Origin of the sequence: Roseibium suaedae (assembly GCF_900142725.1) — a bacterium.
GTDB lineage: Bacteria > Pseudomonadota > Alphaproteobacteria > Rhizobiales > Stappiaceae > Roseibium > Roseibium suaedae.
This window is the reverse complement of sequence record NZ_FRBW01000002.1, coordinates 226,889-679,090: the sequence shown is the minus strand read 5'-3', so window position 1 is coordinate 679,090 and position 452,202 is coordinate 226,889. Positions and strand designations below refer to the sequence as shown.

Sequence of the window (452,202 nt, the reverse complement as noted above, 5' to 3'; positions counted from 1 at the left end):
CTATGTGGGCGGCACCGCCTTCGGCGCCATGGTCGGTCGTGTCGGCATGGGGATCGTGAGCGCTCATGCGTCCTGGCAGGCGGCCATGCAGATCCTGGGCGTCGTCTGCCTGCTGGCTGCTGTCGGCTTTGTGCTCCTGCTGCCGCCCTCGCGCAATTTTCAGGCCCGTAAGATTCCACTCCAGGCGCATCTGCAGCTCTGGAAGGGGCACTTGAAGAACCCGGCGCTGGTGCGGCTCTATGCCATTGGCGCGATGCTGACCAGCGTCTTCACCACGGTGTTCAACTACGCGACCTTCCGCCTGACCGATGCCCCCTTTGGCCTCGACACCACTGCGGTCAGCATGATCTTCCTGACCTATGCACTGGGCATGGTGTCCTCAGCCTATGGTGGCCAGCTTGCTGACCGGTTCGGGCGCAAGGTCATGTTGTCGACCGGGTTCTCCGTGGTGCTGGTCGGAGTGCTTCTGACGCTGCCGGACCAGCTTGGCTGGGTGATCGCCGGGATCTCCCTGATCACCATCGGCTTCTTCATCGGCCATGCGGCCGCCAGCGGTGCGGTCGGGGCCAATGCGGGCAACGCCAAGAGCCACGCCTCGTCGCTCTATCTGCTGTTCTACTATATCGGGGCGAGCGTCACCGGGTCGCTTGGTGGCTGGTTCTGGATCCATGGCGGCTGGACGGCTGTGGCAGGCCTGACGGCGGCAGCCGCGCTGACGGGACTTGTGCTGAGCCTGTCCTTCTCCAGAACCGAAGTCTGATCAAGGGTCTGGGTCTTGGCGTCCAGGCTTACGACGCGGGCACCCCAGACGCGCCTTTCCCGTCCGGCTTTGCCATGTTAGGAGACCTGCGAAATCCCGACCTCAAGCGGAGTCTTCGATGCCCGAGATCGTCATTTTCGCAGCGGTTGCCCGCAATGGCACGATTGGCGCGGAAAACCACATGCCCTGGCGGCTCCCCTCCGACCTGAAGCGCTTCAAGGCGATGACGATCGGCAAGCCATCGATCATGGGCCGCAAGACCTTCGTTTCTTTCGGGCGCCCCTTGCCGGAACGGCCCAATCTGGTGGTGACGCGGGATGCCGGCTACGCCCCGGAAGGGGCAGAAGCGTTCACTTCGCTTGAATCTGCCTTGCAGCGTGCGGCAAATCTGGCTCACGAAATGCGGGTCCGTGAGGTCATCATCATGGGCGGCGGCGAGATCTATCGTCAGGCTCTGGCCATGACCGATCGGCTTGAAATCACCGAAGTGGACAGCGCGCCGGAAGGCGACACCACCTTTCCCGAGATCGATCCGAACGTATGGGAAGAAGTGTCCCGCGTCCCGGGAGAGCGTGGCGAAAAGGACAGCGCCGATTTCACGTTCGTCACTTACAAGAGGCGCAAATGAGCGGGATGACCAAACTTGCGACCCTGCCCGAAGGCCTTCATGGACTGTGGGCAGCGTTCGATGACCTGAGCGCCCGGCAGGTTCACGGATTGTTGAAGATGCGCCAGGATGTCTTCATGCTGGAGCAGAACTGCCTGTTCCCGGAGATTGACGGCAAGGATCCGGAGGCCTTGCATTTCCTGCTCATGCAGGAGGATGGCGTCGTCTCCGCAGCAGTCCGCATCTTCCTGGCAGATGATGCTGGTCTGGAAACGCGGATAGGCCGCGTGGTGGTTTCCAAGGCCTGGCGCGGCAAGCGGTTGGGCGATTATCTGATGGCTGAAGCGGTGAAGAAGGTCGGAGAACTGCGGCCCGGTCAGCCAATCCATCTGAGTGCGCAGGCCCATCTCGAGGCCTTTTATGCGGGTTTCGGCTTCCAGCGCAGCTCAGATCTCTACCTGGAAGACGGCATCGAGCATGTGGACATGATCAGGCCCTCTTGAGGCGCGTCTTGTTGTCCCTGCCTGCCATTCTGAGCCGGGAAACAGCCTGGTCCCGGTAAATTGCGGCTGGGTGCGGCAGTTCCGGTCATTTTCTGCAATTAATTGTCGGTTTTGCCTCTGCCGTCTCTTGAAACAGGGCGGCTTTTTTCCCACGTGCCGAGAGGAAAAAAGCAGAGGTCTGGGAGGCCTGCCTTGCGGCGGGGAAAGTCGTGTGCGTTGAACCGCGCCGGTAACCTCCTTATAACCTGCGATGAGTCAGAACAGCCAGGATGAAACCCGGAGCGGAGGCTTATGCCTCGTGTCAAACCGGGCCGGACAGAAGGAAGTCTTGATGCCTTGGAGCAATCAGTCAGGTGGCGGTGGTGGCCCCTGGAAGGGCGGCGGCAACAACGGCGGCCCATGGGGCAGCGGTGGCGGCGGCGGTAATAACGGCGGCCCATGGGGCGGCGGACCGAACCGCGGCGGTGGCAATCAGCCGCCGGACCTGGATGAATTGCTCAAGCGCACACAGGATCGCATGAAGTCGGTCCTGCCGGGCGGTGGGGGCGGCGGTCTCGGCTTTGCCGGCGCTGCGCTTGTCATCGGCGTGGTGGCTGTGATCTGGGCTTCCTCCGGTTTCTACCGGGTCGAGGAAGGCGAAGTCGGCGTCGAGCTGGTTCTGGGCGAAGTGGTTGACCAGACCGGTACCGGTCTGAACTACAACTGGCCTTATCCGATCGGTTCCGTCGAAACGCCGCAGGTCGAACTGCAGCGCGAATTGACTGTGGGTGTTGAGGAAATCATCGCCGGCAGCACGATCCGCTCGCGCGATGTTCCTGCTGAAAGCCTGATGCTGACCGGCGACGAAAACATCGTCGACGTCGGTTTCAAGGTGCAGTGGCGTATCCGGAATACCCGTGAAGGCATCACCAACTACCTCTTCAACATTCAGGACCCGGAAGGCACGGTGAAGGCTGTTGCCGAAAGCGCCATGCGTGAAGTGGTTGGCCGTTCCAAGATCGACTCGATCCTGACGGAAAACCGCGTTTCCATTCAGAATGACGTTCGTCAGCTGATGCAGCAGACCCTGGATTCCTACAACTCCGGCATCGAGATTACCGAAGTCCAGATGCAGAAGGTGGATCCGCCGAACCAGGTGATCGATGCCTTCCGTGATGTTCAGGCGGCCCGTGCCGACCAGGAGCGTATCCAGAACGAAGCTCAGTCCTATGCAAACCGGGTCGTTCCGGAAGCCCGCGGTGAAGCAGCTCGCGTTTCTGAAGCAGCAAATGCCTACCGGGAGCAGACTATTGCCGAGGCAACCGGTCAGTCCCAGCGCTTCCTCAAGATCTATGAGGAATACAAGAACGCTCCTGACGTGACCCGTGAACGTATGTATCTGGAAACCCTTGAAAAGGTTCTGGGTGCGAACTCCAAGGTGATCATCGACAGCGGAGCATCCAGCCAGGGTGTCGTGCCCTATCTGCCGCTCAATGAACTGAACGCTTCGCGTTCCAGCGCGTCCGGCCGTACCGGAGGGAACCAGTAATGCGTAGCGGTATTCTCGTCATTTTGCTCGCCATCGTCGCGGTAGCGGCCTACGCGTGCATGTTCATCGTCAATCCGACCCAGCAGGCCCTGGTTCTGACCTTTGGCCGTATCGACAAGGTCGTTCAGGAGCCGGGTCTGAACTTCAAGCTTCCGTCTCCGTTCCAGAACGTTGTCTATCTGGACAAGCGGATCCTTGATCTCAACATGCCGCCGCTGGAAGCGATTGCCGCGGACAAGAAGCGTCTCGTCGTGGATGCTTTCGCCCGCTACAAGATTTCCAATCCGGTTCTGTTCTATCAGCGCGTTCAGAACGTCCGCGTTGCCAATCAGCGTCTGTCCACGTTCCTGCAGTCTTCGCTGCGTTCGGAACTGGGCCGCACGTCCTTCTCGGCCGTGGTGCGTGACAACCGCTCCGGCGTGATGGAAAACATCCGCCGGGACGTGAGCGCAAGCGCGTCTGAGCTGGGGATCGAAGTGGTGGACGTGAAGATCCGCCGTGCGGATCTGCCGGAAGCAAACAGCCAGGCCATCTTTGGCCGGATGCAGACGGAACGCCAGCGGGAAGCCACCGAGCTGCGCGCGCAGGGTGAAGAACAGGCCCGCCGTATCCGCTCCCGTGCAGATCGTGATGCTGCCGTTCTGGTCGCAGAAGCCAAGCGTGACGCTGAAATCGTTCGCGGTGAAGGCGATGCGCAACGGAACAAGATCTTCGCTGAAGCGTTCAACCAGGACCCGGACTTCTTCGCCTTCTATCGTTCGATGCAGGCGTATGAGGCCGGTCTGAAGCAGGGTGATACGAACCTTGTCCTGTCTCCGGACTCCAGCTTCTTCCGCTACTTCAAGGATCCGCTCGGCGCATCCCCGAAGGCTGAAGACAGCACGGCAGTCCGTTCGCAGGCTCCGGTCTCGGCTGCGCCCGCGCAATGAAGGATCTCATCATCGCCGTGGCGATGGCGCTTGCCCTGGAGGGCACGCTCTATGCGCTGAACCCCGGCGGGATGAAACAGGTGATGCGCAGTGCGCTGGAAACGCCTGACAGGATCCTGCGGATCGCCGGACTTGGCGCCCTGGTTCTGGGGGTGCTGATCGTCTGGCTGGTTCGCGGCTGATCAAAAAGACGGTGCGGCGGGGGATAGACACCCTTGCCGCACCGTTTTTCATTCCGCCCTGCGCGGCCTCTGGGGTAGGCTGGGGCAGGGCAAAAACGAAAGACCGATCTGACCATGGGCGTGAACTGGCTCACTGGTTCCGCTCTGGATGGAGGAATGACCTTATGGTGTCACAGATTTTCAATCAGGGCCTCGTGAAGGCGAAATCCCTGGCTGCCGCGGCGATGGTCGGCGGCATGCTTGCGGTGCAGCCGATGACGGCCGCACAGGCGCAGGGCCCGGTTTCCGTCGCCGATCTCGCCGAAAAGCTCGGCGATGCGGTGGTGAACATTTCGACCGCGCAAACGGTCAAGGCCAAGCGCACGGTTCCGCTTCCCGAAGTTCCGGAAGGCTCGCCCTTCCAGGAGTTCTTTGAAGAGTTCTTCAATCAGCAGAACCGGGATGATGACCGTCCGCGCCGGGTTCAGTCCCTTGGCTCGGGTTTCGTCGTTGATGGCGAAAAGGGCATCATCATCACCAACAACCACGTCATTGAAGGTGCGGATGAAATCACCGCCAACTTCAATGACGGCACCAAGCTGAAGGCCGAACTGATCGGCACGGACGAGAAGACCGACCTTGCCGTCCTGAAGGTCACCCCGGAAAAGCCGCTGACTGCCGTGAGCTTCGGTGACAGCGACAAGATCCGCGTTGGCGACTGGGTGATGGCCATCGGCAACCCGTTTGGTCTGGGTGGAACCGTGACGGTCGGCATCGTGTCCGCCCGGAACCGTGACATCAACGCCGGTCCCTATGACAACTTCATCCAGACGGATGCGGCCATCAACCGCGGGAACTCCGGTGGTCCGCTGTTTGATATGGACGGCAACGTCATCGGCATCAACACGGCGATCATTTCACCTTCCGGCGGGTCCATCGGTATCGGCTTTGCCATTCCGTCCAAGACCGCGACCCGCGTGATTGCCCAGCTTCAGGAATTCGGCGAGACCCGTCGTGGCTGGCTCGGCGTGCGCATCCAGGAAGTCACCGACGACATTGCCGAAAGCCTCGGCATGGCATCTGCCTCCGGTGCGCTTGTGGCTGGCGTCAATGATGATGGTCCGGCAGCTGAAGCCAAGATCGAGCCGGGTGATGTGATCCTGGAATTCGATGGCCGCAAAGTCGCGACCATGCGTGAACTGCCGCGTATGGTGGCCGAGACGACCATTGGCGATGCCGTGGATGTGGTGGTTCTGCGCAAGGGCGAGAAAGTCACGTTGAAGGTCACCGTCGGCAAGCTTGAGGAAGCAGCCGAAGAGGCCAAGGACACCAAGGACAGCGGCAAGAGCGACGACAAGGCAGCTCCGGAAGAAACCGAAATCCTCGGCATGGTTCTGAGCGAGCTGGACGACGCAGCGCGCACAGAGTTCTCCATCGAGGCGGATGTGACGGGCGTTGTTGTTCGCAAGGTCAATCCGGGCAGCTCCGCCGAAGACAAGCGGGTTCAGGCCGGCGATGTCATCAAGGAAGTGGCGCAGGAGCCTGTAGCTACTCCGGATGATGTGAAGACCCAGGTGGAAAAGCTGAAGAAGGACGGCCGCCGGTCGGCCCTTCTCCTGCTCTCCAACCAGTCTGGTGAGCTGCGCTTCGTGCCGGTCCGCATCGAAGACGAGTAAGCCTTCGGATTCTACTTCGTAAACATGAAAAAGGCCGCCTTGTGGGCGGCCTTTTTTGTATCGGGAAGGGGGCACCGGCTGTCGCTGCGAGGAGCGTGCGCGGTCATCAGACCTTCGCGAATTCGCTGGCCGAATAGCCCTGGAAATAGAGCAGGGCGGTCAGATCACCATGGTTGACGCGGGCATCCGCGGCCTCGGCCACGGCGGGCTTGGCATGATAGGCAACGCCCAGGCCCGCACGGCCGATCATGGCCAGATCGTTGGCGCCATCGCCAACTGCCAGGGTCTCCTGGAAGTCCAGACCCTTTTCGGCAACCAGCTCTTCAAGGCGCTGACGCTTTGCTTCCCGGCCAAGGATCGGTTCGCCAACGGCTCCGGACAGCGCGCCTGCGTCTTCCAGCAGAAGGTTGGCCTGGTTCTCGTCAAAGCCGATCTGGCGGGCGATTTCCGAGGTGAAATGGGTGAAGCCGCCGGAGACGAGCGCACAATAGGCGCCATTGGCCTTCATGGTGCGCACCAGTTCCTTTGCGCCAGGCATCAGGGTGATACGGGTCGCCAGCACCTTGCCGATGGCCTCCAACGGCAGGCCTTTCAGCAGGCCAACCCGTTCCCGGAGCGCAGGTTCGAATTCGATCTCGCCGCGCATCGCCCGCTCGGTGATGGCCGCGATGCGGTCCTTGAGGCCGAGTTCGGCGGCCAGTTCGTCAATGCATTCCTGGCCGATCATGGTGGAATCCATGTCTGCGATCAGCAGGCGCTTGCGCCGGCCCTCATTGGACTGCACAAAGACGTCCACAGGTTTGCCATCCAGAAACGCACGGAGCTGGGTTTCCGCCTCTTGCGCATCTGCCCCGTCAAAGGCGATGTCTGCGGCAATACCTGAGTTCAACAGAACCGGGGCGGATGTGGCAGCAAGAATGTCCCGTGCGCCGGCCAGAAGAGCGTCATCGACGGCTGGGCGCAGTGGATTGGAAACAAACGTGGCAATGAGGGACATGGGCGCGACCTTGATTGAACAGAAGGCACCGTCCGCGCGACGGTACCGCGCCGTTCTGATAGCGGGACCGACGGCCAGCGGCAAGTCGGCATTGGCGATCGAATTGGCCCGGCGCTGGAATGGCACCGTGATCAACGCCGATTCCATGCAGCTTTACCGGGAGCTGACCATCGTCACGGCCCGTCCCTCTGCCGAAGAAGAGGCCATGGCGCCTCACCGGCTTTACGGTGTCCTGCCGTCCTCCGAGGCTTTTTCCACCGGGGCCTGGCTGCGCATGATGGCAGTGGAGCTGGAGCGGACCTGGGAAGAGGGGCGGCTTCCCATTCTCGTCGGCGGCACCGGCCTCTATTTCAAGGCGCTGACCGAAGGCTTTGCCGAGCTGCCGGACATTGATGCCAGCGTTCGCGATACGTGCCGCGCTCTGGCCGCAGAAGGGGGGCTGGAGGCGGTGCGTGCTGCGCTTGCGCCTCTGGATGAAGCCGCTGCAGAGGGCCTTCAGGATCTCCAGCGCCTGACCAGAGCTCTGGAGGTGGTGCGCTCTACTGGAAAGACCCTGGCTGCCTGGCAGGCGGAAGCCCAGAGTGAGGCCTTGCTCGATCCTGTGGACTGTCTCTGCCTGGTTCTGGCACCGCCGCGCCCCTGGCTGCATGAACGGATTGCCCGCCGGGCAACCTTGATGTTGCAAAGCGAAGGCATCCGGGAGGTGGAAAACCTGCTTGCGCTGGATCTGCCCGCTACATTGCCGGCCATGCGCGCCATTGGCATCAAGGAAGTTGCAGAGCTTCTGGCAGGCGGGATTGATGCGGATGAGGCCGAGCGGCGGCTCACCGTTGCCACAAGGCAATATGCCAAGCGGCAGGAGACATGGTTTCGCAACCAGATGGGAGACTGGCTCCGCCTCGATCCTTCCGGACAGACTGCTTCTGAGCTGGCTGACAAGATTAGCTGACTGAAGGCCGAAGACATCCTTTGGTTGTGGAATTGGATTGTGCGGCGCACCCTCGCATTTGCGAGCAAGTTGCTGAAAATTCGTGCAATTCTGGAAAAGTTAAAGAATCTTATCCAACTTGCCTTTGAGTTTTCACAATCATGGGTTAGACCATCCCCATGGCAGGAGGAGGCCATGACGCGATAACTGCGACTTCGATGCTCATCGGGCAGGAAGGTCGTGAGAGAGGCTAGCCTGTGAACGGACGGTTTGCAGGACGCCCGCCGTCAAAGGGAGGCAATCCATGAACGATATCGTTCTGGTCCGGGGGGGCATCAGCCTTCACCCGTTTTCGGACGAGGACCTTCCTCTCGTCCTGGATCATCATTCTGATCCCGAAGCGCACCGGTTTCTGTCTGGCAATGCCCGTCCCTGGGACGAGCGGCAAGCAGAACTCTGGTTGTCCCGTACTCTGGAAAACCAGGCGCGGCACGGGTTCAGCACTTTCAAGGTTACCTTGCGCCAGCAGCGCGTGCGTGAGGCATATCCTTCCGTCGCCGCCCGGCTTGACCTGTCCGAAGGTCAGGTTGCAGAGAAGGCGGCCTCTTCCATCCGCACAGGCCCGCAGTTTCTTGGCTGGGCGGGTTTCGTGCCGATTGAAGAGACCTCGGAAATCGGTTTGAGCTACAGCTTTTCCCGGGCGGCCCGGTCTCTCTATCCGACGATTGCGCGGGATATCTGTCAGGGGCTGACCGACTGGTTTTTCGAGAATACCTATTTCTCTCATCTGGTGGCGAGCTTCCGCACGGATGACAGAGATGGCCGGGATATGGTGTCAAAGCTGGGCTTCACCTACCGGGAAAGCAGCCGGATTGACGGAAGTCCTTGCGACCTCTTCCAGCTTCTCAGCCCTTCCATGCGCAGCTATGTGATGAGTGCCTGAGCTTTTTTCCCTGTTTCAGTGTCGGCATGAATTGTTTCGGCACAGAGGACGGGCTGGCTGATCAGTTAGAACTCAATCACCCTTGAAAGCATCAAATCGTGAAGGGCTGGATGTCATCCCTGCGAAGGCAGGGATCCGGTAAGCATTTGAGGTAAATGCCTTTTTCAAGATCCCACTCTACGGGATACTGGATCCCGGTCTTGGCGCTTACGCACCAAACCGGGATGACAACGAAGAGAAAATTCTTAGTTAGAACCAAAAAAGGGCGCCAAGTGGCGCCCTTTCTGTTTTCGGCAAGTGAAGGGATGGCCTCAGACGGCCTGCAGCGCGCCCGGGTTGGAGCTCTGCTGGCGCAGGTTCAGCTTGTTGAGGGCCGAAACATAGGCGCGGGCAGAGGCCACGAGCGTGTCCGTGTCGGCGCCCTTGCCGGTGGAAATGCGGCCGCCAGCTTCCAGACGGACGGACACTTCTGCCTGTGCGTCGGTGCCTTCGGTCACGGCATGCACCTGGTAGAGCGACAGCTTGGCGTCATGCGGCACGATGGACTTGATGGCGTTGAAGGTGGCATCCACCGGGCCGTCGCCATTGGCTTCCTTGGTGATGTGCTGACCGCCGACATCCATGGTCAGGATGGCCTTCTGCGGGCCACCCGTACCAGCGATAACCGTCAGGGCGATAACGCGGGTCTGATCGCTGGCGATGGAGATTTCGTCCTCGACCAGGGCTTCGATGTCCTCGTCATAAACGTGCTTCTTGCGGTCGGCCAGATCCTTGAAGCGGCGGAAGGCTTCCTGCAAGGCGTTGTCGCCCAGTTCGTAGCCCAACTCCTTGAGCTTGTCCTTGAAAGCGTGGCGGCCGGAGTGCTTGCCCATGATCAGGGAGGTCGCACGGACCCCGACATCTTCCGGGCGCATGATCTCGTAGGTTTCCGCGTTCTTCAGCATGCCATCCTGGTGGATGCCGCTTTCATGCGCGAAGGCGTTCTTGCCGACGATGGCCTTGTTGTACTGAACCGCGAAACCGGAGGCGCCAGCCACCAGCTTGGAGGCGCGGGTCATGAACTTCGGCTCCACGCCGCATGAATAGGGCAGGACGTCGCCGCGGGTGCGGATCGCCATGACGATTTCTTCCAGAGCCGCGTTGCCTGCCCGTTCGCCGAGGCCGTTGATCGTGCATTCGATCTGGCGCGCGCCGCCAGCCACACCGGCCAGGGAGTTGGCGACAGCCAGGCCCAGGTCGTCATGGCAGTGAACGGAGAAGATCGCCTTGTCCGCGTTCGGCACCCGGTTGCGGATGTCCATGAACATCTGCTTGTACTCGTCCGGCGTTGCATAGCCGACCGTATCCGGCAGGTTGATCGTGGTGGCGCCTGCCGAAATCGCAGCTTCCACGGCGCGGCAGAGATATTCGATCGGCGTGCGGGTCGCGTCCATTGCGGACCATTCGATATCATCGATCAGGTTGCGGGCGCGGGCAACGGTGTCGGTGATGATGTCGAGCACCTGCTCTTCCGACTTGTTCATCTGGTACTTCAGATGGATCGGGGAGGTGGAGACAAAGGTGTGAATGCGGCCGCGCTGGGCGTGCTTGACGGCTTCGCCGCAGCGGTCGATGTCCGCATGAATGGCGCGGGCCAGGCCAGCGATGACAGAGCGCTTGGAGTTCTTGGCGATCTCGGCAACGGCCTCGAAGTCGCCGTTGGAGGCGATCGGGAAGCCGGCTTCAATGATGTCGACGCCCATCTCGTCGAGGATTTCCGCAATCTGCAGCTTTTCTTCGAGGGTCATCGAGGCGCCGGGCGACTGTTCGCCGTCGCGCAAGGTGGTGTCGAAGATGAAGACCTTGTCGTTTTCGCTGCCGTTCTGAGTGGCGGTCATGGGATGTTTCCTTCCGGTGGATCGGCGGGCTGTGCGGTCTGTGCTTGCACGTGAGGTGCCTCTGCCCGATCAGTGTCTTGAACTGGTGGCTTTGCTTTTTTCTCCCCTAAGTGCCCGTCCGCAAGATACGGATCAGCCAGCGCTCAGGGGCAGCTAAGCAGAAGAAGGTCAGCAAGAAGAAGGCCGCCGCGCGTGAGGTGCGCGTCGTTGAAAGAACCGGAGGTGTCGCGCAGCGCGATCATCGGTGTTTCAGGGCCTTTTACGGATGCTCATCGAATGCGCCGAGGTTGGCGAAAAGAAGTGAGCGAACAGTTACCGGAAATTCTTTTAGAGGACAGAATTTCGGGATGCAACCGTTTTGACCTTGAAAGCGCGTCTCTTTAATCTGCTGATAAGCGAAAATGATGCGGGTCGTACGGAGCAGGGGAATGCTCCGGAAACGCTTGCAAAACGTGGGAGGACAGATGGCCGAGACAGATCCCAGGGTTCAGGCTTTCTTTGATGCCGACGAGCCTTTCAAAGACGAGTTGCAAGCGCTGAGAGGGATCTTGCAACGTGCTCCCCTGAGCGAAACCTTGAAGTGGAAGTCGCCTTGCTACACTTGGGAAAATGCCAATGTGGCGACGATCTGGCGCTTGAAGGACCATTGTGCTTTGGCCTTCTTCAAGGGCGTGCTCTTGAAAGACCCGGAAGGGCTTCTGCATGCGCCGGGTGAAAACTCGCAGACAATGCGCAAGTTCATCTTCAAAGACGTGAGGCAGGTCGCTGCCTTTGAACAGGTGATTGTGTCCTATGTGGAAGAGGCAATCAGTCTTGAAAAAGCAGGGGTGAAGGTCCAGCAGAACCGGCGAGATCTGGTGTATCCGGAAGAGCTCGTTCAGCGTATGGAGCAAGACGACGCTTTCAGGGAAGCCTTTGAAGCGCTGACGCCGGGGAGGCGGCGCGGGTATCTTCTCCACTTCTGCGAGGCGAAGCAGAGTGCCACGCGGGTTTCACGGATTGCCAGGCACACGGAACGAATTCTGATGGGCAAGGGCATGCACGACAAGTGAAACCGCCGGATCCCCAGTTGGCCTAAAGGCAGGGGACTATTCGGAGATATGGTCCCGGGCAGATTGGCTCGAACCAGGTTCGATCTCCCTCCGCCTGGGACCAAGGCCTTTGCCCGGGTGTTATTCGCCGATTGCAATACCCTCGCGGCGCGGGTCTGCGCCGCCTTGCAGGCCGTCTTCGCCAATGGCAATGGCCTGAAGGCCTGAGGTCATGGTGCTGGCCTTGACCTTGAAGCCCATGGCTTCCAACGGTGCGGCCAGATCCGTGGCGGCGGTGCCTTCCTCGATGTCATAGGTGCCGAAGCGGTTGATCAGGTGAGGCTGGGCAACAGCGGCCTGTACGTCCAGTCCCCAGTCCAGATGGGCGATCAGCGCTTGCGCCACATATCCGATGATCTGGCTGCCGCCCGGGCTGCCGACGATCAGGGAAGGCTTGCCGTCCTTGAGGACGATGGTGGGTGCCATGGAGGAGCGTGGCCGCTTGCCCGGTTCGACCCGGTTGGCAATTGGAACGCCATCTTCCTGGGTCTTGAAGGAGAAGTCGGTCAGCTCATTGTTGAGCAGGAATCCGCGCACGAACAGGCGGGAGCCGAAACCGTTCTCGATCGTGGTGGTCATGGACAGGGCATTGCCCTCCCCATCGACAATCGAGATGTGGGACGTGGACGGCAGCTCGAGCGCCATGTCGTCGGCATAGAGCTGAGCGTGATCCCAGGGCGGGGTTCCGGCGGTGATTTCTGGCAGGGAATCATCGCCGCTGAGCAGATTGGCGCGGGTCTTCAGATAGGCAGGATCCAAAAGGCCTTTGGTGGGCATGGGCACGAAATCGCTGTCGGCCATGTACCGGCCACGGTCGGCAAAGGCGAGGCGGGAAGCGTCGCCAATGAGCCGCCAGCTGTCCGCGCTGGCAGGCCCTAAGCCTGCAAGATCATAGGGTTCGAGCATGCCCAGGATCTGACCGACGGTCAGAGCGCCGGAGGAGGGCGGTCCCATGCCGCAGACTTCATAGCCGCGATAGGCCGCGCAGGACGGTGCGCGCTCCTTGACCTGATAGAGGTCGAAATCCGCCTGGGCGAGAACGCCCGGATTGCCCGGCGCGGTCTGGACGGTATTGACGATATCCTTGGCAATGTCACCCTTGTAAAAGGCCTCGGCGCCATTGCTGGCGAGGGCCTTCAGCGTGGCTGCATAGTCCGGGTTCTTCAGCAGATCGCCCGCCTTGAGGGGCGATCCGCCCGGATGGAAGTAAGCCTTCGTGGCCTCAAACCTTGCGAGCCGTTCCTCCGGTTCGCTTTCAATGAGCGAGGCGAGACGCGGGGAGACCTTGAAGCCCCCTTCCGCCAGTGCGATGCCCTCGGCGAACAATCCTGACCAGTCCAGCTTGCCCCAGCGCTTGTGGGCTTCTTCCAGCAGCATCGGTGTGCCTGGCGTTCCGACAGACCGGCCTCCCACGACTGCGTCATAAAACTTGAGGGGTTCGCCTTCCTCGCTCTGGAACAGGCGCGGCGTTGCGGCCATTGGGGCGGTTTCGCGGGCATCCAGTGTGGTCAGCTTGCCGGAGGCGGCATCGTACCAGACCAGAAAGGCGCCACCGCCAAGACCTGAAGACTGGGGTTCCACGAGGCCGAGCACGGTTTGCACCGCGACCATCGCATCGGCAGCGCTGCCGCCGGCCCGCAGGATCTTGGCACCAGCTTCCGTCGCCAGAGGATTGGCGGCGGCAATCATCCAGTGCTTGGCGGTTACAGGCTTGCCCTGCGACTTGAGGGCGAGAGAGGCTTTGGCCGCTTCGCTCAGGTTTTCAAAGCTATCTGCCTGTGCTGCGCTTTCCGGAGCCACCGTGTCAGCCGCTTGCTGGGCATGGGCTGGAAAGGCGGCAAGGCTGGCAAGAAGCATGAGCTTCAGGGCGAGCTTCGGACTGCGGCTTTTGCGGAAAGTGAGGGCGGACATGGCTTTGCAGTGCTCCATCTGAAGTGGCAAGCGGACGGGCGTCCCGTCAGAAGCGTAACCACTCATGGCAGCAAGGGCAAAGGCAGAATTGGCAAATGTCCGGAGAGGGCGGGGGCAAGAGACTTGCGGTCCGTGGTCATCAAACGGGGATGGGGCCCGTTTGAAATTCGCCAAGACCACGAACCGCAAGGTGGACGGGCAGCGCAGGGGCACCAAGGGAGTGTCGGTGCCCCTGCAGCAAATCAGCCGTCCTTGTAGTAATAGGAGTAGCCGTTCAGGGCCGGTGCGCCGCCGAGGTGCGCATAGAGGACCTTGGAGCCCTTCGGGAAGAAGCCCTTTTTCACAAGGTCGATCATGCCCTGCATGGACTTACCTTCGTAGACCGGGTCGGTCATCATGGCTTCGGTGCGGGCAGCAAGGCGGATTGCCTCGTTGGTTTCGTCGCTCGGAACACCATAGGCCGGGTAGGCGTAGTCCGGGTTGATGACGATTTCCTCGTCACTCACCTTGCGGCCCAGCTTCACCAGCTCGGCGGTGTTGTCGACGATGCGGCGCACCTGGGCGCGTGTCTGTTCCGGGGTGCCGGAGGCATCAATGCCGATGACGCGGTCTGCACGGCCATCCTTGGCGAAGCCAACGATCATGCCGCCCTGGGTGGAGCCGGTCACAACACAAACGACGATATAGTCGAACTTGAAGCCGAGTTCGGCTTCCTGCTGACGGACTTCCTCGGCAAAGCCGACATAGCCCAGACCGCCGTACTTGTGCTCGGAAGCGCCAGCCGGAATGCCGTAAGGCTTGCCGCCCTTGTCCCGAACGGACTGAAGCGCATCTTCCCAGCTCTTGCGGATGCCGATGTCGAAACCGTCTTCCACGAGACGGCTGTCGGCGCCCATCAGGCGGGTGAGGAGAATGTTGCCGACGCGGTCATAGACGGCATCGTAATGGGGAACCCACTTTTCCTGAACCACGACGCAGTTCATGCCGATCTTGGCTGCGGTCGCAGCGACCATGCGGGTGTGGTTGGACTGAACGCCGCCGATGGAGACCAGCGTATCAGCGCCGGACTTGATCGCATCCGGAACGATGTATTCCAGCTTGCGCAGCTTGTTGCCGCCGAAGGCCAGACCGGAGTTGCAGTCGTCGCGCTTGGCGTAGATTTCAACTTCCCCGCCGAGGGCTTCCGTCAGGCGCGGCAGATGTTCGATCGGCGTCGGGCCGTAGGTGAGGGGGTATTTCTCAAACTCTTCCAGCATGGGGCTCTCCGATTTCTGGCTGGAAACAGGCTAGCAAGTCAGAGGCTGAAGGTGCTTTCAAAATTCAGATCAAAAATGATTGAAAAGAAACCCATTTCCCAGATTGTTTTGCTATTCTTCCATTTAAGGGTAAAATTTCGGAAGAAATCATCATGGATGAACTGGACCGGGTCGACAGACGGATTCTCAAGCTTTTGCAGGAAGACGGCAGGTTGTCGAACGCGGAGCTTGCCACCCGCGTCAATGTCAGTCCGGCGACGTGTCACCGCAGAACCCAGCGCCTTTTCGATGAGGGCTATATCAAGTCGGTCAGGGCGCAGATCGCGCCGGATCGGGTGGGTCTTGGAGCGCTGGTGATGGTCGGTGTGGTGCTGGACCGGTCAACGCCGGAGAGCTTCGGTATCTTCGAGGCTGCGGTGTCGAAGATGCCCGTGGTGCTGGACTGCAATCTGGTGGCAGGCGACTTCGACTATCTTTTGAAGATCCGGGTCAAGGACATGCCGGATTTCAACCGTCTGCATGCGAAGGAACTGATCACCCTGCCGGGGGTGCGCCAGACGCGCACCTTCTTCGTCATGAAGGAAGTAACGGACAACGCGCCGCTCGATTTTTGAGCGGCGCGCTGTTTTTAAGCGGAAGCAGGGCCAGGATCAGATGAACAATTCGCCCTTTGCCACGAGAGCTGCCTGACCGCCGATGCGGACGGCGTGCAGCTTGCGCGAGGCAATGTCGATTTCAAGATCGATGAGGGACGGGCGTCCCATCTGGAACCCCTGTTCGATCCGGACGAAATGGGTGCCGTTGGGCAGGGCGTCATAGAATTGCACCACGCCCGCGAAGGCTGCCGCTGCCGAACCGGTGGCCGGGTCTTCCATGATGCCCATTTCGGGGGCGAAGAGGCGGGCCTGAAAGGCGCTGTCCTGGGACCGGGTTTCCCGGCAATAGACATAGGCGTCGTTATGGTCGTCGTGACCGAAGGCCTTCTTCCAGCGGCTCATGTCCGGCTTGGCGCGGGCCAGGGCATCCAGATCCCGCACCGGAACATAGTTGAATGCGGGGCCGACCCGGAAACGGGACGGGGTGTGGTTTTCAAAGCCGATCTCGGATGGATCAAGGCTGAGCGCTTCCGCAATCAGGTCGTGGTTGACGGTCGGACCAGCGGGCTCGGGAATGCGTGGCACGTCGAATTCGGCGAAGGCTGCAGCGTTTTCCTTGAGCACGACTGCACAGCGGACCGTGCCGATGCCCTGCTTCAGCACCACCATCGCATCCTGTTCACCGGAAATGTCGCCAAAGCGCTCCATGGCCATCAGGACAGCGGTGCCGACGGTCGGGTGACCGGCAAATGGCAGCTCCACCTTTGGAGTGAAAATGCGCATGGTGGCCGAGTGGCCAGGGTTCTCCGGAGGCAGCACAAAGACCGTCTCGGACAGGTTGAATTCACCCGCGATGGCCTGCATCTGAGCGTCTGAGAGCCCTTCTGAGTCCAGCACCACTGCCAGCGGATTGCCGGTCAGGGGCTTGTTGGTGAAGACGTCCAGAATGGCATAACGGCGGCCCATGAGTGCAGTCTCCTGATGCAGTTGAAGCAGCGCAGTTGTCTTAGCAGCCGGAGAGTGGCACGGAAAGAGGGCGCTCCGCCAGCCGATAAGTGTCTGACTTGGTTAAGCCCCTGTTACTTCTGGGGCTCTGGCAGAAGTTTCCGGGCAAGAGCTCGGGCATAGGTGGTGGTCTTGGGATCAAGTGCGTCATCGGTGGTGCGCAGGATCCTCACATCCGAAAGTTCCTGTTCTTCCGTGGCGAGCGAATGGTTCAGAATGCGGGTCCTCAGCTCGTCAGCCGGGATGTCGACATTCATCACCCGGCCGATGCAGAGGCGCGGTCCGTCAAAGACGGCAAAGAGAGGACCTTCGATGACCTCGTCCTCCATCAGCCCGGTTTCTTCGACAAGCTCCCGGTAGAGGGAGCCGATGACATTGACCCGGCCGTCCTCCTTCACATCCGCCATGTCGATGTTGCCGCCGGGCGGATAGATATGCCCAGCATTGGCTGTCCTGTTCGACATGATGCCATAGAGAAGATGGCCCTCGCGGCTGCGAATAAGGGCAGAGCCGAAGAGGTTCCGGGTGGTGCGGTCCGGCGCGCCCCAGTCACGCCAGGCGAGAAAGGCGGCGAAGGACGTCTCATGGCAGACGCCGGTCAGGAACCCGTCTTCAAAGGCATGGCTGGTCAGCTTCAGGACCCGGCCGTTCCAAAGATGCGGGTTCTTGTCGAGTTCCTGTGCCCAATGTGCATCGATGGCCTCGCCATTGCCTGCCTCAAAAGGCCAGGGGCTTGTCTGGTCGAGCCGGATGTCGAGACCTTTCAACTCTTGAACCATCGGCGGAATGGGCTTTTCCATGACCGGAATGGTGCCGCTGTCCGACATCTGGCTCGGCCGGTTGGAGACCTGAACAAAACCACGGTCTGAATAAAATCGCTGGGCGTGGAAATCGGAGTCCAGTCTCAGTTTTTCCGCCCCGAGGATCGCGGCGCGCTCATGTATCCGGTCCAGCAGCAGGTGGCCCAAGCCGCGGCCCGTCATTTCGGGGAGAACGAACAAATAGTCGATCTGGTAGTAGCTGGGCTGGAGGTGGCCCGCTGCAAAGCCGGCCGGCTTTCCGCCGACTTCCGCCACGACAATATCCAGCTTGGCAATGGCGTCCTGATCGATCCGGAACTGAGCCCGGAAACCCGCCATCTTCTCGTCGGAATAGCCCCATGAGGCTTTTGCCCGGTGGAGGATCGCGGTCAGATCGTCGGCATCTTCAGGACGGGCGGATCGGATTTTGAGGGTCATGGGAACCTGATCGCAAATCATCGGAGGGACAGCGGTATCCCTGATAATTGTGACAGGCAAGGGGCAGGGGGCAGTGAACTGCCCCCTCGGCCAGTTAAGGCGCAAGGAGGCAGCCTTCTTTCTCTTGGGTAGGAGCTGTTCAGCGGATGAAGGTGCCGGAGCGTAGCTCGTTGAAGGCCTGATGCAGTTCTGCCCGCGTGTTCATCACAATCGGTCCATGCCAGGCCACAGGTTCCTTGATCGGGGCGCCGGAGACCAGCAGGAAACGGATGCCATGATCGCCTGCCTGCACAACGATCTCATCGCCGCTGCCGAAGACAACCAGGGTCCGGTCGCCGGTCTGGTCGCGGATGTGAAGTTCCTCGCCACCGAATTCCTTTTCGGTCAGCACGCCGAAGGGATCGGAGGCACCCTCGAACCGGCCGGAGCCTTCGAAGATATAGGCAAAGGTCTGCTTGTAGGTGTCGACCTTGAGCCGCTTGCGGCGGCCAGCGGGCACAAAAACATCCAGATACTGAGGCTCGGCGGCGATACCATCGACAGGGCCGGACTTGCCCCAGAAATCTCCGCAGATCACCCGTACCGAGGTGCCGTCGTCATCGGTGATCACCGGGATCTCGCCCGACTTCACGTCCTGATAGCGCGGCTCGGTCATCTTCAGGGACGAGGGCAGGTTGGCCCAGAGCTGGAAGCCATGCATCCGGCCCTTCTGGTCGCCCTTGGGCATTTCCTGATGCATGATGCCGCGTCCGGCGGTCATCCATTGCACGTCGCCAGCACCAAGCGAGCCGGTGTTGCCGAGACTGTCGCCATGTTCGACCGTGCCGGCCAGAACATAGGTGATCGTTTCAATGCCCCGGTGCGGGTGCCAGGGAAAACCGGCCAGATAGTCCTGGGGGCGTTCATTGCGGAAATCATCAAGCAGCAGGAACGGGTCCAGCATTTCCGGATCCTGAAATCCGAAGACGCGTTCAAGCTTTACCCCAGCCCCCTCCAAAGTGGGTTGGGTGGAGCCGATGTGAGTGACGGGACGAATGGACATCTTGGTGTCTCCTGAAACGGAGTTGCGTTGCCCCTAATGTAATTCACCGGGAAACGAACGCGATAAGTGTAGTTTCGACAGAGTGTTCAACAAATGGAAACGGCTGTCAGGAAACCGGCAACGTGGTTCTGACCTGTCCTCAACTGTCAGGAGAGCCGGGGGAGGCCTCTTTTCTTTGCTCCCTTCATCTGGCAGTTTTCCGCCTCCGGCCCATATGTACAGCTTCGAGCGCGGCGTTTTCGCGCTTTTCTTTTCAGATCTCTTCCATCGCAGGCACTTCATGTCCCCGATCATTTCCGTCCAGTCTCTGGACAAGACGTATGAGGGCGGGTTTCAGGCGCTGAAATCCGTTTCCCTGGATATTCAAGAAGGTGAGGTGTTCGCCCTGCTTGGCCCGAATGGGGCTGGCAAGACGACACTCATCAGCACGATCTGCGGTCTGGTCATTCCGACGGGCGGCAGCATCACTATCGGTGGGTTCGACACCCAGAAGGATTATCGTGCGGCCCGAAAGCTTGTCGGTCTCGTGCCGCAAGAAATGCCGACGGCGCCCTTCGAGAAAGTCATCGACACGGTGTCCTTCACGCGCGGCCTGTTCGGCCTCAAGAAAAAGCCCGAGCTGATTGAGGAAATCCTCAAGGACCTCAGCCTCTGGGACAAGCGCAACAATCCGATCATGACCCTGTCTGGCGGCATGAAGCGGCGCGTTCTGGTCGCAAAGGCGTTGGCTCATGAGCCGAAGGTGCTGTTCCTGGACGAGCCCACCGCCGGTGTGGATGTGGAACTGCGCCGGGACATGTGGCGTCTCGTCGGCGAGCTTAAGCGCAGGGGCGTGACCATCATCCTGACCACCCACTATATCGAGGAGGCCGAGGAAATGGCCGACCGGGTCGGGGTGATCAACAGGGGCGAGATCATTCTGGTCGATGAGAAGGCGGCCCTGATGCAGAAGCTCGGCCGCAAGGAACTGACCATCGAACTGGTCGAGCCGCTCGGCGTGTTGCCGGAAGGTCTGGATGGGCAGGCGATCACGCTGTCCGACGACCGCCGTCATATCACCTATAGCTATGATGCTCAGGCGGAACGCACAGGGGTGACCAAACTTGTCACAGCCCTTTCTCAGTCCGGCGTACGGTTCCACGATCTGAACACCCGGCAGAGTTCCCTTGAAGACATTTTCGTCGATCTCGTGAAGGCCAAGTCATGAATTTCCAAGCCATCAAGGCCATCTATTTCTTCGAGATGGCGCGGACGATGCGCACGCTGATGCAGTCCATCGTCTCCCCCGTGATTTCAACATCGCTCTATTTCGTGGTCTTTGGGGCAGCCATCGGTTCCCGGATTTCCGAGGTTGACGGCGTGTCCTATGGCGCCTTCATCGTGCCGGGACTGATCATGCTGTCCCTGATGACCCAGAGCCTTTCGAACGCATCGTTCGGGATCTACTTCCCGCAGTTTACCGGTACGATCTTTGAGATCCTGTCTGCTCCGGTGTCCTTCCTGGAAATCACCATTGCCTTCGTGGGAGCGGCGGCCACCAAGTCGGCGCTGGTTGGAGCGATCATCCTCCTGACGGCGGCGGCCTTCGTTGACCTCGAAATCCAGCACCCGGTCTGGATGCTGACCTTCTTCGTGCTGACCTCGGTCACCTTTGCGCTGCTGGGCTTCATCATCGGCATCTGGGCGGACAGTTTCGAGAAGCTGCAGTTCGTTCCCTTGCTGATCGTGACCCCGCTCGCCTTCCTGGGGGGCAGCTTCTACTCGATCTCCATGCTGCCGCCGGTCTGGCAGACCGTGACCCTGTTCAATCCGGTCGTCTATCTGATCTCCGGGTTCCGCTGGAGCTTCTATGGCCAGGCGGATGTGAGCCTGTGGGTGTCCCTGTTGATGACCGGGGTCTTCCTGGCAATCTGTCTTGCGGTCATTGGCTGGATCTTCCGGACGGGCTACAAGCTGAAGGCCTGATGGCCGGGTCCGTCTTGCGGACCTGGCATAGAGCTTAAGGTAGACTGGCTTCTGGCCTGCGATTTTCGATCAAGAGACTTTCATATGCTCCATATGTCCTCCCGCTGGCGGCCTGTCCGCGTTGCATTGGCAATCGGCCTTGCCGGCCTTCTGGCTGCTTGTCAGACCGCAGCCCAGAAGCCCGGCGGAGGAGCCGCTGTGGCTCAGGCCAGTCTTTCTGCACCTGTTCAATCCGCGTCCTTGGTCACGCCTCAGGTCGCAGATGTTCAGGCCGCGCCGGTGGAGCCGGTTGCCTTCACACCTGCCGCCGTGCAGGTTCGCGGGCATTCCGAATTCGTGATGGACATGGCGAGTGGAGCGGAACTCTCGTCGGAAAATCCCGATCAGCCACGCTATCCGGCGTCACTCACCAAGATGATGACGCTCTATCTTCTGTTTGAAGAGCTGGACGCAGGGCGGATGAGCCTGTCCTCACCCCTGACGGTTTCGTCTTATGCGGCCTCCAAGCCGCCTGCGCGTCTTGGGCTGAAGGCCGGGTCGACCATCACTGTCGATGATGCGGTTCATGCCTTGGCGGTGAAGTCGGCCAATGATGTCGCTGTGACCATTGCAGAGAATGTTGCCGGAACAGAAACCGCCTTTGCCCGCAGGATGACGGCAAAGGCACGGTCGCTGGGTCTGACCCGGACCCATTACGTCAATGCCAGCGGTCTCTATGATCCGGGGCAGGTGACGACGGCGCGGGACATGGCCAAGCTAGGCCGTGCGCTGAAGCAGCGTTTCCCGCAATATGCCCGTTTCTTCAAGCTGCAGAGCTTCACCTACAATGGCCGCACCTATCCGTCGACCAACAACCTGCTCGGCAAGGTCGCTGGCGTTGACGGTTTGAAGACCGGCTATATCAGCCAGTCCGGCTACAATCTTGTGGCCACCGCAAACAGGGGCGGCCGGCAGCGGCTGGTCGTGGTGATGGGCGGCAAGAGCGAGGGCGCTCGCGACAAGGAAGTGACCCAGCTTCTGGAAAGCAGCTTCTGATTTTTCTGCTTCAAGTTTGATCCCTTGCGGATCAGGCGGCAGCCTGGTCCGCAATCATCACCCTGTTTCTGCCGCCGTTCTTTGCCTCGTAAAGCTTGCGGTCGGCGATTTCCATGACTTGCTCGCTGGAAAGGCCATAGCCCTTGCCGTGGAAGAGACCTGCAGAAATGGTCAGCCGATAGGTTCGGTCCGGGATGAAGGTCATTGCGGACTGGCTGACCTGCGCACGGATGCGCTCTGCGATCTGATGGGCGTCTTTCAGGCTGGTGTCAGGCATCAGGATCGCGAATTCCTCGCCGCCAAGCCGCGCCAGGCAATCGTTTTTCCGGATGCAGCTGCGGATCAGTCTGGTGACATCCTTCAAGGCATTGTCCCCCGCCAGATGACCGAATGTATCGTTGAAGGTCTTGAAGTGGTCGATGTCGATCCCGATCAGGGCAAAGCTTTGCCTGTTGTCGCTGGTCAGGACATGCTCGAGCCTGCTCTGGAACTCTGTACGATTGAAGATACCTGTCAGGGGATCGAGCCGAGCGGCCAGGGATTGCTCCATGGCTGTGCGCTCGAACGCCAGGGTCAGCGAGAAGGCGCCAGTGATCGTCACGTAAATCAAGCTGGTGAGCAGGTGGTAGACGACATGTTCGGTGTCTGAGACGAAATCCGTTCCGGTCAGGTTGGAGAGCAGTGTCTCTCCCAGATTGAACAGGTTTTCGGCGGCGATGATCACAAAGCCTGCGGCCAGCGGAAACCTCGATACCAGCCCTGATAGATTAGGGTGGAGGTAGCGCACGGCTGTCATCAGGGCGAGCGTGGCCAGCACGCCATTCGTGACCGCCCTTGCCAGCTGTTCGTTGCCAATGCCGATGGAGACGACAAGTCCTGCCGCTCCCAGGCCGAGCACACAGCTTGAAACCGCGATGGACCCAGGCATCCGGGAGAAACGCACGGAGGCACGGTAATCGATGGCGAAACCGAATATCAGGCAGAGTTCCGGCAGGCTGAGGGCGCCGATCCACGGATGGGAAATCTCGAAGATGAAGCCTGCGACGGCCAGCATGAGACAGCCACGGGCAATGGACCAATCCCGGCTGTAGGGGGAGAAGCTTGCCTTCAGAGAAATGATCGCGAACGAGACTAGAAAGACCAGGAGCACAATCAGGTTCGATGAAAGCAGGGTCGCGATGTCCATCTACGGACGCTCCGAATCGTTTCTATTCAACACTTTAGGTAGTGTCAGAATGCAGCCATAGTTAGCTGGTTGACGGTCTGATGAAACATTAGGTTAACGAATGGTAAATGACCCGGCTCGTAAAAGTTGCGGCTGCCGGAAGCCTTCATCTCAAGCCGCCTGGACGACAGAGATCCGATTACGCCCCGAATTCTTCGATGCGTAAAGACGTTCATCCGCCAGGCGCAGAATGTCTGTCGGGGTCAGGCCCTTGCCGGTGCCATGATAAAGGCCTGCAGAAACGGTGAGATGCACCGCGCCGGAAGCGAAGGGCAGGGGCATATTCTGCACGGCAATCCGGATTCGTTCCGCGCAGCGGTAGGCTTGGGCATAAGTCGCCCCGGGAAGCAGGATCGCGAATTCTTCTCCGCCAATGCGGGCAAGACAATCCTTGCCGCTCAGGTTCTGCTGCATGGTGCTGGTGCTTATCTGAAGCACAAGATCGCCCGCGCTATGTCCAAGCTTGTCGTTGATCTGCTTGAAATGGTCGAGATCGAGCAGGATGACCGAAAATGCTCCATGGGCCTTGTTTCCCAACAGACTGTGCAGACGGGCGAAGAACTCGCGCCGGTTAAACACGCCTGTCAGCGGGTCCCGGGCAGCGGCTGCCTTATGATCGGCGGCGATGCGCTCGAAGATCAAGGCCAGCGAGAAGGCACCGTTTGCCGAGACAAAGATCAGGACCAACCCGAGATGCAGAGGCATCAACCAGGCGTCGATTGTAGTCGTTTCGAGTCCAAACTGGCCTGCAAGATGTAAGGAGAGCCTGATTGTGAAGGAGAGAGACAACAGGCTGAAGCTCAGGACGAGCCCCCAGCGGGAGCGCAGGCTGTCGAGGCGGCCGCGAATATAAAAGCGCAGCGTTTCTCCGCTCAAGACAAGCGCAACCAAATTGAAGACGATATAGCTCTGGGAGGGTGATGTTCCAATGTTGATCGACAGTGTCACCGCGATCACGAGGCCAAGCCCCCAATAGGATCGGAGCGGCGAGAGGCTGACCTTGTGAAAAGCCGCTGCCCCGTTTCTCAGAAGACACAAGCCGCCAATCAGCGCCGTGTTCACCATCAGATAGAACAGGGGCAGGGGCAGGGTGAAAATCCGGCCTGCCAGAATGAGCCCGATCCCGAGAGCCAGCCCCATGTTCGCGCCGGCCCAGCGGTTGCAGTAGGACAGTTCCCGATTGTTCCAGGCTGTCAGCAGGAAGGTGACCGAGAACACGACCAGTATGATGAACTGAGCCGCTAGGATCGAGGAACTGTCCAAGTGTGCGTGTCCCGGTAAGGTAATTTGAGTTTTAGTAAAATTTCAAAGACGCTGTCTGGCTCAACTTACGGCCGGGCAGCTTTCCCTGATCTTGCCAAAACCTGTAAAATTTTAATGTTTCAGAGCGCTGACGCTGGGAGAGATTGTCAGCTCTGTCCCGGGCTAAGTGGCGGAAAACTGTTGCGAAATTGTGTACGCACTCTTCGCCTTGATAGTTTTCCCGAGAGGGCAATCCTTCGATAACCGGGCAAATGCCTGATCATTTTCCCGGATTTATTGCCATTTTCCACAGGTCGCCAAAATAAATAAAAGGCCCGCACGAGGCGGGCCTTTCAAAGCGGCTATTTCCATCTACGTCCGGGAACCGGACCGCCAAATGCGTGTCCCTGGTTCCCGATCGTATCGCAGACCTTAGTTCTTGGTCTTGTCGACCAGTGCGTTGGACTTGATCCAGGGCATCATGCCGCGGAGCTTTTCGCCAACTTCTTCGATCTGGTGGGAATCGTTCAGGCGGCGGGTTGCCTTGAACTTGGCAGCGCCAGCACGGTATTCCTGCATCCAATCGGAAGTGAACTTGCCAGTCTGGATGTCGGTCAGGACGCGCTTCATTTCAGCCTTGGTTTCGGCGGTCACGATGCGCGGGCCGGTGACGTACTCGCCCCACTCAGCGGTGTTGGAGATCGAGTAGTTCATGTTGGCAATGCCGCCTTCGTAGATCAGGTCCACGATCAGCTTCACTTCGTGCAGGCACTCGAAATAGGCCATTTCCGGAGCGTAACCGGCTTCGACCAGGGTTTCGAAACCAGCGCGGATCAGTTCGACGAGGCCGCCGCACAGAACTGCCTGTTCGCCGAAGAGGTCGGTTTCACACTCTTCCTTGAAGGTGGTTTCGATGATGCCCGAACGGCCGCCGCCAACGCCACAAGCGTAGGACAGGCCGAGGTCATGGGCGTTGCCCGAAGCGTCCTGGTGGACTGCGATGAGGCACGGCACGCCGCCGCCCTTGACGTATTCGCCGCGAACGGTGTGGCCCGGGCCCTTCGGCGCGACCATCAGAACGTCAACGGTGGACTTGGCTTCGATCAGGCCGAAGTGAACGTTCAGGCCGTGTGCGAAAGCAATCGCTGCGCCGTCACGGATGTTGGCTGCGATGTGGTCCTTGTAGATGTCAGCCTGGAGCTCGTCCGGGGTTGCCATCATCATCAGGTCTGCCCAGGCAGCTGCATCAGCAACGTTCATGACCTTGAAGCCGTCAGCTTCAGCCTTGAGGGCGGTGGTGGAACCTTCGCGCAGGGCAACTGCGATCTCGGTGCAGCCGGAGTCCTTCAGGTTCATCGCGTGAGCGCGGCCCTGGGAACCGTAACCGATGATGGCAACCTTCTTGGACTTGATCAGGTTCAGATCAGCATCGCGATCGTAATAAACACGCATGGGTCTTCCTTTCTCCCGTTTGCCGGTGACCGGGTCTTGCTGCCGGTTCCGGATATTCCAAAACTTGATGGTATTCAGCGTCAGGCGCCGAACAGCTTGTAGAAACGGTCAACGGCTGTGGCCGCCTGTCCGTTCAGATCCCGCTCTTCCGCCTTTGCCTGATCCCCAAGCAGCAGGCGGATATGCACGTCTCGCACGGCGAGGCCGTAGAGCACCTGATAGGCCTCTTCAGCATCGTCGAACTTCAGGTAACCGCGATGACGGCCTGCCTCCAGAAGGGCGCGGGCCTTGGCGGAAATCATTTGCTTGCCACGCACGCGCAGCAGGCGGCCGAGACGGTTGTCGTCCCGGTTGGACTGGCCGATCGACAGCCGGTTCAAGGCGAGAGACGTTTCGCCGAACAGGACGGCCAGCAACTCGGTGGCAAAAGCTGTGAGGTGGGTCCGGAAGGTCGCTGCATCCGCAGTGGCGCCGCTTTCCGGGGGGAAATGAACCTTGCTCGCCTGATAGGCAACCACAGCAGCCAGAAGACCATCCCGGTCACCAAACCACTTGTAGAGGCTCTCCTTGGAGCAATTTGCCGTGCGAGCCAGACCTGCCGTGGTCAGTGCTTTCTCGCCGCCTTCGACCAGAAGACTCAGCGCGTGCTCCAGCACGGTTTCCTGCCGGGCGGTGAAGGCGGTGTCTTCGAAATCGGTATCCGCTGGGGCGGAGGAAAGGGGCATGGCAAACCTGTGTTCCGATTTTGTACCGTACGGTACGGTTCGGAAAGCGTTATCCGGTTTTGCGAGGCGAGCGTCAAGAGGGAATTCTTGCGGGCCTCGATTTTCCGCAAGCCTCTTTTAATGTCAGCCGGGAGTGCATATTTATGAATTTAATTCTCATGTATTAAAGGCCTCCCATGCAACGCCCCGTCCGTCCGAATCCCCGCATCCTGACCGTGAAATCGTCCCGTTATGTGACGCCGCACATGATCCGCGTCACTTTGACCGGTGACAGTCTTGCCGATTTCCCGCTTGGCCAGGAGGGGGCCCATTGCAAACTCGCGTTTCCCAGGGATGGTGAAGACAAGGACAGTTTTGCTAGCCACTATGCCGCTGGACGTCCCAAGGAGCGGCTGCATGCGGTACGCACCTACACGGTGCGCGCTTTCCGGCAGGCCGAGCGCGAAATGGACATCGGTTTCGTGGCCCATGGAGACAGCGGCCCTGGAACGCTTTGGGCGCAAAAGGCGGAAGAAGGGTCGTTTCTGGCCTTCATGGGACCCGGTCCCGTCAAGATGACCCATTTCCATGCGGACTGGTATCTGGTGGCCGCTGACATGTCTGCGCTGCCCGTGGCCGCCGCGTCCCTGGAGGCGATGCCCGCGGATGCCAAGGGACTGGCCATTTTCGAGATCTTGTCGGAAGAGGACCGGCAAACCGATATCCGTATCCCGGAAGGCATCGAGGTTCACTGGCTGGTTCAGCCGGATCCGCATGTGGCCACGTCCATCCAGATCGATTTCCTGCGCGCACAGCCTTGGCCGGAAGGCCGGGTTCAAACCTGCATTGCGGGGGAAAGCACAGCCATCCGGTCGTTCCGTGAGTTCGTCCTGAAGGACAAGGGCGTAGACAAGGCCGATGCCTATATTTCCGGCTACTGGAAGGTCGGCCTGGTCGAAGACGAGCATCAGGAAATGAAGCGGCTCGAACCTGCGTGAGGACTTCTTCAATTGTGGCAGGAAATGATGGGGCACGCTCTGGTTGATTTCGGTGGCCGGAGCGAAAAGCGAGAGCCCACATCCAACTGGCAACCAGTTTGTGAAGTTTTTAATCAAATTAGCCAGATTTCTGCCATGTCGGAACCTTCGGGAATTTGCTTCACTCTTGAAAGCGGTCTGCACATCCATGGGACACGCTCTTTTGTCGCTCGGAAGGGTTGTGCCTGACCCCCTAGCTATACAGGTACACCTTTCTTTTTGACCCCGCCCTGCAAAGTCAGGGCGGTTTTTTTTATGGACAGAGCAATGTCGTGGAGCCGTTTGACAACTGGATCCGTTTTGCGGGAAGTCTCCCGTCATCGACTGAAACCTCAAGAGGAAACAAGGCTCTGCCATGATCCGTCACATCGTGTTTTTCACCGCCCGGGACATAAATGACCGGGAAAAGGTCTATGAGGGACTGAAGATCCTGACGGCGGTTCCCGATTGCCTGCGCCTTGAGATCGGCCGGAATTTTCAGAACGATCAGGTGAGCCCCGGCGGACCGGATTTTGTCGTCTATGGGGAGTTTGAGGACGAGGCGCAGCTTGCCGCCTACAAGGCGCATCCGCTTTATGCCAAGTCCATCGAGCTGGTCCGGCCTCTGCGCGACATGCGCATTGCCGCAGATTTCCTCTCGGATGCGGCGTGACCGGCACAAGCCGCTTGTAGTCTGAATGAATTCATATGCGATCAGCCGCCCGGACCATTAGGCCCGGGCGGCTGATACTGACCTTTAAAGAACGACCTGCGTTCCGATTTCCACCACACGTCCCGTCGGCAGGCGGAAGAAGCTGGTGGTGTCGGCCGCAAAGCGGGTCAGGCGGATGAAGCTGCGGGTCATCAGCCCCTTCAAAAGCCCCGAAGCGGCAGGAACCAGCATGCGCCGCGACAGGAAGAAGGAGGTCGACATGATGTCGAATTTGATCCCTTTCTTGCGCAGTTCCTTCAGGGCTCCCGGAATATCCGGGTCTTCCATATAGCCATAGGCAACCGTCAGCCTGGTAAAGCCGTCGTCAACCGGCGTGATGGTCAGCCGCTCCTCGTCCTCGACAAAGGGCACGGGCAGGGTCTTGATCGTCATGATCAGGTTCTGCTCATGCAGCACCTTGTAGTGCTTCAGGCTGTGCATCAGAGAAGTGGGCGCGCTGTCCGGATCTCCGGTCATGAAGATAGCCGTGCCCGGCACCTGGTGCGGCATGTTCTTCTTCAGGGAATTGACCAGAGTGGTGAGCGGGATCTCGTGCTTGCGGGTCTTGTCGAAGAGCCGCTTGCTGCCCTTGGTCCAGACCACCATGATGGCGAGGAGCGCCGAGGACATAAAGATGGAGACCCAGCCTCCCTCGAAGAACTTCATCATGTTGGCGGTCAGGAACATGGCGTCGATCGCCGCAAAGACGATGGCGACAACGACGACCAGCGCGAGTGGCCAGCGCCAGACCCCGCGCATGACCAGCGCCAGCAACAGGGTCGTGACCAGCATCTGGCCGGAGATGGAGATGCCATAGGCGGCGGCAATTGCGTCGGATGAGCCGAAGCCGAGAACCAGGCTGAGCACGCCCAAAAGCAGCAGCCAGTTGATCTGGGGCAGATAGATCTGCCCCGACTGGGTCTCGGAGGTATGGATGATGGTCAGGCGTGGCAGCAGGTGAAGCTGTGCTGCCTGTCGGGCCATGGAGAAGGCTCCTGAAATCACAGCCTGGCTGGCGATCACGGTTGCCGCGGTCGCAAGCAGGATGATCGGAATGCGTCCCCAGTCCGGCATCATCTCGAAAAGCGGCTGGTCAACGTAGCCTGCGTTGCTGAGGAGAAAGGCTCCCTGGCCGAGATAGTTGATGACCAGGGCCGGGAAGACCAGCACGAACCAGGTGTGGATGATGGGCGTGCGGCCGAAATGGCCAAGGTCGACATAAAGCGCCTCAGCGCCTGTGACCGCCAGAAACGCGGCACCGGCAACGGCGAGCGCGACGGTGCTGTGATCAATTGCGAAGGCAATTGCTTCCAGCGGGTTCAGCGCCTGGAACACGCTGGGGTCATCCAGGATGTGCCCGAGGCCGGAAATGGCCAGACAGCCGAACCAGACCAGCATGACCGGACCAAAGACCGCGGATACCTTGCTGGTGCCGAAGCGCTGGACCGCAAAGAGTGTGATCAGGATGCTTGCCGTGATCGGGATGACATAGCCGGCGATGTCCGGGTCGGTCAGCACGAAGCCTTCGACGGCGGAGAGCACGGAGATGGCAGGGGTGATGAAAGCGTCGCCAAAGAACAGAGCGGCACCGATGACGCCAAGGGCCGTGACGATATATTGCGCACGGCCTGCGACCTTGCGGGCAAGGATTGCGAGCGAAAGGGTGCCGCCTTCGCCCTGGTTGCCTGCCCTGAGCACGATCAGGGCGTATTTAAATGTGACGATGATTGTAAGCGCCCAGACAATGATGGAAAGCGATCCGATGATTTCCGCTTTCGCGGCGACACCGGCTCCATTTGTGGCTGCCCTGAGCGTTTCCCGAAGGGCGTAGATTGGACTGGTGCCGATATCGCCATAGACGACACCGGCCGCCCCAAGCATGAGCATTGCATGGCTGGATTTCACGCCATGACTCTGCTCGGCAGAGGACTTCCGCGTTTCCGCATTCTCGAGAATTGTCATTTGAGAGATTGCCCCAGTTCGCCTTTTTCAGGCGTTTGAGAACCTGGACCTGGTCAGAATGAGGCTGGCCACCAGCAGGTTCGTTTCACTCAACGTTCCGTGAGCGGGTTGGTTCCCTTGCGAGCGTGGGGTCTGCCCCAATGCTGACAAGGTCAGGCCGGATTGGCCTGGCTCAGGAACGTGCCGTCCGGATCGCATCTGCAAAGATTTGCAGACCGTCCTGGATCCGTCCGGAGAGCTGCTTTTCCTCCCAAATTGCCTGCTTGTCCAGAACATTGCTGCGCGCAGGCAGCATGAGGCAGGCGTTTTCGACGACGTCTGCAGCCATGGTTTTCAGAACATCCCTCAACATTTCAGGGACATATTCATGCCGGGATGTCGCCTGGAACAGGGCGATTTTCTTGCCGGGAAATTCGGTGCAGCCGACCATCCAGTCGAGCATGTTCTTGAAGCTGCCGGGCAGGCAATGCATGTATTCGGGGCAGGAAATGAGAAGGCCGTCCGCCTCTGCCACCTGCCGCCTCAGCGCGCAAACAGGTTCCGGCAGCATGTTGGCAGTTTCAAGATCAGGAGAGAAATGCGGCAGGCTTGCCATGCCTTCATAGAGGCGGATCTGCATGTTTTCCGGAGCCAGCCCGCAGGCCGCTTGCAGAAGAGCCCGGTTGCTGGAAGCTGCCCGGAGACTGCCGCAAAGGGCAAGGAGGCGGATTGCCGTCACGCTTTTTCCGCCTCCAGGTTCTTACCGGCTTGCGGCGGCCAGGGCCGCGCCAAAGCCGACAAACAGGGTGCCAAGCACACGGCGCACGAAAGTCAGCCGGTTGGGCGACAGCAGGAACCGGCGCAGCGAATTGCCGGCATAAGCGATGGCGGCGTGATTGGCATAGCAAAGGGCGGCGTAGGTGAGCGACAGGATTGTCGCAAGACCGAACGAAAACCCTTGCTGCAGCATGAACTGCGGAAACAGCGCCGAGATGATCAGGATCGCCTTCGGATTTGTGACAGAAACGAAAAGTCCCTGCAGAAACAGCCGGGTGTGGCTGCGCGGGGCGGCCGGGCCGCTCGTATGAGCCTGAAGGCCGGAGCGGTCACGCCAGATCTTGATTCCCAGATAGATCAGATAGGCAGCGCCGATCAGCTTCAGCACCGTGAAGGCGATGGCGGAGGTCGACATGACCGCGCCGAAGCCCAGTGCGACGGCATAGCCAATGATGATCAGCCCGAGGGCGTTGCCGGCAGCCGAAATGAGCGTGGCTGTGCGGCCGAAGCGCAAGGTGTTGCTGATGGCCAGCATCACGCCCGGTCCGGGGCTGAGGGCCGGAACCAGTGACAGGACCACGAAGAAGAGCCAACTCTCCAGGGGCATGATTTCAGACCTCTCCCATTGCCTGCCGGAAACGGACGACACTCTGGGCAAAGCCATGGATCAGCGCATCGGCGGTGAAGCCGTGGCCGATGGACATTTCCCGGATGAAAGGCGCCCTGGCGAGGAGCGCCGGAATATTCTCGACCGTCAGGTCGTGACCCGCATTGACACCCAATCCAAGAGCCTGGGCCTTCTCCGCGGTTGCCACGACCTTGCCGAGTTCGCGTTCGGCTGCCGCTGGGTCATCGTAGCAGGCGCCATAGGGGCCGGTGTAGATTTCGATCCGCTCAGCGCCAAGAGCAACGGCCCTGGCCGGAGCTTCCGGATCCGGATCGCAGAAGAGGGAAACGGTCACGGCCCAGTCCTTGGCGGCTGCGATCGCGTCAGCGAGCTGCGACGTGTCCTTGTCGAACTGCCAGCCATGGTCGGACGTGGTCTGATCCGGATCGTCAGGCACGAAGAGCACCTGATCGGGCCTTGCGTCTTCCACCAGCTTCAGGAAATCGTCGGTCGGGTAGCCTTCAAGGCACAGTTCCTTGTTGGCGTAGCGGGATTCGATCAGCTCGGCGAGGTCAAAGACATCGGTCTTGCGGATGTGGCGCTCGTCGGGGCGTGGGTGCACGGTGATGCCCTTCGCGCCTGCATCCATGGCAATGGCGGCAAGGCCGGTCACGCTGGGCCAGGGAAGATCACGCCGGTTCCGCAGCATGGCGATGGCGTTGACATTGACGGAGAGGCGCGAGGAAGTCATCGGAAACTCGTATCGGGCAGATGGACGGAAGGATCTGTCTGCTTCCCTTTGGGAAACAGCGCCGGGCAGGTGTGCCGGAGCACAGAAAATTCTACCAAACCCCCGACCTGTCAAACGGCTTTTTGTCCCTAGAGACAATATAGCTGATGCCATTCCATCCTGTTGCCTGAGCTCGCTACATGGGCATTTGCCCGGTTCACGTATCCGGCCGAAGCCAGCCTTCGTAACGGACGATGCGACCGACAAGCGGGAGGCTAATCTCCACCTTGAATCTGAACATGCCGTCGGCCGCTGTTTCCAGCGTGTCGCTCAATGGCAGGCAGAACCTTGGAACAGGGATGCCGAAAACCCTGCCTTTGACGACAGGGTAACTCAGACCGCCGTCTTTCGCCTTGAGATGTATGTCAAAGGCCATGGGACCGAAGCGCTCTGTCACCACACCGGACCCGGCGGCGTTGCGGCACGACAGAACCGAGACCATCTTGTGAGCGCCAAAGCGGCGGGTCCAAGTCTCACTGCCATTCTTGCGTTCGATCGTCACCGAGATTGGAAGGCTTTCGGCAGGAGGCGGGAAGCCCGCGAGCATGCAGACAAGTGGCACAATAAAATGCGTGCCGCGTTCCACAGAGGCCTCTCCTGTCCATTTGCGCAGATCGAACACCCGATGAAGGTCGCGGATCGCCTGTGGCAGGATTTCTATATCCCGGCCCAATGCTCGTTCGAATACCGTATCGCCGGTGATGCTGTCTTCAAAGGTGGACGTATCAAGAGAAGCGGCTGCCTGCTCGACTTCCTGAAGAGATATTTCCCCGAGACATGGTCTGGCTCCGGGGAGGACTTCGTTCCGCTGAAGCTTTCTGCAAAGAATTTCTGCAGCGAGGGCCGGGATATGCGGGCCATCACCGTTCTGGGCGATGAGTGTCCAGCGCCGGGTCAGGCTACGTCCGTCACGGCCTTTTCCGGAAACCGCTATGTCCATTCCTCCTCGGTCTGTACCCAGGCCCTCAAACCATGTCGCAACAGTCTGCGTGAGCCTTGCGAGAGGGCGCAGGGAAGAAAGAATCTTCAGGCGTACGGGAAGTGAGAGGACCCAGAGCCCGAGGTGAAGGACAGAAAGTTCGAGCCCGGCGCGGAACAGTACCGACCGCGCCTGATAGGCTTCGGGGAAAAGTTCAAGATCAGGCGCTCCGATGAAACTCGACCAGCGTGTGGAGATGGGTTTGGTGCCAGGCGCCGTTTGAAGGTGATGGCGGCGTAGACCGGACCATCCGGTGACCTTTGCTGGTTTGCCATCCCGAATGGCGGAAATGGGTTGCCCTGTTTGCGCGAGAATTGCCTGAATGACGGACAGTCCTCTGGGAGCCCTGTTCCCTGGAAGGATCGCGGATTCAATGAGATCAATTTCCTCGAAGCTCGGTCGCATATGGTCGACGGCAGCAGAAGAAAGGGCCGGAACGCTGGAGACGCCAGAGAGAACCGTTTTTCCGGCAGCAAGGGCCGAGTCATTCAGGGCGCGGATGCCTGATGTGAAGCCGGCATCATCCGAAAGGTCCAGATAATGGCTGCCCGCATTCAAGGCGGCGTGAGCGATGCGATAGTCGTTGTTTCCGTAGGCCTGAAAGGGGCCGGCTGCATCGACGGTGATATCCGGATCGATTTCAAGAAGACGTTCTTCGAGGTCAGCTGCATTGCTGTCGAGCACGACAGGCGTCCCGTCTCCAAGCTGTTTGCATAGAGCGTTCAGTTTATCGGCGTTCCGTCCGGCGGCCAGAACCTCGAACTCAGGCTTTTTCAAAAGCGCTTCCACGAGACGAGATCCGAACACGCCTGTGCCTCCGATTACGAGGACGCGGCAGCGTTTTATGGTGTCTTGGTCTTCAGGCGATTTCAAAAGGCTGGTGGAGGGGAGGGCTCGTGTTTCGCTGGAGGAAGCCGAAGGCATGAGGATCCTGTTGAACTGTCCACTCTTCAGTTTTGGATTCTATAGGGTGCAACCGGAAATATCCAGCCGTCCATGCCGGGATCTCGATAGCAAAAAGCCCCGCCGGGAAGGTCCGGCGGGGCTTTCAAATGTCAGCGCTGCGTTGCGCTTACACCCGGTTCAGCAACCGGGCGCGGATCGTGTTCGGCAGGGCCCGGATTTCTTCCAGGATCTCGACCGTGTTGTCGACCGGGGTGTCCACATCGACAACCACGTAACCGATGTCCTTGTAGGACTGCAGGTACTGGGAGCAGATGTTGAGGTTGTGGCGGGCGAAGAGCTCGTTGAGCGTGCGCATGGCACCCGGCGCATTGTGATGCACCTGGATGAAACGCGTTGCATCCGTGCCCTTCGGCAGCTGCACTTCGGCGAAGTTGACCGCGCCGAGAGTGGACCCGACGTCGGAATACTCGACGAGCCGGCGGGAGACTTCCTCGCCGATCCGGTCCTGAGCTTCTTCCGTCGAACCGCCCACGTGCGGGGTCAGGATGACGTTGTCGAGGCCGCGCAGCGGGCTGGTGAACTCGTCCTTGTTGGACTTCGGCTCGCTTGGGAACACATCGACCGCTGCACCTGCCAGATGACCGCTCTTAAGGGCATCTGCGAGGGCTTCCAGATCGACGACCTTGCCGCGCGCGTTGTTGATGAGGAAGGCGCCCTTCTTCATCTTGGCGATCTCGGTGGCCGTGATCATGTTGCGGGTTTCAGCCGTGTCCGGAACATGCAGGGAGACAACGTCGGACTGGGCGAGAAGCTCATCCAGGCTGTCGACCGGCATGACATTGCCGTGCTGCAGCTTGTCGATCATGTCAAAGTAGATCACGCGCATGCCCATGGCTTCGCCAAGGTTGGCAAGCTGGGTGCCGATGTTGCCGTAGCCGACAATGCCGAGAGTCTTGCCGCGCACTTCATGAGAGCCGGTGGCCGTCTTCAGCCAGCGGCCTTCATGGGCTGCGGTGGACTTGGTGAAGACGCCGCGCATCAGCATGACGATTTCGGCAATGGTCAGTTCGGCAACCGAGCGGGTGTTGGAGAACGGCGCGTTGAAGACCGGAACGCCGAGCTTCACGGCCGCTTCCAGATCGACTTGGTTGGTGCCGACCGAGAAGCAGCCGATGCCGACCAGCGTCTTGGCCGCTTCCAGAACCTCTGCGGTGATCTGGGTGCGGGAGCGGATACCGACGATATGTACGCCCTGAAGCTTCTCGATCAGCGCATCCTTGTCCAGCGCGGTCGGCAGAAGTTCGTAATTGGTGTAGCCGGCTTTTTCCAGGATTGCGGTGGCGGTGGGCGAAATGCCCTCCAGCAGCAGCCAGCGAATCTGGTTCTTCGGCCGGGACAGACCGTGGATCATGGCTTGGTGACCTTTTTCATTGTCGCAGCAGGGTCAAGGAGCAGGCGGCAGCCGCCCGCGCGCGGGTGTCCTATACGCCTCGCCGCACGTTGCGGCAAGGGCAACAAAAGGCTTTTGGCGGAGAGACGCGGCCTGTTTTGGGGATGGGAGCCGATAGGCGGCTCAAACAGTCGTTTTCATTCGATCATGCTGTGATTGGCCTACCGGACCCACTAAGGGCAGGGCCTGAGTTTCAAGCCTCCGGCATTTCTTGCGCCCATTCTTCTGCCCAGCGGTTGGCCCAGCTTTCAAGGCTGATGAATTGCTCGCTGAGCTCCTGTCCGAGTTGAGTGAGTTCATAGCCTTGCTTTCCCTTGGCAACGAAGCCCAGATCCCGGAACTGCGCGAGACGGCGGTTCACCAGTGTGGGGGAAATGCCGTCGCAGCGCTTCTGCAGCTCCCGGAATGTGGCAGGTCCCTGGGTGAGTTCCCACAAGATACGCAGGGTCCATCTTTGTCCCAGCACATCAAGCAACACCATGATCGGCCGGCCTGTGGTTGACCCTCTGCTGGGAAGTCCCGGTTTCTTCATGACTGGTTTCACCTTCTTGACGCTACAGAAATGATAGCGCACTGTTTGCTACATAAAGAGTAGCGAGTCGGGTCTGATTTTGCGAGCTGACCCATCTGATCAACCTGAGGAAAATATCCATGAGTGGCCCGAATATCAAAAGGACAAGCACAGTGGTGCCTGCTGGCATTCTTGAAGGCGTGAACTGGCAGGATTCTTTCGAGATTGTCCCGCTTCACCAGAAACTCAGCGCGGAGGACGCGGTGGAGAAAATGTTTGGCGACGCTCCGCCTCTCTGGATCCGAATGTTGAACGGACTGCGCAACGCACTCGTGCGACCCTTTGGCATAAAGCCGGGACAAATTACGACGGATGACCGGCAGCCAGGGGCTTTTCCCACGCTGCAGAAAACCGAAGACTATGTGGTCCTGGGCTACGATGACTGGCATCTCAACTTCAGAGTGGTTGTTCAGACACACGACCGGCCTGCGGGACAATCGGTCTCGCTGACCACGCTTGTCCGGCGGAACAACTGGTTCGGATACCTGTATGTTTTTCTGATCACGCCATTTCACGATTTGATCGTGAGCAGGCTGCTGCGGAACCTGAATTGATGCTGTCGCGCAAGCAGGCCGAGAGCTCCTGGCTCGTGCGGTCTTGATCAGGTTCGGAATTGAAGAACCCGCTGCGATTGCTCACAGCGGGTTTGCCGTTCTTGGGGTCTGTCGTGCCGTTTGTCACGCGGCTTCGGAGGCTTCCACTGGCAGCCGGTTCCAGATCGCTTCGGCGGTTTCTGCCCCGTAGGAGAGCAGGAAGCAGCCGGAGAGGGCGCGGTGGAGCGCAGCGGCATCTGCCAGTTCCTCGGTCTTCACACCAAAGCTGTTTTCCTGGCGCAGGGTCCGGTTGAACAGGCTCACCCTTCCGCTGCCTGTCGTTCGAGCCATCATCAGATTGGATGGAAACGGTGATTGCGGCGAACGGGCGCAGTAGAAATTGGACATCTCGATGTCCGTCTGTGCCGGGAGCATGTCGTCGAAACCATAGAGCTGGAACCAGCCTTCCGGCGTCTTGCGTTCCAGGACGATCTCGCCAGCAGCCATGTCCTCGGTAAAACGGAAGGTTTCACGCAGAACCTGGTGTTCGGTCCCCAGTTCGATCTTCAGCGGAACGCGGGGGCCGGGTCCGCCGAAGCCTGCATCCACCAGCCAGTCGGTTCCCTTCAGCCGCACCACAAAAGCCAGATGGCAGCGCGGCCCGCCCTTGGCACTTCCCATGCGGACCCGGGCCAGAAGAGGGCGGTGATTGAACCCGGCATTCTCGAGGGCTGCTCCGAGCAGGGTATTCTGCTCCATGCAGTAGCCGCCGCGCCCATCCAGAACCAGCTTGTTCCAGACGGCACCTGGGTCCAGATCCGGCACTGTCCCGAGCAACGGCAAGACATTCTCGAATGCAATCGCCTGCATTTGCCGTGTCTGCAGAATATGCAAGTCTTCCTCGGTCTTGGACAAGGTGCTGAGGCCAAGGCGGGACAGGTAAATATCTACTTCAAAAGTCATGATAGTCTCTTCTTCAGGAACGCAGCCTCTGTGTGGCTGCCTGCTCCCTGCGGCTTGTCAGGACATCTGGGTGAGCCGCTGTCCGGGAGCCACGAAGATTTGCCATTTGAAGGGGGCAGAAACAGTGCTTTGCGTCACAACTTGCCGCAAAGTCAGTTTTGCCGTCGCAGGAAACAGTGGGAGATCCGCCTATCTCCCGCCCCCGGTTGCCGTCTCTGTGAGGTAAAGGCGCTTGCGGGCCGTCAGCAAGCCGGCAATCGTCAGGGCCGAGAATGCAGCTCCTGCCAGGAAGGTCGCTTGCGGACCGAAAGCCTCCCATAGGGCTCCGGCCAATACGCTGGAGATCAGAAGGATGACGCCTGTCGTCAGGTTGAACATGCCAAAGGCGGTGCCGCGCAGTTCGGCCGGAGCGGTGTCCGCGATCATGCGCGCCAGCAATCCTTGCGTGAAGCCCATGTGAAGGCCCCAGAGGATCACTCCGAGAGAAAGGGTGAGGAGGCCGGAGGCATAGGCCAGAACCACATCAGCGAGAATGAGCAGAATGACGCCGGCAATGAGGATGGATGTGCGGTTCATCCTGTCCGACAAGGCCCCTACCGGATAGGCGGAAAGGGAATAGGCCAGGGACATGAGCATGAGGATGCCGGGAATGAACATCAGTTCAAGGCCAAGCGACTGTGCCCGCAGGATCAGGAAGGCTTCACTGAACCGGGCGAGTGTGAAGATCGAGGCGATGACAACAACCAGCCAATAGCCGCTGCCCAGTCGTATCAGTTCTGCGCGCCGCAAGGGAATTTTCGCAAGCTTCGTGTTTGCGGGACGCTTGGGTTCCTTGACCAGGAACAAAAGCACGGCAACAGAAAGACAGGCAGGAATGACAGCAATCCAGAACACGAACTGGAAGTGATCTGCGGTCATCCACATCAGTCCGATGGCAAGCAGAGGGCCGAGAAAAGCCCCGATCGTATCCAGCGATTGCCGCAGGCCGAAGCTTGCGCCTCTGAGTTCGGGAGGCGCGATGTCGGCGACGAGGGCATCTCGCGGCGCCCCCCGGATTCCCTTGCCGATGCGGTCGATGAAACGTGCGCTGATGAGCCAGTCAATCGAAGGGGCCAAGGGAAAGATCGGCTTGGTCAGGGCAGCTAACCCATAGCCGATCAGGGCCAGCAGCTTGCGCTTGCCAAGCCAATCACTCAGTGCGCCGGAAAAGACCTTGGTGATCGACGCGGTGGCCTCGGCAATGCCCTCGATGATCCCGACGGTCAGCATCGAAGTGCCAAGAACGCTCACCATGTAGATTGGCAGCAGGGCGTGGATCATTTCGGATGAAACATCCATCAGCAGGGAAACGAGACCGAGCGCCCATATGCCCGCAGGAATACGCCGCTTTTCCTGAGGAAGGGATCTTGTTGGGATGTTCGGGGATGTCGACGTCATCATCTGTTCTCGATGTTGGCGTCAAAGACGCGCTGGGCATAGCTGTCGAGCAAGGCTTCGCATTTGCGAAGCCGGGATTCGGCCTCGCCGGCGAGTGAGGCGCCGTAAAAGTCGAGCTTCCTGATCTTCTCGAACCATCCCTGAAGCTTTTTCAGGTCCGCATCCTCTTCCTCAAGCTCGGCGTAAGTGAACTTCTCGATCGCGATTTCCTTGGCGATTTCCGCTTCGTAGTCGTCGCATCGGCCGAGAAATTCCCGGTAATGCTCGTCCCGGTCTGCCTTGAAGCGGGCGATTACCTTGCTTGCCTGGACTGCGTCATGGGCGGCCGTTTCCAGGATGAGGGCCTCACCGTCCATGGTGAGGATATCATTCTCGATCATCTTCAGGCGGCGCGCATGGTCGTCCGTCTTTGGCAGGAGGCACGCGCCATTCTGGATATAGACCGCGCCCATTCCCTTGAGCTTGCGCCAGAGAGCCACCCGCCTGGTCGCGGGATCCGGAGGAACCTTGTAGGTGAGAAGCAGCCAGCTTGTATCAGTCATGTTTCATCAATGATGTAACCATCGTTTCAAATCAAGTGAAACTCTTTTCTTCCGGGCAAATGTGCGAACACGAAAAAGCCCGCCGGAATTGCTCTGGCGGGCTTTGAAGCTTTGGCTGTCTGCCTTTAGGCTTAGAGGCCTTCAGGGCCGCGCTGCAGGGCGGCGACGCCGGTGCGGGACACTTCGATCAGGCCGAGCGGCTTCATGATGTTGATGAACTGCTCGATCTTGGAGGTGCGGCCGGTGATTTCGAAGATGAAATGTTCGGTCGTTGCGTCGATCACCGTGGCGCGGAAGGCATCGCCCAGGCGCAGGGCTTCCAGGCGGCTGTCGCCGGTGCCTGCCACCTTGACCAGAGCCAGTTCCCGCTCGAGCGGCTTTTCCTGATTGGCAAGCTGGGCTTCCACGGTCAGGTCGGTCACCCGGTGGACCGGCACCAGCCGGTCAAGCTGGTGGCGGATCTGCTCGATCACCATCGGCGTACCGGTGGTGACGATGGTGATGCGCGACAGGTGCTTCTCGTGCTCAGTTTCCGACACGGTCAGGCTGTCGATGTTGTAGCCGCGGCCGGAGAACAGGCCGATGACCCGGGCGAGAACGCCCGGCTCGTTGTCGACCAGAACCGAAAGGGTGTGAGTTTCGACCTTGTCGCTGACGTCGGCCATGAAATAGACGGACGGAGCGGTGGGATTTAGCGTAGCGTTCATTGTCCTGTCGTCCTTACACCAGAGTGCGGCCAGCGTCGTCGATGGCGTTGGCCACGGCTTCATCGGTGGCCTCATCCGGAAGCAGCATTTCGTTATGCGCCTTGCCCGAGGGGATCATCGGGAAGCAGTTGGTCAGATTGGCCACGCGGCAGTCGAACAGCACCGGCCGGTCGACGGCAATCATCTCTTCGATCGCCCCATCGAGATCGCCCGGCTTTTCCACCCGGAACCCGACGCCGCCATAGGCATCGGCCAGCTTGACGAAGTCCGGCAGGCTGTCGGTGTAGGAATGGGACAGGCGGTTGCCGTGGAGCAGCTGCTGCCACTGGCGCACCATGCCCATGTACTGGTTGTTCAGGATGAACACCTTGACCGGCAGGCCGAACTGAACGGCGGTCGACATTTCCTGAATGTTCATCAGGATCGAGGCGTCGCCCGCGATGTCGATGCAGAGCGCATCGCGGTGCGCCACCTGGGCGCCGATAGCGGCCGGCAGGCCATAGCCCATGGTGCCGAGACCGCCGGAGGTCAGCCAGTGGTTCGGGGCTTCGAAGCCATAGAACTGCGCGGCCCACATCTGGTGCTGACCGACTTCGGTCGAGATGAAGGTCTTGCGGTTCTTGGTCAGCTCATAAAGGCGCTGGATCGCGTATTGCGGCATGATGACGTCGCTGTTCGGCTTGTAGGCCAGCGAGTTGCGTGCGCGCCAGTGGTTGATCTGTTCCCACCAGACCTTCATCGCTGCCGGATCGGCCTTCATGGAAGAGGTGCGCCAGATGCGGACCATATCTTCCAGAACGTGGGCGACGTCACCGATGATCGGCAGATCGACCTTGACGTTCTTGTTGATCGAGGACGGGTCGATGTCGATGTGGATCTTGGTGGCGAAGGGCGCGAAGGCGTCGAGGCGGCCGGTGATGCGGTCGTCGAAGCGGGCACCGATGCAGATCATGACGTCGCAATCATGCATCGTCATGTTGGCTTCGTAGGTGCCGTGCATGCCCAACATGCCGAGCCAGTTGTCACCGCTCGCCGGATAGGCGCCAAGGCCCATCAGGGTGGATGTGATCGGGAAGCCGGTCAGGCCAACCAGTTCGCGCAGCAGCTGGGTCGCCTGCGGGCCGGAGTTGATGACGCCGCCGCCGGTGTAGAAGACCGGCTTCTTGGCGTTGGCCATCAATTCGACGGCTGCACGCACGGCCTGAGCATCGCCCTTCAGCTGCGGGCGGTAGCTCTTGTGGGCGGCAGACGGGTTGGCGGTCGGGCCGTGATAGGTGCCGGTCGCAAACTGGACGTCCTTCGGAATGTCGATGACGACCGGGCCCGGACGGCCGGAGGTCGCGACATAGAAGGCTTCATGCAGGATGCGGGCGAGATCGTCGACGTTGCGGACCAGCCAGTTGTGCTTGGTGCAGGGACGGGTGATGCCGACGGTGTCGCATTCCTGGAAGGCGTCCGTGCCGATCAGGTGCGTTGCGGTCTGGCCGGTGATGCAGACGAGCGGAATGCTGTCCATCATCGCATCGGCAAGCGCGGTGACCATGTTGGTCGCGCCTGGGCCCGAGGTGACGAGAACCACGCCCGGCTTGCCGGTGGAGCGGGCATAGCCTTCGGCCGCGTGGCCGGCACCCTGCTCGTGGCGGACAAGAATATGCTCAAGGCCTTCCTGCTGAATGATTTCATCGTAGATGGGAAGCACTGCGCCGCCCGGGTAGCCGAATACGGTATCAACTCCCTGGTCTTTCAGCGCCTGGATCACCATCTCGGCGCCGGTCATCTCCCGTGTCATTCTCGAGGTTCCTTGCTTTTCGGTCTTGGGGGTATCCCAAGCTGGCGTTAGCTCTTCTTGCCGGTCAGTCCGGCGTGTCCTGTGGCCCGCCCGCCAAGCTTTCCCTTCAGAAGGCTTGGCGCGAAGGCCGGTCTTGTGTCCGGCGCGAAGGCCGGTGGGGCAAAGGGCAGGCTGGAGATACAAAAAAAGCCCCCGTCGGGAGCTTGTGTGCGCACCAGCCTGTTCCGAATGGGTCAACCCATTCCGGCGGTGCGCTTTCCTACTACTAGAATGAGAGCAGTGCGGGCCATGGCCGTTCTGTTTCCCTGTTGCCGTTGGATCCGCTTCTGCCGGATGGCAGAGGAGGAAAGAATGGAGGCGGGTGCTGTCACTCGCCTTGGATGCGCCGCACCGTAGTCAGGGGATCGGGTGTGGTCAAGATCAAAATTGCAAAAGTTACAAATTTTGGCGAAGGGCTTTTTGAAAATTACTCTGCGCGGTTTCTGTCCCCTGTCAGGCAAGTTATCCCCAGGGTGGGAGATAGGTTTCAGCTGATTGAAATTGCAGGGAAGTCCGCTGATTTCCAGGCGTGCCTGCACATGAGAGGAAATTAGCCCGGAAAAAAATTGGCAGGGGGATTGCGTTCCAGGAAAGGCAATTATATACACCGCCCATCGAAGCGCTGCGGCGCGACGGTCTCACCGCCAAACGCGGATGTGGGTGTATAGCTCAGTTGGTAGAGCATCTGACTCTTAATCAGACGGTCCTGGGTTCGAATCCCCGTGCACCCACCACTTCCTCCCCTTCTTGAAAAATAAGATCAAACAACCGCTCGCGGTTGTCTGTTGCTGTCTTGCGCTTGGCCTGGTGCTTTTCTGCGGTCAGGGCTTTTGTGCTGCCTCGAGGATCAGGGGCAGCAGGGCGGTCGCGCCGATCCTGTTGACGTGGTCATCGTCCTGATAGGCCATCTTGTCTTTCAGCACAGGGCTGCAGGCCGTGTCCGAGCAAAAGACGCCGTCGGGCTGCACCAGCCGGATTGAGCTGTTCTGAGACGCCAGGCTTTCTAGGAAGTGATTGGCCCGGTTCTGCCGCTCGCTTGTTTCCGACCTTGCCATCAGACAGGTGCCGGAAGCTTCCCGGCCAAGCAGTTCGGCCTGATAGCAGCGTACCGGATCAAAGGTGAATTCGGGCACGGGCTGCAGCAGGACAATGGTCTTGCCGGCAGCTTGCAGGGCTTTCGTCAGATGGGACAAGGAAGCCTCAAAGACGGCCTGGTTGCCCGCCTTGCTTGCCAGCTCCCATTTGCCGTGGGTCAGATAGACTGGTCCGCCGCCATCCGGCCCGTTCCGGGTGCCGGTGAAATACCAGACCCAGCGGGCGCTCAGAATCACGGTCCTGATCGTGTCATCGGCCAGAATGGCATCCAGCACAGGCGTGCCATTGCGCAGGCACTTTGATTTCGGCAGGGAAACCGGTGTGTTGCGCAGATAGGCTCCGGGAAGCGGGGGGCAGCCGTAGCCGATGAAGGCTCTGAACGGCGTGCCAGTCTCGTTTGCCCAGGTCTTTAGGGGCTCTTCAAGCGCCGCTGCATGAGAATCACCCCACAGGGCAATTCCGCCGGATTTTTCCGGTTTGCAGAGCCCTGCAAGTCCGGGAGTGCTGCAAAGCGGCCGGGACAGATCCGGATGGCGCTCGGATCTGGTCAGGGCCGCCAGATCCTCAGCTGTCCAGCGGTCCGGAACGCCTTTGCTCGAGGCAAGCAACAGGCAGAGTGCGATGGTTCCGCCCCAGGCCGCGATTCCTCCCAGTTTCAAGGGCGGAAGCCCCTGTGCAGCGCCGAGTTTGCGCATTGGCCGCTCGATCAGGAGGTAGAGCAGCGCGCTGAGCGGCACACAGGTCGCAAGCAGGCCCATGCGGGTTGCGAAGGTTGGTTCCGGGAAAAGCAGGATGTTGGAATAGACGACCAGCGGCCAATGGACGAGATAGAGGCTGTAGGACAAGGTTCCGATCACGCCGAGCAGCCTGTTTTCCAGCAGGGCCTGAACCAGTGCCGTCTTGCGGGGCCTTGACATCAGCCAACCAGCGGCGACGCATGGCAGAATGGACGAGGGCGCTGGCCAAAGCGTTGCGGGGCCGAAAACAACAGGCGTCGCCAGCAGAGCGCAAAGGGTCGCCCAGTCTGCCGCTTGCTGCCATCTGCTTCCCTCCGAAGGCGCAGCCTTGGCGGATGTGACATGCCAGGCAGCGAGAGCGCCAATGAGAAACTGCCAGAGCCGTGGGCCCGGATTGTAGAAGGCAACGCTGGGATCGGCGAACGTCAGGATCTGGCAGACCAGAAAGCTCAGTCCCAGAAGCGCAAGAACCGACAGTCGCTGGCGGTTTTCAGGCAGAAACCGGATTGCGGTGAGAAGGATTGGCCAGAGCAGGTAGAACTGCATCTCCACGCCGAGCGACCAGGTGTGCAGGAGAGGCCGGTATGCGGAAGCCGTCGCAAAGTAATCTGCTTCCGCGCTGAAATGGAGGTTCGGCCAGAAGGTGACGGCTGCAAAGGCCTCTTTTCCCAGAGACGCGAAATCCTCCGGCGTCAGAATGAAACAGCCGGCAACGCAAGTGGCGGCCACGACTGTGGTGAGGGCAGGGGCAATGCGCCAGAGCCGTTTGCCGAGGAAGCGCCAGATGAACGCTGCCTGAGATTTCCAGGAAAGATGAGGGTCGGTCCGGCGCGTCAGGATCGACGTGATCAGAAATCCCGACAGGACGAAGAACAGGTCGACACCGGCATAGCCGCCCTCGGTACCCGGAACGCCAAAATGGAATAGCAGCACGCCAAGGACGGCAAGGGCACGCAGGCCTTGCAGGTCCTGACGGAAAGCGGGGGACACGGCATCGCTCATCCGCGGGAAAGACCCATGGAGAGGGGAGCCTTGAGCGGCGAGATTTGCCGGTCGCTGAGGGGCTTGCCGGTCCGGCGCAGGAAGATTGTCACGTCGTTTCCACTTGAGGCCACTTCAGCCGCTTTCGGGCCGGTTCTGACAATCGGCCCTGTCTTTTCGCGCGGCACAATAGAATGGCTGCAGGCTTTCTGTCCACGCTGCTCCGGCACTCAGGGAAGGGGGAGGGATGAGCTGCAGCTAAATTAAGTTGCTTCTTTCGGATGATGCAATTTTAGATTGTTAAAGGTTGTGTCTCCCGTTACGCTGATCTTGGTTGTGCTGCGGGTTGCATTTTGGGCGGTCCGCAGCCGGTTCAGGTGCGGAGGTGCCTTCAGATGATGCGTCTTGCTGGTCCAAGAATTTATTCACATCGCGAAGAGGCCCGCGTCTTCTCAGCTATTGAAAACAAGGCATGTTTAGGGGACCGGGAGGGCTTCGTGACCAACAGGGACGAACCGGAAAATGGCGCTCTGGCGTCTGCCGCTGGGATCTGGATGAGCTGGATCGAAGATGCCGTGGTGCTGAAACGCAGGGCGCTTCGCCTGACCCGCGGCAACCGGGAGGATGCAGAGGACTTGTTGTCTTCGACACTGGTGAAGGCGGTCGCTCATGTGGAGAGGCACGAGACCGAAATCCGGGAACCACGCGCCTTTCTGCTCTTCGCCATGAAGAACGAGCATATCTCCCGCATGCGCCGGGTGCAGTCGGAACGGCAGGTCCGGGACTTCGGGGCGGATATCTATGTCGATCATGAGAGTTCCCTGTCCAGCAACCAGCCGGATCAGGAGAACCTGCTGCGGCACCAGGATACGCTTCGGGCGGTGGTTCATGTGGTGAATGCCTTGCCGCCGGAACTGCGCAAGGTGTTCAGGCTGAGGTTCTGCGAGGAGCAAAGCTACAGGGTGATTGCGGAGCAGCTGGAGATTTCCGAGCCTCTTGCCCGCAAACGGGTTCAGCACCTGCGGGAAAGGTTGCGGCAAGCGCTGGGGGAGGGGGAAGGCTGCCGCCTCCCTGAGAGCTGCATGCCGGAAAAAAGTTTGAAGCGCCTGTCACGCGCAGCGGGCTGAAGCGTCCATGAGTGGCGGACAGGTGCATGAGTGCGTTGGAGCCCTGTCCCTTCCGCTTCCCTCTGCCGGATGTGCACCCGGCTGCGAACAGGACAGGACGAAACCATGGCCGATAACGTCAATTCCCAGATTACGGATGCTGTCACCCAGACCAACGTCAAGGTGGTGGCCGAGGCGCCGGCACAGGCAATCGCAGCGCTCTATCAGGTCGCAAGCCACGCCTCCGGCCTCTCCATCCAGAATGCCGTGCACAGTCAGCAGGCGATGAACCAGATCACGACTGCGGTCGTGTCCAAGGCCTGCCAGCTGATCATGGATATCGGCGAGTAACTTCAATTTCGGCGAGAAGGCATGTTGTCTTTTAGCCGGTCGTCATCGGGATGAATGTGTCCCGGCAATGTCACAAGGAGACGGACCATGGGATTGAGTGGCTGGTTTGGCGCGCGTTCCGCGCCCGGTGCCGGAGATGACGGCAAGACCGCAGCTGACGGGACGGCTCCCAAAGCCTCTGCGGCAGCGGCTGCACAGGCTGCCGGTCTTGGTTCTGCTCCCGGTACCGCTCCGGGCTCTGGTCTGGGGGCAGGTCAGGCTGGTGCACAAGCAGGGGCAGGGGCAGGGAATGCTGCCCGCACAGGCGACCAGAAGCAGGCCGCTGCAACCCTGCCCCAGAAAACCGCCCAGACGCCGGGAAACACCCGAGCCGCCCTGGCGGCAAAGGCTCCCACGCCCAACGTCTCCGCGCTCAATCAGCAGGTCGTCCAGGCGGTGCAGTTCTCCAACACGGAGACCAGCAATTACGCGGATAACATTGCGATCACGCCGCCGGAGATCATGGTCAGTCAAACAGCGGGGATGGCCGTGCAGGATGCAAAGAACTACATGAATGCGATCATGCAGATCGCCGTCGCAGCCCAGGCCGTCGCCATCAAGAAGGCCGCAGAAGGTCCTCAGCCCGCTTCCACGATCAAGGAGATCCCCTTCATGGAGGACATCCAGAACATGGTGACACAGGCTGTGACCGTCTTCGGAACGGTCAGCACAACGGCAGGCAGCTCGGCCAAGACCGTGATTTCAGACCTGAAGTCCAGTTAAGGGGCCGTGCCTCAAGCGCCGGTCTTGAACCGGTAGGTTGGAAGTCCCCGGGTGCCATGGCCCTCGACGAGGAACAGGCTGCCGGAGAGGCTGTCTTCCGGTTCACCGCCTGGCTGCAAGCTGGTGACCACGAGCTGGTCGAGGTCCGGGCCGCAGAAACAGGGCATGGTCGGCTTGGGAGCGGGGATGCCGATGGCATGCAGCAGGCTGCCGTCCGGGGCAAAGCAGTTGAGCACACCGGCCGAGACGCCAGCGCTCCAGTAATTGCCCTCAGCGTCCACCGTTGCCCCGTCGGGGCGGCCGGTTTCGTTGGTCTGCTGGGCAAACAGCATCTTGGAGCCGAGTGCTCCGGTCGCAGGCTCAAAGCCATAGGCTTCGATCCAGCCCGGGCCTGAGTCCGAGTGATACATGATCGTGCCATCCGGTGACCAGGCGAGGCCGTTCGAGACCTGAAGGCCCTCGCGGATGCTGTCGACACGGCCAGACCCATCGATGCGATAGAGGCTTGCCAAAGGTTCGCGCGGGCTGACGGTGGCCATGGTGCCGACCCAATAGGCGCCATCCGGCCCGATCTTGCCGTCGTTCAGGCGGGTATTGGGAAGATCTGCCTCCACTTCCGCAAGTGGCTCCTGCGCACCAGTGGCGGGATCGAACAGGATCACCTTGTCCCAGACCGAAACGATCAGCCTGCCGTCATCGGTCAGTCCAAAGGAGCCGACCTGGTTGTCGAAGGTGAAGGTTTTGATGGCGCGGGTCGCCCAGTCCATCGCCTGGATGGTGCAGCCCTGGATATCGGTCCAGTAGAGCGTTCCGGTGGTCTCATCCCAGGTCGGGCATTCGGCAAGCTTGTAGGTCGGCTCGATGAGGCGCGAAATCTGGAAAGGCACCCTTAGGTCTCCGGTGGTGGTCGCATTGGTTGTGGCGGACTATACCGTGCCGGGTCAGGGGCGTCGACACGCTTGTTCTTGCCGGTGGATAGACTGCGTTGCACCTGGCCAATTGCGGCCGGAAAGCCGGGACTTACGGGCAGTGCACCTGATAGGGCGTGCCGTCCTTGTCATGGGCGATGCAGTTGCGCGGTGTGGTGACGATACCGATCAACCCGCCGCCGACCGCGCCGATCGCAGCACCGGCAAGAGCAGCGCCTGCGGTGGAACCCGCCGCGGCGCCAACGACCGCACCGGTGGCCGCACCCAATCCGCCGCCAATCAACATGCGGTCGCGTTGGCTGTCCGTGTTGCTGGCACAGCCACTGAGGGCCAAAGACACAAAAACGGCGGCTACCGCACAGAACCTAACCCGGCTCATCCGATTCTCCTGTCGAATCTGATCGAATCACCGGGTAATTCTAGCGCGGAAACCGCCGCTTGAAGACCTGTTGTCCCTGACAGGTCCGGAAAGGTCCGGACCCGCCTGGTCAGGCGTGCCGTATTACGGGCAGGACACTGCGTAAGGACGGCCGTACTGGTCGTAAGCCGTGCAGTTCTTCGGGGTGGTTGCAGAGCCGACGATCGCGCCGCCGGCGCCACCGATGGCCGCACCAACGAGTGCGCCGCCAACACCGTTGCCGGTTGCTGCGCCGATGGCTGCACCGGTTGCAGCGCCAAGGCCGCCGCCGACGAGCGCACGGTCGCGCTGGCTGTCAGACTGGCAGCCCGCCAGGAAAAGAGCGGCAGCGCCGATCAGGAGAAGCTTCTTCATCGTGTTTCCTCACTGGAAAGAATGAGTGGTCGAATTTCTTGTATTATGGGCAAGCAACGCGGTACGGACGGCCGTAACGGTCATAAGCCACGCAGTTTTTCGGGGTGGTTGCGGAGCCGACAATTGCGCCACCAGCACCGCCGATGGCTGCGCCCACGAGGGCTCCGCCAACGCCATTGCCGGTAGCTGCACCAATGGCAGCACCCGTTGCTGCGCCAAGACCGCCGCCGACGAGGGCGCGGTCGCGCTGGCTGTCAGACTGGCAAGCCGTCAAAAGCAGGGCGCTCGCGGCCACAACGATGAGTTTCTTCATAATTACACTCTCCTAAAGCCCAGGAATCGTTGTTTCAAATTACCCAAACCCTGCCGGCGGCAATGCGCAAACTGCGCCTGATGCCGGAAACTCCCCAAGCGTAATGTCGTTTGCCGGTCTTCGCAATCTCCCGGAGGAAGACCGCATTCCGCAGGAGGACCTATGAGGAGTTATATGGGCGAAAAGACGGCGGTCAATGGCTGGGGGGCATAAGAAACAACAGGATTTTTCATTCCTGTGCCATGGGATGTGTGTTGGGGAGGCTTTGTGAGATGGCGAAGCGCCGCCGCAGGTCCCGGTCTGACGCTCCGCAAGTCAATTCCCTTAGCGCGGGCCTGCCGGGGCCGATCTGCCATTGATGGACCGTCGTACCTCTTCCTGCACGATGTCGAGGATCATGGACTTCAGGTCGTTCACCCCCTTGGCAATCCGGGGATCTGCGCTGGCGATCTGAGCCGCGCGGGCAAGTGGCACATTTCCGGGGGCTGTCACGACCGGAGGAAGCTCCCTGCTGCCCGTTTTCAGGACATTGATCAGCAGGGTTTCATCCTGAAGGATCTGGTCGAGCACGGTTTCCTGGGTCTTGAGAGCCTTGGAAAGATCTGCTGCACGGCTTCGTGCGTCGGTGAGAACACGGGTAGCGGTCTTGACCGTTTCTTCCAGCGCCTTTTCGCCAGCTTCCTTTTGTTCAAGGATGCTTCCCGCGATGCTGAAAAGCTGCGGCATGGAGCTGTAGAGGCTTTGCACTTCCCCCTGCAGCTTTGTGCTCTGGACAAAGCTTTCCAGAAGGCTCTGCAGCAAAGTGGAAGGATTTCCTGTGCTGGTTGCGGTGCTTGTGCCTGTGCCAGACGGCTGTCCGTTTGGGGTGGAATTCGCGAGTGGAGGCATGATCCTGATCCCTTCTCCTGATCCGGCTGGTTCGTCTGTCTTGCCGGTTTCGAACTCAAGGCACAGTGGAGCGGGTGCTGGATGTTCAGTCGCGCCCGAGGATCTGGTTCAGAACGGTGAGCAGCTCTTCCTGATCCTTCCGGTCCAGGCTGCGGACAACATCCTTCAGCTGTCTTTCCTTGTCCGGCGAAGCTGGCGGGGGAGGTGTCTGGCGTGAAGCCGGATCCTCGTGATTGTCCTTGCCTTGCTCGCTGTCGTCGGCATCGTCCCCTGCGGCCAGCCGGTTGCTTTTGGCAAAAGGCCAGGCGCATTGTCGGATACCGGTCGTCAGAAATTGGCCTGTCGGATGCCTGGGCACACCCGTCTCCTGCTGTGTCTCAGTTGCCAGATTGGACGCAGGCGGATGGGGAATGTGAACGCCCTGCGCACATAAAAATCAAAACAATTCTGAGGGCGCTCTGCCCTTGCTGTTTTGCGTTTATCAGGAACGGCAGCCGCCCCGGGATTTCAAAGGACGCCAGACCGACTGGGCATCACGGACTTTCACTTGCCTGGTCACGGTTCGATAGACCGCCGGCTTTTCGACGCGCTCGCTCCAGGCAGGCTGAACCTGCACACGTTCGCGCACCGATCCATAGACGGGCGGCAGGGTCACCTTCACCCGGCTTGCTCTCTGGACCATCACATTCTGGCTCTGGTTCTGATAGACGGCCGGATGCTTGACCTCACAGAGAATGCGCTTGCCATGGCGGACCTGATATTCCCAGCTGACCGAGGCTGGCCGCACCATGACCCGCCGGGTTTGCCATTGATAGACGGCTGGAATGGTCTGATAGGCGATCGAGGCGGACTGAACGATGATCCGCCTTTCCTGTTCTGCATAGACCGCAGGATGCTTGATATATCCAGCGCTGGCAGGGCGCACGAGAACCTGCTCTTCGACGGTCTGGTAGACAGCGGGTACCACCGTTTCCTCATAGCAGGAGCGTTGGCCCGCAGAGGCGGGCAGGGACATGGAGCAGACAAGCAGCAGGCAGCTGGCTTGCGCAGATACAGCTTTCAATCCGAACGGCATCTTCATCGACTTTCCCCCTGCCTGTACTGGCTCAGAACCTTGCCGATCCGAGGTTGCCTGCGCGCTTTTCAAGCGTCTCAGGTCAGCCTCCGGAACAGCTTAGACCAGCGCGGCGGCGCTGGCCTGAGCATTGGCGGGAACAGTGTAGGAAAAGTTAATGAAAGGTTAAAGTCCGAGTTTCGCCCCGGACCCTGCCTCAGTCGTAATTGGTGTCGTCATTGATGACGTGGCGGGCTTCTTCCGGAACCCACTTGCCCCAGCAAGGTTGGAGCTGGTGATCGACGGAAACGCGGTCGTCGAAGACGAAACATTCGCCTTTCCAGAGGCTTTCCTCTTCCGGCACCTTCTCCAGGTAGTTCAGGATACCGCCCTGGAGATGGTAGACCTCCTCGAAGCCTTCGCGCAGCATGAGGCCGGTCGCCTTCTCGCAGCGGATGCCGCCGGTGCAGAACATGGCGACCTTCGGCTTGTTCTCCAGCTCGATTGCTTCCTGAACCCAGGCCGGGAATTCGCGGAAGGACTGGGTTTTCGGGTTGAGCGCCCGTTCAAACGTGCCGAAAGCGAACTCGTAGTCGTTGCGGGTGTCGATCACGACCACATCCGGATCGCTGATCAGTTCATTCCAGTCTTCCGGAGCGACATAGGTGCCGACGGTCTCGTTCGGGTCGATGCCATCAACGGCAAGCCGCACGATTTCCTGCTTGAGGCGTACTTTCATGCGCTTGAAGACCGGACGGTCGGCCCAGGCTTCCTTGTGCTCGAGGCCCTCCAGGCGCGGATCGGCGCGCAGATGGGCAAGCACGTCACGAACGCCTTCTTCCGGGCCGCAGATCGTGCCGTTGATGCCCTCGGAGGCCAGAAGCAGACTGCCGCGCACATCGCGCTCCTCGCAATAGGCCTTCAGCGGATCACGCAGGTCGGTGAAATCCTGAAGCGGAGCGAACTTGTAAAGAGCGGCGATCAGTGTCTTGGACATATCTTCAGTCTGGCTGGATGAGGGCTTTGCCACGTTAACGCGGTCAACGGTTGCCCGCTTCTTACGCCAGCGGACAGCGGATGAGAAGTCCGCAATTCATCGGACCCGCTGCCATGCCGCGTCCAGTCCCTGCCGCCAGATGGACTGGCAGGGCTTAAGAGAAGGTCTTGAGCCGGTCTGCCCCTTCAGGATTTGAGCGAGGCGAGCAGGGTTTTCAGTTCTTCAATGGTATCAATGCCGGGAGAGGTTGCCGCTTTTGCACCAGCCGACAGCCGTTGCAGTTTCAGGATGCCGTTGAGCACCGCGAGCTCCGCATTGAGCAGGTCAATTCTCTGTTTTGCGGAGGTTTCGATCTGATTGAATTCTGTCAGGGTCGTCTGGCTTTGGGTCATGCATAGATCCTCGTCATTCGATCTATCTGAAATATTTATATTTATTCCTGCCCTGTAATAAGTATTTTATTCGCGCATTCGGCTAGATTTTTCAATCTGTTGAATGGATGAATACTTTATTGTTCTGAGAGTATGTATCAAAAGTTGTTAATGCATTGCATACAGTAAGGCTCCGCATCGTAAAACAATGCGGAGCCGGACCGGATGCGGATGCCTCTTGGTGTTAGCGGCTGTTGAAGGCGTTCAGAACCGTCAGCAGGCTGGTCAGGTTGTCCGAAACGCCGGTCTGGGCAACCTTCTCGCTGGCGCCAGCTGCGGCGGTGGTGTCGAGGCTGTAGATCTGCATCACGCCCTGGTTGACGGAGGCCTGAGCAAGAATGTTCTGCTGCTGCTGGGCAGCGACTGCATTCTCGAACAGGACGCCGGTCGAGTGCGCCATCGCCTGATACATCGTGCTGAGGGCCATGGCCGGGGACTCGCCGACCACCTTGACGTTCGACTGGGTCACGGCATCCGTGATCATCGGGTTCACCAATTCTGCCATTTCCATACTCCTTCATGCTGAGCCAGCGGCACTGCCGGCTACGGACACTTGCAGAGACGCATTGCGCGGCGGGCTTGTGACGCGAAACCCGTGCAATTTGGAGAAAGCAGCGGGCTCAAGCGTCCCGGGTGTCCGGAAGACTGTCAGCCTGAGGCAGGCACGCGCCGTCGTCCAAGGCAAAAAAGTGGAAGCCAAAGCGGTGCAGAATGCATGCAATAAAAAACGGAGCAGACCAGCTGCTCCGTCTTCAATTCCGGATCAAGGACCTTGTCAGCCGCGGATGCTGGCCAGCAGACCGAGGGTGGAGCTGTCCTTACCATCCGGAGAGGCCTTGCCCTGGACCATGGGCAGCAGGGCTGTGGCCAGTTCCTTGCCCAGTTCCACACCCCACTGGTCAAAGGAATTGATGCCCCAGATCACGCCCTCGACAAACACCCGGTGCTCATAAAGGGCGATCAGGCGGCCGAGCGCGTAGGGCGTCAACTGGTCATGGACGATCGTGAGCGAGGGGCGGTTGCCCGGGAAGACCTTGTGTGGGGCAAGGCGTTCGACTTCATCCGCAGCCAGTCCGGCCTTTTCCAGCAGGGACTTGGCTTCTGCCAGCGTGCGGCCGAGCATCAATGCTTCGGACTGGGCCAGGCAGTTGGCAACCAGCATCTCGTGATGCAGGCTGAGGTCTTCTTCGTGCCCCTTCCGCGCGACAATGAACTCGCAAGGGATGACGGTCGTGCCCTGATGGAGGAGCTGGTAGAAAGCGTGCTGGCCGTTGGTGCCAGGTTCCCCCCAGACGAGCGGTCCGGTTTCCCGGTCGACCGGCGTGCCGTCGCGCTTCACCCGCTTGCCATTGGATTCCATATCAAGCTGCTGCAGATAGGCTGGCAGGCGCGACAGGCGCTGGTCATAGGGAAGAACGGCGCGGGCAGCGTGACCCAGGCAGTCCCGGTTCCAGATGCCGATGAGGCCGAGCAGAACCGGCAGGTTCTCGCTGAGCGGGGCTTCGGCAAAGTGCCGGTCCATCGCATGGGCGCCTTCCAGGAACTCGGCAAAGGCGTCTGGGCCAATCGCGATCATCAGCGGCAGGCCGATGGCTGACCAGATCGAGTATCGGCCGCCAACCCAGTCCCAGAAACCGAAGACCCGCTCTTCGTCGATGCCGAAGGCGGAAACCTTGTCGAGGGCGGTCGAGACAGCCGCGAAATGGTCGCCGACGGCGTCTTCGCCCAGGGTCTCGGAGATCCAGCGCCGGGCCGTCTGGGCGTTGGTCATGGTCTCGATGGTGGTGAAGGTCTTGGACGCGACGATGATCAGCGTGGTGGCCGGGTCGAGCTTCGCCAGGGTGTCGGCAATGTGAGCGCCATCCACGTTGGAGACATAGTGCAGGTCCGGGCCGTCATGATAGGGCGCCAGCGCGAGCGTGGTCATGGCCGGGCCAAGGTCCGACCCGCCGATGCCGATGTTGACCACGTCCGTGAAAGGATCGCCACTGGAAGAGACGATCTCACCCGAGCGGATGCCATCGGCGAAATCGGACATGGCGCCGAGAACCTCAAAGACGTCCGGCATCACGTCCTGACCGTCGACCAGAACAGGATCGCCGGACTGGTTGCGCAGGGCGGTGTGCAGAACGGCGCGGCCTTCGGTGCTGTTGATCTTTTCACCCGCGAACATGGCTGCACGGTGCTGCTCGACACCGGCGGTTTCGGCAAGGCCGATCAGAAGGTCGAGGGCGGTGCTGTCTACGAGGCTCTTGGAGAAGTCGATCAGCAGGTCTTCATTGCTGACGGAAAGCTTCGAAAACCGGTCTGCGTCGCTTGCAAAAAGATCGCGCAGCGTCGTTTCCTGCATGGCCTTCGCATGGGCAGAGAGTTTCTCGAAGGTATCGGACACGGCCATATTCGCTTCCCTTTAAATCGATTAGGTCGAGGCTCTGGATCAGTTTCCGAGCGTCGGGAAAGGGGATAGCACAGCTCGCCGGAAGGGGGCAGGGGGCGAGGCAGAAAAACAGGTGCAGGCGTCCGGAGAGGAGTAAAGGCGCCGCCCGGGTTTGATGACAAAGGGAGGCTCTTTGCCATTTGTCATGGTCGGGCTTGACCCGACCATCTGCAAGTCACTGACTTGTTTATGTCCTCGGCTTAACGCCGAGTATGTTGGCGGAGAAGTGGAAGCTTTGTCAGAAGTCTGAGGCGGGATCTATGCCCCGCCTCATTCTCAAAGGCTATTCGCAGAGGCGTTACTGGATTGGAGCCAGCAGTTCCTGCGCTGTGACGAGCTGGCGCACCCCATGGGAATGGTCTTCTTCAAAGACCTTGTCTTCCTTGGCCCAGGCGTTCAGCGAGTTGATGTCGAGCTTGGCGCATTGCGGGTGAACGCTCCAGGTCACTTGAAGCGGCGAGCAGGTTGCCTCGGTGTAGCTCGGTCCCGTTGTCGATCCGGCAAAGACCACTGGAGTGCCCGTTCCGGCGGGAAGCGATTTGGGTTGCTGGAAGCCGTTCACCGCATTGCCCATATAGGCAAAGTCCATGAAATTGGCGGCCTTGGGATCATTCACGACCAGAAACACCTGCGACTCGACGCGCAATTGCGGATTTGCGCAGCTGTTGGACAGGCACGCGCCCAGCCCCTTGCCCGGCTGCACGTCGCAGGAAGAATAGACCCAGTGAACTTCGATCGTGTCGCCAGGTTTTACGCCGTGGAAGGCTTCCTCATTGTGACCTCCCGTCGGCATGGCCAGTTCAGCGGCTGTCAGACTGTCGGTTTCATTGCATTTGAAGCCACCGTGTTCACCCGTTCCGGCAGAAATGGAAAAGCCCGGTCCCTTGTGCTCTGCGTTCGTGTGGGTGTGGATGTTGCACAGGTTCATGGAGCTCGCCTCGGGCGCGAGGTTGAACACCCGGTGGTTGGTGCCGTCCTTCATGGAGATATCCCGCGGCGTCTGCGGACCGAAACCCTTGCAGAGTTCCTCGGCGAAGCTGCTGGTGCCCATCAAGGCAAGGGCCGAGCCGGCCGTAAGTAGAGTACGTATAAATACTTGCATCTATGCTCCTCCCGAAATCAGGTGTAGAGACGGTGCTTCGTAAAATTTAATGTTCGGTTTTTGAATTTGGTCAATTTACTTTTCTTGAACAGAAAATGAAGTGAAATTTGATCATCTATATTTATAGATGTTGTTTGTATCAAATGTAGCTGAGCCGCTATTGTCGTTTTTGCCAAATGACGGTACCAGTCAGGAATGCTGTCCTTTCTTGCTGCCGTCTTCTTTCTCTTGATCACTCCAGGGCCGGGCGTTCTGTCTGCTGCAGGCGTTGGGTCGGGCTTTGGTGTGTCCGCGGGACTGCGTTACGTGGCCGGGCTTTGGATCGGGAACAACCTTGTCGGACTGGCGGTGGTCACAGGACTGGCGGCGATCGTGTTTTCGGTGCCTTTCTTGCGGGAGGTTCTTGCGGGCCTGTCGTTTCTGTATCTGCTGTATCTGGCGGCGAAGATTGCCCTGTCCGGATCGAAGATTGCCTTCATTCACGCAGAAAAGGCGCCTGGCCTCATGGGCGGGCTGACCTTGCAGGCCATCAATCCCAAGGCTTATGTGGTCAATGCGGCTCTTTATGGCGGTTTCGGTTTCTGGCCTGATGCCCTTGTCGCGGAGATCCTGGTCAAGTTCCTGCTGCTGAATGCGGTCTGGATCCCTGTTCATTTGATCTGGCTCGGGGCTGGCGCCGGTTTGCACCGGCTTAATCTCAGCCCGCGCAGCCATTTCGTCATCAATCTGGCAATGGCATTGTCCATGCTGGCGGTGGTTGTCATTGCCGCGCTGAACAGCTTTTGATCTCCGACTTAAGTCTTATAAATTTCTCGCGAGAGTTTAAGCGGCTGGAAACTGCGTTATGCAATTCTGATTGCCTCAGAGGTGCCTCATGTCCAGTCTTGAAGAATTGCGCAACCAACCCGATCTGCGCGAGCCCGTGCTCGTCGTGGATTTCGATACGCTTGCCTGTATCGAAGGGGAAATTACCAATGTGACCCAATGGGGCTGCAGCATCGTTTCGCCGGACGCCACCGCGCTTCACAAGACCATTGGCATTCGTCTTGGAGCGGAAAAACAACTGATCAAGGCCACCGTCACGGCCGTTCGCGGCAAGAATGCCGCCGTCGTCTTTCCCAGGCAGCAGGCCGCTGGCCGCGAAAAGCGGCGGGAGCGCCGCAATCCGGTGAATATTCCCGTGGTTCTGAAGGACAACAAGACTGGGACGGAAATTTCCGGGACCATCGTCGATGCGGGCCGCAACGGCTGCCGTGTGGTCGGCGAAGGCCTCATGTCTCTTCCAGATGAAGTCGTGCTGGAAATGGTGAAATTCGGCAAGCCCATGGTGGGTGAATTTGCCTGGCGCAACGAGGGCGCTGCGGGGCTTCGCCTGCTTTGGAACGCGGAAGACGAGAAAGAAGAGAAAGAAGAAGGCCCTGCGGCCTGATCTGATCTCTTCTCTCGTGTGTGATAAGCAAAACAGCCCGGCGGGGGCCGGGCTGTGATTGTTTGTCTGAGGCTGTCAGAGGCCGGTCAGGCCCTGAGGGCTGCAGCGGCGCGGGCGCGCTCTTCGATGCCTGCCCAATCTTCGTTGGCAATCGCCTTGGCATCCGCAATCCACGAGCCGCCGACGCACAGGACGTTCGGCAGGGCCAGGTAGGTCGGGGCCTTTTCCAGGCTCACGCCGCCGGTCGGGCAGAACTTTGCTGCGGCCAGCGGGGAGGACAGGGACTTCAAATAGGCTGCGCCGCCAGCCTGCTCGGCCGGGAAGAACTTCAGCCGCTCATAGCCGCGCTCCAGAAGCGCCATGACTTCGGAAGAGGTCGCCGCGCCCGGCAGGAGCGGCACGTCGAACTGTTCGGCAGCGTCCAGGAGCTTCGGAGTTGCGCCTGGAGACACGATGAACTTGGATCCGGCTTCGACAGCAGCTTCATATTGAGCCAGGTTCAGGACGGTGCCCGCGCCTGGAATGGCGCCTTCCACATTGTCTGCAACCAGTTTGATCGCTTCCAGCGCGCAGCCGGTGCGCAGGGTGATCTCGATTGCCGGAAGGCCGCCGCGGACAAGAGCTTCCGCCATCGGAACCGCCTTCTTGGCGTCCTCGATGATCAGGACCGGGATCACGGGTGCGGCCAGCATGACTTGTTCAACGCGGGCAATGTTCTGCGGCATCTAGACTTCTCCAGCTTTCGGGCAGGCTTCCAATACGCACTTAAACCGTTTTAAGGCGCGGGTAAGCGAATGGGACATTTGGCGCTGTTTTTCAAGCGCCAAACACATGTGCTCCCGTATCGGCGGCGCCCACATTGGCGCGGAAGGCCGCAAAAAGATCGCGTCCGACGCCAGCCTCATGTGCCGACATGTCCTGAACAGCAACCGGGCGGGCGTTGAATTCCGCCTGATCGACCAGAACGGTCAACTCGCCGGTGATCGCGTCGAGCCGGATCATGTCGCCATCCAGGATCTTGGCAATGGCGCCGCCATTGGCAGCTTCCGGCGTGACATGGATGGCGGCTGGCACCTTGCCGGATGCGCCGGACATGCGGCCATCGGTGATCAGCGCAACCTTGTGGCCCCGATCCTGAAGAATGCCGAGGGACGGGGTCAGCTTGTGCAGTTCCGGCATGCCGCAGGCCTTGGGGCCCTGAAAGCGGACGACGGCTGCAACATCACTGGTGAATTCACCGGCCTTGAAGGCTGCCAGGAAGTCTTCCTGGGAATGGAACACCCGGGCAGGGGCTTCGATGATGTGACGCTCTTTGGCCACGGCGGAAATCTTGATGACCGACTTGCCGATGTTGCCGGACAGGACCTTGAGGCCACCATTGGCGGAAAAGGCCTTGGAGAAGGGGGCCAGCACGGCTTCGTCGCCGGAAACTTCCGGGGCCAGATCGCGGCGCACAGTGCCATCGTCATTGAGCTTGGCTTCAACGGTATAGGCATCAAGGCCGTTGCCGAAGACGGTCTTCACGTCCCGGTGCAGGTAGCCTTCGCCGAGCAGTTCCCGGATCAGGAAGCCGAGGCCACCTGCTGCCTGGAAGTGGTTCACGTCCGCCTTGCCATTCGGATAGACGCGCGCAAGCAGCGGCACCACGTCGGAGAGGTCGGAAATATCGTCCCAGGTCAGCTTGATGCCGGCCGCATTGGCCATGGCGACCAGATGCATGGTGTGATTGGTCGAGCCGCCGGTGGCATGAAGACCGATCACGCCATTGACGATGGCCTTCTCATTGATGATTTCGCCTGCCGGCGTGTACTCGTTGCCAAGCGCGGTAATAGCCAGCGCGCGCTGGGCAGCTTCCCGGGTCAGGGCATCGCGCAGGGGCGTGCCCGGATTGACGAAGGACGCGCCCGGCATGTGCAGGCCCATGATCTCCATCAGCATCTGGTTGGAATTCGCCGTGCCGTAGAAGGTGCAGGTGCCCGGGCCATGGTAGGACTTGGACTCGGATTCAAGCAGCTCGGCCCGGCCAACCTTGCCTTCGGCATAGAGCTGGCGGGTCTTGGCCTTCTCGTCATTGGAAATGCCGGTGGTCATCGGGCCAGCCGGAATGAAGATCGCAGGCAGATGGCCGAAGGACAGGGCAGCAATGGTCAGGCCGGGGACGATCTTGTCGCAGATGCCGAGGAAAACGGCTGCATCGAACATCTGGTGGGACAGGCCGACTGCGGCGGACATGGCAATGATGTCGCGTGAGAACAGCGACAGTTCCATGCCTTCCTGGCCCTGGGTCACCCCATCGCACATGGCAGGCACGCCGCCAGCGACCTGGGCAACCGCACCAATGTCATGGGCCGCCTTGCGGATGATGTCCGGATAGGTCTCGTAGGGCTGGTGGGCAGACAGCATGTCGTTGTAGGCGGTGATGATGCCGAGGTTCGGCACAACGTCGCCGGATAGGGCGGCCTTGTCTCCCGGTGCGCAGGCGGCAAAGCCGTGGGCCAGATTTCCGCACGCCAGTCTGGAGCGCTGCGGGCCTTTTTCTGCCGCAGAACGGATCCGGTCGAGATAGATTGAGCGGCTGTCATGACTGCGCCTTGCGATGCGTTCGGTCACCTCGCCGATACGGGCCTGGATCGTCATGGAACTGTCCTTCTCTCCTCGATTCTGGCTGTCGCAAGGCGCGTCCGCCCATGCGGGCGTACCGGACAGCCGGAAAGCGGGCACATTGGCCGGCCTTCCCTTTTACCGGTCATCCCCTTGACCGGTTGGGGCGCAGGCTGGGCGCCTGCGCTTCAATCTTGTTGCGGCTCAGAGGCCATCTTCAGCCCAGGTGCGTCCGTCGCGTTCCACAAGGGCGATGGAGGCCGATGGGCCCCAGGTGCCTGCGGTGTAGCTGCGCGGCGTGTCCTTGGAGGACTTCCACGCGTCCAGGATCGGATCGATCCAGGCCCAGGCTGCATCCACTTCGTCGCGGCGCATGAACAGGGTCTGGTTGCCGCGGATCACGTCCATGATCAGCCGCTCGTAGGCGTCCGGGTTCCGGATCTTGAAGGCTTCCGCAAAGCTCATGTCGAGCGGCACTTCGCGCAGGCGCATGCCGCCGGGACCCGGATCCTTGATCATGACCTTCATCTGCACGCCTTCGTCCGGCTGCAGGCGGATGACCAGGCGGTTTGCAGAAATGTGGCCCGCTTCCGCGTCGAAGATGGAATGCGGGATCGGGCGGAACTGGACGGCGATTTCCGAAACGCGCTGGGCAAGACGCTTGCCGGTACGCAGGTAGAAGGGCACGCCAGCCCAACGCCAGTTCGCGATTTCCGCCTTCAGTGCAACGAAGGTTTCTGTCGTGCTGCCGTCATGGCCGAGTTCTTCCAGGTAGCCCGGAACGGCGCCGCCTGCCGAAGCTCCGGCGCGGTACTGGCCGCGCACGGTCAGCTTGTCTGCGTTCGCCTCGGTGATCGGCGAGAGGGCCTTCAGGACCTTCAGCTTCTCATCGCGCACACTGTCTGCATTCATGGACTCCGGCGGTTCCATGGCAACAAGGCAGAGCAGCTGCAGGATATGGTTCTGCACCATGTCACGCAGGGCGCCTGCCGTGTCATAATAGCCCGCACGGCCGCCGACGCCCAGGGATTCCGCAACGGTGATCTGCACATGGTCGATATGGGCGGCGTTCCACAGCGGCTCGAACAGGGCATTGGCAAAACGCAGAGCCATCAGGTTCTGCACGGTTTCCTTGCCGAGATAGTGGTCGATACGGAAGATCTGCTCTTCCTTGAACACTGCGCCAACCGTGTCGTTCAAGCTCTTTGCAGAGGCTCCGTCCTTGCCGATCGGCTTTTCGATCACGACACGTGTCTGCTCGTTGACAAGGCCTGCGTTGCCGATGCCCTGGCAGATGGTGCCGAAGAGATCCGGGCCGACAGCGAGGTAGAAGGCACGGACCACGTCCGGGCGCTCATCGAGAAGGGTGCGCAGCTCGCTCCAGCCTTCGGTGCCGCCAACGTCGATCTTCACATAGTGCAGGCGGGCGAGGAAATGCTCGAGGCTTTCGTCCTCGAGATCGCTCACATGCTCCTGCAGGGCTTCGCGGGCCCACTGACGATAGTCGTCGGATGAATAGTCCCGGCGGGCACTGCAGATGATCCGCGCGCCTTCCGGAACCTGACCATCGGCACAGCGGTGGTACAGCGCCGGGATCAGCTTGCGGTGCGCAAGGTCACCGGAGGCTCCGAACACTACCAGGTCGAACTCAGCGACTTCAATCACGCGTACCGCCATAGGGGCTGTCCTCACTTCGTAGATCTTTCATGCAGCTTTTAAATCGGTTTAAATGCTCTGTCAGCAGCCGATTTCGAGAAATTTGGCTCTGAAGGCCAAATTTTTTTGGTGTCCGAATAAAATGTAACACATTCGGCATCCGGTGATAAGGCCGGTAACTGCTGCAGAAGGTCAACCCCTTGCATATGTGAGCATTTGCCGGCTTTCGCCAGATGGAACGCCGCACTGCGCTTCCGGTGCGGGTCGGAAGCGCAGTGCGGCGCGGGCAATTCCAGCCTGCCAAGATCGGCAGAGGCAGGCTGGAAACGGGATGTGCATGGGCCGGTCTGGGCGTCTGCCGGTCAACTCGGCAGGTCGCTTGACCAGTCACCGAACCGGCTGATCAGGCAGCCATGCTGGCGGGCGGTTCCATCGCGCCGGTCATGATGGCGACCGCATCCGACATGGAGAAGTCGCTTGGGCGAATGACCGCTGCCCGCTTGCCGAGCCGGTGAATATGGATCCGGTCCGCCACTTCAAACACATGGGGCATGTTGTGGCTGATCAGGATGATCGGGATACCGCGCGAGCGCACGTCGAGAATCAGCTCCAGCACCCGGCGCGATTCCTTGACGCCGAGCGCCGCGGTGGGCTCGTCGAGGATGATCACCCGCGATCCGAAGGCTGCCGCTCTTGCCACGGCGACACCCTGGCGCTGACCACCTGACAGGGTCTCAACCGCCTGGTTGATGTTCTGGATCGTCATGAGCCCCAGCTCCGCCAGCTTTTCACGGGCGAAGTCTTCCATGGCCTTCTTGTCGAGGGTCCGGAACAGCTTGCCCATCAGCCCCGGCTTGCGCAGCTCCCGGCCCATGAACATGTTGTCTGTGATCGACAGGGCAGGGGACATGGCGAGGGTCTGATAGACCGTCTCGATGCCGTTGGCGCGGGCGTCGTTGGGCGAGGCGAAAGCAACCTCCTGACCGTCAAGCCAGATCTTGCCGCTGTCCGGCTGAACCGCGCCGGACAGGGCCTTGATCAGAGTGGACTTGCCGGCGCCATTGTCGCCGATCACGGCCAGGATTTCCCCGGGCATCAGGTCGAAGTCGCAATTGTCGATCGCGGTGACCTTGCCGTAGCGCTTGTTGAGGCCGCGGGCCTTGAGAATGGGATCGCTCATGCCGTTACCTTTCTGATCCACTGGTCAACCGTGACGGCGGCAATGATGAGCACGCCGATGAGAAGGAAGGTCCATTGCGGGTCGGCACCGGCCATGCGCAGGCCGAGTTCGAACACGCCAACGATCAGCGCGCCGAAGAAGGAGCCGAGGATCGAGCCGCGTCCGCCGAAAAGCGAGATGCCGCCGATCACCACGGCCGTGATGGCCTGGATGTTGCCAATGACGCCGGTGGTGGCCGAGGGGGAGACCGAGCCGAAGCGGCCGATCATGACCCAGGCCGCCAGGCCGCAGATGAAACCGACCAGCATGTAGACGGACATCAAGGTCTTATGGACGTTCACGCCTGCCAGCTTTGCTGATTCCGGATCATCGCCGACAGCATAGACATGGCGGCCCCAGGCGGTGGAGCGCAGGGCATAGGCCAGCACGAGAACCAGGATCACCATCAGGATCACCCCGAAGGTCAGATTGGCTCCGCCCAGTTTCACGGTCGTGCCCATGGCCTGAAGGAAGGGCGCCTGGGCTTCGATATCCTGCGAGCGGATGGTCTCGTTTGCGGAATAGAGATAGTTCGCCGCCAGCACGATCTGCCACATGCCGAGGGTGACGATGAAGGGCGGCAGCTTGACCTTGGAGACCAGCCAGCCGTTTACCGCGCCGATCGCCGTGCCGAATGCAAGACCAAGCAGGACCGCGAAAAAGGGCGGAACGCCATAGCGGAATGTGAATTGCCCCATGATCACCGAGCACAGCACGGCTACAGCGCCGACGCTGAGGTCGATGCCGGCGGTCAGGATGATCAGGCTCTGGGCTGCTGCCAGAACGCCAACGATCTGAACCTGCTGCAGGATCAAAGTCAGGGCGAAGGGAGAGAAGAATTTCTCGCCGAGAATGAGGCCGAACACCAGAATGGCGGCCAGAAGCACGATCAGCGGCACAAGGGCGGTGTTGGTGTGCAGGGCGTGATGAAACTTCTGCAAGACACCCTTTTCGGTGGTGTCGAACTCCGCGAATTTCTCTTCGCGGCGCGTTTTCACGACCTCTTCGAAGCTGTCGGTGTTGCTCACGGCACGGTCCTCCAGGCGGGAAAGGGAAGCGGCGGCGCACCACCGCTTCAAGGATCAGAGAGAACAGGATCTGTCAGGCGGAACTGCTCCGCCTGACAGGGTGCCTTTCATCAGCCCCAGCAGAGCTTCTTGCCGTCAGCGACGGAGATGGACTTCACGCCATCAACCGGCTTGTCGGTAACCAGGGCGACGCCCGTGTCGAAGAAGCTCTTGCCGTCGGTTGCCTGCGGCTTGGTGCCGTCCTTGGCCCAGGCGGCAATCGCTTCGATGCCCTTGGATGCCATCAGGAGCGGATACTGCTGGGAAGTGGCGCCGATGACGCCGGCTTCGACGTTGGCAACGCCCGGGCAACCGCCATCGACGGACACGATCAGCGCATCGCCTTCACGGCCGATGGACTTGAGGGCTTCGTATGCACCGGCTGCTGCCGGTTCGTTGATCGTGTAGACGACGTTGATGGACGGGTCCTTGGCCAGGAGGTTTTCCATGGCCTTGCGGCCGCCTTCCTCGTTGCCCTGGGTCACATCATGGCCCACCACGCGCGGATCGGTTTCGTCGCCCCACTTGTTCGGGTCGCCAAGGTCAATGCCGAAGCCCTTCAGGAAGCCCTGGTCGCGCAACACGCCGACGGTCGGCTGGGAGACGTCCAGATCAAGCATTGCGATCTTGGCATCGGCAGCCTTGTCGCCGAGAGCGCCCTTGGCCCACTGACCAATCAGTTCACCGGCCAGGAAGTTGTCCGTGGCGAAGGTCATGTCGGCGGCATCAATCGGGTTGAGCGGCGTGTCGAGCGCAATCACCAGGAGACCAGCATCGCGGGCCTTCTGTACTGACGGCACGATGGACGACGTGTCGGAGGCAGTCAGAAGAATGCCCTTTGCGCCATTGGCGATGCAGGTTTCGATGGCTGCGACCTGGGTGTCGTTGTCGCCGTCGACCTTGCCGGCATAGGCGTTCAGCTCGATGCCCAGCTCCTTGGCCTTGGCCTGCGCGCCTTCACGCATCTTGACGAAGAACGGGTTGGTGTCCGTCTTGGTGATGAGGCAGGCGGAAACGTCTGCAGCAGCAGCCGGTACTGCGGCCATGGCGGCCAGAATGGAAGCGGTCGTCAGAAGCTTGCGGATCATGTGATTTCCTCCCTGGCCTTTCCGTTTTTTCCGATCGGGAGTGGCCAGATGTCTCCCTTGTCGTACCCCTCAAGCCGGGTGTTGCGGGCCTCTCCTCTTCAGGCCGCAACTCCAGCAGAGCTTTTTTTCATGCCGCCGGTCAGGATCTCTGCCCGGGGTGAGAAATTGAAGAACATGGGCAGGCTGGCGGCGCCGATGGCGCCCGCGTCCTGTCCGAAACTGCCGAAGCGGATGGATGGCGCGCTGCGGGCTTCCGGCGCGGCCTCGATCACCGATGCGGTCAGGGCGTCGGTCATGCGCCGGGCAAATTCTCCATCCAGATCGCTGTCTATGATGACCTGCGGGATATCCAGAAGGGCGAAGGCAGCGCCGAGGGCAGGCGTCAGTGCGCCGACGCAGTCTTCCAGCCATTCGTCAAAACGCGGGTCCTTGCGCTCCATGGCGGCCTGCAGGTCGAGGCGGCTGAGATCGGCAAAGTTCTCCGGGTCCAGATGGCGGGCCAGGGACACGAGCGAAGCGCGGGTCAGAAGGATGTCGAAGCCCTTCTTGGGGCGCGGTGCCGTCTCGAGCGTGCTGGGGGGCACTGGCATCATCGCGACGTCCCCTGCGTTTCCGCTCACACCACGCACGACGTCGCCGCCCAGGCACAGCCCGCCGCCAATGGCAGGGCCGATGAAGAGGTACAGGAAGTCATCCAGGCTGCGGCCATGGCCATAGAAGAGCTCGGCAACAGTCGCCGCCGTGCCGTCGTTTTCCCGGAACACCGGCAGACCGCTCTCGGTTTCAAGCGCTTCGGTCATGTCGAAATCGTCCCAGAGCTTGAAGTTGCCTTCAGGCAGGGCGAGTTCATGAAGCCAGGCACCGAGGTTGAAGGGCTGGGCAAGACCTATGCCCGTCAGCCGGCCGTGCTCTTCGGTTGTCAGCAGCGCGCCGAGGCTTTCCAGGTCGCGCTTGATGATCTCGAGAGCCTTCAACGGGGCCGGGAGCAGCATGTCATGGGCTCGGCGGCCGATGACTTTACCTTCAAAATCCACGAGCACGGTTTCGAGGTTGGTCCGGTCGACCCGGACGCCGAACCCGAAGGCGCCGCGTGGCGCCAGCTTGAGCTGGGTCGCAGGCTGGCCGCGGCCACCGCCATGCAGCTTGCCGTCTTCCTCGATCAGGCCATCTTCGATGAGAGACTGGATGATCGCGCCAATGGCAGCGTTCGTCAGCTTGGCCGCCCGTGCCAGATCCGCCTTGGAAGCGCGCTGAACACGCCGCAGGATTTGCAGGATGATCCGCTCGTTATATCGGCGGAGCTGCACGGAGTTTGAACCGCGCGCAGATTTGCGAGACGTATTCACCTGACCCGGCCTCCCAACCATGGTCCGCTCTCCCTTGCACGGGGAAGAGCGATGAGTTCGTTCGATGGGGCGACGAATTTAGATTAATTATTCTTGATTTAATTAATCCATCGTCCCCCGTTTGAGTCAATCAGAAAACGTTGATGCAGTGCGGATGGAAAACAGTGCGCTGCGGCAAGTGTCTGAAATATTTCCGGTTCTGATTGTGAAAAATCTTTCATTCCGGACAGTTTGCCGGAGCTCGCAGTTTCGCGAAACTGGCAGAAATATCGAGCCTGCTATTTGTTTCAGGGGGCAATAGTTGTTCAGGAGTTCGAGCAGGTGGCGTGGAATCTTTGCTTCGCATCCGGCCCGCAGGCTAAGCTGACACCAGAAGGTCCGAAGTCGGACGAGACAAGATCCGGAGCGTTGCATGGAAAATTCCGCGAACCCTGACACCCAGGCCATGGAGCGTTTCCTGGCGCGGGCCATTGCGGCTGGAACGGGCGATGAGCCAGCCGATCTGGTCATCCGGAACGCACGCGTCTTTTCTGTCCTTGACGGGTCGATGGTCGAAACGGATATCGCCATCGTGGCTGACCGCATTGTCGGCATTCACGGCCGGTATACGGCAGTGCGCGAGATCGATGCCGGTGGTCGCGTGGCCGTACCGGGGTTCATCGACACCCATCTTCATGTCGAATCCTCGCTTGTTACCCCCTTCGAGTTTGACCGCTGCGTTCTGCCCCATGGCGTGACCACGGCGATTTGCGATCCGCACGAGATCGCCAATGTGCTTGGTGCGGAAGGCATCCAGTATTTCCTCGACAGTTCGCTCGAGACGGTGATGGACCTCCGGGTAAACCTGTCCTCCTGCGTCCCTGCCACACGTTTTGAAACCTCGGGTGCCTGTCTGGAGATCGAGGACCTGTTGCCGCTGCGCGATCATCCCAAGGTCATCGGTCTTGCCGAGTTCATGAATTTCCCGGGCGTTCTGGCGCGCGATCCAAAGGTTCTGGCCAAGCTCGCAGCGTTCCAGGGTGGGCACATCGATGGTCACGCGCCGCTTCTGTCCGGCTTGGCACTGAATGGCTATCTGGCCGCTGGTATCCGGACGGATCATGAAGCGACCACCGCGGAAGAGGCGCTGGAGAAACTCTCCAAGGGCATGACGATCCTGATCCGCGAAGGTTCTGTGTCCAAGGATCTCGATGCGCTTGCTCCGATCCTGCAACCGGATGTCTCCGGCTTCGTCGCCCTGTGCACCGACGACCGCAATCCGCTGGACATTGCGGAAGAGGGCCATCTCGACAGCATGATCCGGCGGCTCATTGCCAAGGGCATCCGGCCGCTGGACGCCTATCGCGCGGCAAGCTGGTCTGCGGCCAATGCCTTTGGCCTCAAGGACCGTGGCCAGATTGCTCCGGGCTGGCGGGCGGACATCGTTCTTCTGGATGATTTTGAAGATTGCCGTGTGGCCAGCGTGATCTGCGGCGGACGGCAGGCCGGCGAGGCAGAATTCGCGGCCCGCAAGATCGTGGCACCCGTCGGTCTGACCAGCGTCAAGGCCGCCCCGGTAACGACCGCTGCCTTCAAGGTCGCGGCAAGAGAGGGCGAGACCGATGTCATCGGCGTGGTTCCGGGGCGCATCATCACCGAGCATCTGAAGAAAACGCTTCCAGCCAGCAATGGGGAAGCCGGGATCGACCTGACGCAAGATGCCCTGAAGGTGGCTGTTGTCGAGCGGCACAAGCGGACCGGCAATGTGGGGTGCGGCTTCGTATCGGGTTTCGGTTTGACGCGTGGGGCCATTGCTTCATCCGTGGGGCATGACAGCCACAACATCTGTGTTGTGGGGGCATCCGAGACCGCCATGGCGGCTGCCGTGAACCGGGTGATCGCCATGAACGGCGGCTTTGCCGTTGCCGATGGCGACGAGGTCAAGGCCGAGCTTGCCTTGCCGCTTGCGGGTTTGATGAGCCTTGAGCCCTTCGAGACCGTGCGCGAACAGCTGGAGCATCTGCGGGCGGCGGCAAAGGCGCTGGGCTGCGTTCTGCCGGAGCCATTCCTGCAAGTGGCCTTCCTGCCGCTTCCGGTTATTCCGCATCTGAAAATCACCGACTTCGGGCTGTTTGATGTGAACAGGTTTGAGCTGATTTGACAGAAGCCAGCAGAGCTAACCCATCAGATTTTAAACAAAGCCGGGCTTTCCACGTTGAAGTGCATGGGTGCCGCAACGTCGTGAGTTGACGTAAACGGAAGGGTGTGTCCAAGTTGGATACTTGCCCATTGCGGGCAAACGGCTACATGACCACCTGAGGAGGGTGGGACAGGCTGCGGGCAAAGGTCCGGGCCGGTCTCATGGGGCACTGGGAGCCGAACATAAAAGAGCGAGTTGGAGTTCGCCATGACATCAGCGGAGGAGTGGTGCGCGGCATTCGAGCCCCGTACTGTGCAATATTATCTCGACAGGACAATTGCGGACTTCGGCAGCCGTCCCGCTGCAGATTTCCTGGGCAAGGTCTGGACATACCGGGAATATGGCGAACTGGTCGACCGTCTGGCTGCCGGCCTTCAGGCACGGGGTGTCAAGCCCGGCGTCAATGTCGGGCTCTGCCTGCCTAACACCCCCTATTACACGCTGTTCTATTTCGCGATCCTCAAGGTCGGCGGAACGGTGGTGAACTTCAATCCGCTCTATGTCGAGCGCGAGCTGGCCTTCCAAAGCCGGGATGCGGATGTGCGCATCATGGTGACGATGGACCTCAAGATGATCTTCGACAAGGTCGAAGCCGTGCGCCAGGAAAAGGTACTGGACACGATCATCGTCTGTCCGATGGCGCCGATTCTGCCGTTCCCGAAGAATATTCTGTTCAAACTGTTCAAGCGCAAGGAGCTTGCCTCGGTTCCCGATGGCCCGGCCCATGTCCATTATGATGCGCTGATGTCGGTCGGAGCCAAGCCGGCTCCGGTGGCCATCGATCCGAAGACGGCCGTGGCGGTGCTTCAATATACCGGCGGCACCACCGGCGTGCCGAAAGGGGCGATGCTGACCCACGCCAATCTGTCGGCCAATATCGAGCAGATGCGCTGTGTCTTCGACAAGGCTAAGCCGGGGGAGGAGAAGCTTCTCTGCGTTCTGCCTTTCTTCCACGTCTTTGCCATGACGGTAGCCCAGAATCTGGCGGTGGTGCTTGGCGCCGAAATGGTGCTGCAGCCGCGCTTTGAGCTCAAAGCCCTGCTGGATGTCATCAAGCGCAAGCGGGTGACGCTCTTCCCCGGCGTGCCGACGATCTATACCGCCATCAATAATTCTCCGCTGACCCAGAATTATGATCTGTCCTCGATCAAGATCTGCCTATCCGGCGGCGCACCCTTGCCTGTGGAGGTGAAGGAGAGCTTTGAAAAGCTGACAGGCTGCGTGCTCGTGGAAGGCTACGGCCTGACGGAGGCCTCTCCGGTCTGTGCCGTCAATCCGCTGGACCGTCCGTCGCGTCCGGGCTCTATCGGCATGCCTGTGCCCGGCACCACCCCGGAGTTCCGCGATCTGGCGGACCTGTCCAAGCCGGTTGCGCGGGGTGAAAAGGGCGAATTGTGCCTCAAGGGGCCGCAGGTCATGGCAGGGTACTGGAAGCGTCCCGAAGCCACGGCCGACACGATCGAACCGGGCGGCTTCCTGCACACGGGCGATGTCGGCTACCAGGACGAGGACGGCTATATCTACCTGGTCGACCGGATCAAGGATCTCATTCTCTGCTCCGGATACAACGTCTATCCGCGGGTGATCGAAGAGGCGATCTATCAGCATGAGGCTGTCGAGGAATGCATTGTGATTGCCATTCCGGATACGTATCGCGGCCAGTCTCCGAAGGCTTTCGTGAAGCTGAAGGAAGGCCATGAGCTGACGGCGGACGAGCTGAAGGCTTTCCTCAAGGGGCATCTGTCGGCCATTGAATTGCCGCGCGAGATCGAATTCCGCACCCAGCTTCCCAAGACAATGGTTGGAAAACTCTCCAAGAAGGAACTGGTGGAAGAGGAAGCTGCGAAGCGTTCTGCTGCGCAGTAAGCTATTTACCCGCGGTATCTCTCAAAATAGCTCTGGTGTCTTGGACGTGTACTGCTAGTTTGGCGCCCTGCATGCAACACATGCCGCGAAAGTGGCATGTGTTGCAGCGGTTATGAATTGTAGACACAAAAAAGGTTTGGGCATGTTTGGTTTCTGGCGGCGCAGGGGTAAGCAAGAGAACGAGTGCCGTTTTATATCAAGCCGCGGGATTTTGAAGTCTGTTGAGCTTCACACGGCGGATCCGGAATCAGATGCCGAACAAATCCCGGCTGACCTTGCGAAACGCCTCAAAGGCGAGTTCGGCACGCTCTATCTTTCAGCGACAATGATTCCGGATTTTATCGAGAACTATCTACCGTCCATCCGCTCTCCGTTCGTGCTGGTGACGGGTGATGCGGATATTCCTCTGAAGGAAAGCTCATTTCCCGAAGGCTATATGCAGACGCTTCTCGATCACCCTCTTATAATCAGGTGGTATGCCCAGAACCTGGACACGCTGCATCCTAAGCTGGTCAATCTCCCGCTTGGCGTCGACTATCACACGCTTTCCTCGAAAAGAGTGCGCCGGAAAGGCCGTCACAGTTGGGGGAGATACATCACTCCCGAACTGCAAGAGGAAATGATCTGCCGTATTGGCCACGCGGCAGGGCCTCTTGCGAACAAGAAGCCGATCGCGTTTTCAAATTGGCATTTCGTTCCTGAAAGAGGAAACCGGCAGGCATGTTTGGACGAAGCTGACCGGCGTGCGGTCTACTATCAAGAGAAATTCATTCCTCGAATGGAAAGCTGGGAGCTGAACAGCACTTTTGCTTTCACTCTGAGCCCGCACGGGAACGGGCTGGATTGCCATCGGACTTGGGAAGCATATCTTCTTGGCACCATACCGGTGGTGACGACATCCAGCCTTGATCCCCTGTACGAGGGCCTGCCGGTTGTCATCCTGAAGGACTGGGCTGAACTGTCTCAGCAGAGGCTGGAAGAGGAGTTGGAGGTCGCAACTCGAACTTCCTATGATTTTTCCCGGCTGGAGCTTTCCTACTGGGCGGCAAAAATTCTCGGTAAGGATCTGGACTTGCATCCATGCAGCTTTGAGGCGTTCCGCGAAACACTCGTGAAATAACGTCGCTTGGCGACCATAAAATCGGAGCTGTTTTAGTTGTTATAGCCGCGGCTGTCGGCGGAGCGGGCGAGGGCGCGGCCAAGGGCGGCCTCGCGGCGGATGACATAGAGCGATCCGCCGATGATGAAGGCGGCACCGATGTAGGTCTCCACGCCCGGCCAGTTTCCGAACACCAGCACACCGATGATGGTGGCATAGATCAGCCGGGTGTAGTCGAGCGAGGCAATGGCAGTGGGCTCTCCGGCCCGGAAAGCCCGGATGTTGGACATCTGGCCCGCCCAGGACACGATGCCGATGAGGATCATCAGGGTCCATTGTTCCAGTGTTGGGTCCTTCCAGGCGTAGATCGCCGGAATGATCATGATCAGCCCGACGCCAACGGCCTGATAGGTCAGGATCGTGGAGGGCAGGTCCGTCCTGGTCAGGATGCGCAGGATGATGGTTACAAGCCCTGCGGCGGCCGCGCCGCCGATGGCCAGAGCCGCATAGGGATCGAACAGGCCTCCGCTGCCCGGCCGCAGCATGATGATTACGCCGATGAAGCCGACGATGGTCGCTGCCCAGCGGTGGCGGCCCACCTTTTCGCTCAGGAAGATGATCGCAAAGATCGTGACGAAGAAGGTCTTCGAGAAGCCGAGCGCCGTCGCTTCGGCAAGCGGCAGGTAAATGACCGCAGAAAATCCGCAAAGCATCGCTGTGCAGGCAAGGGCGATACGGGCGACCTGAAGATCCGGCCTTCGGGTGTAGAGCGAACCGGGCAGTCCATGCAGGATCTTTGGCGCGACAATGACCGCCATGGTCGCCTGCCGGATCAGCAGGATCTGGAAGATGCTGATGTCCTGGCCAACCAGCTTGATGAACATGCTCATGAGCGTGAACAGAACGGCGGCCTGGAGGATCCACAAAGCTCCGATGGAATTGCCGGGCAGCTTCTCGAGACGGTGCCGTATGCGTCCGGCAAAAGAAGCAGGGGCGTCGGTCGGCTGATCCATCTGGAGCAAAGGTCCCGGTGTGGACCGGCCGATGTGGCCGGACAAGTGAGCCGGAGCAGACAGGCTGGCTGAAACGAGGATGGTCAGCCGGTCAGGGTCTGTCCCGGAAAAAAGGAAGAGGACTACAACAATAGAGTGTTCTGCCGTGATTGAAAGGGCTTCGGACGAGGATCTCGGAAGATCCTGCTGAAGACCGGAGCGTTCAGACAAGATCATACCGCAAGCCGTGTACCGCTGGACGCACTGTTCACGCCATCAGTTGCCAGTCTTTCTTGCGGGGATGCCCATGCTGCGATAGCCATTTCTGAAGAACGTCAGAAAGAGGGGAGCAGGCCATGCGCAAGATCCAGACCCAAGGGGTTCACCACATTACGCTTGTTGGTGCGGACCGGCAGACGTCCATCGACTTCTGGGAAGGCGTGCTGGGCATGCCCTTCGTCTTTGAGCAGCCGAACCTCGACAATCCGAATGAAAGCCACCTCTACTTTGATCCGGGCGATGGCCGGTTGATCACGATCTTTACCAATGAAGAGCGCCGGCCTGACCCGGTGAAGGTTCCGCAAGACATTGGCGCGGTGCATCACCTGGCGCTCAGCGTGTCGCAGGCCACCTTCAGCCAGATCGTGGAACGGCTGGATGAGCGCAGGGTTGCACACAGCGGTCCGAAAGACCGGGGTTTCATGGACAGTATCTATTTCCGTGATCCTCTGGGTTTTCTGATCGAACTGGCCTCCTACCGGTTCGAACCGCCGGCAGGGATCTCCCACGGCGAGGTGATGCTGGAAGCGCACCGGATCCGCGTCGAGCGCGGTGATTACAACATTCAGGAAATCCATCTGGCCGATGCCATCGAGGCTTTGACAGCCCGCAGCCGCGGCAGCCTCAGCGATGACCGGAGCCCGAAGAACCCCTGGCGGCGCTAGGGTCCGGGAGAGCATTTCGCCGACTGTTCTGCCCGGCAAAAAGCCAGCCGTGTCAAGCAGTCTGTGTGCAGCCTGCAAATCCCTCTGTGCGGATCTGTGGATCCTGTCATGATGCCGTAAATTTGGTTGGACAAACTCAGTTGCCGGCTATAGCCGGGCTGTCCTCAAATCCTGATGGCGCCAGATCCCCTGACGCCCCATCGCCGGCATGACCTGATGCGCAAAGTGCTGTCTACAAAGCTGCCGGCAGACCGGAAGTCCTCGCCAGAGGGTAAGGCCAAGGTGCGCCTTGGGCTGACCATCGGCTGGCGCGAGCATGTGGCCCTTCCTGAACTCGGCATCGCCGACATGCGGGCGAAGATCGACACGGGGGCCAGGACTTCAGCCATCCATGCCAAGGACATGGAGCTGTTTCAGCGTGAGGGCGAGGACTGGGTCCGCTTCCGGATCCCTGCTTCCCGCCACCACAAGCGTTTCAGGATCGAGGCGCCCGTGCTGGATCAGCGCGATATCAAGAACACGAGCGGCGTTCCCGAGCGCCGCATCGTGATCCGGGCACTGCTCGTTCTGGGCAGCCACCGCTGGCATGTGGACCTTTCCCTGGCCGACCGGGAAAAGATGGGCTTCGACATGATCCTGGGCCGGACCGCTATCCGGAACCGGGGCATTCTCGTCAGTCCCGGCCGGTCCTTCATTGCCGGGCCCCCGCTGATTGAGCCGGGCGGCCTGACGCTGAGCGACAGTCCTGTCCGCGTCAGCGAACTCTAAGACAACGCGGCTTTGCCGCATCCCCTTTCAGGGACGGAACCCATGAAAATTGCAATGCTGGCCCGCAATCCGGACCTCTATTCTCACAAGCGTCTGAAAGAGGCTGCGGAAGAACGTGGCCACCAGCTCGACATCATCAACACGTTGCGCTGCTACATGAATATTGCCTCGCGCCGGCCTGAGATCTTCTACAACGGCAGCAAGCTGGAGGGCTATGACGCGGTCATCCCCCGGATCGGCGCTTCGATCACCTTCTACGGTCTGGCGGTGCTGCGCCAGTTCGAGATGATGGGCGTCTATCCGCTCAATGAATCTGTTGCCATCGGACGCTCCCGCGACAAGCTGCGGTCCATGCAGCTTCTGGCCCGCGATGGCATCGGCCTGCCGGTGACGACCTTTGCCCATGATCCGAAGATGACCGAAGAGGTGCTGAAGACGGCTGGCGGTGCGCCTGTCGTGATCAAGCTTCTCGAGGGCACGCAGGGCATCGGCGTGGTTCTGGCCGACACGGAGCGGTCGGCCAAGTCGGTGATCGAGGCCTTTCGCGGCGCCAATGTGAACATCTTGGTTCAGGAGTTCATCAAGGAAGCTGGCGGCACCGATATTCGCGCCTTCGTTGTGGGCGGCAAGGTGATCGCCAGCATGAAGCGGGTGGGGGCTCCGGGGGAGTTCCGCTCCAACCTGCACCGGGGTGGGTCGGCAGAAATGATCCGCATCTCGCCGGAAGAGCGTTCGACGGCCATCCGGGCGGCAAAGTCCATGGGGCTGAATGTCTGCGGCGTCGACATGCTCCGCTCAAATCATGGGCCGGTGGTCATGGAGGTCAATTCCTCTCCGGGACTGCAGGGTATGGAGATGGCGACCGGCATCGATGTGGCCGGGAAAATCATTGATTTCCTGATGAAGAACGCGCAAGCCGGAAAGACCAAGACCAAGGGCAAGGGCTGAAGGCCGGACGGAAGGTGGGGCAATGACCAGCAAGACGGCCGGTGCGGCAACAGGGCAGGACAAGACCCCGCGTGCGCCCTTCGAAATCGGGACGCAAATGGTTGCCGCCGGAACGCGGCGCACCGTCGCGCTGCCGGTCAGCGTTCTGTCCGATCACACGCCGGTGGCCATGTCGGTTCATGTCATTCATGGACGCAGGCCCGGGCCGGTGATCTTCGTCAGCGCCGCCGTTCACGGGGACGAGGTTATCGGGGTCGAGATTGCCCGGCGGCTGCTTCGGGCGGACAATCTGGACACGCTGAAGGGTACCTTGCTGGTGGTGCCAATCGTCAATTCCTTCGGCTTCATGACCAATTCCCGTTATCTGCCGGACCGTCGCGATCTCAACCGGTCGTTTCCCGGCAGCCAGAAGGGCTCCCTGGCCGCCCGTCTCGCCTGGCTGTTCATGAGCGAGATTGTCAGCCGCTGCGACTTCGGCATTGATCTGCACTCCGCCGCGATCCACCGTACGAACCTGCCTCAGATCCGCATTTCTCCTTCACGGGACGATACTCTTGCCCTGGCCCGTGCTTTCGGGGCGCCGGTCATCGTTAAGTCGAAACTGCGCGATGGCTCGTTGCGTCAGGCAGCGCAGGCGCAGGGGAAAGACATTCTGCTATACGAGGCAGGCGAGGGGCTGCGTTTCGATGAAATGGCAATCCGCGCCGGTGTGTCGGGCATTCTCCGCGTGCTGCGCCATCTCGGCATGATTTCGGCCAAAGGTGTCACCAAGCCGAAGGCCGCCTCGATCCTGACCTCCCACACCAGTTGGGTGCGGTCGCCTGCCGGCGGTCTGCTCCGGTCTTTCAAGACCACGGGCAGCATGGTGAGCGAGGGAGAGCTTTTGGGCATCGTGTCCGATCCCTTCGGTGAAGTGGAACGGGAGGTGCTGGCCGCCGTAAGTGGATTGATCATCGGCCGCACGAACCTTCCGGTCGTCAATGAAGGCGACGGGCTGTTCCATGTTGCCGAGATCAAGGCGCAAGGAGCCGCCGAGGCGACAGTCGAAAGCCTGATCATGCAGCTTGAAGCCGATCCGATGTTCGATGAGGACGAGATCATCTGACCCCGCAACCTCTGTCCGCTGTCAGGTCAGGATCACAAGGGCCACATAGGGTACGATGTTGAAGGTCAGGATCAGTACTTTGTAGAAGGCGAGGCTTTGCAGATAGAGCCGCCTCAGATCCGCAGGATCCATCTGGAAAAGAGCAGCGTGGAGCCTCACCAGCCTGTCTGCAAACAGCACGAGAACAAGCGCAGATACAAGCAGCAGCCCAAAGTTGAGGATGCTGCACCAGCCGAGAAATGCCTTCAATTCAAGAAGCGTCATGGCACTCTCCCATTCTTTCATGAGGGGTCAAGACTAGGCGTTCCTCTGGATTTTGGCATCCGTAGCCGGATCCGTAGAAGGTCTAATTGCCAAAAAACACAGGTGGTACTGGTTGTGCCGGTTTCCATGTTCTATGTTTCTCGAAAGATTTCGGTGACTGGCCTTCAGCGCCAGATTGCCCCCGCCAAAGAATGCAAGCCTGAACCAAGCCAGAAACAGGATTTATCCGTATGAACCAGATGGTCCCAGCCAAGTTCGGTGTCGGCGCGCCTGTGCGCCGCAAGGAAGACGCAAAGCTGATCACAGGGCAGGGCGTCTACACGGATGACTATACTCCGGTGGGCTGCCTTCAGGCTTTCGTGCTTCGCTCCGCCATGGCCCACGCACGCATTGCGCTGGGCGGTCTTGAGGAAGCCCGTGCCTATCCGGGTGTGCATCTCGTTCTGACGGCGGCCGACATCCAGGATCTCGGCAACATGCCGACCAAGGCCGTAATGAAGCAGATCGACGGCACGCAGCATGCGTGCCCGCCGCAACCTGTGCTGTGTTCTGATGAAGTCCGCTATGTGGGCGATGCCATTGCCTTCATCGTCGCAGACAGCGTCAACATCGCAAAGTCTGCAGCCGAGTTGATCGAAGTGGACTATGAGCCGCTCGACGTGACGATCGGCATCGAGGCCTCCCTTGCCGAGGGGGCAACTCTTGTTTGGCCCGAGTTCGGGAGCAACCGTGCCTTTGTACAGGGACATGGCAATGAGGAAGCCTGCAAGGCTGCCTTTGACAAGGCGGAACAGACCGTTTCGATCAAGCTGATCAACAACCGTCTGATTGCCAACTACATGGAGCCCCGTGGCTGTGTTGGCGAATATGATGGCGCGAATGATCACTACACCCTGACCGCCGGAACCCAGGGCGGTCACGGGATGCGCGATCTCATCTGCGGCGACATCCTGAAGATCCCGTCCGACAAGTTGCGGATCGTGACGCCGGAAGTGGGTGGTGGCTTCGGCACCAAGATGTTCACCTATCGTGAATATCCGCTTTGCCTGGTCGCGGCCCAGCGTCTCGGCCGTCCGGTCAAGTGGATCGGCGAGCGGATGGACCATTTCGTCACCGATGCCCATGGGCGAGACAATGTGACGAGCGCTGAACTGGCACTCGACAAGGATGCAAGGATCCTCGGACTGCGCATCAGCGTCCTGGCCTCCATGGGCGCCTATTTGCACCAATTCGGTCCTTATATCCCTTATGTCGGGACTTCCATGTCCACCGGTCTCTATGACATTCCGGCGCTCTATGTGACTGCGACCGGCGTCTATGAACACACGGTGCCGCTGGATGCCTATCGCGGTGCAGGGCGCCCGGAAGCAGCCTATCTGATCGAGCGGCTGATTGAAAAGGCCGGCCGGGAAACCGGGCTCGGGTCTGCAGAAATCCGCCGCCGCAATTTCGTGGCCAAGGAAAACCTGCCTTACACCACCCAGACCGGCCGTCTCTATGATACGGGCGACTTCACCGGTCACATGGAAAAGGCCATGGAAGAGGCTGACTGGGACGGCTTTGCTGCGCGTCAGCAGGAAAGCGCCAAGTCCGGCAAGTTCCGCGGCATCGGCATGTGCAGCTACATCGAGGCCTGTGCCTTCCCGGGCGGTGAAGAGGCGACCATCGAACTCAATGGCGATGGTTCCCTGACGCTTCTGATCGGCACCCAGACCAACGGTCAGGGCCATGCCACCTCCTACGGCCAGCTGATCGCCGAGCATTTCGGTGTGGATCTCGACAAGGTCGAAGTGATTCAGGGCGATACGGACCGGGTGCGCAAGGGGGGGGGAACCGGTGGGTCCCGTTCCATCCCGCTTGGCCTGCCCTCGGTGAACATGGCCTCCAAGTCTCTGGTCAAGCAGATCAAGGAACTGGCCGCCGAGCAGCTTGAAACCGGCGCGGATGACCTTGAACTGGTTGACGGTCTGGTACGTGTTGTCGGGACTGACCGACAGGTGACACTCGCGGATATTGCGGCGGCTGCGCCTGCCAAGCTCTTCGGGCGCGAGGAAGTGAAGCAGTCGGAGGCGACCTATCCGAACGGCACCCATATCGCCGAAGTGGAAGTGGACCCGGAAACCGGGGATGTTTCCATCGAGAACTATGTCATCGTTGATGATTTCGGGGTGACGGTGAACCCGATCCTGCTGGAAGGTCAGGTCCATGGCGGCACGGCTCAGGCGATCAGTCAGGCCCTGTTCGAGCGGACCGTCTATGATGAGGAAGGTCAGCTTTTGACCGCGTCGCTTCTGGACTATCAGCTCGCGCGCGCTGGCGATCTGCCCTCGTTCAACTTCCAGACCCGCAACGTGCCTTCTACGACCAACGCAATGGGCATCAAGGGAGCAGGGGAAGCCGGCACGATCGGTGGCTGCGCCTCGATCATGAACGCGCTTCAGATGGCGCTGCGCGATGGCGCAGGCGTCGAGCATATCGACATGCCGGCAACGCCGCACCGTATCTGGCAGGCCATTCAGTCCGTTCAGGCCTGACAGTCTGCGGGGGGCAATTTGCCTTGGAAAAGGGCCGGGAGGGCACTGTCTCTTCCGGCCCTTTTGGCTTTCGGGGTGCGCCTGCGTGTTTCTCGCTTTTTCTAAGCCTTTGTAGTGGTTTGGAGATTGTCGAACGTGACCTCCGAATTGGGATTGTGCGTATTTCTTCGTAGATTAATTACATTGCGTTAGGGAGTTCGAGGGTATTGTGAGCAGGTCCTGTATCGTACCTCAAAACTGGTGGTGCGGACGCGGAAATGACCTCTTCAGGAACACCTAATGCTATCGGTTGTAACGTGTATCGCGGTCGATCATGAGCTGCGGTTCATTCTTCTTGCTGCCCTTGTCTGCGTTATTGGCTCGGTTCTGACAATGAACCTCCTCGGCAAGATGAAGTCGATGACCGGAGCAGGGCGTCTGCTCTGGCTGTTTCTGATTGCTCTTGTTGGCGGCGCCACCATCTGGACGACGCACTTCTCCGCAATGATGGGCTACATTGTACCCTTCAACCGTACCTTCGAGCCGTATCTGACGCTCCTGTCCCTTGCGTCTGCCATCTTCACCACCGGGGCTGGCTTCTATCTGGCGACCATCAGCAAGGACAGGATTTACGGCCAGATCGCCGGCGGCTGCGTCTTCGGCTTCGGCGTTGCGCTCATGCACTACACCGGCATGCAGGCCTATCTGATCCCGGGGCAGATTATCTGGGATCACACCATGGTTGTCTGGTCGGTTATCTTTGGCGGGGGGCTCGGAGGAGCTGCCATGGTTCTCGCCTGTTCGGAGAATTCCCGCACATCTGTTCTTCAGGCCTCCCTGGTCATGGTGCTGAGCATCGTGCTGATGCATTTCACCGGGATGACTGCGATCACGATCGAGCCGATCGCAGGCGTTGAAATTCCGGCACAGGCTATCTCCGATGACATCATGCTGCTGGCCGTTGTCAGCGTGACCCTGCTGATCATCGCAACCGTAGCTTCTGCCTTTGCCATTCATACGCGCAGCCTGAATGAGGCATCCGCAGCCTACCAGCATCTGGCGCTGCATGATCCGCTCACCCATTTGCCGAACCGTCTCTATCTGCGTTCGCGTCTTGAGGAGCTGCTTCAGCAGGTAGACGAGAGTGCGCAACTGGCGGTGATTACCGTCGATCTCGACCGGTTCAAGGACGTCAATGACGTGCATGGGCACAAGGCGGGCGATGAGTTGCTACGCGAGATCGGACGGCGGGTGGGCGCTATTTTGCGGCCCGGTGAATTCATGGCCCGCGTCGGCGGGGACGAATTCGTCGCCTGCAAGTTTCCGATTTGCGAAGCAGGCGAAGCCCTGGCCTTTGCCGAAAGACTGCGTAGGGAAATCGTTGCGCCCTTCGGCTGGGACCATCAGCTGATCACCGTGGGCGGCAGTTTTGGTGTGGTGGTTGCGCCGCGTGACGGCAAGCTGGCCGACAATCTTCTGGCCAAGGCGGACATGGCTGCCTACAGCGCCAAGAATGCTGGCGGTGACCGCATGTCGCTCTACAGCGAAGGCATGGAAGAGTTCAATCGTGCCCGCGCTGCCATGGCCATCGATCTGAAGACGGCTGTGCGCAAGGGGCAGCTTGAGCTGCTTTATCAGCCGCAGAACGAGACCTCGACCCGCAAGCTCAAGGGGTTTGAGGCCTTGCTGCGCTGGAACCATCCAGAGCGCGGCCTGATCATGCCGTCGGAGTTCATTCCGATTGCAGAAAGCACGGGCTTGATCCTGGAATTGGGGAATTGGGTTCTGGAACAGGCCTGCCGTCAGGCCGCGACCTGGCCGGAGACTTACACCGTCGCTGTCAATGTTTCGCCCATGCAGCTTGCCCAAGACACTCTGCCGCTTCAGGTGGCGGCGGTTCTGGGGCGTACGGGGCTATCACCGAAGCGGCTCGAAATCGAGATCACCGAAAGCGGGCTGATTTCCGATCAGCACCACGCGCTCAAGATCGTTCAGGAACTTAAGGATCTTGGCGTCTGCGTCACCATGGACGATTTCGGAACCGGCTATTCCTCGCTGGCGACACTGCAGGCCTTCCCGTTCGACAAGATCAAGATCGACCGGGGCTTTGTCATGAGCCTGACGTCGAACGAGCAGTCCGCCGCCATCGTGAAGTCGACGATCCTGCTGGGGTCCAGTCTGCGCATCCCGGTGCTTGCGGAAGGCGTGGAGACCGAGGACCAGCTGTCTTTCCTTCAGGAAGAAGGCTGCGAGGCCGTGCAGGGGTATCTTTTCGGAAAGCCCTTGCCCCATGCCGAATGCCTCAAGCTGATGCGGACGGATCCGACCTATTTCGCCCGCAGTACCTTGCGCAAGAAACAGGCCTGAGTGCACGGGACCCTCTCGTGCCGGACAGCGGAGATGCCTTATCAGCCTGTCGGGCATAAGGCTTTCCAGGGGATCCCATAAAATAGTTTGATTGCCTGATGATTTGTGATCCAAACGATCTCCGGGCGGTTGCGCCGATTGGCCGCACTCACTAGTGTTTTGAGGATCTTGTGCAGGTGCGTCGAAGACGGATTTGGCCTTCGCAGCGGTCTTTGTCTGCGCTGGCTGCCCACAAGACTTCTCAGGATTTTCCCCCTGCGGATGATCCACCCGTTTGAGACGAGGCGGCTTCCGGGCCCGACACCCTGCCTCGCCGGTTTTTTCCTGTCGGCTCTGGATTGGCTCAATGGCGCGCAACAGCGCAGACTCTCCCTCTGGCCCTGCGGGTTCAACCGCAGGACTGACCAGTCACGCGCCGCTTCTTGGCATTTCCCTGAAACTTGCTTCGACCCTTGTCTTCTCGGTCATGGTGGTAGCGCTGAAGAAAGCGTCCGAGACCGTACCGATCGGCGAGATCGTCTTTGCCCGAAACTTCTTCGGTCTCTGGCCAGTCCTGATCATGGTGGCAGTCCGCGGCGAGCTGAAGATCGCCTTCTACACCAAGCATCCCCTTGGCCATATTGGCCGCTCCGGTGTCGGCATCATGGCGATGCTCTTTTCCTTCACGTCCTTTTCGCTGCTGCCTCTGCCGGACGCGACGGCCATCGGCTTTGCCACACCCTTGTTCGTGATCGTGCTGGCTTTCTTCGTCCTCAAGGAAACCATACGCGTCTACCGCTGGAGTGCGGTGGGGATCGGTTTCCTGGGTATCCTGATCATTCTCTCTCCGCACCTGGGCAAGAGCGAACTTGGTTCCAGTCAGGCGCTCGGCGCATTGTGCGGAGCGATTGCTGCCTGTTTCTCCGCCTTCGCCATGATGTTCGTGCGCAAGCTCTGCGAGTTTGAGAGAACCGCGACCATTGTCACCTGGTTCTCCGGCATGGCGACCCTCCTGTCACTCCTGACCATCCCTGTCGGCTGGTTCTGGGCAGAACAGGCGTGGATCGTTCCCGATGCCAAGACGGCCGGCATCTTGGTTTTGCTTGGTCTGTGTGGAGGGGTCGGGCAGATCCTGATGACCCAGAGCTACCGCTATGCAGATGCCTCGACCATCGCGCCCTTTGACTACACCAACATGATCTGGGCGATCCTGTTCGGCTGGCTGCTGTTTAACGAAGTGCCGATGATCGAAGTTCTGGCCGGGGCGGCCATCGTGATTGCGGCCGGGATCTTTGTGATCTACCGCGAACACAAGCTTGGACTGGACCGGACAAAGGTCCGCAGGGCATCGTCGCCGTCCAAGTCCTGACCGGCTTTCCTGCCAGTCTTGAGGTCTTCCTAAAAAAAGGCCCGCCGGGGAAAACCTGGCGGGCCTTTTTGTCAGAATGCCTTGAAGGTGATGATGGTCTTGGTGTCCTGAATGCCGTCGATCGGGTGAACCTTCTGGCTGACGAAGTGCCCGATGTCCGCGCCATCCTCGACATAGAACTTCACCAGGAGATCATAGTCGCCGCTGGTGGAATAGATTTCCGAGGCGATTTCGGCATCTGCGAGGGTGCTGGCGACCTTGTAGGTCTCGCCGAGCTTGCATTTGATCATCATGAAGAAGGGGATCATGGAAGGCTCCGAACTGCGGTCTGCTGCCTTGGACATGGCCTATCCGGCTTCCGCAGTCAATCATTCGTGGCGCTCATCAGTCCCGGCAGGCTTGCAATCACTCTCCGGCCTTGATAGCTGTCTCAGCATCTCATGGGGGTGCCCGGCAAAAATGGACCGGGCTGAGAGGCAAGTGGCCAACTCCTTGAACCTGATCCGGCTTGTACCGGCGGAGGGATTTGAGATGAGTGACTTGCCGGCCAAGGCCGTAACCGTACCCATTCCCGAAATCGAGAGCGCCTGCCAGGGCGTGTGCTTGCGTGGAGCAGTCCATGTCTGACCGCATCTTCGATGCTGCCGGGCTTCAGGGCGTGCTTGCGCGTTTGCGTCAAAACGCACCGCGCATCCATTGCCTGACCAATCCGGTGGCCCAGACCTTCACCGCCAACGTGCTTCTGGCGCTTGGGGCGGTTCCTTCCATGACCCTGTCCGTCGATGAGGTGGCGGGCTTTGCCGCCAGCGCCGATGGGCTTCTCGTCAATCTGGGCATGCTGGAGCCTGAGCGCCGTGCTGCCATTCCGCTCGCGGTCGATGCCGCGAGGCAGGCGGGCAAACCAATCGTTCTGGATCCGGTCTTCGTTCAGCGGTCACCCTCGCGTTGCGCCCTTGCAAGAGAGATTTTGGCCGGCGGTGTTTCCCTGCTGAAATCCAACCGGGAAGAAATGGACGTTCTCTTTCCGGATCGGGACGGAGCGCAGAGGCTTGCGAAGCAGGAAACTGCTCTGGTGGTGACCGGAGCCGAGGACGATATTGTGTATTCTGGCCGTCAGGTGCGGCTTGCCAATGGAAGCCCCTTGCTGGCGCAGGTGACGGCGACCGGTTGTGCCCTGGGGGCCGTGCTGGCTGCATGCCTTGCGGTCGAGCCTGATCCGCTGATTGCTGCGGCTTCCGGCGTCAGCATCTTCAACATAGCTGCGGAACTTGCCGCTGACCGAAGCCGGGGGCCAGGAAGCCTCGTACCGGAGCTTCTGGATGCTCTGTATCTCCTCAATGAAGGCGATCTGCAAAGGCATCTTGGCGTGGTTCACGCAGGCGACATCTTGGACAGGAGAACTTTATGACCGCGATTGCAGTGACGATAGCCGGCTCGGATTCGGGTGGTGGCGCGGGCATTCAGGCGGATCTCAAGAGCTTTTCGGCCAATGGCGTCTATGGCGCCAGCGTTCTGACCGCCTTGACCGCCCAGAACACGCTCGGGGTCACGGCAATCCAGGACCTGCCGGAAGCCTTCGTACGGGCGCAGATCGATGCGGTCTATTCGGACCTCAAGGTGACAGCGACCAAGATCGGGATGCTGAGCCGTCCGGATGTCATCCGCTGTGTGGCACAAGGTCTGGATGCACATGAGACCGGTCCGGTCATTCTCGACCCGGTCATGGTGGCCGCTTCCGGTGACCCGCTTCTGGTCAATGAGGCTGTCGAGGTGCTGATTGCCGAACTTCTGCCACGCTCGGATCTGATTACTCCCAACCTGCATGAAGCTGCGCGCATGTTGAACGGCGCGATGGCAGAGACACAGGAAGACATGAGGGAGCAGGCAGAAGCGCTTCAAAAGCTCGGTGCCCGTGCGGTTCTGATGAAGGGCGGTCATGGCGCCGGTCCGGAGAGTTCGGACCTGCTTCTGGACCACAACGGTCAGGAGCACTGGTTCACGGCTCCCCGTTTCGAAACCCGGAACACCCATGGAACAGGCTGCACCCTGTCCTCAGCGATTGCAGCGGGCGTTGCCAAGGGGCTGACGCTGAAGGACGCCGTGGCCGAGGCCAAGAGCTACATCACCAAGGCGATTGCCGCTGCAGACAGGCTCGCCATCGGGGCGGGGCATGGTCCTGTCCATCACTTTCACGCATTCTGGAGCCTATGAGATGAACAAGCAAACCAACACGTCGAAGCTGTCGCGCCGCGCAGCTCTTGGACTGGGTGCAGGTATCGGTGCCGGGCTGGTTGCGGCCCCGCTTGCAGCTCCCGCGCTCGCCACCGAGCAGGGCGCAGTGCTTGAATGGAAGATGGTCACGTCCTGGCCCAAGAACCTGCCGGGACCGGGTATCACAGCCCAGCGGCTCTGTGACCGGATTGGCAAGATGTCCGGTGGACGTCTCAATGTCCGGCTGTTTGCCGCCGGTGAACTGGTTCCCTCGCTCGGGGTTCTGGATGCGGTGGGCTCGGGAACAGCCCAGATCGGCCACTCCGCGTCCTTCTTCTGGCAAGGCAAGATGCCTGCTTCCGTGTTCTTCACGGCTATCCCCTTTGGCCTTCTGCCGCAGGAGCACATCACCTGGATCGAGCAGGGCGGCGGTCAGGCACTGTGGGACGAGCTTTATGAGCCCTTCAACGTCAAGCCGGTGATGGCGGGCAATACAGGTGTCCAGATGGGCGGCTGGTTCAAGCGCGAGATCAACTCACTGGAAGACCTGAAGGGGCTGACGATCCGCATGCCGGGTCTCGGCGGCGAGGTCATGCGCCGTCTTGGAGCAACGCCTGTCAATCTCGCTCCAGGAGACATCTTTCCCTCGCTGCAAAGCGGCGTCGTGGATGCGACTGAGTTCCTTGGCCCCTGGAGCGACCGGGCGATGGGTTTCCAGAAAATCGTCAAGTCCTACTACGCTCCGGGCTTTCATGAGCCGAACGGAACGGGCGAGGCCCTGCTCAACAAGACAGCCTTCGAAGGGCTGCCGGAAGACCTGCAGGCAATTGTCTTAGAGGCATGCCAGGCTGAGAACGCAAGATCGCTTGCTGAGAGTGACTGGGAAAACGCCGGAAGCCTGCAGGCTCTGCAGGAAGAAGATGGGGTGACCGTCAAGTTCTACCCGCAGGATGTTCTCGCGGCGCTCAAGTCCACCTCAGTGGAGGTTCTGGAGGAGTTTGCTGCCAAGGATGATCTGTCTGGACGGATCCATGAGAGCTACAGAGCGGCACTCAAGCGTCTTGCCCCCTGGAGCAATGTGTCGCTCCGCCACTTCCTTGCTGCCCGGGATGGAGAGGCGTAAGGAGAGGGGTTAATTCTCCCTCCTGAGTTTTATCAATGATTCGGCAGACTGCAGAGTTCTGCCGGATCACTGTTGCGGAGTTTATGGCAGGTTTTTCACTCTTCTTTTCTGGTTTATCTATAAATTTCAAATAGATAGAATCTTGTGAGCGGTCTGGAGGACGTTGAGCTAACGTTCTTTTTCTCTACCTGCCCGGGCTTGGTTATTTCACTGGCTCACACAGGGGCTTTGCCGGGCTGAAAACACCCCGTCCTGAGGAAAATACGGGTTCCCTAAGGGCATTTTATGTGTCTTTTCTGCAACTTTGATTGAAAAAGAAAAGTGCCTGATTGGGAAAGTGGCTCTGCTTATTTTGTGGGCAGTTTCACGGTTATGTGGCCCGGATCGCCTGATTTGGTCAGAAACTTGTCGTTTGCGTGACAATCTGACGAAACCTTTCGATGCAGAAATGCGCATCGCCCTGTTTTTCCCGGTTTTGCAACCGGAAGCACTTCCCAAGTTTCCCGGTCTTCTCTGTTGCCGTCTATCTGCGACCTGCGCAGAAATGGAGGAAGGAATTTTATTGCCTTCCTTGGGAGGGGAGGCGAGTGGGAGAAGACAATCATGGTGTGGGCCAGCAAAAAATCCGTTCTCTTCACCTCGACGGCGGTGATCGCATCGCTCGTTGCAGGGGCTGCATTCGCAGGCGGTTTCGCCCTGCGTGAACAGAGCGCTTATTATCAGGGTATGTCCTTTGCGGGGAACGGCACCACGGGGCCGTCGATTTCTTCCGTGTTCTGGAACCCGGCGACCATCACGGGCGCCAAGGACGGCCTTACGGTTGAAGCACACAACAGCTTCATTCTGCCCCAGGCTGAAATCAAGGGCACGAACACCGTTCTCGGAACGCCGTTTGCGGTCGATACCGGTGACATTGTTTCCGACGCTTGGGTCGGTTCGACCTATGTGTCCTACAAGCTCAGCGATGACTGGTATCTCGGCATGGCGCTGAACGCGCCGTTCGGTCTGTCTACAAAGGTGTCCAACAGCAACTGGGCTGGTGCTGGCTACAACCGGTCCTCGAAGGTGTTCTCGATCAACGCCAACCCGATGGTCGGCTACAAGATCAACGACATGTTCTCTGTCGCTGTCGGTGTTCAGGTTCAGTACATGGACGTGCGCCTCAAGAACTCGATTGCAGCTCCGGCCCTCGCAAGCGCAGGTACCGCCCTTGAGGGCGATGGCACTGGCGTTGGCCTGACGGCGGGTCTGACCTTCAAGCCGTTCGAAGGCACGGAATTCGGCCTCGGCTACCGTTCGACCATTTCCACGAGCCTGGGCGGTACTGTTGCCCTGCCGGTTCCTGCAGGTGGTCTGCCGGCCGGTACCTATGCCATCACGACCGAGTTGATGACGCCGGAAACGGTCACCCTGTCTGTCAAGCAGCGCGTGATGGATAACCTCCGGGTTCTGGGTACTTTTGAATGGACCAACTGGAGCCGTCTGAAGGCGCCGAAAGTCACGCTGGACAACTTCGGCGGTGCGACCCTGACCTCGCTGCCGTTCAACTACAACGATGGTTATTTCGCTGCGCTGGGCATGGAGTATGACTTCAACCAGCAGCTGACCCTTCGCGCCGGTGCTGCCTATGAATGGTCGCCGATCAGCACGGACATCCGGTCTGCCCGTCTGCCGGACAATGACCGCATCTGGGTCAGCGGCGGCGCAAGCTATGCCTTCAATGACAGCCTGTCCTTCGATTTCGGCTACACGCATATCTTCGGCACCGATACCGATCTGCGTATTGTGCCTGGCCATCAGGACTACTCGGTCACCAAGGGCTCTCTGATCGGGACCGTCGACTCGTCTGTCGATATCCTGTCCGCATCCCTGCGCTACACGTTCTGATCATCTGATCAGTAAGCCCATCAAAAAAGGCCCGGCAGGCGAACCTGCCGGGCCTTTTCTTGTCAGTGGACCTGGCTCAAAACGCCGACGGGAACAGTCCGCCGTCGAGAAGGATGTTCTGGCCAGTCAGATAGCCTGCGTGAGCCGAGCAGAGGAAGGCGCAGGTCTTGCCGAATTCATCGGCCGTGCCGAACCGGCCTGCCGGGATCTCTGCAGCCTGGGCTGCGCGAATGGCGTCTACACTCTGCCCGCTCTGGCTGGCTGCCCTTTCAAACCCGCCCTTCAAACGGTCCGTGTCCATCTTGCCGGGGAGCAGGTTGTTGATGGTCACGCCCTTGCCTGCGATCTGGCGGCTGACGCCTGCCAGGAAGGCCGTGAGGCCGGCTCTTGCGCCGGAGGACAGATCCAGTCCCTCGATCGGCATGCGAACGGACAGGGAGGTGATGTTGACGATCCGGCCGAAACCCTGGTCGCACATGTGCCCGGCAACGGCCTGGATCAGCTCGATGGGGGTGACCATGTTCTGGATCACGCCTTCGATCATCGAGGCACGGTCCAGCTCGGTATAGTCCTTGCGCGGCGGTCCGCCATTGTTGTTGACGAGAATATCCGGAGTGGGGCAGGCCGCGAGCAAGGCTTCCTGGCCTTCCCGGGTAGAGACGTCCGCGATAACTTCCGTAACGCTGACGCCTGTCGTGCTCCTGATCAGGTCCGCAGTGGCCCTCAGCGCTTTTTCATCCCGGCCATTGATCACGACATCGCATCCCGCTTCCGCAAGGGCGATTGCGCAGCTGCGGCCAAGGCCCCGGCTGGAGGCGCAGATGATCGCCGTGCGGCCTGAAATTCCAAGATCCATGGTTCCGTTTTCTCCTGCAGTCTGAATTGGCCGTGATGCCTTGTCCGTCCCGAGGTGGCGGGCCGGCACCTTGATATTGTCTATTGTTGCGAGGTTCGGCCGGGCACTTCAACTCTTTCCAGCATTCCGGAGGGGCTTCTGCGCTTTGTGCGGCCTGCCTGCGTGTTGTTGTCACATTAGTGCAACCTGAATCGGGTCTATAGCCGTCAAGATATTGAACGGAGTGAGGCTCATGGCAAAGTCAGCCGCCGCGCAACACTACAGGGCCCTGTTCATCTCGGATGTTCATCTTGGGACCCGTGGATGTCAGGCCGAATTGCTGCTGGACTTCCTGAAAGACAATGATGCCGAAACGGTTTACCTCGTTGGTGACATCGTTGATGGCTGGCGTCTGAAGCGCTCCTGGCATTGGCCGCAGACACACAATGACGTTGTGCAGAAGATCCTGCGCAAGGGCCGCAAGGGCGCCCGTATCGTCTACGTCCCCGGCAATCACGACGAATTCCTGCGCGACTTCCTTGGCACCCATTTCGGTGGTGTGGAAGTCACGGACAGCATCATCCATGAGGGCGCGGATGGCCGGAAATATCTGGTCATTCATGGCGATCAGTTCGACGTGGTGATCCGCCATGCCCGCTGGCTCGCCTTCTTCGGTGACAAGGCCTACGTCTTCGCACTCGGCGTCAACACCTGGCTGAATGCCGCCCGCCGCCGTCTGGGCCTGCAATACTGGTCCTTGTCGGCCTGGGCAAAGCTCAAGGTCAAGAATGCCGTCAGCTTCATCGGACGCTTCGAGGAAGCGCTGTCCGAGGAAGCCCGGCGCCGGGGTGTCGATGGGGTCATCTGCGGCCACATCCACCATGCGGCGGACCGGGACATGAACGGCATCCGCTACATCAACACGGGCGACTGGGTGGAAAGCTGCACCGCGGTTGCTGAGCATCACGATGGAACAATCGAGGTGATCCGATGGGTCCGGCCAGCGACGACAGGGGAACCGGTGTCCGCAAAGGGACAAGCGGTCGCCGCATGACATCTCTTCTCATCGTGACGGATGCCTGGCATCCGCAAATCAATGGTGTGGTCCGTTCTCTTGAAAGGACGGCGTCGGAACTGCAGGCAATCGGCATCCGGGTCGAGTTCCTGACGCCGCAGGCCTTCCGCACGCTGCCATGCCCGACCTATCCGGAAATCCGCCTCTCGCTGGCGCATAAAGGCATGGTGAGGCGGCGGATCCGCGATTTCGGCTGCGACCACCTGCATATTGCGACCGAGGGCCCTCTGGGACTGTTGGCTGCCTCTGTGGCGCGCAGTATGGGAAAGCCCTTCACGACGAGCTACCACACCCGGTTCCCGGAATATGTTTCGGCCCGTCTGCCTGTGCCGTTGAAGTGGTCCTATTCTTGGCTGCGCCGGTTCCACAATTCCGGCAATGGCTGCATGGTGGCGACCCAGACGCTGGAATCAGATCTGCGCGAACGCGGCTTCACCAATCTGATGCGCTGGTCACGGGGTGTCGATGAGGGCATTTTCAGGCCCTATGAAGGCTCGGTCCTGCCCGCAGACCTGCCGCGTCCGATCTTCATGAATGTCGGCCGTGTGGCGGTCGAGAAAAACATCGAGGCTTTCCTCGAGCTTGATCTGCCTGGCACCAAGGTTGTTGTTGGCGATGGACCTCAGCTGGAGAGCCTTAAGCGCAGCTATCCTGATGTTGTCTTCACCGGTTCCAAGGTCGGGGAAGAACTGGCCCGATATTACGCGTCTGCCGATGTTTTCGTCTTCCCGTCTCTGACCGACACGTTCGGCAATGTGCTTCTGGAGGCGCTGGCCTGCGGCGTGCCGGTGGCGGCCTATCCGGTGATGGGGCCGCTGGATGTGATCGGGGAAACCGGGGCAGGGGTCCTGCATGAGGATCTTCGGGAGGCGGCGCTCGCAGCCCTTGATATTCCGAGGGAGCATTGCCGCAGGGTCGCGCTAAACTATACCTGGGCTGCAAGTGCCCGCCAGTTCCTGGACAATGCGGAAGAAGCGCGCGGGAAGGCTGCAGACGCGGCCTGACCTGCCTTACCTGCTTGGGGTGGGCGGGCTGAAGAGCCTGTCAGCTTGAAATGTCACCGGCACAGGAAGGCGTCTTGCCGATCCTGTGCGGGTTTGTAGACTGTCGGGGCCTGCCGCCGGACAGTCCGTCCGGCTGCCTTTCATCAGGATCTGCCGACATGACCTTGCCTGTCACCTTTCAGGATATCACGGATGCGCGCGCCAGGCTGAACGGTGTCGCCGTTCAAACGCCGCTGCTGCGCTTTCCGGTTCTTGATGCGCTTGTCGGCGGAACGGTTCTGGTGAAGCCCGAGAACCTGCAGAGAACCGGGTCCTTCAAGTTCCGCGGTGCCTACAACAGGCTCAGCCAAATCCCTGAGGCCGATCGTGCCAAAGGGGTTGTGGCCTGTTCTTCCGGAAATCATGCGCAGGGCGTTGCAGAGGCCGCCAGGCTTCTGGGCATGTCCGCCACTATCGTCATGCCCTCTGACGCTCCTCAGATGAAGCTGCGGCGGACCCGTGAACTGGGTGCGGAGCTTGTGACCTATGACAGGGACACGGACGACCGTGACGCGATCGCGGCAGAACTCTGCGCGAAGACGGGAGCAACTTTCGTGCATCCATTCAATGATACAGGCGTGATCGCGGGCCAGGGAACAGCCGGCGCCGAGCTTGTGGAACAGGCGGCGGCTCTGGGTCTCAAGCCGGAGACCGTTCTGGCTGGCGCAAGCGGCGGGGGGCTTGCAAGCGGTGTCGCCATTGCACTCGCCGCATCCTTGCCGGACGCACGCATGGTGACGGTTGAGCCCGAAGGCTTTGACGATTTGGCCCGGTCGCTCGATTCCGGCAGGCTTGAGCAGAACCAGAAGACATCCGGCTCCATCTGCGATGCCCTTTTGTCCAAGGCCCCGGGGGATTTGGGACTCACGATCCTGCAGGCGCTGAAGGCACGAGGGGTAGAAGTCTCCGATCAGGAAGTGCTCGCCGCTGTCGCCTTTGCCTTCACGGAGCTGAAAATGGTGATTGAGCCCGGTGGGGCTGTGGGTTTGGCGGCACTTCTTTCAAGAAAAGTGGATGTCGGCAAAAAAATTGTGGGCTTGGTTGTAACTGGCGGAAATGCAGATCCTGATATGCTTTTGAGGGCTGTTTAAGTCAGCGTTAACGCGTAGGCATTGTTATAAATTACAATTATTTTCAAATCCCGCCCTAGTACAACCTGCTTAGTATTATTTACATTACCATTACGTAATGATCTGAAATTGGTGTAATAATCCTGTGTGTAAATTGTTCTTCTTGGGTAGATTAAATGATCGTTGACTATGGGCTTGCTACTTCATTTTTATGAAGCAAGGGCTTGTAAGCCATTTCCAAGGAGAAATCTTGATGGCCGGCGAAATCGACGCAAGAAAGCAATTTTTCGGGGTTTCTCAAGAAGAATTGGCAATTGCCAAAGGTGGCTGGCAGGCAGTCAAGGATCAGCTTCCTTCCATTTTGAAGGAATTCTATGCGCATGTTCGCACAGTTCCGCATCTGGCTGCCTTGATTGGAAATCAGGAAGAGCGGCTGATCGCTGCGCAGTCCCATCACTGGGATGGCCTTTTCACATCTGGTCTTGGACAGGAATATCTGGAAAGCGCCCGGCGCATCGGCCTCGCCCACGTCAGGATCGATCTTGACCCGACCTGGTACATCGGTGGCTACTCCTTTGTTCAGACACGCCTGACGCGCTTCTTCATGAAGAAGTACCGTTTCTCGCCTTCCAAGGCAGTGAGCGTCCTGAATGCGATGAACAAGCTGATCATGATTGATATGGATCTGGCGATTTCCACCTATCATGACAAGATGATCCAGGACGCTGAGAACCGGGAGGCCGGCATCAAGTCTGCGATTGAGACTTTTGATGGCGTGATGAAGACAGCGCTGGAGACCGTCGGGCAGGCGTCCAACGCGCTGGAAGCCACCTCCGGAAATCTTGGCGACGTGGCCTCTGCGATCAGCGGCAGAATGCAGAACATGGATACCCAGTGCCAGGAAACGGCAGCAAGCGTGTCTTCCAGTGCGGCCGCCACTGAAGAAATGACCAGTTCCATCGAGGAAATTGGCCGTCAGGCGTCCGAATCCAGCGTGATTGCCCGCAAAGCCGTGGAAGGTGCCGAGAAGACCAATCAGAGCGTCCAGCAGCTCGCATCTGCCGCCGAAATGGTCGGCTCGGTCATCAGCCTGATTTCGGACATTGCGGCCCAGACCAACCTTCTCGCCCTGAATGCCACCATTGAAGCGGCGCGCGCCGGCGAGATGGGCAAGGGCTTTGCGGTTGTTGCTGCGGAAGTGAAGGAACTGGCAAGCCAGACGACCCGGGCGACCGAGGAAATCACCGACCAGATTGCCAGCATCCAGCAGGCGACCAATCAGGCCGCGACAGACATCAGCTTCATCACCCAGACCATCAGCAAGGTCTCCGAGATTGCCACAAGCATTGCCAGCGCTGTTGAAGAGCAGACGGCGGCAACGACGGAAATCTCCCACAATGTGCAGATGGCAGCCCACAACACGGAAGAGTTCGTCTCCGAGATTGTGCGGGTTCGCCAGTCAGTGACCGAGACCGAGCAGTCTGCTGGCCAGATCTCCTCCATGTCCGGAGACCTGAAGGAACAGGCGCACCGTCTGGACAAGGAAGCGCGCGACTTCTTCAGCAAGGTTCTTTCGGCCTGATTTTCAAGCCCTTGCCTCCCGCAACCTGCGGGAGGCATATTCAGGTGGCCTCCTCCGGGGCCACAAAGCCTTGTCTGCTGCACATGCCGGCAGGCTGGTTGTTTGGGGGGGGCAGGGGGTATCTCTCGACTGCTGTCGGCAAACCCTGCGACTTATGATGATGGGAGAAATTGTTTGTCATCCCCGCGCAGGCGGGGATCCGGTAAGCAATTGAGATCGCTTCTTTTCATGAAAACTTGAACTGCAGGATACTGGATCCCTGCCTTCGCAGGGATGACATCGAACTCGAAGTGATTTGACGCCTTCAAGGGTGATTGGGTCTATGTCCTAAACGTCAGAAAGCGCCCGAAGGCGCTTTCTGCAATTGGCTTAGACTGAAGGCTGTCAGTTGAAGAGAGCCTGGCGCTCTGCAGGGGTGAGCTGCTCAAGCGGGTCTTCCAGATCATCCGGATCTTCTGCGCTTTCCCAGGCTTCATCTGCGGCTGCTTCGACAGTTTCGGATTCAAACAGCCGGTCGATGGCGTCCTCATCCAGAACTTCCTGATCGTCTTCGGCGCTCAAGCCTTCGTCCAGTTCCGCATCAAAGGAGACTTCGGAAGAGGCAGGGCTCGCGAACATGTCGTCAATGGCGGCAGCGTCCATCGTTGCGCTGCCTGCTTCTGAGGCTTCGCCTTCCGCATCAGCGGCGCCTGCCATGATGGCGTCGATGTCATCCGCGCTGGCCGTTTCCGTTTCGGAGACGGACACGGCTTCAAACACATCCAGATCCGAGGCCGATGCAGCCGAGTTCATCAGATCGTCGACGTTCTGCTGATTGACGCCTTTGCCGTCCATCTGCGGACCGTTCAACAGATGTGCATCCGGGCGGGAATCGACAGGACCGGCGTTTTCGTCGGCTTCCTTTTCCTCGATGCCCCAGATGTTGATCATCATGTTGATGCGGCTTTCCAGGTAGCGCAGCACCTGAACAACCTTGTTCGTGCGCTGGCCGGTCAGATCCTGGAAGGAGCAGGCCATGAAGATTTCGGTCGCCTTGGCGTCGATCTCGTCGCAAACGGCTTCATCCGCACCCTTTTCCCGCAGGGTCCAGGCCTGTTCCTGGATCTGCTCGGCAGCTTCCAGAATGGTCTGGGTTGCCCCTTCGGTCTGGGTGATGATCGCGTCGAGTTCATGCGAGGCGTCGGTGAAGCGATTGGAATCACCACCTTCAGCCTTGATGTTCGCGATCTCGTTCTTGGTGCGCTCGATCGCCTCGTGCATGTCGGCGATATCGAGCCGGATGCGATCGAGGTCAGGAACCTTGCGCTGACGCGTCATGGTCTTTTCGAGCCGCTGGATGGCGTCGAGGATCTGAACGGTCTCAGGCGTTTTGTTGCGCTTCAGGAATTCGCTCAGAAAACGTCGGCCGCGATCTGACTCCATAAGCGTCTGCTCGAGCGTGACATACTCGGCGTCGGCAAGTGGTGCCAGTTCATCATGTGCATCAGTGGGTTGCATCGAATTATTTATCTCTGCTTGCCTTGTTCTCATGATTTGCCGTAACTCGTACGACACTCCAAATCAGCCTAAGGGGAAAAGAGTTAACATCCCTTTAGGCGAACGTCCGGAACAGTAAAATGATGGCCTCTGGAAAAGGGCTCAGCCTTCGGGTTGGTTGCCTGTTTGCCAGCTATTTCCTTGGATATGGCATCTTCCTGCCTTTCTTCCCTCTGGTGATGCAGGACCGGGGAATTCCCGTAGAGGAAATCGGTTTTATTTTTGGGGCCGGAAATATAGCCCGTATTATTGCCAATCCCGTCATGACTGGACTGTCCGATCATACGGGCAGGCGCAGGCTTTCCATCTTTCTCTATTCCCTGATCAGCATCGCTTTTCTGATCTACTTTCTGGCGACCGGCGGTGTCTGGAATGCGCTGATTGCTGTCGTGGGCCTTCTGGTGTTCTGGTCACCGGCCGTTCCCCTGAGTGACGCCTATGCGCTGGATGTGGTGCGCAACTATGGGGCAGATTACGGCCGCATGCGCCTTTGGGGCTCCGCAGCCTTTGTTGTGGCCAACATGATCGGCGGCTGGCTGATCCTGCTCGACAGCAGTACTCCTGCAGTGATCGCGATCATGATTGGCATCCTGTCCACCGGACTGGTGGCAATTTCCCTGCCGCCACAGGTCAGCACAGCGCAAAAGGGCACAGTCCGCGAGGAAGACCGTCCTCGCCTGTTTCTGAAGCCCGCTTTCTGGCTGGTGCTGGGGGTCATTGGCCTGATTCAAGGTAGTCACGCGGCCTTTTACGGCTTTTCGACCCTGTTCTGGAAAGCCCATGACGTGTCTGAGTTTCTCATTGGCGCCCTGTGGTCCACCGGCGTGGCTGCTGAAATCGGCCTCTTCATGTTTGCCGGCAGACTGAGGTTGACGTCCTATCCCCTGGCCCTGCTTCTTGCCGGGGCGGCGGCGGGCATTTTGCGCTGGGGTCTTTTTCCGTTTGCACAAGATTTCTGGTCGATGGCGCTGCTGCAGTTGCTGCATACGATGACCTTCGGCATGGCCCATTTGGGCAGCGTCGGTTTTCTGTCGAAGATTGTTCCGCCGAAGTGGGCCGCCACGGGGCAGGGGTTCCTGGCCGCTTCCAACGGCATTCTGATCGCGATCGGCTATGCGGTCTGTGGTCCGCTGTATGAGCTGAACCCGGGCTATCCATTCTGGCTGATGGCGGGGCTGTCCTGCATCGCTCTTGGCGGGCTAATGGCCTTGCGTCCGCTCATGCGGCGGATGATGGCGGACGTGGCTTCAGATTAAAGATCCGTCAGGTTACGGTTTTTTCCTTGGGCCCTGCATCTGCGAACCCTACCTGTTTAAAAGAAACAGATGCATGAGGGCAGGCTGAGCCTGCCGAAGGAGAAGGGGAGGAGCATATGGTCAAGGCTCCGGCACCGGCCCGCAAGACGCCGGGCTATGACCCGGAAAAGCGGGCGGATGATCTGAAGCGGCGGTTCGCGCGGGTGTCGAACAGGGCACTTGGACGCAATTCCGGTGTCCGGCTGTTCAAGTCTGTGCCGGGAAGGTCATCGGCTCCCGTCAAGGCGCCTTCCTTCTGGATGACAGCTCTGGTCGTTGCTGTCATCGGGCTGGTTGCCGCTCAGATGGTTCTGACCTGAACTTTTGTCCCTGAAAGACGTCTGCCCCGGAAAATGTGGAAGTTCCGGGGCAGATTGATTGTTGGTATTAGCCCCAAAGGGCAGGCTCGGGGGGCAGGAGGCTGCTGCCTTCGAAGGAGAGCCCCGGCTGCCGGTCTCGCGCCAGAAGCAGCGGGCCGTCCAGATCGACGAAATCGGCCATCTGGGCAATCAGCACGGCCGGTGCCATTGCCAGGGAAGTGCCCAGCATGCAACCGATCATCACCTTGAAATCGAGCTCCTTTGCCGCCCGCGCCATAACCAGCGCCTCGGTCAGGCCACCTGCCTTGTCGAGCTTGATGTTGACCGCGTCATAGCGGTTGCGAAGGGCTTTCAGATCGGCGCTTGTGTGCAGGCTTTCGTCGGCGCAAACGGTGACCGGCCGGTCCATCTCGGCCAGAAGCTCGTCCTTACCGGCAGGAAGCGGCTGTTCGATCAGGGCAACGCCCGCCTTCAGGCATGCGGCCATGTTGATTTCGAAGCAGCTGGCATCCCAGGCCTCATTGGCGTCCACGATCAGGGTGGAGGCGGGGGCATTTTCCCGCACAGCCGCAAGACGCTCGTCGTCGCCCGCACCCGTCAGCTTGACCTTGAGCAGCGGGCGGGAAGAGGCCTTTGCAGCCGCTTCCGCCATCTTTTCAGGTGTGTCGACACTCAAGGTATAGGCGGTGGTCACCGGCTTGAGGGGCGGCAGACCGGCAAGTTGGGCTACGCTTTTGCCGAGGGTCTTGGCTTCCAGATCCCAAAGGGCGCAATCGACCGCGTTGCGGGCCGCTCCGGCAGGCATCAGGTTCTGGATTGCAGCCCGGTCTGCGCCTTGCTCCAGTTCGGTAGCGACAGCACGGATTTGCGCTTCCACGCTCTCCAGGCTTTCGCCATAGCGGGCATAGGGCACACATTCGCCGCGGCCGGTCACACCGCCACCGGTCAGGGTGACGAGCAGCACATGGGCATGGGTCCGGCGGCCGCGGGAGATGGCAAAGCCACCACCCGCGATCTCGAAGGCTTCGGTTTCAATCGCGAGGCTGCGGCTCATGGTGCACCGAATTCGCTGGCAACGCGGTCGACGATGTTTTCCATGCCAAAGCGGACCGGATCGGTTGCCGGCAGCCCGTTGTGAGCCTTGGACACCTCGTCCAGATAGGCCTTGGCCTCCGCCTCGCCGAGGGCTGAGGTGTTGATGGCGATGCCGACGCAGCGGATCTCCGGATTGGTCAGTTGGCCGCACTGGATGGTCAGGTCGATGACTTGCTGGATCGTCGGAAGGGGCGTCTTCACGCCGCGCATGGTCTTGCGGGTCGGCTCGTGACAGACGATGAAGCCATCTGGTTGCGATCCATGCAGGAGACCGAGGGTGACGCCGGCAAAGGAGGGATGGAACAGGGAGCCTTGCCCCTCAATGATCTGCCAATGATCCGCGTCCGTCTCCGGAGAAATCCATTCGGCCGCGCCGGAAATGAAGTCGGCGACCACGGCGTCGAGCGCGGCTCCCCGGCCGGAAATGAACACGCCTGTCTGGCCGGTGGCGCAGAAGGAGCTGGTGTAGCCCCGCTCGTTCATGGCCTTGTCCATGGCAAGGGCGGTGTATTTCTTGCCGACGGAGCAGTCGGTTCCAACGGCCAGAATGCGCTTGCCGGAGCGCTTGGTGCCCTTGCCCGTATCAAAGGTCTGGGTGCTGTGGCGCACGTCGAACAGTTTTCGGCCATTGCGCTCCGCGGCTTGCTTGATGGCGGGAATGCTTTCCAGACGGACATGGAGGCCGGTTGCTACATCAAGTCCGGCGTCGAGAGCTTCCACGATGGAGGCAACCCAATGTTCCGGCAGGCGTCCGCCTGCATTGACCGCGCCGACCACCATGGTCTTCACACCGGCTGCAACGGCTTCACTGATGCTCATGTCCGCAAGGCCCGTATCGGCGGCGCAACCCGGCAGGCGAAGCTGTCCTTTGCACCAGTCCCTGCGCCAGTCCACAATGCCGGTCGCTGTTTTTGCGGCCAGGGCATCATGTACGTCGCCGAGGAACAGAAGATAGGGATGTTCAATGATCATGAGAAGGACTCCGGATTGGACCTGGCGGGGAGGCGTCTGGACGATCAACTCCTTGTCAAGGTATACGAGGGTCAGCGAACGAGCGGCAAGGGGGTCTACAGCCCGGAATGGCATTCTTGGAGAAAAACACCCCTCCGGCCTGTGCATGTGAGTCTGACCACGATGTCCTCCGGATGCGCCTGTCCGGCGACTGGGCTATCAGCACTGCGGCGAAGGCCGAGACGCTTCTGGAAGGCCTGAAGCTGGATCCGCGGCAGCAAGTCGTGATTGATGTCTGCAATATCGGCGCACTCGATACGAGTGGAGCGTGGATCATCCACCGGTTGAGAGGTTTGCTGGAGTTCAATGGCTCCCGCGTCTCGCTGGAAGGACTTTCGGAAAAGCGGCAGGTGCTGTTCGGTGAACTGGAGCATCATCATCCGCCCGTCTTCAAGCCGGAGAGGACCCGCATTTCTCTGGTCCGGCTGCTGGAGGCCACGGGCCGTCAGGTGGTGGCGATCTGGCATGACCTTCTGTCTATGCTGCATATCTTCGGATCGCTGGGCATGGTGCTGGTCACGGTTCTTTTCCAACCCAAGCGCTTGCGCGGCATTTCCATCGCCGTTCAGTTCGACCGGTCCTGCATTGGCGCGGTGCCGATCGTGACGCTGATGAGCTTCCTGATCGGCGCGATCATTTCCCAGCAGGGCGGGTTCTATCTCAAGCAGTTCGGCGCGGACCTCTATGTGGTCGATCTTGCCGGCATCCTGGTGCTGCGCGAAATCGGGGTGATCCTGACGGCCATCATGGTCGCAGGCCGGTCGGGGTCAGCCTTTACCGCTGAAATCGGCGCAATGCGCATGCGTGAGGAAGTCGACGCTTTGCATGTGATCGGTCTGAGCGTTACCGAGGTTCTTGTCCTTCCGCGCATTCTGGCCCTCATGCTGGCCCTGCCGATCCTCACATTCCTGTCCGACATGGCGTCTCTGGCGGGATCTGGTCTGGTCGCCTGGGCCTATCTTGACATTCCGCCGGCGGCCTTCCTGGCCCGTCTGCAGGAGGCCATCACCATGCAGACGCTGATGGTCGGCCTGGTCAAGGCGCCGTTCATGGCTCTGATCGTCGGTCTGATCGCCTGTGTCGAGGGACTGAAGGTGGAGGGTTCCGCAGATTCGCTCGGCCGTCAGACGACCATGTCCGTGGTGAAGGCGATTTTCCTTGTGATTGTGGTTGATGGTCTTTTTGCCATCTTCTTTGCAGCCATCGGCGTTTGAGGGGCGGGATGATCGACACCCAGGAAGAACAGATGGCCAGAGCCGGTGACCACAACAGTGAGCACGCGGAGAATGTGCTGTCGGTGCGGGGCGTCACGGTCGGGTTCGGCTCCAAGGTGATCCTCGACAAGCTGGATCTCGATGTCCGGCGCGGGGAGGTCCTTGGTTTCGTGGGCGGCTCGGGCACAGGCAAGTCCGTGCTGATGCGCACGATCCTTGGTTTGACGCCGCGGCGCTCGGGAACCGTGGAAGTCTTTGGCCACGATCTGGACCGTTCGTCAGAGGCGGAACGCAAGATGGTCGAGCGCCGCTGGGGCGTCCTGTTCCAGCAGGGGGCATTGTTCTCGTCGCTGACGGTGAAGCAAAACATTCAGGTGCCCATGCGCGAGCACCTCGATCTGTCGCCCAAGCTGATGGACGAGCTGGCGACCTTGAAGCTAGAGCTGGTCGGCTTGCCGCAGGATGCAGCCGACAAGTTTCCCTCGGAACTTTCAGGCGGCATGATCAAGCGCGCCAGTTTGGCCCGTGCGCTTGCCTTGGACCCTGATTTGGTGTTTCTGGACGAGCCGACCTCCGGTCTTGACCCGATCGGAGCCGCCGCTTTTGATCAATTGATTGCGAACCTGAGAGAGACACTCGGCCTGACAGTTTACATGGTCACCCACGATCTCGACAGCCTCCATTCCATTTGCGACCGTATCGCGGTTCTGGGTGAGAAGCGTGTTCTCGTGATCGGAACGATCGACGACATGATGAAGAATGACCACCCCTGGGTGGTCTCCTACTTCCGGGGCGAACGGGCCTTGCGCAGGATCTGAAGGATCAAGGAATGGAAACCCGAGCGAATTACATAATCATCGGCGCCTTCATGCTGGCGACGCTGATCGGTGCGTTCGGGTTCGTCTACTGGCTGGCGGCGACGGCTGAATCCCGCGAGAATCTCTTTCTCAAGATCGTGTTTCCGGCGCCTGTGACGGGCCTGCCAGTGGGCGGTCAGGTGCTGTTCAACGGCATCAAGATCGGCGATGTGCGCTCGCTCGACTTCGATCCGACCAACCCCAAGGTGGTTGTGGCCACGGTGCGCGTGAAGCCCAGCACGCCGCTGCGCACGGACACCACGGCTTCGCTGAATTTCACCGGTCTGACCGGTGTTGCCTATGTGGATCTCAACGGCGGCAGCCAGAGTGCGCCCCTACTTTTGGACCCTGAGGCTGATACCATCCCGGTCATCAAGGCCGACAGGTCGCTCTATGACGACATCACCGGAGGGGTGCGTGACGCACTCAAGAAGGCTGATTCGACCATGGACACCATCGACGTCTTCCTGAAGACCAACAGCCCGACCGTGACCCGGACGCTGGAAAATGTGGAAACCTTTTCCAATGCGCTCGCCTCCAACTCCGATGGCGTGAAGGACTTCATGGGCAGCATCGGCAAGGCGAGCGATGCCTTTACCAGCCTGGCCGGGCGTATGGAGACGCTGGTCCAGGAAGGCGAGCGGATACTGGCCGCTGTTCCCTCCGACAAAGTTTCGCAAATCGTCGGGGATATGGAAAAGTTCAGCAAGAGCCTTGGCAGCGCAGGTGACGGCATCGATCAGGTGGTTGCCGATGCCCAGAGCGCGGCAAAGGAGTTTGAAGCCTTTTCCAAGCAGCTGAACTCGAGTGTCGACCAGGTTCAGCAGATCATTGCCCAGATCGATCCGAAGGACATCAACAAGGTGGTGAAGGGGGCAGCGTCCCTGGGCGAGGTTCTGGAGAAGCGTTCTCCTGAAATCGACCGCGTAATCGCGTCCTCCTCGCAGACCATGGACAATCTGGCCAAGGTCTCGCAGACCGTGAGTGACAGCAGCGAGGACATCACGGCGATCCTCAAGGACGGCAAGGCAGTCGTTGCCAAGGTCAATGGGCTGGTTGCCGCCGTGGATTCGGCCAAGGTCGCAGGCATCATCGATCACGTTGATACGGTGACCGGCAGCCTGTCGACCCAGACACAGGTTATCAGCGACACGATTGCCTCCGCCCGCTCCGCTGTTGGCAACTTCGAGAGCATGAGCGCGGATCTTCGTGAGCGGACACCGGATGTCGACCAGATCATCACGGATGCCAAACAGATTGCCTCGAACCTGAATGCGGCTTCCGTACGGGTTCAGGGGATTGTCGATAAGGTCGGCACCATGGTCGAGGGCGACGGCGAAGGCTTTATCGCGGAGGCAACCAAGGCTGCGGCGTCGATCCGCAAGGTCGCAGATGCCTTCTCGTCGCGGGCCGATTCCATTGCCAGCGGCCTGCAGAAATTCACCAACCAGGGATCGTCCGATTTTGCTGCCGCCATGGCGCAGGTCAACCGGACCCTGGTGACGATCCAGAGGGCAGTCGAGGCGTTCAACCGCAACCCGAACCGGATCATCTTTGGCGGCGAGGACGTCCCCACCTATAATGGCGCCAAGCGCCGGTAACGGAAGGATGATGAGTTTGCAGAGGGATCGGGGTGGCAACATGCGCAAGAGCGCTCGCGGGCAGTCTGCACAGGCCGGGCAGGGCGCGGCTTGCAATCGCAGGCAGTTGCTGGCCTTCGGCGCTGCTGCGGGTAGTCTGCTGCTTGCCGGCTGCGCCAGCTCTGGTCCGACGGCCCTCTATGGTCTCAGCGCGCCGGAAACAGGGGTTGGACAGTCGGGACTGCGCCGGGGTGGCAAGCAGGTGCTCGTTCCTCGTCCGCGCGCCCTGAAGGCTCTGGACAGCAATTACATCGCCGTTGTCGACCGGGCCGAGGCCTACAGCTATTTTCCGAGTGTGGCCTGGGCCGATGCCCTGCCGGATGTTGTCCAGGCGCGTATCGTTCAGACGCTGGAAAACACCGGCCGCCTCGGCGGTGTCGGCTTTCCGGGAGACGGGCTGCTGATCGACTACCAGCTGCAGACCGAACTCCGGTCCTTTGAAATCCGGATTGACGGCCCGCGCCGGGCCTTGGTCGAACTGTCCGCCAAACTGGTCAATGACCGCAATGGCCGGGCTATCAGCACACAGAGCTTCCGTGCGGAGACGCTGGTTTCCGGTGAAGGGACAGACAAGGCCGTGGCCGCTCTGGATGCCTCGGCAAGCAAGGTCATGACTGATCTGGCCAACTGGGTGCTCGGCCGGGTCTGAACGGGCCGCTGTCTCCAGACAGCTCGCTTCCAAACCATATTCCTTCAGGTCGGTCTGATTGTCCGCAAAGAGGCGTCTTGGCCGGATGGGCTGAGACTAACGCCGCAGCAACCCGCCAATTCCGAATTTAGGGAAGGACATGCGCAGGACAGGGCGCTGGGCGGAGACATCTGCCTGGGATTCCCGCCAGACGATGAACAGGCCTGAAGCGATGATGATCGACGAGCCGACGCCGACGAAAATGTCCGGTGTCTCGTTGAAGAAGAAATATCCGAAAATCGTTGCCCAGATGATCTGGCTGTATTGCATCGGAGCAATGACCGCGGCAGGGGCTGCGCGGTAACCCAGGATCACACAGAACTGCGCCGTGACCGAGAAGAAGCCGAGCAGGGCCATCAGGCCGAGGTCCGGAAGCTGGACCGGCACATAGATGTTCGGCAACAGCGAGCCCATCACCACAAGCGACAGCAGCATCGGATAGAGGATCAGGACCGCGGACCGCTCCTGCGAGCCGATCTTGCGGATCACGATGTTGCCCATGGCACTGGCGCAGGACGACGCCATGGCTGCGAAATGGCCGAGGGTCAGCTCGGAGGTGCCAGGCCGCAGCACGATCAGAACCCCGATCAGACCGACAATCACAGCCATCCAGCGCTGCAGGCGGACCACTTCACCCAGAAGCGGGATGGAGAAGATGGTGATCAGCAGAGGCGTGGCGAAGAGCAGCGAATAGACCTCGGCCAGCGGCAGGTGGGTGAAGGCATAGAAGGCGCAGGAGAGGGCCGTCAGCGAGAGGCAGGACCGCAACAGCACCAGCCAGGGATAGCGCGGCCGGAAGTTGTCGATTGCCTTGTCTCCCAGCACCATCAGCGACGTCGGCACGAAGGCAAAGAGCATCGCGAAGAAGATGATCTGAAACACGGAATAGTCCGCGCCGAGGTGCTTCGTGATGGCGTCGTGGGTAGCATAGAGCGCGAAGCCCAGGAAGGCGGTGCCAAATCCTAGGGCGGGGGAGGGGCTGGAGACGGACATGGCGCAATCTGTGCAGGAATTTAAAACGATTCAACCCGTCTAGCGTTGAAGGCGTCTGCCGCATCGGTCAAGGCCTAATTCCTCCCTTGCGGCATGCAGAAGTATCCATGAACAGATCAATCGGAGGAAAGCTGTCTCCTCGCTTGCGGGTTCCCGGGCCCCATGCGGGGAGCGGCAACAAAAAAGGCGGATCCGGGGATCCGCCTTTTTCTGTTTCTGTAAGGTCTCGTCTCTTAGTCGAGACGGCCGCTGGCGTGGGCCAGCATCGTGTAGACCTTGCCGGTGTCCGAGCTCAGATAGGTCTGGCTCAGCATGTTGTCGCGGTCATTGCGGGAGACCTGGGCGAGCAGCTGCTCGAAGTCTGCCACATAGCGCTCGACAGCGGTGCGGAACTCCGGATCACGGCCATACTTCTGACGGATCTCGTCGAAGGTCTGCTGACCCTGCAGGGTGTAGAGCCGGCGGGTGAAGACGTGGCTTTCGCCGCGCTTGTACCGGTCCCACAGGTCAATGAAGGTCTCGTGATCGATGGCCCGGGCAATGTCCACGGACAGGGAGTTCAGGCTTTCCACTGTGTGAAGCGGGGAGCGGCCCTGGTCCTCGTCGCGGGATGCGCGGCGCAGAAGGTCGGAGACCCAGCCCTTGGAGCCGGTCTCAGCGGCCGGAGCCGGCTGAGCTGCCGGACGGCGGGCCGGTTCGGCTGCACGTGCCGGAGCCGGGCGGACGTCCTGCCGGATTTCCTGGCGGGCTTCCTGGCGCGGTTCCGGACGAGCTTCCTGGCGGACTTCCCGGCGCGGTTCCGGAGCCGGCTGGCTGACGGCCTGGGCCCGTGCCGGAGCGGCATAGGCGGCAGGTGCGGCGGCCTGACGGTCACCCGGGCGGGAGATGTCCAGCGCGTTCGACTGCTTGGACACGATGTCCGACAGTTCGGTCAGGGCGCGGATCTGCTCCTTGACCACCTTGCGCAGCGCTGCGGTGCTTTCTTCCGCTTCTTCCGGCAGGTTGAGAACACCCTGCTTCAGCTCGTTGCGGGTGACTTCCAGCTCGCGGTTGACGTCGCGGGCGACGTCGCGCATGCGGGTTGCCGCATCGCTGAACCGTTCGGTCGCATCTGCCACCGTACGGGTCATTTCCGAGATGATGTCGTCCTGTGCTGAGCGGATCGCATCGCGTGCCTTCTGACCTTCCATACCGGCGGTCATGCGCATGGATTCGAACTGCTCTGCCACCTGCTTGGTTGCTGCCTCTGCGGCGGCACCCAGCATGTGAGCGGCTTCACGGGCCTTGTCGTCTGCCGATTCCAGCGTCTCGGACAGAGTGCTGGTGAAGCTGCGCATCAGGTTGTCGACGGCTTCGGTCTTGGCCAGAAGCGTGTCGGCGACCTGCTCGATCGCGGTGCGGCGTTCGGTGATGCGCTTGTCGACAGAGCGGTTGGTGTCGTCCAGGTGACGGGCTGCAGTGTTCAGCTCGCCGGTCTGGTCTGCGAAACGGGCAGCCAGGGTCTGGATATCGGCCAGAGTGGTCTCGGTGACGGTGCGCAGGGCTTCGACCTGCTCGCCGATGACGCCGGTAGACGAGTTGGTTTCTGCAACAGCGCGCTCGACGGCATTGCGGAACTCGTTGGCGCGGCGGCCGAGATTGATCTCCACATCCGACAGGTTGTTCTCGGCAGAGCCGACAATGCCCTGCAGGGTCGCGTTGGAGCTTTCCAGCTTTTCCAGGATTGCCGAGATGTCGGCTTCCAGGCGGTGCTTGGTTTCGGTCAGCAGGCCAGCTGCCTGTTCCGCACGGCCGGTGAGGGCCGTGACGATCCGGTCGCCGGCGCTCTCCAGGGAGCGGGCGGCATCAAGGCCGTTCTGGGCCACTGTGCCGCTGACTTCCTTGCCCTTGGCAGAGACGGCGTCGAGGATGACGGTGATGTCGTCCACGAGGCGGTGCTTGGTCTCGCCGATCAGGCTTGCGGCCTGTTCGGTGCGCTCGGTCAGGGTCGCCGCAATGCGGTCGCCGGCATTTTCCAGGGTCCGGGTTGCCTGCATGCCGTTCTGGGTGAACCGCTCGCTGACTTCCTGGCCCTTGGCGCTGACTGTGTCGAGGATCGCGGAAATGTCTGTTTCCAGACGGTTCCGGGTATCGACCATCAGGGCCGCTGCCTGCTCGGTGCGTTCGTTCAGGGTCAGGGCGATGCGATCGCCTGCATCGACCAGCGAACGGGTTGCTTCCAGGCCGTTCTGGGCGAAGGTGTCGCTGACTTCCTGGCCCTTGATGGTGATGGCATCGAGGATCGCGCGATGAATGGCAGAAACGCGGCCAGTGAGGTCGTTGGCGCGCATTTCGATGGCTTCGATGAGCTGGTTGCCGTCGGTGCCGACAAGCTGTGCCAGTTCGCCGGAACGTGCGCCAAAGGCTTCGTTCAGGGTCGTTGCCTTTTCCATCAGCTCGGCTGCAACGGCATTGCCGCGGCGGGCGAGCAGATCTGCAGCTTCGTTGATCGCGGAATTGACCCGTGCGCGGACCATATCGGCTTCGCCGGTCATCTGGCCGCGGATCTCTTCCAGCGTCTTGTGCAGGGTCAGGCGGGCCTGTTCGCTTTCCGCGGACAGGTTGCCCGAGATTTCAGCGATGGTGCGTGCCATGTCGGTCCGGACCTTCTCGCTCTCCCCGGTGAGGGAGCCGGAGAATTCGGCCAGGGTGCCGGCATAGAGCGTCCGGGCCTTCTCGCTTTCGGCGCCGAGGCTGCGGGCAGCTTCGCCGACGGCGGACAGGACCAGTTCGCGGATCCGCTCGCCTTCGCCCTGCAGAGAGCCGGAGGCGGTGGACATGGCGCCGGTGATGGCTTCGGCTGCGCGCTGCGCTTCGCCGACCAGGACGCCGCGGGCTTCGCCAACGGATCCCAGAACGATCTGGCGCATGCGGTCGCCTTCGCCGGAGAGCTTGGTGGTCGCGGCGTTGACGCTTTCGGTGACGAGATCAACCGTGCGGGTGCGTTCTTCGGACAGGGAGTCGACGGCCTGGGCAACCGCTTCCTTGACCATGTCGCGCATGCGGGTGCTTTCGCCCGACAGGGTCTGGCTGGCTTCGGAGATGACGCCGGTCAGGATGTCGCGGGCCTTCTCGCTCTCGCCGGTCAAGGTGCCGGAGATCTGCTCCAGACGCTCGGTCAGAACGGTTTCCAGCTGGCCTGCGCGGGTGTCGAGGGTTTCGGCAACTTCGAAGACCTTGGCGCCAAGGGCGACGTTGATCTCGGCGATCCGCTCGGACAGGGCGTCGGTGAGCTGTTCGCTCTGGCGGGAGAGGACGGAGCCTGCTTCCACCAGACGGTTGTCGAGGGCGCTGGTCATTTCTTCCTGACCGTCGACGAAGGCCTTGGCGATTTCGCGGGTCCGGGTAATCAGGGTTTCGCTGATCTGGCGGGCACGATTGTCCAGGGTTTCGTCAATGCGCTCGGTTCCGGCAGACATGGTGGCTGCCAGGTGATCGGCCTTTTCCGCCATGGAGGTTGCCGCATGATCGACGCGCTCGGACAGGGAGCGGGTGATCTCTTCGGCGCGGTCGGCAAGGGTGGTGCCAGCCGCTTCCACGCGCTGGCCGAGCTGGATGGTGATCGCATCCGAACGGTCGGCCAGAATGTCGGAGATGTTCCGGGTCTTTTCTTCCAGGGCCTCGGAAATGCCGGACGTCCGCTCTTCGATGGCTTCGGAGAGAAGGTTGGTCCGGGTCTCGAGCGCTGCCTCGAACGTGGCGGTGCGCTGGTCGAGGATGAGGTCCAGAGTGTTGATCCGGCTTCCCAGAGACGCATCCATGGTGTCGATGCGGGCTGCGAAGGTGTTGTCCAGGGTGGACAGGCGGGTGTCGAGGGATTCCGACAGAAGCAGGGACTTCGTGTCGAAGGCCTGGACCAGGGAACCGCCCTTTTCGGAGACGATCTTGTCCAGCTCGCCAAGGTGAGCAGCAAGGCCGTCGGTCAGGATCTGGCCGCGGGTCTCCAGGGTTTCGCTGATCAGGTCACCGGCTGCATTGATGCTCTGGGCAACGCGCTCGCCGCGGCTGCCGATGAGTTCTGCAAGCGAAGTGCCGGTATCGGCGAGACGCTGGGTGATCTCGTGGGTCTGGTAGCCGAGGGTCGCGGAGATGTCGGAAGACACGCTTTCCAGGGACTCGCGGAAGCCGAGGCTCTGCTGCTCCATGATCGTGGCCATCTCGTTGGAACGGGCGGCGAGGCGCTCGTCCAGTTCGGTGCCGTTGATGGAGATCGCGGTGTAGATGCGCTCGGAAATCGTGTCGAGCTTTTCGGCCAGTTCGCCGCCGCGCACCGTGATGGTCTCGGTGAGCGTGCCTGCGGTCTCGTCCAGCTTGGAGGCGATTTCGCCGCCGCGCAGGGACAGGTCGACCACGATGGACTCGCCGGTGCCGCGCAGGATTTCCGCCACTTCCGAGCTGCGCTCGGACAGGGTCTCGACGATCTCGGCGCCGCGGACGGAAATGGTGTTGGTGACTTCCTGACCGCGCTCGGAAATGCTCTCGACGACCCGGTTGCCGGTTTCGGCAAGGGAATTGTCCAGATTGGTGACGCGGGTGTCGACCGTGGAGATGAGCTCCTCGGTGCGGGCGGAAACCGTATCGATCAGGCGGCTGCTGGTGATCGACAGGTTGGCGTTGATCTCTTCGCCGCGCTGGCTGATCGTGTCGCCGACCGTGTTGCCGGTTGCTTCCAGAGCGGTCCGGAACTCCTCGGTCTTCGAGCTGATCGTCTCGATGACGCGCGAGCTGGAAGAGTTGAGGGTTTCGTTGATCTCCTGGCTGCGCTGGCTGATGGTGTCGCCAACGGTCGAGCCGGTGCTTTCCAGAGCATTGCGGAACTCGTCCGCCTTCTGGGTGAGGGTCTCGACCACCTTGGTGCTGGACGAATGCAGCGTGTCGGTGATCTCGGTGCCGCGGATCGAAAGGGCTTCGACGAAGCTGTTTGCCGTGATCTCGAAGCGGTCGTTGACCTCGTTGCCGCGCAGGGACAGGTTTTCCCAGATCTCGTTGCCGGTCTTCGACAGGTTGTCGACCAGCTCATTGCCGGTGACGGACAGGCGGGCGACATAGTCATCTGCACGCACGGTCAGGGCTTCAACCAGTTCGTTGCCGGAAGCGTTGAGGCTGTCGCTCAGGGCATTGATACGGGTGTCGACCGCGCTGGTCATGTGTTCGACGCGCGAGGAAACGGATTCCACAAGACGCTCGGTGGCCTTGTCGACGGAAGAGCCGATTTCTTCGGAAGTGCTGGAGAGCTGTGCGGCAAAGCTCTCGTGGGCGCCGGAAATGGTCTCGCGGACACGGTCCGCATTGAGAGAAATGGACTCGCGCTGAGACACCAGTTCCTCGATCAGGGACCGGATCTTCAGTTCGTTGTCATTATAAGAGCGTTCGAGCGAAGACACTTCGTTATGCACGAGGACTTCAAGCTCGCTGGCGCGGGCAATCGCCCGTTCGATGCCGTCACCCATCGCTGAAACTTCGCGGCGGATGGCCTGGCCAACGGACAGGATGGATTCCTTCGCCATGTCTTCCGGCTCTGCAAGGCGCAGGGCAACTTCGGTCATGCCGCGGGCGACGATGCGCATTTCCTGCGCCCGCCAGATCATCATGGCCATGACCCAGAAGAAGACGATCGGCACCACGATGGCGACGGCCGCAAGGATCAGTTCGGGAGACTGGCTGAGGCTGCCGATACCGGAGGCATTGTTCAGCTTGTCGCCAAAGGCCGACATGGTCAGGCTGAAGCCGACAGTGGCCCAAACGATCGACAGGGCGAGGGCGCCCCAGAACGGGACCGAAGACGGACGGCGCTGAAGCGAATAGATCAGGTTGCCGATGCTGCGCCGGTCGTCATTGGCTGCAGGCGGGCGTCCCCCACGACCACGGCGGCGGCGGCTGCCACCTTCTTCGCGGTCTTCCGAATTGCTGGATGTCTTTCGCTGGGACTCCGGCTCGCTTGCCATAGGGCTGGCCGAAGCCGTCGCGTTGCCGGAGGTGCCGCCCATGTCCGGGCCGCCAAAGTCAAGCTTGAGAGCTTCTTCGACAGCGGACAGTGCCGCTTCCGCAGGATCTTTCACCTTCGGGGGATTTGCCATTGTTGGATCGCCTCACGTCCGTACTCAATACTAATCCGCAGCCGGAGACTTGGACCGGACAGCGGACACGCTGGCCATGAAATGCACAAACCGTACGTGTTCGATGCTTTTCGTGGCCTGGCTTGGCAGGGGGCCGCCGCTGACCGGCTGGCAACAGGACGTTGCGCAGCCTTATCCCCACCTTGCCGCATCGCTCTACCTAATGGCACACTCTTGCCTAAGGAACAACAAACGGCAATCGTTTTAAGGGGCTAGAGCCGCCTGATCATGGTGGATGAGAAGTTGGAAAGGCCTCTGGAGGACCTGTCATGAGCGAGAAAAACGGACCGCAGCGTGTGGCTGTGCCCTCTGAGGCGCAACAGCGCTGGTTGAAAATGGGCCTCACTCAGGCGGGTGGAAAACTGCCCTTGTTCGATGAGAACGGACGGGAAATTCCGGCCCGCACAATTCGCTCCTGTCTGGAACATGGATGGGCAGAGCCTTGGTTTTTCAACCCAATCAAGCCTGACTGGCTGGTCTGCAAGCTGACAGACAAGGGGCGGGACGTGCTTGGGAAAAGGTCCTGACCGGCAGGCCATGCGCCCCGATCCGGTTTGCCGGCAATCCGGCAATCGCTTGATTGCTCTCGAGGCCGGCCGAGGGGGCGAAACCTTTCGTTAAAGAGTATCAACACACGTTAACCAAAGATTCACTTTATTGGGGACATCCGAGGCTCACCTGACGTTAGGGAGGGGTCTTAACGGACCGTTTGGTTTAGAGGCGCAAGATTGTCTTCATGGCAGCTAAGCGATGGGAGAAGCGATGCTGCTCCAACAAGCCAAGCGGAGTTACGCAAGATGGCCATGATGTCGACAGCACGGGTAGAAACCCGCCAGGAACAGCCGGCTCCCATTGATCTGGTCTCTCTGGCCGCCAATACCCTCGGAAACCGGGATCTCGAACGCGAAGTCCTGCGCATGTTCCGCGCCCAGACCAGCAGCATGATGTCCCGTATCGATCAGGAAGCATCCGCGGCCGTGCGCAAGGACCTGGTTCATACGCTGAAAGGCTCCGCACGGGCGATCGGCGCGAGCCATGTGGCAGCTGCCTGTGAAGACCTGGAAGCGGTTCTGGAAAAGGGCGATGCACCGGACTTCCGTCCGCTGGTTTCCGCCGTTGAGGAAGTGAACGCCTATATCGGGTCCTTGCTGAACGCCTGAGGTCAGGTCTGATACAGGCGGACAGGCGGGGTGACGCCTTTGCCTTGTTCTCAAGAACCTGCGGAACGGCGCCCCTTGCGCGGAAAATCGCGCTGTGGCGCGTGCCTCGGTTCTTGACCTTTGTGACCAAACCTTTATGTCGGGAAGGAACCATTCCTTCTCATTTGATCAGACGCGGATCATGCCCAAAATCACATATGTCACCGCTGACGGCGCCCGCACCGAAGTTGAGGCTCCGGTCGGCTCCACCGTTATGGAAAACGCCATCAAGAACATGGTGCAGGGAATTGAAGCCGAGTGCGGCGGTGCCTGCGCTTGTGCGACCTGCCATGTCTATGTGGACGAGGCCTGGACCGGCAAGACCGGCTCTCCCGAGCCGATGGAAGAGGACATGCTCGACTTCGCCTATGATGTGAAGCCGACCTCGCGCCTGTCCTGCCAGATCAAGGTGACCGATGCTCTGGACGGCCTTGTCGTCCATGTGCCGGAGCGCCAGGCCTGATCTGAAGCAGTGACACTTCGGGGCGGTGAGAGGACTTGCCCCGGGGTTTGCGGCTTTAAACCTGCCGATCTCAACTGCGAAGTGAACCTGGAAGGCGTGGCTTTCCGGGTTATTTCAGCATGGAGGTCTTGAGGCGGGAAATCGTTGAGCGGCTGACGCCGAGCAGCCGCCCGACTTCAGCTGCCGAGGTGCCGATCCGCAGCAGTGACAGCGCCTTGAGGCGTTCAGGCTCCGAGAGCTTGCTCGGACGGCCGATCGAGATGCCCACCACATCCGAGTGACTTTCGTCATCCGCATGCGAGAGTGCGCTCAGCTCCACTTCGAATGCCACAAGCCCGCGCAGCGTCTGAAGCATTTGCGAGACCGAATTGGTTCGCGTGTCGCACCAGGGTTCTGCGAGCGAGCGGAAAGACGCGCCCTTTTCCGTTACCTTTTCCAGAAAATACAGAAGATCCGGGGCCGATCTGGCAACAGCGGCCAGTCGTGTGGCAATGACCGTCACACCGGGGCCGATCTCTGCCAGGAACTCCTCCATGTTGGAGGCGTTCACCAGACCATCGTCGCTCTTGTCCTTCCAGACCTTTTCGCAGCCTTCGCTCTTCAGCGCAGCGATCTGAAGTTCCGACTGGTACCAGCGCGAGGACACGCGGGCGTAACCGATCTTCAAGATGACGTCCTCCGATTTTCCATTGACTTTTGCACGTAATTTTGCACGGCTTAGGCATTGATACACAATAGGCGGAAAACCGCCAGTACAGATGGGGACTATCAATGCTAGACAAGCTGGAAATCAAGGGGAGAGATCCGTCTCTTTATAACGAGGACCTGGCGCCCATTCCGCTCTCCAAGCGGACCTGGGGCTGGTTCGAGATCTTCAACGTTTGGGCCAATGACGTTCAGTCGCTGTTCGGCTACACACTCGCAGCCTCGCTTTTCCTGACCTATGGCCTCAATGGCTGGAGCGTCTTCGCCGCCATTCTCGTGGCTGGTTTCTTCGTGATGTGGCTGGTGAACCTCATGGGTCAGCCCAGCGTGCAATATGGCATTCCCTTTCCTGTGATGGCACGGGCCAGCATGGGGGTGAGGGGCGCCAATTTTCCTGCCATCGTGCGCGCCATCGTTGCAATTTTCTGGTACGGGGCGCAGACCTATTTCGCATCTACCGCTGTAGCGCTCCTGATCCATGCCCTGACCGGTGGCGCAAACCCCGAGGCGGCGACGTTCCTTGGCATGACGGCAATCGACTGGATCGCGTTCCTTCTCGTCTGGGCGTTTCAGATCTGGCTGTTCTGGAATGGCATCGACTGGATCACCCGCTTCCTGAACTGGGCGGGACCGTTTGTCTATTTGGTGATGATTGTCCTGGCTGGCGTGATCTGGGCCAAGGCCGGCAGCGGTTTGATGTCGGAAATGGGCAACATCTTCCAGGGTACAAGCACCTATGAAGGCTCGAGCTTCGGCGCCTTCATGGCCATCGTCGGCACGATGATCGCCTATTTCGCGGCGGTCGTGATCAACTATGGCGACTTCTCGCGTTTCGTCCGCAGCCAGTCGGAGATGAAGAAGGGCAACCTTCTCGGCCTGCCGCTGAACATCGCCTTCTTCTCGCTCATTGCCCTGGTGGTGACGGCGGGCACGGTTGCCGTTTTCGGCGAGAGCCTGACTGAGCCGACGGACATCATCGAGCGGGTGAACTCCGTGCCCTTGACCATCGTTGCAGCCCTGATGTTCTTCGCGGCAACCGTTGGCATCAACTTGGTCGCCAACTTCATTCCGCCGGCCTATGACCTTGCCAACCTCATGCCCTCGAAGATCAATTTCCGGGTAGGTGGTCTGATCACTTCCGGCTTTGCGCTGATCATCGGCGGTCTGTGGGTCTCGACCATCAGCCAGATCGGCATCTTCAATTTCGTGAATACCCTTGGCGCCATTCTGGCTCCTGTCTACGGCATCATGATCGTCGACTATTACATGCTGAAGGGCGGGAAGCTGGATCTGGAACAGCTGTTCACGGCCGATCCTTCCGGCATGTACTACTATGACAATGGCTGGAACCGTACCGCGATGATCGCCTTTGGTCTCGCCGGGATCTTCTCTGTTGCCACTGTCTGGGCACCCGCTCTTGCCGACCTGTCCGGGTTTGCCTGGGTGATCGGGGCCGTGCTTGGGGGCGGTCTCTACTACGTGCTGGCCAAGCGCTAGGCCGCTCCTTTTGTTCGCCCGATAGAGGCGCGTCAAATGAAAAGCCCGCGGAAAGCAGACCTTCCGCGGGCTTTGTCCTTTTGGAAATCTGACCGGATCAGGCTGGCTGGGCTGCCGGGCGGGGCAGGAACCAGAAGTCGACTTCGTTGCCTGCATCCGGATCCGAGGGGATGAAGGAGGCCAGCACCAGACTTATGAAGGCCATGCCTGCCCCGATGAGGAAGACGGCTTCCGGCGAGGCGAGCCAGATCAGACCGAAGGTTGCCGGAATGAACACGGCGGCAATGTGGTTGATGGTGAAGGCAACGCCAGCCGTCGGTGCGATGTCCGGCGTATCGGCGATCTTCTGGAAGTAGGTCTTGATCGCGATGGCGATGGCAAAGAAGGCGTGATCCACCACATAGAGCCCTGCGGCGACGTGCTCGTTCGTGACATAGGCATAGGACACGAAGACCAGGATCAGGCCGATATATTCCAGCATCAAGGCCTTGCGCTCGCCGTACTTGACGATCAGCTGACCGATCTTGGGTGCGAGCAGCATGGAGAACAGGCCGTTGAGCAGGAACAGGGCGGCCACTTCATGAACGTGGTAGCCGAACCGCTCCACCATCAGGAAACCTGCAAAGACCGTGAAGATCTGGCGCCTGGCACCGGCCATGAAGGTCAGGGCGTAATAGAGCCAGTAGCGCTTGCGCAGGAACAGTTTCTTGCGCTGGGGCACGCCTTCCCGGAAGCTCGGAAATGCAAAGACGACGAAGGCCAGAACCACCAGTGTCAGGCAGCCTGCGATCAGGAAAACGGTCGTGAAGGACAGATCAAAGGTTTTCCACCCGGCAAAGATCAGCCCATAGGCGATCAGCTGGGCAAAGGCTCCGACCGAGACGATCTTGCCCATGGAGGCTGCTGCCGTTGCCTTCGGCAGCCACTGCAGGGACAGGGACTGGTTCATGGTCTCGTAATAGTGGAAGCCGACGGACATCACGAAGGTGGTGATGTAGAAGCCGGTTGCCGAGGGAAAGTAACCAGTTGCCGCGACGCCGACGCCCAGGAAGGCGAGCGAGACGTACGCCAGCGTCTGCTCCCGCATCACCAGCAGGAAATAGATCGCGGCAAAGGACAGAAAGCCCGGAATTTCGCGGATCGACTGCTGAATGCCGATCTCCTTGCCGGTGAAGGCAAGTTCCTGAACGGCGAAATTGTTCATCAGGTTCCACCAGGCCGCAAAGGACAGCTGCATGGCACCGGCCATGATCATCAGCAGAACGGCAGGGGAGCGCCAGCCGGACGGGGCGCCAGTGTCGGCAATGCGGGTAAAGTAGCTCATGTTCAATCTTGGGTCGTTGTTGTCTTGCTACAGCGTTTTATCCGGGAAGGTGGCTTGCGTGTTAGCGGTATTTCGTCAAGATATGTCTCTGAGGCGCCAAAGTGACGCAGCTTCCGCCTGAAGCCGCGCAGGAGACTGAGGGACATTCCGGGCGAAGTTTCATGAGCATTCATCCTGAACTCTACCAGTTGCCGGAAGACCTGCCGGATGTGCCCCTGCTGGGCTATGCGAGCGCCGGAAAGCGCGGCCAGCAAAACGAATGGCATCATCACCCCGCCGGGCAGCTTTATCATGTGATCCGAGGCTCGGCCGCGCTGGAAACCCAGACCGGCACCTTCTTCGTGCCGCCGGAGCGGGCGGTGTGGATCCCGGCCGGGATCAGCCACCGGGGCCGTTATCTGGCCGAAACCGACATCCGCTTTCTTTATGTGGCCGAGAATGCCGCGCCCGGTCTTCCGCGCTCGACGGTGGTGGTCCAGGTCACGCGGCTGCTGCGGGAACTGATCCTGGAGTTCATGACCTTTTCGCGGGCGGAGGTTCTGGAAGGACCGGCCGCGCGCATCGCGGCGGTGATCCTTGATCAATTGCGGGTTCTGCCAGAGGCGCCGCTGCAATTGCCCATGCCGCGGGATGGCAAGCTGCGCGCCTTGTGCGAGCATATTCTGGTCTGCCCGGCGGAAGTGCCGGGTCTCATTGAGGCCGCGGACCGGTGTGCAACTTCCGTGCGCTCCTTTGAACGGCGCATCGTGCAGGAAACCGGTCTGAGCTATCGCAGCTGGTGCCGGCAGGCAAAGCTCTTCCGCGCGCTGGAATTGCTGGCGACAGGGATGAGCGTTTCGGATGTGTCCCACCGGCTGGGCTATGAGGGGCCAAGCGCTTTCGTCTCTGTCTTCCGCAAGGCCTTCGGCGTCACGCCCGGACGATATTTCGACAACCCGTCAGCTGTTTGATGTAGCTCAAGGAAGGTTTTGGTCTGAAGTTTAAGTATCCGGACAGATGAAGTCTGGAGAACGAAATGTTCAAGAAGATCCTGGTGCCGGTTGATCCGGCAGAGCCTGCCTTTGCCGAAGAAGCTCTGAAGAAGGCCGCTCAATTCTCCCGCGAGCATGGCAGCAAGGTTCATTTGCTGGGTGTTTGCCCGGAGGTGCAAAGCTTCGTCGCCAGCCAGTTGCCGGAAGGCTTTCAGGAAAAGGAAGAGCGCGAGACCCGCAAGATGCTCGATGATCTGGCCAAGGGCATGGACCTTGCCGCCGGTGCCGTCGACACGGAAGTGCGTACCGGTTCCGTCTATCACGAGGTCATCGACAGCGCCCAGGAAACAGGCTGCGACCTCGTGCTCATGACCAGCCACAAGCCGGGCCTTGCCACCTATTTCATCGGCTCCAACGCCGCCCACATCGTCCGCCACGCCCCGTGCTCCGTCATGGTGCTGCGCGGCTGAGGCAAGATCCCTCAGGGCAAGAGGATCACATCCCGGCGGATAAGATGCGGACCGGGAAGGGGAGGCGTCCTATCCTCGCTTTGAGGCACCGGGACTGGCGGGCAGCAAGCCTTCCGGTCCCGGTCTTGTTTTGGGGCATTGAACTCTCGAAACGCGGGCGTTGGAGTATGTTGCCCATGCTTCGAGACGGACCTTCGGTCCTCTTCAGCATGAGGGGGGCAATACTCCTTCCGAGTCGAGAGCTTTGCTTGCGCGAAGGGCTTCACGGGTAAGGTTGGTGCCTTACCCCACTCACGGTCGTCATCCTCGGGCTTGACCCGAGGATCCATGCCGTCTCGTTTCTGCTCGGCTTCGCCTTGCTTGAGGCAATGTCACGGCCTGGATGCCATGGTCAAGCCATGGCATGACGGAGGAGAGGTTATGCCCTCCATCTCCTCGGCGTTATCCCGCACCTGACATTGGTACCAATCCGCTCCCCGGCGGAGGTGAGAGCCGGTCATGCCTGGAGCTTTTCTTTCATATTGTTCCAGCGTACTTCCACTTCGTCCTTGCTGTGGCCGGAATGCATGCCCTACCGCGCCAGCTCCTTCATGGCCTCTGTCAGGCCTTCCACGGTTAGCGGGAACATGCGATTTTCCATCAGCTCGCGGATCATGCGGATGGAGTGGGTATAGCTCCAGTGGGCCTCGCGCACCGGGTTGAGCCAGACCGCGCTCTTGTAGAGCTGGGTCACCCGCTGGATCCAGGCGCTGCCCGGTTCCGCGTTCCAGTGCTCGACCGAGCCGCCCGGATAGGCGATCTCATAGGGGCTCATGGAGGCATCGCCGACGAAGACGACCTTGTAGTCCGAGGGGTATTTGTGCAGTAGGTCGAGGGTGGTGATCCGCTCGGAATGCCGGCGGCTGTTCTGCTTCCAGACGAACTCGTAGAGGCAGTTGTGGAAGTAGAAATGCTCCATGACCTTGAACTCGGTCCGGGCCGCCGAGAACAGTTCCTCGCAGATGCGGATATGGTCGTCCATCGACCCGCCGATGTCGAAGAACAGCAGCACCTTCACCGCGTTGCGCCGTTCGGGACGCAGCTTGACGTCCAGAAGGCCCTTGTGGGCGGTGGAGCGGATGGTGCCGTCCAGATCCAGTTCTTCGGCAGCGCCTGTGCGGGCGAAGTGGCGCAGGCGTTTGAGAGCCACCTGGATGTTGCGCGTGCCGAGGGCCTGGCTGTCGTCCAGATCCTTGAATTCCCGCTTGTCCCAGACCTTCACCGCCCGGCGGTGGCGGCTCTTGTCCTGACCGATGCGCACGCCTTCCGGATTGTAGCCATAGGCGCCGAAGGGGGAGGTGCCTGCCGTGCCGATCCACTTGTTGCCCCCCTGATGGCGGGCCTGCTGCTCCTTCAGGCGCTCGCGCAGGGTCTCCATCAGCTTCTCAAAGCCGCCGAGCGCCTCGATCTGGGCCTTTTCTTCTTCCGTGAGATGCTTTTCTGCCAGCTTGCGCAGCCACTCTTCCGGAATGTCGCCGGAGGGCGCGTCGCTCAAAAGGTCCAGCCCCTTGAACACTTGGCCGAACACCCGGTCGAACTTGTCCAGATTGCTCTCGTCCTTCACCAGCACGGTGCGGGCGAGATAATAAAAATCCTCCACCCGCCGCTCCGCCAGATCCTTCTCCAGCGCTTCCATGAGCGTGAGATATTCCCGCAAGGAAACGGGAACTCCGGCTGATTTCAGTTCTGTGAAGAAATTGATGAACATGGGAAGAGGGTAGCGGGAAAGGCTGGGGCGGGGAAGGGGCATTAGGCCCTCACCCGGCGCTTCGCGCCGACCTCTCCCGGTCCCGGGAGAGGTGATTGGGGGCATTCGAGAGACCGGGGGATGGGGGCGGCAAACTCTGTTTGCACCTCTCCCAATGCTGGGAGAGGTCGGCGCGAAGCGCCGGGTGAGGGTTAGCCCTGCTTGTCTTGCTTTTCAGCGCGGCTCACCAGTTCGCCCATGAAGTCCGAGAGCTTGGGGCCCTTGCCAGCGAGGAAGGGGGCGGGGCGGCAGACGGCGATGGCGGCGATGCCGATGCGGGCGGTGAGGAGCCCGTTGATCACCCCTTCGCCCAGACGGGCCGAGAGGCGGGCTGCCAGGCCGTGACCCAGCACCTGGGAGGCGAGACTGTCGCCAGCCGCCATGCCGCCGGTGAGCGCCAGATGGGTAGCAACGTGGCGGGCCAGGCGCAGGAAGCCAAGCGTGCCGGGCCGCCCGCCGTAGAGTTCTGACAATTGGCGGATGGTGCGCATGTTGACATAGAGCACGGCCAGAAGGTCCACGAGTGCGCGGGGGCTGACAGAGGTCACCAGCGAGACGTGTTTCGCGCTGGACATGACCAGGGCGCGGGCTTGGGCATCCAGTGGAGCCAGAAGGTCCCGTTCGGCCAGAATGACGAGATCCCGTCCGTCGATCACTTCCCGCATGTGGCCGGCCAGAATCTGCCTGCCATGGGCGGTTTCGGGACGGCCGGAATAAAGTGCCGTCAACTCTCCCAGGCTTTTCTGGGCAGCTTTCGTATCGTTCCGGCTTGCAGCGTCGCTCAAAGCCTCCCGCAGGTGGTCGATCTTGGCCACCCGGCGCAGGGACAGGAGTTCGGATGCGATCAGGCCGAGAAGACCGCAAACGGCCAGGGCAGCCAGAGCAACACCGGTCCAGCCCAGCCAGTCGGTGCGGGTGAAGAGATCCCGGATCAGGGAATCGACAGCAAGGCCCACGGAAAGGCTGACAAGTCCGCCAAGGCCGATGGCGAGCCATTTGCCAAAGCCTGTCTTTTTCCGTTTGGCGGGAAGGCTCGCAGTACTGGCCCCGGCAGCAAGATCGTCTTCCGTCAGGTCGGGAAGAATGACGGCTTCGCCCTTGAGGGGGCGGCCCAGATCGTCCGGCCCGAAGCGCACCTTGTCTTCGTCGAGAACAAAGGCTGCCGGTTTGCGCCGTCCGTTGCCTGGTCCGGCATTGGGGAATTGATCGCTCATGTCAGCCGGTCTCCGATCAGGAATTCAAGCGCCCGGTCGAGGCGGATGTGAGGCAGTGACAGGGGCATGCCTTCGGCAGTCCTGTCCAGGCGGGGAGGACGGAAGCGCAGGAAACGGAGGTCTGTTCCCGGGTCTTCATGGGTCTTCTGAGCTTCGTCTTGAAGTCCCTCAGACTGTGAGTCAAAGGCCTCGAAAAGTGAGTCCGGATTTTCCGGCAAGTCTCCGGGAAACATGGCGATTTCCCGTTCGCCGTCGAAGGCGCGGTCGTCGATTGTCTCACCGGGAAGTGGCGTTCCCAGAATGGCGGGCAGCTCCTGTCCGTCCTGTTTGACGGTCGCTTCACGGGTTGCCCGAACGGCTGCCATGGCCAGCACTTCGACCTCCGCGCCGCTGAATTCTGCCCGCTCTATGCCCTTTGCCACCAACCGCTTCAGGATCTTCTGCAACCGGTCATGATCGTCCCGGTGAAGGTGGTCGGCTTTGGTTGCGGCAAAGAGAATGCGGTCGATCCGCCGGGTCAGGATGGAACTCAGCCAGGACCGTTTTCCGGGCCTGAAGGCGGTCAGGACCTCGCTCAGGGCGGACTGCAGGTCAGACAGGGCAGTCGGTCCGGCATTCAGGGCGTGAAGCGCGTCGACAAGCACGATCTGCCGGTCAAGGCGGGCGAAATGATCGCGGAAGAACGGGCGGATGACGTGGGTCTTGTAGGCCTCGAAGCGGCGCTCCATCATGGCCTGAAGAGTGCCGGGCCGGCCTGCTATGGCATCGAAGGGAATGTCCAGCGGGGCGAAGGTGAGCGCAGGCGAGCCATCCAGATCTCCGGGCATGAGGAAGCGGCCAGGGGGCAGCATCGACAAGGCAAGGGCATCGGTCCGGCAGGCGGCAAGATAGGTCTTGAAGGCCGAGGAAAGGCGCTGGGCCTCCATCTCGCTTTCCGGGCCCTGCGGATCAAGGCTGGACGCAATCGACAGCCATTCGTCCGACAGGGCGGACCGGTTGGTGCTGCGCGCAAGGCGGACGGCCTCTGCAGAAAACTCGGCGTAGGACTTCTTCAGCAGCGGCAGGTCGAGAAGCCACTCGCCCGGATAGTCGATGATGTCGAGGTGAAGTTTGCCCGGTCCCAGCTTGCGGCTGAGATAGGAAGTGCTCTCAAACTCGATTGTCAGGCGCAGTTCGGAGACCTGCCGGGTCGAATGGGGCCAGACCCGGTCGCCTGTCAGCGCGGCCACATGGGCTTCATAGTCGAAGCGCGGTACGGCGTCGTCGGGCTGCGGCTGCAGATAGGCGCGGGATATCCGGCCGCCAGAGGCCGCCGAGAAGAGCGGGAGCCGTCCGCCATGGATGAGATTGTGCACCAGCGCGGTGATGAACACGGTCTTTCCGGAGCGGGCGAGACCGGTGACACCAATGCGAAGGGTCGGAACCGCAAGGCCGGTGGCCGCATCGCCGAGATTTGCCAGAGCCAGACGGGCTTCGTCCGCGAGAGATTGAAAGCTTGCCAAATGATGGACCTCCAGAACCGCATGTAGGAAGCGGAGCGGCAGCCTGCAATTGGCCGCCGCTGACCGGCGGGGTCACATCCCGGGCAAGTTCCGCGGCTTGATGAAGTGGACAAGAGCGCCCGTTCCCGGCTCCAGCTTGCTCCAGTCTTCCAGGTCGAAATCCAGAACGCAAAGACCGCCGGACGGATACTTCGCTTCCATATCCGCCTTCAGGTCTGCCGGCCCTGTCCCGAACAGCTCGTGAGCCGTTTCTTCGGTTGCCGGATTGTGGCCGATGACCAGCAGGGTGCGGGAGGAGCCGCCCTGTTTGCGGATCTGCGGAAGGTAGGTGTCTTCGCTCTGGTCATAGAGTGCGCGCAGCAGCCGTATTTCACCTTCGCGTGGCAGGAAGGGCATGATGCCGGCCAGGGTCTCGCGGGTTCTCTGGGCGGTTGAGCACAGGATCAGATCCGGAAACAGGCGGTTTGCCGCCATGAATTGCCCAATCACGGGTGCGGCTTTCTGACCCCTGGGGTTCAGAGGTCTGTCCGCATCGGTCAAGGTGCTGTCGGACCAGTCTGATTTTGCATGGCGCAGCAGGATGAGGCGGGCCAAGAGTTCCTCCTGAGTGGGATCTGGATACCCGCCATGTAAGCGACCCCAGGAGTTTTCGCCAGCCCCTCAGATAAGGTTCGTGCCGGATCAGTTCTAGATCAGTTCCAGATCAGTTTTGCCGGGCAAGCAGGTCTTCGAACGCCTTGAGGACGGGTGCGATATCTCCCTCCTGAGAGGGGAGAGAATAAGACATCCAGAGACTGTAATCCGACTTCTTGCCGTTAAAGTACCAGAGTGTTTCGCACAGGATGCCCGGTGCCCAGTCCCGGGTCTGGAAGGAAATGCCGCGGCTGGCGGGGCCGGTCAGGGAAACCTCGCGGAAGCCCGCGGCCTTGTAGTCACGCAGAAAGGCTTCCGCCGCCTTGGCGCCTGTTCCGCCAAGGTGAGACCGCAGCACAAGCTGCATCCCGGCGTCCCCGGCATAAACACATCCTGCCATCCGGTCTGCATCGGCCGACAGGAGTTTTGTCCGGAAGACGAAGCCGACCACATCCGGGCAGCGCAGGCCGGAGAAATGGCGCACGCCATAGACGTCCGGCGTCCATTCGCTCTCGTCGTTGTTTTTGACCTGCGCCAAGGCCCCCTGCCAGGTCAGCAGGGCGAGCAGGGCAGCTGTCAGCAGCTTGAGCTGCATTACTGCCGCTCCCGCCGGTTCATGAAGGCCAGCCGTTCGAACAGATGCACATCCTGCTCGTTCTTCAGCAGGGCACCATGCAGCGGCGGGATGACGCTGGCGGTATCGGACCGGCGCAGGACTTCCGGGTCGATGTCCTCATTGACCAGAAGCTTGATCCAGTCGATCAGCTCGGAGGTCGACGGCTTCTTCTTGAGGCCCGGCACATCACGGATATCGTAGAACAGTGTCAGGGCCTCGTTCAGGAGGCGCTGCTTCAGGCCAGGGAAGTGAACTTCCACGATTTCGGCCATCGTTTCCTTGTCGGGGAACTTGATGAAGTGGAAGAAGCACCGGCGCAGGAAGGCGTCAGGCAAATCCTTCTCGTTGTTGGAGGTGATGATGACCACCGGGCGACGAATGGCCTTGATGGTCTCGCCCGTTTCGTAGACGTGGAACTGCATCCGGTCGAGCTCAAGCAGCAGATCGTTCGGAAACTCGATGTCTGCCTTGTCGATTTCATCGATCAAGAGCACAGGCCGTTCCGGTGCCGTGAAGGCTTCCCAAAGCTTGCCCTTGCGGATGTAGTTGCGGATGTCGCGGACGCGCTCGTCGCCCAGCTGGCTGTCGCGCAGGCGGGAGACGGCATCGTATTCATAAAGGCCTTGCTGCGCCCGTGTGGTGGATTTCACGTGCCACTCGATCAATGGTGCATGAAGGGCGGCAGCAACCTGTTCAGCAAGGATGGTCTTGCCGGTGCCCGGTTCCCCCTTGACCAGAAGCGGCCGCTCCAGGGCAACGGCCGCATTGACGGCGATCCGCAGATCTTCAGTGGCAATATAGCTCTCAGTGCCTTCAAAACGCATGATGGACGTCCGCTCCTTCTGTTGACCAAAGAGTAGAGGCAGGACCTGGGGAGGGCAAGACAGCGGCAGGTGGGCAAGAGTTGCTATGCAGTGTTTGCTGCAGCCTGAAGAAATTGCCGGACAAGCAGGGAAACTTTTGCCGCCGGGTCGTTTTATGCCGGGCAAACATTGGAAAAAAAGAAGTCAGATTTCTTCTAAGATATTGAATTTTATAGAAATAAAAAATCGCCTGGCAGTTGGCATGCCCTTTGCGATCCTCTTCTCAGTTTTTTCAGGCTGGGCCTGTGTCACTTAAGAGGATGTGAAATGGGTATCTACGGGGCAATCAATTCGGCGGTGTCCGGGCTCACGGCGCAATCCAAGGCGCTGGAGAACCTGTCTGGTAACGTCGCCAACTCGCAAACCACCGGTTACAAGCGTCTCGATACGACCTTCTCGGATCTGGTGTCCGGAGCAGGGTCTCGTCAGGCGGATCAGGTTGCCGGGACCACCTATGCGACCTCTCGTGCCACGAATGGTCTGCAGGGCGATATCTCCTCCGTGGATGTCGATACCTACATGGCGATTAATGGTGACGGCTATTTCGTTGTGACGACGGCTTCCGACGTGATTGACGGTAAGACCACCTTCGCCAACGAGAGCTACTACACCCGTGCTGGTGACTTCGACATCGATGATGATGGCTATCTCGTCAACTCTGCCGGTTACTATCTGACGGGCTTTGCTCTCGATGCGACCACCGGCAACGCTGTTGGCGATACGCCGTCGGTCATCCAGATCAATGATGAGCCGATCCCGGCAAAGGCGACGACCAGCATCGACTATCAGGCCAACCTGCCGCTGGTTCCGAAGACCACCAACTACGACGGTGTGGACCGGGATACGGCCCTGCTGGATACAGCAACGCTCGGAACGGGTGACATTGCTGCGGCTGATGAAGATGCCTTCATTGCGCAGTCGATCTCCGGCGGCTCCATCACGGCCTATAACGAAAATGGTACGCCGCTTGCCGTTGAAGTGCGCTGGGCAAAAACCGTCAATGCTGACGCTTCCGTGCCTGTCGAGGATACCTGGAGCATGTTCGTCAGCTCCGGCGGCAATGATCCGGCATGGCTGGAAGTCGGCAATGCGACCTTCGACAGCAGCGGCAAGATCACGGGCCTCGTGGCTGGTACCACTGGTACAGTCAATGGCACTGGCGATGGCTTTGACATCGCTTCGCTCACCGTTGGTGATGTGACTGCAACGGGTATCGAAGTGTCCTTTGGTTCAACTTCTCTGACCCAGTACTCCGACTCCACCGGTGTCGCTACCTCCGTCTCGCTTGAGCAGAACGGTTACGCGGCAGGTGAGATCGTCGGGATCTCGATCGATGAGTCCGGCCGCATCAACGCGACCTACTCCAACAGCCAGACCCGTGGCCTGTTCGAAATCCCGCTGGCGACCTTCGAAGCTGACCAGAACCTTGAGCGCGTCAATGGTGCTGCTTTCAAGGCAACTCCGACTTCCGGTGTTGCGTCCCTGACTGGCGGTGGCTCGATCCTTGCCAAGCGTCTTGAGCTGTCCAACGCGGATATCGCTTCCGAGTTTGCCAAGCTGATCATCACCCAGCAGGCCTACTCCGCGAACTCCAAGGTCGTGACCTCGTCCAACGACATGTTGGACTCCGCGCTCAACATGGTCCGCTAACAGAACCTGACCCCCGGCGGGAGAAGCCCGCCGGGTCCGTCCCTGAGGTGAAGGAGACACCGACATGGGTTTGACCTCTGCCCTGAATACGGCATTGTTCGGCATCCAGTATAACCAGCGTCAGATCGACGTTACGGCTGGAAACGTCGCCAATGCAGATACTGTCGGATATTCCGCGAAATCCGTTCAGGCGAACGTCTTCTTCGATTCTTCCGGCAATGTGACCGGCATCGTCTCCTCCGATATCATCCGCAAGATCGATGAACGGATCCAGAGCGCCTATTTCTCCTCTCTTGCCGACAACAAATACGCCAACCAGATCGCCGATTTTACGGATCGTCTGGACAATATTATCGGCACGCTGGATGACGGGTCAGGTCTTGCAAACCTGGCTACGGAATTTGCCAACAGTCTCTCGGCTCTGGTCAATAATCCCAGCTCCAATTCTGCCCAGGCAGAGGTTGTTGCAGCTGCGGATGCGCTGGCACGCCAGCTGAACCGCACCTACGCCCAGATTGATGACCTGCGTCAGGACGCGGACTCCTCCCTGCGGGTACAGACCCAGGACGTCAACAATCTGCTCGGCAACATCAAGGACGTTGACGACAAGATTCTCGAGGCAAAGGCGCTGGGCATCGCCACGGCTGAACTGGAAGATCAGCGGGACCGTTATGTGGAGCAGCTCTCCGGCTATCTCGATATCCGGGTCGAGGAAGACAGCAACGGCACCCTGAAGATCTCCACCCAGAATGCCCAGCAGCTTTATGCAGACAATCGCGTCTCTACCCTGAGCTTTGAGGCAACTCCCTCCCTGCAGCCGGGGCAGACTGGCGCAACGGTCGTTGTGACGACGCCGGGGGGCTCGAAGTATGATCTGATCCAGGCCTCTTCTTCCGGCTCCATGGTGGCGCTGGCGCAGATCCGCGACGATGTGCTGGTCGAGGCTCAGGCGCAGCTGGACACCATTGCGGCTGAAATGTCGCTGGCCATGTCCAACGTCAATGTTGCGGGCACAGAGACCACTGTGGGCGCAGAGAGCGGCTATACGCTGGATCTGTCTGGCCTGCAGTCGGGCAATACGGTTTCCCTGAGCTACGTGGACTCCCTCGGCAACACGCAGAACGTTTCCTTCGTTGCGGTCGACGATGCCTCCCTGCTTCCCCTGGACAATTCTGCGACGGCCCGTGCGGATGATGTGGTCTACGGGATCGATATTTCCAGCGGCAACACGGCCGACTATGTCACCCAGATCATCGCAGCTCTGGCAGCGACGGACCTTGCTGTCAGCGATGATGGTTCCGGCAATCTTCAGGTGCTGGGCGATACGGCGACCAACACAAGTGTCACGAGCCTCAGCGCAAACGTCACTCCGACCGCATCAACCGATCAGGGGCTTGGTCTGGCCATCTTTGTGGACACCCGCAACGGTGAAGAGCTGTTCACGGATGCTCTGGAAAATGGTGGTCAGCGTACGGGCTATGCCGCGTCAATTGCGGTCAGCTCCGGTCTGTTGGCCGATAGCAGCCAGCTTGTGACTTATGAGACGATCCCGGACACAAATTCGGCCAATGACTCCTCGCGCGCTGAGTATCTGATGAACGCGCTGGCCAATGGCAGAACGTCCTTTGATCCGTCGACCGGGATTGGCAGCTCGAAGACCCCTTTTGAAGGGTCGATCCTGTCCTACGTCAACCAGGTGATTTCCTATCAGGGCAATCAGGCAAGTGATGCTCAGGCCTACTCAGAGGCCAAGCAGACAATGACCTCGAACCTGGCGATCCGATATGAAGAGAGCTATTCGGTGGATGTGGATGCCGAGATGGCCTTCCTGATCCAGTTGCAGAACGCCTATTCGGCGAATGCGCGGGTCATGCAGACGGTCAATGAACTCTTCGATGCCCTGTTGAACGCGGTATAGGTGCAGTTATGGCAGTCGACAAGATCACCACGTCCCGTGCCTACATGACCAAGCAGGTCACCACCCTGAGCAAGACGCTGCAGGAAAAGACCACCCAGCTTGCGACCGGCAAGGTCTCCAACACCTATGGCGGGGTCGGCAACAGCCGCCTGCTCGATCTGGAGCTGACCCAAAAGGTCGGGCGGATCGAGGCCTACCAGGACACCATCGTCACCGCGGAATTGCACATCAAGTCGCTCAACCTGACGCTGGAGCGGATGGAAGAGCTGCGCATCGATTCCAAGTCCGCCATCGATCCGAACGACTTCGAGCTGCAGTCCGATGGCCAGACCCGTTCGCAGGCGACCGCAGAGGTGCTTCTGTACGAGGCCGTCAGCCTTTTGAATACGGAAGTCGCCGGATACTTCCTGTTCGGGGGCTCGGATGCGGACCAGAACCCGGTTTCAGCCGTAAGCGCCATTCTCGACGGAGCAGACGGCAAGGACGGATTGCGGACGGTCATGTCCGAATATGCTGAGGCGAACCTCGGTCCGAACAACAATGGACGCCTGGACGTGTCCGCGCTCACGACGAACTATGCCGGTCCGATCCCAACGGACTCCACCTTCACGATCGCAGAAGATGGGGCCCATGATTTCGGCTTCGATATTTCCTCTGTCACCAACGGTCTTTCCAATGTTGCCGTGACTGGCCCGGGCGGCGGGGATCCGGACAGCTTTGATATTTCCTTCACAGGCCAGCCGACTGTCGGTGAGACCATCTCCATCACGCTGACCTTGCCGCCGGATCATACCGAGCCGGTGACCATCGAGCTGACAGCCAAGTCGTCCGCAAATTCGGCAGACAGTTTCGCGATCGGCGCAGACCTTGAGGAGACTGCGGCAAACCTGCGGGCTGCCATCAGCACGGCTCTGGAAGAGCAGGCATCCACCACCCTTCGGGCAGCGTCCGATGAATGGGCGGGCAGCCAGTTCTTTGACACCTTTGGTGGGACGGAGCCCATGCGCGTCGACGGGCCTCCCTTCGACACTGCGACAGGTCTGGTCGCAGGTGGATCGACCACTGTCTCCTGGTACACAGGCGAGAACACGGCGACGACGAATGCCCGTGAAGACAAGAGCGCTGCGATCGATGACAACCTGATCATCAACTACGGCGCCCGTGCCAACGAGCAGGGCCTGGCAGATGTGGTGAAGTCTCTCGCGATCTTTGTCGCCACCGATTTTACCGGCGGGACGGATCAGGACGAGATCTACTACTCGCAGCTTGCGACCAATCTGCGCGGCATTCTCCAGCCTTCGACGACGGATCAATCCGGTATCGTGGACATTTCGACGGAAGTCTCGATCGCACACCGGACCCTGTCCGCGACGTCCGACCGGCACCTTCAGATGAAGTCCAGCTATCAGACGACCATCGACGAGATCGAAGGGGTGGACAAGGAGCTTCTTGCGGCCGAGATTTTGCAACTGCAGACGAACATCGAGGCGTCCTACAGGGCATCGTCCATCGTCTACAATTTGAGCCTCGTGAACTATCTCTAGCCCTGAGGGCGTTTTGCTGACCAGGGCGATCAGTCACTATCGTTAACGAAAACGGGCCGGAGCAGCTCTTGAAAGCGCTTCGGCCCGTTTCTGTTCGATCTCTGGTCTTTTCCGGATTATTCGGCCCGTGCCCGCAGCCCTTCGGCGATGTTGCGGTTGATGGAGATCAGGGTGCCGAGTTTTTCCGGCTGGGGATCCATCATAACGGCCATGGTCTGCTTGAAGACGAAAACGCCAAGGGTCGCCAGATTGTTCTTCACATCCTGGGGGAGGGGGTTCTCGTCGCTGGTCGCAGAGGTCACGAGGACCGTCCAGAGCTTGCGATTGTAGGTCAGCGCTTCATCTTTCTCGGCGAAGGACATGTCGTCCCATTCGTCCTTGATCAACTGGAGGCGTGCCGCAGCTTTCATGAGTAGCGTCGCTTCGAGTTCACGAGGCGAAACCGCTACCTGGCTAGTCTTCTGATATGCCTGCGCTGCCTGCTTGTACATGACCGATCAGCGTCCTCTCGTAATCGATGAGCTTTCGTGCTTCTTTTAGGGCCTTGTAGAAGGCGCCCGAGATGATCGCATTACTAATACGTGTAACGTATGGAATGGTGCTCGGCGCTGCCTTCACGATGTCATTTACTAGGGTGAAGTAGTTCTCCTGAACCTTATCAACGTCGCTGGAGAGATACATGAGCTGAACCGCGAGATAGACGCGTTTGGCTGGTGTATTCGCCGTAGCTGGGGTGAGGATGTCCTTTTCCCTGAGTATGGGCGCCTTGCCTTCGATGAAAAGACGGGTTCGCTGGCTGTCATTCGTGATGACTGAATCGCCAATGATAATCCGCTCACCTGGTTTCAACTCGACCTTGAGCGCCATTCCTTGACCTCCAAAAGAAAGTATCCCGCAGCAACATTGAGCAAAAGTTAACGGGACACCCGAGTTTTTTTACTTTTGGCCTCTTTGGTTTAACCGAAGAGGCTCAGAACGCTCTGTTCTGCCTGGTTGGCGAGGGACAGGGCTGTGGACGAGAGCTGCTGCCGGGTCTGGAGAGCCAGCATGTTCGCCCCTTCCTCGTTCATGTCCGCAATCGTCAGTGCGCCAGCGCCCACTTCCAGAGTGTTGATCAACTCACTGGTGAAGTCGGTTCTGATCTGCACGGTGGACAGGCTGGTGCCCAGGTTTCCGGCGCTGGACCGCAGTTCGTCGAGGGCCGCATTGATCGACTGAAGGATGCGCTCGATGTCCGTGTCGGCCGCGAAGTCGGAGTCTGTTGCGGTCAGCTTGACGGTGCCGTCGGTCGTGGCAAGCCGGTCAATGTTGAAGTCCTTGTTGCTGCTCGTGATGTCAAAGGACACATCACCGATCAGGCTGACGCTGCCTGAGGCAAAGTTTGCATCAAGGCCTTTGACGCCCTTGATCAGGCTGACAAGGTCACTGACAGTGGTGTCTTCGTCGATTTCGAGAGAGGCTGCTTCATAGCCATTGCCATCGGTGATGTAGAGCGTGTCGCCAACCTTGAAACCGCCTGAATCCGAAAGGGAAGCCGCTGCGGTCATGACGGTCGTGGTCAAGGTCGTCGTGCCGGTGCCAACGCCGCCGTTCGTTGCCGTACCGCCGCCTGCGTTGTCCTTGGAAACGCTGAGTGTCACGGCAGGATCCATGCCGGAGACAATGGTGATCTGGTCCGTGGTTTCGTCGAAGCTTGCCTTCACGCCCTGAAGGTCATTGAGGGCGTTGATGTAATCCTGCACCGTTTCGATCTCTCCGGTGCCGGATCCGACCGTGAAGGTCTTGGATGTGGTGCCGTCCGAAACTGTCACGACATCACCGTCCGCCCAGGAGGCAAGGTCCGTCAGCTTGGAAGAGGCCTGAAGCCCGGTCAGATCAATGGTGGTCGAACCGGCAGCAAGGGTAAAGGCAGAGGTTGCTCCTGCTCCTGTACCGAGATCCGAAAGCGACAGACCCGTGGAAAGGCTCGTGTCCGTGTAGTCAACCGGATGGACGGTCAGGTTCGAGGTGCTGTCTTCGTTGAAGATGACCTGGAGCTCGTTGCCGGCACCGGCGAGAAGGTTCTTGCCCTTGTAGTCGGAGTCGCGTGCAAGATCTTCGATCTGCTCCAGGATCTCGTTGTACTGTTCGGCGTATGTCTTGCGCTGAAACTCGCTTTGGGTCTGAAGCGCCTGGTTGGCGATTGCCTTGGCGGATTCCACAAGCTTTGTGATGCTGGTGATGCCCTTGTCCGCTGCCTTGATGGTCTGAACAGCCTGGCCCATGTTGTCGAGCAGGTTGGTCAGATCACTGGCGCGGTCGTTAAGCCCTGCTGCAGTGAAGAATGAGTTTGGATTGTCGAGCGCCGAGTTCACTTTCAGACCCGTAGCCAGACGGTTCTGCGTCGTGGACTGGAGCTTGGCTGTGTTCTTAAGCGACAGAAGGTTGTCGCGAACGGCGCTGGAAAGGACGATATCGCTCATCTGACTTTACCACATCTACATGCAGCACCCAGGAAATCAGGTGCAACTGTTCAACACCTTCAGCATGAAGGTTGAGAGCCTTAAGTGTAAATGGAAAGTTAACCGGAGTTGCGAGTGATAATGTTTTGGTAACAGAGGTTACCAAGAGAATTCTTTTAACTATATGAAAAATATGAATAAAAAAATCATGCTCAATGAATGGATTAACCTTTTCGAGCGGGTGGGGAAGGGAAATCTCGTAAACACACCCGTTGTTTGCCGTAATTTGAGTCCATCGATTCTGAGTCGGATTTGCCGCTGAGGCGTAATATTCGATGTCCTTGAGAGGCTTAGCCGCGGCTATCGCAGGAGGCCAGAAACGAAAACGGCGGCCCGTGGGGACCGCCGCAATCTGTGTCTGATTGTCAGGTTGTGAGTCGTTGTGACAACGACCCCGTCTCTTATTAGAAGAGGGACAGCACCGTCTGGTCCGCCTGCGACGCGAACGACAGGGAGGTGGATGCGAGCTGCTGCCGGGTCTGCAGGGCGAGCAGGTTCGCGCCTTCTTCGTTGGTGTCGGCCAGAGTGAGCTTGCCTGCACCTTCCTGAAGGGTGTTGATCATGTTCTTCGTGTAGTCCTGCCGGATTTCAACCGTGGAAAGGTTGGTACCGAATTCAGAAGCCTGAGAACGAAGGTTGGACAGAGCCGTGTTCAGGCGGTCCAGAACCTTGTTGATCTTGGTGTCCGAAGAGAAGCCGGAGTCAGTGACTGCTTGAACGCTGACACCAACAGTATCTGCCGTGAAGGCGCTGGCGTTGAAGTCGTTCTTGTTGTCGCTTGCGAGCGTCAGGTCGGTGTCGCTTTCGATCGTGACCTTGCCCGTACCGGTGTTGAAGGAGGCGCTCACGCCATTGAAGTCATCGATAAAGTCGATGAGGTCTTCAACCGTGGAGTCTTCTTCGATCTCAAAGGATCCCAGCTCGTAGCCGTTGCCGTCTTCGAGGGTCAGCACATCGCCAACGGCGAAAGATGCGGAACCGGTCAGAAGCTGCGTGGACGCAGTGAAGTTGGCGCTCGTAACGGAGGTCAGATCTGCGGGAGCTGCGGTGGCTGCACCAGCATCGGTATTGTAGAGGTAGACATCATCGTTCGAGGTGATCGACAGCTCGCCGGTCTTCTCGTCAAGTTCAGCCTTCACACCAGCAACACCGTCCAGCGCGGTCACGAGATCAGCAACAGTGGTCGTTGCGCCTACAGTCAAGGACGTGACAACGCTGCCGCCGCCGGAAGCTGCGGTACGCAGTTCGATCACGTCACCAACTTCAAGGCCGGTGTAGTCGGAGAGCAGGGAGCCGGAGCCCAGTGCGTCGCCGCTGCCATCCAACAGCGTGATGGATGAGCTGCCGCCTTCGAGCTGGAAAGAGCTCGCGCCACCCTTGGCTTCTGCCAGATCGGTCAGGTTCAGACCGGTCGACAGGGTGGTGTCGGTGTAATCGACTGCAGTGATGGTCTGCTTGGACGTCGCATCTTCGTTGAAGATTGTGGTCAGATCGTTGCCGTCACCTGCGAGAAGGTTCTTGCCCTTGTAGGAAGAGTCCTTCGCTACGTCTTCGATCTGCTCAAGCAGGTCGTTGTACTGCTTGGCGTATTTGGCGCGCTCGAACTGGCTCTGGGTCTGCAGGGCCTGGTTGGCCTTCGCCTTGGCGCTCTCGACCAGATCAGTGATCGTCGAAATACCCTTGTCAGCGGTCTTGATGGTCTGCAGGGACTGGCCCATGTCATCCAGCAGGGTGCTGAGGTCGTTCGCGCGGGAATTGAGGCCCGATGCGGTGAAGAACGAGTTGGGATTGTCGAGAGCGGAGTTCACCTTCAGACCGGTCGCCAGCTTGTTCTGGACGCCAGACATCATCTCTGCGGTTGACTGAAGGGTGAGGAGGTTCTGCCGCACGCCTGCGGAGAGTGTAACTTTATCCACGAGTGTTCCCTTTCCTGGGTCCCGAATTTCAGCCGCTCTTCCTGAGCGGGTTAGGCAGGATCATCTTCTGTTAACCCTAACCAATGGTTAAACCCTCCCAAAATAGGGTTAACAATCGGTTAAGGCGTTCCAGGAAAAGGAAATTTCCGTTAGGGAATCAACGCGCAAGTTGATGGAAACTTGCGAAAAAAAACGGCGGATCCGAGGACCCGCCGCTTTGGTTTTGGGAATTTCAGATCTCTTAGAAGAGACGAAGCACGTTCTGGTCTGCCTGAGCTGCCAGGGACAGGGACGTGGAGGCCAGAGACTGCTGGGTCTGCAGGGCCAAAAGGTTTGCACCTTCTTCGTTGGTGTCGGCCAGGGTCAGCTTGCCGGCGCCTTCTTCCAGCGTGTTGATCATCGCGTTGGTGAAGTCCTGACGGTTCTGCACGATCGACAGGTTGGTACCGAACGTGGAGGCCTGGGACCGCAGGGTGTCCTGTGCCTTCTTCAGGGACTTCAGCGTCTTTTCGATGTCGGAGTCCTTCGCGAAGGAGGAGTCCGTGCTGGACGTGGTCAGATCGGCGTTGCTGTTGAAAGCCGTCGAACTGGACGAGATCGTCAGCTTGAAATCGGAGGTCGTCGTCAGGGAACCGCCGGTGAGGTCGGTGCTGACACCTTCGATATCATCCAGGGCATCCTGCAGATCCTGAACGGTGGTTTCGTCAGTGATCTTGAGGCTGCCGACTTCGGTGCCGTTGGAGTCCGTGAAGGTGAGGGTGTCACCTGCGGTGAACTCGGCATCGTCCGTCAGCAGGTCGCCTGCAGTCAGAGCTGCAGAGCCGGTTGCCGTGGAGTTCAGTGCGATGGTGGAAGTGCCTTCGCTTGCCAGCGTCAGGTCGGAAAGATTCAGACCGGTCGAGGACGTGGTGTCGGTGAAGTCAACTGCCGAGATCGCGAGGGAGGACGAACCATCTTCGTTGAAGGTCACGCTCAGGTCGTTACCATTGCCGCCGAGCAGGTTCTTGCCCTTGTAGCCGCTGTCCTTTGCGATATCTTCGATCTGCGTCAGGAGTTCGTTGTACTCCTTGGCATACTTGTTACGCTCGGACTGGCTGGAGGACTGCTGAGCCTGGCTGGCCTTTGCCTTTGCGGCGTCGACCAGATCGGAAATGGCTTCGATACCCTTGTCTGCTGCCTTCAGCGTCTGCACCGACTGGCCCATGTCATCGAGGAGGGTGCTCAGATCGCTTGCGCGGTTTTCGAGGCCCTTCGCGGTGAAGAAAGAATTCGGGTTGTCGAGAGCAGAGTTTACTTTCTTACCAGTAGAAAGTTTTTCCTGAACAGAACTCATCAACTTGGAAGTTGACTGAAGAGAGGTCAGGCTGGAGCGCACAGCGCTGGAGATGGTGATGCCACCCATTTTCTAATTCCTTCCTAGAATTAAAATTTACAAGAACCTTCCTGGTTCTCGAGGGTGATAATCTATTTTCTCGAGTAAATCGCAAGTAAATGAACATGGTTACTGAGAATTAACCTTAACAGATTACTTAACAAAAAGATGGCGGATACGAATACCCGCCATCGTTCAATGGGTTCGTGAACCTTAGAAGAGACGAAGCACGTTCTGCTGTGCCTGGGCTGCCAGGGACAGGGACGTGGAGGCCAGAGACTGCTGGGTCTGCAGGGCCAAAAGGTTTGCACCTTCTTCGTTGGTGTCGGCCAGGGTCAGCTTGCCGGCGCCTTCTTCCAGCGTGTTGATCATCGCGTTGGTGAAGTCCTGACGGTTCTGCACGATCGACAGGTTGGTACCGAACGTGGAGGCCTGGGACCGCAGGGTGTCCTGTGCGCTCTTCAGGGACTTCAGCGTCTTTTCGATGTCGGAGTCCTTCGCGAAGGAGGAGTCCGTGCTGGACGTGGTCAGATCGGTGTTGCTGTTGAAAGCCGTCGAACTGGACGAGATCGTCAGCTTGAAATCGGAGGTCGTCGTCAGGGAGCCGCCGGTGAGGTCGGTGCTGACACCTTCGATATCATCCAGGGCATCCTGCAGATCCTGAACGGTGGTTTCGTCAGTGATCTTGAGGCTGCCGACTTCGGTGCCGTTGGAGTCCGTGAAGGTGAGGGTGTCACCTGCGGTGAACTCGGCATCGTCCGTCAGCAGGTCGCCTGCAGTCAGAGCTGCAGAGCCGGTTGCCGTGGAGTTCAGTGCGATGGTGGAAGTGCCTTCGCTTGCCAGCGTCAGGTCGGAAAGATTCAGACCAGTTGAGGACGTGGTGTCGGTGTAATCGACCGAAGAGATCGATAGCGAGGATGAGCCGGTTTCGTTGAAGGTCACGCTCAGGTCGTTACCGGTGCCGCCGAGCAGGTTCTTGCCCTTGTAGCCGCTGTCCTTGGCAACGTCTTCGATCTGCGTCAGGAGTTCGTTGTACTCCTTGGCATACTTGCTGCGCTCGGACTGGCTGGAGGACTGCTGAGCCTGGCTAGCCTTTGCCTTTGCTGCGTCGACCAGATCGGAGATGGCTTCGATCCCCTTGTCCGCTGCCTTCAGCGTCTGCACCGACTGGCCCATGTCATCGAGGAGGGTGCTCAGATCGCTTGCGCGGTTTTCGAGGCCCTTCGCGGTGAAGAACGAGTTCGGGTTGTCGAGAGCAGAGTTTACTTTCTTGCCGGTGGAGAGCTTTTCCTGAACAGAGCTCATCAGAGAAGATGTTGCTTGAAGAGAGTTCAGGCTGGAGCGCACGGCGCTGGAGATGGTAATGCCACCCATGTCAGAGTTCCTTCTGTTTTACTGACGCCATTCCTTCTGAATGACCAGTGAACTCTGCTGGGAATATTTGTATTGATTCCTAACTAACTTGGTTACTGGAATTTAATGCTAAGACTCTATCAATTTTTATAGTTAATCTCATTTACCATAGTTGAGATATACTTAGTTGTGCATGAAAAAACCCGCTCGCGGAAGGTGCGAAGCGGGTCAGGTGGTTTGGAGGATCTTGCTCTGTTGTAACGCGGGTGTCAGGCTGTCTTGACCGTTGACTGGGCCTGTTGCTGCGGCACGGCTGCTTGTTCGGAAAGAACCTTGGCATAGGCCCTAAGGCGGCGAAGTGTCTCGCTGGGGACCTGACGGACAACCTCTCCCGTGTCGCTGTTGGTGGCGACATAGATATAGCTTTCGCTCTCCGGGTCGAGAATGTTCTGCTTGTCGAGTTTGGCCTGAGCAAAGGGGAGATCGTTGCGTTCGTTCTCGGCGGCGCGCCGAAGTTCCGTAACGTCGCTTGCGGGCTTTACCGTACTGGAGACCGGCAACTCAGTAGTGGCTGCAGGTTCAACCCGTTCCGGTGCGCGTGCGGCCGGCGTAATTGCCGTATAAGACGGCGACGGTGCTCTCAGAAATGCCGTTTCCATCGTTTCATCCTCCGGGTCTGCTCAAAAATACTAACCCGATTCCAGGAAAACAATAAAACGGGGGAATGAATCCTCTGTTAATAAAATAATTACAATTTTAACTAGATCGGATCTGCTATTTGATTCGACTAACAGTCAATGACCAAGTCAAGACCTTTGCACTGATTTGTGCCGGTATGATGGCGGAAAAAGCAAGGCAGCCAGGATCGGGTGATCCGGCTGCCTTGCTTCTTGGAACGTCCTGTCAAAAGAACGGATTGGGAGATCTCGAGGTCTTCGCTGCCCCGATACTTCAATGAATACATTGAAGTATCGGGCCGATGTCTTTGCAGGCACGGCAGCCGTGCCAGGAAGCCGCGCCCTACAAAGACCGGTTGATGGCTATGCCGCTTGCGGGGCGCGGGGCCTGCGGGTGAGAGCCTGCCGGACCATAGGTCGTGCTCTTCTGCTGGGCGCCTACTGCCTTGGCCACGCTGGAAACAATATTGTTCGCCACTTCCCGGGCGGTTGCCAGAACGGCCAGATTGATGCGCAGAAGCGGCTGGAATTCCGCATGCTGACGCTTCAGGTTCTGTGCGGCGGCCGGCGCCAGATTGCCAAGGGCAACCGAATTGTCCTTCGCGCACATCATGCCGCGTGTGTATTCATGAATGAAGCGGGCTTTCTCCGGCTGGAGGGTGCCAGCCTCGCGCAGCTTGCCGTCCCGGACCAGAGCGGTCTCGTTTTCAATGATCCGCAAAAGACCTTCCATGGTGGTGGAGAGGGCTGCGCAAAACTGGTTCGCCTCTGTCGGAGTCGTCGGCCGTTCCAGAGAGAAAGGCAGTTTGCTGGTTTCGGTCTGGGCATTCATTGGGAGCTCTCCTGGAGGGCGAGTAGTTCACGTTCCACCGCGCCGGCAATGCCAATGCCGCCGGCCTTTGCAATGGTGTTTGCGTATTCGTCGATCAACATGCTGCGCCAGGCATCGGAGCCTGTGCCGCCACCCCACGTGCCGCCTTCGCCCAGATCCGTGAACATGGGTTCCAGCATGTTCTTCAGAAACGAGGCTTCAAACTGCTGGGCGGTCTCATGGACGCTGGCCTTGTCCTTGCGGTTGAAGTTGTTCAGCGTGTGGAGCGGATTGGTGCGGCCTCCGGCCGGAATATTGTCATACATGATCAGAGAACCTCGATATCGGCCTGAAGGGCGCCAGCGGCCTTGATGGCCTGCAGGATGGTGATCATGTCGCGCGGGCCAATGCCGAGCGCGTTGAGACCATCCACGAGCTGCTTGAGGGTGACGGTTTCGCCGACAATGGCGAGCTTCGCGTCCGGATCCGTATTCACCAGAACGTCTGATTGCGGGGTGACGGCAGTCTGGCCTTGAGAGAAGGGCAGGGGCTGTGAGACTTGCGGGCTCTCGGCAATGGTGACCGTCAGATTGCCCTGGGCAACGGCAACAGTCGAAACCTTCACATCCTGGCCCATGACGATGATGCCGGAGTTTTCGTCAATGACGACCCGGGCAGCCAGATCCGGTTCCACGATGAGCTGCTCGATGTCCGTGATCAGGTCGACGATGTTGCCATCATACTGGCGCGGCAGTTCAATACGGACCGTGCCCGGATCCATGGGCTCTGCTGTCGGCAAGCCAATCAGCTCATTGATGGACAGGGCAATGCGGCGGGCGGTGGTCAGATCAGGGTTGCGAAGCGCCAGACGCAGGCTTGTCAGGGAAGCGAGCTTGAACTCAACTTCACGCTCGACCAGGCCGCCGTTGGCGATACGGCCGGAGGTCGGGACGCCGCGCACAACGGAGGCTGCGTCGGCCTGGGCGGAGAAGCCGCCGATGGCGACCGACCCTTGCGCGATGGAATAGACTTCGCCGTCTGCGCCGACCAGCGGTGTGACAAGCAGTGTGCCGCCTTGCAGGGAACCCGCGTTGCCAAGGGCGCTGACCGAAACGTCGATCCGCGTGCCCTGGGTGGCGAAGGGCGGCAGGTTGGCCGTTACCATGACGGCGGCAACGTTGTTGGTGTTCAGATCCACGTCACGGGTGTTAACGCCAAGGCGTTCCAGCATTGCCTGCAAGCTCTGCTTGGTGAAGGGAGAGTTCCGCAGGCTGTCGCCCGTTCCGTTCAGACCAACCACGAGGCCGTAGCCGATGAGCTGGTTTTCTCGGATGCCTTCAAAATCTGAGATGTCCTTGATCCGGGAAGCCGCAAGGGCAGCCGACGTCAGGATCGTCAAGCAGATCGCAACAGCAAAGAGCCTGTAGATGGTGCCGGATGTCATGGGTCGTCCCGTTTCAAGAAGAAGGCTGCCGGTATCATCCGGCCGCCGGAAATTGCTCTTCCTAGAATGCGAGGGACGTGCCAACTCGGGCTTCTAGGTTCAGTATCTTGAAAAGGCGCGGAAAATGGCCATTTACTTCCTCATGCAACGGGTATTTTCCGGTCCCTCTGAATGAGGTGGTGAGAACCTGCCCGGCAAATCTTGCCCCCTGGGTGCGGACTCATTTACCTTGTTAGGCAGATTCTGACGCTCCGCCCCGCCGGGCCAATTCGGACACCCAAGAGCATGCGCATTACAGGACAAAAGCCAATCAGTGGCGTTCAGGGCCGGGGCGGCAAGCGGCGGGTTGGATCCGATGGCGGATTTTTCGAGCCCGATATGGGTAGCGAGACGACTGCCTCCAGTGCAATGACCAGCAACAGCAGCATCCAGGGCATGGACGCGCTACTGGCTTTGCAGGAACTGGTCGATGAGCCGGATCGCCGGTCCAAGGCCGCCAAGCGGGGGCATACCTTGCTGGATCAGCTTGAGGATCTGAAAGCCGATCTGCTGGCCGGAATCGTCTCGGCCGACAAGCTTGAAGCTCTTGCCAACCAGGTCGAAGGCACGCTGGAAAGCGGTGATCCGCGCATAGATGGCGTGGTGAAGGAAATCGAACTCAGGGTAAAGGTCGAGCTTGCGAAATTGGGCCGGTTTCCATCCTGAGGTTGTGCCTTGTTTTTGGAGGAGGTGCGTAAAAAACGGGCGGTCTAGTTATATCTGACTGAAATGACTAGGTTTTTGCTCAAGTTATTTTTGCGAATTCGGTCGTTGTGGCTGGAGTGCACCGACGATATATTGCGCGCGGCCCAAAGGTAATCCGGAGCTATCGATGACGGTTGAACTTGAGTCTGAATATCGTCCGAGGGAAGACGAGCCGTTCATGAATGAGCGGCAGCGGGAGTACTTTAAGAATAAGCTCCTGGACTGGAAAGATGACATTTTGAAGGAAAGCAAGGAAACCCTCGCGAACCTTCAGGAAGAAAGCCAGAACCACCCGGACTTCGCTGATCGTGCATCTTCTGAAACGGATCGCTCGATTGAATTGAGAGCCCGTGACCGGCAGCGCAAGCTGATCTCAAAGATCGACGCCGCTCTTGAGCGGATTGCAGACGGCAGCTATGGCTACTGCGAGGAGACCGGTGAACCGATTTCCCTGCGGCGTCTGGAAGCCCGCCCGATTGCAACTCTGTCGATCGAGGCGCAGGAGGCGCATGAGCGCCGCGAAAAAGTCTACCGGGACGACTGATAAGGCCTGGGGGGAAACTTCAGGAATTTCGAACCCTTCCGGTTTGGCCGGAAGGGTTTTTTTGTGCCTGCGGCTTTTCAGCAAACGGTGCTGACAAAATGAAAACGGGCACGGTACTCGGGGAGCGAGGTACCGTGCCCGTTGTCAGCGGCAAGGAATGGGCTTCTAGAACACCCATACCCGCCGCCGGGGGAGCTGATTATGCCTGGGGAAGGCAGAGGAAGGTCAGGCCGGACATCAGAAGGGGAGGAGGATGTCCATGACCTGGCTGCCGTAGCGCTGCTGCTGTACGTCGGTGATCTGGCCGCGCCCACCGTAACCGATCCGCGCTTCTGCGATTTTCTCGCTGGCGATCTTGTTGTCGGAGGTGATGTCTTCCGGCCGGACGATGCCACCGACCACGAGTTCGCGGATTTCAAAGTTGACCCGGACTTCCTGGCGGCCTTCGATCACGAGATTGCCGTTCGGCAGCACCTGGAGCACGACTGCTGCAACGGATGTCTCCAGGGATTCCTTGCGGTCGACAGAGCCTGTGCCCTTGAAGTCGCTCGAACTGTCAGTGGAGGCGATGTCGCTGGCGGCCACACCTGCAGGCATGAAGATCGTGTCGATTGCGGTCCCAAGGGCACCACCTGCGCCGAGGGAAGAGCTATCTTCGCGCTTGCGGGTGGTCTCGTTATCGAACTGCGCCTTGTCGGAAATCGTCACGACCACGGTCAGGATGTCGCCGACCTGCTTGGCGCGCTGGTCTTCGAAGAAGGCGCGGTTGCCGGAACGCCACAGGGAGTTCGGGTTGTAGTGGGCCTTCTGCGGTTCCGGCATCGGCATCTGGACCGGCCGGTAGCCTGCAGTGGTGGTCGGATCCTGGATGGCGTTCAGGGCTGGCTGCTGGCCGACCTGGGCAAGCCGGTCGCCTGCGCCGCAACCGGCAAGGGTTGCAGCCAGAAGAATGCTGCCGATGGCCGTGGTGAAGCGGTGGCTGTTAAGGGCTGCTGCAGTCATTTCACGGCCTCATTCAGGCTGGCAAGAACAGGGGCGGAGGAGGTTACACGGACCTGGCCGCGAGAGGTGACAACGCCTGGGACTTTGCGCTTGGACTGAAGGTTCTGAATGTCGATGACATCCCCTTCCGCTCCGTCTTCGAGGGCTTCCCCACGGGTGGTGAGCTTCATGCCCGGCAATTCGTAGGTCACCGTCACTTTTTCACCGCGGGTGATCAGGATCGGACGCTCGAAGTCAGTCTTCAGAAGCGGTGTGCCGGCACGCAGGTTGTTGCGGGCGGCAAGACCGGCAACCTCGGTTGCATCGATCAATGCGTTGGCCGGAACCCGTGCGCGGGGCTGGCGTACGAGGGTCAGGTCTTCTGCGCGCAGCACCGAACCCCGACGAAGCGGCTGCGCGAGAACGGCAACTTCCATCAGTTCCGTTGCCTGACCTGTGAGACTGGTTTGCTGGATGCCAGAGGCAGTGGCAATGCTCAGGAACAGGGTGAAGCGGCCGTCGGTGCGGGACCACAGGACCCGGTCCACGGCAACCGGCTGATCGGCGGCAGGATTTGCCTGGATCGTTGCGGGTGTACGGTAGAAGGCGATATCGATATCTGCCGGCGTGAGGCTGGCATCGCGCTCGGCAAGAGCTACCTTTGCCATCGCCTTCAGGCGCTCGGCGTCATACGGTTCTGCACGGCGCTGGACGACGACGCTCGACAGGCCATCGGTGCCGGCCTGCAGCAGTCCGGCGTCCCGGGCCCGGGCGGCAACATCGGCAGCCGGAACGCTGCCGGATGTGCCAAGGTCCGGCGAGCGGAACAGAGGCACGGAGGCAGAAGGTCCGGCATTGTCGTAGAAGTCGCCTACGGTGACCACTTCGGACAGGGTCGCGATTTCGGAGCGCAGCACCGGACGGCTGTCTGCCAGGGCGCTGAGCGAGGACATGAGGCCGAGAGCCAGACCGGTCAAAGCGAGAATGCGTTTCATGATCCTGACCCCTTAGCGGATGTTCGACGTGGTCGAGTACATTTCGTCAGCGGCCTGGATGATCTTGGAGTTCATCTCATAGGCACGCTGTGCGGCAATCAGATCCGAGATCTCGTTCACCGCATCCACGTTCGACATTTCAAGGTAGCCCTGCTGCAGGTCACCGAAACCGTCTGCACCGGGAACGTCGACCTGCGGCGCGCCGCTGGCAGCGGTTTCCAGGAACAGGTTGTCACCAATGGCTTCCAGACCGGACTTGTTGACGAAGCGGGCAAGTTCCAGCTGTCCGAACGTGACAGCGTTGCCGGCACCGTCGACGCCCTGCACCGTTCCGTCGGCAGAAATGGTGATGTCGCGGGTGTCGTCCGGAATGTTGATGCCGGGCTGAATTGCATAACCGTCAACGGTGACCAGGTTGCCATCTGCATCGCGTTCGAAGGAGCCGTCGCGGCTGTAGGCTGTGGTGCCGTCCGGAAGCTGGATCTGGTAGAAGCCTTCGCCGCGGATGGCGACATCGAGATCCTTTTCCGTCTGCTCCAGCGTGCCTTGGGACATGATGCGGCCGGTCGCTGCTGTCTTTACACCCGAGCCGATCTGAACGCCTGTCGGAACGATGGTGCCGGTGTTGGACGTATCAGCGCCCATGCGGCGCAGGTTCTGGTACAACAGGTCCTGGAACTCGGCACGCTGGCGCTTGTAGCCAGTCGTGCGCATGTTGGCCACGTTGTTCGAGATGACTTCAACGTTCAGCTCCTGAGCCTTCATGCCCGTCGCTGCGATGTGGAGTGCTTTCATAAATCAAGGCTCCCGCAATCAGGCCCGTAGGCTGCCAAGCTTGGAAATGGCGTTTTCACGCAGGTCGTCGGTCTTCTGCATCATCTTGGTCACGGTCTCGTAAGCCCGCGTGGTCTCGATCATGTGAGCCACTTCGATGATGCCGTTGACGTTCGACCCTTCCAGGCCGCCCTGAATGACCTTGCCGTTCCGCATCGGAATTGCGTTTTCATAGGTATAAAGGTTCTCGCCGATCGCCCGGGCCATCTGAGGGGTCTCGAAGGACACCATCTTCAGCTTGCCGCGCAGGCCAAGCTCGGTCGAGATCGTGCCGTCGTCAGAAATCGTGATCTTGCCGTCCTGCGGGGTGAAAACGATCGGGCCTCCATCGGTCAGTACGGCCTTGCCTTCAGACGTCACCAGCTTGCCGGTGTTGTCGATCTTGAAGGACCCGTCACGGGTATAGGCTTCACCTGCATTGGGCATCTCGATGGCAAACCAGCCGTCGCCGTCAACGGCTACGTCGAACTCGTTGCCGGTCAGCCGGACGGACCCCTGCATCATGTTGAACGAAGTGCCGTAGTCCTGGACATAGGACAGGCGCTGGTCGCTCCGTTTGAACGCGGTCGCATCTGCCAGGGGCATGGTGACTTCTTCGAAGACCATGCGCTGCGCTTTGAAGCCCGATGTATTGACGTTGGCCATGTTGCTGGCGACGACGTCCATCTGATTCCTGAGCGTGATCTGACGCGATAGCGATATGAGCTGCGCATTCTCCATTTGAACTTCCTTTTGCTCCCCGGTGAGCCGCCGAACTCCCCAGAACGCCGGCTCGTATGGTTAACAGCACAGACCGTGCCAGTTTTTAAATCGCTGAAAAACCTGGGCAAAAGCGAAAACTGACAAGTGCGCCCGGCAGGAGATTCCGGCAGATATTAACCAGAGGGCAATAATTGCCGAGTCGGAGGCGTTAACGTTTTGGTAACTATTCGTTAACCATTAACTCTTTAGAAATTAATACGCGTGCAGGCGCGTCGGGCACTGGGGTTGTTTGATGGCTGATGAAGACGCAGCAGCCGAAGAGGGCGCGGAAGGCGAAGACGGCGGCTCTGGCCGCAAGAAAAAGCTGATCCTCTTCGGTGCGATAGGGCTGGTCGTGCTGCTGGCAGCGGCGGGCGGTGGCTACTATTTCTTCTTCATGTCCGGCGGATCTTCCGCCCCGGCGGTTGATCCTGCAGGCGGACCGGCTCCAGAGGCACCCAAACCGGTGGTCTTTTACGATCTGCCGGAAATGACGGTGAACCTGGCAACCGATGGCAGGGGCACGTACCTGAAGGTGCGCATTGCCCTGGAAGTGCGGGACAAGGAAATGATCTCGCAGATCGAGCCGTACCTGCCGCGCATTCTCGATGCTTTCCAGATCTATCTGAGAGAGCTTCGCCCGGCGGACCTTGAAGGCTCTGCGGGTCTGTTCCGCCTGAAGGAAGAATTGCTCAGGCGCATCAATCTTTCGGTCTATCCGGCCCGTGTCGAGGGTGTCCTGTTCAAGGAAATCCTCGTTCAGTAGGTCATGTGATGGTGATGTGGAATGGCTGACGACGACGACGATCTGTCCGATGAGGACATCGCCGATGCCTGGGGCGCCGCTCTAGCCGAGCAGGGGGCCGGGAACACGGACGATGACGATCTGGCTGCGGCCTGGGGCGCTGCTCTTGAAGAGCAGGGTGCCGGGGGTGCAGACGACATGGCTGCCCAGTGGGCGGCCATGATCGATGACAGTGAGCCGGATCTCGAGAATGCCACCCGCGGTGCGGACCGCGTCCTCAACCAGGAAGAAATCGATAACCTCCTCGGCTTCAATATCGAGGACACGATCGCGGGTGACCAGAGCGGTATCCGCGCCCTGATCAACTCGGCAATGGTGTCCTACGAACGCCTGCCGATGCTGGAAATCGTCTTTGACCGACTGGTGCGCCTGACGACGACCTCCTTGCGCAACTTCACGTCGGACAACGTGGAAGTGTCGCTGGATTCCATCAGCTCCGTCCGTTTCGGGGACTACCTGAACTCCATTCCACTGCCCGCCATTCTTGGCGTCTTCAAGGCTGAGGAATGGGACGGTTTCGGTCTGATCACGGTTGAATCGAGCCTGATCTATTCGATCATCGACGTGCTTCTGGGCGGCGGGCGCGGTACCACAGCGGTGCGCGTCGAAGGGCGGCCCTATACGACGATCGAAACCAACCTCGTCCAGCAGATGGTCGCCTTGATCCTGCAGGATATGGAGTCTGCCTTCTCGCCGCTGTCTCCGGTGCATTTCAATCTGGAGCGCCTGGAAACCAATCCGCGCTTCGCGGCGATTTCCCGTCCGGCCAACGCGGCAATCCTTGTCGAGCTTCGCATCGACATGGAAGACCGGGGCGGTACGGTCGAGATCATGATGCCCTATGCAACCCTGGAGCCGATCCGCGATCTGCTGCTCCAGATGTTCATGGGTGAAAAATTCGGCCGCGATCCGATCTGGGAAGGCCACCTGGCCACCGAGATCTTCTCGGCCGAAGTTGAAGTGGATGCGGTGCTCTACGAAACGCACCTGCCGCTGGGACGTGTGCTCAGTCTGGATGTCGGTCAGACCCTTGTCTTCGACATCGAGGCGGACAACCCGGTGATGATCAAGTGCGGTAACACACCGTTAACCGAGGGAACACTTGGCAAGGTCGAGGATTCGATTGCCATCCGCGTTTCCCGTAACCTGCGCAAACCGAAGATGACCCTCGCGGCATTCGAGCGCGCCATGCAAAGCGAAATGGAGTCGCCATGAGTCTGCCTCTCGGAATGATCATCGAGGGCCTCGTCGCCGTCCTTCTGGTCGTGACCATCGGTTATTGCTGGCTGCTCAACCACCGGCTCCAGCGCTTGCGCGCGGATGAGGAAACCTTGCGGGCAACGATTTCCGAGCTGATGACCGCCACGGAGATTGCAGAGCGCGCCATTCTGGGTCTCAAGGCCACCGCTTCCGAGGCCGACCGGTCTCTGGGTGCACGGCTGCAGGACGCTGAAAAGCTGTCTCATGACCTGGCAGAGCAGGTGGGAGAGGGTGAGCGCATCTTCAGCCGGATCAGCCAGATCGCTGAAACCGTCCGTGGTGCCACTGCGCAGCGTGATGCAGCAGCCCAGGAAGCTGCAGCGCATGCTGCCATGATGGCGCAGCGCCAAGCCTATCAGGAGCCGATGCATCACGCGCAGGCTCACCAGGCTCCGATGCATCAGGCTCCTGTTCATCACGCCCCGGCTCATCATGCGCCAATGCATGCTCAGCACGCGGGCTATGAACAGCAGGCCTATGCTGTTGCGCCGCAGGTTCAGGCTCAAAGCATGGCAGTTACCCCTGAGCCTCAGGCGCGCAAACGGGGCCTGAGCACCGAAGATATCCGCAGTGCCGCTGCAGAAGCGACTGCAAGACTTGAACGTTTCCGTAAGCGCTCGGAGGGCGCTGCCGCATGACACCACGCCTGCTTCCCATGCTTGTCATTTCAGCCAGCGCCTTATTGGCGCTGAAGCTGTTGGGATTCGTCATGGGAACGGGCATGATTGGTGGCGCGATTCCTGGCGCCGTTGCTCAGGAAACCGCTGCGGGTACCGCGCCGGATGCGGCCGGTGAGCAGATGCCTCCGCCCGCTCCGGGGGAGCAGGCCGCGCCGGATGCACAGGCCACCATTCCCGGCGGTTCGCCCGATCAGACGCCTCCCGGGCTGGACGGCTCCATGGAGATTGGCGGATCGGCCGCTGAGCGCGCTGTGCTGGAAAGTCTCGGCAAGCGCCGCAGGACGCTGGATGATCACGAAGGCCAGCTGGACCTGCGCGAAAAACTGCTTCAGGCGACCGAAGAGCGGGTTCAAAAGCGTGTTGATGAGCTGAAGGATCTGGAAAAGCGCATCGAGAGCGCCGTCGAGGAAAAGAAGAAGCAGGAAGAAGGCGAGATTGCAGGTCTGGTGACCATGTATGAGAACATGAAGCCCAAGGACGCTGCCCGGATCTTTGACCGTCTGAACCTGACGGTTCTTCTCAAGGTCGTGCGCCAGATGAAGCCCCGCAAGATGGCAGATATTCTCGCCAAAATGTCGCCGGAGGCCGCTGAGCGCCTGACCGTGGCCATTGCTTCCGATGCAGGTGCCGTGCCTGCCTCTGCGGTGAGCGATGTACCGGACGCCCTTCCCAAGATCGGTGCAAATTGAGAATTGCTCCGGTTTTTACGGGTGCACTGTAAGGTCGCGTTAAGCCCGTTCCCTTAAGGTTGCGGTGCTGGGTGGCATCGAAGGACAACATTAGTGCTGAAAGACCCTCGGGATCAGAAACAGCACACGGGCAAACACCGGTGGGCCCGGTGTGCAGTTAAGCGGACCTTTGCGACCGCAATGGTTTCGTGCGCCCTTTTCCTGTCCTCTCCCGTTTCCATTTCTTTCGCGCAGGCGCTTGATCCTGTTGAGCTCGCCGTTGTTCCGGCTCAAGGCTATGGCCGGTTGATGCTGACCTTCAAGGACCGCACCTTGTTGCCGCATTATGATGCGGTGGTGACGGGTGGGGTTCTGCGCATCTCCTTCGAGGAGCCGGTCGACGTCAATGTCGATGACGTTCCGCTGGAGCTCTCGGATTACATCTCCATTGCCCGCCGTGACCCGGACGGGTCTGCCATTCGTTTCGCTCTGAAGAGCCAGTTTCAGATCAACACTCTGGAAGCTGGCGAGAAGCTGTTCATCGATATTCTGCCGTCCAACTGGCAGGGTTTGCCGCCGGGTTTGCCTGATGATGTTGTGCGGGATCTAGCCAAGCGCGCCGAAGAAGCGATGCGCAAGGTGCGGGCGCTGGAACAGGCCCGGCTGAAGGCCCAGGAAGGCCCGACCGTAGAACTACGCATCGGCGAGCATCCGACCTTTACCCGTCTGGTGTTCGACTGGTCCATCCGTTTCGATACGGCTTTCGTGCGTGAAGACGATCTGATCAAGGTCACCTTCAACCACCCGGCGCAGCTCGACATTTCCAAGCTTCGGGCGCATATGCCTCCGGGCGTAATTGATGCCACCTCGTTCCTGGATCAGGGCAAGCTGAAGTTTCTGATGCGCATTGATCCGAAAGTGGACATCCGTGCATTCCGTGAAGATGACACCTATGTCATCGACATCACGCCGGAGAGCATGACACCGGTCGACAGTGCCAATGCCAAGATCAACGAGGAAATGAGCGTCACGATCGAGCCAGGTCATCAGGATCTGGTCGTATCGCCGGGCGAACGCGTTGATGAGCCGGCTACTGCGCCTGCCCCTTCAATGGCACCGGCGGATGCAGCACCCGCAGCCTTGCCGCCGTCCGATGCCCTGTCGCCATCTTCGTCTGCTGCCAAGCCGCTCGAAGCGGTCTCGGAGCCTGAGAACCCGGCACCGGAACGGCTGGCCTTTGCGTTGAATGCGGCGGATGATGCGCCTGCCGCGCCAGCTGCTCCGGCACTGATCCCTCAGCCGACGGGGGCTGCAGCTCCCGTTCCTGCACAGGACAGTCAAAGCCTCGGAGATCAGCAGGCGGCGTCTGATCTGCCGCGCGATGTGCCTCGTCCCAAGCCAGGCTCGGCCAGTGAGGCTGCGCCGGTTCAGACGGCGGAAGCAGCTCCTGCAAGCGAGAACATGCCTGCGGCAGATGTTCCGCCGCCGGTGGAAACAGCTCCCGCAGAGCCTCAGACCGTCCAGCAACAGCCCGAAACGGCGATGACTGCGGATGTGGCCCCCGTTGCGGTGCAGCCGGATGCTCCGGAAGCCGTCCAGGAAACTGCGACGGCCAGCCCGTCACGGCCCGATGTCATTCCCGCGCCGGAAGTTGCGGCTGCGGTTCCTGCTCCGTCGCCTAACGGTATCGACCTGACGTCCACTATTCCGCCGCGTCCGCTTCCTGCTGATGTCATGCCGCCGCGAATGGTTGAAGGGGCGGGGGACAAGACCGCGGCTGTGTCCGATCTGCCAGAGGTGCCAGCTCCTCAGGCCGGAGAGATTCCGCCGCCCATGCCGCTGGCTTCCGCCTCAGACAGCAGTCAGGATGCATGGCGAGCTGCAGGTGGGCTCGATGCCCAGCTTGCTCAGCGCTCGCCCGAGCAGCCACCGGCTGACTTCGGTCAAGAAATTCGCAATATTGTGACTGCGGAAGCACGTCGGATCGGCAATACGGTCCGGGTTGAGTTTCCTTTTGTCGAGCCGACCTCGAGCGCGGTCTTCCGCCGAGGCAACAGCGTCTGGATGATCTTCGACACCAGCGCCACCATCGATACGCGCGGGATTGCTTCCGCCCTGGCCGAGACGGCGGATGGAGTCACGACAGAAGCCAAGGACGGCTATCAGGTGCTGCGGATCGATCTCAGCGATCCGGTGCTTGCCACGGTCGGCCTGGATGGTAATGCCTGGAGCCTCGTAATTGGCGACATGGTGCTCGAGCCGTCAAAGCCACTGCGTCTGGAGCGCAACGTGCGCGGCGACGGCGGCTCGGTTCTGCGTGTGATCTACAAGGACCCGCAGAAGATCCACGAAATTCAGGATCCCTTCGTTGGTGACACGATTGCAATCGTGACGGGTTTCGGCCCCCCGCGCGGATTGCTGAAGGCGCAGAATTTCGTCGACCTGGAAGCGCTCAGCTCGGCCCAGGGTTTTGCCATGGCGGTCAAGTCTGATGGCGTGACCATGAAGATCCTTGGTGATGACGTGATCATCGAAAAGTCCGATGGTCTGTCCCTGTCCAACCGTCACCTGAATGGCGGAACGGGGGCGCTCAGTGGTCCAAGTGACCCGAACCAGCCAGGGTTCGTCGACTTCGTCAACATGTCGACGGAGGACCCGAAGATCTATCAGGAGACGTTTCAGCGCCTCCAGTCTGACCTTACCAACGCAACAGCGGGCCGGCGCAACAATGCGCTGATGGAACTGGCTAAGTTCTATCTGGCCCATCAGTTCGCTCAGGAAGCGCTGGGTCTAATGAAACTGGCCGTGGAAGAAAATCCGGCCATTGTCGAGGACAGTTCCTTCAACCTGATGATGGGTGCTGCCCAGACGCTGGCAAGCCGGCCGAAAGAGGCCTTTCCGTTTCTCAACCGACCGGAACTGAAGAGCAGCCCGGATGCGGCTGTCTGGCAAACCATCGTTGAAGTTCAGATGGGAAACTGGACCGCAGCGCGGATTGCCATGCCCAGAGGCCGCGCGGTGATCGGCAACTATCCCAAGCCGATCCAGACCGAGTTTAATCTGGCTGCCGCCCAGGCCATGGTCGAGGCCAATGACTTCGGTGTTGCCAACGGCATTCTGGCCGAGATCGAGCCGAGTGACATTTCGTCGTCCCAGGCAGCCCGCTACGATATCCTGCGCGGCCGTATCGCCGATGCATCGGGCCGCTCCGAAGAAGCCCTTCGCGCGTTTGACCTGGTTGCCAAGTCCAGCGACCGTCCAAGGGCCGCCGAAGCTGAATACCGTGCCCTGCGCATTCGCTATCGAGATGGCGAGCTTTCCGTCAATGACACGATTGACCGTCTTGCCGGACTTGCCACGTCCTGGCGGGGTGATGAAATCGAGTTGAAGACCCTGCGCTTCCTGTCTCAGCTTCAGGCCGAAACCGGCAATTACCGCCTTGCGTTTGAAGCCATGAAATCTGCGGTCCAGGCTGATCCGAATGCAGACACCACCCGTCTGCTGCAGGAGGAGATGAACAGCCTCTTCACGTCGTTGTTCCTGGATGGCAAGGCGGATCAGATGCCACCGATCCAGGCACTGTCGCTCTTCTATGACTTTCGTGAGCTGACCCCGATTGGCCGCCAGGGCGATGAAATGGTCCGTGGTCTTGCCAAGCGCCTTGTGGAAGTGGAGTTGCTGGATCAGGCGACCGAACTGCTGCGCCATCAGGTCGACAATCGTCTGAAGGGGGCGGCCCGCGCTCAGGTCGCTGCCGATCTGGCCGCTGTCTATCTGATCGACCGAAAGCCGGAAGAAGCGCTGCGGGTTCTCAATGTCACCCGTCAGGCAAGCCTTCCTTCGACCCTGGAGCGTCAGCGCAACATTGTGGAAGCCCGGGCGTTGACGGCAAGCGGGCGTCCGGATCTGGCTTTGGAACTGGTTCGCAACATGCGCGGCTCGGATGTCGATCGTTTGCGTGCGGATACGTTCTGGTCTGCCCAGAGCTGGCGCGAAGCCGGCGAGCAGCTGGAAGCGATGCATGGCTCGCGCTGGTCCGACAACATTCCGCTGGACGCCAGCGAACAGCAGGACATCCTCAAGGCAGGCATTGCCTATTCGCTGGCAGGGGATCAGCTCAGTCTGAATCGCCTCCAGACCAAGTTTGCAGCCAAGATGGCTGACAGCCCCAATGCAACTGCCTTCGAGGTTGTGACCCGGCCGATCGAAGCGCAAGGGGTTGAGTTCCTGCAGGTGGCCAACCAGCTCGCCAACGTCAACGAGATGGACACTTTCATGGAAGAGTACCGGCGTCAGTACATGACCCCGGACAAGTCTGCGGATACCAATGGCTCGGTGATGAACGCCACACCGCCCGCAGGAAGCCCGTCTACCGTCAACGGTTAAACAGGTTTGGATGAGCCTGTCTTTGCACCGCCATTTTGCTGATGGCGGTGGGCGCAAAGGTGTGTCTGGTGATTGTCAGGGGGAACTTGCCGGAAAGGCGCGCTGAAAAGAGTAGTGCCCAAGCGCCTGATCAGGCGAGGGCGATGTCCAGCGGCAATAGCACCTGAACGGTTGCGTCCTGCATAGGGGGGGCTGCCTGAGCTGCCTGTTGTTTCTGCTGCAAGGCTCGCTCTGTTGCAGCCTTGCGCCTGCGGCTCTCGCTCTTGTAGCGCTGAACCAGATCCGGAATGATCCGGGCGTTCCGGTCCTGCCAGGCGCAGCGCTCGCGCATCATGTCCTTGTAGGTGGCTTCGCTGACCTCTGCTTCCAGAAGCAGCATCATCAGCGCGATATCGGAATCCGATTTCAAGGTTTCCAGGACCACGGAATGTTCCATCCGGATCTTGCGGCCGATCAGCCATGCGGCGGCATCGAACCGCCGCTCCTTGCACAGGGTCAGAAGGATTGCGTCGAAAGACAGCTCGCCGCTTGCGATCTGCACGCTGGCTTCATGCCGGGAGTAGGTCACTCCGTCGATGGTTATATCCATGCCTTCGCCGCGGGTGCCGATATCCTTGGCCAGCCGTTCGAGTTCGCCCTTGCGCAGGGCATTCTCGAAGGCCTTCGGAATGAGGGGGCAGCCTGCTTCCAGGATGTCCATCTGTGTTTCCAGGAATTCCGGATCCAGCAGGGCACGCTGGGCCATGCCGCCCAGAATGTCGGCTTCGGTGTTGGCGAAGATTAGAAGGGCGAGATTGGCCTTGACCGAGATCGGGGCCTGAAGGTTCGACAAGAGCGAATGAACAATCGGGCGGGGACTTCTCGCAATCAGCGTGTCGGTGATTTCCTCGCTGAGATCAGGGCGATGGGTCACCGACATCTTCTGCCGTGTGCTGCCGGCCTTGGAAATGGCCCTCAGCGTGTCCTGGCTGATCATCGGGGAACATTCGATCACCGGTTCGGACAGCTCGTAATCTTCTCGGGCGAGCCGGTCGGCAAGCGCTGTGCTGATCCGGTCTGTCTTTGCCAGGCGTACCACCAGTTCGTAGCGGGCACTGCGGTCGAGCTGATCGAAGACGGAGAGCACGATCATGGAAAACAGATCGCGCTCCGTGTCGGAAGGTTCCTGGCCATCGGAACGGGCATACTCGGCAACAAGCGCTCTAATCAGCCGGGACCGGGCTTCCGGTTCCTTCATGCGCGCCAATTGTTCGAGTTGCTTTCGCAAAGTGAGGTTCCTGATACTGGTTACGACTACGGATATTCCGTGGCCGTCTAACCTCGTATCCTTTGCGATATGCATTAATATTTTTCTACGCTCTGCCGGATTTTGCGCAGTGTGCTGAAGAAAATAGAAGTTCTATTTTCAGTTGTGCCGCTGCATTTTATCCCGCGCCGAAGCTCTTTACCAGACTTCCAGCCACCATGTTCCATCCATCGACAAGAACAAAGAAGATGAGCTTGAAGGGGAGGGAAATAACCACGGGTGGAAGCATCATCATACCCATGGACATCAGTACGGATGCAACGACCATGTCGATGATGAGGAAGGGCAGATACAGAAGAAAGCCGATTTCAAAAGCGCGGCGCAGCTCACTGATCATGAAAGCCGGCACAAGAATCTTCATCTCCAGATCATCAGGCGTCTGCGGGGCTTCCTGGCCCGACAGTTCCTGGAAAAGGCCCAGATCCTTCTCCCGCACCTGAGACAGCATGAAGGTCCTGAACGGAGCGGATGTCCGTTCATAGGCCTGGTTCAACTCGATCGTGCCATCTACGAGCGGCTGGATGCCTTCGTCATAGGCGGTCTGAAGGGTCGGTGCCATGATGAAGGCACTAAGGAACAGAGCCAGGCTGATCATCACCATGTTTGGTGGCGCAGTCTGCAGGCCGATTGCGGATCTCAGAAGCGACAGCACAACCACGATGCGGGTGAAACTGGTCACCATCACCAGAATGGAAGGAGCAAGGCTCAGGACAGTGAGAAGGGCTACGAGCTGAACCGCCCGCTCGGTCAGCGTCGTACCTTCACCAAGGCCGATGGTGACGTCCTGCGCCAAGGCTTGTCCAGCCAGACCTGCCGTGAGGGCAATTGTTGCCAGTCCGGCAATCCGAACATACCTTGAGTGTCCTGCAAGACGGACGAGGCGGATCATGATTGCGCTTGCACGGCTGCTCATGATTTCTGCGGCCCGGTCATCTCTTCAAGCAGCTTCGCCATTTCATCTTCAATCGGGTTCGGCAGCGGGCCATCTTTCGGGCGCTCGATACGAATTGCCGGTGCGGCATTGGTCTCGCTGGTGCGGACCATGTTGATTTCCGGTGCCTTGACAATGCCCGGCTGAAGATCTGCGGACGGAGCGGCGACTACAGGGGCTGCAGGCTCAGCCGTCACTTCCGGAGTTTCGGCCAGAGCGGCGCCGGCTTGCACCGGAGCTGCAATCTCTTCTGAGGGGGCTTCCGGAGTGACCTCAGCTGCGTTATCGGACGTGGCTTTGCCGTCTTCAGCTTCCAGAGCGGGTTCGAACAGATCGGCATCTTCCGCGGCCGCGACAGGCTCGACAGGTGTTGACGCTTCTTGCGCGGTGCCGGTTTCCGGCTCGGCGAGCATGGTCTCATCAAGCTGCAGAGCATCATCTTCTGCAGGCGTACTCTCGGCAGCAGATGCCTCAACGGGTGCTTCCGTTGCCGGGGTGTCCGTCTGGTTCGGCGTCTCGGTTTCGGCGGAGGCAACGGGCGTAGCTTCGGTCTGACCATTGCCTTCAACTTCAACCAGGGAAGCAACTTCAACAGCCGGCTCTTCTGCCTTTGCAGGAGCAGGTGCCGTGGGTGCTGGAGTTTCGCTGATGGTTGAAACTTGAACCGGAGGCTGGACCGTGGCGGTTGCAACAGGAACAGCTTCCTCTTCTGCCGGGCTTATGGCAGGAGCAACAGCTGCGGTCGGACGGTCGGTCGCAGTCATTGCTACGGGCTGAAGGAAAGCGGTCTTTGCCTTCGCAGCCGGACCCGATGACGGTGGCGTTACCTGACGTGGTGGCAGCGGCTGCCCGGAGGATGGCGTCAGTGCAGGCCGGGCGAGGGTCCTGGCAAACCCTGCGACCTGGCTGCTCTGTGTTGTCTGGATGGTTTGTGTGCCTGCCTGCGTCCCGGAGATAGCCGGGGCCACTGTCCCCGAAGCCGGAGCTGCGGAATGTCTGACCTGAGGCGCGGTGGAGGTTGCCGGGGCGCGATATTCGCTGCGGATCTGGCTTGCCTGCGCTGCTGTGGCGCTGGATGCTGCTGCGGCGGGGGTGCTGCGCTCGGTGGCTGTTTGCGAGGAAGCGGACGGGCTCAAGTTGCGGTTGGAAATAGCCGAGCGTACAAGCGTGTGTTCAGGGGTTGCCTGCGGCTGGGGCTGCTCAGCGGGACGTGACGCGGCAGCGAAAGGGCGCTGGTAGGTGGTTCCCGGGCGTGGTTCGCTCACCGGCCGGGCCGGGCGGGACTGAAAGGTCTGGCTGCCTGCCAGTTCCGTTGCGGATTTTGCCGTGGCAGTTTCCGGACGATGGGTGGCAGCTTGCGTTGCGCTGGCCTGTGGAGCTGCCGTCAAAGGAGCTGCTGCCAGAGCCGCGCTTGGCTGAGGCTGATAGCGGGGGGCTTCCGGAGTGTTGAAAACTGGAGCGGGTGCTTCCGCCTCCTGCGTTGCAGGTGCCGCGTAGGCCGCGACAGCCAGGGAGGAGGGAAGGGCCTGCGCGCTGGTGTCTGACTGGGGATGCATCATGTTGGTGGCAGGCATCTGGCGGGGCTGAGGCGCAGCTCCGAGGCTTGCGGCTTTCACGATCCCCTGTTCGATCACCAGGTCATTGGATCCGCCAACCAGGATCAGATGCTCGACATTGTCACGGCGGATCAGCAGCAGACGGCGGCGCGTGTCGATATTGGTGGCATCCATCACCGTCAGGCGCGGTTGCCGGTTGCGGCCTGACGACAGGCGAACGCCCGTGAGCCGCTTCAGGATGAAGACGAACAGGGCAATCAGCAGCAAGACGATTGCCAGGGCGACGGCGAAGGCCAGCCCTCTTGCCAGTCCATCCGGAAGACCGAACGTGTCTGCGATCCAGTTGTACATGCCTACCTCGTTAAAGTCCGGACCTGATCCTTCGGGCAATTCAACTGCCCGCGGTCCGAATCCTGCCAGCGTCACTCCGGTGTACGGAGGGTATTGGCAACGGTCATAACTTCCCCCGGCTGACTTGTCATCGGCAGGGAAGCCGGTGGTGGAGAAGTCCGGTCTCCTTTTTCAGATTTTTGCGAACCGCTTCAATCTCCTTGGGACACTGGAGGAAGGGGGTTGCGCGAATCTTTCGTCTCCCAAATCTTAACAGAGCCCGGCACAATTTTCCCGTACCGGTCATGCTTCCGGTCGCAAATGGTAAACGGGAGCTGCTGTCATCCACGGATTTCAGCGGGCAATGGTTAAGGTTGCGGTGAGGTGTTAACCTTTCATTAACCTTTAAAGCGGCAATCTTTGCCGGGTTCGTTAACGTTAAGGTGAATCAGATGGCTCTGACCGATCTGCCGATCTTCCAGGCCTTGAAGTCCAAGATGCAGTGGCATCAGGTGCGTCAGGGCGTGCTGGCCGAGAACGTCGCGAATTCAGATACGCCGCTCTACAAGGCCAAGGAACTCAAGGATTTCACCTTCGCGGACCATATCGGCCGCACGGAATTCGGTCTTCAGACCGCCGTGACCAAGTCGGGGCACATCACCGGCGCGATGACGGGTGGCGGCAAGGCCAAGGTGGAAGAAAAAGACATGTTCGAAGTCACGCCGAGCGGGAACAACGTCAATCTGGAAGAGCAGATGATGCTCGTGACCCAGAACCAGATGGACTTCCAGGCCGCCACTTCGATCTATTCCCGCAGTCTTGGCCTGATCAAGACCGCTCTGTCCAAGTCTGGGTAATGCGCTAGGCGCTTCAGGAGAACGCATATGGATCTGCTCAAGTCGCTGCTTGTGTCCGCTTCGGGCCTCAAGGCCCAGAATGGCCGCATGCGCATCATCGCCGAGAACGTCGCCAACGCGAACTCGACCGGCCGCACGCCGCAGGAAGATCCCTACCGGCGCAAGATCCCGACATTTCGTGCTCATTTCGACAAGGAACTGGGCGCAGAGAAGGTCGAACTCGGCAAGGTTGCCCGGGACGAGAGCGCTTTCGAAACCCGCTATGAGCCGGGCCATCCGGCTGCGGATGCCAATGGCTACGTCAAGCTGCCCAACGTCAACACGTTGATCGAGACGGTGGATATGCGTGAGGCCCAGCGGTCCTATGAGGCCAACTTGAACGTGATTGAATCGACTCGCACCATGCTGCAGCGGACGATCGACATCCTGAAATCCTGAGGCGGGCTTCCTGCTTCGCTGACCCCATCCGGCGCACCAGGCCGGGCCGCTAACTGAAAAACATGAAAGGCGATTACGCCATGGCGACCCCTTCTCTTGCAAGCAATGCCTATCAGACTGCTGCCCGTCTTGCGCAGCAGGCCAGCAAGCCGGATGACATGCTTTCTGCCCGCAGCGGTACGGATTTTGGCCAGATGGTCGAGCAGGCCGTTGGTGGTGTCGTCGAGAAGGGACGGGACATGGACGTCAAGTCCATCGGCATGCTGGAAGGCAAGACCGACGTGGTGGACGTGGTAACGGCAATCGCCGAAACCGAAACGGCCCTGCAAACCATGGTGACGGTCCGGGACCGGGTGATCTCTGCCTATGAAGAGATCATGAGAATGTCGATCTGATTGCGAAGCTGGTGTCTTGTGAAGGGTAAGTCATGACCGGCGGAGAAGTTCTTGATCTGGCGCGTGAAGGGGTCTGGACCATGATCCTCGTGGCCGGGCCGACCATGCTTGTCGGTCTGGTCATTGGCGTGATCATCGCCCTGTTCCAGGCTCTGACCCAGATCCAGGAAATGACCCTGGTCTTCGTTCCCAAGATCCTTGCCATCTTCGTGACACTGCTTCTGACGCTGCCTTTCATGGGGCAGCTCCTGGCCTCCTTCACGGCGCGGATCGGTGAAATGATCCTCATCACCCCTTCATGATGGGGAGAGGGCGCCGATGACCCTGCAGCTTTCCTTTCTGCCTGAGGTGGCTGCGGTCTTCATGCTGATGTTCGCGCGTCTGGGGACGCTTGTCATGCTGCTGCCTGCGCTGGGCGAGCGGTCCATTCCCATGCGCAGCCGTCTCAGCATCGCGCTGATGCTGACCCTGGTCATGTACCCGACCGCGTCCAGCCTTTATCCACTCGGAGTGATGGAGAACCCGGGCCGGCTGATGATCCTGTTCGGTCAGGAATTCGCCGTTGCCTTCGGGATCGGGCTTTGCGCCCGGCTGATCACAAATGCCCTGCAGATTGCGGGTGTGATCATTGCCGGTCAGATCGGTCTGTCCATGGCACTCGGCGCGGACGTCACAAACTCCGGTCAGCAGGGTGCTCTCGTCAGCAACTATCTGTCGATCCTTGGGCTGACGCTGATCTTCGTTACAGACACCCACTATCTGGTGATTGCGGCGCTGCATGACAGTTTCGAGCTGTTTCCCCCCGGAGGCAGCCTGCCGGTCTCGGACTTCGCGGAACTCGCGACCCAGACCCTGGCCGGTGTCTTCGTCATTGCGATCCAGCTTAGTGCGCCCTTCATTGTCGTGGGGCTTGTTTTCTATTTCGGCCTCGGTCTTCTCAACAAGCTGATGCCCCAAATGCAGATCTTCTTCATCGCGATGCCTGTGAACATCGCGCTGGGGCTGGGGATGCTTCTCGTTCTCATAACCACGATCATGTCGGTCTATCTGGAGCATTTCCAGGAAGCGATCGGCAAGTTCATCGCTGGATAGGGAGACCCGATGTCAGACGGAGCCGATGACTCGGAGAAAACCGAGGACCCCACGCAAAAGCGCTTGAGAGAAGCGCATGAAAAGGGGGACATACCGAAATCGCAGGAAGTCAGCACGTGGTTCACCCTCGCGGGCAGCACTCTGATGATCGCGATTTTCGCGCCGGGCATGGTCCAGTCTCTTACGGCCCTGCTGAGAGGCTATATCGAGCACGCCCACGAAATCCCGATGGATGGGCTGGCACTGAAGGCGCTGTGGCGGGATACGGGCCAGTCCGTGGCCCTGATCGTTGCCGTTCCCATTCTGGTGATTGCTGTCATGGCGGTTGCCGGCAATCTGGTCCAGCACCAGATTGTTTTCACCTCCGAGCCGATCAAGCCGAAATTCTCCAAAGTCTCGCCGCTCTCCGGCTTCAAGCGGCTGTTTTCTTCCGAGAGCCTCGTCAACTTCGGCAAGGGCCTGGTGAAGATCGTCATTGTCGGCGCCCTGATGACCATGGTGCTTCTGCCGCACAAGGACGAGGCGGAGCTGATGCTCTTTGCCGACGTTTCCTTGCTCCTGAAGGAAACGCGCGACCTGTCTCTGCAGCTTCTGGGCGCAATCCTTGCAGTGATGACGCTGGTGGCCGGGGCTGATTTTCTCTATCAGCGGCACAAATGGTACGAGAAGCAGCGCATGTCGCTTCGGGAGATCAAGGAAGAATACAAGCAGACCGAAGGGGATCCGCATATCAAGGGCAAGCTTCGTCAGTTGCGCATGGAGCGGAGCCGCAAGCGCATGATGGCGGCGGTGCCGAGCGCGACCGTGGTGGTCACCAACCCGACCCACTACGCTGTGGCGTTGAAATATGAAAGCGGCATGGGGGCTCCGGTCTGTCTTGCGAAGGGGGTTGACGCAGTCGCGCTCCGTATTCGTGAGATCGCGAAGGAGAATGACGTGCCGGTGATCGAGAATCCGCCGCTCGCCCGTGCGCTTTATGCGACCGTCGAAATGGATCAGGAAATTCCGGAAGAACACTTCAAGGCCGTCGCGGAAGTGATCGGCTTCGTCTTTAAGATGCGGAAACGCGTTGGGGTACGCCGGAATTAGGCAGGCGCCGGTTGAATTCCGGCGAATTGCACAGAATGCTTTGGGATGGCTCGACAGAACGATTCGAGCCGGGGAGTTACAGGAATGAGTGAACTGGACAGTGCTCCGGGAGAGCCGATGATTGACCGGCCCGAAAGGACCGGAAACATCTGGCTGCTGATCGGACTGGCTTTGGCTCTGGTGGCTGCCGCCGCCGGCTTTGCCATTGCCGGCAAGGAGCAGGCCCAGCCTTTCGTTGTCGGCTTGCTGGGCATTCTGGCGGTTGTCGGGGTTTTCTGCATGTTCGCGGGAGCCATTGGCTTCCTGCGCTTCGGCACCCGCAATCAGGGCAACCCCGTTTCCGCAGCCTTCCTGAATTCCCTGGACGATGGCGCCCTGATCACTGATCCGGACGGGCGCATTCTCTATGCCAACCAGTCCTATGCCGACCTGACCGGAGCCGAGACCGTTGCGGCGATCCGTGTCATGGAGCGCGTGTTCTCGTCCGACCCGGATGCGGCGGATGCCATTTTCCGCCTGTCCCAGGCGACCCGTGAGGGGCGCCGGGCGCAGGAAGAAATCCGCATGCACCATCCGCTCGGGCGCCATGAAGGCAATCCGCGCTGGTATCGCGTCTCCGTGCGCCCGCTTCAGATCCCGCGCAAGGAAGGTGGCTCCGGCCGCCGTCTGTCTGTCTGGCAGCTTGCGGACATCACCCGGGACCGGGCGGACCAGGAAAACTCCTTCCAGGAACTGCAGCGGGTCATCAATTTCCTCGACCATGCGCCTGCAGGCTTTTTCTCCTGCGACGGCGAAGGTCGTATTCTTTATCTCAATGCCACCCTGGCTGACTGGCTGGGCCATGACCTGGCCCAGTTCGAGGCAGGTGACCTTGGCCTAAGCGACATTGTGCGCGGGGATGGCACGGAACTGATCCGCTCCGTCAAGGGACTGGCAGGTGAAGTGAAGAGCGAGACTTTCGATCTCGACTTTGTCACCCGCAATGGCCGCAGCCTTCCGGTGCGCCTGTTGCACCGGGTTCCCTTTGGCGAAAACGGCCAGCCGGGGGACAGCCGCACGCTCGTGCTCAACCGGTCTCGGGGCGAGGAAGTTTCAGAAGCGCTGCGTGCAGCTGAAGTGCGCTTTGCCCGCTTCTTCAACAACACGCCGATTGCCATTGCTTCGCTTGACGAGGAAGGCCGGGTGCTGCGCACCAACGCGCCGTTCCTGCGTCTGTTCGGTGCAGTGGATCTGTCCGGTGAGCCGCCGAAGCTCGAGAATTATGTTGCGGTGAGCGGCAAGGAAGAGCTGGGGCGTTCGCTCAGTGCGGCTGCCAATGGCATCGGCGAGATTGCTCCCATCGATATTGCACTGAACGACGGCAATGATCCGCGCTCTGCCACCTTCTACGTTTCCGCCGTGCGGGACGGGGAAGGGGACGGGGAAGCTGCCATTGTCTACGCGCTGGAGACCACCCAGCAACGCGCGCTTGAAGCCCAGTTTGCCCAGAGCCAGAAGATGCAGGCCATTGGCCAGCTGGCTGGCGGCGTCGCCCATGACTTCAACAACGTCCTGACCGCGATCATCGGCTTCTCGGATCTGCTGCTTGCCAGCCACCGTCCGACCGATCCGTCCTTTCAGGACATCATGAACATCAAGCAGAACGCCAACCGTGCGGCCGGCCTCGTGCGCCAGTTGCTTGCCTTCTCGCGCCGTCAGACCCTGCGTCCGCAGCAGCTGCATCTGAATGACGTTCTGGCCGATCTTTCCATCCTGCTCGACCGTCTTCTCGGCGAAAAGGTGGAGCTGAAGGTGATCCATGGCCGCGATCTGTGGCCGATCATGGCTGACATCAACCAGCTCGAGCAGGTGATCGTCAATCTGGCGGTCAACGCGGGCGATGCCATGTCGGAAGGCGGCAAGCTGACGATCCGCACCGGCAATGTGACCGAGGCCGAATCCACCCAGTTCGAGAACACCCGCGGCATGCCTCCGGGCGACTACATGCTGATCGAGGTGACCGATACGGGGCATGGCATGCCGCCGGAAATCATGGCCAAGATCTTCGATCCGTTCTTCTCCACCAAGGAAGTGGGCAAGGGCACGGGGCTTGGCCTGTCGACGGTTTACGGCATCGTCAAGCAGACCGGCGGCTACATCTTCTGCACCTCGGAAGTGGATGTCGGCACCACCTTCCGCATCTTCCTGCCGCGCCACATTCCGGCAGCGGTCGAGGATGTGGTGGTCAAGCCGAAGGAAGTCGAAAGCGAGAAGGTCGCCGATCTCACCGGTTCCGCCTCCATCCTGCTGGTCGAAGATGAGGAAGCCGTGCGTGCCTTCGGCGCCCGTGCACTCGCCTCGCGCGGCTATACGGTCTATGAGGCAGCCTCGGGCACGGAAGCGCTTGAGGTGATGGAAGAGGCGGGCGGCAAGATCGATCTGGTCGTCTCTGACGTGGTCATGCCTGAAATGGATGGCCCGACGCTCCTGGTCGAATTGCGCAAGACCCAGCCAGACCTGAAGATCATCTTCGTTTCGGGCTATGCGGAAGACGCCTTCGAGGAAAACCTGCCGGAGAACGAGAAGTTCTTCTTCCTGCCCAAGCCCTTCACCCTCAAGCAACTTGCGACGACGGTGAAGGACGTTCTGAACAGCTAAGGCTGTTCGACTGGGAATGCTGGCAAAGCTATAAAGTTCGGATGTCATCCCGGCTTGGTGCCCTGCACCAAAACCGGGATCCAGTTCCCTCGGAGTGTGGTCTTGAGAAACGCAGCTCCTTCAGAGGGCTAACGAATACCTGCCTTCGCAGGGATGACATTCCGCACTTTTTCTTCACAGGCTTGTAACAGTGAGCGCCGGTCTCACCCGGCCCGCCTTGCCATGATCTCCACCAGGGCCCGGACTTCCGATTTCAGATCCTGAAGTGGCACGCCGACGAACTGGCCCTGAAGCGACAGGTGGACGACGCCGTGAACGGCCGCGAAGACCGTGCGGGCGCGCAGGGCAAGGGCCTCCGGTGACAGGTCCGGGCGCAACCGGGCAAGCGGGGCCGCAATGCCGTCGATCAGCACGGAATGGCTCTGCCTGTGCTCTTCCGGCACGGTTCTTTCTTCCGGCAAGCGGTGCTCAAACAGGGCAAGCCAGATCCTCCGGTTCTCAAGCGCAAAATCGATATAGGCTTCTGCCAGGGCTTGCAGCGATTCAACCGGCTGGGCATCCGGGCCGGGCAGGGATGCGCGCAAGGCGGTTCCCATCTTCGCAAGTGTGCGCGCATTGACCTCCAGGACCAGCATGTCCAGGTCCTCGACCGCATTGTAGAGCGCGCCAAGTGCACAGCCAGCTCTGGCTGTCACATCGCGGGCTTTCAAGCCTGCCAGACCCTTGTCCCGCAATTCTATTTCAGCCGCCTCAATCAGGCGTTCCCGCAACTCCGCCCGCTTGGTTTCCCGGTTTGATCCCATGCTTTCCATCTTTCTATGAACATTGTTCAAAAAAGTTCTTGAACAATGTTCAGTGCTGCGCTACAAGCAATTCATGAACGTTGTTCATATCAGTGGAGGTTGAGATGTTCAAGATGATGGCGACTTTGATCCGTGGACGCAGTCATGATGCTGCCGAAGCTTTTTCCGATGCGAATGCCCTGTCTATCCTGCGCCAGCAGTTGCGTGATGCCGCTGACGGACTGGAAAAGGCGAAGCGGGCGGTTGCGGTGGTCATGGCCTATTCGGCCAGAGAGACGAAGGCTGCGGAGCGGCTGGCAGCTCAATTGGCCGATCTGGAGGCCCGTGCCCTGGAAGCGATCCGGATTGGCAGGGAAGACCTTGCGGCAGAGGCTGCATCCGCGATCGCCGATGTGGAGGCCGAACAGACCGCGACCCTGAAGGCGATTGACCATTATTCCCGTGAAATCACCAAGCTGCGCGATCAGGTCGGGATTTGCGAATTGCGTTTGCGTGCCCTTCAGCGGGGCAAGCAGATTGCCGACGCGGCGGAGCGCACCCATAAGCTCAAGGGCACCATGCCTGACGGAGTTCTGGCCAGCTTGCGCGAGGCAGAGGCAACTCTGGAGCGGCTGCAAGTCCGCCACAGCCATTGTGAGGAAGTGGAACGGGCGTTCGACGATCTCAACGGCCAGTCCAATGCGGCGGCAACAGCCGCCCGGCTCGCTGCGGCTGGTTGTGGAACCCCGCTTCAGGCTGATGCGGCCAAGGTGCTTGAGCGCCTCAGGGCCAAGGCGGGCTAGTCCGCCGCAATACCCAATCCCCGAATTGAGTGACCGCCGTCAGAAGCACGGCGCCCTGGAGAAGGCCGGACACCGGCGACAAGGAGAAGTCAGATGAGTGCATACAAGCCGAAGGGTTCCAACGCCTGGAACATGTTCACGTATTTCAACTTTGGCGTGGCAGCCGTGATGATGGCCGGGGGCATCTGGTCCCTGGAGGCAAGCTTCTCGGCAAAGGGCTATTATGCCATGGCCGCTTTGATGCTGGTCTATTCCACGGCCTCGATCACCAAGGCCTTCCGGGACAAGGAAGAGTCCGACCGGATCTACAACAAGATCGAGGACGCCCGCACGGAACGGCTGCTGGCCGAGGTTTCCGCGAAGGACAATGACTGATCTCTCATCTCAGGCGGGAGTTTAAAGCTCCCGCCTGGCTGGTTGAGGTGTATCTTGGGTCGTCTGCCTGGAGTTGTGACGTGATCCGTGTCTTCAAGTTTTTGCCGCATGTGGTGTTTGCCATTGCCTTGCTCGCCGGTGTGCTCTGGGCCGCCACAGCATTCTGGTTTCATTTGCAGACTGTCCTGTTGGTTTCCGGGTGGGCTCTCCTGCTGCTGGCGATCCTGGTGGAAGCCGTTGCCTATCGGCGGTCGCGGATTGCGGGTTGGGCGGTTCTTCTCGCCGCATGCCTGCTTGTCGGCAGTTGGTATCAGACGATCGTGCCGAGGTCCGACAAGGATTGGGACGTTGATGTGTCCCGGGGTGTGCTTGCCCGTGTCGAAGGTTCGCGTGTGCAGCTCGACAACATCCGCGATTTCGACTGGCACACGGCTTCCGAGGCTGATCCCCGCTGGATCTCCCGTGACCTCGACCTCGATCAACTGCAGTCCGTCGACATGTTCACCTCGGTCTGGAGCAACCCGGACATTGCCCATCTGCTTGTCAGCTTCGGTTTCTCAGATGGGGAGCATGTGGTCTTTTCCGCCGAGATCCGGCGCGAGAAGGGCGAAGCCTTCAACGAGATCGGTGGTTTCTTCCGGCAGTTCGAACTGGTGCTGATTGGCGCAACCGAGCGGGACATCGTCAAGCTGCGCACCAACTACCGGCGCGAGGAAGTCCGGCTCTATCCGCTGACCCTTAGTGCCGAGGCGCGAAGAGCCATGTTCCTGTCCTTTGTGGACCTGTCCCAGCAGCTGGAGGCAGAGCCTGCCTTTTACAACACCTTGACTGCCAACTGCACCACGGTCGTCTATCAGCTTGCCAAGGCCCTGCAGCCGGACCTGCCCATGGATTGGCGTCTGGTTCTGTCCGCTCACCTGCCGGAATATCTCCTGAACCTCGGACTTCTGGGCGGCGAGGGGACCGTGAATGCCCGCAAGGATGCAGCTCTGATCTCGGGGCGGGCACAACAGATGCCGGAAGGCGGCGACTATTCAAACTTCATTCGCGGTCAAAGAGGGAACGACACGAATAACCATTAAGGGCTGTTTGTCTTGGTAATGTTTATTTCTGATTGTACTGTTGCGCGTGCAGACGGCAGAAAAAGGAACGGAAGCATGTGGATCGGTGAAGGAGAGTTCGACAGCTACGGCTATCAGAAGGTCGCGTTCATCAAGGGGGAAGCGAAGTTTCTGGCACCAGATCAATGCTACAGGATCTTCGACTGGGGACCGGCGCATTCCGCCGAGCAGTATCACTTCGTGCCTGTGGATGCGGATGGCAACGAGACAGGACCGTCCGTTCTCAATACCGATGGCAGGTCTGTCTATATGATCTGGGAAGCAGGACTGGCCTCCCCCGCCTATAACATCAGCAACGAGTTCATCAGCTGACGAACATCCATTGCGGATGGCTCGGGTGAGGCCATTTTCCTCAGCCGGTCAGCTCGGGAAACCTGGGAATGCAGGAACATTCTCCAGTTCGTCATCCCAGTCTGCCCGGCTTGCGGTGAAAATATGCGCCTCAGGCCGCAGATGGAGGGGTGTTTCCAGGCTGCCGGCTGGCACCACAAGCCGCACGCCATCCGCACTCGTGCGCGGCAAAGGCGATCCGCAGGTGTTGCAGAAATGGCGGCTGTGGCGGGTGCCCTCGACAAGGAATTTTGTGGTGTTCCCTTCACCAGATAGCCATGTCAGCTCGAAGTCCGTGGAAAAGACATTGGCTGCATGCGCCGTGCCGGTGCCTTTCCGGCAACGCTCGCAATGACAAAGGAAAAACCGGTCGAAGACGCCGGTCGCCTCAAAGGTGACGGCGCCGCAAAGGCATCCGCCCTTGAGAACGGTTTTGGTGGCTTGTCCTGTCATGCGTCGCGCTCCTCTTCGCGGATATGAAACGGTCAGACGCGCGGGCAGGCGCTCTTGCGCTCTGCGTCGCGCTTCAGGCCGTTCAGGCTTTCCATCGTGTTCGGGTTGCCCGGAAGAACGAAGCTCTGTTCCAGGGCCGTGTGGACATTGTTGACCACTGCCACGTCCTGGACAGCCAGGGTCTGACAGCCCGAGCCGGTAAAGCGGACGCGGATCCGGATCACGCGGGTGCCATTGTCGGAAGGGCCGAACTCCGCATCAAGGGCCGGGTTGGCGCCGCTCATCACCCGTTCCATCACCACCATGTTGGCCTGGTCCTGGATCACCGGCGTTCCCTTCTGCTGGGCGCTGGCGATCAATGTCGCGCGGATCGTTGCCGGATCGGCAGCAATATTCACGCTCTGGGCTCCAGCGGGAACGTCCAGCGTCGGCTGGGCAGGGCCGGCCGGTGCCTGCTGCCTGGGCGAGGAGCTGACGCAGGCAGCAAGTCCCATGAGACCGGTGACTGCGGTGAGCTGAAGAAGCGTCTTGAGTTGGCGCATGGCGCGATCCTTAAATCTTGCTTGGGCGCGGCGGGACCAATGGTCCGTGTGCGGCGCTGGAAACGGTGTTCTTGTCTGGCGTCTATCTGGCATCTGTCTGGCGGGAGAAAAGGCCAGCTGACACCCTGTTGCAGCCGCATACGGCCGGATTACTGCGGTATGAACGGCAGATCGGTCACCCCGACATCCCGTCCGGATTGGGAGAGCAGGGTGGTGATCTGCCCCCGGTGATGTGTCTGATGGTTGAACAGATGCGAGACCAGCAGCCAGCGTGGCCGCGAGCTCGTACGCTTGCCGTCCGTGCTTGTCCAGGTCAGATCGCCTGACAGCCAGTCCGCATCAAGGGTTTCCACCCATTGCGAAATCTCGTCTGACATCGCCAGGTGTGCTTCCTGCAGATCGGCGAAGCTCTCGAAAATGTCGGCCCCCATGCCTTTGTGATCGTAGCTGCGTCCGGTGAAGCGTCCCATCCAGACGCGGTCGCCGAAAAGAATGTGGTTCAGGGTCGAGTGGATCGACTTGAAGAACGCGCCTCTGTCCTGCCGCCGCTCTGCATCGGGCATGTCCGCACAGGCCGCATAGACCTGCCGGGTCATCCACGAATTATAGTGGGCAAAGGCCCGGTAAAGCGCCGGATCCATCAAAATAGCCTCATCAAAATCAAGTCCGCCCGGATACCGGGACCAATGGGAGTCAGAAAGTGTCGCCCGTCTTGAAACCACCGCCGCCAAAGCCGCCGCCGGTCTTGAAGCCGCCGCCTCCGAACCCGCCTGATGATCCACCAGACGAGCCCCGGGATGGACCACCAAAACCGCCGCCCATGCCGCGCGGCAGACCTGAACCGCCCGGGAAGCCGACCTTGGCGCCCTTGGGCTTGCGCCGCTTGTGACTGCGCTGGGCCCGTGCCCAGTAATCTGCTCCGGTGATCGCACCTTTCAAGAGCTCACCGAGAAGAACGGTGGTCAGGCTGTTGTCGGAAAAGGTGGAGTCCCAGTCGTCGTAGCCATTGCGGCGGAAATTCTGGGCAACGGAGGCAAGTTCGGCCCTGCGCGCGGTGATGTCGCGCTGCAATTCCCGGTCCTGACGGATGTCCCTCTCGACGGCCTCGATCTGATCAGCAAGATCCTCAAGACGGCGCACGATCTTTTCATCCTCGGGGGAGGGCGTTGCGAGCGCCTCGCGCCAAAGGTCCTGAAGATCATCGCCGCGCAAGGAGCCGGACAACTGCTCCTCCGCCTTCTTGAAATTGTCGTCCTCGCCATTGGAGAACTCGTGCAGGGCCTGGGTCAGGGTGGCGATGACCGGCTCCAAGTCTTCCAGCTGCTTGTCGAGGGCCGCAATCTGAGCGTTGGTCTCCTCGATGCGTCCAGCCAGGTCCTCGCCTGCCGTATCAGCAAGCTTCTGGCGGCTCATGGCTGCAAGAACATCCTGTTCGGCGGCGGCCGCCACACGGCATTTTTCCGCATGTGCCGCAAGTTTCTCCGGAATGCGCGTCAGCATGGCGTAATTGGCCCGCGCGCCTTCAAAGCCGATCAGTCTTGCCACCCAGCGGTCCAGAGACCGGATCAGACCTGTCGAGGCATAGTCCGGTGTGCCGAAGCCTCTTTCCCACAGATAGACGAACAGCCGGTCATCCAGATAAGCCTTGCCCTTTTCTTCCTCGTCGGCAATGGCCCTCTGGGCCTTGTCAGTTGCAGCTTCTGCAGTCCGGGCCGCGGCCTCCGCCTTGGCGGACTGGGTCATGAAAGCCGCGTCCGTTTCCAGCACCTTGTCGACCTCTTCCATGAGGTCGTCCATCCGGCCAGCCAGTTGCTCACGGGTCTCGCTCAAGCTGCTGCGGCTCTTGTTGAGATCGGCCTGGGCGGTTTCCTTTTCCCGGAGCTGGGCATTCAGCGTGGCAAAATCCGAGGTGCGTTTTTCCATCAGGCGGCGCACTTCGCGCGCTGCGTCATCCAGCCTGCGGGTCAAGCCGTCTGCCGCGTCATTGTCGAGGCGGAAGCGGGCAAGTTCGCGGTAGCCGTCGTTCTGCCGGCTGCGCAGATCCGCGAGCGACCGGGTCGAGCGCTCGATGCGGGTGTCGAGCTCCGTTTCCTCCCGGCGAAGATCCGTCATGGCCTGGTCAAGGCTTGCAAGTGTCTGACGGCCGTTCAGCATGGCTGCGTCTCCCTTGCGTGAAAGTTCCGCTCGGTCCTTACCATTCGGTGATCGCTCCCGTCTGAACACCTGACTTCCAGGTCACGGCCAGCTTGCCGCGCTCCTTGGTGCCAAGAAGCGTGTCCTGAACGATGCCGTCGCCGGACTTGTCATCGCGCACACGGTTGAAGAGGGAGGAACTGACCCGTTGCGCCCAGATCGAAACCTCGTGAGACTTGCCGTCTTCCTCGGAGGTGATCGTACGGGACAGGGCCTTGCCATCCGGACCGATGGCTTCCACCACGATGTAATAGTTGCTTGCCCGCTGATTGGCTTCGGGAATGCGGGTGACACCGGTCGGAACGCCGGGACGGGAAACGATCTTGACCTCAAAGGTCAGCGCCAGCTCTGCCGCCATGGAGTTCAGGCTGGAGGCCGACTTTCTTGCAGCCTCCGCATTTCCGGCTGCCGCTGCCGCAAGGCCATCCTCTTCGAGCCGCTTGGCACTTGCCAGAATATCGGCATCGCTGGTCAGCCCTTCGATGCGGCTGCGCAGGGAGGCGATGGACTGGGGGATGGTTTCGCTGAGTTCGACCTGAAGCGCGGCTGCCGCTCTTTCCCGCGGCATCACCACAAGGAACTGCCAGCCTGCAAGGCACAGGATGAGGGCTAGCGCCAGGCCTGCCGCCCATTTGGACCAGCGCATGCGGGTGACATAAAGCAGGGCAAGCCAGCGCTGAAAGCCGGAGGCGGGCGGCGAGTAGACGAAGCGGTCTTCCTTCAGCCCTTCGACGCCAGCCTTCAGGATATCATCGGGAACATCGATGCCCTGAGACGCATAGACCTGGCGAAGGCGCTCGATCATCCGGTCGTCCCGGTCGTCGGTTGCCAGCTCCTTCATGATCAGTGCCTCGTCGTGGCGCAGCGTGTCCACAACGTCCATGGCCATCATCAGATCATCAAGCGGCGCGTCAGCCCTATCCGCCATCAAGCGTCTCCGCTGGGGTCGGCCGGGCTTTGACCCGGCGTTCCCATTTGCTTCATCAAGCCTGCGCCTTAACGCAGCGCATTGCCCTGTGCAGCCAGCTTGGCCAGTCTGCGCTTGCCGTCTTCAACGGCGGTCCGGATCTCTTCCGAGTTCTTGGTCGACATGTCGCGCATCTCGTTGATGATCTCGCGCGACTGGACCTGGAAGTTGATGACGGAGTCTACGAGCTTCTTGACCGAAGCTGCAGCCACTGTCGGTCCGTAGCCCGCCTTCAGCGCCTCAGTCTGCACCGCATCGCCGATCTCGGCGAGGGTTTCCAGGCTCTTGTTCATGCCGTCCTTCATCGCGTTCAGCGTTTCAGTGGACTCATGCAGTCCCTGAAGGCCGGTGAAGGACGCGTTGAGGGCGGTCAGAACGGATTCGTTGGTGGAGAAGAAACTCACCGACTGCGCATAGACCCGCTCCTTGGCGTTGGTCGTCTGCATCAGGCGCGCCATAATGATTTCGGAGGTGTTGTAGCCGATGGTCAGGTTGTCAGAGAGGTCCTTGGCCACCTGGTAGCGCTTTTCCTCGTCCTGCATTTCCCGCAGCTTTTCATCGCGGGCAAGCTCCAGACGAGCCTTGGCGGCAGCGTCGTCGCCGGTGTGACCGGCAACAGCGGCGGACGCCGCCTCCAGCGCGGCCTTGGCCTCGTCAAGCTTGGTGGTTGCCGTCTTCAGGATTTCCAGAGCCAGCACTTCGGCCTGCTTCAGCGCACCGCGGAAGTCACGGTAGGAATCCAGGATCGTCTGCTCGCGCTCGATCTGGTCCTTGGTGGCCCGGGCCACTTCCTTGTAGGTGCTGCGGATCGTGTCGAACCGGTCCGAGATGGTGCCGCGGCGCATGTCGCGCCACTTGTTGGAAAGGCTTTCGGTGAAGGAAATCTTGCCGTCGGCCAGCTGATCCACCAGCGCCTTGGCGTCATCCCGGATGGTGTTGAAGCTGTCGGTGATCTCTTCGTAGCGCTGGCCGATATCCATTTGCTGGATCTGGCTGCGCACCACTTCATTGAAGTTGGATGCCTGGCCCAGGGTGCGCGTGATGATCAGCACCTTGTCCGGCGAAAGAGAGGAAATCTGTTCCAGCAGCGCGTTGATCGGAGCGTCCGTCTCGGTTTCCACCGGCAGGCCGATCTCACGCAGTTTGCTCAGGGCGCGATCCAGATATTTCAGGGGCGTCAAGCCGCCTTCCGTAGTCGGCGCAACCGCCGTCGTCGCTTCCGTCATCGGCGAACCTCCTCATCCTGTACCGTTTGCCCGGCCATGCCGCAGCGCGATAACTTTGTTCAGGCTGCGAGGGAGGAGTCAACGGTCTGATACCGTTGCGCGAACCGGATAGGCCGGTTTGCATTGCCGCTGTGACCTGCGGGCGACACTTTTTGGTCTCGCGAACCTTTGGAATTGTTCGCTTGCTCAAAGACTTGAGGCGAGCGTCAAGGTTGAAGGGACCTGGGGTCGCAAAGCAAGACCCCGGAGCGGCAGCCGCTCCGGGGTCAAATGCAGTCTTGCGCTGTGGGACGACGCTCAGGCTGCGGCGGCTGCCGCAATGCGGGCTGCAAGCCTTGCATTGTTGCGCACCAGGGCGATGTTGGTCACAAGGCTGCGGCCGCCGGTGAGCTTCAGGATCGCGCCCAGCACGAAGGGGGTAACCTCCTTGCCCTTGATGCCCTGTTGCTCGGCCTGTTCCAGAGCTGTTGCGATGTAACCGGCCATTTCGTCGGCCGGAATTTCGCTTTCTGCTGGCACTGGGTTGGCAATCAAGACGCCGCCATGGTCGCCAAAGGCAGCGCGAGCCTTGAGGAGTGCGGCGATCTCTTCCGCGCTGTCCATGCGGAACGGTGCCTTGAGGCCAAGACTGCGTGACCAGAAGGCCGGGAGCTGATCGGTTCCATAGGCAATGACCGGAACGCCGCGGGTTTCGAGCACTTCCATCGTCTTCGGAATGTCGAGAAGCGCCTTCGCGCCGGCGCATACCACCAGAACGGGCGTGCGGCCGAGTTCGTCAAGATCTGCGGAAATGTCGAAGCTTTCTTCCGCCCCCTTGTGCACGCCGCCGATGCCGCCGGTGGCAAAGACCGAAACGCCGGCCGCATGGGCCGCCATCATGGTTGCAGCAACTGTGGTGGATCCCGGGCGTCCGCTGGATACCGCGATCGCAAGGTCGGCGCGCGAGCATTTCATGACACCTTCCGCCTTGGCCAGACGGATCAGGTCTTCATCGCTGAGGCCGATGCGGATCTTGCCATCCAGAACGGCAATCGTCGCGGGAATGGTGCCGTTGTCGCGGATGTCCTGTTCAACCATGCGGGCAGTCTCGACATTGTCCGGATAGGGCATGCCGTGGGTGATGATGGTCGACTCCAGGGCGACAACCGGCTTGCCGGCGGCAAGCGCTTCACGGATTTCTTCAGTCGGAACGATGAAGTCAGCAGGGAGCACGGGTAGGATCCTCAGTGGTTCGAAACGAAAAATGTCTGGGCGGTTTGACGCGCCTTATAGTCCTTGGGGGCTGCCCCGTCGAGCGGCGGAACCGCGCAGGGCGGCTTGGCAAAATTCAGCCTGCCGTCCCATGAAGGTTTCTGGAAACAGCCGTCCAGGTCAGGTTTGCAGGAGCCGCGCCCGTGGTCTCCAGCGCAATGCGCGCAGCCTGCTGTCCGGCGCTGGCGGCGGCTTCCAGGGGAAGTCCGCGCCCGAGGGCTGAGAGAGTTCCAGCGACAAGCGCATCCCCGGCGCCCGTGACATCCACGACATTGGCATCCGGTGTCGGCAGAAACAGGGATAGTTCCGGACTGCGGACATGAAGAGGACCAGCGCCATCGGTGATGATGACAGTTTGGACACCCGCTGCCAGCAGCTTCTCCGAATGCGCATCGAGAGAGGCCTCAGCATTGAGGCTTGAAAGGGTCGCAGCTTCCGCACGGTTCAGGAACAGAAGGGAGATCCGGGACAGGATTGCTCTGAGGCGGGGGGCCTTGGCAATCGAGACAGCTTCCGCCGCAAGCCTGCCCGAGGGAGCGGTCCTGGCCAGCAGGCTCAAGGCAGCCTCCGGCAAATTGGCATCCAGAAGCCACCAGCCTTCGCTATCGGCGCGGCTTGCCGCTTCCTCGAAGAGATGCAGGGGAGCAGAGGTCAGCACTGTGTCGCTGATGCAGGCCGCAGCCAAAGAACCATCCGGGTCATGGAGCGCCAGATACTGGCCCGTGGTATGGCCATCGCGCACTGAAAGGTCGGCGGCAACACCTTCCATCTTCAGGATCTGCTGAATGGAGGCACCCGCTGAATCATTGCCGACCATACCCGTGAGCGTGACCGGCGTACCAAGTCTGGCGAGACTTCGTGCCACGTTGGTGGCAACGCCCCCCGGCTTCATGTCGATGCGTGCGGGGGTCGAGGTTTCGCGCAGGATCGTCCGGTCCGCGTGGGCGATGATGTCGTAGTGAATGGCCCCGAAACAGGCGACGGGCAGAGCGGCGTCTCCCATGGGAGAATGATCGTTTGCCGGCGGCGTGAAAGTCATCAAGGGCGAAGCTCGAAGGAGGTTTGAAAGGACTGGCTTTGCTCAGGGCCAACCCTTCGCATCGCTCTTTGTTCTGGCGGTATCAGCTGGAAACGGCCTCAGCAAGTTTCCTGAGGGGAAAGGAAAGCCGTGATTCTGGGCATAAGTTTGATTTGAAATCGAATTGCCTTTACGTAAATTTCATTTCCGGTGTCCGGAACATGAGGGGAACACGTTGAATATTCTCGTTAATTTTCAATACCTCATGGGGGCTTGTCAAATGAGAACATAAAGAGTACAAAACCATGGTTTGAAACGGCGCGTCCATCGTGGAATAAGGATCGGGAAGCCATGTCGCAAAGCACACTTCGTCTCGTAGAAAGCAGCCAGATGGATAAGACCAAAGCGCTTGACGCCGCCCTCTCGCAAATCGAACGCGCCTTTGGCAAGGGTTCGATCATGAAGCTTGGCCAGGGGCAGGCCGTCGAGATTCAATCCATTTCCACCGGGTCTCTCGGACTTGATATTGCGCTGGGCATCGGTGGTCTTCCCCGTGGCCGCATCATCGAGATCTATGGACCGGAATCTTCAGGCAAGACCACGCTGGCTCTGCACACGGTCGCGGAAGCCCAGAAGAACGGCGGCATCTGCGCCTTTGTCGATGCCGAGCACGCACTGGACCCGATTTATGCCCGCAAGCTGGGCGTCAACATCGATGATCTTCTGATTTCCCAGCCGGATGCCGGTGAACAGGCGCTCGAGATTGCCGACACTCTGGTCCGCTCAGGCGCGATTGACGTGCTCGTGATCGACTCCGTTGCCGCCCTGACGCCGAAGGCCGAACTCGAAGGCGAGATGGGTGATAATCTTCCCGGTCTTCAGGCCCGCCTGATGAGCCAGGCCCTTCGCAAGCTGACCGCTTCGATTTCCAAGTCGAACTGCATGGTCATCTTCATCAACCAGATCCGTATGAAGATCGGCGTGATGTTCGGGTCTCCCGAAACCACGACCGGCGGTAATGCGCTGAAGTTCTACGCCTCTGTCCGTCTCGACATCCGCCGCATTGGCGCGATCAAGGACCGGGACGAGGTGATCGGCAACCAGACCCGCGTCAAGGTGGTCAAGAACAAGGTGGCGCCGCCGTTCCGTCAGGTCGAGTTCGACATCATCTACGGCGAGGGCGTCTCCAAGATGGGTGAACTGATCGACCTTGGCGTCAAGGGCAACGTGGTCGAGAAGTCTGGTGCCTGGTTCTCCTACAACAGCCAGCGGCTGGGTCAGGGGCGTGAGAATGCCAAGCAGTTCCTGCGCGACAATCCGGAAATGGCGGCAGAGATCGAGCTGGCCATCCGCCAGAACGCCGGCCTGATTGCCGATGCGATCATCGATCCGGATGGGGCGGGTGACGACGGTCTGTCTGAGGATTGACCGGACCTGATGCGGGGCTCTCTTGGTCCTGTACCCAGAAGAAGAAAGTGTTCAAAGGGCTTCCGGCTTGCTCCGGGAGCCCTTTTTCTTTTGGGCGCAGCCTTCTGAGTGAAGGCCATGGAGCTCAGCAAGGGCTGGGACCGGGGGAAATTTACGTGCCTTGTACAAGCTGCAGGCCTTGGCGACTCGCTCGAACAGGCCTGTTCTCGTCTCCTCGGTCGCACCCTCCGCTCCTAAGGGAGTGGGAACGAAAGCTTTTGCGCGCGCAGAAGACAAGAAAGCCGCTGAAGTCTTCAGGAAAACTGCCGCCTTACGGCCCGAACCGCGCGGCAAGCTTCTGGACAGTGCTGGAAGCGAAAGATAAAAGGCTCTGAAATGCTTGCGCGGGAAAGAGCATCGTGTGCGCCTCGGCTGTGCGCCCGCTTCCGACCCGTCTGCCGAAGGACCGAGAGCGAGACCTAGATGAGTGGCGTAAACGAAATCAGAAGTGCGTTTCTGGACTATTTTGCCAAGAACGGCCACCAGGTGGTCGAGTCCGGCCCGCTGGTGCCCCGCAATGACCCGACGCTGATGTTCACCAATGCCGGGATGAACCAGTTCAAGAACGTCTTCACCGGACTTGAAAAGCGCGACTATCAGCGCGCTGCGACGGCTCAGAAGGTTGTCCGCGCCGGCGGCAAACACAACGATCTGGACAATGTCGGCTACACCGCGCGTCACCACACGTTCTTCGAAATGCTCGGGAACTTCTCCTTCGGCGACTATTTCAAGGACCGGGCCATTGAGCTCGCATGGAACCTGATCACCAAGGAATACGGCCTTCCCAAGGACAAGCTGCTCGTCACGGTCTATTCCGAAGATGAGGATGCAGCTGGTCTCTGGCGCAAGATTGCGGGCCTGAGCGATGACAAGATCATCCGCATCCCGACCTCCGACAATTTCTGGACCATGGGCGACACCGGTCCCTGCGGTCCCTGCTCGGAAATCTTCTTCGATCATGGCGACAAGATCTGGGGCGGCCCTCCGGGCTCTGCCGAGGAAGACGGTGACCGCTTCATCGAGATCTGGAATCTCGTCTTCATGCAGTATGAGCAGACGCCGGAAGCCCGTCTCGACCTGCCGCGTCCGTCGATTGACACGGGTATGGGTCTGGAGCGTGTGGCTGCCGTTCTCCAGGGCGTTCACGACAACTACGACATCGATCTGTTCAAGGCGCTGATCGCCGCTTCCGAGAATGCCACGGGCGTGAAGGCGGAAGGTGCGGCTCAGGCCAGCCACCGTGTCATTGCCGATCACCTGCGTTCCACCAGCTTCCTGATTGCCGATGGCGTTTTGCCGTCCAACGAAGGCCGTGGCTATGTTCTGCGCCGCATCATGCGCCGCGGTATGCGCCATGCCCACCTGCTGGGTGCCCGCGATCCGCTGATGTTCAAGCTGGTCCCTGCACTGCTGCGCGAAATGGGCCAGGCCTATCCGGAACTGCTCCGCGCCGAAGCGCTGATCACCGAAACCCTGAAGCTGGAAGAAACCCGCTTCCGCAAGACGCTGGAACGGGGGCTTGGTCTTCTCGACACGGCAACGGAAGGTCTGGGCGAAGGCGGAGAGCTGGATGGCGAGACGGCCTTCAAGCTTTACGACACCTATGGCTTCCCACTCGACCTGACCCAGGACGCTCTGCGCGCCCGGGGCGTCAGCGTTGACACTGCTGGCTTCGATGCTGCCATGCAGCGCCAGAAGGCCGAAGCCCGCGCTGCCTGGAGCGGTTCGGGGGAAGCTGCGACCGAAACGGTCTGGTTCGCTCTCAAGGAGCGTCTGGGTGCGACCGAATTCCTCGGCTATGACACGGAAGTCGCCGAAGGCGTCATCACTGGTCTCGTCGCAGAGGGTGCAGAGGTTGCGTCCATTGCCGCTGGCCAGTCAGGCTATGTGATCCTCAACCAGACGCCGTTCTATGGCGAATCCGGTGGCCAGATCGGCGACAATGGTGTCCTGAAGGGCAATGGCGTTTCGGCAGCCGTCACCGACGTTCAGAAGAAGGCCGATGGTCTCTTCATTCATGCGGTCACTGTAACCGAAGGCACGCTGAAGGTAGATCTGCCGGTTCAGCTGGTGGTGGACCATGAGCGCCGTGGCGCGATCCGGTCCAATCATTCTGCAACCCACCTGCTGCATGAAGCCCTTCGCGAAGTGCTCGGCGGCCACGTGGCGCAGAAGGGTTCGCTGGTCACCTCCGAACGCCTGCGCTTCGACTTCTCTCATCCCAAGCCGATGAGCGATGAGGAGCTGAAGGTGGTCGAAACCCTCGCCAACGAGATCATCCTGCAGAATGCCCCGGTCGACACGCGCCTGATGGCCGTGGACGAGGCGATCGAGAGCGGCGCTATGGCGCTCTTCGGCGAGAAGTATGGGGATGAAGTCCGCGTCGTCACCATGGGCAAGGCGATCCATGGTCCGAAGGCCGGCAAGTCCTATTCTGTCGAACTGTGCGGCGGCACCCATGTTCAGCGCACGGGTGACATCGGTCTGGTGACCCTGGTCGGTGAAGGTGCCGTTGCAGCCGGCGTGCGCCGTCTCGAGGCTCTGACCGGCACGGCAGCCCGCACCTATCTCGACACCCAGGACAAGCGCATGCGCGAACTGGCATCCCTGTTGAAGGTCGGTGCTGCGGACGTTCCGGCACGCGTTGCCCAGCTTGTGGAAGACCGCAAGAAGCTGGAGCGCGATCTGGCCGATGCCAAGAAGAAGCTTGCCATGGGCGGCGCTGGCGAAGGCGGGGCAGCTCCCGTTCGTGAAGCCGGCTCCTTCAAGCTGATGGCCCGCGTGGTCGATGGCATCAACCCGAAGGACCTGAAGGGCATGGCGGATGAAGCCATGGCACAGCTCGGTTCCGGCGTTGTTGTTCTGATCAGCGTTGCGGATGACGGCAAGGCTGCCATCGTCACGGCTGTTGCCAAGGACCTGACCAGCAAGGTGACTGCGGTCGATCTGGTGAAGATCGGTTCCGAAGCCCTCGGTGGCCGAGGCGGCGGCGGGCGTCCGGACATGGCTCAGGCTGGTGGCCCGGATGGCTCCAAGGCCGATGAAGCGGTTGCTCAGATCGAGGCTTATCTCGCCGGTCTGTAACGGCAGAAAAACGAATTGTAAGAGAGGAAGGGCGGGCAGATTTGTCCGCCCTTTTTCTTTGGCTCTCTTGCCGGGGACCAGGAAAGGATGCCTTGAGAGATCTTTTCATGCCGTCCGGTTGATCCGCATCGTCGTCTTGTGGCGTGAAGCAGGGTATAGATCGGATCAGACTTCATGCCGCCGCCAAGGAAGGCCGATGCTGAAACGCACTCTGTATGATCTTCTGGAAGACACGGGCAACCGGCGCATTGGCGCCAGGCTCATCCGGCGCGGTCTTGTCCTTCTCATTCTGATCAATGTTGCAAGTGCAGTGCTGGAGACCTTGCCGGGGTTTGAGCCGCGCCCTTTGGGGCCTTTGATGATCTTTCAGCTCATCTGCGGTGTCGGCTTCGTCGCTGAGTATGTCTTGCGGCTCTATATCGCCGATCTGCATCCCCCTTTGCGCCGCTATGGGCCGATTGGTGCGCGGTTGCGCTATGCCTTGCAGCCGGATGCCATTGTCGACCTGATCGCGGCTCTGCCGTTGATCCTGGTGCTGGTCCTGCCCAACTCCGCGGTCACGGTCATCGTCATCCTTCGCCTGTTGCGGTTCCTCAAGCTGGCCCGTTATTCGCCCGCCCTTCGTTCCCTGCTCTCGGCGATTGCCTCGGAACGCCATGCGCTCATGGGCTCAACGGTCATCATCTGCGGCGTTGTGCTCATGGCTGCAACACTCATGTATGTCATCGAGCATGATGAGCAGCCGGAAAAGCTGGCCAGTATTCCCCATGCGATCTGGTGGGCGGTGACCACGGTGACGACCGTTGGCTATGGCGATGTGGTGCCCGTGACAGGTCTGGGAAAAGTCATCGGCGGTATCGTCATGCTGCTCGGCTATGGCCTGATCGCCTTGCCGGTCGGCATCGTGGCCTCAGCCTTTGCACGTGAAATCCATAGCCGGGATTTCGTGGTGACATGGTCCATGGTGGCCCGTGTGCCGCTGTTCGAAGATCTGAAAGCTGCGGAAATCGCCGAAGTGGCAAAGCTTCTCCGGGCTCAAAGAGTGCGTGCCGGAACGGTTATTGCCTCAAAGGGCGATGTGGCCAGCCGGATGTATTTCATCTCCGATGGTGAGGTGGAGATCGAACTGCCGAGGGAGAAGATCTATCTGGGAGAGGGAAAGTTCTTCGGAGAAATCTCACTGCTCCACCAGCGTCCGAGAACCGCGACCATCCGTGCCTTTCATGACTGCGAACTCCTGGTGCTGGAGGCGGATGCCCTGACGGATCTGATGTCGTCCAAGACAGAACTGGCGGCCCGGATCATGGCCGAAGTGGAGGAGCGGACGGCGGATCTGCGCAAGGAAAGCGGCGATCTGGTGCAGGGGGAAATTGCACAAGCGGAAGGTCGCGAGGAACTGGTGGAGGAGCAGCCGGAGCTGTTCGAGGAAAAGCCCGATGGGGAAGAGACAGCCTGACACTGGACAGTGCTGTCTCCCCGTTTGGCCACTGGTGGGCTGAGGGAGCCTTGCCCTCTCAATAAGGCGTCAGACCAGCTGGAACCTGCCTATAAAGCGGATCGCCTTGCCAGAAGACATCGGTTGGGCCGACAGCGAAGTCGATGATGTTCCAGCGGTCAAATTGATAACGGAGCAAGGCATAGGTCTGGGCTCCGTCCATATACTCCGCCTCATCCGCAAAGACGGTCGTCTTGAGGTCGATGGCCGCGCCGCCCGGGCGTTGGGGGGCAAGGCTGACGAAGGCCCAACCGTTTGCAGATCGCATCCAGCTGACGACGAATTCGACCGGCGTGCGCAGACGGGCCTCTGCCAGCGGGCGCACCGCGTCGAGGATTTCCTTGCGCTCCACGGATCCCCGGGCAGGTTCACTGGGGGATTGCGCAAGAGCCGGTGCCTGGAGCATGCACGAAAAGGCAAGGAAGGCTGCAAGCGCGATTTTCTGAAGGCGCGAGAACGGCTTCTGTCTTGAGGATGCAGGCATGGGGGAAAGGCATAAAAAAGACACTTTATGTTCCAGTCGATCTCTCAGGCGGGGCCCAGATATGGACCCCAAAAAGTCATGTGAAAACGCCTGCCCCGCAGCCCGGTTGGGCATGGGAGGCTGACTGTCATGAGAGTAATCGAAGTCGTCCGGATGAGGGATGGAATTCTTCAAGAGCCGGAAAAGTGCCTTCTGCTGTCTCAGGAGAGGTAGCTTAGGTCCACCATGGTAGGGGCGAGGGAGCGGGTGAGGCGCTGACGGTTCTCGTCGGACAATTCGTTCTTGTAGGCGCCCGCGCGGCCCTGGCGCATATGATGCAGCTTGGCCGGATCCTTCTCGGCCTCAAACCGCTGACGTGCCTTCTCGAAGCTCTGGTTTTCTATCGCGGCTGCAATCCGGGCCTTGTCGACCGGGATCCGTGCCTTGCGAAAGAGCAGCTGCAGGGTGTCGCAGGGAGCCTCGAGCATGTCCTCATAGCGGGCCATTGGCATGTAAGGGTCGAGGAACGGATCGACATACTCCGACCAGCTGCGCCGGTCCCATCCGGCGCCGCCTGCGCAATTGGTCATGATTTCGACCATTTTGCTTTCTGCGTCGGTCTGCCCCTTGAACAGATAGTGTTTGCCGGAAACAGCTACATCGCGCGGGTCGCGGACGATTGTGAGGATCTTGAGATTGGGGTGGGAGACCAGGTCCAGCATGTCGCGGGTGTGATGGGACTTCAGCACGTAGGAGCGCGAGGTACGCTCAAAGCCTTCCATGGCGATTTCTTCATGCCCGCGCAGTCCTGCAAAGCCCAGCACCGGACAGCCAATCGCTTCCGCCACCACTCTGGCCAGCCATGTGTTACCTGACTTTGGATATCCGGTAATGATGATGGGGCTGTCATAGCCCTTGTCTTCGAAGGACTTCAGATGATCGCTGATCTTGCGACCATAGCGCTGCGTGCGGCGCTGGTTCCGGAAGTTTGTATAGAGCGAGACCATCGTGACCTTCGATGCAGAAACTGAGTTGTCTTTTCATCGAACTGAAATTTGGTCATTTCTTGGAGAAAATGTTTCGATCTCGGGAAATAGAGTGGCGAGAGTTTGAGAGTTATTTTTTCAAGGTTCTGATTACTTCTTTCTATTTCTGTTGTCCGATATTCAAAGAGAAAGGGCGCGAAAGCTGAAAGACTTTCGCGCCCTGAGATGAGCTGCCTCGCGAAGCGAAAGAGCCTTAGGCGGCCATGACCTTCTTCAGGTTATCGTCGATCTTGTCGAGGAAGCCGTTGGTGGTTAGCCAGCCCTGATCCGGACCAACCAGAAGGGCCAGATCCTTGGTCATGTGGCCGCTCTCCACGGTGTCGATGCAGACCTTCTCCAGCGTGGCCGCGAAACGGGCTAGATCCGCATTGTCGTCCAGTTTGGCGCGGTGGGCCAGGCCCCGGGTCCAGGCAAAAATGGAGGCGATCGGATTGGTCGAGGTCTGCTCGCCGCGCTCGTGCATGCGGTAGTGACGGGTCACCGTGCCGTGGGCGGCTTCCGCTTCCACGGTCTTGCCGTCCGGTGTCATCAGGACAGAGGTCATGAGGCCAAGGGAGCCAAAGCCCTGAGCCACGATGTCTGACTGGACGTCGCCGTCATAGTTCTTGCAGGCCCAGACATAGCCACCGGACCACTTCAGGGCGCTGGCGACCATGTCGTCGATCAGGCGGTGCTCATACCAGATCTTCTTTTCCTCGAAGGCCGGCTTGAACTCGGCATCGAAGATCTCCTGGAAGATATCCTTGAAGCGGCCGTCATAGGCCTTGAGGATCGTGTTCTTCGTGGAGAGATAGCAGGGCACGCCGCGCTGGAGCGCATAGTTGAACGAGGCGCGGGCGAAGTCGCGGATCGAGTCATCCAGATTGTACATGGCCATGGCCACGCCTGCGGACGGCGCGTCAAAGACTTCATGCTCGATGGTCTCGCCATCTTCGCCGGTGAACTTGATCGTTAGCTTGCCCTTGCCGGGGAACCGGAAATCCGTGGCGCGATACTGGTCGCCATAGGCATGACGGCCGACGATGATCGGCTGGGTCCAGCCCGGAACCAGCCGGGGCACGTTGCTCATGATGATCGGCTCGCGGAAGATCACACCGCCCAGAATGTTGCGGATGGTCCCGTTGGGCGACCGCCACATCTTCTTCAGGCCGAATTCCTCAACGCGGGCTTCATCTGGGGTGATTGTCGCGCATTTGACACCGACGCCGTGTTTCTTGATGGCATTGGCTGCGTCGACGGTGATCTGGTCGTCGGTCTCGTCACGCTTCTGGATCGACAGGTCGTAATATTCGAGATCGATGTCCAGATAGGGATGGATCAGCTTGTCCTTGATGAACTGCCAGATGATCCGGGTCATCTCGTCGCCATCAATCTCGACGACCGGGTTCGCTACCTTGATCTTTGCCATGGGAATGGACCTTGTTCTGGGTGCGGGAATGATTGTGTGCGTTTGTATACGATTTCGCAACTGCGAAGGCAAGAGGACAGTCTTCCGGATCCACCTTCAAAAAAGACGCCGGCAGCTTTGCATGAAAGCCGCCGGCGAGACAGGAAGTTCAACGATGCTGCGCCTCGATCAGGGCAGTTTGTAGGCGACCACATAGTCACCCGGCGTGGTTCCGATGGAGCCGTGGCCGCCTGCGACTATCAGCACGTACTGGGTGCCGTCTACCTCGTAGGTCATGGGCGTTGCCTGACCGCCCGCGGGCAGACGGCCCTTCCACAGTTCCTTGCCGCTGGTCAGGTCATAGGCCCGCAGGTAGTTATCGACAGCGGCGCCCATGAAAACGACACCGCCCTTGGTGATCATCGGGCCGCCAATGCCAGGCACACCCATTTCGATCGGCACGGGAACCGGAGCAAGATCCTGCACGGTGCCGTTCTTGTGCTTGTACGCAACCTTGCCCGTGGTCAGATCCACACCGGCCACATAGCCCCAGGGCGGCTGCTGGCAGGGCAGGGACAGGGGGCTGTAGAGCGGGCCCATGTAGACGCCGTAGTCTGCGCCTTCGTTGCGGTTCAGTCCCTGTTCGCTTGCCTTCTCGTCTGCTCCCTTCGGCGGGATCTCGGATTTGGGGACAAGCTGCGAGGTGAAGGCCAGATAGACGGGCATGGCGAACAGGACCTGTCGTTCCGGATCCACCGCGACAGAACCCCAGTTGAAGGTGCCGAAATTGCCCGGATAAACGATCGTGCCGTTCAGCGAGGGTGGCGTGTAGCGGCCTTCATAGTTCAGGGAGTGGAACTTCAACCGGCAGGCCAGCTGGTCGAACATGGTCACGCCCCACATGTCCTTGCCCGTCAAGGCTGGCGGATTGAAGGACAAGGCGGAGTGCGGCTGGGTCGGGGAGGCGTGGTCGCCTTCAATTGTCTCAGTGCTGCCGACCTTCACTTCCTCGACCGGAATGACCGGCTCTCCGGTCGCCCGGTTCAGCACATAGATGTCGCCTTGCTTGGTGGGCTGAACCACGGCCGGAACAACGGACCCGTCCTTCTGGGTCAGGTCTATCAGGACGGGCTGGGCAGGAACATCCATGTCCCAGAGGTCATGATGCACGAACTGGCGCACCCAGCGCACCTGGCCTGTGTTGATGTCGAGAGCGGTCAGGGAGGATGAATAGGTCTCGACCGCTTCGCTGCGGTTCATGCCTAGCTGATCAGGCACCTGATTGCCCATCGGGATATAAACGAGCCCAAGCTTCTCATCCGCACTGGCAACGGACCAGCTGTTGGGCGAGTTGGTGGTGTAGGTCTCGTCCCCGGTCAGCGGTGCGGTGACGTCCGGATTGCCGGAATCCCAGTTCCAGACCAGCTCGCCTGTGCGGGCATCAAAGGCGCGGATCACGCCGGACTGTTCGTAGAGCGAGAAATTGTCGTTCACCGCGCCGCCGACGATCAGCTTGCCGTCGATGGCAAGGGGCGGGGAGGTGGAATAATAATAGCCGTCCGGATTGTGCTTCATGTGCTGGCTGAGATCGAGCGAGCCATTGTCCGCAAAGCTCTCGCAGACCGTGCCGTCCTCCCGGTTCAGGGCAATCAGCCGCGCGTCGGAGGTCGGCAGGTAGACCCGCTCCTTGCACCGTTCGCCATCCGTCATCTGCGGATCGGACCAATAGGTCACGCCCCGGCAGGTCTGGTGCTGGCGGCTGGTGTTGGGGCCAAGGCCCGGATCATATTTCCACTTCTGCTGGCCGGAGACCGCATCAACTGCAATCGCCCAATTGTGCGGCGTGCAAAGATAGAGCGTGTCGCCAATCTTGAGCGGCGTGACCTGATAGGTCGTCTCCTTGGTGTCTCCGGGAAGCTTCTTGTCGCCAGTCTCGAAGGTCCAGGCAACTTCCAGCTTCGCGACATTTTCCGGGGTGATCTGCGCGAGTGGAGAATAGCGCTGGCCATAATTGCTGCGGCCATACTGGTGCCAGTCGCCTTCAGGCATGTCGTTGCCGAGAGCGGGATTGGTAACTGTGGCTTCCCGTGGCAGTTCGCCCTGAACCGCGTGAACATCGCTCAGCATCGAAATGCCTGCCACAACAAAGGCGGCCAGCACGACGCCAGCCAGACCGAAGGCAGGAGCGGCGGGGCGCCTGGACGGCAACGCTGTCAGATCGGACTTGCCCGTATTGTCGAGGTTGCGCCTGACCCAGGGAGTGAGCATCCACAGGCCGATCAGCATGATGATACCGCCACGTGGCGCAAGCGCCCACCAGTCGAAGCCGACTTCCCAGATCGCCCAGATCAAGGTCGAGGCGACAATGCCGGCATAAAGCCAGAGCGCGGCAGAGCGGCGATGATAGACCAGATAGGCCGTCGCCAGAAAGGCAAAGCCGGTGAGCACGTAATAGAAAGTGCCGTGAAGGGCTGCCAGGCAGCCGCCTGCGGCGGTGAGAACAAGTCCGATAAGGACCAGAAGACCAATTGTGAAAAGTCGTGCCATTATTCCGTCCTCCAGACAGTGAAGTCCGGGCGGTCCGGAGCTGTCTGGTTTGGCTGGTGTGGGCAGGAAGCGGGGAAGAGGAGCTTCCGGCAATGCCCGTGATCCCACGGGTCTTGAAAGGGAACGGCTGGTCGACCGGATGGTTCCGTGAAATGTGGCGGAAACGGGAAAAAATTATGAATGTCTTTGTGGGGCTCCGTGAGTGAGGCGCTGATCCATTGACAAATCAATTTACCTGACTAAAGTCAGATAAATCATGTTGAACGATATTTCCCGCTTCCGGCGCTTCAGCCGTGCGGTGACCTCAGAGGTCGGCGCACTGGATCATTCCTTCCTCGGCAGAGGCCGTCCACTCGGCGCTGCCCGGGTTCTCAATGCCATCGGTCATGGCCGCACGGATGTTGCGGCGATCCGGGCCTATCTGGGTCTCGACTCCGGTCTCATGAGCCGCCTTTTGCGGTCTCTTGAGGAGGAGGAGTTGATCGAGCTTTCCGCAGGGCCTGATGATGGGCGCAAGCGGCAGGCTGTTCTGACGCCCGCGGGCGAAGCGGAATTCGCGATCTACGAGCATCTGTCCAACGAGCGGGCGGAAAAGCTGCTCAGCAGCCATGCCCATCCGCAAGCCTTGCTGGATGCCATGGACCTGATCGCCTCGGCCCTGGGGCGGGACCGGTGGAGTTTCGAGGAGGTGGACCCGCGCTCCGAAGTCGCTCTTCAGTGTCTCGAACAATATTATGCGGAGCTGAACCGCCGGCTCGAGGCGGGATTTGATGTGAAGCTTTCGGCGGATCCGGATGCGGAAAGCATGATGCGGCCGAAGGGGGCATTCTTCGTGACCTTGTCGGACGGCATGCCGGTTGGCTGTGCCGGTCTGAAGGGTACCGACAAGGGCTATGCGGAAATCAAGCGCCTGTGGGTCTCGCCCGCAGCCCGCGGCCTTGGTCTTGCCCGCAAGCTGATGGCTGAGACGGAGGAGGCCGCCCGGCAGCTTGGCATCAAGGTCCTGCGCCTTGACACCAACAAGGCGCTGCCGGAGGCGGTGAATTTCTACCGCAAGGAAGGCTGGACCGAGATCGACCGGTTCAACGATGATCCCTATCCGGATTACTTCTTCGAGAAGCTGCTATAGTCCGCGCTCGCTTTATCCGTTTCAGATCAGGATCCTCACTTCATGACATCGCGCAAGATTGGCTCTGCGGCCGTCACTCCGGTCGGCCTCGGCTGCATGAACTATGCTCACGGTTATGGCAACACGCTGACGGCGGAAGCTGCGTCCAGGCTTCTGAACGAGGCACTGGAGCTGGGCTATACCCATTTCGACACGGCGACAATCTATGGGGCAGGGGTCAGCGAGACGGTTCTGGGCAACACCCTTGGTGCGCGGCGCAATGACATCTTCCTTGCCTCCAAATGCGGTCTCTTCCCCGGCACCAACGGCGCATCCCGCGACATTGACGGGCGCCCGGAGCGGATCAAGGCAGCCTGTGAGGCAAGTCTTCAGCGGTTGAAGACGGATGTTATCGACCTTTATTACCTGCATCGGCTGGACCGGACCGTGCCGATCGAGGACAGCGCCGGAGCTTTTGCTGACCTGATCAGGGAAGGCAAGATCCGCTCCTACGGCCTGTCGGAAGTCTCGGCAGAAACCCTGCGGCGTGCCCATGCGGTTCATCCGGTGGCAGCCCTCCAGTCGGAATATTCGCTCTGGACCCGCAATCCGGAAATCGCAACGCTTGCCGCGTGCCGGGACCTGGGCGTGACCTTCGTTGCCTTTTCGCCGCTCGCACGGGCCTTTTTGACCGGCAAGCACGGCATGGACGCTGTTCTGCATCCGGATGAAAAGGACATGCGCCGCGCCATGCCCCGGTTCGTGCCGGAAACCTATGCCCGGAACCTGGAACTGCTCAAGGTCTATGGTGAGATTGCGGACGAGGCTGGCTGCTCCATGGCAGCCCTTGCGATCGCCTGGGTCCTGGCTCAGGGCGAGCATGTGGTCGCCATTCCCGGCACGACCCAAAGTGACCATCTGAAGGAAAATTTCGAGGCTGGATCCCTCCAGCTCTCTGCAGAGGTTCTGTTGAAGCTCGACAAGCTGATTAACCAGGAGACCGTGCAAGGCACCCGCTACAGCGCGGCCCAGCAAGCCGATATCGAAACCGAAACCTTCCCATCGGAACGCTGACGAACCGGCTTCCGGCAAAGGGGGAAAATTAAAAAAGGGGCAGCGAAAGCTGCCCCTTTCCGTAAGGCTGTGGGAGAGCTTGCGGGTTTTATTTGGCTTCCTGGAAACGTTCTCCCTTGAAGGTTCTCACTGGATTGCCGCGTTCCAGCTGTTTGTGCAGCAGGTTTTGGCTTGATTGCTCCCGCATCTTTGTCTCTTGCTGTTTCAGGATAGATTTTGCCAGCAGGCGCTCCAGGGCAACCTGCTTGTTCCGGTGCTGTGAGCGTTCATCCGTTGATACGGCAGAGATGCGCGAAGGCAGGTGCGTAATTCTTACGCCGCTGTCCGTCGTGTTCTGATGCTGGCCGCCTGGCCCTCCTGAGCGGAACGTTTCGATCTTCAGGTTCTGTTCTGCCAAATTAATCGGAGCATTCTCCGAAATGGAGACCTTGAAGACGCCAACGAACCAGTTGCGCCTTTTGTGGTGAGGGCGGAAAGGGCTCTGACATGTCCATTGAACTGTCCCCGTCCACCTGCCGGCCAAGGCCTCCGCACCGTTTCCTGTCAAAGTGATCAATGCGGAAGGAGGGCAATGCTCGGATCCGTTATCTCCTGAAAGCTCAGCATCGGCCTTGAGGCCGTTGCTTGCCGCTTCCTTGCGGATCTGGGCGATGACCAGCGCCACCGCTCTCCGGCATTCCTGTGGGCCATCCCCACTTGAAACCAAAAGGTATTGAGTTTGAACGTCACTCATCGTGCTGCCCTCCTGTCCTGCAGGCGTTTCTTTTTTTCCTGTCTTTCTGCTCGAAGGTCCTCCGTCATCGCCTTCTTGAACGTCACCAGAGGTTTCAGGGCTGCGACACGGGTTGCCAGGGACAGGGCTTCAAGTTGCTGCACGACGTGCGCGGGATCCTTGTAGGCCTGAGGAGCCTCCTCGATTAGAAGCTGGCGGTCCTCACAGATGACGAGGCCGCCAAAGGACGTTCGTGTGAGGTTGTCTCGTTCCTGCCGGTTGGTGCCTGCCCGCCCATTCATGGAGGCCCGGTCGTATTTGCGGCCCGCTCCATGTGCTAGGGACAGAAGTGCTTCTGGCCTGTTCACTGCAGGCTTGAGCAGGAAACTGAGCGCATCCCTTGAGCCGGCGAGCGGCACCAGGGGACAGTCAGCCTTTGCCGCACCTTTCCGGTGCAACCATCCATCCTCATGCTTCTCGATGAGGTTGTGCGGGATGTCGCAGACCAGACGAAGATCGCAGCGCAGCGCATTTGCAGCACGTTCCGCGATGATCGCCCGATTGAGGCTTGCCCAGACGATGGCCTTGTCATGCAGAGCCAGATAGGACTGAGCTGCATCGCTCAGGCTTGCCAGGCCTTCGAGTTGGTCTTGCACCGTGGCAAAGGTCGACGTTCCAAGGCTCCGTGAACCTGAGTGAACGAAGAGCAGAAGTTGTCCCTTTTCTAGGTCAGCCGCCTTCATGGCATCCCCGTCGAAGATCGTTTCAACTGTCTGCAGTTCGCAGAAGTGATTACCGCCACCTATCGTGCCCAGGCTTTCCGGGGCAAGTTCCGGAGAAAGACCTGCGGCAACGAGACGGGCCGCCGGATCTCCACCCCAGGGCTCCTCCAGAGCGCGAAGCTTTTGTGCGGATTTGTTGAGCCGGAACTTGTGCCCAGGCAGGTCCAGGGCAAAGAGCGACATTCCGCAGCCGATATCGTTTCCGATCAGCTGCGGATAGATCCGCGTCGAGAGAAGGGCGCAGCCGACAGGTCCGTATTTGCCAGGATGAAGGTCCGGAAAGGCGGCAATGCTGAGCACGCCATCCATGCCGGCAACATGCTTCAGCTGATCTTCTGCAGATCCCTCAATCCAGGATGTACTTGAATAGAACTTGTAGATCGGAGAGGCGCAACGGTTCGGCGCCACCTCCTTTTGAGAAGTGCCCATGTGGGTCCTCTTTTGAAAATAGAGCTAGCGTCAGGAACAAGCACTCTTGTCCTGATTGCCTTCACGCCCCGCTATCGCGGTTTATCGAAGGTTGGCTGCCCGCTTGGGCGCGCGGTACATGGCGGTCATGTCCTAGTCCCCTTTTCAAAAGATGCCGATCATTGGATCGATGACGGTACAGATGATGAATTTGTGCTGCCTTTACAAGGCTGAATTGTACCGAGAGATGTTGAAGCGCGGATGTGTTGCATTTTTGCAAGCTTCCGGAGCCTTGCATTGCATTTGACGATCAGCGATCGGGCCGGAAAGGCCGAACCGAATTAAAGGTCGCATGGGCAATAAAAAAAGGGCGGCCAATGGCCGCCCTTTTCTCTTGTGTTCTGTCGAGCCTGATCAGCCGATGATGCCGTTCAGGGTTGCGCTCGGGCGCATGACGGCGGCGACCTTGGCGGCAGGGGCGTGGTAGTAGCCGCCGGTGTCGGCCGGGTTGCCCTGGACGCCGTTCAGTTCGGCAACGATCTTGTCTTCGTTCTCGGAGAGCGCCTTGGCGATCGGAGCGAAATAGGCCTTCAGCTCGGCATCCTTGTCCTGAGCTGCCAGACCCTGTGCCCAGTAGAGAGCGATGTAGAAATGGCTGCCGCGGTTGTCGAGCTGGCCGACCTTGCGCTGCGGGGACTTGTCGTTGTCGAGCAGCTTTTCGATGGCCTTGTCCAGGGCGTCGGCCAGAACCTGTGCCTTGGCGTTGGACTTGACCTGGGCCAGATGCTCCAGGGACGCACCGAGGGCGCAGAACTCGCCGAGGGAATCCCAGCGCAGGTAGTTCTGTTCCATCAGCTGCTGAACGTGCTTGGGCGCAGAGCCGCCGGCACCGGTTTCAAACAGGCCGCCGCCGTTCATCAGCGGAACGATGGAAAGCATCTTGGCCGAGGTGCCCACTTCCAGGATCGGATAGAGGTCCGTCAGGTAGTCGCGCAGAACGTTGCCGGTGATGGAGATCGTGTCTTCGCCGCGGGCGATCCGCTCGGTGGAGACGCGGGCAGCCTCGCTCGGTGCCAGGATCTTCAGATCCAGGCCGGAGGTGTCGTGTTCCGGCAGATAGGCTTCCACCTTCTTGATCAGTTCCGCATCATGGGCGCGGTTCTTGTCCAGCCAGAAGATGCCCGGCATGCCGGAGAGGCGGGCGCGGGAGACGCCGAGCTTCACCCAGTCACGGATCGGAGCATCCTTGGTCAGGCAGGCGCGCCAGATGTCGCCGCCTTCCACGTCATGGGAGAGCAGGGTAGTGCCGGCTGCGTCGACGATGCGGATGGAGCCGTCAGCAGGTGCCTTGAAGGTCTGCGGGTGAGAGCCGTATTCCTCGGCCTTCTGGGCCATCAGGCCGACGTTCGGCACGGTGCCCATCTTGGACGGGTCGAGAGCGCCGTTCTTCTTGCAGAACTCGATGACCGCGTCATAGACGCCGGCATAGGAACTGTCCGGGATCACGCACTTTGCGTCATGTTCCTTGCCGTCCGGGCCCCAGCCCTTGCCGCCAGCGCGGATAAGAGCGGGCATGGAGGCGTCGATGATGACGTCGGAGGAGACATGCAGGTTGGTGATGCCCTTGTCGGAGTTCACCATATACATGGCCGGGCCGTTGTCGAGGGCGGCCTTGATGTCTGCCTGGATCTCTGCGGCCTTGTCAGCAGCAAGTGTCGCGACCTTGGCTTCCAGGTCACCGATGCCCAGATCCGGGTTCACGCCCAGTTCTACGAAGGTGGCGGCGTGCTTGTCGAAGACGTCCTTGAGGAAGGCCTTGACCACATGGCCGAAGATGATCGGGTCGGAGACCTTCATCATCGTTGCCTTCAGGTGCACGGAGAAGAGAACGCCCTTGTCCTTGGCATCCTGGATTTCCTTGGCGAGGAAATCGGACAGGGCCTTGGCGCTCATGTAGGTGGCGTCGAGAACGTCACCGTCGGTGAGCTTCAGGTTGTCCTTGAGAACCTTGACCGAACCGTCCTTGGCAACGAACTCGATCTTCGCTGTGCCGGCGGAGGCCGCTGCGATGGTCACGGACTTTTCGTTGGCGGCAAAGTCGTTCTGGCCCATCGTGGCAACGTGGGTCTTGGAGGTGGTCAGCCAGGCACCCATGGAATGCGGGTTCTTCTTGGCGAATTCCTTGACGGCGTTCGGAGCGCGGCGGTCGGAGTTGCCTTCGCGTAGGACCGGGTTCACGGCAGAACCCATGATCGCGTCATAGGTCGCCTTGACCTTCTTGTCTTCGTCCGTTGCCGGCTCGGCCGGGTAATCCGGAAGCTTGTAGCCCTGGGACTGCAGTTCCTTGATCGCGGCGTTCAGCTGCGGACGGGAGGCGGAAATGTTCGGCAGCTTGATGACGTTTGCATCCGGCAGGGTGACCAGCTTGCCGAGTTCGGCGAGGTCGTCCGGCTGCTTCTGCGCGTCGGTCAGATACTGCGGGAAGTTGGCGAGGATACGGCCCGCCAGGGAGATGTCCTTGGTGCCGATTTCAATGCCGGCCGGCTTTGCGAAAGCTTTGATGATCGGCAGGAACGAGGCGCTTGCCAGTTCCGGGGCTTCGTCGACCTTGGTGTAGATAATGTCGGACATGTCTTGGGTTCCCAGGCGTTGTGACCAATCGCAGGAAGCGCCGGATGCGCCTCCGGATGAATTACCGCATAAGCGTATACAATTGTGCGCAATCTTTTGCCAGCCCGCGCCAGCAAATTCACAGAGAGGATCTAGCAGGCGGGGAGGGAAAGGCAAACAGCAGAAAGCTGCGGCAAAGGGCCTTTCAGCAAAAACGGGCGGCAGGTTAGGACCGGCCGCCCGTTTTCACGTCAGGTATGGGAAGTGATCAGCCCTTCATTGCCCGTGCGGCCAGGGCGATGGCGATGTAGCTCCAGCCGTTGAACATGACGGAGATGCCGGCAACGAGGCCGACGGCCCAGGCGGCGGAAGAGGGCAGTTCCATCCAGATCATGACACCGGCCAGCAGCGAGACGAGGCCCGCCAGAACCACCCAGAACCAGCCTTCATGAGGCTTCAGCTTGAAGCCGAGCAGCAGCTGGCTGACGCCCTGTGCAATGAAGACAGCGGCGATGACCAGGGTGAGGGCGAAGGTGCCTGCGAGCGGGTTGGTGTAGATAACGATGCCGCCGATGACAGCAATGATGCCGGTGACGAGGCTCCACATCTGGCCGCCCTTGGCCCGGAAAGCCTGATAGATCTGGACAAGGCCTCCGACCACCAGAACGGCTGCCATCAGCAGGGTGATGGCAATCGAGGACGCCAGCGGTGCTGCGATCAGGATCATGCCGCCGAGGAGCAGGCAGAGACCGAGCGCCAGGAACCAGCCCCAGTTGTCTTCGATTTTCTGCCGGATTTCGCGAATGCTGGGAGATGCGTCTGCCATTGTGGTCTCCAGGGTAGGTCACGATCTGTTGCCCGGTTCGAGAGGCTTACTGAGGCAATCTACGGGCGAGTATTGAGACTATACACTTATTTTTGCAGCTGCATGTCTTTATGCGCAGGACGCCGTTCCCGGCAGCCGTCTTGGCAACGAGCGTTCAAGGTATTCTCCCGCACAGCTTGACGGTCTGTGTATCTACACATAACTATTCGGGATGATCGAAGATGATTTTTCCCTCTGCATGCTGGCAAATGCCCGCAAGGCGGCGCGGGCCGTGAGCCGTCGCTATGGCCGCGAGGCGCGCAAGATTGGCCTGACCCCGGCGCAGTTTTCCGTGCTGACGCTGATTCAGCAGGGACAAGGCAAGACCACCGGAGAACTTGCCGATTTCTGCTTCCTGGAACGCACAACCCTGATCCGGAACATTGCGGTTCTGGAACGTGATGAACTGGTGGTGGCAGGGGCTGCTGAAGAGGGGCGGGGCAAGGTCTATTCCCTGACGGCCAAGGGGGAGGCGCTGGTCACAAAGGCGCTGCCCTTGTGGAGCAAGGCGCAGGGTGACCTGGCTGAGGAGCTGGGCCGGGACGCTTTTCTGGACGCCATCCGGGTGCTCAAGGTTCTGTCGACCGTTTGAATGTGATTGCCGTGGCTCGCCACGGAGTGATTTTTGGCAACTTGAAATGTGTAGATACACATATAGGAGTGCACATGCAGAAGATCGTCGTGACGGGACTTGGAATTGTCTCTCCCCTGGGGACCGGGGTGGACGCGTTCTGGAAGCGGGTAACGTCTGGTGCCAATGGCATCCGGCGCATCACCCATTTCGATGCAAGCGACCTTGCCTGCAAGATTGCAGGCGAAGTGCCGGCGCGAACGGAGGACCCGCACGGCTTTGATCCTGATCTCTACATGGAACCGCGCGAGCAGAAGCGCATGGACCGGTTCATTCACTTTGCCATCGCTGCGGCTGAGGAAGCGCTCGCACAGGCCGGTTTCAGCCCGAAGTCCGATCGGGAAAAGGAACGCAGCGGTACGATCATTGCGACCGGTGTTGGCGGCTTTCCGGCGATGACTGCCGCCGCAAGGCTTGTTGCAGAACGGGGGGCGAGACGGGTCTCTCCGTTCCTGGTGCCGTCTTTCCTTGCGAACCTTGCCAGCGGACAGGTCTCGATCAGGCATGGGTTGAAGGGACCTCTTGGCGCGCCAGTCACGGCCTGCGCGGCCAGTCTTCAGGCAATTGGCGACGCTGTCCGGATCTTGAGAAATGGCGAAGCGGATCTGATGGTTGCGGGTGGGGCGGAGGCTTGTCTCGATCCTGTATCCCTCGCCGGGTTCTCCGCCGCCAGGGCCATGTCGACCCGCTGCAACGACACGCCGGAACTGGCATCCAGGCCCTTCGACCAGGACCGGGACGGGTTCGTGATGGGGGAAGGGGCGGGCATTTTGGTCCTTGAAACGGAAGACCATGCGAAGGCGCGAGGGGCAACGCCGCTTGCGGAGGTCTCCGGCTACGGCACGACGGGCGATGCCTATCATGTGACGGCCTCAGCGCCGGATGGAGAAGGCGGACTTCGGGCCATGCGCAAGGCTTTGGACATGGCCCGGCTGACCCCCGCAGACATTGGATATGTGAATGCCCATTCCACGTCGACACCGGTTGGTGATGCTGCCGAAATTGCCGCTTTGGGAACCTTGTTTGAGGGGCGCGGCAAGGATCTGGCAGTTTCCTCGTCCAAATCCATGTTCGGCCACCTTTTGGGCGCGGCAGGCGCTGTCGAGGCGATCTGCTGCATCAAGGCACTGACCAGCGGGCTATTGCCGCCGTCCCGGAACCTCTCCAACCCGGATTTGGGCATGGAGCGGTTCGAACTTGTGCCGGGCAAGGCTCTCTTGCGGCAGGTGGATCATATCCTGACTAATGGTTTCGGGTTCGGCGGTGTCAACGCAAGCGCGGTGTTCTCCAGAGTGTAATCCTGTCAGCACAAAATGCCTTGCTCAAAATCTCATTCTTGGGATATTTCTCAAATATGAGATTTTGTGAGGTGCTTCATGACGGGACCGGATAGTCTGGTTCGACAATTGACCTATCTGCGCACGAGCCGCGAGTGGACACTGGATCAGCTGGCGCAGGTGTCCGGCATCAGCCGGGCGACCCTGTCGCGGATCGAGCGCGGCGAAACGAGCCCGACGGCTGCCGTTCTGGGGCAGCTTGCGACGGCTTTCGGTGTGCCGATGGCGGAGCTTTTCGGTGCCGTGAGGGAAGTGGCGCCACCGCTTATCCGTCGTGAGGAGCAGGATGTCTGGTCTGATCCGGACAGCGGCTTCACTCGCCGCAGCCTGTCACCTCCGGCCCCCGGTTACCGGGCAACGGTGATTGAAGGCCAAATCAGCGCCGGTGGCCGAGTTGCCTATGGCACATCTCCCTTGCCGGATCTCGAACATCATCTTGTGTTGCTGGAGGGGGAGCTCGAAATAGAGCTGGGCGGCAGGATTCACAGGCTACAAGCGGGGGATTGTCTGCGCTTCAAGCTGCACTCCGGCAACAGTTTTCACGCTCCGGGCCCGGACAAGGCCCGTTACATTCTGACGGTGGTCGCCCCATGAACGAGAACTCTCCCGTATCCAAACCCAAGCCGAGTCTTGTGATTGAAACGCTTGACGCTGATCGGGCGGCAACTTTGCTGGATCCGCTGGCGGGCATTCTGGCCGGCTGCGTGGAAGGCGGCGCCGGTGTCGGCTTCGTTCAACCTTTCTCTCACAACGAGGCGGTCCGGTTCTGGCAGAGCCGGTTGCCCGGTCTTGAAAAGGGCGAGCGGTATCTTTTGGCGGCCATGGAGGCGTGCCGACCCGTCGGCACGGTGATGCTGGAGCTGGCGCCGCAGGACAATGGCCGCCACCGGGCGGAAGTCGCCAAGCTTCTCGTCCATCCCGGCTTCCGCCGCAGGGGCATTGCCCGCCTGTTGCTGGAGGCGCTGGACGGGCTGGCAATCAGCCTTGGCCGGACGCTTCTGGTGCTGGACACGGTCACCGGTGATGCTGCGGAAGGGCTCTATCCGCAATGCGGTTATGCTCGGGTGGGCGTCATCCCTGACTATGCCCGCCATCCGGTCGAGGGCTATTCCGCAACGACGGTGTTTTACAAGCAGCTTTGATCAGGTGGCTTTCTGAGTGGCTTGCCAGGCGGCCAGATATTGCAAGGTGGCATCCAGCAACTGATCGTAGCTGATCGTGAGGCCGGTGGCTCCGATGCACAGGCCGTCTGCGCCGAGCGCCGTGTTGGCCCTTCTCGACCAGCGGGCGATCCGCGTCAGGCTCAGCGTTTGCTCCACCTCGTGCGGGACGGAGATGACCATGATGGACTGGCGTTGATAGGTCCAGGTGTAGATGTCCTGAACGGCACTCCATGGAATGACCTCGGCTGCCACGCGGATGTCGCGGATGCCGTCCGGCCGCAGTTCGATCACCGTGCCCGTTTGCCGGAAAAGCCGCCACAGGATGAGGACACCGCAGGCAGAGAACAGTACGACACCGATGTAGCAGAAGAACACTGCCAGGCTGTTCGCCTCAGGAGTGCCCCAGGTGTAGATGATGGGGAAGAGCGAGACGGCTACCATCACGGGACTGAGCAGGAACAGACCGATACGCTTGAGCGGGGAGCCCGAGATCTCCAGGGAACGGGTCGTGTCGATGTGCATGAAGGGAACTCGCGGACGGTGCAGTTCAGGTGGAGGCTTTCTGGATCCGAACCCTAGGGGCAGCTGCCGGAAGTTGCAATTCCGTATGCCCCCCTGTGTCGGATGTTTTCCCGCTGCATGGCTGCTGGCACAATGGCCTCTTTCCAAGAGCTTCCCCTTCGGTTAAATCCGCGCCATGACCAGAAACGCAAACATCCGCGACGAAGCGCGGCAGGTGGATGTCCGCCCGCCGGCCGTCATCCTGTGCGAGCCGCAGCTCGGCGAGAACATCGGCACGGCAGCCCGCGCCATGGCCAATTTCGGTCTGACCGATCTGCGCATCGTCAATCCGCGGGATGGCTGGCCGAGCGAAAAGGCACGCGCCGCAGCAAGCCGCGCCGACCATGTCATCGACAAGGTTCAGGTGTTCGACAGCGTCGAGGCGGCAATTGCGGATCTGACCTTCGTGTTCGCCACCACCGCCCGCTCGCGCGAAGTGCCCAAGCCTGTGCGCGGACCCGATGAAGCCGCGCAGAAGTCCGTCAGCCTTGGCGTCAACGGCCTTGCGACCGGCTATCTCTTCGGGCGTGAGCGCTGGGGGCTCAACAATGATGAGGTTGCGCTGGCTGACGAGATCGTCACCCTGCCGGTGGACCCGGATTTCGCCTCACTGAACATTGCCCAGGCGGTGCTGGTCTGTGCCTATGAGTGGCGCAAGACGGCAACCGGCGGTGCGCTGCCTTTCCGTCTGTCGCCGGAGGAAAATCCTCCCGCGTCGAAGGATGATGTCGTGCGCTTCTTCGAGCATCTGGAAAGCGCTCTGGACGGGGTCACCTTCTTCCGGCCTGTTGAGCGGCGCCCGCATATGGTGCGCACCCTGCGCAACATCTTCCAGAAGGCCGAATTGACGGATCAGGAAGTCCGGGCACTCAGAGGTGTGGTTGCAGCGCTGGAAAAGCGCCAGACCCGTCCGCGCAAGGATGAGGAAACGGGAGAGGCATAAATGGGCCAGGAAGACCGGCCGATCCTTGTTCTGGATTCGGGCGTCGGCGGGCTGACCGTCCTCAGAGAGGTCAGGTTCAAGCTGCCGTTCGAGCGGCTGGTCTATGTGCTCGATGATGCCGGGTTTCCCTATGGCGGCTGGGAAGAGGGGCCGCTGACCGATCGGCTGATCGCGCTGGTCGGCAAGCAGATTGATGCGCACGATCCCAAGGCCATTCTGATTGCCTGCAACACGGCTTTCACCCTTGCGGGCGAAGCGCTTCGCAAGGCATTTCCGGATCGAACCTTTGTCGGCACGGTTCCAGCAATCAAGCCGGCTGCCGAGCGTACCCGTTCCGGTCTCGTTTCTGTTCTGGCGACCCCCGGAACCGTGCGCAGGGCCTATACGCGGGATCTCATTGCCAATTACGCGCAGCATTGCCATGTGCGTCTGGTCGGTTCCGACCGGCTGGCAGAGATGACCGAAGCGCATCTGCGCGGCGAGACAGTATCCGAGGCCGAACTGAAGGCAGAGACAAGCGCCTGTTTTCTGGAAGAGAGCGACGGGCGGCGAACGGATGTCGTGGTTCTGGCCTGCACCCACTATCCCTTTCTGACCAACCGGTTCCGGGAAGTCGCACCCTGGCCGGTGGACTGGCTCGATCCGGCAGAAGCCATCGCCCGGCAATTGTCGAGGGTGGTGACAAACCGCAGTCTTGGGCCCAGTGCCTTGCCGGATATTGCAGTCTTCACATCGGGACAAGCGGAACCTGCCGCCCGCCGCCTGATGGCGGGCTTCGGCCTCAGCGTTCCCGGCTGATTGAGCCTGTTTTCAAAATGATGGACGAGGGCGTGCCTGCCTGTGGCAGGGTTCAGTCTTCCTGATAGGTCTTGACTGCCAGACCATCGTCAGAGCGCTTGGCCAGCTTCTTGAGAGCAGCGATTTCCGCATTGACCTGTGCCGGCGTCAGGGAGAGACCAGCAGGCAGGGTCAGCATCGAGATGGAGCAGTCCAGCAGCGAGAACATGCGCGTTGCGCCGAAGCGGTCGGTTGCCTCGATGAAGCCGCGCTCGCGGTGTGCCTGGTCATAGAAGCTCTCTACATCAAGCTTGAAGGCGCGTTTCAGGGTCAGCAGCGTGCTGGCAATCTCGGTCTGATCGCCATTGATGTAGCCAGCGAAGAAATCGTCACCACCAACGTGGCCGCGGAACGAACCGGTGCCGGAAATATAGCGCTGCATCAGCTCGCTGAAGAGAATGATGGCGCGGTCACCCTGACGATAGCCATAGGTGTCGTTGAAGGGCTTGAAGTTGTCGAAGTCGAAATAGACGAAATGCCGGTCTGTCGACCGGGTCTTTGCAGCTTCCGCAATGAAGCGGTTGATGGCCTCGTTGCCGGGCAGGCGGGTCAGCGGGTTCTGGTCCTGCGCTTCCTCAAGCCGTTTCTCGTGAATGATCTTCAGCAGCGACGTCGCGGACAGGAAGCCGGCATAACGGAAGTTCTGCGTGATGATGATGCCGTCCGAATTCAGGGACGAGGCAAAAGTCACCAGCAGCATGTCTGCGTTCGAATCGATGTCGGCGATGGGGCAGGAGCGCACGAAATTGCGCAGAGGCATGTCCAGCGCGGCCTTGTAGTCCTCATCACCGAAGCCGCCGGCATAGAGATAGGCCTTCAGGTCGCTCTCGTGAATCAGGCCGCGAGGTTCCTGGTTGCTGTCGAGCACCGGGACGAGCTGCGCGTTCTGGTTCGAGACAAACAGGTCCATCAACTGGCTCATGGAAGACCCGTCAGAGATGGTAGGCAGCTGCATCAGCTCAGCCCGGATCCTACCTTCCTCTTCCTTACGCTTGTTGCCAAAGACCGGCGCCCGCACATGGTCATAGAAAAGCTTGGGAGCTTTCATCTTTTCCAGCGGCGGCGTGACATAGAAGCCCTGGACCAGATCACATCCGGCCTCGCGGCAGGACTTGAATTCCCGTTCCGTCTCGACACCCTCGGCAATGACGCGGGCCCCCAGAACGTGGGCGAGGTTCGCAACGGTGGTCACGAACAGTTTGCGGCGTGGATCGGTGTCGATGCCTTTCAGGAAGAATCTGTCGATCTTCACATAGTCCGGCCCAAGGTCATGCATCATCCGCAGTTCGGAGAAACCCTGGCCGAAATCATCGAGAGCAAGCAGGAAGCCGCTGCGGCGCAGGTCGTTCAGCGCATGATCGGTGATGTCTGAATAATCGTTCTGATGGCGTTCGGAGAGCTCAAGACAGACCTGGCTGGGTGCAAAGCCTTTTTCTTCCAGAATGTCGGCCAGATGCGTGCGGGGATCCATCTCGCTGCCAAAGCCGCGGCCATCGAGATTGAAGAAAAGCTTGGTTCCCCGCGCAGTCAGAACTCCGGCGAAGATATCCAGCGCCTTGCGCAGCAGCGCAGGCTCAAGCTCGGGAAGTTGCCCGCTTGCGTTTGCATGGTCGAAAAGGGCGGAGGGGGTCTTGAAGCCGAAGGGCTCAATGTTCCGGATCAGCGCTTCGTAACCGTAGACGACGCCGGTGGAGAAATCGACGATCGGTTGAAAAGCGTAGGTGGATTCGCGCACCAGTGTTTCGATGTCGAGCGCACAGGATTCCTCATGGACATGTTGGCCGTCGCCCGGAAAAGGCGCGGCGAACAACGGGCTCATATGCCCACTACCCATTTGGAGTACCTCCTGCCCGATCAGCATTGCTTCGTCTCCTCACCATCCTCGATGGTAGGGAAATCTTACAGTGCAAATTCTCAAGAAACTATGTTTGAGCGCGCTTAATTATTCCTAAAAACGGGCTCCTCCGGTTCACTCCCGATTGCTCCTTTTTTCTCCGTCAACCTGAATTAAGGCAATATGTTAAACAGGATCACTGCAGAGTATATCATATATATAATAAATGTCTTTTTGCTTTGCCATGAAATCTTAGGGGGTGTTTTCGGCGGACGTAGGGTTAGTTTGCGGGGGAGAATTTTGACAGACGAGAGGCCGGGTCAGCTTTGGCGAAGTTCTTGAGAAATTGCTTGCCTGGCAATGCAGAAAACCCAGGCTGCAATTGACAAATTGCCCTCTGTCCGATAGTACGCGCCGGTCTGCAAAGGTTATGCCTTTTCAGTCATCACGCACCCGTGGGATTCTGGCCGGCGCCGCCATGCTGGAACCCTGTCGATCCTCGGCCTTGCCGGGGGTAAAGGAGGGCGCGTTTCCTTGAAGAAGAACAACGCGTTATACAAAGGAAACCGCGATGTCGAAGCGCCATAGCGTTAAGTACAAGATTGACCGCCGTCTGGGCGAAAACATCTGGGGTCGCCCGAAGAGCCCGGTCAACAAGCGTGAATACGGCCCGGGCCAGCATGGCCAGCGCCGCAAGGGCAAGCTGTCCGACTTCGGTGTTCAGCTCCGCGCCAAGCAGAAGCTCAAGGGCTACTACGGCGATCTGTCCGAAAAGCAGTTCCGCGCCATCTATGCAGAAGCTTCGCGTCTGCGTGGCGACACCGGTGAAAACCTCATCGGTCTGCTGGAACGCCGTCTGGATGCCATCGTTTACCGTTCCAAGTTCGTTCCGACCGTGTTTGCAGCACGTCAGTTCGTGAACCATGGCCACGTCAAGGTCAACGGCAAGCGCGTCAACATTCCGTCCTACCGTGTTCGTCCGGGCGACGTGATTGAAATCCGCGAAAAGTCCAAGCAGCTGGCAATCGTTCTGGAAGCCGTTCAGTCCGCTGAACGCGACATCCCGGACTACCTCCAGGTTGACACCAACAAGCTGACCGTGACCTTCGCTCGCGTTCCGGCTCTTGCTGACGTGCCGTATCCGGTACAGATGGAACCGAACCTGGTCGTCGAATTCTATTCGCGTTAAGACCGGTCCGTTCGGATCATGGAAAGGCTGCCCTCCGGGCAGCCTTTTTTTGTGGCGTCAGCAAAATGCGCCACGATTGGTCACGGGATTGCAGGCCTTGCCCTTAGCTCCTGCCGCAAGTATTTTCCGGGCCGACCCCTTTCAGGAGACCAAGCGCTTGTTGAACTCTACGGATCAGGCTGCCGCCCAGGAGAATTTGCCGGAAGCCGGTGACGAGGATGTGCCGCCGGTGCTGCGCAATGCGCCGTCCAGCGTCGAGTTCAAGAAGCTCCGCAAGCGTCTGCTGCGCCAGGCGCGTCAGGCCATGGATGATTTCGCCATGGTCGGTCCGCAACGCGCGGACGGCAAGCTGCCCAAGTGGCTGGTCTGCCTGTCTGGCGGCAAGGACAGTTACAGTCTTCTGGCAATCCTGATTGAATTGAAGTGGCGTGGGCTGTTGCCTGTCGACCTTCTGGCCTGCAATCTGGATCAGGCCCAGCCGGGTTTCCCGGCTCATATCCTGCCCGAGTGGTTCGAGACCAACGGCATCGAGCACCTGATCATCCGCGAAGACACCTATTCGATCGTCACGGACAAGATCCCGGCACATCGGACCTATTGCTCCCTGTGCTCGCGCCTGCGCCGTGGCATTCTCTACCGGGTGGCACGTGAGCAAGGCTGTGAGGCCATTGTTCTGGGGCACCACCGGGAAGACATTCTCGAGACCTTCTTCATGAACCTCTTCCATGGCGGCCGTCTGGCATCCATGCCGCCGAAGCTCGTGAATGATGAAGGAGATCTGCTGGTTCTCCGTCCGCTGGCTTACTCAGCCGAGAGTGACATCGCCAAGTTTGCGCAGGGCATGCAGTTCCCGATCATCCCTTGCAATCTCTGCGGCTCGCAGGACGGTCTGCAGCGCGAAGAAGTGAAGCGGATGCTCCAGGGCTGGGAGAAAGAAACGCCCGGCCGTCTGGGCGTCATGGCAAGGGCGCTGGGTCACACCCGTCCGTCCCACCTTCTGGACCGTTCGCTCTATGATTTCGTCAATCTGCGCCCGGGCGATGCGTCCGGTGCTGCCAGCGAGGGGGCGGAAGAGCCCTGCGGCGCGGGTCTGGCGATGACGCGCAATCTCTTTGCAGCGGAATAAGCTCCGCGGCTAGAATTGGCTTGCCTGAAGCCGTCTGACCTCTAGCGAGGTCAGCGGATCTCGGTGTTTGCCTCAAAGCCGCCCATGGGCTGATTGCGGACCAGAATCACGAGCCCTTCCGAACTGGGCGCGGCATTTTTGAGGGCCAATCCGCCATAGGGGCGGCACAGATCTTCAGCGGATTTTGGGCTGGCCGGCGCGAAGACGGTGATCCTGGCGCAGTCGGTCCGTGTCAGGTCGCTTGCCGAAGCTGTGTTGAGCAGCTCCGGGACAAAGCCCTGACCCACAAGTGCCAGTGCTCCGGCAAGTCCCAGACACATCGATCCAAGCATTACGAGTTTCATGTCCCCGATCCCCTTTCTGCGGAGCTGTTCGCTCCGGTTGGCAGGATGGAGAATGGCGGTACGCACCTGTACTAACCCTGAAACCGGCATTCACCTGAGGTTCACTTTAGACGATTCGCATGTCTGCTCGGCAAAATTTGCCCAACTGACGTTGCGGTTTCCTCAGATCTCGCGTTAGCCTTGTGGCATGCAGATCGTTGGGAGGCGAAATGTCATGCTGAAACACCTCTATCTGCCGCTTGCTCTGGCGGTGCTGTTTCCCTTGTCCGCACAGGCGAGGGAAGTGGCTGTCTTCGACATGAGCTTCATCAATTTCAGCCAGGAAGTGGAGTTTGGTGCGAAGAATGAAGCTGAGCACCGGCGCATTGAAATGCTGAATGCCTATCTCCGGCAGCTTCTGGCCGAAAGCGGAGAGTTTCAGCTGGTGGATACCGCCCCTCTCGGGAAGGATGTCCATAAATACGGCGATGTCTTCACCTGTAACCTCTGCGAGGAGAAGCTTGCGCGGGAAGCCGGAGCGCCCGCCTCAATCACGGGAGCCGTGCAGAAGCTGTCTGTTCTGGTCCAGACCATCATCCTGCGGGAGCGCGATGCAAGCACTGGCAAGGTCGTCCGGCTCTATCAGACGGATATTCGCGGCAACACGGATGAGGCCTGGAAGCGGGGACTGAAATGGCTGGTGGACCACCGGCTACTGGCGGAGGCCCAGCAAGAGCCGGCTGCCAAATAGCCCGCTATTTCTTGAGGTTGATATCAGACAAGGCAAAAGAAAAGGGCGGCCCCATGCGAGCCGCCCTTGTCCAAGGTTTGCAGTCTGCAGCCGATCAGGCGCTCTGCTTGACCTCGATACCCTTCTCGGTCATCAGCGACTGAAGTTCCTGGTTCTGGAACATCTCGCGGACGATGTCGCAACCGCCAACGAACTCACCCTTGACGTAGAGTTGGGGGATAGTCGGCCAGTTGGTGAATTCCTTGATGCCGTCGCGCAGTTCATTGTCCTCAAGGACGTTGATGCCCTTGTAGGGAGCGCCGACGTAGTCGAGGATCTGAACGACCTGGCCGGAGAAACCGCACTGCGGGAAGTTCGGTGTGCCCTTCATGAACAGCACCACGTCGTTGGTTTCGACTTCGTTCTTGATCCAGTCCTGGATGCTCATGATCTTCGATCCTTTGTCCTGACCCTTGCAGGCTCATGCGCGTCAGCCGTGCCAAGGGAAGAGAGGTTGATGTGGTCGGTCAGATCCGGCACCAGCTTGCGCTCTTGCCGGATCGGCTGCCGTTTTGGTCAGTCCGGAGCCTTGGTCTGAAGGGCGAGGGCGTGCAGTTCGCCACCCATGTTGCCCTTCAGGGCCTGGTAAACAAGCTGATGCTGTTGCACGCGGCTGATGCCGCGGAAGGATTCGGACACGACATTGGCGGCGTAATGATCTCCGTCACCGGCCAGATCCCGGATCTCGACCTTCGCATCCGGCAATGCGGCTTTGATGAGGGCCTCGATCTGATTGGCGTCCATTGGCATGTCGTGCTGTCCTCTTCCTCGGAATTTCGCAGTTTTACCGGTTCAACCGGCGGGGCCTGATCAGGCGCCCGCCATGTAGGCCGGGAACCAATTCTCGTGCGCTTCCTTCAGCTTTGCAACGGATATGGTGAGTGTACCCTCCACATTCAATTCCGTTCCGCCGGTGGTGCCGATCTGATGCACCTCGACGCCAGCGTCGATGGCGTCTTCCAGCAGGGCTTCCAGCTTGTCTTCCGCAACAGCGATGACGTAGCGGCCCTGGTCTTCGCCGAAGAGGGCTGCATGGGCCGGGCCTTCCAGCTTGACGGTTGCGCCGATGCCGCCAGCCATGGCCATCTCGGCCAGAGCAACGCCAAGACCGCCGGAGGAAATGTCGTGGACACTGGTCACGCGGCCGGCGCCGATGAACTGGCGGACCAGAAGACCACGGCGCTTTTCAGCGGCAAGATCGACCGGCGGCGGTGCGCCTTCTTCACGGCCCAGGATCTCGGCCATGTACTGGGAGGCGCCCAGATGGGTGCCCTTGCCGCCGATCACGACGATGGCGTCGCCAGCGGCCTTGAAGGACGAGGTGGCGCGGACAGAGACGTCCGGCAGCAGGCCGACGCCGCCAATGGCCGGGGTCGGCAGAATGGCTTCGCCATGGGTCTCGTTGTAGAGCGACACGTTGCCCGAGACGATCGGGAAATCGAGTGCGCTGCAGGCTTCACCGATGCCCTTGATGCAGCCGACGAGCTGCCCCATGATTTCCGGCTTTTCCGGGTTGCCGAAGTTCAGGTTGTCGGTTGCGGCCAGCGGCTCTGAGCCGACAGCGGTCAGGTTGCGCCAGACTTCCGCAACAGCTTGCTTGCCGCCTTCGAACGGGTCCGCCACGCAGTAGCGCGGGTTTACGTCGACGGAGAAGGTCAGGCCCTTGCGGGTGCCATCAACGCGGATGACGCCGGCATCGCCGCCGGGGGCTGCAGCCGTGTTGCCCTGGATCAGGGTGTCATACTGCTCGTAGACCCAGCGGCGGGAGGAACCGTTTGCACCGCCAACCAGCTTGAGCAGGGTCTGGGCGTAATCGGCCGGCTCTGCCACATCGGCAGCGGCGATCACCGGACGCTTCGGGCTCTCCACCCAGGGGCGGTCATATTCGGGAGCCTCGTCGCCCAGTTCCTTGATCGGCAGGTCAGCAACGGTTTCGCCATTGTGCTTGACCACGAAACGCAGGGTGTCGGTGGTAACGCCGACGATGGCGAAGTCCAGGCCCCACTTCTTGAAGATGGCTTCCGCCTCGGCTTCCTTTTCCGGGCTGAGGACCATGAGCATGCGCTCCTGGCTCTCGGAGAGCATCATTTCATAGGCGCTCATGTTTTCTTCGCGCACCGGCACCTTGTTCAGGTCCAGCTCGATGCCGAGGTCGCCCTTGGCGCCCATTTCTACGGCCGAGCAGGTGAGGCCGGCAGCACCCATGTCCTGGATCGCGATGACCGCACCGGTCTTCATCAGCTCCAGGCAGGCTTCCAGCAGGCACTTTTCGGTAAAGGGGTCACCGACCTGAACCGTCGGGCGCTTTTCTTCGATCGTGTCGTCGAACTCTGCCGATGCCATGGTGGCTCCGCCAACGCCGTCACGGCCCGTCTTTGCACCAAGATAAACGACCGGCAGGCCAACGCCCTTGGCTTCGGAGAGGAAGATCTTGTCCGCATCGGCAAGGCCGGCTGCGAACGCGTTCACAAGGCAGTTGCCGTTGTAGCTGGAGTGGAACTCGACTTCGCCGCCGACAGTCGGAACGCCGAAGGAGTTGCCATAGCCGCCAACGCCGGAGACGACGCCGGAGACCAGATGGCGGGTGCGCGGATGGTTCGGCTCACCGAAACGCAGGGCGTTCATGGCAGCCACCGGGCGGGCGCCCATGGTGAACACATCGCGCAGAATGCCGCCAACGCCGGTTGCCGCGCCCTGGTAGGGCTCGATGTAGGACGGGTGGTTGTGGCTTTCCATCTTGAAGACGACGGTCTGACCGTCCCCGATGTCGACAACCCCGGCGTTCTCGCCCGGGCCGACCAGAACCCGCGGTCCCTTGGTCGGCAGGGTCTTCAGCCACTTCTTCGAGGACTTGTAGGAACAATGCTCGTTCCACATGGCCGAGAAGATGCCGAGCTCGGTAAAGGACGGCTCACGGCCGATGAGCTTTAGGATGCGCTCGTATTCGTCCGGCTTCAGGCCGTGCGATGCGATAAGGTCGGGCGTGATCTTGATGTCGTTGGGGATCATGTCGGTCCGGATCATTGCGGCGCGCGCGCCTTGGGCTATTTCGCGCCGGTTTATCAGATCACCGCAGGAAATGGGAGACCAAGAAACCTCTTTGCTAGCTGATTTTTGGTGGTGGGGACTACGTAGTGTTCCGTAAAGGAAATAATGCTGAAAACCCGGTCACTTGGCGGTTTTGTTAAATAGCTTTTAAATATTGAACCCTCAAAAGCGACAAGGTTAGTTGTCGGGGGATTCATGTTTAAATTCAAGCAGTCAGTAGTTCAGGCTGGCGAACACTCCATTAAGTTGAATGCAGAGCCAAGTGTTACGGTTGCTGCCGTTTCGGAAGCCTTGAAACGTCTTGGGTCCGCTGATGCCGCCGACGCTTTCGCAGCTCTTCCGGAAGAATTGCGGAGCCTCCTTTCCTTGATGAATGCGGAAATGCTTCGCCGGGATGAACTGCTCCTGAAGCAGACCGTAGATTATTCGATCCAGGCAAGCCGCGCGATGGCTGCGACCGCGCGCATCACCGGCGCCATCCGGGAAACCGACCGCTATGCCTCAGGCATCTCTGGTGGCGTCGAGGAAATGACGATCTCGATCGAGCAGATCTCGGGGACGGCTGCAGATGCGGCAACCTCCATGGAGCAGGCGAATGATGCGCTTCAGGGCGGTGTTGATGCCACGCGCAGTTCGGCCGAAGCCTCAAGGCAAATTGGCGTTTCCTTTGCAAAGATGACCGAAGAGGCTCATCAGCTTGCCGAGGCCGCCGAGCAGATCGGCATGTTTGTCGGCACCATTGAAGGCCTTGCCCAGCAAACCAATCTTCTCGCCTTGAACGCGACCATTGAAGCTGCCCGCGCTGGTGAGGCCGGCAAGGGCTTTGCGGTCGTTGCCAGTGAGGTCAAGCAACTTTCCGGCCAGACTTCCAAGGCAACCGATGACATTCGCGCCCGGATCGAGCGGCTGCAGTCGCATGTGACGGAGGTCTTGGAAACCGTTGAAGGGGTTCAGGAGCTGGTGTCGTCCAGTGCTGTCAAATCTGAAGAGGCGGCGAACCAGATCGAGAATGTGCGCGGCAGCGTTTCGGAAACAACCTATCGCATGACCTCGATTTCAGAGCTCCTTTCGCAGCAGAGCGATGCTGTCCGTGAAATTTCCGAAGGCATGCATGCCGTGGTCGATCATTCCCGGTCGGCGAGCGGTTTTGCAGAAGATGTAATCCGGTCGGTTGCAAGCTCCGAGACGATTATCAACGAGCAGTTCGCCGATCTGGATGGGCGCAAGGTCAGGAACTATGTGCTTCACCGCGCCAAGTCGGACCATCTCCTCTGGAAGAAACGTCTGTCCGAAATGCTGGTTGGCCGCAGCAGCCTGCGCTCGGATGAGCTGTCTGATCATCATCACTGCCGTTTGGGCAAGTGGTACGACAGTGTCAGCGATGCGCGCATCCGCAACCACCACGCTTTCAAGTCGCTCTTGCCCGTGCACGAGGCGGTGCATGTCAATGGCAAGGAAGCGGCGCGGCTTTATGCGAGTGGCGATCTCGAGGGAGCCTTCACCCGCATTGCGGACATGGAGAAGGCCTCGGACCAGGTTCTGACATTGATCAATCAGCTTCTGGCAGCTGTCGATTGACGGTTTGATCTGGTGTGGCGGCAGGAAAGCTTTCTGCCGCCGCCGTTTTGCCGGGGTTGAGAGACTGTCATGAACCGGCTTTGATTATGAAATATTTATGAAATTTTCAATTTCCAGAACCGTGAAGTGCTTCCCGGGCACCTAGCTGCGTGAGGGGCATTTCCTGTCGCTCATGCGGTGAGGCGGGCAAGTCGGACCCTGATGGACGCTGTCTTCCTCTCTGCCAGATGGACGACAGACCGGGATTAAGACCATGCCGCAGCAGATGACAGCCCAGGATTACCTCTACGCGGAAACCTTCAAGTTCAAGCAGCCTTCCAAATGGGTGGAGATGAAGGCCACCAGGACCGGATTTGAGGTCAAGATCAGCCGCAAGGTGGAAAGGAACAAGCTCACTGAGGAGGCGCTTGAGCTGGCCTTTGCCAGCAAGCATGACCTGGAACTGCTCGAGCAGATGGGCTTGGGGGCGAAGATTGCAGCCTTCGTGCAGGAAAAGACCATGAATGCCTTCGAGGCGCTGGTGAACAAACGGCTGAAAGACGTGATCACCGAGATCGAGGGCTATATCGAGAAGATCGATGCCAATGTGAAATCCTCGCTCCGGAAGTTGCTGGAGGATATCGCAGACGGCTTGGCGCAGGCAGAGGCCGATGACACGCTTCGCAAGATCAACTCCTACCGCGAGAACATCTCCCAGCTTATCCATGCACGGTATGTCAACCGCATCGAGCGGGCGCTGAAGGAGGCTGCCTCGGAAAGCTATGAGCTGGCGCTCAAGCTTGCAGCCAAGAAGAAGCTCATCAAGAAAGACCTGATGAAGATGAGCGCGGTTCGCACCAATCTGATCAATGCCGCGATCATCTTTGCCGTTGTTGTCATCGGCGTCATTGCCCTGGCGACCCCGGCAGGGGCAGCAGCTGTCAGCGCCGCCGGGCTCATTGCGGCTGGCGCCTATCTCCTGGCGAAATCCTATGATGTCTTCAAGAAGGTGAGGGACGTCTATTTCGGCTACTGGAAGAAATATGACGACAGTGTCGACTATTTTCAGAAGAGGGTTCTGGAGGCGGATCAGGCCTTGCAGAAAGCGTTGAGGGGGCTGGAGGCAATCGATACCCAGCGGGATGCGCTTTTCGCTCAGAAACGGACGTTTGAAGCCTCAGTCAAGACATGCCTGAAGGATCTGAAGGAGGCTCCCAAGAGCGCGCAGCGGGATCTTGCCGAGAAGAACCTGGAAGAACTCGGCAAGAAGATCAATCAGATCGATGAGTTGCTCGAGGATCATGGTGATTATCGCGAACTGCTGGAGGCCATCCGCGAGCGGTTACGCAGCCAGTGCCTGGTCGAGATGACCAAGAAGAAGAAAAATCTCGATACCCTGATGGAATACGCCAAGAACAGTCTGGACGTGGCAGCGGACGTGATTGGCTAGACGCTGGCCAGGCCTGTCATAGGATTTGCAGCAGCCCGCCTGGGGCTGCTGCAGGTCATTCAAAGCTGTCGTAGCCTGTCGCCGGATTGTCCAGAAGCTGGCGCAGGACCAGAAGGCCACGCGCGACTTCCTCGTGGCTGTGTGGATTGGTGAAGCCGACGCGCACCCGGTGATGAACCTGATTGCTGCGTCCGGTCTTGAATTCGTCCTCGTCATCGATCAGGACGCCTTCAGAGGCGGCAGCGGCCTTGAACGTGCCCGGCATCCAGGGTTCCGGCAGCTTCATCCAGAGGAAAGGCGTGTCCTCGGCAGAGAGGAAGTCATATCCGCTCAGATAGTCGTGGACGATGGCATAGCGCTCGCGGATATCGGTCAGGATCCGGCTGCGCAATTCATCCGCCCTGCCGCTGAGGATCAGACGTGAAGACAGCTCTGCCAACAGATAGGCAATGCCTCCGGACAGCATCTTGTGGGCGGTGTGGACCCTCTGTGTGTGGGAGGGAGGCGAGGCGACCCAGCCTCCGCGCACGCCGGCCATCACGGATTTGGAAAGTGAGCCGACATGGAAGGTGCGCTCTGGCGCAAGTGCGGCAAAGGTCGGCAGGTCGTTGGCCCTGAGCGAGCCATAGACCTCATCCTCGATGATCCAGACATTGTGCTGGCGGCACAGGGCAATGATCTCGTGCCGCCGCTGGGTGCTGATCGTGCTTAGTGACGGATTGTGGATCGTCGGCATCAGGAAGATCGCGCGCGGATGCTTCTGCGCACAGACCTTGTCGAGCTCCGCCGGAATTGGCCCATGCTCGTCTCGCGGCACGGAAACCGGCTGCCGTCCGGACAGAGCTGCGCCACGGGCAATCGAGCTGTAAGTCAATTCCTCGAAGGCGATCCGGTCTCCGGGAACGGTCGTGGCCGCGAGAATGGCCATGATGGCCGCTTGGGCGCCGTTGGTCGGAACGATCGAATTGATATCGGGCACCCAGCCCGCACGGGCCAGCCAGAGCTGTCCTGCTTCCCGCCAGCTTTCCGGAACGCTCCTGGTATAGCTGGCAATCTCGTAAGGGGCGTCCCGGGTGATCTCGCTGATCAGCTCGCCGACAATCTGAGCTTGCCCCACATCCGGGGCAGAGGTGCTGTCCAGCCTGATGGCGTCCACCGGAGGCACGGATGCACGCGTGCTGCCGAAGCCGATCTCCGGCGACGGGATGGCATTCTGGGTCCAGGGGGTTGGATGCTGCCGCTGGAATCTTGGTTGGGAGGGCGTCTTCTCGGCAAGGATCAGCTCATGAGGGCTTCGCTGTTCATCCGGCAAGGGGGCAATGCTGGTGCTGCCGAGGACGAAGGTGCCCCGGCCGACCTCGCCCGAGACCAGACCGCGCTCGCGGACAATGGCATAGGCCCGCCCGACGGTTCCGACAGTCACGCCCAGGTCATAGGCGAGGTCACGCTGCGGCGGCAGCTTTGCGCCGGAGGGGAGCGTGCCGGTCATGATGTCATCAGCGATCTGGTGAGCCAGACGCGCATACATGGGGCCCTTGCCGGCGGGGATTTCTGGAAGCCAATTTGTCATGGTGACAATTCTATATCTTGCACCAATTACAGAGTCAATCAATACAATGCAGGCAATGAGGAGGCATTGTTCTCTTTTGTGTGTCAATTATAGGTGCAATTATGCCATATGTTCAGACCAGTGGCGCCTGTGTTCAGCGCGAATGTGTTCGAGATGAGGGCCGGGGTGTCTGGTGGCTGATCCTTCAGCGGGTACAGATCTGGCGGCAGGTTCGCCGGAGCCGGAAGCTCCTTGAGAACCTGCCGGATCATGCGCTTCTGGATCTGGGCCTTACGCGCGCAGATGTCCGGCGCGAGGTCGCGAGGTCATTTTGGGATCATAACCGGACCGGATGATCTCAGGCGAAGACAAGCTTGCCGATATAGAGGCCGTACAGGCCGAGAAGGGCCCAGCCTTCAAGACGGCAGATCCGGTGACCGGTCTTTGCAAAGACCATCAGGAGCGCCGTTGCCCCTAGCATTACCCAGATGTCGAAGGACAGGATCTCGGGCGGGATGGCAATCGGCTTGACCAGGGAGGTCACGCCGAGAATGCCGAGGATGTTGTAGATGTTGGAGCCCAGGATATTGCCGAAGGCAATGTCTGTCTGCTTGCGCAGGGCCGCGACAACGGAGGTCACCAGTTCGGGCAGTGAAGTGCCGACGGCGACGATCGTGAGGCCGATGACCGTTTCGCTGATGCCCATGCTGGAAGCCAGTGCGACTGAGCTGCCCACAAGCCACTTCGCGCCCAGAAGCGTCATGGCGAGACCTGACAGGGCCAAAAGGCAGAGAACCGGAACAGATTTTGTCCAGGGCAGCGCCGTCACGGCTTGGCCTTCTGCCCGGTGCATCTCGGCCGAGGGCGTGTTCTTGCCGTTCTCGGCACGGTAGGTGAAGACCAGATAGGCTGCGAGCGCGGCCACCAGGGCAAGTCCGGCCGGGCGGGGAATGCTGCCGTGGATGCTCAGGGCCAGTGCAGCAAGAGCCGCTGCCGACATGACAAATCCATCCCGCATGAGCGCCTTGGGCTCTGCACTCAGTGGACAGAGTATCGCTGCAATCCCAAGGATGAGCAGGATGTTGGCTGTGTTCGATCCAACCACATTGCCGACCGCAATGCCGGGTGCGTCTTGCAGGGCTGCCAGCAGGCTCGTCATCAGCTCTGGCGAGGACGTGCCGAAGCCCACGAGCACAATGCCAATCAGAAGCGGGGAAACATTGAGCCGCTCGGCAAGGCCAACAGACCCGCGTACGAGAAAATCTCCGCCCAGCACGAGCAGAACGAGACCGGCAGCAAGCTCGACCATAAGCATGGCAACACTCCAAGAGGAAAGCTGCCTGAAAATGGGAGGGGTTTTGCCGGGCGCAAGGGCCGTAAGCGTCTTTATTTCGATGAAGAAGTTGTCTTGAAATCTTGTGGGGCGGAGCCCTGCGATTTCCGACTCTTAGCGGTGAGGCAGCGTGTGTCAGCGCAAGGGCGTGACAGGCTTTTCCAGGGCGTAAAGCTCGTCCGCAATGTCGTCCGCCCGGCGCGCGAAAAGCGCGCCTGCGTCCTTGAGGCCCTTGTTATAGAAGGCGGCGCCAAGCGCCTCGGCAACGGCATCCAGGATGACCGCTGCTTCCATGTTGCCGATGTCCTGATCCAGTTCATCCGTCAGGATCTTCTGGATCTGGCGGGTCAGGGCCTCACGTTCTTCCCGGCTGAGCTCGGACGTGGACATGAGGCCGGTCTCCTTCAAGCGGCTTTGCTTATGCAGCCTGGGCGAGCAGGCTTTCGAACAGGAGGCGGCCATCGGTGCCGCCGTTCAGGTCTTCGATCAGGTTTTCCGGATGCGGCATCATGCCGAGAACATTGCCCTTGGCGTTGGTCACGCCGGCAATGTTGTTGATCGAGCCATTCGGGTTGGTGCCGTTGGCATAACGGAACACGACCTGGCCATTGTCCTCGATGGACTTGAGGGTTTCCGCATCGGCGAAGTAGTTGCCGTCATGGTGAGCGGTCGGGCAGCGCCAGACCTGGCCCTTCTGGTAAGCGTTGGAGAAGCTGGTTGCGTTGTTGACCGTCTCCAGCTCGATTTCCCGGCAGACAAACTTCAGGCCTGCATTGCGCATCAGGGCGCCGGGCAGGAGGCCTGCTTCGGTCAGGATCTGGAAGCCGTTGCAAACGCCCAGAACCTTGACGCCCTGATCGGCCTTCTTGACCAGTTCCTTCAGGATCGGCGAGCGAGCGGCAATGGCACCGGAACGCAGATAGTCGCCATAGGAGAAACCGCCGGGAACGATCACGAGGTCGGCATCCGGAAGGCTTGTTTCCGTGTGCCAGACGCTTGCCGGGCGCGTGCCGGTGATCAGCTCCAGAGCGTGGAACATGTCGCGGTCGCGATTCGAACCAGGGAAAACGATAACGGCGGTTTTCATGGGGCTAGTCCCGGTTTTGAAGCAGATCCGGTCTGGCACTCAGGCCATTTCCGGAAGTGGCGAGAAATCAAGGTGTCAGAGCATCAGTACGACGGCAAGAGCGGCGCAGGCTGCCGGGAGGAGGATAAACAGGGCGGCCTTGATGGCCATGAAGCGAAGGGCTTTCCTGCTGTCCTCATCCAGCGCCATGTGCGGCCGCTCCGGTCAGTCGATCTCGATGGCGTAGTTTTCGATCACGGTGTTGGCGAGAAGCTTTTCGCACATCTGTGCCAGTTCTGCCTTTGCGGCTTCCTTGTCAGAGCCGGTCAGCTCGACGTCGAAGACCTTGCCCTGACGGACGGAGGCGATATCGCCGAAGCCGAGGCCGCCAAGGGCGCCTTCAATGGCCTTGCCCTGGGGGTCCAGAACGCCGTTCTTCAGGGTGACGATCACACGTGCCTTCATGGTTGCCTTTACTCCGCGGAATGTCCGGTTCGGGAATTGTTGCGCGCTGATTACACCAGCTTGGCCCAATGCGAAAGGGGCCGTGCCAGAAAAGCAAAGGCTGCAAAGAAAAGCCCCAAATCAAAACCCCGGCCAGAGGATCTGACCGGGGCTTGTTTTCATCAATCTGAAAGAGCTCTTTTTCCGAAGCGTTTACTGGACGCGCCGGATTTCGGTCTGGGCAAGAAATTTCCGGAGGTTTCTCTCTGCCGTAGATTTATTTAGGGCTGCTGATACGGCAATCGAGCCGCGATCTTTTTGCACGATGCTTCGGGCAATCACATAGAGCGGACCCTTCGAAGTCTGGAAGGTCATATGGTGCTCGAAACCGGAGTAATTCGCGTTTTTGATTGTGCGGGGCGTACTCAGCTTTATCTGTTGCTTGGTCGCGACGGTTACCAGGTTATCCAGTGCCTGCAGGAGTTCGCGGGAAAGCTGACCGGACCGGATCGCCGCTTCAACATCGCCCCTGATCTTAATAGGTGTGATGCCTACAAGTTGCGGTGACTTGCAGCGGGGTTGCGGGCAGGAATACGTCACGGTTTTCCCGGAGCGTTCCGTTACCCAGCCGGCTGGCGGAAAGCCGGATGTGTTTATTGCTTCCGGTTTAAGTCCTGCTGTTTGGCATGCGGCGAGTGTCAGGCAGAGCGCTGCCATGGCGAAAAGGTTACGTATTTGATTGCGCATAAAAAATCCCCCTAGTGCAGGTCGTGCATTAGGGGGATTTTTCTGGAATTGCAACCTTTGGAAGTGTTCGGAAACACTTCTTCCCGGCTTACTGAACCAGCGTTGGGCCCGTGTTTGCCGGGCGCTCGTTCTCGTTCAGGATGCCAAGGCGCTTGGCGACTTCCTGATAGGCTTCCAGCATTCCGCCCATGTCGCGGCGGAAGCGGTCCTTGTCCATCTTCTCGTTGGTGTTGATGTCCCACAGACGGCAGCTGTCCGGGGAAATCTCGTCCGCAACGACGATGCGCATCATGTCGCCTTCGAACAGACGGCCACACTCGATCTTGAAATCGACGAGGCGGATGCCGACGCCCAGGAACAGGCCCGAGAGGAAGTCGTTGACGCGGATGGCCAGAGCCATGACGTCATCGAGTTCCTGCGGGGTGGCCCAGCCAAAGGCGGTGATGTGCTCTTCGGCAACCATCGGGTCGTTCAGCTCGTCGTTCTTGTAATAGAACTCGATGATCGACCGCGGCAGCTGGGTGCCTTCCTCGATGCCGAGACGGGTCGCGATGGAGCCGGCGGCCACATTGCGCACGACGACTTCCAGCGGAATGATCTCGACTTCACGGATCAGCTGTTCGCGCATGTTCATCCGGCGGATGAAATGCGTCGGAATGCCCATCGCGTTCAGATGGTTGAAGATGAACTCGGAAATGCGGTTGTTCAGAACGCCCTTGCCATCAATGATCGCGTGTTTCTTGGCATTGAAGGCGGTGGCATCATCCTTGAAATGCTGGATCAGCGTTCCTGGCTCGGGGCCCTCATAGAGGATCTTGGCCTTGCCCTCGTAAATGCGGCGGCGGCGATTCATAGGCACATACCGTGTAGGTTTGAGAAAATCCATTCGTCCGGGGTTCTTCCTTCGGCGTCGTTGGTCCCCCCGGATCGCCAATGGCCGGGCTGTCTTTTTCGCTCTCCCGCTTCCGGGATCCGGAACTTACAGCCCGCGTCAGCGGCGCGGAACTTACCCGAACCGGCGCAAAAGTACAATGATGCGCTGCACCAGAATTTGGGCCGGATCAGATTTTGCCTTATGCTTTTCGGGAATACGGTGTTTCTCGCGTTGATTTGAGTGACCGTGGGAGATATTGAAAAGCCCGAACACACCCCATATGCAGGGGAGAATAAGGCCTGTCCGCATTTCAGGAGACACCAGAATGAGCACATTCGACAAGCGCGAAGACAGTTTTGAAGGCAAGTTCGCGCATGACGAGGAGCTGAGGTTCAAGGCAACCGCGCGCCGCAACAAGCTGCTTGGCCTGTGGGCTGCTGAAAAGCTGGGCCTGGAAGGCGAGAAGGCTGAAGACTACGCCAAGGGCGTCGTTCGTGCCGATTTCGAAGAGCCGGGCGAGGAAGACGTTTTCCGCAAGATCCGCGCCGACTTCGACGCTGCCAGCGTGGAACAGTCTGACCATCAGATCCGCCGCACCATGGACGAGCTGATGCACACGGCAGTCGCTCAGATCCAGACCCAGGGCTGATCTCCTGGAAAACCGGTTTCCAGTCTGACTGGAAGTTCAGAAACCCCCGCCGGACCGGCGGGGGTTTTTTGTTGCGCTGTTGTCTTCGGAAAGGCCACGCAACTTTCGGGAGAACCGATCTCCGCCAGACCGGCCTTGTTTTCGTATCTGTCCGCTCGTCTGATTGATTGGAAACCGGGAGGAGGTTCTCATGACATCATTGGCTCAACGGCTGCGAAGCGGCGACAAGATCGTCACAGCCTGGTCGGGACTTGCCGTTCCGATCGTGACGGAATTACTGGCAAGGGGCGGCTATGAGGCGGTCACGCTCGATATGCAGCACGGTCAGCATGACATGGCTTCAGTTCGCGAGGGACTGGTGTCGCTCACGCTGGCTGGCGCCCATCGCATCGTGCGTGTTCCTGTTGGCGACAATGCCATGGCGAGCCGGGCGCTGGACGTTGGCGCAGAAGCTGTGATTGCGCCCATGATCAACAGCCGCGCCGATGCGGAGGCTTTTGCCGCTGCGATGAAGTATCCGCCGGTTGGGGCCCGAAGCTGGGGACCGCACCGGGCAGCCATGCTGGCCGGCCAGACCCCGCCGGACTATCTCGCCGGGGCAAACGACAGCCTGCTGTCCTTCGCCATGATCGAGACGCCGGAGGCCATTGCGGCGCTTGAAGACATTCTGTCGGTTCCAGGCATTGACGGGGTGTTCGTCGGGCCGAGTGATCTGTCCCTGACCCTCAGCCACGGCGCTGGGCTTGATCCGGGGGGAGAACGTACCCAGTCTGCGGCGGCGGATATTGCACGCCGGACACTTGCCGCCGGGAAACTCGCCGGAATTTACTGTCTGGAGCCTGAAAAGGTGGGTGAGGCGGTCGCCATGGGATACAGCCTCATGGCCTTTGGCAATGACATGTCCCTGATCATGGATGCTGCAGGGGGCGCGGTGAAATCCACCCGGGTTTGATCTGCCGCAAGGGACAGAGCTTTCACATATGTGAAACTTCCAGCGTCATCAGGTTGACTGATGGTGCTTTAGGGGCGCGCCAGGACGGACATTCAGCCGGAGATCGCATTTCGCGGATCAACGGAGCCAGTCCATGTGGCAGCTTGCGGCAATTTTCTTCATCGTCATCGGTCCGACCCTGGCCGGGGTCGGGGCGTTGATCCCTTTGAGCATATACGGATTGAACAGTTTCAATCCGCTGCTGCTGGCCGGGTGTGCCATTGCCGGTGCCCTTTTGGCTGTGCCGGTGAGCCTTCTGGTCGGCAAACGGATCAGCAGCATGGCGCGCGCCCGGCCGGTTTGAGAGTGCAGCCGGAAAACTTGTGCGCCTGACGCGGAGTTGTCGCGGAGCTGATGCCTTGCGGACGATCCTTTCGGTCGTCCGCAAGATGCCTTTTATCCCAGCCGTTTCATGAACAGGGCGAAGGACATCATGCCTTCCGGCCAGGGGCCATGGCCGCTTTCGGCGTTGATATGACCGGCTTCGCCTGCATCCTGAAAGCCTGCGCCCCAGGCCTTGGCAAGGCCTTCTGCCACTGCGTAGTCGCAATAGGGGTCATTTCGGCTCGCAACGAGATGCGCCTTGAAGGGGAAGGGCGCACGCGGGATCGGCTTGAATGCGCCACCGTCAAAGCCCGGCACCAGATTTTCACGGTCCCAGTCTGAAGGCGCGACCAGAAAAGCGCCCCGCACCTTGTCTTTCGGCAGGTTATGGATCGCATGAGCAATCAGGATGCAGCCGAGAGAATGGCCGACCAGAACCACGGGCTTGGTTGCATCTTCCACACGGGCGACGAGCGTGTCCCGCCAGACTTTAAGCTCCGGATGGAACCGGTTCTTGAGTTCCAGAACCGACGCATTGGCCATTTTCTCCTGCCAGCGGAACATCCAATGGCCCTTGGCGGTGTCGCCATAGCCGGTCAGGAGCACGATTTCTGCTTCGGAAATTTTCACTTGGGGTCTGCCTCGGTTGCTTTGGCTGAATAAGCCTGATCGCAAAGCGCCCCGCGAATGTCAAATGCCGCCCAAATGAAAAAGGAGAACGGGGCGGGGGCCCGTTCTCCTTTTTAGCCGCTGGAAGGTCTTCAGCTCCCGGTCAGGGTAGCTGGGGGGACCTTAATTGTGCGTTACGCTCAATAGAAAGGCGAGCGGCACGCCTGGCGCGGACCGTTGTAGGGCTGGAACGTGTTGCTGCGCGGGTCATAGGACCGGTAGCGGTTCGAGCACCAGCGGTAGTGGTCGGGACCAAGGCCGCGTCCACGCGGGGCCATTTCGCGCCGCATCTCGCGGTACTGCTTGGGCGGCAGGGCCTGCTGCGGCGTCACTGCCTGGGAGCCAATCACGGCGCCGAGTGCGAAGGCTGCCGGCGGGAACCACCAGCCGTTATATTCCTGATATCCGCGGCGGCGTTCACGGTATCCACGATGGCCATTGTAGTAGTGATGGCCGTTCTGGCGATAGTAGCCGCGATGACCGTTCGGGCGGTGATGATCCCGGCGATGGTCCACCTGCACCGGCTTGGGGCCTGCTGCTTCTGCAAGATTCGGGAGCAAAATCCGCTGAGGTGCGGCACTTGCAGGAATGGCAAAGGAAGCGGTCATGCAAAGAGCGATCAGAGCGCTTCCGATTGCTGTTTTCTTTTTCTGCTTGAACATTTTCGTGTCTCCGTTCTGCACAGGGTAAACGAACGGTGGGCTCATTGGTTCCCTTCCATTTGAGGGGAGAGGTGGGAAAGAATTTAGTTCACAACATAACAGTTGCCGTGGAAACTAATTTTGTTACTCTGATTTTGCCCGGCCGAGGAACGGAGGAGGTTCGCGGTTTCAGGGTATGCGGAGGAACATCATGGATCTGAATAAACTGAGAGGAGCTGCGGTTCTGGCAGCGCTCGCCTTGCCCGGCGCTGCCCATGCCGCTGGATGCCGGGACCTTATGGCGAATGGTGAGCATCCAGCTGGGATGACGCTCACCGAGGCTGAGGTGCTCGCGCCGGACGGGGAAATTCCGGTAGAGCACTGCCTGGTACGTGGCTCGACAGGAGCCCGGACTGGAGCTGACGGCAAGACTTACGCAATCCAGTTCGAGTTGCGCCTGCCCACAAAGTGGAATGGCCGCTTCGTTCATCAGTTCAATGGCGGGAATGATGGTGCCGTGAAGGCGGCGGTTGGGCCGCTTCTTTCCGGCAACAAGGCGGACACGGCTCTGTCTCGCGGCTATGCAGTTGTCTCCAGCGATGCCGGACATGATGGCAAGGACAATCCGGACAAGGGGTTGGCAGGGGGAGCAGCGTTTGGGTTCGATCCGGAAGCCCGGCTTGCCTATGGCTATCAGACTGTCGCCGTGTTGAACCCGCTCGCGGTTGAGCTGGTGGAGAAATACTACGGCAAGCCAATTGCCTTCAGCTACGGGGTCGGAGGGTCGAACGGCGGACGGCACGGCATGGTGGCCGCAAGCCGCATGCCTGAGGCATTCGACGGGTTGCTGGTGGGATATCCGGGGTTCAATCTGCCCAAGGCCGCCATTCAGCACGCGCTGGATGTTCAGTCCTGGGCCTCTGTTCACGAGGATATCGCTCAGGCCTTTTCGCCGGATGACATGACCCTTGTCGCCAAAGGCATCCTGAAAGCCTGCGACGGGCTCGATGGCCTTGAGGACGGAGTGGTGGCCGATCAGGACAAGTGCGAAGCGGCCTTTAAACTCGAAGATCTCCAGTGCAAGGCGGGGGCAAACGATGGCTGCCTGAGCGAGGCCCAGGTCGCAGCTCTTCAGGCGAGCCACAATGGCCCGAAGAACTCCAAGGGCGAGCAACTCTACAGTGCCTGGGGCTGGGACCCTGGACTTGGTGGCAGGAACTGGCGGACCTGGAAGCTCGAGAGCACCGTCAAACTCTGGGGAAACAAGCCGATTATCGACGTGATGGGTGCTGGCTCCCTGGCGCAGATCTTCACCACGCCTCCCACGAAGGTCGGCGGCTCACCTGAAGAGCTGGAGGCGTTCCTGCTCGGGTTCGACTTCGACACGGATGCGCCGAAGGTTTTTGCCACATCCGGAGAATTTGGCCAGTCCGCCATGGAATTCATGAGTCCTCCTGGCGCGGACAATCCGAAGCTGGAAGCCTTCAACAAGGCAGGGCACAAGATGCTTGTCTTCCACGGGAATGCGGATCCGGTGTTCTCGGTTCTGGATACGGTCGACTGGTACCGGAAGCTGGACCAGAACAACGGCGGATCTGCCTCCGACTTTGTCCGGTTCTACCGCGTTCCAGGCATGACCCATGGGGCGGGAGGACCTTCCTATGACGACTATGACTTCTTCACGAAGCTGGTTACCTGGGTTGAAAAAGGAGAGGCGCCTGAGGCCGTTCCTGCCGGAGTGACCGAGGAAAACAAGGAAGGGGAAGCCTTGCGTGGTACCCGGTTCCTCTATTGCCCCTATCCGCAAGTGACCACCTACACGGGCGGGCAGGGCACCGGGGAAGACCGGTTCAGCTGCAAGTAAGCCAGTCGAGCAGCGGGAAGCGGACAGGTTCAGGTCCGCTTCCTGAAAGCTGGAAGACTGCCTTCACTCATAAAAGCCGGTTGCCAGGGCGCGCGCCCAGTCGGGGCGGCCGTTCTTCAAGGCTTCCGCAGCGGCCATGTCCCAGTCATAGGTGACGGCGCGCAAGTCAAAACGCCAGCCTGCGGTCGTCTTTTCCGCAATCGCATAGCGGGCATGGGGCGTTCCGGCTTCCGAAACATGGGGCACCGGCAGGTCGTCCAGATAACCGGACAGGCCGACGCTGCCCGGATTGAGGATGATCTGAGGCTTTGCGGGAAGTCTGACCAGCCGGGGAATATGGGTGTGGCCGGTGAAGATCAGCTGCGCCTGAACCCCTTCGAGCCGCCCGGCGATGGTCTCCTGGCGGGCGAGGGTCAGCCGCCCATCTGCAATCACTTCGGTAAGATGCGCCTGATCGTCTTCGGGCGTGCCGTGGCACAGCAGGATGTCGTCCTCCAGCTCAATGACGGGCGGAAGGCCAGACAACCAGTCGAGGCTCTCGGAGGAGAGCCGGCCGCAGGTGAAGCTGTCGGTACGGTTCGTTGGCGGAACGTTGCCGGCAACCACCACCCGGTCGTGATTGCCGCGCACGGTTGGCCATTCAAGATCCCGGAGCAGACATGCTGTTTCTTCCGGCCAGAGCGGACCGGACACGCAGTCGCCGAGGTTGACGACAAGGTCGGGCGCCTCATGCTTGAGATCCGCCAGCACCGCCTCCAGCGCCAGGACATTGGCATGGATATCCGCAATGACTGCGATTTTCATGGACTCGGATCCTGAAAATGAGGAGGGCTGTTCGAACGATCGCTTACCTATCCGGCCAAGATGGTCTTTCCTGAAACAGGCACAGCACTTCAGACCATAACCGGGAAAGCGGCCGGTTGCACTGGGAGTGCGTTTGCCGGGAGACACAAAAAAGGGAGGAAATTTCTTTCCTCCCTTTTCTTCGTATCAGCTTTCGCCGAAGACCCGCTTGAAGATCACGTCGACGTTCTTGGTGTGGTAGCCAAGATCGAAGCGGTCGCGGATTTCTTCTTCGGAAAGGTACTTGCGCACGTCTGCGTCGTTCAGCAGCTCGGTCAGGAAGTCGACCTTGGAGTCGCCGGAAACCTGATAGCTGTCCCAGACCTTCATGGCGTTGCGCTGAACCAGACGGTAGGCATCTTCACGGGAAGACCCGGCCTGGGTGAGGGCAAGCAGGATGCGCTGGGAATGAACCAGACCGCCGAGACGGTCCATGTTGCCCATCATGCGCTCCGGATAGACCATGAGCTTGTCGATGACGCCGGTCAGGCGCGCGAGGGCGAAGTCGAGGGTAACGGTCGTGTCCGGGCCGATCATGCGCTCGACGGAAGAGTGGGAGATATCCCGCTCGTGCCACAGGGCGACGTTTTCCATGGCCGGGGTCACGGCCATGCGGACCAGCCGGGAAAGACCGGTCAGGTTTTCGGTCAGGACCGGGTTGCGCTTGTGCGGCATCGCGGAGGAGCCCTTCTGGCCGGGGGAGAAATACTCCTCGGCTTCCAGAACTTCCGTGCGCTGCAGGTGACGGATCTCGACGGCAACGCGCTCGATGGAGGAGGCGATGACGCCGAGGGTTGCGAAATACATCGCATGGCGGTCACGCGGGATGACCTGGGTGGAAACGGGCTCTGCGGCCAGGCCCATGGCCTTGGCAACATGCTCTTCCACGCGCGGGTCGATGTTGGCGAAGGTGCCGACAGCGCCGGAGATGGCGCAGGTGGCGATTTCCTCGCGGGCGTTCAGAAGGCGCTTCTTGCAGCGGTCGAACTCTGCATAGGCTTCTGCGAGCTTAAGGCCAAACGTGACCGGCTCGGCGTGAATGCCATGGGAGCGGCCGATGGTGACCGTGTCCTTGTGCTCGAAGGCGCGGCGCTTGATGGCAGCCAGCAGGGCATCCATGTCCTTCAACAGAAGGTCGGTTGCCTTGACCAGCTGGACGTTGAAGCAGGTGTCCAGCACGTCGGAAGAGGTCATGCCCTGGTGCACGAAACGGGCATCCGGACCAACGATTTCGGCCAGATGAGTGAGGAAGGCGATGACGTCATGCTTGGTGACCGCTTCGATCTCGTCGATGCGGGCGACGTCGAAGGTGGCGGCTCCGCCCTTTTCCCAGATGGTCTTGGCGGCGTCCTTCGGAATCACGCCGAGTTCTGCGAGCGCGTCACAGGCATGGGCCTCGATCTCGAACCAGATGCGGAACTTGGATTCGGGCGACCAGATATCGACCATTTCTTGGCGGGAATAGCGCGGGATCATCGCGTGTCCTCTTTACTTAAGGGAGTGTTGGGCGCGGTCTAGCAGGAACGGCGTCAAGGCTCAATGCGAAGCCCGTCTTTTCACGGGCTCATATCGCTGAAACTTGCTCGCAGACTGATTGGCAGCCGCGCAAGGCCGCTAACGGGTGGAAACCGCATAGTCCCAGGCGGCTGCCAGCAGCAGGATCAGGCCCCAGGGCAGGAGCAGGGGCGTTGCCTCGACGAGGAAGATATAGCCCGAGCTTGCGCCGGTCATGATGATCTCGTCGAGACCGGCCCGGCTGAAGGGCGAATTATGCCACTGGGCATAGTAGCTCTGGAACTGCAGGTAATGCAGAAGGGCGCTGAGACCGACCGTGCCCGCCGACAGACCAATCAGCATGGCCGCAAATCTGGCGCTGGGCTGGGGACGGAAGAAGCCGCAAATGGCGCAAAAGGCGCGGGCAAAGAGAGCCCCCGAAAAGCTGCCCGCTGCAAAGATCAGGACGACTGCAAGACTGCGCTCGCTGATCGCGATGCCGGAACGCCAGAGCTGGAAGGCAGCAAGGCTGGTGATCAGGATGCACCAGAGTACCGCGAAGAGAAGCGGTGAAATGGGATGAACCGGGCGCGTCTTGCGCGATGGCCGTGTCTGGCGGGTGCGGGCAGCATCAGTCATTGGGCAGCCCTAGCATGAAAAGATTGAAAAAGCTTCGCTGCTGTTGCTGCCCGTGGTCGGGAAGGTCACTCGGACCGGCGCAGGGGATAGGGTTTCTTGGTGCCTGCGTGGAAAAGGCAGGCAATCAGAACGAGGGCAACGGCGCCCAGGGTGATCGGGAAGACCAGGAAGGCAATGGCCGGATCTGCCGCGAAGACCACGATGGGATCTGCGCCGGCAGGCGGATGGGTGATCCGCAGAAGGCTCATGGCCGAAATGCTGATGCCGACCGCCAGCGCCACCGCCCACCAGTCATTCGGCAGGAACGCATGCATCAGCAGAGCGATGGCCGTTGCAACGATATGGCCACCCACCACATTTGCAGGCTGTGCCAGGGCGCTGTCGGGCACGCTAAAAAGCAGGACGCAGCTCGCGCCGAACGGGGCAATCAGAAGCGGGTTGCCGGTGTAGAAGCTCAGCGCCCCCAAAAGGGCAATTGCCAGCATGGCGCCGATCCCGTGCAGGCCGACTTCCCGCCAGGAGGCAGATTGCTGATGGCGGTGGAAGAAATGCTTCATGAAGGACAGTCTCTGGCAGGGCTCCGGTACCCGCCGGACAATAATTCGTCTGACTGCTGGGTGCGAACGATGCCGTTCGGTTTTATGGGCCGGAGCGGAATTTGTTTTCCGCTCCGGAAAGGCATCTCGGCACGCCCGTTCTCTTGAGCGCCTGAAAGTCAGGCAGTGGCGAAAGGGTCAGGCCCTGGCGGCTGCCTCACGGATGGCCGTGATATTGGCAGCGTAGCTTTCCACCGAGCTGCCCTTGAACACGGCAGAACCTGCCACCAGTACATTGGCACCGGCTGCTGCGACAAGCGGGGCTGTTTCCGGGGTCACGCCACCATCGATTTCCAGATCGATCGGACGGTCTCCGATCATCTGCTTGATGCGCTTGGTCTTCTCGACCATGGCTTCGATGAATTTCTGACCACCAAAGCCCGGGTTCACGGTCATGACCAGGATGAGGTCCAGCCGGTCGAGCACATATTCGATCACGCTTTCCGGCGTGGACGGGTTGAGGGAGACACCGGCCTTCTTGCCGAGGTTCCGGATGGCCTGCAGCGAGCGGTCCAGATGGGGACCTGCTTCCGCATGCACGGTGATGATGTCCGACCCGGCCTTGGCGAAGGCTTCCAGATAGGGATCGCAAGGAGCGATCATCAGGTGCGTGTCGAAGACCTTGTCCGTATGCGGGCGCAGCTTGGCGATGACGTCCGGGCCGAACGTGATGTTCGGCACGAAATGGCCATCCATCACATCCAGATGGATCCAGTCGGCTCCGGCGCTGACAACGTCGCGCACTTCCTGGCCAAGCTTGGAGAAGTCGGAGGCGAGGATCGAAGGGGCAATCAGTACGTCACGGCTCATGGCAGGCTCCTGGCGCATCGCAGACATGGCGGAAGGGCGGGAGGTCCCGCAGCACTTCCGGTGCGTTTCAAAGGGGCGCTATCATGGGCAGACTGCGGCGGCAAGAGACCGGGCGGCGTCTAAATTGGTTTAATTCTGCAGAAGCCCGGTTATCGCCAGATAGCGCCCGTTCGGTCCCTCGAAACCGAGGGTCTGCATCTGAACCAGAACGGCAAAGACAGGGGCGCCGCCATTCATAGGATAGTGGGTATAGACGCGCTCGATCCGGTAGGTCAGCGGGCAACCGCGGCTGGACGGCAGGCTGGTGTCTTCACTGAGCACACGGACGGCTCTGCCCGAGGCCATCATCAACCGGAACCCCTTGGTTTCCGCGCCGTAGCTTGCACATTGGCCGGACGGCAGGGGGAACTCTTCAAGGGTGAACTCGACAGGCTGGTCGATTGGAGGAACGGTCAGGCGCGGGGACACCGCCATCCGGTGAGGATCGGACTCGATTTCTGTCAAGGGATTGCTGCCTGCCATCAGGCCAAGGCCAGCGATGCCGCTATCAGACATAGTTCCGGTCGCCATGGCGCGAACTTCACCGCGAAGCTCGGAGAGGCTGGCCTCCATGTCCGGCCGGTCACCATCCGTCTCGTCGCGCTTCTTGAAAGGCGAGGGCTTGACCCAATTGTCGCTGGCGACATCGATCACGAAGACTTCCGAATAGGGGAAGCCCGATCCGTCCTCGATTCCATATTGCTCGAAGGCGAAGCGGCTGCCGTCTGCGGAAAAGCCGAGAACATCCAGTCTTGCGAAGTCTCCGGCAGAGGCGGGCAGGGCGCTGAAAAGGCCGCCCGCAAGTGCGAGGGCAAAACGAGACATCCGGGGCATGGCTTCACTCCCAATCCGTATCAAGGAGTGGTCAATATGCCCCGTCTGACAGGCCTAATCTGTGATGCCGGCGACAGGACGGGCAGAAATATGCCGGGCGACGGGTTTGAGCAGGAAGGGCAGCATGTAGATCGGCAACTGGCCGAGAGCGAACCAGAGCCAGACGAGTTCGGGAAGGGTTCCACCGAGGGCCGCCACCATCAGGCCCATGTTTCTGTTGCCGGTGGCATGAGCGATCGCGAAGGCATCCGCGATACCGGCGGGGGCAAACAGCAGCAGGGTAATGAGGATCTGAACAAAGGCCGCGGCGAAGGTCGCCAAGGCAAGGGCGCTGGTGAACAACGGCCGCTCTGCAAAGCTCGCGGCAACGCCGTCCATGGCAGCGATGGCGAAGAACAGCAGGATCAGTACGTTGAGCCCGTCTATGGACGACTTGGCTTCGGTAATCGCCGTCTTTCCGGCAATCTTGCGGATCAGCGCCGCCGTCAGGATCGAACCGCCCAGAAGGGCTGCCAGCCTCAGGGCGAGAGGGAGCCCGTCCAGATGAAGACCGGTGCCGGCTGGCAAGGCCGCTGCCTGGATCTCGGCCATCAAGGGGGCGGACAGGGGGGCAATAGCCGTCGCGGTGATGAGAACGGTCAGGCTGAGGGCTCCGTCCAGACCCATCAGATAGATGAAAGCCGGGGCAGACATGACGCATGGGGCCGCTGTCACGATGAAGAGAATCATCGCCAGGTCGCTGGTCATCCAGTCAGGGCGGGCCAGGGCAATCAGACCGGCGCACAGAAGCGGAACGCCCAGCGCCATCCAGAAACTGGCCAAAAGGGTCAGCCTTGGCCGGGAAAGGCGGAGGCGCACGGCATTCGGATCCACTCTCAGGAACGCGAGAACCAGCAGCAGAAACACGGTTTCGGTCAGGAACGGTCTTGCATAGGCGGAGAGGAACGGCAGGCCGATGCCGAGAAGGATACTGATCGGCAGTGCCAGGGTTCCTCGTCTGCCAAGCCAGGCGAGGGCGGATAGACCGTGTCGGTACATGAAGAGGCCTGTCTCAGGTGCAAGCGAAAGAACTTCAATCTTAATAATGTCTTTCGCGTCATGGAGTCTAATACGGATGTGCGATAAGAGCAGGATTGGGGTTGAACCAAGGGGTTGATTTGCAGCAAGTCGATGTCATTGTCCTGGGCGCCGGTATCATCGGCGTTGCTACGGCTGTGCACCTGCGGCTGCGCGGGCTGGAGGTCGCGCTCATCGACCGGCGCCAACCCGGCGAAGAAACCTCGATGGGCCCGGCCGGTATCATCGCGCGAAACGGGTTCTGTCCGGAGCCTGTCCCCACCGATCCCGCCATTCTCCTGGATATTGCACTCAAGCAGTCGACGGCGCTGACCTATGATCTAGGCACCCTGATCAAGCTGCTGCCCTGGCTGAGGTCTTATGTCCGGCACAGCGGACCGCAGGGCGCGCTTGCCTATGCTCGGGCGATGTCGCCGCTGCGGGCGGCTGCCATTGCCGAGCACCATGCGCTGGCGCCCAAGGCAAATGCCGACCGCTTCTATCGCAAGAACGGCTGGCTGCAGATCTACCGGTCGAAGCAGAGCTTCATGACCGGTGAACGGGAACGCCATTTCGCACGGATCTACGGCATCGACTACCGGGAATGCGAGGCCTCTGATCTGGCATCCATCGAGCCGGGGCTTCGCTCCGAAGGGCTGAGTGGTGTCTATTGGCCCGAGAGCGAGAGTGTTTCCAATCCGGCTGCCGTGACGGATGCCCTTTGGCGCTATTTCATCCAACAGGGCGGGATCTTCCTGAATGGCGATGCCATGCGCCTGACCCGCAGACGCAATGCCTGGTGGATGCCTGCCATGCGCAAGGATGTCAGCGCGCCTGCGGTCGTGGTGGCGCTGGGCCCCTGGTCGGCGGATCTTTCTGCCAGGCTTGGCGAGAGTTTTCCCCTCGCGGTGAGCCGGGGCTATCACCTGCAGTTCCGCCCGAGTTCCGGGGCTTCCCTGTCCCGCCCGGTCATGGATATGGACCATGGCTATGTGCTGAGCCCTGTGGAGCGCGGCATCCGCCTGACCACGGGAACGGAAATCGCCTGGCGGGATTCTCCACCCAATCCCGTGCAACTGGCCAGTGCCTCGCGCAGGGCTTCGGACATTTTCGCGCTGGGCCAGCCGGTTCCGGCAGAGCCCTGGATGGGGAGCCGCCCCTATCTGCCGGATTCCTTGCCGGTCCTGGGGGCGTCCGCAAAGTTCCCGGGCCTCTGGTACAACTTCGGCCACGGCAATTCCGGCTTCACTTTCGGTCCAGTCTGCGGGCGCATGATCGCGGACCTGATCACAACGGGTCAGACCTTCGCCGACACGCTGCCCTTTTCGCCCTTGAGATTTGTCAGCTGGAAATAACTGCGGCCTGCGGCTCAGTTCTCACGAAGCGGCAGAGCCACGGTGTCCTTGACCGTGTTCACCACGATGCGTGACTGAACATCCGAGACCAGTGTATTGTCGAGAAGCTTCAACCTGAGGAAGTTGTCGTAGGTCTTGATGTCGTCCGTGACCACCTTAATTAGATAATCAACGGCGCCCGTAATGCGTTCACAGGTAACGACTTCGGGCCAGGAATGAATTAGCCGGTCGAAGATCTCCATGTTCTCCCGGCTTGGCACCGTGAGTTTGACGAAGGAATAGGCGACGAAGCCGAGGCCGACGGATTCCCGGTCGATAATCGCTGTGATCTGGCGAATAATGCCTTGTTCCTTCAGCTTCTTGATTCGCCTCCAGCAGGGGGTCTGGCTCATCCCCGCTTCTTTGGCGATCTCCGCGATGGACAGGGAAGCATCCTTTTGCAGGACGCGCAGAACACGGATGTCTGACGGATCGAGGAGATATTTTTCACTCATGGCGGTATTTGGAAATAAACCTGCGCAAATCGGTTGGATGGCGGTCACGATAGCACAGAAATCGCCGCCGAAAAGGATGATATTGACGTTGTAGTCTCGCCGCTGATTCAGCGGTTCGGCGCGTTGAGGAGGAGAGTCGGATGAACGTCGTAGTGCCCAGGGTCACCTTGGATGACAAATATACCGCGACGCGGGGGCAGGTTTATCTGACTGGCATTCAAGCCCTTGTCAGACTGCCCCTCGATCAGGCGCGGCGTGACCGTGAGGCGGGACTGAAGACGGGAGGCTTCATTTCCGGCTATCGCGGGTCTCCGCTGGGAGGCTACGATACGGAGCTTCAGCGCGCGAAGCGGCATCTGGCGCCTTTCGATGTTCATTTTCAGCCGGGCGTGAACGAGGAACTGGGAGCGACCGCCGTCTGGGGCAGCCAGAAGCTGCGCGGCCATGGACAGGGCTCGGACTTTGATGGCGTCTTTGGCATCTGGTACGGCAAGGCCCCGGGCGTTGACCGGGCAGGGGATGCGCTGAAGCAGGCAAATGCCTCCGGCACGGATCGCAATGGCGGCGTGCTGGCGCTTGCCGGTGATGACCATCTGGCAAAATCTTCCGTTCTACCGGGGCAGAGCGAATTTTTCTTCCAGCATGCCGAGATGCCGGTTCTCAATCCCTCCGATATTCAGGACGTTCTGGACTTTGGTCTTCATGGCCTTGAAATGTCCCGGTTTGCCGGCCTCTGGAGCGCGTTGATCTGCATCGCCGACACCATGGATGCCTCGGCAACCATCAATGTGGATGACCGCCGTCTGGCGATGATCCGCCCGCCGATCGGCGATCCGCGCAAGGACCATTCCATCAACCGGGACCTGCTTCTCGGCAACCGGCTTGAAACCGAGCGCCTGCTTCGGGACCTGCGTCTTCCTGCCGCCCGGACCTATGTGCGGGCCAATGGTCTTGACCGGGTCGGTTTCGGCTCAGGCCGCCGTGTCCGGCTCGGCATTGTGGCAACCGGCAAGGCTTACCGGGATCTGCGTCAGGCGCTGGAACTCCTCGGAATTACCGAGGCGCGCGCGGCCGAGCTTGGCCTTGCGGTCTACAAGGTAGCCATGACCTGGCCGATGGAGCCGGAAGGGCTGATCGATTTCGCCCGTGGGGCTGACCGCCTTCTGGTGGTCGAGCACAAGCGGGCCTTCATGGAACCGCAGATCAAGGAAATTTTCTACCATCTGCCGCCGGAAGCCCGGCCGGAGATCTGGGGCAAGCGCCGTCCAAACGGGGCACCGTTCCTGTCCGACGTTCTGGAAATGACGATCGCTGAAATTCTGCAGGGCCTTCTGGGCTGGTTGCCGGAAGAGGTCGTGACCCCAGACATGCGGGAGGTTGCAGAGCGCATGAACCGTCAGGTCATGTGGGCGCAGGGCCATGCAGAACGCGCAGCGCGCATTCCCTATTTCTGTTCCGGTTGTCCGCACTCCACCTCCACCGTTATCCCGGAGGGGGGACGCGCGATGCCGGGCATCGGCTGTCATGCCATGGTCGAGCTTGCTGGACGGAACACGGATGGCCAGATCCAGATGGGCGGCGAAGGCGTGCTCTGGATCGGTCAGCAGCCCTTTGCCAAGGACAAGCATGTCTTCGCCAACCTGGGCGATGGCACCTACTACCATTCCGGCATTCTGGCGATCCGTCAGGCGGTCGCTGCCAAGGCTTCGATCACCTACAAGGTCCTGTTCAACGACGCGGTCGCGATGACCGGTGGTCAGCCTGTCGACGGGCCCATGAGCGTTGCCCAGATGACCCGCGAGCTTGAAGCCGAAGGCGTCGGCCGGATCGAGGTTCTCAGCGAAACGCCGGAGCTTTACGGCGGCTGGAGCGATCTGGCGACCGGTACGAAAGTGCGTCACCGGGATGAACTCATGAGCCTTCAGACCGAGCTGATGGCCTATCCTGGCGTCTCAGTCCTCATCTATGACCAGACCTGCGCGACCGAAAAGCGCCGCCGCCGCAAGCGCGGCCTGATGCAGGATCCGGACAAACGTCTCTTCATCAATGACCGGGTTTGCGAAGGCTGTGGCGATTGCTCGATTCAGTCCAACTGCCTTTCGGTCGAGCCCCTGCAGACCCCGTTCGGCGAAAAGCGGCAGATCAACCAGTCGAGCTGCAACAAGGACTTCTCCTGCGTGAAGGGCTTCTGCCCGTCCTTCGTGGAAATCGAGGGCGCGGCGCTACGCAAGGCAGACAAGGCGGAGATCGATGTGGAAGCGCTGGTGGCCAAGCTCGCGGAGCCCAGGCTGCCGAGCCTGGCCCAGACCCGCAACATGCTGATTGCCGGCATCGGCGGCATGGGGGTGACCACTGTCAGCGCGGTGCTGGCCATGGCAGCTCATATAGACGGTAATCACGCTTCGACCCTGGACATGACCGGACTTGCGCAAAAGGGCGGCCCTGTGACCTCCCACGTGCGTTTTGCCGGTGGCACGCGCCCGATCGAAGGGCCGCGGGTTCCCACGGCAAGCCTCGATATCCTGATTGCCAGCGACATGGTGGTCGCAACCAATGCCGAGCAGCTGAGCCTTATCAACAAGGAAACGACGGCTGCCTTTGCCAACACCCGTGTCGCGCCGACGGCGGAATTCGTGCTGAAGCAGACCCTTTCCTTCGACGAAGTGAAGATGGACCGGGCCCTGTCAGAGGGCTGCAATCTCTATCTGGCGCAGGATGCCGCCGGGATTGCCGAGAAGCTTCTGGGCGATGCGATCTATGCCAATATGATCCTGATCGGCATGGCCTATCAGGCTGGCAGCCTGCCGGTGTCGGCCATTGCGGTTGAGGCTGCTCTGACCCTGAACGGCACGTCCGTCGCCTCCAACATTCAGGCGTTCCGGGCTGGCCGTGTTCTGGCGGCTGATCCCGAGGCGATCCTTTCTCACTTGCCAAAGGATGCCGCGCCGGAGCTGTCGCTGGAGGAGGAGATCGAGACTTTCGCACGCGAACTGGAAGCTTGGGGAGATGCGGCCTATGCCCGTTCCTACAAGGAGCTGATTGGCCGGATCCGGGCCGCCGACGAAACCCATGGCCCCGGCACCTTGCGCCTGACCGATACGGCAGCCCGCATGCTCTACAAGGTCATGGCATACAAGGACGAGTATGAAGTGGCCCGGCTCTATTCGACGCCAGAGTTCAAGGCCAAGATCAAGGCACGGTTTGCCGATCCAAAGAAGATCAAGGTGCATCTGGCGCCGCCGCTGATTGCTCATCAGAAGGATGCCAAGACCGGGCGGCCTGAGAAGATCGCCTTTGGCCCCTGGGTGTTCAGTGCCTTCAAGCTGCTGAACCGGATGAAGGGACTGCGCGGCACCTGGATGGATCCGTTTGGCCGGACCGCCGAGCGCCGGGCCGAGCGGGCACTGGTGCAGAGCTACCGGGCCGACCTTGAAGCTGTCCTGTCCAAGATCAACGGTGGCAACTATGGCCTCCTGGTGGAGATTGCCCGTGTTCCGGACCAGATCCGCGGCTTCGGTCCGGTGAAGGAAGCGAATTTTGCCAAGGCTGCCGAGAAGCGCGCCCAGTTGATGGGCCAGCTCAATGGCAAGCCTGCGGGCAACGATGGTGCTCTGCCTCAGCACCTGCAGGCTGCGGAATAAGAAAAACTCAGGAGCCAAATCTCTGCTGCCAGGTCGGCACCGGATCATCCGGGGCCGGGCTGGCGTGGTAGATGCCGCGGGCGATTGCCCGGGCAAGGCAGGAAGCTGCGGCAGCTCCAATCTGCACCATGTCCTCCAGCTGGCGGTCCAGAGGCTTGCGGCCGGTGGACAGGGCGAAAACGAGGTCACCATCCAGAGGGGTGTGCGCAGGCCACAGCGCGCGGGCAAGGCCGTCATGGGCCATGACCGCAAGCCGTTTGGCCTCCGACTTGGTCAGGGCAGCGTCGGTGGCTACGGCTGCAATCGTCGTGTTCGCGCCAGCCTTCAGGGCGTCCAGTTTGGTGCGGACGGAAACTGCATCTGCGGGCAGGGGATGGGGCAGGCCAAAGGCGCCAAATTCGTCGCCAAATTCGAAGGGCGAAGCCCAGAAATGCCGGCTGTCACCAACGGTGGCGCGGCCGAGGGCGTTGACGGCAACGATTGCACCCACGGTGATCCCATTGGCGAGGACCATGGACGCAGATCCGAGGCCGCCCTTCAGGTTGGCTGTCGTTGCCCCGGTGCCGGCACCAACTGTGCCGAGCGGGAAATCATATCCGGCCGCATCCAGCGCCGCGCGGCCAAGGTCACGGTAAGGAGCAGACTGGCCCCAGCTCTTGTCCCCGCCATTGAGCAGATCGAACAGGATGGCGGTGGGAACGATGGGAACCCGCACCGGACCAACCTGATAGCCCCGCCCAAGTTCGGCAAGGCGTCCCTGAACACCGGCACCTGCATCAAGACCGAATGCCGAGCCGCCCGCCAGCACGATGGCGTCCACGGCGGCCACTGTCTGTTCGGGTTCCAGAAGGGCGATTTCGCGCGTTCCGGGCGCGCCGCCATGGATTGCGACGGAGGCAACAGCAGGGTCTTCCGGAAGCAGCACGGTTGCGCCGGACTTCAGAACCGGGTCGGAGGCATTGCCGACCAGGAGCCCGGGAACGTCAGTGATCAGATTGCGCGGACCTTGCATGATGGCTCCAGGGCGGATGAGTTTCAGCTCAGCCTAGGCTCATTTTCCAAGGATGCCAACGTTCATGCAATGGGTGGAGAAGAGCGAGGGAAAGGGGGCCGGACTTAGCCGGGAAGGCCGTGGTAACCGCGCCGGACGTAGATCAGGGAGCCTTCATCGCTGTCCATGCGGATGTCATTGACCGTCCCGAGGATCACCGAATGGGTTCCGATGTCGGTGATGGTTTCGACCTGGCAATCGACGGAAACCAGAGCGGGACTCAGGGCCGGGCTGCCGGACAGCATCGGTGTCCAGGTTGTCAGCTTGAAACGGGCATCCATTTCCAGATTTCCCCGTCCGGCAAAGGCGTCTGAAAGAGCCTGATGGCCGGAGGAAAGCGTGTTCACGCAGAAGACGCCATTGGACTGAATGGCGCCATGGATGCGGCTGGAGCGGTTGACGCAGACCAGAATCGTCGGCGGGGTATCGGTGACGGAACATACGGCCGACACCGTGGCACCGGCCCGGCCAGCCGCACCATCGGTGGTCAGGACGTGCACGGCAGTAGCGATGCGGCTCATGGCCTCGCGGAAAGTTGCCTGGGTAAGCTGACCGTCACCAGCATTTCCTTTGGCCGTGTCGGTACCTGAAACGGTGTCCGTGCCCGGTTGGCGGGATTGCGTGGTTTTCAAGGTGCTCAAACGCGGCTCCATCGTCTTGCAGTCAAACTGCGTCCTGGGCTTGCGCCCGGTGGCCAATCGGGGTGTTATATCCCTGTCTGGTCAAATGTCAGAGGCTTTCGACTATCATGCTCCGGTTTAAGGAACCGTTCGAGCGAAGGTCGAAAGGTGGGTGGCCAGTAATTTCCGGTACGGAAAAATTTTCCCATAATTTGCCACAAGAGAAAATTCTTGTTTTTATTCGTGGCAGTTCGAAGAGGGAATTGTCTCAAAAGCGTGGTCTTGCTACCACTTTTTTCAATGTGCAAAAATGCACTCTGACAACAAAGAGATGGCTTGAGCCTTCCGGGGGTCTGAACAACGACATGGAATACTTCTTACAACAGCTCATCAACGGGGTGACGCTAGGGTCGATCTATGGCCTTATCGCCATCGGCTACACGATGGTGTACGGCATCATCGGTATGATCAACTTCGCCCATGGCGATATTTTCATGGTCGGCGCATTCATATCGCTGATCCTGATCGTCGCTCTCGGTGTGACGGCGTCGATGCCGCTGGCGCTTCTGATCCTCGCACTCATCGCGATCCTGATCGTGTCCATGGCCCTGACATCTGTCTGGGGCTGGACGGTTGAACGGATCGCCTACCGGCCTCTGCGCGGTTCTTTCCGCCTGGCGCCGCTGATCACGGCCATCGGCGCTTCGATCGTTCTGCAGAACTTCGTCCAGATTTCGCAAGGCGCCCGCAACAAGCCGCTGCAGCCGCTCATCCCGGGTGGTTTCACCTTGAGTGATGGTTCTGGTGACAGCGGGTTCGTGGTGCAGCTGTCCTATTCGCAGATCCTGATCATCGTGGTGACCACGGTTCTGATGATCGGCTTTACCACCTTGATCAACAAGACCTCGCTTGGCCGCGCCCAGCGTTCCTGCGAGCAGGACCGCAAGATGGCGTCGCTGCTGGGTATCAACGTGGACCGGACGATTTCACTGACCTTCGTCATGGGTGCATCGCTCGCCTCCGTCGCTGGCTTGATGTTCCTGATCTATTATGGCGTGATCGACTTCTACATCGGCTTCCTTGCCGGTGTGAAGGCCTTCACCGCAGCCGTTCTGGGCGGCATCGGCTCTCTGCCGGGCGCCATGCTTGGCGGCTTGCTGATCGGCCTGATCGAGACCTTCTGGTCCGGTTACTTCTCGGTCGAATACAAGGACGTTGCGGCGTTCTCCATCCTTGCCATCGTTCTGATCTTCATGCCCGAAGGTCTGCTCGGCAAGCCGGAAGTGGAGAAGGTCTGATATGAGCGCGCAAAGCGAAAGCCGGTTCGTGTCCGCCGTCAAGGACTCGGTCGCCGGGGGACTTATTGCACTGGCGCTCTTCTCCCTCATGCTCGGCATGAAGGCGGAAGTGGCCAGCGGCATGGGTGGTCAGCTCGGTATCGAATACCGCTGGGGTGCCGTGGCCATTGCGGTGGCCATCGTCTTCTTCGGCCGTCTGCTCTTGAACCTGTTTGTCTGGAAGTCCGACAAGCCGGTTACGGGCATCATGTCGGGCATGATGCCGAAGGCCAGCAGCTTTTCCGGCCTTGGCAAGTTCGCCATGCCGGTCTTCCTGGTCCTTGCTGTGGTCCTGCCGTTCCTGCTGATGAGCTACTACGGGGCTTCCGGGTCCCGCCGGTATCTCGACCTCGCCATCCTGGTGACAACCTATGTCATGCTGGGCTGGGGCCTGAACATCGTGGTGGGCCTTGCCGGTCTGCTTGACTTGGGTTACGTGGCCTTCTATGCGGTCGGCGCCTATTCCTACGCGCTGCTGGCCCATTATTTCGGTCTGTCATTCTGGATCTGCCTGCCGCTGGCCGGCATTCTGGCCGCACTCTGGGGCATCATGCTGGGCTTCCCGGTCCTGCGCCTGCGCGGTGACTACCTGGCCATCGTGACGCTCGCCTTCGGGGAAATCATCCGTGTGGTTCTGTTGAACTGGTATGATTTTACCGGTGGTCCGGATGGTATTTCCGGCATTCCGCGGCCGAGCTTCTTCGGTCTGGAGTTCGAGCGCGGCGACGATGGCTTTGCTGCCTTCTTCGGACTGGACTACAGCTCGATCCACCGCATCATCTTCCTCTACTATCTCATCCTTGCCATGGCGCTCGTGACGAATTTCGTGACCATGCGTCTGCGCAAGCTGCCGGTTGGCCGGGCCTGGGAGGCCCTGCGTGAAGACGAGATCGCCTGCCGGTCCCTGGGCATCAACACCACCAACACCAAGCTGACCGCCTTCGCGCTCGGTGCAATGTTCGGCGGGTTTGCCGGGTCGTTCTTTGCCACCCGTCAGGGCTTCATCTCTCCGGAAAGCTTCACCTTCATGGAATCCGCGGTCATTCTGGCCATCGTGGTTCTGGGCGGTCTGGGCAGCCAGATCGGCGTGGTGATTGCTGCTGTCGTCATGATCGGCGGCTTCGAGCTGATCCGTGAATTTGCCGAGTACCGCATGCTGGTCTTCGGTCTGCTGATGGTCGGTATCATGGTGTGGAAGCCGCGCGGACTTATCTCCACGCGCACACCGTCGATTTCACTTTCAGGCAAGGCCAAGGGCATCAGTGCCGATCTCGTGCAGGAGGGCCATGGATGAGCTCCTGGACCAACAACCCCATCCTTACGATCGAACATCTGACCATGCGCTTTGGTGGCCTGGTCGCGATCGGAGACTTGTCGTTCAACGTCGGGCGCGGTGACATTACCGCCCTGATCGGCCCGAACGGGGCCGGCAAGACGACCGTGTTCAACTGCGTCACCGGCTTCTACAAGCCGACGGAAGGGCGGATTGTCATGCACCGCGCCAACAAGGAGGAATATCTCCTTGAGCGGATGCCCGACTTCAAGATCTCGGCAAAGGCCAAGGTCGCCCGTACCTTCCAGAACATCCGCCTGTTCGGCGGGATGACCCTGCTGGAAAACCTCATGGTCGCCCAGCACAATCCCCTCATGGTGGCCTCCGGCTTCACCATCGGCGGTGTCCTTGGCCTGTCCTCCTTCCACAAGGCGGAAAAGGAAGCCGTGGATCGCGCCCGTTTCTGGCTGGACCGGATCGGTCTTCTGGAGCGTGCGGATGCCCCGGCTGCAGATCTTCCCTACGGCGATCAGCGCCGTCTGGAGATTGCCCGGGCCATGTGCTCCGGTCCCGAGCTTCTGTGCCTGGACGAGCCTGCCGCTGGTCTGAACCCGAAGGAGAGCAGCGAACTCAATGCGCTGCTTCAGTATATTCGTGCGGAGCAGGGGACTTCGATCCTCCTGATCGAGCATGACATGAGCGTTGTGATGGAAATTTCCGACCACGTTGTGGTGCTCGATTACGGTGAGAAGATCTCCGACGGCACCCCGGATGAAGTGAAGAACGATCCCAAGGTGATCGCGGCCTATCTGGGCGTTCCGGATGAGGAAGTCGATCAGGTGGAACAGGAGGTCGGCCTATGAGCGCCTCCCAGCCGCTGCTCGACGTGCGCAACGTCGAGACCCACTATGGCAAGATCATCGCCCTGAGAGGGGTGGATCTGACTGTCAACGAGGGCGAGATCGTCACCCTGATCGGTGCCAATGGTGCTGGCAAGTCGACCCTGATGATGACCATCTGCGGCTCGCCTCAGGCAAGCTCCGGCTCCATCTTCTATGATGGCGAGGACATCACCCGGTTGCCGACCCACCTGATCATGCGCAAGTCGATTGCGCAGTCGCCGGAAGGCCGGCGGATTTTCCCGCGTATGAGCGTGCTGGAAAACCTGATCATGGGAGCGGAGACTGCGGGCAACAAGGATGTCGAAGAGAGCCTGAAGAAGGCCTATGACCTCTTCCCGCGCCTGAAGGAACGCCGCAATCAGCGTGGCGGAACTCTTTCTGGCGGTGAGCAGCAGATGCTGGCCATTGCCCGGGCTCTGATGTCCAAACCGCGGCTCCTCCTTCTGGATGAGCCGTCCCTCGGGCTTGCGCCCCTGATCGTGAAGCAGATCTTTGACGCGATCCGTGACCTGAACCGGACAGACGGTCTTACTGTCTTCCTCGTCGAGCAGAATGCCTATCATGCCTTGAAGCTGGCCCACCGCGGCTATGTCATGGTCAATGGCAAGATCACCATGTCCGGCACGGGCAAGGAGCTTCTGGCGAGAGACGACGTCAAGGCTGCTTACCTGGAAGGCGGCGGACACTAGGTCGGCAGGCATCTGGCCCGTCGTGGCCGGATGCCCGAAAGCTGATCGGTTTCAAAGTGGTGGAGCAGCTTGCGTCCTGGAGAAGGGGCAGGTTGCTCCCGGAGGGTCAAATGGGAATTCTATACGCATCAAACCTGCTGGTGTTCATCATCCTGCTCTGCATTCTGGGCGGCGGCGCTGCCTGGATGACCGGTCGGGCTGTTGCAAGCACCTGGCGTCCTCTGCTGACGCTGTTCTGGTTTGTCTTCATTCTGACGCTGGGCGTGCGCTTCCTGAGCTTCGCCCTGTTCGGTGAACCGCTGCTGTCCCTGCAGTATCTGATCGTCGATTACGCCGTTCTGGCACTGATCGGCTATGCGGGATGGCGCTTCACGCGGGCCAGCCAGATGACCACGCAGTATGTGTGGCTTTACGAAAAAACACATCCTTTCGGATGGCGCTTGCGGGAAGGGCGGGAAGACCGCTACCCTGCAAGCTAAACTATTACCAGCGGGGCGGTTTTCGCCTCGATGGGGAACCGGCTGGAAGGCGTGTGACCAAAAAAACAAGAGGCACGCCGGAAAGTCACCGGGAGGCATGATGCCTCCAGGCGGGGTCACCTCCGTCAAATCAAGTGGTCCAGTATCATTTCCTGGAACCAGGGGAGTTACATGATGAAGAAGTATCTTTTGGCAGGCGTTGCGGCTGTTGCTGGCATGGCAATGTCCGGTGCAGCTCTGGCTGACATCGTTATCGCGACCGCAGGTCCGATGACCGGCCAGTACGCGTCCTTCGGTGCACAGATGAAGGCCGGTGCTGAGCAGGCCGTGGCTGACATCAACGCTGCCGGTGGTGTGAATGGCGAGAAGCTGGTTCTGGAAGTGGGCGATGACGCTTGCGACCCGAAGCAGGCTGTTGCTGTCGCCAACCAGATGGTCGGCAAGGGCGTGGTCTTCATGGCCGGCCACTTCTGCTCGGGTTCCTCCATCCCGGCCAGCGCCGTCTACTCGGAAGAAGGCATCATTCAGATTTCTCCGGCTTCGACCAACCCGAAGTTCACCGATGAGCGTCCGGGACCGGGCATCTTCCGCGTTTGCGGCCGTGATGACCAGCAGGGTCAGGTCGCAGGCACGTTCCTGGCGACCGAGTTCAAGGACAAGAACATCGCCATCATCCAGGACAAGACCGCTTATGGTAAGGGTCTGGCTGACGCGACCAAGGAAGTCATGAACGGCCTTGGCAAGACCGAAGCTCTGTACGAAGCCTACACCGCTGGTGAAAAGGACTACACGGCTCTGGTTTCCAAGCTGAAGTCCGAAAACATCGACGTTGTCTATGTCGGCGGCTACCACACGGAAGCTGGCCTCATCAAGCGTCAGATGGTTGACCAGGGTATGAGCACCATTCTCGTTTCCGGTGACGCTCTCGTGACCGACGAGTACTGGTCCATCACCGGCCCGGCCGGCGAAGGCACCCTGATGACCTTCTCCCCGGATCCGCGCAAGAACGCAGAAGCAAAGCCGGTCGTAGAAGCCCTGGAAAAGGCTGGCAAGACCGCTGAAGGCTATGCGCTCTACACCTACGCAGCGATCCAGGCTTGGGCTGATGCCGTCAAGGCAGCCGGTTCCACCGACTATGAAGCTGTGACCAAGGCTCTCGATGCTGGCGAGTTCGACACCGTTCTCGGCAAGCTGTCCTTCGACGACAAGGGCGACGTGACCCTGCCGGGTTATGTCTGGTACGCTTGGCACGACGGCAAGTACGACTACAAATAAGCCGTACAGTCTCTGATGTGGGCCCTAAGCCCGCAGGACGCCCGCCCGGAGCAATCCGGGCGGGTTTTCTTTTGGACAAAAGGATCGTATCGGCGCTCCGCCGCTTTTCCTTGGCCAGACCCTCGCGTGAAGTTCTAGGGTGTGCCGGTTTAGAAAATTGAGAAATACGATTGAGAGCAGCAGATGACAGGTTCAACTTCCGCACCACATTTTGAAAGCAGGGAGACGCTGGCGTCTTCCAATGGCATTCAAGGTGTCTATGAAACCCATTTGCCGGTTCGCGACCTGAAGGTTTCTATCGCGTTTTATCGGGATGTTCTGGGGCTGGAACTCGCGGCAGAGATTCCGGAGCGCAAGATCGCGTTCTTCTGGGTCGGGGACAAGCGGACAGGTATGCTCGGGCTGTGGGAGTACGGTACGGCCCCCTTGTTCATGACCTTACATTTCGCCTTCAGGACGGCGCGCGAGGCGGTTTTGAGCGCCTGTGAAAAGCTGCAGACGGCAGGCATTCAGCCGCTCAGTATCAAGAACCAACCTATATCAGAGCCTGAAGTGATCGGTTGGATGCCTGCGGTCGTGGTCTATTTCAAGGATCCGGATGGGCATACAATCGAGTTCTTGAATCTGCTTGATGGCGAGCCGGACAAGGCATTCGGTGTTCAGCCCTATTCTGCCTGGGTAGGCAGGACGGCAACGTGACTTGATTAAGTGGCCGAAGGAAGGGCTTGCCGACTGGTTGCTCTGGCCGCGGAGGTTAACCAACTCTTAAGAAACAGGCATGGGCCGTCTTTTGACCGCTTGAGCATGACGCTAGATTTCTCCTGATATTGGAGAAGTTTGTCATGCGGTTTGGTTCCCTGTTTTTATGCGTTTTTGTCTGTCTTGCAGCCGTTTCGGCTAGCCGGGATCTCGCTGCTGCAGAGCTTGTCGGCTTTCAGGCTCGTGATTTCCAGCCCGGTACCATCGTGATCAAGAACTCCGAGCGCAGGCTCTATCTGGTGCTCGGCCGTGGCCAGGCGATCCGCTACAAGATTGCCGTCGGCAAGAACGGCAAGTCCTGGACGGGCCCGGCCTTCATCACGGGCAAGTATGTCCGGCCGGATTGGTCGCCCTCTGAGGAGGTGCAGCGTGACCATCCCAATCTGCCGAAGCTGATCAAGGGCGGTGCTGCGAACAATCCGATGGGCGTTGCGGCGATGACCCTGTCCAATGGCAACTATGCCATCCATGGCACCAACCGTCCGAACTCGATCGGTAGGGCGGCGTCCTACGGCTGCATCCGCATGGCCAACGCTGATATCAGCGACCTGTTCCAGCGGGTGGGCTTGCGCACGCCGGTGGTCGCACTTCCCTGATTTTGACCTGGGACCAGGTGCCGCATTCTAAATTCGAAAAATCGAAACTATGTTGGGATCAGTCGGTGTCCTGGCAAGGATCAGGTGCGCCGGAGATCCCCGCCAGTTCCCTGTGCCCCAACAGGTGACTGGCGGGGGTAATTTATCGCGTGCGAGTCACTTGTGCTGGATTCAATTGCGCTGGAGTCAATCGCAAGGGAGTCGCTTGTGGCCGACTCTGTCGTTGTGATGGGTGGTGCCGGGATCTGTTTCCGGGAGTCATTTCCGGATCTTAGTCCAGATACTTGAACCATTTTCGGGCAAGTGTCTGTTCCAGATCAATGTTCCGGTCTCTGCAAAACTGCAGGAGATGAGCCAAGAGATCTGCGGCTTCGTCTGCGCGGGCATTGGCAAGCGCCTCGGCAGTTTGCGATTGGAGGATCGGCTGGCGGACCTGGTGCTCAGGCTAGCCAGGTTCTGGGATCGCTGGAGACTGAAGACGGGCTCGGGGCACCGGAAAGGGCAGCCACAAGATCCGCCACCGCATTCAGCGAATGGGCAGAGCGGAACTCGTCCACATGGGGCAGCATCGCCCGGATGCCCTTTGCCTTGGCCTGGAAGCCGTCATAACGCAGCAAGGGGTTCAGCCAGATCAGCCGGCGGCAAGAGCGGTGTAGCCGGTCCATCTCCCGCTCAAGGTCCTCGTCCGTGTCCCGTTCCAGGCCATCGGTGATCAGGAGCACAGTCGGATTGCCGGAAAGCACCCGGCGCGACCAGACCCGGTTGAACTCCCGAAGGGCTGTCGCGATCCTCGTGCCGCCGGACCAGTCTTCCACGCCCGCACTGCAGGCTTCCAGCGCCTCATCCGGATCCTTCATGCGCAGTTGCCGCGTGACGTTGGTCAGCCTCGTGCCGAACAGGAAGGTGTGAACGTCGCGCCTCTCAGCGGTGGCTGCATGCAGGAAATGCAGCAGCAGGCGGGTATACTGGCTCATGGAGCCGGAGATGTCGCAAAGGGCGACAAGGGGCGGGCGCTTCTCGACCGGCTTGCGGAACTTCAGATCGATCATCGCGCCGCCGGTGCGCATGGAAGCCCGCAATGTGCGCCTCGGGTCCATCCGGCCCTTGTGGGCGGGCGCCAGGCGCCGCTGGCGGACAAGGTCCATGGTCAGGTGCATGGACTTCAAAGCCCGCTTGGCCTCATCCACCTCGAGCGCGGACATCTGGGCAAAGTCCTTGGCCTGCAGCAGTTCCTTGCCGGAGACAGTGAAGGTGGCATCCACCTCGATCTGCGGTTTGGTCTCGTTGCCCATCCGCTCCTTGGCTGCGTGAAAGGCATCGGAAACACGGGTCTGACCTGCTTTGGGTTTTTCCGGCGCGCCCCGGGGCGGGGCGACGGGAGACAGGATCGCCAGCATCTTCTCGATCAGGCCCCGGCTCTGCCAGTAGATCCGGAAGGCTTCGTCAAAGAGAACACGGTGCTCGCGCTTGTGAACGAAGACGGCGTGAAGCGTCCAGTAGAGGTCTTCCCGGTTTCGGATGCCCGCGACTTCCACCGCCCGAACGGCATCCACCACCGAGGCTGGTCCCGCCGGGACGCCCGCCTTGCGCAGGGTGCGGGCGAAATGAACGATGTTGTCGACGATCTTGCCGCCCGGCACGGGAAGGGTCTCAGCATCCGTCATACATGGCCTCCAACCGTATCGCAGGATGGGCTGCTTGCACCGCCATTTCGCATTCAGGAAGCTCGCCAAAAGCAAGCAGAGACGGCGAGAGAGCCGGAAAACGGTAACTGCTGAACGCTGTTATCATGTCTCAGATCGCAGGCATGGAGGTCTTCGGGGTGGGGTCGGACTTGCGGATATCCTCGACCATCTTGCGCACCTTGGAGCCGCGCACGCGCTCGATGTCGTCCTGGTATTTCAGCAGAACACCGAGCGTGTCGGAGGCCATGTCCGGATCGAGGGCGATCTCGTTGAGCTCGCTGAGAGCCGTGGCCCAGTCGAGTGTCTCGGCCACACCCGGCTGCTTGAAGAGATCCTCTTCGGTCCGAAGTTTCTGGACGAAGGCGACGATCTCTTCGCTGAGCCTCTGGGAGGCACCCGGAACCTTCCGGCGGACGATTTCCAGTTCCCGGGCGGCATCCGGGTAATCAACCCAGTGATAGAGGCAGCGGCGCTTCAGGGCGTCATGGATCTCGCGGGTCCGGTTGGTGGTGATGATGACAATCGGTGGTTCGGCAGCCTTGATCGTGCCAAGCTCCGGAATGGTCACCTGATTGTCGGAAAGGACCTCGAGCAGAAAGGCCTCGAAGGCTTCGTCTGCCCGGTCCAGTTCGTCGATCAGCAGCACGGGCGCACCGCCCGCATGGGGCTGGAGCGCTTGAAGAACCGGCCGCTTGATCAGGAAGCGGTCGTCGAAGATCGAGCGGGAGAGTTCGTCGTGTCCTGTGTCACCGGCAGCTTCCGCCACGCGGATCTCCACCATCTGCGCCGGATAGTTCCACTCATAGACGGCGGAAGCGATATCCAGACCCTCGTAGCATTGCAGACGGATCAGATCCCGGCCGAGGGTCTGTGAAAGAACCTTAGCGATCTCCGTCTTGCCGACGCCGGCTTCCCCTTCCAGGAACAGCGGGCGTTTCATTCTGAGTGCCAGATGCAGAACGGTGGACAGCGACCGGTCTGCGACATAGCCGGCGCTCTCCAGAAGGGCAAAGGTGTCGTCGATGGAACCGGGGAGGGACGTCGCTGTCATCGTTTCTGTCATCGTCTCTGTCTTTGTCGCTGGCTTCGTCCCCGCTCGGAGGCAGGACGCTTTCGGCGGGCTGTTTTGGACTGTCTTCCAGACACAATATAGGCAGCAATCGGAAGATGACACAGGGACAGAAGGCGGATGTCCCGCGCCTGTGCAGATTTTGTCTCAGGACTGCAGCAGAATGACAGGGGCGGCGTCCTGCCGGGCGCTTCTGAGGCGAAAAGCAGACGTCTGCGGTTGTCTTGCCAAAACGTAGAGCCACGTATGGTCCCTGGAGCCCGGTTCCTGTAAGACAAAGGCCGGATAGGGAGAGACATATGATGAAATCAGGCACTTACGCGGTGCTGTCGGCCGCTTTTTTCGCCGGACTTGCCTTGCTTGGCGCAGCCATTGCGCAGGAAAGCGACTACCCGAATGATCCGGCAAGCCTGGCAATTGGCAGAACCATTGCCGAGGAAAACTGCGCTTCCTGCCATGCCATCGGCCCGGAAGGGGAGAGCCCCAATGCGGAGGCGCCGGCTTTTCGCGATCTGTCGCAGCGCTATCCGATTTCCGATCTGGAGGAGAGTCTGGCCGAAGGCATCGTGACCGGCCACAACGACATGCCGGAATTCGTGCTTCAGCCGGACAACATCAATCAGTTCCTGGGCTACCTGAGTTCCATTCAGGTGCAGAAGGACAAGAACTGATTGCAAGAACAGGCTTGGCAGCACTCACATTCCTGTGCTGCTAAGTCATTGATATAAATACCTTAATTGAAATTATTCCATAGTTTGCTAAGCTTTGATTCGTGATGGATCCTTCCCATTGGCGAAAGCGAGGCAGACATGAAAGCTGGTTCGGACTTTGAAAAGCGCTTCCTGGGGTACGGTCTTCTGACCGCGGAAATTTTCTACCGTCTCCCCGACCACCCAGCCCTCCTGCAAATGTTTCTCTGGCAAACCGAAGACAAGGCACCGGGCTTTCCGGAGCTGAAGCGGTTTCTCGGCTTCTGGGAACGGGAAATCGAAGGCCCGATTCACCGGGTCCGCATCGCCCACCAGGCCCTCATCACGCCGGTCGACTATCGTTTCGCGAATGGCGAGATCGTGATGCATTGACCGCAGGGATGGGGGAACGTCCCCTTATCTGCGGGCTGTTATCCCGAGGCCCGCGCCATCGCGCATGACGGTGCGGGCTTGCGGTGTGAACTGGGAGCCATCGTCCTCGTGCAGGACAAAGCCGGGCAGCAGTTGCAGCGGCGCATTGCTGGCCCGGACGGCCCTGAGCAGAATGCGGGTGGCCGGAGCATCAGCGCGCGGACGCAGCGGAATAATGTCGATGGCGCCGAACCGGCCCTGAATGACATCGAGAATTTCTCTCAAGCCATCGGCCCGGAAGATCACCGTCAGGCTGCCGCCTTCCTTGAGGACATCCGTTGCGGTCTTGACCCAGGGCTCAAGCCCCCGTTCATCCAGCATGTGGGCCCCGGCACGGGCCTCTGCAGGCGAGGCCCGGAAGCGGGAGGCGTCATAGTAGGGCGGGTTCATGATCACGTGATCGGCCATGCCGGAGGTCAGGCCAGCTTCCCGGCGCAAGGTTCCCTTGGCGGTCACATCTGCCTCCAGAACCTTGACCCGGCTGGAGAAGGCCCCGTTGGCGGGATCCTCCAGAGCGGTACGCGCAAGGGCCAGGACCAGGGGATCCACATCGACGAGCGTGACGGTGACGGCTTCCAGCCGTGCTGCCGCGCAAAGACCGGCCGTGCCGACGCCGGATCCGAGGTCCACCACATGTCCACGGGTGCCTTCGGGCAGGGCTGCGGCCAGATAGACCGCATCCATTCCAGCCCTGTGACGCCCCTTGGCGGGCTGATGGACATAGACCTTGCCGCCCAGGAAGGCATCGTGAGTTGTTTCCATGCGGGGCGCGGCCTGAGCCGCACAGCCGGACGTGTTCTCGGATAGGGCTGACGTCATGGCGAACAGGTCTCAGAAAGCTGACTGGGGGCGCTGCGGCCGCAGCTCATGCGCAAGGCCGGCTTCCTCTGCCAGTCTCCGGGCCTGGATGAGCTGATCACTGTCGACCATCACCCGGCGCTGAAGCAGACCAATGGATCCTTCCAGCACACTCATGTTGCCGTCTGCGACAAAATGCACAATCCCGGCTTCTTCCAGAAGAGATTCCAGGAAAGAAATCAGGACGGGGTCGTTGGTTCTGACCAGTTCTTCCATCGGCCCTCTCGCTAAATTTGCCACTGACTGGCTCAATTCCAGGTCATTACTGTGTCAAAATGGCTAGGTAGAGCCAATTCAACGGTTTGTCCACGGATTGCGGCCTTGCCCAAGCTTAGCTTGCGCCATATTGTCCGCTCAACAAAAAACGCAGGAGTCTCCTTGGTGGCCTTGGTCGCATCCGTTTCGGACAACAAGCAAATTCAGCCATCCATCCAGTCACTGGTCGAACTGGTGACCGGGGGCATGGAAGAGGTCAATCAGATCATTCTTGCCAAAGCCGGGTCGAATGTGGAGCTGATCCCCGAGATCGCGAAGCATCTGATCTCCTCCGGCGGCAAGCGGTTGCGTCCCATGCTGACGCTCGCCTGTGCGGACATGTTCGGCTATCAGGGCACGGGCCATGTGGTTCTGGCGGCCAGCGTCGAGTTCATGCACACGGCGACCCTGCTGCATGACGATGTGGTCGACGAAAGCGACATGCGCCGTGGCAAGCTGGCGGCTCGCAAGCTCTGGGGTAACCAGGCCAGCGTTCTGGTCGGTGACTACCTCCTCGGCCAGGCCTTCAAGATGATGGTGGACGTTGGCTCGCTGGAAGCGCTGCGCATCCTGTCGGAAGCCTCCGCGATCATTGCCGAGGGCGAAGTTCTGCAGCTGGGTGCAGCCAAGAACATCCTGACTTCGGAAGAAGATTATCTGCGCGTCATTGACGCCAAGACAGCTGCTCTCTTTGCGGCTGCTGCCGAAGTCGGTCCGGTGATCGCTGACCAGAGCGCCGAGATGAAAGCCGCCGCACGGGCCTATGGCCGCGAGCTTGGCCTGGCATTCCAGCTCGTTGACGATGCACTGGACTACGGCGGCTCCAGCGCGGATCTCGGCAAGCAGATCGGCGATGATTTCCGGGAAGGCAAGATCACCCTGCCGATCGTTCTGGCCGTGGAGCGCGGCTCTGATGACGACCGGGCTTTCTGGAAGCGCTGCCTGGAAGAGGGCAAGATCGAGGATGGCGATCTGGATGCCGCGATCGAGCGCCTGCGCAAGGTGGATGCGATTGCCGACACCGTGCAGCGCGCCCGCGACTATGGCGCAAATGCCCTGAAGGCTCTGGAGAAGCTTCCGGCTGGTCCGCACAATGATGCGCTGGCCGAAGCGGTTGCCTTCTGCATTTCCCGCGTCAGCTGATCCAGCCGGAGCGCCGGAAAAGAGGCCGGGACCTATTGGATCCTGTTTGAAGAAGCCACCCACCAGTCTGGGTGGCTTTTTTCTATGTCCGCTGCGATCCGGGCTGCGTCGTGGGGCCGGCAGAGCGCGAAGCAGGTGGCGCCGGAGCCGGACATGCGGCTCAGGAGACTGCCTTTCTCTGCCTTGAGTGCAGCAAGAACGTCCGTGATGGGCGGGCAGAGGGTCTCGGCCGCAGCCTGCATGTCGTTCCGGCACGGCTCAAGCCAGCTTGCCAGGGCTTCGCAGGTCTCGAACCTGTCCGGGAACGCGGGCAGGGGTGGATTGTCGCGCCGGGTCAGGGATTTGAAGATCGCGGGCGTTGAGACTTCCCGCAAGGGATTGACCAGTACGATCCCGGTGACCGGAAGGCTTGGGACAGGGTGCAGCTCTTCGCCGATGCCGGACATGCGCACAGCCTTCTGATCCAGGCAGACCGGAACATCCGCACCGAGAGACAGGGCAAGTTTCAGAAGCTGGTCACGCGTCAGGTCGAGGCCCAGGGCACGGGGGACAAGCCGCAGGGCGGCTGCAGCATCGGTAGATCCGCCACCAATGCCGGAAGCAACGGGTAGCGACTTTTCAAGTTCAATACCCATAGGAAGAGGCGGGACGCCGCAAGCGCTGGTGAGTGCTTCGATGGCGCGCAGGACCAGATTGTCAGGGCCTGCCGGTTGAAGCTCCGGTCCGAACCGCCCACTCAGAGCGAGCGAGCGAGGCCGTGTGTCCGGGAGAAGGCGCAGCCGGTCACCGATCTCGGGAAACACCACAAGCGAATCCAGAAGATGGTAGCCATCCGCGCGGCGGCCGGTGATGTGGAGGGCAAGGTTGACCTTGGCGCGGGCGAATTCGCCCGCATCCCCGTCGGTGTCCAGCTGCATGAGCCTGCCTGTCAGAAATCAGCCGCCGTTTTTCTTCGGCTGAACCTTGGCTTCATCTGTGGCCGGTGTTTCCGGCATGCCGTTTTCGATTTTGTCGAGAATCTTCGGCAGTTCTTCCGGTTCCGGATCCAGATCGCGGGCATGGTTCCACTGGAAGCGGGCTTCCAGACGGCGGCCAACCTTCCAGTAGGCATCGCCGAGGTGATCATTGATCACCGGATCTGCCGGGCGCAGTTCGATTGCTCGCTCAAGCTCGGTCACAGCCTCCTCGAAGCGGTCGAGCCGGTAATAGACCCAGCCCAGACTGTCGACGATGTAACCGTCGGTCGGGCGAAGGTCGACCGCCTTCTGGATCATGCCCAGAGCCTCATCCAGCTTCATGCCACGGTCGACAAGGGAGTAGCCCAGATAGTTCAGCACCAGGGGCTGGTCCGGATAAAGCTCAAGCGCTTTGCGCAGGTCTTCCTCTGCCCCATCCCAGGTCTTCATCCGCTCCCGGCAGATGCCGCGGAAATAGAACAGCAGCCAATGGTCCTGGGTGAGATCGGCAATCCGGTTGATGCCTTCCGAATAGACCTTCTCGGCTTCCTCGAACCGCTTGTGCGTGCGCAGAACATTGCCCAGCGAAATTACCGCTTCCTGCTCGTTCGGATCCGCGTCGATCAGCTTCTGCAGATGGGCCTGTGCCTCTTCCACCTTTTCCATGGTGTTGTAGTTTAGGCCGATCTGGATTTCCGCTTCCCGCTTCAGGGGGGAGTCCGCAGGCACCTTCATGAGGGCTTCGACAGCCCGGTCCGGCTGCTTCATGCGCTCGAACATGCTGCCAAGGGCAACGGCGGCGAACTCGGCCTTCGGATCAAGATGCAGTGACAGCTGCAGCATCGCGGTGGAAAGCTCTTCCGCGCCATCACGGCCGATGGCCGAGCCCAGACCATAGAGGATCTCGGCAAAGCCGGCGGCTGGGCTGGAAACCAGTGCGGGCAGCTTTTCGCCCTTCTCGATCTTCTCGCGGGTCGCCGTCAGCAGCGGATGGCCATTGAGCAGCTTGTCATATTCGTTGATGACCTTGAGGGCCTGGTCCTTCTTGCCGGACTGGACCAGCAGGCGGGCATAGGCATCCACCACACGGACGGCACCGCGGTCCTCTTCATAGGCTTTCTCGATCTCGGCGAGAGCGCCGGGCACGTCGCCCGAAGCATAGAGAATGAGGCTGGCGTGGGTCGACTTGAACACCTTGAACCAGTCTGGTCCCTTGAGGTCGTTCAGTGTCTTGACCGCTTCCTTGGTCCGGCCTGCCCCCTGAAGGGCCCAGGCGCGGGCAACGCCGGTCAGGATTTCGGCAACCGGGCCTGCCTGAGACTGGGGCATGACAATCAGGGCACGCTCGTACTTGCCCTTGAGAATGTCATCGCTGCCGCGGCTCAGCTTGGAGAGAAAATTGCCTGCGCCAACCCGGTCCATCTCTTCGGCAAGCGCAATGGCTTCGTCCACATCGCCATTGGCGAGGCGCAGCACAAAGGCGCGCTCAAGCAACTGGTTGTTGTCCGGATCGACCGAGAGCGTCTCCTGGAAGAAGGCCGCCGCCGAGGCAAAGTCCAGTTCGCCGCCAGCCAGAAGACCGGCCAGATAGCTGCCGGACAGCGTGATGGGCAGGTCGTCGGGGGTGCCATGGGTTACCTTGTCGTCTGCCTTGGTCTCGGCCAGGGCAGGCTGCAGCAGCGCAAGGGCAGTCACCGCGCTCAGTGCGGCCCGGCGCAGGGTTCTGCCTGTCAGGGCGCGGCCGGATACGGACTTCAAGAAAGCGCTGGTTAGCTCGTTCATGTCACCTCACATGCGTCGGTCGTCATTGTTCGACCTTATCCTTTTTCTCGCCTGACAATGGCCTCTTTAAGGCTTGGCGGCAAGGAATTCGGGGGAAACATGGTCTGTTCCGTCGGGATCGCTGCCCAGACGGCGGTCAATGGCGCTGCCGCAGCCAGGAAGAGCAGCAGCAGGGCAGTAGAATGGGTGGCAAAGAGGCGCAGTTACCGTTCGTTCCGGGAAGATCATGTACAGGCATTTGCTGATCCTGATTCTCCAAGTGACTGGTCTTTCAGCTCTATCTGCTGAACCAGCGGCAAGGTTGGCCTGCTTGCTGTGCTCAGTCACCTACAGGTTTGAAACGATTTAGACCAAAAAACTACTTGTAACGCTGGGGAGCGCATAGCAGGAATGTGCGGTGCAATAATGCCGCGGGAGATGGCATGTGACGAGCATGCCGGGATGGAGATGAGCATGACCAAATGGGTTTACACCTTTGGGAATGGCAGTGCGGACGGCGCTGCGAACCTGAAGAACCTGTTGGGAGGGAAGGGGGCCAACCTGGCCGAGATGAGCAATCTCGGACTGCCGGTACCGCCCGGTTTCACGATCACCACCGAAGTCTGCACCTGGTATTACGAGCACGAACATTCCTATCCGGAAGAACTGGCCGCACAGGTCAAGGCCGCGCTTGCCGATATCGGTAGTGTCACGGGCCGGATCTTCGGCGATGCCTCTCATCCGCTGCTTCTGTCTGTCCGCTCCGGTGCGCGTGTTTCCATGCCCGGCATGATGGACACGGTTCTGAACCTCGGCCTCAACGATGAGACCGTGCGGGCCATTGGCGAGAGCGCTGGCGACATGCGCTTTGCCTATGACAGCTACCGCCGGTTCATTCAGATGTACTCGGATGTGGTTCTCGGGGTGGATCACAGCGAGTTCGAGGAGCTGATCGAGGATCACAAGGACCAGAACGAACTGGCGCTCGACACGGAAATCACGGCGGAGAGCTGGGTCGGCCTGATCGAGAAGTTCAAGGAACTGGTCGAGCGGGAGTTGGGCAAGCCCTTCCCGCAGGACCCGCAGGAACAGCTTTGGGGTGCCATCGGTGCCGTGTTCGGCTCCTGGATGACGGCCCGTGCGCAGACCTACCGCCGCCTTCATGACATTCCCGCCACCTGGGGCACTGCCGTCAACGTGCAGGCCATGGTGTTCGGCAATATGGGCGAGACTTCCGCCACCGGCGTTGCCTTCACCCGCAACCCTTCGACCGGGGAAAAGACGCTTTATGGCGAATTCCTTGTGAATGCGCAGGGGGAAGATGTTGTGGCGGGCATCCGCACGCCTCAGGACATTACCGAAAAGGCCCGGATCGAAGCCGGTTCGACCCGTCCTTCGCTGGAAAACCTGATGCCCGAGTGCTTCACCGAGTTTCAGGCGATCTGTGACAAGCTGGAATCCCATTACCGGGACATGCAGGATCTCGAGTTCACCATCGAACAGGGCAAGCTGTGGATGCTGCAGACCCGTTCCGGCAAGCGGACGGCAAAGGCTGCGCTAAAGATCGCGGTGGACATGGCTGCCGAAGGTCTTCTGACCGAGGAAGAGGCCGTGATGCGGGTGGAGCCTGCTGCTCTCGACCAGCTTCTGCATCCGACCATCGATCCGAAAGCCCAGCGGGATGTGATCGCAACCGGCCTGCCTGCCTCGCCGGGAGCGGCCTGTGGCGCAATTGTCTTCAACTCGGACGATGCGGAAGAGGCAAAGGCGGCCGGACAGAAGGTCATTCTGGTCCGGATCGAAACCAGCCCGGAAGACATTCACGGCATGCATGCCGCAGAAGGCATCCTGACCAGCCGGGGCGGCATGACTTCTCACGCGGCCGTCGTGGCCCGTGGCATGGGCAAGCCCTGTGTCTCTGGCGCGGGCATGGTGCGGATCGACTATCGCAACGCCACGCTCATGGCAGGAGGAAGAACCTTCAAGAAGGGTGATGTGGTCACCATTGATGGCGCAAGCGGGCAGGTGCTCGCCGGTGAAGTTGCCATGCTTCAGCCTGCGCTGTCGGGCGATTTCGGCACCCTGATGGGCTGGGCCGACAAGGTCCGCCGCATGAAGGTGCGCACCAACGCGGAAACCCCGAACGACGCCAAGGCCGCCCGGGACTTCGGTGCCGAGGGGATCGGCCTTTGCCGTACGGAGCATATGTTCTTCGATGGCGAGCGGATCGTGTCTGTGCGTGAAATGATACTGGCGGATACGGAAGCGGGCCGCCGTGCTGCGCTCGCCAAGCTTCTGCCGATGCAGCGTCAGGACTTCACCGATCTTTTCGAAATCATGAAGGGTCTGCCGGTCACGATCCGTCTGCTGGATCCGCCCTTGCATGAGTTCCTGCCGCATTCGGACGAGGAAGTCGCGGAAGTGGCCGCAGCCATGGGCGTTCCGGCGGAAAAACTGCGCGAACGGTCCATGACGCTTAGTGAGTTCAACCCGATGCTTGGTCATCGCGGCTGCCGTCTGCTTGTCTCCTATCCGGAGATTGCGGAAATGCAGGCACGGGCGATCTTCGAGGCTGCTGTCGAGGCAGGCAAGCGGACCGGGGCGCCGGTCGTGCCGGAAATCATGGTGCCCCTGGTCGGCCTGAAAGGCGAATTGGATCTGGTTCGTGGCGTGATCGAGCGCACCGCCGAAGCCGTGAAGAGCGAGACAGGTGCCGACCTGACCTATCAGATCGGCACCATGGTCGAGTTGCCACGCGCTGCCCTGCAGGCAGCGGAAATCGCCAAGTCGGCCGAGTTCTTCTCCTTCGGCACCAACGACCTGACGCAGACCACCTTCGGCATCTCGCGCGATGACGCGTCGTCCTTCCTTGGGACCTATCAGGCCAAGGGATTGATCGAGCAGGATCCGTTTGTCTCGCTCGATCAGGATGGCGTGGGGGAACTGGTCAAGATCGGTGCGGAGCGTGGCCGGTCCACGCGTCCGGACATCAAGCTTGGCATTTGCGGTGAACATGGCGGCGATCCGGCATCGATCCACTTCTGCGAGACGGTCGGGCTCAACTACGTGTCCTGTTCGCCGTTCCGTGTGCCGATCGCCCGCCTTGCTGCGGCACAGGCGGCACTAAAGGCGCGGGCCTGAGCCATGAATGGCGCTGAGAGAAAAGGCGCCGGGGTTCTGGCGGGAGTAGGGCCATGCTAGGCCCTGCTCCCGACCTTGCTACCATCCGGCAGGGCGGCAAGCTCGCCCTGTCGCGCATGCTCACCCGCCTTGAGGTGGCGGCCAATGATCCCGGGATCGCTGCGTTTCTCGACAGGGCCTGCGCTGAAGATGCGGGGCATGTGCTCGGCTTGACCGGGCCTCCTGGCGTCGGCAAGTCGACCTTGACTGATGCCTTGATCCGGCAGGCGCGGGCTGCCGGGCAAACCGTTTCCGTCCTCGCCATTGATCCGTCCTCGAAGCGCACCCATGGCGCGCTGCTCGGGGACCGGACCCGCTTGACCAATGACCCTGACGATCAGGGAATTTTCGTCCGTTCCATGGCTGCACGGGACCGTTTGGGCGGGCTCTCGGATCAGGCGATTGCGGCCATTGCCCTGCTGCGGGCCGTAACGGATCTGGTGATCGTGGAATCGGTTGGGATCGGCCAGTCCGAAGGGGATCTGGTTGAAGCTTGTGACACGCTGGTTCTGTGCATTCAGCCAGGTTCTGGCGACAGTCTTCAATTCATGAAGGCCGGTATCATGGAGCTGCCAGACATCGCCGCCGTGACCAAGGCGGATATGGGAGCCATGTCCCGCCGTGCCGCCTCCGATGCGCTGGGCGCCCTTTCTCTAGGCCGCCGCGAGGGGAAGGGCTGGAAGGTTCCGGTCTGCGAGATTTCTGCCAGAACCGGGCAGGGGATCGAGGAACTCGTGGCTGAAGTCGCCCGCCACAAGGAGCATTTGATGCTGTCTGGCGGAAGAGCATTCAAAAGGGCCGCGCAGCAGGCTCATTGGCTTGAAGATATGATCCGGGTCCGCTTTGGCACCGCAGGACTGGCTGCGGTCAGAGACGGCATGACTGGCAGAGAAAGCGCAGAAAAGCCGTTCTCAACTTATCTCAAGCTAGCCGGAAAATTGGAAACGGCTCTACAGAAGATCTGATCTTCGTGAACGGTATAACTCTCAGGCCTTCGCAATCTTGAGAGTGGGGCGCTGGGCTTCGCTGCCGCATGTCTCGGGCATGTTTGCCGAAAAGCTCATGTCTGCCAGGAATTCTTCCAGAAGGCAGCCTTCCATCGGACGGGCAATGTAGAAACCCTGCATGCGGTGGCAGCCGAGCCCGGTCAGGAAGCTCATCTGCTCGGCGGTTTCCACGCCTTCTGCGACCACGGTCATGCCGAGCGCCTTGCCAAGGCTGATGATCGTCGCAAGGATGGCCTTGGCTCCCTGATCGTCATCCATCGCAGAGAGGAAGTTTCGGTCAATCTTCAAGGTGTCGAAGGGGAATTTCCGCAGGAAGGACAGGCTGGAATAGCCCGCGCCGAAGTCGTCCAGAGCGACCTTCACGCCAAGATCCTTCAGGCGCTTCAGGGCATTGAGGATCGGCTTGTCCTGGCCGGCAAAGACAGATTCCGTAACTTCGATCTCGAGGCGGCTCGGCGGCAGCTTGTGATGATCCAGGGTTTCCAGAATGGTTTCCACGAAACGTGGATGCTTGAACTGGGTCGGAGAGACATTGACCGAGACGACGATATCCGGCCAGCGATGGGCGTTTTTGCATGCCTGATTGAGCACCCAGATGCCCAGATCGTTGATAAGGCCGGTTTCTTCCGCCAACGGAATGAAGGTGACCGGCGAGATCGGGCCGAGTTCCGGATGGTTCCAGCGGGCAAGGGCTTCCACGGCCACGATGGTCTTGCCACTCGTGTCGGTCTGGGGCTGATAGGCAAGGCTCAAACCATCTACATCGATTGCCTTGCGCAATTCGCGTGAGAGCTTGTCCTTTGCCAGAACCTGTTCCTGCATGGAGCTGTCGAAGAAGGACCAGCGGCCCCGGCCGTTGGCCTTGGCATCATAGAGCGCGATATCTGCCTTGCGAAGAAGTTCGCCAGGATCCATCCCGTCCCGCGGGGATACGGCAGCTCCCATGGACAGGCTGACATAGTGCTCCGTGCCCTCCAGGCGGACAGGCCGCACAAGCTGGTCCTGGATCCGGGTCAGGATATGCTCGATCCATTCCTGGCTTGGGCAATCCTGCAGAAGCATGGCGAATTCATCGCCGCTGATACGGGCGATGGCGCCATTGTTGGGAACGACGGACTGAAGCCTTCGGGCAACGGCGCGGATGGCCTCGTCACCTGCCGCATGGCCGAGCGTGTCGTTGATGTCCTTGAAACGGTCCATGTCGATATAGACCACGGCCAGATTGAGGTCCTCTGTCGGACGCTTCACCAGGGCATCACGCAGAAGCTGGCTGAATTGCTCCCGATTGGGCAAACCTGAAAGGGCGTCATGCCGGGAACTGAAGACTGCCTGCGAGCGGCTTTCCGCAAGCTTGCGTGTCGACTGGCGGGTGAAGTCGATCACACCCACGGTCAAGGCCAGGATGGCGAGGGCAAGGAGCAGGAGCACTGGTGTCACACGGCCGAGCATGTCGGTCCCCGGACGATTGGCCTGCCACTTCAGATAGGAAAGGAATTCACCGTTCGGGGCCTTGAGCTCGATGGTTGCCATCAGCAGCGAACTGTCATCCATCTGACTGAGCTGCAGTCCGGAAAGATCCGAAATAGTCGCAAGATGGGAAAGTTCGGTTGGGTCGAGGCGGTCGAAGGAGATAAGCACTGCCGGCGGGGTGCGGACAGCGGTGATGCTGTGCAGTTCCTGGGTGATCGCCGCTGCGCTGAAGAAATAGATTTCGCGGCCGATCTTGAGCAGTCCGGTCTCGGTCTGGTTCTCGCCCTTGGGTCTTTTTGCGCCAGGGGAATACTGGAACAGGCCCGAGGGCGTGCGGATGAAGGAGGAAATATAGCGGGCGCGGGTCTTGGCGACGGCACCACGAAGCTGGTTCATGACATCGGAGGACGCCCAGCCTGAAGACTGGTCCTGCGAGTAGGTGAAGATCTCATCGCCATCGCGATTGAGAATGAGCGTCTTTTCAAAACCATAGCTCTTATTGAGCCAGGCGCCGATGTTCTGCTTCAGCCAGTCACTGTCGACAACGGAAGAGGCGGTCTTGAAGAAGGCGAGATCCCAGACCGACGACCCCGCTTGCTGACGGGACATCTGGTCGAGCTTCAGTTCGATTGCGCCATTGAGAAGCTTGCGCTGGCTGTTGGCCGCGCTTTCGTCGGAAACACGGGATGACCAGATCATCAGGGCGAAGACGCAGGCGACTGCAAAAACGACGACACCAATCATCGGAATGATGATGACGTTTGCAATCTTCCCTCCGGAGTTCTCGCCGCTGAATTTCATCAATATGCCCCCGCTTCTTTCATCGGAGTATTCTCGAAAGCTATTAATGAATGCCGGATTTTCTAGGTTAATTGCCTGTAAGAATAAATGTTTCGAGGAAAAATCTTGCCTGCCCCGGAAGTGGAGATTGCCTAGCTTTGCTGAAGGTGTGGCGCTTGGTCAAAGCAACTGCAGGCCGCGAAAGCTGGTTTGCCCTTGTTTGCCGACTATGATGTGGTCATGCACCTCGACGCCAAGCGGTTTCGCAATCTCTGCGATTTGCCGGGTCATCTGGATATCCGCGCGCGATGGCGTCGGGTCGCCGCTCGGGTGATTGTGAACTAGTATCAGAGCAGTCGCTGAGAGTTCCAGCGCCCGGCGGATTACCTCTCGCGGATAGACCGGAGTGTGGTCGACCGTGCCGGTCTGCTGCACCTCATCGGCGATCAGTCCGTTGCGCTTGTCCAGGAACAGGATGCGGAACTCTTCGACTTCCGAGAAGGCCATCGCCGTGTGGACATAGTCGATCACCTTGGACCAGGAGGAGAGCGTTTCCCGGTCAGGCACTTCCGTGCGGGTGAAGCGGATAGCACTGGCGTGCGTGAGCTTCAGTAGCTCGGCGACCCGGTCACCGACGCCGGGTATTTCCTTCAGGCGGGCAGGGGGAGCGGCGAGTACGCCGGCATAGGTGCCGAAGCGCTTCAGAAGCGCCTTGGCAATCGGCTTGGTGTCCTGGCGGGGCAGGACGAAGAACAGCAAAAGTTCGAGGAGTTCATAATCGGCGAAACCGCCTGGCCCATGATTGGCAAAGCGTTCTCGCAGCCTTTGGCGATGGCCCTTGGCGTCCGGATCAGCAGGCTTCTCGTTGAACCCGCTCCGCATCTCTTCCATGGGCATTCGGCCTCCCGGCCCCGCATGTGCTTACTCACCTGCAGGGCATTCTATCCGCTTTGGTTGAATTTTCCAGAACTTCAACCAAAGCGAAGGGAGGTGTTTGTTCAGCCGATGGTCAGGCCCGGCGTATGCAGGCCGGCCGGGGACAGGGTGAAGATTTCACAGCCGTCTTCGGTGATGCCGATCGAATGCTCATACTGGGCAGACAGGGACCGGTCCCGGGTGACCGCAGTCCAGCCGTCGGAGAGAACCTTCACATGCGGGCGGCCGGTGTTCACCATCGGCTCGATCGTGAAGATCATGCCCGGACGCAGCTCGATGCCTTCACCGGGGCGGCCATAATGCAGGATGTTCGGCGTGTCATGGAACAGCTTGCCGACGCCGTGACCGCAGAAATCGCGAACCACCGAAAACCGGTTCCCTTCCACGAAGGTCTGGATCGCAGCGCCAATGTCGCCGGTCGTGTTGCCGGGCTTCGCAGCCTCGATGCCGATCATCAGGGATTCGTAGGTCACTTCCAGCAGGCGCTCTGCCTTGCGGGCAATTTCGCCCACCGGATACATGCGGCTGGAATCCCCGTGCCAGCCATCGACGATATAGGTGACGTCGATGTTGACGATGTCGCCTTCCCGCAGCGGCTTGTCATTGGGGATGCCGTGGCAGACCACATGGTTGATCGAGGTGCAGCTGGACTTGGTGTAGCCGCGGTAGTTCAACGTTGCCGGAATGCCGCCGCGCTCCGTGCCATAGGCATAGACGAAGTCGTCGATTTCCTGAGTGGTCACGCCCGGCTTGACGATGGCAGCCAGTTCGTCGAGGCAGCCGGCAGTCAGCTGGCAGGCCTTGTGCATGCCAGCGAAATCGTCCTTGGAATAAAGGCGGATCTGGCCGGTGTTCTTCAGCGGTGCGTCTGCGGCGTCGATATAGGTGACCATGGGCTGCTTCATTGCTCTTTTGTCGATGACCCGGCCAGACCTGGCAAAATGCCGGAAGGCCACCGCTGGCGACGGCTCCTGTCTGCAAGTCTCTGCGACAGTGCGGCGCCGGGGTCTGACGTGGGCCAAGTGTTCCTAGTAGGAGTTCAAATATCCTCTTGAGGCCGCGATTGCTAGACCTTGGACAAAAGCCGTGCGCAATCACGTGCAAAGCGCTTGCAGAACCGCATTTCAGCGGCTACCCAAAGGCGGCAAAGCGGGCGTGGCGAAATTGGTAGACGCAAGGGACTTAAAATCCCTCGGCTTCGGTCATGCGGGTTCGAGTCCCGCCGCCCGCACCAAGGTCTCTTGTGTCAGAGGCTCGTGCAAACCGGCTGTACCTTTAAATTTTCTCCACCTTCCAAGCCGTGCTTGCCATATTTCCATGATTTTGGCGTGATGGATTTCTCGCGGTTTGAGAGATTCTAAGGAACGGGACAGATGATGCGCCGGATCCTGCTAGCTGTTTTTATTCTGGCCTGCGCTTTGACTGGCGTGGCTGCCAACTGGATCCCGCCTTATTTTCTGCCCGGAACGGCGGATCTGGCAGGTGTCCGGCAAACGGTCTGGCCCCGGCTGGCGGCGGAGCTGTCCGAGGCCGGTTTTCAGCAGGGGGCTCCGGTCCTGATCCGGATCTTCAAGGAAAGCAGTGAGCTCGAAGTCTGGCTGCGGGACGGAGAAGCCTATCGCAAGTTCAGGACCTATCCGATCTGCACCTACTCCGGTGAACTTGGGCCGAAGCTCAAGGAAGGGGACGGGCAGGCTCCGGAAGGCTTTTATTCCGTGTCTGCCGGTCAGATGAACCCCAACAGCCGGTATCACCTGTCCTTCAATCTCGGCTTTCCCAATGCCTTTGACCGGTCACACAAGCGGACAGGCAGTTTCTTGATGGTGCATGGCAAGTGCATGTCCGTCGGCTGCTATGCCATGACCGACCCGGCGATTGAGGAGATTTACCTGCTGGTCGAGGCAGCTCATGCATCCGGTCAGGCGAAAGTGCCTGTTCATGCCTTTCCCTTCCGGCTGACGGAGGACGCGCTTGCGGAACGCAAGGATCACCCGTGGGCGGACTTCTGGGCAAATCTTGCGGAGGGGGAGCAGATGTTCGCCCAGACCGGCTTGCCGCCAAGCGTGGGCACGCAAGCAAAGCGATATGTCTTTTCGCCCGGCACCTGACATGCAGGCCTATGCAGCCATTTTCGCGCTCATGGCCCTGCCCATTGGCAAAGTGGGGCAAACCGGGTAGGACGTTCGGGAGTGGTCCGGGAGCCGGGGCGGGAGAAAACCGTTCAGGCCGCGGAGCCGGATAGCCATCATGGTGCGGGAACCCAACAGTTTGCTGTCATTGCGCCCTGTCCTCAACGTCCTGGGTTTCCTTTATGTCGGTCTGGCCACGGCCATGCTGATTCCGGCCATTGTGGATGTTGCCGCGAAGAACGCCGACTGGCAGGCTTTTGTCTTCTCTTCTCTGCTGACCGGTCTCGTCGGCATGCTGTTGTCGACAGCTGTCGGTGGCTCGTTGAACATCGGTCTCGACACCCGCCAGACCTTCGTGCTGACCACCCTGTCCTGGGCAACCCTGCCGGCCTTCGGCGCCCTGCCGTTCCTGTGGCTCGGGATCGGCTATGCGGATGCCGTCTTCGAGGCCGTGTCCGGCTTCACCACCACTGGGTCGACTGTTCTGTCCGGGCTCGACGGGTTGCCTCCGGGGCTGCTTGTCTGGCGGTCGATCATGCAGTGGATGGGCGGCGTCGGCATCATCGTCATGGCCATCGTGCTGCTGCCATTCCTCAGGATTGGCGGGATGCAGCTGTTCCAGACGGAAAACTCCGACCGTTCGGAAAAGATCGTCAGCCGTTCGGTTGAGCTGATCCGCCTTCTGGGCCTCACCTATGTGCTGCTGACGGTGACCTGCATCGTCGCCTTTCTGGCGACCGGTCTCGACATGTTCGATGCCTTCAATCACGGCCTGACGACGATTTCGACCGGTGGCTTTTCCACCCATGACATGTCTTTCGGCCATTTCGAAAGCGCCGCCTCGGGCTGGGTCGCGATCCTGTTCATGATCATCGGCGCCTTGCCTTTCGTGCTCATCGTGCAGGCCTTGCGCGGGCAGCCCCTCATTCTCTGGCGCGATCCGCAGGTGCGGGCGCTGCTGGGGTTCCTAGGCGTTGTTTCCCTCGTGCTCACGATCTATCTCGGCATCGAAATGGACATGCCTTTCCACGAGGCACTGTTGAAGGCGACCTTCAACGTCGTTTCCATCGTGACCGGGACCGGCTATGCGCTGGGCGATTACACCCAGTGGGGCGCCCCCGTTATCGGCATTGCCCTGCTGCTGAAATTCGTCGGCGGCTGTACCGGATCGACGACTGGCGGCATCAAGATGTTCCGCTTTCTGGTGTTCTTCGGCACGGTCCGGGCGCATCTGCGCCGGATGGTCCGGCCGAACCGGGTGATGTCCGAGCAATATGGCGGCACGCGCCTGACCACGGAACTCTCCTTCTCGGTTCTCGCCTTCCTCGTGGTCTATCTGGGATCTGTCGGAGCGGTGACGCTGGCACTGTCCTTCTTCGGGCTGGACCTGGTTACGGCCATATCGGCGGCTGCGACATCCATCGGTAACGTTGGCCCGGGTCTCGGCACGATGATCGGCCCGGCCGGGAACTTCTCAGGCCTGCCTGAAGGCGCCAAGTGGCTACTGTCCTTTGCCATGCTGATCGGCCGTCTGGAACTTTTCACGGTGCTGGTTCTGCTCGATCCGGATTTCTGGTCGCGCTAAATCCGGTCTGCCACTGCTGGTGGAATGAAAAGGCCTTGTTTCCTTTTTGTTCTCGCGCTAATCAAGGCGCATGAAGTTCTCAGCTCCCCTCGTCAGCGGCCGCCTGGTCAAGCGGTACAAGCGCTTTCTCGCAGATGTGATCCTTGATGAGGATGGCAGCGAGATCACGGCCCATTGTGCCAATCCGGGCTCCATGCTCGGCCTCAAGCAGCCGGGCTCGCGGGTCTGGCTGTCCCTGTCCGACAATCCCTCCCGCAAGCTCAAATATTCCTGGGAAGTGATGGAGGCCGACGGTGCGCTGGTCGGCATCAACACCGCCCATCCCAACAAGCTGGTGGAAGAGGCGCTGGAGGCGGGCCGCATTCCTGAACTCAGTGGCTATGCGTCGCTCCGGCGGGAAGTGAAATACGGCAAGAATTCCCGTATCGACATTCTGCTGGAGGGGGAGGATGGCGGTTTGACCTATGTGGAGGTCAAGAACGTCCATCTGATGCGCGAAGCGGGGCTGGCGGAGTTTCCCGATTCGGTGACCGCCCGAGGTGCCAAGCATCTTGGAGAACTGTCGGAGATGGTGGCGCAGGGCCATCGGGCCGTGATGGTGTTTCTCGTGCAGCGCCCGGACTGTTCCCGCCTGTCGCTGGCGGCGGATATCGATCCGGCCTATGCGGCGGCTTTCTCGGCTGCAAAGGAGGCTGGTGTCGAAGTCTATGCCATCGGCTGCAGTGTTACGCTCGATGGCATTGAGGCGGTCCTGCCTGTCAACCTTGATGTCTGAAGGACAGCTTTCTGTTCGGAAACAAAAAAGGCGGTGCGTCTGGCGCCCCGCCTGAGGATGATGACAAACCTATCAGTTGGTCATCCCGGACGCAGCGAAGCGGAGATCCGGGACCGGTGAGCCGAGGCGCATCGGTCGTTAGCTGATTGAAACCGTAACTCTTCTGGCTCACCGGTCCCGGCTCGCGCTCCGCTTGGCCGGGATGACGATCGGGAGATTTATACCTTTGTCGGCAGTCTGTGGCGGTGCGTCTGGCGCACCGCCTTTTCTTTTGCCCGGTGAGGGGAAATCAGTCTCAGGACTGGCGGACGACGACACGCGTGCCGTTGGGGACGCGGTTGTAAAGGTCGATCACATCCTGATTGAGCAGGCGGACACAGCCGGACGAGACGGCCTTGCCGATGGACCAGAATTCATTGGTGCCATGCAGGCGGTAAAGTGTGTCGCGGTTGCCTTCAAAGATGTAGAGCGCACGGGCGCCAAGCGGGTTCTCCAGGCTCGGACCCATGCCCTTGTTGCGATAGGGTTCGAGTTCCGGCTGACGGTCGATCATTTCGGACGGCGGGGTCCACACCGGCCATTCCTTCTTGTAGGCAATGCGTGCGGTACCGCCCCAGGTGAAACCATCGCGGCCGATGCCGACGCCGTAGCGCATGGCCTTGCCGCCTTCCATGGTCAGGTACAGGAAGCGGTTGGGCGTATCGACGATGATTGTGCCGGTGGGCTCGTTCGAGGCGAAGTCCACGACCTGGCGGTAATAGACCGGATTGATCTTGCTGAGATCAACGGCAGGCAGCGGGAACTGCTCTTCCGGCATGGCGCGGTACATGTAGAGATATTCCGGATCGATGCGCCGTCCGACCGAAGTCGGAGCCTCCACTGGAAGGGGCCGACCGGTGCCCATGCAGCCGGCAAGCAGGGAAGCGGACGCCGAGACGAGAAAGGCGCGGCGGGTAACGGGCGGAACGGATACGGACATCAATGGGGCCTTGGTGCTTTTTGACGGTTGGATCGGGAGGAGGGATCCAAGTCTTAAACGTAAAAGGGTGAAAGAAGTTCCTTCATGAGCCTCTGGGTATCATCCAAAATGAGCCCAGATCGTGGCAGAGGAGGTCCGGGTGTGTCTTCTCACACGCATGTGATGCCAAAAAGCAACAAGCCCGCCAGAGGGCTGGCGGGCTTGAATGACATCAAAGGGAAATCCCTTTGAAAGCTGTGCCTTGAGGCTTAGCCACGGGTGTCCTTTGCCAGCGGCGGCTGGAACTGCAGGCCCATGTCCCAGGGGAAGTAGATCCAGGTGTCCTGGGACACTTCCGTGATGAACGTGTCGACCAGCGGGCAGCCCATCGGCTTGGCGTAAACCGTCGCAAAATGCGCCTTCGGCAGCATTTCGCGGACAACGCGGGCGGTCTTGCCGGTGTCGACCAGATCGTCGATCACAAGCACGCCGCTGCCCTGGCCTTCTTCCAGATCGACGACCTTCGGGTCGACCGGCTTGATGACCTGCAGCTCGCCCTGGTTTTCATAGTCGTGATAGGAGGCAATGCAGACCGTCTCGATGGTGCGGATGCCGAGTTCACGGGCAATGATGGCTGCCGGGACAAGGCCGCCACGGGTGATGGCAACGATGGCTTTCCATTCGCCCTGACCGGACAGGCGCCATGCGAGGGCGCGGGCATCGCGGTGGAGCATGTCCCAGGAAACCGGGAAGGCTTTGTCTTGTGCTGGGTTTTCCATTGGTCTTAAATCCTGTCTCAATATCCGCCTTTCCGGCGGGAAAAGGGGTAGGTCAGGCCAGCGCTTGGCGCACGGCCTCTTCAACTGTGCTCGTTGCCCGCTCCAGGCTGTCCTCGTTCCGGCAGCGGATGACCACCTGGGTGGTGAAGCGGCCGTCCGTGGTACGGGGATAGGAACCGATCAGCGTTTCCGGAAAGGCCTGCTGGATCTCTGCCAGCCGCTCAGCCAGGCGGCTCTCGGGCAGATCCGCATCCACGGTCCGCGACAGCATCTTTGCGCCCGTCTTCAGGGTCGGGGCGATGGAATCGACCATGGCCTGCATGATGGAGGGAACGCCCGCCATCACATGCACATTGCCGATCCGGAAACCGGGAGCCTTGGAGACCGGATTCTCGATCAGGTCCGCGCCATCCGGAATGCGGGCCATACGCAGGCGGGCAGGGGTGAGCTGTCCGGGAGGATAATGCGCTTCGAGAATGGCACGGGCACGGGGGTCCACGTCAATGGAGACACCGAAGGCAGCGGCAATGCTGTCTGCGGTGATGTCGTCATGGGTGGGGCCGATACCGCCGGACGTGAAGATGTAGGTGTAACGCGCCCGCAGCTCGTTGACGGCCTCCACGATCCTTTCCCGGATATCCGGGACGATGCGGACTTCGCAAAGGTCGATGCCGATGGCGGTCAGATAGTCGGCCAGGAAGCCGATATTCTTGTCCTTCGTCCGTCCGGACAGGATCTCGTCGCCAATGACAAGGAAACCTGCGGTTACCTCGTTCTGTGCGTCGCCTTCCGCCATAGCTGATCTCCCGGGAGCTGATTGGAGGATGGCTTTAGCGTAAGCTGGGCCTGCACTCAAGAATGCCTGCGCGTTTTGCTGGAAATCAGAGCCTCAAGCGGGGGGCTTCCAGCCATAGATCCAGTCCATCCGGCTGCTGAGCCGGGCAGGCGGAGCCAGCCGCATGACGGTATCGCGGGCAAACGCCATCGGTCCGGAGAGGTGATAGATCTTGCCGTTGCTGACGGCGGTCTGCTGCACCTTTACGACCCGGTCCTTGCGCTTTGCCTCATAGGTCTTGAGCGCTGCAACGGGACTGTCCGTGCCTGGCTTCAGGCAGCTGGCGAGCACGGCAGCATCTTCTATCGCCATGCCGGCTCCCTGCGCTGCAAAGGGAAGCATGCCATGCGCGGCATCGCCCAGGAGCGCGAGGCGGCCATGGGTCCAGGGGCCCGAGCCATCCACACCGCACAGAGCCCACTTCAGCCAGGTATCCGGCACCGACAGGAGAGCCTTCACTTCAGGTGCCCAGCGGCCAAAGTGCTGCAGGAAGCTGGCCCTGTCGACGCTTCCCGACCAGGTCTTCTCTGTCCAGTCTTCCTCGATCAGCGCAACGATGTTGAAGTCCTTGCTGCCGTGGACCGGGTAATGGACCAGATGGGCATCATTGCCCAGCCACAGACCTGTATCGGTCAGGAGGTCATCGGGCACACGGGACGAGGAAACGGTGGCCCGGTAGGCGGTGCGGCCGCTGAACCTGGCTTCGCTGTGTCCAGGGATCATTCCGCGCAGGGCTGACCAGACGCCGTCTGCGCCAATGACTGCGAAGGCATCAATGTTGGTGCTGCCGGAGGTCGTCTCGAACCGGACACGGACGGGAGCATCCGGTTCGTCCTCGAGGCCTGCGACCTTGTGGCCGAAGCGGAATTCGATTTCCGGATGCTTGTTGGCCGTGTCGAACAGGGCCCGCTGCAGGTCGGCCCGGTGGACGACCAGATAGGGGGCGCCGAAGCGCTTGCGCAGGCTGGAACCCAGCGGAAGCCGTGTGATGTCCTCGCCGGAGCGGGCGGAGCGGATGCGGACGGCTTCCGGTTCGAAGCCCGCGCCATGGATGGCATCCAGAGCCCCGATCTGTTCCAGCACATGGCAGGCATTGGGGGAAAGCTGCAGGCCTGCGCCAACTTCGGCAAGCTCGGGGCTGCGCTCTGCAACGATGACCTTGTGGCCAACCCTTGCCAGCGCAAGAGCTGCCGTCAGGCCGCCGATGCCGGCGCCAGCAACCAGAACCGGCCCGGTGCTCCGGGCAGGTTCTGTCATCGTCTTGGACGGACCCATGGGTCAGTCATCCACTTCCGTAAATCGTGAGAAGGATCAGGCCGCTGCAGGAACGAAGGTGCAATCGGCCGGGGAGGCTTCCTGCGGCTTCAGGGACGAATCGAACTTGTAGAGCGTCGAGCAATAGGGACACACGATCTCGTGTTCATTGCCCATGTCCAGGAAGATGTGCGGATGATCGAAAGGGGGCTTTGCGCCGATGCACATGAATTCATGCGCACCGATTGCGATCGAGTCATGGCCGCTGGTGTTCTGGAAGTGCGGGATGAAGTGATCCGCCATCGGTTCAATCCAATACGTCAAAGGGTTTCGTTGGCCGGAACATACTCATTTGAATTCGGCTTGGGTAGAGGAAAGGACATTTCCTTCCCCATCCTGTCCCGTTTACTGGACGAATGAGGCGCGAGAAGGGCTTTTCCCCTGCCTGCATTCGCCATAAGCTGGAAGGAGTACATTTACCGTTTACGTCAAAGTAAGGTCAAAATGCCGAAGTTTCAAAAGGATGGAATCGAGATCTCCTATCTGGACGAGGGGGAAGGCGATCCGATCCTCCTCATTCACGGGTTTGCGTCCAATGGCACGATCAACTGGGTCTATCCGGGCTGGGTCGATCTTCTGGTGAAGGACGGCCGCCGGGTGATCGCGCTGGACAATCGTGGTCACGGCGAGAGTACCAAGTTCTATGATTCCGATTCCTACGGTGCGCCGGTGATGGCCGAAGATGCGCGGCGTCTTCTCGATCATCTGGGCATCGAGGCCGCTGACGTGATGGGTTATTCCATGGGCGCGCGGATTTCAGCCTTCCTGACGCTCAATCATCCTGACCGGGTCAAGCGGGTGATCTTCGGTGGTCTCGGCATCGGCATGATCACCGGCGTGGGTGATCCGGAGCCAATTGCCCGGGGGCTGGAAGCAGAGACCATTCAGGATGTTTCCGATCGCACGGGCCGTGCCTTCCGTGCCTTTGCCGAACAGACCAAGTCGGATCGCCGGGCGCTGGCCGCCTGCATCCGGTCTTCCCGTCAGAAGATCTCCGAAGCAGACGTTGGCCGGATCACCCGTCCGGTTCTGGTCGCTGTCGGGACCAAGGATGACATTGCTGGTTCGCCGCAGAAGCTGGCTGACCTGATGCAGAACGCACGCGTGCTGGACATTCCGAACCGTGACCACATGGTCGCCGTCGGGGACAAGGTCTACAAGCAGGGTGTTCTCGAATTCCTCAACGGAGAGATGGACTGATGTCAGCGCTCGTCACCTTTGAAGGCAGGGAGGGCAATCGTCTGGTTGCCGACCGTTTCGGCGAGAGCGGGCAGCCGGTTCTCCTGCTTCATGGTGGCGGGCAGACACGCCATTCCTGGGCGGCGGCAGCGCAGCGCATCGCTGCTCTCGGTCACGTTGTCTACTGCATGGATCAGCGCGGCCACGGGGAGAGTGAATGGGTTGTCTCCGGTCATTACGGCTTTGAGGATTTTGCCGGAGATCTGGTTGCGGTGAGCGGGCAGATCCTGGCGGAGACCGGCGCCCGGCCCGTCGTGGTCGGAGCGTCGCTCGGCGGTCTGGCGTCGATGCTGGCTGAGGGCGAGATCCAGCGCGGGTGTCTTGCCGCGCTCGTGCTGGTCGACGTGACGCCCCGGATGGATCACGGCGGGGTCGGCAAGGTGATCGGATTCATGAGCGACCGGATCGAGGCGGGCTTTGGCACGGTCGAAGAGGCGGCCGATGCGATTGCGGCCTATCTGCCGAACCGCAAGCGCCCAACCGATCTCTCGGGCCTGTCAAAGAACCTGCGGCTCGGAGAGGATGGACGCTACCGCTGGCATTGGGATCCAAAGTTCATTCTAGCCGAGCGCTCTCCGGGCGGGGCCAAGGCGGCCTTGGTCGAGGAACGGATGGTGGCTGCGGCAAGCAATCTGCAGGTGCCCGTTCTGCTGGTGCGGGGGCGGAATTCCGAGCTGGTTTCGGAAAGTCATGCCCGTGAATTTCAGGAGCTCGTTCCACACGCCTTGTTTACGGATATTCAAGGAGCAGGACATATGGTTGCAGGTGACCGCAATGATGTCTTTGCCGGAGCGGTGGAAGGCTTCCTGCTGGGGCTCAAGACGTCGGAGTGGGTTTGAAGCTGTAAAAGCTGGAATCATTCCAGCGGCTTGAATCCGTTTGTTCAGGTTCTGAATCTGATTCAAGTTCTTCAGGTTTCGATTCTGCTTTAACTGGTTAGGCTGGCCCAGTTTTGGTGAGGCCGACTCACGGAAACTCTCTCTTTTGAAGTGATGATTCAAGTTTGGCTCAGGTGAGAAAGCTGAGTCTGCCCAGAAGCTTCGCGTCTTTTGTGAAGAGGTTGAATCGGGGAGTTGAAGTGGGTGTGCCGGGTCATTTCCCCGTGAAGCTGGGTTGGCGCTTTTCCAGAAAGGCGGAACGCCCTTCCGCAAAGTCGGAACTGGTGAAACAGGCGTCCGCCGCCGCCATCGCTTTTTCCAGGTCCCCGGCTGCGCCACTGGAAAGCGCGTTGATCGTCAGCTTGGCGGCTTTCAATGTCATCGGCGCATTGGCACTGATCGTGTCTGCCAGAGCCCGGCAACGATCTTCCAGCTCCTCCGCGCTGACCAGTTCGTCGATCACATGAGCCGCCAGGGCTTCCTCTGCCGTCAGGCGGCTGGCGGTGAAAAGAAGGCGCTTGGCAGTTGCTGGCCCCACCGCCTCGACGATGTCGGCCATGGCCTCCACCGGATAGGCAAGCCCGAGCCGGGCGGCTGGGATGGCAAAGACGCTTCCCTGTGCTGCGATCCGCATGTCGCAGGCAAAGGCGAGGCCGAGACCACCGCCCATGCAATGTCCCCGGATCATGGCCAGGGTCGGCTTGGGAGCGGTTTTCAGAGCCTTGAAGGCAGCGACATTGATCTGGTCATAGGCGCGGGCAGCTTCGGCCGTGGCGCGGGTCGCCTCGAACTCGGAAATGTCTGCTCCGGAGATGAAGGCGCTGTCGCCCGCGCCGCGCAGGATGATCATCCGCACATCCGGATGACTACTGAGGTCCGCAACCTGTTCCGGAAGTTGTGTCCACATCGCCAGGCTCAGGGCATTGCGTTTGGCCTCATTGTCGACTACCAGCCAGCCAACAGTTCCCTCGACCTTGGTCCTGATTGTTCCGGTCCTGAGTTCCGGGGAAGGTTTCACGATTGCGGCTCCTGATCTGTCTCGTGACCCGTCCAAATGCCGGGCGGTTTCGCGATCAGGTAACCAGTCCGTCAGCGCCGGTGCAAGATTGTCTTTGGAATTGCCCGGAACGATCCTATCTTATGCGTCCATAAGCAGGACGGCTTGAAAAGGAGACAAGCCATGTCGAATCCAAGTCCACGCCAGAATGCGGCGTCTCTCGCGCTGCATGATCCGGTCTGGCGTCAGCTTCGTGAAGAAGCCAAGGCCATGGTCGCTGCCGAGCCGGCTCTGTCTTCCTTTGTCTATGAGACCGTTCTCAATCACGAGAAGCTGGAAGAAGCTGTCGTCCACCGCCTGGGTGACCGTCTGGGCCGGGACATCGTTTCGGCGTCTCTGATCCGTCAGACCTATCTGGAGGCTCTCGCCTCGGAGCCGGTGCTGGCCGAGATCTTCCGGGTGGACATGGTTGCCGTCTTTGACCGCGACCCTGCCTGCAACCGTCTTCTGGAGCCGGTGCTCTATTTCAAGGGCTTCCATGCGCTTCAGACCCATCGCCTTGCCAACTGGCTCTGGCGTCAGGGCCGTCACGACTTCGCCCTTTATCTGCAGAGCCGATCCTCTGAGGTCTTCCAGGTGGACATCCACCCGGCAGTTCCGGTCGGCCGCGGCATCTTCATCGATCATGGTACCGGCCTGGTCGTTGGCGGAACTGCGCAGATCGGCGATGATGTCTCCATCCTCCAGGGCGTGACCCTGGGCGGGACGGGCAAGGAAAGCGGCGACCGTCATCCGAAGATCCGTCACGGCGTTCTCATTGGCGCCGGGGCCAAGATCCTTGGCAATCTGGAGATCGGCAACTGCTCGCGCATTGCAGCCGGTTCCGTCGTTCTGAAGGATGTGCCGCCGAATTCAACCGTTGCCGGTGTGCCGGCGAAGGTTGTGGGGCGGGCGGGCTGCTCTGAACCCGCGCGCAGCATGAACCAGCTCCTGGCCGCCGATGCGGTTGCAGAACAGGAACACGGGGAAAGCTGACACCCGGCAGTTGGCAAGCCTGCCGATTGCTGTAGGGTCCGCGCGAATTCACCACTGAACAGATCTGGAGAAGCCACGTGAAGGCTGAAGAAATCAAGAAGCTGGAAGCTTACCTGCAGAAGAAGTTTTCCCTGACCACGCTGAAGCTCAAGGCGCGTCCGCGCAAGGATGATTCCGCCGAGGTCTATATTGGGGAAGAGTTCATCGGCGTGATCTTCCGCGATGACGAGGACGAGGATCTGAGCTGGAACTTCCAGATGGCCATCCTCGAGATGGATCTCGAAGAAGCTTGATCGTCTGACCGGTCCGCCTGGCGGATCTGGTTACAAAAAACCCGGCACGCCTCCGCGAGCCGGGTTTTTTATTGTCTGGAATGGCCGCTCAGGAAAGAGAAGGTGGTTCTCAGGCGGCCATGTCCTTGATCAGAGCAAGGACCTTGCGGTCGAGCCGGCCCCAGTTGGCCAGAAGCCCGCGCTCGAACCGGTACCGGACAACGAGCCCATCCGTCCGCAGCTCTCTTTCGCATACGGCGGGCTGTCCTTTCGGGGTGCGGCAGCGGGCAATGTAGTCAGATGCCTCTCCCGGTTCGAACATCACCTGGTCCAGCATCAGGGCAACCGGGGAGGAGAGGGTCAGGACCTTGAGACCGGCCGGTCCCTTTGTTTCCTGTCCGCGGGCCAGCCGGCGGTACACGGGCTCAAGCTGGTCGCGCATGGTTTCCTGTCCGGTTTCAGCCAGGATATCGATCTCGATAAGATTGGATCCTTTGCGGAAGCCATCGAATTGCCGCCGGTCTGCCGGGGCGGCTCCCGTCATCGACGGCCAGAGGGTGCTCAGCTCAAGCTTGTCCATCCGGCTGCCGCCGGTTGCCTGGGTGAGTGTCTGGGTCAGACGTTGGGCGGGCGTGCGCATCAGGTTGCCTTCGACCAGCAGCTCAACGTTCCCCACCTGCATGTGCAGGCCGGTCAGGTCCGGCGTCCAATACATGTCGCCGCGCCAGGCTCCGCTCCACCGGGCAGCCAGCACGCCGATATAGAGCACCGTCAGCAGAGCGATTGCGCCGGTCAGAATCGTGAAATGGATCGGCTTCATGCCGCTGGACCGGGGCAGCTCCAGCGGGATCATCTTGCAACACCGGAAACTGGCGCTGACCTAAAACGGCGCACCTTTTCCCGAAGCCAGGACAGGCCTGTGCCAGTTCGGGACCCGAGGTGTTTCACCGTGTTGCGCATTGGTCAGGGTTTCTGCCAGGTTAATGCCATTTGTCAGAACGGCACAGCTATTGCTTTTGACCCTCTTAAAGGGCCAGATTCAGGCTCAAATGGTTAACAAGAGGTTAATAGTTCGATGTCTGATCTCTTCCTGGCGTTGTATATCGGGTGCGCAGGCTTTGTGGCTGCGGGAGTGATTGGCAGTGCTTATCAGTTTTTGACCAATCAGCCGCCCCGATTCAATCTCGCAGTGGAAGGGGTTGCAGGAATCGTTGGATATACTGGTTTTTGCTTCTTTGCAGGCCCGTTTATCATCATGCGCAACGCCATTCGGGGCCGCCGGATAGAGAATCGCCCGTTCGGCTGGTTCGTCGCGTCATCCACCATTGCCGGGATGTGGAGCCTTGGAACGGGCTTGCTGCTGATTCAGCTCGTTCTTATTGTCATGGGCAGATACTGACTGTCTGAAATCCAACAGGAGGAACCATGACACTTTACCAGCTCGACGGCGTAGAGCCCGATCTTCCGGATGAGAGCCGTTACTGGATCGCACCGACTGCCTGTGTCATCGGCAAGGTGAAACTGGATGAGGATGCCAGTGTCTGGTTCGGGGCAGTGCTGCGCGGCGACAACGAACTGATCCACGTGGGCGAGCGCTCCAATGTGCAGGAAGGCTGCGTGTTGCACACGGACATGGGTTTTCCGCTGACCATCGGTGCGGATTGCACTATCGGCCACAAGGCCATTCTGCATGGCTGCACTGTCGGTGAGAACTCGCTGATCGGGATGGGAGCAACCGTCCTTAACGGCGCGGTCATCGGCCGGAATTGCATCGTTGGGGCCAATGCGCTGATTGGCGAGGGCAAGGTCATCCCGGACAATTCGCTTGTCGTGGGCATGCCCGGCAAGGTGATCCGGCAGCTTGATGAAGTTACGGAAAAGGGGCTTCGGGAATCTGCCGCGAACTACGTGCGGAACTGGAAGCGTTTCAAGGCCGGCCTGAAGGCGGTCTGAGTTTTCCCTGATACGGCCATTTCACCCCACAATGGGGAGGGTGAAAAGGACGGGAGCCGGCCTGCGGGGGCGGGCCGGCTCCCTGGACCCGGTCGTGGTAGGGATGGGGAGGGTGGGGACGCGACCGGATCTTTCTCTGGTGCCTGCCCGAAATCACTTGCGGACCGGCGAATTCACATCAGCTTGTGTCAGTTGCCGACGCTACCGACTGCGGTAACGCGGGTGTCCGAAATGCCCGTCCACTTGGCCGGTTCGCGGGTCGACTGCCGCTTGATGTAGCGGTATGGCGTCGCGTACCACGGCAGGACGGCTTCAATCTGGTTGTCGAGGATCATGTCCCCCTGGTCGGTGCGCACCGTCAAAACGGCGTGACCGGCGTTCTTCATGTCCTTGGCGACAGTGATCAGCAGGGCGCTGCGCGGCCAGCCGGCCTTCAGCAACTCGCGCTGCTTCTCCAGAACATATTCCTCACAGTCGCCTTGCCCGTTCGTCGGGTAGCCCCAGTACTCCAGAACACCAAACTGTTCTTCATCGGTGACTGGACGGATCTTCTTGTTCACGCGCTTGTTCAGGTCGATCAGCTCCTGCCAGCGGTTTTCCGAAAGCTTGACCACGACCGGCTGTTCCGGCTGACCGATGCAGGCTTCGGAGTTGTCCAAGCAGAACTGAACATGGCCAAGCGGCGCGGAGACGCTCTTTCCCATTTCCATGAAACGGGCGGGAGCTGCATGAGCCAAAGTGCTCGTCAGCGCCAGCGCAATTCCGAAACAGGCAATCTTCAGTTTTGAATTCGATCTAATCATCATGAGCCCTCCCCAAGGCTGGCTTCACGATGACATTTCGATTTTTATTACTTCATAATCCGCTAGATAAGAACAGATTAGAACTTAAATGTAATCTGATTTTATTTTGAAACAACTTTAAATCTATTTTGAATCAAACTTGAGATGTATTTGAGTAAAATTGTATCTATCTGGTGTTATCTATCTGAAAAATATGCGGTTTATGCATGCTGCACCGGGTTTTGGGAGACGTTTTCTCCTCCGTCGCAGACGCCGGTGAAGCACGGATGAAAGTGCTAGAGGTTCGAAATCGCGCCGGAAAATGGCGATCCGAATTGCGCAGCATGGCAAACGAAAGGTTTCCAATGCGGGCAGCAAGCAAAGGACTGCGAAGACCTGATACCAACCTCAAGAAATAGCGGCCTATTTGATGGCCTCAGCCGGCTCCCCGGACGTCGTTACGCTGCTTGCCCGATGCCCGGCAACGGGCGGCGCACCGCGCCTGGCCGGGAAACCGGCTGAGGCCATCAAATAGGCCGCTATTTCTTGAGGTTGGTATTAAACGAAAACCGGCGCGCAAGGGGCTGCGCGCCGGTCGAAATTCGTTATCAGGATTTGCTGGCGCCTGGTCAGTTGCCGGTGATGTGGTGTTCCAGGAGTTCCCGGTTCTGAATGGCGGCGAATTCGACTGCGATGCCACCTTCGATCTGGCGCACCACCCGCGCACGCATCTTGCCAAGGGCAATGCTCTCGCCGATGGCCGGATTGGCGTCGGTTGCGATGGCCGCACCGGACAGGGAGACGTCGATCAGGCGGCAGACATGTTCGCTGCCATCTGCCAGCACGATCTTCGTGATCGGGTTCTTGGGAACGAAACGGTCGTGGCGCCGGTCTTCCGGCAGGTTGAGCTCGTCGCGGTTGGCAAGCCAGGTCAGGATGCTGGCCAGCTTGTCACGCTTGCGCGGCGTGTTGCGAAGCTCAACGGCAAAGCCGCCGTCAATGATCCGGGAAATCCGGCCTTCGACGCGGCTGATGTGATCGAGATAGGCGACAACCCGTTCGCCGACCTTGCCGGTGACAGGGGTGATCATGGCCATGCCGCCAGGGGACATATCAATCACCTGGCAGGGGTATTCACGGCGGTCTTCCAGCATGAAGCGGCCGAGGATATTCACATGTACACGTTGATGACGCCGTCGGTCGACGGCTTGTAACGGCCTGCTACCCTCGGTCTGAGCTGCCAGTCCGGCTATCATGCGCAAGCCGCCTCATAATCCCGCAAAAATTGCGTATTGGTACCTTTCGCTCAGTCTAGGAATATGGGGTTAACGATCCGTAAGGGCGGCTTATCGAAATTGTCAGACTTTGCCGCCTTCGTAGACCACCAGATGGCCAACGCGGCGCTCTGCGCCAGCCGGGATCATTTCCGGCCGCGGGACCGGCATGGATTCCACCTTGAAGCTTGGCATCATCGGGTTGGACAGGCGCTGATTGTTCAGGAACAACGGGCGCTCATCCGGCCAGACCAGACGCAGGCTCGAGATCGACTGACGCAGGATCGGATGCAGGCCCATCCAGTAGGGGCGTTCCATGGGCGAGCAGCAGCCCAGGACGCGGGTGCGGCCTTCACCCGGAACATTCAGCGGCAGGAGCAGCATTTCCATCGGCAGCACATGATCGCGCTCCGTATGGCCGTTGACGCCGACAACGGCGGCAGCACCATCTTCGGTAATGGCGGCGATCAGGCTGGCAAGCGCTTCCTTGTCCTTCGTGTCCCAGCCGCGCAGGAAGTTGCGGCCCTTCAGCTCACGGCAATGGGCCGAGCACAGGCGGGTTCCCGCAAGCCGGTAGCGGACGGTTTCCTCATCGCAGACTTCCAGGATGAACGTGTCCCCTAGAAGGCCCCGGATCTGTCCGGGATCGATTTCGCTGCGGTTCGGCGCCGGGCGGTTGCCACGCAGATCGTCCCAATAGCTGTATAGGGTCTGGGTAACACCGTTTTTCATCTGGTCTTGCCTTTTGTTCCTAAGATCCGGGCCTGGAAAATTCCGCTTGTGCAGAAATGGGACACCGGCTCGTGCTCTCTCCTGTTTGCGCTTTACTAAGCAGCCGCCATGCCAACTCGGCGTGATTACAACGCTTCTGACGGAAAGGGATGGGTAAGGTTAATGATTTATTAACCCGATCCCAGAGCTGGAGTGGGATTCGTTTTAAGGATTTGTTTACAATTTTGGCCAAATTCGCCCTTTGTCTAACGCGTTTTGCCCGCAGTTCGGTGGCCGGGGATCGGGGTGCCCGTTCAAATGGAGGGGAGAGGAAGTCGGCGAGTGGAAAAAGACAGGCGGGGCAATTGAGGATGGACTCTGTCCCACCTTGTAACCACATGTGCCAGTTTCTCTGTGCCGATCTGTGCCGGAATGACCCGGTTCGGCACACTTGCAGGAATTGTTGATCCGAACCGGGGCTTCTGCCCTTGCGCTCAGGCGTCTTCCGCGTACATCTGCAGAACGACCGCAAAGAGGCCCAGATGAACCAGCACGTTTTTCCTCCGCATCAGCCGCAGACGCCGGAAGCCCGGCAGCCCGCCATCAATCTGCCTGGTGTCATTCTGGCGCTTGGCGCGATCATGGCGGGGATCCACCTGCTGCAGGAATATGTGTTCTCGGATGACACCAACCTGATGATCCTGGAGCTTTTTGCCTTCTGGCCCGCTCGCTATCTCCCGGAGGTCTTTGCCTCGGGCCGGGTGGCCGGCGGGCTGCCCGCCGACATCTGGACCTTTGTCACCTATGGCTTCCTTCATGGCGGCTGGGCGCATCTTATTCTCAACCTGTTGTGGATGGCGGCCTTCGGCTCTGCCGTTGCCTGGCGGTTCGGAGTGGTGCGTTTTCTTGTTCTTTCTGCGCTTTGCACCATTGCGGGAGCGGCCCTGCATCTCCTGACCCATTACGGCCAGCCGGTTCCGATCATCGGGGCCTCTGCAGCCGTGTCTGGTCAGATGGCTGCAGCCACACGCTTTGTCTTCGAGCTTGGTGCGCCTCTGGGTGCTGTGCGTCTGCAGGACCGTTCGGCCTTCTTCATCCCGGCGCCCTCGCTGCTTCAGTCCCTGCGCAATTCCAGGGTTCTCGGCATGGTTCTGGCCTGGTTCGGGATCAACTTCCTCTTTGCCTTCATTCCGGGGCTGATCGGCGGACAGGAGGGCGTGTCCATTGCCTGGGAGGCGCATGTGGGCGGGTTCCTTACCGGCATGCTTTTGTTCCCGCTGCTGGATCCGGTTCCACAGCGCAAGTAACGCACCGTCAAGTAGCAGTTTGCGTCCCAGCGAATCTTTGTCATGATGACTGTCCGGGTATGGGGGAGGCCCTGCCGGGCACATTCTTGGAGGATTTGCAGATGACGGTAGCCGCGATTTTGAATGAAAAAGGGCGGGAAGTGATCACCGAGCGCGGTGGCGCATTGCTTCTGCAGGTATGCCAGACACTGGGCACGAACAAGATCGGTGCCATGGTGATCGTCGATGCCAAGGGGCATATCGAGGGCATCATTTCCGAGCGTGACATCGTGAAGGCCATTGGCCGGGAAGGGCCAGATGCGCTGAACCAGCCGGTTTCCCAGATCATGACCAAGTCAGTCGTCACCTGCACCGAGGAGGAAACGGTGAACCAGGTGATGCAGAAGATGAGCTCCGGCCGCTTCCGTCACGTGCCCGTGGTCAAGGACAAGAAGCTCAATGGCCTGATTTCCATCGGCGACGTGGTCAAGCACCGGATTGCCCAGGTGGAAATGGAAGCCGAACACATGCGCACCTACATTGCCATGACCTGAATCGGCCTGACTTGCCTCTCAAGAGAGAGGAGCTTTCAGCCCGGCCAATCTCAAACAACAAAAGCCCGCCAGGACAGTTCTCCGGGCGGGCTTTTTGCTGATCGGATCTCTTTCGCGGGCGATTGCCCTTAAAGGAGTGGGCAGATCTTGCCTGTGCCCGGCATTATTTGCCGTAGACGTCCTTCGGGTCATAGACCCGTTCTCCGCCGGAATGCTCGAGCACCGGCTTGCCGGCGTCGTCCAGGACGATCTTGCGGAAGAAACAGGAGTTGTAGCCCACGTGGCAAGTCGCGCCATTGCCCTCAACGGTGACCTTCAGCCAGATGGCGTCCTGGTCGCAATCTGTGAGGATTTCCTGGACTTTCTGGACCTGGCCGGAGGTGCCGCCCTTCTTCCAGTATTCCTGGCGCGAGCGGCTCCAGTACCAGGCTTCGCCGGTCTCGATGGTCCGGCGCAGGGCTTCGTCATTCATGTAGCCGACCATCAGCAGCTCACCGCTGGCGTGATCGGTTACGACGGCACAGATCAGGCCGTTTTCATCAAACTTCGGCTGAAGTCCGGAGCCTGTTTCGATTTCGGACTTGCTGCCCCGTGCCGGGAAAATGCTGCTGGTCACACTGACCCCCTTGCCAGATGAGGCGGGGAGGTCAGAGGCCTCCGCCGCGCACCAGGGACATGAACTTGGCCTGCTCGGCCGGTTCATCCTGGAAAATGCCGGTAAATTGCGTGGTGATGGTCGAGACACCAGGCTTTTGAACGCCGCGCATGGTCATGCACTGATGTTCTGCTTCGAGCAGGACGGCGAGACCGCGCGGGGCGAGCTGGTCGTCAATGGCCGATGCGATCTGGGCCGTCAAGTTTTCCTGCGTCTGAAGACGCTTGGCGAAGATGTCGACCACCCGGGCAAGCTTCGACAGGCCGACGACGCCTTCGGCAGGGTAATAGGCAATATGTGCCTGGCCGATGAAAGGCAGCATGTGGTGTTCGCAATGGGAATGGAACGGGATGCCACGGACCATCACGATGTCCTTGTAGCCGCCCACATCCTCGAATGTGCGTTCCAGATGCTGGATCGGGTCTTCGAAATAGCCGCCGAACAGTTCGGAATAGGCCTTCACGACCCGCTTGGGTGTATCAAGCAAGCCTTCCCGGTCCGGGTCATCACCAGTCCATGCCAGAAGAGTGCGCACGGCGGCTTCCGCTTCCTCGCGGCTCGGCCGTCGGATTTCCTTCGGGGACTTGCGCTGGTGGCTGGCGCTACCGTTTTTCAGAACAGCGTCCATTTCGCTTCTCGCACTCTCTGTCATTCTGCCTGCCGTCAGGCTGTCCGTCGTCAAGCTATCTGTCACCTAGCCGGTCTTTCAGATGGCCGCGTTCTATACGGGCCAGCTTCTGGGGCAGATCACTGATCCGGATGATCCCGAGCTGCCATGTTTTCACATTCACACTTCACGCTGGCACATGAGGCCGGAGCATCCGCGTTCCCATCCTGAGTTCCCTTGTCCGGCGCTTTGGTTCACTTCCAAAGTCCGAAATCTCGAAGGGTCAGTGTCTCACACCGGAAACATATCGCAACCGGACAGGAAGACGAGGGCTATAGTCTGAACAAAGGGTTCTGTAAACTTGAACGAATGAACGCGGCCGTGATAGGGCCCTTGTTCAATTCACTCCCTGCCTGACCTATATAGGCACGGAAAGCGGTGCTGCAATGCTGTGAAGCCCGTGACGAGGTTGGCCATGCTTGACGATATCTACAATGCTAAGATCCTGGATTTTGCGGGAAACATTCCCCGGCTTGGCCGGCTGGAGCATCCCCAGGCCAGCGCAACGGCCCATTCCCGCCTTTGCGGGTCCACCGTGACGGTCGATCTGGTCGTGGAAAATGGCAAGGTGACGGATTTTGCTCACGACGTGAAGGCCTGTGCCCTCGGTCAGGCCTCCTCCTCGATCATGGCGCGGCATGTCATCGGCGCGAGCGTGGATGAGTTGCGCGATGTGCAGAAGGCCATGCGGGCCATGCTGAAGGAAAACGGCCCTGCGCCGGAAGGGCGTTTCGAGGAGCTGAAGTTCCTGGAGCCGGTCCGCGAATACAAGGCCCGGCATGCTTCAACGCTTCTGACCTTTGATGCTGTCGTTGATGCGCTGGACCAGATCGAGGCAAAGGCTCCTGCCGCCTGAGGTCGAGGGGGGGGGCGACTGGTTTGGTCTTCCGTGGACCCTCTGTTCCCTGATCAATGCATCTTCTGGAGACGATGAATGTGCGGAGAATGCTCCAGGGCTGACAAGCCATCCGCCGAAACTGTCGTGGGATCATCAGCAAGCCAGCGGCAAGGCAGGTTGTCTCCGGCGGCTCGTGTTGCTTTGGGGCTGATCTGGATCTACCGGCATTCGCTGTCGATGTTCATGGGGCGTGGATGCCGCTACGCGCCGACCTGCTCGGAATATACGAGTGATGCAATCAGGCGCTTCGGCTTCTGGGCCGGAGGCTGGCTTGGTCTATCGCGGATCTTGCGGTGCAATCCGCTGGGCTCTTCCGGTTACGATCCCTTGCCTGAGGCGTTGAATGCTTCCGCCCGCTGGTATTTGCCCTGGCGCTATGGCCGTTGGACCGGCCGACATATTCTCTGAACGGTTCATTTTCAGCTCAATTCCCCCGTTTGCGCCCTCGCATTTGTTACAGGGCTATTGGGCGTTTTTATTTGTCTGTGCCGTTGTTTTTCTTCTGATTTCTGATCCGTTCCCATTTTTCAAGTTTTCACGACATCAAAAATAAACCAGATCTCTATATATAAAGTTTTCTGCGTGTTTGACTACTTATCATTTTAATGTCCGTTAATGACTCTGCTGATATTTGTCGTAGGGTAACTTGCTTTTTGGAGCATCACGGAAATGAGTTTGAGGACGCTTCTGATTTCATTTACTGCAGCACTTCTCGCTGCGGTTGCGGCCTTGGTCTGGGCTGGCCTATCTGGCTTCGCGACGCTGGATGACAGCGCAGAGGACCTGGCCAACAACTGGCTGCCCAGTGTCGCAGTGATAAATGCAATCAACACTTCCACATCCGACTATCGAATCTATCAGGCCGAACACATCATGTCGGAAGATGAAGCGTCGATGAAATCGGTCGAAACCTTCCTTGCGGATATCAAGGCTGGAATTGCCGACAAGTTTCGGACTTACGAGGCTCTGATTTCTTCGGAGGATGAGCGCAAGATCTATGAAGGCTTCAAAGCCAAATGGAACGGATATGTGCAGAGGGGGGACGAGGTTATTGCCCTGTCCCGTCAGAACAAGAATGATGAAGCCGAAACGATCCTGCGCAAGGAAATGCGGGCGACCTTTGAGGACCTTTCCAGTGATCTGGTCGAACTGATCGAGATCAATGAGAAGGGGTCCCAAGCGTCTGCCGTCCAAGCTTCAGAAGCCTATTCGACTGCTTTCATGATCTTTGCGGTGATCGCAACGATCGCAGGCATCATCGGTCTCGCCTACATTTACTACATTGTTGCCAATGTTACGCGATACATCGTCGGCATTTCTGCAGCGATGAAGCAGATTGCCGGCGGTGACTTTGCAACTGTCATTCCTTGCGCAGGCCGCAAGAACGAGTTGGGGGACATGGCAAATACCCTTCTGACGTTCCGGGATAGCCTGAGTGAAAATGAGCGCCTGCGGGCTGAGCAGATCGAGAATGAGGCGAAGAGCGCCGAGCGTATCCTTGTTGAGCGCCGTGCAATGGCTGACCGGTTCGAGGCAAGCATGGGCAAGCTGGTCCAGTCTCTTGTCAGCGCATCCTCCGATGTTGCTGGGGCTGCGGAAGGCCTGTCCTCGAATGCAGAAGAGACCTCGCGCCAGGCTCAGGCCGTCTCGGGGGCCGCTGAAGATGCATCTACGAATGTGCAGACCGTAGCCGCCGGCGCGGAAGAACTGTCGGCTTCGATCAACGAGATTTCGGCACAGGTCGAACGGTCTGCCGCGATTTCGAAGGAAGCCGCGAGCACGGCAGAGCAGACCAGCCGTCATGTGAATTCGCTGTCCGAAGCAGCGCAGAAGATCGGTGAAGTGGTGGAACTGATCACCACGATTGCCGAGCAGACCAATCTTCTGGCTCTGAATGCCACGATCGAGGCAGCGCGTGCCGGTGAAGCTGGCAAGGGCTTTGCAGTGGTGGCGGCGGAGGTCAAGGGTCTGGCCAGCCAGACTGCCAAGGCGACCGAAGAGATCTCGGGCAAGATTGCCGAAATCCAGGCGGCCACCAGGACGACGGTTGGATCGATCTCCCAGATCGTCGGGACCATCAGCACCATTCAGGATGCGGCGCAGGCGATCTCCGCGGCAGTCGAGCAGCAGGGGGCGGCCTCGGAAGAGATCGCAACCAACATCAACCGTGCAGCCATGGGGGCCAATGAAGTCACCCAGAACATTGCCGGGGTGGGGACTGCGGCGGAAATGACCGGCGCTGCCTCGACCCAGCTGATGGGGCTTTCCGGCACGCTGACCCAGCAGTCCCGCACCCTGGAAAAGGAAGTCGGCGAGTTCCTCCGGACACTCCGGGCAGCCTGACCTCCAAACACCGGACATGTCATGAGGGCGACGGGCTGAACCGCAAGGTTCGGCCCGTTTGCATTTGGATTTGACGGTCTGCATCCGGGGGGAAGGTGACTTTTGTCTCTTCCGCCTTGAAAGAGGGCTTCAGAACTTCCTGAAGGTTGTGCCGAAAAGGTTGTCTGATGCGCCCAAATCCCGTATGTGAAACGCCTTCAAAACACCGACAGCTTACCTGCCTTGTTCGCAGGAGTGAGCAGGAGATGAGACATGATTCAACTGACTTTCCCCGACAACTCCATTCGTGAAGTCGCGCCCGGAACCACCGGTGCAGCGGTTGCCGAAGGCATTTCCAAGTCGCTGGCCAAGAAGGCCGTCGCCATGGCTCTGGATGGGGAACTCAAGGACCTTTCCGACCCGATCACAGCCAACGCCCGGATCGAGATTGTCACCCGCGACGATCCCCGTGCGCTTGAGCTGATCCGGCACGACGCCGCCCACGTGATGGCAGAAGCCGTGCAGGAACTGTGGCCGGGTACCCAGGTCACCATCGGCCCGGTCATCGAGAACGGCTTCTACTATGACTTCAAGCGCGTCCATCCGGACACGCGTGAAGACTGGCCGTTCACGCCGGAAGACCTGCCGGTCATCGAAAAGAAGATGCGCGAGATCATCGCTCGTGGCGCCGCCTTCACCAAGGAAGTGTGGAGCCGGGACGAGGCCAAGCAGTTCTTCAAGGCCAAGGGCGAGGACTACAAGGTCGAGCTGGTCGATGCCATCCCGGAAGGCCAGGATCTCAAGATCTACCGTCAGGGCCAGTGGCTGGACCTTTGCCGTGGCCCGCATATGGCGAGCACCCGTCAGATTGGCGACAGCTTCAAGCTGATGAAGGTGGCCGGTGCCTATTGGCGCGGGGACAGCAACAACGAGATGCTGACCCGTATCTATGCGACGGCATGGGCGAATGACGCGGATCTCAAGGGCTATCTCCACATGCTGGAAGAAGCCGAGAAGCGCGATCACCGCAAGCTCGGCCGCGAGATGGATCTGTTCCATTTCCAGGAAGAAGGTCCGGGCGTCGTTTTCTGGCATGCCAAGGGCTGGAGCCTGTTCCAGAAGCTGACCGCTTACATGCGCCGCCGCCTGGAAGCCGACTATGACGAGGTCAACGCACCGCAGGTGCTCGATACCTCGCTGTGGGAGACCTCCGGTCACTGGGGCTGGTACAAGGAGAACATGTTCTCCGTTCAGTGCGCGGATACGGAAGCCGAAGACACCCGCGTCTTCGCTCTGAAGCCGATGAACTGCCCCGGTCACGTCCAGATCTTCAAACATGGCCTGAAGTCCTACCGCGACCTGCCGCTGCGCCTTGCCGAGTTCGGCGCGGTGCACCGCTATGAGCCTTCGGGCGCCATGCACGGGCTGATGCGCGTGCGCGGCTTCACTCAGGACGACGCCCATATCTTCTGCACGGAAGAGCAGATGGCGGCCGAGTGCCTGAAGATCAACGAATTGATCCTGTCGGTCTATGAGGACTTCGGCTTCAACGAGATCGTTGTGAAGCTCTCGACCCGTCCGGAAAAGCGCGTTGGCTCCGACGAGATGTGGGACCATGCCGAAGAGGTCATGTCCAAGGTTCTGAAGCAGATCGCCGATCAGTCCGGCGGCCGCATCAAGACCGACATCCTGCCGGGTGAGGGCGCGTTCTACGGTCCGAAGTTCGAATATACCCTGCGCGATGCGATCGGCCGTGAATGGCAGTGCGGCACCACCCAGGTCGACTTCAACCTGCCGGAACGTTTCGGTGCCTTCTTCGTCGACAGCGATGGCGAGAAGAAGACCCCGGTGATGATCCACCGCGCGATCTGCGGTTCCATGGAGCGTTTCCTCGGTATCCTGATCGAGAACTTCGCCGGTCACTTCCCGCTCTGGCTGTCGCCGGTGCAGGTCGTTGTGGCGACGATCACGTCGGAAGCCGATGACTATGGCCGCGAAGTGGCTGAGCTGCTCAAGAAGGCCGGTCTCAAGGTCGAGACCGACTTCCGCAATGAGAAGATCAACTACAAGGTCCGTGAACACTCGCTGGCCAAGGTGCCGGTCATGGTGGTCTGCGGCAAGCGCGAAGCCGAAGAGCGGACGGTCAACATCCGCCGCCTGGGTTCCCAGAACCAGACGGCCATGAGCCTGGACGACGCGATTGCAGCCTTCAAGGACGAGGCGATCGCCCCGGACCTGAAGCGCGGCTGATAACGCGTCGTGACAATCTGAAAATCGGGAGGCCGCGGAGATATCTGCGGCCTCCTGTGTTTCCGGGGCCAGTTTCACAAAACCGCAATCGTGTGTTGGCTAAGGTCCGCCACCAGATTGATTGTCCTGAATCTCGGACCCAAAGCGGAAGGAGAGCCGGTTGGACTACGCCCATTTCAGCTATGCCAATGCCAGCCATCCGCCACTCAAGCGATGGGTCATCCGCTCAATCGAAGGGCTGTCCGGAAGGAAGCAGCTCCTGGGGCTTTATGAGATTTGGCAAAAAGGTGCGGCTGGTCCATCCGCGTCCATGTGGAGCGATCTGCTCGGGTTGCTCAATTTGGGTGTCGCACTGGATGACAGTGTCTGGCCGCCCCGGGAATTGCCGGAGGGGCCGCTGGTGATCATCGCCAATCATCCTTATGGGATCGGTGATGGTCTGGCGCTTCTGGCTCTGGCCGAACAATTGGGCCGGCCGTTCCGGATTCTGATCAACAACGAGTTGCTAAAGGTTCCGGAGGTACGGCCTTTCTCCCTGCCGGTGGATTTTGAAGAGAGCCGCGAGGCGCTGCAGACCAACATGGAAACCCGGCGCGAGGCGCTGCGCCTTCTGTCTGAAGGGGTGACCATCGTGGTCTTTCCAGGGGGAGGGGTCGCGACGGCGGCTCGTCCCTTTGGCAAGGCGCAGGAGCTGCCGTGGAAGACCTTTACCGCAAAGATGATCCGCTCTTCACGGGCAACCGTTCTGCCTGTGTGGTTCGATGGGCAGAATTCCTGGCTGTTCCATCTGGTCTCGCGCTATTCCCTGACCCTGCGGCTGGCTCTGCTGGTGCGGGAATTCCGCAAGCTGCTGGGCACGGTGATCCGGGTCAGGGCGGGAACGCCCATCCCCTATGAGCAACTGTCCGGGCTCAAGGACCAGAAGCAGGTGATGGACCATCTGCAGCAAGCGGTTGCCGCCCTGGCGATGAAGCGGGCCTGATCAAGCCGGAGCGCAGGTGCCTCAGTTCGCGACGGCGGTGTTTTCGTCCGAGGCCATGACTTCGACTTCGCGGTCATTGCCGGTCTGGACTTCGAAGTCGGAGCGGTAGTTCACGCCGTTGTTGCGGGCGATCACTTCATATTCGCCCGACGCCAGAACGAAGCGCGGGAAGGCGCCATTGGCTTCCACCACCACGTCGCCGCCGGGGCTGAGAACCGCCCAGGAGGTGTTGGCGATGGCTTCGCCGCCTGGAGCATTCACAAGCTTCAAGGTGATGCCGGCGGCCTTGTGATGCATGGTTGCTTCGGTCAGCTTGCCGGCAATGACCTGAATGTCCGCACGGACCACCGCATTCACGTCACCGTAACGGCTGACCACATGATAGGTGTCCGCAGCAAGCCGGATGATCTTGCCCGGCTGAACGTTCTGGGCAACCAGCTTGCGCTCGCCGCGCTCATCGAATTCCGTGCCATAGATGTCGAAGAGGAGGGGGCCCTTCTTGATGGCGTTGTCTTCGGTCAGGGCTGCTTCCAGCTTCAGGCCGCCTGCATTGAGCGTGACCATCTTGGACTTCACGTCCCGGCCCATCACGATGCGGTTGACTGCCGTAGCATAGCCATAGGCCGTGTGGATCAGGTAGACGCCCGGATCAAGCCGGAACTCGGCGTCGCCACCCTCGGACGTGGAAACCAGTTCCAGCCGGCCTTCCTCGTTGGTGGTCTCGCTGTAGATCCGCCAGATCAGGCCCTTTTCAATCGGCTGGCTGTCCCGGTTCAGGCGGGCCATCAGATAGAGCGCGCCCTGGTTTTCGGCAGGGGCTCCTGCCGGGTTCAGATGAACGGAGGGCGCATAAGGGACGAGAGTGTCCGAGAAAAGCGGTTCCGGTGCCCGGTCGAGTAGATTCTCGATTGGCGTTTCCGCAGCTTCAGCAGGCGCGTCCGGGTGGGGCTTGGGCGCCGGAGGCATGGGCAGGGCATCGGAGGAAAGGGCGGCAGAAAAAGGGGCTGCGAGGTCGGTCGACAAGGGAGGGGCGAGTTCCTGGGCAGAAGAGCCGGATACGCTTGCGGCCAAAACCCAGGTTACTACTCCAAGCCAAAGGGCGAAACGCTGTCTCACTGCTTGCACTTTTCCTGTCCGGTCTTGCCGCTTGGGAGAGGGAACGGGACCCCGGTCCGCGTGCTCTCCGTTTGAGGCCCTAGCCGGTGCTGCGGTCCGGATCTGTCCGCTGCACCATTACCCTGATGTCACGGATCCTCCTCAGCCGGAACGGCGGGTGATCCTGCTTTTCAATGATCTGCCTTGTTCGTCCGAAATTGGGACGAATTCAAGACATTTCTCATTCAGTTGACATCGGCTGTGAATGGATTACGTCAAAGGTCCCTCACTTTTAAACCCAAGCAACCAGGGTTTCATCATGTCTGAATTTGCACCCCGCCGTCCGGAAGTTCTCGACTTCCTGCTGACCCGCCGGTCGCACCCCTCCGTGACCCTCTCCGCACCCGGGCCGGACGAGGCCGAGCTGACAGCCATTCTGACGGCCGGTGCGCGGGTGCCTGATCACGGCAAGCTCGCCCCCTGGCGGTTCGTCCTTTACCGGTCCGAACAGGGGAAAGTCATTGGCGAACGCCTGGCGCAGATGGCGGAAGAGCGGAACGGCCCGCTGGATGATGCCCGCCGGGAGCAGGAGCTGACCCGGTTCACGCGCGGCACGGTCGTGATCGGTGTGATCAGCACCGCAGCCATCCATCCCAAGATCCCGGTCTGGGAGCAGGAACTTTCGGCCGGGGCTGTGTGCCTGTCGCTGGTCAATGCAGCCAGTGCGTCCGGTTATGCGGCCCAGTGGCTGTCCGAATGGTATTGTTTCGATGAAGAAGCCTCCCGCTACCTTGGTTGCGGAGAAGGTGAGCGCTTTGCGGGCTTCATCCATATCGGCACGCCAACCCAGGCGCCCTTCGAGCGGCCGCGTCCCGAACTCGCCGACATCGTCACCACCTGGCAGGAAGGCTGATCCATGTTCTATGAAACCGCCACGAACGATCACGGGCTGAAGTTCAATCCGTTCAAGGCGATTGTTGCACCCCGGCCGATCGGCTGGATCTCGACGCTCGACGCGGATGGCAAGCCGAACCTTGCGCCCTACAGCTTCTTCAATGCCGTGAGTGATGCGCCGCCGATGGTGATGTTTTCATCCTCCGGCTACAAGGACACGGTGAGCAACGTTGAGGCCACGGGCGAGTTCGTCTGCAATCTTGTGAGCTTCGCCTTGCGCGATGCCATGAATGCCTCGTCTGCGCCGCTGCCTCACGGGGAGTCCGAGTTCGAGCGGGCAGGCCTGGAAATGGCTGCGTGCAAGCTGGTGAAGGCCCCGCGTGTTGCCGCTGCACCCGCTGCTCTGGAGTGCAAGGTGCTTCAGGTGATCCGACCATCGGATCTGGATGGAACGCCGACCAACTCCTGGATCGTTCTTGGTCAGGTGGTTGCGGTTCATATCGATGATGCCTGCCTGAAGGACGGGCGACTGGATATGACGGGCGTGCAGCATCTGTCGCGACTCGGCTACATGGATTACGCCGCTGTGACCGAAGTGTTCGAGCTGGCGCGTCCGAAGGCGTAAGTTGCCCTGTCAAAACTGACGTTGCGGATTTGGGCCGGATGTGGATAGCGTCCGGCCCTTTCCATTTGAATGCACAGGAAAACGTCACTTTCCAGGCCGTCTGGGGGTGGGGAAAGGGCTTGTTAAGGTTTTGTTAACCAATTGGGCCCGAAATTAACAAACCAGTAACCATTCCATCGAGGAGAAGGGCTATGCGCGTCGCTGACTCTGCCTCGATCGCGTCCCGGATCGAGCAAGCATTTCAAACCGCAAGTACATCGACGGGCACGTCCTTCGATTATCTTGTGAAGACGGCTGCCCGTGAATCGTCCTTCAACACGGATGCAAAAGCCAAGACCTCCAGTGCGACCGGACTGTTCCAGTTCATCGAATCCACCTGGCTGGAAACGATGAAGGAATCGGGAGCGGAGCTGGGACTCGGCAAATACGCTGACCAGATCCAGCAGACCAAAAGCGGCAGGTTTGTGGTCTCCGATCCCCAGGCGCGTCAGGAAATCCTGAACCTGCGCAAGGACCCGGAAATCTCCTCGCTGATGGCTGGCGCCTTTACCCAGAAGAACGCGGACTACCTGACCCGCAAGCTTGGCCGTAATCCGAGCGAAGGCGAACTCTACATGGCGCATTTCCTCGGCGCCAATGGCGCCAAGCGCCTGATCGAGTCGACGCAAAGCAATGCGGATGCGCGCGCAGACAAGCTGTTCCCGGCTCAGGCCAAGGCCAACAAGTCGATTTTCTATAATTCCGATGGCACGGCCCGCAGCACGTCAGAGGTTTATTCGGCGATCACGTCCAAGCATGACGCCGTGACCATGATTGCGAGCGTTTCGCCGGAAAGCTCGAAGAACATCACGTCCGTTGGTCTCGTCCCCGGTTCAAAGCCGGTGTCCTCTGGTTCCGAAGCATTGGCCTTTGCGGATGCGAGCCAGAACCTCGGTGAGAACCTTCAGGCGGCAACCAATGATGTCGTGTCAGCCTTCAAGGCCCATGACGCTCAAGGTCCTTTCCAGGCCCTGTTCCGCAATGACCCTTCCTCTGAACGGCAGTCGCTGCGCTCGCGCTTTGACTCTGCGTTTTCGGCGGTTGAACGGGCGGATATCCTGTCGAGTTCGTCCAATGTGAATTCCGGTCCGGCAGCCAATGTGGCGGTACAGGAACTCAATGGCGAGAATGGCGAAGGGCCCCTCGATCTGACCAAGTTCCTCACTTACGAGGTCGCGCAGAAGAAGAAGGACCTGCTTCCTCCGGTCTGAGGATTGTCCAAAACCCGGCGGCAGAAAGAAAAGTCCTCCGCATTTTTATGGTGAACCGAACGTTAAACCTTTGAAGCGATGATGCTTCGACAACGGTTTGTGTTTGCGGTGCCATGACTCTTCAAGACTTGCTCTCCAGATTGGACAATGCGCAGGAAGACCTGCGGGCGGCGGCAGCCGCCGATCTGGCTCATGCCTGGGCTGGCGAGCTCTTTGGCAGCAGCGCACGCAAGGTCCTGTCTTCGGCAATGACGCTGGTGCTGGACGATCCTTGTGCGAAGGTTCGTATTGCTTTGGCAGCAGGCATCGCGCCTTGCAGCGATATCCCCCGGGGTGTCCTGCTGGCCCTGGCCGGGGATGAGGAAGAGGCCGCTGTTGCCATCGTCTCCTATTCGCCTGTTCTGACTGACGCTGACCTGATCGACTGCCTTGCCCACCCTTCCGAAAAGGTTGGAGTGGCTGTGGCTGCTCGCAGCAAGGTGTCGCCTGCCGTCTGCGCTGCCATTGCCGAGGTCGCTCCTCCATCCGCTGTCGTGGCATTGCTGACCAATCCGGGAGCTGCCCTTTTGCGCGGAACCCTGGTGCGGTTGACCGAACGTTTTTCACGCGATGCCAAGGTGCGCAGCGAGCTTCTGCATCTTGCCGAGTTGCCGGTTGCTCTCCGGCACAAGCTTCTTCATTGCCATGCCGAAACCCTGGTGACCCATCCGCTGGTTCTGCCGCATGTGCAGGACGAGGAGGAGGAGCGCGAGTTTCTGGCTGAGGCCTCCGACAAGATTGCATTGAAGCTGGCAGAAGCTGCGGATGAAGAAGGGCTTGCCGAACTGATCGAGCACCTTCGCCTGTCCGGCGGCTTGACCACGCGCCTGCTGCTGCGTTCCTTGTGCTGCGGACAAAACCGGTTCTTCGTCAATGCCATGTCCGCCCTGACGGGCGTCCCCATGGCCAGGTTTACACAGACGCTTGCCAGCGGCCGTCCAGCAGCCTTGCGGGCTCTGTTGCGCAAGGCAGGACTGCCTGTCCGCTCGCATCAGGTCTTTGTACTGGCAATAGAGGTTGCCCGCCGCAGAGCCGGCAGCTTTGCCCATGACCTCAGCCTGGAGCTGACCCGTCAGCTGACAGAGCAGGTCTTGAGCGAGTTGCAGGATGACGGCTTCTCGTCGGAGACCGATATCGTTGCCTTCCTGCGGCGCTTTGCTGCGGATATCGCCCGCCAGGAAGCGCGGCAGGTGCTGGACCAGCACCGCCAGCCCGCTCTTCACGCGGCCTGATCAAGCTCTGTTTTCAGGATGTCTGTCCGGCGGCTTTCGGTGAAGGCTCAGCCGATGGTGCGCACCTGGCTGAGATAATCGTTGGTGACTTCATTCAGCTTTGCGAGAAGAGCGGTTCCCAGCGCATTCTGCTGGTCGCGGGCGTTCTCGCTGACCATTGCCCGGATCGCATCGACATATTGAGCCAGCAGCGACTTCGGCAGATCTGAAGGTGAGGGGACTTCCTCGATCAGATAGCACAGGCTGCCTGCGACATCCCCGACCAGAGGATAGCCAAGGGTGGCTGCCTGGCCCTTCATGTTATGGGCTGCCTGATAGAGTCGGCCGACCGTTTCGGCGTTGATGCCGTTGGCCGCCAGGTTCTCATAGGCCTCGTGCAGCTCCTTCGAGCCGTTGACCATCCAGCCGTCGAAATTCTGGGACAGGCGCGCCAGAGCGGTTTCAGCAGCCTTCACCGGATCGAAGTTCTTGGCTTCCCGCGGGCTCATGATGCGAACCTTCTTGCGCAAGTCCTTGGGCGGCTTGACGACTTCATAAGCCTCGTCATCGGTGAAGTCGGAACTCATCCTGCGGTCTTTCCGGCTGCTGCATCGCGCCCGGAAGGGTCCGGTCACGCTGCGTCATTATGAGGGGATGATTTTAACAGCAAATGAAGCTGGAATCTTCCGGTCAGTAACGGAACATTTCCGTGAGAATGCGCTCGTCCCAGCCATGGTCGGAATCGAACATGATCAAGCCGTCCAGATCCGCATCCTCATGGACCGTGACCTGAGCCACATCGCGGAATTCCTTGTGATCGGCCGATGCGCTGACCGGACGCTTGCCCGGATCGAGTATGTCGATGTCCACGCGTGCCCGGTTGGGCAGCAGGGCACCCCGCCAGCGGCGCGGGCGGAAGGCACTGATCGGCGTGAGCGCCAGCAAGGGGGCGTAGATCGGCAGGATCGGTCCATGGGCCGAGAGATTGTAGGCGGTGCTGCCGGCGGGCGTGGACACGAGGCAACCGTCGCAGATCAGCTCTTCCAGACGGACACGGCCATCCACGGATATGCGGAGGCGGGCTGCCTGGGACGTTTGCCGCAGAAGCGAAACTTCGTTGATCGCCCGGGCCGTGTGCTGGCGGCCATCCTGACCGGTGACGGTCATGGTGAGGGGATGGATCTTGGTGGCATCCGCGTGGGCAAGGCGCTCGATAAGTCCATCCTCGCGGTATTCGTTCATCAGAAAACCGACGGAGCCGCGGTTCATGCCATAAATCGGCTTTCCCGTTCCCAGGAAGGCATGCAGGGTCTGCAGCATGAGGCCATCCCCGCCAAGTGCGATGATGGCATCGGCCTCTTCCGGCTGGGCATCGCCATAGGCTGCGGACAGGCGCAGTTTCGCCTCCTGGGCCTCCGGCGTGTCGCTGGCCACGAAGGCAAGGCGGCGGAAACTGTTCCCGCTTTGCATGGCCGAAGCGATCTGATTCATGAGAAATTCCCGATCGGCTGCGGAGCCAATCTGGCTCCGGTGGTGCTGCGGGCCAATAAACAGCACAATGACCTTGTTCGCCAAGACCCGATTTCATCTGATCTGTTCGCCAGATGCGTGTTGCGAACCGGAAATGAGAAAACGGCCCGCCTGTCAGATGCAGAGCGGGCCGTTTTGCTTAGTTGTCAGAAATGTGGGTGGACCTTAATCAGAAGGTTGCCTTCATGCCGAGCCAGAAGCTGCGGCCCTTGACGAAGGGATTGTCGTCGCCCGCCGAGGCGTTGCCCAGCGAATTGAAGACGTTTCCGACATCTGCCGTCAGGGTGATGGCCCGGTCGTTCTCGAAGCGTGCAACCTCGAAGCTTGCGTTGAGGTCGACCGTCAGTGTCGGGGAGAAGGTCTTGTCGCGGTAGAAATCGTAGCTCTGGGAATCGATCGTGATCGAGCCGTCCTGAGTGACGCCTTCATAGGAGAAGTTGTAGTTGGCCGTTGCGCCCAGAAGAAGACGGCCTTCCATCCAGCTTGAGCCAAGCGACAGCTGGGCCCGGAGCGGAATGTCCATGTTGCCAGTCACTGCCCGGAAGCTGCCCTGCGTATAGATCGTGCCGTTGTAGTAGAGTTCATCATCCGCATCATCGGCGTCGATGTCATAGGCGGTGGCGGTGGTATCCTGCTTGGCCCAGGTCAGCGATCCCGTCAGCCCGAGATGATCGAGGAACTTGATGCCCTCCGGAGACCACTGCTTGGCATATTCTACGCTGGCAGACTGATAGGAGCTGCTGGCGCTGTTGGTGAGCACGCGGGTGTTGGATCCTGCGGATTCGGATGCATACTGGTCGCGGCCCTTGCGGTTTAGATAGCGCACGCGCAGTTCGCCGCCGAGCAGCGGCTCGTTGACCTTCAGCCCGCCGGTGAACTCGTCGGAATAGGGGGTGTCGAGACCAGAGGCATTCATGTCCCAGATGGTCGAGTTGCCGGCGGTCCAGCCGTCTGTGACGGTCGGCCCCTTGCGGGTGTAGATTTCCGTGCGCGGGACGCCGTCACGGATCGCATAGGCAAGGCTTGAGGCGCTGTAGTAGCGGTTGAACCCGCCGGTCACTTCCAGCCACTCGAACGGCTTGACGGTGGCCGCAAGGCGCGGGGCAAGGTTGAAGTTCCGCTGATAGTCATCCCACTGCAGGCGCAGGCCCGGACGCACCGTGACGATGCCGATGGTCTGGTCCATCTCAAGATAGGCGTTGATGCTGTTCAGATGGGCGTTGACGTCATAGGCGGGATAGAGCGCCTTGCTGATGGCGTATTGTTCCCCGTCGATACAGGCTTCCGACGTCTCGCAGGTGGTCGATGTGCTGGCGGTGGTTGCCGTGTAATAGGTCACATCCCTGAGGCGCGAGCGGTTCGCATCGGTGTAGCTGTAGTCATAGCCAGCAAGGAACGTTCCAGCCCAGATCTCGCCAGAGAGTTCCTGCGCCAGGGTCAGGTCCGTCTGGCCCTGTTCCTTGTCGCCGACATTGCTGCCTTCATAGCATCGGGTGCTGTTGCTGATCTTGAGGCACCAGCTCTCGTTGGAGCTGCCGGGCCGCCAGGCATAGCCAACATCCTCACCGGTCTCGTTTTTCGTGTCGTTGATCTTCAGGCTGGCGGAGCTTTCCAGGGACAGGCTGTTGATAGTGCCGAAGAAGGGCGACACCGTGCCGAAGTCATATTCATGCTTCAGGCGGAGGACTTCTGTCTGGGTTTTCACGTCAAGGGTCAGATCCTTCCACCGGGTGGGCGAGAAGGTCTGGGAATAGTCGGTCATCATGCCTTCGAGCGAAAACTTGCCGATTTCGGTGTTGGCGTCGAGCTGCAGGCGGAAGAACTGGTTGAGCGAGCTTTCGTCCACCTTCTCGCCAAGCATGGCGGCGTCCTTGCGCTTGTGGGTGAAGGCGTCGACCCGGCTGTACTGGGCAAGGAATGCAAAGGTCTCGTTGATCGGCCCGGTGAAGGAGAAGGCCGACTTGAGCTTGGTGAACTCCGGGGGCGAAACCCCTTCCGGGTTTTCCCCGTCCGGAGTTGCCAGATTGTAATTCACCAGCTTGTCGGTCTGCACGGAGAAGGAGGCGGAGCCTGAATAGCGCTCGGTATTGGGCTGCTGCAGGTCATAGGACACGACACCGCCCTGGAAGTTGCCATATTTGGCCGAGGCGTTGCTGTCGATGACAGTGGCTGAATCCACGAATTCCGAGGGAACGAAGATCGACTGGGAGTGCAGGCCGAAGATGGATTCCGCGTTCAGGACCGCCGTACCGTCATCAAACGTGTCGGTGGTGAACTCCTGCGTTCCGGTGGTGGTCGTGACATTCAGGCCATTGACCAGGAACAGGTTGTCATAGACCCGGCCACCGGAAATGGAGACTTCCAGAGGGCGCGTATCGATGGCGCTCTGGGTCGTCTCGCCGGCATCTGTGTCCGTATCGTCCTGATATTGCACATTCGGCAAGGCTCGCAGGAAGCTGTTGGCATCGGAATTTCCGCTTGTGCGCAGGCCGAATTCGGTTTCACCCAGAACTGTTGTGCCCGTATCCGCGCTGGAGGTGCCGCCCAGGATCGAGGTCAGGCTGACATTCAGCATGTCCAGGATCGTTGGTCCGGTGGTGGTCTGTTCGGTCGCCGTGTCCGAAGCAGCCTGTAGCTTTTGTGCATCCTGGGCATGGGCGACGGGTGTCATGAGGCAAAGAAGAGCAGCGCTGCCAAGCAACGCCTGTCTTGAAGATCTGGTCAAGGCTACCACCATTTCGGCTATAGGCGCTGGCGGCCCGTCAGGGCTACGGCTGGCGCAGGAGAGCGGCGGGAGGGCCGCTGGTGGTGCTGCGTTATTAAATCTGAGTTTTAAATTCAAGAAATAAAAATGGCGAAAATGCGTCCTGCCAATTCCACTCCTTTTGGACGCTGGGGCAGTTTCTGCGCTTTGCCTGCTTCTGTGACATATTTCCCATGCGCTGGCCTGCAAGCTGTTGAAAACATGAAGCTCCATCCGTCTGCCTGCAAGCTTTGAAGGCCTCCAGGGTCTTGGGGGCGAGGAACTGCATGGAAGCTGCCATCAGAGGTCGAGACTGCTCGCAAATCCGCTTCGGCTTCGGTGGAAGCCCAAAATTCACAGAGGAGAGCGGCCTGCGATCGTCAGTTTTGGGGGCTTGATCTGAGCTCTGGGCAGACGGGTTGTGGGGATTTTTCTAGAGCGCGATGTGCCAATCAGCCGAAAATTGGTGCTGGGTCGAAATGCAAAAACTGTCAAATATGTGAAGTGGCAATACTAAGTTGAGCGTCGGTTGTTGTTTCATATCACTAATAAACTTGAATTTATTTTTGGATTCACTCACAACTTCCGTAACGCTAGGTCTGTTTATTTTTGCCTGATAGGCGCAGTGGTTTGCATTTTTCTTAACATTCCTGGTGGCGGTTGTTTCATTCATTGCGAGGTCCCATGCCAAATTCGCAGTCGCCGTCTGTTGCTTCCATTTGTTCTCCAACCCCGCAGGCCCCGAGTGTCGATACGACGTTCCTGAGCCAGATCGTGCCGTTGTACCGCCGTCCGAAAGGCAAGGTCCGGCAGGAGCCTGTCCTGATCCGCTCCCGGGATATTTCCGTCGCCCTTGATCTCAAAGCAGAGCGGATTGTCGATCTGGTGAGGCCCTTTGGTGTTATCCGCGACAAGGCGGTAGTGGGGGAGGGGCTCGATCTTGGGAAGCTGGCTTCTGAGCTGCTGCGGTCACGGCAGAACCTCACCGCAGGACGCCTGCCGAACCGCCAGCAGATCGACCTGCTGTTGAAAGAGATGAAGGCGCGGAACAGCTCTGCGGGATCTGCGCGAAGCGGGGCCGCAGTCGCTCTTGGCAGCAATCAGATCATTGCTCCGCCTGTCCGGCCTCTTGTGAATGCCCTCGACCTCATGGAACGGCTGGCGTCCCTGCTGCCCACCCTTTCCGTGAGCGATGCCATCAGCCCGGGCCTCGGTGTCGAGGTGACATATCGCCAGGACTGGCAGGTGAAGGGCTATGGCCGTGGCCGTCTGATCCGTTCCATTCCGCTGACTGCGGATGGCCGCACCGAGATTTCCATCAAGACCTGGGAGACGCGGAAGGAACGGCGGACGGAGAACACGTCTGTCGAGAACGACATCTCGAACGAGATCATCGGCGATGAGAAGTGGTCCCATGCGGTGAGCAAGCAGCTGTCAGCCCAACTCAACCAGTCCATTACGGCGTCGGTCGGGGCAAATGGCAGCATTCCGCTTCCCGGAGCAACCATTGGCGCGAACGCCAATACCACGTCGCAAACCTCCGGCTCGATCCAGCAGATCGTAACCGACACCTCTGAACAGGTGCATCAGTTAACCAACAAGACCAGCGAAGCCTTGCGCAAGCGGTTTTCCAGTGCGGTCGAGACGGCGGAGGAGAGCGGTCTTGAGGCAATTGAGAGGCAGGTGATCGTCAATCCGAACAAGTGCAACACGCTCACCTATCATTTCTATGAGGTGAGCGAGCAGTATGAAGTAACCACAAAGGTCGAGCAGGTGACGCCCCTTCTGCTTCTGCCGCTTGCCTATCCGGTGCCGGATGCCGCTTGGCTGTTGTGTCATGAGTGTCTGTTGAAGAAATACCTGCCTTGCGAGACCTACTATGCAGGGTTTGAGGCTGCCCGTCTTGTCCTGTCCCGCGAGAGGCTTGGCGAAGCCTTGGGAGATCTGGATGATCCGGTCATCAAGGCGCAGGCAAACGCTGTGTTGGCTGCAATGCAGAAAATCGTTTCGCTATACCAGAAGCTTGCCAATGCCAATGTGACCGTGGCTGCCAATGCCGCGTCAGCAACGGCTCCAATCGAGGCGGCGGTCGATGACCTGCTCAAGGGGCTGGGGGATCTCGGCACAGCGGCGGCAAAGACTGTCGAAAGCGGCGTTGATTTTGCTGCAGACGCCGTTGAGGCTGCCGGAAAGGCGGTTGCAGAGGTCGGAGCCGTGATCGGAGAAGGGATCGAGTGGATCACGTCCCTCTCGCCTTTCGTCGCATCTGGTCAGGTGACCACTCTGGCCACGGTTCCTCTTGGACTTGGCAGCGCAATCTGGTGGCGCGTTGCAAGGATTGCCGCACCTGAACTGGAAGCGGCCCTGTCCCAGCTCGCAGGCTCGCTTGACAACCTTCCATCTACGGATGGACCAGCGAAAGTTGCGGCGATCCTGGAGGCGGCGACCAGTTTCCAGACAACGCTTGGGGACGTGAACGAGCTTTTCCGCCGAGTGGAAATCGGTCTCGGCATTCTGGCGGGCATTCTCTCCGTCAGCGTCTTTGCAGGAGCGGTTGCGGTCATTGCTCTCGTCGGGGCGGTCGTCACGATCAGCAATGTGGTCGGCGTGGTCTTGCTGGGGGCGGCAGCCGTACTGGCGATTGGTCAGTTTGCGGTGGTCATCGGCTCCATTCTGGCCGGTGATCCAGGTGTCGATCTCATTCCGAATGATCTCGGGCTGCGCCAGGCAATCGGTTCGCTGAATGGACAAACCCGGCAGCTTGCAGCTGCCGTTGCGGAGCCCGTTGCCCCGGAAACCGATGATCCGGCGCTTCTGGCGATCTTCCGGGAGGAACAGATCGTTGCCAAGCAGGAGCGCCGGCAATTGGCGGAAGCCGGTGTCGAGCTGGACCGGCTTTTGTGCCACATCAACGAGAACATCTCTCACTATGCCCAGATTACCCTTTCGGCGATCCCTTCGGCGGATCTCGATCGTATTCTACAGGACGATTTCGCAGTTCCTCCCGGGATTGTGGAACCGCGCATTGTCGGGTTCAGCGGTCACCGGGCTGCTTTTCGGCTTCACTCGGACAACTGGATCAAGCTGTCTGGCATCGATCTCATTGCTGCGTTGAAGGCGAGCGGCCTTGCCAATCTGATCAAGACCACCGCCTTGAAATCGGACATCACCATGCCATCACGGGGTATTCTTGTGGAACCGGAACTTGGTCAATGCCCGGCCAGTGACGCGTTCGTCGCTTTCCACCGGGACCAGGACATGGCCCTGAAAAAGGAGGAGGTGGCGCAGGCCGCACTTGAAACCCGTCGGCTTCAGGAGCGGCTCAATGCGCGGCTCTTTGCAGATCCGACGCCTTTTGACGGTGTCGAGAAGATTGGCCTGACCACCTCGGTTGCCGACACGCCCACGCCTGCGCCTGGAACAACGACCCCCGCCAACCCTTGAGGCATTTCAACGATGAGTGACGTCGATGCTTTCCTCGGCGGTGTGGTCCGGAACATGGTCACCGCACCGGCACAGGCGGCGGGATTGCCGGACCCGTCTTCCAACACGTCTCCTGCTCTGTCGGCAGGCGAGGCACTGGAGCGGGATCTGGCTCAGGCTTTGCGCTCGGGTGACAGCACCCGGATTTTCCGGGTTGTCGACAGGCTCCTGGATCCGGAGCAGGTTTCCGTTGCCGAGTTTCAGGCCGCTGTCGAGGCGGCTGGGGGCGAGGAGGCCTTTCGGGAGAAGATCGTCGCCTCCTTGCAGAAGACCGATCAGCTGGCACTGGCGCGCCTTGGTTCCCTGAGTGGAAAGGGGCCACTGGAGCTCCGGATCAAGCGAAGGCTGAAGGGCGACAAGACCGTGCTTGGCGAGATCGCCGAGACCTTTGATCCCACCACGGTCGGGGGAGGCTTGCGCCTGTTTGCGGCAACCTCGATCCCGGGCGCCGCCCCCCTCATTGTCGGGCAGGACGTCCTGCGTTCCTATCTGGACGAGGTCCTCCTGATCGCCAAGGAGCTGATTGAGCGCGTCTCGAATGCGCTGATTGAAACCAACCTGCCGGGGATGGTTTTGACGGCCACTGTCTTGCAAAGCATTGGAGACATCTTTGTCCCCGGCTCGAGCCTCGATGTGGTCCTGACCATTGTGCCGGTCGGGAAGGTGGCAGTGCTTCTGAAACCGATCCTGCTGAAGGCCGCTTCTGCGGCCGCGGTCCGGTTTCTGGGAAGGGGCGTGGCCGAATTGGTTCCGGCCCTGCTCAAGTTCATGAGGGAGATCGTCGAGAAGCACATCGGCCGGTTTATGTCGGGGACGGAGGTGATTTTCGCCAATGCCTTCGTCCAGGCACAGTCCGCGTCCAAGAAACTGCAGGCCGAGGCGGCACATTTTATCGAGTTTGTGTCACAGCAGCTGACGTTGAACAGCGAATTCCAGGTGGCCTCTGCATCCAAGAAAGCGGCAAAAAAAGCGGCTCTCAGTCTGGCCAAGCGCAACAGGCTCGCCAAACAGCTCATGGAGTTTTTTGCGACGCCGGTCGATCGCGTTGGTCAAAAGCATGTTGGGGCAAAGACGCGTTTCATTGTCAATGAAGACGGGACCGTCCTGCAGGAGATCGAAGCTACCCTGTTCAAGAACACCAAGGGACGAAATGTGACAGACCTTCCCGAGCGGGCGCTGTCACAAGGGATCGTTCCTCCGGAAGGGCATCATCTGTCGCATGTGATTGCCTCGATCAAGGGCGGGGATGATGAGCTCTACAATCTTCTGCTTTGCCCGGCCCGGGTCAATGTCAGCTTCTTCAAGCTGTTCGACAACCTTGAGCCGGGTCGGCAGCTCAAGGTCTATATCCAATTCGATGATGTGGAACATGCCTATGCACGGGCAGCCAGAAACATCCGCTATGAGGATGCGGCCACTGGCAATTTCATCGGAGGTCTGGAAAAACTGCTGGAACATCCGCCAATGACCAAACGGGAAATCCAGAAGCTGGCAATCGATTACATCAACCGGCTGGAGGCCCTCCCATCCAGGCCGGAGGTCGATTTGCTGATCCTGCGTCTGCAGGAGATCCTGTCCTCCTGAAGGCGCTTCCCGGTGGATCGCGCCTTCTGTCAGGACGGAGGACTTTCAAAAGCTGATCCTGTATCTGGAGCTGCCCCCGCCGCTTCAACACAAAGGCCGCCTTGAGCAGGTCACGTGCTGGTCCGTACCCGTCTGTCATGGGGGATAACCATGGGGTTTCCCGTCACCGGGTCTGCCATCACTTCTGTGTCCAGTCCGAACACTTGCGATACGATTGGCCCGGTGATCACTTCGGAAGGCGCACCTGCCGCAATGACCTCGCCGGCCCTCATGGCAATGATGTGGCTGGCATAGCGGGCCGCATGATTGAGGTCATGGAGCACTGCGACGATTGTCCGTCCCGCCATGTTGAGTTCGTGCAGCAGGTCCAGAACATCCATCTGATGAGCAATGTCGAGATAGGTGGTGGGTTCATCCAGAAGGATGAGTGGTGTTTCCTGCGCCAGAACCATGGCTATCCAGACCCTTTGTCTTTGCCCTCCTGACAGATGCTCGACGCGCCTGTCAGCCAGGTCCGTTGCGTTGGTCAGCCGCAGGGCCTCATCAACCGCCTTGCGGTCTTCAGAGGACCATTGGCGCAGCAGCCGTTGATGGACATAACGTCCGCGCGCGACCAGTTCGGCAACCGTGATGCCTTCCGGCGCGGTTGCTGTCTGGGGCAGGAGGCCAAGCCGCTGCGCGATCTGGCGCGGCGCGAGGCTGGCAATATCCTTGCCCTCGAGGATCACCTGTCCGGCAACCGGTGACAACAGCCCGGTCAGGGCACGCAGAAGCGTGGACTTCCCGCAGGCGTTGGGGCCGATGATGGCTGTGAAGGAACCGTCCGCGATCTCGAGGGAGAGGTTCTCCGCGATCTGCCGCTTTTCGTAGGAGAGGGTAATGTTTTCACCGCGCAAGGGGGCGGGGCCTGTGGGGTTTGCGCTCACATTGTTCTCCGGGCTTCTCTGATCAGCAGCAAGACGAGATAGACACCGCCAAAGACAACCGTCACCACACCGACTGGCAGGGAAAGCGGGATGACATGCTGGGCGATGAGATCCGAGGCCAGCAGCAGGACACCGCCTGTCGCGCCGGTCGCCAGAAGCGGAATTTCGGTGCTTCGTGCCAGGCGCCTGGCGATCTGGGGAGCGGAAAGGGCGATGAAGGAAATAGGACCGGCGACAGAGGTGACTGCGCTGACAAGGCCGATGGCAATGGCAATCGCTGCCAGTCTGGCCGGCTTTATGGCTGCGCCCGTAGATGCGGCAGCGTCATCGCCGAGGGACATCTGGCGCAGGGGCGCAAGAACCATTGGCAGCAGGCAGAACAGTACGGCAATGGCGAGACCCGCAGGTACGAGCGTTGCGGCTGTGATGGTGTTGAGCGTGCCAGCGCCCCAGGCAGAGGCAAAGAGTGCGACTTCCAGTTCGACCCGCAACAACAGCCAGGTGTTCACGGAAGCAAGGATGGCTGAGACTCCGATGCCGACAATGATGAACCGGAAGCCCTGCAAGCCATCGCGCAAGGCAAGAATGTAAATCACGGCAGCTGCCGCAATGCCTCCGATCAGGGACCCAGCCACCAGGGTCGACCAGCTTCCGCCCAGAAAGATCAGCGCCAGGATCATGCCCGTATAGGATCCGTTGGCGAGGCCCATGATGTCGGGGCTGGCGAGAGGATTGCGGGTGATGGTCTGAAACAGCGCTCCGGATACCGCGAGGGCTGCTCCGAACAGAAGGGCGGCCAGAGCGCGTGGAAGGCGCCATTCCAGCACCACCGTTCGCACCAGTCCTTCACCGCCGCCAAGAACAACGTCGATCACCTCCCGCACCGCTATGGGAAAATCGCCCCAGAGCAGGGCGAGGACCACAAGCGTGAGAGCAACGGCGCAAACGGCAAGGGCAACGAGGCCGGAGCGCTTGTCTATAAGGATGTTCGTGGTTTCGCTGCCGATGACCAGAACAGTGCCCGTTGGTGGGGCAGCTCGGTTCTTGTTTGTCTGTAGGCTCATAGGCTGGTTGCCTTCGCGCGGCGCACAAGACCGATCAGCAGTGGGGCTCCGACCAGCGCCGTGACGATGCCGACAGGCATTTCACTGGGCAAGACAGCTATCCGGCCGATGATGTCAGACAGAAGAACGAGGCAAGGGCCGAAGAGCAGTGAACCCAGCATGATCTTGCGTTGATCGACGCCCACGCACCAGCGCACGATGTGGGGAACAACCAGCCCGACAAAGACGATAGGACCGGCAATCGCGGTCGCTCCACCCGCCAGCAGGGTAACAGCGATGAGCACAAGGGCCTGGGTTCTGCGGACATTCACGCCCTGGGACCGGGCGACATCTGAGCCCAGGCTGATTGCGTTGAGCCTGGGCGCCACGATTGCTGCCATGGCGATACCGACCAGAAGGAAAGGCACGATGGGCAACAGCACGCCGAAATCCCGCTCGAGCAGACTGCCAGCACTCCAGCCACGCATGCGTTCGAAGGCGTTGTGATGGGAGAGGGTGAGACCTGTCGTCAGACCGGAGAAAACCGCACCGAGCGCAACCCCGGCCATGGTCAGCCGCACCGGGCCTGCAGCCTCTCTGCCAGCTGATCCGATTACATAGACCATGGCGGTCAGCACCAGGGCACCAAGGCAGGCAAGCCAGACATATCCGGCCGGACCGGCAACGCCGAAAAAGGCAACGCCTACTGCCACAAAGAATGCAGCTCCCGCATTGACCCCCAACAGGCCGGTGTCGGCCAGCGGGTTACGGGTATAGGCCTGCACGAGAGCACCTGCGACACTCAGGGCTGCCCCGACCATCAGGCCGGCGACGGTTCGGGGAACGCGTTGGGCCCAGACGACATAGTTTGCCTCATGGGTTCCCTGGCCCTGTAGCGCTGACAGGACCATCTGAGGCGCCAGTGTATTGGCGCCGATCAGGATCGACAGCACCAGGACCACGATCAGAAGCAGAAGGGCGGCAGCGATCCAGATGCCGAATGCGGGGCGCCGCGCGCGGCCACCCTGTGCGGAGGAATGATCCCGGGTCATCTTACTCTTCAGCGAGTGCCTTCTCGATGTCATCGAGAACTGCCATGCCGCCGATCGACCCTACGCCGGAAACCCAATAGGCCGTGTCCACGGCAAACAGCTTGGGGAAAGACGCCTTGTTCGCAAGGATTGAAGGCGGAATGGACGTGGGGTCGGCAGGATTGGTCGAGGCGACGAAGACATAATCAGCAGTCGCATCCAGAACGAGTTCGGGCGAAATGCTCGAGGAGATGGAATTGTCCCAAACGCGATCCGGAATCTTGAAGCCGACACACTCCAGCGTCCCGCCGGCGAAGGAGCCCGGTGCATAGATGCTCAGGACCGTATCCCGCGGACGGATGAACTGAACCGTCTTGCCCTCGACATGATAGCGCTTCTTGATCTCCTCGCAGCGCTGGTCATATTTGGCAAGCAATTGGTCGGCCCCTGTTTCAGAGCCTAACGCCTTGGCCGTAAACTGCATGTTGTCGCGCCAGGGATCTGTGTGGGCGGGCATGAAGACGGTCGGTGCGATGGAGCTCAACTGATTGTAATAGGCTGAGTGACGGCTCTCTGTGCCGATGATCAGGTCCGGGCGGAGCGCTGCAATCGCTTCCAGTTTCGGCTGCGGGAAAGTGCCGACGACAGTCACCTTCTTGCCTTCCTCGCCCAGATAGTCCGGAATGCCGACCGATGCGTTCAGCGAAGGCGATCCGACAGGTGTCATGCCAAGTGCAATCGCCGTATCGAGCTGAACCGGTTCCATCACCACCACGCGCTTCGGGTGCACAGGAATTTCGGTCTCCCCGCGCGCATGGGCGAACATGTGCGTTTCATCCTGTGCTAGGGCCGCTGTTGCCGCTGTCCCGAGCAGTGCAACCGCCCCCGCCACGGACAGGAAGGTTCTAAGACGACGGGGCAAAGCATTCGAAAGAGACATTGGAGCTTTCCTGAACAAACCGGGCTGTATCGCGCTCTGGATCAACGCGGGTCACTTCAAAACATGTTTCCCTAGAAAAGTATAGTCTAACTCTCATGTTTTTAAGTGGCTCTGCAACAGTCTTGCGCCTCGGAATTTTCCTGAGTGTTCAGCAGGTTGGCCTGCAGAGAGTGCCGCGCGTCGTGTGCGAGGACAGGAAAAGCGGGCAGATGCAGGGAGCTTTGGCGGCACTGCAGGCAGTTCAAGCGAACTGCCTTATCGTGAACATCAAAGGGCAGACGTCTTCGCCGGTTCGCCCTTCAATCTCCCTTCCGCATCCATGATTGTCAGCGCCTCAAAAGCTTTGCCTTGTGAGCGCTGATCTCGACTACGCTTCCTGCCGATTGCATGGATGGACACCTTGGGGGACGAGAGTGGAGCGGAGAGCCGTTTACTCAAGAGAAGGGGGTGTTCAGATCAGAAAAAATTGCCGCTGATTGCGCCTTGGCTGGCTGCAACAAGCAGAACTTGCCTAAGAGTGTCAATTTCTTGATTTTTGGCGATGGCATCCATGGGCATTCTTTGATTGCCTTATGGAGATCGTGTGATGACGAAAGCACTTGTTACAGGGGCGACACGTGCCCCTGGGCGCGGGATCGCGACGTCGCTTGCCGATATGGGGTGGGAGGTACATGCCCTTGGCCGGTTGCAAGGGGGATCGGTGTGATGGTTTTGAATTTCAAGCTGTCTGCACTTTCAGGAGAGTGAACTGCTTTTTGAAAGCGGTACAGACTTTCGCTTCTCGTCTCCCGTGCACAGGATCTTAAATCCGAACTTTTTCGACTGGCTGATGGGGTGGCCACGCGAACTTGCGTGCGACGCATTAAATGCGCGCTGAGCCCTTCGGCTTTCCAAGCCAGGGGAGCCAAGGTCGTCAAATATGTTTGGGAGAGTGGTGCCGGCAGCAGGATTCGAACCCGCGACCCCCTGATTACAAATCAGATGCTCTACCAGCTGAGCTATACCGGCACTGAGGCGGTCTTTATCAGAAAGTTTTCGGCTGTGCATCCCCCTTTGGCAGTTATCCACGTTGCCGGTTCAGGTGGCGCACATTCCGGGTCTCTCATGTTTCATTCTGCGGAATTCAGGCAGATGGTGCACAACGATCTGCTTGCACCTTTTGGGGGAGGTAAATATGACTATCTAAATCATGTTTATCTGGCGGGTGCATGGCATCCATCTTGAACCCCGGAGGGTGGAATGTTTATCGCGATGAACCGGTTTCAGGTGAAGGCTGGGCGGGAGGCCGACTTTGAGGCGGTCTGGCGCGGGCGCGATAGCCGCTTGTCTGAACTGAAAGGGTTCCAGAGCTTCCAGCTTCTGAAAGGGCCAGCCGATGAAGAAGCGGGCGTGGTGCTTTATGCCTCCCACACCATCTGGGCGAGCCGTGAGGATTTCGTCGCCTGGACCAAGTCCGAACAGTTCCGCGATGCGCACAAGAACGCGGGCGGCACGAAAGACTATTATGCGGGGCCGCCAAAGTTCGAAGGCTTCGAATCCGTACTGTGACTTGAACACACAACCAGGGGAGGGCCATGGGCCTGTCCCTGACGGTCCTGACTTTTATTCTGCCAGCCATCCACCGGTCAGCCACGCAGGAGAGAGGAGCCTTCCGGAAAGGCTCCATTCCCGTGGAGGATGAAATGAGACTTTCGGTCGTTTCTGGCGGGCTTGCCATCGCGCAGGCGGTTGGTCAGGCGGTTGGCCAGGCGGTTGGCTTGTCCCTGGTGCTGTTGCAGGGCGCAGCCGAGGCCGCTGAAAAACAGCAGATCCTTGTGACGGATATTGCCGGCAGAGAGGCGAAACTTTCAGTTCCCGTGGAGCGGATGCTTCTGGGGGAGGGGCGGCAGCTCTATCTGGTTGCCTCCCTGGCGCCGGAGGATCCTCTGGAGCGGATTGCCGCCTGGCGGGATGATCTGAAACAGGCGGACCCTGCCACCTACCGGCAATATCTGAAGGTCTTTCCAAAGCTTGATGCCTTGCCGGCCTTCAAGGGGCAGGAAAACAGCCTGATCGATATCGAAGGGGCAGTGATCCAGAAGCCGGATGTGGTCCTGCTCAATCTGGAAGCCATGCGGGCCAATGAGGACGCGGATTATATCGCCAAGCTCACCGCGCTCGGCATTCCGGTGCTCTATATCGATTTCCGCCACGAGCCGTTGAAGAATACGGAGCCGTCCATTCGCCTGCTCGGCAAGATCATGGGCGAGGAAGCCCGCGCCGAAGAGATCATTGCCTTCCGCGGCAAAGCCATGGCGCGGGTGACGGATGTGCTCGACAAGGCCCGTCCCGACCGGCCCAAGGTCTTCATCGAACGGATCGGTGGCTACACGGAAGATTGCTGCCTGACTTTCGGCAACGAGAATTTCGGCAAGTATGTCGAACTCGCAGGCGGGCAGAACATTGGCACGGAATTTCTCCCCGGCACGTTCGGTCAGATCAATCCGGAGCAGGTCATCGTTTCCAATCCGGATCATGTGGTGGTGACCAGCGCGAACTGGGAGGCCTATGTGCCGGGCGGTCGCTGGATACCGCTCGGGCCCGGAGCGGATATGAACAAGGCTGCAGAGAAGCTGGCGTGGTTTACGTCACGGCCCGCCTATTCAGGCATTACGGCTCAGACCACCGGCGCATTTCACGGGATCTGGCACCAGTTCTACAACAGCCCCTATGAATTCGTGGCCGTGCAGCAATTTGCCAAGTGGTTTCACCCGGACCTGTTTCAGGACCTCGATCCGGATGAGACCTTTGCCGAATATCATCGAAAGTTCCTGCCTATCGACTATCAGCCCGGTTACAGCGTGTCTCTCAGAGGTGAGTAGCCAATCAAGGAGTAAAAAATGACAGACGAAATTCTTTGCATTCCGGTATTGCCTTCCCTGAACCTCGACGAAACGCGGGCCTTCTATCAGGACCAGTTGCGCTTCAATGTGATCTATCAGGACGAGACCCGGCTGATTGTCCGGCGCGGGGCGATGGAGTTGCATTTCTGGCCGACGGACAAGCGGGAATTCTGCGAGAGCGCAAGCACCTACATTCGCGGCGGCGGCATTGATGCGCTTTATGAGGAGTTTCGCGGTACCGGCGTGCCGCACCTGAGCCCCTTCGAGGTGCGGCCGTGGAACATGAAGGAGTTCCACATTCTCGACCCTCACGGAAATCTTCTGGCCTTTGGCCGGATCCCGGAGGAAGAGCCCGTCTGACGCGGGCTCTTCCGAGCAGTGCGGCCATCATTAAAAAAAACGCCCCGGCGCAGGACCGGGGCGTAACTATTTCCAAGTATCTATAAGCGCCACGCTGGCGGATCTCAAAGACCCATCTTCATCCGCGCCACATAGAGTGAGAGCACGGCGGCGTTGGAGACGTTGAGGGAGCGGATCTCTCCGGGCATGTCGAGCCGGGCGAGGGTGCCGCAGGCTTCGCGCACGCCCTGGCGCACACCCTTGCCTTCACTTCCCAGAACCAGAACCGTCTTGTCGCCGAAGTCTGTCTCTTCAAGAGAGGCCGGGCCATCGCTGTCGAGTGCGATGCAGCCGAAGCCTTCTTCCTTCATCTCGGAGATGAAGCGAGCCATGTTCTTCACGCGCACATGCTTGATCATGTCGAGGGCACCGGATGCGGATTTGGCCAGCACGGGGCCTTCTTCCGGTGCATGCCGTTCGGTGGTGACAACAGCATCGGCAGCAAGAGCCACGGCGGAACGCAGGATGGCGCCGACATTATGGGGATCGGTGACCTGATCGAGGGCCAGCACGAGCCGGGCGCCTTTCAGTTCCCGTGGCCCATAGGCGGGCAGGGGATCAGCTTCCAGAATAAGACCCTGATGCACAGCGTCCTTGGTGACCATCCGGTCGAGCGCACGTGGCATCATGGTCTCTACCGGCACATCTATACGCACGCCGCGTTCGCTCAGCCGGTTCTGCGCATTCTCGGTCGCATAGAGCTTGATGCGCTTGCGGGCTCTGTTGGCAAAGGCGGCTTCGACCGTATGCAGGCCATAAAGAAGAACGGGACCCTCTGGCGGAAGACCAGGGCGGCGAGGAGCCGGCTTTTGCCAGGGCTTGCCCGGACGCCGGAAGGAAGAAGAATTGTCTGTCATGGGCTTCTTTTGCGCCAAAGCCCGGTTTCCGGCAAGAGGGAGGAAGAGTTGGCGCGGCAGGGATTCTGAAAATGGTGCTGATTTTCAGACCCGATTCATGTGCAAGGGTCATTCGCATGGGAAAAATCAACAGGGTGGAATTCATCCACAGGCCGGAAAATTCATGACGGAAGAAACTTCCATGTTATGGAAATCCTTGGAGTTCTGCGGTTTTGCGTGGTGTTTGGAGATGTGCAAGACCTGTGTCCGGTGACAAAGATGTCGAATTTCCTTTTTCATCGGAAAATGGGCGTTGACACCAAAGGCCCCCATCTGCATAACACGCGCCACGGGATTGCTCGTTCGGTTCGGACGGGCTCTTCGGTAAGCCATCCTGACCGCTTCGGCGCGAAGCAGGACTTGATGGAGGAGTGCCCGAGTGGCTAAAGGGGACGGACTGTAAATCCGTTGGCTAAGCCTACGTTGGTTCGAATCCAACCTCCTCCACCATAGTCCCGGCTCATGTCGGTGCGCGGGTGTAGCTCAATGGTAGAGCAACAGCCTTCCAAGCTGATGACGAGGGTTCGATTCCCTTCACCCGCTCCATCATGGGTGCTGATCGGAGTGACCGGTGCGGAAGGTAACTTCAGCAACGGAAAATCTCGAAGAATTTACGGGAAGCAATTCGTCGTCCTGCGGTTTCGCCGTAGCGCCGGAAAGCGTCCCGCCTCGAGCCTTTATCGGTTGAAACGCGTATTGGACAGAGAGCGACGCGATGGCGAAGGAAAAATTTGAGCGTAATAAGCCGCACGTCAACATCGGCACGATTGGCCACGTTGACCATGGCAAGACGACTCTGACGGCTGCAATCACGATGACGCTGGCTGAAGCTGGTGGCGCGGTTGCCAAGGCTTATGACCAGATCGACGCAGCGCCGGAAGAAAAGGCACGCGGCATCACCATCTCCACGGCTCACGTTGAGTACGAGACGGCCAACCGTCACTACGCACACGTTGACTGCCCGGGTCACGCCGACTACGTCAAGAACATGATCACCGGTGCTGCCCAGATGGACGGCGCGATCCTGGTTTGCTCCGCAGCTGACGGCCCGATGCCGCAGACCCGTGAGCACATCCTGCTCGCTCGTCAGGTTGGCGTTCCGGCCCTCGTCGTGTTCCTGAACAAGGTCGACCAGGTTGATGACGAAGAGCTCCTCGAGCTCGTCGAAATGGAACTGCGCGAGCTGCTGTCCTCCTACGACTTCCCGGGCGACGACATTCCGATCGTCAAGGGCTCTGCTCTGGCAGCCGTCGAAAACCGCGACCCGGCTATCGGCCGTGACGCGATCCGCGCCCTGATGGACGCAGTCGATGCCTACATCCCGACCCCGGAACGTCCGAAGGATCAGCCGTTCCTGATGCCGATCGAAGACGTGTTCTCGATCTCCGGCCGTGGCACCGTGGTGACCGGTCGTGTTGAGCGCGGCATCGTCAAGGTTGGTGAAGAAGTCGAGATCGTCGGCATCAAGGACACCCGCAAGACGACGGTTACCGGCGTTGAAATGTTCCGCAAGCTGCTGGATAGCGGTGAAGCAGGCGACAACATCGGTGCCCTGATCCGCGGCGTTGGCCGTGAAGATGTTGAGCGTGGCCAGGTTCTTTGCAAGCCGGGTTCTGTAACCCCGCACACGAAGTTCAAGGCTGAAGCCTACATCCTGACCAAGGAAGAAGGCGGCCGTCACACTCCGTTCTTCACGAACTACCGTCCGCAGTTCTACTTCCGCACGACCGACGTGACGGGCATCGTGGAACTGCCGGAAGGCACTGAAATGGTGATGCCGGGCGACAACGTGTCGGTCGTGGTCACGCTGATCGTGCCGATCGCCATGGAAGACGGCCTGCGCTTCGCTATCCGCGAAGGTGGCCGTACCGTCGGCGCCGGCGTGGTTGCTTCCATCATCGCCTGATCTTATAAGGTGACGGGAATCGGGTCCTAGTGATCCGGTTCCCACCGATCCCAGGGTTTCGGTTCAGGGATCTCAAGAGCAAGCCGGGTCAAGATCTGGATCCGGCACTCTGAAGGGGTATAGCTCAGTTGGTAGAGCGGCGGTCTCCAAAACCGCAGGTCGCGGGTTCGAGCCCTGCTGCCCCTGCCATTTTTGCTCTTGATCATTGGCTCCCGAGAGCTTAAAGAGACTTCTCGGGTGAGGCGCGCGGAAAATTCTGCGCGCCCACTCGCGTTTAACAGACCGGAATCGGAATGGCCAAGTCCAACCCTTTTACATTTGTCCAGCAGGTTCGCTCCGAAACGCGGAAGGTGACCTGGCCGACGCGCCGTGAGACCGCAATCACCACTCTGATGGTGTTCATCATGGTTCTCATTGCCTCGATTTTCTTCCTGGCTGCCGATGAGCTGATGGCTTTGGGTGTTGGTTATCTTCTCGGTGTGGGTAGCTGATTTTCGCCGCCCGGCGCAGGAACTCTAGAAGAATAAGAAGCGGATAAGACTGTTATGGCCAAGCGCTGGTACATCGTACACGCCTATTCCAATTTCGAGAGGAAGGTCGCCGAGGCCATTCGCGAGAAGGTTGAGCAGCAGGGACTTGAGGAGCTCTTTGATGAGATTCTCGTTCCGACTGAAAAGGTTGTTGAAGTGCGCCGCGGCCGCAAGGTTGACGCAGAGCGCAAGTTCTTCCCGGGTTATGTTCTCGTCAAGATGGACATGACCAACGAGGCTTTCCATCTGGTCAAGGACACGCCGAAGGTGAGCGGGTTCCTTGGTGGCAAGGGTAAGCCGCTGCCGATTTCCGAAGCCGAAGCCATGCGCATCCTGAACCAGGTTCAGGAAGGTGTCGAGCGTCCGAAGCCGTCTGTCAGCTTCGAAGTCGGTGAAAACGTCCGTGTGTCGGACGGTCCGTTTGCCTCCTTCTCCGGCATTGTCGAGGAAGTTGATGATGAACGCGCCCGTCTGAAAGTTGCCGTGTCGATCTTCGGCCGTGCAACTCCGGTCGAACTTGAATTTGGTCAGGTCGACAAGGTCTGATCCAAGGTGCCGCCTTCGGGCGGCGCAATCGTTGGTCCGGTTGCCTCGTGCGCCGGATCGGAAGTGGGTGGCAGGTCTTGATGCTCATCGCCGGGCATCGCTCTAGGGCCCTACCACCAACTCCTGAAGAAGCTGGGCTGCCATGTCCGGCATTCGCATTTGGAGAGAACAATGGCGAAGAAAATTGATGGTTACATTAAGTTGCAGGTGCCTGCCGGTTCCGCAACTCCGTCGCCCCCGATCGGTCCTGCGCTGGGTCAGCGCGGTCTGAACATCATGGAGTTCTGCAAGGCGTTCAACGCGCAGACCCAGGATATCGAAAAGGGTGCACCTTGCCCGGTCGTGATCACTTATTTCTCTGATAAGTCTTTCACGTTCGCGATCAAGACCGCTCCGGTTTCCTTCTTCCTGAAGAAGGCAGCAGGCCTCAAGTCCGGTTCCAAGACCCCGGGCCGTGGCACCGTCGGTTCCGTCACGAAGGCTCAGGTGAAAGAAATCGCCGAAGCCAAGATGAAGGATCTGAACGCCAACGACATCGAAGCAGCAATGCTGATGGTTGAAGGTTCCGCCCGTTCCATGGGCCTCGAGGTCACGGAGTAAGGTTCATGGCTAAGGTAGGAAAGCGCATCAGCGCAGCTCGTGAAGGCATCGACCGCAACAAGACCTATTCCCTGGGTGAGGCTCTCGGCCTGATCAAGGAACGCGGCACCGCCAAGTTCGACGAAACCGTCGAAATCGCAATCAACCTCGGTGTTGACCCGCGTCACGCTGACCAGATGGTCCGCGGCGTGTGCGTTCTGCCGAACGGCACCGGCAAGTCCGTCCGCGTTGCAGTCTTTGCACGTGGCGACAAGGCCGACCAGGCTCGTGAAGCTGGTGCAGACGTTGTCGGCGCAGAAGAGCTGGTTGAAATCGTTCAGGGCGGCAAGATCGACTTCGATCGCTGCATTGCAACCCCGGACATGATGCCGCTCGTCGGCCGTCTCGGTAAGGTTCTCGGCCCGCGCGGCATGATGCCGAACCCGAAGGTCGGCACCGTGACCCCGGACGTCGCGTCTGCAGTTCGCGATGCCAAGGGCGGCGCTGTGCAGTTCCGCGTCGAAAAGGCCGGTATCATTCACGCCGGTGTTGGCAAGCTGTCGTTCTCCCAGGATGCCCTGGTCGAGAACATCAAGGCTCTCGTCGACGCCATCCAGAAGGCAAAGCCGACTGGCGCAAAGGGTTCTTACCTGAAGCGCATCGCTCTGTCCTCCACGATGGGCCCGGGCGTGAAGGTCGATCTGGCAACGATCGCCGAATAATCCGTTCGCGGATTGACAAGTTTCCGGCTGGGCAACCAGCCGGATCGATCCGGCGGTTCGCTGCCGGGTCATCCCTGTCCGAGACTGCAGGTGCCGGGAAACCGGTTTAAGCCGAATGGGCCTGCATAGATAGGTGAGAACCAATTTTCCCCGATGGGGCAGAGGTTCGAACCAGACCTTGCCATGCGTTCTCAGACGCGGGCGAGGGGACAGGACCCCTGAGCGTCGCATGTGGCGTTCCCGGGTTCGGGAACCGCGCATGTGGCAAAGGTAAACCGGTGGCGGCAACGCCACCAACTGGAGAAGGCAAGTGGAAAGAGCGGAAAAGCACGAGTTCGTGACGGCTCTCAACGGCGAACTGGGTAACACCAGCGTTGTCGTCGTCGCGCACTATGCAGGTCTTTCGGTTGCGCAGATGACGGCACTTCGTTCGTCCGTGCGCGCTGCCGGCGGCACTGTCAAAGTCGCAAAGAACCGCCTTGTGAAACTTGCCCTTCAAGGCACGGAACTGGAACACATCTCCGATCTGTTCACGGGTCCGACCATCATCGCTTACTCCGATGATCCGGTCGCAGCCCCGAAGGCAGTCGTGGATTTCGCCAAGACCAACGACAAGCTCGTTGTCATCGGCGGTGCTCTGGGCTCCACCAACCTGAACCCGGAAGGGGTCAAGTCTCTGGCTTCCATGCCGTCGCTCGACGAGCTGCGTGCAAAGCTGGTTGGCATGATCCAGACCCCGGCGACCCGTATCGCCCAGGTTGTCAACGCACCGGCCGGGCAGCTCGCCCGCGTCTTCGGCGCGTATGCCAAGAAGGACGAGGCCGCATAAGGCGTCCCAATACACTGTCTGCAACCAAAGATTTGGTTCGAACTTTAAGGTACTAAGAAAATGGCTGATCTGAACAAGCTCGTTGAAGAACTCTCCGCGCTGACCGTCATGGAAGCTGCTGAACTGTCCAAGCTTCTCGAAGAGAAGTGGGGCGTTTCCGCTGCTGCTCCGGTCGCAGTTGCTGCGGCTGCTGGCCCGGCTGCTGCTGCTGAAGAAGAAAAGACCGAATTCGACGTCGTTCTGGCTGACGCTGGCGACAAGAAGATCAACGTCATCAAGGAAGTCCGTGCAATCACGGGTCTGGGCCTGAAGGAAGCTAAGGAGCTCGTCGAAGGCGCTCCGAAGACCGTCAAGGAACAGGTTTCCAAGGCTGAAGCAGAAGACCTGAAGAAGAAGCTTGAAGAAGCTGGCGCTAAGGTTGAGCTGAAGTAATAGGGCTTTAAGCCCATTGCGGTCCCGGGATCATCCCGGGACCGTTTTCTTGCCCCGGCGGGTTTTCCCGGTTCCGGGGTAAACGTCCCACTAGGGGGACGGTTTTCCGAAGCGCCTGGGCAGTGGCCCGATTGAAAAAGGGGCGTTTCGGCCAGCCGTTACCCGGCCGATACGAGGAGCGACAATGACCCAAACGTTCAACGGTCGCAAAAAAGTCCGGAAATACTACGGATCCATCCGCGATGTCGCGGCCATGCCAAACCTCATCGAGGTTCAGAAGGCTTCCTACGACCAGTTCCTTCAGGTCGATGAGATGCCAGGTGGCGGCCGCCATGTCGATGGTCTGGAAGCAGTCTTCCAGTCCGTTTTCCCCATTTCCGATTTTGCGGGCACCTCCCTGCTTGAATTCGTGTCCTACGAATTCGAAGCGCCGAAGTATGACATCGACGAGTGCCGCCAGCGCGGTATCACGTTCGCAGCACCGCTGAAGGTGACCCTGCGCCTGATCGTGTTCGATGTCGATGAAGACACCGGCGCCAAGTCCGTCAAGGACATCAAGGAGCAGGATGTCTACATGGGCGATATGCCGTTCATGACAGACAACGGCACGTTCATTGTCAACGGCACTGAACGCGTGATCGTCTCCCAGATGCACCGTTCTCCTGGCGTGTTCTTCGATCACGACAAGGGCAAGACCCATTCTTCCGGCAAGCTGCTGTTTGCAGCCCGCGTCATTCCGTATCGCGGTTCCTGGCTCGACATCGAGTTCGACGCCAAGGACATCGTCTATGCGCGTATCGACCGCCGCCGCAAGATCCCGGTGACCTCGCTGCTGATGGCCCTTGGCCTCGACGGCGAAGAAGTCCTGAACACCTTCTACAACCGCATCGAATACAAGCGTCAGGCCGATGGCTCCTGGCGCATGCCGTTCGATGGCAACCGTCTGAAGGGCAACAAGGCTTCCTATGACCTGGTCGACGCTGACAGCGGCGAAGTGGTCGTGGAATCCGGTCGCAAGATCACCGCACGCACGATCAAGCAGCTGACTGAAAAGGGCGTTACCGGCCTGAAGGTCACGGACGAGGATCTGCACGGCCAGTATCTGGCTGAAGACATCGTCGACATGAAGACCGGCGAGATCTATGCGGAAGCTGGTGAAGAGCTGAACGGCAAGACCCTCGAAGAGCTGGTCGACCGCGGCTATCATGACCTGCCGATGCTAGACATCGACCACGTCAACACCGGTGCCTACATCCGCAACACGCTGGCTGTCGACAAGAACGAGTCCCGCGAAGATGCGCTGTTCGATATCTACCGCGTCATGCGTCCGGGCGAGCCGCCCACGGTCGACACCGCGGAAGCCATGTTCCAGTCGCTGTTCTTCGACGCAGAGCGTTACGATCTGTCCGCCGTTGGCCGCGTGAAGATGAACATGCGCCTCGATCTGGAGTGTGAAGACACCGTGCGCGTTTTGCGCAAGGACGACATCCTCTCCGTGATCAAGGTTCTGCTCGAGCTGCGTGACGGCAAGGGCGAGATCGACGACATCGATAACCTGGGTAACCGCCGTGTCCGCTCCGTGGGCGAACTGATGGAAAACCAGTATCGCGTCGGTCTGCTGCGCATGGAACGCGCGATCAAGGAGCGTATGAGCTCCGTCGAGATCGACACGGTCATGCCGCAGGATCTGATCAACGCGAAGCCGGCAGCAGCTGCCGTGCGCGAGTTCTTCGGTTCCTCGCAACTTTCGCAGTTCATGGACCAGACCAACCCGCTTTCGGAAGTCACCCACAAGCGCCGTCTGTCGGCACTTGGGCCGGGCGGTCTGACCCGCGAGCGCGCTGGCTTCGAAGTCCGCGACGTGCACCCGACCCACTACGGCCGTATCTGCCCGATTGAAACGCCGGAAGGCCCGAACATCGGTCTGATCAACTCGCTGGCAACCTTCGCCCGCGTCAACAAGTACGGCTTCATCGAAAGCCCGTACCGCAAGGTCAAGGACGGTGTCGTCACCAACGACGTGGTCTACCTCTCCGCCATGGAAGAGGCCAAGCACTACGTTGCACAGTCCAACGCCGAGTATGACGCAGACGGCCGGTTCACCACCGAACTGATCACCTGCCGTCACGCCGGTGAAAACATGATGGTCCCGTCGGACCGCGTGGACCTTATGGACGTGTCGCCGAAGCAGCTCGTGTCGGTCGCAGCCGCGCTCATTCCGTTCCTTGAGAACGATGACGCCAACCGCGCACTGATGGGCTCGAACATGCAGCGTCAGGCCGTGCCGCTGGTACGCGCTGAAGCTCCGTTCGTCGGTACCGGCATGGAGCCCATCGTGGCCCGTGACTCCGGCGCTGCGATCGGTGCCCGTCGCGGCGGTGTGGTCGATCAGGTCGATGCGACCCGTATCGTTATCCGTGCAACGGAAGATCTCGATCCGTCCAAGTCGGGCGTCGACATCTACCGTCTGATGAAGTTCCAGCGTTCCAACCAGAACACCTGTATCAACCAGCGTCCGCTGGTCCGGGTGGGCGACGTGATCGGCAAGGGCGATATCATCGCCGACGGTCCGTCCACCGATCTGGGCGATCTGGCTCTCGGCCGGAACGTGCTCGTCGCGTTCATGCCGTGGAACGGCTACAACTTCGAAGACTCCATCCTGCTCTCCGAGCGGATCGTGTCTGACGACGTGTTCACTTCCATCCACCTCGAGGAATTCGAAGTGATGGCTCGTGACACGAAGCTCGGGCCGGAAGAAATTACGCGTGATATCCCGAACGTCTCCGAAGAGGCTCTGAAGAACCTCGACGAAGCCGGCATCGTGTACATCGGCGCTGAAGTTCATCCGGGCGACATCCTGGTCGGTAAGATCACCCCGAAGGGCGAAAGCCCGATGACGCCGGAAGAAAAGCTTCTGCGCGCCATCTTCGGTGAAAAGGCTTCCGACGTTCGCGACACCTCCCTGCGCCTGCCGCCGGGGGTTGCCGGTACCATCGTGGAAGTGCGCGTCTTCAACCGCCATGGCGTGGAAAAAGACGAGCGTGCGATGGCTATCGAGCGCGAAGAGATCGAACGCCTTGCCAAGGACCGGGACGACGAACAGGCGATCCTCGACCGCAACGTCTATGGCCGTCTGGCCGAGATGCTGCTGGGCAAGACTGCTGTCGGCGGCCCCAAGGGCTTCAAGAAGGATACCCTGCTGACGGGTGATGTCCTGAATGAATTCCCGCGGTCGCAGTGGTGGCAGTTCGTCATGGACGACGAAAAGTTCATGAGCGAAATCGAAGCCCTGCGCGGTCAGTATGACGACAGCCGCAAGCGTCTCGAGCAGCGTTTCATCGACAAGGTCGAGAAGCTGCAGCGCGGTGACGAACTGCCGCCGGGCGTCATGAAGATGGTCAAGGTCTTCGTTGCCGTTAAGCGCAAGATCCAGCCGGGCGACAAGATGGCCGGCCGTCACGGGAACAAGGGTGTGGTCTCCAAGATCAACCCGTGCGAGGACATGCCGTTCCTGGAAGACGGTACGCATGTCGACATCGTGCTGAACCCGCTGGGCGTGCCGTCGCGCATGAACGTCGGTCAGATTCTCGAAACGCACCTTGGCTGGGCCTGTTCCGGCATGGGCAAGCGGATCGGCGAACTGTACGACCAGTACCGCAAGTCCGGTGAAGTCGAGCAGCTTCGTGGCAAGATCGTCGAGATCTATGGCGACAACCTGAAGGGCGACAGCGTCAAGGACTACGACGACGAAGGCATCGTCCGTCTGGCCGAGCAGCTGAAGAAGGGCGTGTCCATTGCGACACCGGTCTTTGACGGTGCGCGTGAACCGGACGTCGTCGAGGCTCTGAACATCGCCGGCTACAAGCCGTCGGGTCAGTCGACGCTGTACGACGGACGTACGGGTGAGGAATTCGACCGCCAGGTCACCGTGGGCTACATCTATATGCTGAAGCTCCACCACCTGGTCGACGACAAGATCCACGCCCGTTCGATCGGCCCGTACTCGCTCGTCACCCAGCAGCCGCTCGGTGGTAAGGCGCAGTTCGGTGGCCAGCGCTTCGGTGAAATGGAGGTCTGGGCGCTTGAAGCTTACGGTGCAGCCTACACGCTGCAGGAAATGCTTACGGTCAAGTCGGATGACGTTGCCGGCCGTACGAAGGTCTATGAGGCCATCGTGCGCGGAGACGACACCTTCGAAGCCGGCATTCCGGAAAGCTTCAACGTGCTTGTTAAGGAAATGCGGTCTCTCGGCCTGAACGTAGAACTTCAGCGTACCGATGTGCCCCAGATCGAGGATGGCGACGTCGCAGACGCGGCCGAGTAACCTCGAGGGCATCAAAAAGACCGAATTTGGACTTGGAATGCCGGAGACAGGGGAGTTGGCCAGATGGCCAGCTCCCTCTCCGCGCATCGAAGGAGATAGACCATGAATCATGAGGTCATGAACCTGTTCAATCAACAGGCTCCCGCTCAGACCTTTGACAACATCCGGATCTCGCTGGCGAGCCCGGAAAAGATCATGTCTTGGTCTTTCGGCGAAATCAAAAAGCCGGAAACGATCAACTACCGTACGTTCAAGCCGGAACGCGACGGTCTCTTCTGCGCCCGTATCTTTGGCCCGATCAAGGATTACGAATGCCTTTGCGGCAAGTACAAGCGCATGAAGTACAAGGGCGTCATTTGTGAAAAGTGCGGCGTGGAAGTCACGCTGAGCCGCGTGCGCCGCGAGCGCATGGGCCACATCGAGCTGGCCGCTCCTGTGGCGCACATCTGGTTCCTGAAGTCCCTGCCGTCCCGTATCGGTCTTCTGCTCGACATGACGCTGAAGGATCTCGAGCGCGTGCTCTATTTCGAGAACTACGTTGTTCTCGAGCCGGGCCTGACGCCGCTCAAGCAGCATCAGCTTCTGTCTGAAGAAGACTTCATCGCAGCTCAGGACGAATACGGCGAAGACGCCTTTACCGCCATGATCGGCGCTGAAGCGATCCGCGAAATCCTGATGAGCCTCGACCTGGAGCGCATCAGCGAACAGCTGCGCGTCGAGATCGCGGAAGCCACCACCGAGCTGAAGCCGAAGAAGCTGGCCAAGCGCCTGAAGGTCATCGAAGCCTTCATGGAATCGGGCAACAAGCCCGAGTGGATGATCATGACCGTCGTTCCGGTGATCCCGCCGGATCTGCGTCCGCTGGTTCCGCTGGACGGTGGCCGGTTCGCGACTTCGGATCTGAACGATCTATACCGCCGCGTGATCAACCGTAACAACCGCCTGAAGCGCCTGATCGAGCTGCGTGCTCCGGACATCATCATCCGGAACGAAAAGCGCATGCTGCAGGAGTCTGTAGACGCCCTGTTCGACAACGGCCGCCGCGGCCGCGTCATCACCGGTGCCAACAAGCGTCCGCTGAAGTCGCTGTCCGACATGCTCAAGGGCAAGCAGGGCCGCTTCCGTCAGAACCTGCTCGGCAAGCGCGTGGACTATTCCGGCCGTTCGGTTATCACCGTGGGCCCGGAACTGAAGCTGCACCAGTGCGGCCTGCCGAAAAAGATGGCGCTTGAGCTGTTCAAGCCGTTCATCTATTCGCGCCTTGACGCCAAGGGCTTCTCCTCCACGGTGAAGCAGGCCAAGAAGCTGGTTGAAAAGGAACGTCCGGAAGTCTGGGACATCCTCGACGAGGTTATCCGTGAGCACCCGGTTCTCCTGAACCGCGCTCCGACCCTGCACCGTCTTGGCATCCAGGCTTTCGAACCGACCCTGATCGAAGGCAAGGCCATCCAGCTGCACCCGCTCGTCTGCTCGGCCTTCAACGCCGACTTCGACGGTGACCAGATGGCTGTTCACGTGCCGCTCTCGCTGGAAGCCCAGCTTGAAGCCCGCACGCTGATGATGTCGACCAACAACATCCTGCATCCGGCAAACGGTGGCCCGATCATCGTTCCGTCCCAGGATATCGTTCTGGGCCTCTACTATCTGTCCATCATGGCAGAGAAAGAGCCGGGCGAAGGCATGGCCTTCTCGGACATTGGCGAGATCCATCACGCCATTGCCAACAAGGTCATCACCCTGCACACGAAGATCCGCGGCCGTTACCGGAACATCGATGCCGATGGCAATCCGACGTCCGAGATCATCGAGACGACTCCGGGCCGCATGCTCATCGCCGAGCTGCTGCCGAAGCATCACGAAGTGCCTTACGACATCTGCAACAAGCTGATGACGAAGAAGGACATCTCCAAGATGATCGACGCCGTCTATCGTGCGTGTGGTCAGAAGGAGACCGTGATCTTCTGTGACCGCATCATGCAGCTTGGTTTCAAGAACGCATGTGCCGCCGGCATCTCCTTCGGCATGGACGACATGGTGATTCCGGACACCAAGCAGAAGCTTGTTGCCGAAACCGCCGCACTCGTCACCGAATACGAGCAGCAGTACAACGACGGTCTGATCACCCAGGGTGAGAAGTACAACAAGGTCGTTGATGCCTGGGCAAAGTGCACCGACAAGGTCGCCGACGAGATGATGGGCCGCATTAAGGCGGTTCAGGTCGACGAGGAGACCGGACGCCAGAAGCCGATGAACTCGGTTTACATGATGTCTCACTCCGGTGCCCGTGGTTCGCCCCAGCAGATGAAGCAGCTGGCCGGTATGCGTGGTCTGATGGCCAAGCCGTCGGGCGAGATCATCGAAAACCCGATCATCTCGAACTTCAAGGAAGGCCTCTCGGTTCTCGAGTACTTCAACTCGACCCACGGCGCCCGTAAGGGTCTGGCCGATACGGCTCTGAAGACGGCTAACTCCGGTTACCTGACCCGCCGTCTCGTCGACGTGGCACAGGACTCGATCATTCTCGAGCCGGATTGCGGTTCCGAGCGTGGCATCACCGTGTCCCCGATCGTCGATGCCGGTAACGTCATCGCGACCCTGGGCATGCGTGTTCTTGGCCGTACGACCGCTGAAGATGTCTACAACCACCAGACCGGTGAGATCATCGTGCCGAAGGGCCGTCTCATCGACGAGAAGGACGTGGATGTCATCGAAGCCGCCAAGGTTCAGCAGATCAAGATCCGCTCGGTTCTGACCTGTGAAACCGAAACCGGCGTCTGCGCCACCTGCTACGGCCGTGACCTTGCTCGCGGTACGCCGGTGAACATGGGTGAAGCTGTCGGCGTTATCGCTGCACAGTCGATCGGTGAGCCGGGCACGCAGCTGACCATGCGTACGTTCCACATTGGTGGTACGGCACAGGTGGTGGACAGCTCGTTCATCGAATCCAACGTCGACGGTACCGTTTCCATGCGGAACCGCAGCGTGGCTCGTGACTCTGACGGCAACCTGATTGCCATGGTCCGTAACATGTCCATCGTTGTCACCGACAGCGACGGCAATGAGCGCGCCGTGCATCGTATTGCCTACGGTTCCAAGCTGCATGTGGACGATGGCGATGCCGTCAAGCGTGGCCAGCGGATCGCGGAATGGGACCCCTACACCCGTCCGATGCTCTCGGAAGTCGATGGTATCGTGGACTTCGAAGATCTGGTCGATGGTGCGTCCGTTCAGGAAACGGCCGACGAGGCGACCGGCATCACGAAGCGTGTCGTCATCGACTGGCGCTCGAACCAGCGCAGCCAGGATCTGAAGCCGGCAATCGTGGTCAAGAACGACAAGGGAGAAATCTCCAAGGTCGCTCGTGGCGGCGATGCACGCCTGCTCCTGTCCGTGGAGGCCATTCTCTCGGTTCAGCCGGGTTCGCGTGTCAAGGCTGGTGACGTTCTGGCTCGTATCCCGCTCGAAAGCGCCAAGACCAAGGACATCACCGGTGGTCTGCCGCGCGTTGCGGAACTGTTCGAAGCCCGCCGTCCGAAGGACCATGCGATCATCGCGGAAATTTCCGGGACGATCCGCTTCGGCCGTGACTACAAGAACAAGCGCCGCATCATCATCGAGCCGAACGACGAGGCTCTGGAACCCGTTGAATACCTGATCCCGAAGGGCAAGCACTTCCACCTGCAGGAAGGCGATGCCATTGAAAAGGGTGAATACGTACTCGACGGCAACCCGGCACCGCATGACATTCTGGCGGTCAAGGGCGTGGAGGCACTGGCTGCCTACCTCGTCAATGAAATCCAGGAAGTCTACCGGCTCCAGGGCGTGACGATCAACGACAAGCACATTGAAGTGATCGTCCGTCAGATGCTGCAGAAGATCGAAATCACCGAGTCCGGTGACACCGAGTTCTTCCCGGGCGAACAGGTCGACAAGCTCGACTTCGACGCCGCCAACGAGAAGGCCATCAACGAGGCCCGTGACCCTGCAAAGGGCAACCCGGTCCTGCTCGGTATTACCAAGGCGTCCCTGCAGACCCGGTCGTTCTTCTCGGCCGCGTCGTTCCAGGAAACGACCCGCGTGCTTACCGATGCTGCTGTCAACGGCAAGATCGATCCGCTGGTTGGCCTGAAGGAAAACGTGATTGTGGGCCGTCTGATCCCGGCTGGTACCGGCGGGGTGATGAAGCGCATCCGCAAGATCGCAAGCCACCGCGACGACCTGATCCAGGACGCACGCCGTCAGGCGTCTTCCGACAGCGCTGCGGAAGGTCTTCTGGAAGACCTGAGCGGTGCTGCCGAGTAAGGCAGTCACGATACAAGATTTGAAAGGCCGCCCCCGGGCGGCCTTTTTTCTGACCGCCAGCAGGTGTTGAATGGACCCTGCTGGCCAAGACCTATCGGAGCCCGATCGGCGGACGCGGGATCGTCCCTGCCGATCAGATGGAGACAGACCCAATGAACGACAATGAAGACGCCATCGAGCCGACCGTGTTCATCGTGATCGGCCGCGTGTGGAACGAGGGCGAGGAAGGCGAGGGCGACAGCATGGAGATCCATGCGCTGCTGACCGCTCCCGACGATGACAGCGCCGTCCGCAAGACCCTGGAGGCTCTTGCTGCCCAGGGCTACGCTGAAGCCGAGCTGGACCAGATCGGTGTCATGGACGGGGAGCCGGATGACGCCATCTACGAAGGTGCTTATCAGGATGCCCTTTCCGGCAATGTGGCGATCATCACGTTTAACGACGACGAGTGATCTGCGGCCGGACGGAGGGGGAGGGAAGGTTGTGAGGGCAGGGACCTGTCCTTAGCGGTTTAGACCTGAGCGATTCTTCTGTCCGGCGATTCAACGCGGGGGTGCATGGCGGCCATGCGAATCCCGCAATGCGATTCACGTCGCAACTGTTCGGAATTGACTCATTGCGTTAACCCTCTGTTTAGCTCTGCCCGCAGGAGCTGAAGCCGTCAAAGCAATAATGTAACCGGATGAATGTCATAAATGGTTCATTTATTGCTTGAATGGGTGTCATAAAACGGCAGATTTCTGCAGATCCGCATGGATGGCGGGAATCTCGCATTTTTCAGACAAACCACTTGACGTAGAGGGGAGTGATGAGTAGTTTCCGCGCATCCCGATGGCAGGCGGTAAGTCCCCTGACTGTCCGAGCGCGACTCGCGCCGGACCAAGAAGACTTAAACGCTGCCGGGTTCATATAGGCGAATAAGCGTCGATTGCATGACCTCAGGGCAACCTGCGGTCCTCTGGTTCGCAAGCGCCTGCCGGTCCCCAGACGGGAACGGGCGGGCGCGATTCTGCATGTCGGAATCAGTGATCCAGGTTCGCATACGAGTTTTTGGATGGACGAGGTAAAGGGCACAGAATGCCGACCATCAACCAGCTGATCCGCAATCCGCGGAAAGATCCGCCCAAGCGGAACAAGGTGCCGGCCATGGAGGCCTGCCCGCAGAAGCGTGGTGTTTGCACCCGCGTCTACACTACGACGCCGAAGAAGCCGAACTCGGCTCTGCGTAAGGTGGCTAAGATCCGCCTGACCAACGGCTTCGAAGTCATTGGTTACATTCCGGGTGAAGGTCACAACCTTCAGGAACACTCCGTGGTGATGATCCGCGGCGGCCGCGTCAAGGATTTGCCGGGCGTGCGCTACCACATCATCCGCGGCGTGCTCGACACCCAGGGCGTCAAGGACCGCAAGCAACGCCGTTCGAAGTACGGCGCGAAGCGTCCGAAGTAAGAGGTACGATAGATGTCTCGTCGTCACCGCGCAGAAAAACGCGAAATCAACCCGGATCCGAAGTTCGGGGATATGGTCGTCACCAAGTTCATGAATTCCATCATGTACGACGGCAAGAAGTCGACCGCAGAACGCATCGTTTACGGTGCTTTCGATGTGATCGCCAACAAGACCCGTGAGAACCCGATTGAAGTGTTCCATGCGGCTCTTGAAAACGTCATGCCGCAGGTAGAAGTGCGCTCCCGCCGTGTTGGTGGTGCGACCTACCAGGTTCCGGTCGAAGTTCGCTCTGACCGCCGTCAGGCTCTGGCGATCCGCTGGCTGATCACCGCAGCGCGCAACCGCAACGAAACCACCATGGTTGACCGTCTGTCGGGCGAAATGCTCGATGCCGCCAACAACCGTGGCACGGCAGTGAAGAAGCGCGAAGACACGCACCGTATGGCTGACGCCAACCGCGCGTTCTCGCACTACCGCTGGTAATCTGGACTCGGAAGGGCTGACGCAATGTCGCGCACGCATAAAATCGAGGACTACCGCAACTTCGGCATCATGGCTCACATCGATGCTGGCAAGACGACCACGACCGAGCGGATCCTTTTCTACACTGGCAAGAGCCACAAGATCGGTGAAGTTCACGATGGTGCTGCCACCATGGACTGGATGGAGCAGGAGCAGGAGCGTGGCATCACGATTACCTCCGCTGCTACCACCGCGTTCTGGAAAGAAAAGCGCCTGAACATCATCGACACCCCGGGTCACGTCGACTTCACCATTGAAGTTGAACGTTCCCTGCGCGTGCTCGACGGTGCAGTCGCCCTGCTCGACGCCAACGCTGGTGTTGAGCCGCAGACCGAAACGGTCTGGCGCCAGGCTGACAAGTACCACGTTCCGCGGATGATCTTCGTCAACAAGATGGATAAGCTCGGCGCTGATTTCTATCGCTGCGTTGACATGATCAAGACCCGTCTTGGCGCCACGCCGCTGGTTCTTCAGATCCCGGTTGGGGCTGAAAACGAGTTCGCTGGCCTGGTCGACCTGATCAAGATGAAGGCGCTGATCTGGCGCGATGAATCTCTCGGCGCCCAGTGGGACGAAGTCGAGATCCCGGCTGACCTGGCTGACAAGGCTCAGGAATTCCGCGATCTGATGATCGAAACCGCCGTCGAAGCTGATGAAGCTGCCATGGAAGCTTATCTGGAAGGCGAAGAGCCGACCAACGAGAAGCTGATGGAAATCATCCGCAAGGGCACCATCAACAGCGATTTCGTTCCGGTTCTGTGCGGTTCCGCATTCAAGAACAAGGGCGTTCAGCCGCTGCTCGACGCCGTCGTCGACTATCTGCCGAGCCCGGTTGAAGTTCCTGCGATCAAGGGCATCGACCCGAAGACCGAAGGCGAAGTTCTGCGCAAGTCCGGCGATGAAGAGCCTCTCTCCATGCTGGCATTCAAGATCATGAACGACCCGTTCGTCGGTTCGCTCACGTTCTGCCGCATCTACTCCGGCGTTCTGAACAAGGGTGTATCCCTGCAGAACACCGTCAAGGAGAAGAAGGAACGCGTCGGCCGTATGATGCAGATGCACTCCAACAGCCGTGAAGACCTCGATATTGCCTATGCAGGCGACATCGTTGCGATCGCTGGCCTGAAGGACACCACCACTGGCGACACCCTGTGTGACCCGCTGAAGCCGGTGATCCTGGAGCGCATGGAATTCCCCGAGCCGGTGATCGAGATCGCCGTCGAGCCGAAGACCAAGGCCGACCAGGAAAAGATGGGCCTCGCCCTGAACCGCCTGGCAGCTGAAGATCCGTCCTTCCGCGTGAAGACGGACGAAGAGTCTGGCCAGACGATCATCGCCGGCATGGGCGAACTTCACCTGGACATCATCGTTGACCGTATGCGTCGCGAGTTCAAGGTGGAAGCGAACATCGGTGCGCCGCAGGTGGCTTACCGCGAAACCATCACCAAGCAGGCCGAAGTGGACTACACCCACAAGAAGCAGTCTGGTGGTTCGGGTCAGTTCGCTCGCATCAAGCTCGTTATCGAGCCGGCAGAACCGAATGCAGGCTACGTCTTCGAATCGAAGATCGTTGGTGGTTCGGTTCCCAAGGAATACATCCCGGGTGTTACCAAGGGTGTTGAAAGCGTCATGTCGTCCGGCCCGATCGCTGGCTTCCCGATGCTCGACATCAAGGTGACGTTGACCGACGGTGCATACCACGACGTTGACTCCTCGGTTCTGGCGTTCGAAATCGCCGGTCGTGCTGGTTTCCGTGAAGGCATCCAGAAGGCTGGTCCGAAGCTCCTCGAGCCGATCATGAAGGTCGAAGTCGTTACCCCTGAAGACTACATGGGCGACGTCATCGGTGACCTGAACTCCCGCCGTGGCCAGATTGCTGGCACCGAAAACCGCGGGATCGTCACGGTCATTACCGCAATGGTTCCGCTGGCCAACATGTTTGGCTACGTGAACAACCTGCGGTCCATGTCCCAGGGCCGGGCCCAGTACTCGATGGTGTTTGATCACTACGAGCAAGTGCCGCAGGCTGTCGCTGAGCAGGTTCAGGCCAAGTACGCCTAACCTGAACTTGTGAACGATTAGAATTAAGAGAGCGGAGTAATCCGATGGCTAAAGAAAAATTTGAGCGTAATAAGCCGCACGTCAACATCGGCACGATTGGCCACGTTGACCATGGCAAGACGACTCTGACGGCTGCAATCACGATGACGCTGGCTGAAGCTGGTGGCGCGGTTGCCAAGGCTTATGACCAGATCGACGCAGCGCCGGAAGAAAAGGCACGCGGCATCACCATCTCCACGGCTCACGTTGAGTACGAGACGGCCAACCGTCACTACGCACACGTTGACTGCCCGGGTCACGCCGACTACGTCAAGAACATGATCACCGGTGCTGCCCAGATGGACGGCGCGATCCTGGTTTGCTCCGCAGCTGACGGCCCGATGCCGCAGACCCGTGAGCACATCCTGCTCGCTCGTCAGGTTGGCGTTCCGGCCCTCGTCGTGTTCCTGAACAAGGTCGACCAGGTTGATGACGAAGAGCTCCTCGAGCTCGTCGAAATGGAACTGCGCGAGCTGCTGTCCTCCTACGACTTCCCGGGCGACGACATTCCGATCGTCAAGGGCTCTGCTCTGGCAGCCGTCGAAAACCGCGACCCGGCTATCGGCCGTGACGCGATCCGCGCCCTGATGGACGCAGTCGATGCCTACATCCCGACCCCGGAACGTCCGAAGGATCAGCCGTTCCTGATGCCGATCGAAGACGTGTTCTCGATCTCCGGCCGTGGCACCGTGGTGACCGGTCGTGTTGAGCGCGGCATCGTCAAGGTTGGTGAAGAAGTCGAGATCGTCGGCATCAAGGACACCCGCAAGACGACGGTTACCGGCGTTGAAATGTTCCGCAAGCTGCTGGATAGCGGTGAAGCAGGCGACAACATCGGTGCCCTGATCCGCGGCGTTGGCCGTGAAGATGTTGAGCGTGGCCAGGTTCTTTGCAAGCCGGGTTCTGTAACCCCGCACACGAAGTTCAAGGCTGAAGCCTACATCCTGACCAAGGAAGAAGGCGGCCGTCACACTCCGTTCTTCACGAACTACCGTCCGCAGTTCTACTTCCGCACGACCGACGTGACGGGCATCGTGGAACTGCCGGAAGGCACTGAAATGGTGATGCCGGGCGACAACGTGTCGGTCGTGGTCACGCTGATCGTGCCGATCGCCATGGAAGACGGCCTGCGCTTCGCTATCCGCGAAGGTGGCCGTACCGTCGGCGCCGGCGTGGTTGCTTCCATCATCGCATAATTGACGGCAGGGCCTGCCGTTTCCTAACGAAACACCTGCAGGCCCGCCTGTCTTATCGGGAACTCTGAAATGAACGGTCAGAATATCCGGATCCGCCTCAAGGCATTTGATCACCGTATTCTCGATGCTTCCACCAAGGAAATCGTGAACACGGCGAAGCGGACCGGTGCGCAGGTGCGGGGACCCGTGCCGCTGCCGACGCGGATCGAGAAGTACACAGTGCTTCGCGGCCCGCACATCGACAAGAAAAGCCGCGATCAGTTCGAGATGCGCACGCATAAGCGTCTTCTCGATATCGTGGATCCGACGCCCCAGACGGTCGACGCTCTTATGAAGCTCGATCTGGCCGCTGGTGTTGACGTCGAGATCAAGCTCTGAGGCGGATCGAAGGGGACACGTCTATGCGTTCTGGAGTGATCGCTCAGAAAGTGGGCATGACTCGTATCTATAACGATGCGGGCGAGCATGTTCCGGTCACTGTCCTGCGACTGGAAAATTGCCAGGTGGTTGCCCACCGGACTGACGAAAAGAATGGCTACACTGCACTGCAGCTCGGTGCAGGTCTGGCCAAGGTTAAGAACACGCCGAAGGCAATGCGCGGTCATTTCGCCGTTGCCAAGGTCGAACCGAAGCGGACTCTCGTCGAGTTCCGGGTTTCGTCCGACAACCTGATTGACGTTGGCGCGGAACTCACCGCTGACCACTATGTCGAAGGTCAGTTCGTCGACGTCACCGGTACCTCCATCGGTAAGGGTTTTGCCGGCGTCATGAAGCGCCACAACTTCGGTGGTGGCCGCGCCTCCCATGGTAACTCCGTCTCGCACCGTTCGCACGGTTCGACCGGTCAGTGCCAGGATCCGGGCAAGGTGTTCAAGGGCAAGAAGATGGCCGGTCACATGGGCGACGTCCGCGTGACCACGCAGAACCTCAAGGTTGTGCGGACCGATGTTGAACGCGGCCTGATCATGGTCGAAGGGTCTGTTCCGGGCGCCAAGGGCGGCTGGATCCTGGTCCGCGACGCGATCAAGAAGGCGCTGCCGGAAGGTGTTCCGGTCCCGGGTGCTTACCGCGCTCCGGAAGCTGCTGTTGCCGCCGGGAAGGAGAGCGAGTGATGGAACTCCAGGTCAAGACCCTCGAAGGCGGGGCGGCCGGTTCGATCACGGTGTCTGACGAGATCTTCGGTCTCGATCCGCGCACCGATCTGATCCACCGCGTGGTGCGTTGGCAGCTTGCCAAGCGCCAGGCTGGCACCCACAAGGCCCTCGGGCGTTCGGAAGTTTCTGGCACGACGAAGAAGTTCGTCCGCCAGAAAGGCTCCGGCGGCGCCCGTCACGGCAACAAGAAGGCCCCGCAGTTCCGCGGTGGTGGTAAGGCATTCGGCCCGGTCGTTCGCGATCATGCCCATGACCTGCCGAAGAAGGTTCGCGCCCTCGGCCTGAAGCACGTCCTGTCTGCAAAGGCAAAGGCTGACAGCATCGTCGTCGTCGAAGATGCCAAGGCTGCCGAAGCCAAGACCAAGGCCCTCAAGGATCAGTTCGCAAAGCTGGGTTTCACCAGCGCGCTGATCATCGATGGCGCGGAACTGGACCGGAACTTTGCACTGGCTGCACGCAACATCCCGATGGTGGATGTGCTGCCGGTACAGGGCATCAACGTCTACGACATCATGCGGGCTCACACCCTGGTCCTGACCAAGGCTGCCGTGGCCGCACTTGAGGAGCGCTTCAAATGAGCAATCTTCCTCACTACGACAAGATCGTCGGCCCGGTGATCACCGAGAAGGCGACCATGGCTTCCGAAGAGAACAAGGTTGTCTTCAAGGTGGCGAATACCGCCACCAAGCCGGAAATCAAGGCTGCTGTCGAGGCGCTGTTCGGTGTAAAGGTCACGGCTGTGAACACCTTGGTCCGCAAGGGCAAGGTCAAGCGGTTCAAGGGCCGGATCGGCCGCCAGTCCGACTACAAGAAGGCCGTCATCACGCTCGCGGAAGGTCACGCTATCGACGTGGCGACCGGGCTCTAAGACGGGGACAGGTAAATGGCACTCAAGACTTTCAACCCGACGTCTCCTGGCCAGCGCCAGCTCGTCCAGGTCGATCGTTCCGATCTCTGGAAGGGCAAGCCGGTCAAGACCCTGACCGAAGGCCTGTCCAAGAGCGGTGGTCGTAACAACCACGGCCGCCTGACGGCTCCGAACCGCGGTGGCGGTCACAAGCGGTCCTACCGTCTTGTTGACTTCAAGCGTCGCAAGTTCGACATCCCGGCGACCGTCGAGCGCCTCGAATACGATCCGAACCGGACCGCATTCATCGCTCTGATCCGCTACGAAGATGGTGAGCTGAGCTACATCCTGGCGCCGCAGCGTCTGGCAGTTGGCGACAAGGTCGTCGCAGGTCAGGCCGTCGACGTGAAGCCGGGCAACGCAATGCCGCTCGCATCCATTCCGGTGGGTACGATCGTTCACAACATTGAACTGAAGCCGGGCAAGGGTGCGCAGGTCGCACGTTCCGCTGGTGCTTTCGTTCAGGTTGTCGGCCGCGACCAGGGCTACACGATCCTGCGTCTCATGTCCGGTGAACAGCGCCGCGTTCTGGGGACCTGCATGGCCTCCATCGGCGCAGTGTCCAACCCGGACCACGGCAACGTAAACCTCGGTAAGGCTGGCCGTTCCCGGTGGCTGGGCCGCACCCCGCATGTTCGCGGTGTTGCCATGAACCCGGTCGACCACCCGCACGGTGGTGGTGAAGGCCGGACCTCCGGTGGTCGTCATCCGGTTACCCCTTGGGGTAAGCCGACCAAGGGCAAGCGCACGCGGCGGAACAAGCAGACGGACAAGTTCATTGTTCGTAGCCGTCACGCACGCAAGAAGTAAGGGACAAGGATCGTGACACGTTCGATCTGGAAAGGTCCGTTTGTTGACGGGTATCTGCTGAAGAAAGCGGACAAGGTTCGTGAATCCGGCCGCAACGAGGTCATCAAGACCTGGAGCCGCCGCTCGACCATTCTGCCGCAGTTCGTCGGTATTACCTTTGGCGTCTACAACGGTCAGAAGCACGTTCCGGTGCTGGTGTCTGAAGAAATGATTGGTCACAAGTTGGGTGAATTTTCCCCGACCCGGACCTATTACGGACATGGCGCCGACAAGAAGGCGAAGAGGAAGTAACGATGGGCAAGCCGAAGCGTGAGCGGACGCTCGCTGACAACGAGGCCCGGGCAATGACCCGCATGCTGCGCGTATCGCCGCGCAAGCTGAATCTCGTTGCGGCTGCTATCCGCGGCAAGAAGGTCGGGACCGCACTGGCGGATCTGACTTTCTCCCGCAAGCGTATCGCCGGGGACGTCAAGAAGACCTTGATGTCCGCGATCGCCAACGCGGAAAACAACCACGACCTGGACATCGACAACCTGGTGGTTGCCGAGGCGCATGTTGGCAAGGCTTTTGTCATCAAGCGGTTCCATGCCCGTGCACGTGGCCGTGTGGGCCGGATCGAGAAGCCGTTCTCGAACCTGACCATCGTCGTGCGTGAAGTCGAGGAGAGTGCCTGATGGGACACAAAGTCAACCCGATCGGCATGCGCCTCGGGATCAACCGCACCTGGGATTCGCGTTGGTACGCCAACAAGGGTGAATACGGCACTCTTCTTCATGAAGACTTCCGCATCCGCGAATACCTGCTTGAAGAACTGAAGCAGGCAGCCGTTGCCAAGGTCGTCATCGAGCGTCCGCACAAGAAGTGCCGCGTCACCATCCACTCCGGCCGTCCGGGTGTGGTGATCGGCAAGAAGGGTGCAGACATCGAGAAGCTTCGCAAGAAGATCGGTGAAATCACCAATGCCGACGTGCACATCAACATCGTTGAAGTGCGCAAGCCGGAAATCGACGCGACCCTCGTTGCCGCTTCGATCGCACAGCAGCTGGAACGCCGTGTTGCCTTCCGCCGCGCCATGAAGCGTGCCGTTCAGTCGGCAATGCGTCTCGGCGCCCAGGGCATCCGGATCAACTGCGGTGGCCGTCTCGGCGGTGCGGAAATCGCCCGCGTCGAGTGGTACCGTGAAGGCCGCGTGCCGCTGCACACCCTGCGTGCTGACATCGACTACGGTGTCGCTTCCGCTCACACCGCTTACGGTGTTTGCGGCGTGAAGGTTTGGATCTTCAAGGGTGAAATCCTCGAGCACGACCCGATGGCGTCTGAACGCCGTGCGACGTCTGGCTCGGACAGCAACCAGGGTGATCGCGGTGGACGCCGGGATCGGGGCCGTGAGCGCGCAGCCTGATTAGGCTGCCTGCTGCTCGCGTAAAACGAAGGACGAAAGAAGACGATGCTGCAACCGAAGCGAACTAAGTTCCGCAAGCAGCACAAGGGCCGCATTCACGGCTTGTCGAAGGGGGGCACAGACCTCAACTTCGGCGCCTATGGTCTGAAGGCTGTTGAGCCGGAGCGTATCACCGCTCGTCAGATCGAAGCTGCCCGTCGTGCCATGACCCGCCACATGAAGCGTGCTGGTCGTGTCTGGATCCGTATCTTCCCGGACCTCCCGGTTTCCTCGAAGCCGGCCGAAGTCCGAATGGGTAAAGGTAAGGGTGCTCCGGATTACTGGGCCTGCCGCGTGGCGCCGGGCCGGATCATGTTTGAAATCGACGGCGTGCCGGAAGATATTGCCCGTGAGGCAATGCGTCTTGCAGCTGCCAAGCTGCCGATCAAGTGCCGGTTCGTCCAGCGGATCGCCGAATAAGGCAGTCGAGGAGAGATAAGCCATGAAGGCTACCGACGTACGGGCAAAGACCCTCGACGAGCTCCGCACGGAGCTCGAAGGCCTCAAGAAAGAACAGTTCAACCTGCGCTTTCAGAAGGCAACGAGCCAGCTCGAAAACACTGGGCGCGTCCGGCAGATCCGCCGCGACATCGCCCGTATCCAGACGATCATGCGCGAAAAGCGCGTGGCGACCAGCGCATAAGGAGGCATGAATGCCTAAACGCGTGCTTCAGGGCGTCGTCGTCAGCAACGCTAACGACAAGACGGTCACGGTGAAGGTGGAACGTCGTTTCACCCATCCGCTGCTCAAGAAGACGGTGCGCCGGTCGAAAAAGTACCGCGCGCATGACGAAGCTAACAAGTACCAGGTTGGCGACACTGTTCAGATCGAAGAGTGCGCGCCGATTTCGAAGAATAAACGCTGGACCGTGGTCGCCTGACCACGTTCCTTGTTGAGCATCAGGCGCCCGTGGCAGGTGCGCCAGAAATAGAATAAGGCAGCCAGTCATGATTCAGATGCAAACAAACCTCGATGTGGCGGATAATTCCGGCGCCCGTCGTGTCATGTGCATCAAAGTGCTCGGCGGCTCCAAGCGTAAGTACGCTTCCGTTGGCGACATCATCGTCGTCAGCATCAAGGAAGCTATTCCGCGGGGCCGTGTTAAGAAGGGCGACGTGATGAAGGCTGTCGTCGTGCGCACGGCGAAGGATATCCGCCGTCCCGATGGCAGCGTGATCCGGTTCGACCGCAATGCGGCCGTTCTGATCAACAACAACAAGGAGCCGATCGGCACCCGTATCTTCGGGCCAGTGCCGCGCGAACTCCGTGCAAAGAACCACATGAAGATCATTTCGCTCGCGCCGGAGGTGCTCTGATGGCTGCGAAAATTAAAAAGGGCGACACGGTTGTCGTTCTCACCGGCCGTGACAAGGGCAAGACCGGTGAAGTGCTTCAGGTTCTGCCGGCCGAAAACAAGGCCCTGGTTCGCGGTGTGAACGTTGTTCGCCGCCACCAGAAGCAGACCCAGACCCAGGAAGCAGGGATCGTTTCCAAGGAAGCTCCGATCCACGTTTCCAACATCGCGATTGCCGATCCTAAGGATGGCAAGGCAACGCGCGTTGGCTTCCAGGTCAAGGAAGACGGTACGAAGGTCCGTGTGGCCAAGCGTTCGGGAGACCTGATCGATGGCTGAGACCAACAATGTGCCGCGTCTGAAGACGCATTACGATGAAGTCGTGCGCAAGCAGCTTCAGGAGAAGTTCCAGTACGCGAATCCTATGCAGATTCCGGCTCTGGAAAAGATCGTCCTGAACATCGGTGCCGGTGAAGCCGTTGCCGACTCCAAGAAGGCCCGCATTGCGGCTGAAGACCTTGCCCTGATCGCCGGCCAGAAGCCGGTCATCACCAAGGCCAAGAAGTCCATCGCGACCTTCAAGGTACGTGAAGGCATGCCGCTGGGTGCGAAGGTTACCCTGCGCCGCCAGCAGATGTTTGAATTCCTGGATCGCCTGATCACCATCGCGCTGCCGCGTGTCCGTGACTTCCGCGGTCTGAACCCGAAGAGCTTCGACGGCCGTGGCAACTACGCCATGGGCATCAAGGAGCATATCGTGTTCCCGGAAATCGAATACGACAAGGTCGACCAGATCTGGGGTATGGACGTGATCGTCTGCACCACGGCCAAGACCGATGATGAGGCGCGCGAACTGCTCCGCGCGTTCAACTTCCCGTTCACCAAGTAACTGGTAACCGGGAAAGGAACGAGGAACGACGATGGCGAAGAAGAGCGCGATCGAGAAGAACAAGCGTCGCGAGAAGCTTGTTAAGAAGTACGCAGAGAAGCGCGCTGCCCTCAAGGCTATGGCTAAGGATGAAAGCCTGAGCCTTGAAGAGCGGTTCAATGCACGTCTGAAGCTGGCCGAGCTGCCGCGGAACTCCGCGCCGAACCGGATCCGGAACCGCTGTGAAGTGACCGGCCGTCCGCGCGCTTATTACCGCAAGCTGAAGATGTCGCGTATTGCGCTTCGCGAGCTGGGCTCCCTGGGTAAGATCCCGGGCCTGGTCAAGTCGAGCTGGTAAGGAGAAACTCCCATGGCAATTTCCGATCCGTTGGGGGATCTGCTGACCCGTATCCGCAACGCTCAGATGCGGCGCAAGGGCAAGGTCAGTTCACCACATTCCAAATTGCGCGCACATGTACTTGATGTGCTCGCCAAGGAAGGGTACATCCGTGGCTACACCACGGTTGAATACGAGGGCGGTAAGTCCGAGTTGGAAATCGAACTGAAGTATTTCGACGGTGAACCGGTTATCCGCACGATTGAGCGGGTATCTAAGCCGGGCCGCCGCGTGTACTCGTCGGTGAAAAATATCCCGCATGTCTCTAATGGCCTGGGCGTGGCGATTCTTTCGACCCCGCGCGGCGTCATGAGCGACCATCAGGCGCGGGAAGAGAATGTTGGCGGTGAGGTTCTGTGCCGCGTCTTCTGACGCGGCCTTTTCCACACTTTTTTTAATGAACGACTAAGGTTGGTCAGATGTCTCGTATTGGCAAAAAGCCAGTCCCCGTGCCTAGCGGGGTAACGGCAACGATCAACGGTCAGAACGTTTCGGTTAAGGGCCCGAAGGGTGAACTCTCCCTCGTGCTCAACGACAACGTTCAGGCCGAAGTGACAGAGAGCGGAATCAAGATCGATCCGCGCGGCAATAGCAAGACGGCTCGCTCCATGTGGGGCATGAGCCGTACGATGGTGCAGAACCTGGTCACTGGCGTGAGCGCCGGCTTCGAACGGAAGCTGGAGATCACCGGTGTGGGTTATCGTGCACAGGTTCAGGGCAGCAATCTTCAGCTTGCGCTCGGCTTTTCCCACGATGTGCTCTATCCGATCCCTGCAGGCATTGAAATCAAGTGCCCGAAGCCGACGGAGATCCTGATCTCCGGCATCGATAAGCAGGTTATCGGTCAGATCGCGGCGGAGATCCGCGAATTCCGCTCGCCGGAACCCTATAAGGGCAAGGGCGTACGTTATGCGGGCGAATTTATCGTCCGTAAGGAAGGCAAGAAGAAGTAACGGACCTGGATCATGGCGAATAGCACTACTGCTTTCGAACGCCGCCGCGATCGCGTGCGCCGTTCGATCAAGAAGGCCGCGAACGGACGTCCGCGCCTTTCCATCTTCCGCTCGTCGAAGCAGATCTACGCTCAGATCATCGACGACGGTAAGGGACACACCATTGTCTCCGCCTCTACGATCGAGACGGATCTGAAGGGCTCCCTGAAGACGGGCGCCGACACTGCAGCAGCTGCTGCTGTCGGCAAACTTGTCGCCGAGCGTGCGCTGGCCGCAGGCGTCAAGGAGGTCGTGTTCGACCGTGGCGGGTACCAGTATCATGGGCGCGTTAAGGCGCTCGCTGATGCGGCCCGCGAAGGTGGACTTGAATTCTGACCAGCGCCCGTTGGCGCTCTTAAGAACGGAAGACGTATAAAATGGCGAGACAGGATAATCGCGAACGCGAAGAGCGTGACAGCGAATTCGTCGACAAGCTCGTGCACATCAACCGCGTCGCAAAGGTGGTCAAGGGTGGCCGTCGTTTCGGCTTCGCCGCGCTCGTCGTGGTTGGTGATCAGAAGGGCCGCGTAGGCTTCGGCCACGGCAAGGCACGTGAAGTTCCCGAGGCAATCCGCAAGGCAACGGAAGCAGCAAAGCGCACCATGGTTCGCGTGCCGCTTCGCGAAGGCCGGACCCTGCATCACGATGTTGAAGGCCGTCACGGCGCTGGCAAGGTGATCCTTCGCGCAGCTCCGGCAGGTACCGGTATCATCGCCGGCGGCCCGATGCGCGCTGTGTTCGAAACCCTTGGGGTTCAGGACGTTGTGGCCAAGTCTCTCGGGTCTTCGAACCCGTACAACATGGTCCGTGCAACGTTTGATGCACTGATCAAGGAAGACAGCCCGCGCTCGGTCGCAGCACGCCGTGGCCTCAAGGTCTCGGTCCTGCAGTCGCGCCGTCGTGATAACGAAGATGCGGTTCCGGCCGCTGCCGAGGCTTGATCTCGGCAGCTCCGGCTACCAGTTGAACGAGGGTTAGTTCCATGGCGAACACTGAAAAGACCGTAACGGTCGAACAGATCGGTAGCCCGTCGCGCCGTCCGCAGGACCAGCGCGCTACGCTTATCGGTCTGGGTCTGAACAAGATGCACCGCCGCTCCACGCTGAAGGATACTCCTGAAGTGCGCGGCATGATCAATAAGGTCCAGCATCTCGTCCGCGTCGTCGAAGGCGCATAAGCGGGATCGGGAGAAACAAGATGAAGCTCAACGAACTTCGTGACAACGAAGGTGCCGTAAAGAGCCGCACCCGCGTTGCTCGCGGTATCGGTTCCGGCAAGGGCAAGACCGGTGGTCGCGGCGTGAAGGGTCAGAAGTCCCGTTCCGGCGTTGCCATCAAGGGCTTTGAAGGCGGTCAGATGCCGCTTCACCGCCGTCTGCCGAAGCGTGGTTTCACGAACATCTTCGCCAAGGATTACAACATTGTATCCCTGGCACGTGTTCAGGAAGGTATCGACGCAGGCAAGCTCGATGCATCCGCACCGGTCACTGTCGAAGCCCTCAAGGCTGCCGGCATTGTCAAGCGGATCCGCGATGGTGTCCGTCTCCTCGCCGATGGTGCCCTGAAGGGCGCAGTCTCCTTTGAAGTCGCAGGCGCCTCCAAGGCTGCCATTGATGCGGTTGAAAAGGCTGGCGGCAAGGTTGTCGTTCTGGGAGCTCAGGCCGAATAGGCCTGGGCTTTTCCCATTTGTCGGTAAAGAAACGACCGGAGTAGGGCATGGCTTCCGCCGCCGAACAATTGGCGTCAAATCTCAATTTCTCGGCTTTCGCCAAAGCTGAAGAACTCAAGAAGCGCATCTGGTTCACACTGGGGGCGCTTTTGGTTTATCGTCTTGGGACTTACATCCCGCTGCCGGGTATCAACCCGGAAGCGTTTGCCCAGGCTTTCAACAGTGCCCAGTCCGGCATTCTCGGCATGTTCAACATGTTTGCCGGCGGTGCCGTCCAGCGCATGGCGATCTTCGCCCTCGGCATCATGCCGTATATTTCGGCGTCCATCATCATGCAGCTCATGACGACGGTTGTTCCGTCGCTTGAGTCGCTGAAGAAGGATGGCGAGCGCGGCCGCAAGGTCATCAACCAGTACACCCGCTATGGCACGGTCATCCTGGCCACATTCCAGGCCTATGGCATTGCCGTCGGTCTTGAAGGTGCGACCAATGTCGTGACCGATCCGGGCTGGTTCTTCCGCATTTCCACGGTCATCACGCTGCTCGGCGGCACGATGTTCATGATGTGGCTGGGTGAGCAGATCACTTCGCGCGGCATTGGCAACGGCATTTCGCTGATCATCTTCGCTGGTATCGTCGCCGGTCTTCCGACCGCAGTCGTGTCCACGCTCGAGCTGGGCCGCCAGGGCGCCCTGGCCGGCTGGATCATTCTGCTTGTCGTGGTTCTGGCGGTCGTCGTCATCGGCGTGATCGTGTTCATGGAACGCGCACAGCGCCGGCTGCTGATTCAGTATCCGAAGCGTCAGATGGGCAACCGGATGTTCGAGGGCAATTCCTCGTTCCTGCCGCTGAAGCTCAACACGGCTGGCGTGATTCCCCCGATTTTCGCATCGTCTCTGCTGCTGGTTCCGGCGACCATTTCTGGTTTTGCTGGCACTGCTGGCAATGAGTGGGTCACGACCATTACCGCGCTGCTCGGCCATGGCCAGCCGCTGTACATGGTGGCCTATGCCGCGATGATCGTGTTCTTCTGCTTCTTCTATACGGCGATCGTCTTCAACCCGACAGAAACAGCCGACAATCTGAAGAAGCACGGTGGCTTCATTCCGGGCATCCGTCCGGGTGAGCGTACGGCTCAGTACATCGACTATGTGCTGACTCGCATCACTGTCGTCGGCGCGATCTACATCACTCTTGTTTGCCTATTACCCGAATTCCTTATTTCGGCGACTGGCGTTCCGTTCTATTTCGGTGGAACGTCACTGCTGATCGTTGTCAGCGTCACCATGGATACGGTTTCCCAGATCCAGGGGCACTTGCTGGCGCATCAGTATGAAGGTCTGGTCAAGAAGGCAAAACTGAGGGGGAAGCGTAGATGAGACTGATTCTGGTCGGACCGCCGGGCGCGGGGAAGGGCACTCAGGCAGCTCGGCTTGTCGCGAAATACGGCATTCCGCAGCTTTCCACGGGTGACATGTTGCGCGCCGCCGTGGCAGCTGAAACTCCGGTCGGTCTTCAGGCCAAGGCCGTGATGGATGCAGGCGGGCTCGTTTCCGACGAGATCGTCGTTGGCATCATCCGGGACCGGATTGCGGAAGCGGACGCCCAGAAGGGTTTCATTCTGGACGGCTTCCCGCGGACTCTGGCCCAGGCAGACAGCCTGGCCCAGATGCTGTCGGAGAACGGTGTCAAGCTGGATGCCGTGATTGAACTTCGCGTTGATCAGTCCAAGCTCGTCAACCGCATCATCAACCGTGCAGAAGAGGCAAAGGCCGCAGGTCAGCCGGTTCGCAAGGATGATGATCCGGAAGTCTTCAAGCAGCGCCTTGAAGCCTATAACCGCGATACTGCGGTGGTCATCCCTTACTACGAGAAGAATGGTCTTCTTACCGTAATTGATGGCATGCAGCCGATTGATGCAGTGACCGCCGATCTGGGCGCTGTTCTTTCTAAGCTTGACGAAAAGGTTTAGAGCCGTTAAAGGACGCGCTCTAATCCAAAGGATTATGTGCCGGTCCCATAATTCATGGGTCCGGCACATTCTGTGCTGGGCATAGCTCGCACTTAGCTCCCGCATGGGCCGGGCTCCACCGGACGCGGGTAATTTAAACCGTGCGGCCAAAAGGCCGCTGACAATGGAGACCAACGTGGCACGTATTGCTGGCGTTAACATCCCGACCGCAAAGCGCGTAGTCATCGCGCTTCAGTACATTCACGGCATTGGCCCGAAGTTCGCGCAAGAAATCATCGAAAAGGTGAATATTGCGCCGGAACGCCGCGTCAACGAACTGTCGGACGCAGAAGTGCTTTCGATTCGTGAAACCATCGACCGCGACTACCTCGTGGAAGGTGACCTGCGTCGCGAAACCGCAATGAACATCAAGCGTCTGATGGACCTTGGCTGCTACCGCGGCCTGCGTCATCGCCGTGGCCTGCCGGTTCGCGGTCAGCGGACGCACACGAATGCTCGTACCCGCAAGGGTCCGGCAAAGCCGATCGCTGGCAAGAAGAAGTAAGACCTCCGCGATTGGTGGTGGAGCTGCCGGTCTTACGGCAGTGCAGAGATCAAGTTAAGGAATTAAAATGGCAAAAGACACAACGCGCGTGCGTCGCCGCGAGCGCAAGAACATTTCTTCCGGCGTGGCACATGTGAACTCCACGTTCAACAACACCATGATCACGATTACGGACGCTCAGGGCAACACCATCTCCTGGTCTTCCGCTGGCGCACTGGGTTTCAAGGGCTCCCGTAAGTCCACCCCGTATGCTGCTCAGGTTGCTGCTGAAGATGCTGGCAAGAAGGCTGCCGAACACGGCATGCGCACCCTGGAAGTTGAAGTTCGTGGTCCGGGTTCGGGCCGTGAATCTGCTCTGCGCGCTCTGCAGGCTGCCGGCTTCCTGATCACGTCCATCCGTGACGTGACGCCGATCCCGCACAACGGGTGCCGTCCGCGCAAGCGTCGCCGCGTCTAAGGCTTGCTCGTCTTAGATATCTGTTTCTCCAATGGCAAAGAATAGTCTGGCGATTCAGTCAGGCGGGATAGCCGAGGGGCGTAAACGTGACCATTCAAAAGAACTGGCAAGAACTCATCAAGCCGACCAAGCTGGAAGTGAAGCAGGGTGAAGACCCGCGTTTCACGGCAACGGTGATCGCCGAGCCTCTGGAACGGGGCTACGGTCTGACGCTCGGCAACGCTCTGCGCCGCATCCTGCTGTCGTCCCTTCAGGGCGCAGCTGTGACCGCGGTCCAGATCGATGGTGTCCTGCACGAGTTCTCGTCCATTCCTGGCGTTCGTGAAGATGTCACCGACATCATCCTGAACATCAAGGAAATCGCCATCCGTATGGAAGGTGAAGGCCCGAAGCGCATGGTTGTGCGCAAGCAGGGTCCGGGCGTAGTGACTGCAGGCGACATTCAGACGGTCGGCGACGTGGAAGTGCTCAATCCGGAGCTGGTGCTTTGCACGCTGGATGAAGGCGCGGAAATCCGCATGGAGTTCACTGTCAACACGGGTAAGGGCTATCACGCATCCGACCGGAATCGTCCGGAAGATGCACCGATTGGCCTCATTCCGGTCGACAGCCTCTACTCTCCGGTCAAGAAGGTGTCCTACAAGGTGGAAAACACCCGTGAAGGACAGGTTCTTGACTACGATAAGCTTACGCTGACCGTCGAGACCGACGGTTCGGTGAAGCCGGATGACGCTGTTGCCTATGCTGCGCGCATCCTCCAGGACCAGCTGTCCATCTTCGTCAACTTCGAAGAGCCGCAGCGGGAAGTCGCCGAAGATTCCGTACCGGAACTGGCGTTCAACCCGGCACTGCTCAAGAAGGTCGACGAGCTGGAGCTGTCCGTCCGTTCGGCCAACTGCCTGAAGAACGACAATATCGTGTATATTGGCGATCTCATTCAGAAGACCGAAGCGGAAATGCTGCGCACGCCGAATTTCGGCCGCAAGTCGCTCAACGAGATCAAGGAAGTTCTCGCACAGATGGGTCTGCATCTGGGCATGGAAGTGGCCAACTGGCCGCCGGAGAACATCGAAGATCTCGCCAAGCGCTACGAAGACCATCAGTATTAAGGGACGTCCGCGTCCCTTCAGGATCAACCGGACGGAGGCTTAAGCCTTACCGGCCGATATACAAAGGAGAGGGCCATGCGCCACGGAACTTCCGGCCGCAAGCTCAACCGGACCTCTAGCCACCGCAAGGCTATGTTCGCAAACATGGCAGCGTCGCTGATCAAGCACGAGCAGATCGTCACGACCCTGCCTAAGGCAAAAGAAATGAAGCCGATCATTGACAAGCTCATCACGCTTGGCAAGCGCGGCGACCTCCATGCACGTCGTCAGGCGATCGCCCAGATCCGTGACGTCGCCATGGTCAAGAAGCTGTTCGACACTCTCGGCGAGCGTTACAAGGACCGTCAGGGTGGCTACAGCCGCGTTCTGAAGGCTGGCTTCCGCTACGGCGACAGTGCACCGATGGCTGTGATCGAACTGGTCGACCGCGATCCGTCCGCTCGCGGCGCTGAAGACCGCGCACGCTTCGAAGCCGAGCAGGCTGCTGAAGCTGCTGCCTGATACGGTTTGACCGTTTCAAGCTTTGAGAAGGCGGGCCTTTGGCCCGCCTTTTTCTATTTCCGCTATCTGATATGTCGAATTTTACGGGCCTCGCGAGAAATATCAGGGTCTCACGCGGAATGATTGCGCTAAGTCCCAAGGAATTATCGATATTTTAATGACCGGGACTCATGCTTCAGCCGTTGTTGATACATCGGGGGAAATGTGATGTCGGTTGGGGTGGATACCGTTTCGCGCAAGCGGAACAGGGTATTGAAGTTGTCTGTTGTCGTGCCAGCGCTCATGGTCGGGGTTACCCTCGCATCCTGTATTGCAGTTGGCATTGGTGGTTACATGACAGCTCGCGATGGCATGTCGGAAGCGGCCTCCAATGAGCTTGCCATGCTCGGGAATTCCCGGAAGGCACTGTTGCAGTCCAGCCTCGACAGCCTGTCCGGCGATCTGTCGTCCATCGCCTCCGGTGCTGCGGCCACGCTCGCATTCAACGAGATGAATGCATCCCTCGTGAATCTTGAGACGGACCGCGCCCAACTATCTGCTTATTTCCAGCCGGATGGCTCTGATCCCAAGGCCCGTGCCGAGCTGACGGGTAAGGACAGCAAGACCATGTATGCCTGGCGTCACACGGACGTGCATGGCAGCTTCCATTCTGCGTGGGCCAACAGCGGTCTTGCGGATATCTATGCCATCAACACCGATGGCCGTGTGATCTATAGCGTGACCAAGTCCCCGGACTTCCTGGAGCTTGTGACGGAAGGTCCGCTGCAGGATCAGGGCATTGGCAAGATCTTCCAGGAAGCGCTTGCAGCGGAGAAGGGCACGCAGGTTCACACCAGCTTCGCACCTTATTCCGCAGCTGGCAGCCGTCCTTCCATGTTTGTCGCTCAACCGGCGTTTATTACCAAATTCTCTGGTGAGGAACTGGCCGGCGTGATCGTTGTTCGTATTGAGCCGGACTATCTCGAAAGGATCACCAACGACCGCGAGGGTCTTGGCGAGACCGGCCAGGTCTATCTGGTGAATTCCGATGAGACCCTGATCACCAATCAGCCCCTGTCTTCCGAGCCGACCGCGCTTGTTAAGAGCGTCAGCAATGAAGTTGTCGACAAGGCAGTTTCCGGAACCGAAGCGTCTGGCATCGTCACCGGTGCTGATGGTGTCGACCGCATGATGGTCGCAACGCCGCTTTCCTTCCGCGGCACCAACTGGGCCATCGTTGCCGAGCGCTCTGCAGAAGAAACGCTCGCGAGCGTGACCTCCATGCGCAACTCCATGCTGCTGATCACGCTTGTTACGGTTCTGATTGCAGCTGTCATCGCATTGTTCTTCTCCCGGTCCATCACCCGTCCGCTGAATGCTCTGGTGAAGGCACTGGAAGCCATTGCCTCCGGCAACACGACTGCGGAAATTGCAGCTGCCAAGCGCGGTGACGAAATCGGCGACATTGGTCATGCGGTTCTGATGATCCGGCAGAATGCTGTCGAGGAGCAGGAGCGCCGCGCCGAGGAAGATGCCCGCAATGCCCGCAGCGCCGCGGAACAGCGGCAGGAAATGCTCGGTCATCTGGCCGCAGAATTCGAGGACTCGGTCGGCCGCGTTGTCGACAGCGTTGCCCAGTCGGTCAACAGTCTTCGCGGATCTGCGGAAGAGATGCGTCACATGATGAGCGTATCGGGTGAGTCGTCCACTCGTGCTGCTCAGGTTTCTGCGGACGCCATGAACGAAGTGCAGTCCATCGCGACCGCCTCCGATCAGCTCTCCAGCTCCATTCAGGAAATCTCGTCCCTGATCGAGCGTTCCTCGAGCGTTGCCCAGACAGCGACAGCCCGTGCCCAGTCGACCAACGACACCGTTCGGTCTCTGGCTGAAGCTGCGAACCGGATCGGTGAAGTGGTGACCCTGATCAGCGACATTGCCGATCAGACCAACCTTCTCGCCCTGAACGCCACCATTGAGGCGGCCCGTGCAGGGGAGGCAGGCCGCGGCTTCGCGGTTGTGGCTTCCGAAGTGAAGGAACTTGCCTCCCAGACGGGCAAGGCCACCGGCGAAATCCAGCAGCAGATCGATGCGATCCGTCATGCAACGGATGAAGCGGTGTCCGCGATCGGCGACATTCAGGAAACGATCAACGAAATCAGCCACTCGGTGACGGAAGTGTCCGCTGCCGTGACCGAGCAGAGCTTCGCGACCCGCGGCATTGCGGAAAACACCCAGCGCGCAGCTGTCGGCACCTCCAAGGTTTCCGACGACATTTCCAGCGTGCTGGAGATTTCCGGCAAGACCAGCGAAGCTGCGATGATGTTTGTTGGCTCTGTCGAGGATCTTTCCGATCAGGCCAAGCACCTCGATACGGAAGTGAAGAACTTCCTTGGGCAGGTTCGCTCCGCCTGACGGATCCGCCCCCCCAACCGGATCAACGGCCGCAGGTCCCCCCTGCGGCCGTTTTTCTTTGGACTGGCATTGCCATTTTTCGTCCCTATCTGCCATGTAACTGCGATTCCGGTTTCCTGAAGGGAATCGTATCGGCGAGGGAGTAGCAGGCATGCAACGAATGAGCGCCGTCCGGACCGGGCGGAAGTTTTTGGGAGCCCTTCTGGCCGTGATGATGATGCCGGCCGTTTTCGGGGCTCCGGCGCAGGCGGCGGGCGAAGATGGCCGCCAGGTCCCGCAAAGCGCCACGGAAGTGAAACTGTCCTTTGCCCCGATTGTGAAGCGCGTCGCGCCTGCGGTGGTCAATGTCTATGCCAGCCGCAAGGTCGTCCAGCAGCAGCGGCGCATGTCTCCCTTGTTTGACGATCCGTTCTTCCGCCGGTTCTTTGGCGATCCGGGCCAGCAGCTCGGCCGCCCGCAGGAGCGGGTTCAGTCGTCTCTCGGCTCCGGCGTGATCATCTCGGCCGATGGCATCGTCATCACCAACCATCACGTGATCAAGGATGCGGATGAGGTGCGGGTCGCGCTTGCGGACAAGCGCGAGTATGACGCCGATGTGGTGCTGATGGATGAACGCACTGACCTTGCCGTGCTCAAGATCAAGGGCGATGGGCCGTTCGATTTCGTTCAGTTCGCCGATTCCGACAGCCTTCAGGTTGGCGATATCGTTCTGGCCATCGGAAATCCCTTCGGTGTCGGCCAGACCGTCACCCAGGGCATTGTCTCTGCGCTGGCGCGGACCCAGGTGGGGGTCAGCGACTATCAGTTCTTCATTCAGACCGATGCGGCCATCAACCCGGGCAACTCGGGCGGCGCATTGGTCGACATGAATGGCAATCTGGTCGGCGTGAACACGGCGATCTTCAGCCGCTCGGGCGGGTCCAACGGCATCGGTTTTGCGATCCCGGCCCATATGGTCCAGTTCATCGCTTCGGCTGCGGAAAACGGCGGCAAGGTGCAGCGCCCCTGGCTGGGTGCGACCATGCAGCTTGTCAATTCCGAAATTGCCGAAGCGCTTAATCTGGACCGCCCGCGCGGCGTAATCGTCACCAAGATCTACCCGGAGTCTCCTGCGGAGGCGGCAGGCCTCGAGATCAGTGATCTGGTGATCGCGGTCGATGGCAAGGAAGTGCTCGATCCCAACTCTTTCGGCTACCGGTTCGTGACCAAGAAGCTGGGCGAGACTGCGACCTTCACCGTGCTTCGCGATGGCAAGGAAAAGACGCTCAAGGTGAAGCTTGAGCCGGCGCCTGAAACCACACCGCGCGACACCCGTGAGCTGAAGGAATATTCCCCCTTCGAAGGCGCGACGGTGATGAACCTGTCTCCGGCGGTGGCTGATGAGCTGCGGCTTGATGACAAGTTCGAAGGTGTGGTGATCTCCTCCATTCAGCCGGGCAGCACGGCGGAACGGGTTGGCCTGCGTCCGGGAGACATCATCCGGGCGATCAACGAGGACAAGGTGGAGACCACCCGGGCTCTCGATGCCATGACCCGTCTGCATCCGCGTCTGTGGCAGCTCGACATCGAGCGCGGAGGAGAAGTCTCCCGCATGGTGCTGCGCGGCTAAGGCTCAGTCCACGAGCGGGAAGCATCCCGGCGTGCTTCGGAAATATCCGTGCCGGCGGGCGGAAGCTTCGCCGGCACCTTTGCATTTCTCTGGCAAAATCTTCTGCAATGCCTGATTTCCCCGTTTGGGCTGAGCCGGAAACATCCTAAAAGAACACCATGAGCGATTTGTTTCAGGCTTCGGGGCTGGCCGCGTCTGGCCCGCGCCCCTTGGCAGACAGGATGAGGCCGCAAAGGCTTCAGGATGTGGTGGGGCAGGAACATCTGCTCGGCCCGCAGGGAACGCTTGCGCGCATGCTCAAGACGCGCACTCTCGGCTCGTTGATCTTCTGGGGGCCTCCCGGCACCGGCAAGACAACCATCGCCCGTCTGCTTGCCCATGAAACGGATCTGGAGTTCGAGCAGATCTCCGCGATCTTTTCAGGTGTCGCGGATCTGAAGAAAGTGTTCGAGACCGCTCGTGCACGGCGCCTGTCCGGCCGGGCGACCTTGCTTTTCGTGGACGAGATCCATCGTTTCAACCGGGCCCAGCAGGACAGTTTCCTGCCGGTGATGGAAGACGGCACGATCACCCTTGTTGGCGCCACGACCGAGAACCCGTCCTTCGAGTTGAATGCCGCTCTTCTGTCGCGGTCCCACGTCATGACCTTCCATTCGCTTCACAACGAAGCGCTGCACCTGCTTTTGACGCGGGCAGAGGACATGGAAGAGCGTCCCTTGCCGCTCGATGCAGAGGCACGGCAGGTCTTGGTGCGCATGGCAGATGGCGATGGCCGCTCCGCCCTGACCCTTGCAGAGGATGTCTGGCGCGCGGCCGGGGAGGGGGAAGTTTTTGATGCGGAGCGCCTGCAGGAGATCGTCCAGCGCCGCGCCCCGATCTATGACAAGAGTGCAGACGGGCACTACAATCTCATCTCCGCCCTGCACAAGTCTGTGCGTGGCTCTGATCCGGATGCCGCGCTCTACTGGTTCTGCCGGATGCTGGATGGCGGCGAGGATCCGCTCTATCTCGCCCGCCGGCTGATCCGCATGGCGGTGGAAGACATCGGGCTTGCCGATCCCAACGCGCTGGTTCAGGCCAATGCCTCGCGCGATGCCTATCAGATGCTCGGCTCGCCGGAAGGGGAACTGGCGCTTGCGCAGACGGTTGTCTATCTGGCGACGGCGCCGAAATCCAACGGGGTCTATGTGGCCTACAAGGCGGCCAAGCGCGATGCCAAGAGCCATGGCTCCCTGCTGCCCCCCAAGCATATCCTCAATGCGCCGACCAAGCTGATGAAGTCGGAAGGCTATGGCGACGGCTACCGCTATGACCATGACGAGCCGGACGGCTTTTCCGGGCAGGACTATTTTCCGGAGGCCATGGGACGGCAAACCTATTACGATCCGCCAGAGCGCGGTTTCGAGCGGGATCTGCGCAAGCGTCTCGACTATTGGTCGAGACTGAGGAAGGAACGGAACTCATGAGAAGGCTTTCCTCGGCTGTGATTGTCCTGTGCTGCCTGACCGGCACCGCAGTGGCGGATCGCGATCCCAACCGGCCAACCGGCAAGATTGCTGCGGATCTGGGGATTGAGGAGCAGGTGTTCATTGCCTGTTTCGAACCGGTTCGTCCCGAGCCCGGCAAATATCCGAGCCGTTCGCAACAGCAGGCCAACAAGGCCTTGCTGCTGCCGTGCCTGCAGAAGGCAAATCCCCGGATCACCAACGATCTTCTGGACCAGACCATGGACCGCTACCGCCCGGAAGGCGCGTTCCGCTGAGCACGGCTTGCGGCTTCATGACCTGAGGCTGAGTTTCTCCGCCCTCGCTTGCTCCGATTGCCGACCTATATTCCAGTTCCCGGTTGCAGGGCTCCGTTAAGGGATTGGGTCTAGGCTTTCAGGTGGGAAGCAGCCCTTGGGGGGAAAGCCGGGGCAGCTCTTGGGGACAGTCGTCCATGAAGGAAATCGAACTCAGACTGGCGCTGGTCTTTTACGGCGGCGTCTCGCTGGCCATCTACATGCACGGGGTCAGCCGCGAGGTGCTCAATCTGGTCAGGGCCTCTGCCTGCCGGAGTGAGCGGATCGGCCGCAATGGTGTGGCGCCCGTCATGGAGCGCACCCCTTCGCCAACCCAGCTTGCCTATGAAGCGCTACTCGACCGGATCGGCAAGAGCCTGGATATCCGCGTCGTCGTGGATGCCATCGCCGGGGCCTCAGCCGGCGGCGTCAACGGCATCATGCTGGCCCGGGCCATTGCCCATGATTTGCCGCTTGATGCGCATACCTCCCTGTGGCTCAAGAATGCGGATGTGACTGAGCTCGCCCGGCCGCAAAACGGCCTGAAAGGGTACCTGAAGTCTGGCATCAGCCCGATGCTGGACCGGATGATCACCCGCCAGCTGAAGACAGATATCGAGGATGCGGAAACGCGTGAGAAGCTGCGGACGCTGATGCAGTCACGCTGGTTCACGCCGCCCTTTTCCGGAGAGCGGTTCAGCGGCTGGATGCTGGACGCCTGCGCGGAAATGGACCGGCATCACAAGTCCGGCGCAACGCTGATCCCGCGCAGCCAGACGCTGGATCTGTTCGTGACGCTGACGGACTATCGCGGTCAGGTGCGCCGTATCCACATTGACGATCCCGCCTATGTCGAGGAGTGGGATCACCGCCGGCTGCTGCGGTTCCATGCCAAGCATCGGGTTCCTTACTTCCTGCAGAGTGACTTTGGCCCCGATTGTGTGCCGGAACTGGTCTTTGCCGCCCGTGCCACCTCATCGTTTCCCGGCGCGTTTCCGCCCGCAACCGTCCTTGAAATGGATGAGGTGCTGGCCAGCCGCAAAGACCCCTGGCCGCATCGTCAGGATTTTATCTCCCGCAGTCTGGAGCTCAAGGAAGAGGATCTGTCGCACCGCTGCTTCGTGGATGGCAGCGTGGTGATGAACAAGCCCTTCAGTCCGGTGATCGAAACGATCCGCAACCGGCCCGCAGCAAGGGAAGTGGCGCGGCGCCTGATCTATGTGGACCCGGTTCCGGCGGCTGTGAAGGACCCGGAGGCCGCTCTGCCGCCGCTGCCTGGGTTCTTCCGCACGATCCTTGCGTCACTTGCCCATATCCCGCGCAACGAGCCGGTGGGCGATGACCTGCGCGATATCGAAGAACGCAACCGCCGTGGACGCTGGCTGGCACAGACAATCGCGGCGGCAGCTCCCGTGGTCGACAAGGCCGTGCGCAAGATTGTGCCGGGCAGGGGCAAGATCCAGCCCGAGGCCCTGACCAGATACCGCGCCAAGGCCAACAGCGCAGCTCACCGGCAGGCGGGTTATGCCTTCCTGAACTACGAGGCCTTGAAGCTTCAGGCGGTCTCGCTGCGTCTTTCCGGTTTGATGGTGGCGCTTGCCCGGAAACAGGGGCAGGATGCCCGCCAGGACGGGCTCCTGTCCTGTCTGGCAGAGTATATGTCCCGTCTTACCGAGAGCCTGGAGGATGGGCCCCCCGAAGTTGGCGATGAAGTGGTTCTGTTCCTGCGAGGTCTGGATGTGGATTTCCGGATCCGGCGGCTTCGCTTTGCCATCCGCAAGCTCAACAGCTTTTACCAGCAGGTGGCTGGGAAAGGCTATGAGGAGCGCGACCCGGGCAAGGTCGATGAGTTCAAGAGCCTGCTCTATGAGCAGATCGACAATCTGGTCCACCGCTGGGACGCTGGCTTCTATGGCAAGAGCACGGTTGATCTTGCCTCACAGCTCGCGGACGTGGAGCTGGCGGGGCCGGGCGAGAAAAGCTCGGTCATACTGGAAGGTCTGGTCGCCCAGTTGAAATCTCTCATGGGATTGCCGGATCTCGACCGGCTTCAGGATGAGCTTTTCGCCGTGAAGGGCGCGGAGCTTCTGCCCGAAGAGCTGTGGCGCGATCTCCTGCGCAGCTATGTGGGCTTTGCCTTCTATGATCTGGTGACCCTGCCGCTGCTGCAGAGCAACGATTTTTCCGAAGTGAGCGAGATCCTGATTGACCGGATCAGTCCGAAGGATGCCTGCCGCCTGAGCGGGGAGGGGTTCAGGCTGAAGGGAGCTGCGCTCAATTCCTTCGGGGCCTTCTTCAATCGCGGCTGGCGGGAGCATGATTATCTCTGGGGCCGTCTGAACGCGGCGGACCGCCTGATCAGCGTGGTTCTGTCTGCCGCCGGTCCGGGCAAGCCCGATGCTCTGGAAGAGGAGGCCCTGCGCGATCAGATCTTCAAGGCAATTCTGGAAGAAGAAGATCCCAAACTGACGGCGGACCCTGCGCTCATCCCGTCCTTGCGGGCGATGCTTCTGGTTGACAATCTTGTTGCAGCGCGGGAGGGTTGAACGTTCTATAACGTGATTTGATTGGGAATGGGGAGCGGCGCCGGGTTTTGCCGCGGGCTCCTCATACAGGCTGACATGATTGATTTGCTGATTGAGCCGGGGACCTGGCGTGGCTTTCTGACGCTTTGGGGGGCTCTCTATCTTGTGCTGCTCAGCATTTATTTTGGTCTCGGGTCCATTCTGGTCCTTATCAGCAAGCTTCATCCCGAGCGGCAGATCCAGACGGTCAAACGGTCTTCACGGGATCTGAAAGACATTCTCCAGAGCCTGGTGGCTCTGATCTCCATTTCCTTCTATGTCTCCTTCGGTATCTTTGCGCAGGCCTCCGGCTGGACACTTCTCGCTGCGGTGGACACCACTGTTCTGTCCTTCATCGCCTTTCTGGTGTTGTCGTTCCTGCTCTACGATACGTGGTTCTATTGGGGCCATCGGGCGCTGCACACGCCGCTGCTCTACCGGTTCCATGAGCTGCATCACCGGTCCATCACGCCGACGACCTGGAGCAACAACAACGATTCCTTCGTCGGTGCCACGATCGAACAGGGCTATTTTCTGGTTCTGCCCTTCGTTCTACCCGTTCCGCCGGAAGTCATCATCGTGCACAAGCTCTATGATCAGGTCACAGGTATGATCAGCCATTGCGGTTTCGAGTATTTTGCTGGAAAAGGGGCGCGCGCGCCCTGGCCGGGGCTGTGTACCGTCTTTCACGATCAGCACCACTCGAATTTCCGATGCAATTACGGCAATACCTTTTCCCTCTGGGACCGGCTTTGCGGCACCATGCATCCGAAATACGATGACCGGGTGCTGTATTTCGAAAATGTCAGCACCAAGGACAAGGGTGCGGAATCGGTAGTTTCCAAATAGGTCCGTCTGCTGTGAGCGATGAACAGCTCACAGCTGCACGTGAATGGGTTTCAGGATTTAAATGCTGGATCAGGTCTTGAGCACGCTTCTGGATTTCCTGCCGGTCTTTGCGCTTGTGTGCTGCGCTAACCTGACCGTCTATTTCGTCACCGGCTATCTTTTTGTGGCCTTCCAGAAACGCCATCCGGAACGGCGGATCCAGAAGACCCGTGACGGGATGAGCCGGATGTGGCTGGAAATCCGCGCCTCGGTGAAGGCGTTGATCACCTCTTCGCTGCTGCTGTCTTCCGGCTATTTCGCGCAAACCCAGGGCTGGACACTGGTCTCCCCGCTTGCCTTGAGCTGGTGGTCCTTCCCGCTGATGTTTGCGGTCTGCTTCGTGCTCTTCGACGCCTGGTTCTACTGGGGGCACCGGATCCTGCATTGGGGCCCGCTCTACAAGTGGCATCTGCCCCATCACAAGTCCGTTGCGCCCACGGTCTGGAGCAATGACAGCTCGACCACCATCGACACCTTGATCGAGCACGGGTTTTATTTCGTGGTCTGGTTCGTGCTGCCGGTGCCCGCACTCAGTGTCTTTGCCCTGCGCCTCTTTGACCAGATCTCCGGCATGATCGGTCATTCAGGCTTCGAGTTCTTTGCCTCAAAGAGCTCCCGCTGGCCGTTCCCGCTGATCTGCACCACGTTCCACGACCTGCATCATTCCCAGTTCCATTATAATTTCGGCAATTTCCTGTCGATCTGGGACCGGCTTTGCGGAACCGTTCATCCAGGCTATGACGACTTCGTCCGCCAGATGGAAGAGACCGGAGATGTGCCGGACAGCGCAATCACCAAGGTGTCCCGGACGACGTCACAAGTCTGATTTGGCGGTTCTGCAAACAGGCGGATTGCAACAAATCACGATTAGGCCTTGATGCAGTGCAATGCAGTGCGGCACAATTTGCGAAAGTCTGGGCCTTCGCGATTTCGGCGGGGCGGAGCCGCTGGAGTTTTTCATGCGGCCTTGCGCGTTTGGCGCATGTTACGATGACCGGGAAGCCATGTTGACCCAAGTTCTTGATATTCTGCTTGAATTCCTGCCGTTTTATGCGGCGGTCTACGGCATCAATGTCTTTCTTTATTTCGCGACCGGCTGGGTTCTGGTGCAGATCCAGAACCGTCATCCGGAGCACCGGATCCAGAAGAACCGCCGCGGCGAAAAGCGCATGTGGAAGGAAATCCGCCAGAGCGTCTGGTCGCTGACGGTCACCGCAGGCTGCATGGCCGGGGGCATCTTCCTGTCCTACAAGGGCTGGACCCTGGTTGATCCGCTGCCGCTGACCTGGTGGTCGGCGATCCTGATGTTCGCCGTGTCCGTGGTTGCCTTCGACACCTGGTTCTACTGGGGGCACCGCTTCATGCACACCAAGCTGATGTACCGCTTTCATGCGGAGCATCACCGCTCGGTCGCACCCACCGTCTGGAGCACTTATTCGGACGATTTGGTCGATGCCTTCGTCATGCAGTGCTACTATCTGTGGGCGGTGGTCATCTTGCCGATCCCGATCGAAGTGCTGATCGTTCACCGGCTGTGGGACCATTTCAACGGTACCATCGGCCATTCTGGTTTCGAGTTCTATGCATCGCCCCTTTCCCGGCTGCCCTCGCCAATGGTCTGCGTGACCTTCCACGATCAGCACCACTCCAAGTTCCGCTACAATTTCGCGAATTTCTTCTCCTTCTGGGATCGGGTCTGCGGCACGATCGCTCCGAACTATGATGAGCAGGTGAAGGTGTTCGAGACCATTGGCCAGCCGGGCAATGAGGCTGTCGCCCCGTCAAAAGCGCCGGCGGAAGGAAAGTCTGCGGATCTGGTGCGGGATGCGGGTGCGCGTGCCCCCGGCGAATAAATCTCTCTGGATGCCGGACACGAGGATGGATAGGCTGCCTGCATGAAACATCTCTTTCTCGTCATGCTGGGTGGCGGTTTCGGGGCAGGGGGGCGCCATCTGGTCGGCCTTCTGGCGCTTCGGACATTCGGTCCCGGATTTCCCTATGGCACCTTGACGGTCAATGTGGCCGGTTCCCTGATCATGGGCCTGTTCATTGGCTTTCTGGCCCGTCACGACATTCCCCATGCGCAGGACATCCGGCTGCTGTTTGCCACCGGCTTTCTGGGCGGCTTCACGACCTTCTCGTCTTTCTCGCTGGACACGGCAGTGCTCTGGGAGCGGGGGCAATGGGAATTGGCCCTGGGTTACATCGCCCTGTCGGTGATTGTCTCGCTGGCGGCGGTCTTTGCCGGGCTGCAGATCATGCGCCATCTGGCGGCCTGAACAGGGCACCTTGTTGAGGTGGCGGGTCCTGTTCCTGCGGGAAGGGCTTCCAAATTTGCGCATTTACGCCTATACGCGGGGACAAATTGCGCAGGGGCACTGTGCCACACACTGCGAGACGCGCCTTTTGAGGCGCCCGAGAGAAATCTGATGTCCGGTATTGAACAGAAACAAGTGATCGCCGATGAGGCGGGCATGCGCCTCGACCGTTGGTTCAAGGTCCATTTCCCGGGGCTCGGCTTCGGCCATCTGCAGAAGCTGCTGCGGACCGGACAGGTGCGCGTGGACGGCAAGCGGGCGGAAACCAACACCCGCCTCGCCAATGGCCAGATCGTGCGCATTCCGCCGTTGGGCATTGAGCTGCCTGCGGATGACAAGAAGAACGCCAAGCCGAAATCGACCAAGCTGGTCGAGAGCGACCGGGCGGCCATCGAAGGCATGATGCTCTACGAGGACAGCCAGGTGATGGTGCTGAACAAGCCCGCCGGTCTGGCCGTACAGGGCGGGTCCGGGCTGAAGCGCCATCTGGATGGAATGTTGGATGCTTTCACCGACAAGAAGGGCAATAAGCCTCGTCTCGTCCACCGGCTCGACCGGGAAACGTCCGGCATCATTCTGGTCGCCAAGACCCGTCTGGCAGCCCAGGAGCTGACCAAGTCCTTCCGCCATCGCAACACGCGCAAGATCTACTGGGCGATGCTGGCCGGTGTCCCCAAGCCGAAGCAGGGCCGCATCTCCACCTATCTGGCCCGCGACGAGGGCGAGGAGCGGATGAAGGTTGCCCGTCATGGCGAAGACAGCGCCCAGCATGCTGTCTCGATCTACTCGGTGTTCGAGCAGTCAGCCCAGAAGCTTTCCTGGGTGACCCTGAAACCGGTGACCGGCCGCACGCACCAGCTGCGTGCCCATGCGGCCCATATCGGCCATCCGATCATCGGGGACGACAAGTATTTCAACATCGAGAACTGGGAGCTGCCCGGCGGCATTCAGAACCGGCTGCATCTGCTTGCCCGCCGGATCGTCATCCCGCATCCGTCCGGACATGGCATGATTGATGTCTCCGCTCCCCTGCCGCCCCACATGCAGCAGACCTGGAATCTCCTTGGCTTCGACACCACCGACTATGATCCGGACACGGATGAGCCGGATGAGGATCTCGCCAAGCGCTGAGACAAGGGCCGGAGGGGTGATCTCTCCGGCCTTTTTTCTGACAGGACTTCTCGGGTTGATTCCGATTCTGTGTTCAAGGTGTTGTCTATAAAAGGCTTTTTCTTGTTCCTGAGAGATTGATTCAAGTGGCTGGGGCTGGGCTCCGTTGTTCTGGGGCAGGATCTTGATCCTGGTTACCTGACCGGTTTTCCGCCTCTTTCACGAAAATGTTTGCGTGAAAAAGGCAACCGCTCCGGAATTGGCCGCGTCTGCTTCATATTCGTGCAACGCAGAAGTTGTCTTTCTCCTGTTGTTTCTGGCATCTTCCTATCTTCAGGCATTGTCAGAAAACCGCATGACTTAGGGCAAGTCGTGCTCCTCGCGACCAAAGAAACGGGTCCAGAGGAAGGGTGCCTGGTGGGCGAATTTATCGGGGTAATACGAGAGTATGGAAGAGCGTGGCTCGAAAGCGCCTGAGGCGCGGGCAATTCCTGGCATGAAATTCTCGACGGAGAATTTCAGTCAGCATGAGCAATTCGATGCCTGGTGCGGCTTCAATATGGGCATGGCCGACCTTGAGACCGTAGGGGAGCGCAAAGAAGGGTTCGTTGCCAGCGCCGAACTCTATCAGCTCGGTCAGGTCGTCATGTGCAATTATGACTTCCCGCCACTCATCATCAATTACAATGATGAAGCGATCCGCCGGTCTCGGCTCGATCACTGGTGCCTGGGCGTCGTCACGGATGGCAGCATTGCCGTCAACAGCGATCAGCGCGGCTTCAATGTCGGGGCAGGGGATCTTGCCATGTATTCCTATGCGATGCCTTTCGCCGGAAAGCTTGAGGCCGCGAGCTATTCGAGCCTGTTCTTCAGCCGGGACGATTATTGGGACATTGCCGAAGAACTGGACCGGGCTTCCCAGCTGAGCGTGAAAGGACCTATGTCCCAGATCATCGTTGATTTCATCCTGACAGTGAAGAAGAGGGCCGACACCCTGACAGTCATGGATGCGGCTGCGGTCAATGATGCGCTCGGATCATTGGTGCGCGCCATGGTGCGCCAGACACCAGCGACACTCGAGGCAGCGCGCGCGCCCATCACGGCCGTGCAATTCGACAGGGTCCGGCGGTTCATTGCCGAAAATCTGAAGTCGCCGGATCTGTCCCCGGACATGATCTGCGCCCAGCTCGGCCTGTCCCGGCGCAATCTCTATTATCTTTTCGAGCCTCACGGCGGTGTCGCGACCTATATCAAGACGCGCCGTCTTGCAGCTTGCCGCAGTGCCCTGCTGAAGTCCGGCGAGCGCAAGCTGATCAGTTCCGTCGCCTATGACTTTGGCTTCACCAACATGCCGGCCTTCAGCCGCCAGTTCCGGGATCGCTACGGCGTCAACCCGAGCGAAGTCAAATATGCCCAGCTGCCCGGTGCGGAGTCTGGCCAGACTTCGGATGGAACCTTCGTTGACTGGCTGTCACGGCTTCAGGCTGCCTGAGGTCTGATCAGAAGCCGATTGCCACCCGCAATTCACCTTCCCAGACATCAAGGCCATTCTGGCCAAAGCTCATGTAACCGCCCTTTGCATCCAGGCTGACATTCTGCGCAAGCAGAGCTGTTGCGCCCGCCTGCAGGGAAAAACTCCAGGGCGAAGGGGTGACCTGATGCAGGTTGCCATCAAGAATCTTCCCATCATTGGCGCGCAGATATTCATAGACTGCGCCCGCTTCCAGATAGGGCTGGAGGAACTTCCCGTCTCCCAGGTCGAATTGCCGGCTGATTTCCGTTGTGAGCTCGAGGGTTCCGAGCGAGGCGGCATTTCCATCGATTGGAATGGCGATTGTCTGGTTCAGGATCGTTCCGGAAAGGTCGTATCCTTCCGAAAATACCCGGTTGAAGGTCAGGGTCGCCTTGGGACGGATCTGAAAATCATCGAGGGCATATTGGCCGTGAAGGCTGAAACTCGCGCCAAACTGATGGCTGCTGTAGTTGCCATCAAGCACCAGTAGCTCATTTTCGTTGGTCGCGTAGCCATAGCTGAGTGATCCATCGACGGCCCAATGTTGCGACAGACGCATGGCAACGTAAGGCCCGACTTCAAACCCTTGGGTGTCGATCCGCAGGTTGGAATTGAACCCGTCCGTCTTGGTGCTTTCCAGTGTCAGGGAAAATCCCGCGACAAGGTTCTCCGTGAGCTTGCGGTCGATCCCGAAGGCGGCTGAGCCGGAAAGAGTTTGAAAGTCCCGTCCGAAGCGCTGGTCGTTGCTTGTTAGGCCGGTCACCTGTGTCCAGGCATTCCAACGGCTGGGTTCGATCAGATCGCGTGCCATCGTAAGGGGCACGTCGTCCTGTTCTTGCAGCCTGCCTGCTGCCATCAGATCCTCTCTTCGGCAGATGGCTTGGACTTCGTCTGCTGAAGAGGCTTCATCGAGGGAACGAGGATCGATGCAATAGCCTGCGAGTTGTCCATCGGTCCGGTAGACCGGCACATATCCTTCCGGCAGACCCGGGCGGGCCGGGCGCTGATGGTCGGGCGGAGCCGGGCCGATTGGGGGCGTTACGCCGCCCGGTCTATCTGGCCGGCCCGGTCTAGTTGGCATGACGCCAGTTGGTGGCAGAACGGAAATCGGTGGGGACACTGTGCCGGGCGCTCCGGGTCTTGTCGGCATTGCGCCTGTTGGCGGCAGTGTTCCGATGGGCGGCGTCACGGTGCCAGGTGCTGCCGGCAAGGGAGGCCGTGTCGGCATGACGCCTGATGGTGGCAACCTGGCAATCGGCGGAGATACTGTTCCGGGCGCTCCCGGTCTTGTCGGCATCGCGCCAGTCGGCGGCAGTGTTCCGATGGGCGGTGTCACGGTATCGGGCCCTCCTGGCAGGGTTGGCCGTGTCGGCATGACGCCTGATGGGGGCAGCGTGGCAATTGGAGGGGATACTGTGCCGGGTGCTCCCGGTCTTGTGGGCATCGCGCCAGTCGGAGGCAGTGTTCCGATGGGCGGCGTCACGGTGCCAGGTGCTGCCGGCAAGGGAGGCCGTGTCGGCATGACGCCTGATGGGGGCAGCGTGGCAATTGGCGGGGATACTGTGCCGGGTGCTCCCGGTCTTGTGGGCAGTACGCCGGTCGGGGGCAGTGTTCCGATGGGCGGTGTCACGGTACCGGGCCCTCCTGGCAGGGTTGGCCGTGTTGGCATGACGCCGGTTGGCGGGAGAACGGCAATCGGCGGAGATACTGTGCCGGGTGCTCCCGGTCTTGTGGGCATCGCGCCAGTCGGAGGCAGTGTTCCGATGGGCGGCGTCACGGCGCCGGGCCCTCCCGGCCGCGTGGGCCGTGTCGGCATGACGCCTGATGGGGGCAGCGTGGCAATCGGTGGGGACACTGTTCCCGGCGCTCCCGGTCTTGTCGGCATCGCGCCAGTCGGCGGCAGTGTTCCGATGGGCGGTGTCACGGTACCGGGCCCTCCTGGCAGGGTTGGCCGTGTCGGCATGACGCCTGATGGTGGGATCAAGCCAATAGGGGGAGTGGGTCGCGCAAAATCCGGAAACAGATGGCCGATCGGAGGTTTGATCAAGCCGGGGGGCTTGATGTTGTCGGGAAGGTGAAAGTCTCGCTTCTGGTTCTGGGTGTCCAGCAGGCAATCCTTGCCACCATCCAGACTGTAGAGCTTATGGGTGCCACCGTTCCCGTTCGAGACCACAGGCGACACGGATAGGTGCAGGCCTCTGCTGGAGAGTGACCAGGTGTCTACGGTCTGATTGCCCTGCGCTGCATCCAGCCTGAAATCACCGCCGGTGGTTCCCGAAATCCAGACCGAACGGGTATCAGCCCGGTTTTTTCCGAGAAAGGCCAGGCCGCCGTCATTCTTGCAGCTGGCAGCCAGAGCTTCCGGCACCGACAGGCTGACCATCATCGCTGCCAGCCCGGGGCCGAGCAGGGAATGGTGTTTGGGGCTTTGTCTGGTGCGGATTCTGACCGGCATGTCGATTCACCCCCAGTAATCTGGTTTCGCAAACAGTATCGGGAAAGAAGGGTGGTTCGGCAAGTTATAGTTGCTGAGTGTGTCTATGCATTTCATTTCGTGTGCGTTGTGCTCTGATGACAGCCTCAGCCATGCTGAACAGCTTGTGTCAAACCTCTGTTCGTTCCTGTGCTGACCTTCTTGAACACCTGCAAATTTAAGGTCCAAGAAACAGCTTTCCTTTGTTGCTGGATATCTTATCTACTGCATCTTGCAGGCAGCCTCTTTCAGCAGAGGCTGGTTCGCAGTCCCTCCCAGATCCGGGTTTCAGATGCCGCAATCCATGGCTTTCTTTCTGCCGCCGCTGCTGCTGGTGGCTTCCAACGTGTTCATGACCTTTGCCTGGTACGGGCACCTCAAGCACAAGGGGGTATCGCTGGCGCTGGTCGTCCTGGTCAGCTGGGGCATTGCCTTCTTTGAGTATTGCCTGGCTGTTCCTGCCAATCGACTGGGCAGCACGGTCTACTCGGCGGCCCAGCTCAAGACCATGCAGGAAGTGATCACGCTGGTGGTCTTTGCCGGATTTTCGGTCTTGTGGCTGAAGGAAAGCCTGACCTGGAACCACGCGATCGGCTTTGCCCTGATTGCCGCTGGCGCGGCTTTCGTCTTCAAGGGCTGAGCGCTTCCCGCGGTTTTCCATCCTTGACGAGATGAATTGTGGCTGGACCCACAGGGTGGACGACTCCATCAAAATTGTATACATCTGAATACAATTTTGATGGAGGCAGTTATGGCGATTGATTTTCATGCCCCGCGCAATGCGGACACCTATGCAAAGCGCGAGGCCCCAGAAGAGTGGGCCAGCACCATGATCCAGATTGCAGAGCCTGAAGGGGCGCGGGTCGCGGACATTGGTTGCGGCGGTGGGGTCTATTCACGGGCCTGGAAGGCGCTGGGCGCTGAGGCCGTCGAGGGCGTGGATTTCTCGCAGGTGATGGTCGCAACGGCCCGGAAGACATCGGCGGGCCTGGATAATATTTGCTTCCGGCAGGGGCGGGCGGAGGAGACGGGGCTTGAAAGCGGCACCTTTGACATCGTGTTCGAGCGGGCGCTGATCCATCATCTCAAAGACCTGATGCCAGCCTTTCACGAAGCCTGGCGCGTCCTGAAGCCGGGCGGGCTTTTTCTCATTCAGCACCGGACCATGGAGGATGTTCTGCAGCCTGCATCGGTGGAGCATCTCAGGGGCTATTTCTTCAAGGCCTTGCCGCATCTACTGCAAAAGGAAGTCTCCCGCCGTCAGGACAGGGACACGGTTCAGTCCTCGCTGAAGGCCGCAGGCTTTGAGGAGCTGGCGTGTCACGCCCTCTGGGAGACGCGCAAGATCTATTCCTGTCGTGAGGCCCTGGCAGAAGACCTCCTGAACCGGACGGGCCGCTCTCTCCTTCATGAGCTGGATGACACCGATCTCGAGACACTGATTGCCGAAGTGCTGAGCCATGCGCCACAGGAAGGCAAAATCCGCGAGAGGGACCGCTGGACGCTTTTCATGGCGCGCAAGCCGGAGTGAAGCCGGCAGCGCATCCGCCCTTGACCTTGCGGGCAAAACCGGCCACATGCGGCACCTGACGCGCCTTCAAAAAGGGCGCTGGCTTTGGAGTTTTCATGTATCTCGTCATCTTCGATTGCGACGGAACGCTGGTGGACAGCCAGGAGACCATTCTGCATGGTCTCGAAGAGGGATTCGCCGCCGTCGGCTTGCCGATGCCGGACCGGCGCACGGGTCTCTCCATCGTCGGTCTGTCTCTGAACGAGGCCTTTTCAAAACTGGTCGGACCGGAGAACCATCATCTGGTCGGGGCCATGAGCGATGCCTACCGGGCGAGCAAGATCTCCAGAAGAGCTGCCGGGCTGGATCATGATCCGCTTTATCCCGGCACCCGCGAGGCACTGGACCGGCTGGCGGCCATGGATGAGGTTCTGGTCGGCGTTGCGACCGGCAAGGCCCGGCGCGGTGTCGACCACATGGTCGAGGTGCATGACCTGCATGGACGGTTCGTCACGGTTCAGACCGCAGACACGTCCCCCTCAAAGCCTCACCCTGATATGATCCTCCGGGCGCTGTCCGAGACCGGAGCGGACAAGTCCCGCACGGTGATGATTGGCGACACGTCCTATGACATGGAGATGGCCCGGTCTGCCGGCGTCTTTGCAATCGGCGTGACCTGGGGCTACCACGATGCCGGCCAGCTTGCCGCCGCAGGTGCCCATGCGGTGATCCCTCATTTCGACGAGCTGGACGGCGCGCTTGCAGCCTTGCCCGGTTTCGGCAACCTCTTTGATACTAATCTGGACAGGGAAACAGTCTGATGCGCGACTATCTGGAAAGCCTGGAACAGGACGCAGCGCGGGACCCGGAACAGCGGGCGCGCGAGCTGTCCAGACGCGAATTGCCCAAGCGCTTCTACAAGGAAGCGGCTGCGGTCGCGTGTGAGGGCGGTTATGCCATTCATCTTGACGGGCGTCCGGTGAAGACCCCCTCGCGGGCGCAGCTGACGGTGCCGCTCGAAGCGGTGGCCAATGCCATGGCTGCGGAATGGAACGCGCAGGAAAAGGTCATCAATCCGGCAACCATGCCCCTTACGCGCATTGCCAACTCGGCGCAGGATGCGGTCACAGTGCGGTTTGCGGAAGTGGCTGATGACATCACCAGGTTCTGCGGCACCGATGCCCTTTGCTACCGTGCGGATGATCCGGAGAGCCTGAGCCGCCGTCAAACCGAATTGTGGGACCCGGTTCTTGCCTGGGCGGAAGAGCTGCTGGGCGGACGGTTCATTCTGATTGCGGGCCTCATGCATCAGGAGCAGCCGGAAGCTCTGCTTGCCGCTTATCGTGCCCGCATCGGTTCCCTGTCGCCGTTGCGTCTTGCTGCCCTTCACACGGCCACGTCTCTGACCGGTTCTGCTGTTCTGTCGCTGGCGCTTGCGGAGGGCCGTCTGAGCGCGGACGACGTCTGGCAGGCCGCGCATGTTGAAGAGGATTTCAACATCGAGCGTTGGGGGCAGGATGCGGAAGCCGCGCAAGTGCGCCGCTACAAGCGCTCCGAGTTTGACGCAGCAGCGCTCATTCTGGCGGCCTGATTTCCCCTCGGAATACTACGCCGCCTGTGCTTCTTTGCATTCGGGCTCCGGTTGCCTTGACAGGCTGCCGGAGCCCTCTTCATATTCGTCCAGCACTCGAACTAAATCGTGCCTGACCCCTCCCAAGGGCTGGGCCGGATCGCTGACGAACTGGATTTCCCAATGCTTGGAGCTTGTTACTACCCGGAACACTGGCCGGAAGACGTGTGGGCAACGGATGCCCGCCGCATGCGGGAAGCGGGTCTGAAGGTCATCCGGATCGCGGAATTCGGTTGGGCCCGGATGGAGACGGCTCCGGGCATTTTCCATTGGGACTGGCTGGACAAGGCCATCGAGACACTGGCCGCAGAAGGGCTAGAGATCGTTCTGGGCACGCCGACGGCAGCGCCCCCGCGCTGGCTGATCGACCTTCATCCGGAGATCCTGCCAGTGGACCGGGATGGCAATGTGCGCAAGTTCGGCTCGCGCCGCCATTACACAGTCGTCAGCCCCAAGCTTCACGAGGCGACCCGCCGGATTGTCACCGCCATGGCCGAGCGCTATGGCGCCCATCCGTCGGTCATCGGCTGGCAGGTCGACAACGAGTTTGGCTGCGACGACACGGTGTTTGCCTGGGGAGATGTGGACCGGGCGCATTTCCAATCCTGGCTGAAGGCGAAATACGGCACGCCGGAAGAGCTGAACCGGGCCTGGGGCAACGAGTTCTGGTCCATGCAGGTAACCCGGTTCGAGGAGGTGGAGCTGCCCGCCGGTCAGGTCTGTGCCATCAACCGGGCAACCCAGATCGATTACATGCGCTGCCGGTCCGATGCGTTCATGGACTATTTCAAGCTGCAGGCCGACATCATCCGGGCGCATTCGCCGGGCCGTTTCGTCACCCACAACGCCATGGGCTATTCCCACACGTTCGATCATTTCGAAATGGGCCGGATGATGGATCTGGCAAGCTGGGATTCCTATCCGCTAGGCCGGATGGAAAGCCTTTTGGTCAGCGAGGAAGAGCGCATCCGCTGGGCGCGCACCGGACATCCGGATATCTCCGGTCTGCAACACGATCACTACAGGGCCGTGGGGCAGGGCCGGTTCTGGATCATGGAACAGCAGCCGGGACCGGTGAACTGGGCAAAGTGGAATGCGATTCCCGAAGCGGGCATGATCCGGCTGTGGACCTGGGAAGCCTTGGCGCATGGGGCCGAAGCGGTCGTCTATTTCCGCTGGCGCCAGTGCCCGTTTGCCCAGGAGCAGATGCATTCCGGCCTGCTGCGTCCGGACAGTGAGATGTCACCGGGCGGACGGGAAGCGGCCATCGTGGCGGGTGAACTGGACGCGCTGGGCTCCTTGCCGGAGACCACCAAGGCTCCGGTCGCGCTGGTCTTCGACTATTCCGCTGCCTGGGTGCTGCAATTCGAGCCGCAGGGCCACGATTACGATATCCGCATGCTTCTGATCCGCTGGTATGAAGCCTTCCGCAAGCTGGGTGTCGACGTGGACATAGTGCCTGCCGGCCAGTCGCTTGACGGATACAAGGCCGTCATCGTGCCGGTATTGCCGATCGTCAGCGAGGCGGCTCATGCTGCCTTTGCTACAGCTGCGGCTCCGGTTCTCTTTGGTCCGCGCGCGGGATCCAAAACCGGGAATTTCGCCATTCCGGACAGTCTGCCACCCGGACCGCTTCTGCAGGGTCTCATGCCCCTGAAGGTCGCGGAAGTGGAATCCATGCGCCCTGGCCTTGAAGAGAAGGTCACGGGTGTTGTTCAAGGCACCGTGCGGCGCTGGCGTGAGAATATTGAAACGGACATGCAGGTTCTGGCGCGGTTCAGCACGGGGGCTCCGGCGCTGGTTGCTAATGGCAGTCATCATTATCTGGCTGGCTGGCCGGAGCCGGATCTTCTGGAAGACCTTGCCCGGATGCTGCTTGCCAAGGCAGGGATTTCGCCGCTGGACCTGCCGGAGCACGTGCGCCTGCGCCGTCGCGGCAATCTCGTCTTTGCCTTCAATTATGGTCCGCAGAGCTGGACTGTGCCCGTGTCCGAAGACGCGCTTCTTCTTGGCACCAGGGAGCTGGCTGCCTATGACGTTGCCTGCTGGCGGGAGTGAGCTGAAAGCACGGCATTGGGCAGCTTGATGTTCCCACTTCCCTCACGGGTCATGCAAAGGGGAAGTGGGGTTCAACTCAGATAGAATGTCGTTGCCATCAGGAAGAAGACCAGCACGCCGAGAATGTCGTTCGAGGAGGTGATGAACACCCCGGTGGCCATGGCCGGGTCTATGCCCAGCTTGTTGAGCGCAAGTGGCACGGTTGCCCCCACCATGGCAGCGAGGGTCGTGACACTGAGGAGCGACAGGGAGGTGGCGAGCGCGAGATGCAGCGGCGCCTCTATGGGCACCAGCGTTGAGGCCAGCAGCGTGAGCAAGGCCAGAATACTGCCGGCAATGGCCCCGTTCATCAGGGCGGCCAGAAATTCCTTCAGGAGCCGGTGGGTGATCTCGCCGGACCAGATATTGCCGGTGGCAATTCCCTGAACGGCAACGGTCGAGGCCTGCAGGCCCGCATTGCCAGCCATGGACATTGTGACGGGAATGAAGGCCGCGAGGATCGCCGCAGTTGCCAGCTGGTCCTCGAAGGACCCCACCACCATTGCGGCGATGCTGGAGCCGATGAGCCCGGTCAGAAGCCAGGGAAGGCGGCCCCGCACAATGCGCAGGATCGCGTCATTTGCCTTGGCTTCAGACGAGACGCCGCTCATGAGCAGCATGTCTTCGGCGGCTTCCTCGGTGGCAATCCGGTTGAGCTGCTTGGGAGAAATCCGGCCGATCAGGCGGCCGTGGCTGTCAATGACGGGAACCGCGCGGATGTCACGCTTGGCGGCAAGGCGCAGAACCTCTTCCTGGTCCGTATCGGAGGAAACGGCCAGAAAGTCCCGGTTCATGATTGCGCCGAGTGTTGACGTGCCAGGTGCGAGCAAAAGCTTGCCGAGTTCGACCGTTCCGGTCAGGCGGCCATCCTCATCAATCACGTAAAGCGTATAGACCTTGCGAATCCGGCTTGCGTCGGCCCGGATCTGGGCGACAGCCTCATCCACGCTGCAGGTCATGGGCAGGGCCACGAACTTGCGGGCCATGATCCGCCCGGCACTGTCATCCGCATAGCTCTGGCGGGACGTCACTTCCTCGACATCGGGTAGCCTGTGGGCCAGCGCCTCGGCAATGTCTTCGGGGAAGCCGTTGAGAATGTCGGCAGCGTCTTCCGGGTCAAGCCCGGCCAGAATGTCCCGGAATTGTTCCTGTGTCGCTTCTTCCATGAGAAGGGAGCGGTATTCCGGGCGAAGTTCGGCGATGACCTTGATCGACGGATTGGCCGGCAGCCAGTTGAACAACTTGCGTGCCTGCTTGAGCCGCAGCCGGACAAGGAGCTGCATCACGTCGATGGGATCCCACCGCTTCAGCATTTCCACCAGCTCGGTGCGCGAGCCCGCCTTGATCATCGCCCGGATGGCGTCAAGGGTCTCTTCATTTGCCTCAAGCGCCTCACTGGCCGGTTCCCTGTGCCAGATGATGGTGTGTGAGGGGGCTGAAAGAGTGCTGGTCACTGTCATCGTCATGGGCTCCCGCTGTCCGGCGGCTTTTAAGACAGAGCGATGACGTTTATCTGACAGTGATCGCAGTTAGACACAAGGCTTGGGCCCAAGAGCCGAAGGTATTAAACTTCCAGCTCGTCCATGTTGACGAATGCGTCGCGCAGGCTTTTTGACCAGCCGGCGGAGAGCTTCTGGAAATAGGGATCGTCCTGGGAGATCCGGAGCTGGCGCTCGGCGGAATAACTGTCCGTGTTGTAGAGCAGCAGATCGATCGGCATGCCGACAGACAGGTTCGAACGCAGGGTGCTGTCGAAGGACAGCAGGATCATCTTCGCGCCTTCGCCAAGGCGCATGTCCCGGCGGGTTACCCGGTCGAGGATCGGCTTGCCGTATTTGTGCTCGCCGATCTGCAGGAAGCGGGTGTCGTCGGTGGCCTCGATGAAGTTCCCGGCGGAGTAGATTTGGAACAGCCGCGGCTCTTCGCCCTTGATCTGGCCGCCCAGGATCAGCGTGACATAGAAATTGTCCGCATTGGCCTGCAGCGCTTCACCGTCAATGGCACGGACTTCGCGAATGGCACTGCCGACCAGACGGGCGGCCTGGAACATGGTGTCCACGTTCATCAGGGTCGGCCGGTCGCTGGACGAGGCGTTGATATGCTCGCTGAGGATCGACACCACCGCCTGGGTGATGGCAAGGTTGCCAGAAGACATAAGCGTGATCACCCGGTCGCCCGGCTTTTCCCACACATGCAGCTTCTTGAAAGTGGCAATGTTGTCCACGCCGGCATTGGTCCGGGTGTCGGCTGCAAACACGAGCCCACGGTCCAGTTTCAGCCCCACGCAATAGGTCATTCACGCGTCCTGCTTCAAGCGCCCTTCCAGACGGGAGGCCGAGCGCAAACGGTCCAGGGGCGCGCCCCGAGGGATTATTGCTGCTGCTGGCTGGCTGCCTGGTTTACCTCAACCTCGACATTCATGTTCTCGTCCTTGCCGCCGAACCGAATGCCCCGGATGGGAGCAGCGGAACGCGAATCCAGGCCCGTGGTCAAGCGGATATAGCGGTCGGTCGGGCAGATACCATTGGATATGTCGAATGCGATCCAGCCGATGCCGTCCACATAGACTTCGGCCCATGCGTGATGGGCTTCCGAGGCCTGTTCGTCCTCAAGCAGCAGGTAGCCCGAGACATAGCGGGCAGGGGTTCCGATGGAGCGGGCTGCCGTGATGAATATGTGAGCGTGATCCTGGCAGACCCCTTCGCCGGCAGCCAGCGCAGATGCGGCCGTGGCATGGGTTTCCGTCACCCCGATCTTGTAGGCCACCTTGTCGCGGATTGTGTGCATCAGCTCGTGAAAGCCGGCAATTTTGTCCTGCCGCTCGGCGATGGTGCCGAGTTTGCGGATCGCTTGATTGGGCTGGGTCACAGCTGTCATGCGGGTGAAGATGCGCACCGGCGTTTCGGACTTTTCTTCGCCGACCACGCCCGCCCGGTCTTCCGTTTCCACGATGCCGGTGGCCGTAATCTCCACGCTTTCCGTGGTCTTCTGCTCGGAGACCATGTGCACGATGTTGTCGAAGGCGTCCGTGTAGGTGGTCGCACGATCGATGCCGGGGGCATCGATCGACCATTCGAGCACCTTCTGTCCGGCACAGTCTCTCGGGCTGAGCCTCAGCTGCTGCATGGCGTTTGCCAGAGGCATGTCATAGCGGTAGCGGGTCTTGTGCCGGACGGTCAGGCGCATCGTTCACACCCTTGTTGTTGAAAGCGTTGTCGTGGGTCTGTCAGGCGAAATTGTAGTCTTCCGACAGTTGCAGCGCGAAGGCATTGTTCCGGGAAATGAAGTCATTCAGGAAGTCATGCAGGCCCCGGTCGTAGATCTGCTGCATCTTAAGTGTCCTGAGATCCTGTTCGATCTCCCTGGCCAGCTTGATGCTTGGATCGTCATTTCCGTAAAACTGGGCCAGATCATCGGCGCTGTCGACAATCCAGTCGTAGCAATGGGCCAGCGAGCGGGGCATTTCCTTCCTGAGAATCAGGAATTCCGAGATGTTGAAGGCCTTCAGCTTGGCATCCGGATAGGCGAAGCGGTAGCTGCGCAGACCCGAAAGCGCTCTCAGAATGCCGCTCCATTGCATCCGTTCGTTGCCGTCGCCGATCACGTCATTGTCCGGCAGGAGCACCCAGTACTGGGTGTTCAGGATCCGGGCGGTGTTGTCGGCCCGTTCGACGAAATTGCCCATCTGGCTGAAGAAATAGCCGTCATCGCGCAGGATCGTGTTGAGCAGCGCGCCTCTGAACAGGTGAGAGCGCTGGCTGATCCAGGCTAGGAAATCCGGCAGCTTGTCCTGGGTGATCGACTGCGGATTGACGTCCGAAAACTCGATGTAGGTGGTGTTGAGGGCTTCCCAGAGCTCGGCGGTGATCCCGGTGCGCACGGAGCGCCCGTTGTTGCGGGCGTTTTCCAGGCACATGCGGACTGACGACGGGTTGTCCTTGTCGAAGATCATGTAGTTGATCACGGCCTTTGGCGTGATCTCCTCGACCTTCAGGCCGAAACCATGGGCATTGCCGGAACTTGCCAGGGCAAAGGTCCAGTTGCTCACGTCTCCATTGCCATTGTGCGAAACCATGGAGTTCCGGTAGGCGACTTCGAGAAGCTTGGTGTTGTTCTGGGCACGCTCCTGATAGCGGGACATCCAGAACAGGGAGGAGGCAGTACGTCCGAGCATGATATCAGTCCTCCAGCACCCAGGTGTCTTTGGTTCCGCCGCCCTGGCTGGAGTTGACCACCAGCGATCCCTTCTTCAAGGCGACGCGGGTCAGGCCACCGGGGGTGATGCGGACCTGGTCGCCGATCAGGACATAGGGACGCAGATCAACGTGCCGGGGCGCAACCCCCGAGGCAACATGGGTGGGGCAGGCGGATAGCGCGAGGGTCGGCTGAGCAATGTAGTTGGATGGGTTGGCCATCAGTATCTTGCGGAAGTCCGAGATCTGCCGCTTGGTGGCAGTCGGGCCGATCAGCATGCCGTAGCCGCCTGATCCATGCACTTCCTTGACGACGATGTCTTCCAGATTGTCGAGCACATAGGCCAGATCGTCTGGGCGCGAGCAATTCCAGGTCGGCACGTTGTTCAGGATCGGCTTCTGGCCGGTGTAGAACTCGATGATGTCCGGCACATAGGCGTAGATGGCCTTGTCGTCCGCAATGCCGGTGCCCGGCGCGTTGCAGATCGTGACATTGCCCGCCCGGTAGGCATCGAACAGGCCGGGAACGCCCAGCATGCTGTCCGGATTGAAGGTGAGAGGATCGAGGAACGCGTCATCGATGCGGCGGTAGATGACATCCACCTGCTTGGGCTCGCGGGTGGTGCGCATGTACACCTTGCCCTGATCCACGAACAGATCCCGTCCTTCGACCAGCTCCACGCCCATGGAATCTGCCAGGAAGGCATGTTCGAAATAAGCAGAGTTGTAGATGCCAGGCGTCAGGACGCAGATGGTCTGGTCGCTCTTGCCCTGGTCCGGACCGACGCTTTCGAGGGTCTGGCGCAGAAGGTCCGGATATTGCTCGACCGGTGCCACCCGGTGCATCTGGAACAGATCCGGGAAGATCCGCATCATCGTCTCGCGGTTCTCCAGCATGTAGGAGACACCGGACGGGGTGCGGGTGTTATCTTCCAGAACGTAGAATTCATTCTCCGAGACACGGACGAGGTCGGTGCCGATGATATGGGCATAGACTTTGCGGGCAGGCGTGAAGCCAACCATTTCCGGCAGGAACGCTTCGTTCTGCAGGATCAGATCAGCGGGAATGCGCCCGGCGCGAATGATTTCCTGACGATGATAGATGTCGTGGAGGAAGGCGTTGAGCGCTCGGACGCGCTGTTCGATACCGGCGGACAGGCGCCGCCACTCGGCAGCGGAAATGATCCGGGGGATCGGATCGAAGGGGATCAGGCGTTCGGTGGCCTCGTGTGCGCCGTAAACCGCGAAGGTGATGCCCAGCCTTCGGAAGATCGTTTCCGCTTCCCGGCTTTTCCGGTTCAGGAAGTTGGACGGCTTGCTCTCCAGCCAGGACACAAGCTGCTCGTAGGCTGCGCGAGGAATTCCCGCCTCATCCTGCATTTCGTTGAAAAACGACCGCTCTTCGCCCATTGCCTCCCCGTTCATTTCTGCCGCGATGTTGTGCAAGCATTACAAATACTGCGGGTGTCTCCAAGAGCAATCTAGAGGCTTTTGTGCCCACTTTTTGTGCAAATGCCGTAAGGGAATGCGATTTTCCATTTCGATTGTCTGCAAGGGTGCAATTTTCGGGTTCGCCCTTCTGATGACTTTGCCGGGATGGCACTGCATGCTAGGACCAGTGTCGATTGGGAGAAATTGCTGTTGCGGAGCGACTTATGAAGGAAATCCTTGCCGAACTGGAAAGCCGCCGGGAAACCGCCCGTCTGGGAGGAGGGCAGCGCCGCATCGATGCGCAGCATGCCAAGGGAAAACTGACCGCACGCGAGCGTATCGAGCTTCTGCTCGACGAGGGATCCTTCGAAGAATTCGACATGTTCAAGGTGCACCGTTGCACCGATTTCGGCATGGAAGAGCAGCATATTCCCGGCGACGGCGTGGTTACAGGCTGGGGAACGGTCAACGGCCGCACAGTCTATGTGTTTTCCAAGGACTTTACGGTTTTTGGCGGGTCGCTCTCTGAAACCCACGCCCAAAAGATCATCAAGCTTCAGGACATGGCCCTGCAGAACCGGGCGCCGATCATCGGTCTCTTCGATGCAGGCGGGGCACGTATCCAGGAAGGCGTCGCGGCGCTGGGCGGTTACGGCGAGGTCTTCCAGCGCAATGTACTGGCGTCAGGCGTCATCCCGCAGATCTCCCTGATCATGGGCCCCTGTGCCGGCGGGGACGTCTATTCCCCGGCGATGACCGATTTCATCTTCATGGTCCGTGACACGTCCTACATGTTCGTGACCGGTCCCGATGTGGTGAAGACCGTTACCAACGAGACGGTGACGGCAGAAGAACTGGGCGGTGCGTCCGTTCACACCACCAAGTCGTCGATCGCGGATGGTGCCTTCGACAATGACGTTGAAGCCCTTCTGGAAATGCGCCGCCTGATCGATTTCCTGCCGATGAACAACACGGCGGAGATCCCGGAGCTGGCCTGTCACGATGATCCGGACCGGATCGACATGAGCCTTGATACGCTCATCCCGGACAATCCGAACAAGCCCTACGACATCAAGGAGCTGATTCTGAAGATGGTCGATGAGGCCGATTTCTTCGAGATTCAGGCTTCTTTCGCCAAGAACATCGTCACCGGTCTTGGCCGGATCGAGGGACGCACAGTCGGGATCGTCGCCAACCAGCCGATGGTTCTGGCAGGCGTTCTGGACAGTGATGCCAGCCGCAAGGCTGCCCGTTTCGTCCGCTTCTGCGACTGCTTCAACATTCCGCTGGTCACGCTGGTGGATGTGCCGGGCTTCCTGCCGGGAACATCCCAGGAATATGGCGGTCTCATCAAGCACGGCGCGAAGCTGCTCTTTGCCTATGCGGAAGCGACCGTTCCGAAAATCACCGTCATCACCCGCAAGGCCTATGGCGGCGCTTATGACGTGATGAGTTCCAAGCACATCCGAGGCGATATCAACTATGCCTGGCCTTCAGCCGAGATCGCTGTGATGGGCGCCAAGGGGGCTGTCGAGATCCTCTATCGCTCGGAACTGGGCGACAAGGACAAGATCGCCAAGCGGACGAAGGATTACGAAGACCGTTTCGCCAATCCCTTCGTTGCGGCTGAGCGCGGCTATATCGACGAAGTCATCCGGCCTCATTCCACCCGCCGCCGGGTCTCCCGCGCGCTGGCCCTGCTGCGGACGAAGTCCCAGCAGAATCCGTGGAAGAAGCACGACAACATCCCGCTCTGAGCGGATGGGGAAACTGGTCTATCTCAATCTCAGGGCTGCCCTGAGATTGATGACGAACCCATCCAATTGTCATCCCGCACGCAGCGAAGCGAAGATGCGGGACCGGTGAGCCTAGGTCTCTCGGCATTCCATTCTTTGAAGCCGATAGCTTTTAGGCTCACCGGTCCCGGCTCGCGCGTTGCTTGGCCGGGATGACGATCGGGAGTTTTACGTCTTTGCCCGCAGTCCGAGGGCTGCCACCGGCTGCCCTTTTTGCTGAAAGCCCCTACCGCTCCCAGAGGCTCCGCCGGAACAATGGCTCCTGGCACTTGTAGGCCACCGGGCAATTCGGCGTGTCCTTCGTGCGGGCATATTGGGGGTAGATGTCTTCCCAGCGGTCACAGTAGCTGCGGTTGGACACAAACAGCGCATAGGTCGTCGGGCTGGTGGTGAAGACCACCTTGCCGTTGCGCTGGACCATTTGCTGGGCGGCTGCGCAGGTCATCTTGCTGAGGTCAGGCCGGGCGAGGGCCGGGCTGGCGATGCTGGCAAGAACCAGCAAGGCAGTGGTTCCGCGCTTCAGGTGACGGGCAGGCCAGCGTCTTGTCGATATCGAAGTCATGATCGGTGCTCCGCAATCCGGACAATTCCCCCATCCATTCAAGATAGGCGCTCGCGCCCTGTTTTGCCAGATGAGGGAGGATACCGGCTTCTGCCCGCCAGCCGAAGGGCAATGGTCAGGTAATACCAACCTCAAGAAATAGCGACCTATTTGACCGCGTTTTCGGATTGTCCGGCAAGAAGCGTTTCGCAGGGAGATGCGGTGCATCTTCCAAGGAACGCGACGTAGCCCGGGCGGTTCGAAAACGCGGCCTCCGGTGGCCACTTCCGGCTCCCCGGACGTCGTTACGCTGCTTGCCCGATGCCCGGCATCGGGCGGCGCACCGTGCCTAGCCGGGAACCCGGCTGAGGCCATCAAATAGGTCGTTATTTCTTGAGGTTGGTATTAGCCCGGCCGGTTGCGCATGATCTCGACGCTTGCCGTGCCGGAGGGAACGGGAAGGGGGGCGCCGGGCTTTTCGACCTTCACCCGGACCTTCTGGATGCGTTCATCCGTGTTGAAGACCGCTTTCACGATCTCGGCGGCCAGCCGCTCGATCAGATTGAAGCGGGTGCCGGTGACGGCCTGTTCGACGGATTTGACCAGCCCGGCATAACAGACGGTCTGATCGTACTCGTCGCTCTCGCAGGCAGCTGACAGGTCCAGCCAGCAAGTCAGGTCCACCAGGAAGCGTTGCCCCAGGCGCGCTTCTTCCTCGTAGAGGCCGTGATAAGCGAAGAACGCCAGGTCCTTCAGGTGTATTGCGTCCATGTGTATCCCCGGATCCTTCGTGCAGACATGCTGAGGCGTGCCGCCGTGGAAACCAAGGTGCAGGGTTTAGTGCCTGCGGCGCGGAAAATCCAGCGTCCGCAGCGGGTGATGTGGATGGGGGCCTATTTGTAGAAATCGGCAGGGCAAGCGCTGTCGGCCAAAACCTCTCTGGCGCCGATCAGCGAAAAGTTCGCCATGGTCTCATCATCGAACATGACGCTGAGGTGGTGCCCGGTCCGCAGCCGCTGCCACAGGACCGTGTAGCCATCAGCGCATGCAGCACAGTCTGTCTGCACATAGCCGGCGGTGTCGGCGGTGACCTTCTGCATGTGGCGGTCGATGATCACCCGCATGGTCTTGCGGGCGGGGGCAGCCTTGCCGCGGATGTCAACGTCGATCACCGTGCCGGAGAGCTTGCGGTTCCTGTGGCACCAGATGGTGAAGAGCGACCCGTCTTCCGACTTGGTCCAGTATTTTTCAAATCCCTTGACCGTATCAATGTGCCAGTCACCTGACTGTGCGGCAAGTACTGCTGACGGAAATAAAACTAAGGACAGAAGTCCTGAGATGAAATATTTTTTAACCATGTAAATCCCCCGATCCGGAGGGATTAAAGACATGGAACTGTTAAAAATCCCTATCCCTGTTTCTCCAGTGAAACCGCCGAACCTGACTGTCCCGGCAGGATACGTTCTACTTGGTGTTGCTTTCCGGGGGAGGTGTTTCGTCAAGGCTGTGAAGGGCGGTTGGAGGCGGGTCATCCTTTCGACATATTGCGCCGCGTCAGGCAGCGTCCTACAACTCTTCCCCGAAGATAAAGAAATCGGGGCGGATGCTGCATGTTCTCGAAAATTCTCATTGCCAACCGTGGTGAAATCGCTTGCCGTGTGATCAAGACGGCGCGCCGTATGGGGATCAAGACCGTTGCGGTCTATTCCGATGCGGACCGGGATGCGGTTCACGTGGAAATGGCTGATGAAGCTGTTCACATTGGCCCTGCCGCAGCATCTGAATCCTATCTCATCGCCGACAAGATCATTGCTGCCTGCAAGGCCACTGGCGCAGAAGCCGTGCATCCGGGCTATGGCTTCCTGTCCGAGCGGGCGAGCTTCCCGAAGGTGCTTGCGGCGGAAGGCATCGTCTTCATCGGCCCGAATCCGCATGCCATCGAGGCGATGGGTGACAAGATCGAGTCGAAGAAATTTGCCAATGAAGCCAAGGTCAGCACGGTTCCCGGCTATCTGGGTGTGATTGAATCGGCTGATCAGGCCGTCGAGATTGCCGGTGAGATCGGCTATCCGGTCATGATCAAGGCCTCTGCCGGCGGTGGTGGCAAGGGCATGCGCATAGCCTGGAACGCGGAAGAGGCGCGGGACGGCTACGTCCGCTCCAAGTCGGAAGCGGCCTCTTCCTTTGGCGATGACCGGGTCTTCATCGAGAAGTTTATCCAGAATCCGCGCCATATCGAAATTCAGGTGCTGGGCGACAAGCACGGCAACGTCATCTATCTGGGCGAGCGCGAATGTTCCATTCAGCGTCGGAACCAGAAGGTGATCGAGGAAGCCCCGTCGCCGCTGCTGGATGAGGAAACCCGCCGCAAGATGGGCGAACAGGCCGTGGCGCTGGCCAAGGCCGTGAATTATGACAGCGCGGGCACCGTCGAGTTTGTGGCTGGTCAGGACAAGAGCTTCTTCTTCCTTGAAATGAACACCCGCCTGCAGGTGGAGCATCCGGTGACCGAACTGATCACCGGTGTGGACCTGGTCGAGCAGATGATCCGCGTCGCTTATGGCGAGAAGCTGACGCTGGCCCAGAGTGATGTGAAGCTGAATGGCTGGGCGGTGGAAAGCCGCATCTATGCGGAAGATCCGTACCGCAACTTCCTGCCGTCCATCGGCCGCCTGGTGCGTTACGAGCCGCCGGCAGAGGAGCAGCGCGGCGGCATCACGGTGCGCAACGACACGGGGGTCGTCGAAGGCTCCGAAATTTCCATGTTCTATGATCCGATGATCGCCAAGCTGATCACCCATGCACCGACCCGCGCCGAGGCGATTACCGCGATGAGCGAGGCGCTGGATGCGTTCTACGTGGACGGGATCCAGCATAATGTTCCTTTCCTGACCTCGCTGATGAACCATCCGCGCTGGAAGTCTGGAGAACTTGCCACCAGCTTCATTGCCGATGAATATCCTGATGGTTTCGCTCCGGCCGAACCGGATGCGGAAGCGCTCGGCCTTCTCAGTGCGGTTGCCCTGTCCATGGGCGCGATGCAGCGTGAGCGCCTGGATCATTTGCCGGGCCGCTTGCGGCCTCACTCGGGCGCAGTGCGTGAGGACTGGGTGGTCAAGCTGGACAAGACCTATCAGCCGGTCCGGCTCGTGGCAGGCTTCCCTGCGACACCCGTCGAGATCGACGTGCAGGTCGGTGACGGGCCGGTAGAGACGGTCCTGTCGAGCTGGGCTCCGGGCGAACGGATCTGGCGTGGTTCCGTTGGTGGACGCGCGATGACGGTCCAGGTGCGCCCCGTTGCCGGTGGCTACCGGCTGGACTGGCAGGGGTATTCTGTCGTCTCCAAGGTCATGCTGCCCCGCACGGCAGAGCTGGATGCCCTGATGCCGGAGAAGATGCCGCCGGACACCTCCAAGATGCTTCTGTGCCCGATGCCGGGCCTCGTGGTCTCCATCGCCGTTGAAGAAGGGCAGGAGGTCAAGGCCGGGGAACAGCTCGCCGTCGTAGAAGCCATGAAGATGGAGAATGTTCTGCGCGCCGAGCGGGATTGCACAGTCACCGCAATCAAGGCTAAGGCTGGGGACAGCCTGGCGGTGGATGCCGTCATCATGGAGTTCTCCTGACAACGGCGGCCATTGCCCATGACTTTCAGCACTGTTCTTTTTGATCTGGACGGAACCCTCACCGATCCGTTCACAGGAATCACGCGCTCGATCCAGTATGCGCTGGAGAAAATGGGCACGCCGGTGCCAGAAGCGGCGGAACTGAAATGGTGCATTGGTCCGCCGCTCTGGGAGAGCTTCGCGGTTCTTCTGAATACCGCTGACCGGGCCTTGCAGGATCAGGCCGTGGCCTTCTATCGCGAGCGTTACACCCGCGAAGGGTTGTTCGAGAACACCTTGATCAGCGGCATCAGCGAATTGGTCGGCGGATTGGCGGCGAAAGGCTGCAAGCTTTTCGTCGCAACCTCGAAGCCGCATGCCTACGCGGGCAAGATCGTCGAACATTTCAGTCTGATGCCCCATTTCAGCAAGGTCTATGGGTCGGAGCTGGACGGAACGCGGTCAGCGAAGGCGGAGCTGATTGCCTATCTGATGGCGCAGGAAGGTCTCTCGCATGAGGAATGCGTGATGATCGGTGACCGCAAGCATGACCTGATTGGCGCACGTGCCAACCAGATGGCTTCAGTCGGCGTAACCTGGGGCTATGGCAGCCGCAGTGAGCTGCTGGGTGAGTCGCCGAACGCCGTGCTTGATACACCTGCGGAATTGGGGCGCTGGCTGGATAGCGGGCACGAATAGCGGGAGCTATCTCTGGGAAAACACGTAAGGGTTTTGACCTTCTTTCCTAAATGCGCAGTAAGCGACATTTACGATAGAATACCCTCGGATTTAGCCGATGCCGTAAAGTGATTTTTAGCGCCTCAGGGCTATTTCGCTACGTGTTGAGTTGGTTGAGGATCGCAGGTGCATGGCGGAAAGCGGCAAGGAAATGGCAATTGCAGCTGGCCGTCAATTCCGTTTTGGCGTTGTTGCCCCTTCTTCCGCGGGTAACCTTCCAGGGCATCCGGATACCAGCTTTGTGAGCCTTCCGCAGGTCAAGGGATCTGACCTGTCCGGACTGGACGCGGTGATCCTTCAGGTGTCCGCTGACGAGGCGATTGCCGAGACTTTGACCTTTCGTCAGGAACTTGGCTCGTCTCCCTATCTCTGCATTTGCCTGAAAGATGCCCAGCCCGAAGCGCGTATCTCTGCGATCTTCAGGGCGGGGGCAGATGACGTCTGCTGTGAGCCGCTTGTATCCGGGGCCGGCATGATCGTTGCCCGCGCCCAGCGTGCGTTGTTGACCCGGCGTGCCATGCTTGGTGAGATCGAGACATTGAAAGCCCGCCAGGCAGAGACCCAGGCTGCGCTCGACAATCTGCCGTCTCCTGTTTTTTTCAAGGACCGGGCGGGGATTTACAGGGGCTGCAACAAGGCCTTTGAAGAGTTCATCGGCTTGCCTGCCTCAAAGGTCATTGGCTCGAGCGTTTTCGATATCGCAAAGTCTGAATATGCCCAGATCTACTTCGATGCGGACGAGAGGCTGATGCAGGCCGGAGGGGTGCAGATCTATGAGGCCAAGGTCTGCTACGCGGATGGACGGCCGAGAGACGTATCCTTCCACAAGGCTGTCACCCGGGATCCCCTGACGGGAGAGGTCAATGGTCTTGCTGGTGCCATGCATGACATCACCCTGCGCCGGGAGCTGGAGGACAAGCTGAAGGTTGCGGCCGAATGCGATCCTCTGACAGGCGCTTTCAACCGGCGGAAGTTCTTTGAAGTCGCCCAGGCTGAAGAGATGGTGGCGGAGACATCAGGTGCACCGCTGTCGGTTCTGGCTATCGATGTCGACCAGTTCAAGCAGATCAATGACCGGTTCGGTCATGCCTGCGGGGATGCTGCTCTCTGCCACATGGTGGCGGTGTGTCAGGCCGTTCTCGGAAAGGCCCATGTCTTCGCCCGTTCAGGCGGCGAAGAGTTCTTTGCGCTGCTTCGGAACAGCAGTCTTGAAGAGGCTGCTCTCGTTGCCGAGAACTTGCGACAGACGCTTGCGGCAAGCCACTTCTCATTTGAGGATCAGACGCTCCATGTGGAAGTGAGCATCGGCGTGGCTGATTACCGGCCAGGGGAGAGCCTGAGCCAGACGATCCTTCGGGCGGACCATGCTCTTTATGATGCCAAGGAACACGGCCGGAACCGTGTTGTCACGGCGCCAGTTCCTGCTGGGGCGCTGTCTGGCAAAAGTGCCGTTGCATCGGCGAAGCTTCGTCGCTAAACATCCTTCAGCATTACTGAAATGTTCTCGGGGCGGGGTGCAATTCCCCACCGGCGGTATCGGGGTAACCCGGAGCCCGCGAGCGCCTTGTCCCTCAAGCGGCAAGGGTCAGCAGATCCGGTGAGATGCCGGAGCCGACGGTTACAGTCCGGATAAAAGAGAACAGCCTGTCATTCGCGTCCTTTCAGGGCTCGCGGATGCGCAGGTCATTGTCCCGGAACATGCTGGAGAACCGGACAATGAACCAGAAGCCGCAAAAATCGGCATATCCCCTTGTTGCAGCTGCCTTGATGGTGGCCGCTGGCGCGTGTTTCGCGATGGTCAACGCCGCGCTGCAGACCGCGACCATGAAGCTCGGGATGCCGTCCTCCTCCGCCGTCTTCTGGCAATATGCTGCCGCGCTCTGCTGCGCCTTGCCCTGGTTGGTGCGCCATGGCCGGTCTGCTCTGGTCACCCGCCGGCCCATGCTTCATGGCTTGCGGATTCTTTTTGCCGTAGCTGGTGTACAGCTTTGGGGCGCTGGGCTTGCCTCTGTTCCGATCTGGCAGGCGATTGCTCTGGTCATGACGTCGCCGTTCTTCGTGATCATTGGCGCAAAGCTTCTGCTTCGCGAAAAAGTGGGCCTGGCAAGATGGGGAGCGACCCTGGCTGGCTTTACCGGTGCGATGATCATTCTGGAGCCCTGGGCGGACGGGTTCCGCCTCGAGATTCTGCTGCCTGTTGCCGCTGCCGCCTTCTGGGGCGGGGCATCCCTGATCACGAAGATTCTCACCCGCACCGAACCTGCCGACACGGTGACGGTCTATCTTCTGCTGCTGCTGACGCCGGTCAATTTTCTGCTCGCATCTGCAGAAGGTTTCATTGTGCCAACGGGATGGACGCTAGCGGCCATTGCAGCTGCCGGGGTCTTCACCATTGCGGCGAACTACACGCTGACGCTGGCCTATTCCAAGGCCGATGCAGCCTTCATTCAGCCCTTTGATCATCTCAAGCTGCCCTTGAACATCTTTGCCGGATGGGTTGCCTTCGGGTTTGCGCCAGACGGTTATTTCTGGCCTGGCGCCCTGATGATCGTGGGGGCTTCGCTTTACGTGATGCAGGATGAACAGTACCGTGCCCGGGCACAACGTCTTGACGACATGGCCTCCCAGTCTGAACCCGAACCAGGCAAGTGATGGCCTTGCCTTACTGAAAGTTCCACTCCTTCTGATCTTCGGATAATTTCGAGTCTGGTTCTTTGAGCGTCTGGTTTCTCGCTTGAAGGCCTTGGTTTCGATATTGTTCTTCGTGCTTGCTTTTAATATACATCTCGTTGTTGTTGCTGATAATGTATTCTTAAATTTATTGAATATACGTAGAGATCCGAAGTCTTGATGTTCAGGATTTATTAAATCGGATGTTTGTTATGCTGTTCCTGAAGGCCGGAAAATACTGGCCGGACGGGAGGCGCCATGCACAAGGCATTCGCAGCGAGCTATTTCGCTGCAGCAAGCGTCATTGTGGTGATTGCCGGCCTGCAGCCGGGCGGCCCGGGACCCGTCGCAGTTTTTGCGGCGCCTTGGGGAGCCTCGGCTCCGGACATCATCGCCAGGGCAGGAGGCCGGATCATCTCTGCTGATTCCTCCGGCTGGATTGCCGTGTCTGACTTCAGCGGAACGGATGATCTGCTTTCCAGGCTCTACGCATCTGGCGCTGCTTTTGTCGCCTCTTCTGTCGTTGTGCGTGCATGCGCAGGGGTTCTGACCCCTTCAGGGAGTGAAGATGATGAATGAACAGATGATGGCAATCGCAAGTCTGGATCAGATGCGGGAGCGTTTTGCACGCTACATCCTCTGTTTTGTCTGGTTCAATGTGCTGCTTGTGATCGGAACTGCGTGGTGGGTTGGCTCGGTTTCCGTTCCAGGCATAAGCGGGGCAGCTCTCCTGCTTGGAGCTGCCGCGACGGCGACCTGGGTCAAGTTCGGCATCGCCACGGAGACGCGCATTGCCACTGCCATTTCCCTGAGTGCACTTGTTGCCCTGTTTGTGGCTGCCTGTGCAAGCCCTGATCCGGTCAATTCCTTCCAGCTGGATGCCCATCTCTATTTCTTCGCAGTGCTCGCCATTCTTGCGGGGTGGGTCGACTGGCGGGCGCTTGTTGCCTATGCCGGGGTTGTTGCCATTCACCACATCGTCTTCAATTTCGCCTTGCCCTGGGCAGTCTTTCCCGGTGGGCCGAACCTGATGCGCGTGATGTTCCATGCCGTCATCGTTGTTGCTGAAGTTGCGGCACTCTGGTGGATCGTGGAGCAGCTCGGCAGTGCCATGGCGAGCGCTGAAAAGGCCCGCGAGGATGCGGAAGTGGCTAAGTTCCATGCGGAAGCTTTCCAGGAAAGCGAACGTGCCCGGCTTGAGCTGGAGCGTGCTGGCCAGCAGCGCATCGGACAGCGTATTGCAGCGTTCCGCTCAGAGATTGCGGACAAGCTTCAGGCTGTCTCGGATCAGGCCCGGTCCATGCTGAGCGCCTCTGCCGAGCTTGGGGAAGCCGCAAAAGGCACCTCGGAAAAGGCTGCCAACGCAGTCCATGCTTCCGGGGCATCCTCTTCCAATATCCAGACCGTTGCCTCCGCTGCGGAGGAGCTGGCCTCTTCCATCAACGAGATTTCGCGTCAGGTCGAGCAGACCTCGGGCATCGTTGCCAAGGCCACGGTTGGTGCCCAGACCAGTAATCAGAAAGTTGCCGGTCTCGCGGATGCGGCCAATCGCATCGGTGAAGTCGTGACCCTGATCCAGGCGATTGCAGAGCAGACAAACCTTCTGGCCCTCAATGCCACAATCGAGGCTGCACGTGCCGGTGAAGCGGGCAGGGGCTTTGCGGTCGTTGCGGCTGAAGTGAAGGAGCTTGCGACGCAGACCTCCAAGGCAACGGAAGAGATTGGCTCTCAGATTTCCGCCATCCAGAACGAGACCAAGGACGCGGTCGAGGCCATTGGTGCCATTGCAGCCACGATGGATGAGGTGAATGCCTATACCTCAGCCATTGCTGCGGCTGTGGAGCAGCAGGGCGCTGCGACAGACGAAATCTCCCATAACGTGACCCAGGCGGCTGAAGGCGCGGGCCTTGTGACGGCGAATATTGGCGGATTGAGCGAGGTCTCCGTGCGGGCGACAAATTCTGCCAATGCGGTTTCGCAGGCTGCCGAAGCGCTAGAGAGGCAGGCAAGGGACATGCAGGCCGCCGTGGACAGCTTCCTGCGTGATGTTGCTGCCTGACGCTCCGGGAAAGATGACTTGTCGGCAGACCCTTTGACCTTCGCCGGGCCTTTTAAGCTTTGCGACCTCAGGATCCGTGGTGTGGGGCTGAGGTAGAAGGCAAACCTATAGGTTCGTCATCACTCTGTTCTCAAGAGTGTTGAAAAGGGAAGCCGGCCTTTCCTCTCGTCGTCATTCCGGGCTTGACCCGGAATCCATGCCGTTCCGCCTCCTGAAAGCTCAGCTTTTCTGTTGGGTAAGGTTGCGGCATGGATGCCATGGTCAAGCCATGGCAGGACGAAGACGGAGGGGATTTCTCCCGTGGAAAAGCTGACTTAGACAGTTTTCCTGCCCGAAACCCGTCCGGATGGTCATCCCGGTTGCAGCGAAGCGGAGATCCGGGATCGGTGAGCCGTGGCGCTTCGGTGGTTAATTGACTGAACCCGAGGTTCTTTTGGCTCACCGGTCCCGGCTCGCGCTCCGCTTGGCCGGGATGACGGTCGAAGGGGCCAAGCCTTTGTGAGTCGGTCGTTTAGGACCTCATGGCCTGTCGTGGGGTCCTTTTCTTTGTCTTTTTAATCGTGAGAACCGGAATTCCGTTTGAAGTGTTCCCCTCACTGGAGGGCGACGGGGAGAGGTGTGCCCTAAATCTTTCGGAAAATTGCCGCTTATTTGAATGGGAAAAAGCGGTGCCTTTCAGCTTCTAACTATCTCTGACGTCTGTCCCGCGAAGGGGCGGACGGGCATATGCGGCTGGTGTCAGGGCATCCAGAACAAACAAAAACGGCCGCGCCAGTATCTGACGCGGCCGTTTTGGGTTCTTGCGGTGCTTCTCAGGTGATGTCAGGCGGCGCGGATGTCGTTGAAGAATTCAACAACCTTGGCCTTGAGTGTGTCTGCCTGGCGGGAGAGGTCCGTCGCTGTTGTCAGGACGTCGTCGGCGATCTTGCCGGTGGAGCGTGCACCGTCCGAGACCTTGTTCAGCGTGTCGGAGATGGCATCCGTGCCGGTCGAGACTTCGTTGACATTGCGCGAGATCTCGTTGGTCGCGGCACTCTGCTGATCGATGGACGAGGAGATTTCTGCAGAAATCTCGGTCATCTCGGCGATCACACGGCCGATTCCCTTGATGGCTTCGGCGGCCTCGTTGGAGACCATCTGCATGGCCTGGATCTGGGTTGCGATCTCTTCCGTCGCCGTTGCTGTCTGGTTGGCGAGGGACTTCACCTCGGAGGCAACCACCGCAAAGCCGCGGCCGGCTTCTCCGGCGCGGGCGGCCTCGATCGTGGCATTGAGCGCCAGAAGGTTGGTCTGGGCGGCAATGTCGTTGATGAGGCTGACGATCTGGCTGATGCGCTCCGTCGTCGTCACGAGACTTTGAACGGTCTGGTCCGTCTGGGCGGCGGCATGGGACGCCTTGGTGGAGATCTGGGTGGAATCTTCCACGCGGCGGGCAATCTCTGCAATCGAGGAGGTCAGCTCTTCGGAGGCTGCTGCGACGGAACGCACGTTGGAGGCAGTGTCGCTTGAGACATTTGCCGCAGCCTGCGTTTCGGAGGAGCTGCGGGATGAGGTGTCCGTCAATTCCCGGGCCGTTGTCTCCAGGGCGTCTGTCACGTTCTCGACCGTGCCCAGAACGCTGGTGATGTCCGAGTTGAAGTCCTGCAGCAGGCGGTCAACGAGTTCGGCCCGGCGCTGCTTGGCGCTTTGCTCGGCTTTCTGTTCTTCCTCAAGGCGCTGACGGGCGATGGCATTTGTCTTGAAGACTTCGACCGCGCGGGCAATCGATCCGATCTCGTCCCGGCGTTCCGTGCCTTCGATGATGGTCGTCAGGTCGCCATTCGCCAGGCGGCCCATTGCGCCGGTCACTGAAGCGAGCGGCTGGGACAGGAGCTTGTGGAACAGCAGGCCCAGGATGGCCATCATCAGCGCTGTGGCCGCAACGGTGGCGATGGTTGCCGAGTAGCGGAAGCTGGTCAGGCTGGCATAGGCTGCGGACCGGTCAATGGACAGGCCGATGCTCCAGTCGACCGGCAGATTGGCGATCTTGACGAACTGGACGATGCGCTCGCCCTCCGGGCTGTCCAGATATTGAGGTTCCGGGCGGGTTTCCACGACGCCCTTCGGCAGCAGGTCGCTGATCGGCTTGGAAATCAGGTTGCTGTCCGGATGGATCAGGATCGTGCCGTCTGCCTTTGCCAGGAAGACATAGCCGAGGCCGCCTAGGTCGGTTTCCTTCAGCATGTTGACGACTTCTGTAATGCGGAAATCGCCGCCGAAGACGCCGAGAAGATCATTGCCCTTCTTGACCACGCTCGTTGCTGTCACGGTCACGCTGCCCGTCGAGGCATCGATATAAGGATCGGTGAGGGTCGGCTTGCCGCTGGCGACGGCTTCCTTGTACCAGGGGCGGGCCCGTGGATCATATCCTTCCGGCAGGGGCTGATCCGGCCACATGTGGAAAGCCCCATCCGTCTGGCCAATGTAGCTGGCATCGAAGGTCCGGGTCAGGATCGGCAGGTTGAAATAGGTCTTGTCGACCTGGCCTGCTTCGGCCAGCCGGTCCGCGCTGAGCTCTGCCAGGGCGACGCGGGTGCGGAACCAGTTTTCGACCGAGAGCGACACCGACTGCCCGACTTCCGTCATGTAGCCGTTGATTTCGTCGGTCTTGGCATTTCGCTGAAGTGTGTCGTTGAAGATCGCGAAACCGGCGAAGATCACGACGATGACGGTGGCAGCGGCAATCAGGATCTTGGTGATTGCACTGCGTTGCTTGTTTTCAGAACTTTGCATGAATGTTTCTCGTTGAGAAAATCGATTGCATGCATTGTCGCTGCTCAAGTTGAACTAAGCGTAAATTTACAGAGTTTTCAAAGACTAGGCGAAAGTCATGAGCTGGCTTATGTTTTTTGATTGTGCCTTGTTCTTGACTTCACCTTGCGGTTGGGTCGGTTGCTCGCCGTGTTGGTCCGAATATTTTCTCAAACTCAGTAAGTAAAACAGTGTCATTTTCCTCAAGGGTGACTGGTATGCCCAGGTCGACAAGACTGGTCACGCCATGTTCCAGGATGCCGCAGGGAACGATGCCGGAAAAGTGGTCCAGGTTCGGATCGACATTGAAACTGATGCCGTGAAAGGTGACCCACTTGCGCAGGCGGATGCCGATGGCGGCAATCTTGTCCTCCACGGTTGCGCCTTTCTCCGGACGGCGCACCCAGACGCCGACCCGGTCTTCGCGCCGTTCCCCGCGGATGTGATAGCTCCACAGAGTGTTGATCACCCAGGCTTCAAGGGCTGCAACAAAGGCACGGACATCCTGCCGCCTCCGCCGGAGGTCCAGCATCACATAGGCGACCCGCTGGCCGGGGCCATGATAGGTGTGCTGCCCGCCGCGTCCCGTGCGATAGACGGGAAACCGGTCCGGGGCAATCAGGTCGCTGTCGTCGGCGCTGGTGCCGGCTGTGTAGAGGGGCGGGTGCTCCAGCAGCCAGACGCATTCCGGTGCAGTGCCTTCTGCTATGGCAGCCACACGGGCGTCCATGAAGGCAACGGCGCTTTCATAGTCGACAAGCGTGTCGCTGATGATCCAGTCCACCGGAGCGGTGGTCATCTGGGGGCGGAAATCCGGGCTGAGATCGTCTCTGGCTGGGGCGGACATGATGGCTGGGGTGTGCTATTCTTTTGGTTGACGAGGGCTGGCTTGATCCTGTTTCCGCGTTTGATGAAACGGCGGAAAGCTGATCTAGCGGGTTGTGAACCAGGCAGGCAAGGGCCTATGGAAGCCATCAGTGATATGGCATGCTGTCACGGGCGGATGCGCTTGCGGGCAGCGACACTCTTACAGGCGGAAATGGGTCATGGCCACCTTTGATGACATCAAGATCGACATCTCGGTCGTGCTTGGAGCTGCCGAGATGCCGGTGCATCAGCTTTTGCGCATGGGCCGTGGTGCCGTGATTGATCTGGATGTGGCCGAAGACGCCGACGTGATGATCTACGCAAACAACACGCTGGTGGCCAAGGGGCAGGTGGTGCTTCTGGGCGAGAAGATCGGCGTTTCCATCACGGAAGTTCTGATGCGCCGTCCGGAAACCCGGCCTATGCGCACGGATGGCCCGCTCTGACCCGGATTGCCGGCGTCAACGGAACCTGCCTGTGAAATCAATTCTCCCCAGCCTTTCAGGCCGGTATCGAGCAGGGACTTCCGTTGGCTGAAAGCCCGGAAATGGCGCATTTCAGCGCCTTGTCATCTTCGCTCAAGTGCCTTTCTGCAAAATAATTTATGAGCCTGTGAATTATTCCTCACGGCGCTCTTGCACAGCAGAATCCGTTTTGCTACATGGGGCTCCTCGGCGCTGACAAGGCGCTGGGGACTACCAGAATGCGGTCGTGGCGGAATTGGTAGACGCGCAGCGTTGAGGTCGCTGTGGGGTAAAACCCGTGGAAGTTCGAGTCTTCTCGACCGCACCATTTGCTCTAAAGGCAAACGAAAGAAACCGGCTCCGAGCCGGTTTTTTTGTGCCTTTTTTCCGGGGAAGCAGGTCCAGATTGTCTGCCTGGAAGGTTGCGGACTGCGGCCTTTGCTGGTCATGATTGTCTCATGAGTGATTTGCGGCCGGATGTGATTTTCGTGATTGATGGCGCCGTGTGGCGGGACTTCCAGGAGCTTCGGGAGCGCTGGGAAGAACCGCTGTGCATCGGGCTTCGCGATGAATGTGTCCGCAATATCCGGTCGGCGATCCGGGCGGGAAAGCCGGATGTGGCGACCCATTGGCTGCGGGTGCAGAAATTTGCTCTCGCCTATGGTTTGTCATGGGTCAGCGCGGTCGAGGTGGATGGCATCTTGATCCGGGAGTCTCCGAAAATGTGCGTTCTGCGCTATCCGGAAGATCGCGACTTGAAGCGCGTGCCGATCGAAGCCCGTTGATGCCGGCGTTCTGGCCGCAAGGCGCCGGAGGCGCTGGAGCGCGATTGCCGGAAAAATGACGGCACACCTCTTTTCCGATTGAACCTTCCCCTTATCTATCTCCTTAATGTAACAGGATTTTCTGGGAGGAAATCATGAAACATCCGGCGCCCGTGCGTCCGCTCCTTTCGCCGGAGCAAGCCGGTTTCTTTCAGCGGTCTAAAGTCCTGAGCCTGACCGGAGCGGCTGGGGCAGAGGAGTTTGATCCCTGGGACCCGGACCTGGACGGCTTCATGACAGGCCCAGAAGATCGTCCCTCTGCCCATGTGGCGGAGCCGGGGCAGGACAGTCTACTCAAGGTGATCGACAAGGCGGTCCGGCTTGCTAGGCAGACCGGTTCGCGCGAGCGGATCTATATCGAGCTTTTGCCCGGCACCTACACCGGCCTGGTTTATGTGCCCGGCTTCCTGGTCGACGGGTCGCCTGTGCCGATCACGCTCTTTTCGCGGGATGAGGATCCGTCTCAAACCGTGATCGAGGCCGATATCGATGCGGAAATGCCAGGCAGTGAGTATGCGGAGAGATTCGCGGCAGGCTTCGACGGCCTGGATGCCAGCATTGCCGACATCTACCGGAGGATCGCGGCAGAAGAGAAGATCAATACGCTGAATGCCTCGGTTCTGCGGGTGGAGAACGAAGGTTTTCAGCTCCGGAACGTCACGGTCCGCAATCTCTATAATTGCGACCGGGAAGACATGTATCTGCCGTCTGAAAAACGCCGGAAGAATGCGCGCGGGCAATATCCCAAGGGGCAGCATCAGGCGGTGGCCCTGCTGATTGCGGGAGCCGACCGGGTTCATCTTGAGAACGTGCATCTTTCCAGCTTTCAGGACACGCTCTATTTCAGGTCTCCGCGCAAGGGAACGACAGTCCGCTCCTTCTACCGGCGCTGTGACATCGAAGGCGATGTGGATTTCATCTTTGGTCAGGCAACGGCCTATTTCGACAAATGCGTCATCCGCAGCCGCGGCAGCCGGGCAGGGCATGCCTATGTGGCTGCCCCCTCGACGGACATACGCACGACTTACGGCATCGTCTTCCACGATTGCGAGTTTACCCATGACGGTGATCCCTCCGCCTTGAGGGGGACCTTCAATCTGGGGCGGCAATGGTTCGAGGCGGTGCGGGCAACGCCTTATGGCGAGCCGTCCGTGCCCGGATATTCCTGCCGCCTTGGAGAGGTGTCCGCCTATGCGGAGCCGGAAGGAACGGTCAGCCGGGAAACGCTGTTTTCGGTCGGCAAATGTGTGCTGATCAATTGCCGTGTCGGTCCGCATATCAACAAGTCTGCACCTTGGGCAGAGTGGATGGGTGGAACATTTGGCGCCGATGGCCACTATGCCCCTCAGGGCTGGTCCTTGCGGTACCGTCCGGTGCAAGTCAGTGCGCGGGACTTCCTGGAAAATCTCAAGGACTGGCCGGACTTCGGCCTTCTTGATGTCAGCGGCATCGATCCGGGCATGGTGCTTCTTGGAGAAATCCATACGGAGGAAACGTGAGGGCTCTGGTGCTGAAACTGGGTAAGGCAGCCAGAATGCCCTTTCTGGCCCTGGGTTTTTGGGCAAGTGTGTCCGGGGTAGCGCTCGCTTTCTCCAACGGCGGCATGACACCTGAGCTTGCACAGGCCATGTCCCGGTCGCCGGAGCAGTTTTCCGCGATGCTGTGCCCCAGGCTCCGCTATCTGGAGGCCAAGGTTCTCGCCGCGGCGCGGATCTGTCCGGGCAACGAGCATTCAAGGCGCAGCTTTGCCAATGCGCCGTCCTGTATCTCCAGCGATGAGGGTGTTCTTCCCCAACCTGCACGGGACTATCTGGAGCTGTTGCGCCAGACGATTGATGCCAAGGGGTGTGAGCCCTGGTGAGGCGATGGCGCCAGCGTGGTGCTGCATTGCAACAATCGCCCGCAACCCGGTCAAGCTTGTGGACTTTTTGCCCTCAGGCGGTGGCAAATCAGCGGGCTGGACGTTACTGCTGAGATGGCTCGCAAGGCGTGGTGCGGGTCTGGTTCTAGTCTTCGGTCCGGCGCTGTCCGGCCCGCTTTGTGAAGGAGGGGTACATGGCGAATCTCGATCAGATCGAAGATCAGCCGATGGAACAGGCCCCGCTTCCGATCCGGGACGAGGAAGGCCATCTGCACCCGGATTTCATTGCTGCGGTCGAGGCTGCCATCGAGGCGGAAGATCAGGCCGCGCTGCGCGAACTGGCCGGTGACCTGCACGAGGCCGACACCGGTGACCTGATCGAAACGCTGACAGCGGATGAGCGGCCGAAATTCGTCCGCCTGCTCGGCGATCTCTTCGACTACACCGCCCTGACCGAAACGGACGAGGCCGTCCGTGTCCAGCTTCTGGATGACCTGCCCAACGAAGTGATTGCCGAAGGTCTCGGCGATCTGGATTCGGATGACGCGGTCTACATTCTCGAGGATCTGGACGAAGAGGACCAAGCAGAGATCCTTGGCGGTCTGCCTTATGCGGACCGGGCCCAGTTGCAGAAGGCGCTGGACTATCCCGAAGAAAGCGCCGGCCGGCGCATGCAGACGGAATTCATTGCCGTCGCGCCGTTCTGGACTGTGGGCCAGACCATCGACTACATGCGCGAGGCGCAGGATCTTCCCGACAGTTTCTACGAAATCTATGTGGTGGATTCGTCTTTCCACCTGCTGGGCGCAGTGGCGCTCGACAGGATCCTGCGGACACGCCGGGACGAGAAGATGACCTCGGTCATGACCGAGACCCGGCAGGCTGTTCTGGCGACCGAGGATCAGGAAGAGGTCGCCCGCCGGTTCGAGCGCTACAACCTCGTGTCCTCTGCCGTTGTTGATGAGAACGACCGGCTGGTCGGCATTCTCACCGTCGATGACATCGTCGACGTGATCCAGGAAGAGGCCGAAGAGGATCTGCGCGCCCTGGCCGGGGTGGGGGATGAAGAGATCTCGGACAGTGTGCTGACCATTGCCAAGTCGCGTCTGCTCTGGCTGGTGGTGAATCTCGGCACGGCCGTCCTGGCGTCTTCGGTCATTTCCCTGTTCGAGGGCACGATTTCAGCCATGGTGGCCTTGGCCGTTCTGATGCCGATCGTTGCCTCCATGGGCGGCAACGCGGGCACGCAGACCATGACGGTGGCCGTGCGCGGTATCGCGACTCAGGAACTGAGCGCGCGCAACATGTTCCGCGTTCTGCGCCGTGAAGTGCTGGTGAGTTTTTTCAATGGCGCCGCACTGGCCGTGCTGATCGGCCTGACCGCCTGGGGCTGGTTCCAGAATGCGGGGCTCGGGATCGTGATCGCCGGGGCGATCATCGTCAACATGCTGTTTGCCGGGCTGTCAGGCCTGCTGATCCCGATTGCCCTCGACCGGATGAAGGTCGACCCTGCGATTGCCTCCAGCGTCTTCGTGACCACGGTCACCGACGTCGTCGGCTTCTTCGCCTTCCTTGGCATAGCCGCACTCTGGTTCAATCTGCCGTTCTGACTACCAGCAGGGCCAATCTGCCCTGATGTTCAAGACGCTTTTAACAGGGCGTCGCGCAGTTTCATGATGTTGGTCTGAAGGGCGATGGCGTCCTTGGGGGTAAGGCCGGTGGCAGCCAGGATGCAGGACTTGATGTCACTGGTCTTGGCCTTCAGGGCCTTGCCTTTGCGCGTCAGGCTGATGCGCACCTGCCGCTCATCCTTGGTGTCCCGCTGGCGCGAGAGAAGTTCCATGACTTCCAGCCGCTTCAGCAGCGGCGTGACCGTGCTTGATTCCAGATGCAGCCGGTCACACAGATCCCCGACCAGCAGCTTGTCCTTTTCCCAAAGCACCGACATGGCGAGATACTGCGGATAGGTCAGGCCGAGGTCCGTCAGGATCGGCTTGTAGACCCGGTTCATCGCGTGATTGGCGGAATAGAGCGAGAAGCAGAGAAACTGCTCGATCTGCAGCTCTCCTTCCAGCGGAGCGGGCGGGGAACTGTCCGCATTCTTGTCCATTCTGGTGCTGGTAGCCGTCTTCTTGTTCTTCTTCGCGGCGGCGGGATCCGTGTCCGGTTCTCCGAGATCAAATGGCAGGCTTGACTGGTTCATGGCGTGGCTCCGTGCCGGGGCGCGAGTAGGGCGCTGGGCATGGTCAGGATAATAAATCGTACGCGACTCTATCGCAAGGTCTTGCATTTATATCGCGCGCGATATAAATGGACTCGTGCGACAGGGTCGAAATCGACTTGATCGCGCCTAATTGGAACAAGTGTATCGAGCCGTGGCGCGGATTGGCGCTGGCGGCCGGCAAAACTGGAGGCGAGAATGTCTGTAAACGTTGCATATTCGACCAAGGCCAAGGCAACCGGTGGCCGTGATGGATCCGCTCAAACCCTCGACGGCAGCTTTTCCGTCAAGCTGGCAACTCCGAAGGAACTCGGCGGCGCAGGCGGTGAGGGCAACAACCCGGAACAGCTGTTTGCAGCCGGTTACTCTGCCTGCTTCATCGGTGCGATGAAGTTTGTTGGCCAGCAGGAAAAGATCAAGGTTCCCGCAGATGCGTCCGTAACGGCTGAAGTCGGCATCGGCCCGCGTTCGGAAGGCGGCTTCGGTCTGACCGTGGCGCTTGAGGTTTCCCTGCCGGGTCTGGAAAAGGACGTTGCCGAAGCTCTGGTCGCCAAGGCGCATCAGGTTTGCCCCTATTCCAACGCCACCCGGAACAACATTGACGTCAAGCTGACCGTCGCCTGATACTCCTGCCCGGGAGGGGGTATCCTCCCGGGCATGTTTCTGTGACTGGGCGATGCGTTTCTGTCCAATCATCTGATTATTATGAAATAAATTCTCTCGGTTGACTTTAACGTAAAAAGACGTGAGGCTGTGCTTCCAAGGAGGAAGCATGCAGCAGCGGTTCTACACGATCACGCAATTGACCCAGGAATTCGCGATAACCACGCGAACCTTGCGGTTCTACGAGGCGCAAGGGCTTCTGAGCCCACAGCGCCGCGGGCGGCAACGGCTTTACAGTCCCGCGGACCGGACCCGTCTCAAGCTGATCCTGCGCGGCAAGCGCCTCGGATTCTCCCTCGCGGAAATCAGCGAAATGATCGGCATGTATGGCAAGGCGCCGGGGGAGGCCGGTCAGCTGCGCTTGCTCATGGAAAAGATTACCGCCCGCCGCACCGAGCTTCTTGAAAAATACCGCGACATCGAGCTGACCTTGAAGGAGCTGGATGAAGTGGAAGCGGGCGCCCGTTCGCGCATGGCAGAGATCGGCGGCGTATTTGAAGACAGCGCCGCACCGGTTCTGAGGGAGGAAGAAGCATGAAACTCACACCGCGTGATCCGGATTGGCAAGACCGCGTGCGGACGAGTTTCGTCGCACAGAAATTCATGGCCCATCTCGGCGCATCGCTAACGCATCTTGCGCCCGGCGAAGTTGATATCGAACTGAGCCTGCGCCCGGAACTCACGCAGCAGCACGGCTTCTTTCATGCAGGATCCACTTCCTCGATTGCCGATTCTGCTGCGGGCTATGCTGCGCTCAGCCTCTATCCGGCAGGCTTCGGCGTGCTGACCAGCGAGTTCAAGGTCAATCTGCTCAATCCCGCTCGCCAGCCGAGGCTGGTGGCAAGGGGCAGGGTGATCAAGCCGGGGCGCATGCTGACGATCTGCCAGTCGGATGTCCATGGCATCGACGGCGAGCAGCAGGTGCATGTGGCAACCGGTCTTTTTACGATGGTTGCCCTCGAAGGCATGAAGGACTGACTGACAATGAATGAGGTGACTATCCGCCCGCTTACCCGCGAGGACCGGCCTCAGTGGGACGTGCTCTGGCAGGCATATCTGACCTTTTACGAGCAAACCCTGCCGCAGGAGGTGACAGACGGCCTGTTCGAGCGGCTGCTGGGCGAGGGCGGTCATTTCGCGCTGGTTGCCGAGCGGGGCGGAAAGCTGACTGGTCTGGTTCATTCCTTGCCGCATGCCAGCACCTGGTCGCTGGCTCCAACCTGCTATCTTGAAGATCTGTTTGTCGATGCCGGCCAGAGGGGAACCGGCACCGGCCGCAAGCTGATCGAAGCGGTCTATGAGGCCGCTGAAACGCTCGGCTGCACCAATGTCTATTGGCACACACATGACCACAACAGCACCGCCAGGCGTCTTTATGACCGGATTGGCTTGCTGAGCAAATTCGTGCGCTACGACAAGCGCCGCTGGGAGGAAGCAAGATGATCCGCAACGACATTCCGTCATTCAATTTCAATCTGGGCGATACCGCCGAAATGCTGCGCGACACGGTGCGCAGCTACTCGCAGGACCGGATCGCGCCGCTGGCTGCCAGGATTGACAAGGAGGACTGGTTCCCCCGCGAGCTGTGGCCGGAAATGGGCGCCCTGGGCCTGCACGGCATCACCGTGGAGGAAGAGTGGGGCGGGGCGGGCCTTGGCTATCTGGAACATTGCGTTGCCATGGAAGAGGTGAGCCGGGCTTCCGCTTCCATTGGTCTTAGCTATGGCGCTCACTCCAATCTCTGCGTCAACCAGATGCGCCGCTGGGGCAATGATGACCAGAAGAAGCGCTATCTTTCCAAGCTGGTTTCCGGCGAGCATCTGGGCGCATTGGCCATGTCCGAGCCGGGGGCCGGATCCGATGTGGTGTCCATGAAGCTCAAGGCCGAGAAGAAGGGCGACCGCTACATCCTCAACGGCTCCAAGATGTGGATCACCAACGGCCCTTCCGCCGACACGATGATCATCTATGCCAAGACCGATCCGGACGCAGGCACCAAGGGCATCACGGCCTTCCTGGTCGAGAAGGGGTTCAAGGGTTTCTCCGTGGCGCAGAAGCTGGACAAGCTGGGCATGCGCGGCTCTGAAACCGGCGAACTCGTGTTCCAGGACTGCGAGGTTCCGGAAGAGAACGTGCTCGGCGAAGTGGGCAAGGGCGTCAACGTGCTTATGTCCGGACTGGACTACGAGCGGGCGGTTCTGGCCGCTGGTGCTGTCGGCATCATGCAGGCGGCCATGGATGTGGTCATTCCCTATATCCACGAGCGCGAACAGTTCGGTCAGCCGATCGGCACATTCCAGCTGGTGCAGGGCAAGGTCGCGGACATGTATGTGACCATGAACGCCACCAAGGCCTATGTCTATGCGGTGGCTCAGGCTTGCGACCGGGGGGAAACCACCCGGGAGGATGCGGCCGGTGCGATCCTTTATGCAGCCGAGAACGCCACAAAGCTGGCGCTGGATGCGATCCAGCTTCTGGGTGGCAATGGCTATATCAACGAATATCCCACGGGCCGCTTGCTGCGCGATGCCAAGCTCTATGAAATCGGCGCGGGCACTAGTGAGATCCGCCGTATGCTGATCGGCCGCGAGCTCTTCAACAAGTCCAGATGAAATTGAAACCGGCCATCCCGTTCCTTTCCTGCGAAAGGGAGGAGACGGGATGGTTGGGGTTGCGTCTGTCTGTTTCCATCAATCCAGGGTGGGTTGTTGGGGCGGATATCTGCTGCGATGCGGCAATCGTGATAAATGACGGCCGAGTCTGGCGTGTTTTTTAACTCCTAATTGGCAAATATACGGTGTAAGCAAAGCGTCTACCCCGGCGGGCATCCGCATGTGGAGTGTCCATGAAGCTCGATGTTTTCACCGTATTCGTTTTCCTCTCCGGCATGTGTTTCATCGCCGGGTGCGTAATGCTGATGGCCTGGCGCATTTCGAATACGTCTCGTGGTTTGCTTCTGTGGTCTGTCAGCTTCTTCGTGCGCGCATGCGCCATCCCGCTTCTGATGCTGCGCGAAAAGATCCCCAATGTACTTTCCATCGACGTGGCCAACACCCTGTTGATGATCGGCCTTGGCATCAGTTGGTATGGATCCCGTCTGCTGGTGGGGCGGCGGGGCAGGATTTCGGTCATGGCCGCGCCTGCCATTCTCTGGCTCCTGGCCTGCCAGATCCCGGCCTTTTACGCAGAGACAGCCTATCGGGTGATCTATTTCGCGGTTGTGTCCAGCCTCTATTCGGCGCTGATCGGGTTTGAATTCCTGCGCTCCGGATTGCGCGGGAAAAGCCGTGGCATGCGGCTGCGCAAATCGCTTGGAATCGTCTTTCTCGCCATCAGTGCAATGTATCTCGGGCGGTGCGCCGCCACGATCTATTCAGGTGTCCCCGATAATCCGATGAACGGCGGCAATCTTGTCGGCATCACACTGTTCATCACCATCTTCTGGGTGGCAGGGGGAACGATCGTCTGGCTGTCCATCTACTTTGAAGACTATATCCTGTCCTTGAAGCACGACGCTGAGCATGACGCGGTCACTAACGGACCCAACCGCCGGGCCTTGATGACGCGCGGAGAGATGCTTCTTGCCCAGAATCTGGAGCGTGAGACTGGGGTACTGGTCTTCGATCTCGATTATTTCAAGCAGGTCAACGATCTTTATGGTCACCATGCCGGCGATAGCGTGCTGCGGGAATTTTCCCAGCTCATGCGGGACAACATGCGCAGTGTTGACCTGTTCGGCCGATTGGGCGGGGAGGAGTTCGCGGCGGTTCTGCCCGGTGTCTCGCCCTTGCGCATGTCGCAAATCGCGGACCGGTTGCGCCAGACGGTTCAGGATCACAAGTTCATCCTGAAAGGCCAAATGATCAGCATCACGACAAGCATCGGCATGGTCCATACCTCCACGGCAGGTCACGATCTCGAGGCGCTTCTGATCAAGGCCGATGATGCACTCTATCAGGCCAAAGGCACCGGCCGGAACCGGATTGTCCCCTGGAAGGCGGATGCGCCAGCTCCCAGTCCCTCTTGCGAGAGCGCGCCGCTCTGCAGCGCCTGATCATGGGAAATCCACCGAATCGAGACTGATCATGGGTTGTATTCTCCAGCCCCAATACCCATTCCTAGTGTGAACGGGGAAGATCGTCATGGAACGGACTAGACGTCGGCTGGCAGCGGTGATGTGTGCGGATGTCGCGCATTATTCCAGGCTGATGGAAACGGACGAAGACGGCACGCTCGGTCGGCTCAAGGCTTACCGGGAAGTGATGAGTGGTCTGACCGAGCGGCATAACGGGCGGATCGTCAACACTTGGGGCGATGCGGTCATCATCGAGTTTGCCAGCGTCATCGAAGCCGTCCAATGCGCCGTCGACATTCAGACGGATCTCTCCCTCCGCAATGCCGATCTGCCGCAGGCGACCCGGATGGAATTCCGGATCGGCATCAACCTCGGAGATATCATGGTCGAGGGCAATGACATTTACGGCGATGGCGTGAATGTCGCAGCGCGGCTTCAGGAGATTGCGCCGGTCGGCGGCATTCTCCTCAGTCAATCCGTGTTCGATCAGGTGAGAAACAAGCTGGCGCTGGGCTTTGAAAGCCTCGGTCCCCAGAAAGTCCATAATGTCAGCGAACCGGTGGATGCCTATGCCATTCGCCTTGGTGGCAAGAACGAGCCCTGGGTTCCCCTGGGGACAAATCCGCGTCTCGAAGCTGAAGCCCCGGTCCCGCCGCCTGTCATGGGGCAGAGGCTGGAAAGCGGCGTGGATCAGGCACGGGCCTGGCTGCGGCGTCAGCCCAAGCGGGTGCGAAGTTCTGTGCTGATGATCGGTTTCTTCTTTCTTCTCAATATTCTGACGACCGGTCTCTCTCCGCTCTGGTTCGTCTGGCCGTCGCTTCCCTTCATCTTCCTGCTTGCCTGGAGCCTGCTCCTTGGCAAGGGATCTTCACAGAAAGACATGGAAACCCGTCCACTCGATTGAACTTGCCAGCAGACGCCTTATGTTGCGGATCTGATAACTCTTTGCCTGTATGAGTGGGGATCGAATTTGCAGCGAGCGCCCGCATCGCATACACAGGAATTCAGAACGGACCGGCGCCAGCCGGCAAAACGTCAACGGAGCCTATCCTGCGCATGAAAAACTATTCGACAACGGTGCCAGCCCGCCTCGATGACGAGGATGAGGAAAAAGCAAAGAGCCAGCCGTCGATCCAGGTCGATAAGCATCTGTTCGATGCCCGCACCGTGCTGATCACCGGCCCGGTGAACCAGGAGATGGCTCGCGACGTCTGTGCCCGCCTGCTGGCTCTGGCCCAGGTTTCCAATGATCCGATCACCGTCATCGTGTCCTCCCCGGGTGGCCACGTTGAATCCGGTGACATGATCCACGACACCATCAAGTTCATTTCTCCGGAAGTTCGCATGCTGGGCATGGGCTGGGTCGCAAGCGCCGGCGCGCTGATCTATGTGTCCGTGCCGAAGGAAATGCGCTTCTGCACCCCGAACACCCGCTTCCTGCTTCACCAACCGTCCGGTGGTGCTGGCGGCATGGCGACCGACATCGAGATCCAGGCCCGCGAAATCATCAAGATGCGCGACCGTCTGAACCAGATCTTCGCTGACGCAACCGGCCAGCCGCTGTCGCGTATCGAAAAGGATACGGACCGCGACTACTGGATGAGCCCGGAAGAAGGCATTGAATATGGTCTGGTCGGCAAGGTCGTGACCAAGGTCAGCGAACTGGGCTGATTCCGGTCAACAATTCAAAATGAAAACGCCGGCGGAAATCCGCCGGCGTTTTTGTTTGTCAGGCCTGTTGAAAGGCCAAGCTCTGGATCAGGCGACAACTGTCAGGCGCTGAAAGGACTTTCCGGCGTCAACCGGGGCCTCCTCGCGCTGGCAGAGGACCATTGGGCGGACATGCTCGAGAAGGCGGCGCAGTTGCGCTTCTTCAGCCGGACGTCTCTCCCGGCCGATCAGGACGGTAACTACGTGGTCGACGAGAATCTCGAAAGCTTCCGGCGAAGGGCAGAGCGGGCGCAGCAGCATGCTGACCGGACGGCCTTCATAGATCGGGGCGCCGCCGGTGACGAACACCAGAAACTCGGTGAGGTCTTCGGCATAGGACGCCTGAAGCGGGCGGTTGCCGCCGCCGAATCCGCTGTCGAGACGAAGCCGGCGGTCGAGACGTTCGACGGCTGCTGCGATGGCGGGACGTCCGCCGAGGGACAGATAGAGTTCCATGATCTTGCTCCACCTCTTGGAAACCTGTGAAGCAATTCATGGTCGGTTTTGACGAGGGGAACTGTGACGGGCATCACGAACTGGAGCTTCCCCTGATCCCGCCGCTATTTCTTGAGGTTGGTATTACCGGCTTGCGGCAATCCAGGCGCGGCAGCGGGCTTCCGGGTCCGCATCGGCCAGCACATCGGTGATGACGCAAATGCTGTCCGCACCTGCCTCAAACAGGCTTTCAGCATGCTCGATGCGGATGCCCCCGATCGCGATCAGCGGCACGTTGATGCGGGCCTTCCAGCTGGAAAGGCGGGCAATGCCTTGCGGGGCATAGTCCACCACCTTGCCACGGGCGGGAAAGATCGGGCCAAGGGCCACGTAGTCCGGATCAAAGGTGAGGGCCCGGTCCAGCTCTTCCGGCGTGTGGGTTGAAAGGCCAAGCTTCAGTCCTGCCTTGCGGATGGCCTTGATGTCGGCAGTGTCCAGGTCTTCCTGGCCCAGATGCAGCCAGTCTGCTCCGGCATCTATGGCTGCCTGCCAGTGATCGTTGATCACCAGGGTGCAGCCATATTTTCGGGCAGTTCGCAGGGTACGACTCACAAGGTCGGGGAGGGTCTCGTCCGGCTCCTTGATCCGCAATTGGGCAAGTCGTAGACCCTCAGGGCAAAGGCGGTCCAGCCATTCAGGGCTGTCGATGATGAGATAGAAGCGGTCCAGCACGGCGGTCTCCCTTTTGTGCCTGTGTCCCCGCTTTGGCAGCGAATGACAAGGCACGATGTTCTTTCTCCTATCCAAAATCGTTTTCTTCTTTCTGCAACCTTCCAATGCGCTCGTGGCCCTGGGGCTGTTTGGCGCAGTGCTGACCTGGACCAGATGGCTCAGGGCTGGGCGCTGGATCTGTTTCCTGTCAGTGCTGTTTCTCGGCATTTTCGGCCTGTCTCCTGCGGCCAATATTCTGATCCTGCCGCTGGAGGAGCGCTTTCCGCGTCCTGAAAGCCTTGGTCAGATCGATGGGATCATTATTCTGGGCGGCGCCTTTGACACCACGGTGATGGCTGGGCGGGGAGAACCTGCGCTCACCTCTGCGGCCGAGCGGATGACAGTTGTAGCCGATCTGGCACGTCGCTTTCCTGATGTTCCGGTCATCCATACGGGTGGCTCCGGGGGAATGCTGTTCAAGGGGGTGAGCGAAGCGGAAGGCGCGAGAGTGATGTTCCGCGACTTCGGCATCGATGACAGCCGGATCATTCTGGAGGACAAGTCCCGTTCGACTTTCGAGAATGCCCGCTTCACCCGCAATCTGGTTCAACCGAAAGAGGGACAGCGCTGGCTGCTCATCACATCCGCCTATCATATGCCGCGTGCCGTTGGCGTGTTCCGGGCGGAGGGCTGGACTGGTCTCGTGCCTTATGTGACCGACTGGCGGACACGGGGCTGGGACGACGCGGGACTGGTGTTTTCCGGCGTGTCGGTGGGCCTGCGCCGCTTCGACATTGCCTTTCGGGAATGGATTGGACTGGCTGCCTATCGTCTGAGCGGGCGAATTGAGGCTGTCTTTCCTGCTCCGGATGGCGCACAGTAGACACATCGTTTTCAATTCAAGCGCCAAACTTGGAACAAGCTGCCCTTTATAAACCAGGGGTCGCTTCCCATATACGAAACGATTTTGAAGCGACCGGTTGAAGGATTGGCCCGATGGTCCTTGAAGCTCCCCTTATTGCGGCAGACCTTGTCCAATGGCTCTACGGTGATGCCGCAGGGCGCGCTGACAGTCTCGAACTGATCGAGGAACTGGGTCAGCGCCTGCGTGAATCCGGTGTCCCGATCGACCGCATCACCACGGCCATTCCCCTGCTGCATCCCAATGTGCGTGCGGAAGCGGCTGTCTGGACCAGCGACGGCACGCGGGAAATCCGGCGGTATCTTACCAGCGACGATCAGGGCGAGGCCTATGACCGGAGCCCGCTGAAGGTCGTCTATACGGAAAACCGGGCGGTTCGCATTGCAATCCCGGCCCAGCCCGGCGGCAAGGAATACGGGATCACCGAGGACCTGCGGCAAGAAGGCTATGCGGATTACATTGCCATGCCGCTGCCGTTCTCGGATGGCACGGTAAAGGCGATAACCTTCGCGACCCGCTATTCCGGCGGCTTCCTGCAAGCCCATGTCGGCGTTTTTGAATCCATCCTCAAGCCGCTCAGCCTGGTGTGCGAACTCAGCACCCTGCGCCGGACGGCAGAGACCCTGCTTGATACCTATGTGGGCCGCCGTGCGGGCGGAAAGGTTCTTCGCGGCACGATCAAGCGCGGTGAGGGCGAATGGATTTCAGCCGTGGTGAGCTTTGCCGACCTGCGCGGCTTCACCAAGCTTTCCAATGAATTGCCTGCGGCCAAGCTGGTTCTGTTCCTGAACAAGTATTTCGGTGCCATGACCGAGGCCGTCGAGGCCCATGGCGGCGAAGTGCTGAAGTTCATCGGCGATGAAGTGATGGCGATCTTCCCTTATGAAACGGAAGAAGAGGCAGCCGATGCTGCCAAGCGTGCCCTTCTGGCCGCACGCGAAACCGGCGAGAAGATCAACCAGATCAACCTGGTCAACGAATGCACCGAAACACCCGACATGAAGGTCGGTATCGCCCTTCATGCCGGGAATGTGTTCTTCGGCAATGTCGGCAGTGAAACCCGTCTGGATTTCACCGTGATCGGTCCCGTCGTGAACCTTGCAGCCCGCATTGCCGAGCTCGCCAAGGATCTCAATCTCGAGATCCTGGTGTCGGATGCCATTGCCGACATCATGGGATGCCGGGGAGGGCTCTATGGCCGCTATCAGGTGAAGGGGTTCGACGATCCGGTGTCTGTGTACTCGCCGGCCTTCTCCTCTTCCGGAAACGCCAAGTGGTGTCCGGAAAGCACCGCATCCCTCGAGCGGGAAGCGAATTGACGTCTGAGCAGGACGAGCAGGACCGCAGCCGTCATGATTGCGAAGACGGCCGGTCCGGCGAACCAGCCGAGAAATCCGATCGCGAAGAAAAACGCCCGTTGGCCGCGGTTGAAATGGCGGCCGGCGAGGACGTTCAATTCTCCCGCCTGAGCGGACATCTTCATCACCCGGTCGCGGTTGGTCGCGGTCGGTTCGGGAACCGAGCCCATGATGATGCTGGCGTAGTTGAACAGACGGTAGGCCCAGCCAAATTTGAAGAACGCATAGGCCAGGATCAGCATCAGGCCGAGAACCTTGATTTCCCAAAGCGCCCGGCTTTGTTCGACCGGAATGTCCAGATCGCCCGCGATGCGCAGGATCGTATCGGTGCTGTCGAGCAGGGCGAAGCTGCCGCCGATGGCAAGAAGCGCCGTGGAGGCGAAGAAGGCGGTGCCTTGCTGCAGGCCGGAAATGATCGCCGTATCCATGATACGCACCTGTCGGCCCGCCATGACAACCATCCAGTGGCGCCGGTAGTCTTCCATTGCCCTCGACAGGGATTTCTGGCGCCAGGGACTGTGGTCGATCATGAAGTTGAAGCCGAGCCAGGCGAAAAGAAACCAAATGGCGGCTGCTTGATCATAAAGGGTGAGGGCGCTCATCAAGGCTCCTGGAAAGGATAACGAATAAGGCAAGCCCACAGGGGCTTCGTACCCTTTTACAACAGGGACAGAGACCAGGCTAGCTACACTCAACTCCTTGGCAAATATAGAGAGTTTGGTGCGATGCAGGAAATGCAGATCTGGCCCTGATATTTTGCACTTGCGAAATCCTTAGCAACCCATTAACTCGGTGTCTCATTCGAGCCACATTTCCTAACCCAAGACGGGAATGAGGCCGTGAACGAACAAAGGGTTTTCATGGACGAAAACGTGCAGAAGTCCTGCTGGGGCGTAACCGTTTGGACGGTTCTCGCTCTGGGAGGCGCACTCGCGCTGCTGGTACTGTTCAACGATGTGGAAAGCGCCCAACAGGCTGTCGCTATCGCAGGTTAAGACCAGACGCAGAGTTAGGAAAAAGGGCGTGGATCTCCACGCCCTTTTTCTTTTAGCTTCATGAAATCAAGAGCTTGCGAACCGCTTGGCCGCGGCATTCCGCGAATTCGGAAGTCGGCTATTGCAGGGACCGGTGGCGGGGGCCTGCAAGCTGATGGAATTCCATCTGCCTGACCAGCTTGGTTGCGCCGGGCTGACTGACCAGAAACCCTGCGAAAGAACTTTCGCTCAGGCGGAACATCACCATCCTTGCCCGGCCGACGCCCGGCCAGTCGATTTCGGCGCCCCAGGTTTCAACACCGGAGAGTTCCGTTTGCCCGGCGATGGAGAGAATGTCTTCGCGGTGCAGGAGAGTGGTGCCGGTTGAATCCCATTCAATTCCTTCCAGCCCAGTTGCCAGACGGTAGAGGGCAAGGCGGGTGTCGCCGGTCGCAAGCGTCAGCTTTTCTCCATCCTCCGACAGGGTCATGACCGACACGGCGATGGCAGCGTCCTTGCTGAGCGGGATCTTTTCGTTCTCGACTTGCCGGAAGCCGGCCGAGTTCACCACTTCGAACCTGCCAAACGAGACTTCCTCTGCCTGACCTGCAGAGGCGAGGCACAGCATGGCCGCCAGAATGAGGAGGCATTTCAAAAGGGAACTCAAAGCACGTTCTAAAGGCATCCGGCACCGCTGACGTCGTCGTAAACCGGCAAGGACGTTACGGAACAAAGCTTGCAAAAGCCTTTCCCGCATTCCGTCAGGCGGTCTTCACATTCGCGCTTTGGGACGGGTGGTCGAGCCCTGAATTGAGGACTTCGTCGATCAGGTCATCGACAGCCCGGCAAGAAGGGTTCCAGCCGGTCAGCGATATGGCCCGCCGGGAACTGACGACCTGCGACAGGCCATATCCGGTTTCAAAGTCCGACCTGGGGTCTGTGCCCGGGGCAGGGCGAAGGGTTTCCAGTTCGAAGCTTCCCCCGAGGCGGGTGGCAATCCGGTGGCCGAGGTCCTTGACCCTGACACCGGGAATGGCGGCAGCCAGAAGCGCCAGCCGGAAACTGCGGGCCTCCAGAACCGTGCCATAGAGCTTTGCTAGATCCTGCGCACTGACAAGAGGCCAGACGGTTTCCGCTGATGCCCTCGTTCTGAAGGGCTGGCCGCGCTGAACAGCCTTGACAATCTCGGCAACAGGGCCCCGGGTCGGGGTGCAGACCAGTGCAGGATGAATGATCGCGACGCTGAGGTTCGGGCTGGTTTGAAGCGAGCGGATCTGCTCCTTCATCCAGGTGAAGGCAGGCTGAGGCTCGAAGGTGACCGTCTCGGTCAAGGGGCGCTTGTCGGTCGGGGGATAGAGCCAGATGCCGCCAGTGTAGATTACCCGCAAGGGATGCTTGCGGGTCCGGGCCGCCATCTTGATGGCCTGCATGGCCTTGCGGTCGATGACGGGCATTTCCGGTGTGAAGGTGGCTGCCGTGTGGATGACCGCATCGCAGGCGATGGCGCGCTCGGTCCAGCCCTTTGGCTCCGCCAAATCTCCTGGAAAGGCGCTGAAGCCTGCGCCCAGCCGGCGCAGCTCCGAAGCAGATTCTGAGGATCGCGTCAGGCCAATAACATGGTGCCCGCGCTCCAGCAGATGCTGGACGAGCGCTCGCCCGATGGTGCCTGTACCGCCTGTCACGAACACGTTCATGTTGAAAGTGAACCTGCTTCGCAGTTTCCTTGCAAGCGGGCGCCTGTTCAAACTGTGTATAAAGCCACCAAGGAGAGCTGATTTGATTGACCCAGAGGGGCAGATTGCTAGGCAAAAGGCATGACCTTGCATCTTGTGAAGCTGTGTGTGGGCGCTGACAGCGTCGAAAGCCTTCAGGCCTGGACCGATTTCCGGACCGAGCAACTGCGTCTGGCCGGTGAGTCGGTCGAGCTCACCCATACCACCCGCATGGTTCCGACCCGCAATGAAGAGCTTCTGGATGGCGGATCGCTTTACTGGGTGATCAAGGGCAAGATCCAGGCCCGGCAGCGTCTGATCGATATCCGCCCCTTCACGGATGATGCGGGCGTCAAGCGGTGCGATCTCGTGCTGGAACCGCGGATTATCCTGACCCAGCATCAACCGAAGCGGCCCTTTCAAGGCTGGCGCTATCTGAAGGTCAGCGATGCACCGAAGGACATCCGCACGGGAACCAGCGGCGCGTCTCTGCCTGAGGAAATGCGGCGCGAACTGGCAGAGCTTGGCCTGATCTGATCTTGTCCGTTCAGCTTGAGCTGGATGGATCGTCCTGCAGGCTGAGATTCAGGTGATCCAGCAGGAACTTGTAGGCCGGGATTTTCACGCCCGGTGATGCCTTCCGGATCTTTCCCGTCAGCATCAGCTGCGCATAGCCGTGAACCAGCGACCAGACGAGTATCTCCACGGTCTCGGGATGGCTGTCCGGCTTTACGAAGGGGGCGCAGGTGTCGCGGAGAATCTGATAGGCGCGGGCGGACATGGCCGACAGGTCCGGATCGGTCTGATCGAGATCCTGCCCGGAAAACATGAACAGAAACAGCTCTTTGTGAGCTTCTGCAAAAGCCAGATAGCCTTCGCTGATGGCCAGGATCTGAGCCTTCGGAGCCCGTTCCGCCTTGGCTAGGAATTCCAGCATGAAATCGCCGAACAGCCGGAAGGCGCGTGCCGCGATCGCTGTCTTCAATCCCTTCAGATTGCCGAAATGATAGCCGGGTGAGGCGTGGGAGACGCCCGCGATGGCTGCGCATTCCCTGAGGCTCATTCCGTCCGCGCCCCGGTCCCGAAGCAGGGCAACCCCGGCATCAATGAGATCTTCGCGCAGGCGTCCGTCGCGCTTGCGGGTGGGCTTTGGTGAGTCCGTCATGGCGGCAGAAGGACATGATCCGGCAGGCCGGTCAAGCGGAGGGAACAGGTCATCGCGGCGGCTTTTCGGCATTGAGGGAGGGGGGCATGAACCTTCAAACGCAGTCTCGCTCCCGGCCGTTCTCCAAATTGTGATCAGGCGATTTGCTCCATAACTTGACGCTGTCAAGTTTGTGCGTATCTTGACAGTGTCAAGTTATGGAGACTGCGATGACATCAGGAATTCGGATTTCCCCCTGGCTGGCCTGGTCTGCCGGGATCTTTTGTGTGCTGGTCGCCGCTGCGTCCCTGCGTTTCGTGCCGCTTGGCGTGGAGGTCTCCATGCCGATCATGGCCCATCATTTGCCCGGTAATGCGCTGCTGCTCTACAGCCACATCGCCATTGCGCCGCTTGTTCTGGCCCTGTTGCCTTTGCAGTTGAGTACGCGGCTGCGCAGGCGCCGTCCCGGTCTTCACCGGTGGCTCGGACGGATTTATGGCGCAGGAATTCTTGTCTCCGGAATTGCGTCCATTGACCTGGCGCTGAAGACAACGGCAGGACCGGTGGCGCTGTCCGGTTTCCTGCTTCTCGCCATTCTTTGGCTTGCGGCGACCGGGCTTGGCATCGCGGCTGCCATCCGGCGGGACATTGCAAGTCATCGGCGCTGGATGCTGCGGTCGGCTGCGATGACCTTTGCCGCCGTGACGCTGCGGATCTGCCTTGGCCTATCGAAGGTCGCCGGGCTGCCGATTGATCTGGTCTACCCTGCCATTGCCTGGCTTTGCTGGGTTCCGAACCTTCTGGTCGTGGAATGGTATTTCCACCGTGGCCGGGCAAGTCCGGGGGCAGAAGTGCTGGCTGCCTGATTGGCCCGTCTGACCGGGGCGGCAATAAACCCGGCCGAAGGGTGCTTGCCAAGCGGGTGCTGAAAGCCCAAGTTTTTCCGAGCCATTGTCTGGCCGTCAGGGAGATTCTCATGGGCACGCGTCCGCCGCTGGACGAACGAAAGCACCAGGACATGGAGGTGAGCAATTCCTCCGCGTCGGACATTGATGCGTTTCTGAAGAAGGCTGCGGTCTTGTCTCCCGGACGCGAGACACAGGGACGCCTCGTTTTCGCCCTGGACGCCACCATGAGCCGCCAGCCCACCTGGGATGCCGCCTGCCAGATTCAGAGCGACATGTTTCAGGCCGTGGAAGGTGTTGGCGGACTGTCGATCAAACTGGTTTATTTCCGTGGATTTGATGAATGCCGCGCGTCCCGCTGGTTTTCCAGTCCCGGCGATCTGGCCGGTGTCATGGGCCGCATCCGCTGCCAGGGCGGCCGGACCCAGATCCGCAAGGTGCTGTCAGCGGCCTTGAGCGCCAATGACGAGGCCCGTATTGCGGCGCTGGTCTATGTCGGCGACTGCATGGAAGAAGATGTCGACCTCCTGTGCCAAAGGGCAGGGGAACTGGGATTGAAGGGCGTGCCGGTGTTTCTCTTCCAGGAGGGGCATGATCCGGTTGCCGCCGAAGCGTTCCGGGAAATCGCGCGGATCTCGGGCGGTGCCTATTGCGCCTTCACATCCGGGTCCGCTGCCGAACTGGCCAGCCTTCTGAAGGCTATTGCGGTCTATGCGAGCGGCGGAAAATCCGCATTGGCGCGTCTGGAAACCCAAGGCGATGGCGGTGCCCGCCTGCTGCTGCAACAAATGAAATAGGCTGATGGTGTATCTGATAACCGGCGCGCTGGTTCTGGCGCTCCTTCTCTATGGCGGGCAGCTTTTTGCCAATGCCAATCCGGCTGATCTTGCCCGGAGGATCAAGAAGAGCGGCGGCCTGATGCTGCTGGCGCTCGCAGCCATTCTGGCCCTTACCGGCCGGATCGCCCTTGCCGTGCCGGCGGCGGCCTTCGGACTGTCATTGCTGGGGATCGGGGGATTGGGAAAGTTATCCGGGAGGAGGGGGAGCCGGGCGAAGCCCTCGGCTGGCCAATCGTCCCGTGTGCGCTCTGCCATGGTTGAAATGGAGCTGGATCATGCCAGCGGAACCATGAAGGGCAGGGTGCTTTCCGGAACCCTTTCGGGCCGGGTGCTCGAGGGCCTGTCGGTCCCCGAGCTTCAGGTGTTGTGGCAGGAAACGGCTGCCGATGGCCAGAGCCGTCAGTTAGTCGAAGCTTACCTCGACCGCCGGCTTGCCAGCTGGCGTGAAGACTTCCAGGCGGATCGAGCAGATCGGCATGGAAGCGCGGCGGGCTCGGGCGCCATGACAGATGAGCAGGCCTACCAGATCCTGGGGCTTGCGCCCAATGCCGGGGACGCGGAAATTCGAGCGGCGCACCGCCGCCTCATGAAGCGCTTCCACCCGGATCAGGGTGGCACCGCTTTCCTGGCTGCTCAGATCAACGAGGCTAAGGACAGGCTTCTCAGAAGACATTGATGACACCCGTTACACGTTACTGGTAGATGGCATAGCAAGAGAACTTCGCGCGCTTCAGGCTTTTGCAGGCCTGGAGAGCAGCAGTCTTGGTTTCGAAGCCGACGAAGCGGGCCCGGTAGAGGGTCTGGCCGTTGGAGTTGACCGGCTCCGTATAGGGAGCCTTGCGGTGCAGATCCTTGCCGACCTTGGTGCGAGCCTTTTCAAGCATTTCCAGAGCGCCGCTTTCGCTTTCTGCCGCTGCGATCTGAACCTGCCAGCTCGGATCCTGATCCGGAGCGTCATTGGTCGCGACCGTATCGGTGGTGCTGTCTTCGGTCAGTTCATGCTTGGCCAGGGGAGCGGCCGGAGCAATCGGTGCCAGAGAAGCAACCTGGGTCGTGGCCGGAGCTGCTGCCGGCGTCGGGATCAAGCCCTTCGGCATGGCCTGGCCATCGATGCCCACCACATTGGCGTCCGCATACTGCTTCGGCACCGGCTGGACTTCCGTGGTCTGGCTGACTTCCTCGAAGACGGCAGACATGCGGGACTGAACCATCTTCGGCGGAACCGGAATGCTGCCGGTCACGAGGGCTGCCGGATCTTCGCGCTGGCCGGGAAGGTCAGGCTTGGCAAGGGCAAGCACCATCGGCGCGCCGGTTGCTTCGGGAGCTTCCGGTTCGTCCATCGGCTTGAAGGTCGGCACCGGAGCGTTGGCCATCGCCAGGGACGGCGCAGCTGCGACCGGGGCGGAGACCAGGGCAGGAGCGGTTCTGGCACCCGTGGAGGCCTTGGGCAGATATTCGTTGAGGAGCTTTACCATCTGGGCATCACGGGCACGGCCGGTCGAGCCACCGAGGACCACGGCCACGACATAACGGCCATCGCGGTGAACGGAGGTGACCAGGTTGAAGCCCGATGCGTTGGTGTAGCCGGTCTTGATCCCGTCAACGCCCTTCACGCGGCCCAGCAGCTTGTTGTGGTTGCCGTGGGTGCGGCCCTTGTAGGTGAAGGACCGGGTCTGGAAGAACGAATAATATTTCGGGAACCGTTCCTGAATGGCGCGGCCAAGGGTTGCCATGTCCCGTGCAGTGGTCCGCTGACGGCTGTCCGGCAGACCATGCGGGTTGCGGAAGGTCGTCTTGGACATGCCGAGCTGGCGGGCGGTGCGGGTCATGCGTTCTGCAAACCGGGCTTCGGACCCGCCGAGGTTTTCGGCGATCACGGCAGCTGCGTCGTTTGCGGACTTGGTCACCAGACCAAGAATCGCATCCTGCACCTTCAGGGAGGAGCCAGGCTTCAGGCCAAGCTTCGTGGGCGGACGTGCCGCCGCATAGGCCGAGACCTTGAGGTCGGAATTCAGCTTCAGACGCCCTGCTTCCAGCTCCTCGAACACGATATAGAGCGTCATGATCTTGGTCAGGGACGCAGGATACCGCAACTCGTCGGCTGAGCTGGAGTAAAGCGTCTTGCCGGTTTTGGCATCGACGACGATACCGGCATATTTGCTGTTTGCGACGGCGGGTGCCGCCGAGCTTACGATCAGACCCGCGACTGCGGCGGCCTTAGCCACCTGGCCGAAGATTCTGAATGTGCGAACCAGACGCATACGAAACACAGTTGCCAATCCCATTCTGGGGCATGAAAGGACAGTATGGCGGACCGGACTTAATCGACCGTGTCAGACACAAATCGACCGGATGCCGCGCTTTGGTGATTACCAATCTGATAGAAACGCGGTTACGAATGTGTAAAGGAGTGGGGGTCTTTTCGTCAAAAAAATTAGCTGTGGATTAGTATTAATGGATCGTTAACAAGTAAATTTTCTATTAAATCAAGTAACTAACGAATTTATTAAAATTTTATACGAATTTCATGGTTTATGATTGATTAAACTGCCGCTCTTTGTCTTAGTGCTATCGCGTAAAAAATTATCTTTTTAATCAAATTGATTTCAATTCCTGCCTCGGGATGTTTCTCCCTTCTCGCAAGGTTGTGGTGAAGAGGGCGGGTTCGGGTGCTCATATTGCACTGCAAAAATTCATTGACAGAAATTGTGCGGCGCATACACTGCGTCCCGTAAGGTCAGGTGACGGTGTGGTCTGGGACGTGTCGACTCTTCTGTAGAGGGCGCAGCAGGGCACGGGCGCCCGGGTTTAACGAAAGGGCTAGGAAATGCTGAACAATTTCGAAGATCTGCAGAAGATGGGTAAGGAAAACATGGACGTTGCCATGGCCTCCTTCGGCACCATGTCCAAGGGCTTCCAGGCAATCGCTGCCGAAGTCGCTGATTTCCAGAAGAAGTCTTTCGAGGACAGCACCGCTGCCATGGAAAAGGTCGTTTCCTCCAAGTCCATCGAAAAGGCTTTCGAAGTCCAGTCCGACTACTTCAAGTCCGCTTATGAAGGTCTTGTCGGTGAAATGACCAAGCTCGGCGAAATGTACACCGAGCTGTCCAAGGACGCTTACAAGCCTTACGAAGGCATCATGTCCAAGATGGGCAAGTAAGATCGCTGGCGCCTTCGCGCCGTGATCCTCAGAGTTTTCAGGGACCCGGCCTCGTGCCGGGTCTTTTCGTTTCCGGCGGCGCATGCTTCTTCCGCCAGCCAAACTGCCGTCCTGCTGCCTGACACTGCCATTTGCAAAGAATGTGAGGCGAGGGGTTTTATCCGCGCTGCGGGCACCTACATTCGTTAATGTCACGGGAAGAAACCTGTCCAGGCGGCAGGTGGATGCCTTTTCGACCGGTCGCAACACGCAATGGCGTCCAGCCCCCATTAAGACTTGGTTCTTGCTAGGCGTTCATTTCCGGGTGAAGCCCGGCTTGGGGTCTTTACTCGCACCGTTGCGTTGATAGACTGACCGCGGTGGTAAATTCGAGGATTCATGGGCAGAGACATGGCAGGCGGGGCAGATTTTGAGGATGGCGGCGGTGACACCGGAACGGTTGTCGTCACCAGAACCAGGACTGTGGCCAAGCGTCCGAGTATGTACCGGGTGCTGCTCCTGAATGACGACTACACTCCAATGGAGTTCGTGATTCATGTCGTGGAAAGTTTCTTCCAGAAGAATAGGGAAGAGGCGACACGGATCATGCTTCATGTGCACCACCACGGTGTCGGCGAATGTGGGGTTTATTCCTACGAAGTCGCCGAAACGAAAGTGACGCAGGTCATGGATTTCGCCCGTAAGCACCAACATCCGTTGCAGTGCGTTATGGAGAAAAAGTGAGGGATAGCTAAAGTGCCGTCATTTTCCCGTAGCCTTGAAAAAGCCCTGCACCAGGCTCTTGCCTATGCCAATGAGCGGCAGCAGGAATACGCCACCCTCGAACACCTCCTGCTCGCCTTGCTGGACGACCAGGATGCAGCCGCAGTCATGCGGGCCTGCAACGTCGATATGGATGCCATCCGGCGCAGCCTGGTCGACTATATAGAGACCGAACTTGAAAACCTTGTGACGGACGGCGATGAGGATTCAAAGCCGACCGCAGGGTTCCAGCGCGTCATCCAGCGGGCCGTGATTCACGTCCAGTCCTCGGGCCGGGAAGAAGTGACGGGCGCGAATGTCCTCGTCGCCATCTTTGCCGAGCGGGAAAGCCATGCGGCCTATTTCCTGCAGGATCAGGACATGACCCGTTACGACGCGGTCAACTACATCTCCCATGGCATCGCCAAGCGGCCCGGCATGTCCGAAGGCCGCCCGGTCGAGGGCGCCGAGGAAGAAGAGCAGGTCGAAACCGCCGCCAAGGATCCGAAGCCGAAGGCCAAGACCGATGCTCTGGAAGCCTATTGCGTCAACCTCAACGAGAAAGCCGGCAAGGGCAAGATCGATCCGCTGATCGGCCGTGACAGCGAGATTTCGCGCACGATCCAGATCCTCTGCCGCCGGTCCAAGAACAACCCGCTTTTCGTGGGGGATCCTGGCGTCGGCAAGACGGCAATCGCCGAAGGGCTTGCGCACCGGATCGTTTCCGGTGACGTGCCTGAGGTGCTGCGCGATGCAACCATCTTCTCCCTCGATATGGGCGCGCTGCTCGCAGGCACCCGCTATCGCGGCGATTTCGAAGAACGCCTGAAGCAGGTGATGAAGGAAGTTGAGGAATATCCCGGCGCGGTGATGTTCATCGACGAGATCCATACGGTGATCGGCGCGGGGGCAACTTCGGGCGGTGCCATGGATGCATCCAATCTCTTGAAGCCGGCTCTTGCCTCCGGCGCGATCCGCTGCATCGGCTCGACGACCTACAAGGAGTACCGTCAGTTCTTCGAGAAGGACCGCGCTCTGGTGCGCCGCTTCCAGAAGATCGACGTCAACGAACCTTCCGTCGAAGATGCCATTGCGATCCTGTCCGGGCTGAAGCCGTATTTCGAAGACTTCCACAAGGTCCGTTACACCAACGATGCGATCAAGACGGCTGTCGAGCTGTCGGCCAAGTACATTGGTGACCGCAAGCTGCCGGACAAAGCCATCGACGTGCTGGATGAAACCGGTGCGAGCCAGATGCTTCTGCCCGAATCCCGCCGCCGCAAGACCATCGGCGTCAAGGAAATCGAGGCAACCATCGCGACCATGGCCCGCATTCCGCCGAAGAGCGTGTCCAAGGATGATGCGGAGGTTCTCTCCGGCCTTGCCGTTGATCTGAAGCGGGTTGTCTATGGCCAGGATCTTGCGATCGAGACCCTGTCTTCCGCCATCAAGCTCGCCCGTGCGGGCCTGCGTGAGCCGGACAAGCCGATTGGCAGCTACCTGTTCTCCGGCCCGACCGGTGTAGGCAAGACCGAAGTGGCCCGCCAGCTTGCCTCCTCGCTTGGGGTGGAGCTGATCCGCTTCGACATGTCCGAATACATGGAGCGGCACACCGTGTCCCGCCTCATCGGCGCACCTCCGGGCTATGTCGGCTTCGACCAGGGCGGTCTTCTGACCGATGGCGTCGACCAGCATCCTCATTGCGTGCTGTTGCTGGATGAAATCGAAAAGGCCCATCCGGACCTCTTCAACATCCTTCTGCAGGTGATGGACCACGGCAAGCTGACCGATCACAACGGCAAGCAGGTTGATTTCCGCAATGTCATTCTGATCATGACCACCAATGCGGGCGCAGCCGATATGGCCAAGGCTCCGGTGGGCTTCAACCGCGCTCAGCGGGAAGGGGATGATGCGGAGGCGATCAACAAGCTGTTCACGCCGGAATTCCGCAACCGTCTCGACGCCATTATTCCCTTCGCAAACCTGCCGAAGGAAGTGGTCTACAAGGTGGTTCAGAAGTTCGTCATGCAGCTTGAAGCCCAGCTGGCCGATCGCGGCGTGACCTTTGAACTGACGGACGACGCCACCGAGTGGCTGGCCGACAAGGGCTATGACAGCCAGATGGGGGCCCGACCGCTTGGCCGGGTCATTCAGGAGCACATCAAGCGGCCGCTCGCCGACGAGGTGCTCTTCGGCAAGCTGCAGAAGGGCGGCACGGTCAAGGTCTCTGTCTCCGAGGATCATGCCGGACTGCTTCTGGAAACGGTCGAGGAGCGCAAGCCCTCCGCTCCGCCGAAGGCGGCTGCCTCTAAGGCCAAGCCGAAGCGCAAGCGCAAGCCTGCTTCTGCCAAGGCTGCCGAGACCAAGGCTGAACCGAAGTCCGAGGGCAAGAGCGGCGGCGCCAAGAAAAGCCTCGTTCCCAAGGTTCCTCTGACGAGCTGACCTCTCGTCCTTTGTGAAGATCAACGGGCACCCATCGGGTGCCCGTTTTGATTCTGGGGCAAGGTGGGGCGTGTTCATTTCATAAAATGCGAGTATAATTTGTGTGCGCCTCTTCAGGTTGCGTGAATGGGATTGAGCGAAGGATGGCTCTGCACGCCTGAGAGATGACCTGCAGAAAGTCCGGATGACACATCTGTCAGTTTGGGGCCTGCCTGATGGACGCATGCCTGTTGCACATGCGGCGTTGGAGTTCCATGCGGGAAGCAGGTTGGGAGGGAATGAACCGGGAATGCTGAGGCTGAAAAAGACGCCTCAGGTCCGGCAATTTGCGGAAGGGCTGCAAGACAGGATTTTTTGATATTTGAGACCTCTGGAGTGAGCCGATGAAATATTCAGCACTATTTCCCAGTCTCCTGGCCGTGCCGCTTATTGCGGTGTCGCTGGGCTATCCTTCAGAGGTTGCAGCGCAGGCACTGCCCCTTGGGGCCGAGGCAGGGCAGGTGACCTTGCCCTATGCGAAACAGAAATTCCGCGGCAATGTGGGCACCACCTATCTCAATTCCGATCCTGCTCAGTTCCCGTCACCCGTTACCGCACCGGAGGGCGCTCCGAATGTGCTGCTGATCCTGCTGGATGATGTCGGCTTCGGTCAGTTTGATGTCACAGGGGGCGGGGTACCGTCGCCGGCGATGGATGCACTTGCATCCGAAGGCCTGACCTTCACTCGCTTCCACACCACCGCGCTTTGTTCTCCGACCCGCGCCGCTCTCCTGACCGGCCGCAATCACAATGTGGCGGGCACGGGCGTGATCACCGAGCTTGCCACCGGCTATGATGGTTATACGGGCATCATTCCCAAGGAGACGGCGTCCGTTGCGGAGATCCTGCGCCAGAATGGCTATGTCACGGCCTGGATCGGCAAGAACCACAATACCCCGATCTATGAAACCAGCGTGATGGGCCCGTTTGACCGTTGGCCCAACGGGCTCGGATTTGACTATTTCTATGGCTTCATGGCCGGCGACACCAACCAGATCCGTCCCTATCTGTTCGAGAACCAGACGCCGATCGGAACCCCCGAGACTGAAGGCTACTATCTCAGCACCGATCTGGCCGATCACACCATCAGCTGGTTGCAGAAACTTGAAGCCGTTCAGCCGGAAAAGCCCTGGTTCGCCTATCTGGCACCTGCTGCGACCCATGCTCCCCATCAGGCCCCGAAAGAGCTGATCGACCAGTTCAAGGGAAAGTTCGACATGGGGTGGGATGTCTATCGCGAGCAGACATTTGAGCGCCAGAAGGAGCGGGGGATCATTCCGGCCAACACCGAGCTGACGTCCCGCCCGTCGAGCCTGCCCGCCTGGGACAGCCTGAGCGACGACCAGAAGCGGCTCTACAGCCGGATGATGGAAGTGTTTGCGGCCTATGGCTATCAGGTCGATCAGGAGGTCGGCCGGGTCCTGGATTATGTGGCAAGCCTGCCGGATGCCGACAACACCATGATCATCTACATCGTCGGCGACAATGGTGCGTCTGCGGAGGGCGGCTTTGACGGCACGCTCAACGAAAATGCCTTCTTCAATGCCTATCTGATGAAGACGGAAGACATGCTCGACCGGATCGACGAGATCGGTACCGAGCTGCATTTCAATCATTTCCCGGCGGGATGGGCCTGGGCCGTCGATTCTCCCTTCCAGTGGACCAAGCAGGTGGCGAGCCACCTTGGCGGTGTCCGCAATCCGATGATCGTCAAGTGGCCGGCCCGTCAGGCCAAGGGCGGCGAGACCCGCACCCAGTTCCTGCATGTGATCGACATTGCACCGACCATCCTGGAGGCTGCTCACATTCCGGAACCGCGCAGCGTTAACGGTACGGCCCAGACGCCGATCCAGGGCAAGAGCTTCCTGAACACGCTGGAGGATGCCAAGGCAGAGGAAGTGCGCACCAGCCAGTATTTCGAGATGGTCGTGAACCGGGGCATGTACAAGGACGGCTGGTGGGCCGCATCCCTTGCCTTCGAGCCCTGGGATCCGGTGCGCGGTGCCTTCGATCCGATGACAGCTAAGTGGGAACTCTACAATCTTGATGAGGACTTCAGTCAGGCCAAGGACATTGCGGCAGCCAACCCGGAAAAGCTGGAGGAATTGAAGGCGCTCTGGTGGGCGGAGGCTTCCGCCAACAAGGCTCTACCGCTCGATTGGCGTGGAGCAGAACGCTTCAGTGCGGAGGAAACCGGCAAGCCAAATCTTGCGGGCAACCGGACGAGCTTCACCTATGCGGGCATTCTGGCCGGTCTGCCGGAATCTTCAGCGCCTGACCTGAAGAACAAGTCTTTCAGTGTCACCGCCAAGGTGAAGATCGAAGACAAGGCCAATGGCATGATCTTCACCCAGGGCGGCAACACGGGCGGCTGGGCCTTCTATCTGAAGGACGGCAGGCTCAAGGTCGCTCACAACTTCATCGACGTCGCGGTCTATTCCGTTGAAAGCGAGAGCGCCGTTCCGGCCGGAGAGCGCGAGCTGAAGATGGACTTCACCTATGACGGCGGCTCGGAAATGGGCAAGAGCGGCACGGTGTCTCTTGCCGTGGACGGCAAGCCGGTCGGGTCTGGCATGATCGAGCGGACCACGCCGTTCAAATATTCGCTGTCGGAAAACCAGGATGTGGGAACGGACACGGGAACGGCCGTAACAACCGACTACAACGCCCCCTTCGATTTCGAGGGCACTTTGGAAAAGGTGGTCGTGGATCTGAAGAAGTAAGCCAGAACGAGAAACGCCCGGTGGGAAACCGCTGGGCGGTCAGACGTCATACAAAAGGAAAAGCTGCCGGATTTCTCCGGCGGCCTCAGACCGCTGACAAAGGTGTAAACTCTCGATAGTCATCCCGGCCAAGCGGAGCGCGAGCCGGGACCGGTGAGCCCGAAGGGTAACGGTTTCAATCAGTTGAGGACCATCCCGCCTCGGCTCACCGGTCCCGGATCTCCGCTTCGCTGCGTCCGGGATGACGAATTGATGGTTTGTCATCAACCTCAGGCCGCCGGATTTCTCCGGCGGCCTTTCAGATTCTGGACGCGGTCAGAGGCGCTTGAAGCGGGCAGGACCGTTCAGCACGAAGAGTTCGACCTCAAGCATGTCCGCCTGGGCACCATCGCCCGAGAACGTGGCAGCCGAGCGGGACCCGTCGATGGCATTCTCGTTGGAGAAGTCGAACACCATCATGGAACCGTCCCAATGCTGCAGTGGCAGCTTTAGGGGCGCCGGGCCCGCGAACAGGGCCAGGCCGTCGCCATCCTTGCGCACTTCGACCGTGCCAAAATAGGGGTGGCCGTAGCGGCCGATGCAATAGCTGTCCGAAGGGGCCGGTGCTGCAGCTTGCGGGAAAGGCTTGCCGGCGGTGAAGCCTTCCGGCTCGAAAAAAGGCGCAAAGCGCTCGGAGTAGCCGCCGAACCAGTCGCGGGTGACCCGCCCGGCCTGCACCATATCATTGAAGCTCGCGCCAATCGCCTCTACCGCGCCGACGGGCGCTGCATTCGACAGAACAATGATGCCGATATCGAGGGACGGGATCATCGACACATGGGTGGCAGCTCCCAGGATGAAGGCGCCCGAGTGACTGATGACCACGCGCCCGGACGGATCGGTGCCGACATTGAAGCCGTAGCCATAGAAACCTGCGCGTTCGTCCGGGACATGGGGGCGGCTGGATACGCTCTGGGGGCTGATCGCGGGCTGGAGGGCATCCGGCTCGATCAGGTCTCCGCCATCTGTCAGAACCATGGTCATCCACTTGATCATGTCGTTGACACTGGAGCTGACGCCACCGGCCGGAGACTGGGCATCGGGCTGCCGCTGGAGGCGGGTTTCGAAGCCTCCACCGGATTTCACATGGGGGAGCGCCCGGTTTTCCCGCGCCATGAACTCGTCAAAGCGAGAACTGGTCCGGGACATGCCGAGCGGCTGATAAAGCGCCTCTTCCGAAAGGTCGCTCCACTCGGCACCGGAGGCCCGCGAGACTGCCTCTGCCGCCGCAGTCAGGCCGAAGTTCGTATAGGCATAGCTTGTCCTGAACGAGGTGAGCGGTTGCAGGCGCAACCGCTCCAGGATCGACTGCCGGTCAAACCCCAGGTCTTCCAGATCATCACCGGCGTGGCCCGGAAGGCCGGATCGGTGGCTGTAAAGATCGCCGATGGTGAGGAGTTCCGTGACCGTTGGATCGGAGAGAGAGAACCAGGGCAGGAGGTCACGCATCCGGCTGTCCCAGGTGACAACACCCCGGGAGACCTGACGGGCAACCACGGTTGCACCGACCGGCTTGGACAGGGAGGCAAGCTGGAAAACCGTATCCGGGTCAATGGTCTGCTCGCCATCCCCGCCGCGCGCACCGAAGCCCTTGGCATAGAGCGTCTTGCCTTGATGGACGACGCCAACCGCAATGCCCGGAACGCTGCTGCGCTCCATGATCTCGCTGACAATGTCGTCGAGCGCGGCAACGGCCTTTTCGATCTGGCCGGGAGGGACGTCCGTTCCAGCTGTTCTGGAGGGCGGCAGGTCCTGAGCCCGTACCGCAACCGGCATCACAGCCAGAGAGGCAGACGCCAAAGAGGCAGAAGCCAGGGATGCGGATGCCAGAAACCGGCGGCGGGACAGCTTGAAAGACGACATGGAAGACCTCGCAATCAGTGTTTACAAGTAAAGAGCATCAAAATCGGCGGTTGAAAATCACCTGCCTGTTCATCGGCCCTGATTTCTGACATTCCGGTTAAAAAGCGTTGTTCCCAAAGAGAGTTTGGGCTGTTGACTCGGTTGCGCCCTAGACGCTGCCATAGGGGGCAAAGGCGGTGAAAGTCAGGCCGGGAACGGGCGGTCAGGTTCTTCCGGGGGCCAGTCTGATGTTTTTGGACGCCGTGAGGCCTCTTTCTCTGGCCAAATTCTAGAGTTCTCTGGCCAGCACGTCCCGCACCCAGTCGAGAAACACCCCGAGCCGGTGGGAGACGGACCGGCCGCTGGCATGAAGCGCATGAAGGGGCAGGGGCTCCGGCGGCATGTCGGGCAGAACCTCGATCAGGGCCCCTGAGGCAAGATAAGGCTTGAAACGGTATCGTGGTGCCTGGACCAGTCCCAGGCCTTCAAGGGCCAGGGCGGCTGCCGTGTCCGAATTGTCGGTGCTGACCCGCGCCGGCAAGAGCCGCGTTTCAACGCGGCCAGCCTTGCAGAACTCCATCGGCATGATCTCACCGGTTCTGGAAGAGACAAAGCCTACCATCTCATGCCCACCGAGATCTTCCAGACTGTGGGGCAGTCCGTGTCTGGCGATATAGGCCGGGCTTGCGCAGGTGACTTCCGGCAGTTCCCCGACCTTGCGGATCTGCAGGCTGCTGTCCTGCGGGTGGCCCGCCCGGATCACGCAATCGACGCCCTCGCGCACCAGATCCGCAAGCCGGTCGCTCTGGCCGAAGGAGATGGTGATGTCCGGAAAGCGGGCCAGGAAGTCCGGCAGGTGTGGAACCAGGAAGGACCGGGTTAACTGGCCAGGAGCTTCCACCCGCAAGTGCCCGCGCGGACTGGCATTGCGGAACGCGCCGAAGGTCTCTTCAACCTCCGTGAGGATGGTCCGGGCCCGCTGATAGAAGGCATCGCCCTCAGGCGTGACTGCAAGGTGGCGGGTGGAGCGGGCCAGCAGCCGCACGCCTGTCTCCCGCTCCAGCGCCTTGACTGCATTGGTCGCCGACGAGCGGGCAATGTTCAGTTCGCTGGCCGCGCGGGCAAAGCTGCCCCAGTCGACGATGCGGATGAAGAGTTCGAGTCGATCAAGTCTGTCCATAAGGATTGTTAGTCGCGAGGAAATTGTAATGTCAATTTTCATGCAATTGTTTTCATCTGGCGCATGATTATTTTCCTCCTGACCCAATCAGGAGAGTGCCATGAGTGATCAACAGACATCTGCCATCGTTACCGGTGCGTCGCGTGGAATCGGTGCGCAAATCGCGCGTCAGCTGGCGGCAGACGGCTTTGCCGTTGCCGTGAATTATTCAAGCAGTCCCGAGCAGGCTCAGGCGGTTGTTTCGGAAATCGAAGCCGCTGGAGGGCGCGCTGCTGCCATCAAGGCGGATCTCGCCGATCCGGCTGCGGCCAGGAGCCTCTTTGATCAGGCTGAGGCCTTGCTCGGTCCGGTGTCCGTGCTGGTCAACAACGCCGGCATGATGAAACTGGCACCGCTGGCGCAAACTGGCGACGAGATGCTGGAAGCGCAGCTCGATCTCAATCTGGCAGCGCCCATCCGGCTGATCCGGGAAGCGGCAGCCCGTCTGCCGCAGGGCGGGCGGATCATCAATCTGTCCTCGTCCGTGGTTGGCTTCTATCAGCCAGGTTACGGCGCCTATGCAGCGTCAAAAGCCGGTGTGGAAGCCATCACCCACATCGCCGCCAAGGAACTGGGCCCGAAGGGGGTGACGGTCAATGCCATTGCGCCCGGGCCGGTCGGCACGGATCTTTTCCTTGAGGGTAAAAGCACGGAACTGGTCGAGCAGATCAAGCGCCTCAGCCCCTTCGGACGTCTTGGGACGCCAGAGGATATCGCCAATGCTGTCAGCTTCCTCGCCAGTCCGCAAAGCGCCTGGATCAGCGGCCAGATCATCCGCGCCAACGGCGGGGCGATCTGATCCTGGTCTGAGGTGAAGCACCTGGTTTGACAAATCTGCGGGACAGGCAAAATATAAGGGAACCTTCCTATTTGCCTGTCCCGGACCTTTCCGGACGATGCCAAGAAAGACAAGCTGAAGTCCACCGGATGTCACAGCCGCCTCATCCCGACGTTTCCAGTCACAATGACATGAACTTGCCCGGCAGGGTGTGGTTCTTCCGCGGTTCGAAAGCCGCCATCTCCATTCCGGCCCTGATCCTGACGGCTGCCTTTGTCGGCTATGCCGGGCTTGCACGGGAGAGCGGCCTCAGCCTGCTTGAGACCCTGTTGATGACGGGGCTTGTCTGGGCCTTGCCATCCATCGTGGTTCTGACCGGGGCGATTTCCAGCGGCATGGGGCTGGTGCCCGCGGCAATCGCGGTCGCGCTTGCCTCCGTCCGTCTCATGCCCATGACCATGGCTCTCATTCCCATGGTCAAGGTGGAAGGCAAGACCAAGCGCTGGCAGCTGCTTTATATCTCTCACTTCATCGCGGTGACGGCCTGGGTCCATGGCATGCGCAACCTGCCGGACCTGCCGAGAGAAGGGCGTTTGCCCTTTTTTGCCGGTTTTGGAACAGCGCTTACGAGTTTCGTCTTCTGCATGACCGGCGTGGCCTATCTTCTGGTGGAACGCATGCCGCCGATGGTCGCCGGTGCCCTGGTGTTGCTGACCCCGGTCTATTTCATCTGCTCCCTGTGGAGCGCGGCCCGACTCGCAGCTGACAAGGCGGCACTGCTGATCGGCCTCGTGCTTGGGCCGTTCTTTTATCTTGTGACGCCCGGGCTGGATCTGCTCTGGACCGGTCTGGCCGGCGGAACGCTGGCATATCTGATCACCCGATACATGCGCAGGGGGCTTCTATGATCGATGCATGGTGGTGGCCCTATGTCATGATCATCTTTGCCGGATGGATCGCAACCGACATGTGGCGCTGGCTCGGGGTTCTGGTCGGCGGAGGCTTGCGCGAAGACAGCGAGCTCTTGATCTGGGTGCGGTCCGTCGCAACCGCTCTGGTTGCGGGCGTGATTGCCAAACTGATCCTGTTTCCAAGCGGCATTCTGGCCGAGACGCCGGTCTGGCTGCGGATATTCGCGGCGGTATGCGGGTTCTCAGCCTTTCTTGCCACACGTCAGAAAGTCATCGTCGGGGTTCTGGCCGGTGAAGCGGTCCTGATCATCGGCTGGCTGATGCTCGGAGGCGCTTGAGCCGGAGCGTTCTTCCTTTGATGTCAGATAGAAGCGGCCCAGCTGCCGGGCCGTTTCTGCCATGGCAGCCCTGAGATCCGCCGGTTCCAGAACTTCTACATCGCCGCCGAATCTCAATAGATCCGCGCAGGCTTGCCGCACGGATCCTGTGGGGATTTCGGCCTCAATCCAGCCCTCTGCATCCGCATCGTCAGCAAAGGTGGTCTTGGCGCAGATGTAGGGTGACATCAACGCCTCGAACATTCTCCTGCCCCATGGTGAGAGACGGAGCCTGGCCCGTCGCGGATGCAGCTCCTCGTCCAGCCGGCGGGTTGAGGCATGCCAGTGGTTGGCCAGGTTGAAGCCTTCCGGGCGCTCGAAGGTCTCATCGGTCGCCTTGAATTCAAGAACGCGGGAAATCCGGAAGGTGCGCGGTTCGCTCTCTGAACTGGCGATCAAATACCAGGCGCCGCTTTTCAGGACGATGCCAAGGGGGGACAGGCGGCGCTGCTTCTCGCCTGTCCAGCTTCTGTAGCGGATGTCGATCTGCCGCTGGTTCCAGATTGCATCGGCAATTTCGGGCAGAAAGTCAGGTTGTTCGGATTCGGCGAACCAGGCGGGAATGTCGAGATGGAACCGGTTCTGCATCTGGGCGGCGCTGTCCCGCAGGCTGTCGGGCAGGGCGGTCAGCAGCTTGGTCTTGGCGCCATTCATCACCGCACCAAGTCCGAGATCGGCCGCAGGGCCCGGCAGGCCAGCCAGAAACAGGGCGTCGGCCTCCATTGCCGACAGTCCGTTCAGGCGAGTCTTGTAGCCGTCGAGCAGCCTGTAGCCGCCCTCTGAGCCGCGCTCGCTATAGACCGGAATTCCCGCACTGCTCAGGGCATCTATGTCACGATAGATGGTGCGCAGGGACACTTCGCAGTCCTCCGCCAGCTCCTGTGCGGTGACATGCCCCCGCGCCTGCAGGGTCAATAGGATGGACAGAAGGCGGCTCGCGCGCATGGATCACTCCAGGCAAAAAATTCAGTTTCTGAACTATGCCTAATCCAACCTGACAGAAGTTGACAGGTATGGTGCGTTATTCAGCTTCCAGTGCCTGCCGCCGGCGGGCCGTTTTGGAGACATTCCGTCATGCAGGACACAATCACTTTCTATTATTCCCCGCAAACTCGCGCCCGCAGCGTTGCCATGCTGCTGGATGAATTGCAGGCGCCGCATGAATTGCATGTGCTGAACATGAAGGCGGGCGAGAACCGCCAGCCGCCGTTTCTGGCCATCAACCCGCTCGGCAAGGTTCCAACCATCCGTCATGGCGACGCGGTGGTGACCGAGCAGTTGGCCATTCACATCTACCTCGGTGACCTCTTTCCGCAGGCTGGTCTGACGCCTGCCATCACGGATCCGCTGAGAGGACCCTATCTGCGCTGGATGGCCTATTTCGGTGCCTGTTTCGAACCGGCCTTGATCGATGCCTATCTGAAGCGGGAACCGGCTCATGAAGCCATGTCGCCTTATGGCACCTATGATCAGGTGATCGAAGTGATCCGGGCACAGCTTGCCAAGGGCGATTATCTCCTGGGAGACACGTTCACCGTGGCCGATGTGCTCTGGGGGACGGGGATCGGCTGGACCCTGCAGTTCGGGCTGATCCCGAAGTTGCCCGAGTTCGAGGCCTATGCCCGGCGTGTCAGCGAAAGACCGAGCTACAAGCGCATCTCCGAGATGGATGCAGCCTACGCCGCCGAGCATGAGGCAGCTCTTGCAGCGGCGAGCGCTGGTTAAAAAAAACAGCGCCCCGGACATTCGTTTCCGGGGCGCTGTGCCTTTCGGCGGCCTTGAGAGGCACCAGGCCTGTGATCAGGCGAGCGCGGCGCGGATCTTGCCTGCGTGTTCAGCCAGCACATCGTTCGCCGCCATCTCGCCTGTATGCGGGCGAAGCGGCACGCCTTCAAAGCGCGGGATCACATGGACGTGGGTGTGGAACACGACCTGACCGCCAGCTGGCTCCGAGAATTGCTGGATAGTGGTGCCATCGGCTCCAAACGCCTTCAGGACGGCGCGGGCCATTTTCTGAACAACACTCATCACGGCCGTCAGGTCTTCGCTCGCAATGTCGAGAATGTTGCGGGACGGGGCCTTCGGGATCACCAGGATATGGCCGTCGCCACGGGGCATGATGTCCATGATCACGACGGTCTTGTCATCTTCGTAGACCTTGTGGCTCGGGATTTCCCCGCGCAGGATTTTGGCAAAGATGTTCTGGTCGTCGTAGGCGTTCGTCGGCATGTCGTTACCTTTTCCGGGCTGGGCTTTCTTGCCAGTCTGATCTGCGCAAAGTTTTGCGGTCAGAATTGGTTTTCGTCAAGAAAGCAATGACTTGGATTGGGCTTGAGAAAGTGATTCAGTCTCTTCAAGTCTTGAATCAACTGGCCGGTCGGAGGGAGCGGAGGCGGGTCTTGCCCGGTGCACCTGTCTTTATCCGGGCGAGATATCTGATTGCCTTTTCCTTAAATAATAAGGCGAAACAAGGGCTTGGGTCTTGGTCTTCAGAATGTGAGTCCGGCTTGTTGGTCAGGTCTGGCGGAACGGAGCGTGCTCGCTGAGGATTTCTGCTTCCTGGGCAATGGCTGCCCGCTCTCGCGCCAGATAATCTGCGACTGCTTCGCGCAAGCCTTCATGGGCGATCCAGTGCGCTGACCTCGTAAGCGTTGGCAGATAGCCCCGGGCGAGCTTGTGATCTCCCTGGGCGCCTGCCTCCACCCGCTTCAGCTTGCGGGCGATTGCAAATTCGATGGCCTGATAATAGCAGACCTCGAAGTGCAGGAAGGGGTGGTGCTCGGTGCAGCCCCAGTTGCGGCCAAACAGTGTGTCCGATCCGATGAGGTTGAGTGCGCCTGCGATATAGCGGCCATCCCGCTTGGCCATGATGAGCAGGACCCGGTCCGGCAGGCGCTCTCCCAGCAGGGAAAAGAATTGCCGGTTCAAATAGGGCCGGCCCCACTTCCGCGAACCTGTGTCCATGTAGAAGGTGTGAAAGGCGTCCCAATGGGCCTCGGTCAGATCGCTGCCGGTCACCCATTCGATCTCGATGCCTTCCGCAAGCGCTTCGCGCCGTTCCTTCTTCACCGCCTTGCGCTTGCGGGAGTTCAGTTCCCCGAGGAACTGGTCGAAGCTGTCATAGTTGCGGTTCTCGAAGTGGAATTGCTGGTCTGTGCGCTGGAGATATCCAATCTCACCTAGGGCTGACCATTCCGGTTCTGTCAGAAAAGTGGCGTGCACCGAAGAGGCGCCGGAGCGCCGGGCAACTTCCACCAGTCCAGAGGCCAGGGCAGTCATGCCGGAAGCGTGGTCGATGCCTGGCGCCAGCAGGAAGCGGCGGCCCGTCGCGGGTGTGAAAGGGACGCTGACCTGCAGCTTGGGATAATAGTCGCCGCCCGCCCGCTCGAAGGCATCTGCCCAGCCGTGGTCGAAGACATATTCGCCCTGGCTGTGGTTCTTCAGATAGGCGGGTACCGCGCCAAGAACGCCGCCACTTCCATCCTCCAGAACCAGGTGCCGTGGCAGCCAGCCCGTGCGTGCTGTTGCGCAGCCAGCCTCTTCCAGAGAGGATAGAAAAGCGTGCGAAAGGAAGGGGTTATAGCCTGGAACCTGATAAGGGGATTCATCTGGCTCTGAAACTGATTCAGCAAGGCTGAGCCGGTCCAGAAGTTCCTGATCGGCAGCGAGCCGTCCAGCTTCGTCCATCAGCCAGCCTGGATTGGCCACACTGTCCCAGGCCCTGGCGGAAATATCCGTCATGGAAGACAGGACGCGCAAGGTGGCGGGGGCATCCTCAGGGGAGCGGTCGGTCATGAGACTACTTGTCGAGGTGAGCGTCAGACATGACTAAAGATTAGTGCGGCAATGCAGCATCGCAAGAGGCTTGCTGCATTCGCTCTTCACTTCTCGTGTCGTTGTCTGACAGGCAGAGGGTTTCAAGCCTCTGGGTCGAAGCCTTCAAAGACCATCTGGTCAGCAAAGCGGTTGGCTCTTTCCCGCTGTTCAGGCGTGCGCACGGTCCAGGTCATCATCGGCAGGCCAAGGGTCTTGCGCCAGAAGCTGGGGCCGGGGGCCGGCAGGTCATTGACGCAATAGGAGATGAAGTGGGGCCGGGTGCGCGGCACATGCAGGAGATGGCGCAGGATGAAACGGTCCATGCGGCTGTGGCGGGCATAGTCCTGCTTGTTGCGGGCGCTGTCGGCGACAATGCCGCGCAGCACATCCGGATTGTGTGCCTTGGCGACGGACAGCATGTCCGGGTCGAAAGACTTGATGCAGGCCGGGCCGGAATAGCGGGCGACCTGATCCACGACATTGCGCACGAAATCAGCCTGAGCGCCGGGCACGACGCGGGACTTGATTTCGATCACCAGCGGAATGCGGCCCTGAACCAGATCCAGCAGATCCTGCAGCAGCCAGAGCTTGTCGGTGCCGGTCTTCATGTGCAGCTTCACCAGATCTGCCGAATGCTGGCTGATGACCGATCCCGTGCCTTCCACCAGACGTTCCAGCGTGTAGTCATGGTGGACCAGTGCTTGACCGTCGGCTGTTTCCTGAACATCGACTTCGACGCCAAACCCGCGTTCCATGGCAGCTGCCACGGCCGAAGGCGTGTTCTCGATCCGGCCTTCCGATGGATTGTGGAAGCCGCGATGGGCGACGGGACGGGCAAGAATGGTGGACATTTCAGACATGTCTAAGACCCTGATGGGAAGCCGGATGGCGGGAAGTCTGGAAGGAAAATGGGGCGCTTCTGGCGCCCCTGTGGGCGTCAGGCGATCTCGAAAATCGCTTCGATCTCGACGCCGGCTCCAAAGGGAAGGGAGGCGGCGCTGACCGCAGATCGGGCATGGCGGCCCTTGTCGCCGAGAGCTTCGACCATGAAGTCGGAGGCGCCGTTGATCACCTGGGCCTGATCGGTGAAGTCCGGTGTGGAGTTCACGAAACCGACGATCTTGACCAGGCGGACGATCTTTTCCAGGTCACCGGTCGCGGCCTTGGCCTGCGCCAGGAGATTGATGGCACACAGGCGCGCCGCCGCGCGGCCCTGCTCCAGAGACAGGCTGTCTCCCACCTTCCCGGCATATTGCAGGCCATCCGGATTCATCGGAAGCTGACCGGAGATGAAGAGCTGCTGGCCCGTCTGCACGAAGGGAACATAATTGGCGACAGGCGTTGCCGGGGTGGGCAGGATCACGCCCATGGAGGCAAGGCGGCTTTCAACGGTCTCGGTCATTTCACACTCCGGAATCGGAAAACAGGGCCAAAGTCTTGGCTGAATTCGGCTGTTGCCGCAAGGCCCCGGCCGTACCTCAAGCCTGCTTGCTCCGGTTTTCACCCACCACAGATTGCTGCTTACCCTTTAAGGGGGGAATGCTATGGTTTAAAAGCGGATAGACCAAGGTGTTGCCATGGTTTGCACTTAACTGGCAGCCGCATAAGTTTTGGGGAACTGGAGACGCTCATGACCCTTTCAATCTGTCCGCCGGCCCGCATCCGACTGTCCGCAGCCGCTGCTGTTCTCGCCGGTATGACGGCTTTTGCGGTTACGGGATCTCTCGCCTCTGCTGCGGAACTCGCCCCCCACCGGGCGATCTATGATCTGGAACTGGGCGAGGCTTCCGACGCCCTGTCGATCTCCGCGCTCACGGGACGCATGGCCTATGAGGTTTCGGGAAGCGTTTGCGACGGCTACAGCGTCAACTTCCGCTTCATGACCGACATGCGGGACGAGGATGGCGGGTCGCAGGTGACGGATTTGCGCAGCTCTTCTCATGAATCCGGATCGGCGGATGCCTTTCAGTTCCTGAGCGAGACCTTTGTCGATCGCAAGCTGATCGAGGAAACCCGCGGTTCAGCGAACCGGGAAAAGAACGGCGAAAAATCCGTTGAGCTGAAGGTTCCGGCTGCCAAGACGTTTCCGATCTCCAGCAAGGCCCTGTTCCCGACCGAGCATATCAAGGCCTTGATCGAGGCTGCGAAGGCAGGCCAGCATTTCTTCACCGCTGACATTTTCGATGGCTCAGAGACCGGGGACAAGGTTTTCACGACCACGGCGGTGATCGGGGCTTCCGAGCAGGAAACCGCCGTTGAGACGGGACCTGAAAAGGCTGCCCGCGCGGCGCTTGCCGGCAAGACTTACTGGCCGGTCACCGTTGCCTATTTCGAGCCGGGGATCGGTGCGACCGGCGAGCAGGAGCCCTCCTATCAGCTGTCGTTCCTGCTTTACGAGAACGGTATCAGCCGCAAGATGACGCTGGATTACGGTGACTTCACCATCAAGGCGCAGCTCAACAATCTGGAAGTGCGCACTGGCGAGCCCTGCACGAACTGAGGGCGGCAGAGAGATTGAACAATCGGTCCATCCTGCGAGACACCGCTTCGCGGTTCCTCAGGATGAGGTGCTGTTGAGGCAAATGCCTCAAAGACCAAGGATTTCAATACGATTGCCTCATCCTGAGGAGGGGCGAAGCCCCGTCTCTAAGGATGGGCGGCTTGCTCAATAGACGCTCGTGTTTTCGAACTGAATTCTCCTGTTGGAACTGCGCGGTTCCAGCTACTGCCCCTTGTCTTTCCTGTCCCGTGCTTCCTTCTCCGCCTCGCGTTCTTGCCTTGCTTCGTGAAGCAGGCCGCGTTCGACGGCGGTCTTGCCGAATTTTGCCCGCACCGCGTCCATGGCAAGTTCGGCCTTCTTGCGCCGGTCTGCGTCCTGGTCGAGCAGATCCTGCGGATCGGCCTGGGCAGGATCGCTGAGGTCGCTGAGGCCAATGCCGATCAGGCGGAAGCGGCGGCCGTCAGTCTCCGGCTTCAGGAGATCAACGCCAGCGCGGAAGATCCTGTCGGCGAGCTGTGTCGGGTCCGCGAGCTGGCGGGAGCGGGTGATGCTCTTGAAGTCCGCGGTCTTCAGTTTCAGGGTGACCGTCCGGCCCGCAAAGCCTTCTTCCTTCACGCGCCTTGAGACCTTTTCGGACAGATCCAGCAGGATTGGCCGGAGCTTTTCGAAGGACGTGATGTCGAAGTTGAAGGTGGTTTCGCTGCTGATGCTTTTGGTCGCCCGTGCAGGCGAGACGGTCCGGTCGTCATCGCCCCGGGACAGCTTGGCAAGGCGCAAACCCATCGCACCATAGCGGCGGGCGAGATCCGACTGATCCATGGTTTGCAACTGGCCGATGGTGCGGATGCCGTCGGAGGCGAGGGCTTTCTGGAAGACCTTGCCGACGCCCCAGATCATGCTGACCGGTTGTTCCGCCAGAAAGCTGCGGGCCTCTGCAGCGCCAATGACCGAGAAGCCGCGCGGCTTTTCGAGATCCGATGCGATTTTTGCCAGGAACTTGTTGGGCGCAAGCCCCACCGACGCGGTGATGCCGATCTCCTCCTCGATTTCGCGAATGAAACGGGCAAGGGTTTCCGCCGGGCTGGAATGATGCAGGCGCTGCGTGCCGGTCAGGTCCAGAAAGGCCTCATCGATCGAGATTGGTTCCACCAGAGGCGTCAGGTTGCGCATCTTTTCGCGGATCTGCCGCCCGACCCGGCCGTATTTCTCCATGTCCGGCTTGATGACGATGGCGTCCGGGCAAGCCTCCAGGGCCTTGAACATGGGCATGGCCGAGCGTACGCCGCTGATGCGGGCAATATAGCAGCAGGTCGAGACGACACCCCGCTGGCCGCCGCCGACGATCACCGGCAGGTCGCGCAGCTCCGGATTGTCGCGCTTTTCGACGGAGGCATAAAAGGCGTCGCAGTCGATGTGGGCAATGGAGAGCTGATCCAGTTCCGGGTGCCGCAGCAGGCGCGGGCTGCCGCAGGACGGGCAGCGGCTGCGCTCCAGAGCGGGACGCGCCCCGCAATCCCGGCACAGGGCGCGGGCAGGGGAGGGCGCTCCTGCCTGCTTTCTGGTGTCCAAAGAGGAAAAGGGCTCGATCATTGCGGGAAACCACTAGGTGCATTCAGGCAGACCTATCTGCCTGGCGCGCCCAGAATATCCTCGATGAAGTCTGCTGTCTGGCCCCAATCGCCGGTCAGAAGCGAGATATGGGGCTCAATGTCCAGGGAACCCCGGAAGCGGCTGTCGGCGACAAACTGGATCAGTCGCGCGGAGGGCAGGCTCGCATGAACCGAACTGTGGTTGGTCGGGCTGTCATCGATGAAGACAACGGGCTCCGGCCTGCCTGCAGCCAGGGCGGCAACGGCGCCGCCCTTGGGGCCTGAATTGATTAGGAGCGGGTAGGTGATGCCCATCTGCGCCAGGAGGGTCTGCCGGACCGGCTTGTTGTGGCTGCCCGGCAGATTGGTCAGGAGGACCACGTCTGCGAGGCTCGACACCCGGTGCAGGGCTTCGTCCGCGCCCTCAACCATCTCCTGATGGCGGCATTCCGTATCGAAAAAGGTCTCGATCACCCGCCTGGCTTCCTGCGCATTCAGGGCGGTCCGCGTGTCCTGGCGGGCGATATTGCCCGTCAGCTTGTAGGTCGATGACAGGAAGCAGAGGCCGATGGCCGCCATATAGCGCTCCAGCGGCCGGATCAGATGCAGGATTACTTCATCCACGTCACAGACCACCAGCGGGCGGCGGGAGGCAGGCAGAAGGGCGATCTGATCAAGAATGGCCCGGCTCGGAGGTGTTGGCTCAGACATAGTCGGCCGGGTCTCCAGCCAGGGCAAAACGGGCAGCGGCCATCATGGTGGGGCGCAGGCCCGCATTCTCGCAATAGCTCAGGAGCAGGGCTTCGTCGCCCATGAAGAACTCCAGAACGCCAGCCAGGAAGCCCGGCTCCTGGGCCGCTTCGCGAATCGATTCCGGGCCTATGCCCGACACGGCGAGGAACCTTCCGGTCAATTCCGGCTCCCTCGTGAGATATATCAAGGCGTCGGTCGCAATTTCCTGTGCTTTGTCAAAGGTTATCGTGACGCGTGAGTAAGCTTCCATCGCGAATTTTTGCCTTTCCGAAACGATTCCACGTTAAAAGGGACCCTATTGGGAAGTGGGGTCGTGTGCCACAGGCTTGGAGTTTGAGGCCGCTGCCATTGATACGATACCCGGATAACCGGATCAAAGGGCCAAGCAATGGCAAAAACCGTGCTGATCGTGGAAGACAACGAGTTGAACATGAAGCTGTTTCATGACCTGCTCGAAGCGCACGGCTATAATACTCTTCAGACGCGGACGGGCATTGAAGCGCTGGCCCTTGCCCGGACTCATCGTCCAGATCTTATCCTCATGGATATCCAGTTGCCGGAAGTGTCCGGTCTGGAAGTGACCAAGTGGATCAAGGAAGACGACGACCTGAGCACCATTCCCGTGATTGCCGTGACGGCCTTTGCCATGAAGGGTGATGAGGAACGGATTCGGCAGGGCGGCTGCGAGGCCTATATCTCCAAGCCCATTTCCGTTGCCAAGTTCCTGGAAACGGTCCGCTCCTATCTGGGCGAAGCCTGATCTCTCAATGTGAATATCGGCCGGATTTGTAACTCTCTGTTTCCTGGATTCGACCGGCAAGCAGATTAAGGTTACGAATTTACTAAGATTTGCGTTTGACTGTGCAAAGTCGGCCGATTGTGTTGATTTCCATGTGCACTCGCGTAGTGTGCCTTTGCGTTTCCAAGTTCATTGGCTGTTTTGACGATGAGATATCCCGTCGTCGATGAACTTCCCTACGGGGCGCTCAGGTCCGCCGCATCTCCTGGGTCCGTGGGGCCGGCCAGAGCGGAAGCAAGCCGAAGAGTGGCCTCCTCGTATGCTTGCTTCCGCCGGCCACCTTTCCATTTTCCGCTCCAGAATGTTTCCTGAGATAGGAACGCTTGCCCCTGTCATTTATGCGGAGGCCTGTTGAGGTTCTGTATCCATAGGTATTTCCATGCGACTCCGAATATTCGCTCTGAAATACTTGAAGGATAAGCTTCTGGTTGTGTCGTTATTTCTTCCTGAGGCTGTAAAAAGGTTCTCTGCACTGTCGTTGAAATCAATAATTTCAACGACTTAATGTATTCATCAAGATTTAAGATGATCCCAGTAATATGAGGAAAAATACGTACCAGGGATTGTCCGAGATGTTCAGCCGATTTCGAAACATGAAAATCACCACCGCCATGGCACTGGCCAGTGGTGGCTTTCTTGCCGCTGCTTTGGTGGCGGTTGGGGTTATCGTCTACACCGTCGCTGACGGCCAGGCGACCGATACAGCGCTTTCCAAGCAGGATTCCAACCTCCGCGTTGCCGCGACCATGTTCAGCAAGGACATCGAAGGCGTGAAGGTGACCTGGTCTGCGGACGGCAATGTCAGCCGCATTCAGATGGATGCGCTGCCAGAGTTTTCCAGCCATGAGTTGATTGACACGATCGGCCGTATGACCGGTGAAACCGCGACAATCTTTGCCTGGGACCCGGAGACCAAGGACTTCTGGCGCAAGACCACCAATATCGTCAAGCCAGATGGCAGCCGCGCCGTTGGCACGCCGCTCGGCCAGAAGGGGGCTGTCTACCCCGTGGTGACCGCTGGCGGTACGTTCCAGGGGCAGGCGACCATCCTGGGCAATGACTATTACACGATCTACAAGCCGATCTTCTCCACCTCTAACGAAATCATCGGCATCCTCTATGCCGGCGTGCAAAAGGCCCGCGTTCTGGAAAACGTGACCGACATCATGTCAAAGTTTGCCATGATGGCTGTGCCGGTCGTCCTGATCGCTGCTGCGCTTTCCATGCTGGTCATGAGCAAGCTGCTGCGCCCATTGAATGTTCTGGCAAGCGTGACCGAGCGCATTGCCCAGAACGATCTGGCGGTCGATGTGCCCTATGGCGATCGTGGCGATCAGATCGGCATCATGTCCAAGGCCGTTTCCGATCTTCAGGAAAAGGCCCGCGAGCGCGTGGAGCTGGCAAGCCGTCAGGATCAGAGCGAGCAGGAGACCCGCGAACGTCAGGCGCGCATCGAGCAGATGATCGCCTCCTTCCGCAGCACCGTCGCCGGTCTGCTGCGCTCCGTCGGAGAGACTGCTGACGGTCTTGAGGGTACGTCCCGCTCTCTGACCGAGGTTGCCCGTGAAAGCGCTGGCTATGCGGCCAGCACCCATGGCTCTTCGGATGAGGCGACACATAACGTCCAGACCGTTGCGAGCGCTGCCGAGGAACTGGCTGCCTCCATCGGCGAGATCTCCCGCCAGGTCGCCCAGACTTCCGAAGTGGTCGGCCGGGCAACGGAAGGCACGCGCGTCACCAACGAGAAGGTCGAGGGTCTTGCGACTTCCGCGACCAAGATCGGTGAGGTCGTGACGCTTATTCAGGCCATTGCCGAACAGACCAACCTTCTGGCTCTGAACGCGACCATTGAAGCGGCGCGGGCAGGGGAAGCCGGCAAGGGCTTCGCGGTTGTTGCTGCCGAAGTGAAGGAACTGGCGACCCAGACTTCCAAGGCCACCGAGGAAATCGGCGCGCAGATCTCGGCGATCCAGGCGGCCACGAAGGAATCTGTCGATGCGATCGGCGAGATCACCGAGATCATGGAAGAGGTCAACCGCTATACGTCTGCGATTTCGGCCGCTGTTGAACAGCAGGGTGCCGCCACCTCGGAAATTTCGCACAATGTTCAGCGGGCAGCTGCCGGCACGACGGCAGTTTCCTCCAGCATGACCCAGCTTTCCAAGGCGGTCGATCAGACGTCGTCCTCCGCTGAGCTGGTCCTGTCTGCCTCTGGCGAATTGTCGGACAAGACCGAAGAGCTCAAGTCCGAAGTGGAGAGCTTCCTGAGCGAGGTTGCCGCTGCCTGAACGGGGGTAGTCACCGGAGACATTGGAAAGGGGCCTGCGGGCCCCTTTTTGCTGTCTGGAGGGCGGGGGGGCTTTCAAGTCAACTGCTGGGGCTGTGGTCCACCGAATCCGGCGATCTCAAGACACAAAAAAACCCGCTGCGTTGGCAGCGGGTTTTTTGAAACTGTCAAAGGACCAGATCTTACTTGATCTTGGTTTCCTTGAATTCCACGTGCTTCTTTGCAACCGGGTCGTACTTCCGCTTGACCATCTTTTCGGTCATCGTGCGGGAGTTCTTCTTGGTCACGTAGAAAAAGCCGGTGTCGGCCGTGGAGAGGAGCTTGATCTTGATTGTTGTCGCCTTGGCCATGGCCTTGGATCCTGTTTTGTTTGGCGGGGCAAACAGTTCTTGTGGCCAGGGTCCCTGGCGATCAATCTGCCCTGTGTTCCGAAATCAGCGCGCAAAGTACTCAGGATCCGGATAAAGTCAAGCTTTGCCGTAAAAGCTGGCGAGAAATTCCCGGTTTCTGCGCTTTGCGCAAGGGGATGAAGCGGGTGATGCTCCTGTCAGAGCATGACTTTTTGGAAGTCCCCCGCCTTGTAGAAGTAAAACGGCAAAGATGATTCCGGCTTGAGCTCCGGATCCGTGCCGAGGCGGGCCTGCAGATCACTCAGCACCTGGCGGGTGATCATGGGCAGTTCGTCCATGGCTTTTGCCTCGTCCAGGGTCAGCCAGGCGATGTCTTCAAGTTCTCCGGACGGCCCGAGGCCGCTTTCCAGTCGGTCGGCAACAGCATCGGCGAAGACGGCCAGAAACCGTGTGTCGAAGCGGCGCGAGCGGTTGGGCGGGGTGATGGCCCGCGCGATGAAGCGAATGGGCTCCAGGTCCGGCAGAATGCCGCGCTCGGCGAAGGCCTCAAATCCCTTGCCGAGGCGGAGCGTCTGATCCGCAGCCGCCTTCCTGCCGATGAACAGCCCGGCTTCCTCATAGGTCTCGCGGATCGCTGCCAGGGCGAGCGCGCGAACGCGGGCGGCAGTTCTTGGGCCCTTCAGATCGCGCGAGAGTTTTTCGCTGACGACTGGATGATAATCGCCTGCCGCCGCAATCCGGCTGTCGGCCGGGTCGACGCGTCCTCCCGGAAAGACGAACTTGCCCGGCATGAACGTGTGCCCCATGTGCCGGCGTCCCATCAGAACGCGGGTCGATCCGCCGTCCCGGTCGAGAATCAGCAGCGTTGCCGCATCCTTCGGCCGCATATAGGGAAACTTGCCCTTCTGCTCGTCCTTGCCGAGCTTGGCGGCCAGACCGGTTTTCATTCTTCTCTCAGCCTCCCTGCTGGATCGGGTTCGGGCAGATCCTCCTCTGCCTCCGGGTCGAACCCGTGCATGTAGAGTGCCCACTGAAGGCCGATCAGGGCTCCCTTGACCGGACGCAGTAGGCCGAGGGACAGGAAGATCGTCAGCGGCACCCAAAGGGCCAAATGGACCCAGAGTTCCGGATGGTAGAGCAGCTCTACCGACAGCATCCCCGGCACGATGATGTGCCCGACGATGGTGATGGTGAAATAGGGCGGGGCGTCATCCGCGCGGTGATGATGCATCGCCTCGCCGCAGGCCTCGCAGGCGTGCACCGTCGTCAGATAGCCCTTGAACAGCTTGCCCTTGCCGCAGGCCGGGCACCGGCAGACGCTGCCGCGCAACATGGCGGACATGACTGGCCGGCGCGGCTTGGCGGCAATGCTTTCTGCTTCAAGTCCCGATGACGATGTGTACTGCACGCTCATGGACGTAACCTGCGTCTTAGCTCTTCCTGGGTTTCGACTTCGGCGAAGTCTCGCCACGGCGGGACGTGATCCGCTTGCGGCCGGTTGCAGACTTGCTGCCGCCCTTGGGCTTTGCCCGGGACGCGCGAACCTGCTTTCCGCCAACGCGGCCCCGGCTCAGCATTTCAAAGCGCAAGGCACCAGCAAAGGGCGCTGCTTCCACGAGCCGGACTTCGACGTTGTCGCCAAGTTGATAGGTTTCGCCGGTCTTGTCACCGATCAAGGAGTGCGACCCTTCGTCATGGCGATAATAGTCGATGCCGATGGTGGAGGCGGGGATGAAGCCGTCCGCACCGGATTCGTCCAGACGGATGAACAGACCCGACTTCACGACGCCGCCAATGCGGCCCTGGAAGGTTGCTCCCACCCGGTCCGTCATCCAGAGCGCGATCAGCCGGTCGATGGTGTCCCGCTCTGCGAGCATCGCCCGCCGTTCGGCGCTTGAGATCTCGCCGCCGATGGCCTCCAGTTTGTCCTCGATGCCTTCCGGCAGGCCATCATTGCCCAGCCCAAGTGCCCGGATCAGGCCCCGGTGCACGATCAGATCCGCATAGCGGCGGATCGGCGAGGTGAAATGGGCATAGCGGCGCAGGTTCAGGCCGAAGTGGCCGATGTTCTGCGGTGTGTATTCGGCCTGGGCCTGGCTGCGAAGGACCACCTCGTTGACGAGCTGAGCCTGGGGCGTGTCCTTCACCTTGGCTAGAATGCCGTTGAAGACGGATGGCCGCAGACCGCCCGCGGACGGCAGCTTCATGTTCAGGGTTGACAGGAAGTCCTTCAGGTTCTGAAGCTTCTCGGGCGTCGATGCATCATGGACACGGTAGAGCAGTGGCGTTTTCTTCCGTTCCAGCGTTTCGGCAGCCGAAACGTTGGCCTGGATCATGAACTCCTCGATCAGCTTGTGGGCGTCCAGACGTTCGGGCACATAGACGTGATCGACCGTGCCATCCGGCTTCAGCTTGATCTTGCGTTCCGGCAGATCCAGTTCCAGCGGCTCACGGGCATCGCGAGCCTTCTTCAGGCACGCATAGGCATCCCAGAGCGGCTTCAGCACGCCTTCGACCAGGGTCTCTGTCTTTTCGTCGGTGACGCCCTCGATCGCCTTTTGCGCCTGCAGATAGGACAGCTTGGCAGCCGAGCGCATCAGCACCCGGTGGAAGGTGTGGCCCCGGCGTGCGCCGGTCTTGTCGAACACCATGCGGACGGCAAGGGCAGGGCGGTCTTCCTTTTCGCGCAGCGAACACAGATCGTTGGAAATCCGCTCCGGCAGCATCGGGATCACCCGGTCCGGGAAATAGACCGAGTTGCCCCGCAGATGCGCTTCCCGGTCCAGGGCCGTGCCCGGACGGACATAATAGGCAACATCCGCGATGGCGACATAGACGATCTGTCCGCCTTCGTTTTCCGGATCCTTGTCCGGCTCGGCAAAGACCGCATCATCGTGGTCCTTGGCGTCCGGCGGGTCGATGGTGAGCAGCGGGATCTGGCGCCAGTCCTCGCGCTGGCCAAGCGTGACCGGTTGGGCCTTCTCTGCCTCGACCTCGACGGCCGAGGGGAAGACATGAGGAATGCCATGGGAGTGGAGAGCGATCTCGGAGACCGCCTTTTCCGACTTCATGGAGCCGAAACGCTGCACGATAGCCGCGCGCGGCGTGCCATAGCGGCCGCTGCGGTTGACCTGCACGCTGACCAGATCGCCGTCTTCGGCGTCGTTCAGCTCGCGCGGGTCCACGTCCAGCTCGCGCTGCTTGATGTCGATGGGCTCAAGGAACGGCGGTTTGCCCGGCCCGCGCATGCGCAGGATGCCGAGAATGGCGCCTTGAGACTTTTCCAGAACCTTGATGACACGGGCCGTATACTGGGCTTCGCCATGTTCCTCGGCTTCCGTCAGACGGACGAGGGCGCGATCGCCGATGCCCGGCTGAGGCGTCTTGTTTGAGCGGCCGCTGAGCACGAGGATCTTCGGCGGGCTGCCCGCCTCGTCGTCCCAGTCCACCGGCTCGCCAAGAAGCTCGCCATCCCGGTCGCGGGCAACGAGATTGGTGACGAATACTGGCGGCAGATCGCCCGGGCGGATCAGGCGCTTCTGGCGCCGTTCCACCAGGCCCTCTTCGCCGAGGTCCTTCAGCATTTTCTTGAGCTGGATCCGCGCGGCGCCGATGATGCCGAAGTGGCGCGCGATCTCGCGCTTGCCGGCCTTGCCGGGATTATCGGCGATGAAGGTCAGAAGATCTTCGCGCGAGGGAAAGTCGCCGGGAGTTTTGGCTCCCGGCTTGGGCTTGCGGTTTGCCCCTTTGGGCGGGGCGATGCGTCTTGCGTTCAAGATCCGTCTTCCGGACCGGCATCTTCAGAAGGCGATTTCGCCTTGGATGCGGTCTTTTTGGCCGCTGGTTTTTTCGCGGCGGTTTTCTTGGCAGCCGGCTTCTTCTCGGCTGTGGTTTTGCTTGCGGCCTTCTTGGCGGCCGGCTTCTTGGCCGGAGCCTTTTTCTTGGCGGCGCCCTTGGGCGCCTTGGCCGCGATCAGTTCGAGAGCCTGCTCCAGGGTCACGGCTTGCGGGTCCGTGTCCTTCGGCAGCGTCGCATTGACCTTGCCGAACTTGACGTAGGGACCATAGCGCCCGTCATAGACATTGACCGGGCCGCCTTCGGTGGGATGTTCGCCCAGCTCCTTCAGCGGCGTGGCAGCGGCGCGTCCGCGTCCGCCCTTGGCGCGCTTTTCAGCCAGAACGTCCACGGCACGGTTGAGGCCGACCGAGAACACTTCATCGGGCGAGGACAGGTTCGCGTAGGTGCCTTCGTGATGCACATAGGGGCCGAAGCGCCCGAGGTTCGACGTGATCATCTTGCCGTCTTCCGGGTGCAGCCCGACCTCACGGGGCAGGGAAAGCAGCTGCAGGGCCTTCTCCAGATCCAGATCAGCTGCGGACCATCCCTTCGGCAGGGACGAGCGTTTCGGCTTGGCTTCCTCGCCGAGCTGCACATAGGGACCGAAACGGCCGATGCGCAGGGAGACGTCGAGGCCAGTTGCCGGATCCTGTCCGAGCACCTTCGGGCCATCCGGCGTTGTGCCATCCTCGCCATCGCCGGACTTGGCGAGCTGGCGGGTGTAGTTGCACTCCGGATAGTTGTTGCAGCCGATGAAAGCCCCGAAGCGGGAGACCTTCAGCGACAGCTGGCCGTTGGAACAGGACGGGCAGGCGCGGGGATCCGAGCCATCTTCCTTGGCCGGGAAGATATGCGGGGCCAGCAGCTCGTTCAGGGCGTCCAGAACTTCCGAAACGCGCAGATCCTTGATCTCGTCGACGGCGCCATGGAAGTCACGCCAGAAGTCGCGCAGAACTTCCTGCCAGGAGAGTTCACCGGCCGAGATCTTGTCGAGCTGCTCTTCAAGGCTCGCGGTGAAGTCGAATTCCACATAGCGGTTGAAGAAGCTTTCGAGGAACGCGATCACGATCCGGCCCTTGTCCTGGGGGACAAGCTGCTTCTTTTCCAGTTCCACATAGTCGCGGTCGCGCAGGGTCTGCAGCGTCGAGGCATAGGTGGAGGGGCGGCCGATGCCCAGCTCTTCCATCTTCTTGACGAGGCTGGCTTCCGTGTAGCGCGGCGGCGGCGTGGTGAAGTGCTGACCGGCTTCGATGGCTTCAGCTGCTGCCCCTGCAAGGGCAAGGCTCGCGCCTTCATCGACGGCTGGCAGACGGCGGGAGCTTTCGTCCTCGTCGTCGTCGCGGCCTTCCTGATAAAGCGCGAGGAAGCCGTCGAAACGGACAACGGAGCCGGAGGCGCGCAGCGCTGCGGTCTTGCCGGAGCCCTTGGCCGTGATGTCGATGGTGGTGCGCTCCAGAACGGCGCTCTCCATCTGGCTGGCCATGGTCCGCTTCCAGATCAGCTCATAAAGGCGGGCCTGATCCGGGTCCAGGAACCGGGCGACATCCTTCGGACGGCGCGACAGATCCGTCGGGCGGATCGCTTCGTGCGCTTCCTGGGCGTTCTTGGCCTTGGTGGAATAGAACCGCGGCTTCTCCGGAACGTAATTGGCACCGAAGTCCTGGCCAATCACCTGGCGTGCAGCGGTGATGGCTTCCTGGGCGATCTGCACGCCATCGGTACGCATATAGGTGATGAGACCGGAGGTCTCGCCGCCAATGGCAATGCCTTCATAAAGCTTCTGTGCCACCTGCATGGTCCGCGAGGCGGAGAAGCCGAGCTTGCGCGAGGCTTCCTGCTGCAGGGTCGAGGTGGTGAAGGGAGGGGCCGGATTGCGCTTGGCCGGTTTGGAGACGACGCTGTCGACAGCGAAGGACGCGCCTTCCAGCATGCGCTTGATGGTGGTGGCTTCCGCTTCGGAGGTAATATCCAGGCGGCCGAGCTTCTTGCCGTCAAATCCGGTGATGCCCGCAGAAAGAGCATCGCCAGAAGGCGTCTTCAGATTGGCAAGGATCGACCAGTATTCCTGGGCCTTGAAGACCTCGATCTCCATTTCCCGGTCGCAGATCAGGCGCAGCGCCACGGACTGGACGCGGCCAGCCGAACGTGCGCCCGGCAGCTTGCGCCACAGAACAGGAGAGAGAGTAAAGCCGACGAGATAGTCGAGGGCGCGGCGGGCGAGATAGGCATCCACCAGAGGCGTGTCCAGCGGACGCGGGTTCTTCATCGCCTCCAGGATCGCGGACTTGGTGATGGCGTTGAAGACGACGCGCTCGACCGGCTTGTCCTTCAGCACCTTCTTCTTCTGGAGCACTTCCAGAACGTGCCACGAAATCGCTTCCCCTTCGCGATCAGGGTCAGTTGCGAGAATGAGGCGGTCAGCATCCTTGACGGCGCTGGCGATTTCCGAGAGGCGCTTGCTCGACTTGCCGTCGACTTCCCAGCTCATGGCGAAGTCTTCGTCCGGGCGGACGGAACCGTCTTTGGCAGGAAGATCGCGCACGTGGCCGTAGGAAGCCAGAACGTGATAGTCCTTCCCGAGATATTTGTTGATCGTCTTGGCTTTCGCCGGCGATTCCACAATGACGATGTTCATCAGTACCCAGATGCTGTTGAGAGCAGGCCGGTGTCCCCAGCGGACCGGCTTGTGCCGCACATTACGTGTCTTTTTATCAAGGCGACGATCAGGGATCGAAAGCCGCCTGTCAAATGTACGTTTGTAGGCAGAAGGTCAAGTCTTAGCCGAAAATGCCGCTTTTCCACCGTCTGCGGTTTGCAGGCTCTGGTTGACCATCTGCCGGTGTGCGCGGCAAAAGAGCTGTGTGAGCAACTCTTGTGACTGTGAAAGCCGGACTGCCATGCCGATGCCCAATGAATATCAGACCGCCAGTCAGCAATTTGACCGGTTTCTGGAGGACGCGCGAGAGGCGCTGGATCTGACAACACGAAATCAGACCTACACCTGTGTTCAGGGCGTTTTGCTGGTGTTCCGGGCCAGGCTGACGGCCGCTGAAGGGCTCCGGTTCGCCAATGAACTGCCTGCTGTCCTGCGGGCAATCTTCGTCAAGGGTTGGGACATTTCCCGGCCGCCTGAGCCATTCCTGACGCGGGCGCAAATGGCTGAAGAGGTTGCGCACCTTCGCCAGCACCACAATTTTTCTCCAGTCACGGTGATCGAGGATGTGGCGAAGGCCTTGCGCGGGTATGTGGATCTAAAGGCTTTTGATGCCATGCTTGCGGCCTTGCCGCTGGAGGCTGCGGCTTTTTGGTCTGAAGACGCCGGGCCATTTGAGCAAGCCACGTTGGATCAATAGACCAGCGAGACCCGTTGCCCTGCGTGCCGCTCCAGCCGGCCGGCAAGTTCCAGTTCCAGCAGCAGAATCTGGATGAGGCGGGCACTTTCGCCCGTATGCCGCACCAGTTCGTCTATGCCCACGGGCGTGGGACCCAGGGCCATGATCAACCGTTCGCGCAGGTTGTCGCTTGGCTCGGATGGCAGGCCGCCACCTGAGGTCTCCGGTTCCTGAACATCGAGATCGAAGGGGAGATCCGGCTCGATCCGCCCTGCCAGCGCCTCTTCCACATCATCGGCGCAAGTCACCAGTGCCGCGCCCTGGCGAATCAGATTGTTTGCACCTTCCGAGCGTGGATCGAGCGGCGAGCCAGGAACCGCAAAGATGTCCCGGTTCTGTTCCAGCGCGAAGCGCGCGGTGTGCAGGGAGCCGGACCCCTTGGCCGCTTCGATCACGATCACGCTGAGGGAGATGCCGCTGATCAACCGGTTCCTGCGCGGAAAGTCCCGCCCGCGCGGTTTCCAGCCGAAGGGCATTTCGCTGACCGCATTGCCGCCATTGGCGAGAATGTCGGCGAGCAGCCTGTCATGCTCCGGCGGATAGAGGATATCAACGCCGCCGGCCATAACCGCAACGGTGCCCCCCTTGAGGGAGGCGCCATGGGCCGCTGCGTCAATGCCCCGGGCGAGACCTGAAACGATGACATATCCCCGCCGTGACAGGTCCTCCGCCATCAGATGGGCCATCTTGCGCCCCGCAAGAGAGGCATTGCGTGCCCCGACAACAGCTACGGCTCTGGGCTGGGAGAGTGCATTGGCTCCGGTCACGGAGAGAAGGGGCGGGGGACCGTCGATATGGCGCAGGTGGGGCGGATAGCCCGGTTCGCCCAGGGCCACTAGGCGGGCGCCCATGCGCTGCATCGCCTCATATTCTTCCATTGCGTCATGGAGCGGGCAGACACGGATGGCCTGCTTGCCGCCGCGGCGGGACAGGGCAGGAAGCTGGGCAAGGGCAGCTTCCGCAGAGCCGAAATGGTTGATCAGCTCCCGGAACGTGGCAGGACCCACATTTTCAGACCGGATGAGGCGGAGCCAGGCGAGGCGCTGGGCCTCGCTTAATAGTGGGGAGCCTTTGTTGTCAGGCTCCCTGTTCATTAGGCTGTTCCGCCGCCACTGTCCGCGGCCGGGGCAGCGGAGGATTTTGCGCCGATCTTGGATTCCTTGCCGCTGAGCAGGCGGCTGATATTCTCATGGTGCTTGATCCAGAGGATCAGGGACATGGCACCGAAGACAAGGGCCGTCCGGTTGTCGCCCATGGCCAGCAGCACGAAGGGGGAAATCAGGCTGGCTGTGAGCGCGGACAGGGACGAGTAGCGCAGGGTAAACGCCATGGCGAGCCAGATCAGCGCGAAAGCGATCCCGACGGGCCAGGCAAGGGCTAGCAGAATGCCGAGATAGGTGGCAACGCCCTTGCCGCCCTTGAAGCCGAGCCAGACCGGGAAAAGATGCCCGAGAAAGGCCGCGAACCCCGCAATCAGCGCCGCATCCGGGCCAACCAACTGCCGGGCGAGAAGGGCTGCGACAGTGCCCTTCAGCGCGTCGCACAGAAGCGTCGCCGCAGCCAGAGACTTCCTGCCCGTGCGCAGAACATTGGTCGTGCCGATGTTGCCCGAGCCGATCTTGCGGATGTCCCCAAGACCAGCCATGCGGGTGATGACCAGACCGAAGGGGATCGACCCCAGAAGATAGCCCATGGCAGCGACGGCCAGAACAACAGTCCAGGACAGTTCCCAGCTCAACAGGTCAGGCACCTATTTTCCTCCACCCGGCCAATGTGGCCGTAAAACGTAATCGGTATTTACATGAATGCTTTGTAGGAATTGCATGATATGTGGCCAGTTGTGAAGCTGGAAACTGTCATTTCTCAGAGCTTGTCCGCTTTCGCTTCTTCCAAACTGGATATCCAATCCGCCCAGACAGCGGGGTCTGTAGGCTTCCCATCCTCCAGCAGAGCCATCCCTCCAAGGAAACCTGCAAGATCGTCGGAAGCGGTCAGTTCGTAGAGCTTTCTGAGATAGATATACATTGCACGATAAGCTTCAGTCTCTGACAACATTTTTCTTAATCTTAAACTTTGTGCTTCTGAGATTGCAGGACAGTTACCTTTGCCGTCCTTCTATTCCCTTCGAGCATTTCGAATATAGCCCCAGACTTTAGCCAATTATGAGGGGCGTCCTCTACAAGGAATTTCGCTGTACCGCTTTCATAGTCAAATATATTCGACGCTTTGTGAAACTCGATCAAGACGCTCCAGGATTCATGTGGCCATGTGTCTTCATCGTTGAGAAACCGGGCGGCAGTCGAATATCGTCCAGAAGCTGGGCGATCTTTCTTCGATGGTTCCCACTCGACTTTGACAGAGGCGCTCATTGTTCAATGTTTCCGGCGGATTTTCCCACGCCGAGAAGATGCGGAGAAATTGGTAGAATATTGTCGCACCCCGGCCTGCGTTACCAGGTGAGAGCGTCTTGGGAGGAGGCACGTATATCCAGGTCATATTTCTGGGACCTGTCGCGCCTGTGCAAGTGTTTGTATTTCAAAGGCGGTGTCCGCACCGCATCGGCTTCTGATCTTTGTAAAGAGATGCAGACAACATTGAGCAACTAACCTTGGGCGGTTAGTTGCCTAGATACCGGGATAAGTACCTCTGTTGAGTTATGGCATATCATCGGCGAGCGGTTGTCTGGCATGTTTTGCACTACTCTCGTCGATTGCACCGGTCACTTGGAAGTTTGTTCTCGCCGTTTCAAGGCTGACCTTATTCGCGCCGCCGGCGTAGGACGGGTCGTGGAACTGAACTTCGTCATCCTCCCAGCCGCATACGGAACAGATCTCAAAAGTTCCAGGTGGCTTTTCGCCAAGCGTCAGGAAGTGACAGCAGGGGCAAGGGTATTTCATTCCACGTTCGCTTTCTCCCGTGGTTATCCATCAGGGTGGAAGAAGGAGCATTTTGTTTCAAAAATCCTTATTGAAATAAGAACTTATTCGTATCGAGTTGGTGTTCTGGAAGCAAATTAAAGTGCTTCTAACATTCAGTTCTTCAAGGAAATGGTGAGGTCCATGCCAAAGTTCACACCTTGAATGGCGTAAGTGTTGGAGAATAATTTTATAATATCTTTGTCTATCCATACTTTTCCTGTTGCTGCCCTCAGGGTGCTTTCCACGAAAAGACTTGCTGTGATTTCATCGTCTGATGCAATGCAAGTCACAGTCAGATCTTTGAGGGTTTTTGAGTATTTCTTCATTTTTATTTTGAAAGGCAGAATCTGCTAATGAGGATGCAGCTGAAAGACTTGCTTCTGAAAATGTCTCCATGCAGCAATTTTTCAGAAAGTAGATGAGTTCGTTGGAGATACTGTCTCCGGAGTTCCAATATATATAGGTGGTCATAATAACGGCTCTGAGAAGGTCATCCTCCTCATTTTCAATGAATATAGAAATTAAATCTTTTACCCTCTTGATGTTTTTCTCGTTCGCTCTGTTTAGCAGACCATAAGAGAGGATAGTATAATAGCTGATTTCTTCGTGTGGTCCAAAGAAAAATCTATCAATTTCATTGATATCATTTTTGGATGGAAGCTTTTCGTCCTTTAATTTAATATAGATATCTCTGTGCAGTTGCTGCATCTTACTTCTCCAGCAATTATTTATTTTTAAAATTTTATCGGACTTGGTTGTGTTTGTTTTTCCAGTGTTGTGTGATCGCTGAGTTGGTTCTGTTTTCCCCTTAGATTGGGTTTTCAATCCAGCCAATTTTCTCGCAATACCATGTTGTTACGAGATGAGTGCCTTCCAATCCGCCGGACCTGGTGATGCAAAGCCCATATGGTTTCGTATTGAGTAGTCGATAGTCGTATGAATTGGGCGGTGTTGGCCAAGATGATGGCCAATGATCATAATTTACAGTGACCTGGAACTGTGCTTCCGCCGTTTGCCCACACGATCTCAGAGCATCAAAATAAGCGCTATAGAGAAGCGAAGCTCTTTCCTTGCTGCCTCCAGCAATGCCGATCTTCATGCGATCCGATAATTCGGAGAGTAGCGGGCCAGGAGTGCAGTGCTGCGGTTTGAAATTCTGGCTGAGAGGTTCGTAAGAAGGCCCTTCCTTGTCGCGGCAGCCAGCCAGAACCATGGCCACAAGCGCAAGAAAAACGGTCATAGGAAGCGAGGGGGCGGAATTCATGTTTAGATTCAATCCCGCCAAGCCCCCTTTTAGAATTCAACTAGGAATAAGTATAAACCGTCCGCCCTGCAACGATTGTCCGCAGCACCCGGCCGGAAAAACGGGCATCCTCGAAGGGCGAGTTTTTCGACCTTGAGCGGATGGCGCTTTTTTCCAGGACCCAGGGGCGGTCCGGATCGAAGACGGTGACGTCTGCCGGAGCTCCTGCGCTGAGGCGTCCGGCGTCGAGGCCGAGGCGCTTGGCCGGGTTGATGGTCATGGCTGCGAGCAGGGGCTGAAGTCCGATGTCGCCTGCATGATAGAGCCGCAGGGCGGCTGCCAGCAGGGTTTCGAGGCCAATGGCCCCATCTTCCGCTTCCGCCCAGGGGTGCCGCTTGGTTTCAACGTCCTGCGGATCGTGGTTGGAGCAGATGATATCGACCGTGCCGTCCGCGACCGCCTTGATCATGGCATTGCGGTCATCTTCGTCCCGGAGGGGGGGCGACATCTTGAAGAAGGTCCGGTAGGGGCCGATGTCGTTTTCGTTCTGGGTCAGGTGGTTGATCGAGACGCCGGCAGTCACATTCAGGCCCCGGTCCTTGCCGCCCTGGATCGCCTCGGCGGCATCTGAGGTGGAGATGAGGCTGGCGTGATAGTTGCCCTTGGTCATGGCAACGAGGCGAAGGTCGCGCTCGACCATGATGATTTCAGCTTCGCGCGGCACTCCCGAGAGGCCCTTCCAGGAGGCGTTCAGCCCAGCGTTCATCGTGCCGCCCGCCAGGTCCGGATCTTCCGGATGATGGACGACAAGGGCGCCGAAATCCCGGGCATAGGTCAGGATCCGGCGCATGATCTGCGCATTGCGGACGGACTTGTGGCCGTTGGTAAAGGCCACGGCGCCTGCTTCCTGCAACAGGCCGATTTCAGTCATGTCCGTGCCGTTGAGGCCCTTGGTGAGGGCCGCCATCGGCTTGACATTGACGATAGCCGTGTCACGGGCCCGGCGCAGGATGAAGTCCACGAGCGCCGGATCGTCGATGATCGGATCGGTTTCCGGCATGGTCACGATGGTGGTGATGCCGCCTGCCGCTGCCGCTTCGCTGGCGCTGGCGAGGGTTTCCCGGTGCTCATGGCCCGGTTCACCGACGGAAACGCCCATGTCGATCAGGCCGGGCGCCACGATGGCACCGCCGCAATCGATGATCTCTGCGCCATCCGGAGCGCCCTGGTTAAGCGCTTCGGGGCCGGCCGCCAGGATGAGCCCGTCCTGAAGGATGACGCTGCCGGCAGCGTCCAGACCGCGTGCCGGGTCGATGACCCGCGCATTCGTCAGAACCAGGGGTGTTGCTGTGTCTTTGGCCACGGGTCGGATCCTACTGGTTCGGCAGATGGGCGGAGAGGGCTTCCAGGACGGCCATGCGCACGGCAACGCCCATTTCCACCTGTTCGCGGATGAGGCTCTGCGGCCCATCGGCAACGGCCGGGTCGATCTCGACACCGCGGTTCATCGGGCCGGGATGCATCACCAGCGCCCCCTCGTTGGCGTAGGACAGCTTCTCCGCATCCAGACCGTAGTAGCGGTAATATTCGCGCACCGACGGGATGAAGGCGCCGTTCATGCGCTCGCGCTGGAGGCGCAGCATCATGACGATGTCGACCCCCTTCAGGCCTTCCTTCATGTCGCGGAAGACTTCGACGCCCATCCGCTCGATGCCGCCGGGCAGAAGCGTGGAAGGGGCGATGACCCGCACGCGGGCACCAAGGGCGTTGAGCAGGATGATGTTCGACCGGGCCACCCGCGAATGCAGGATGTCGCCGCAAATGGCGATTGTGAGCCGGGAGACCGTGCCCTTGTGCCGCCGGATGGTCAGGGCATCCAGCAGGGCCTGGGTCGGGTGTTCATGGGCGCCGTCGCCCGCGTTGACCACCGAGCAGCCGACCTTGCGCGCCAGAAGATGCACCGCGCCGGCCGCATGGTGGCGCACCACCAGCAGGTCGGGGTGCATGGCGTTCAGCGTCGCGGCCGTGTCGATCAGGGTCTCGCCCTTCTTCACCGAGGAAGACGAGACGGACATGTTCATCACATCCGCACCAAGCCGCTTGCCCGCCAGCTCGAAGGAGCTTTGCGTTCGGGTCGATGCCTCGAAGAACAGGTTGATCTGGGTGCGTCCACGTAAAACGGACTTCTTCTTTTCAACCTGGCGGCTCACCTCAATGGCGTCTTCCGCCCGGTCCAGAAGGCCGAGGATTTCGTGGGGTTGAAGACCTTCTATGCCCAGCAAATGACGATGGGGGAAAAGATCGTGTCGACGGGGTTCGTTTGCGCTCATCGAAGCCTAGGCTATAGGCCTGAGCGGGCGAGTCCACAAGGGCTGAGTTCAATCACCTGACCCTGTCCACACGCGGGGGCACGGGACGGGGTGATATTTGTCCAGTTAGCCAAAAATCAGCAGAGCGGCGGGAATGGTCGCCGAGGCGATCAGGGTCTGCAGCGTGATGATTTCCGCCATCAGCTTGGCATCACCGCCCATCTGGCGGGCAAGGATATAGGAATTGCTGGCAGCTGGCACGGAACAGGCAATGATGACAATCGTTTGTGCCGCGCCGGTCACGTCAAAGGCGAGCGTGTAGAGATAGCCGACCAGCGGGACCAGCAGAGGCCGGATGAAGGTGCCCAGGCTGAGGCCGGGGCCCGGGCGGCGCAGGGAATGGAGGTCCAGGCTTGCCCCGACGCAGATGATGCCGATGGGAAGAGAGGCTCTGCCGAAGATTTCCAGGGTCGAGTCGATTGCGCCGGGCAGGGTGAGCCCTGACAGGTTCACGATGATGCCGACGCCGATGGACAGGATCAGCGGGTTGGTGAAAAGGTCCTTGAGGATCCTGCCCGCGCTGGGCGCGGTGCCGCTGGCAAAATGGGACAGCGCCAGGATCGACATGACGTTCAGCAGCGGGATCATGAAGACCATGGCGATGGCCAGCATGCCGAGGCCTTGCTCACCCACCACATTGTCGGCGATGGCCAGCGCAATCATGGCGTTCCAGCGCAGGGTGCCCTGAAAGATAGAGGTGAAGCGCGGCCCGTCGACGTTCCAGATGGCCTTCATCGGCAGGCGGGCCAGAAGCAGCAATCCTGCCATGGTCAGAAGCGTTGCCAGCAGTGCTGCGCCCATGCCGAAGGTTGGCAGCTTTGAAAAGTCGACCGCCGCGATGGTACGGAAGAGAACTGCGGGGAACAGCACGAAATAGGCGAGACGCTCTACCCCGCGCCATTGCTCACCGGTGATCAGCCCTGTCCGGGCAACCGCGTAGCCCGCTGCAATCACGAGAATGATCGGCAGCAGGGCGGTGAGCGTCATCAGCATGGCAAATCAATCTTCGAAAATAGGGAAGCTCCGCCGTGCCACTGGCTGGTCCTGCTGCATGTGGCCGAGACGGTCCAGGAATCCTTGCAGGATATACGCCGCCGCCATCTTGTCCACCACTTCGCCGCGCCGGGCGCGGCTGGCATCTGCCTCCAGAAGCGTGCGGGTAACTGCGGCCGTGGACAGGCGCTCGTCCCAGAAGGTCATGGGCAGGTCGGTCATGGGCGCAAGATTGCGGGCAAAGGCACGGGTGGCCTGCACGCGGGGGCCTTCGCTGCCGTCCATGTTGAGGGGCAGCCCGAGCACCAGTCCGCCGACTTCCTGCTTCGCGCAGATCTTCAAGAGTTCCTGCGCATCCAGAGTGAACTTCTTGCGCCGGATCGTTTCCATGGGCGAGGCAATGCCCCGGCCAAGGTCGGAGAGGGCAAGACCGATGGTCTTGGTGCCAAGGTCCAGGCCGATCAGACGGCTGTTCGGGCGGAGGACTTCGAGAAACGCGTCCAGTGTCAATGTGGGGTCAGATGCCATGACCGGGCTTTACCAGTTCGGCCGGTTCCGCGCCAGTGATCTGCAGGATTTAGGGAAAGATCAGGCCATCTTGGCTAGCACTGCCTTGGCAGCACTCATCAGGTGGCGGCGCAGGGCCTTTTCGGCCTTGCGGCCATCCCGGTCGATGATGGCGGCAAGGATGGCGGCATGTTCCTCGTTGGAGCGCTGCATGCGTTCGGTTGCCTTCAGCTGGGACTTGCGGAAGGGGGCAAGCTTGAGCCGCAATGCGTTGGCAACCTCGATCAGCTCCAGATTATGGGTGCCCTCGAAAATTGCCGTGTGAAAGGCCGTGTTGGTGAGCTCATAGTCCCGTTCCTTTCCAGCTTCCGCCAATCGCGACATGGTCTGGTGCAGGTCTTCCAGCGCCGCTCTTTCGCTGACCGTCATGCGCTCGGCGGCGAGCCGGCCGCAGGTGGCCTCGATCTCGCCCATGGTTTCGAACAGGGCGTCGACCCGTTCGCGGGTGATTTCAGCAACCAGAACCCCGCGATAGGGCACGCGCTCGGCCAGGGCCCGGGAGGCAAGCTCGTGCAAGGCCTCGCGGACCGGCGTGCGGGATACGCCGAAGCGCTCGGTCAAGGCCTGCTCATCCAGCCGGGTACCGGGAGCCAGCCGCCCATCGATGATTTCTGCCTCCAGCTCGTCGGCGATGACGGCGCTATGCAGGCGCTTGGCCTGTTCCCCTTTGGCCTGTTCCCCTGAAACAGGGGTGGGCTTGCCGTCAGGGGCAGTGGTCGCTCGGTTCTTGGTCATGGTCGTCTATATGCGGGGTCCGGGCAGAGCTTCGCAAGAGCTTGTCTTTGCTCTCTCAACCACTTGTCTTGGGCGCTGGAGTGGCTACCTTTCGCGGGGAGCGGTGCAAGGCCATTGGCCCTGTGTCCACGGAACCTGCCAGCCCGCGCGGACGATGCTTCAGGGCTATGCAATGGGGCAATGCAACGGGGCAATGGAACAAGGAAGACCAAAGTCATGAAAATCACCTGGTACGGACACGCTGCCTTCAAGGTCGAAATCAAGGATGCGATCATCCTCATCGACCCGTTCTTCACCGGCAATCCGTCCTTTCCCAAGGGCTTGAGCGTTGCCAAGGCAAGCGAAGGCGTGACCCATGTCCTGCTGACCCATGGCCATGACGATCATATCGGCGACAGCATTCATATCCTGAAGGAAACCGGTGCCCAGCTGACCGGGAATGCGGAAATCTGCGGCTGGGCGTCCTCCAAGGGCGTTTCCAACGTCAATCCGATGAACTCCGGGGGCATGGTGGATGTCGGGCCGTTCAAGGTCGGGCTGACCGTTGCCCATCATTCCTCTTCGACCAGCGCCGACGGTGGCATCACCTATCTGGGCAATCCCCATGGTCTGATCATCGCAGCGCCGGGCGAGCCGGTGCTCTACCATATGGGCGATACGGATATCTTCGGCGACATGGCCCTGATCAACGAGCTTCACGCGCCAAAGGTCGGTCTGGTGCCGATCGGTGACCGCTTCACCATGGGCGGCAAGGCCGCAGCGCTGGCTTGCAAGCGGTTCTTCGACTTCGACAAGATCGTGCCCTGCCACTATGCCTCCTTCGGTCTGCTCGACCAGACGGCGGACACGTTTCTGGACAATCTGGGCGATGCTGCCTCCAAGGCGGTGGTGGCAGTTCCCGGCCAGGCATTCGAGGTCTGAGATCAAGCCATCGAGTGGATACGGATTTGAAAACAAGAAAGCCCGGCGGAGTGTTCTCCGCCGGGCTTTCTCACTTTCGGGAAAGGTTCCGGAAATCAGGCGATTTCGGTGACCAGAGCGTCCTTGCTCTTGCGGACCTTCTTCATCGGCAGAAGCCAGTCGGCGTCTGCCTGACGGGTGCCGAGCGGCAGCAGGAGGACAGAGCGCAGGCCGCGTTCGCGCAGACCCAGGATTTCATCGACCTGAGCCGGATCAAAGCCTTCCATCGGGGTGCTGTCGACTTCGAGTTCAGCGGCAGCTGCGAGGGCGAAACCGAAGGCGATGTAGGCCTGGCGGGCAGCGTGCTGATAGTTCACTTCAGCTTCGCGCGGCAGGTAGTTGGACTTGAGCTTCGCGTAGTAGTCCTGCATCAGGGGCAGTTCGCCGCGTTCATCAGTGAGCTGCTTGGTCACGGAATCGATGCGATCGGCAGTGTAGTTGTCCCAAGCTGCGAAAACGAGCAGGTGGGAGCAATCGGTGATCTGGGCCTGATCCCAGGCGACCGGACGGATCTTGGCGCGGACGTCGGCATTGGTGATCACGAAAACTTCGAACGGCTGCACACCGCTGGAGGTCGGTGCCATGCGGATCGCTTCGACGATCTGGTCGACCTTTTCCTGCGGAACCGGCTTGGACGGGTCCATCTTCTTGGTGGCATAACGCCAGTTCAGCTTTTCGATCAGAGAGCTCTGCGACATTCCTGCATCCTTCATGTAAGGCGAAAGGTGGTATACATTTGTAATCGACGATATATGAGGAACTGAAATTGGCCGCAAGGAGGCACATTTTTGAGCCTCGGTAACATGGAGGATACCGGCATGAAGTCAGACGGCCCTTGCAAGGATTGCAGCCGCATCAATGAGGTCCTGTCCCGTGTGGGGGACCGCTGGAGCGTTCTGATTGTTATTTCATTGGGAAATTACGGAACGCTGCGGTTTAACGAATTGAAGCGGAACCTGGGCATTTCCCAGCGCATGCTGAGTCTGACCCTGCGCGAACTCGAGCGGGACGGCATGGTCAACCGCGAGTATCACCCGACAATTCCGCCCAAGGTGGAATATTCTCTGACACCGCTTGGGGAATCGATCCGTGGCCCCTTGCGCGAGATTGGTGACTGGGCGCTCAATAACCTGCCTGCCATCGACGAGGCCCGGGCGCGCTACGATGCGCAAAGCGGGCTGGACCGGGAAAGCGCGTGATCCCTGCTTCTTCCCCTCGCTGCGAAACTTGTCCCTGCATGAAGTGAGGGCTGCGGCAGCTTGCCGCAGCTTGCCGGTTTTCTAAGGGATTCTGCGGAGTTGTTTTGTTATAAAGTAACCTGATGCGACTTCTGGCGCGGTTAGCCTCGGTTCGTGTCGCCGCACTGTCATGCAAGCTCATTATCCGGGGCCGGTCTTCTTCAATAGCCAGCCATCTGGAGAGCAAGCTATGACCGATCAAAACACCCGCAAGATGTCCTTTGACGAATGGGATGAAGTGGTGCGTCCTGCGCCCGAGACGACCGATTTCGATGCCGTCGTCAGCTCCGCACTTTCCCGTCGCAGTTTCCTTGGGGTTCTCGCCTTTGGCTCTGGAGCTGCTGCCATGGGGCTTGGCACTGCCGCAGGTCTGCTGACGACGACGTCCGCAGAAGCCATGGCTGCCAGCCGCTTTGCGTTCAAGCCGATCGACATTGCCACCGACAGCACGATCCATGTTCCGGAAGGCTATACCTGGGACATTCTGGCGAGCTGGGGTGACAAGCTGTTCTCCGATGCAGCCGATTTTGACCACGCCACCGGCGGTGATCTTGCCTCTTCCGACAAGATCTTCGGCGAGAACACCGATGGCATGGAGTTTTTCTCCGTGGGCGAGCGTCAGGTCATCACGGTGAACCATGAATATGTGAACCCGGAAATCAATCTGCCGAAGAATGCAGACGGCATGCCGGTTTCTGCAGATGACGTGCGCAAGCTGCAGAACCTCCAGGGTGTTACGGTGATGGAAGTCACCGAAGGGAATGACGGCTGGAAGGTCGTTGTCGACAGTCCCCTGAATCGCCGCATCACCCATCTGACGCCGATGGTCTTTGCCGGTCCTGCTGCCGGTCATGATCTGCTCAAGACCGAAGCAGATCCCACGGGAACCCAGTCTCTGGGGACTTTCAACAATTGCGGTTCCGGCCGTACGCCATGGGGCACCTATCTGACCTGCGAGGAAAACTTCAACAGCTACTTCGGATCCACCGACGCAGCCTTTGAACTGCCGGCAGACTTCAAGCGTTATGGCGTTTCCAATGAAACCCGCTATGCCTATGAAAAGTTCGATGAGCGTTTTGACATTTCCAAGAACGTGAACGAGCCGCGCCGCGCCGGATATGTTGTCGAGATCAATCCCGCGGATCCGGCCTCCACGCCGGTCAAGCACACCGGTCTTGGCCGCATCAAGCATGAGAACGCCGAGTGTGCGCTTGCCCGTGATGGACGTGTCGTCGTCTACATGGGCGATGATGAGCGTGGAGAGTTTCTCTACAAGTTCGTTTCCAACGGTACCTATCAGACTGGCGGCAGCACAGAAGGCCTGCTGGATGATGGCACGCTCTATGCCGCCAAGTTCAATGACGACGGCACCGGTGAATGGCTTGCCCTGACCGAAGAGAGCACCGGCATGAGCCTGGCGGAGATCTGCATCTTCACCCGCATGGCTGGTTCCAAGGTTGGCGCGACCACCATGGACCGTCCGGAATGGGTCGCGGTCAATCCGATTGCAATCGAGGCCTACTGCGCTCTGACCAACAACTCCCGTCGTGGCCTCAAGCCGAATGCCGGTGGCGACGAGACGCCGGTCGGCGGTCCGAACCCGCGTGAAAAGAACGAATATGGTCAGATCGTCCGCTGGTATCCGGAGAATGACGATCACGCCGATCTGAAGTTCAAGTGGGATCTGTTCGTGATGGCCGGCAACCCGGCAGTTCACAAGGATGCCTATGCCGGTTCTGCGAACATCAATCCCGGCAACATGTTCAATTCGCCCGACGGCATGGCATTCGACACGCGTGGGCTGCTGTGGATCCAGACGGATGGTGACGACAGCAATGAAGGTGAATTCTCTGGCCAGGGCAACAATCAGATGCTCATCGGCGATCCGGCCACAGGTGAAATCGCCCGCTTCCTGACTGCTCCGCATGGCGCCGAGGTGACGGGTCTTTGCTGGTCTGCCGACCTGCGCACAGCGTTTGTCGGTATTCAGCATCCGAGCGCACCGTTCCCGGACGGCGAAGGCAAGCTGCCGCGCTCCTGCATCGTGGCTGTCCGCCGCGCCGACAACGCGCTGATCGGCTGAGCCACTGGAACTATAGAAGGCACAGCGGGCAACCGCTGCGCCTTCCGTTTGATAGCTTCTGCCATCCTTGAAGGGGGGAGCGTTTATCCTGATGACCAGCCCTGAGGACTGCATCTCCTACCGGATAATCGGTTCCTTCAGGTCTTCTGCCTTCTTGTCCTTGATCACCTGCCAGTTCAGGTCGGCGTCATGAATGATGCCCTGTGTATCGGCGAGAAAGCGTTCCTGAACGGCGGCGCTGTTGTTCAGATAGAGTTTGCCATCGACAATCTTCCAGGCATCGGGGACCACCGGCACCTTGAAACCCTTGCTGGCGCCAAAGGCACAGAAGCCGCCATATTGCGGGGCATATTTGGCTGGGTCCGCCGTGAAGAGGTCACGGTTCTCGGCTGAGGCGAATTTCCAGGTGACGCCTTGATAGTCGGCCGTGAACTGGTCCTGTCCCTGAACCGGCTTGTGCTTGGTGAAATAGGCTACCGGATCGGTTCCGCCGATGGCTGCGCCATCCTTCACGAAATTGGTGACCTCGTCGGCAAAGGCTGCCCCTTTCGGAAGGGCAATCGGTGAAGCGGCCAGTACCGCCGCACTAAGCAGAAGGCTGGCCAGCAGGGGCTTGAACGGGATGGGCTTGAAGCACGTCAAGTTGGAACGAAGCATGGTGGCGGGTCTCCCTTAAAGTCTTCCGGTGCAGGTCTGACCGGGTCTGACCTCAAGGATTGCCGCGTGATACGGAATTTGGCCAATCAAGCCTGATCACGGCAGCGCCACAGACGCGCGAGGACCGGGAGCCCGAGGCGCTGTCAGGCCGAGCACCAGATGAATGGCACTGCCGATCATCTCCCGGGTCACTTTCCGGTTCCGGATGTGCAGATTGAAGTAGATGAGGCCCAGCAGCAGGTCGATGCGGGTTTCCATCTCCGCCTCAAAGGGCGTTGCGATGAAGATCTGGCGCAGCAGCAGACGCCTGTCATCTTCTGCCTCGTTCAACACGCTTCCAAGTGCCGGGTTCGCCCGCAGGGGGATCAGTGCACGGATTGCACCGCCGAGCGCCGTGTCCTGAAGGGAGGTGACCATGTCCGTGAGCGCCGTCTCCAGATCGCGGGCGACGCTGCCCCTTTGCGGCGGGGCGAAACGGGTTTGATCCAGCCCATGCCGGATGGCTGCGGCGGCAAGGGCTGACTTGTCTTTCCAGCGCCGGTAGATGGCCTGCTTGCTGGTGTGGACACGGGCGGCAAGGCTGGCGATGGTCATCGCTTCATAGCCTTTGCCGGACAGCTCTTCGAGCGCCGCCTCCAGG

433 protein-coding genes, 7 tRNA genes and 2 riboswitches (2 of these 442 only partly in view) are annotated in these 452,202 nt (G+C 59.9%); of the genes, 241 read left to right on the top strand and 199 right to left on the bottom strand.

All coding sequences use genetic code 11. From position 1 onward, the window contains the following. The 7 genes from BUA94_RS10225 to BUA94_RS10195 all read left to right on the top strand — a co-directional run. Window positions 1-760 carry the 3' portion of an MFS transporter gene (locus BUA94_RS10225; protein ID WP_073012594.1) on the top strand. 512 nt of this gene lie to the left of the window's left edge, so 760 of the gene's 1,272 nt are visible here — the last part of the coding sequence; its start codon lies beyond the left edge, outside the window; its stop codon occupies window positions 758-760. Window positions 761-878: 118 nt separating this feature from the next. Next, on the top strand, window positions 879-1,388 hold the full coding sequence (locus BUA94_RS10220; protein ID WP_073012591.1) for a dihydrofolate reductase: 510 nt from the start codon (window positions 879-881) through the stop codon (window positions 1,386-1,388). Continuing rightward, window positions 1,385-1,870, top strand: a complete 486-nt coding sequence (locus BUA94_RS10215; RefSeq protein ID WP_328586295.1) for a GNAT family N-acetyltransferase — start codon at window positions 1,385-1,387, stop codon at window positions 1,868-1,870. The genes BUA94_RS10220 and BUA94_RS10215 overlap by 4 nt, the downstream gene beginning before the upstream one ends. Before the next feature lie 331 nt (window positions 1,871-2,201). Beyond that, window positions 2,202-3,398, top strand: coding sequence for an FtsH protease activity modulator HflK (gene hflK, locus BUA94_RS10210; RefSeq protein WP_073012587.1), 1,197 nt, complete (start codon window positions 2,202-2,204; stop codon window positions 3,396-3,398). Further along, complete coding sequence (hflC, locus tag BUA94_RS10205; protein ID WP_073012584.1) at window positions 3,398-4,327, top strand: protease modulator HflC; 930 nt, start codon at window positions 3,398-3,400, stop codon at window positions 4,325-4,327. The genes hflK and hflC overlap by 1 nt, the downstream gene beginning before the upstream one ends. Then, complete coding sequence (locus BUA94_RS10200) at window positions 4,324-4,509, top strand: DUF2065 domain-containing protein (RefSeq protein WP_073012581.1); 186 nt, start codon at window positions 4,324-4,326, stop codon at window positions 4,507-4,509. Before hflC ends, BUA94_RS10200 begins: the two co-directional genes overlap by 4 nt. A 164-nt stretch (window positions 4,510-4,673) precedes the next feature. Further along, on the top strand, window positions 4,674-6,164 hold the full coding sequence (locus BUA94_RS10195) for a DegQ family serine endoprotease (RefSeq protein WP_139251078.1): 1,491 nt from the start codon (window positions 4,674-4,676) through the stop codon (window positions 6,162-6,164). Between the two features lie 106 nt (window positions 6,165-6,270). Here BUA94_RS10195 and serB read toward each other — a convergent pair whose 3' ends face one another. Then, on the bottom strand, window positions 6,271-7,161 hold the full coding sequence (gene serB, locus BUA94_RS10190; protein WP_073012578.1) for a phosphoserine phosphatase SerB: 891 nt from the start codon (window positions 7,159-7,161) through the stop codon (window positions 6,271-6,273). Here serB and miaA point away from each other — a divergent pair. Together miaA and BUA94_RS10180 are read left to right on the top strand one after the other, a co-directional pair. Then, window positions 7,151-8,110: a tRNA (adenosine(37)-N6)-dimethylallyltransferase MiaA gene (gene miaA / locus BUA94_RS10185; protein WP_235860570.1), complete on the top strand. Its 960-nt coding sequence runs from the start codon at window positions 7,151-7,153 to the stop codon at window positions 8,108-8,110. The two genes, serB and miaA, sit on opposite strands and share 11 nt — an antisense overlap. A 283-nt stretch (window positions 8,111-8,393) precedes the next feature. Further along, window positions 8,394-9,032 carry a GNAT family N-acetyltransferase gene (locus BUA94_RS10180; RefSeq protein ID WP_073012572.1) on the top strand — a complete coding sequence of 213 codons (639 nt, stop codon included), beginning with the start codon at window positions 8,394-8,396 and terminating at the stop codon, window positions 9,030-9,032. Between the two features lie 311 nt (window positions 9,033-9,343). Here BUA94_RS10180 and BUA94_RS10175 read toward each other — a convergent pair whose 3' ends face one another. Continuing rightward, window positions 9,344-10,909, bottom strand: coding sequence for a 2-isopropylmalate synthase (locus tag BUA94_RS10175; protein WP_073012569.1), 1,566 nt, complete (start codon window positions 10,907-10,909; stop codon window positions 9,344-9,346). Window positions 10,910-11,373: 464 nt separating this feature from the next. On the opposite strand from BUA94_RS10175, the gene BUA94_RS10170 reads away from it, so the two are divergent. Continuing rightward, window positions 11,374-11,961 carry a YdeI/OmpD-associated family protein gene (locus BUA94_RS10170; protein WP_073013808.1) on the top strand — a complete coding sequence of 196 codons (588 nt, stop codon included), beginning with the start codon at window positions 11,374-11,376 and terminating at the stop codon, window positions 11,959-11,961. A gap of 120 nt (window positions 11,962-12,081) precedes the next feature. Here the strand turns inward: BUA94_RS10170 and ggt are convergent, their stop codons facing one another. Together ggt and BUA94_RS10160 are read right to left on the bottom strand one after the other, a co-directional pair. Next, a complete protein-coding gene (gene ggt / locus BUA94_RS10165; protein ID WP_139251119.1) occupies window positions 12,082-13,857 on the bottom strand; it encodes a gamma-glutamyltransferase in 1,776 nt (591 codons plus the stop codon). Between the two features lie 296 nt (window positions 13,858-14,153). After that, a complete protein-coding gene (locus BUA94_RS10160) occupies window positions 14,154-15,167 on the bottom strand; it encodes a 1-aminocyclopropane-1-carboxylate deaminase (protein WP_073012563.1) in 1,014 nt (337 codons plus the stop codon). A 152-nt stretch (window positions 15,168-15,319) separates the two neighbouring features. Between BUA94_RS10160 and BUA94_RS10155 the strand changes: the two genes are divergently transcribed. Beyond that, window positions 15,320-15,781 (top strand): Lrp/AsnC family transcriptional regulator, encoded by a 462-nt coding sequence (locus tag BUA94_RS10155; RefSeq protein ID WP_073012560.1) that lies wholly within the window; start codon window positions 15,320-15,322, stop codon window positions 15,779-15,781. 36 nt (window positions 15,782-15,817) lie between these two features. Here BUA94_RS10155 and BUA94_RS10150 read toward each other — a convergent pair whose 3' ends face one another. From BUA94_RS10150 to BUA94_RS10140, 3 genes are all read right to left on the bottom strand, one after another. Continuing rightward, window positions 15,818-16,729 carry a PhzF family phenazine biosynthesis protein gene (locus BUA94_RS10150; protein ID WP_073012558.1) on the bottom strand — a complete coding sequence of 304 codons (912 nt, stop codon included), beginning with the start codon at window positions 16,727-16,729 and terminating at the stop codon, window positions 15,818-15,820. A 113-nt stretch (window positions 16,730-16,842) separates the two neighbouring features. Further along, entirely contained in the window at window positions 16,843-18,006 is a 1,164-nt protein-coding gene (locus tag BUA94_RS10145; RefSeq protein WP_073013807.1) for a GNAT family N-acetyltransferase, read from the bottom strand. A gap of 139 nt (window positions 18,007-18,145) precedes the next feature. Next, window positions 18,146-19,048, bottom strand: coding sequence for a pirin family protein (locus BUA94_RS10140; RefSeq protein ID WP_073012556.1), 903 nt, complete (start codon window positions 19,046-19,048; stop codon window positions 18,146-18,148). 280 nt (window positions 19,049-19,328) lie between these two features. Between BUA94_RS10140 and BUA94_RS10135 the strand changes: the two genes are divergently transcribed. From BUA94_RS10135 to BUA94_RS10125, 3 genes are all read left to right on the top strand, one after another. Then, on the top strand, window positions 19,329-20,255 hold the full coding sequence (locus tag BUA94_RS10135; protein WP_073013806.1) for an ABC transporter ATP-binding protein: 927 nt from the start codon (window positions 19,329-19,331) through the stop codon (window positions 20,253-20,255). Beyond that, window positions 20,252-21,013: an ABC transporter permease gene (locus BUA94_RS10130; protein ID WP_073012553.1), complete on the top strand. Its 762-nt coding sequence runs from the start codon at window positions 20,252-20,254 to the stop codon at window positions 21,011-21,013. Before BUA94_RS10135 ends, BUA94_RS10130 begins: the two co-directional genes overlap by 4 nt. 84 nt (window positions 21,014-21,097) lie before the next feature. Beyond that, on the top strand, window positions 21,098-22,048 hold the full coding sequence (locus tag BUA94_RS10125) for a D-alanyl-D-alanine carboxypeptidase family protein (RefSeq protein WP_328586294.1): 951 nt from the start codon (window positions 21,098-21,100) through the stop codon (window positions 22,046-22,048). 31 nt (window positions 22,049-22,079) lie between these two features. Here BUA94_RS10125 and BUA94_RS10120 read toward each other — a convergent pair whose 3' ends face one another. From BUA94_RS10120 to BUA94_RS10105, 4 genes are all read right to left on the bottom strand, one after another. Continuing rightward, window positions 22,080-23,234 carry a GGDEF domain-containing protein gene (locus tag BUA94_RS10120; protein WP_073012550.1) on the bottom strand — a complete coding sequence of 385 codons (1,155 nt, stop codon included), beginning with the start codon at window positions 23,232-23,234 and terminating at the stop codon, window positions 22,080-22,082. A 150-nt stretch (window positions 23,235-23,384) separates the two neighbouring features. Next, window positions 23,385-24,536, bottom strand: coding sequence for a GGDEF domain-containing protein (locus tag BUA94_RS10115; protein ID WP_073012547.1), 1,152 nt, complete (start codon window positions 24,534-24,536; stop codon window positions 23,385-23,387). Between the two features lie 411 nt (window positions 24,537-24,947). After that, window positions 24,948-25,967 (bottom strand): ketol-acid reductoisomerase, encoded by a 1,020-nt coding sequence (gene ilvC / locus BUA94_RS10110; RefSeq protein WP_073012544.1) that lies wholly within the window; start codon window positions 25,965-25,967, stop codon window positions 24,948-24,950. An 80-nt stretch (window positions 25,968-26,047) separates the two neighbouring features. Then, the gene (locus tag BUA94_RS10105; protein ID WP_073012541.1) at window positions 26,048-26,692 is read right to left on the bottom strand and encodes a TetR/AcrR family transcriptional regulator; all 645 of its coding nucleotides are present in this window, start codon (window positions 26,690-26,692) and stop codon (window positions 26,048-26,050) included. Window positions 26,693-26,868: 176 nt separating this feature from the next. Here BUA94_RS10105 and BUA94_RS10100 point away from each other — a divergent pair, with 176 nt between their 5' ends. Both BUA94_RS10100 and BUA94_RS10095 read left to right on the top strand, forming a co-directional pair. Continuing rightward, window positions 26,869-27,669, top strand: a complete 801-nt coding sequence (locus BUA94_RS10100; protein ID WP_073012538.1) for a siderophore-interacting protein — start codon at window positions 26,869-26,871, stop codon at window positions 27,667-27,669. A 394-nt stretch (window positions 27,670-28,063) separates the two neighbouring features. Beyond that, entirely contained in the window at window positions 28,064-28,360 is a 297-nt protein-coding gene (locus tag BUA94_RS10095) for a Dabb family protein (protein ID WP_073012535.1), read from the top strand. An 84-nt stretch (window positions 28,361-28,444) separates the two neighbouring features. Here BUA94_RS10095 and BUA94_RS10090 read toward each other — a convergent pair whose 3' ends face one another. The 7 genes from BUA94_RS10090 to BUA94_RS10060 all read right to left on the bottom strand — a co-directional run bounded on the left by BUA94_RS10090 (window position 28,445) and on the right by BUA94_RS10060 (window position 36,330). Then, window positions 28,445-30,361, bottom strand: coding sequence for a potassium transporter Kup (locus BUA94_RS10090; protein WP_235860528.1), 1,917 nt, complete (start codon window positions 30,359-30,361; stop codon window positions 28,445-28,447). Between the two features lie 172 nt (window positions 30,362-30,533). Then, entirely contained in the window at window positions 30,534-31,079 is a 546-nt protein-coding gene (locus tag BUA94_RS10085; RefSeq protein ID WP_073012532.1) for an NADPH-dependent FMN reductase, read from the bottom strand. A 21-nt stretch (window positions 31,080-31,100) separates the two neighbouring features. Continuing rightward, the gene (locus BUA94_RS10080) at window positions 31,101-31,724 is read right to left on the bottom strand and encodes a LysE family translocator (RefSeq protein ID WP_073012529.1); all 624 of its coding nucleotides are present in this window, start codon (window positions 31,722-31,724) and stop codon (window positions 31,101-31,103) included. A 4-nt stretch (window positions 31,725-31,728) separates the two neighbouring features. Continuing rightward, window positions 31,729-32,475, bottom strand: a complete 747-nt coding sequence (locus BUA94_RS10075; protein ID WP_073012527.1) for a pyridoxine 5'-phosphate synthase — start codon at window positions 32,473-32,475, stop codon at window positions 31,729-31,731. Window positions 32,476-32,671: 196 nt separating this feature from the next. Then, window positions 32,672-34,366 carry a saccharopine dehydrogenase family protein gene (locus BUA94_RS10070; RefSeq protein WP_268877520.1) on the bottom strand — a complete coding sequence of 565 codons (1,695 nt, stop codon included), beginning with the start codon at window positions 34,364-34,366 and terminating at the stop codon, window positions 32,672-32,674. 199 nt (window positions 34,367-34,565) lie between these two features. Further along, entirely contained in the window at window positions 34,566-35,810 is a 1,245-nt protein-coding gene (serA, locus tag BUA94_RS10065) for a phosphoglycerate dehydrogenase (protein ID WP_073012525.1), read from the bottom strand. Window positions 35,811-36,042: 232 nt separating this feature from the next. Further along, window positions 36,043-36,330, bottom strand: coding sequence for a winged helix-turn-helix transcriptional regulator (locus BUA94_RS10060; RefSeq protein WP_235860526.1), 288 nt, complete (start codon window positions 36,328-36,330; stop codon window positions 36,043-36,045). 170 nt (window positions 36,331-36,500) lie between these two features. On the opposite strand from BUA94_RS10060, the gene BUA94_RS10055 reads away from it, so the two are divergent. Then, the gene (locus BUA94_RS10055; protein WP_073012521.1) at window positions 36,501-36,974 is read left to right on the top strand and encodes a DUF2867 domain-containing protein; all 474 of its coding nucleotides are present in this window, start codon (window positions 36,501-36,503) and stop codon (window positions 36,972-36,974) included. A gap of 123 nt (window positions 36,975-37,097) precedes the next feature. Here the strand turns inward: BUA94_RS10055 and BUA94_RS10050 are convergent, their stop codons facing one another. The 5 genes from BUA94_RS10050 to BUA94_RS10030 form a co-directional block, all read right to left on the bottom strand. Beyond that, window positions 37,098-37,916 (bottom strand): arylamine N-acetyltransferase family protein, encoded by an 819-nt coding sequence (locus tag BUA94_RS10050; RefSeq protein WP_073012518.1) that lies wholly within the window; start codon window positions 37,914-37,916, stop codon window positions 37,098-37,100. A 189-nt stretch (window positions 37,917-38,105) separates the two neighbouring features. Continuing rightward, a complete protein-coding gene (locus BUA94_RS10045) occupies window positions 38,106-39,353 on the bottom strand; it encodes an MFS transporter (protein WP_073013802.1) in 1,248 nt (415 codons plus the stop codon). Continuing rightward, a complete protein-coding gene (locus BUA94_RS10040) occupies window positions 39,353-39,895 on the bottom strand; it encodes a Chromate resistance protein ChrB (RefSeq protein ID WP_073012515.1) in 543 nt (180 codons plus the stop codon). Before BUA94_RS10040 ends, BUA94_RS10045 begins: the two co-directional genes overlap by 1 nt. Window positions 39,896-40,026: 131 nt before the next feature. After that, a complete protein-coding gene (gene ilvN / locus BUA94_RS10035; RefSeq protein WP_073012512.1) occupies window positions 40,027-40,602 on the bottom strand; it encodes an acetolactate synthase small subunit in 576 nt (191 codons plus the stop codon). Between the two features lie 13 nt (window positions 40,603-40,615). After that, window positions 40,616-42,391, bottom strand: coding sequence for an acetolactate synthase 3 large subunit (locus BUA94_RS10030; RefSeq protein ID WP_073012509.1), 1,776 nt, complete (start codon window positions 42,389-42,391; stop codon window positions 40,616-40,618). A 697-nt stretch (window positions 42,392-43,088) separates the two neighbouring features. On the opposite strand from BUA94_RS10030, the gene BUA94_RS10020 reads away from it, so the two are divergent. Continuing rightward, window positions 43,089-43,164: transfer RNA gene (locus BUA94_RS10020), tRNA-Lys, on the top strand. 87 nt (window positions 43,165-43,251) lie between these two features. Here BUA94_RS10020 and BUA94_RS10015 read toward each other — a convergent pair. Beyond that, window positions 43,252-45,252, bottom strand: coding sequence for an acyltransferase family protein (locus BUA94_RS10015; protein ID WP_175558028.1), 2,001 nt, complete (start codon window positions 45,250-45,252; stop codon window positions 43,252-43,254). Window positions 45,253-45,740: 488 nt separating this feature from the next. On the opposite strand from BUA94_RS10015, the gene BUA94_RS10010 reads away from it, so the two are divergent. The 3 genes from BUA94_RS10010 (at window position 45,741) to BUA94_RS23585 (ending at window position 47,462) form a co-directional block, all read left to right on the top strand. Continuing rightward, window positions 45,741-46,370 (top strand): RNA polymerase sigma factor, encoded by a 630-nt coding sequence (locus tag BUA94_RS10010; RefSeq protein WP_208980043.1) that lies wholly within the window; start codon window positions 45,741-45,743, stop codon window positions 46,368-46,370. A 105-nt stretch (window positions 46,371-46,475) separates the two neighbouring features. Continuing rightward, window positions 46,476-46,700, top strand: a complete 225-nt coding sequence (locus BUA94_RS10005) for a RebB family R body protein (protein WP_073012494.1) — start codon at window positions 46,476-46,478, stop codon at window positions 46,698-46,700. A gap of 87 nt (window positions 46,701-46,787) precedes the next feature. Then, window positions 46,788-47,462: a hypothetical protein gene (locus BUA94_RS23585; RefSeq protein ID WP_073012490.1), complete on the top strand. Its 675-nt coding sequence runs from the start codon at window positions 46,788-46,790 to the stop codon at window positions 47,460-47,462. Between the two features lie 11 nt (window positions 47,463-47,473). Here BUA94_RS23585 and BUA94_RS09995 read toward each other — a convergent pair whose 3' ends face one another. The 12 genes from BUA94_RS09995 to BUA94_RS09940 form a co-directional block, all read right to left on the bottom strand. Beyond that, the gene (locus BUA94_RS09995) at window positions 47,474-48,349 is read right to left on the bottom strand and encodes an SMP-30/gluconolactonase/LRE family protein (RefSeq protein WP_073012487.1); all 876 of its coding nucleotides are present in this window, start codon (window positions 48,347-48,349) and stop codon (window positions 47,474-47,476) included. Window positions 48,350-48,482: 133 nt separating this feature from the next. Then, on the bottom strand, window positions 48,483-48,770 hold the full coding sequence (locus BUA94_RS09990) for a hypothetical protein (RefSeq protein ID WP_073012484.1): 288 nt from the start codon (window positions 48,768-48,770) through the stop codon (window positions 48,483-48,485). A 123-nt stretch (window positions 48,771-48,893) separates the two neighbouring features. Beyond that, window positions 48,894-49,163 carry a glycine zipper domain-containing protein gene (locus BUA94_RS09985; protein WP_073012482.1) on the bottom strand — a complete coding sequence of 90 codons (270 nt, stop codon included), beginning with the start codon at window positions 49,161-49,163 and terminating at the stop codon, window positions 48,894-48,896. Between the two features lie 43 nt (window positions 49,164-49,206). Next, window positions 49,207-49,476 carry a glycine zipper domain-containing protein gene (locus BUA94_RS09980; RefSeq protein WP_073012479.1) on the bottom strand — a complete coding sequence of 90 codons (270 nt, stop codon included), beginning with the start codon at window positions 49,474-49,476 and terminating at the stop codon, window positions 49,207-49,209. A 324-nt stretch (window positions 49,477-49,800) separates the two neighbouring features. After that, window positions 49,801-50,277 carry a hypothetical protein gene (locus BUA94_RS09975; RefSeq protein ID WP_073012476.1) on the bottom strand — a complete coding sequence of 159 codons (477 nt, stop codon included), beginning with the start codon at window positions 50,275-50,277 and terminating at the stop codon, window positions 49,801-49,803. Window positions 50,278-50,449: 172 nt separating this feature from the next. Then, the gene (locus BUA94_RS09970; protein ID WP_073012474.1) at window positions 50,450-50,722 is read right to left on the bottom strand and encodes a hypothetical protein; all 273 of its coding nucleotides are present in this window, start codon (window positions 50,720-50,722) and stop codon (window positions 50,450-50,452) included. Window positions 50,723-50,845: 123 nt separating this feature from the next. Then, on the bottom strand, window positions 50,846-51,445 hold the full coding sequence (locus tag BUA94_RS09965) for a hypothetical protein (protein ID WP_208980042.1): 600 nt from the start codon (window positions 51,443-51,445) through the stop codon (window positions 50,846-50,848). 190 nt (window positions 51,446-51,635) lie between these two features. Next, entirely contained in the window at window positions 51,636-52,415 is a 780-nt protein-coding gene (trhO, locus tag BUA94_RS09960) for an oxygen-dependent tRNA uridine(34) hydroxylase TrhO (protein WP_073012471.1), read from the bottom strand. Window positions 52,416-52,600: 185 nt separating this feature from the next. After that, window positions 52,601-52,807 (bottom strand): hypothetical protein, encoded by a 207-nt coding sequence (locus tag BUA94_RS09955; RefSeq protein WP_073012468.1) that lies wholly within the window; start codon window positions 52,805-52,807, stop codon window positions 52,601-52,603. A 223-nt stretch (window positions 52,808-53,030) separates the two neighbouring features. Then, on the bottom strand, window positions 53,031-53,351 hold the full coding sequence (locus BUA94_RS09950; RefSeq protein WP_208980041.1) for a RebB family R body protein: 321 nt from the start codon (window positions 53,349-53,351) through the stop codon (window positions 53,031-53,033). 270 nt (window positions 53,352-53,621) lie between these two features. Continuing rightward, a complete protein-coding gene (pgi, locus tag BUA94_RS09945; protein ID WP_073012462.1) occupies window positions 53,622-55,244 on the bottom strand; it encodes a glucose-6-phosphate isomerase in 1,623 nt (540 codons plus the stop codon). 337 nt (window positions 55,245-55,581) lie between these two features. Next, the gene (locus tag BUA94_RS09940) at window positions 55,582-56,385 is read right to left on the bottom strand and encodes a delta-class carbonic anhydrase (protein WP_073012459.1); all 804 of its coding nucleotides are present in this window, start codon (window positions 56,383-56,385) and stop codon (window positions 55,582-55,584) included. A gap of 195 nt (window positions 56,386-56,580) precedes the next feature. On the opposite strand from BUA94_RS09940, the gene BUA94_RS09935 reads away from it, so the two are divergent. Beyond that, a complete protein-coding gene (locus BUA94_RS09935) occupies window positions 56,581-57,171 on the top strand; it encodes a LysE family translocator (protein WP_073012456.1) in 591 nt (196 codons plus the stop codon). Between the two features lie 88 nt (window positions 57,172-57,259). Continuing rightward, window positions 57,260-57,814: a PilZ domain-containing protein gene (locus tag BUA94_RS09930; protein WP_073012453.1), complete on the top strand. Its 555-nt coding sequence runs from the start codon at window positions 57,260-57,262 to the stop codon at window positions 57,812-57,814. An 86-nt stretch (window positions 57,815-57,900) separates the two neighbouring features. On the opposite strand, the gene eda is transcribed toward BUA94_RS09930, so the two are convergent. The 7 genes from eda to BUA94_RS09895 all read right to left on the bottom strand — a co-directional run bounded on the left by eda (window position 57,901) and on the right by BUA94_RS09895 (window position 66,752). Next, on the bottom strand, window positions 57,901-58,539 hold the full coding sequence (eda, locus tag BUA94_RS09925; RefSeq protein WP_073012450.1) for a bifunctional 4-hydroxy-2-oxoglutarate aldolase/2-dehydro-3-deoxy-phosphogluconate aldolase: 639 nt from the start codon (window positions 58,537-58,539) through the stop codon (window positions 57,901-57,903). Between the two features lie 91 nt (window positions 58,540-58,630). Further along, window positions 58,631-60,451 carry a phosphogluconate dehydratase gene (gene edd, locus BUA94_RS09920; RefSeq protein ID WP_073012447.1) on the bottom strand — a complete coding sequence of 607 codons (1,821 nt, stop codon included), beginning with the start codon at window positions 60,449-60,451 and terminating at the stop codon, window positions 58,631-58,633. Window positions 60,452-60,619: 168 nt separating this feature from the next. Then, window positions 60,620-62,092, bottom strand: coding sequence for a glucose-6-phosphate dehydrogenase (gene zwf / locus BUA94_RS09915; RefSeq protein ID WP_073012443.1), 1,473 nt, complete (start codon window positions 62,090-62,092; stop codon window positions 60,620-60,622). Between the two features lie 382 nt (window positions 62,093-62,474). Continuing rightward, the gene (locus tag BUA94_RS09910) at window positions 62,475-63,251 is read right to left on the bottom strand and encodes an ATP-binding cassette domain-containing protein (RefSeq protein WP_073012440.1); all 777 of its coding nucleotides are present in this window, start codon (window positions 63,249-63,251) and stop codon (window positions 62,475-62,477) included. Beyond that, a complete protein-coding gene (locus BUA94_RS09905) occupies window positions 63,248-64,318 on the bottom strand; it encodes an ABC transporter permease (protein ID WP_084082012.1) in 1,071 nt (356 codons plus the stop codon). The genes BUA94_RS09910 and BUA94_RS09905 overlap by 4 nt, the downstream gene beginning before the upstream one ends. A gap of 110 nt (window positions 64,319-64,428) precedes the next feature. Then, on the bottom strand, window positions 64,429-65,445 hold the full coding sequence (locus BUA94_RS09900; protein WP_073012437.1) for a sugar ABC transporter substrate-binding protein: 1,017 nt from the start codon (window positions 65,443-65,445) through the stop codon (window positions 64,429-64,431). A 98-nt stretch (window positions 65,446-65,543) separates the two neighbouring features. After that, window positions 65,544-66,752: an ROK family transcriptional regulator gene (locus BUA94_RS09895; RefSeq protein ID WP_328586292.1), complete on the bottom strand. Its 1,209-nt coding sequence runs from the start codon at window positions 66,750-66,752 to the stop codon at window positions 65,544-65,546. A gap of 484 nt (window positions 66,753-67,236) precedes the next feature. On the opposite strand from BUA94_RS09895, the gene ade reads away from it, so the two are divergent. The 3 genes from ade (at window position 67,237) to BUA94_RS09880 (ending at window position 71,956) form a co-directional block, all read left to right on the top strand. Next, window positions 67,237-68,931 (top strand): adenine deaminase, encoded by a 1,695-nt coding sequence (ade, locus tag BUA94_RS09890; protein ID WP_073013799.1) that lies wholly within the window; start codon window positions 67,237-67,239, stop codon window positions 68,929-68,931. A 246-nt stretch (window positions 68,932-69,177) separates the two neighbouring features. After that, window positions 69,178-70,836, top strand: coding sequence for a long-chain-fatty-acid--CoA ligase (locus BUA94_RS09885; RefSeq protein ID WP_073013798.1), 1,659 nt, complete (start codon window positions 69,178-69,180; stop codon window positions 70,834-70,836). Window positions 70,837-70,978: 142 nt separating this feature from the next. Then, the gene (locus tag BUA94_RS09880) at window positions 70,979-71,956 is read left to right on the top strand and encodes a hypothetical protein (protein WP_073012432.1); all 978 of its coding nucleotides are present in this window, start codon (window positions 70,979-70,981) and stop codon (window positions 71,954-71,956) included. 32 nt (window positions 71,957-71,988) lie between these two features. Here BUA94_RS09880 and BUA94_RS09875 read toward each other — a convergent pair whose 3' ends face one another. Continuing rightward, the gene (locus tag BUA94_RS09875) at window positions 71,989-73,164 is read right to left on the bottom strand and encodes a DMT family transporter (RefSeq protein ID WP_208980040.1); all 1,176 of its coding nucleotides are present in this window, start codon (window positions 73,162-73,164) and stop codon (window positions 71,989-71,991) included. 119 nt (window positions 73,165-73,283) lie between these two features. On the opposite strand from BUA94_RS09875, the gene BUA94_RS09870 reads away from it, so the two are divergent. The 4 genes from BUA94_RS09870 (at window position 73,284) to BUA94_RS09855 (ending at window position 76,692) form a co-directional block, all read left to right on the top strand. Next, window positions 73,284-73,871: a VOC family protein gene (locus tag BUA94_RS09870; protein WP_073012429.1), complete on the top strand. Its 588-nt coding sequence runs from the start codon at window positions 73,284-73,286 to the stop codon at window positions 73,869-73,871. 216 nt (window positions 73,872-74,087) lie between these two features. Continuing rightward, complete coding sequence (locus BUA94_RS09865; protein WP_084081912.1) at window positions 74,088-74,639, top strand: ATP-dependent zinc protease family protein; 552 nt, start codon at window positions 74,088-74,090, stop codon at window positions 74,637-74,639. Window positions 74,640-74,681: 42 nt separating this feature from the next. Beyond that, window positions 74,682-75,587, top strand: a complete 906-nt coding sequence (gene rimK, locus BUA94_RS09860) for a 30S ribosomal protein S6--L-glutamate ligase (protein ID WP_073012426.1) — start codon at window positions 74,682-74,684, stop codon at window positions 75,585-75,587. Between the two features lie 22 nt (window positions 75,588-75,609). Beyond that, window positions 75,610-76,692, top strand: a complete 1,083-nt coding sequence (locus tag BUA94_RS09855) for a succinylglutamate desuccinylase/aspartoacylase family protein (RefSeq protein ID WP_073012423.1) — start codon at window positions 75,610-75,612, stop codon at window positions 76,690-76,692. A 21-nt stretch (window positions 76,693-76,713) separates the two neighbouring features. Here the strand turns inward: BUA94_RS09855 and BUA94_RS09850 are convergent, their stop codons facing one another. Next, window positions 76,714-76,956, bottom strand: a complete 243-nt coding sequence (locus BUA94_RS09850) for a DUF6868 family protein (RefSeq protein ID WP_073013795.1) — start codon at window positions 76,954-76,956, stop codon at window positions 76,714-76,716. 230 nt (window positions 76,957-77,186) lie between these two features. On the opposite strand from BUA94_RS09850, the gene BUA94_RS09845 reads away from it, so the two are divergent. The 3 genes from BUA94_RS09845 to BUA94_RS09835 all read left to right on the top strand — a co-directional run bounded on the left by BUA94_RS09845 (window position 77,187) and on the right by BUA94_RS09835 (window position 83,184). After that, the gene (locus BUA94_RS09845) at window positions 77,187-79,490 is read left to right on the top strand and encodes a xanthine dehydrogenase family protein molybdopterin-binding subunit (RefSeq protein WP_073012420.1); all 2,304 of its coding nucleotides are present in this window, start codon (window positions 77,187-77,189) and stop codon (window positions 79,488-79,490) included. A 279-nt stretch (window positions 79,491-79,769) separates the two neighbouring features. Then, window positions 79,770-81,836, top strand: a complete 2,067-nt coding sequence (locus BUA94_RS09840) for a bifunctional diguanylate cyclase/phosphodiesterase (protein ID WP_073012417.1) — start codon at window positions 79,770-79,772, stop codon at window positions 81,834-81,836. Window positions 81,837-82,182: 346 nt separating this feature from the next. Further along, entirely contained in the window at window positions 82,183-83,184 is a 1,002-nt protein-coding gene (locus tag BUA94_RS09835; RefSeq protein WP_084081909.1) for a DMT family transporter, read from the top strand. 71 nt (window positions 83,185-83,255) lie between these two features. Here the strand turns inward: BUA94_RS09835 and BUA94_RS09830 are convergent, their stop codons facing one another. Then, entirely contained in the window at window positions 83,256-83,492 is a 237-nt protein-coding gene (locus BUA94_RS09830) for an Lrp/AsnC ligand binding domain-containing protein (protein ID WP_073013793.1), read from the bottom strand. 124 nt (window positions 83,493-83,616) lie between these two features. Continuing rightward, a riboswitch (TPP riboswitch) is annotated at window positions 83,617-83,727 on the top strand. 76 nt (window positions 83,728-83,803) lie between these two features. On the opposite strand from BUA94_RS09830, the gene BUA94_RS09825 reads away from it, so the two are divergent. From BUA94_RS09825 to BUA94_RS09810, 4 genes are all read left to right on the top strand, one after another. Then, window positions 83,804-84,592 (top strand): hydroxyethylthiazole kinase, encoded by a 789-nt coding sequence (locus tag BUA94_RS09825; protein WP_073012414.1) that lies wholly within the window; start codon window positions 83,804-83,806, stop codon window positions 84,590-84,592. Next, entirely contained in the window at window positions 84,589-85,395 is an 807-nt protein-coding gene (gene thiD / locus BUA94_RS09820) for a bifunctional hydroxymethylpyrimidine kinase/phosphomethylpyrimidine kinase (RefSeq protein WP_073012411.1), read from the top strand. The genes BUA94_RS09825 and thiD overlap by 4 nt, the downstream gene beginning before the upstream one ends. A 1-nt stretch (window position 85,396) precedes the next feature. Beyond that, a complete protein-coding gene (locus BUA94_RS09815) occupies window positions 85,397-86,518 on the top strand; it encodes a TRAP transporter substrate-binding protein (protein WP_073013792.1) in 1,122 nt (373 codons plus the stop codon). 603 nt (window positions 86,519-87,121) lie between these two features. Beyond that, window positions 87,122-88,405, top strand: coding sequence for an OmpP1/FadL family transporter (locus BUA94_RS09810; RefSeq protein ID WP_073012408.1), 1,284 nt, complete (start codon window positions 87,122-87,124; stop codon window positions 88,403-88,405). Between the two features lie 76 nt (window positions 88,406-88,481). Here the strand turns inward: BUA94_RS09810 and BUA94_RS09805 are convergent, their stop codons facing one another. Further along, window positions 88,482-89,261: an SDR family oxidoreductase gene (locus tag BUA94_RS09805; RefSeq protein WP_073012405.1), complete on the bottom strand. Its 780-nt coding sequence runs from the start codon at window positions 89,259-89,261 to the stop codon at window positions 88,482-88,484. A gap of 232 nt (window positions 89,262-89,493) precedes the next feature. Here BUA94_RS09805 and BUA94_RS09800 point away from each other — a divergent pair, with 232 nt between their 5' ends. The 4 genes from BUA94_RS09800 (at window position 89,494) to BUA94_RS09785 (ending at window position 94,010) form a co-directional block, all read left to right on the top strand. Beyond that, a complete protein-coding gene (locus tag BUA94_RS09800; RefSeq protein ID WP_073012402.1) occupies window positions 89,494-90,294 on the top strand; it encodes a UDP-2,3-diacylglucosamine diphosphatase in 801 nt (266 codons plus the stop codon). After that, the gene (locus BUA94_RS09795; RefSeq protein ID WP_073012399.1) at window positions 90,291-91,319 is read left to right on the top strand and encodes a glycosyltransferase family 4 protein; all 1,029 of its coding nucleotides are present in this window, start codon (window positions 90,291-90,293) and stop codon (window positions 91,317-91,319) included. The genes BUA94_RS09800 and BUA94_RS09795 overlap by 4 nt, the downstream gene beginning before the upstream one ends. Before the next feature lie 158 nt (window positions 91,320-91,477). Beyond that, window positions 91,478-92,449 (top strand): threonine ammonia-lyase, encoded by a 972-nt coding sequence (locus BUA94_RS09790; protein ID WP_073012396.1) that lies wholly within the window; start codon window positions 91,478-91,480, stop codon window positions 92,447-92,449. A gap of 190 nt (window positions 92,450-92,639) precedes the next feature. Then, entirely contained in the window at window positions 92,640-94,010 is a 1,371-nt protein-coding gene (locus tag BUA94_RS09785) for a protoglobin domain-containing protein (RefSeq protein ID WP_139251075.1), read from the top strand. Window positions 94,011-94,394: 384 nt separating this feature from the next. On the opposite strand, the gene BUA94_RS09780 is transcribed toward BUA94_RS09785, so the two are convergent. Then, window positions 94,395-95,507 carry a protein phosphatase CheZ gene (locus tag BUA94_RS09780; protein WP_073012390.1) on the bottom strand — a complete coding sequence of 371 codons (1,113 nt, stop codon included), beginning with the start codon at window positions 95,505-95,507 and terminating at the stop codon, window positions 94,395-94,397. 122 nt (window positions 95,508-95,629) lie between these two features. Here BUA94_RS09780 and BUA94_RS09775 point away from each other — a divergent pair, with 122 nt between their 5' ends. Further along, window positions 95,630-96,802 carry an MFS transporter gene (locus BUA94_RS09775; protein ID WP_208980039.1) on the top strand — a complete coding sequence of 391 codons (1,173 nt, stop codon included), beginning with the start codon at window positions 95,630-95,632 and terminating at the stop codon, window positions 96,800-96,802. 116 nt (window positions 96,803-96,918) lie between these two features. After that, complete coding sequence (locus BUA94_RS09770) at window positions 96,919-97,161, top strand: hypothetical protein (RefSeq protein WP_073012384.1); 243 nt, start codon at window positions 96,919-96,921, stop codon at window positions 97,159-97,161. A gap of 67 nt (window positions 97,162-97,228) precedes the next feature. Here the strand turns inward: BUA94_RS09770 and dgcA are convergent, their stop codons facing one another. After that, window positions 97,229-98,215: an N-acetyl-D-Glu racemase DgcA gene (dgcA, locus tag BUA94_RS09765; RefSeq protein ID WP_073012380.1), complete on the bottom strand. Its 987-nt coding sequence runs from the start codon at window positions 98,213-98,215 to the stop codon at window positions 97,229-97,231. Beyond that, complete coding sequence (gene dgcN, locus BUA94_RS09760; protein WP_073012377.1) at window positions 98,212-99,228, bottom strand: N-acetyltransferase DgcN; 1,017 nt, start codon at window positions 99,226-99,228, stop codon at window positions 98,212-98,214. The genes dgcA and dgcN overlap by 4 nt, the downstream gene beginning before the upstream one ends. A gap of 107 nt (window positions 99,229-99,335) precedes the next feature. Between dgcN and BUA94_RS09755 the strand changes: the two genes are divergently transcribed. Genes BUA94_RS09755 through BUA94_RS09740 form a run of 4 tightly spaced genes read left to right on the top strand, consistent with a single transcriptional unit; the run spans window position 99,336 to window position 103,627 of the window. Further along, a complete protein-coding gene (locus tag BUA94_RS09755; RefSeq protein ID WP_073012373.1) occupies window positions 99,336-100,481 on the top strand; it encodes an ABC transporter permease in 1,146 nt (381 codons plus the stop codon). 32 nt (window positions 100,482-100,513) lie between these two features. Continuing rightward, the gene (locus BUA94_RS09750; RefSeq protein ID WP_073013791.1) at window positions 100,514-101,299 is read left to right on the top strand and encodes an ABC transporter ATP-binding protein; all 786 of its coding nucleotides are present in this window, start codon (window positions 100,514-100,516) and stop codon (window positions 101,297-101,299) included. Window positions 101,300-101,310: 11 nt separating this feature from the next. Further along, entirely contained in the window at window positions 101,311-102,939 is a 1,629-nt protein-coding gene (locus BUA94_RS09745) for an MlaD family protein (protein WP_073012371.1), read from the top strand. A gap of 10 nt (window positions 102,940-102,949) precedes the next feature. Then, window positions 102,950-103,627 carry an ABC-type transport auxiliary lipoprotein family protein gene (locus tag BUA94_RS09740; protein ID WP_208980038.1) on the top strand — a complete coding sequence of 226 codons (678 nt, stop codon included), beginning with the start codon at window positions 102,950-102,952 and terminating at the stop codon, window positions 103,625-103,627. A gap of 96 nt (window positions 103,628-103,723) precedes the next feature. On the opposite strand, the gene BUA94_RS09735 is transcribed toward BUA94_RS09740, so the two are convergent. Both BUA94_RS09735 and BUA94_RS09730 read right to left on the bottom strand, forming a co-directional pair. Next, complete coding sequence (locus BUA94_RS09735; RefSeq protein WP_073012365.1) at window positions 103,724-104,659, bottom strand: DMT family transporter; 936 nt, start codon at window positions 104,657-104,659, stop codon at window positions 103,724-103,726. Window positions 104,660-104,892: 233 nt separating this feature from the next. Further along, on the bottom strand, window positions 104,893-110,775 hold the full coding sequence (locus BUA94_RS09730; RefSeq protein ID WP_073012360.1) for an apolipoprotein A-IV repeat region-like domain-containing protein: 5,883 nt from the start codon (window positions 110,773-110,775) through the stop codon (window positions 104,893-104,895). A 308-nt stretch (window positions 110,776-111,083) separates the two neighbouring features. Here BUA94_RS09730 and BUA94_RS09725 point away from each other — a divergent pair, with 308 nt between their 5' ends. From BUA94_RS09725 to BUA94_RS09715, 3 genes are all read left to right on the top strand, one after another. Further along, window positions 111,084-111,341, top strand: coding sequence for a hypothetical protein (locus BUA94_RS09725; protein ID WP_073012357.1), 258 nt, complete (start codon window positions 111,084-111,086; stop codon window positions 111,339-111,341). A 270-nt stretch (window positions 111,342-111,611) separates the two neighbouring features. Next, on the top strand, window positions 111,612-111,974 hold the full coding sequence (locus BUA94_RS09720) for an Hpt domain-containing protein (protein ID WP_235860524.1): 363 nt from the start codon (window positions 111,612-111,614) through the stop codon (window positions 111,972-111,974). A 181-nt stretch (window positions 111,975-112,155) separates the two neighbouring features. Further along, on the top strand, window positions 112,156-112,476 hold the full coding sequence (locus BUA94_RS09715) for a 2Fe-2S iron-sulfur cluster-binding protein (protein ID WP_073013789.1): 321 nt from the start codon (window positions 112,156-112,158) through the stop codon (window positions 112,474-112,476). A 109-nt stretch (window positions 112,477-112,585) separates the two neighbouring features. Here BUA94_RS09715 and BUA94_RS09710 read toward each other — a convergent pair whose 3' ends face one another. Further along, complete coding sequence (locus tag BUA94_RS09710; protein WP_175558027.1) at window positions 112,586-113,143, bottom strand: recombinase family protein; 558 nt, start codon at window positions 113,141-113,143, stop codon at window positions 112,586-112,588. A gap of 104 nt (window positions 113,144-113,247) precedes the next feature. Between BUA94_RS09710 and BUA94_RS09705 the strand changes: the two genes are divergently transcribed. After that, a complete protein-coding gene (locus BUA94_RS09705) occupies window positions 113,248-114,678 on the top strand; it encodes an NCS1 family nucleobase:cation symporter-1 (protein ID WP_073012353.1) in 1,431 nt (476 codons plus the stop codon). A gap of 97 nt (window positions 114,679-114,775) precedes the next feature. Here BUA94_RS09705 and BUA94_RS09700 read toward each other — a convergent pair whose 3' ends face one another. After that, window positions 114,776-116,002 carry an MFS transporter gene (locus tag BUA94_RS09700; RefSeq protein WP_073012349.1) on the bottom strand — a complete coding sequence of 409 codons (1,227 nt, stop codon included), beginning with the start codon at window positions 116,000-116,002 and terminating at the stop codon, window positions 114,776-114,778. Between the two features lie 161 nt (window positions 116,003-116,163). Between BUA94_RS09700 and BUA94_RS09695 the strand changes: the two genes are divergently transcribed. Together BUA94_RS09695 and BUA94_RS09690 are read left to right on the top strand one after the other, a co-directional pair. Next, entirely contained in the window at window positions 116,164-116,952 is a 789-nt protein-coding gene (locus BUA94_RS09695; protein WP_073012346.1) for an AraC family transcriptional regulator, read from the top strand. A 65-nt stretch (window positions 116,953-117,017) separates the two neighbouring features. Further along, on the top strand, window positions 117,018-117,443 hold the full coding sequence (locus BUA94_RS09690) for a universal stress protein (protein ID WP_073012343.1): 426 nt from the start codon (window positions 117,018-117,020) through the stop codon (window positions 117,441-117,443). A 571-nt stretch (window positions 117,444-118,014) separates the two neighbouring features. On the opposite strand, the gene BUA94_RS09685 is transcribed toward BUA94_RS09690, so the two are convergent. The 6 genes from BUA94_RS09685 to BUA94_RS09660 form a co-directional block, all read right to left on the bottom strand. Next, on the bottom strand, window positions 118,015-119,190 hold the full coding sequence (locus tag BUA94_RS09685; RefSeq protein ID WP_073013787.1) for a vWA domain-containing protein: 1,176 nt from the start codon (window positions 119,188-119,190) through the stop codon (window positions 118,015-118,017). 191 nt (window positions 119,191-119,381) lie between these two features. Then, the gene (locus tag BUA94_RS09680) at window positions 119,382-120,443 is read right to left on the bottom strand and encodes a YcjF family protein (RefSeq protein WP_073012340.1); all 1,062 of its coding nucleotides are present in this window, start codon (window positions 120,441-120,443) and stop codon (window positions 119,382-119,384) included. After that, entirely contained in the window at window positions 120,440-121,945 is a 1,506-nt protein-coding gene (locus BUA94_RS09675; protein ID WP_073012337.1) for a YcjX family GTP-binding protein, read from the bottom strand. The genes BUA94_RS09680 and BUA94_RS09675 overlap by 4 nt, the downstream gene beginning before the upstream one ends. Window positions 121,946-122,017: 72 nt before the next feature. Continuing rightward, window positions 122,018-122,539 carry a SixA phosphatase family protein gene (locus tag BUA94_RS09670; protein ID WP_073012334.1) on the bottom strand — a complete coding sequence of 174 codons (522 nt, stop codon included), beginning with the start codon at window positions 122,537-122,539 and terminating at the stop codon, window positions 122,018-122,020. A 109-nt stretch (window positions 122,540-122,648) separates the two neighbouring features. Continuing rightward, window positions 122,649-123,173, bottom strand: a complete 525-nt coding sequence (locus BUA94_RS09665) for a hypothetical protein (protein ID WP_208980037.1) — start codon at window positions 123,171-123,173, stop codon at window positions 122,649-122,651. After that, a complete protein-coding gene (locus tag BUA94_RS09660; protein WP_073012332.1) occupies window positions 123,173-124,018 on the bottom strand; it encodes an AAA family ATPase in 846 nt (281 codons plus the stop codon). The genes BUA94_RS09665 and BUA94_RS09660 overlap by 1 nt, the downstream gene beginning before the upstream one ends. A gap of 85 nt (window positions 124,019-124,103) precedes the next feature. Between BUA94_RS09660 and BUA94_RS23295 the strand changes: the two genes are divergently transcribed. The 4 genes from BUA94_RS23295 (at window position 124,104) to BUA94_RS09645 (ending at window position 129,169) form a co-directional block, all read left to right on the top strand. Continuing rightward, window positions 124,104-124,313, top strand: coding sequence for a hypothetical protein (locus tag BUA94_RS23295; protein WP_139251074.1), 210 nt, complete (start codon window positions 124,104-124,106; stop codon window positions 124,311-124,313). 11 nt (window positions 124,314-124,324) lie between these two features. Beyond that, the gene (locus BUA94_RS09655; RefSeq protein WP_073012329.1) at window positions 124,325-125,707 is read left to right on the top strand and encodes a flagellar hook protein FlgE; all 1,383 of its coding nucleotides are present in this window, start codon (window positions 124,325-124,327) and stop codon (window positions 125,705-125,707) included. Window positions 125,708-125,771: 64 nt separating this feature from the next. Next, window positions 125,772-127,625 carry a flagellar hook-associated protein FlgK gene (gene flgK / locus BUA94_RS09650; RefSeq protein WP_073012327.1) on the top strand — a complete coding sequence of 618 codons (1,854 nt, stop codon included), beginning with the start codon at window positions 125,772-125,774 and terminating at the stop codon, window positions 127,623-127,625. 8 nt (window positions 127,626-127,633) lie between these two features. Continuing rightward, entirely contained in the window at window positions 127,634-129,169 is a 1,536-nt protein-coding gene (locus BUA94_RS09645) for a flagellar protein (protein ID WP_073012324.1), read from the top strand. 116 nt (window positions 129,170-129,285) lie between these two features. On the opposite strand, the gene flaF is transcribed toward BUA94_RS09645, so the two are convergent. From flaF to BUA94_RS09595, 10 genes are all read right to left on the bottom strand, one after another. Beyond that, window positions 129,286-129,660: a flagellar biosynthesis regulator FlaF gene (gene flaF, locus BUA94_RS09640; protein ID WP_073012323.1), complete on the bottom strand. Its 375-nt coding sequence runs from the start codon at window positions 129,658-129,660 to the stop codon at window positions 129,286-129,288. Beyond that, entirely contained in the window at window positions 129,623-130,036 is a 414-nt protein-coding gene (gene flbT, locus BUA94_RS09635; protein WP_073012321.1) for a flagellar biosynthesis repressor FlbT, read from the bottom strand. Before flbT ends, flaF begins: the two co-directional genes overlap by 38 nt. An 89-nt stretch (window positions 130,037-130,125) precedes the next feature. Beyond that, window positions 130,126-131,631, bottom strand: coding sequence for a flagellin N-terminal helical domain-containing protein (locus tag BUA94_RS09630; RefSeq protein WP_073012320.1), 1,506 nt, complete (start codon window positions 131,629-131,631; stop codon window positions 130,126-130,128). Window positions 131,632-132,074: 443 nt separating this feature from the next. Beyond that, window positions 132,075-133,586 (bottom strand): flagellin N-terminal helical domain-containing protein, encoded by a 1,512-nt coding sequence (locus BUA94_RS09625; protein WP_073012318.1) that lies wholly within the window; start codon window positions 133,584-133,586, stop codon window positions 132,075-132,077. 241 nt (window positions 133,587-133,827) lie between these two features. After that, window positions 133,828-134,988 carry a flagellin N-terminal helical domain-containing protein gene (locus BUA94_RS09620; RefSeq protein ID WP_073012316.1) on the bottom strand — a complete coding sequence of 387 codons (1,161 nt, stop codon included), beginning with the start codon at window positions 134,986-134,988 and terminating at the stop codon, window positions 133,828-133,830. Window positions 134,989-135,171: 183 nt separating this feature from the next. Continuing rightward, the gene (locus BUA94_RS09615) at window positions 135,172-136,332 is read right to left on the bottom strand and encodes a flagellin (protein WP_073012314.1); all 1,161 of its coding nucleotides are present in this window, start codon (window positions 136,330-136,332) and stop codon (window positions 135,172-135,174) included. Window positions 136,333-136,580: 248 nt separating this feature from the next. Beyond that, window positions 136,581-136,970, bottom strand: coding sequence for a hypothetical protein (locus BUA94_RS09610; RefSeq protein ID WP_073012312.1), 390 nt, complete (start codon window positions 136,968-136,970; stop codon window positions 136,581-136,583). 361 nt (window positions 136,971-137,331) lie between these two features. After that, window positions 137,332-137,820 (bottom strand): flagellar protein FlgN, encoded by a 489-nt coding sequence (locus BUA94_RS09605; RefSeq protein WP_073012310.1) that lies wholly within the window; start codon window positions 137,818-137,820, stop codon window positions 137,332-137,334. Continuing rightward, on the bottom strand, window positions 137,817-138,125 hold the full coding sequence (locus BUA94_RS09600) for a rod-binding protein (protein ID WP_073012308.1): 309 nt from the start codon (window positions 138,123-138,125) through the stop codon (window positions 137,817-137,819). The genes BUA94_RS09605 and BUA94_RS09600 overlap by 4 nt, the downstream gene beginning before the upstream one ends. Window positions 138,126-138,127: 2 nt before the next feature. Then, window positions 138,128-139,243: a flagellar basal body P-ring protein FlgI gene (locus BUA94_RS09595; protein ID WP_073012306.1), complete on the bottom strand. Its 1,116-nt coding sequence runs from the start codon at window positions 139,241-139,243 to the stop codon at window positions 138,128-138,130. A 285-nt stretch (window positions 139,244-139,528) separates the two neighbouring features. Here BUA94_RS09595 and BUA94_RS09590 point away from each other — a divergent pair, with 285 nt between their 5' ends. Further along, window positions 139,529-139,948, top strand: coding sequence for a flagellar assembly protein FliX (locus tag BUA94_RS09590; protein ID WP_073012304.1), 420 nt, complete (start codon window positions 139,529-139,531; stop codon window positions 139,946-139,948). Between the two features lie 166 nt (window positions 139,949-140,114). After that, window positions 140,115-140,531: an RNA polymerase-binding protein DksA gene (dksA, locus tag BUA94_RS09585; RefSeq protein WP_073012302.1), complete on the top strand. Its 417-nt coding sequence runs from the start codon at window positions 140,115-140,117 to the stop codon at window positions 140,529-140,531. 237 nt (window positions 140,532-140,768) lie between these two features. Here the strand turns inward: dksA and flgH are convergent, their stop codons facing one another. Genes flgH through flgF form a run of 4 tightly spaced genes read right to left on the bottom strand, consistent with a single transcriptional unit; the run spans window position 140,769 to window position 144,061 of the window. Then, the gene (gene flgH, locus BUA94_RS09580) at window positions 140,769-141,533 is read right to left on the bottom strand and encodes a flagellar basal body L-ring protein FlgH (protein ID WP_073012300.1); all 765 of its coding nucleotides are present in this window, start codon (window positions 141,531-141,533) and stop codon (window positions 140,769-140,771) included. Beyond that, entirely contained in the window at window positions 141,530-142,507 is a 978-nt protein-coding gene (flgA, locus tag BUA94_RS09575; RefSeq protein WP_073012298.1) for a flagellar basal body P-ring formation chaperone FlgA, read from the bottom strand. The genes flgH and flgA overlap by 4 nt, the downstream gene beginning before the upstream one ends. A 12-nt stretch (window positions 142,508-142,519) precedes the next feature. Further along, window positions 142,520-143,302 carry a flagellar basal-body rod protein FlgG gene (flgG, locus tag BUA94_RS09570; RefSeq protein ID WP_073012296.1) on the bottom strand — a complete coding sequence of 261 codons (783 nt, stop codon included), beginning with the start codon at window positions 143,300-143,302 and terminating at the stop codon, window positions 142,520-142,522. Between the two features lie 18 nt (window positions 143,303-143,320). Further along, window positions 143,321-144,061: a flagellar basal-body rod protein FlgF gene (gene flgF, locus BUA94_RS09565; protein WP_073012294.1), complete on the bottom strand. Its 741-nt coding sequence runs from the start codon at window positions 144,059-144,061 to the stop codon at window positions 143,321-143,323. Between the two features lie 274 nt (window positions 144,062-144,335). Between flgF and BUA94_RS09560 the strand changes: the two genes are divergently transcribed. The 5 genes from BUA94_RS09560 to BUA94_RS09540 all read left to right on the top strand — a co-directional run bounded on the left by BUA94_RS09560 (window position 144,336) and on the right by BUA94_RS09540 (window position 151,881). Then, complete coding sequence (locus BUA94_RS09560) at window positions 144,336-144,848, top strand: flagellar basal body-associated FliL family protein (protein WP_073012292.1); 513 nt, start codon at window positions 144,336-144,338, stop codon at window positions 144,846-144,848. Window positions 144,849-144,869: 21 nt separating this feature from the next. Further along, the gene (fliM, locus tag BUA94_RS09555; protein WP_073012291.1) at window positions 144,870-146,102 is read left to right on the top strand and encodes a flagellar motor switch protein FliM; all 1,233 of its coding nucleotides are present in this window, start codon (window positions 144,870-144,872) and stop codon (window positions 146,100-146,102) included. Further along, window positions 146,099-146,785, top strand: a complete 687-nt coding sequence (locus tag BUA94_RS09550) for a DUF6468 domain-containing protein (RefSeq protein ID WP_073012289.1) — start codon at window positions 146,099-146,101, stop codon at window positions 146,783-146,785. Before fliM ends, BUA94_RS09550 begins: the two co-directional genes overlap by 4 nt. Next, on the top strand, window positions 146,782-147,516 hold the full coding sequence (locus BUA94_RS09545) for a MotE family protein (protein ID WP_073012287.1): 735 nt from the start codon (window positions 146,782-146,784) through the stop codon (window positions 147,514-147,516). Before BUA94_RS09550 ends, BUA94_RS09545 begins: the two co-directional genes overlap by 4 nt. Window positions 147,517-147,696: 180 nt before the next feature. Beyond that, window positions 147,697-151,881 (top strand): tetratricopeptide repeat protein, encoded by a 4,185-nt coding sequence (locus BUA94_RS09540; protein WP_073012285.1) that lies wholly within the window; start codon window positions 147,697-147,699, stop codon window positions 151,879-151,881. A 130-nt stretch (window positions 151,882-152,011) separates the two neighbouring features. On the opposite strand, the gene BUA94_RS09535 is transcribed toward BUA94_RS09540, so the two are convergent. The 3 genes from BUA94_RS09535 to BUA94_RS09525 all read right to left on the bottom strand — a co-directional run bounded on the left by BUA94_RS09535 (window position 152,012) and on the right by BUA94_RS09525 (window position 156,025). Next, window positions 152,012-153,148 carry a DUF2336 domain-containing protein gene (locus BUA94_RS09535; RefSeq protein WP_208980036.1) on the bottom strand — a complete coding sequence of 379 codons (1,137 nt, stop codon included), beginning with the start codon at window positions 153,146-153,148 and terminating at the stop codon, window positions 152,012-152,014. 157 nt (window positions 153,149-153,305) lie between these two features. Continuing rightward, window positions 153,306-154,076 (bottom strand): flagellar type III secretion system pore protein FliP, encoded by a 771-nt coding sequence (gene fliP / locus BUA94_RS09530; protein ID WP_084082010.1) that lies wholly within the window; start codon window positions 154,074-154,076, stop codon window positions 153,306-153,308. Between the two features lie 20 nt (window positions 154,077-154,096). Then, window positions 154,097-156,025 carry a flagellar biosynthetic protein FliO gene (locus BUA94_RS09525; RefSeq protein WP_073012281.1) on the bottom strand — a complete coding sequence of 643 codons (1,929 nt, stop codon included), beginning with the start codon at window positions 156,023-156,025 and terminating at the stop codon, window positions 154,097-154,099. 431 nt (window positions 156,026-156,456) lie between these two features. On the opposite strand from BUA94_RS09525, the gene flgB reads away from it, so the two are divergent. The 7 genes from flgB to cckA all read left to right on the top strand — a co-directional run bounded on the left by flgB (window position 156,457) and on the right by cckA (window position 162,512). After that, window positions 156,457-156,861 carry a flagellar basal body rod protein FlgB gene (gene flgB / locus BUA94_RS09520; RefSeq protein ID WP_073012279.1) on the top strand — a complete coding sequence of 135 codons (405 nt, stop codon included), beginning with the start codon at window positions 156,457-156,459 and terminating at the stop codon, window positions 156,859-156,861. A 27-nt stretch (window positions 156,862-156,888) separates the two neighbouring features. Next, window positions 156,889-157,299, top strand: coding sequence for a flagellar basal body rod protein FlgC (flgC, locus tag BUA94_RS09515; protein ID WP_073012277.1), 411 nt, complete (start codon window positions 156,889-156,891; stop codon window positions 157,297-157,299). Between the two features lie 80 nt (window positions 157,300-157,379). Next, entirely contained in the window at window positions 157,380-157,694 is a 315-nt protein-coding gene (locus BUA94_RS09510) for a flagellar hook-basal body complex protein FliE (RefSeq protein WP_073013784.1), read from the top strand. 32 nt (window positions 157,695-157,726) lie between these two features. Next, a complete protein-coding gene (gene fliQ, locus BUA94_RS09505; protein ID WP_073012276.1) occupies window positions 157,727-157,996 on the top strand; it encodes a flagellar biosynthesis protein FliQ in 270 nt (89 codons plus the stop codon). A gap of 16 nt (window positions 157,997-158,012) precedes the next feature. Next, window positions 158,013-158,786: a flagellar biosynthetic protein FliR gene (gene fliR / locus BUA94_RS09500; RefSeq protein ID WP_073012274.1), complete on the top strand. Its 774-nt coding sequence runs from the start codon at window positions 158,013-158,015 to the stop codon at window positions 158,784-158,786. A 9-nt stretch (window positions 158,787-158,795) separates the two neighbouring features. After that, complete coding sequence (flhB, locus tag BUA94_RS09495; RefSeq protein WP_073012272.1) at window positions 158,796-159,875, top strand: flagellar biosynthesis protein FlhB; 1,080 nt, start codon at window positions 158,796-158,798, stop codon at window positions 159,873-159,875. Between the two features lie 84 nt (window positions 159,876-159,959). Continuing rightward, entirely contained in the window at window positions 159,960-162,512 is a 2,553-nt protein-coding gene (gene cckA, locus BUA94_RS09490) for a cell cycle histidine kinase CckA (protein WP_073012270.1), read from the top strand. A 203-nt stretch (window positions 162,513-162,715) separates the two neighbouring features. Here the strand turns inward: cckA and BUA94_RS09485 are convergent, their stop codons facing one another. Beyond that, window positions 162,716-163,315: a TetR/AcrR family transcriptional regulator gene (locus tag BUA94_RS09485; protein WP_073013783.1), complete on the bottom strand. Its 600-nt coding sequence runs from the start codon at window positions 163,313-163,315 to the stop codon at window positions 162,716-162,718. 104 nt (window positions 163,316-163,419) lie between these two features. Between BUA94_RS09485 and BUA94_RS09480 the strand changes: the two genes are divergently transcribed. The 4 genes from BUA94_RS09480 (at window position 163,420) to BUA94_RS09465 (ending at window position 165,905) form a co-directional block, all read left to right on the top strand. Next, entirely contained in the window at window positions 163,420-164,097 is a 678-nt protein-coding gene (locus tag BUA94_RS09480; RefSeq protein ID WP_073012268.1) for a PspA/IM30 family protein, read from the top strand. A gap of 93 nt (window positions 164,098-164,190) precedes the next feature. Continuing rightward, entirely contained in the window at window positions 164,191-164,472 is a 282-nt protein-coding gene (locus BUA94_RS09475; protein ID WP_073012266.1) for a YiaA/YiaB family inner membrane protein, read from the top strand. A gap of 80 nt (window positions 164,473-164,552) precedes the next feature. Next, window positions 164,553-165,554, top strand: a complete 1,002-nt coding sequence (locus BUA94_RS09470) for a lipoprotein N-acyltransferase Lnb domain-containing protein (RefSeq protein ID WP_073012264.1) — start codon at window positions 164,553-164,555, stop codon at window positions 165,552-165,554. 75 nt (window positions 165,555-165,629) lie between these two features. Then, window positions 165,630-165,905, top strand: coding sequence for a hypothetical protein (locus tag BUA94_RS09465; RefSeq protein WP_073012263.1), 276 nt, complete (start codon window positions 165,630-165,632; stop codon window positions 165,903-165,905). 48 nt (window positions 165,906-165,953) lie between these two features. Here BUA94_RS09465 and BUA94_RS09460 read toward each other — a convergent pair whose 3' ends face one another. The 8 genes from BUA94_RS09460 to BUA94_RS09425 form a co-directional block, all read right to left on the bottom strand. Further along, a complete protein-coding gene (locus BUA94_RS09460) occupies window positions 165,954-166,376 on the bottom strand; it encodes a GFA family protein (protein WP_073012261.1) in 423 nt (140 codons plus the stop codon). A 32-nt stretch (window positions 166,377-166,408) separates the two neighbouring features. Then, a complete protein-coding gene (locus BUA94_RS09455) occupies window positions 166,409-166,918 on the bottom strand; it encodes a hypothetical protein (RefSeq protein ID WP_073012259.1) in 510 nt (169 codons plus the stop codon). Window positions 166,919-167,067: 149 nt separating this feature from the next. Next, window positions 167,068-167,559 carry a DinB family protein gene (locus BUA94_RS09450; RefSeq protein WP_073012257.1) on the bottom strand — a complete coding sequence of 164 codons (492 nt, stop codon included), beginning with the start codon at window positions 167,557-167,559 and terminating at the stop codon, window positions 167,068-167,070. A 52-nt stretch (window positions 167,560-167,611) separates the two neighbouring features. After that, a complete protein-coding gene (locus BUA94_RS09445; RefSeq protein WP_073012255.1) occupies window positions 167,612-169,072 on the bottom strand; it encodes a coiled-coil domain-containing protein in 1,461 nt (486 codons plus the stop codon). 37 nt (window positions 169,073-169,109) lie between these two features. Then, entirely contained in the window at window positions 169,110-170,039 is a 930-nt protein-coding gene (locus BUA94_RS09440; RefSeq protein ID WP_073012254.1) for a DUF6384 family protein, read from the bottom strand. Between the two features lie 68 nt (window positions 170,040-170,107). Then, window positions 170,108-171,304, bottom strand: coding sequence for a cell surface protein (locus BUA94_RS09435; protein WP_073012252.1), 1,197 nt, complete (start codon window positions 171,302-171,304; stop codon window positions 170,108-170,110). Between the two features lie 297 nt (window positions 171,305-171,601). Further along, window positions 171,602-172,516, bottom strand: coding sequence for a pseudouridine-5'-phosphate glycosidase (locus BUA94_RS09430; RefSeq protein ID WP_073012250.1), 915 nt, complete (start codon window positions 172,514-172,516; stop codon window positions 171,602-171,604). A 115-nt stretch (window positions 172,517-172,631) separates the two neighbouring features. Continuing rightward, window positions 172,632-173,594, bottom strand: coding sequence for a PfkB family carbohydrate kinase (locus BUA94_RS09425; protein WP_084081901.1), 963 nt, complete (start codon window positions 173,592-173,594; stop codon window positions 172,632-172,634). 330 nt (window positions 173,595-173,924) lie between these two features. Here BUA94_RS09425 and recA point away from each other — a divergent pair, with 330 nt between their 5' ends. From recA to BUA94_RS09410, 3 genes are all read left to right on the top strand, one after another. Further along, the gene (recA, locus tag BUA94_RS09420; RefSeq protein WP_073012248.1) at window positions 173,925-175,001 is read left to right on the top strand and encodes a recombinase RecA; all 1,077 of its coding nucleotides are present in this window, start codon (window positions 173,925-173,927) and stop codon (window positions 174,999-175,001) included. Window positions 175,002-175,463: 462 nt separating this feature from the next. Continuing rightward, complete coding sequence (gene alaS, locus BUA94_RS09415) at window positions 175,464-178,124, top strand: alanine--tRNA ligase (protein WP_073012245.1); 2,661 nt, start codon at window positions 175,464-175,466, stop codon at window positions 178,122-178,124. A 196-nt stretch (window positions 178,125-178,320) separates the two neighbouring features. Next, window positions 178,321-179,580: a cyclic nucleotide-gated ion channel gene (locus BUA94_RS09410; protein WP_073012242.1), complete on the top strand. Its 1,260-nt coding sequence runs from the start codon at window positions 178,321-178,323 to the stop codon at window positions 179,578-179,580. 58 nt (window positions 179,581-179,638) lie between these two features. Here the strand turns inward: BUA94_RS09410 and BUA94_RS09405 are convergent, their stop codons facing one another. The 4 genes from BUA94_RS09405 to BUA94_RS09390 form a co-directional block, all read right to left on the bottom strand. Continuing rightward, entirely contained in the window at window positions 179,639-179,971 is a 333-nt protein-coding gene (locus BUA94_RS09405; protein WP_208980035.1) for a hypothetical protein, read from the bottom strand. 332 nt (window positions 179,972-180,303) lie between these two features. Then, window positions 180,304-181,089, bottom strand: coding sequence for a sulfotransferase domain-containing protein (locus BUA94_RS09400; RefSeq protein ID WP_073012240.1), 786 nt, complete (start codon window positions 181,087-181,089; stop codon window positions 180,304-180,306). A gap of 232 nt (window positions 181,090-181,321) precedes the next feature. Further along, window positions 181,322-182,536: an NADP-dependent isocitrate dehydrogenase gene (locus BUA94_RS09395; RefSeq protein ID WP_073012238.1), complete on the bottom strand. Its 1,215-nt coding sequence runs from the start codon at window positions 182,534-182,536 to the stop codon at window positions 181,322-181,324. 168 nt (window positions 182,537-182,704) lie between these two features. After that, window positions 182,705-185,062, bottom strand: coding sequence for a glucose/quinate/shikimate family membrane-bound PQQ-dependent dehydrogenase (locus tag BUA94_RS09390; RefSeq protein ID WP_073012234.1), 2,358 nt, complete (start codon window positions 185,060-185,062; stop codon window positions 182,705-182,707). 256 nt (window positions 185,063-185,318) lie between these two features. Between BUA94_RS09390 and BUA94_RS09385 the strand changes: the two genes are divergently transcribed. Further along, window positions 185,319-186,191 (top strand): GNAT family N-acetyltransferase, encoded by an 873-nt coding sequence (locus BUA94_RS09385; protein WP_073012231.1) that lies wholly within the window; start codon window positions 185,319-185,321, stop codon window positions 186,189-186,191. A gap of 42 nt (window positions 186,192-186,233) precedes the next feature. Continuing rightward, complete coding sequence (locus tag BUA94_RS09380; RefSeq protein ID WP_073012229.1) at window positions 186,234-187,244, top strand: aldo/keto reductase; 1,011 nt, start codon at window positions 186,234-186,236, stop codon at window positions 187,242-187,244. Between the two features lie 88 nt (window positions 187,245-187,332). On the opposite strand, the gene prfH is transcribed toward BUA94_RS09380, so the two are convergent. The 4 genes from prfH to BUA94_RS09360 all read right to left on the bottom strand — a co-directional run bounded on the left by prfH (window position 187,333) and on the right by BUA94_RS09360 (window position 192,582). Further along, window positions 187,333-187,977: a peptide chain release factor H gene (gene prfH, locus BUA94_RS09375; protein WP_073012225.1), complete on the bottom strand. Its 645-nt coding sequence runs from the start codon at window positions 187,975-187,977 to the stop codon at window positions 187,333-187,335. Continuing rightward, complete coding sequence (locus tag BUA94_RS09370; RefSeq protein ID WP_073012223.1) at window positions 187,974-189,167, bottom strand: RNA ligase RtcB family protein; 1,194 nt, start codon at window positions 189,165-189,167, stop codon at window positions 187,974-187,976. Before BUA94_RS09370 ends, prfH begins: the two co-directional genes overlap by 4 nt. 393 nt (window positions 189,168-189,560) lie before the next feature. Then, window positions 189,561-191,777: an NADP-dependent isocitrate dehydrogenase gene (locus BUA94_RS09365; protein ID WP_073012220.1), complete on the bottom strand. Its 2,217-nt coding sequence runs from the start codon at window positions 191,775-191,777 to the stop codon at window positions 189,561-189,563. A 247-nt stretch (window positions 191,778-192,024) separates the two neighbouring features. Beyond that, window positions 192,025-192,582: an HdeD family acid-resistance protein gene (locus BUA94_RS09360; protein WP_073012217.1), complete on the bottom strand. Its 558-nt coding sequence runs from the start codon at window positions 192,580-192,582 to the stop codon at window positions 192,025-192,027. Between the two features lie 211 nt (window positions 192,583-192,793). Between BUA94_RS09360 and BUA94_RS09355 the strand changes: the two genes are divergently transcribed. From BUA94_RS09355 to BUA94_RS09340, 4 genes are all read left to right on the top strand, one after another. Next, a complete protein-coding gene (locus BUA94_RS09355) occupies window positions 192,794-193,213 on the top strand; it encodes a MarR family winged helix-turn-helix transcriptional regulator (RefSeq protein ID WP_073012214.1) in 420 nt (139 codons plus the stop codon). Between the two features lie 74 nt (window positions 193,214-193,287). Further along, window positions 193,288-194,550: a beta-ketoacyl-ACP synthase II gene (gene fabF / locus BUA94_RS09350; protein WP_073012211.1), complete on the top strand. Its 1,263-nt coding sequence runs from the start codon at window positions 193,288-193,290 to the stop codon at window positions 194,548-194,550. A 78-nt stretch (window positions 194,551-194,628) separates the two neighbouring features. Next, window positions 194,629-195,183: a helix-turn-helix domain-containing protein gene (locus tag BUA94_RS09345; protein ID WP_073012209.1), complete on the top strand. Its 555-nt coding sequence runs from the start codon at window positions 194,629-194,631 to the stop codon at window positions 195,181-195,183. After that, the gene (locus BUA94_RS09340) at window positions 195,180-195,731 is read left to right on the top strand and encodes a GNAT family N-acetyltransferase (RefSeq protein WP_073012206.1); all 552 of its coding nucleotides are present in this window, start codon (window positions 195,180-195,182) and stop codon (window positions 195,729-195,731) included. The genes BUA94_RS09345 and BUA94_RS09340 overlap by 4 nt, the downstream gene beginning before the upstream one ends. On the opposite strand, the gene BUA94_RS09335 is transcribed toward BUA94_RS09340, so the two are convergent. Next, complete coding sequence (locus tag BUA94_RS09335; RefSeq protein WP_073012204.1) at window positions 195,732-196,274, bottom strand: STM3941 family protein; 543 nt, start codon at window positions 196,272-196,274, stop codon at window positions 195,732-195,734. A 175-nt stretch (window positions 196,275-196,449) separates the two neighbouring features. Between BUA94_RS09335 and BUA94_RS09330 the strand changes: the two genes are divergently transcribed. Both BUA94_RS09330 and murI read left to right on the top strand, forming a co-directional pair. Next, entirely contained in the window at window positions 196,450-197,256 is an 807-nt protein-coding gene (locus BUA94_RS09330; protein WP_073012201.1) for an RNA methyltransferase, read from the top strand. After that, a complete protein-coding gene (gene murI, locus BUA94_RS09325) occupies window positions 197,257-198,054 on the top strand; it encodes a glutamate racemase (RefSeq protein WP_073012198.1) in 798 nt (265 codons plus the stop codon). A 52-nt stretch (window positions 198,055-198,106) separates the two neighbouring features. On the opposite strand, the gene BUA94_RS09320 is transcribed toward murI, so the two are convergent. Beyond that, window positions 198,107-199,912: an EAL domain-containing protein gene (locus BUA94_RS09320; RefSeq protein WP_084081899.1), complete on the bottom strand. Its 1,806-nt coding sequence runs from the start codon at window positions 199,910-199,912 to the stop codon at window positions 198,107-198,109. 586 nt (window positions 199,913-200,498) lie between these two features. Here BUA94_RS09320 and rpsD point away from each other — a divergent pair. Both rpsD and ttcA read left to right on the top strand, forming a co-directional pair. Next, window positions 200,499-201,116 (top strand): 30S ribosomal protein S4, encoded by a 618-nt coding sequence (gene rpsD, locus BUA94_RS09315; protein ID WP_073012195.1) that lies wholly within the window; start codon window positions 200,499-200,501, stop codon window positions 201,114-201,116. Between the two features lie 160 nt (window positions 201,117-201,276). Next, on the top strand, window positions 201,277-202,242 hold the full coding sequence (ttcA, locus tag BUA94_RS09310; protein WP_175558039.1) for a tRNA 2-thiocytidine(32) synthetase TtcA: 966 nt from the start codon (window positions 201,277-201,279) through the stop codon (window positions 202,240-202,242). Window positions 202,243-202,292: 50 nt separating this feature from the next. On the opposite strand, the gene BUA94_RS09305 is transcribed toward ttcA, so the two are convergent. Next, window positions 202,293-202,586: a hypothetical protein gene (locus BUA94_RS09305; RefSeq protein WP_073013779.1), complete on the bottom strand. Its 294-nt coding sequence runs from the start codon at window positions 202,584-202,586 to the stop codon at window positions 202,293-202,295. A 214-nt stretch (window positions 202,587-202,800) separates the two neighbouring features. Between BUA94_RS09305 and BUA94_RS09300 the strand changes: the two genes are divergently transcribed. Then, window positions 202,801-203,316, top strand: a complete 516-nt coding sequence (locus BUA94_RS09300; protein WP_073012189.1) for a DUF3280 domain-containing protein — start codon at window positions 202,801-202,803, stop codon at window positions 203,314-203,316. A 94-nt stretch (window positions 203,317-203,410) separates the two neighbouring features. Here BUA94_RS09300 and grxD read toward each other — a convergent pair whose 3' ends face one another. The 3 genes from grxD to purL all read right to left on the bottom strand — a co-directional run bounded on the left by grxD (window position 203,411) and on the right by purL (window position 206,364). After that, window positions 203,411-203,743, bottom strand: a complete 333-nt coding sequence (gene grxD / locus BUA94_RS09295; protein ID WP_073012186.1) for a Grx4 family monothiol glutaredoxin — start codon at window positions 203,741-203,743, stop codon at window positions 203,411-203,413. Between the two features lie 128 nt (window positions 203,744-203,871). Beyond that, window positions 203,872-204,105, bottom strand: coding sequence for a BolA family protein (locus BUA94_RS09290; protein ID WP_073012183.1), 234 nt, complete (start codon window positions 204,103-204,105; stop codon window positions 203,872-203,874). 60 nt (window positions 204,106-204,165) lie between these two features. Next, window positions 204,166-206,364 carry a phosphoribosylformylglycinamidine synthase subunit PurL gene (purL, locus tag BUA94_RS09285; protein WP_073013778.1) on the bottom strand — a complete coding sequence of 733 codons (2,199 nt, stop codon included), beginning with the start codon at window positions 206,362-206,364 and terminating at the stop codon, window positions 204,166-204,168. Between the two features lie 234 nt (window positions 206,365-206,598). Between purL and BUA94_RS09280 the strand changes: the two genes are divergently transcribed. Next, window positions 206,599-207,981, top strand: coding sequence for a methyl-accepting chemotaxis protein (locus BUA94_RS09280; RefSeq protein ID WP_084081896.1), 1,383 nt, complete (start codon window positions 206,599-206,601; stop codon window positions 207,979-207,981). Between the two features lie 253 nt (window positions 207,982-208,234). Next, on the top strand, window positions 208,235-209,410 hold the full coding sequence (locus BUA94_RS09275) for a hypothetical protein (protein ID WP_073012177.1): 1,176 nt from the start codon (window positions 208,235-208,237) through the stop codon (window positions 209,408-209,410). Between the two features lie 55 nt (window positions 209,411-209,465). On the opposite strand, the gene BUA94_RS09270 is transcribed toward BUA94_RS09275, so the two are convergent. Next, window positions 209,466-210,980 (bottom strand): aminotransferase-like domain-containing protein, encoded by a 1,515-nt coding sequence (locus tag BUA94_RS09270; protein ID WP_073012174.1) that lies wholly within the window; start codon window positions 210,978-210,980, stop codon window positions 209,466-209,468. Window positions 210,981-211,081: 101 nt separating this feature from the next. Between BUA94_RS09270 and BUA94_RS09265 the strand changes: the two genes are divergently transcribed. Next, window positions 211,082-211,315 (top strand): DUF1127 domain-containing protein, encoded by a 234-nt coding sequence (locus BUA94_RS09265; protein ID WP_073013777.1) that lies wholly within the window; start codon window positions 211,082-211,084, stop codon window positions 211,313-211,315. Window positions 211,316-211,317: 2 nt separating this feature from the next. On the opposite strand, the gene BUA94_RS09260 is transcribed toward BUA94_RS09265, so the two are convergent. From BUA94_RS09260 to purC, 7 genes are all read right to left on the bottom strand, one after another. Next, entirely contained in the window at window positions 211,318-212,274 is a 957-nt protein-coding gene (locus BUA94_RS09260; protein WP_073012171.1) for a calcium/sodium antiporter, read from the bottom strand. A gap of 153 nt (window positions 212,275-212,427) precedes the next feature. Further along, window positions 212,428-212,682, bottom strand: a complete 255-nt coding sequence (locus BUA94_RS09255; protein ID WP_073013776.1) for a DUF2164 domain-containing protein — start codon at window positions 212,680-212,682, stop codon at window positions 212,428-212,430. Window positions 212,683-212,710: 28 nt separating this feature from the next. Then, window positions 212,711-213,379, bottom strand: coding sequence for a phosphoribosylformylglycinamidine synthase subunit PurQ (gene purQ, locus BUA94_RS09250; RefSeq protein ID WP_073012167.1), 669 nt, complete (start codon window positions 213,377-213,379; stop codon window positions 212,711-212,713). Window positions 213,380-213,454: 75 nt separating this feature from the next. After that, entirely contained in the window at window positions 213,455-213,568 is a 114-nt protein-coding gene (locus tag BUA94_RS23790) for a phosphoribosylformylglycinamidine synthase-associated small membrane protein (RefSeq protein WP_073012164.1), read from the bottom strand. 15 nt (window positions 213,569-213,583) lie between these two features. Further along, complete coding sequence (gene purS / locus BUA94_RS09240) at window positions 213,584-213,823, bottom strand: phosphoribosylformylglycinamidine synthase subunit PurS (protein WP_073012161.1); 240 nt, start codon at window positions 213,821-213,823, stop codon at window positions 213,584-213,586. A 192-nt stretch (window positions 213,824-214,015) separates the two neighbouring features. Continuing rightward, window positions 214,016-214,549, bottom strand: a complete 534-nt coding sequence (locus BUA94_RS09235) for a hypothetical protein (RefSeq protein ID WP_139251071.1) — start codon at window positions 214,547-214,549, stop codon at window positions 214,016-214,018. A gap of 88 nt (window positions 214,550-214,637) precedes the next feature. Next, complete coding sequence (purC, locus tag BUA94_RS09230) at window positions 214,638-215,435, bottom strand: phosphoribosylaminoimidazolesuccinocarboxamide synthase (protein WP_073012155.1); 798 nt, start codon at window positions 215,433-215,435, stop codon at window positions 214,638-214,640. 313 nt (window positions 215,436-215,748) lie between these two features. Here purC and BUA94_RS09225 point away from each other — a divergent pair, with 313 nt between their 5' ends. The 3 genes from BUA94_RS09225 (at window position 215,749) to BUA94_RS09215 (ending at window position 217,367) form a co-directional block, all read left to right on the top strand. Then, the gene (locus BUA94_RS09225) at window positions 215,749-216,072 is read left to right on the top strand and encodes a DUF1476 domain-containing protein (RefSeq protein ID WP_073012152.1); all 324 of its coding nucleotides are present in this window, start codon (window positions 215,749-215,751) and stop codon (window positions 216,070-216,072) included. Between the two features lie 190 nt (window positions 216,073-216,262). After that, window positions 216,263-217,024, top strand: coding sequence for an HpcH/HpaI aldolase family protein (locus BUA94_RS09220; RefSeq protein WP_073013775.1), 762 nt, complete (start codon window positions 216,263-216,265; stop codon window positions 217,022-217,024). A gap of 133 nt (window positions 217,025-217,157) precedes the next feature. After that, entirely contained in the window at window positions 217,158-217,367 is a 210-nt protein-coding gene (locus BUA94_RS09215; protein WP_073012150.1) for a hypothetical protein, read from the top strand. Between the two features lie 92 nt (window positions 217,368-217,459). Here the strand turns inward: BUA94_RS09215 and BUA94_RS09210 are convergent, their stop codons facing one another. Together BUA94_RS09210 and BUA94_RS09205 are read right to left on the bottom strand one after the other, a co-directional pair. Beyond that, the gene (locus BUA94_RS09210) at window positions 217,460-218,017 is read right to left on the bottom strand and encodes an RBBP9/YdeN family alpha/beta hydrolase (RefSeq protein ID WP_073012147.1); all 558 of its coding nucleotides are present in this window, start codon (window positions 218,015-218,017) and stop codon (window positions 217,460-217,462) included. A 179-nt stretch (window positions 218,018-218,196) separates the two neighbouring features. After that, complete coding sequence (locus BUA94_RS09205; RefSeq protein WP_073012145.1) at window positions 218,197-218,718, bottom strand: BA14K family protein; 522 nt, start codon at window positions 218,716-218,718, stop codon at window positions 218,197-218,199. Window positions 218,719-218,908: 190 nt separating this feature from the next. On the opposite strand from BUA94_RS09205, the gene BUA94_RS09200 reads away from it, so the two are divergent. After that, the gene (locus tag BUA94_RS09200; RefSeq protein ID WP_073012142.1) at window positions 218,909-220,561 is read left to right on the top strand and encodes a tannase/feruloyl esterase family alpha/beta hydrolase; all 1,653 of its coding nucleotides are present in this window, start codon (window positions 218,909-218,911) and stop codon (window positions 220,559-220,561) included. Window positions 220,562-220,624: 63 nt separating this feature from the next. Here the strand turns inward: BUA94_RS09200 and BUA94_RS09195 are convergent, their stop codons facing one another. From BUA94_RS09195 to BUA94_RS09165, 7 genes are all read right to left on the bottom strand, one after another. After that, window positions 220,625-221,365 (bottom strand): metallophosphoesterase family protein, encoded by a 741-nt coding sequence (locus tag BUA94_RS09195; protein WP_073012139.1) that lies wholly within the window; start codon window positions 221,363-221,365, stop codon window positions 220,625-220,627. Window positions 221,366-221,551: 186 nt separating this feature from the next. Then, the gene (purB, locus tag BUA94_RS09190; protein WP_073012137.1) at window positions 221,552-222,880 is read right to left on the bottom strand and encodes an adenylosuccinate lyase; all 1,329 of its coding nucleotides are present in this window, start codon (window positions 222,878-222,880) and stop codon (window positions 221,552-221,554) included. Between the two features lie 138 nt (window positions 222,881-223,018). Further along, window positions 223,019-223,537 carry a hypothetical protein gene (locus BUA94_RS09185; protein ID WP_073012134.1) on the bottom strand — a complete coding sequence of 173 codons (519 nt, stop codon included), beginning with the start codon at window positions 223,535-223,537 and terminating at the stop codon, window positions 223,019-223,021. Between the two features lie 65 nt (window positions 223,538-223,602). Next, window positions 223,603-224,094, bottom strand: a complete 492-nt coding sequence (locus BUA94_RS09180) for an HPP family protein (RefSeq protein WP_073012131.1) — start codon at window positions 224,092-224,094, stop codon at window positions 223,603-223,605. A 177-nt stretch (window positions 224,095-224,271) separates the two neighbouring features. Continuing rightward, window positions 224,272-224,943 (bottom strand): ribulose-phosphate 3-epimerase, encoded by a 672-nt coding sequence (gene rpe / locus BUA94_RS09175; RefSeq protein WP_073013774.1) that lies wholly within the window; start codon window positions 224,941-224,943, stop codon window positions 224,272-224,274. A gap of 129 nt (window positions 224,944-225,072) precedes the next feature. Beyond that, window positions 225,073-225,816: a DUF2259 domain-containing protein gene (locus BUA94_RS09170; RefSeq protein ID WP_073012128.1), complete on the bottom strand. Its 744-nt coding sequence runs from the start codon at window positions 225,814-225,816 to the stop codon at window positions 225,073-225,075. Between the two features lie 54 nt (window positions 225,817-225,870). Beyond that, a complete protein-coding gene (locus tag BUA94_RS09165) occupies window positions 225,871-226,854 on the bottom strand; it encodes a sodium:proton symporter (RefSeq protein WP_073012125.1) in 984 nt (327 codons plus the stop codon). Window positions 226,855-226,973: 119 nt separating this feature from the next. Here BUA94_RS09165 and BUA94_RS09160 point away from each other — a divergent pair, with 119 nt between their 5' ends. Next, window positions 226,974-228,227 carry an NAD(P)/FAD-dependent oxidoreductase gene (locus BUA94_RS09160; RefSeq protein WP_073012122.1) on the top strand — a complete coding sequence of 418 codons (1,254 nt, stop codon included), beginning with the start codon at window positions 226,974-226,976 and terminating at the stop codon, window positions 228,225-228,227. A 14-nt stretch (window positions 228,228-228,241) separates the two neighbouring features. Here BUA94_RS09160 and BUA94_RS09155 read toward each other — a convergent pair whose 3' ends face one another. Then, a complete protein-coding gene (locus BUA94_RS09155) occupies window positions 228,242-228,721 on the bottom strand; it encodes an Lrp/AsnC family transcriptional regulator (RefSeq protein ID WP_073012119.1) in 480 nt (159 codons plus the stop codon). 140 nt (window positions 228,722-228,861) lie between these two features. On the opposite strand from BUA94_RS09155, the gene BUA94_RS09150 reads away from it, so the two are divergent. After that, window positions 228,862-232,362 (top strand): indolepyruvate ferredoxin oxidoreductase family protein, encoded by a 3,501-nt coding sequence (locus BUA94_RS09150; protein WP_073012116.1) that lies wholly within the window; start codon window positions 228,862-228,864, stop codon window positions 232,360-232,362. 7 nt (window positions 232,363-232,369) lie between these two features. Here BUA94_RS09150 and BUA94_RS09145 read toward each other — a convergent pair whose 3' ends face one another. Together BUA94_RS09145 and BUA94_RS09140 are read right to left on the bottom strand one after the other, a co-directional pair. Then, entirely contained in the window at window positions 232,370-233,374 is a 1,005-nt protein-coding gene (locus BUA94_RS09145; protein WP_073012113.1) for a P1 family peptidase, read from the bottom strand. Between the two features lie 104 nt (window positions 233,375-233,478). Next, window positions 233,479-234,054, bottom strand: a complete 576-nt coding sequence (locus BUA94_RS09140; protein WP_235860515.1) for a flavin reductase — start codon at window positions 234,052-234,054, stop codon at window positions 233,479-233,481. A 344-nt stretch (window positions 234,055-234,398) separates the two neighbouring features. Between BUA94_RS09140 and BUA94_RS09135 the strand changes: the two genes are divergently transcribed. The 8 genes from BUA94_RS09135 (at window position 234,399) to BUA94_RS09100 (ending at window position 241,343) form a co-directional block, all read left to right on the top strand. Continuing rightward, entirely contained in the window at window positions 234,399-235,331 is a 933-nt protein-coding gene (locus tag BUA94_RS09135) for an ABC transporter permease subunit (RefSeq protein WP_073012110.1), read from the top strand. Window position 235,332: 1 nt separating this feature from the next. Then, window positions 235,333-236,664, top strand: coding sequence for a high-affinity branched-chain amino acid ABC transporter permease LivM (gene livM, locus BUA94_RS09130; protein WP_073012107.1), 1,332 nt, complete (start codon window positions 235,333-235,335; stop codon window positions 236,662-236,664). Further along, window positions 236,661-237,506: an ABC transporter ATP-binding protein gene (locus tag BUA94_RS09125; protein ID WP_073012104.1), complete on the top strand. Its 846-nt coding sequence runs from the start codon at window positions 236,661-236,663 to the stop codon at window positions 237,504-237,506. The genes livM and BUA94_RS09125 overlap by 4 nt, the downstream gene beginning before the upstream one ends. After that, window positions 237,503-238,234 (top strand): ABC transporter ATP-binding protein, encoded by a 732-nt coding sequence (locus BUA94_RS09120; protein WP_073012101.1) that lies wholly within the window; start codon window positions 237,503-237,505, stop codon window positions 238,232-238,234. Before BUA94_RS09125 ends, BUA94_RS09120 begins: the two co-directional genes overlap by 4 nt. 110 nt (window positions 238,235-238,344) lie before the next feature. Then, a complete protein-coding gene (locus tag BUA94_RS09115; RefSeq protein WP_073012098.1) occupies window positions 238,345-238,713 on the top strand; it encodes a DUF6867 family protein in 369 nt (122 codons plus the stop codon). A gap of 174 nt (window positions 238,714-238,887) precedes the next feature. Then, entirely contained in the window at window positions 238,888-239,988 is a 1,101-nt protein-coding gene (locus BUA94_RS09110; protein WP_073013772.1) for a branched-chain amino acid ABC transporter substrate-binding protein, read from the top strand. 270 nt (window positions 239,989-240,258) lie between these two features. Continuing rightward, a complete protein-coding gene (locus tag BUA94_RS09105) occupies window positions 240,259-240,687 on the top strand; it encodes a VOC family protein (protein ID WP_235860509.1) in 429 nt (142 codons plus the stop codon). 143 nt (window positions 240,688-240,830) lie between these two features. Beyond that, complete coding sequence (locus tag BUA94_RS09100) at window positions 240,831-241,343, top strand: L,D-transpeptidase (RefSeq protein WP_073012095.1); 513 nt, start codon at window positions 240,831-240,833, stop codon at window positions 241,341-241,343. Window positions 241,344-241,783: 440 nt separating this feature from the next. Here the strand turns inward: BUA94_RS09100 and BUA94_RS09095 are convergent, their stop codons facing one another. Both BUA94_RS09095 and BUA94_RS09090 read right to left on the bottom strand, forming a co-directional pair. Next, a complete protein-coding gene (locus BUA94_RS09095; RefSeq protein WP_073012092.1) occupies window positions 241,784-243,007 on the bottom strand; it encodes a vWA domain-containing protein in 1,224 nt (407 codons plus the stop codon). A 130-nt stretch (window positions 243,008-243,137) separates the two neighbouring features. Then, on the bottom strand, window positions 243,138-244,091 hold the full coding sequence (locus tag BUA94_RS09090) for an AAA family ATPase (RefSeq protein ID WP_208980033.1): 954 nt from the start codon (window positions 244,089-244,091) through the stop codon (window positions 243,138-243,140). Between the two features lie 305 nt (window positions 244,092-244,396). Here BUA94_RS09090 and BUA94_RS09085 point away from each other — a divergent pair, with 305 nt between their 5' ends. Then, a complete protein-coding gene (locus BUA94_RS09085; RefSeq protein WP_235860507.1) occupies window positions 244,397-244,768 on the top strand; it encodes a c-type cytochrome in 372 nt (123 codons plus the stop codon). Window positions 244,769-244,906: 138 nt separating this feature from the next. After that, window positions 244,907-245,179, top strand: coding sequence for an usg protein (locus BUA94_RS09080; protein WP_073012089.1), 273 nt, complete (start codon window positions 244,907-244,909; stop codon window positions 245,177-245,179). Between the two features lie 24 nt (window positions 245,180-245,203). Here BUA94_RS09080 and BUA94_RS09075 read toward each other — a convergent pair whose 3' ends face one another. Then, the gene (locus BUA94_RS09075; protein ID WP_084081891.1) at window positions 245,204-246,037 is read right to left on the bottom strand and encodes a tRNA1(Val) (adenine(37)-N6)-methyltransferase; all 834 of its coding nucleotides are present in this window, start codon (window positions 246,035-246,037) and stop codon (window positions 245,204-245,206) included. 12 nt (window positions 246,038-246,049) lie between these two features. Further along, on the bottom strand, window positions 246,050-246,292 hold the full coding sequence (locus tag BUA94_RS09070; protein ID WP_073012083.1) for a putative signal transducing protein: 243 nt from the start codon (window positions 246,290-246,292) through the stop codon (window positions 246,050-246,052). A gap of 165 nt (window positions 246,293-246,457) precedes the next feature. On the opposite strand from BUA94_RS09070, the gene BUA94_RS09065 reads away from it, so the two are divergent. Then, on the top strand, window positions 246,458-247,474 hold the full coding sequence (locus tag BUA94_RS09065; protein ID WP_073013768.1) for a polyprenyl synthetase family protein: 1,017 nt from the start codon (window positions 246,458-246,460) through the stop codon (window positions 247,472-247,474). 32 nt (window positions 247,475-247,506) lie between these two features. On the opposite strand, the gene BUA94_RS09060 is transcribed toward BUA94_RS09065, so the two are convergent. Further along, window positions 247,507-248,391, bottom strand: a complete 885-nt coding sequence (locus tag BUA94_RS09060; protein WP_073012080.1) for a 4-(cytidine 5'-diphospho)-2-C-methyl-D-erythritol kinase — start codon at window positions 248,389-248,391, stop codon at window positions 247,507-247,509. Window positions 248,392-248,409: 18 nt separating this feature from the next. Then, the gene (locus tag BUA94_RS09055; protein ID WP_084081889.1) at window positions 248,410-250,212 is read right to left on the bottom strand and encodes a tetratricopeptide repeat protein; all 1,803 of its coding nucleotides are present in this window, start codon (window positions 250,210-250,212) and stop codon (window positions 248,410-248,412) included. 453 nt (window positions 250,213-250,665) lie between these two features. Here BUA94_RS09055 and ppdK point away from each other — a divergent pair, with 453 nt between their 5' ends. Further along, entirely contained in the window at window positions 250,666-253,332 is a 2,667-nt protein-coding gene (gene ppdK, locus BUA94_RS09050; protein ID WP_073013766.1) for a pyruvate, phosphate dikinase, read from the top strand. A gap of 53 nt (window positions 253,333-253,385) precedes the next feature. Continuing rightward, on the top strand, window positions 253,386-254,336 hold the full coding sequence (locus tag BUA94_RS09045; RefSeq protein WP_073012077.1) for an ArgK/MeaB family GTPase: 951 nt from the start codon (window positions 253,386-253,388) through the stop codon (window positions 254,334-254,336). A gap of 21 nt (window positions 254,337-254,357) precedes the next feature. Here BUA94_RS09045 and BUA94_RS09040 read toward each other — a convergent pair whose 3' ends face one another. From BUA94_RS09040 to map, 3 genes are all read right to left on the bottom strand, one after another. Beyond that, window positions 254,358-256,649, bottom strand: a complete 2,292-nt coding sequence (locus tag BUA94_RS09040; RefSeq protein ID WP_073012074.1) for a bifunctional diguanylate cyclase/phosphodiesterase — start codon at window positions 256,647-256,649, stop codon at window positions 254,358-254,360. Window positions 256,650-256,808: 159 nt separating this feature from the next. Beyond that, window positions 256,809-257,519, bottom strand: coding sequence for a RadC family protein (gene radC / locus BUA94_RS09035; RefSeq protein WP_073012071.1), 711 nt, complete (start codon window positions 257,517-257,519; stop codon window positions 256,809-256,811). 107 nt (window positions 257,520-257,626) lie between these two features. Further along, entirely contained in the window at window positions 257,627-258,457 is an 831-nt protein-coding gene (map, locus tag BUA94_RS09030; protein ID WP_073013765.1) for a type I methionyl aminopeptidase, read from the bottom strand. 256 nt (window positions 258,458-258,713) lie between these two features. On the opposite strand from map, the gene BUA94_RS09025 reads away from it, so the two are divergent. The 4 genes from BUA94_RS09025 (at window position 258,714) to sfsA (ending at window position 262,053) form a co-directional block, all read left to right on the top strand. Continuing rightward, window positions 258,714-258,798, top strand: a tRNA-Leu gene (locus BUA94_RS09025). Window positions 258,799-258,937: 139 nt separating this feature from the next. Next, window positions 258,938-259,672 (top strand): L,D-transpeptidase family protein, encoded by a 735-nt coding sequence (locus BUA94_RS09020; RefSeq protein ID WP_208980032.1) that lies wholly within the window; start codon window positions 258,938-258,940, stop codon window positions 259,670-259,672. 139 nt (window positions 259,673-259,811) lie between these two features. Then, window positions 259,812-261,278 (top strand): TrkH family potassium uptake protein, encoded by a 1,467-nt coding sequence (locus tag BUA94_RS09015; protein ID WP_073012068.1) that lies wholly within the window; start codon window positions 259,812-259,814, stop codon window positions 261,276-261,278. A 70-nt stretch (window positions 261,279-261,348) separates the two neighbouring features. Then, window positions 261,349-262,053, top strand: a complete 705-nt coding sequence (gene sfsA / locus BUA94_RS09010; RefSeq protein WP_073012065.1) for a DNA/RNA nuclease SfsA — start codon at window positions 261,349-261,351, stop codon at window positions 262,051-262,053. A gap of 295 nt (window positions 262,054-262,348) precedes the next feature. On the opposite strand, the gene BUA94_RS09005 is transcribed toward sfsA, so the two are convergent. From BUA94_RS09005 to BUA94_RS08985, 5 genes are all read right to left on the bottom strand, one after another. Then, entirely contained in the window at window positions 262,349-263,032 is a 684-nt protein-coding gene (locus BUA94_RS09005; protein WP_073012062.1) for a L,D-transpeptidase, read from the bottom strand. A 248-nt stretch (window positions 263,033-263,280) separates the two neighbouring features. Beyond that, complete coding sequence (gpt, locus tag BUA94_RS09000) at window positions 263,281-263,790, bottom strand: xanthine phosphoribosyltransferase (RefSeq protein ID WP_073012059.1); 510 nt, start codon at window positions 263,788-263,790, stop codon at window positions 263,281-263,283. A gap of 52 nt (window positions 263,791-263,842) precedes the next feature. Further along, window positions 263,843-264,586 (bottom strand): competence/damage-inducible protein A, encoded by a 744-nt coding sequence (locus tag BUA94_RS08995; RefSeq protein WP_073012055.1) that lies wholly within the window; start codon window positions 264,584-264,586, stop codon window positions 263,843-263,845. 93 nt (window positions 264,587-264,679) lie between these two features. Further along, window positions 264,680-265,900 carry an FAD-dependent monooxygenase gene (locus tag BUA94_RS08990; RefSeq protein WP_208980031.1) on the bottom strand — a complete coding sequence of 407 codons (1,221 nt, stop codon included), beginning with the start codon at window positions 265,898-265,900 and terminating at the stop codon, window positions 264,680-264,682. Between the two features lie 36 nt (window positions 265,901-265,936). Further along, window positions 265,937-266,182 (bottom strand): zinc-finger domain-containing protein, encoded by a 246-nt coding sequence (locus tag BUA94_RS08985; RefSeq protein ID WP_073012052.1) that lies wholly within the window; start codon window positions 266,180-266,182, stop codon window positions 265,937-265,939. A 201-nt stretch (window positions 266,183-266,383) separates the two neighbouring features. Between BUA94_RS08985 and BUA94_RS08980 the strand changes: the two genes are divergently transcribed. Next, a complete protein-coding gene (locus BUA94_RS08980; protein ID WP_073012049.1) occupies window positions 266,384-267,139 on the top strand; it encodes an alpha/beta fold hydrolase in 756 nt (251 codons plus the stop codon). Further along, window positions 267,139-268,017 (top strand): alpha/beta fold hydrolase, encoded by an 879-nt coding sequence (locus tag BUA94_RS08975; protein ID WP_073012045.1) that lies wholly within the window; start codon window positions 267,139-267,141, stop codon window positions 268,015-268,017. Before BUA94_RS08980 ends, BUA94_RS08975 begins: the two co-directional genes overlap by 1 nt. A gap of 253 nt (window positions 268,018-268,270) precedes the next feature. On the opposite strand, the gene BUA94_RS08970 is transcribed toward BUA94_RS08975, so the two are convergent. Further along, on the bottom strand, window positions 268,271-269,074 hold the full coding sequence (locus BUA94_RS08970) for an enoyl-CoA hydratase (protein WP_175558026.1): 804 nt from the start codon (window positions 269,072-269,074) through the stop codon (window positions 268,271-268,273). 162 nt (window positions 269,075-269,236) lie between these two features. Here BUA94_RS08970 and cysE point away from each other — a divergent pair, with 162 nt between their 5' ends. Together cysE and BUA94_RS08960 are read left to right on the top strand one after the other, a co-directional pair. Continuing rightward, on the top strand, window positions 269,237-270,088 hold the full coding sequence (gene cysE, locus BUA94_RS08965; RefSeq protein ID WP_073012042.1) for a serine O-acetyltransferase: 852 nt from the start codon (window positions 269,237-269,239) through the stop codon (window positions 270,086-270,088). A 77-nt stretch (window positions 270,089-270,165) separates the two neighbouring features. Continuing rightward, window positions 270,166-270,381, top strand: a complete 216-nt coding sequence (locus BUA94_RS08960) for a DUF3126 family protein (RefSeq protein WP_073012039.1) — start codon at window positions 270,166-270,168, stop codon at window positions 270,379-270,381. A 109-nt stretch (window positions 270,382-270,490) separates the two neighbouring features. On the opposite strand, the gene BUA94_RS08955 is transcribed toward BUA94_RS08960, so the two are convergent. Beyond that, on the bottom strand, window positions 270,491-271,213 hold the full coding sequence (locus BUA94_RS08955) for a hypothetical protein (RefSeq protein WP_073012034.1): 723 nt from the start codon (window positions 271,211-271,213) through the stop codon (window positions 270,491-270,493). A gap of 222 nt (window positions 271,214-271,435) precedes the next feature. On the opposite strand from BUA94_RS08955, the gene BUA94_RS08950 reads away from it, so the two are divergent. Both BUA94_RS08950 and BUA94_RS08945 read left to right on the top strand, forming a co-directional pair. After that, window positions 271,436-271,759 carry a DUF6949 family protein gene (locus BUA94_RS08950; RefSeq protein WP_073012030.1) on the top strand — a complete coding sequence of 108 codons (324 nt, stop codon included), beginning with the start codon at window positions 271,436-271,438 and terminating at the stop codon, window positions 271,757-271,759. A 26-nt stretch (window positions 271,760-271,785) separates the two neighbouring features. Next, window positions 271,786-272,313: a gamma carbonic anhydrase family protein gene (locus BUA94_RS08945; protein ID WP_073012027.1), complete on the top strand. Its 528-nt coding sequence runs from the start codon at window positions 271,786-271,788 to the stop codon at window positions 272,311-272,313. A 188-nt stretch (window positions 272,314-272,501) separates the two neighbouring features. Here BUA94_RS08945 and BUA94_RS08940 read toward each other — a convergent pair whose 3' ends face one another. From BUA94_RS08940 to BUA94_RS08930, 3 genes are all read right to left on the bottom strand, one after another. Then, window positions 272,502-273,119, bottom strand: coding sequence for a transglutaminase-like cysteine peptidase (locus tag BUA94_RS08940; RefSeq protein WP_073012024.1), 618 nt, complete (start codon window positions 273,117-273,119; stop codon window positions 272,502-272,504). 605 nt (window positions 273,120-273,724) lie between these two features. After that, complete coding sequence (locus BUA94_RS08935) at window positions 273,725-274,351, bottom strand: PilZ domain-containing protein (RefSeq protein ID WP_073012021.1); 627 nt, start codon at window positions 274,349-274,351, stop codon at window positions 273,725-273,727. A 102-nt stretch (window positions 274,352-274,453) separates the two neighbouring features. Further along, window positions 274,454-275,101: a PAS domain-containing protein gene (locus tag BUA94_RS08930; protein WP_073012018.1), complete on the bottom strand. Its 648-nt coding sequence runs from the start codon at window positions 275,099-275,101 to the stop codon at window positions 274,454-274,456. A 521-nt stretch (window positions 275,102-275,622) separates the two neighbouring features. Here BUA94_RS08930 and BUA94_RS08925 point away from each other — a divergent pair. Together BUA94_RS08925 and BUA94_RS08920 are read left to right on the top strand one after the other, a co-directional pair. Beyond that, window positions 275,623-276,387: a rhomboid family intramembrane serine protease gene (locus BUA94_RS08925; RefSeq protein WP_073013761.1), complete on the top strand. Its 765-nt coding sequence runs from the start codon at window positions 275,623-275,625 to the stop codon at window positions 276,385-276,387. A 101-nt stretch (window positions 276,388-276,488) separates the two neighbouring features. Next, window positions 276,489-276,920, top strand: coding sequence for a CBS domain-containing protein (locus tag BUA94_RS08920; protein WP_073013760.1), 432 nt, complete (start codon window positions 276,489-276,491; stop codon window positions 276,918-276,920). A gap of 163 nt (window positions 276,921-277,083) precedes the next feature. On the opposite strand, the gene hisI is transcribed toward BUA94_RS08920, so the two are convergent. Then, a complete protein-coding gene (hisI, locus tag BUA94_RS08915; protein WP_073012016.1) occupies window positions 277,084-277,536 on the bottom strand; it encodes a phosphoribosyl-AMP cyclohydrolase in 453 nt (150 codons plus the stop codon). Window positions 277,537-277,567: 31 nt separating this feature from the next. Then, entirely contained in the window at window positions 277,568-278,203 is a 636-nt protein-coding gene (gene folE, locus BUA94_RS08910; protein ID WP_073012013.1) for a GTP cyclohydrolase I FolE, read from the bottom strand. A 454-nt stretch (window positions 278,204-278,657) separates the two neighbouring features. On the opposite strand from folE, the gene BUA94_RS08905 reads away from it, so the two are divergent. The 5 genes from BUA94_RS08905 to BUA94_RS08885 all read left to right on the top strand — a co-directional run bounded on the left by BUA94_RS08905 (window position 278,658) and on the right by BUA94_RS08885 (window position 284,694). Continuing rightward, window positions 278,658-279,098, top strand: coding sequence for an iron-sulfur cluster assembly scaffold protein (locus BUA94_RS08905; RefSeq protein WP_073012010.1), 441 nt, complete (start codon window positions 278,658-278,660; stop codon window positions 279,096-279,098). 219 nt (window positions 279,099-279,317) lie between these two features. After that, window positions 279,318-279,548, top strand: coding sequence for a membrane protein insertion efficiency factor YidD (yidD, locus tag BUA94_RS08900; protein ID WP_408011941.1), 231 nt, complete (start codon window positions 279,318-279,320; stop codon window positions 279,546-279,548). Window positions 279,549-279,809: 261 nt separating this feature from the next. Continuing rightward, window positions 279,810-281,483, top strand: a complete 1,674-nt coding sequence (locus BUA94_RS08895; protein WP_073012007.1) for a methyl-accepting chemotaxis protein — start codon at window positions 279,810-279,812, stop codon at window positions 281,481-281,483. A 252-nt stretch (window positions 281,484-281,735) separates the two neighbouring features. Beyond that, the gene (thrS, locus tag BUA94_RS08890) at window positions 281,736-283,712 is read left to right on the top strand and encodes a threonine--tRNA ligase (protein ID WP_073012003.1); all 1,977 of its coding nucleotides are present in this window, start codon (window positions 281,736-281,738) and stop codon (window positions 283,710-283,712) included. A gap of 160 nt (window positions 283,713-283,872) precedes the next feature. Continuing rightward, window positions 283,873-284,694, top strand: coding sequence for a lysophospholipid acyltransferase family protein (locus BUA94_RS08885; protein ID WP_139251070.1), 822 nt, complete (start codon window positions 283,873-283,875; stop codon window positions 284,692-284,694). Window positions 284,695-284,715: 21 nt separating this feature from the next. Here the strand turns inward: BUA94_RS08885 and BUA94_RS08880 are convergent, their stop codons facing one another. Next, a complete protein-coding gene (locus tag BUA94_RS08880) occupies window positions 284,716-285,810 on the bottom strand; it encodes a hypothetical protein (RefSeq protein ID WP_208980030.1) in 1,095 nt (364 codons plus the stop codon). Window positions 285,811-286,108: 298 nt separating this feature from the next. Here BUA94_RS08880 and BUA94_RS08875 point away from each other — a divergent pair, with 298 nt between their 5' ends. The 4 genes from BUA94_RS08875 (at window position 286,109) to BUA94_RS08860 (ending at window position 289,829) form a co-directional block, all read left to right on the top strand. After that, a complete protein-coding gene (locus BUA94_RS08875; protein ID WP_073013758.1) occupies window positions 286,109-286,702 on the top strand; it encodes a nitroreductase family protein in 594 nt (197 codons plus the stop codon). A gap of 3 nt (window positions 286,703-286,705) precedes the next feature. Beyond that, entirely contained in the window at window positions 286,706-287,308 is a 603-nt protein-coding gene (locus tag BUA94_RS08870; protein WP_073011996.1) for a flavin reductase family protein, read from the top strand. 191 nt (window positions 287,309-287,499) lie between these two features. Beyond that, complete coding sequence (locus tag BUA94_RS08865; protein WP_073011993.1) at window positions 287,500-288,558, top strand: lytic transglycosylase domain-containing protein; 1,059 nt, start codon at window positions 287,500-287,502, stop codon at window positions 288,556-288,558. Between the two features lie 113 nt (window positions 288,559-288,671). Then, on the top strand, window positions 288,672-289,829 hold the full coding sequence (locus BUA94_RS08860; protein ID WP_073011990.1) for a DUF2336 domain-containing protein: 1,158 nt from the start codon (window positions 288,672-288,674) through the stop codon (window positions 289,827-289,829). Window positions 289,830-289,876: 47 nt separating this feature from the next. Here BUA94_RS08860 and BUA94_RS08855 read toward each other — a convergent pair whose 3' ends face one another. The 3 genes from BUA94_RS08855 to BUA94_RS08845 all read right to left on the bottom strand — a co-directional run bounded on the left by BUA94_RS08855 (window position 289,877) and on the right by BUA94_RS08845 (window position 294,063). Next, window positions 289,877-290,395: an Hpt domain-containing protein gene (locus BUA94_RS08855; protein WP_073011987.1), complete on the bottom strand. Its 519-nt coding sequence runs from the start codon at window positions 290,393-290,395 to the stop codon at window positions 289,877-289,879. Window positions 290,396-290,498: 103 nt separating this feature from the next. Further along, a complete protein-coding gene (locus tag BUA94_RS08850) occupies window positions 290,499-291,299 on the bottom strand; it encodes an NAD kinase (protein ID WP_084082008.1) in 801 nt (266 codons plus the stop codon). Window positions 291,300-291,507: 208 nt separating this feature from the next. Further along, on the bottom strand, window positions 291,508-294,063 hold the full coding sequence (locus tag BUA94_RS08845) for a TonB-dependent receptor (RefSeq protein WP_175558025.1): 2,556 nt from the start codon (window positions 294,061-294,063) through the stop codon (window positions 291,508-291,510). Between the two features lie 702 nt (window positions 294,064-294,765). Between BUA94_RS08845 and BUA94_RS08830 the strand changes: the two genes are divergently transcribed. Beyond that, on the top strand, window positions 294,766-297,525 hold the full coding sequence (locus tag BUA94_RS08830) for a hypothetical protein (RefSeq protein ID WP_139251068.1): 2,760 nt from the start codon (window positions 294,766-294,768) through the stop codon (window positions 297,523-297,525). Window positions 297,526-297,537: 12 nt separating this feature from the next. Next, window positions 297,538-299,148, top strand: a complete 1,611-nt coding sequence (locus BUA94_RS08825; protein ID WP_073011972.1) for a hypothetical protein — start codon at window positions 297,538-297,540, stop codon at window positions 299,146-299,148. 110 nt (window positions 299,149-299,258) lie between these two features. Here BUA94_RS08825 and BUA94_RS08820 read toward each other — a convergent pair whose 3' ends face one another. The 5 genes from BUA94_RS08820 to BUA94_RS08800 all read right to left on the bottom strand — a co-directional run bounded on the left by BUA94_RS08820 (window position 299,259) and on the right by BUA94_RS08800 (window position 304,096). Next, entirely contained in the window at window positions 299,259-300,074 is an 816-nt protein-coding gene (locus tag BUA94_RS08820; RefSeq protein WP_175558024.1) for an ABC transporter ATP-binding protein, read from the bottom strand. Further along, window positions 300,071-301,138, bottom strand: coding sequence for a FecCD family ABC transporter permease (locus BUA94_RS08815; protein ID WP_084081883.1), 1,068 nt, complete (start codon window positions 301,136-301,138; stop codon window positions 300,071-300,073). The genes BUA94_RS08820 and BUA94_RS08815 overlap by 4 nt, the downstream gene beginning before the upstream one ends. Further along, window positions 301,135-302,169: a FecCD family ABC transporter permease gene (locus BUA94_RS08810; RefSeq protein ID WP_139251067.1), complete on the bottom strand. Its 1,035-nt coding sequence runs from the start codon at window positions 302,167-302,169 to the stop codon at window positions 301,135-301,137. Before BUA94_RS08810 ends, BUA94_RS08815 begins: the two co-directional genes overlap by 4 nt. A 1-nt stretch (window position 302,170) precedes the next feature. Further along, window positions 302,171-303,088 (bottom strand): ABC transporter substrate-binding protein, encoded by a 918-nt coding sequence (locus BUA94_RS08805; RefSeq protein WP_073011966.1) that lies wholly within the window; start codon window positions 303,086-303,088, stop codon window positions 302,171-302,173. 932 nt (window positions 303,089-304,020) lie between these two features. Next, window positions 304,021-304,096, bottom strand: a tRNA-Thr gene (locus BUA94_RS08800). A 231-nt stretch (window positions 304,097-304,327) separates the two neighbouring features. On the opposite strand from BUA94_RS08800, the gene BUA94_RS08795 reads away from it, so the two are divergent. From BUA94_RS08795 to BUA94_RS08785, 3 genes are all read left to right on the top strand, one after another. Continuing rightward, entirely contained in the window at window positions 304,328-304,636 is a 309-nt protein-coding gene (locus BUA94_RS08795) for a heme-degrading protein HmuQ (RefSeq protein ID WP_073011962.1), read from the top strand. A gap of 134 nt (window positions 304,637-304,770) precedes the next feature. Next, window positions 304,771-305,949, top strand: a complete 1,179-nt coding sequence (locus BUA94_RS08790; protein ID WP_084082007.1) for an ABC transporter substrate-binding protein — start codon at window positions 304,771-304,773, stop codon at window positions 305,947-305,949. A gap of 18 nt (window positions 305,950-305,967) precedes the next feature. Then, window positions 305,968-306,330: a bleomycin resistance protein gene (locus BUA94_RS08785; RefSeq protein ID WP_073011959.1), complete on the top strand. Its 363-nt coding sequence runs from the start codon at window positions 305,968-305,970 to the stop codon at window positions 306,328-306,330. Between the two features lie 104 nt (window positions 306,331-306,434). Here the strand turns inward: BUA94_RS08785 and BUA94_RS08780 are convergent, their stop codons facing one another. Further along, window positions 306,435-307,226: a TrmH family RNA methyltransferase gene (locus tag BUA94_RS08780; RefSeq protein WP_073011956.1), complete on the bottom strand. Its 792-nt coding sequence runs from the start codon at window positions 307,224-307,226 to the stop codon at window positions 306,435-306,437. A gap of 404 nt (window positions 307,227-307,630) precedes the next feature. On the opposite strand from BUA94_RS08780, the gene BUA94_RS08770 reads away from it, so the two are divergent. The 55 genes from BUA94_RS08770 (at window position 307,631) to BUA94_RS08500 (ending at window position 354,969) form a co-directional block, all read left to right on the top strand. Then, window positions 307,631-307,715: transfer RNA gene (locus BUA94_RS08770), tRNA-Tyr, on the top strand. 22 nt (window positions 307,716-307,737) lie between these two features. Continuing rightward, window positions 307,738-307,811 (top strand) — tRNA-Gly (locus tag BUA94_RS08765). 169 nt (window positions 307,812-307,980) lie between these two features. Continuing rightward, window positions 307,981-309,171: an elongation factor Tu gene (tuf, locus tag BUA94_RS08760; RefSeq protein WP_073011916.1), complete on the top strand. Its 1,191-nt coding sequence runs from the start codon at window positions 307,981-307,983 to the stop codon at window positions 309,169-309,171. A gap of 113 nt (window positions 309,172-309,284) precedes the next feature. Beyond that, window positions 309,285-309,360: transfer RNA gene (locus tag BUA94_RS08755), tRNA-Trp, on the top strand. A 104-nt stretch (window positions 309,361-309,464) separates the two neighbouring features. Then, a complete protein-coding gene (gene secE, locus BUA94_RS08750) occupies window positions 309,465-309,662 on the top strand; it encodes a preprotein translocase subunit SecE (protein WP_073011949.1) in 198 nt (65 codons plus the stop codon). A 54-nt stretch (window positions 309,663-309,716) separates the two neighbouring features. Next, window positions 309,717-310,247 carry a transcription termination/antitermination protein NusG gene (nusG, locus tag BUA94_RS08745; RefSeq protein ID WP_073011946.1) on the top strand — a complete coding sequence of 177 codons (531 nt, stop codon included), beginning with the start codon at window positions 309,717-309,719 and terminating at the stop codon, window positions 310,245-310,247. Between the two features lie 171 nt (window positions 310,248-310,418). After that, the gene (gene rplK, locus BUA94_RS08740; RefSeq protein ID WP_073011943.1) at window positions 310,419-310,847 is read left to right on the top strand and encodes a 50S ribosomal protein L11; all 429 of its coding nucleotides are present in this window, start codon (window positions 310,419-310,421) and stop codon (window positions 310,845-310,847) included. A gap of 5 nt (window positions 310,848-310,852) precedes the next feature. Further along, window positions 310,853-311,548 (top strand): 50S ribosomal protein L1, encoded by a 696-nt coding sequence (rplA, locus tag BUA94_RS08735; protein ID WP_073011940.1) that lies wholly within the window; start codon window positions 310,853-310,855, stop codon window positions 311,546-311,548. Between the two features lie 310 nt (window positions 311,549-311,858). Then, window positions 311,859-312,377, top strand: a complete 519-nt coding sequence (gene rplJ, locus BUA94_RS08730; protein WP_073011937.1) for a 50S ribosomal protein L10 — start codon at window positions 311,859-311,861, stop codon at window positions 312,375-312,377. Between the two features lie 60 nt (window positions 312,378-312,437). Next, window positions 312,438-312,809 carry a 50S ribosomal protein L7/L12 gene (rplL, locus tag BUA94_RS08725; protein ID WP_073011932.1) on the top strand — a complete coding sequence of 124 codons (372 nt, stop codon included), beginning with the start codon at window positions 312,438-312,440 and terminating at the stop codon, window positions 312,807-312,809. A gap of 184 nt (window positions 312,810-312,993) precedes the next feature. Beyond that, complete coding sequence (rpoB, locus tag BUA94_RS08720) at window positions 312,994-317,133, top strand: DNA-directed RNA polymerase subunit beta (RefSeq protein WP_073011930.1); 4,140 nt, start codon at window positions 312,994-312,996, stop codon at window positions 317,131-317,133. Between the two features lie 102 nt (window positions 317,134-317,235). Further along, on the top strand, window positions 317,236-321,435 hold the full coding sequence (gene rpoC / locus BUA94_RS08715; RefSeq protein WP_073011927.1) for a DNA-directed RNA polymerase subunit beta': 4,200 nt from the start codon (window positions 317,236-317,238) through the stop codon (window positions 321,433-321,435). A 152-nt stretch (window positions 321,436-321,587) separates the two neighbouring features. Then, a complete protein-coding gene (locus tag BUA94_RS08710) occupies window positions 321,588-321,887 on the top strand; it encodes a regulator (protein ID WP_073013753.1) in 300 nt (99 codons plus the stop codon). Window positions 321,888-322,512: 625 nt separating this feature from the next. Further along, a complete protein-coding gene (gene rpsL, locus BUA94_RS08705; RefSeq protein WP_068314108.1) occupies window positions 322,513-322,884 on the top strand; it encodes a 30S ribosomal protein S12 in 372 nt (123 codons plus the stop codon). Between the two features lie 12 nt (window positions 322,885-322,896). Continuing rightward, window positions 322,897-323,367, top strand: coding sequence for a 30S ribosomal protein S7 (gene rpsG, locus BUA94_RS08700; protein WP_073011923.1), 471 nt, complete (start codon window positions 322,897-322,899; stop codon window positions 323,365-323,367). A gap of 24 nt (window positions 323,368-323,391) precedes the next feature. After that, complete coding sequence (gene fusA, locus BUA94_RS08695; protein ID WP_073011919.1) at window positions 323,392-325,467, top strand: elongation factor G; 2,076 nt, start codon at window positions 323,392-323,394, stop codon at window positions 325,465-325,467. 44 nt (window positions 325,468-325,511) lie between these two features. Beyond that, complete coding sequence (gene tuf, locus BUA94_RS08690) at window positions 325,512-326,702, top strand: elongation factor Tu (RefSeq protein WP_073011916.1); 1,191 nt, start codon at window positions 325,512-325,514, stop codon at window positions 326,700-326,702. A gap of 69 nt (window positions 326,703-326,771) precedes the next feature. Beyond that, the gene (gene rpsJ / locus BUA94_RS08685; RefSeq protein WP_006936455.1) at window positions 326,772-327,080 is read left to right on the top strand and encodes a 30S ribosomal protein S10; all 309 of its coding nucleotides are present in this window, start codon (window positions 326,772-326,774) and stop codon (window positions 327,078-327,080) included. A gap of 23 nt (window positions 327,081-327,103) precedes the next feature. After that, a complete protein-coding gene (gene rplC / locus BUA94_RS08680) occupies window positions 327,104-327,814 on the top strand; it encodes a 50S ribosomal protein L3 (protein ID WP_073011913.1) in 711 nt (236 codons plus the stop codon). Continuing rightward, entirely contained in the window at window positions 327,814-328,434 is a 621-nt protein-coding gene (gene rplD, locus BUA94_RS08675; protein WP_073011910.1) for a 50S ribosomal protein L4, read from the top strand. The genes rplC and rplD overlap by 1 nt, the downstream gene beginning before the upstream one ends. Further along, window positions 328,431-328,724, top strand: coding sequence for a 50S ribosomal protein L23 (locus BUA94_RS08670; RefSeq protein ID WP_073011907.1), 294 nt, complete (start codon window positions 328,431-328,433; stop codon window positions 328,722-328,724). The genes rplD and BUA94_RS08670 overlap by 4 nt, the downstream gene beginning before the upstream one ends. Before the next feature lie 15 nt (window positions 328,725-328,739). Next, window positions 328,740-329,573 (top strand): 50S ribosomal protein L2, encoded by an 834-nt coding sequence (gene rplB / locus BUA94_RS08665; RefSeq protein ID WP_073011904.1) that lies wholly within the window; start codon window positions 328,740-328,742, stop codon window positions 329,571-329,573. 12 nt (window positions 329,574-329,585) lie between these two features. After that, window positions 329,586-329,864 (top strand): 30S ribosomal protein S19, encoded by a 279-nt coding sequence (rpsS, locus tag BUA94_RS08660; protein WP_073011901.1) that lies wholly within the window; start codon window positions 329,586-329,588, stop codon window positions 329,862-329,864. 2 nt (window positions 329,865-329,866) lie between these two features. Then, complete coding sequence (rplV, locus tag BUA94_RS08655) at window positions 329,867-330,247, top strand: 50S ribosomal protein L22 (RefSeq protein WP_073011898.1); 381 nt, start codon at window positions 329,867-329,869, stop codon at window positions 330,245-330,247. Beyond that, window positions 330,247-330,975 (top strand): 30S ribosomal protein S3, encoded by a 729-nt coding sequence (gene rpsC, locus BUA94_RS08650; RefSeq protein WP_073011895.1) that lies wholly within the window; start codon window positions 330,247-330,249, stop codon window positions 330,973-330,975. The genes rplV and rpsC overlap by 1 nt, the downstream gene beginning before the upstream one ends. A 45-nt stretch (window positions 330,976-331,020) precedes the next feature. Further along, on the top strand, window positions 331,021-331,434 hold the full coding sequence (rplP, locus tag BUA94_RS08645) for a 50S ribosomal protein L16 (RefSeq protein WP_073011892.1): 414 nt from the start codon (window positions 331,021-331,023) through the stop codon (window positions 331,432-331,434). 22 nt (window positions 331,435-331,456) lie between these two features. Further along, window positions 331,457-331,657 (top strand): 50S ribosomal protein L29, encoded by a 201-nt coding sequence (gene rpmC / locus BUA94_RS08640; protein ID WP_073011889.1) that lies wholly within the window; start codon window positions 331,457-331,459, stop codon window positions 331,655-331,657. Between the two features lie 10 nt (window positions 331,658-331,667). Next, window positions 331,668-331,895 carry a 30S ribosomal protein S17 gene (gene rpsQ / locus BUA94_RS08635; protein ID WP_073011886.1) on the top strand — a complete coding sequence of 76 codons (228 nt, stop codon included), beginning with the start codon at window positions 331,668-331,670 and terminating at the stop codon, window positions 331,893-331,895. Window positions 331,896-331,962: 67 nt separating this feature from the next. After that, on the top strand, window positions 331,963-332,331 hold the full coding sequence (gene rplN, locus BUA94_RS08630; protein WP_073011883.1) for a 50S ribosomal protein L14: 369 nt from the start codon (window positions 331,963-331,965) through the stop codon (window positions 332,329-332,331). Further along, entirely contained in the window at window positions 332,331-332,648 is a 318-nt protein-coding gene (gene rplX, locus BUA94_RS08625) for a 50S ribosomal protein L24 (RefSeq protein WP_073011880.1), read from the top strand. The genes rplN and rplX overlap by 1 nt, the downstream gene beginning before the upstream one ends. Then, window positions 332,641-333,198, top strand: coding sequence for a 50S ribosomal protein L5 (gene rplE, locus BUA94_RS08620; protein WP_073011878.1), 558 nt, complete (start codon window positions 332,641-332,643; stop codon window positions 333,196-333,198). The genes rplX and rplE overlap by 8 nt, the downstream gene beginning before the upstream one ends. Window positions 333,199-333,229: 31 nt before the next feature. Continuing rightward, complete coding sequence (gene rpsN / locus BUA94_RS08615) at window positions 333,230-333,535, top strand: 30S ribosomal protein S14 (RefSeq protein ID WP_073011875.1); 306 nt, start codon at window positions 333,230-333,232, stop codon at window positions 333,533-333,535. 12 nt (window positions 333,536-333,547) lie between these two features. Beyond that, entirely contained in the window at window positions 333,548-333,946 is a 399-nt protein-coding gene (gene rpsH / locus BUA94_RS08610) for a 30S ribosomal protein S8 (protein WP_073011873.1), read from the top strand. Between the two features lie 47 nt (window positions 333,947-333,993). Continuing rightward, on the top strand, window positions 333,994-334,527 hold the full coding sequence (rplF, locus tag BUA94_RS08605) for a 50S ribosomal protein L6 (RefSeq protein ID WP_073011870.1): 534 nt from the start codon (window positions 333,994-333,996) through the stop codon (window positions 334,525-334,527). A 12-nt stretch (window positions 334,528-334,539) separates the two neighbouring features. Continuing rightward, window positions 334,540-334,902, top strand: coding sequence for a 50S ribosomal protein L18 (rplR, locus tag BUA94_RS08600; RefSeq protein ID WP_073011866.1), 363 nt, complete (start codon window positions 334,540-334,542; stop codon window positions 334,900-334,902). A 41-nt stretch (window positions 334,903-334,943) separates the two neighbouring features. Beyond that, a complete protein-coding gene (rpsE, locus tag BUA94_RS08595) occupies window positions 334,944-335,507 on the top strand; it encodes a 30S ribosomal protein S5 (RefSeq protein ID WP_073011863.1) in 564 nt (187 codons plus the stop codon). Between the two features lie 41 nt (window positions 335,508-335,548). After that, window positions 335,549-335,743 (top strand): 50S ribosomal protein L30, encoded by a 195-nt coding sequence (gene rpmD, locus BUA94_RS08590; protein WP_073011860.1) that lies wholly within the window; start codon window positions 335,549-335,551, stop codon window positions 335,741-335,743. A gap of 20 nt (window positions 335,744-335,763) precedes the next feature. Next, a complete protein-coding gene (gene rplO / locus BUA94_RS08585; protein ID WP_073011858.1) occupies window positions 335,764-336,234 on the top strand; it encodes a 50S ribosomal protein L15 in 471 nt (156 codons plus the stop codon). 47 nt (window positions 336,235-336,281) lie between these two features. Continuing rightward, a complete protein-coding gene (gene secY, locus BUA94_RS08580; protein WP_073011855.1) occupies window positions 336,282-337,613 on the top strand; it encodes a preprotein translocase subunit SecY in 1,332 nt (443 codons plus the stop codon). Beyond that, the gene (locus BUA94_RS08575) at window positions 337,610-338,206 is read left to right on the top strand and encodes an adenylate kinase (protein WP_073011852.1); all 597 of its coding nucleotides are present in this window, start codon (window positions 337,610-337,612) and stop codon (window positions 338,204-338,206) included. Before secY ends, BUA94_RS08575 begins: the two co-directional genes overlap by 4 nt. Window positions 338,207-338,381: 175 nt before the next feature. Continuing rightward, window positions 338,382-338,750: a 30S ribosomal protein S13 gene (gene rpsM / locus BUA94_RS08570; RefSeq protein WP_073013752.1), complete on the top strand. Its 369-nt coding sequence runs from the start codon at window positions 338,382-338,384 to the stop codon at window positions 338,748-338,750. Window positions 338,751-338,817: 67 nt separating this feature from the next. Next, window positions 338,818-339,207: a 30S ribosomal protein S11 gene (gene rpsK / locus BUA94_RS08565; protein ID WP_073011849.1), complete on the top strand. Its 390-nt coding sequence runs from the start codon at window positions 338,818-338,820 to the stop codon at window positions 339,205-339,207. A gap of 86 nt (window positions 339,208-339,293) precedes the next feature. Further along, window positions 339,294-340,316, top strand: coding sequence for a DNA-directed RNA polymerase subunit alpha (locus BUA94_RS08560; protein WP_073011847.1), 1,023 nt, complete (start codon window positions 339,294-339,296; stop codon window positions 340,314-340,316). A gap of 75 nt (window positions 340,317-340,391) precedes the next feature. Next, a complete protein-coding gene (rplQ, locus tag BUA94_RS08555; RefSeq protein WP_073011845.1) occupies window positions 340,392-340,817 on the top strand; it encodes a 50S ribosomal protein L17 in 426 nt (141 codons plus the stop codon). Between the two features lie 252 nt (window positions 340,818-341,069). After that, complete coding sequence (locus BUA94_RS08550; RefSeq protein WP_208980029.1) at window positions 341,070-343,208, top strand: methyl-accepting chemotaxis protein; 2,139 nt, start codon at window positions 341,070-341,072, stop codon at window positions 343,206-343,208. A 160-nt stretch (window positions 343,209-343,368) separates the two neighbouring features. After that, window positions 343,369-344,817, top strand: coding sequence for a DegQ family serine endoprotease (locus BUA94_RS08545; protein WP_408011940.1), 1,449 nt, complete (start codon window positions 343,369-343,371; stop codon window positions 344,815-344,817). A 158-nt stretch (window positions 344,818-344,975) separates the two neighbouring features. Then, complete coding sequence (locus tag BUA94_RS08540; RefSeq protein ID WP_073011840.1) at window positions 344,976-346,283, top strand: replication-associated recombination protein A; 1,308 nt, start codon at window positions 344,976-344,978, stop codon at window positions 346,281-346,283. Then, window positions 346,280-346,579: a hypothetical protein gene (locus tag BUA94_RS08535; protein ID WP_073011838.1), complete on the top strand. Its 300-nt coding sequence runs from the start codon at window positions 346,280-346,282 to the stop codon at window positions 346,577-346,579. Before BUA94_RS08540 ends, BUA94_RS08535 begins: the two co-directional genes overlap by 4 nt. 176 nt (window positions 346,580-346,755) lie before the next feature. Continuing rightward, window positions 346,756-349,143 (top strand): patatin-like protein, encoded by a 2,388-nt coding sequence (locus BUA94_RS08530; protein WP_073011836.1) that lies wholly within the window; start codon window positions 346,756-346,758, stop codon window positions 349,141-349,143. Between the two features lie 75 nt (window positions 349,144-349,218). Further along, window positions 349,219-350,010, top strand: a complete 792-nt coding sequence (locus BUA94_RS08525) for a sterol desaturase family protein (RefSeq protein WP_073011835.1) — start codon at window positions 349,219-349,221, stop codon at window positions 350,008-350,010. Between the two features lie 61 nt (window positions 350,011-350,071). Further along, window positions 350,072-350,875, top strand: coding sequence for a sterol desaturase family protein (locus tag BUA94_RS08520; RefSeq protein ID WP_073011833.1), 804 nt, complete (start codon window positions 350,072-350,074; stop codon window positions 350,873-350,875). A 178-nt stretch (window positions 350,876-351,053) separates the two neighbouring features. Next, on the top strand, window positions 351,054-351,902 hold the full coding sequence (locus BUA94_RS08515) for a sterol desaturase family protein (RefSeq protein WP_073013750.1): 849 nt from the start codon (window positions 351,054-351,056) through the stop codon (window positions 351,900-351,902). A gap of 42 nt (window positions 351,903-351,944) precedes the next feature. After that, on the top strand, window positions 351,945-352,328 hold the full coding sequence (crcB, locus tag BUA94_RS08510; protein WP_073011831.1) for a fluoride efflux transporter CrcB: 384 nt from the start codon (window positions 351,945-351,947) through the stop codon (window positions 352,326-352,328). A gap of 150 nt (window positions 352,329-352,478) precedes the next feature. Next, a complete protein-coding gene (locus BUA94_RS08505) occupies window positions 352,479-353,498 on the top strand; it encodes an RluA family pseudouridine synthase (protein WP_073011828.1) in 1,020 nt (339 codons plus the stop codon). 475 nt (window positions 353,499-353,973) lie between these two features. Beyond that, a complete protein-coding gene (locus BUA94_RS08500; RefSeq protein ID WP_175558023.1) occupies window positions 353,974-354,969 on the top strand; it encodes a helix-turn-helix domain-containing protein in 996 nt (331 codons plus the stop codon). A gap of 7 nt (window positions 354,970-354,976) precedes the next feature. On the opposite strand, the gene BUA94_RS23580 is transcribed toward BUA94_RS08500, so the two are convergent. Further along, window positions 354,977-355,846 (bottom strand): autotransporter outer membrane beta-barrel domain-containing protein, encoded by an 870-nt coding sequence (locus BUA94_RS23580; RefSeq protein WP_175558022.1) that lies wholly within the window; start codon window positions 355,844-355,846, stop codon window positions 354,977-354,979. Window positions 355,847-356,069: 223 nt separating this feature from the next. On the opposite strand from BUA94_RS23580, the gene BUA94_RS23575 reads away from it, so the two are divergent. The 6 genes from BUA94_RS23575 to BUA94_RS08465 all read left to right on the top strand — a co-directional run bounded on the left by BUA94_RS23575 (window position 356,070) and on the right by BUA94_RS08465 (window position 362,661). Beyond that, window positions 356,070-357,068, top strand: a complete 999-nt coding sequence (locus BUA94_RS23575; RefSeq protein WP_073011822.1) for a hypothetical protein — start codon at window positions 356,070-356,072, stop codon at window positions 357,066-357,068. Window positions 357,069-357,755: 687 nt separating this feature from the next. Then, window positions 357,756-358,103, top strand: a complete 348-nt coding sequence (locus BUA94_RS08485) for a DMT family protein (protein ID WP_073011820.1) — start codon at window positions 357,756-357,758, stop codon at window positions 358,101-358,103. A gap of 111 nt (window positions 358,104-358,214) precedes the next feature. Beyond that, the gene (locus BUA94_RS08480; protein ID WP_073013749.1) at window positions 358,215-358,994 is read left to right on the top strand and encodes a class I SAM-dependent methyltransferase; all 780 of its coding nucleotides are present in this window, start codon (window positions 358,215-358,217) and stop codon (window positions 358,992-358,994) included. Window positions 358,995-359,089: 95 nt separating this feature from the next. Then, window positions 359,090-359,794, top strand: coding sequence for an HAD-IA family hydrolase (locus tag BUA94_RS08475; protein WP_073011818.1), 705 nt, complete (start codon window positions 359,090-359,092; stop codon window positions 359,792-359,794). Beyond that, window positions 359,794-360,564 (top strand): ATP12 family chaperone protein, encoded by a 771-nt coding sequence (locus BUA94_RS08470; RefSeq protein WP_073011814.1) that lies wholly within the window; start codon window positions 359,794-359,796, stop codon window positions 360,562-360,564. The genes BUA94_RS08475 and BUA94_RS08470 overlap by 1 nt, the downstream gene beginning before the upstream one ends. 162 nt (window positions 360,565-360,726) lie before the next feature. Then, window positions 360,727-362,661 (top strand): beta-galactosidase, encoded by a 1,935-nt coding sequence (locus BUA94_RS08465; RefSeq protein ID WP_073011812.1) that lies wholly within the window; start codon window positions 360,727-360,729, stop codon window positions 362,659-362,661. Between the two features lie 71 nt (window positions 362,662-362,732). Here BUA94_RS08465 and mgtE (BUA94_RS08460) read toward each other — a convergent pair whose 3' ends face one another. The 5 genes from mgtE (BUA94_RS08460) to BUA94_RS08440 form a co-directional block, all read right to left on the bottom strand. After that, entirely contained in the window at window positions 362,733-364,160 is a 1,428-nt protein-coding gene (gene mgtE, locus BUA94_RS08460) for a magnesium transporter (RefSeq protein ID WP_084082005.1), read from the bottom strand. Between the two features lie 104 nt (window positions 364,161-364,264). Continuing rightward, on the bottom strand, window positions 364,265-364,996 hold the full coding sequence (locus BUA94_RS08455; RefSeq protein WP_073011810.1) for a proteasome-type protease: 732 nt from the start codon (window positions 364,994-364,996) through the stop codon (window positions 364,265-364,267). A gap of 74 nt (window positions 364,997-365,070) precedes the next feature. Further along, window positions 365,071-365,886, bottom strand: coding sequence for a transglutaminase family protein (locus tag BUA94_RS08450; protein WP_073011808.1), 816 nt, complete (start codon window positions 365,884-365,886; stop codon window positions 365,071-365,073). A 40-nt stretch (window positions 365,887-365,926) separates the two neighbouring features. Further along, window positions 365,927-366,874 (bottom strand): alpha-E domain-containing protein, encoded by a 948-nt coding sequence (locus BUA94_RS08445; protein ID WP_073011807.1) that lies wholly within the window; start codon window positions 366,872-366,874, stop codon window positions 365,927-365,929. Window positions 366,875-366,878: 4 nt separating this feature from the next. Then, a complete protein-coding gene (locus BUA94_RS08440; protein WP_084081878.1) occupies window positions 366,879-368,303 on the bottom strand; it encodes a circularly permuted type 2 ATP-grasp protein in 1,425 nt (474 codons plus the stop codon). A 245-nt stretch (window positions 368,304-368,548) separates the two neighbouring features. Here BUA94_RS08440 and BUA94_RS08435 point away from each other — a divergent pair, with 245 nt between their 5' ends. After that, window positions 368,549-370,081 (top strand): acyl-CoA carboxylase subunit beta, encoded by a 1,533-nt coding sequence (locus BUA94_RS08435; protein ID WP_073011805.1) that lies wholly within the window; start codon window positions 368,549-368,551, stop codon window positions 370,079-370,081. A 265-nt stretch (window positions 370,082-370,346) separates the two neighbouring features. Here the strand turns inward: BUA94_RS08435 and BUA94_RS08430 are convergent, their stop codons facing one another. The 3 genes from BUA94_RS08430 to BUA94_RS08420 form a co-directional block, all read right to left on the bottom strand. Further along, window positions 370,347-370,682, bottom strand: coding sequence for a hypothetical protein (locus BUA94_RS08430; RefSeq protein WP_073011803.1), 336 nt, complete (start codon window positions 370,680-370,682; stop codon window positions 370,347-370,349). Between the two features lie 384 nt (window positions 370,683-371,066). Further along, complete coding sequence (gene folB / locus BUA94_RS08425) at window positions 371,067-371,432, bottom strand: dihydroneopterin aldolase (protein ID WP_175558021.1); 366 nt, start codon at window positions 371,430-371,432, stop codon at window positions 371,067-371,069. A gap of 122 nt (window positions 371,433-371,554) precedes the next feature. Next, window positions 371,555-372,019, bottom strand: coding sequence for a hypothetical protein (locus BUA94_RS08420; protein WP_084081876.1), 465 nt, complete (start codon window positions 372,017-372,019; stop codon window positions 371,555-371,557). A gap of 252 nt (window positions 372,020-372,271) precedes the next feature. Between BUA94_RS08420 and BUA94_RS08415 the strand changes: the two genes are divergently transcribed. The 6 genes from BUA94_RS08415 to BUA94_RS23935 all read left to right on the top strand — a co-directional run bounded on the left by BUA94_RS08415 (window position 372,272) and on the right by BUA94_RS23935 (window position 379,730). Next, window positions 372,272-374,284 carry an acetyl-CoA carboxylase biotin carboxylase subunit gene (locus BUA94_RS08415; protein WP_073011798.1) on the top strand — a complete coding sequence of 671 codons (2,013 nt, stop codon included), beginning with the start codon at window positions 372,272-372,274 and terminating at the stop codon, window positions 374,282-374,284. Between the two features lie 18 nt (window positions 374,285-374,302). Continuing rightward, on the top strand, window positions 374,303-374,962 hold the full coding sequence (locus BUA94_RS08410) for an HAD family hydrolase (RefSeq protein WP_073011795.1): 660 nt from the start codon (window positions 374,303-374,305) through the stop codon (window positions 374,960-374,962). 169 nt (window positions 374,963-375,131) lie between these two features. Next, window positions 375,132-376,478, top strand: coding sequence for a sensor domain-containing diguanylate cyclase (locus tag BUA94_RS08405; protein WP_073011791.1), 1,347 nt, complete (start codon window positions 375,132-375,134; stop codon window positions 376,476-376,478). A 19-nt stretch (window positions 376,479-376,497) separates the two neighbouring features. Beyond that, a riboswitch (FMN riboswitch) is annotated at window positions 376,498-376,646 on the top strand. Window positions 376,647-376,717: 71 nt separating this feature from the next. Next, on the top strand, window positions 376,718-377,653 hold the full coding sequence (locus tag BUA94_RS08400) for a DMT family transporter (RefSeq protein WP_073013745.1): 936 nt from the start codon (window positions 376,718-376,720) through the stop codon (window positions 377,651-377,653). Window positions 377,654-377,929: 276 nt separating this feature from the next. Further along, window positions 377,930-378,250 (top strand): hypothetical protein, encoded by a 321-nt coding sequence (locus BUA94_RS08395; protein WP_073011788.1) that lies wholly within the window; start codon window positions 377,930-377,932, stop codon window positions 378,248-378,250. Next, the gene (locus BUA94_RS23935; RefSeq protein WP_073011785.1) at window positions 378,240-379,730 is read left to right on the top strand and encodes a methyl-accepting chemotaxis protein; all 1,491 of its coding nucleotides are present in this window, start codon (window positions 378,240-378,242) and stop codon (window positions 379,728-379,730) included. The genes BUA94_RS08395 and BUA94_RS23935 overlap by 11 nt, the downstream gene beginning before the upstream one ends. 822 nt (window positions 379,731-380,552) lie before the next feature. On the opposite strand, the gene BUA94_RS08385 is transcribed toward BUA94_RS23935, so the two are convergent. Together BUA94_RS08385 and lipB are read right to left on the bottom strand one after the other, a co-directional pair. Then, a complete protein-coding gene (locus tag BUA94_RS08385) occupies window positions 380,553-382,502 on the bottom strand; it encodes a methyl-accepting chemotaxis protein (protein WP_073011782.1) in 1,950 nt (649 codons plus the stop codon). 139 nt (window positions 382,503-382,641) lie between these two features. Next, a complete protein-coding gene (gene lipB / locus BUA94_RS08380) occupies window positions 382,642-383,367 on the bottom strand; it encodes a lipoyl(octanoyl) transferase LipB (RefSeq protein WP_073011780.1) in 726 nt (241 codons plus the stop codon). 199 nt (window positions 383,368-383,566) lie between these two features. Here lipB and BUA94_RS08375 point away from each other — a divergent pair, with 199 nt between their 5' ends. The 6 genes from BUA94_RS08375 (at window position 383,567) to mgtE (BUA94_RS08350) (ending at window position 388,146) form a co-directional block, all read left to right on the top strand. After that, window positions 383,567-383,833 carry a FliM/FliN family flagellar motor switch protein gene (locus BUA94_RS08375; protein ID WP_073011779.1) on the top strand — a complete coding sequence of 89 codons (267 nt, stop codon included), beginning with the start codon at window positions 383,567-383,569 and terminating at the stop codon, window positions 383,831-383,833. Window positions 383,834-384,092: 259 nt separating this feature from the next. Beyond that, a tRNA-Leu gene (locus BUA94_RS08370) sits at window positions 384,093-384,179 on the top strand. A gap of 130 nt (window positions 384,180-384,309) precedes the next feature. Beyond that, complete coding sequence (locus tag BUA94_RS08365; protein ID WP_073011778.1) at window positions 384,310-384,636, top strand: hypothetical protein; 327 nt, start codon at window positions 384,310-384,312, stop codon at window positions 384,634-384,636. 134 nt (window positions 384,637-384,770) lie between these two features. Further along, window positions 384,771-386,174 (top strand): pectinesterase family protein, encoded by a 1,404-nt coding sequence (locus BUA94_RS08360; protein ID WP_073011777.1) that lies wholly within the window; start codon window positions 384,771-384,773, stop codon window positions 386,172-386,174. A gap of 35 nt (window positions 386,175-386,209) precedes the next feature. Continuing rightward, window positions 386,210-386,536, top strand: coding sequence for a hypothetical protein (locus BUA94_RS08355; RefSeq protein WP_073011776.1), 327 nt, complete (start codon window positions 386,210-386,212; stop codon window positions 386,534-386,536). A gap of 194 nt (window positions 386,537-386,730) precedes the next feature. Further along, the gene (mgtE, locus tag BUA94_RS08350) at window positions 386,731-388,146 is read left to right on the top strand and encodes a magnesium transporter (protein WP_073011775.1); all 1,416 of its coding nucleotides are present in this window, start codon (window positions 386,731-386,733) and stop codon (window positions 388,144-388,146) included. A 29-nt stretch (window positions 388,147-388,175) separates the two neighbouring features. Here the strand turns inward: mgtE (BUA94_RS08350) and BUA94_RS08345 are convergent, their stop codons facing one another. Beyond that, window positions 388,176-388,739 (bottom strand): MarR family winged helix-turn-helix transcriptional regulator, encoded by a 564-nt coding sequence (locus BUA94_RS08345; protein WP_328586287.1) that lies wholly within the window; start codon window positions 388,737-388,739, stop codon window positions 388,176-388,178. A gap of 216 nt (window positions 388,740-388,955) precedes the next feature. Between BUA94_RS08345 and BUA94_RS08340 the strand changes: the two genes are divergently transcribed. The 8 genes from BUA94_RS08340 (at window position 388,956) to BUA94_RS08305 (ending at window position 395,166) form a co-directional block, all read left to right on the top strand. Then, entirely contained in the window at window positions 388,956-389,381 is a 426-nt protein-coding gene (locus tag BUA94_RS08340) for an organic hydroperoxide resistance protein (protein WP_073011774.1), read from the top strand. A gap of 148 nt (window positions 389,382-389,529) precedes the next feature. Continuing rightward, window positions 389,530-389,958, top strand: a complete 429-nt coding sequence (locus BUA94_RS08335) for a MerR family transcriptional regulator (protein WP_073011773.1) — start codon at window positions 389,530-389,532, stop codon at window positions 389,956-389,958. Next, window positions 389,955-390,398 carry a PaaI family thioesterase gene (locus BUA94_RS08330; protein ID WP_073011772.1) on the top strand — a complete coding sequence of 148 codons (444 nt, stop codon included), beginning with the start codon at window positions 389,955-389,957 and terminating at the stop codon, window positions 390,396-390,398. The genes BUA94_RS08335 and BUA94_RS08330 overlap by 4 nt, the downstream gene beginning before the upstream one ends. A 6-nt stretch (window positions 390,399-390,404) precedes the next feature. After that, window positions 390,405-390,863, top strand: coding sequence for a GNAT family N-acetyltransferase (locus BUA94_RS08325; protein WP_073011771.1), 459 nt, complete (start codon window positions 390,405-390,407; stop codon window positions 390,861-390,863). After that, the gene (locus tag BUA94_RS08320; protein WP_073011767.1) at window positions 390,860-392,032 is read left to right on the top strand and encodes an isovaleryl-CoA dehydrogenase; all 1,173 of its coding nucleotides are present in this window, start codon (window positions 390,860-390,862) and stop codon (window positions 392,030-392,032) included. Before BUA94_RS08325 ends, BUA94_RS08320 begins: the two co-directional genes overlap by 4 nt. Window positions 392,033-392,265: 233 nt before the next feature. Further along, window positions 392,266-393,474, top strand: a complete 1,209-nt coding sequence (locus BUA94_RS08315; protein WP_073011764.1) for a GGDEF domain-containing protein — start codon at window positions 392,266-392,268, stop codon at window positions 393,472-393,474. An 88-nt stretch (window positions 393,475-393,562) separates the two neighbouring features. Next, a complete protein-coding gene (locus tag BUA94_RS08310) occupies window positions 393,563-394,399 on the top strand; it encodes an adenylate/guanylate cyclase domain-containing protein (RefSeq protein ID WP_073011761.1) in 837 nt (278 codons plus the stop codon). 152 nt (window positions 394,400-394,551) lie between these two features. After that, window positions 394,552-395,166, top strand: a complete 615-nt coding sequence (locus tag BUA94_RS08305; protein WP_073013743.1) for an ATP-dependent Clp protease proteolytic subunit — start codon at window positions 394,552-394,554, stop codon at window positions 395,164-395,166. An 87-nt stretch (window positions 395,167-395,253) separates the two neighbouring features. Here BUA94_RS08305 and BUA94_RS08300 read toward each other — a convergent pair whose 3' ends face one another. Then, entirely contained in the window at window positions 395,254-395,661 is a 408-nt protein-coding gene (locus BUA94_RS08300; RefSeq protein WP_073011758.1) for a globin family protein, read from the bottom strand. A gap of 123 nt (window positions 395,662-395,784) precedes the next feature. Beyond that, window positions 395,785-396,372: a thiamine phosphate synthase gene (locus tag BUA94_RS08295; protein WP_073011755.1), complete on the bottom strand. Its 588-nt coding sequence runs from the start codon at window positions 396,370-396,372 to the stop codon at window positions 395,785-395,787. Window positions 396,373-396,427: 55 nt separating this feature from the next. Between BUA94_RS08295 and BUA94_RS08290 the strand changes: the two genes are divergently transcribed. Together BUA94_RS08290 and BUA94_RS08285 are read left to right on the top strand one after the other, a co-directional pair. Continuing rightward, window positions 396,428-397,234, top strand: a complete 807-nt coding sequence (locus BUA94_RS08290; protein ID WP_073011753.1) for a YdcF family protein — start codon at window positions 396,428-396,430, stop codon at window positions 397,232-397,234. Between the two features lie 113 nt (window positions 397,235-397,347). After that, entirely contained in the window at window positions 397,348-398,592 is a 1,245-nt protein-coding gene (locus BUA94_RS08285) for an adenylate/guanylate cyclase domain-containing protein (RefSeq protein ID WP_073011750.1), read from the top strand. Here the strand turns inward: BUA94_RS08285 and BUA94_RS08280 are convergent. Next, window positions 398,478-399,233: a DUF599 domain-containing protein gene (locus BUA94_RS08280; RefSeq protein WP_073011747.1), complete on the bottom strand. Its 756-nt coding sequence runs from the start codon at window positions 399,231-399,233 to the stop codon at window positions 398,478-398,480. The genes BUA94_RS08285 and BUA94_RS08280 overlap by 115 nt on opposite strands. Before the next feature lie 237 nt (window positions 399,234-399,470). Between BUA94_RS08280 and BUA94_RS23570 the strand changes: the two genes are divergently transcribed. Then, window positions 399,471-399,626, top strand: a complete 156-nt coding sequence (locus BUA94_RS23570) for a hypothetical protein (RefSeq protein WP_175558012.1) — start codon at window positions 399,471-399,473, stop codon at window positions 399,624-399,626. A 118-nt stretch (window positions 399,627-399,744) separates the two neighbouring features. On the opposite strand, the gene BUA94_RS08275 is transcribed toward BUA94_RS23570, so the two are convergent. Next, on the bottom strand, window positions 399,745-400,260 hold the full coding sequence (locus BUA94_RS08275) for a hypothetical protein (RefSeq protein ID WP_073011745.1): 516 nt from the start codon (window positions 400,258-400,260) through the stop codon (window positions 399,745-399,747). A 106-nt stretch (window positions 400,261-400,366) separates the two neighbouring features. Beyond that, window positions 400,367-401,299, bottom strand: a complete 933-nt coding sequence (locus BUA94_RS08270; protein ID WP_073011742.1) for an SDR family NAD(P)-dependent oxidoreductase — start codon at window positions 401,297-401,299, stop codon at window positions 400,367-400,369. Window positions 401,300-401,419: 120 nt separating this feature from the next. Here BUA94_RS08270 and BUA94_RS08265 point away from each other — a divergent pair, with 120 nt between their 5' ends. Further along, complete coding sequence (locus BUA94_RS08265; RefSeq protein ID WP_073011739.1) at window positions 401,420-401,854, top strand: DUF1489 family protein; 435 nt, start codon at window positions 401,420-401,422, stop codon at window positions 401,852-401,854. 10 nt (window positions 401,855-401,864) lie between these two features. On the opposite strand, the gene BUA94_RS08260 is transcribed toward BUA94_RS08265, so the two are convergent. Then, a complete protein-coding gene (locus BUA94_RS08260; protein WP_073013742.1) occupies window positions 401,865-402,482 on the bottom strand; it encodes a TetR/AcrR family transcriptional regulator in 618 nt (205 codons plus the stop codon). Window positions 402,483-402,691: 209 nt separating this feature from the next. On the opposite strand from BUA94_RS08260, the gene BUA94_RS08255 reads away from it, so the two are divergent. The 3 genes from BUA94_RS08255 (at window position 402,692) to BUA94_RS08245 (ending at window position 404,881) form a co-directional block, all read left to right on the top strand. Next, window positions 402,692-403,327: a DUF2306 domain-containing protein gene (locus BUA94_RS08255; RefSeq protein ID WP_073013741.1), complete on the top strand. Its 636-nt coding sequence runs from the start codon at window positions 402,692-402,694 to the stop codon at window positions 403,325-403,327. 110 nt (window positions 403,328-403,437) lie between these two features. After that, window positions 403,438-404,163 (top strand): vWA domain-containing protein, encoded by a 726-nt coding sequence (locus tag BUA94_RS08250; protein ID WP_073011736.1) that lies wholly within the window; start codon window positions 403,438-403,440, stop codon window positions 404,161-404,163. 4 nt (window positions 404,164-404,167) lie between these two features. After that, window positions 404,168-404,881 (top strand): DnaJ domain-containing protein, encoded by a 714-nt coding sequence (locus BUA94_RS08245; RefSeq protein ID WP_073011733.1) that lies wholly within the window; start codon window positions 404,168-404,170, stop codon window positions 404,879-404,881. Window positions 404,882-404,897: 16 nt separating this feature from the next. On the opposite strand, the gene BUA94_RS08240 is transcribed toward BUA94_RS08245, so the two are convergent. Next, the gene (locus tag BUA94_RS08240) at window positions 404,898-406,466 is read right to left on the bottom strand and encodes a D-alanyl-D-alanine carboxypeptidase (protein WP_073011729.1); all 1,569 of its coding nucleotides are present in this window, start codon (window positions 406,464-406,466) and stop codon (window positions 404,898-404,900) included. A gap of 566 nt (window positions 406,467-407,032) precedes the next feature. Between BUA94_RS08240 and BUA94_RS08235 the strand changes: the two genes are divergently transcribed. From BUA94_RS08235 to BUA94_RS08220, 4 genes are all read left to right on the top strand, one after another. Then, window positions 407,033-407,365: a phasin family protein gene (locus tag BUA94_RS08235; RefSeq protein ID WP_073011726.1), complete on the top strand. Its 333-nt coding sequence runs from the start codon at window positions 407,033-407,035 to the stop codon at window positions 407,363-407,365. 378 nt (window positions 407,366-407,743) lie between these two features. Continuing rightward, the gene (gene clpS, locus BUA94_RS08230) at window positions 407,744-408,088 is read left to right on the top strand and encodes an ATP-dependent Clp protease adapter ClpS (RefSeq protein ID WP_073011723.1); all 345 of its coding nucleotides are present in this window, start codon (window positions 407,744-407,746) and stop codon (window positions 408,086-408,088) included. 12 nt (window positions 408,089-408,100) lie between these two features. Further along, window positions 408,101-410,548, top strand: a complete 2,448-nt coding sequence (gene clpA / locus BUA94_RS08225; protein ID WP_073011720.1) for an ATP-dependent Clp protease ATP-binding subunit ClpA — start codon at window positions 408,101-408,103, stop codon at window positions 410,546-410,548. A 383-nt stretch (window positions 410,549-410,931) separates the two neighbouring features. Then, the gene (locus tag BUA94_RS08220; protein ID WP_073011717.1) at window positions 410,932-413,310 is read left to right on the top strand and encodes an arylsulfatase; all 2,379 of its coding nucleotides are present in this window, start codon (window positions 410,932-410,934) and stop codon (window positions 413,308-413,310) included. A gap of 315 nt (window positions 413,311-413,625) precedes the next feature. Here the strand turns inward: BUA94_RS08220 and BUA94_RS08210 are convergent, their stop codons facing one another. After that, window positions 413,626-415,212 (bottom strand): serine hydrolase, encoded by a 1,587-nt coding sequence (locus BUA94_RS08210; protein WP_073011711.1) that lies wholly within the window; start codon window positions 415,210-415,212, stop codon window positions 413,626-413,628. Window positions 415,213-415,480: 268 nt separating this feature from the next. Continuing rightward, window positions 415,481-416,371, bottom strand: coding sequence for a LysR family transcriptional regulator (locus tag BUA94_RS08205; protein WP_073011708.1), 891 nt, complete (start codon window positions 416,369-416,371; stop codon window positions 415,481-415,483). Between the two features lie 100 nt (window positions 416,372-416,471). Between BUA94_RS08205 and BUA94_RS08200 the strand changes: the two genes are divergently transcribed. From BUA94_RS08200 to BUA94_RS08190, 3 genes are all read left to right on the top strand, one after another. After that, window positions 416,472-417,209, top strand: coding sequence for an SDR family oxidoreductase (locus BUA94_RS08200; RefSeq protein WP_073011704.1), 738 nt, complete (start codon window positions 416,472-416,474; stop codon window positions 417,207-417,209). 128 nt (window positions 417,210-417,337) lie between these two features. Further along, window positions 417,338-418,096, top strand: a complete 759-nt coding sequence (locus BUA94_RS08195; RefSeq protein WP_073011700.1) for an AzlC family ABC transporter permease — start codon at window positions 417,338-417,340, stop codon at window positions 418,094-418,096. Beyond that, window positions 418,093-418,437: an AzlD domain-containing protein gene (locus tag BUA94_RS08190; RefSeq protein ID WP_073011697.1), complete on the top strand. Its 345-nt coding sequence runs from the start codon at window positions 418,093-418,095 to the stop codon at window positions 418,435-418,437. The genes BUA94_RS08195 and BUA94_RS08190 overlap by 4 nt, the downstream gene beginning before the upstream one ends. Here BUA94_RS08190 and BUA94_RS08185 read toward each other — a convergent pair. Next, window positions 418,342-419,421 (bottom strand): helix-turn-helix transcriptional regulator, encoded by a 1,080-nt coding sequence (locus BUA94_RS08185; RefSeq protein ID WP_073011694.1) that lies wholly within the window; start codon window positions 419,419-419,421, stop codon window positions 418,342-418,344. The two genes, BUA94_RS08190 and BUA94_RS08185, sit on opposite strands and share 96 nt — an antisense overlap. A 129-nt stretch (window positions 419,422-419,550) precedes the next feature. Between BUA94_RS08185 and BUA94_RS08180 the strand changes: the two genes are divergently transcribed. Beyond that, window positions 419,551-420,201, top strand: coding sequence for a glutathione S-transferase family protein (locus tag BUA94_RS08180; RefSeq protein WP_073011690.1), 651 nt, complete (start codon window positions 419,551-419,553; stop codon window positions 420,199-420,201). 75 nt (window positions 420,202-420,276) lie between these two features. Here BUA94_RS08180 and BUA94_RS08175 read toward each other — a convergent pair whose 3' ends face one another. From BUA94_RS08175 to BUA94_RS08160, 4 genes are all read right to left on the bottom strand, one after another. After that, the gene (locus BUA94_RS08175; protein WP_073011687.1) at window positions 420,277-420,705 is read right to left on the bottom strand and encodes an HIT family protein; all 429 of its coding nucleotides are present in this window, start codon (window positions 420,703-420,705) and stop codon (window positions 420,277-420,279) included. A 285-nt stretch (window positions 420,706-420,990) separates the two neighbouring features. Next, on the bottom strand, window positions 420,991-422,271 hold the full coding sequence (locus tag BUA94_RS08170) for a GNAT family N-acetyltransferase (RefSeq protein ID WP_073011684.1): 1,281 nt from the start codon (window positions 422,269-422,271) through the stop codon (window positions 420,991-420,993). Window positions 422,272-422,393: 122 nt separating this feature from the next. After that, window positions 422,394-423,152, bottom strand: a complete 759-nt coding sequence (locus BUA94_RS08165; RefSeq protein ID WP_073011682.1) for a glycerophosphodiester phosphodiesterase family protein — start codon at window positions 423,150-423,152, stop codon at window positions 422,394-422,396. Window positions 423,153-423,229: 77 nt separating this feature from the next. Continuing rightward, window positions 423,230-423,694, bottom strand: a complete 465-nt coding sequence (locus BUA94_RS08160) for a RidA family protein (protein ID WP_073011678.1) — start codon at window positions 423,692-423,694, stop codon at window positions 423,230-423,232. Between the two features lie 228 nt (window positions 423,695-423,922). On the opposite strand from BUA94_RS08160, the gene BUA94_RS08155 reads away from it, so the two are divergent. Beyond that, a complete protein-coding gene (locus BUA94_RS08155; RefSeq protein WP_084081871.1) occupies window positions 423,923-424,792 on the top strand; it encodes a cell envelope integrity EipB family protein in 870 nt (289 codons plus the stop codon). A 222-nt stretch (window positions 424,793-425,014) separates the two neighbouring features. Here BUA94_RS08155 and BUA94_RS08150 read toward each other — a convergent pair whose 3' ends face one another. Genes BUA94_RS08150 through BUA94_RS08140 form a run of 3 tightly spaced genes read right to left on the bottom strand, consistent with a single transcriptional unit; the run spans window position 425,015 to window position 427,294 of the window. After that, window positions 425,015-426,382, bottom strand: coding sequence for a DNA polymerase IV (locus BUA94_RS08150; protein WP_073011675.1), 1,368 nt, complete (start codon window positions 426,380-426,382; stop codon window positions 425,015-425,017). Window positions 426,383-426,414: 32 nt separating this feature from the next. Further along, window positions 426,415-427,092 (bottom strand): hypothetical protein, encoded by a 678-nt coding sequence (locus BUA94_RS08145; RefSeq protein WP_073011672.1) that lies wholly within the window; start codon window positions 427,090-427,092, stop codon window positions 426,415-426,417. Further along, window positions 427,085-427,294 carry a DUF3572 domain-containing protein gene (locus tag BUA94_RS08140; protein ID WP_235860503.1) on the bottom strand — a complete coding sequence of 70 codons (210 nt, stop codon included), beginning with the start codon at window positions 427,292-427,294 and terminating at the stop codon, window positions 427,085-427,087. Before BUA94_RS08140 ends, BUA94_RS08145 begins: the two co-directional genes overlap by 8 nt. Before the next feature lie 228 nt (window positions 427,295-427,522). On the opposite strand from BUA94_RS08140, the gene BUA94_RS08135 reads away from it, so the two are divergent. Both BUA94_RS08135 and BUA94_RS08130 read left to right on the top strand, forming a co-directional pair. Beyond that, complete coding sequence (locus BUA94_RS08135) at window positions 427,523-427,894, top strand: response regulator (protein WP_073011666.1); 372 nt, start codon at window positions 427,523-427,525, stop codon at window positions 427,892-427,894. Between the two features lie 632 nt (window positions 427,895-428,526). Further along, window positions 428,527-430,221: a methyl-accepting chemotaxis protein gene (locus BUA94_RS08130; RefSeq protein WP_208980026.1), complete on the top strand. Its 1,695-nt coding sequence runs from the start codon at window positions 428,527-428,529 to the stop codon at window positions 430,219-430,221. Window positions 430,222-430,402: 181 nt separating this feature from the next. Here BUA94_RS08130 and rpmG read toward each other — a convergent pair whose 3' ends face one another. The 5 genes from rpmG to topA all read right to left on the bottom strand — a co-directional run bounded on the left by rpmG (window position 430,403) and on the right by topA (window position 437,042). Continuing rightward, on the bottom strand, window positions 430,403-430,570 hold the full coding sequence (gene rpmG / locus BUA94_RS08125) for a 50S ribosomal protein L33 (RefSeq protein WP_073011659.1): 168 nt from the start codon (window positions 430,568-430,570) through the stop codon (window positions 430,403-430,405). Between the two features lie 197 nt (window positions 430,571-430,767). After that, window positions 430,768-431,517, bottom strand: a complete 750-nt coding sequence (locus BUA94_RS08120; RefSeq protein ID WP_073011656.1) for an NUDIX hydrolase — start codon at window positions 431,515-431,517, stop codon at window positions 430,768-430,770. Beyond that, entirely contained in the window at window positions 431,514-431,984 is a 471-nt protein-coding gene (locus tag BUA94_RS08115) for a DUF983 domain-containing protein (RefSeq protein WP_073011653.1), read from the bottom strand. The genes BUA94_RS08120 and BUA94_RS08115 overlap by 4 nt, the downstream gene beginning before the upstream one ends. Window positions 431,985-432,000: 16 nt before the next feature. Then, window positions 432,001-434,346, bottom strand: a complete 2,346-nt coding sequence (rnr, locus tag BUA94_RS08110) for a ribonuclease R (protein ID WP_073011650.1) — start codon at window positions 434,344-434,346, stop codon at window positions 432,001-432,003. Next, the gene (gene topA, locus BUA94_RS08105) at window positions 434,343-437,042 is read right to left on the bottom strand and encodes a type I DNA topoisomerase (protein WP_073013739.1); all 2,700 of its coding nucleotides are present in this window, start codon (window positions 437,040-437,042) and stop codon (window positions 434,343-434,345) included. Before topA ends, rnr begins: the two co-directional genes overlap by 4 nt. Before the next feature lie 268 nt (window positions 437,043-437,310). Here topA and BUA94_RS08100 point away from each other — a divergent pair, with 268 nt between their 5' ends. Continuing rightward, window positions 437,311-437,760 (top strand): DUF2267 domain-containing protein, encoded by a 450-nt coding sequence (locus BUA94_RS08100; protein ID WP_408011917.1) that lies wholly within the window; start codon window positions 437,311-437,313, stop codon window positions 437,758-437,760. On the opposite strand, the gene dprA is transcribed toward BUA94_RS08100, so the two are convergent. The 11 genes from dprA to BUA94_RS08045 form a co-directional block, all read right to left on the bottom strand. Beyond that, window positions 437,754-438,893 (bottom strand): DNA-processing protein DprA, encoded by a 1,140-nt coding sequence (dprA, locus tag BUA94_RS08095; protein ID WP_073011642.1) that lies wholly within the window; start codon window positions 438,891-438,893, stop codon window positions 437,754-437,756. The two genes, BUA94_RS08100 and dprA, sit on opposite strands and share 7 nt — an antisense overlap. Next, window positions 438,893-439,549, bottom strand: a complete 657-nt coding sequence (gene plsY / locus BUA94_RS08090; protein ID WP_073011637.1) for a glycerol-3-phosphate 1-O-acyltransferase PlsY — start codon at window positions 439,547-439,549, stop codon at window positions 438,893-438,895. Before plsY ends, dprA begins: the two co-directional genes overlap by 1 nt. Before the next feature lie 113 nt (window positions 439,550-439,662). After that, window positions 439,663-439,824: a hypothetical protein gene (locus BUA94_RS08085; RefSeq protein WP_208980025.1), complete on the bottom strand. Its 162-nt coding sequence runs from the start codon at window positions 439,822-439,824 to the stop codon at window positions 439,663-439,665. A gap of 629 nt (window positions 439,825-440,453) precedes the next feature. Continuing rightward, complete coding sequence (locus tag BUA94_RS23970) at window positions 440,454-440,696, bottom strand: CPCC family cysteine-rich protein (RefSeq protein WP_073011628.1); 243 nt, start codon at window positions 440,694-440,696, stop codon at window positions 440,454-440,456. A gap of 285 nt (window positions 440,697-440,981) precedes the next feature. Continuing rightward, entirely contained in the window at window positions 440,982-441,551 is a 570-nt protein-coding gene (locus BUA94_RS23290) for a hypothetical protein (protein WP_139251064.1), read from the bottom strand. Further along, a complete protein-coding gene (locus BUA94_RS23285) occupies window positions 441,526-441,981 on the bottom strand; it encodes a hypothetical protein (RefSeq protein WP_139251063.1) in 456 nt (151 codons plus the stop codon). The genes BUA94_RS23290 and BUA94_RS23285 overlap by 26 nt, the downstream gene beginning before the upstream one ends. 40 nt (window positions 441,982-442,021) lie before the next feature. Next, on the bottom strand, window positions 442,022-443,323 hold the full coding sequence (locus BUA94_RS08065; RefSeq protein ID WP_073011622.1) for a dihydroorotase: 1,302 nt from the start codon (window positions 443,321-443,323) through the stop codon (window positions 442,022-442,024). Window positions 443,324-443,333: 10 nt separating this feature from the next. Beyond that, window positions 443,334-444,290, bottom strand: a complete 957-nt coding sequence (locus BUA94_RS08060; RefSeq protein ID WP_073011619.1) for an aspartate carbamoyltransferase catalytic subunit — start codon at window positions 444,288-444,290, stop codon at window positions 443,334-443,336. 105 nt (window positions 444,291-444,395) lie between these two features. Continuing rightward, entirely contained in the window at window positions 444,396-445,322 is a 927-nt protein-coding gene (locus BUA94_RS08055; RefSeq protein ID WP_073011618.1) for an AEC family transporter, read from the bottom strand. A 6-nt stretch (window positions 445,323-445,328) separates the two neighbouring features. Further along, window positions 445,329-445,850 carry a Holliday junction resolvase RuvX gene (ruvX, locus tag BUA94_RS08050; protein WP_073011615.1) on the bottom strand — a complete coding sequence of 174 codons (522 nt, stop codon included), beginning with the start codon at window positions 445,848-445,850 and terminating at the stop codon, window positions 445,329-445,331. Window positions 445,851-445,910: 60 nt separating this feature from the next. Beyond that, window positions 445,911-446,624: a GntR family transcriptional regulator gene (locus tag BUA94_RS08045; RefSeq protein WP_084081868.1), complete on the bottom strand. Its 714-nt coding sequence runs from the start codon at window positions 446,622-446,624 to the stop codon at window positions 445,911-445,913. A 216-nt stretch (window positions 446,625-446,840) separates the two neighbouring features. Between BUA94_RS08045 and BUA94_RS08040 the strand changes: the two genes are divergently transcribed. Next, window positions 446,841-447,545, top strand: coding sequence for a metal-dependent hydrolase (locus BUA94_RS08040; protein ID WP_073011612.1), 705 nt, complete (start codon window positions 446,841-446,843; stop codon window positions 447,543-447,545). 95 nt (window positions 447,546-447,640) lie between these two features. On the opposite strand, the gene BUA94_RS08035 is transcribed toward BUA94_RS08040, so the two are convergent. Beyond that, window positions 447,641-448,282 carry an NAD(P)H-dependent oxidoreductase gene (locus BUA94_RS08035; RefSeq protein WP_073011609.1) on the bottom strand — a complete coding sequence of 214 codons (642 nt, stop codon included), beginning with the start codon at window positions 448,280-448,282 and terminating at the stop codon, window positions 447,641-447,643. A 120-nt stretch (window positions 448,283-448,402) separates the two neighbouring features. Here BUA94_RS08035 and BUA94_RS08030 point away from each other — a divergent pair, with 120 nt between their 5' ends. Then, window positions 448,403-448,783, top strand: a complete 381-nt coding sequence (locus tag BUA94_RS08030) for a winged helix-turn-helix transcriptional regulator (RefSeq protein ID WP_084082002.1) — start codon at window positions 448,403-448,405, stop codon at window positions 448,781-448,783. 229 nt (window positions 448,784-449,012) lie between these two features. Further along, complete coding sequence (locus BUA94_RS08025; RefSeq protein WP_073011602.1) at window positions 449,013-450,905, top strand: PhoX family protein; 1,893 nt, start codon at window positions 449,013-449,015, stop codon at window positions 450,903-450,905. 117 nt (window positions 450,906-451,022) lie between these two features. On the opposite strand, the gene BUA94_RS08020 is transcribed toward BUA94_RS08025, so the two are convergent. After that, entirely contained in the window at window positions 451,023-451,562 is a 540-nt protein-coding gene (locus tag BUA94_RS08020; protein WP_084081867.1) for a YHS domain-containing (seleno)protein, read from the bottom strand. 96 nt (window positions 451,563-451,658) lie between these two features. Continuing rightward, window positions 451,659-452,202, bottom strand: partial view of a TetR/AcrR family transcriptional regulator gene (locus BUA94_RS08015; RefSeq protein WP_073011598.1) — the 3' portion only. Its footprint extends 77 nt past the window's final position; only the last 544 of its 621 coding nucleotides appear in the window; the start codon falls outside the window, past its right edge; it ends in the stop codon at window positions 451,659-451,661.

Bases quoted from the DNA above. Each gene is read 5' to 3' on its own strand.
- BUA94_RS10220 (WP_073012591.1), top strand. From the start codon at position 879: ATGCCCGAGATCGTCATTTTCGCAGCGGTTGCCCGCAATGGCACGATT.
- BUA94_RS10215 (WP_328586295.1), top strand. From the start codon at position 1,385: ATGAGCGGGATGACCAAACTTGCGACCCTGCCCGAAGGCCTTCATGGA.
- hflK (WP_073012587.1), top strand. From the start codon at position 2,202: ATGCCTTGGAGCAATCAGTCAGGTGGCGGTGGTGGCCCCTGGAAGGGC.
- hflC (WP_073012584.1), top strand. From the start codon at position 3,398: ATGCGTAGCGGTATTCTCGTCATTTTGCTCGCCATCGTCGCGGTAGCG.
- BUA94_RS10200 (WP_073012581.1), top strand. From the start codon at position 4,324: ATGAAGGATCTCATCATCGCCGTGGCGATGGCGCTTGCCCTGGAGGGC.
- BUA94_RS10195 (WP_139251078.1), top strand. From the start codon at position 4,674: ATGGTGTCACAGATTTTCAATCAGGGCCTCGTGAAGGCGAAATCCCTG.
- miaA (WP_235860570.1), top strand. From the start codon at position 7,151: ATGAGGGACATGGGCGCGACCTTGATTGAACAGAAGGCACCGTCCGCG.
- serB (WP_073012578.1), bottom strand. From the start codon at position 7,161: ATGTCCCTCATTGCCACGTTTGTTTCCAATCCACTGCGCCCAGCCGTC.
- BUA94_RS10180 (WP_073012572.1), top strand. From the start codon at position 8,394: ATGAACGATATCGTTCTGGTCCGGGGGGGCATCAGCCTTCACCCGTTT.
- BUA94_RS10175 (WP_073012569.1), bottom strand. From the start codon at position 10,909: ATGACCGCCACTCAGAACGGCAGCGAAAACGACAAGGTCTTCATCTTC.
- BUA94_RS10170 (WP_073013808.1), top strand. From the start codon at position 11,374: ATGGCCGAGACAGATCCCAGGGTTCAGGCTTTCTTTGATGCCGACGAG.
- ggt (WP_139251119.1), bottom strand. From the start codon at position 13,857: ATGCTTCTTGCCAGCCTTGCCGCCTTTCCAGCCCATGCCCAGCAAGCG.
- BUA94_RS10160 (WP_073012563.1), bottom strand. From the start codon at position 15,167: ATGCTGGAAGAGTTTGAGAAATACCCCCTCACCTACGGCCCGACGCCG.
- BUA94_RS10155 (WP_073012560.1), top strand. From the start codon at position 15,320: ATGGATGAACTGGACCGGGTCGACAGACGGATTCTCAAGCTTTTGCAG.
- BUA94_RS10150 (WP_073012558.1), bottom strand. From the start codon at position 16,729: ATGGGCCGCCGTTATGCCATTCTGGACGTCTTCACCAACAAGCCCCTG.
- BUA94_RS10145 (WP_073013807.1), bottom strand. From the start codon at position 18,006: ATGACCCTCAAAATCCGATCCGCCCGTCCTGAAGATGCCGACGATCTG.
- BUA94_RS10140 (WP_073012556.1), bottom strand. From the start codon at position 19,048: ATGTCCATTCGTCCCGTCACTCACATCGGCTCCACCCAACCCACTTTG.
- BUA94_RS10135 (WP_073013806.1), top strand. From the start codon at position 19,329: ATGTCCCCGATCATTTCCGTCCAGTCTCTGGACAAGACGTATGAGGGC.
- BUA94_RS10130 (WP_073012553.1), top strand. From the start codon at position 20,252: ATGAATTTCCAAGCCATCAAGGCCATCTATTTCTTCGAGATGGCGCGG.
- BUA94_RS10125 (WP_328586294.1), top strand. From the start codon at position 21,098: ATGCTCCATATGTCCTCCCGCTGGCGGCCTGTCCGCGTTGCATTGGCA.
- BUA94_RS10120 (WP_073012550.1), bottom strand. From the start codon at position 23,234: ATGGACATCGCGACCCTGCTTTCATCGAACCTGATTGTGCTCCTGGTC.
- ilvC (WP_073012544.1), bottom strand. From the start codon at position 25,967: ATGCGTGTTTATTACGATCGCGATGCTGATCTGAACCTGATCAAGTCC.
- BUA94_RS10105 (WP_073012541.1), bottom strand. From the start codon at position 26,692: ATGCCCCTTTCCTCCGCCCCAGCGGATACCGATTTCGAAGACACCGCC.
- BUA94_RS10100 (WP_073012538.1), top strand. From the start codon at position 26,869: ATGCAACGCCCCGTCCGTCCGAATCCCCGCATCCTGACCGTGAAATCG.
- BUA94_RS10095 (WP_073012535.1), top strand. From the start codon at position 28,064: ATGATCCGTCACATCGTGTTTTTCACCGCCCGGGACATAAATGACCGG.
- BUA94_RS10090 (WP_235860528.1), bottom strand. From the start codon at position 30,361: ATGACAATTCTCGAGAATGCGGAAACGCGGAAGTCCTCTGCCGAGCAG.
- BUA94_RS10080 (WP_073012529.1), bottom strand. From the start codon at position 31,724: ATGCCCCTGGAGAGTTGGCTCTTCTTCGTGGTCCTGTCACTGGTTCCG.
- BUA94_RS10075 (WP_073012527.1), bottom strand. From the start codon at position 32,475: ATGACTTCCTCGCGCCTCTCCGTCAATGTCAACGCCATCGCCATGCTG.
- serA (WP_073012525.1), bottom strand. From the start codon at position 35,810: ATGATCCACGGTCTGTCCCGGCCGAAGAACCAGATTCGCTGGCTGCTG.
- BUA94_RS10060 (WP_235860526.1), bottom strand. From the start codon at position 36,330: ATGGTGTTGCTTGATGTGCTGGGACAAAGATGGACCCTGCGTATCTTG.
- BUA94_RS10055 (WP_073012521.1), top strand. From the start codon at position 36,501: ATGAGTGGCCCGAATATCAAAAGGACAAGCACAGTGGTGCCTGCTGGC.
- BUA94_RS10050 (WP_073012518.1), bottom strand. From the start codon at position 37,916: ATGACTTTTGAAGTAGATATTTACCTGTCCCGCCTTGGCCTCAGCACC.
- BUA94_RS10045 (WP_073013802.1), bottom strand. From the start codon at position 39,353: ATGACGTCGACATCCCCGAACATCCCAACAAGATCCCTTCCTCAGGAA.
- BUA94_RS10040 (WP_073012515.1), bottom strand. From the start codon at position 39,895: ATGACTGATACAAGCTGGCTGCTTCTCACCTACAAGGTTCCTCCGGAT.
- ilvN (WP_073012512.1), bottom strand. From the start codon at position 40,602: ATGAACGCTACGCTAAATCCCACCGCTCCGTCCGTCTATTTCATGGCC.
- BUA94_RS10030 (WP_073012509.1), bottom strand. From the start codon at position 42,391: ATGACACGGGAGATGACCGGCGCCGAGATGGTGATCCAGGCGCTGAAA.
- BUA94_RS10005 (WP_073012494.1), top strand. From the start codon at position 46,476: ATGGCCGATAACGTCAATTCCCAGATTACGGATGCTGTCACCCAGACC.
- BUA94_RS23585 (WP_073012490.1), top strand. From the start codon at position 46,788: ATGGGATTGAGTGGCTGGTTTGGCGCGCGTTCCGCGCCCGGTGCCGGA.
- BUA94_RS09990 (WP_073012484.1), bottom strand. From the start codon at position 48,770: ATGAGCCGGGTTAGGTTCTGTGCGGTAGCCGCCGTTTTTGTGTCTTTG.
- BUA94_RS09985 (WP_073012482.1), bottom strand. From the start codon at position 49,163: ATGAAGAAGCTTCTCCTGATCGGCGCTGCCGCTCTTTTCCTGGCGGGC.
- BUA94_RS09980 (WP_073012479.1), bottom strand. From the start codon at position 49,476: ATGAAGAAACTCATCGTTGTGGCCGCGAGCGCCCTGCTTTTGACGGCT.
- BUA94_RS09965 (WP_208980042.1), bottom strand. From the start codon at position 51,445: ATGAAGATGCCGTTCGGATTGAAAGCTGTATCTGCGCAAGCCAGCTGC.
- trhO (WP_073012471.1), bottom strand. From the start codon at position 52,415: ATGTCCAAGACACTGATCGCCGCTCTTTACAAGTTCGCTCCGCTTCAG.
- BUA94_RS09955 (WP_073012468.1), bottom strand. From the start codon at position 52,807: ATGACCCAAAGCCAGACGACCCTGACAGAATTCAATCAGATCGAAACC.
- BUA94_RS09950 (WP_208980041.1), bottom strand. From the start codon at position 53,351: ATGGCAGAATTGGTGAACCCGATGATCACGGATGCCGTGACCCAGTCG.
- pgi (WP_073012462.1), bottom strand. From the start codon at position 55,244: ATGGCCGTGTCCGATACCTTCGAGAAACTCTCTGCCCATGCGAAGGCC.
- BUA94_RS09940 (WP_073012459.1), bottom strand. From the start codon at position 56,385: ATGCAAGTATTTATACGTACTCTACTTACGGCCGGCTCGGCCCTTGCC.
- BUA94_RS09935 (WP_073012456.1), top strand. From the start codon at position 56,581: ATGCTGTCCTTTCTTGCTGCCGTCTTCTTTCTCTTGATCACTCCAGGG.
- BUA94_RS09930 (WP_073012453.1), top strand. From the start codon at position 57,260: ATGTCCAGTCTTGAAGAATTGCGCAACCAACCCGATCTGCGCGAGCCC.
- eda (WP_073012450.1), bottom strand. From the start codon at position 58,539: ATGCCGCAGAACATTGCCCGCGTTGAACAAGTCATGCTGGCCGCACCC.
- edd (WP_073012447.1), bottom strand. From the start codon at position 60,451: ATGACGATCCAGGCCCGTATCGGCGAGGTGACCGAACGCATCGCAAGG.
- zwf (WP_073012443.1), bottom strand. From the start codon at position 62,092: ATGGCGGTACGCGTGATTGAAGTCGCTGAGTTCGACCTGGTAGTGTTC.
- BUA94_RS09910 (WP_073012440.1), bottom strand. From the start codon at position 63,251: ATGAGCGATCCCATTCTCAAGGCCCGCGGCCTCAACAAGCGCTACGGC.
- BUA94_RS09900 (WP_073012437.1), bottom strand. From the start codon at position 65,445: ATGATCCGCAAGCTTCTGACGACCGCTTCCATTCTGGCCGCCATGGCC.
- ade (WP_073013799.1), top strand. From the start codon at position 67,237: ATGGAGCGTTTCCTGGCGCGGGCCATTGCGGCTGGAACGGGCGATGAG.
- BUA94_RS09885 (WP_073013798.1), top strand. From the start codon at position 69,178: ATGACATCAGCGGAGGAGTGGTGCGCGGCATTCGAGCCCCGTACTGTG.
- BUA94_RS09880 (WP_073012432.1), top strand. From the start codon at position 70,979: ATGTTTGGTTTCTGGCGGCGCAGGGGTAAGCAAGAGAACGAGTGCCGT.
- BUA94_RS09875 (WP_208980040.1), bottom strand. From the start codon at position 73,164: ATGATCTTGTCTGAACGCTCCGGTCTTCAGCAGGATCTTCCGAGATCC.
- BUA94_RS09870 (WP_073012429.1), top strand. From the start codon at position 73,284: ATGCGCAAGATCCAGACCCAAGGGGTTCACCACATTACGCTTGTTGGT.
- BUA94_RS09865 (WP_084081912.1), top strand. From the start codon at position 74,088: ATGCGCAAAGTGCTGTCTACAAAGCTGCCGGCAGACCGGAAGTCCTCG.
- rimK (WP_073012426.1), top strand. From the start codon at position 74,682: ATGAAAATTGCAATGCTGGCCCGCAATCCGGACCTCTATTCTCACAAG.
- BUA94_RS09855 (WP_073012423.1), top strand. From the start codon at position 75,610: ATGACCAGCAAGACGGCCGGTGCGGCAACAGGGCAGGACAAGACCCCG.
- BUA94_RS09850 (WP_073013795.1), bottom strand. From the start codon at position 76,956: ATGACGCTTCTTGAATTGAAGGCATTTCTCGGCTGGTGCAGCATCCTC.
- BUA94_RS09845 (WP_073012420.1), top strand. From the start codon at position 77,187: ATGAACCAGATGGTCCCAGCCAAGTTCGGTGTCGGCGCGCCTGTGCGC.
- BUA94_RS09840 (WP_073012417.1), top strand. From the start codon at position 79,770: ATGCTATCGGTTGTAACGTGTATCGCGGTCGATCATGAGCTGCGGTTC.
- BUA94_RS09835 (WP_084081909.1), top strand. From the start codon at position 82,183: ATGGCGCGCAACAGCGCAGACTCTCCCTCTGGCCCTGCGGGTTCAACC.
- BUA94_RS09830 (WP_073013793.1), bottom strand. From the start codon at position 83,492: ATGATCCCCTTCTTCATGATGATCAAATGCAAGCTCGGCGAGACCTAC.
- BUA94_RS09825 (WP_073012414.1), top strand. From the start codon at position 83,804: ATGTCTGACCGCATCTTCGATGCTGCCGGGCTTCAGGGCGTGCTTGCG.
- thiD (WP_073012411.1), top strand. From the start codon at position 84,589: ATGACCGCGATTGCAGTGACGATAGCCGGCTCGGATTCGGGTGGTGGC.
- BUA94_RS09815 (WP_073013792.1), top strand. From the start codon at position 85,397: ATGAACAAGCAAACCAACACGTCGAAGCTGTCGCGCCGCGCAGCTCTT.
- BUA94_RS09810 (WP_073012408.1), top strand. From the start codon at position 87,122: ATGGTGTGGGCCAGCAAAAAATCCGTTCTCTTCACCTCGACGGCGGTG.
- BUA94_RS09805 (WP_073012405.1), bottom strand. From the start codon at position 89,261: ATGGATCTTGGAATTTCAGGCCGCACGGCGATCATCTGCGCCTCCAGC.
- BUA94_RS09800 (WP_073012402.1), top strand. From the start codon at position 89,494: ATGGCAAAGTCAGCCGCCGCGCAACACTACAGGGCCCTGTTCATCTCG.
- BUA94_RS09795 (WP_073012399.1), top strand. From the start codon at position 90,291: ATGACATCTCTTCTCATCGTGACGGATGCCTGGCATCCGCAAATCAAT.
- BUA94_RS09790 (WP_073012396.1), top strand. From the start codon at position 91,478: ATGACCTTGCCTGTCACCTTTCAGGATATCACGGATGCGCGCGCCAGG.
- BUA94_RS09785 (WP_139251075.1), top strand. From the start codon at position 92,640: ATGAAGCAAGGGCTTGTAAGCCATTTCCAAGGAGAAATCTTGATGGCC.
- BUA94_RS09780 (WP_073012390.1), bottom strand. From the start codon at position 95,507: ATGCAACCCACTGATGCACATGATGAACTGGCACCACTTGCCGACGCC.
- BUA94_RS09775 (WP_208980039.1), top strand. From the start codon at position 95,630: ATGGCCTCTGGAAAAGGGCTCAGCCTTCGGGTTGGTTGCCTGTTTGCC.
- BUA94_RS09770 (WP_073012384.1), top strand. From the start codon at position 96,919: ATGGTCAAGGCTCCGGCACCGGCCCGCAAGACGCCGGGCTATGACCCG.
- dgcA (WP_073012380.1), bottom strand. From the start codon at position 98,215: ATGAGCCGCAGCCTCGCGATTGAAACCGAAGCCTTCGAGATCGCGGGT.
- dgcN (WP_073012377.1), bottom strand. From the start codon at position 99,228: ATGATCATTGAACATCCCTATCTTCTGTTCCTCGGCGACGTACATGAT.
- BUA94_RS09755 (WP_073012373.1), top strand. From the start codon at position 99,336: ATGGCATTCTTGGAGAAAAACACCCCTCCGGCCTGTGCATGTGAGTCT.
- BUA94_RS09750 (WP_073013791.1), top strand. From the start codon at position 100,514: ATGGCCAGAGCCGGTGACCACAACAGTGAGCACGCGGAGAATGTGCTG.
- BUA94_RS09745 (WP_073012371.1), top strand. From the start codon at position 101,311: ATGGAAACCCGAGCGAATTACATAATCATCGGCGCCTTCATGCTGGCG.
- BUA94_RS09740 (WP_208980038.1), top strand. From the start codon at position 102,950: ATGAGTTTGCAGAGGGATCGGGGTGGCAACATGCGCAAGAGCGCTCGC.
- BUA94_RS09735 (WP_073012365.1), bottom strand. From the start codon at position 104,659: ATGTCCGTCTCCAGCCCCTCCCCCGCCCTAGGATTTGGCACCGCCTTC.
- BUA94_RS09730 (WP_073012360.1), bottom strand. From the start codon at position 110,775: ATGGCAAATCCCCCGAAGGTGAAAGATCCTGCGGAAGCGGCACTGTCC.
- BUA94_RS09725 (WP_073012357.1), top strand. From the start codon at position 111,084: ATGAGCGAGAAAAACGGACCGCAGCGTGTGGCTGTGCCCTCTGAGGCG.
- BUA94_RS09720 (WP_235860524.1), top strand. From the start codon at position 111,612: ATGGCCATGATGTCGACAGCACGGGTAGAAACCCGCCAGGAACAGCCG.
- BUA94_RS09715 (WP_073013789.1), top strand. From the start codon at position 112,156: ATGCCCAAAATCACATATGTCACCGCTGACGGCGCCCGCACCGAAGTT.
- BUA94_RS09705 (WP_073012353.1), top strand. From the start codon at position 113,248: ATGCTAGACAAGCTGGAAATCAAGGGGAGAGATCCGTCTCTTTATAAC.
- BUA94_RS09700 (WP_073012349.1), bottom strand. From the start codon at position 116,002: ATGAGCTACTTTACCCGCATTGCCGACACTGGCGCCCCGTCCGGCTGG.
- BUA94_RS09695 (WP_073012346.1), top strand. From the start codon at position 116,164: ATGAGCATTCATCCTGAACTCTACCAGTTGCCGGAAGACCTGCCGGAT.
- BUA94_RS09690 (WP_073012343.1), top strand. From the start codon at position 117,018: ATGTTCAAGAAGATCCTGGTGCCGGTTGATCCGGCAGAGCCTGCCTTT.
- BUA94_RS09685 (WP_073013787.1), bottom strand. From the start codon at position 119,190: ATGTTCATCAATTTCTTCACAGAACTGAAATCAGCCGGAGTTCCCGTT.
- BUA94_RS09680 (WP_073012340.1), bottom strand. From the start codon at position 120,443: ATGAGCGATCAATTCCCCAATGCCGGACCAGGCAACGGACGGCGCAAA.
- BUA94_RS09665 (WP_208980037.1), bottom strand. From the start codon at position 123,173: ATGCAGCTCAAGCTGCTGACAGCTGCCCTGCTCGCCCTGCTGACCTGG.
- BUA94_RS09660 (WP_073012332.1), bottom strand. From the start codon at position 124,018: ATGCGTTTTGAAGGCACTGAGAGCTATATTGCCACTGAAGATCTGCGG.
- BUA94_RS23295 (WP_139251074.1), top strand. From the start codon at position 124,104: ATGCAGTGTTTGCTGCAGCCTGAAGAAATTGCCGGACAAGCAGGGAAA.
- BUA94_RS09655 (WP_073012329.1), top strand. From the start codon at position 124,325: ATGGGTATCTACGGGGCAATCAATTCGGCGGTGTCCGGGCTCACGGCG.
- flgK (WP_073012327.1), top strand. From the start codon at position 125,772: ATGGGTTTGACCTCTGCCCTGAATACGGCATTGTTCGGCATCCAGTAT.
- BUA94_RS09645 (WP_073012324.1), top strand. From the start codon at position 127,634: ATGGCAGTCGACAAGATCACCACGTCCCGTGCCTACATGACCAAGCAG.
- flaF (WP_073012323.1), bottom strand. From the start codon at position 129,660: ATGTACAAGCAGGCAGCGCAGGCATATCAGAAGACTAGCCAGGTAGCG.
- flbT (WP_073012321.1), bottom strand. From the start codon at position 130,036: ATGGCGCTCAAGGTCGAGTTGAAACCAGGTGAGCGGATTATCATTGGC.
- BUA94_RS09630 (WP_073012320.1), bottom strand. From the start codon at position 131,631: ATGAGCGATATCGTCCTTTCCAGCGCCGTTCGCGACAACCTTCTGTCG.
- BUA94_RS09620 (WP_073012316.1), bottom strand. From the start codon at position 134,988: ATGGGTGGCATCACCATCTCCAGCGCTGTGCGCTCCAGCCTGACCTCT.
- BUA94_RS09615 (WP_073012314.1), bottom strand. From the start codon at position 136,332: ATGGGTGGCATTACCATCTCCAGCGCCGTGCGCTCCAGCCTGAACTCT.
- BUA94_RS09610 (WP_073012312.1), bottom strand. From the start codon at position 136,970: ATGGAAACGGCATTTCTGAGAGCACCGTCGCCGTCTTATACGGCAATT.
- BUA94_RS09605 (WP_073012310.1), bottom strand. From the start codon at position 137,820: ATGAATGCCCAGACCGAAACCAGCAAACTGCCTTTCTCTCTGGAACGG.
- BUA94_RS09600 (WP_073012308.1), bottom strand. From the start codon at position 138,125: ATGTATGACAATATTCCGGCCGGAGGCCGCACCAATCCGCTCCACACG.
- BUA94_RS09595 (WP_073012306.1), bottom strand. From the start codon at position 139,243: ATGACATCCGGCACCATCTACAGGCTCTTTGCTGTTGCGATCTGCTTG.
- BUA94_RS09590 (WP_073012304.1), top strand. From the start codon at position 139,529: ATGCGCATTACAGGACAAAAGCCAATCAGTGGCGTTCAGGGCCGGGGC.
- dksA (WP_073012302.1), top strand. From the start codon at position 140,115: ATGACGGTTGAACTTGAGTCTGAATATCGTCCGAGGGAAGACGAGCCG.
- flgH (WP_073012300.1), bottom strand. From the start codon at position 141,533: ATGACTGCAGCAGCCCTTAACAGCCACCGCTTCACCACGGCCATCGGC.
- flgA (WP_073012298.1), bottom strand. From the start codon at position 142,507: ATGAAACGCATTCTCGCTTTGACCGGTCTGGCTCTCGGCCTCATGTCC.
- flgG (WP_073012296.1), bottom strand. From the start codon at position 143,302: ATGAAAGCACTCCACATCGCAGCGACGGGCATGAAGGCTCAGGAGCTG.
- flgF (WP_073012294.1), bottom strand. From the start codon at position 144,061: ATGGAGAATGCGCAGCTCATATCGCTATCGCGTCAGATCACGCTCAGG.
- BUA94_RS09560 (WP_073012292.1), top strand. From the start codon at position 144,336: ATGGCTGATGAAGACGCAGCAGCCGAAGAGGGCGCGGAAGGCGAAGAC.
- fliM (WP_073012291.1), top strand. From the start codon at position 144,870: ATGGCTGACGACGACGACGATCTGTCCGATGAGGACATCGCCGATGCC.
- BUA94_RS09550 (WP_073012289.1), top strand. From the start codon at position 146,099: ATGAGTCTGCCTCTCGGAATGATCATCGAGGGCCTCGTCGCCGTCCTT.
- BUA94_RS09545 (WP_073012287.1), top strand. From the start codon at position 146,782: ATGACACCACGCCTGCTTCCCATGCTTGTCATTTCAGCCAGCGCCTTA.
- BUA94_RS09540 (WP_073012285.1), top strand. From the start codon at position 147,697: ATGGTTTCGTGCGCCCTTTTCCTGTCCTCTCCCGTTTCCATTTCTTTC.
- fliP (WP_084082010.1), bottom strand. From the start codon at position 154,076: ATGATCCGCCTCGTCCGTCTTGCAGGACACTCAAGGTATGTTCGGATT.
- BUA94_RS09525 (WP_073012281.1), bottom strand. From the start codon at position 156,025: ATGTACAACTGGATCGCAGACACGTTCGGTCTTCCGGATGGACTGGCA.
- flgB (WP_073012279.1), top strand. From the start codon at position 156,457: ATGGCTCTGACCGATCTGCCGATCTTCCAGGCCTTGAAGTCCAAGATG.
- flgC (WP_073012277.1), top strand. From the start codon at position 156,889: ATGGATCTGCTCAAGTCGCTGCTTGTGTCCGCTTCGGGCCTCAAGGCC.
- BUA94_RS09510 (WP_073013784.1), top strand. From the start codon at position 157,380: ATGGCGACCCCTTCTCTTGCAAGCAATGCCTATCAGACTGCTGCCCGT.
- fliQ (WP_073012276.1), top strand. From the start codon at position 157,727: ATGACCGGCGGAGAAGTTCTTGATCTGGCGCGTGAAGGGGTCTGGACC.
- fliR (WP_073012274.1), top strand. From the start codon at position 158,013: ATGACCCTGCAGCTTTCCTTTCTGCCTGAGGTGGCTGCGGTCTTCATG.
- flhB (WP_073012272.1), top strand. From the start codon at position 158,796: ATGTCAGACGGAGCCGATGACTCGGAGAAAACCGAGGACCCCACGCAA.
- cckA (WP_073012270.1), top strand. From the start codon at position 159,960: ATGAGTGAACTGGACAGTGCTCCGGGAGAGCCGATGATTGACCGGCCC.
- BUA94_RS09485 (WP_073013783.1), bottom strand. From the start codon at position 163,315: ATGGGATCAAACCGGGAAACCAAGCGGGCGGAGTTGCGGGAACGCCTG.
- BUA94_RS09480 (WP_073012268.1), top strand. From the start codon at position 163,420: ATGTTCAAGATGATGGCGACTTTGATCCGTGGACGCAGTCATGATGCT.
- BUA94_RS09475 (WP_073012266.1), top strand. From the start codon at position 164,191: ATGAGTGCATACAAGCCGAAGGGTTCCAACGCCTGGAACATGTTCACG.
- BUA94_RS09465 (WP_073012263.1), top strand. From the start codon at position 165,630: ATGTGGATCGGTGAAGGAGAGTTCGACAGCTACGGCTATCAGAAGGTC.
- BUA94_RS09460 (WP_073012261.1), bottom strand. From the start codon at position 166,376: ATGACAGGACAAGCCACCAAAACCGTTCTCAAGGGCGGATGCCTTTGC.
- BUA94_RS09455 (WP_073012259.1), bottom strand. From the start codon at position 166,918: ATGCGCCAACTCAAGACGCTTCTTCAGCTCACCGCAGTCACCGGTCTC.
- BUA94_RS09450 (WP_073012257.1), bottom strand. From the start codon at position 167,559: ATGGATCCGGCGCTTTACCGGGCCTTTGCCCACTATAATTCGTGGATG.
- BUA94_RS09445 (WP_073012255.1), bottom strand. From the start codon at position 169,072: ATGCTGAACGGCCGTCAGACACTTGCAAGCCTTGACCAGGCCATGACG.
- BUA94_RS09440 (WP_073012254.1), bottom strand. From the start codon at position 170,039: ATGGCGGATAGGGCTGACGCGCCGCTTGATGATCTGATGATGGCCATG.
- BUA94_RS09435 (WP_073012252.1), bottom strand. From the start codon at position 171,304: ATGACGGAAGCGACGACGGCGGTTGCGCCGACTACGGAAGGCGGCTTG.
- BUA94_RS09425 (WP_084081901.1), bottom strand. From the start codon at position 173,594: ATGACTTTCACGCCGCCGGCAAACGATCATTCTCCCATGGGAGACGCC.
- recA (WP_073012248.1), top strand. From the start codon at position 173,925: ATGTCGCAAAGCACACTTCGTCTCGTAGAAAGCAGCCAGATGGATAAG.
- alaS (WP_073012245.1), top strand. From the start codon at position 175,464: ATGAGTGGCGTAAACGAAATCAGAAGTGCGTTTCTGGACTATTTTGCC.
- BUA94_RS09410 (WP_073012242.1), top strand. From the start codon at position 178,321: ATGCTGAAACGCACTCTGTATGATCTTCTGGAAGACACGGGCAACCGG.
- BUA94_RS09400 (WP_073012240.1), bottom strand. From the start codon at position 181,089: ATGGTCTCGCTCTATACAAACTTCCGGAACCAGCGCCGCACGCAGCGC.
- BUA94_RS09395 (WP_073012238.1), bottom strand. From the start codon at position 182,536: ATGGCAAAGATCAAGGTAGCGAACCCGGTCGTCGAGATTGATGGCGAC.
- BUA94_RS09390 (WP_073012234.1), bottom strand. From the start codon at position 185,062: ATGGCACGACTTTTCACAATTGGTCTTCTGGTCCTTATCGGACTTGTT.
- BUA94_RS09385 (WP_073012231.1), top strand. From the start codon at position 185,319: ATGTTGAACGATATTTCCCGCTTCCGGCGCTTCAGCCGTGCGGTGACC.
- BUA94_RS09380 (WP_073012229.1), top strand. From the start codon at position 186,234: ATGACATCGCGCAAGATTGGCTCTGCGGCCGTCACTCCGGTCGGCCTC.
- prfH (WP_073012225.1), bottom strand. From the start codon at position 187,977: ATGAGTGACGTTCAAACTCAATACCTTTTGGTTTCAAGTGGGGATGGC.
- BUA94_RS09370 (WP_073012223.1), bottom strand. From the start codon at position 189,167: ATGGGCACTTCTCAAAAGGAGGTGGCGCCGAACCGTTGCGCCTCTCCG.
- BUA94_RS09365 (WP_073012220.1), bottom strand. From the start codon at position 191,777: ATGTCCGACATTATCTACACCAAGGTCGACGAAGCCCCGGAACTGGCA.
- BUA94_RS09360 (WP_073012217.1), bottom strand. From the start codon at position 192,582: ATGGCAGACGCATCTCCCAGCATTCGCGAAATCCGGCAGAAAATCGAA.
- BUA94_RS09355 (WP_073012214.1), top strand. From the start codon at position 192,794: ATGATCGAAGATGATTTTTCCCTCTGCATGCTGGCAAATGCCCGCAAG.
- fabF (WP_073012211.1), top strand. From the start codon at position 193,288: ATGCAGAAGATCGTCGTGACGGGACTTGGAATTGTCTCTCCCCTGGGG.
- BUA94_RS09345 (WP_073012209.1), top strand. From the start codon at position 194,629: ATGACGGGACCGGATAGTCTGGTTCGACAATTGACCTATCTGCGCACG.
- BUA94_RS09340 (WP_073012206.1), top strand. From the start codon at position 195,180: ATGAACGAGAACTCTCCCGTATCCAAACCCAAGCCGAGTCTTGTGATT.
- BUA94_RS09335 (WP_073012204.1), bottom strand. From the start codon at position 196,274: ATGCACATCGACACGACCCGTTCCCTGGAGATCTCGGGCTCCCCGCTC.
- BUA94_RS09330 (WP_073012201.1), top strand. From the start codon at position 196,450: ATGACCAGAAACGCAAACATCCGCGACGAAGCGCGGCAGGTGGATGTC.
- murI (WP_073012198.1), top strand. From the start codon at position 197,257: ATGGGCCAGGAAGACCGGCCGATCCTTGTTCTGGATTCGGGCGTCGGC.
- BUA94_RS09320 (WP_084081899.1), bottom strand. From the start codon at position 199,912: ATGAGCCCGTTGTTCGCCGCGCCTTTTCCGGGCGACGGCCAACATGTC.
- rpsD (WP_073012195.1), top strand. From the start codon at position 200,499: ATGTCGAAGCGCCATAGCGTTAAGTACAAGATTGACCGCCGTCTGGGC.
- BUA94_RS09305 (WP_073013779.1), bottom strand. From the start codon at position 202,586: ATGAAACTCGTAATGCTTGGATCGATGTGTCTGGGACTTGCCGGAGCA.
- BUA94_RS09300 (WP_073012189.1), top strand. From the start codon at position 202,801: ATGCTGAAACACCTCTATCTGCCGCTTGCTCTGGCGGTGCTGTTTCCC.
- grxD (WP_073012186.1), bottom strand. From the start codon at position 203,743: ATGAGCATCCAGGACTGGATCAAGAACGAAGTCGAAACCAACGACGTG.
- BUA94_RS09290 (WP_073012183.1), bottom strand. From the start codon at position 204,105: ATGCCAATGGACGCCAATCAGATCGAGGCCCTCATCAAAGCCGCATTG.
- purL (WP_073013778.1), bottom strand. From the start codon at position 206,364: ATGATCCCCAACGACATCAAGATCACGCCCGACCTTATCGCATCGCAC.
- BUA94_RS09280 (WP_084081896.1), top strand. From the start codon at position 206,599: ATGTTTAAATTCAAGCAGTCAGTAGTTCAGGCTGGCGAACACTCCATT.
- BUA94_RS09275 (WP_073012177.1), top strand. From the start codon at position 208,235: ATGCCGCAGCAGATGACAGCCCAGGATTACCTCTACGCGGAAACCTTC.
- BUA94_RS09270 (WP_073012174.1), bottom strand. From the start codon at position 210,980: ATGACAAATTGGCTTCCAGAAATCCCCGCCGGCAAGGGCCCCATGTAT.
- BUA94_RS09265 (WP_073013777.1), top strand. From the start codon at position 211,082: ATGCCATATGTTCAGACCAGTGGCGCCTGTGTTCAGCGCGAATGTGTT.
- BUA94_RS09260 (WP_073012171.1), bottom strand. From the start codon at position 212,274: ATGCTTATGGTCGAGCTTGCTGCCGGTCTCGTTCTGCTCGTGCTGGGC.
- BUA94_RS09255 (WP_073013776.1), bottom strand. From the start codon at position 212,682: ATGTCCACGTCCGAGCTCAGCCGGGAAGAACGTGAGGCCCTGACCCGC.
- purQ (WP_073012167.1), bottom strand. From the start codon at position 213,379: ATGAAAACCGCCGTTATCGTTTTCCCTGGTTCGAATCGCGACCGCGAC.
- BUA94_RS23790 (WP_073012164.1), bottom strand. From the start codon at position 213,568: ATGGCGCTGGATGAGGACAGCAGGAAAGCCCTTCGCTTCATGGCCATC.
- purS (WP_073012161.1), bottom strand. From the start codon at position 213,823: ATGAAGGCACGTGTGATCGTCACCCTGAAGAACGGCGTTCTGGACCCC.
- BUA94_RS09235 (WP_139251071.1), bottom strand. From the start codon at position 214,549: ATGCGCAATCAAATACGTAACCTTTTCGCCATGGCAGCGCTCTGCCTG.
- purC (WP_073012155.1), bottom strand. From the start codon at position 215,435: ATGGATTTTCTCAAACCTACACGGTATGTGCCTATGAATCGCCGCCGC.
- BUA94_RS09225 (WP_073012152.1), top strand. From the start codon at position 215,749: ATGAGCACATTCGACAAGCGCGAAGACAGTTTTGAAGGCAAGTTCGCG.
- BUA94_RS09220 (WP_073013775.1), top strand. From the start codon at position 216,263: ATGACATCATTGGCTCAACGGCTGCGAAGCGGCGACAAGATCGTCACA.
- BUA94_RS09215 (WP_073012150.1), top strand. From the start codon at position 217,158: ATGTGGCAGCTTGCGGCAATTTTCTTCATCGTCATCGGTCCGACCCTG.
- BUA94_RS09205 (WP_073012145.1), bottom strand. From the start codon at position 218,718: ATGTTCAAGCAGAAAAAGAAAACAGCAATCGGAAGCGCTCTGATCGCT.
- BUA94_RS09200 (WP_073012142.1), top strand. From the start codon at position 218,909: ATGGATCTGAATAAACTGAGAGGAGCTGCGGTTCTGGCAGCGCTCGCC.
- BUA94_RS09195 (WP_073012139.1), bottom strand. From the start codon at position 221,365: ATGAAAATCGCAGTCATTGCGGATATCCATGCCAATGTCCTGGCGCTG.
- purB (WP_073012137.1), bottom strand. From the start codon at position 222,880: ATGATCCCGCGCTATTCCCGCCAAGAAATGGTCGATATCTGGTCGCCC.
- BUA94_RS09185 (WP_073012134.1), bottom strand. From the start codon at position 223,537: ATGACTGATGCTGCCCGCACCCGCCAGACACGGCCATCGCGCAAGACG.
- BUA94_RS09180 (WP_073012131.1), bottom strand. From the start codon at position 224,094: ATGAAGCATTTCTTCCACCGCCATCAGCAATCTGCCTCCTGGCGGGAA.
- rpe (WP_073013774.1), bottom strand. From the start codon at position 224,943: ATGAGCCGTGACGTACTGATTGCCCCTTCGATCCTCGCCTCCGACTTC.
- BUA94_RS09170 (WP_073012128.1), bottom strand. From the start codon at position 225,816: ATGCCCCGGATGTCTCGTTTTGCCCTCGCACTTGCGGGCGGCCTTTTC.
- BUA94_RS09165 (WP_073012125.1), bottom strand. From the start codon at position 226,854: ATGTACCGACACGGTCTATCCGCCCTCGCCTGGCTTGGCAGACGAGGA.
- BUA94_RS09155 (WP_073012119.1), bottom strand. From the start codon at position 228,721: ATGAGTGAAAAATATCTCCTCGATCCGTCAGACATCCGTGTTCTGCGC.
- BUA94_RS09150 (WP_073012116.1), top strand. From the start codon at position 228,862: ATGAACGTCGTAGTGCCCAGGGTCACCTTGGATGACAAATATACCGCG.
- BUA94_RS09145 (WP_073012113.1), bottom strand. From the start codon at position 233,374: ATGCAAGGTCCGCGCAATCTGATCACTGACGTTCCCGGGCTCCTGGTC.
- BUA94_RS09135 (WP_073012110.1), top strand. From the start codon at position 234,399: ATGGAATACTTCTTACAACAGCTCATCAACGGGGTGACGCTAGGGTCG.
- livM (WP_073012107.1), top strand. From the start codon at position 235,333: ATGAGCGCGCAAAGCGAAAGCCGGTTCGTGTCCGCCGTCAAGGACTCG.
- BUA94_RS09125 (WP_073012104.1), top strand. From the start codon at position 236,661: ATGAGCTCCTGGACCAACAACCCCATCCTTACGATCGAACATCTGACC.
- BUA94_RS09120 (WP_073012101.1), top strand. From the start codon at position 237,503: ATGAGCGCCTCCCAGCCGCTGCTCGACGTGCGCAACGTCGAGACCCAC.
- BUA94_RS09115 (WP_073012098.1), top strand. From the start codon at position 238,345: ATGGGAATTCTATACGCATCAAACCTGCTGGTGTTCATCATCCTGCTC.
- BUA94_RS09110 (WP_073013772.1), top strand. From the start codon at position 238,888: ATGAAGAAGTATCTTTTGGCAGGCGTTGCGGCTGTTGCTGGCATGGCA.
- BUA94_RS09100 (WP_073012095.1), top strand. From the start codon at position 240,831: ATGCGGTTTGGTTCCCTGTTTTTATGCGTTTTTGTCTGTCTTGCAGCC.
- BUA94_RS09095 (WP_073012092.1), bottom strand. From the start codon at position 243,007: ATGACGGATGCTGAGACCCTTCCCGTGCCGGGCGGCAAGATCGTCGAC.
- BUA94_RS09090 (WP_208980033.1), bottom strand. From the start codon at position 244,091: ATGACAGAAACGATGACAGCGACGTCCCTCCCCGGTTCCATCGACGAC.
- BUA94_RS09085 (WP_235860507.1), top strand. From the start codon at position 244,397: ATGATGAAATCAGGCACTTACGCGGTGCTGTCGGCCGCTTTTTTCGCC.
- BUA94_RS09080 (WP_073012089.1), top strand. From the start codon at position 244,907: ATGAAAGCTGGTTCGGACTTTGAAAAGCGCTTCCTGGGGTACGGTCTT.
- BUA94_RS09075 (WP_084081891.1), bottom strand. From the start codon at position 246,037: ATGACGTCAGCCCTATCCGAGAACACGTCCGGCTGTGCGGCTCAGGCC.
- BUA94_RS09070 (WP_073012083.1), bottom strand. From the start codon at position 246,292: ATGGAAGAACTGGTCAGAACCAACGACCCCGTCCTGATTTCTTTCCTG.
- BUA94_RS09060 (WP_073012080.1), bottom strand. From the start codon at position 248,391: ATGCAGCTGGACACCGACGGGGATGCGGGCGAATTCGCCCGCGCCAAG.
- BUA94_RS09055 (WP_084081889.1), bottom strand. From the start codon at position 250,212: ATGAACGAGCTAACCAGCGCTTTCTTGAAGTCCGTATCCGGCCGCGCC.
- ppdK (WP_073013766.1), top strand. From the start codon at position 250,666: ATGACCAAATGGGTTTACACCTTTGGGAATGGCAGTGCGGACGGCGCT.
- BUA94_RS09045 (WP_073012077.1), top strand. From the start codon at position 253,386: ATGCTAGGCCCTGCTCCCGACCTTGCTACCATCCGGCAGGGCGGCAAG.
- BUA94_RS09040 (WP_073012074.1), bottom strand. From the start codon at position 256,649: ATGAAATTCAGCGGCGAGAACTCCGGAGGGAAGATTGCAAACGTCATC.
- radC (WP_073012071.1), bottom strand. From the start codon at position 257,519: ATGGAAGAGATGCGGAGCGGGTTCAACGAGAAGCCTGCTGATCCGGAC.
- map (WP_073013765.1), bottom strand. From the start codon at position 258,457: ATGGTCACCTATATCGACGCCGCAGACGCACCGCTGAAGAACACCGGC.
- BUA94_RS09020 (WP_208980032.1), top strand. From the start codon at position 258,938: ATGATGCGCCGGATCCTGCTAGCTGTTTTTATTCTGGCCTGCGCTTTG.
- BUA94_RS09015 (WP_073012068.1), top strand. From the start codon at position 259,812: ATGGTGCGGGAACCCAACAGTTTGCTGTCATTGCGCCCTGTCCTCAAC.
- sfsA (WP_073012065.1), top strand. From the start codon at position 261,349: ATGAAGTTCTCAGCTCCCCTCGTCAGCGGCCGCCTGGTCAAGCGGTAC.
- BUA94_RS09005 (WP_073012062.1), bottom strand. From the start codon at position 263,032: ATGTCCGTATCCGTTCCGCCCGTTACCCGCCGCGCCTTTCTCGTCTCG.
- gpt (WP_073012059.1), bottom strand. From the start codon at position 263,790: ATGGAAAACCCAGCACAAGACAAAGCCTTCCCGGTTTCCTGGGACATG.
- BUA94_RS08995 (WP_073012055.1), bottom strand. From the start codon at position 264,586: ATGGCGGAAGGCGACGCACAGAACGAGGTAACCGCAGGTTTCCTTGTC.
- BUA94_RS08990 (WP_208980031.1), bottom strand. From the start codon at position 265,900: ATGGGTCCGTCCAAGACGATGACAGAACCTGCCCGGAGCACCGGGCCG.
- BUA94_RS08985 (WP_073012052.1), bottom strand. From the start codon at position 266,182: ATGGCGGATCACTTCATCCCGCACTTCCAGAACACCAGCGGCCATGAC.
- BUA94_RS08980 (WP_073012049.1), top strand. From the start codon at position 266,384: ATGCCGAAGTTTCAAAAGGATGGAATCGAGATCTCCTATCTGGACGAG.
- BUA94_RS08975 (WP_073012045.1), top strand. From the start codon at position 267,139: ATGTCAGCGCTCGTCACCTTTGAAGGCAGGGAGGGCAATCGTCTGGTT.
- cysE (WP_073012042.1), top strand. From the start codon at position 269,237: ATGTCGAATCCAAGTCCACGCCAGAATGCGGCGTCTCTCGCGCTGCAT.
- BUA94_RS08955 (WP_073012034.1), bottom strand. From the start codon at position 271,213: ATGATCCCGCTGGAGCTGCCCCGGTCCAGCGGCATGAAGCCGATCCAT.
- BUA94_RS08950 (WP_073012030.1), top strand. From the start codon at position 271,436: ATGTCTGATCTCTTCCTGGCGTTGTATATCGGGTGCGCAGGCTTTGTG.
- BUA94_RS08945 (WP_073012027.1), top strand. From the start codon at position 271,786: ATGACACTTTACCAGCTCGACGGCGTAGAGCCCGATCTTCCGGATGAG.
- BUA94_RS08940 (WP_073012024.1), bottom strand. From the start codon at position 273,119: ATGATGATTAGATCGAATTCAAAACTGAAGATTGCCTGTTTCGGAATT.
- BUA94_RS08935 (WP_073012021.1), bottom strand. From the start codon at position 274,351: ATGATAGCCGGACTGGCAGCTCAGACCGAGGGTAGCAGGCCGTTACAA.
- BUA94_RS08930 (WP_073012018.1), bottom strand. From the start codon at position 275,101: ATGAAAAACGGTGTTACCCAGACCCTATACAGCTATTGGGACGATCTG.
- BUA94_RS08925 (WP_073013761.1), top strand. From the start codon at position 275,623: ATGAACCAGCACGTTTTTCCTCCGCATCAGCCGCAGACGCCGGAAGCC.
- BUA94_RS08920 (WP_073013760.1), top strand. From the start codon at position 276,489: ATGACGGTAGCCGCGATTTTGAATGAAAAAGGGCGGGAAGTGATCACC.
- folE (WP_073012013.1), bottom strand. From the start codon at position 278,203: ATGGACGCTGTTCTGAAAAACGGTAGCGCCAGCCACCAGCGCAAGTCC.
- BUA94_RS08905 (WP_073012010.1), top strand. From the start codon at position 278,658: ATGCTTGACGATATCTACAATGCTAAGATCCTGGATTTTGCGGGAAAC.
- yidD (WP_408011941.1), top strand. From the start codon at position 279,318: ATGTTCATGGGGCGTGGATGCCGCTACGCGCCGACCTGCTCGGAATAT.
- BUA94_RS08895 (WP_073012007.1), top strand. From the start codon at position 279,810: ATGAGTTTGAGGACGCTTCTGATTTCATTTACTGCAGCACTTCTCGCT.
- thrS (WP_073012003.1), top strand. From the start codon at position 281,736: ATGATTCAACTGACTTTCCCCGACAACTCCATTCGTGAAGTCGCGCCC.
- BUA94_RS08875 (WP_073013758.1), top strand. From the start codon at position 286,109: ATGTCTGAATTTGCACCCCGCCGTCCGGAAGTTCTCGACTTCCTGCTG.
- BUA94_RS08870 (WP_073011996.1), top strand. From the start codon at position 286,706: ATGTTCTATGAAACCGCCACGAACGATCACGGGCTGAAGTTCAATCCG.
- BUA94_RS08865 (WP_073011993.1), top strand. From the start codon at position 287,500: ATGCGCGTCGCTGACTCTGCCTCGATCGCGTCCCGGATCGAGCAAGCA.
- BUA94_RS08860 (WP_073011990.1), top strand. From the start codon at position 288,672: ATGACTCTTCAAGACTTGCTCTCCAGATTGGACAATGCGCAGGAAGAC.
- BUA94_RS08855 (WP_073011987.1), bottom strand. From the start codon at position 290,395: ATGAGTTCCGACTTCACCGATGACGAGGCTTATGAAGTCGTCAAGCCG.
- BUA94_RS08850 (WP_084082008.1), bottom strand. From the start codon at position 291,299: ATGAATCAGATCGCTTCGGCCATGCAAAGCGGGAACAGTTTCCGCCGC.
- BUA94_RS08830 (WP_139251068.1), top strand. From the start codon at position 294,766: ATGCCAAATTCGCAGTCGCCGTCTGTTGCTTCCATTTGTTCTCCAACC.
- BUA94_RS08825 (WP_073011972.1), top strand. From the start codon at position 297,538: ATGAGTGACGTCGATGCTTTCCTCGGCGGTGTGGTCCGGAACATGGTC.
- BUA94_RS08815 (WP_084081883.1), bottom strand. From the start codon at position 301,138: ATGAGCCTACAGACAAACAAGAACCGAGCTGCCCCACCAACGGGCACT.
- BUA94_RS08810 (WP_139251067.1), bottom strand. From the start codon at position 302,169: ATGACCCGGGATCATTCCTCCGCACAGGGTGGCCGCGCGCGGCGCCCC.
- BUA94_RS08805 (WP_073011966.1), bottom strand. From the start codon at position 303,088: ATGTCTCTTTCGAATGCTTTGCCCCGTCGTCTTAGAACCTTCCTGTCC.
- BUA94_RS08795 (WP_073011962.1), top strand. From the start codon at position 304,328: ATGTTTATCGCGATGAACCGGTTTCAGGTGAAGGCTGGGCGGGAGGCC.
- BUA94_RS08790 (WP_084082007.1), top strand. From the start codon at position 304,771: ATGAGACTTTCGGTCGTTTCTGGCGGGCTTGCCATCGCGCAGGCGGTT.
- BUA94_RS08785 (WP_073011959.1), top strand. From the start codon at position 305,968: ATGACAGACGAAATTCTTTGCATTCCGGTATTGCCTTCCCTGAACCTC.
- BUA94_RS08780 (WP_073011956.1), bottom strand. From the start codon at position 307,226: ATGACAGACAATTCTTCTTCCTTCCGGCGTCCGGGCAAGCCCTGGCAA.
- tuf (WP_073011916.1), top strand. From the start codon at position 307,981: ATGGCGAAGGAAAAATTTGAGCGTAATAAGCCGCACGTCAACATCGGC.
- secE (WP_073011949.1), top strand. From the start codon at position 309,465: ATGGCCAAGTCCAACCCTTTTACATTTGTCCAGCAGGTTCGCTCCGAA.
- nusG (WP_073011946.1), top strand. From the start codon at position 309,717: ATGGCCAAGCGCTGGTACATCGTACACGCCTATTCCAATTTCGAGAGG.
- rplK (WP_073011943.1), top strand. From the start codon at position 310,419: ATGGCGAAGAAAATTGATGGTTACATTAAGTTGCAGGTGCCTGCCGGT.
- rplA (WP_073011940.1), top strand. From the start codon at position 310,853: ATGGCTAAGGTAGGAAAGCGCATCAGCGCAGCTCGTGAAGGCATCGAC.
- rplL (WP_073011932.1), top strand. From the start codon at position 312,438: ATGGCTGATCTGAACAAGCTCGTTGAAGAACTCTCCGCGCTGACCGTC.
- rpoB (WP_073011930.1), top strand. From the start codon at position 312,994: ATGACCCAAACGTTCAACGGTCGCAAAAAAGTCCGGAAATACTACGGA.
- rpoC (WP_073011927.1), top strand. From the start codon at position 317,236: ATGAATCATGAGGTCATGAACCTGTTCAATCAACAGGCTCCCGCTCAG.
- BUA94_RS08710 (WP_073013753.1), top strand. From the start codon at position 321,588: ATGAACGACAATGAAGACGCCATCGAGCCGACCGTGTTCATCGTGATC.
- rpsL (WP_068314108.1), top strand. From the start codon at position 322,513: ATGCCGACCATCAACCAGCTGATCCGCAATCCGCGGAAAGATCCGCCC.
- rpsG (WP_073011923.1), top strand. From the start codon at position 322,897: ATGTCTCGTCGTCACCGCGCAGAAAAACGCGAAATCAACCCGGATCCG.
- fusA (WP_073011919.1), top strand. From the start codon at position 323,392: ATGTCGCGCACGCATAAAATCGAGGACTACCGCAACTTCGGCATCATG.
- tuf (WP_073011916.1), top strand. From the start codon at position 325,512: ATGGCTAAAGAAAAATTTGAGCGTAATAAGCCGCACGTCAACATCGGC.
- rpsJ (WP_006936455.1), top strand. From the start codon at position 326,772: ATGAACGGTCAGAATATCCGGATCCGCCTCAAGGCATTTGATCACCGT.
- rplC (WP_073011913.1), top strand. From the start codon at position 327,104: ATGCGTTCTGGAGTGATCGCTCAGAAAGTGGGCATGACTCGTATCTAT.
- rplD (WP_073011910.1), top strand. From the start codon at position 327,814: ATGGAACTCCAGGTCAAGACCCTCGAAGGCGGGGCGGCCGGTTCGATC.
- BUA94_RS08670 (WP_073011907.1), top strand. From the start codon at position 328,431: ATGAGCAATCTTCCTCACTACGACAAGATCGTCGGCCCGGTGATCACC.
- rplB (WP_073011904.1), top strand. From the start codon at position 328,740: ATGGCACTCAAGACTTTCAACCCGACGTCTCCTGGCCAGCGCCAGCTC.
- rplV (WP_073011898.1), top strand. From the start codon at position 329,867: ATGGGCAAGCCGAAGCGTGAGCGGACGCTCGCTGACAACGAGGCCCGG.
- rpsC (WP_073011895.1), top strand. From the start codon at position 330,247: ATGGGACACAAAGTCAACCCGATCGGCATGCGCCTCGGGATCAACCGC.
- rplP (WP_073011892.1), top strand. From the start codon at position 331,021: ATGCTGCAACCGAAGCGAACTAAGTTCCGCAAGCAGCACAAGGGCCGC.
- rpmC (WP_073011889.1), top strand. From the start codon at position 331,457: ATGAAGGCTACCGACGTACGGGCAAAGACCCTCGACGAGCTCCGCACG.
- rpsQ (WP_073011886.1), top strand. From the start codon at position 331,668: ATGCCTAAACGCGTGCTTCAGGGCGTCGTCGTCAGCAACGCTAACGAC.
- rplN (WP_073011883.1), top strand. From the start codon at position 331,963: ATGATTCAGATGCAAACAAACCTCGATGTGGCGGATAATTCCGGCGCC.
- rplX (WP_073011880.1), top strand. From the start codon at position 332,331: ATGGCTGCGAAAATTAAAAAGGGCGACACGGTTGTCGTTCTCACCGGC.
- rplE (WP_073011878.1), top strand. From the start codon at position 332,641: ATGGCTGAGACCAACAATGTGCCGCGTCTGAAGACGCATTACGATGAA.
- rpsN (WP_073011875.1), top strand. From the start codon at position 333,230: ATGGCGAAGAAGAGCGCGATCGAGAAGAACAAGCGTCGCGAGAAGCTT.
- rpsH (WP_073011873.1), top strand. From the start codon at position 333,548: ATGGCAATTTCCGATCCGTTGGGGGATCTGCTGACCCGTATCCGCAAC.
- rplF (WP_073011870.1), top strand. From the start codon at position 333,994: ATGTCTCGTATTGGCAAAAAGCCAGTCCCCGTGCCTAGCGGGGTAACG.
- rplR (WP_073011866.1), top strand. From the start codon at position 334,540: ATGGCGAATAGCACTACTGCTTTCGAACGCCGCCGCGATCGCGTGCGC.
- rpsE (WP_073011863.1), top strand. From the start codon at position 334,944: ATGGCGAGACAGGATAATCGCGAACGCGAAGAGCGTGACAGCGAATTC.
- rpmD (WP_073011860.1), top strand. From the start codon at position 335,549: ATGGCGAACACTGAAAAGACCGTAACGGTCGAACAGATCGGTAGCCCG.
- rplO (WP_073011858.1), top strand. From the start codon at position 335,764: ATGAAGCTCAACGAACTTCGTGACAACGAAGGTGCCGTAAAGAGCCGC.
- secY (WP_073011855.1), top strand. From the start codon at position 336,282: ATGGCTTCCGCCGCCGAACAATTGGCGTCAAATCTCAATTTCTCGGCT.
- BUA94_RS08575 (WP_073011852.1), top strand. From the start codon at position 337,610: ATGAGACTGATTCTGGTCGGACCGCCGGGCGCGGGGAAGGGCACTCAG.
- rpsK (WP_073011849.1), top strand. From the start codon at position 338,818: ATGGCAAAAGACACAACGCGCGTGCGTCGCCGCGAGCGCAAGAACATT.
- rplQ (WP_073011845.1), top strand. From the start codon at position 340,392: ATGCGCCACGGAACTTCCGGCCGCAAGCTCAACCGGACCTCTAGCCAC.
- BUA94_RS08545 (WP_408011940.1), top strand. From the start codon at position 343,369: ATGAGCGCCGTCCGGACCGGGCGGAAGTTTTTGGGAGCCCTTCTGGCC.
- BUA94_RS08540 (WP_073011840.1), top strand. From the start codon at position 344,976: ATGAGCGATTTGTTTCAGGCTTCGGGGCTGGCCGCGTCTGGCCCGCGC.
- BUA94_RS08535 (WP_073011838.1), top strand. From the start codon at position 346,280: ATGAGAAGGCTTTCCTCGGCTGTGATTGTCCTGTGCTGCCTGACCGGC.
- BUA94_RS08530 (WP_073011836.1), top strand. From the start codon at position 346,756: ATGAAGGAAATCGAACTCAGACTGGCGCTGGTCTTTTACGGCGGCGTC.
- BUA94_RS08525 (WP_073011835.1), top strand. From the start codon at position 349,219: ATGATTGATTTGCTGATTGAGCCGGGGACCTGGCGTGGCTTTCTGACG.
- BUA94_RS08520 (WP_073011833.1), top strand. From the start codon at position 350,072: ATGCTGGATCAGGTCTTGAGCACGCTTCTGGATTTCCTGCCGGTCTTT.
- BUA94_RS08515 (WP_073013750.1), top strand. From the start codon at position 351,054: ATGTTGACCCAAGTTCTTGATATTCTGCTTGAATTCCTGCCGTTTTAT.
- crcB (WP_073011831.1), top strand. From the start codon at position 351,945: ATGAAACATCTCTTTCTCGTCATGCTGGGTGGCGGTTTCGGGGCAGGG.
- BUA94_RS08505 (WP_073011828.1), top strand. From the start codon at position 352,479: ATGTCCGGTATTGAACAGAAACAAGTGATCGCCGATGAGGCGGGCATG.
- BUA94_RS08500 (WP_175558023.1), top strand. From the start codon at position 353,974: ATGAAATTCTCGACGGAGAATTTCAGTCAGCATGAGCAATTCGATGCC.
- BUA94_RS23580 (WP_175558022.1), bottom strand. From the start codon at position 355,846: ATGGCAGCAGGCAGGCTGCAAGAACAGGACGACGTGCCCCTTACGATG.
- BUA94_RS23575 (WP_073011822.1), top strand. From the start codon at position 356,070: ATGACGCCAGTTGGTGGCAGAACGGAAATCGGTGGGGACACTGTGCCG.
- BUA94_RS08485 (WP_073011820.1), top strand. From the start codon at position 357,756: ATGCCGCAATCCATGGCTTTCTTTCTGCCGCCGCTGCTGCTGGTGGCT.
- BUA94_RS08480 (WP_073013749.1), top strand. From the start codon at position 358,215: ATGGCGATTGATTTTCATGCCCCGCGCAATGCGGACACCTATGCAAAG.
- BUA94_RS08475 (WP_073011818.1), top strand. From the start codon at position 359,090: ATGTATCTCGTCATCTTCGATTGCGACGGAACGCTGGTGGACAGCCAG.
- BUA94_RS08470 (WP_073011814.1), top strand. From the start codon at position 359,794: ATGCGCGACTATCTGGAAAGCCTGGAACAGGACGCAGCGCGGGACCCG.
- BUA94_RS08465 (WP_073011812.1), top strand. From the start codon at position 360,727: ATGCTTGGAGCTTGTTACTACCCGGAACACTGGCCGGAAGACGTGTGG.
- mgtE (WP_084082005.1), bottom strand. From the start codon at position 364,160: ATGACAGTGACCAGCACTCTTTCAGCCCCCTCACACACCATCATCTGG.
- BUA94_RS08455 (WP_073011810.1), bottom strand. From the start codon at position 364,996: ATGACCTATTGCGTGGGGCTGAAACTGGACCGTGGGCTCGTGTTTGCA.
- BUA94_RS08450 (WP_073011808.1), bottom strand. From the start codon at position 365,886: ATGCGCCTGACCGTCCGGCACAAGACCCGCTACCGCTATGACATGCCT.
- BUA94_RS08445 (WP_073011807.1), bottom strand. From the start codon at position 366,874: ATGCTCGGACGTACTGCCTCCTCCCTGTTCTGGATGTCCCGCTATCAG.
- BUA94_RS08440 (WP_084081878.1), bottom strand. From the start codon at position 368,303: ATGGGCGAAGAGCGGTCGTTTTTCAACGAAATGCAGGATGAGGCGGGA.
- BUA94_RS08435 (WP_073011805.1), top strand. From the start codon at position 368,549: ATGAAGGAAATCCTTGCCGAACTGGAAAGCCGCCGGGAAACCGCCCGT.
- BUA94_RS08430 (WP_073011803.1), bottom strand. From the start codon at position 370,682: ATGACTTCGATATCGACAAGACGCTGGCCTGCCCGTCACCTGAAGCGC.
- folB (WP_175558021.1), bottom strand. From the start codon at position 371,432: ATGGACGCAATACACCTGAAGGACCTGGCGTTCTTCGCTTATCACGGC.
- BUA94_RS08420 (WP_084081876.1), bottom strand. From the start codon at position 372,019: ATGGTTAAAAAATATTTCATCTCAGGACTTCTGTCCTTAGTTTTATTT.
- BUA94_RS08415 (WP_073011798.1), top strand. From the start codon at position 372,272: ATGTTCTCGAAAATTCTCATTGCCAACCGTGGTGAAATCGCTTGCCGT.
- BUA94_RS08410 (WP_073011795.1), top strand. From the start codon at position 374,303: ATGACTTTCAGCACTGTTCTTTTTGATCTGGACGGAACCCTCACCGAT.
- BUA94_RS08405 (WP_073011791.1), top strand. From the start codon at position 375,132: ATGGCGGAAAGCGGCAAGGAAATGGCAATTGCAGCTGGCCGTCAATTC.
- BUA94_RS08400 (WP_073013745.1), top strand. From the start codon at position 376,718: ATGAACCAGAAGCCGCAAAAATCGGCATATCCCCTTGTTGCAGCTGCC.
- BUA94_RS08395 (WP_073011788.1), top strand. From the start codon at position 377,930: ATGCACAAGGCATTCGCAGCGAGCTATTTCGCTGCAGCAAGCGTCATT.
- BUA94_RS23935 (WP_073011785.1), top strand. From the start codon at position 378,240: ATGATGAATGAACAGATGATGGCAATCGCAAGTCTGGATCAGATGCGG.
- BUA94_RS08385 (WP_073011782.1), bottom strand. From the start codon at position 382,502: ATGCAAAGTTCTGAAAACAAGCAACGCAGTGCAATCACCAAGATCCTG.
- lipB (WP_073011780.1), bottom strand. From the start codon at position 383,367: ATGTCCGCCCCAGCCAGAGACGATCTCAGCCCGGATTTCCGCCCCCAG.
- BUA94_RS08375 (WP_073011779.1), top strand. From the start codon at position 383,567: ATGGCCACCTTTGATGACATCAAGATCGACATCTCGGTCGTGCTTGGA.
- BUA94_RS08365 (WP_073011778.1), top strand. From the start codon at position 384,310: ATGAGTGATTTGCGGCCGGATGTGATTTTCGTGATTGATGGCGCCGTG.
- BUA94_RS08360 (WP_073011777.1), top strand. From the start codon at position 384,771: ATGAAACATCCGGCGCCCGTGCGTCCGCTCCTTTCGCCGGAGCAAGCC.
- BUA94_RS08355 (WP_073011776.1), top strand. From the start codon at position 386,210: ATGCCCTTTCTGGCCCTGGGTTTTTGGGCAAGTGTGTCCGGGGTAGCG.
- mgtE (WP_073011775.1), top strand. From the start codon at position 386,731: ATGGCGAATCTCGATCAGATCGAAGATCAGCCGATGGAACAGGCCCCG.
- BUA94_RS08345 (WP_328586287.1), bottom strand. From the start codon at position 388,739: ATGAACCAGTCAAGCCTGCCATTTGATCTCGGAGAACCGGACACGGAT.
- BUA94_RS08340 (WP_073011774.1), top strand. From the start codon at position 388,956: ATGTCTGTAAACGTTGCATATTCGACCAAGGCCAAGGCAACCGGTGGC.
- BUA94_RS08335 (WP_073011773.1), top strand. From the start codon at position 389,530: ATGCAGCAGCGGTTCTACACGATCACGCAATTGACCCAGGAATTCGCG.
- BUA94_RS08330 (WP_073011772.1), top strand. From the start codon at position 389,955: ATGAAACTCACACCGCGTGATCCGGATTGGCAAGACCGCGTGCGGACG.
- BUA94_RS08325 (WP_073011771.1), top strand. From the start codon at position 390,405: ATGAATGAGGTGACTATCCGCCCGCTTACCCGCGAGGACCGGCCTCAG.
- BUA94_RS08320 (WP_073011767.1), top strand. From the start codon at position 390,860: ATGATCCGCAACGACATTCCGTCATTCAATTTCAATCTGGGCGATACC.
- BUA94_RS08315 (WP_073011764.1), top strand. From the start codon at position 392,266: ATGAAGCTCGATGTTTTCACCGTATTCGTTTTCCTCTCCGGCATGTGT.
- BUA94_RS08310 (WP_073011761.1), top strand. From the start codon at position 393,563: ATGGAACGGACTAGACGTCGGCTGGCAGCGGTGATGTGTGCGGATGTC.
- BUA94_RS08305 (WP_073013743.1), top strand. From the start codon at position 394,552: ATGAAAAACTATTCGACAACGGTGCCAGCCCGCCTCGATGACGAGGAT.
- BUA94_RS08300 (WP_073011758.1), bottom strand. From the start codon at position 395,661: ATGGAACTCTATCTGTCCCTCGGCGGACGTCCCGCCATCGCAGCAGCC.
- BUA94_RS08290 (WP_073011753.1), top strand. From the start codon at position 396,428: ATGTTCTTTCTCCTATCCAAAATCGTTTTCTTCTTTCTGCAACCTTCC.
- BUA94_RS08285 (WP_073011750.1), top strand. From the start codon at position 397,348: ATGGTCCTTGAAGCTCCCCTTATTGCGGCAGACCTTGTCCAATGGCTC.
- BUA94_RS08280 (WP_073011747.1), bottom strand. From the start codon at position 399,233: ATGAGCGCCCTCACCCTTTATGATCAAGCAGCCGCCATTTGGTTTCTT.
- BUA94_RS08270 (WP_073011742.1), bottom strand. From the start codon at position 401,299: ATGAACGTGTTCGTGACAGGCGGTACAGGCACCATCGGGCGAGCGCTC.
- BUA94_RS08265 (WP_073011739.1), top strand. From the start codon at position 401,420: ATGACCTTGCATCTTGTGAAGCTGTGTGTGGGCGCTGACAGCGTCGAA.
- BUA94_RS08260 (WP_073013742.1), bottom strand. From the start codon at position 402,482: ATGACGGACTCACCAAAGCCCACCCGCAAGCGCGACGGACGCCTGCGC.
- BUA94_RS08255 (WP_073013741.1), top strand. From the start codon at position 402,692: ATGACATCAGGAATTCGGATTTCCCCCTGGCTGGCCTGGTCTGCCGGG.
- BUA94_RS08250 (WP_073011736.1), top strand. From the start codon at position 403,438: ATGGGCACGCGTCCGCCGCTGGACGAACGAAAGCACCAGGACATGGAG.
- BUA94_RS08245 (WP_073011733.1), top strand. From the start codon at position 404,168: ATGGTGTATCTGATAACCGGCGCGCTGGTTCTGGCGCTCCTTCTCTAT.
- BUA94_RS08240 (WP_073011729.1), bottom strand. From the start codon at position 406,466: ATGCGTCTGGTTCGCACATTCAGAATCTTCGGCCAGGTGGCTAAGGCC.
- BUA94_RS08235 (WP_073011726.1), top strand. From the start codon at position 407,033: ATGCTGAACAATTTCGAAGATCTGCAGAAGATGGGTAAGGAAAACATG.
- clpS (WP_073011723.1), top strand. From the start codon at position 407,744: ATGGGCAGAGACATGGCAGGCGGGGCAGATTTTGAGGATGGCGGCGGT.
- BUA94_RS08220 (WP_073011717.1), top strand. From the start codon at position 410,932: ATGAAATATTCAGCACTATTTCCCAGTCTCCTGGCCGTGCCGCTTATT.
- BUA94_RS08210 (WP_073011711.1), bottom strand. From the start codon at position 415,212: ATGTCGTCTTTCAAGCTGTCCCGCCGCCGGTTTCTGGCATCCGCATCC.
- BUA94_RS08205 (WP_073011708.1), bottom strand. From the start codon at position 416,371: ATGGACAGACTTGATCGACTCGAACTCTTCATCCGCATCGTCGACTGG.
- BUA94_RS08200 (WP_073011704.1), top strand. From the start codon at position 416,472: ATGAGTGATCAACAGACATCTGCCATCGTTACCGGTGCGTCGCGTGGA.
- BUA94_RS08195 (WP_073011700.1), top strand. From the start codon at position 417,338: ATGTCACAGCCGCCTCATCCCGACGTTTCCAGTCACAATGACATGAAC.
- BUA94_RS08190 (WP_073011697.1), top strand. From the start codon at position 418,093: ATGATCGATGCATGGTGGTGGCCCTATGTCATGATCATCTTTGCCGGA.
- BUA94_RS08185 (WP_073011694.1), bottom strand. From the start codon at position 419,421: ATGCGCGCGAGCCGCCTTCTGTCCATCCTATTGACCCTGCAGGCGCGG.
- BUA94_RS08180 (WP_073011690.1), top strand. From the start codon at position 419,551: ATGCAGGACACAATCACTTTCTATTATTCCCCGCAAACTCGCGCCCGC.
- BUA94_RS08175 (WP_073011687.1), bottom strand. From the start codon at position 420,705: ATGCCGACGAACGCCTACGACGACCAGAACATCTTTGCCAAAATCCTG.
- BUA94_RS08170 (WP_073011684.1), bottom strand. From the start codon at position 422,271: ATGACCGACCGCTCCCCTGAGGATGCCCCCGCCACCTTGCGCGTCCTG.
- BUA94_RS08165 (WP_073011682.1), bottom strand. From the start codon at position 423,152: ATGTCTGAAATGTCCACCATTCTTGCCCGTCCCGTCGCCCATCGCGGC.
- BUA94_RS08160 (WP_073011678.1), bottom strand. From the start codon at position 423,694: ATGACCGAGACCGTTGAAAGCCGCCTTGCCTCCATGGGCGTGATCCTG.
- BUA94_RS08155 (WP_084081871.1), top strand. From the start codon at position 423,923: ATGACCCTTTCAATCTGTCCGCCGGCCCGCATCCGACTGTCCGCAGCC.
- BUA94_RS08150 (WP_073011675.1), bottom strand. From the start codon at position 426,382: ATGATCGAGCCCTTTTCCTCTTTGGACACCAGAAAGCAGGCAGGAGCG.
- BUA94_RS08145 (WP_073011672.1), bottom strand. From the start codon at position 427,092: ATGTCTGAGCCAACACCTCCGAGCCGGGCCATTCTTGATCAGATCGCC.
- BUA94_RS08135 (WP_073011666.1), top strand. From the start codon at position 427,523: ATGGCAAAAACCGTGCTGATCGTGGAAGACAACGAGTTGAACATGAAG.
- BUA94_RS08130 (WP_208980026.1), top strand. From the start codon at position 428,527: ATGAAAATCACCACCGCCATGGCACTGGCCAGTGGTGGCTTTCTTGCC.
- rpmG (WP_073011659.1), bottom strand. From the start codon at position 430,570: ATGGCCAAGGCGACAACAATCAAGATCAAGCTCCTCTCCACGGCCGAC.
- BUA94_RS08120 (WP_073011656.1), bottom strand. From the start codon at position 431,517: ATGAAAACCGGTCTGGCCGCCAAGCTCGGCAAGGACGAGCAGAAGGGC.
- BUA94_RS08115 (WP_073011653.1), bottom strand. From the start codon at position 431,984: ATGAGCGTGCAGTACACATCGTCATCGGGACTTGAAGCAGAAAGCATT.
- topA (WP_073013739.1), bottom strand. From the start codon at position 437,042: ATGAACATCGTCATTGTGGAATCGCCGGCGAAAGCCAAGACGATCAAC.
- BUA94_RS08100 (WP_408011917.1), top strand. From the start codon at position 437,311: ATGCCCAATGAATATCAGACCGCCAGTCAGCAATTTGACCGGTTTCTG.
- dprA (WP_073011642.1), bottom strand. From the start codon at position 438,893: ATGAACAGGGAGCCTGACAACAAAGGCTCCCCACTATTAAGCGAGGCC.
- BUA94_RS08085 (WP_208980025.1), bottom strand. From the start codon at position 439,824: ATGTATATCTATCTCAGAAAGCTCTACGAACTGACCGCTTCCGACGAT.
- BUA94_RS23970 (WP_073011628.1), bottom strand. From the start codon at position 440,696: ATGAAATACCCTTGCCCCTGCTGTCACTTCCTGACGCTTGGCGAAAAG.
- BUA94_RS23285 (WP_139251063.1), bottom strand. From the start codon at position 441,981: ATGAATTCCGCCCCCTCGCTTCCTATGACCGTTTTTCTTGCGCTTGTG.
- BUA94_RS08060 (WP_073011619.1), bottom strand. From the start codon at position 444,290: ATGAGCGCAAACGAACCCCGTCGACACGATCTTTTCCCCCATCGTCAT.
- BUA94_RS08055 (WP_073011618.1), bottom strand. From the start codon at position 445,322: ATGCTGATGACGCTCACCGCCCTGCTGCCGATCATTCTCGTGATTGCA.
- ruvX (WP_073011615.1), bottom strand. From the start codon at position 445,850: ATGGCATCTGACCCCACATTGACACTGGACGCGTTTCTCGAAGTCCTC.
- BUA94_RS08045 (WP_084081868.1), bottom strand. From the start codon at position 446,624: ATGACCAAGAACCGAGCGACCACTGCCCCTGACGGCAAGCCCACCCCT.
- BUA94_RS08040 (WP_073011612.1), top strand. From the start codon at position 446,841: ATGAAAATCACCTGGTACGGACACGCTGCCTTCAAGGTCGAAATCAAG.
- BUA94_RS08035 (WP_073011609.1), bottom strand. From the start codon at position 448,282: ATGTCGCAGAGCTCTCTGATCGAAAAGCTGAACTGGCGTTATGCCACC.
- BUA94_RS08030 (WP_084082002.1), top strand. From the start codon at position 448,403: ATGAAGTCAGACGGCCCTTGCAAGGATTGCAGCCGCATCAATGAGGTC.
- BUA94_RS08025 (WP_073011602.1), top strand. From the start codon at position 449,013: ATGACCGATCAAAACACCCGCAAGATGTCCTTTGACGAATGGGATGAA.
- BUA94_RS08020 (WP_084081867.1), bottom strand. From the start codon at position 451,562: ATGCTTCGTTCCAACTTGACGTGCTTCAAGCCCATCCCGTTCAAGCCC.